Raw genomic sequence first — 449,620 nt, forward strand, 5'->3', positions numbered from 1 at the left:
GTCGAGCGAGCCGGCCGAAGCCGCCAAGAGCGACGACCGGACGCCGCCCAGTCCGGCCAACGCCACCCTGTGGATTCATGACGATCTGGATCTCGACAGCCTCGACCTCGATGAGGAACTGGCCAAGCTGGAAGAACAGGAGCAGCAGCTCTCCCAGCAATTCAGGGCCCTGGAGCAAGCCCCCCGGTACGCCGAGGCTTTTCGCCCGCTGAGCCCTCACGAGCCGGTGGCGGATGACGAACAATGGGCCGAGGCGCTGCTGCGCGAAGACGCCGCCAAGACCGCGCCAGACCCGAGCCCGAGCGCACCGCAGCACCTGCCGGAGAGCAGCCAGGCGCCCCTGGCGCCTCCCCCTCAGGAGCATGCCAGCCCCGCGCCGCGCCAGGAGCCGCGACTCGAACCGGGCGAAGAGGATACGGCCGCGGCATCGCCGGACAAGGACGAGCCTCGGCTGAGCGCCACGCGCGACGAGCCCGACGCGGAGCTAGAGGAAGACGAACCAGCCGCCGAGCCCGCAGGCAAACATGCTCGCAACGAGCCCGAGCTGCGCGACGAACACCTGTTCGAGCTGGACGACGAACCCCTGCAACTGGACTGGCAGCCACCGCGCACGCCCTGGGCCCGCTGGTTCGGCTGGGGCCTGCTCAACCTGATCGCCGCCGGCGCCCTGGCCGGTCAGTACCTGACCTACCACTTCGAGGAACTGGCGCGCCAGGACCAGTACCGCCCCTGGTTCGAGCAACTGTGCCCGAGCCTCGGCTGCACCCTGCCGTCCAAGGTCGACATCGAGCAGGTCAAGAGCAGCAACCTGGTGGTGCGCAGCCATCCGCAGTTCAGCGGCGCCCTGGTGGTCGACGCGATCCTCTACAACCGCGCGCCCTTCGCCCAGCCCTTCCCGCTGCTGGAAATGCGCTTCGCCGACATCAACGGCCAGCTGCTCGCCAGCCGCCGCTTCAAGCCCAGCGAATACCTCGCCGGCGAGTTGGCCGGGCAGGCCGAGATGCCGCCGCAGACCCCGATCCACGTGTCCCTGGACATCCTCGACCCGGGCACCCGGGCGGTGAACTACAGCCTCAGCTTCCACTCCCCGGAGTAGCGCCGAGCCCGGAGCACAGCTTCCAGCCCTGTCAATCTAACCCTTGGCGATAAGGCCGCAGCTGTTCAGAATTTGTTCAAAACAGCCTTTATCCGGTCACCCAGAGCGGGTATTATTCCCAGCCTTTTCGCACTCTCCTATTGGTCTCAACAGCCCGTCTCTTGAGCAGGGAAGCCCTATGTCGGCGTTATGCATCGGCCCCTACAGACTGCCCAACCCGCTGATTCTCGCGCCCATGGCCGGAGTCACCGACCGGCCCTTCCGCCAGCTGTGCCGGCGCCTGGGGGCGGGTCTGGTCGTCTCGGAAATGGTCACCAGCGACGTGCGCCTGTGGAACAGCCGCAAATCCAGCCTGCGCCTGCCTCACGCCGGCGACCCGGAGCCGCGCTCGGTGCAGATCGCCGGCGGCGACCCGCAGATGCTCGCCGAGGCGGCCCGGCGTAACGTCGAACTGGGGGCGCAGATCATCGACATCAACATGGGCTGCCCGGCCAAGAAGGTCTGCAACAAGGCCGCCGGCTCCGCCCTGCTGAAGGATCAGGAGCTGGTACGCGAGATACTCCATGCGGTGGTCGCCGCCGTGGACGTGCCGGTGACCCTGAAGATCCGCACCGGCTGGGACCGGCAGAACAAGAACGGCGTCGAGGTGGCGAAGATCGCCGAACAGGCCGGTATCGCCGCCCTGGCCGTGCATGGCCGCACCCGCGCCGACCTCTACACCGGCGACGCCGAGTACGACACCATCGCCGCGATCAAGCAGGCCGTATCGATGCCGGTGTTCGCCAACGGCGACATCGACACCCCGGAGAAGGCTCAGGCCGTGCTCGCCGCCACCGGCGCCGACGCCCTGCTGATCGGCCGCGCGGCCCAGGGCCGGCCGTGGATCTTTCGTGAGATCGAGCACTACCTGCGCACCGGCAGCAAGCTGCCGGCGCCCAGCCTGCTCGAACTCGAACACATTCTGCTCGAGCATCTGGCCGCACTGCATGCCTTCTATGGCGAGGTGATGGGCGTACGCATCGCCCGCAAGCATGTCGGCTGGTATCTCGCAACCCTGCCGGGCGCCAGGGAGTTTCGCGCCCAATTCAACCGTCTGGACAGTACGGACGCGCAGTGCGCCGAGATTCGCCAGTTCTTCGGCGACCGGCAAAACGATGGAGAAGGGGTGGCCGCATGACGTTGATGACCGAGAATTTAGTGAGTGGAATTGCACCCGTGAGCGACAACAGCAGTTTGAAACAGCACCTGACCACGCCGAGCGAAGAGGGCCAGACCCTGCGCGGCAGCGTCGAAAAAGCGCTGCACAACTATTTCGCCCACCTCGAAGGTGCCGAGGTGACCGACGTCTACAACCTGGTGCTCACCGAGGTGGAAGCCCCCCTGCTGGAGACCGTGATGAACTACGTCAAGGGCAACCAGACCAAGGCCTCCGAGCTGCTCGGCCTGAACCGCGGCACCCTGCGCAAGAAACTCAAGCAGTACGACCTGCTCTAACCCAGCATTCACCCAGAAAGGGCGGCCCCATCGAAAGCCGCCCTTTTTGCTGATTTCCCTGCTCCGATGGACTCTGAAATGACCGACCAGACCACCCGCCTCCCCGTCCGCCGCGCCCTGATCAGCGTCTCCGACAAGACCGGCATCCTCGACTTCGCCCGCGAGCTGTCCGCCCTCGGCGTGGAGATCCTCTCCACCGGTGGCACCTACAAGCTGCTCAAGGACAACGGCGTAGCCGCCGTGGAAGTGGCCGACTACACCGGTTTCCCGGAGATGATGGACGGCCGGGTCAAGACCCTGCATCCGAAGATCCACGGCGGCATCCTCGGCCGCCGCGCCGTCGACGGCGCGGTGATGGAGCAGCACGGCATCCAGCCGATCGACCTGGTGGCGGTCAACCTCTACCCCTTCGAGGCCACCGTGGCCAAGCCGGACTGCGACCTGGCCGACGCCATCGAGAACATCGACATCGGCGGCCCGACCATGGTCCGCAGCGCGGCGAAGAACCACAAGGACGTGGCCATAGTGGTCAACGCCGGCGACTACGCCGCCATCCTCGAGGCCCTCAAGGCCGGCGGCCTGACCTACGCCCAGCGTTTCGATCTGGCGCTCAAGGCCTTCGAGCACACCGCCGCCTACGACGGCATGATCGCCAACTACCTGGGCACCATCGACCAGGCCGCCGAGACCCTGTCCACCGAGGCCCGCGGCGCCTTCCCGCGCACCTTCAACAGCCAGTTCATCAAGGCCCAGGAGATGCGCTACGGCGAGAACCCGCACCAGAGCGCGGCCTTCTACGTCGAGGCGAAGAAGGGCGAGGCCAGCGTCTCCACCGCCGTGCAGCTGCAGGGCAAGGAACTGTCGTTCAACAACGTGGCCGACACCGACGCCGCCCTGGAGTGCGTGAAGAGCTTCGTCAAGCCGGCCTGCGTGATCGTCAAACACGCCAACCCCTGCGGCGTGGCCGTGGTGCCGGACGAGGACGGCGGTATCCGCCAGGCCTACGAGCTGGCCTACGCCACCGACAGCGAGTCGGCCTTCGGCGGCATCATCGCCTTCAACCGCGAGCTGGACGGCGCCACCGCCCAGGCCATCGTCGAGCGCCAGTTCGTCGAGGTGATCATCGCCCCGAGCATCTCTCAGGCCGCCCGCGACGTGGTCGCGGCCAAGGCCAACGTGCGCCTGCTCGAGTGCGGCGAGTGGCCGGCCGAGCGCGCCGCCGGCTGGGACTTCAAGCGGGTCAACGGCGGCCTGCTGGTACAGAGCCGCGACATCGGCATGATCGAAGCCTCCGACCTGAAGATCGTCACCCAGCGCGCGCCGAGCGAGCAGGAGATCCATGACCTGATCTTCGCCTGGAAGGTGGCCAAGTTCGTCAAGTCCAACGCCATCGTCTACGCCAAGAACCGCCAGACCGTCGGCGTCGGCGCCGGCCAGATGAGCCGGGTCAACTCCGCGCGCATCGCCGCGATCAAGGCCGAACACGCCGGCCTGCCGGTGCCCGGCGCGGTCATGGCCTCCGATGCCTTCTTCCCCTTCCGCGACGGCATCGACAACGCGGCCAAGGCCGGCATCACCGCGGTGATCCAGCCGGGCGGTTCCATGCGTGACAACGAAGTGATCGCCGCCGCCGACGAGGCCGGCATCGCCATGGTGTTCACAGGAATGCGCCACTTCCGTCACTAATGTGTGGGGCCGCGCTGAAGCAGGCGTCTGCGTCGTTGCGGACGACTTCGCTAATGCTCATTGCCAGACGGCAACTGCGCTTATCGAAGCCATCCGCGCCTAGCATCCACCAGCGCCATCACGGCCCGATAGAACGGCAAGATTTCGTAGGGTGGACAGCCGAAGCTGTCCACCAACCGGGCCGCAGGCCCGCCTCCCCTAGGAGAGAGACATGAACGTACTGATCATCGGCAGCGGCGGTCGCGAACACGCCCTGGCCTGGAAAGTGGCGCAGGACCCGCGCGTCGAGAAGGTCTTCGTCGCCCCGGGCAACGCCGGCACCGCCCTCGAGGCCAAGTGCGAGAACGTCGCCATCGACGTGCTGGCCCTGGAGCAGCTGGCCGATTTCGCCGAGCAGAATGTGCAGCTGACCATAGTCGGCCCCGAGGCGCCGCTGGTGGCCGGGGTGGTCGACCTGTTCCGCACCCGCGGCCTGGACATCTTCGGCCCCAGCGCCGGCGCCGCCCAGCTGGAGGGCTCCAAGGCCTTTACCAAGGACTTCCTCGCCCGCCACGCCATCCCCACCGCGGCCTACCAGAACTTCACCGAGGTCGAACCGGCCCTGGCCTACCTGCGCGCCCAGGGTGCGCCCATCGTGATCAAGGCCGACGGCCTGGCCGCGGGCAAGGGCGTGATAGTGGCCATGGACCTGGCCGAGGCCGAAGCCGCGGTACGCGACATGCTCGCCGGCAACGCCTTCGGCGAGGCCGGCTCGCGGGTGGTCATCGAGGAGTTCCTCGATGGTGAAGAAGCCTCCTTCATCGTCATGGTCGACGGCCAGCACGTGCTGCCGATGGCCACCAGCCAGGACCACAAGCGCGTCGGCGACGGCGACAGCGGCCCCAACACCGGCGGCATGGGCGCCTACTCGCCGGCCCCGGTGGTCACCCCGGCCGTGCATCAACGGGTGATGGACGAGGTGATCATGCCGACCGTGCGCGGCATGGCCGCCGAGGGCAACGTCTATACCGGCTTCCTCTATGCCGGCCTGATGATCGACAAGTCGGGCGCGCCCAAGGTCATCGAGTTCAACTGCCGCTTCGGCGACCCGGAGACCCAGCCGATCATGGTGCGCCTGGAGTCGAGCCTGGTGCTGCTGGTCGAGGCGGCCCTGGCCAAGGCCCTGGACAAGGTCGAGGCGACCTGGGACCCGCGCCCCACCGTGGGCGTGGTGCTGGCTGCCGGCGGCTACCCGGGCGACTATGCCAAGGGCGAGGTCATCGACGGATTGGACGCCGCGGCCAAGCTCGACGGCAAGGTGTTCCATGCCGGCACCGCGCTCAAGGACGGCCAGATCGTCACCAGCGGCGGCCGGGTCCTGTGCGCCACTGCCATAGGCCCGAGCGTGGCCGAGGCCCAGCAGCAGGCCTATCGCCTGGCCGAGCAGATCAGCTGGCAGGGCTGCTTCTACCGCACGGACATCGGCTATCGGGCCATCGCCCGCGAGCGCGACGAGCACTGAGGACAGCGGCAAGCTAGGGCGACCACCGTGCCGCCCCGGTTTATTCCTCGCCAGCTCGGCTTGGCTATAATCCGTCCACTCATTACCGAAGGGAATTCACCGTGCGCCGGCTGAGGATTGCCACAGGATTGTTGATCGTCTTGCTGCTGACGGCACTCGGTGCCTTGCCAGTCCAGGCCTCGGCGGGCTGGTCGGCGCTGCCCGACGAGGGCGCGGCCCTGCAGCTGGACGACATCCGCACGCCCCTGCACAGCTCACGCTTCGCCCCGATCGAACTCGGCGAGCTCTATACCCCGGGCGACGGCGCCGCGCTGTGGCTGCACTACCGCTTGCCCGTCAGCCAGCAGCCCCAGATGCTGCGCATCTTCGCCCCCTATCTGGCCTACCTCGATCTCTATGTGCTGCAGGGCGACCGCCTGCTCGATCACACCCGCACCGGCAGCAGTCTGGCCTTCTCCAGCCGTCCACTGGCCAGTCGCGACTTCCTCCTGCCCCTGCCCCAGGCCGAGGCACCTCTGGACATCTACCTGCGCCTGGCCTCGGAGCACGCCCTGCGCCCGACCATCAGCCTGCAGAGCGCCGGCGCCATGGCCGCCGACGACAGCCGTCCGCTCCTGCTCGGCCTGTTGCTCGGCGGCCTGATCATGCTGGTGCTCTACAACCTCGTGCGCTTCGCCTACGCGCGCACCGCCAGCAGCCTGTGGCTGGCGGCGACCCAGGCCTGCCTGCTGCTGACCGCCGTCAGCGTGCTGGGCATCAGCACCCCCTGGCTGGGGGAGTGGCAGCCCCTGCAACCGCATATCGTCAACCTGTCGATGCTGGCCGCGATGCTGTGCGCCCTGGCCTTCACCGCCAGCTTCTTCCGTAAGGTCGGTGACAGCTCCCTACTGACCCGCCTGCTGCTCGGCGAGATCGGCCTGATCGCCCTGACCGGCCTGACGCTGCTGATCGCCAGCAACCTGCAGTTCAACCAGCTGATCTATCTGCTGGGCGCCATCTGTGGCCTGAGCATACTGCTGGTGGCGCTGTACCACTGGCACCAGGGCTACCGGCCGGCGCGCCTGTTCGGCGTGGCGCTGCTGCTGTATTGCGCGGCCTTCCTCGGCGCCCTGCCGGTGCTGTTCGGCTACTGGTCGGTACAGACCGACTGGCTGGCCTACGGCCTGCTGGCCATGTGCGTGGTCAGCGGCTTCCTCCTCAGCATGGCCCTGAGCGAGCGCCAACGGCGCATCGTCCAGGACCAGTTCAGCACCAGCCGCGCCCTGGCCGCCAGCTCCGCCGAACTGAAGGCCAAGGCCGAGTTCCTGGCGAAGATCAGCCACGAGATCCGCACGCCGATGAACGGGGTACTGGGGATGACCGAACTGCTGCTCGGCACCCCCCTGTCGGCCAAGCAGCGCGACTATGTGCAGACCATCCACAGCTCGGGCAACGAGCTGCTGACCCTGATCAACGAGATTCTCGACATCTCCAAGCTGGAGACCGGGCAGATCGAACTGGACGATGTGCAGTTCGATCTGAATGCGCTGATCGAGGACTGCCTGGACATCTTCCGCGCCAAGGCCGAACAGCAGCGCGTCGAGCTGATCAGCTTCATGCAACCGCAGGTGCCGCGGGTGGTCAGCGGCGACCCCACGCGCCTGCGCCAGGTCTTGCTGAGCCTGCTGGACAATGCCTTCAAGCAGACCGTGGAGGGCGAGGTCCTGCTGGTGGTGGCCCTGGATACCGGCGGCGCCAAGCCTCGCCTGCGTATCGCCGTGCAGGACAGCGGCCAGCCGCTGCAGGCCAGCGAGCGCGAAGCCCTGCTGCATGCCGAGCTGCACAGCAAGGACTTCCTCTCCGCCACCCGCCTCGGCGGCCGCCTGGGCCTGCTCATCGCCCGCCAGCTGGTGCACCTGATGGACGGCGAATTCGGCATCCAGAGCGGCGGCAACCAGGGCTCGACCCTGTGGCTGACCCTGCCGCTCGAGGCCGAGCGCCTCGAGCACCCCACCGCCGATCTGGACGGCCCGCTGCAGGGCGCCCGCCTGCTGGTGGTCGACGACAACGACACCTGCCGCAAGGTGCTGATCCAGCAGTGCAGCGCCTGGGGCCTGAGCGTCAGCGCCGTGCCGTCCGGCAAGGAGGCCCTGGCCCTGCTGCGCACCAAGGCGCACATGCGCGAATACTTCGACGTGGTTTTGCTGGACCAGAACATGCCCGGCATGACCGGCATGCAACTGGCGGCGAAGATCAAGGAGGACCCGAGCCTCAACCACGACATCCTGATCATCATGCTCACCGGGATCAGCAACGCACCGAGCAAGATCGTCGCGCGCAACGCCGGGATCAAGCGCATCCTGGCCAAACCTGTGGCCGGCTACACCCTGAAGGCGACCCTGGCCGACGAACTGACCCAGCGCGGCAGCGGCGCGCCGCTGTTCGTGCCGACTGCGGTGACCGCACCGCTGAACGTGCCGAGCGACTTCCGCATCCTGGTCGCCGAGGACAACAGCATCTCCACCAAGGTGATCCGCGGCATGCTCGGCAAGCTCAACCTGCAGCCGGATACGGCCAGCAACGGCGAGGAAGCCCTCAATGCGATGAAGGCCCAGCATTACGACCTGGTACTGATGGACTGCGAGATGCCGGTGCTCGACGGCTTCTCCGCCACCGAGCAACTGCGCGCCTGGGAGGCGGCCGAACGGCGCGCCCACACCCCGGTGGTGGCCCTGACCGCGCATATCCTCAACGAGCACAAGGAACGCGCGCGCCAGGCCGGCATGGACGGGCACATGTCCAAGCCGGTGGAGCTGTCGCAGCTACGCGACCTGCTCGAACACTGGATCGCCGAGCGGGAAATGCGCCGCCAGGACGCCGCCCTGCCCTACTGAGGCAAAACGCGGGTCAGGCGAAACGCAGCGCGTAGATCGGCGCCAGGTGGCCGGCCAGCAGCGCCCAGCTGTCGCCCTGATCCGCCGAGAACCACAGGTGGCCGGTGGTCGAGCCCATCGCCAGGCACTGCCCGGCGGCGTCGACGGCCAGGCCGTGGCGGTAGACCAGGTCGAAGCACTGCGCCTGGGGCAACCCTGCACTCAGGCACTGGAAACTCCGGCCGCCGTCGCGGGTGCGGGTCACCACCAGACGCTGGCCCACCGGCACCCGGCATTCATCCTTGACCGCCGGCACGAACCAGGCGGTGTCCGCCTCGCTCGGGTGCACGGCCACGGCGAAGCCGAAGGTCGAGGGCTCGACTTCGACTATTTCCTGCCAGTGCCGAGCACCGTCGCGGGACAGGAAGATGCCGTTGTGATGCTGTACCCAGAGGGTATCGGGCTGCGCCGGGCAGGCCTGCATGCGGTGCGGGTCCTGGACCTCCGGCATCTCCGCCTGCTCCGGCGGCATATAGGCCGCGCGCATGCCCTGGGTACGACAGACCCAGCTGGCACCGTCATCCTCGCTGCACCAGACCCCGCCGCAGGACACCGCGACCTGCAGCCGCGCACTGTCGCGCGGGTCGACGCAGATCGAGTGGATACCCGGCTGGTCATAGCCGCCGCCGAACCAGCGGGCGCGCTCCGGACATTGCCACAGCGACTCGACCAGCTGCCAGGAGTCGCCGCGATCATCCGAGCGGAACAGCGCCCCGGGGATGGTGCCGGCCCACAACCGCTGCGGCTGGTCGTCGCCCCCGCCCTCCAGCGACCAGATCATCGTCACCGAGGGCCCCTGTCCGTCGGCGCTGGCGGCGAAGGCCGGTACGGCTATCTCCGCCCAGTTCTCGCCGCCATCCGCCGAGCGCCACAGCTTGGGGCCGAAATGACCGAGGTGCAGCGCCGCATACCAGTAACCGTCGCGGCGGTCGGCCAGCATCATGCTCACCGGCTCGCCGAGGAAATCCGTACGATCCAGGCGCCATCCGGCGCCATCGCGGGCAAAGACCAGCAGGCCCTTGCGCGTCGCCACCTGCAGCCTATCCATCATCACCTCCCGTTCTCAGCCACCGGACAGCGCCTGCACCACATAGACCTCGCTGTCACTCCCGACCCGGTCGCTCAGGCCCTGGCGGTCGGCGACCTGCTCGCCATCGATGAAGACCGCCACATGCTGGCGCAGCCGGCCCTGGTCATCCAGCAGGTAGCTGCGCAGGCGCGGATTGCGCGCAAAGACCTCGGCCAGCACGGCAGCGACCGTACTGCCGGGCACCTCGAGCGGTGCCGTATCCAGGTGACGCTGCAGGTTGACGGTGAAACTGATGCGCGCCATGTGCCGCCCCTGACATTCGCGGGTCGAGCAACAGGTATAGCCGATACTCCGGCCGGGATCGGCCTCGACCGTCGAACGGTTGGCCGACGCGGCGCCTAAAGTTGTCCGTGCCACTGGAGATCGCCCCGCCAATCCGGGATTATTCTGCCCCGGCCGCCAGGCGGCACTGCCCAGGCGCCCCCTACACTCAGCCCACCTGCCCCGAGAGACGAGATCCCAATGGCGTCCGAGCTGTTCAGTCTGTACCTGAAGCTGCTGGTGCTCTACAGCCCCTTCTTCGTGTTGTCCTGCTTCATCGGCCTGAGCCGCGGCTACACCGGCAGGGAGCGCAAGCGCCTGGCCTGGAAGGTGGCCGGCGGCGTGCTGGTCGCCAGCGTGCTGCTGTACCTGTTCGGCAGGCACATCTTCAGCCTGTTCGGCATCACCATCGACGCCTTCCGCATCGGCGCCGGCAGCGTGCTGTTCATCTCGGCCCTGGGCATGGCCCAGGGCAAGTCGGCGGTGCAGAGCGACAACGTCCAGCAGGACGTCACCATAGTGCCGCTGACCATCCCCCTGACCGTCGGCCCCGGCACCATCGGTGCCCTGCTGCTGATGGGCGCCAGCCAGCCGCACTGGGACGACAAGCTGCTGGCGGTCGTGGCCATCGCCCTGGCCAGCCTCACGGTCGGCGTGGTGCTGTACCTGTCCAACCAGTTCGAGCGCCTGCTCGGCGATCAGGGCCTGCAGATCGTCAGCCGCCTGATGGGCCTGTTCGTGTGCGCGCTGGCGGCGCAGATCATCTTCACCGGGGTGAAGAACTACCTGACGCTTTGATTCGCTGCAGGGCCGCCGCTTGACAGACGCACCGGCGGGGGCTGGCAGGGAGGCCACGAACGGCCACCGCCGCGCCAGGCGCCACAACTGCAACGCCCCCCCTTGCCGACACCACCGGACTGCCGGCCATGCAGCAGTCCGGCCGCCAGAGGTAAACATGCCGCCTAGCATTCGCGATGCCAGAACCGACGACCTGCCCGCCATCCTGGCCATCTACAACGATGCCGTGCGCCACACCACGGCGATCTGGAACGACAGCCCGGTCGACCTGGCCAACCGCCGCGCCTGGTTCGACGCGCGCAGGCAGCAGGGCTACCCGATCCTGGTGGCCGTGGACAGTGACGATGGCGTGCTCGGCTATGCCGCCTTCGGCGACTGGCGGCCGTTCGAGGGCTTTCGCCACAGTGTCGAGCATTCGGTCTATGTGCGCAGCGAACAGCGCGGCCTGGGGCTGGGGCCGGCGCTGCTGCGGGAGCTGATCGAGCGCGCCCGGGCCTGCGGCAAGCACGTGATGGTCGCGGCCATCGAGAGCGGCAATGGCGCCTCGATCCGCCTGCATGAGCGCCTGGGCTTCGTCACCACCGGACAGATGCCCCAGGTGGGCTGCAAGTTCGGCCGCTGGCTCGACCTGACCTTCATGCAACTGATCCTCGACCCCGGCACGGAGCCGCCAGCCGCCGACACGCGGTGATCCCCGGCTCGCAGAGTCAGCGCCGCAAACCGGGGCCGGCGTGGGCCGCGGGGCTGCAACCGCTAAGGCGCGACCTCCAGCAAGCGCGGCGGAACGCTCGGGCTGGCGAACCAACGCCTGTAGGACATGGCGAAGCCGCCATCGCGCTTGAGTCCGTCGAGGGCCGCCTGCCAACGCCGGACCACCGCGGGGTCCGTCTGCGGGGATAACGCCAGATAGGACTCATGCCGCAGAAAGACGAACTGCGCCTCGACCTCCTCCGGGCTCATGCCCACCATGCTGAGCAGGCCCGGCAAGGCGATATCGCTGGCCGCCAACACATCGGCGCGCCCCTGGCGGAACATCTGCATCATCGTCTCGGCCGACGTCACCGTGTAGATGGTGTCGAAGCCCTGCCCTCGCAGGTACTCGTAGCTGTACCACTGCCGGGGCAAGACCAGCCGCTGCGCGCGGGCGGCCTCCAGGCTGGTGATGCGCAGGGCGGAGCCCTTGCGGACATAGAAGCGCGTGAGGGTCTGGGTCAACGGCCCGACCCACTGGAAGGCCGCCTCACGAACCGGAATGCGTGCCGTGGTGAAGACACCGGCATTCGCCTCGCTCTGCGCCTTGGCATAGCCACGGGTCCAGGGCCCCAACTCGATCCGCACCGGGTCGCCGGTACGCACCGACAGGGCCCGGATGATTTCCGTGGAAAAGCCGGTGAGCTGGTCGTCCCGACTGAAATTGAGCGGCGGATTCTCCTCGGTGTAGAGCGTCAGCTCCTGCCCATGGCCCGGCAGGCTGCCGAGCAGCGCCAAGCCCGCCGCGAACAGCACGCGCCTCAGCCCTATCCACGCCCCCCGCATCCCGAACACAAACTGCACTCCTCTGGTCGCCCTCACCGGCTGCGCCGGGCGCAGACGGACGCCGCAGGCCGTCTGCCGGCCATTGGTAAAATATCGGCAAGCCGCACCATTCAGCCGTCGCAACGCTTCGCCCGCCCCCGTCATTGCCCGGCGCCCTGTGCCGACCAGGCCGTGATGGCCCGGTTGAGGCGCCCCATCACCTGGGTCGACACATCCTTGCTGCACAGGATATAGCGCTCGAGCCCCGGCGGCATGTCGCGAAAGTGATATTCGGCGAGCCCGCTCAGGCCATCGTCCCGGCTGCGTAGATACTGCCAGTCGGCCTGATCGGCCAGCATATAGCCCGCGCGCCCGGCCGCCACCATCTGCATCAGACCGGCCGGCGACTGGGTGACGCGCACGACCAGATTGGCGCTGCCCGCGATCAACGCGTCCAACTCGGGCCCGTAGGACACCCCGTCCACCACGCCGAGGCTGATGTCCGGATCGGCCAGCAGGGACGCGAAACTGGCATGCGCCTGGATCGCCGGGAGCGTCTCGGCGCTGGCCAGCAGCGTGTGCGGCGGGTCGACGTGGAAGGGCAGGCTGAACTGGGCGAGCCGCTCCCGCTCCGGCAAGCGGTACCAGCCTATCGAGCAGAAACCCTGCTTGCCCCGCTGGAAGTCCCGCCAGATCCTCTTGGAAGGCCGTTCGACGAAGACCGCCGGCACCTCGGCCGCGGCGAAGAGACGCCGGGCACGCTGCAACAGAAAACCCCGAGCACGGCCATTCTCCCAATAGTGGTAAGGCGCCTTGTCGCGCCAGGCCACCCTAATGGGCTCGGCGGCCAGCGCCTGTCCGGCGGCGAGCCAGCAGAGCAGTGCAACCACCAGGCGAGTGCCCATCCCTGTCGCTCCTCGATACTGCGGCACTATTCACTCCAACAGGCAGGGCCTGGCGGGTGCCAGCCCCAGTGACCACGCGAGGCAGGGGGCGATCCCGTCCTGCACCGTCGCCTGCCCGCGGCGATGCTCCAGGATCTCTTCCACCAGCTCAGGTTCAGCGCAGCTGGCTGTCCTTGCTGCCGCGACGGTTATAGCCAGCGCCGGCCTGGCGTTGCTTGTCATGCTCGGACTGACAGGCCACGCACAGACGCACCCCGGGGATGGCCTGGCGCCGCGCCTCGGGAATGCTCCCGTCACACTCCTCGCAACGGCTCAGGCTTTCGCCCCTGGGCAGCTGACTGCGGGCGCGGGCGATGGCGTCCTCGATGCTGCTGTCGATCTGTTCCTGCACCGCCCCGTCACTTGCCCAGCCACCGGCCATAGCCACCTCTCAAGCGCTGATCGAATATTCGTTAGGTATGCACGGCCGGCCGCGGTTTTACAAGCGCTGGCCATCGAATCGCCGACGCGCGTCGCCGCCGCGCCGGCTCAGGGGAGCATGAGCGGGGCCAGCAGGGCCTGGACCGGAGGACTGTCGAGGTTCTCCCGCGTCACCAGCACGGCCTCCAGCTCGAACTCGCGCCGCTGCGTCTGCAACCGCTGCTCGCGCAAGGCACGCCGGGCCAGCAGCACGCTCTGGTAGCCCATGCGGTAGGGTTGCTGGACCATCAGCGCCTCGATCCCGCCGGCACCGAGGGCCTCGAGCAGCAGCGGATCGGCATCGAAACCCAGGTGCAGCACCTGCCCCGCTGCCTGCACGCGCAGCAGCGCGGCATAGACCTGGCGGGTCGAGGAGCCGTTGGGGGTGAACAGGGCGTCGAGCCGCGGTAGCTGCTCCCGCAAGTCCTCCAAGGTCGCATGGGGAGGATCGCCGAGGGGCCGGTCGAAGACGATACGCAAGCCTGCCGCCTCCACCGCCTGGATGAAGCCCCGTTGCCGGGCGCTGGTCGAGGCGATCTCCGGGGTCATGCGGATCACGCCCACGCGCCCCTTGCTGCCCAGGCGCCGCGCGACATAGCGCCCCGCGGCCTGGCCGGCCCGGTAGTTGTTCGTGGCGATCAACGCCTGTACGTCGCGGCCGCCGACATCGCGGTCGATATAGAAGGTCAGCACCCCCTGATCCTTGAGCTCGCTGGCCTTGGCGTTGATCTGGGCCCGGCCGGGGCGATGATCAAGGCCTTGCAGCCCGGCTCCAGCACCTTGTCGATCAACTGCAGCTGCGTCGCCACGCTGCCCTCCCGGCGAGGGCCACGCAGATGGAGCTCTATATCCGCGTCCAGCGCCGCCTGCCGGGCGCCGGCTTCCACCTGCCGCCAAAAAACCTGGGTGCCGGCCGGCACCATACCGATGCAATCCTTTGCCGCAATCGGCTGCGCCAACACCGCACCTAAAGCACAGAGCAGGGCGAGCCGCTGAACAGTCGGAAAGGACTGCATGATCGGACTCCTGCGGCCGCAACGGCCACTAACACCGCGAGTGATATCACCTTAGTATCAAAGCCTTGACGAGGCCAGAGGTCGCACGGCCATCCTGCGCCGGATTACCGCCGCGGCGCGGCAGTCGAGCCTGCCTCAGCGCCACTCTGCACAACCTTGTCACAGTCCAACCGACAATCGGACTGGCGGCCGCGGCCCAGGCAGGCGATCATCGCCGCTCATACCTAGTTTTCGAACGAGACATGACCGACACCACGCCCGCCGCCCCCGCCGCGCACAAACCCCGCCCGCTGGTCGACCTGCTCATCAGCCTTCTGATTCCTTCGCTGATCCTGATGAAGCTCAGCGGCGAGGCCAGGCTCGGCGCCGACGGCGCCCTGGTGCTGGCCCTGGCGTTTCCCCTCGGCTGGGGCCTGTTCGAGTTGGTCAAGTACCGCAAGTTCAACTTCATCGCCCTGCTCGGGCTGATCAGCGTGCTGCTCACCGGCGGCATCGGCCTGCTCAAGCTGGACAACCAGTGGCTGGCGATCAAGGAGGCCGCGGTGCCCGGGCTGATCGGCATCGCCGTGCTGGTCTCCACCCACACGCGCTACCCGCTGATCCGCACCATGCTGCTCAACAAATCGGTGCTGGACGTCGACAAGATCCACGACCGCCTGGAGCAGGGCGGGCACACCGCGGCCTTCGAGGCCCGCCTGCTGCGTGCCACCTACTGGCTGAGCGGCACCTTCTTCTTCTCCTCGGCGATGAACTACGTCCTGGCCAAGTGGATAGTGGTCAGCCCGGCCGGCAGCGAGGCCTTCAACGCCGAACTGGGGCGCATGAACCTGCTCAGCTACCCGATGATCGCCATCCCCTCGATGATCATGCTGATGGCCATCTTCTACTACCTGTGGCGCACCATCCACGGCCTCACCGGCCTCAAGCTGGAAGAGATCATGGCCCACGCCGGCCAGGAACCGCAGTCCTGAGCCCGTCCGGGAGCGCGTCGCCCAGGCTGGCGCGCCCGTCTCCGACCCGCCCCGCATGCTGACCCTCTCGGCCTATTTCGGCCTGTTTCTCGCCGCACTGGGCGCCGCCACCCTGCTGCCCCTGCAGTCCGAAGCCGTGCTGGTGGGCCTGCTGCTCAGCGACGCCTACCCGGTCTGGACCCTGCTGGCCGTGGCCAGCGTCGGCAATGTGCTCGGCGCGCTGGTCAACTGGCTGCTCGGCCGCTACCTGGAGCACTTTCGTCACAAACGCTGGTTTCCCCTGAGCGAGCGCCAGCTGAATCGCGCCCAGGGCTGGTACGGCCACTACGGCTACTGGTCGCTGCTGCTCAGCTGGGCGCCCTTCATCGGCGACCCCCTGACCCTGGCCGCGGGCATCATGCGCGAGCCGCTGTGGCGCTTCCTGTTGATCGTCAGCCTGGCCAAGACCGGCCGCTACCTGGTGCTGGCGGTCCTGACCCTGGGCTGGAGCTGAACGACGGCAGCCGTCACCCGTCGCCAGCCACGCTGATCGGGGCAGCAATAGTCCGGCGTCTCGCATAGAATGCGCGGCCGTTTTTTTGGAACAGCGCGCAGCATGTCTTTCTCCCTCCCCGCCCGCGCCTGCGGCATCGACTTCGGCACCTCCAACTCCACCGTCGGCTGGCAGCGCCCCGGCGCCGACCGCCTGATCGCCCTGGAAGACGGCAAGATCACCCTGCCCTCGGTGCTGTTCTTCAATTTCGAGGAGCGCCGCCCGGTGTACGGCCGCCTGGCCCTGCACGAATACCTGGAGGGCTACGAGGGCCGCCTGATGCGTTCGCTCAAGAGCCTGCTGGGCTCCAAGCTGCTCAAGAGCGAGACCACGGTGCTGGGCAGCGCCCTGCCGTTCCAGGAGCTGCTCGGCCTGTTTATCGGCCAGCTCAAGCAGCGCGCCGAGGCCGTGGCCGGCCGGCCGTTCGAGGAAGTGGTGCTGGGCCGCCCGGTGTTCTTCGTCGACGATGACCCGGCGGCCGACCAGGAGGCACAGGACACCCTGGTGGCGGTGGCCCGCACGCTCGGTTTCAAGGAGGTGTCCTTCCAGTACGAGCCGATCGCCGCGGCCTTCGACTACGAGTCGGGCATCGACCGCGAGGAGCTGGTGTTGATCGTCGACATCGGCGGCGGCACCTCGGACTTCTCCCTGGTGCGCCTATCCCCCGAGCGCCGCGCCGTCGCCGACCGTCATGAGGACATCCTCGCCACCGGCGGCGTGCACGTCGGCGGTACCGACTTCGACAAGCAGCTGTCCCTGGCCGGGGTGATGCCGCTGTTCGGCTACGGCAGCCGGATGAAGAGCGACGCCCCCATGCCCACCAGCCACCACCTCAACCTGGCCACCTGGCATACCATCAATGCCGTCTATTCGGCGCAGTCGCAGCGCCAGCTGCAGAGCATGCGCTACGACATCCTCGACCCGACCGGCATCGACCGCCTGTTCAGCCTGATCGAGCAGCGCGCCGGACACTGGCTGGCGATGCAGGTGGAGGACAGCAAGATTGCCCTGACCGAACAGGAGGCGCGCCCCGTCGACCTGCGGCGCATCGAGCCGGGGCTGGTCGCCGAGCTGAGCCGCGAACGCTTCGAAGGTGCCATCGAGCCGCTGCTGCAGCGCATCCGCGCCAGCGTCGGGCAGTTGCTGGCAAGCGCCGAGGTCGGCGTCGAGCGGGTCGATACGCTGTTCTTCACCGGCGGCTCCAGCGGCATCCCGGCGCTGCGCCAGGGCGTGGCGGCGCTGCTGCCCAATGCCCGCCACGTGGAAGGCAACAACTTCGGCAGCATCGGCAGCGGCCTGGCCATCGAGGCGCACAAGCGTTACGGCTGAACAGCGACCCAGGCCGCAACAAAAACGCCAGCACTCAGCTGGCGTTTTTGTTGCGCGGGAACTCAGCGCGGCGCCACCGGGCGCTTGGCCGGCTTCTTGCCACCCTTCTTGTCCGCGCCCTTGCCGCTGCGTTCGGCCTTGGCCCGCGCCTCGGCGGCCGCCTTGGCCTGCTCGCGCTTGTCCCAGGGCTGGCTGCCGTCGCTGCCGCGCGGCGGCAGGCCGCTGTGCTGGGTGAGGATCTTGCCGGCCGTCTTGCCCTGGGCACCGACCTTCTTGCTGCCGGCCGGCGTGGAGTTCTTGCGTCGCGCACTCTGGTAGCTGTCGGTCGCCGGCTGGTGCAGCGGAATCAGCTGGTGCTTGCCCGGACCGATCAGGTCGGCGCGGCCCATGCGCTCCAGGGCCTCGCGCAGCAGCGGCCAACCACGGGGATCGTGGTAGCGCAGGAAGGCCTTGTGCAGGCGCCGCTGGGCCTCGCTCTTGACGATGCTCACGCCGTCGCTCTTGTAGGTCACCTTGCGCAGCGGGTTCTTGCCCGAATGGTACATGGCGGTGGCGGTGGCCATCGGCGAGGGGTAGAAGGCCTGCACCTGGTCGGCGCGGAAATCGTTGCGCTTGAGCCACAGCGCGAGGTTCATCATGTCCTCGTCGGTGGTGCCCGGGTGCGCGGCGATGAAGTAGGGGATCAGGTACTGCTCCTTGCCCGCCTCCTTGGAGTACTTCTCGAACATGCGCTTGAACTTGTCGTAGCTGCCGATGCCCGGCTTCATCATCTTGTCCAGCGGGCCGCGCTCGGTGTGCTCCGGGGCGATCTTCAGGTAGCCGCCGACATGGTGGGTGACCAGCTCCTTGACGTATTCCGGCGACTCCACGGCGAGGTCGTAGCGCAGGCCGGAGGCGATCAGGATCTTCTTCACCCCGGGCAGGGCGCGGGCCTTGCGGTACAGCTCGATCAAGGACGAATGGTCGGTATTCAGGTTCTCGCAGATGCCGGGGAACACGCAGGACGGCTTGCGGCAGTGACGCTCGATCTCCGGGTCCTTGCAGGCGATGCGGTACATGTTGGCGGTCGGCCCGCCCAGGTCCGAGACCACCCCGGTGAAGCCCGGCACCTTGTCGCGCATCTCCTCGATCTCGCGGATGATCGACTCGTGGGAGCGGTTCTGGATGATCCGGCCCTCGTGCTCGGTGATCGAGCAGAAGGTGCAGCCGCCGAAGCAGCCGCGCATGATGTTGACCGAGAAGCGGATCATCTCGTAGGCCGGGATCTTCGCCTTGCCATAGGCCGGGTGCGGCACCCGCGCATAGGGCATGCCGAACACGTAGTCCATCTCCTCGGTGGTCATGGGGATGGGGGGCGGGTTGAACCACACGTCCACCTCGCCGTGCTTCTGCACCAGGGCGCGGGCGTTGCCCGGGTTGGTCTCCAGGTGCAGCACGCGGTTGGCGTGGGCGTAGAGCACGGCGTCGCCGCGCACCTTCTCGAAGGACGGCAGGCGGATCACCGTCCTGTCGCGCTCCAGGCGCGGGTGCGGCAGCAGTTGCACCACCTTGGCCTCGTTGGGGTCGTCCTGCGGTCCGCGGTCGGCCGCCCCCTTCTCCTGCTCGATGGCGCAGGCGGCGGTGTCCTGGGTGTTCACGTAGGGGTTGATGATCTTGTCGATCTTGCCCGGCCGGTCGATGCGCGTGGAGTCGATCTCCAGCCAACCCTCGGGCGTGTCCCTGCGGATGAAGGCGGTGCCGCGAATGTCGGTGATGTCCGCGATCTGCTGGCCCTGGGCCAGGCGCTGGGCGATCTCCACCACGGCGCGCTCGGCGTTGCCGTACAGCAGGATGTCGGCGCAGGCATCGATCAGGATCGAATGGCGCACCTTGTCCTGCCAGTAGTCGTAGTGGGCGATGCGGCGCAGCGAGGCCTCGATGCCGCCGAGGACGATCGGCACGTGCTTGTAGGCCTCCTTGCAGCGCTGGCTGTAGACCAGGCTGGCGCGGTCCGGACGGGCGCCGGCCAGGCCACCGGGAGTGTAGGCGTCGTCCGAGCGGATCTTCTTGTCCGCCGTGTAGCGGTTGATCATCGAGTCCATGTTGCCGGCCGCCACGCCGAAGAACAGGTTGGGCTCGCCGAGCTTCATGAAATCGTCTTTCGACTGCCAGTTAGGCTGGGCGATGATGCCCACGCGAAAGCCCTGGGCCTCCAGCAGGCGACCGATGATGGCCATGCCGAACGACGGATGATCGACGTAGGCATCGCCGGTGGCGATGATGATGTCGCAGCTGTCCCAGCCGAGCTGATCCATCTCTTCCCGGCTCATCGGCAGGAAGGGCGCCGGGCCGAAGCACTCGGCCCAGTATTTTGGATAGTCGAATAACGGCTTGGCTGCTTGCATGACGAGGACCGAGGAGTGCGGGTTTGATCGGCCGCGGAATATAGCACAAATTTTGATCAAACCCGACGATCGCGCTGGGTTTTGCCGATGCCCCCATGCGGCCCACCGCCCACCCGCTGCATGCTGGCGCCAATGGCTTACGGCTATACTGCGGCCAAAAGACACCGGCGCAATCTGAGCCGGGACAGGGGGTTTGCGGTGCGGCAGTCGATCTCCTCATTCATCCTGCTGTTGGCCTTGGCCGGCGGCGCCTGGGCTTCACCCATGGTGCTGGGCAGCGACAGCAGCGGCGCCTCACTCAACCGGCATGTCGAACTATTGGAGGATATCGGTGCCCGGCTGAGCATCGACGACATGGCCGACCCCGCCGTACAGGCCCGCTTTCGCCCCGCCGACGGCCGCGCCAGCGTCGGCCAGAGCCGCAACCCCTGGTGGATCAAGCTGGAACTGACGCGCAGCCACGATGCGCCGCGTCACTGGTGGCTGGAAGTCGGCGCGGTGACCCTGCTGGACCTGCAGCTGTTTCTCCCCGACGGCCAGGGCGGCTGGCATGGACGTCAAGCGGGCGAACGGGCGAGCTTCGCCGCCGGCCGCGACCACCCCTACCGACGCGCGCTGTTCCGCCTGCCGCCGGTGAACGAACAGCCGCTGACCCTCTACCTGCGCACCTACGACCCCGCCGGCAACTCCTTCCCGCTGCGCATCTGGCAAGTGGCGGAGCTCGACCGCGTTGCCGCCCGGGAGAACCTCGGCCTGGGCCTGATCTACGGGGTGATCCTGGCCCTGCTGCTGTACAACCTGTTCATCCTCTTCAGCCTGCGCGACAGCGCCTACTTCTGGTACGTGCTGACCACCGGCTTCGCCCTGGTGTTCATCCTCAGCATGACCGGCCACGGCGCTCAGTACCTGTGGCCCGGCCAGGCCGTACCATTCTGGCTGGACCGCATCACCCTGCCCTCCCTCTGGGGCCTGTGCGCCAGCCGTTTCACCCAGGCCCTGCTGCAGACCCGGCGCCACGTGCCCTGGGCCCACCGGCTGCTGAGCATGGCCTGTCTGGTCTATGTCGCGGCCATCGCCCTGACCGCCCTCGGCCTGCGCGGTCCGGCGGCCTGGATCATCGCCCTGCTGTCGCTGACCAGCATCCCCGCGGCGCTCGGCAGCGCCCTGATCCGCTGGCGCCAGGGCTTCTTCCCCGCCCTGCTGTACCTCTGCGGTTACGGCCTGGTGCTCGGCAGCATCGGCATCCTGCTGCTGCGCGCCACCGGCGTGCTGCAGCCCTCGGCGCTCAACGCCTACGTCTTCCCCCTGGCGGTCGCCGCCGAGTCCATCCTGTTCTCCTTCGCCCTGGCCTATCGCATCCAGTTGCTCAAGCGGGAAAAAAACGTGGCCCTGCGCCAGGCGGACCGCGAGAAGACCGCCCGCCTGGCGCTGGCCCAGGCCAATGCGGACGAACTGCAGAGCGCCGTGGCGCGCCGCACCGCCGAACTGGCGGCGGCCAACGCGCGCCTGCAGCTACGGGAACAGGAGTTGCAGCATGCCGCCTTCCATGACCCGCTGACCGAGCTGCCCAATCGCCGCTACCTGGTGGAGCGCTGCGAAGCAGCCCTGGCCGACGCCAAGCGGCGCGGCCAGAGCCTGGCCCTGTTGCTGATCGACCTCGACCACTTCAAGCCGATCAACGACAGGTTCGGCCACGACGCCGGCGACCTGATGCTGCAGATCATCGCCCAGCGCCTGCGTGAACAGGTGCGCGCAGGCGATACCGTGGCGCGCCTGGGCGGCGATGAATTTGCCGCCCTGATCTGCGGCCCGGATGCCGAGCTGCATGCCCGGGAGATCGCCGGGCGCCTGCTGGTGGCCCTGGCGCAGCCGGTACTGTATGGCGCCGCGCCCCTGAACGTGACCATCAGCATCGGCGGGGCGCTCTATCCACAACACGCCAGCACCTTCACCAGCCTGTACAAGGCCGCCGACGAAATGCTCTACAAGGTCAAGGCCCGTGGCCGCTCGGGCTCGGCGGTGTGCGGCGAAGACGGCGAGCTGAGCCGCAATGCCCGCCTGCAGCTGGACGTGCTGAACATACCGAGCGGCCTGGGCTAAGCGCCCAGGCTCGTCCGCCTTATCCGCCGGCCCAAGGAGCCTGCGCCGGCCACAGGCCCGGCGCGGGTCGCCATTGGCAGCAGTCGGCGGGGCTGCGGGCTACTGACAGCAGGCTGTCAGCAGCCCTGGCCTAGAGTGGCCTCGGCAGGTTGAAGCACGCCCCCCCTGGCGTCGACCTGCTGACATCACCGCCATTCAAGGAGAGAGAAGATGAATGCACTTAACTGGTTCGAACTGTTCACCGGCGACTTCGAGCGCGCCCATAATTTCTATGAGCGGGTCCTGGCCAGACCGCTGGAGGTGATCGAGGGCATGGGCGGCCGCATGGCCCTGTTCCCCCATGCCCCGGAAAGTGGTGTGGGCGGCTGCCTGAGCCACTCGGCCGAACAGCAGAGCGGCGTAGGCGGCACTCGCGTCTACCTGAACGTGGAAGGGCAATTGGACGCCGTGGTGAACCGGGTGCCGGCCGCGGGCGGGGTGATTATCCAGGGCAAGATGTCCATCGCCCCCCACGGCTTTATCGCTGTGATAAAAGACAGCGAAGGCAATGAGGTGGGCCTGCACAGCATGTCCTGAAGCCACCTCGCACCTGCTGGTCGTCCTCCCAGAGGCCGGCCAGCCCTTTTATCAGGGATGGGTCATGAGGCGCGCCGACCGTCTGTTTCAGATCGTGCAGTTCCTGCGCAGCCGCCGGCTGACCACCGCCCAGTGGCTGGCCGAGCGCCTGCAGGTGTCGGTGCGCACCATCTATCGGGATATCCAGGACCTGTCGCTTTCCGGCGTGCCGCTGGAGGGCGAAGCCGGGGTCGGCTATGTGCTGCGCCAGCCCATGGACCTGCCGCCGCTGATGTTCGAGCGCGAGGAGATCGAGGCCCTGCTGATCGGCGCGCAGATGGTCAAGGCCTGGGCCGACCCGCAACTGCGCCGGGCCGCCGAATCGGCCCTGGCGAAGATCCACGGCGTACTGCCCAACGCCCTGCGCGACGAATTCAACCGCAACCAGCTATTCGCCCCCGAGGTGAATCGTTACCCGGTGCACTGGCTCGCGCAGGTGCGTCAGGCGATACGTCAGCGGCGCAAACTGCAGCTCGGCTATCGTGACGAAAACGGTCAGGCCAGCCTGCGCCGCATCTGGCCCCTGGGCCTGTTCTTCTGGGGCCAAACCTGGACCCTGTGCAGCTGGTGCGAATTGCGCAATGACTTTCGCAACTTCCGCATCGATCGGGTGGAACAGCTCAACGACACCGAGGAAACCTTCGAGACCGCAGAGGGCCAGCGCCTGGCGGACTACCTCGCCCCCTACCTGGGCAAGGCCGCGCTCGCCCCCGACTACAGGTCCTGAGTTCGGGCGCTTATTCGTCGTCGAACTGGTAGCTGCCCGGCGCCAGGTTCTCGAAACGCGAGTATTTGCCGAGGAAGGCCAGGCGTGCGGTCCCCAAGGGGCCGTTACGTTGCTTGCCGATGATGATCTCGGCCACGCCCTTGTACTCGGTCTCCGGGTGATAGACCTCGTCGCGGTAGACGAACAGGATGATGTCGGCGTCCTGCTCGATCGCCCCGGACTCGCGCAGGTCGGAGTTGATCGGGCGCTTGTTGGGCCGCTGTTCGAGGCCGCGATTGAGCTGGGACAGGGCGATCACCGGACAGTTGAACTCCTTGGCCAGGCCCTTGAGCGAGCGGGAGATCTCGGAGATCTCGTTGACCCGGCTGTCGCCGCTGGAGCCGGGGATCTGCATCAGCTGCAGGTAGTCGACCATGATCAGGCCGATCTCGCCGTGCTCGCGGGCCAGGCGCCGGGTACGCGCACGCATCTCGCTCGGCGAGATGCCCGCGGTATCGTCGATGAACAGCTTGCGGTCGTTGAGCAGGTTGACCGCGCTGGTCAGCCGCGGCCAGTCGTCGTCGTCCAGGCGGCCGGCACGCACCTTGGTCTGGTCGATGCGCCCCAGCGAGGCGAGCATACGGATGACGATGGACTCCGAGGGCATCTCCAGGGAGTACACCAGCACCGCCTTGTCGCTGCGCATCAGGGCGTTTTCCACCAGGTTCATGGCGAAGGTGGTCTTACCCATGGACGGACGGCCGGCGACGATGATCATGTCGGCCGGCTGCAGGCCGCTGGTCAGGTTGTCCAGGTCGGTGAAGCCGGTGGACAGGCCGGTGATGGCATCGCCGGCATTGAACAGCTGGTCGATGCGGTCGATGGCCTTGACCAGGATGTCGTTGATCCCGACCGGGCCACCGGTCTTCGGCCGCGCCTCGGCGATCTGGAAGATCAGCCGCTCGGCCTCGTCGAGAATCTCCTCGCCGGTGCGGCCCTCCGGGGCATAGGCGCTGTCGGCGATCTCGCTGCTGATGCCGATCAGCTGACGCAGGGTGGCGCGCTCGCGGATGATTTGCGCATAAGCCTTGATGTTGGCCACCGAGGGGGTGTTCTTGGCCAGCTCGCCGAGGTAGGCCAGGCCGCCGACCTGGGACAGCTGGCCCTCCTTGTCCAACTGCTCGGACAGGGTGACCACGTCGAACGGCTGGTTGCGCTCGGCCAGCTTGTAGATGGCGCGGAAGATCAACCGGTGGTCGTGGCGGTAGAAGTCGCCGTCGGAGACCTGGTCGAGCACCCGCTCCCAGGCATTGTTATCCAGCATCAGGCCACCGAGCACGGCCTGCTCGGCCTCGATCGAGTGCGGCGGCACCTTCAGGGCGGAGGTTTGCAGGTCGTACTGCTCGGGAATGCTGATGTCGTTCATAGGGCTCTGGGCAGAAATTCTGGGGATGAAAAACAAAGGGCACGGCATCGCTTACGCAATGTCGTGCCCGATGTTAGCGAGCCTGCACCTGAGCGCAAGCCCGCTTGGTCGCATGCCTTAGGCGGCGACTACGACAACCTTGACGGTTGCTTCGACGTCGGTGTGCAGGTGCACGGCCACGTCGTATTCGCCGACCTGGCGAATGGTGCCGTTCGGCAGACGCACTTCGGCCTTGGCCACTTCCACGCCGGAGGCGGTCAGGGCGTCGGCGATGTCGTGGGTGCCGATGGAACCGAACAGCTTGCCCTCATCGCCCGCGGTAGCGGTGATGGTGACTTCCAGCTCGGCCAGCTGAGCGGCGCGAGTTTCGGCGGAGGCCTTCTTCTCGGCAGCCAGCTTCTCCAGCTCGGCGCGACGCGCTTCGAACGCGGCGACGTTCGCGGCGGTAGCGGCGGTGGCCTTGCCTTGCGGCAGCAGGAAGTTACGGCCGTAACCGGCCTTAACGTTCACTTTGTCGCCCAGGTTGCCCAGATTGGCGATTTTTTCCAGCAGGATGACTTCCATTTGGGTCTTACCTCTTAACTTTTAACCTTCACCGTCCGTGGGCCCCGCGCCGTGCTTGCGCGCGAAGCGACCACGAAAATCAAACAGACTGTCGACGATGGCCAAGACCACCAGTAACGGATAGGTCAGCTGCATGAACAACAGCAGCGTGATGTACAGCCCGACCAGCCAGAACTTCGCCAGTCGCCCCTGCGCCACCAGCCCGTGCAACAGGCCGATGCCGGCGAACGCCAGCGGCACGCTGCACAGCGGCGTCAGCATCGCCAGCTGCGGCCCCAGATTGGGGCCGAGCAACAAGCCGACCAGCAGCAACATCGCCTGCGCCGGCGGCAGTCGCAGGGCGCGGAACTCGCGCCCGAAACCACCGGGGTTGTACAACAGCGCCTGCCAATAACGCCCGAGCATCAGGCTCAGCAGGCTGACGATCTGCAACAAGGCCGCCAGCAATCCGGTCAGCACCGGTGCGATCAGGCTCTCCAGGCGCGCTCGCTCGTCCACCGTCATCTGTTGGTGGACCCCATCGAGCATCTGCGGCAGGAGCTTCTGCAGCTCACCCGCCATCGCCTCGATGGGCTCGCGGAACACCGCGCCCAAGACCAGCCCATACACCAGGCCCAATGCCACGCTGCACAGCAGCACACGATTCCAGGACTGACCGGCGCGCAACAACAACGCCAGCCCCAGCGCACCGAGCAGCACCAACAGGGTGCGCGGCTCACCGAAATACCACCAGCCAATCGCCGGCAGCAGGGCCCAGGCGAGGATGCCCAGGGCATCGCTCGAACCGCGCCGCAGAAGCACCAGGCTTCCCGCGGCGGCACTCAACCAGAACAGCAGCGGCAATGCCGCAGAACCCACCACCACCAGGGTGGCCTGCATGCGGCCGCGCATGATGAATTCAGCCAAGGCACGCATGCGATCTATCCCTTACTACTTGTCGAGCATCCGGTCTCAGCGGCCGTGGCTGTCGGTGTAGGGCAGCAGGGCCAGGAAGCGGGCGCGCTTGATAGCGGTGGCCAGCTGACGCTGATAACGAGCCTTGGTACCGGTGATGCGGCTAGGAACGATCTTGCCGGTTTCCGAGATGTAGGCCTTCAGGGTGTTGAGATCCTTGAAATCGATCTCTTTCACGTTCTCTGCGGTGAAACGGCAGAATTTACGACGACGGAAGAAACGTGCCATGTGATTGGCTCCTCAATAGATCCGTGAATTACTCGTCAGCGTTGTCGCTGTCGTTGCTGTCGCTGTCATCGCTGCTGTCGTTGGACTCAGCGCTTTCAGGACGGTCGCGACGCTCGCGGCGCTCACTGCGGTTTTCTTCGGCCTTGAGCATCTCGGACTGACCGGTAACGGCTTCGTCGCGACGGATGACCAGGTTACGGATCACGGCATCGTTGTAGCGGAAGTTGTCTTCCAGCTCGGCCAGGGCCTTGCCGGTGCACTCGACGTTGAGCATCACGTAGTGTGCCTTGTGGACGTTGTTGATGGCGTAAGCCAGCTGACGACGGCCCCAGTCTTCCAGGCGGTGGATCTTGCCGCCGTCCTCTTCGATCAGCTTGGTGTAACGCTCGACCATGCCGCCGACTTGCTCGCTCTGGTCCGGGTGCACCAGAAAGATGATTTCGTAATGACGCATAAATGCTCCTTACGGGTTGTAGCCTGCCACGTGGCGTGGTCAGGCAAGGAGTGAATGACTCTGTGGGTCTTGCCGGAGGGAAGGCACGAAGGCGCCTGCCGTCACGACAAGGGGCGCCATTCTAGAGAAGCCCCCTGCCGCACGCAAGGCGAACTGGTGATTATTTGAGCAACCGCGAGGGCGCCGTCCTATTGCGACCGGGCGACGCGACCTCAGGCCTTGGGCGCCCCGGCCTTGCGCTGGCGCAGCGCTTCGAACAGGCAGACGCCGGTGGCCACAGAGACGTTCAGGCTGCTGACGCTGCCGGCCATCGGCAGCTTGACCAGATAATCGCAGTGCTCGCGGGTCAGGCGACGCATGCCCCTGCCCTCGGCGCCCATGATCAGCACGGTGGGCCCGGTCAGGTCCTGCTGGTACAGCTCCTGCTCGGCCTCGCCGGCGGTGCCGACCACCCACAGACCACGCTGCTGGAGTTTTTCCAAACTGCGCGCCAGGTTGGTCACCGCCACCAGGGGCACCACCTCGGCGGCACCGCAGGCGACCTTGCGCACCGTGGCGTTGAGGGTGGCCGACTTGTCCTTCGGCACTATCACCGCCAAGGCACCGGCGGCATCGGCGGTGCGCAGACAGGCGCCGAGGTTGTGCGGGTCGGTCACGCCGTCGAGCACCAGCAACAGCGGCGGCCCTTCGGCGCGATCGAGCAGCTCTTCGAGCATCGCCTCGCCCCACACCTGACTCGGACTGACATCCGCTACCACACCCTGGTGCACGCCCTCGACCCAGGCATCCATCTCGCGCCGCTCGCACTGACCGACGCTGACCCGCGCCTGCGCCGCCAGCTCAACCAGAACCTGCACCCGCGGATCGCTACGCCCCTCGGCCAGCCAGACCTGCTTGACCCGCTTGGGGTGGTGGCGCAGCAGCGCCTCCACGGCATGCACGCCGTAGATCTTTTCCAACTGACTCATGACTTCGCCTTACGCTTGCGCGGCCCGCCGCCATTGCCGCCGGACTCCGCCTTCGGCGGCCCCTTGCGGTGCTTGCTGGGCTTGCCGCTCTTTGCCGCCTCGGTCTTGCCACCGCGCCCCTTGGGCGACTTGCTCTTGGACTCGCTGAGCAACGCCTTTTTCAATTCGCGACTCTTCTCGACGTCGGTATTGCCGGCAGCCGCACGCTCGCCGCGACGCCCACCCTTGGCGGGGGCGGACTCGAAACCACCGCGCCGGCGCCCCGCAGGTTCCGTGCCGGCGCCTAGGGCCAATTCGAAGTCGATCTTGCGCTCGTCCAGATCGACCCGCATGACCTTCACCGCAACCGTGTCGCCGAGGCGGAAACTGCGCCCGCTGCGCTCGCCGGCCAGGCGGTGGTGCACCGGATCGAAGTGGTAGTAGTCGCCCGGCAGGGCGGTGACATGTACCAGGCCTTCGACGTAGATGTCGGTCAGCTCGACGAACAGACCGAAGCCGGTCACCGCGGTGATCACCCCGGGGAAGGTCTCGCCGACCCGATCCTTCATGAATTCGCACTTGAGCCAGTTGACCACGTCGCGGGTCGCCTCGTCGGCGCGCCGCTCGGACATCGAGCACTGCTCGCCGAGCTGCTCCAGGGCCGGCTCGTCGTATGGATAGATGCGTGCCTTGGGCATGCTCACCGCGCCGGCGCGCTTGACGTGCGGGGTGTCCTGCCTGGAGCGGATCACGCTGCGAATCGCCCGGTGGATCAGCAGGTCCGGGTAGCGGCGAATCGGCGAGGTGAAGTGGGCGTAGGCGTCGTAATTCAGGCCGAAGTGACCCTGATTGTCGGCGCTGTACACCGCCTGACTCAGCGAGCGCAGCATCACCGTCTGAATCAGGTGATAGTCCGGACGCTCGCGAATGCTCTCCAGCAGCGCCTGGTAGTCCTTGGGCGACGGCCCCTCCTTGGCCTTGCCGCGATGCAGCGACAGGCCCAGCTCGGTGAGGAAGGCCTTGAGCTTCTCCAGCCGCTCCGGCGGCGGACCGTCGTGCACCCGGTACAGCGCCGGGATTTCGTGCTTCTGCATGAACGCCGCGGTGGCGACGTTGGCCGCCAGCATGCATTCCTCGATCAGCTTGTGCGCGTCGTTACGCTGGGTTGGGCGGATCTCGGCGATCTTGCGCCCAGAGCCGAAGATGATCCGGGTTTCCTGGGTCTCGAAATCAATGGCGCCGCGCTCATGGCGAGCGGCCAACAGCACCTGATAGAGCGAATAGAGCTGCTTGAGGTGCGGCAGCACCTCCTTGTACTCGCCACGCAGGGCCTTGCCCTCGCTGCTCTTGGGCTGCTCGAGCATGGCACTGACCTTGTTGTAGGTCAGCCGCGCATGGGAGTGGATCACTGCCTCGTAGAAGCAGTAGTCGGTCATCTTGCCAGTCTTGGAGATGCTGATCTCGCAGACCATGGCCAGACGGTCGACCTGCGGGTTGAGCGAGCACAGGCCGTTGGACAGCTCCTCGGGCAGCATCGGGATCACCCGCTCGGGGAAGTACACCGAGTTACCGCGCACCTGGGCCTCGGCGTCCAGCGCCGAATCCACCTTCACATAATGGGAGACGTCGGCGATGGCCACGTAGAGCTTCCAGCCGCCGGAGAACAGGCGCCAGTTGCCGCCGCTCTTCTCGCAATACACCGCGTCGTCGAAGTCACGGGCATCCTCGCCGTCGATGGTGACGAAAGGCAGGTGGCGCAGGTCGATGCGCTTGTCCTTGTCCTTCTCCTCGACCTCCGGCTTGAGCTTGCGCGCCTCCTTGAGCACGGCCTCCGGCCACACGTGGGGGATGTCGTAGCTGCGCAGCGCCACGTCGATCTCCATGCCCGGGGCCATGTAATTGCCCACAACTTCGAGCACGTCGCCCTGGGGCTGGAAGCGCGGGGTCGGCCAGTGGGTGATCTTCACCTCGACGAACTGGCCCTGTTTGGCCCCGGCGTTGCGCCCCGGGGTGACCAACACTTCCTGCTGAATTTTCGGGTTGTCGGCGACCACGAAGCCGATGCCGCTCTCCTCGTAGTAGCGCCCCACTATGGTCTCGTGGGCTCGGGAAATCACCTCGACGATGGCGCCCTCGCGGCGACCACGCCGGTCCAGGCCGGAGACCCGCGCCAGGGCGCGGTCGCCGTCGAACACCAGGCGCATCTGCGCGGGGCTGAGGAACAGGTCGTCACTGCCGTCGTCGGGAATCAGGAAACCGAAGCCGTCGCGGTGGCCGCTGATACGGCCGAGGATCAGGTCCAGCTTGTCCACCGGGGCATAGGTGCCGCGGCGGGTGTAGATCAGTTGACCGTCGCGCTCCATGGCGCGCAGGCGGCGGCGCAGGGCTTCGATCTGCTCATCGCTGTCGAGGCCGAATTCGTCCTGCAACTGCTCGCGATTGGCCGGGGAGCCGCGCTCGGCGAGGTGCTGCAGAATCAGCTCGCGGCTGGGAATGGGGTTTTCGTATTTTTCCGCCTCACGAGCGGCCTCGGGATCGAGGGATTGCCAATCGGCCATTAGAGGGAGTTCACCTTTTCTATATAACGTCGGTTTGCCATATGTCTATTGAAGCGCGAAACCAGGGTTCGGGTCAGCCCGGTGCGCAGAATAAAATTTCTTGTCGCCTAGGGGTTTACAAGCCCCATGGGCGACCGTATAGTTCGCGCCCACAGCGTCGAGCAGACGTTGTAACACGAAGCAGATGAGCAATCATCGGTTTCAGTGCCCAGGTGGCGGAATTGGTAGACGCGCTGGTTTCAGGTATCAGTGATCGCAAGATCGTGGAAGTTCGAGTCTTCTCCTGGGCACCAATTTCAAACCGAGCTTATCGCTCGGCGAGTAACAAACGGAGACAATGATCCGTGTCGGCAACGACGAACATTGTAGCTGTGCCCAGGTGGCGGAATTGGTAGACGCGCTGGTTTCAGGTATCAGTGATCGCAAGATCGTGGAAGTTCGAGTCTTCTCCTGGGCACCAAATTCTAAAAAACCGAGCCGCTGACTCGGTTTTTTTATGCCTGCGATTTACCGTGCCTCGCCACGGCGCCACCGAAGTGACGCCGCCGCGACCTAGACGCGGAACTGCCCCAGGCTGGCCTTGAGCTGCGTCGCCAGACCATCCAATACCCTTCCGCTCTGCGCGGTGGCCGCCACCGCCTCGGCCGCGCGCTGCGCCTCGGCATGGATCACCTCGACCCGCCCACGCACCGCGTCGGCACCTTCGGCCTGATGCGCCGCCGCTTGCGTCGCTGCATTGATGGCGCCATGCACCTCCTCCACCGCCGCCTGCACCGCCTGCTGCACCCGGGCGCTCTCGCGCAATGCCAACAACCCCTTGTCGGCCTGCTGACCGGCCTGGCCGATCACCCCCACCGCCTCGCGAGCGCCCTCCTGCAATGCGCCGATATGCGCCTGGATGTCGCCGGTCGACTGCTGGGTCTTGCTCGCCAGCGCGCGCACCTCGTCGGCCACCACGGCGAAGCCGCGACCGCTCTCTCCGGCGCGCGCCGCCTCGATCGCCGCATTCAGCGCCAACAGGTTGGTCTGCTCGGCGATACCATGGATCACCGTCAGCACCACCTCGATCTGCTCGCTCTGCCGCGCCAGGCGCTCGATCACCGCCGCGCCGTCACCCACGCGCCCCACCAGCTCTTCGATGGCGCTACCGACCCGAGTGGCGATCGCCGCGTTGTCGTCGGCCGCCTGGCGAATCGCCGCCACCCGCTGCAGGGCCTCCTGCATGGCCTGACTCTCCGCCTGCGCCTCGTCAGCCATCTGCGCCAGTGCCTGAAGGCTGCCGGCCACTTCGTCCCGCTGACGCCCGGCCGCTGCCTCCGCCGCGGCGCTGCGCGCGCTCAGGCTGGCGATTTCCTGGCCGGTGCGCACCGCCACCTCCCCCGCCTCGCGGACGATCGGCTGCAGCTTGGCGACGAAGCGATTGACCGCCGCCGCCATGTCGCCGATCTCGTCGCGACTGGCCAACTCGACCCGCCGCGTCAAATCCCCCTCACCGGCCGCCCAGTCATCCAGCGCGACGATCAGCGTATGCAGCCGGCTGAGCACCCGGCGCCCGAGCACCAGCGCCACCACCAGGAGAATGCCCAGGCCGATCAGCGCCAGGCCCAGGCCGATATTCCAGCGCAACTCGGCGGCAGCCGCCTCGACCGCCAGACGACTGTTGTGCGTCATGTCCGCCGCCACCCGCTGCGCGCTGCCCAGGCGCGCGGCCAGGGCCGAACCGCTGTCGGCCGCGGCACGACTCAGGCCATCGGACACCAGCTGACCACTGCTGCCGATCAGGGCGACGAAACGCTGGTCCAGGGCCGACAGCTCCTGCTCCACCTCGACGGTGGAGACCCCCAACAGCACCTTGCCGATTTCCGCCCCCATGGGGCTGATCGAGGCCTCGCTGACATGCACGCCCGGATCGCCTGCCGCGGCATTGAGCAGCTTGTCCAGGGTGCCGCGCCCCTCGCCGCGCTCGATCAACGCCTTGACTCGCGGATCCTGACGATTGACGTGCCGGGTCAGGCGCTCGCCCTGGGCATCCAGGTACACGGCGAACAACACCCCCGGGTTGCGATGAGCCATGCGCACCAGCTCGGTCAGCGCCGGCACATCGCTGTCCCAGATGGCCTTGGGTGCGACCGCGGCGAGCAGCTGCGCCTGATCATCGGCCGACTGGCGGAGATTGCGCCCCAGGACCTCGCGCAACTGGGCCTGCTCGGCGCTCAGGCGCTGCTTCAGGCCGTCGGTCAGACTGCCCTGCATCCGCGCGGAGACCCCCTCCAGGCCGCCCTGCACCTCGCGCCCGGCCGCCTCGAGATCGCCCGACAGGCGCCGAGTATCCGCACCGAGGCGCTGCCCCAGGTCCTCCACCAGCGCCGTGACCGTCGTGCGCGTAAGCGCCACCGCCACCAGCACCTGTGCCAGCAAGGCCGCCCCCAGGGCCAAAAACACCGGACGCAGCAGGCGGCTGCGCAACAACAGAACGATGGCGGACACGGGCAGGACTCCTCTTAAACCGTACAGGCTATAACGGCGGCAACCGGGAAAGGTTTAGCCCTCACAGGCGCCGCACCAGAACGACAAAGGGCCGCACGAGGCGACCCTTTGCTGCGGCAGCACCGACTATCAGGCGAACGGATGGCGCAACACGATGGTCTCGTTGCGGTCCGGGCCGGTGGAGATGATGTCGATCGGCGCACCGACCAGCTCCTCGACGCGCTTAATGTAGGCCCGGGCATTGGCCGGCAGCTCGTCCAGGCTCTTGGCGCCCAGGGTGGACTCGCTCCAGCCCGGCATCTCCTCGTACACCGGCTGCAGACCCAGGTAGCTGTCGGCATCGGTGGGCGCGTCGACCAGCACCTGGCCCGCGGCATCCTTGTAGCCGGTGCAGATGCGGATGGTCTCCAGGCCGTCGAGCACATCCAGCTTGGTCAGGCACAGGCCGGAGATGCTGTTGATCTCGATGGCGCGACGCAGGATCACCGCATCGAACCAGCCGCAGCGGCGGGCGCGCCCGGTGGTGGCGCCGAACTCGTGGCCGCGCTTGGCGAGGAAGGCGCCGACGTCATCGAACAGCTCGGTGGGGAACGGACCGGAACCGACCCGGGTGGTGTAGGCCTTGGTGATGCCGAGGATGTAGTCCAGGTACAGCGGACCGAAGCCCGAGCCGGTGGCGATGCCGCCGGCGGTGGTGTTGGAGCTGGTCACGTAGGGATAGGTGCCGTGGTCGATGTCCAGCAGCGAGCCCTGGGCGCCCTCGAACATGATGTCCTTGTCCGCGCGGCGCAGCTCGTGCAGCACCGCGGTGACATCGGCCATCATCGGCTTGAGCAGCTCGGCGTACTCCATGCACTCGTCCAGGGTCTTCTGGAAGTCGATGGCCGGCTCCTTGTAGAAGTTCTGCAGCACGAAGTTGTGGTAGTCCAGCAACTCGCCGAGCTTGGCGGCGAAGCGCTCGCGGTGGAACAGGTCGCCGACCCGCAGGCCGCGGCGCGCCACCTTGTCTTCGTAGGCTGGGCCGATGCCGCGACCGGTGGTGCCGATCTTGGCGTCGCCCCGGGCCTTCTCCCGCGCCTGGTCGAGAGCCACGTGGTAGGACAGGATCAGCGGGCAGGCCGGGCTGATGCGCAGGCGCTGACGCACCGGCACGCCCTTCTCTTCCAGCTTGGTGATTTCGCGCAGCAGCGCATCGGGGGCGACCACCACACCGTTGCCGATCAGGCACTCGACACCCTCGCGCAGGATGCCCGAGGGGATCAGGTGCAGCACGGTCTTCTCGCCGTCGATGACCAGGGTGTGGCCGGCATTGTGGCCACCCTGGTAACGCACCACGGCGGCGGCCTGCTCGGTCAGCAGGTCGACGATCTTGCCCTTGCCCTCATCGCCCCACTGGGTCCCCAGGACTACGACATTCTTACCCATAACACTTGTCCTCTTCGCGCAAGCTTGATGCCGGCCGCAGCCGGCGGAAACGATTCAGGACGCCAGCGGCGCCACCTGCCAACGGCCATCGCGCAGCAGCAGCTGGCGATCGCAGCCGGCCTCATGCGCATCGGTCAATTCCTGCCCGGGCAGCGCCTGCACCACGCGCGCACCCTCGCTGCGCAGGCGCTGGACCGCCTGCCACAGGTATACATCGTGACTGTCCGGCGCCCAGATGCCGGCCGGCTGCTCGCCGAGCTGCATCCGTCCCAGGCCGACCAGGGTCTTCAGGTCGGTGGAGAAGCCCGTGGCCGGCCGCGCTCGACCGAAGTCGGCGCCGATGTCGTCATAGCGCCCCCCCTGGGCGATCGACTGGCCGACGCCCGGCACGAACGCGGCGAACACCACGCCGGTGTGATAGTGGTAGCCGCGCAGCTCGCCCAGGTCGAAGTACAGCGGCAGTTCGGGAAAGCGCAGGCTCAAGGCATCGGCGATCGCCACCAGCTCGTCCAGCGCGGCATGCACCTCGCCCGGCGCCTCGACCAGGCACGCCTGGGCCAGGTCCAGCACCTCGCGACCACCGCAGAGCTCGGCCAGGGCGCGCAGCATCTTGCCCAGCGACGCCGGCAGCGACGCGGTCAGCGCGGCGATCTCGTCCATGGCCTTGCGCTGCAGCGCATCGAACAGCTGCTGCTCGACCTCGCCGGACAGGCCGGCGGCACGGGCTAGGCCCCGGTAGATGCCGACATGCCCGAGGTCCATGTGCACGTCCGGCACCACCGCCAGCTCGAGCATATCCACCAGCAGGCTGATGACCTCGACATCGCTGGCCGGGCTGGCGTCGCCGTACAGCTCGGCGCCCAACTGGATCGGGCTGCGCGAAGTGGTCAGCGCCCGCGGCTGGGCATGCAGCACGCTGCCGGCATAGCACAGACGGCTCGGCCCCTCGCGGCGCAGGGTGTGGGCGTCGATGCGCGCCACCTGCGGGGTGATATCCGCGCGAAAGCCCATCTGCCGCCCCGACAGTGGGTCGACCACCTTGAAGGTGCGCAGATCCAGATCCTGGCCGGCGCCGGTGAGCAGCGACTCCAGGTATTCGATATGCGGCGTCACCACGAATTCATAGCCCCAGCGCTGGAACAGATCCAGCACCTGGCGCCGCGCCACTTCGATGCGCGCCGCTTCCGGCGGCAGAACTTCTTCGATGCCATCTGGCAGAAGCCAGCGGTCTACCGTTGCCATTTCGCCTTTCCCCTCTCGATCCGGGCGGCACAAGCCATCAGTGAAGCAGATAAAGGAGAGCCGTTCCCAGCAGCATGCTGGCCAGCCCCATCAGACGCAGTCGCCGATCCGACAGCCGTATCAGCTGTGCGACCGCTCCACGCCATTGACGCGGATAGAGGAAGGGCAGGATGCCTTCCAGCACCAGCAACAGACAGATCGCGACGCCCAGTTCCTGCCACATGATTCCCACAGACGCAAAAAAGCCGGGATTTTCCCGGCTGCCGCATCATACCACGTTTTCCCCGGCGGTCACCCCGACGACCGCCTGGCGGCCGTCGGGGCATGCCTCATTGCTTGGACTTTTCCAGGTAACGGAAGAAGTCGCTCTTGGGGTCCAACACCAGCACATCGCGCTTGTCCGCGAAGCTTTCGCGGTAGGCCCGCAGGCTACGGTAGAAGGAGTAGAACTCCTGATCCTGACCGTAGGCCTGGGCATAGATGGCGGCCGCCTGGGCATCACCCTCGCCGCGCAGCTCTTCGGCCTGGCGGTAGGCCTCGGCCAGCAGCACCCGGCGCTGACGATCGGCATCGGCGCGAATGCCCTCGGCCAGCTCCTTGCCCTTGGCGCGGTGTTCGCGCGCCTCGCGCTCACGCTCCGAGCTCATGCGATCGAACACGCTGCGGTTGACCTCCTTCGGCAGGTCGATGGCCTTGACCCGCACATCCACCACCTCGATGCCCAGCTCGCTCTGCGCGGCCCGGTTCAGCGAGGCGGTCACGTCGGCCATCAGCGCATCGCGCTCGCCCGACACCGACTCGTGCAGGGTGCGCTTACCGAATTGGTCGCGCAGCGAAGCCTCCAGACGCCGCGCCAGACGCTCGTCGGCGATCTGCTTGATGCCCGAGGTGGCGGTGTAATAGGCCTCGGCATCGAGCACCCGCCACTTGGCGAAGGCGTCGACCATCAGCGCCTTCTTCTCCAGGGTGAGGAAGCGCGAGCTGCTCGAATCGAGCGTCAGCAGGCGGCCATCGAACTTGCGCACCTGATTGACGTACGGAATCTTCACATGCAGGCCCGGTTGCACGTCGGGCTCGACGATGCGACCGAACTGCAACAGCACCGCACGCTCGGTCTGAGCGACGATATAGAAGCTGTTCCAGGCGACGATCACCAGCACCACGCCGACGATCAGGGCGATCAGCGATTTATTGCTCATCAACGGCTCTCCCTAGTACGCAGCTCAGGCTGACGCTGGCCACTACTGCTCATGCGTGCCCCGAGATCACCGGCAGCGGCGCCGGAGATGGCGCTCGGCGCGGAACTGCTGCGACCGTCGATCATCTTGTCCAGCGGCAGGTAGAGCAGGTTGTTCTGCCCCTTATCGCCCGTGACCAGGACCTTGCTGGTATTGCCCATCAGCTCCTGCATGGTGTCCAGATACAGACGCTCACGCGTGACTTCCGGGGCCTTGCGGTACTCCGCCACCAGCTTGCTGAAGCGATCGGCCTCACCCTGGGCGCGGGAAACCACCTCATCGCGATAACCGCTGGCGTCCTCGATCATGCGCTGGGCCTGACCGCGAGCCTCGGGCACCACGCCATTGGCGTAGGTCTCGGCCAGGTTCTTCTCGCGCTGCTCGTCCTCGCGGGCGCGGATCACGTCGTCGAAGGCCTCCTGCACCTCGCGCGGCGCGGCGGCGCTCTGCACGTTGACCTGGGTCACCAGGATGCCGGTGCGGTAGGTATCGAGGAAGCGCTGCAGGCGATCCTTGACCTCGCTGGCCAGCAGCTCGCGCCCCTCGGTCAGCACCTGGTCCATCTCGGTGGAGCCGACCACATGGCGCACGGCGCTGTCGGTCGCGTGCTGCAGGCTGATCTCCGGCTGGTCGACGTTGAGCACGAAGTCCTGCAGATTGCCGATCTTGTACTGCACGGTCAGCGGCACTTCGATGATGTTCTCGTCCTCGGTGAGCATCTGCCCCTGCTTGCTGTAGGCACGCTCGCGGGTGACGTTCTCCTGGAACTTGCGATCGATCGGCGGGAAATAGATGTTCAGGCCCGGACCGACGGTCTCGTAGTACTTGCCGAAGCGCAGCACCACCGCCTGCTCCTGCTCGTCGACCACGTAGATCGCGCTGTACAGCCAGACCACCGCCAGCAAGCCGAGGCCGACGAACAGTAGGCCGAAGCCCCCGCTCTTGCCGGAGCCGTCATCACCGCCACGTTTCTTGCCGCCGCCGAACAGCCCGTTGAGGCTCTCCTGCAGCTTGCGGAAGGCCTCGTCGAGATCCGGCGGCCCCTTGCGGTCGCCGCCTCGGCGCCCACCCCAAGGATCCTGATTGTTCGAGTTGCCACCCGGCTCATTCCAAGCCATAGCGCTCTCCATACTGATAAAGCAAAGACGCGCCCACGGCGCGTCGGCCAATGCTACCCAATGCCCACCACCAGCGGCAAAGCCGCTGGCGCAGGCTTTATTGCAAAGTGTGTTGCTCGAGAAACTCCACTGGCTGCAACCCCTCGCGACTGACCAGGCGATTGAGCTCCACTCGCGGCAATCGCACCGCCAGCAGACTGCTGCCATCCTCGGCATGTCCCTCGCTCTGCACCGCGCCCAGGGCGAAGAATTGCGCGCGCAGGCGCCCCAATCGCTGAGGCAGGCACAGGGTGCCGACGAACAGATCATCGCCCAGCAGCTCGGCGATCGCCTGTTCCAGCAATGGCAGGCCGCGCCCGTCGCGAGCAGACAGCCAGACCCGCTGCGGCCGGCCGTCGGCATCACGCTGGATCTGCGGCTCTACGCCTTCGAGCAGGTCCAGCTTGTTGTACACCTCCAGCATAGGCAGTTCCTGGGCACCGATCTCGCCCAGCACGGCCACCACCTGCTCGATCTGCGCCATTCGCTCGGGCTCATGGGCATCGATCACATGCAGCAACAGGTCGGAGTTGCTCGACTCCTCCAGGGTCGCCCGGAAGGCCTCGACCAGCTTGTGCGGCAGGTGGCGGATAAAGCCCACGGTATCGGCCAGCACTATCGGCCCCAGGTCGTCCAGCTCCAGACGGCGCAGGGTCGGATCGAGGGTGGCGAACAGCTGGTCGGCGGCGTAGACCTCGGAGGTCGTCAGGGCATTGAACAGCGTGGACTTGCCGGCGTTGGTATAACCGACCAGGGAGACCGAGGGGATGTCCGCCCGCCGACGCCCACGGCGGGCCTGCTCGCGCTGGCTGCGCACCTTCTCCAACTTCTGCTTGATCTGACGAATGCGCACGCGCAACAGGCGCCGGTCGGTCTCCAGCTGGGTTTCCCCCGGACCGCGCAGACCGATACCGCCCTTCTGCCGCTCCAGGTGGGTCCAGCCGCGCACCAGCCGGGTACTCATGTGGTCGAGCTGGGCCAGCTCGACCTGCAGCTTGCCCTCGTGAGTGCGGGCGCGCTGGGCGAAGATATCCAGGATCAGTCCGGTACGATCGAGCACGCGACACTCGAAGACCCGCTCGAGGTTGCGCTCCTGACTGGGCGTGAGGACGTGATTGAAGATCACCAGGTCGGCTTCGGCAGCCTTGACCAGGTCGCGCAACTCCTCGACCTTGCCGCTGCCGATCAGGTACTTCGCGGTCAGCCGACCGCTCGGCACGCTGAGGAAGGCCACCGCATCGGCGCCGGCCGAAAGGGCCAGCTCCTGAAACTCTTGCGGATCTTCGCGCGCCTCGGAGTCCTGGCCTTCCAGATGAACCAGGATGGCCCGTTCACCCCCTTCATGGCGCTCGAAGAACAATGCAGCCCCCTAGTCAGGCGTTACCGGGCTCGGCCTCAGCCTGCTCGGATTCGGAAGCGCTCGGCAGTCGCACCGGGCGGCTCGGCACCACGGTGGAAATGGCGTGCTTGTAGACCATCTGGCTCACGGTGTTCTTCAGCAGGATGACGAACTGGTCGAAGGACTCGATCTGTCCCTGCAGCTTGATGCCGTTGACCAGATAGATGGAAACCGGGACGCGTTCCTTTCGCAGGGTATTGAGGTAAGGGTCTTGTAGCGAATGCCCTTTTGACATGTGCCGCACTCCTTTAAGGTCAAAACAATAATTTTAATAAACCAACAAACGGCTTTAAGCCGTCTTACCCCCAAGGATAGACGGCTCACGGCAAGGTCTTAGGCCAATATGGAGACCGTCGCCAGGTATTTCAAGGCTCGTGGCAGATTGTCGCAGTCCAGGCTGTCGAGCCAGTGCACATCCGACCAACTGCGCAGCCAGGTGAACTGCCGCTTGGCCAGCTGACGCGTGGCGATGATGCCGCGCTCGCGCATCTGCGCCTCGCTCAGGTTGCCGTCCAGATAGTCCCACACCTGACGATAGCCGACCGACCGTATAGACGGCAGCCCCACGTGCAAGTCACCTCTGCGCCGCAGGCCTTCGACCTCGTCGACGAAGCCCTGTTCCAGCATCGCCTGAAATCGTTGCGCGATGCGGGCGTGCAGGACCTGACGCTGCGCCGGGGCGATGGCCAGGCTGGCGACAGTATAGGGGAATCGCGCCGCCGCCGAACCGGGATTTTCCGCGACCTGGCGCTCATGGTGCGCCGTCATCGTCAAACCGCTGAGGCGGTAGACCTCCAACGCCCGAACCAGGCGCTGCGGATCATTGGGGTGGATGCGCGCCGCCGACTGCGGATCCACCGCCTGCAACTCGCGATGCAGCGCCGCCCAGCCCTCGGCCGCCCCCCGCGCCTCCAGCTCGGCGCGCAGCTGCGGGTCGGCGCTCGGCATGTCGGCCAGCCCCTCCAGCAACGCCTTGTAATACAGCATGGTGCCACCGACCAGCAGGGGAATACGGCCGCGCGCGGTGATCTGCGCCATCGCCGCCAGGGCGTCGGCGCGGAACTCGGCCGCCGAATAGCTCTCGGCCGGGTCGCGGATATCGATCAGGCGGTGGGGAAACTCGGCCAGCACGGCCTTGTCGGGCTTGGCGGTACCGATGTCCATACCGCGATAGATCAGCGCCGAGTCGACGCTGACCAACTCGCACGGCAATACCCGCGCCAGCTCCAGGGCCAGATCGGTCTTGCCGGCAGCCGTCGGCCCCATCAGGAAAATAGCCGGCGGCAGGCGCTCGGGCATGTTCAGACCTTCCTCATGTGCACTAGCCAATCAACGGCCACGCAGGAACAGCTTGTCCAGTTCGTCCATGCCCAACTGCGTCCAGGTCGGCCGCCCGTGGTTGCACTGACCGCTGCGCTCGGTGTGCTCCATGTCACGCAGCAGCGCATTCATCTCCGGCAGGCTCAGGCGACGATTGGCGCGCACCGCGCCATGGCAGGCCATGGTGCCGAGCAGCTCGTTGAGGTGGGCCTGGATACGGTCGCTGGTGCCGTACTCGAGCAGGTCGGCGAGCACGTCGCGTACCAGCTGCGTGGCCTCGGCCTGCTTGAGCAGCGCCGGGATCTGCCGGATCGCCAGGCTTTCCGGGCCGAGCCGCTGCAGTTCGAAACCCAGGCGCTGGAACCAGGCGGCATGCTCCTCGGCGCAATCGGCCTCGCGCTGGCTGACGGCGAGCGATTCGGGCACCAGCAACGGCTGGCTGCGCAGGCCCTCGCTGGCCATGGCGACCTTGAGCCGCTCGTAGGTGATACGCTCGTGGGCCGCATGCATGTCGACCAGCACCAGGCCCTGGACGTTCTCGGCGAGGATATACACGCCCTTGAGCTGGGCGACGGCATAGCCGAGCGGCGGCACCTCGCCCTGGGCCTCGGGCAAGGCGGCCGGAGCGGCGCTCGGCGCCAGCGGCGCGAAATACTCGCGGTAGGCACCACGGGCCTCGGCCGCCGGCAGGGGGGCATCCGGGCGCGGCGCCTGATAGCCGGCGCCCGGCGAGCGCCATACGGAATCGGCTGCGGGCTGCTCCAGCACGCTGGCGGCCAGGCCGATCTCGCCCTGGGGGCCGAACTCGCCGGCCGCCTGGCCGCTGGGGCGCACCACTCCGCCCACCGCCGCCGGCGCCGCCAGCTGGTCCTCCGGACGCACCTCGCCCAGGGAGCGGTGCAGGGTGCCGTAGAGGAAGTCGTGGACCATGCGGCTGTCGCGGAAACGCACCTCATGCTTGGTCGGGTGCACGTTGACGTCGACCACTGCCGGGTCGATATCCAGGAACAGCACAAAGGTCGGATGGCGGCCATTGAACAGCACGTCGCGATAGGCCTGGCGCACCGCATGAGCCACCAGCTTGTCGCGGATCATCCGCCCGTTGACGTAGAAGTACTGCAGGTCGGCCTGACTGCGCGAGAAGGTCGGCAGCCCCACCCAGCCCCACAGGTGCAGGCCGTTGCGTTCGATCTCGATCGGCAGCGCCTGCTCGAGAAAGGCCGGACCGCAGACCGCGGCGACCCGCCGCGCGCGCCCGGCCTCGTCGTTGGCCTCGTGCAGGGCCAATACCGCCTTGCCGTTGTGGCGCAGATGGAAGGCCACATCGAAACGCGCCAGGGCCAGGCGCTTGATGACCTCCTGCAGGTGGTCGAACTCGGTCTTCTCGGTGCGCAGGAACTTGCGCCGCGCCGGGGTATTGAAGAACAGGTCGCGCACCTCCACCGAGGTACCCACCGGGTGCGCCGCCGGCTGCACCCGCGGCTGCATGTCGCGGCCTTCGGTCTCCACCTGCCAGGCCTGCTCGGCATCGGCGGTGCGCGAGGTCAGGGTCAGGCGGGCGACCGAGCTGATCGAGGCCAGGGCCTCGCCGCGAAAGCCCAGGCTCATGACCTGCTCGAGATCCTCCAGTTCGCGGATCTTGCTAGTGGCATGCCGCGCCAGCGCCAGCGGCAGGTCATCGGCGGGGATGCCGCTGCCGTCGTCGCGCACCCGCAACAGCTTGATGCCGCCCTGCTCGACATCCACCTCGATGCGCCTGGCGCCGGAGTCCAGGCTGTTCTCCAGCAACTCCTTGATCACCGAGGCAGGCCGCTCGACCACCTCGCCGGCGGCGATCTGGTTGGCCAGCCGCGGACTGAGCAGCTGGATGCGTGCCGCACCGCTCATGGTTGGGCCGCCAGGGCGGTAACGGGGATCTGCAGGGTCTGACCGACCTTGATGATGTCCGAGCGCAGCGCGTTGGCGCTGCGCAGGCTCGCCAGGCTGATCTGGTAGCGCAGGGCGATCAAGGCCAGGCTCTCGCCGGCGCTGACCACATGCTCGCGCGGTCCCTGGGCGATCTTGCCGTTGTCGCGCAGCCAGGCCAGGTAGGTCCCCGGCGGCGGGTTCTGCTGGAAGAACTGCCGCACCCCGGTGAGGATCGTGCGCGACAAGGCCTGCTGGTGACTGGCAGTGGCCAGCTTGCGCGCCTCGCTGGGGTTGGAGATGAAGCCGGTCTCCACCAGGATCGAGGGGATGTCCGGCGACTTCAGCACCATGAAGCCGGCCTGCTCGACCCGCCGTTTGTGCAGGTGGGTGATCTGCCCCATGTTGCTCAGCACCTTCTGCCCGACATTCAGGCTGGACGACAACGAGGCGGTCATCGACAGGTCCAGCAGCACCCCGGCGAGCATGCGGTCCTTGTCGTCGAGGCTGACGTTGCCGGCGCCGCCGATCAGGTCCGACTGGTTTTCCGAGTCAGCCAGCCAGCGCGCCGTCTCCGAGGTGGCGCCGCGATCGGACAGGGCATAGACCGAGGCCCCCGAGGCCGAGGCACGCGGCGCCGCATCGGCATGAATCGAGACGAACAGGTCGGCGCCCTTCTTGCGGGCGATCTCGGTGCGCTTGCGTAGCGGGATGAAGTAGTCGCCGGTACGCACCAGCTCGCCGCGAAAGCCCTTCTCGGCATTGATCTGGCGCTGCAATTCCTTGGCGATGGCCAGGGTCACATGCTTCTCGAACTGACCCTTGACCGGCGACAGGGCACCCGGGTCTTCGCCGCCGTGGCCGGCATCGATGGCGATGACGATATCGCGCTTGCCGCCGGGCACCGGGGTCAGCCTGGGCGGGGCCTGGGTCGGGGTGACCGGTACCGGCGGCGTGCGGGCGGCCGCCGTCGCGGGCAGGCTGGGCGCCGCATCCGCCTCCTGGTCGAACAGATCGACGACCAGGCGATGGCCGTACTGCTGGTTCGGCGCCAGGGTGAAGCTCTTCGGCGTGACCGACGCGGCCAGGTCGATCACCACGCGCAGGTCTTCTGCCGTGCGTTGCGCCGAACGCACGCCGGTGATCGGCGTATTGCTCAGGGCCAACTGGTCGAACTGGGTGGCGAGCTTGGCGCCACTGATGTCGATGACGATGCGCTCCGGGGCGCTCAGGGTGAAAACGCTGTGCTGTACAGGCCCGGACAGGTCGAACACCAACCGGGTGTTATCCGGTGCCCGCCACAGCCGTACGCTGCGCACATCCGAAGCGGCAAAAACCTCGGCGGCGAACGCCGCCAACACCACCCCAACCGCGATGAACCGCGCACCTACGCGCATAGCCAACCCCATTCTTGTTTATGCTCCGATGGCCAGGGCGGCACACCAGGCTTCGCCACGCGCACTATGCGCCTGCAGGCGCAGCGAACGGCCGGCCGCTTGCGGGGTAATGGTAATGTCCAGGTCGGCCTTTGGCAAAACGCCGGCGCCACGTTGCGGCCACTCCACCAGGCACAAAGCATCGCCGGCGAAGTAGTCGCGGATGCCGAGAAACTCCAGCTCCTCGGGGTCGACCAGGCGATACAGGTCGAAGTGGTAGGCCCGCGCGCCGTCGATTTCGTAGGGCTCGACCAGGGTGAAGGTCGGACTCTTCACCGCGCCCACATGGCCCAGGCCGCGGATGATGCCGCGCGCCAAGGTGGTCTTGCCGGCGCCCAGATCGCCGTGCAGGTAGATCACCCCCAGCCCCTTGCTGGCCTGGGCGATAGCCGCCCCCAGGGCGTACATGGCCGGCTCGTCGGCGGCATAGCGTTGTAGTTCGGTCACCCGTTCTGCTCCTGCATCAACTGACGAATGGTGGCGCACAGATCGCTCGCCGCCAACCCATGCCCCTGGCCGGCCAACACCTCGCCGGCCCGCCCGTGCAGCCACACCGCCAGGCTGGCCGCCGCCATCGGCGCCAGCCCCTGGCCCAACAGGGCGCCGATCAGCCCGGCGAGGACGTCGCCCAGGCCGGCGCCGGCCATCGCCGGATGGCCGCGGTCGCACAAGCGCAGGTCCCCCTCGGGGCCGGCGACCAGGGTGCCGGCGCCCTTAAGGACGCACACCGTCCGGTAGCGCCGCGCCAGCTCCAGGGCGGCGGCCGGTCGATCGGCCTGCACCTCGGCCGTGCCGACGCCGAGCAGGCGGGCCGCCTCCCCGGGATGCGGGGTGACCACACAACCGGCCGGCAGGCTGACCGATCCGGCGGCCAGCAGATTGAGGGCATCGGCATCCCACACCTGGGGCACCGGCATGATCGCCGCCACCGACAGCAGGCTGCGCCCCCAGGCGCCCTGCCCCAGCCCCGGGCCCACCACCCAGACGCTGGCCGCCTTGCCGAGAGCCAGCAGCTGATTGGCCGAGGCCACCGCCGTGCCCATCACCTCGGGCAGGCGCGCCTGGGCCGCCGCCAGGTGCTCGCCGCGGGTGGCCAGGGAGACCAGGCCGGCACCGCCGCGCAGGGCGCTCTGCGCCGCCAGCAGAGCCGCGCCGGCCATGCCGCGCTCGCCGCCGACCACCAGCACATGGCCGAGTTGGCCCTTGTGCACGGTGCGCGGCCGCCTGGGCAGCCACGCCAAGCTCCCCGCGGCCAGGCGCCGGGCGACCCAGGCCTGGCTTTCGACCAGTTGCCGGTCGGCCTGCAGATCGTCGAACTGCAGTTCGCCGACCCAGTCCGGCGCCGCCCCGGTGAACAGGCCGATCTTCAGGCCGATCAGGGTCAGGGTCAGCTGCGCGCGCACCGCCACGCCCAACACCTGTCCGCTGTCGGCACACAGGCCCGAGGGAATATCCACAGCCAGCACCGGCGCACCGCTGGCGTTGAGCAGGCGAATGACCTGGGCATAGGGCTCGCGCACCGCACCGCGCAGGCCGGTGCCGAGCAGCGCATCGACCACCACGCCCTCCAGCGGCGCGCACTCGCTCCAGGCCTGAATCGGCACGCCGGCCCCCAGCGCCTCGTCGCGCGCCCGCGCCGCGTCGCCCTGCAGCTGCGCCGGTTCGCCGACCGCCAGCACCTTGACCCGCCAGCCGGCGCGCGAGGCCAGGGCGGCGACCAGATAGCCGTCGCCGGCGTTATTGCCGCGCCCGGCCAGCACGGTGACCGCCCCGACATCCGGCCAACGCCGGCGCAGGGCGCGCCAGACGGCATGGGCGGCGCGGCCCATCAACTCGAAGCCCGGCGTGCCGGCGGCGATCAGCCGGGCGTCCAGCGCCCGCACTTGGTCGGCGCTGTACAGGGCTAGAGGGAGGTTGTCTGGCGAATGCGGCATGCGTCGGCTCCGATGTCTGGCAGAATTATACGCACCTCCACTCCGGTTTCTCTTCAGCATGTCCCTCTCCAGCGCCGATCTCGCCACCCTCGCCCAGTCGATCAAGGACTGGGGCCGCGAGCTGGGTTTCCAGCAGGTCGGCATCGCCGGGCTGGACCTGGGCGAGCACGAGGCGCACCTGCAGCGCTGGCTGGCCGCCGGTTATCAGGGCGAGATGGACTACATGGCGGCCCACGGCAGCAAGCGCTCGCACCCCGAGCAGCTGGTGCCGGGCACCCTGCGGGTGGTGTCGTTGCGCATGGACTACCTGCCCGGCGACACCCGCATGGCCGAGCGCCTGGGCCAGGCGGAGAAGGCCTATGTGTCGCGCTACGCCCTGGGGCGCGACTACCACAAGCTGATCCGCAAGCGCCTGCAGCAGCTGGCCGAACGCATCCAGCAGGCCATCGGCCCGTTCGGCTACCGCGCCTTCGTCGACAGCGCCCCGGTGCTGGAGAAGGCCATCGCCGAGCAGGCCGGGCTCGGCTGGATCGGCAAGAACACCCTGGTGCTCAACCGCAAGGCCGGCAGCTATTTCTTCCTCGGCGAGCTGTTCGTCGACCTGCCGCTGCCGGTCGACGCCCCCCACGCCAGCGAGCACTGCGGACGCTGCAGCGCCTGCCTGGACATCTGCCCGACCGGCGCCTTCGTCGCGCCCTACCAGCTGGATGCGCGGCGCTGCATTTCCTACCTGACCATCGAGCTGAAGGGACCGATCCCCGAGGAGCTGCGCGCACCGATCGGCAACCGGGTGTTCGGCTGCGACGACTGCCAGATGGTCTGCCCCTGGAACCGCTTCGCCCGCCCCACCGAGCAGGGCGACTTCCAGCCGCGCCACGGCCTGGACAACGCCGAGCTGGCCGAGCTGTTCCGCTGGAGCGAGGAGGAATTCCTGAGCCGCACCGAGGGCTCGCCGCTACGCCGCGCCGGTTACGAGCGCTGGCTGCGCAACCTGGCGGTCGGCCTGGGCAACGCGCCGTCGAGCATCCCCGTGCTCGAGGCGCTGCGCGCGCGCCGGGAGCACCCCTCGGCACTGGTACGCGAGCATGTGGAATGGGCCCTGGCCCAACATGCCACGCGCGGTGCTCCGGTGGACGAGGCTTAGACCTTGAGGAAGTGCTCACGGTAGTACTTGAGCTCGGCGATGGACTCGCGGATGTCGTCCAGCGCCTGGTGGCTGGCCTTCTTCTGGAAGCCTTCCTTGAGCTGCGGCGCCCAGCGGTCGGCGAGGATCTTCAGGGTGGTGACATCCAGATAGCGGTAGTGGAAATAGGCTTCCAGGTCCGGCATGTAGCGGTAGAGAAAGCGCCGGTCCTGGGCGATGCTGTTGCCGCAGATCGGCGACTTGCCCTTGGGCACCCACTGCTCGAGGAAGGCGATGGTCTGCGCCTGCGCCTCGGCCGGGCCGACCCTGCTCTCGCGCACGCGCCGGGTCAGGCCACTCTCGCCATGGGTACGGGTATTCCATTCGTCCATGCCGGCGAGCGCTTCATCGCTCTGATGCACCGCGATCACCGGTCCCTCGGCCAGCACATTGAGTTCGCTGTCGGTGACGATGGTCGCCATTTCGATGATGACGTCTTTCTCCGGGTCCAGACCGGTCATTTCCAGGTCGATCCAGATCAGGTTCTGTGGGTTCTGCATGCTGCGCTCCTCGGCTGGGACCGCCAGTTTAGCGAATAAATCGCCGGGCGATGCGCCTCACTCGCCGCCCATGCGCCACAGCAGCAGGCGCGACTGACGCCAGTCATGCAACTCGACGACGCGATCGGCGGGCACCCCGGGCACCTCGAAGCTGTTGCTGATCAGCCAGGTAGCCGGCTGCATCTGCGCCCGGGCCTGGTCCCACAAGGCGGCCATGGGTGCAGGGGAGAGGAAGCAGTAGACCACCTCGAAGGCGGACAGGTCGGTGCGCCACAGGCTCCGGTAGCGCACCCGGCAGTTGCCCTGCGCCAGGGCGCGCAGCCAGGCGATGGCGAAGCTCAGGGGTGCGGTCTCGACGCCGACAAACTGCGCCTCGGGGAAGCGCCGGGCCAGGAACAACAAGGTGCCCGCAGGGCCACAGCCGAGATCGACGAAGCGAAAGTCGGCGCCGCGCTCGGCCAGCAGCGCCACCAGCTGCTCGCGACAGCGCGCGCCGCTCAGGTACAGCGGCACCCCTTCGACCGCGCTGTTCCAGTTGAGCAACAGCAGCAGGACGAAGCCGGCGAGGAACACCCAGGACGGCAGCGCCGCGCCACTGACCAGCAGCAGCGCCGGGACGAACAGCAGGTTCAGCCACCACCACCAGCGCGCCAGGCCCAGCCAGCGACCGAGACTCGCGGCCAACAGGCCCTGGACCAGCCCGGCGCCCAGCCAACTGGGCCGCCAGTCGCCCCAGCGCGCCGCCAGATAGATGGACGCGGCGACCAGCAGGGTCGCCATCAGCTGCGCCAACAGCGCCAGCAGCGCCGGCCGGCGCCTCAGCCATGCAGTCGCCTCGCCCACCTCTCCGTTCCCCCTCCGCCCCAGGTCGCCGCGCAGTGTACCTGCCGCCTCGGCCTGCCGCAGCAGGCGAGCGCTGCGATTGCGCGTGCTAAACTCGCGCCGTTTTTAACGCGTCCCAACCCTCGAGACCCTTCATGGCCAAACGCCGACTCAACCGCCGCCAAAGCTGGCGCATCGACAAGATCCAGGGCGAGCGCGCCGCCCGCGCCGCCAAACGCGAGTCCCAGGCCGTGCAGATCCTCGAGGGCGGCGACCTCGGCCCGGAGCAGACCGGCCTGGTGATCGCCCACTTCGGTGTCCAGGTCGAGGTCGAGGCCCAGGAAGGCGAGCTGGCCGGCCAGGTGTTCCGCTGCCACCTGCGCGCCAACCTGCCGACCCTGGTCACCGGCGACCGGGTGGTGTGGCGCCCGGGCAACCAGGGCATCGGCGTGATCGTCGCGCAACTGCCGCGCAGCAGCGAGCTGTGCCGCCCGGACATGCGCGGCCAGCTCAAGCCGGTGGCGGCCAACGTCGATCTGATCGTCATCGTCTTCGCGCCACTGCCCGAACCCCACGCCAACCTGATCGACCGCTACCTGGTGGCCGCCGAGCACGCCGGCATCCGTCCGCTGCTGCTGCTGAACAAGGCCGACCTGATCGATGCGCAGAACGGCCCGGCGCTCGACGCCCTGCTCGCGGTCTATCGCCAGCTCGGCTACCCGCTGCTGGAGGTCTCGGCCCATCAGGGCGACGGCATGGAAAGACTCAAACAACGGCTGGACGGCCATGTCAGCGTGTTCGTCGGCCAGTCCGGGGTGGGCAAGTCGTCCCTGGTCAACAGCCTGCTGCCCGGCGTCGATACCCGCGTCGGCGCGCTGTCGGAGCTGACCGGCAAGGGCACCCACACCACCACCACGGCGCGGCTGTTCCACTTTCCCGGCGGCGGCGAGCTGATCGACTCCCCCGGCATCCGCGAGTTCGGCCTGGTGCACGTCAGTCGCGACGACGTCGAGGCCGGCTTCATCGAGTTCCACGCGCTGCTCGGACACTGCCGCTTCCGCGACTGCAAGCATGACCGCGAGCCCGGCTGCGCCCTGCTCAAGGCCCTAGAGGAGGGGCGCATCCACCCGCAGCGCATGGCCAGCTACCGGCACATCCTCGCCAGCCTGCCCGAGGCGGGCTTCTGAAACGATCAGGCCGCGAACATTCGCGGCCTGATCGAAAGCACCCGCGCCATCACTCGCCCGGCTGATCGAACTGCAGCACGCCGTCCTCGAAGATATTCAGGCGCTGACGCAGCTCCGCCGCCGGTACCGGCTCGGCCGCTGCCGGCTCCGGCTGCCCCTCCGGCGCGGGCGCATCTTGTCCGGCGCCCTCGCCCGGCCCCTGCTGCTCGCCCTCGATGGCGCGCTGGGCCTTCTTGGTCAGCACGGTGATATCGATGCGCCGGTTGACCGGATTGAGCGGATCGTTGCGATCGAACAAGGCCGAGGAGGCATAGCCGACGACCCGGGCCACCTGCTCCTCGTCGTAGCCGCCGGCCACCAGCACCCGCCGCGCCGCGTTGGCACGGTCGGCCGACAGTTCCCAGTTGCCGAAATCACCCCGACCGGCGAAGGGCTTGGCATCGGTATGGCCGCTGATGCTGACCTTGTTCGGCACCGCGCCGATGGTGTCGACCAGGGCCAGCAGGATGTCTTCGAAGTAAGGCTGCAGACGCGCGCTGCCCAGGTCGAACATCGGCCGGTTCGCCGCGTCGACGATCTGGATGCGCAGGCCGTCCTGGGTGATCTCGAACAGGATCTGGTCCTTGAAGCGCTGCAGCTGCGGGTCCTGCTCGACCTTGTTCTGCAACTCCTGCAGCAGGAGCTCCAGGCGCTCGCGCTCCAGCTCCTCGGCCAGCGCCTCGGCCTCCTCGGCGTCGGGCGCGCCCTGCTCCGCCTCGTCGTTGCGCTCGTTGTCGATCGGCTCCTGCGTCTCCGGGTTGAGGGTGCGGTCCGGCGAGGGCGTGGGCGAACCGCCGAGGTCGATCACATAGGGACTGGCACTTTCGGAGAAACCGATGGGGTCCTTGAAGTAGCCCGAGATCAACTTCTTCTGCTCCGGCGAGGCCGAGGACATCAACCACATCACCAGGAAGAACGCCATCATCGCTGTGGCGAAGTCGGCGAAGGCGATCTTCCAAGCGCCGCCATGGTGGCCGCCGGCGGTCTTCTTGACCCGTTTGACGATAATCGGCTGGTTGTTTTCCATGATTCGTCAGCTTCCGCGCATGGCCTGTTCCAGCTCGGAGAAGCTCGGCCGATGGGCCGGGTACAGGGTCTTGCGGGCGAACTCCACCGCCAGCGACGGCGGCATGCCGGAGGCAGAGGCGACCAGCCCCGCCTTGATCGCCTCGAACACGTTCAGCTCTTCCTTGGCGTCGTGCTCCAGGGCCGTGGACAGGGGGCCGAAGAAACCGTAGGAGGCGAGGATGCCGAGGAAGGTCCCGACCAGGGCCGTGCCCACCTTCTCGCCGATCTGCGCGTTGGAGGCCTCGGCGAGAATCGACATGGTGATCACGATGCCCAGCACCGCCGCGACGATCCCCATGGCCGGCAGGCCGTCGGCGACCTTCGCCACGGCATGGGAGGGGTGCTCCAGATCCTCCTTCAGGCTGGCCAGCTCCATGTCGAACAGGCCCTCCAGCTCGTGGGGAGCCATGTTGCCCGAGGACATGATGCGCAGGTAGTCGCAGATGTAGGCGGTCATCCGCCCGTCCTTGAGGATCGCCGGATACTTGCTGAAGATCGGGCTGGCGGTCGGGTCTTCGAGGTCGGCCTCGATGGCCATCATGCCCTCGCGGCGGCTCTTGTTGAGAATCTCGTAGAGCAGCTTCAACACCTCCAGATAGAAGGTGTGGGTGAAGCGCGAGCTGAACATGCTCAGGGACTTCTTGAACACGTGCATGAAGGTGCTGCCGGGGTTGGCCTGGAGAAAGCCGCCCAGGGCCGCACCGCCGATGATCATCACCTCGAACGGGTGCACCAGTGCCATGAACTGGCCGCCGGACAGGATGAAGCCGCCGAGCACACTGCCGATCACCACGAAAATGCCGATTATTTTTGCCATAAAGGAAACTTGCAGAAGCCAGGAGAAGGGGGTTTTAAATCAACCCTTCTATTTATCGGAAGTTATGCGCGAGACTATAGCCTGTTAAGGTCAAAAGCCAGCTTGGCTCTCCCCTATGCCGACGCCCCCTCCACGCAGTCTCGACGCCTGGCTCAAACAGCTGGATAAGCACCCGATCGCGGTACCGCTCGACAGCCACCAGCGGATCTGCCGCGCCCTGGCCGACAGCCGCCGCTCGCTGCGCGACATCGCCGACCTGATGCAGGGGTGCCCGCCCCTGGCCCTGAGCGTGCTGCGCGAGGCCAACCGCAAGAGCGGCGGCCTCAGCGAGCCGACGGAGAGCCTGGAGGGCGCCCTCAGCCGCCTCGGCCTGCGCCGCACCGAGGAGCTGCTGCAGCGCCAGCCCACCCTGGCCCCCGGCGAGATCCCGCTGGCGCTGCGGCAGATCCAATTGATCAGCCAACATGCCAGCCAGCAGGCCAACGGCCTGTTCGCCGGTCGTCTGGCGCGACTCTGGCAGGAGATCCACTGGGGCAGCCTGCTGTTCCTCGCCCCTGTCTGGTCCCTGCTGAACGCCCAGCCCGAGCTGTTCGAGGCCTGGGAGCGCCGCGTGCTGATTGCGGGCGAACCGGCCCAGCGCGTCGAGCAGGAGCTGCTCGGCGTGCCCCTGCTGCAACTCTGCCTGGCCCTGGTCGAGCAGTGGCGACTACCCGAGTGGATCGTCCAGGGCTATCGCCTGCTGACCCAGGACCGCCGCCTGCTGGTCAAGGCGCTGCATATCGCCCGCGACAACGAACACCCCCTGCACCAGCAACAGAGGCTGGATGCCGAACCCCAATTGCGCCGCTGGCTGACCCTGCCCGGCAACTGCATCGTGCTGGCCAACGGCCTGGCGCTGTCGGCCCATCAGGCCTGGAACAGCCCCCACAGCCTACGCTGGCAACGCCTGACCGGCCTCTACCTGCAGCTGCCACTGGACGAGGTGCAGCAACAGATTCACCAGCATGCGGCCCAGAGCGCGCGCCAGCACGTCAGCGCCGGCCTCTGGCACCCGGCCGAAGCCCTGCTGTGGCCCCCCCATGCCCGTCACCTGCAGGCCGCCCCGTCGCCGGTCCCGACCCCGACGAGAGCCACGGAAGTCGACGAGTGGCGGCGCCTGTGCGCCCAACTGCTCGCCCAGCCCAGCGCCTTCAACAACCTCGAACAGCTCGCTGCCTGTGCCCGCCAGGCCCTGCAGAGCTGCGGCATGCAGCGGGTGCTGCTGCTGTTGGCCGACCGCAGCCACAGCCGCCTGCGCGCCCTGCAGCATGCCGGCCTGGAACCGCCGCCCACGGACCTGATCCTCGAGCCCCAGCACAGCCAGGTGCTGCGTCGCTTGCTCGCAGAGCCCGGCCAGCTGCGCCTGACTCCGGGCAACATGGCCCAGTTCTCCGCCCTGCTGCCCGGCGCGCTCAAGGCGCTGTTTCCCAGCGAACACCTGCTGAGCCGCTCGCTGGCCATCAACGGCCGGGTCGCCATGCTGCTGGTGGCCGACCGCGCCGGCGCCGCGTTCAGCGAGACCAACCTGAAAGCCTTCGGCAAGACCGCGCAATGCATCGAGCGGGCCCTGGCCAGCTTCGCCAGACGCGCGCCCTAGGCTTTCCGCTACAATCCGCCCTTCCTTTGACTGAGAGGCCCAGCATGTCCGCCTTCGCCGAGTTGCCGCTGGTTATCGAGCCGGCCGATCTGGCCAGCCGCCTTAACGCCCCCGAGCTGATCCTGGTCGATTTGACCAGTGCGGCGCGCTATGCCGCCGGACATATCCCCGGCGCGCGCTTCGTCGAGCCCAAACGCACCCAACTGGGCCAGCCGCCGGCTCCCGGTCTGCTGCCCGAGCACGGGCAACTGGAGCAGCTGTTCGCCGAACTGGGGCACAACCCGGACGCCGTGTACGTGGTCTACGACGACGAAGGCGGCGGCTGGGCCGGCCGCTTCATCTGGCTGCTGGATGTGATCGGCCACGGCCGCTACCACTACCTCGACGGCGGCCTGCAGGCCTGGCTGACCGAGCAGCTCCCGCTGAGCGGCGAACAGCCGGCGCCGCGCACGGGCAGGCTGTCCTTGCGCCTGAGCGAGGCGCCCAGCGCCAGCCGCGAGTACCTGCAGAGCCGCCTGGGCGCGGCCGACCTGGCCATCTGGGATGCCCGTTCCCCGGCCGAGTACCGTGGCGAGAAAGCCCTGGCGGCCAAGGCCGGGCACATCCCCGGCGCAGCGAACCTGGAATGGACCGCCTGCATGGACCCGGCCCGCGCCCTGCGCCTGCGCCAGGACCTGCCGACACGGCTCGGCGAGCTCGGCATCACCCCGGACAAGGAAGTGATCACCCACTGCCAGACCCATCACCGCTCCGGCCTCACCTACCTGGTGGCCAAGGCCCTGGGTTACCCACGGGTCAAGGCTTATGCCGGCTCCTGGGGCGAGTGGGGCAACCACCCCGACACCCCGGTCGAACGTTGAATCGCCGCGCTCCGGCCGGCCCCTAAGGAAACCCGATGAAACAGCGTCTCTTTATCCTCAGCCAGTACCTGCTGCCCCATCATCTGCTCTCGCGCCTGATCGGCTTCGCCGCCGAATGCCGCCTGCCCTGGTTCAAGAACCCACTGATCGGCTGGTTCATCAAGCGCTACCGGGTCGATATGAGCGAGGCTCGCGAAGCGGCCGAGAGCTTCGAGCACTTCAACGCCTTCTTCACCCGCGCGTTGAAGGACGGCGTGCGCCCCCTGGACGCCAGCCCGGGTGCCGTGCTCTGCCCGGCCGACGGCGCGATCAGCCAGCTGGGGCGCATCGAACACGGGCGGATCTTCCAGGCCAAGGGCCACAGTTTCAGCGCGGTCGAGCTGCTCGGCGGCGACGCCGAGCGGGCGGCGCCCTTCATGGGCGGCGAGTTCGCCACCGTCTACCTCTCGCCGAAGGACTACCACCGCGTGCACATGCCCCTGGCCGGCACGCTGCGGGAGATGGTCTACGTGCCCGGACGACTGTTCTCGGTCAACCAGACCACCGCAGAAAACGTACCCGAGCTGTTCGCCCGCAACGAACGGGTGGTCTGCCTGTTCGACACCGAGCGCGGCCCCATGGCCGTGGTGCTGGTCGGCGCGATGATAGTCGCCTCGATCGAAACGGTCTGGGCCGGACTGATCACCCCACCCAAACGCGCCCTCAAGACCTTCCGCTATGACGAGACGGCCCGCGCGCCCATCACCCTGGACAAGGGTGCCGAGCTCGGCCGCTTCAAGCTGGGCTCCACCGCCATCGTGCTGTTCGGACCGAACCAGGTGCAGTGGGCCGAACCGATCGGCGCCGAGAGCAAGGTGCAGATGGGCCAACGCCTCGGCGATAGCCGGGAGGCCTGACAGGCGCCAGCCAGGACACCCCGCCCCACTCCACCGCCACATGGCCATGCCTGCCCGAGCGCGCGACCGCCCGCCGGGCAGGCGTCGGTACGACAGTGCTGCCGAACGCAGCCTGCACCCCGTCACAGCCCGTACCGGCAGACAGGCCCCGTGGCTGCGCCCCGGCACGGATGCTGCTAGAGTCTGCATCAATATCAGTAGAACGGCTCGCCTAGGCCTCAGGCGCTGGAGTCCCCAACACAGATGGATAAACAGAGTCCCCACCTGCGACTCCGCGTTCCCACTCCGAACAAGCAGGGCCTGTCCTTCTGCGACACCCACCCGCGCGACCTCAAACGCTGGATCGCCGCTCTGCCCAAGGCCAACATTGGCGAAACGGCCCGCCAGCTCTATCAGGCCCTGGTCGAACTCAACCAGGTACAGAGCGCACCCGACACTCGCCTGCAACTGCTGGAACTGCTGCGTCCGGAGGTGTATTTCGTCTGCCAACACCTGGAGCGACACTTCCTCAACCAGGCCATCGTCCTCGACGAGCGCCCGCGCAAGGTCGCCAACCTCTGCCAGGCCCTGCAGAATCACCTGGCCGTCGGCTACAAGCTGGTCATCGCCCAACTCGCCCCACAGCACAGCCGCGAACAAGCCCCCCTTCTGGCCCTGGCCCTGCAGCGCGCGACCCACAGCCTGTGCGCCGCGCTGATCCGCACCAGCCAGCTGTATTGCCCGGTGCCGGAAGGCCTGTGGCTGGAGCTGCACCAGCTCTACCAGATTGCCCGCGAGCGCAGCCTGCAACAGCTGGTGATTCGCGATCCCCTGGCCCGCCATGCCCAGGGCCTGAGCATCGAGCAGAGTTACCTGGTGGCCCTGCTGCTCGGCTGTGCGCGCTGCAACCAGATGCGCCAGAACAGCATCGCCCGCCTGGCGGAGGTGCTCGAAGCCTGGAGCCCTCTGGTGCGGCTGCAGCCGAGCGGTGCGCCGTCCAGCCTGTTCGTCGTGGCCCCGCAGCAGGACGGCCCGCCTCGCTACGGCTCGTTGCTGCAACCCCAGGAGTTGCACCAGGCGCTGGGCATCGACCCGAGCCCCCTGGTCGACGCGATCAAGGCATACCTGCTGTTGCGCCCCGAGAAGCTCGCCGATGCGCCCCTGCTGGTCCCCGAAGGCTTCAGCCAGGACATGCTGCAGCACCTCGGCGCCGCCTGGGGCGATATCTCCGAACGCACCTTTCAACGCACCCAGGGCCAGGGCAGCCTGACCCTGTGCATCGGCATGAGCGCCCTGCATTTCTTCCTCGCCGGCCGCAAGCCCTTCGACCAGATCCTGCGCTTGCCCGCCAGCAGCCGGTCCGCCGTGTTCAAGCCGGGCAGCGGCGCTCCCGATGTCTGGAGCAGGGCCTTCGATGCCCAACAGAACAACAGCTGGGAACAGGGCCTGCCATTCGAGGAGATCGAATATAGCAAGCCCAGCGCCCAGGCCGGCAGTGGCGTGCCCGCGGGCGCCGAGGCGAGTGCGGACTACCCGACCTTCGCCCTGCCGATCATCAACCACAGCCCCGGGGGCTACTGCCTGTCCTGGCCGAAGGAGGTCCCCAGCCAGCTGCAGGCCGGCGAGCTGCTCGGCGTGCAGGACGCCCCGGAGCAGAGCTGGAGCGTCGCGGTGGTGCGCTGGATTCGCCAGGTCCGCGGCGGCGGAACCCAGATGGGCATCGAGCTGATCGCCCCCCACGCGCAAGCCTGCGGCCTGCAACTGGTGCGCAAGGCCGAACCCCACAGCCAGTACCTGCGCGCCCTGCTGCTACCGGAGATCGGCGCCATCTCGCGGCCGGCGACCCTGGTCACTCCGCGCCTGCCCTTTCAGGAGGGCAGCAAGGTGATGATCAACCTCAGCGGCACGGAGCGACGCGCGGTACTCGGCCGCCGGCAGACCAGCACCGGCAGCTTCAACCAGTTCGAATACCACGGCCTCGACCAGCCGAGCAGCGCCCAAGGGAAGTCCGTCACAGCCCCGGAAAGCCGCAGCGCAGACGGGGAGGAAGACTTTGACTCGCTCTGGAAGTCGCTGTAGATTGCCGAAGCCTCACCTTTTGTCGCCTTTTCGCGCCCGTTCGGCGCAAACTTGACTCTCGCCATGGCCATCGAAAAAAAGACTATTCGACTGCTGATTCTCGAAGACTCGCAGAACGAGGCCGAACGCCTCGTCAGCCTGTTCCGCAACGCCGGCCGCGCGACCCGGGTACACCGCCTGAGCTCCAGCGAGGACCTGGCCGAGGCCCTGCAACAGAGTTGGGACCTGCTGATCGCCGCCCCCAGCAGCGAACAGCTCGCGCCCGGCGAGGCGATCAGCGCGATCCGCCGCCAGGCCAAGGACATCCCGGTCATCCAGCTGCTCGAAGGCAACGACTCCGACGCCATTACCGAGGCCCTGACCCTGGGCGCCCAGGACGCCCTGCCGCAAGGCGAGGACGAGCGCCTGGTGCTGGTAGCCCAACGCGAGCTGGGCAACCTGGAGGAGCGGCGCGCCCGGCGAGCCGCCGAGGTGGCCCTGCGCGAGGCGGAGAAGCGCTGCCAGCTGCTCCTCGAGAGCTCGGTCGACGCCATCACCTACGTGCATGACGGCATGCATATCTATGCCAACCGCGCCTATCTCGAGCTGTTCGACTACCAGGACGCCGACGAGCTGGAAGGCATGCCGATGATCGACCTGATCGCCGTCGCCGACCAGCCCAGCTTCAAGGACTTCCTGAAGAACTATCAGGGCGCCGAAGGCAACGCCGAACTGGCCTGCGCAGGGGTCAAGGCCAGCGGCGACAGTTTCCAGGCGCGCATGACCTTCTCCCCGGCCACCTATGACGGCGAACCCTGCATCCAGGTGGTGATACGCGGCGAAGTCGGCAATGCCGAGCTGGAAGAGAAACTGCGCGAAATCAGCAGCCAGGATCTGGTCACCGGCCTGTACAACCGCAACTACTTCCTCGAGCTGGTGGATGCCGCCGCCGAGCGCGCGGTGAACGCAGGCCAACCCGCCAGCCTGGCCTACATCCGCGTCGACCACTACGCCAGCCTGCTGGCCGAAGTCGGCCTGGCCGGTATCGATCTGCTGCTGACCGACCTGGCCAACCTGCTGCGCGCGCATTTTGCCGGCACGGTGCAGCTGGCCCGCTTCGGCGACGACGTGTTCACCGCGCTGCAACCCGGGCTGAGCCCGGAGCAGTCCCGCGAAGACCTGATGGCGCTGCTCAAGAAAGTCGAGAGCCACCTGTTCGACGTCAGCGGCCGCACCGCCCAGACCACCCTGTCGATCGGCGTCGCCGGCCTCAACGAGAAAACCACCAAGTCCCAGGACGTGGTCAACCGCGCCCAACGCTGCGCCGACGAGCTGGCCGAGGGCAATGCCCTGAAGCTGTACGACCCCGCCGACGAGCTGGCCGCCGCGGCCAATCGCGGCAGCATAGTGGCCATGGTCCAGCAGGCCCTGGAGAACAACAGCTTCCGCCTGCTGTTCCAGCCGATCATCAGCCTGCGCGGCGACAGCCACGAGCACTACGAGGTACTGCTGCGCCTGCTCAACCCGCAAGGCCAGGAGGTGCCGCCGACCGACTTCCTCAGCGCCGCCAAGGACGCCGGCCTCGGCGAGAAGATCGACCGCTGGGTCGTGCTCAACTCGATCAAGCTGCTCGCCGACCACCGCAGCAAGGGCCACGACACCCGCCTGTTCGTGCACCTGTCGAGCGCCAGCCTGCAAGACCAGACCCTGCTGCCCTGGCTCAGCGTGGCCCTGAAAGCCGCGCGCCTGCCGTCGGACGCCCTGGTCTTCCAGCTCAGCGAGCCGGACGCCATCGCCTACCTCAAGCAGGCCAAGGCCCTGTGCCAAGGCCTGCAGGCGCTGCATTGCAAGGTCGCCCTGAGCCAGTTCGGCTGCGCCCTCAACCCCTTCAACACGCTCAAGCATCTGCCCCTGGATTTCGTCAAGATCGACGGTTCCTTCTCCCAGGACCTGGGCAAGCCGGACAACCAGGAAGCCCTGAAGACCCTGCTGGCCAGCCTCCATGCCCAGGCCAAGCTGACCATAGTGCCCTTCGTCGAGAGCGCCAGCGTGCTGGCCACGCTATGGCAAGCCGGGGTCAACTACATCCAGGGTTACTACTTGCAGCCGCCGAGCCAGTCGATGAACTACGACTTCTCCGCCGACGACGAGTGAGACCCGAGCCCAGACAGCCAGAAGCCGCCCACGGGCGGCTTCTGGCTGTCTGGGCCGTGCCGGTCAGGCCAGGCCGTCGCGGTCGCGAAAGCCCAGCAGATAGAGGATGCCATCCAACCCCAGGGTGGAGATGGCCTGCTTGGCCGACTGCTTGACCAGCGGCTTGGCCCGGAACGCCACGCCCAGGCCGGCGATCGCCAGCATCGGCAGGTCGTTGGCACCGTCGCCCACGGCGATGGTCTGCTCCAGACGCAGGCCTTCGCGCTCGGCCAGCTCGCGCAGCAGGTCGGCCTTGCGCTGAGCGTCGACGATCGGCTCGAGCGCCACCCCGGTCACCCGGCCATCGATGACCTCCAACTCGTTGGCGTACACATAGTCGATGCCCAGCTTGGCCTGCAGCTGCTTGGCGAAGTAGCTGAAGCCGCCGGAGAGGATCGCCGTCTTGTAGCCCAGACGCTTGAGTTCGGCGAACAGGGTCTCGGCGCCCTCGGTCAGGCGCAGCGAGGCGCCGATCCCCTCCAGCACGGTTTCCGGCAGCCCCTTGAGCAGGGCCAGGCGCTCCCTGAAGCTGGCGGCGAAGTCCAGCTCGCCGCGCATGGCCCGCTCGGTGATTGCGGCCACCTGTTCGCCCACCCCGGCCGCCTTCGCCAACTCGTCGATCACCTCGGCCTCGATCAGCGTCGAGTCCATGTCGAACACCGCCAGGCGCCGGTTGCGGCGGAACAGCGAGTCGCGCTGGAAGGCGATGTCGACGCTCAGCTCCTGGGCCACGCTGAGGAACTCGGCGCGCAGCGCCGCCGGGTCCGCCGGCTCGCCGCGCACCGAGAACTCGATGCAACCCTTGCCCTGCTCGGCCGGGGTGTCCAGCGGCATGCGCCCGGACAGGCGATCGATATGGTCGATATTCAGGCCGTACTGGGCGGTGATGGCGCTGACCCGCTGCAACTGCTCGGCGGTGACCTTGCGGGTCAGCAGGGTGACGATGTGCCGCGCCTTGCCCTGGCCCGCCACCCACTGCTGGTAGTCCGCCTCGGCCACCGGGGTGAAGCGCACCTGCTGATCGAGCTCGTAGGCGGTGAACAGCACGTCCTTGAGCACCGAGGAGGCGCGCTCGGTATCCGGTATCTCCACCAGGATGCCGAACGACAGGGTGTCGTGGATCACCGCCTGGCCGATGTCGAGGATATTCACCCCGCCCTGGGCCAGCACGCCGGTGATGGCGGCGGTGAGACCGGGGCGATCCTCGCCGGTGATATTGATCAGGACGATTTCGCGCACGGCGCACCCCCATAAGGTCGAAGAGAAGCGGCCTGCCGCAGGACGGGCAGGCCGGAGAAAGGCCGCACATTCTACCCATTTTCGCCGCCGTACGGGCGCGCGCGGCGCTTTGCCCGCTGCGGGCCGGTCGCTATACTGCGCGGCATCTCCAGTCGACAAGAGCCGAGCTCTGTGAACCGGCCCGTCCCCGTAAAGCCCGACAACTTCTTCCTCCTGCTGTTCCAGGCCCTGCGCCAACGCCGGGTCCCCCTGGCCCTGCGCATCGCCAGCCACAGCCTGCTGCTGGTGGCGCTGGCGCTGGTGATCTACGCCTGGGTGATCGGCATGCAGTTCAAGCAGGCCATGCAACAGCAGGCCGAAGCCCTGGGCACCAGCCTGATCACCCAGACCGCCGCCTCGGCCACCGAGCTGCTGGTGTCCAACGACATCCTCAGCCTCAACGTGCTGCTGAACAACCTGGTGAAGAATCCGCTGGTGGCCCATGCGGCCATCTACAGCGTGGACAACCGCATCCTCGCCGAGGCCGGCGCGCGGCCGAGCAAGAGCATGCTCGGCGAGACCGAGGGCCTGTACTCGACCCCCATCACCTTCCAGGAGGTGATCGCCGGGCAGCTGCGCATCAGCCTGGACATGCGCCAGTTCCAGCAGCCCATGACCATCAGCCTGCAGAGCATGGGCATTCTCAGCCTGATCCTGCTGGCCCTGGCCCTGAGCCTGAGCCTGCGCCTGGGCCGGCATATCTCCACCCCGCTGCTGCAGCTGCGGGTCTGGCTGCGCGACCCCGACGACCCGGCACCCGGCGCCGGACGCCAGGACGAGATCGGCGACCTGGCGCGCCAGCTGCAGGCGCGCCTGGTGCCGGAGAAGCCGGAGCCGGAGCCCGAAGCCGACTACGACGAGCTGGAGGCCGAGGACGACCTCCACGCGCCGAGCGAGCAGCCCGACGACGAGCCCGGCTTCCAGGTACCGAACCTGAACGACGACCCACTCGACGAATTCGACGAGCGCAACGACGCCGAAGACGATCCCTTCGCCGAGCTCCGCGACGACGCTCCGCCGGCACCTGCCGCGGCGCCGAGCGCGGTCCACCCGAGCGCGGTGCTGGCGATCCAGCTGGGCGCCCAGGAACAGCTGCGGCGCCTGCCGCGGGCACGCCTGCTCGACCTGCTGCAGCGCTACCGCGACTGCCTGGCCCAGGCTTCGGCGCTCTACCAGGGCGAACTGCACACCCTGAGCGACGGCAGCAGCCTGATGCTGTTCCATGGTCGCGACAACGACGACTACCTGACCCATGCCCTGTGCTGCGGCGAACTGATGCGCGCCCTCGGTCATGCCCTGCAGATCGAGGTCGCCGACAGCGGCATCACCCTGCAGCTGCAGCTGGGGCTGACCCAGGGCAGCGGGCTGCTCGACCTCAGCCAGGGCGACCTGCTGCTCAGCGAGACCGCCCAGGACGCCCTGGCCCTGTCCCAGCACAGCCGCAACCTGCTGTTGCTGGAGCGGCGCATCGCCGAAGACCCGCGGGTTCGCCAGCACAGCCGCATCCGCGCCATCGCCAGCCCGGACGGTGCCTGCTGCGTGGAGCGCCTGCTGGAACCCTACCCTTCGCTGCTGGAGCGCCAGTTGGCGCGCATGCACGAGAGCCGCGGCTAGAAACCGCGCCCAGAAAAAAACCCCGCAGCACGCGGGGCTTTTTCGTATCGACCGTCCGTCATACGGAAACCGGCATCAGAAGCGGAACACCTCGCCTTCCATCCGGATCGGTGCCGGCAGCGACGGCGGCACGGGCTTTGCTGCAGGCGCCGCGGGGGCCTTCTTGCGTGGTTCCTTGGCGATGGCCGGAGCCGCGTTGCCATACTCCTGCACCGCCGACGCCACCTGCTCGACCAACTGACGCATGACCAGACTCTGGGCCCGCACCTGATCGGCGATGCTGCCCTGATGCGCCTCCTCGAGTCGCACCAGTCGCCCGTCGAGCAGCTTGCCCTCGCCACTCAGCAGGCGCCAGTGCGCCTCGAGTACGGCCGGCCGCTGCGGCCCGGAGTCCAGGCGGGTGATCGCCAGCAGCACCTGCACCTGCGGGCTGAAACCCGGTGTCGCCGGCGCCACGGCCAGGCGCTGGCTGTTCAGCCGCGCCGCCAATTGGCGCAACAACTGACGGTCGATATCCGCCGCCAGACTGCCGGCCCAACGCGCATCGCTGGCCGCGGTCAGGCTGCCATCGAGCTGGCGCTGCAACAGCGCCTCGCGCTGCAGGTAGTCGGCGATCGACACCGGCCCCAGCAGTACCGCCACGCCCTCCTTGTCGGCCGGCAGTTCGGCGTTGCCACCATCGAGCTGGTACAGCGGCACCGGCTGGTAGGCCGTGCATCCGGCCAGGCCGAGCAGTCCGGTCAACAGCAGGGTCAAGGGAAAGCGCACTACAGTCATTCCTCACATCCGGCCGGCCTGGCGGCCGGCAGTCAAACCTGGGTTGGCTCATGCGCTCGGCCGGGCCGACGCATTCCAAGGCCACCTATCATCCGCCAAAGTGCCGCGCGACTCCAGCCTCGCGGCCCGCGAATCGCACCGCGCGAGCTCAGCGGCTATTCCACCAACAGGCTGTCGACCCGCTGAAAGCCCCTCGGCAGCTTGTTCCCGCGCCGGCCGCGCTCGCCCTTGTAGTGCTCCAGATCGTCGGCCTTGAGCGACAGGGTGCGCTTGCCCGCCTGCAACACCAGGGTCGCCCCCGCCGGCAGCACCGCCAGGTCGCTGAGGTATTCCTCGCGGCTGGCGACCCGCTCGCCGGGGATGCCGATGATCTTGTTGCCCTTGCCCTTGCCCAGCTGCGGCAGGTCGGCGACCTTGAACAGCAGCAGGCGGCCCTCGGTGGTCACGGCGGCGAGCCAGTCCTCGTCGCGATTGGCCAGGGGCTTGGGCGCAATCACCCGAGCCCCGGCCGGCAGGCTGAGCAGGGCCTTGCCGGCCTTGTTCTTGGCCTGCAGGTCCTCGCCCTTGACCACGAAGCCGTAGCCGGCATCGGAGGCGATCACATAGAGGGCATTGTCGTCGGGCAGCAGCACGCACTCGAAGGTCGCCCCCGGCGGCGGCGCCAAGCGCCCGGTCAGCGGCTCGCCCTGGCCTCGTGCGGACGGCAGCGAGTGGGCGGCCAGGGAATAGCTGCGGCCGCTGGAGTCGATAAACACCGCGTACTGATTGGAGCGGCCCGGGGCGGCGGCCTTGAAGCCGTCGCCGGCCTTGTAGGACAGGCCGGTGGCGTCGATGTCGTGCCCCTTGGCGCAACGCACCCAGCCCTTCTCGGAGATCACCACGGTGACCGGCTCGGTCGGCATCAGCTCGGTTTCCGACAGGGCACGGGCCTCGGCGCGCTCGACGATCGGCGAGCGGCGCACGTCACCGTACTTCTCGGCGTCGTCGAGGATCTCCTGGCGTACCAGTTTCTTCAGCTTGGCCTCGCTGCCGAGCAGGGCCAGCAGGCGCTCACGCTCCTTGGCCAGTTCGTCCTGCTCGCCGCGGATCTTCATCTCCTCCAGGCGCGCCAGCTGGCGCAGGCGGGTGTCGAGGATGTAGTCGGCCTGCAGCTCGGAGAGGCCGAAGGCGGCCATCAACACCGGCTTGGGCGAATCCTCGCTGCGGATGATGCGAATCACCTCGTCGAGGTTGAGGAAGGCGATCAACAAGCCTTCCAACAGGTGCAGGCGCTTCTCCACCTTGTCCAGGCGGAACTGCAGGCGCCGGCGCACCGTGTTCACCCGGTACTCCAGCCACTCGCGCAGCATCTGCCGCAGGTTCTTCACCTGGGGCTTGCCGTCCAGGCCGATGACATTGGTGTTGACCCGGTAGCTGGACTCCAGGTCGGTGGTGGCGAACAGGTGAGTCATCAGCTCATCGGCGTCGACCCGGTTGGAGCGCGGGATGATGACGATGCGGCAGGGGTGCTCGTGGTCCGACTCGTCGCGCAGGTCGGCGACCATCGGCAGCTTCTTGGCCTGCATCTGCCCGGCGATCTGCTCCAGCACCTTGGAGCCGGAGACCTGATGCGGCAAGGCGGTGACCACGATGTCGCCGTCCTCGATGCGGTACACCGCGCGCATGCGCACCGAGCCGCGGCCGCTCTCGTAGATCTTCAGCAGGTCGGCGCGGGGGGTGATGACCTCCGCCTCGGTGGGAAAGTCCGGCCCCTGCACATGCTCGCACAGCTGCTCGACCGTGGCGTCCGGCTGATCCAGCAGGCGCACGCAGGCGGCGGCCACCTCGCGCAGGTTGTGCGGCGGCACATCGGTGGCCATGCCCACGGCGATGCCCGTGGTGCCATTCAACAAGAGGTTGGGCAGCCGCGCCGGCAGCGTGGCCGGCTCGTTCATCGTGCCGTCGAAGTTCGGCACCCAGTCCACCGTGCCCTGGCCGAGCTCGCTCAGCAGCACCTCGGAGTAGCGCGACAGGCGCGCCTCGGTGTAGCGCATGGCGGCGAAGGACTTGGGGTCGTCCGGGGCGCCCCAGTTGCCCTGACCATCCACCAGGGTGTAGCGGTAGGAAAACGGCTGGGCCATCAGCACCATGGCCTCGTAGCAGGCCGAGTCGCCGTGGGGGTGGAACTTGCCGAGCACGTCGCCGACGGTGCGCGCCGACTTCTTGTGCTTGGCGTCGGCGTCCAGACCCAGCTCGCTCATGGCGTAGACGATGCGCCGCTGCACCGGTTTCAGGCCGTCGCCGATATGCGGCAGGGCGCGATCCATGATCACGTACATCGAATAGTTGAGGTAGGCCTGCTCGGTGAAGTCGGCAAGCGAGCGGCGCTCAACGCCATCCAGGCTCAGATCGAGGGATTCGCTCATGAAGGTCTCATCGCAAGGTTGATTGGCGCAGCATCAGGGTGCCGTCGCGCTGGGTGAATTCCAGTTGTTTGAGGGCGCTCATGCCCAGCAGCACCTCCTCGCCGTCCATGCCGGGGGCGATCAGCGCCTCGACGTCGCGCAGGAGGATGTCGCCCAGGCGCAGGCTGGCCAGCCGGGTACGATGGGCGGTGGCACGGCCGTTGGCGGTGCTGATCAGGATCGCCTCGCCGGCGCGCAGGCCCAGACGCCGGGCCACCTCGACAGGCACCGCCACCTGGGTGGCGCCGGTGTCGAGCAGGAAGGTCACGGGCTGGTCATCGATCCGCCCGTCGGCGCGGTAGTGACCCTGGCGACTGCTGGCCAGGCGCACCTCGACGTAGTCGCTGCCATGCACCGACTCGGGGTGGCGGTTGGGGTTGCGCTGGCCCTCTTCCCACTCGCCGAAGAAGCGCGTGGCCAGCAGCAGCGCGGCGCCCCAGGCCAGCACCAGCATCACCCGACCGGCCCGGCGCCCCGGCGCAGGCGCGTTCACCGGCGAGCGCCCCAGCCGCCCTGCGGCGCGGCGAAACGCCAGACGATGGGCCGCAGCTCGCCGTCGGCACGGGCCAGGCCTTCGTTGTCGAGGCCGACCCAGGCGCCCTCGGCGTCGACCCACAGGGCCTCGGCCTGGCCGTAGTCCGGCGCATAACGGCGGGCGTCGGTCAGCGCCTCGGCGGCGAAGGACCAGCAGCGCTCGACCGCGCCGTCGCTCAGCTGGCGGCGGCAGATGCGGTGGGCCTGGCGCTCCAGGGTGAAGAGTTTCTCCTGATGGAAGGCCAGCCCGGAGAAATCCCGCGGCCGCTCTTCGCCGCCCAACTGGGCGGGACCGGCTTCGCGGCCGCCCTCGCTGATCAACACGCAGCCACCGGTGCAGCGCCAGGACGATCCCTGCCGGTGCAGCACCAGCAGGCCGCGGCGCTGACGCTCGGCCGCCAGCCACAGACGCTCGCCGTCCGGGTCGAGCGCCACGCCCTCGAACAGGGCGTTGAAGCGCAGCAGCATGCCGCTGGCACGGGCCTGGCGCACCACCGCCTCGGGCAGGGCCAACCACTGCGCCTCGCCCATGGCCGAGAGGCGCAACACCGCCGCGTGCGCCTCGCTGACCAGGTAGCGATTACCCTGGGCATCGCAGGACAGGCCTTCGAAGTCCAGGCCGCCACCACGCACCTGGCCGGCGACCCAGGTGCGCATGCGCAGCCCCCAGGGCAGCGGCGACTCGGGGACGGGGGGGGCGACGAAGGGCTCGGTCTCGGCCTGCCAGACCGCGGCACCGCTTGTCAGGCGATACAGACGGTCGTCCTCGCGGTCCGATACCGCCCACAGGGCATCGCCACACTGGGCCAGGCCCGAGAGGTTGCCGCCGGCCATGCCCGCCACCGGATGCTCGCCGAGCAGGCGCAGCTCTTCCAGTGGGGTCTCGGCCAGCGCCGTGGTCGCCAGCAGCGCCAGTGCCGCACAGAGGCCGCGCATCAGAGCAGCACCTCGGCCAGGTTGCCCTTGGACTCCAACCAGGACTTGCGGTCGCCGGCGCGCTTCTTGGCCAGCAGCATATCCATCACTTCCCGGGTGCCCTCGAAGTCGTCCAGGGTCAGCTGCACCAGGCGCCGGGTATTGGGATCCATGGTGGTCTCGCGCAGCTGCGGCGGGTTCATCTCGCCCAGACCCTTGAAGCGGGTGACCTGGGGCTTGCCACGGCGCTTCTCGGCCACCAGGCGGTCGAGGATGCCGTCGCGCTCGGCCTCGTCCAGGGCATAGAACACCTCCTTGCCCAGGTCGATGCGGTACAGCGGCGGCATGGCCACGTAGACGTGCCCGGCATCGACCAGGGCGCGGAAGTGGCGGACGAACAGCGCGCACAGCAGGGTGGCGATATGCAGGCCGTCGGAGTCGGCGTCGGCGAGGATGCAGATCTTGCCGTAGCGCAGCTGGGACAGGTCGCTGGCGCCGGGATCGATGCCGATGGCCACGGCGATGTCGTGCACCTCCTGGCTGGCCAGCACCTCGCCGCCGTCCACCTCCCAGGTATTGAGGATCTTGCCGCGCAGCGGCATGATCGCCTGGAACTCCTTGTCGCGGGCCTGCTTGGCGCTGCCGCCGGCGGAATCCCCCTCCACCAGGAACAGCTCGGAACGCATGGGGTCCTGCCCCGCGCAGTCGGCCAGCTTGCCGGGCAACGCCGGGCCCTGGGTGATTTTCTTGCGCTCGACCTTCTTGCCGGCCTTGAGGCGGCGGTTGGCGTTGCTGATGGCCAGTTCGGCCAGCTGCTGGCCGAATTCCGGATGGGCGTTGAGCCACAGGCTGAAGGCGTCCTTGACGACGCCAGAGACGAAGGCCGCCGCCTCGCGGGAGGACAGGCGCTCCTTGGTCTGCCCGGAGAACTGGGCGTCCTGCATCTTCATCGAGAGGACGAAGGCGATGCGCTCCCAGATGTCCTCGGGGGCCAGCTTGACCCCGCGCGGCAGCAGGTTCCTGAACTCGCAGAACTCGCGCATGGCGTCCAGCAGGCCCTGGCGCAGGCCGTTGACATGGGTGCCGCCCTGGGCGGTGGGAATCAGGTTGACGTAGCTTTCCTGCACGCTCTCGCCGCCCTCGGGCAGCCAGAGCAGGGCCCAGTCCACCGCCTCCTTGTTGCCGGCCAGGCTGCCGCAGAAGGGCTCGGCGGGCAGGCGCTCGAACTCGCTGACCGCATCCACCAGATAGGAACGCAGACCGTCCTCGTACAGCCACTCGACGCGCTCGCCAGCCGCCTTGTCCTCGAAGCTCACCGCCAGGCCAGGGCACAGCACGGCCTTGGCCTTGAGCACGTGCTTGAGGCGGCTGACCGAGAACCTGTGCGAGTCGAAATACTTGGCGTCCGGCCAGAAGTGCACGCTGGTGCCGGTATTGCGCTTGCCGACGGTGCCGACCACCTCCAGGTCGCTGGCCTTGAAACCGTCGGCGAAGGCCATGCGGTATTCGCTGCCGTCGCGCTTGACGCGCACCTCGACCCGGGTCGACAGGGCGTTGACCACCGAGATGCCGACGCCGTGCAGGCCGCCGGAGAACTGGTAGTTCTTGTTGGAAAACTTGCCGCCGGCGTGCAGCTTGGTGAGGATCAGCTCGACCCCCGGCACCCCCTCCTCGGGGTGGATGTCCACCGGCATGCCGCGGCCGTCGTCGAGCACCTCCAGGGAGTTGTCCTCGTGCAGGATCACCTGGATCGACTTGGCGTGGCCGGCCAGGGCCTCGTCGACGCTGTTGTCGATGACCTCCTGGGCCAGGTGGTTGGGGCGGCTGGTGTCGGTGTACATGCCCGGGCGCTTGCGCACCGGGTCCAGGCCGGAAAGGACTTCGATGGCGTCTGCGTTATAGGCGTTCTGCTGGGCCATGGGGTCTCGGGTCGTCTTAAAGGTCGGAAAAGTCGATATCGCGCCAGAACCTGGCGGGAATACCGGCGAAAGCCAAGAGCATCGGCAGGCGCTCGGCGAAGCCCTGGAAGCCATGATCGCCGCCGGCCTGGATGCGCAGGGCGCAGGCCCGGTAATAGACCTGGGCCTGGCGGTAATCGAGGGTTTCGTCGGCGGTCTGCAGCCATACCTGGAAACGCGCGGGGTCCTGCGGCGGCGGCACCTCCAGCTCGGCCAGGGCCGCGACGTGCTCGGCGGTCAGCTCCCAGGTCTCGTCGCTGTAGTAGTTCTGTTGCGGTCCCAGGTAGCCGTCGAACAGCAGGTGCGGACGCACCGCCGGATTGATCAGCAGCGCGCGCAGGCCATGCCGCTCGGCCAGGTGGGTCGCATAGTAGCCGCCCAGGGAGCTGCCGACCAGCACGGGTCGGCCGAGCTCGGCGATCGACGCTTCGAGCTGGGCGATGGCCTGGCGCGGATGATGGTGCAGGGCCGGCACCCGCAGCTGCTCCGCCAGGCCCATGCGTTCCATGGCTTGATGCAACTGGCTGGCCTTCTGCGAGGCCGGCGAGCTGTTCAGGCCATGGAGGTAGAGGATGCGAGGACAATCTGCAAGCATGGCTGACGGGGCTTAGGGCTGAAAACGGGAAGGCGAACGGTAGCAGCTTTCGCGCTGCGCCCTCCAGCCCGGGCTATCAATAGCCCTTGACGCTGTAGTCCACCTCGAACTGGATGCCGGTCACCCGCGACACGCCGGTCTCCAGGCGGCCGTTTGCATGCAGGCGCAACCAGCGATAACCCGGCGCGCTGCTGTCGACCTGGAAATCTTCGCTGCCGGGGGCGAACTGCACGCAGGTCGAGGGCGAGGCCAGCAGGCGCACACCGTCGCGCAACTGATCGAACTCCTGGTGCACATGCCCCCAGAGCAGCGCCCGCGCCTGTGGGTGACGCGCCAGCACGGCGAACAGCGCCTCGGGGTTGCGCACCCCGATCGGCTCCATCCAGGCGCAACCGATGGGCACCGGATGGTGGTGCAGGCAGATCAGGTGGTGACGTTCGGGGGCCTCGGCCAGGGCACGCTCGAGCAGCACCAGCTGCTGCTCGCCGAGATAGCCAGGCACCGCACCGGGAATGGAGGAGTCGAGCAGGATGACGCGCCAGTTGCCCAGGTCGATCACCGGCTCCAGCAGGTCGCTGCCGGCGCAGGCGCGGTGCATCGCCGGCAGCTCGTCGTGGTTGCCGGGCAACCAACGGGCCGGGGCGTCGATGGGCGCGGTGAGCTGGCGGAAACGGGCGTAGGAGGCCTCGCTGCCATCCTGGGAGAGGTCGCCGCTGGCCAGAACCAGATCGACCTGCGGCTGCTCCTGCAGCAACTGCTCGACCACCCGCCGCAGGCTGTCCTGGGTATCCATGCCCAGCAGCTTGCCGTTCGCCTCGGCAAACAGGTGGCTGTCGGACAGCTGCACCAGCAGGACCGAGGAATCAGCAACGGAAGTGGGCGCGCTCGGCAAGGCCGTCTCCTTGAGCAGGGTGCAGGGATTATGCTGGCAGGCGCCGGCGATGGTAAACCCGCGAAGCGGGCCTGAGTCACAGAAAAACCGCCTCGCCGACAGTCAAAAACGACGAAATTCGCCGGAAGCGGGCCGAACCTAGAACACCGGTGCCGGCTCGTGGCCACAGGCCAGGCAGTGGCTCAGCCATTCGCCGAGAAACAGGTTGAGCTGGCTCTTCTCGTCCGGCTGATGCATGGCGGCGTTCGGGTAGGGGTAGATGCTGCGAAAGCGCCGGGCATTCTCGGCGCTGACCACCTCGGCCATGCGCGCGTCGTGGTACACCCGCACCTCCAACTGCGGCACCGGCAGCCAGGGCAGGCTGTGCTCCTGGCGCACGCGCAGGGTGGTGGTATAGGGGCAGGCCTCGAGCACGTCCAGGGCCAGTATGCCGAGTTGGTGCTCGCCCTGGCTCAGGGCGACGCGTCGCACCTTGGCCTGGGTGCGCATCTCCGGCAGCAGGCGCATCAGCCGCGCGTAGTTGGCCTCGCAGACCGCCTGCAGCTCCACCAGGTCGACCCGGTAGCGCTCGCGCAACAGGTTCACGACCACAGCCCCCGGACTTCGGCGCGGTTGAGCGCCAGCCACTGCAGGGCGATGATGCTCGCCGCATTGTCGATGCGCCCGTCCTTCACCGCGTCCAGGGCATCCTCCAGCGGCCAGACGTGCACGCGGATATCCTCGCCCTCCTCGGCCAGGCCATGCACGCCGCCGGCCCCCTCGCTGTCGCAGCGGCCGATGAACAGGTGCACCCGCTCGTCCGACCCGCCCGGCGAGGGGTAGTACTGGCTGATCGGCCACAGCGAGGTCAGGCTGAGCCCCGCCTCCTCGGCCGCCTCACGCCGAGCCACCGCCTCAGGCTCCTCGTCCTTGTCGATCAACCCGGCCACCAGCTCCAGCAGCCAGGGGTTAGCGCTTTTCTCCAGGGCGCCGACGCGGAACTGTTCGATCAGCACCACGGCGTCGCGTTGCGGATCGTAGGGCAGCACGCACACCGCATCGTGACGCACGAACAGCTCGCGACTCAGCGGCCGGCCCATCTCGCCGGAGAACTGGCGATGACGCAGATGCAGGCGATCGAGCCGGTAGAAGCCGCGAAAGCAGGCTTCCCGCTCGATAATTTCGACATCGTCCTGTTGCATGGATACCCCCTGTTAACACGAACGGGCCCGAAGGCCCGTCCTGGTCACTCCGCAGATCCGGGGATCTGCGTCTGGCCTCCATCACACCTTGTGATAGAGCTGTGCCCCCTGCGCCTTGAACTCCTCGGCCTTGGCCTGCATGCCCTGCTCGACCTCCAGGTCGACCGCGGCGATGCGTTGCTCTTCAGCATAGACCCGCACCTCCTGGGTGATCTTCATCGAGCAGAACTTCGGCCCGCACATGGAGCAGAAGTGCGCCACCTTGGCCGAGTCCTTCGGCAGGGTCTCGTCGTGGAAGGCCCGCGCCGTGTCCGGGTCCAGGCCCAGGTTGAACTGGTCCTCCCAGCGGAACTCGAAGCGCGCCTTGCTCAGGGCATTATCGCGAATCTGCGCCCCCGGGTGGCCTTTGGCAAGGTCGGCGGCGTGGGCGGCGATCTTGTAGGTGATGATGCCGGTCTTGACGTCGTCCTTGTTCGGCAGCCCCAGGTGCTCCTTGGGGGTAACGTAGCAGAGCATGGCGCAGCCGAACCAACCGATCATCGCCGCGCCGATGCCCGAGGTGATGTGGTCGTAGCCCGGGGCGATGTCGGTGGTCAGCGGGCCGAGGGTGTAGAACGGCGCCTCGTCGCAGCATTCCAGCTGCTTGTCCATGTTCTCCTTGATCAGCTGCATCGGCACGTGGCCGGGGCCTTCGATCATCACCTGCACGTCGTGCTTCCAGGCGATCTTGGTCAGCTCGCCGAGGGTCTCCAGTTCGCCGAACTGCGCCTCGTCGTTGGCGTCGGCAATCGACCCGGGACGCAGGCCGTCGCCCAGCGAGAAGCTGACGTCGTAGGCCTTCATGATCTGGCAGATTTCCTCGAAGTGGGTGTAGAGGAAATTCTCCTTGTGGTGCGCCAGGCACCACTTGGCCATGATCGAGCCGCCGCGCGAGACGATGCCGGTCACCCGCTTGGCGGTCATGGGCACATAGCGCAGCAACACGCCGGCGTGGATGGTGAAGTAGTCCACGCCCTGCTCGGCCTGCTCGATCAGGGTGTCGCGGAACAGCTCCCAGGTCAGGTCCTCGGCCACCCCGCCGACCTTCTCCAGGGCCTGGTAGATCGGCACCGTGCCGATCGGCACCGGGCTGTTGCGGATGATCCACTCGCGGGTCTCGTGGATGTGCTTGCCGGTGGACAGGTCCATCACCGTGTCCGAACCCCAGCGGATGCCCCAGGTCAGCTTGGCCACTTCCTCCTCGATCGAGGAACCCAGCGCCGAGTTGCCGATGTTGCCGTTGATCTTCACCAGGAAGTTGCGGCCGATGATCATCGGCTCCAGCTCCACGTGGTTGATGTTGGCCGGGATGATGGCGCGGCCGCGGGCGATTTCCTCGCGGACGAACTCAGCGGTGATCTCCTTGGGGATGTTGGCACCGAAGCTGTGGCCGGCGTGCTGCTGGTCGAGCAGGCCGGCGGCGCGGGCTTCCTGCAGCTTCATGTTCTCGCGGATGGCGACGTATTCCATCTCCGGGGTGATGATCCCCTGGCGCGCATAGTGCATCTGGCTGACGTTCTGGCCGGCCTTGGCCCGGCGCGGGTTGCGCACGTGGGCGAAGCGCATGGCGGTCAGCTCGGGGTTGCTCAGGCGCTCCTGGCCGAAGCTGGAGCTCAGGCCGTCGAGCAGCTCGGTGTCGCCGCGGTCCTCGATCCAGGCGCTGCGTACGTCGGCCAGGCCCTGGCGCACGTCGATGGTCACGTTCGGGTCGGTGTAGGGACCGGAGGTGTCGTAGACCAGCACCGGCGCGTTGACCTCGCCACCGAAGTCGGTGGGCGTCACGTCCAGGCTGATCTCGCGCATCGGCACGCGGATGTCCGGGCGCGAGCCCTGTACGTAGACCTTGCGCGAGCGGGGGAAGGGCTGGATCGACTGCTGGTCGACCTGGGCGCTTTCGCTCAGGTTCTTTTGTTGTGCACTCATCGGCTGGTTATCTCCTGGGCTGAATGTCGGAGCGAACCTGGAGCGGACTAGGAGTGCGGGGCGCACCGCAGGCGGTGCCGAGAGGACTCGCCGTGGGATGGGCGAGGACATCTTGTTCCCTACGCAGGCCTTAACCTGATCAGGTTCAACGGGATCCGGAACATCCGATCTCAGCCCTCCTTACCACCGCGCAAGAACGCGGAGACTCAGGGCACCCCGACAAGAACCCGGCCAGTCTAATCAACCGGCGGCGATAAAACCAACCGGCGGGTCAAAATATCCCGACCCATGCGTCGGAAAATGACGCCTGCCGCAGCGCACCGGCCGATTGTTGCGACCATGCAACATAGCTTGTTGCAATCTACACTGAGGCCGCCACCGCCGTACCTTGACCCCCCAGGCAGCGCGCCTTAGCCTTGCCGATTACCGCCAAATCTAGGACTCCCTCGAATGCTGCGCAGACTCTCTCTGGCTCTTGCCGTGGCCTCCGCCGCCAACGGATTGGCCTGGGCCGAACAGGCCCCGCTGTCCACCAAGACCGACCTGGTCACGGTCTACCAGGAAGCCGCCGACAACAATGCCGACCTGGCGGCCGCCCGCGCCGACTACCAGGCCCGTCGCGAGGTGGTACCCCAGGCCCGCGCCGGTCTGTTGCCGAACCTCTCGGCCGGCGCCAACCTGAACGACACCCGCACCTCGGTGGATTCGCCGTCCATCACCAGTTCGCGCAGCGGCACGGTGTACCAGGCCAACCTCAGCCAGCCGCTGTTCCGCGCCGACCGCTGGTTCCAGCTGCAGGCCGCCGAGGCGACCAGCGAGCAGGCCGCCCTGGAACTGTCCGCCACCGAGCAGAACCTGATCCTGCAGAGCGCCGAGAGCTACTTCGCGGTGCTGCGCGCCCAGGACACCCTGGCCTCGACCAAGGCCGAGGAAGCCGCCTTCAAGCGCCAGCTCGACCAGGCCAACGAGCGCTTCGACGTCGGCCTGTCGGACAAGACCGACGTGCTCGAGGCCCAGGCCGGCTTCGACACCGCCCGGGCCAACCGGATCATCGCCGAGCGCCAGGTGGAGGACGCCTTCCAGGCCCTGATCACCCTGACCAACCGCGAGCACGCCGCCCTCGAGGGCATCGAGCACAGCCTGCCGATCCTGGCGCCGACGCCCAACGACGCCAAGGCCTGGGTCGACACCGCCAGCGCCCAGAACCTCAACCTGCTGGCCAGCAACTATGCCGTCGACGCCGCCGAGGAGACCCTGCGCCAGCGCAAGTCCGGCCATGCGCCGACCCTGGATGCGGTGGCCAGCTACCAGAAGGGCGACAACGACAGCCTCGGCTTCAGCAACAGCAGCGCCAGCGCCACGACTTTCAGTGGCGACGTCGAGCAGCGCTCGATCGGCCTGCAGCTGAACATCCCGCTGTACAGCGGCGGCCTGACCAGCTCCCAGGTGCGCGAGGCCTACCAGCGCCTGACCCAGAGCGAGCAGCTGCGCGAGAGCCTGCGCCGCCAGGTGGTGCAGAACACCCGCAACCTGCACCGCGCGGTGAACACCGACGTGGAGACCGTGCAGGCGCGCAAGCAGTCGATCATCTCCAACCAGAGCGCCCTGGAGGCCACCGAAATCGGCTATCAGGTCGGCACCCGCAACATCGTCGACGTGCTCGATGCCCAACGCCAGCTGTACAACTCGGTGCGCACCTACAACGATGCGCGCTACGACTACATCCTCAACAACCTGCGCCTCAAGCAGGCCGCCGGCACCCTCAGCCCGGCCGACCTGGAGGCCCTGGGCAACTTCCTCAAGCCCGACTACGACCCGGACCGCGACTTCCTCCCCCCGGACCTGGCCAAGGCCGCCGAGGCGCAACTGCGCGGCGACCCCGACTACTGAGGCGCCCCATGAAAAAGCCGGCCCGAGTGGCCGGCTTTTTCATGCCGATGCGAAATCGTCTCAGACGGCTTTCCGCCTTGGTCCTAAGCGAGCAGGCGCTCCACCCCGGCGAGCAGGCGCTGCAGCGCCCCCTGATTGGCCCGCATCACCGCCAGGCCCGCCTCGCCCATCTGCCGCGCACGTTGCGGCTGCTGCCACAGCTCGGCCACCTGCGCGGCCAGCTGCGGGGCATCGGCGACCTCGCCCAACGCCCCGGCCTCGCGCAACTGTGCGGCGATCTCGAGGAAGTTGAACAGGTGTGGCCCGCTGAGCACCGGTCTGCCCAGGGCCGCCGGCTCCAGCAGGTTGTGCCCGCCGTTGGCCACCAGGCTGCCGCCGACGAAGGCGCAGTCGGCCAGGCCGTAGAGAAACAGCAACTCGCCCATGGTGTCGCCCAGCAGCACCTGGTCGGCGGCCCCCGGCGCCTCGCCGCTGGAGCGGCGCCGGGTGGCGAAACCCTGGCGCCGGCACAGCTCGAACACCGGCGTGAAGCGCTCGGGGTGGCGCGGCACCAGGATCAGCAACGCATCCGGCTGCCGGGCCAGCAACTGGCGGTGGGCGGCGAGGACGATCTCGTCCTCGCCGGCATGGGTGCTGGCCGCTATCCACAGCGGCCGTTGCTGCGCCCCCCACTGTGTCCGCAGCGCGTCGGCGCGCTCGGCCAGCGCCGGATCGATGCGCAGGTCGTACTTGATCGAGCCGGTCACCGCCACGCACTCGGCACGGGCACCCAACGCGCGGAAGCGCTCGGCCTCGGCGGCGGTCTGCACGGCGACCAGGCTCAGCTCGGCGAGCATCGGCGCGGTCAGACGGGCAAAGCGCCCGTAGCCGCGAGCCGAGCGCGCGGACAGCCGCGCGTTGGCCAGCACCACGGGGATGCCGCGCCGTGCGCACTGGTGGATATGGTTGGGCCACAGCTCGGTTTCCATGATCAGCGCCAGGCGCGGCTGCACCTGATCGAGAAAGCGCGCCGCCGCCCAGGGCAGGTCGTAGGGCAGGTAGCAATGCTGCACCCGGCCGGCATGGTCCGGGCCGCCGAACAGGGCACGGATGCGCTCCGAGCCGGTGGGTGTCATGCAGGTGACGGTGATCGGCAACTGCGGGTAGCGCGCCAGCAGCTCGCGGATCAAGGGGGCGGCGGCGATGCTCTCGCCTACCGACACCGCGTGCAGCCAGATGCCGCCCGGCTCGAGCCGCGGCAGGTCGAGGGCGAAACGCTCGCCGATGCGCCGGCCATAGGCCGGCGCGCGCCAGGCGCGATAGGCCAGACGCAGGGCTATGACGGGCAGGGCCAGATGAAACAGCAGGGAGTACAGGGGACGATTCATGGGCGCGCAGCTTAGCAGAGCGGCCGCCGCCGATCAGCCGATGGCGCGCAGGTGCTCGGCGAAGCGCTCGCCCAGCCAGCGCGCGGCAGGCCCCAGGGCCTCGTCGCGCCGGCAAACCAGCTCCACCACCAGCGGCGGCGGCGTCCAATCGCTGCGCAGCTCCACCAGCAGCCCCTGATAGGTCGGGTACTGGGCCACGTGCCGCGGCAACCAGGCCCAGCCCAGATTGCGCGCCAGCAGCTCGGCCATGGCGTAGAAGCTGTCGGCCCGCCATACCTGAGGGCTGATCTGCTCGCCCCCCGGGTAGGTGCTGTCCTGCGGCGCCATCAGCAACTGGCGGTGGCGGGCCAGCTCGCGCCGGTCGGCATAGGCCAGCCCGGCCAGCGGGTGCCCGGCGCCGCACACCGTGACCATCTCGATGGTGCCCAGGCGCTGACGCTCCAGGGCCTCGGGCATCTGCTCATGGTGGAACAGCAGACCGAGGTCGGCGCGTCGCTCCAGCAGCTTGCGCGCCACATCGCCCTGGGCGCCGCTGGCGACCTGCAGCTCCAGGCGGGGGAAACGCTGCGCCAACGCCTCCAGGCTGTCGAGCACCGACTGATAGGGCATGGCCTCATCCTGGGCCAGGCGCAGCCGCGCCTCTTCGCCGCGCACCAGGCCCAGGGCGCGGCCCTCCAGGCGCTGGCACTGGCGCAACACCTCACGCGCCTCGGTCAACAAGGCCTCCCCGGCGACGGTCAGGCGCGGCTGACGTCCGCTGCTACGCTCGAACAACAGCACCCCGAGGTCGGCCTCCAGCAAGGCAATCGAACTGCTGACCGCCGACTGCACACGCCCCAGGTGCCGGGCCGCCGCGGAAAACGATTGGCACTCGGCCACGCTGACGAACAGGCGGACTTGCTCCAGGCTCCACTGCATGACCGACACCTATCTCTATTATAGATAGGTAATGACTTTATCCCATCACAGTAATACTTAGAATCCTCTCCACACCTAGTAGGAGGGATTTTCTATGACCGGCTACCTCTATCTCGGCATCGCCATCGCCGCCGAAGTCGTCGCCACCGCCTCGATGAAGGCCCTGGACGGCCTCAACCGCCCCCTGCCGCTGCTGCTGGTGGTGTTCGGTTATGCGCTGTCCTTCTGGATGCTCAGCCTGGTGGTCAAGACCATACCGGTGGGCGTCGCCTACGCGGTCTGGGCCGGCCTGGGCATCGTCCTGGTGAGCATCGCCGCGACCGTTCTCTACCAACAGCGTCTGGACCTGCCGGCGCTGCTCGGCATGGGCCTGATAGTCGCCGGCGTGGTGGTGATCCAGCTGTTCTCGCAAAGCGTCGGCCACTGATCGGGGCCGACGTCACGACCACGCGGGTTATACTGCGCGCCTGTTTTTTCAACGAGGCGCGCCCATGTCCCAAGCTCTGAGCACGGACGTTCTGATCGTCGGCGGCGGTATCGCCGGTCTCTGGCTGAATGCGCGCCTGCGCCGCCAGGGCTTCGCCACCCTGCTGGTGGAGAACGCCAGCCTGGGCGGCGGACAGAGCGTCAAGTCCCAGGGGATCATCCACGGCGGCGCCAAGTACGCCCTGCACGGCGCCCTGAGCGGCGCCTCGGAAGCCATCGCCGACATGCCGCGGCGCTGGCGCGAGGCGCTGGCCGGCAACGGCGAGCTGGACCTGTCCGGCGTGCGCCTGCTGTCCGAGGCCCACTACCTGTGGTCCCCCGGCAGCCTGGCCGGCAACCTGACCAGCTTCTTCGCCAGCAAGGCGGTGCGTGGCCGGGTCGACCAGGTCAAGGGCGAGCAGCTGCCACCGGCGTTGCAGCATCCGAAATTCAAGGGCAAGGTCTACCGCCTGGCCGAACTGGTGCTCGACGTGCCCAGCCTCATTGCCCGCCTCGCCGAACTGGCCGGCGACGGCCTGCTGGCCGCCGAGCGTGTCGAGCCGCTGCGCGAGCAGGACGAGCTGGTCGGCCTGCGCGTCGACGACCGGGAGATTCGCGCCCAGCGCATCGTCCTCAGCGCCGGGCGCGGCAACGCCGAGCTGCTCGCCGCGCTCGAGCTCAAGCAACCGGCCCAGCAACTGCGCCCGCTGCACATGGTGCTGGTCAAGGGGCCGACCCTCAAGCCGCTGTACGCCCACTGCCTGGGCGGCGGCCCGAAGCCGCGGGTAACGGTCACCAGCCACCCGGCGGCCGACGGCCAGTGGGTCTGGTACCTGGGCGGCGACCTGGCCGAAGCCGAGGGCGTGGCCCGCGACGAGGCGGCGCAGATCGCCGCAGCGCAGAAGGAGCTGGCCGCGCTGCTGCCCTGGATCGACCTCGGCGACGCCCGCTGGGCCACCCTGAGGGTCGAGCGCGCCGAGCCGGCGCAATCCGGCCTGGTGCGCCCGGACAACGCCTTTCTCGCCGAACAGGGCCGTCTGCTGGCCGGCTGGCCGACTAAACTGGCCTTGGCCCCGGACTTCGCCGACCGTGTGCTGGCGAGCCTGGCGCGCGCCGGCATCCGCCCCGCCGTCCACGCCCCGCTGCCCGCGCTGCCGCGCCCGGCCATCGCCCAACCCGCCTGGGAGGAACTGTTCTGATGCACACCCTGCACAACCTGCATCGCCCGCTGGGCTCGACCGAGCTGCTGGTCTCGCCGCTGGGCCTGGGCACCGTCAAGCTGGGCCGCGACCAGGGCGTGAAGTACCCCAGCGGCTTCCGCATCCCGGACGACGCCGAGGCCCGCCGGTTGCTGGCCCAGGCCCATGAGTTGGGCATCAACCTGATCGACACCGCCCCGGCCTACGGCACCAGCGAGGCGCGCCTCGGCCCGCTGCTGCGCGGCCAGCGTGAGCAGTGGGTAATCGTCAGCAAGAGCGGCGAGGAGTTCGAGAACGGCCAGTCGCGCTTCGACTTCTCCCCGGCCCATACGCGCCGCTCCGTGGAGCGCAGCCTCAAGCGCCTGGAGACCGACTTCATCGACCTGCTGCTGGTGCACTCGGACGGCAACGACGTCGCCATCCTGCAGGACAGCGGCATCTACGAGACCCTCGCCGAGCTCAAGCGCGAAGGCAAGATCCGCGCCTTCGGCCTGTCCGGCAAGACCGTCGAGGGCGGCCTGCTGGCCTTGCAACAAGGCGACTGCGCCATGGTCACCTACAACCTCAACGAACAGGGCGAAGTACCGGTGCTGGACTACGCCGAGCAGCACGGCAAGGGCATCCTGGTGAAGAAGGCCCTGGCCAGCGGGCATGCCTGCCTGCAGCCGGGCGAAGACCCGGTCCAGGCCAGCTTCGAGCTGATCTTCGGCCACCCGGCGGTGAACAGCGCCATCATCGGCACCATCGACCCGCAGCACCTGGCCCATAATGTGGCAACGGCCGCGGCGGTGATCCAGGACATCGCCTGACTCCAGGATCGCGGCCCGCCCCACCCGAGAGGTACCCAGATGGCGCGCACCCTGATCCGCAAGAACCCCAGTGTCTTCAAGACCCTGCCGCTGTTCGTCGAAGCGGGCCCGGACCGCCTGAGCTACCAGGGCATCGGCCAGGCCCTGAACTTCGCCCAGGTCCTGGAACGCCGCCGGGAGATCGCGCTCGGCGACAGCCAGCGCTTCGCCGTGGAGCTGGCCAACCTGGGGGTCTCGGTGCGCCTGACCCTGAGCTGGCACGGCCGCGAGTACTGGCTGCTGGTGCGCCAGCGGCGCCAGGACCGCGGCGATGTGGTACTCAAGCTGATTTCCGGCTATGTCCCGGCCCACGAGCTGAACCTGCCGCTGCACACGGCGATCCAGGAGGTGGCCGAGGAATGCCTGGTGGAAACCCCGGAAGGCTGGCTGTACGGCCGTTTCGGCGACACCTGGCTGCCGGCCCCCTACCAGGGCGCGCTGCACTACCGCGAGGCCGTGCACTTTCGCCTCAGCCCGCTGTCCGGCGCGGCGCGCCCGGTGCAGTGCGGCAACCTGACCCTGCTCGAGCGCCCACGGGCCTACGTGCACCTGCCGACCGCCTCGCTGCAGCTGGTCTATGACCTGCGCCTGGAATTGCCGAAAGAGGCCCGGCAGCCGAGCCTGTTCCACGTCGACGAGCACCTGGAAGACGGCCAGCTGGTCGCCCGCCTCGACCGCAGGCGCCCGGACCTGTATCTGATCCCGCTGGAGAACGGCAAACCGACCGCCGAGCTGCTGACCCTGAAGAACGGCGTGCTGACGACCAGCAGCACCCGCGGCCTGTGGCTGGCGGAGAGCTTCGCGCCGCAGGACGGCTGGCTGGTGCACGAGGAGCGCATCCGCTGGAAGGACTGGCTGCAGCTGCAGGGGCTCAAGGCCGCAGCGGCCACTGGCGGCAAGTCCTCACCCCCAAACCCGCCGCCCGAGCTGGACGCCGCCGGGCGCGGCTAGCGCCGGCAAGCCAAGGCCTATTTGCGGCGAATCTTCTCGACTATGGCGGTGGTCGAGCTGTTCTCCACCAGGCCGAGCACCCGCACCTCGCCGCCGTAGCCGGTGACGATCTCGGCGCCGACCACCTGGTCGATGCCGTAGTCGCCGCCCTTGACCAGCACGTCCGGGCGTACCTGCTCGAGCAGGCGCTCGGGGGTGTCCTCGGCGAAGCTCACCACCCAGTCCACCGCGCCGAGACCGGCGAGCACGGCCATGCGCCGGTCCACCGCGTTGATCGGCCGGCCGGGCCCCTTGAGGCGGCTGACCGAGGCGTCGTCGTTGACCGCCAGCACCAGGCGATCGCCCTGGGCCCGGGCCTGCTCCAGATAGGTCACGTGACCGGCATGCAGGATGTCGAAGCAGCCGTTGGTGAAGACGATCTTCTCGCCGTGGGCGCGGGCATCCTCGATGGCCAGCAGCAACTGGTCGTGGCTCAGCACGCCGCGCTCGGAACCCTGCTCGCGCTGCACCGCGCGGCGCAGCTCGGGGGCGCTGATCGCCGCGGTGCCGAGCTTGCCGACCACGATGCCGGCGGCCAGGTTGGCCAGGGCCACCGCCTGGGGCAGTTCCTCGCCGGCGGCCAGGCTGGCGGCCAGGGTGGAGATCACGGTGTCGCCGGCACCGGTGACATCGAACACCTCGCGGGCCCGGGCCGGCAGGTGCAGCGGCGCATGCTCGGGGCGCAGCAGGGTCATGCCGTGCTCGCCGCGGGTCACCAGCAGCGCGCCGAGGTCCAGCTCGCGCATCAGCGCCGCGCCCTTGGCCACCAGTTCGGCCTCGTCCCGGCAGTGACCGACTATGGCCTCGAACTCGCTGAGGTTGGGGGTGATCAGGCTGGCGCCGCGGTAAATGGAGAAGTCCTTGCCCTTGGGGTCGGCCAGCACCGGGATGCCGCGGGCGCGGGCGGCCTGCACCAGCACCTGGTGATTCTTCAGCGCGCCCTTGCCGTAGTCGGACAGCACCAGCACCTTGACCCCCTCGAGCTGCGCCTCGACCTCGCCGGCGATGGCGACGGCGTCTGTGCTGAAGGCCTCCTCGAAGTCCATGCGCAGCAGTTGCTGGTGACGACTCAGCACCCGCAGCTTGACGATGGTCGGCTGGTCGGCGATGCGCTGGAAGCGGGTCCTGACCCCCACCGCCTGCAGGCTGTTACTCAGGCTGTCGGCGGCCTCGTCGGCACCGGTGACCCCGATCAGCACGGCCGGCGCGCCCAGCGCGGCGATGTTCAGGGCGACGTTGGCCGCACCGCCGGGGCGGTCCTCGATCTGCTCGACCTTGACCACCGGCACCGGCGCCTCCGGGGAGATCCGCGAGGTGCCGCCATGCCAGTAACGGTCGAGCATGACATCGCCCACCACCAGAACGGGGGCTTGGTCGAAACGGGGCATGGACAACTTCATGGGGACTCCGGGGCGGCAAAATCGCCGCAGATCATAGCATGTCGGGAATATCGGCCGATGCCGGCCAGGCGCGGTGCCATCCTACAGAGGACGCACCCAGAACAGTTCGTGGCGGCGCACCGCCTTGCGGAAGAACTCGTCCTCGCCGCTGGCCGGCCAGCGGCGCCCGGCCAGCAGGCGCTGGATCAGCCGGCGCAGGCGTTTCTTGGTCGGCAGCGGCCCCTGCAGGTCGTGCTGCATGGCCAGCGCCATGGCCTTGTCCAGCTGTACCTCGGCGCTCAGGGTCGGGCTCCACAGGCCGTCGGCCGGCAACGGCTCGATGGCCGGCGGCAGGGCGATGCCCTGCCCGGCCGGGCCCATGGGCCAGCGGTCGTTGTCGTGCAGGTGGTTGGCATAGAGCAGCAGGGTCTGCGGCTTCCAGGCGCTGGCCGCGATGGCCTCGCGCAGGGCGCGGGTCGCCGCAACATGGTCGCCGTGCGGGTCCAGTTCGGGATGCGGGGTGACCAGCACCTCGGGGCGGTAATGCTCCAGCAGCGCCGCCAGGTCCGTCACCAGGTTGTGCCAGCTGGGCACCCCATCGGCGTCCCCGGGCAATTGCAGCGGGTTGTGCCGGCGGGCGCGGCGAATGTCGCTTTCCCCGGACTCGCGGGAGCCGAAGGCCTGGGCGGGCTGCTCGGCCATGGCCGGCAGCTGCAGGCAGTAGTAGCCGAGCTGCACGCAGCGCTCAGGCGTGACGCCGCCCCACAGCGGCACCGCCAGGCTGTCCCAGGTACGCAGGCGGCCCTTGAGGCACGCCGCCGCGGCCTGGTCCAGGCCCAGGCGCCGGTAGGCATCGGCCTCGATCTCGCCCTGGGTCAGGGTGACGATGCTCGCCTCATTGGCGCGGCTGTACAGGCCGAAGGCGGCCAGCTCGGCGTCGTCGGCGTGGGGGGCGATGACCATCAGCCGCTGCCGGGCGTAATCGGGGTTGCTCAGGGCGTAAAGCGTGGCGCTGGTGCCCAGGCGACAGAAGCGCCCGCGGATCGGCAGACCGCCGGCGGCCAGCGCCTCGCCCTGGCCGGACAGGTTGAGGTAGCGCCGGCCACTGACGCCGCGCTCGAAATCCTGGCGATCTTCGCCGACCCGCACATAAGGGTCGAGCCAGCGTCCCAGCCAGCCGGCACGGAGCTCCAGCCGCAGGATCAGGGTGTCGGCGCCGGCGCAATCGCCCTCCACCCTGAGCACCCCATCGACCACGCGCGCCGGCAGCTGTCGCGTACCCGGCGGGAAGTCGTAGCGGTAGTCATCGGCTGGCGAGTAGAACAGATGATCGGCGAACCAGGCCTCATGGCCGATCCAGCCCAGCACCAGCAACAGCGGCACCAGCCACCAGGCCAGCAGCACGCCGAGCAGCGCCAGCAGCAGCAGGGACACCAGCAAGGCGATGCGCTTGTGCCGACGATGACGCTTGAGCAGCTGTTGCTTGCGGCCGGCCATGCTCACACCTGATAGACCGGCACGCGATTGCACCAGCGATCCTTGTATTCGCGGTCGGCGCGGCCGAAGGAGTAGCGCAGCGGCTTGCCCAGGGCGCGGGCCTCGGCCCAGGCGGTCTGGGTATTGACGAAGCTGAGCACGCTGCCGGGGCTAAAATCGCGGGTCTGCGGGTCGACCCCGCCGTTGATGTACTCCAGGCTGACCCACTGCGGCGCCTCGACCCGGTAGAGCACTTGGATGGCCACCGGTTCGTCGTTGAGGTAGATCAGCGAACCGGTCATGAACTCGCGCAGCAGCGCGAAGACCTCCGCCAGGTGTGCCTTGCCGGTTGCCTCGAAGCCCCAGCGGCGCTGGAACAGCTCGGCGTAGATCGCCGCCTGCTCGGCGGCGCTCAGCTCGAGCATCGGCCGGATCACCCCGCCCGCCTCCTCCAGCAGGCGCTGTTCGCGACGCTGGTTATAGCGGAACTTCTTGCTGTACTGCTCCGGCTCGCGGGCCAGGGCCAGGCCCTCGGCCTGCTCGCGCAGGGAGCTGATGTGTTCGGCGTGCAGATCGGAGACGTAGCGCGCCCTGTGGCGCAGCGCCACCCGCGCCTGCGGCGCCATCGGCAGGATGATCTCGGCATTGCCCAGGTCGAACAGGCCGCGCTTGCCCTGACGCTTGAGCACGTCCTTGGACAGTGCCAGGTGGCGCCCCCAGGTCGGTAGCGCCGCCCTCAGCTCGCCCCGCTCCTGCCAGCCCAGGTAGCGCACCGGGATGCCCGCCAGGCCGGCCAGACGCTCGACCACCTGCGGATGGGTGGCCACGCTGCCGCCGAAGCGCTGCCAGAGTTCGGCATAGGTGGCGGCGTCGATCGGGGTCCAGCCCTGCTCGCGCCACAGGCGCAGATGACTCAGTATCAAACGTCCTGCTCCAGCAGCGGCTCGGCGTCGGCCTCGAACTGCTTGGCATGCAGCCGGGCATAGTAGCCGTTCTGCGCCAGCAGCTCGGCGTGCGCGCCGCGCTCGACGATGCGCCCCTGATCCATCACCAGGATCAGGTCGGCCTTCTCGATGGTGCTCAGGCGGTGGGCAATGACCAGGGTGGTGCGACCCTTCATCACCTCGTCCAGGGCCGCCTGGATATGCCGCTCGGACTCGGTATCCAGCGCCGAGGTGGCCTCGTCGAGAATCAGCAACGGGGCGTCCTTGAGCAGGGCGCGGGCGATGGCCAAACGCTGGCGCTGACCGCCGGACAGCAGCACGCCATTCTCGCCGACCAGGGTGTCGTAGCCTTGCGGCATCTGCTCGATGAATTCGGCAGCATAGGCGGCCTCGGCCGCCTTGCGCACCTCGGCCGGGGGCGCCTCGGCCAGATCGCCATAGGCGATGTTGTTGCTCACCGTATCGTTGAACAGGGTGACGTGCTGGGTGACCAGGGCGATGTGCCGGCGCAGGTTGCGCAACTGGTAGTCCTCGACATCCAGGCCGTCCAGCAGGATCTGCCCCTGGTCGTGGTGGTAGAAGCGCGGAATCAGGCTGGCCAGGGTCGACTTGCCGCTGCCGGAACGCCCGACCAGGGCGACCATCTGCCCCGGCTCGACGCTGAAGGAGATGTCGCTCAGCACCGGCTTGTCGGCCCCCGGGTAGACGAAGCTCAGGTCGCGCACCTCGAGACGGCCGCTGACCCGCTCGCGCGCCTGGGTGCCGTGATCGACCTCGGGCGCCTGGTCCAGTTGCTCGAAGATGCTCTCGGCACCGGCCACGCCGCGCTGGATGGTCGAGCTCACCTCCGACAGCTGGCGGATCGGCTTGGGCAGCAGCCCGGCCAGAGTGATATAGGCCACCAGATCGCCGGCCGAGGCATCGCCGCGCATGAACAGTACCAGGAACATCAGCACCGCCATGGCGCTGTAGATCACCAACTGCAGCATGGGCGTATACACGGCGCCGGTCTTGGTCATGCGCAGCTGCTTTTCCGTGTTGCCCTGGCTGGCATCGAGGAAACGCGCCTGCTCGTAGGGCTCGCCGCCGAAGCTGCGCACCACCCGGTAGCCCTGGATGGTCTCGGAGGCAACATGGGTGACATCGCCCATGGCCACCTGGATCTTCTTGCTCTGCTTGCGAAACTTGCGGCTGGCGCTGCTGACCATCACGCCGATCAGCGGCAGGATGGCGACCATCACCAGGGTCAGCTTCCAGTTCATCCACAGCAGGGTGGCGAAGAGGAAAATCACCGTCATGCCTTCGCGCACCACCACCTTGATGGCGTCGGTGGCCGCCCCGGTGACCATGGTCACGTTGTAGGTGATGCGCGAGATCAGGTGCCCCGAGTTGTGGTTGTCGAAATAGCGATTCGGCAGCACCAGCAGGTTGTTGAACAGGGCGACCCGCAGGTCGTGCACCAGGCCCAGGGACACCTTGGCCAGGAAGTAGTTGCCCAGGTAGGAGCCAATGCCCTGCCACAGGGCGATCAGCACGATCAGCAGGGGCACCGCCTCGACCAGCTGCAGATCCTGAAGGTAAGGCACGTCCGGAAACAGGCTGGCATCCGGGTTGGCCAGTCCGTCGACGAAATACTTGAGGATGTAGCCGAGCATCGGCTGGGTAGAGGAGAAAATCAGAAAGCCGAGGATGCTGATGGCGAAAAGCCCCCAATACGGCACCACATAGTTCAGCAAACGCCAATAAATCTTCAGGCTGGTTGCGTCCTGCGACTGGGAGGGATCGACTGACATCATTCGGTGACCTTGCTACAAAGTGGCCGGCATTCTAGCAGGCTGCGGCCCCCTCCTGTGGATTGGCCAAGGCTAGGCTATTGAGGCATGATCCCCGGCTCGCCAACCTTGAGCCAGGACAGATGATCGCTTCCCACCCCATCAGCTCGATTTCCAGCGCGCAACTCGAGGCACTTGGGCGCGACGGCCAGGTCCTGGAACAGGACAGCCACGGCCCCAAGGTGATCCGCCAGGACAACGGCCTGATGCTGAAAATCTTCTACCCGCGCAAGGGGCTCAGCCTCTCCCGCCTGCTGCCCACTGCGCTGCGCTTCGTTCGCAACGCCGCGCGGCTGCACGCCTTAGGGGTTCCCAGCCTACGGGTCGAACGGGTTTACCAAGCGGAGAACCGCGTCTTTGCCACGCTGTACCAGCCGATTCCGGGCGTCACCCTGCGACAGAAACTGGATCGCGAGGGCCGGCTCACGGACGCGGAGCAGGCCCGACTGGCAGACTTCATCAACCAGCTGCACCATAAGGGCGTCTATTTTCGCTCCCTGCATATGGGCAACATCGTCGAGTGCCCCGACGGGCAGTTGGGCCTGATCGATATCGCCGACATGCGCTTCTTCCGCTGGCCCCTCAATCGCTGGCAGATCAACCGCAACCGCGTCCACTTCGAGAGCTACGTCAAAAAGGAGCGCCTGAGCTTCCCCTGTCAGGCGCTCTGGGCCCTCTGCGACGAACTCCGATAGCGATTGACGATCAAGGCGGCCGGCAGCAGCACCAACAACCAGAGTTCGTCGGGGTTGCCGATCAGCGAGCTGCCATCGAAATTGAGCATGCACAGCGCCACCGCCAGATAGAGCCCCCAGGGGTCACGGCGGCGCCAGGCGCGCCACAGCGTGGCCGACATGATGGCCAGGAACAGCAGCAGGGCCGGCAGGCCGTAATACAGCCCCAGGGCCAGGAAGATATTGTGGGGATGCTGGATTGGACTGCCCCCCAGGATGAGCGCCTGGGTCTCGTAGTCCATCCCACAACCGCTCAGCAAGCCGCAGCCCCACCAGTCCGCCAGCAGAATACCCCACAGCTCGAAGCGCCCGGCATCCGCTCGGCGCAGCAGGCTGGCGAAGTGCCCCTCATACATCAGCAAGGTCAGCAGTGCCGCGACCAGCAACGAGACCAGCGCCACAGCCCGAAGCGCGGAGCGCCCCGCTCGCGCCAGGTGCCAGCCGCCCAACAGAACAGCCAGCACCGCGACACCGACCAGGCCGGAGCGGCTCTGCAGGACGAAACTGATACAGAACAGCGTCAGGCACAATCCCAACAGACCCTCGATATAGCGTCGCTGGCCGACCCAGGTCGGCGCCACCAGCGCCAGGCAACTGGCCAGCCAGATGCTGGTGTAGATCGGTCCGGTCATGCGCCCAGGCAGCCAGAGTACCCGCTGCCCCACGGCATAACGCCCGGTTATCCAATAGAACACCGCCGACAGCAGCACATAGAGGGTCAGCGACCAGAACAGCCCACGAGCGAAGCGCGCATCACGGAACAGCTCCGGGCGCACCAATAGGGTCACGCTGGCAACGAACAAGAACACATAGCCGACATGCTTGAAGAACTGCGGATCGCCACTGCCGATACCGACACCCAGCGCCCAGATGAAGAAGACCGCCCAGCCCCACTCGACCGGCTGCAACGGCAGCAGGCGCCCCCGCTCGCGCAGTAACCCGAACAGGCCGGGCAACGCCATCAGGGCGTAGTAGACGTTATTGACCATCTTCGAGGTCGGCAGCAGCAGGAAGCTGGCCAGAAAGAGCAGCAACGCCAGCGCGTGGTAATTAAGCCCAGTGCGAGAGGCCAGGAGCCCGAGTGAATCCTTCAAATCCACCATCCCAGTAGCAGTCCCGCGGCAAAGACCAGCAGCAGCCTCACCCTGTCCAGTCGCTTGCGCTTGGCCTTCTTCGAGCGCTCCTCGGGCACGCTGACATGCTCGCCGAAGCCGGTGTGCAAGACCGCATCGTTCTCCAGGATCAATGCAGGGCGCTCGGCGTACAGCGCCGACAGCTCCTTCTCCCCCGAATACTGGGCGTAGGGGGCATATGCCTGATAGTCCTTTAGGCGCCGCAAGCCGGGATTGAAGGAAAAACCCTGCCACTCGGCCTTGCGCGAACACACGCGATAGAAAGCAATGCCATCCACCAACTGCCGCTCGCCGAGGTAGACATAGGGGCTGTGCAGCGCCAGGTCATGGGCCGCACTGCGCAGCCAGACCTGCAGCGCCTGAGGATCATGCTCCAGCAGGCGCCGAGAGTCCTCGATGAAGCCCGGGCGATAGAAGTCCCAATCGTCTTCGCAGTGGAAGATCCACGGCGTTTCCACTGCAGCGTAGGCCGCATCGATCGATCGCAGCTGACCCAGCCGCGGATTGTTGATCCAGAAGCGGGTGTAAAGGCGCCAATGCTCGGGGATGCAGGACTCGACCTCGGCGCTGCCGGAATCCTCAGTGATGAAGACCGCGCGGATAGGCGCGCTATTGCAGCGATCGAGGCTTTCCAAGGTACGGCGCAACAGGTCGAAGCGCCCGCAACTGGTCACCACGACCGTAATGTCACTGTCAGCAGAAAAAATCATCGGAACTCAGTCCTTGTGAAAGCCGCCTGCGCTGATCGACCAGCGAGGTGGCAGCGCCCAGTCCTCGCCAGACGAAGACAAGGCAGCGTGCCAGCCCGTTTTCCAGGCTATGAAATGGAAGTAGGGAAACTCGCGCTCGCCGTCCCTGTCCGTGCGCAACACGCCGTTATCCCAGAGCCAGCGGCGCGGGAAGTCGAACCCGCCATCCACCCAGGCGATGCGCCCGTTAGGGGTGCTGTAGGCTTCGGCGAACTCGCTGCAGCGGCGCCAGGGGCTGGCCAGATCGAGCAGCCGCCGCAGGCCGCCCGGCCAGTTCTTGCGCCGAATGAACAGGCGACTGAAGGCCGCTTCATCGAACGCCCGGTGTTGCGGATCGGCCAGCAGACCTTGCCAGCCTTCGACCGCCCGGAAGGCCTCACGCATGCGCACATTGTTGCGCAGCAGACAGAAGTGCCCGGATATCCGTCGCTCATGAGTGGACAGCAGCTCATAGCGGGCCAGGCGCCGATCCGTGAAATAACGGCGCAGCTGGCCATACACCAGATCGATGTCGCTAAAGCCCCAAAAATCGTAACCCTCGAGATCCTCGGCGTGAATGAAGCCCAGTGCCGGCTTGAGGTCGCAGAGCTTGTAGGGGCTTTCGGGGGCAAAGGGAATGCCCAACCGGGCGCCGGCCAGGCGGCAATACTCGGCGAAGCCGATCGTTCTGACCTGCACATTGGCGGGCGCCCCCGGCAATTCGCCACAGTCGCTGAACAGCAGCCAGTCGATATCCGGATTGGCGCGGCAGCTGGCGACAAAGAACGGCATCCAATGCGGCCAGCGGCCGAAATAGGGGATCAGGATCCGGATACGTGTCATCCCAGCCAACTCCAGCGCGCACGAACCCGCTCCCAGGCGGTCAGCGATGGGGGAGTCACAAGAGGAGGCGTCATGGCTTCGACCACCGCCTTGCCGACCGCGGCGAAGCTGTAGCGCTCGGTCACCAGGCGCTGACCGGCTTGGGCGATGCGCTGCGCCAGTTGCGGGTCGGCACGCAGGATACCCAGCTTTTCCCGCAGCTCGGCGACATTGCGATAGAGCACGAGGTTGCCCATGTCCTCGAAACCGAGCGCCTGCTCCTCGGCACCGCCCTGATAGTAGGCCAGCAGCACGCAGCCGCAGGCCATGGCTTCGAAATTCTTGATCATGTACTCGCCCATGCCGACATCGGCACTGACGAAGAAGCGGATACGATTGAGGGTATTGAGGTACTCCTCACCCGACTTGGTTCGCGTCACCGTCAGGTTCTCCACCCCCCCCAGCTCGTCGAGCAAGGCCTTGCGACCGCTGTAGGCGACGCTATTGGTACTGCCGACGAAGGCCAGCTCTATGTCACGCGTCAACCCCAGGTCGCGCAGCAGGGCCTGGTCATAGCCCTTGGGCACGAAGGCCGCATCGAACCCTTCCTCGCGCAGGCGCCTCGTCACCTCGGCACCCGAACTGATGATCCGGGCGCCGGGCAGCTTGTGGTAATGCGCACTGAACTTGCCGGTGTACTTGCAGGGAATGTAGTTCTGGTAGGCATCGTGCTCGAGAATCACCAGATTGGGGATCGAGCGGATGAAGGCTGCCTGCTTGATCTCCTGCTTGAAACGCAGGAAGAACAGAATCCGATCATAGCGGGACAGGTCCACCTGTTCGCGGAAGTAACGCCGCAGGTCGGCCTGCTCCTCTTTGCCCAGCCAGCGCAGATCGCAGTGGGAATTATCGGTAATACCCTCATAGAAACGATCGAGAATGGCGCGCTGCTCGCGCTGCACCAAGAACAGAACATTCATCGCGGATGACTACTCCTCAAATTGATCATCCAAGTCCTCTGCGCCGGCACGCTCGAGGCGGATGCGCCTGTACCTGGCCGAAGGCGCGGCGGGCCGAGCGCTCCAGGACGTCAGGAACGACTCGGGTTGGTTCAGCGGGAGCTCGAGCAGTGACGACACCGGAGCCTTCCACCAGGCGCTGTCCAGCAGCCCCTGAATGACCTCTGCGCCGTGGCGATAGCGGATTATCTTCGCCGGCGCGCCGGCGACTATCGCATAGGGCGGCACGTCACGTGTGACCAGGGCACGGGCGGCCACCACCGCTCCCGTACCGACGACTATGCCTTCCAGCAACATGGCCTCTCGGCCGACCCAGACGTCGTGGCCAATCTCCAGGGGCGGCTTGCGGGCGTCATAGCTCAGTTCAGCACGAGCATGCTGGAAGGGGTGCGTACTGACCCAGTCCAGCGGGTGACCCGCCCGATCCTGGCCGAGGATCACACCGCTGCCAATGGAGCAGAATCGCCCGACCCGAGCGATGTTAAGCAGCTCGGCCGAGCTGCGGATATAGCTCATGGCACCGATGCTCAGGGAGGCGAAGTCCATCGTTACCGAACCGAGCGAGGCCCCCTCCTCAAGGACCAACTGCGCATTCTTCGGCAAATCAGCCAACCCAGGGGAGAACTTGATGCCACGGCGCCTGAGCATCCGCCGGCAACGGTACTCGGCGATGAGTCGCCTCAAGGGACCAGCCCCTGCTCACCTACCACCAGCGGCAGACGCCAGAAGGCTTCACGCACGGCTCGGTCGGAGAAGTGTGTCTCGAGCCGCTGCAACATGAGGCTGGCGCAGAGGGCGCACTGCTCGTCGTCGAGCTCGGCCATGTGGCGCAGGGCCGCCGCCAATGCCGTGGAGTCGGCTAGGGGGAACAGCACGCCGACGCCCTCCAGCACCTCGCGGCCGCCGCCGCAGTCGCTGCCGATGACCGGCACCCCTGCCGCCATCGCTTCCAGCAGGACCATGCCGAAGGGCTCGTGGTCGGAGGTCAGGGCGAACACGTCGAAGGCGCGGAAATAACGCCGACCGCCGGGCACCTGGCCGAGGAACAGCACCGAGTCGGCGACGTTCAGCTCCCGCGCCAGGTCCTTGAGGGAGGCTTCCAGGCGGCCGCTGCCCATGATCGCCAGCCTGCTGCCGGCCGGCAGCTGCGGCAGGGCCTGGGCGAAGCCGCGGATCAGGGTGGCCTGGTCCTTGTCCGGGTGCAGGCGGCCGACGTTGCCGACCACCCAGGCATCGACCGGCAGGCCCAGGGCCTCGCGCGCGGCATCACGGTCGAGCAGCTCGGCCTGCAGGGCCTGGATATCGATGCGGTTGTACAGGGTCTCGATGCGCCCGGCCGGCCAGCTCGGCAGGCTCTCGCGCATGTCGTCGCGCACCGCGTTGGATACGCCGAGCAGGGCCAGGCGCCCCTTGAAACAATTGGCGAACAGCTTGCGCGACAACCGGCGGTAGTCGCCGAAGGCGTGGTGCACGCCGATCACCGGCAGCCGGGTGCCAAGCAACGCGACATACACCGGCTTGAAGCGATGGGCGATGCACAGCTTGAAGTCGCCGCTGGCGGCGATCCGCCGGATGTCGCGGATCGCCTTGAGCTTGAGGCCACGCACCTCGCGGCTCGAGTAATCGAGGAAGATCACCTCGTCCGAGGCCGAGCCGGCCTCCACCTCGGCACAGGGCTTGCCGGTCAGGTACACCGTGGTGACCTTGTAGCGGGTGCCGGCAAACAGCGCGGCGTACTGACGGGCGCAATCGAGGAAGGGCCCGTCGTAGCCGTGACAGAACTGCAGGATCCGCGGTTCAGACCTGCTCATACCAGTCCTTGCCGTCCTTGACCACGAGGATGTCCTCCATGATCAGGTACTGCAGGTCGGAGCCGTAGAACATGTTCAGCGCATCGGTCGGCGAGCAGATCATCGGCTCGCCGCGGCGGTTCAACGAGGTGTTCAGCGACACGCCGTTGCCGGTGAGCTTCTCCAGCTCCTTCATCATGTCGTAGTAACGCGGGTTGTACTCGCGCTTGAGCACCTGGGCGCGGGAGGTACCGTCCTCGTGCACCACTTCGCTGACGCGGGTCTTCCACTCCTCGTTGACCTCGAAGGTGAAGGTCATGAACGGGCTCGGGTGATCGACCTTGAGCATCTGCGGGCCGACGGTGTCGAGCATCGACGGGCAGAAGGGGCGCCAGCGCTCGCGGAACTTGATCTGCTCGTTGATCCGGTCGGCCACCCCGGGGATGCTCGGGCAACCGATGATCGAGCGACCGCCGAGGGCCCGCGGGCCGAACTCCATGCGCCCCTGGAACCAGGCCACCGGATTGCCGTCGACCATGATCCTGGCGATGCGCTGCGGCATGTCGTCGATGCGCTTGAACACCGGCTGGCTCGGGTGGCGGGCGCAGGCGGCGATGACGTCCTCGTTGGAGTAGCTGGGACCGAGGTAGACGTGCTCCATCTTCTCCACCGGCACGCCGCGCTGGTGCGACACGTAGGCGGCGGCGCCGACCGCGGTGCCGGCGTCGCCGGAAGCCGGCTGGACGAACAGCTCCTTGACCTCGGGGCGGGCGATGATCTTCTGGTTGAGCTTGACGTTCAGCGCGCAGCCGCCGGCGAAGGCGATCTTGCCGGTCTGCTTGATGATGTCGCCCAGGTAGTGGTCCATCATCTGCAGCGCCAGCTTCTCGAACAGCGCCTGCATGCTGGCGGCGTAGTGGATGTAGGGGTCGTCGGCGATGTCGCCTTCGCGCTTGGGTCCCAGCCACTCGATCAGCTTCTTGGAGAAGTAGAAGCCCTTGCCCTTCTCCTTGTAGCGGCGCAGGCCGATGACGTTGGCGTACTCGGTGTTGATCACCAGCTGGCCGTTCTCGAAGCTGGCCAGGCGCGAGAAGTCGTACTTGTCGGCGTCGCCGTACGGCGCCATGCCCATGACCTTGAACTCGCCGTCGAGCATCTCGAAGCCGAGGAACTCGGTGATCGCGCCGTACAAGCCGCCGAGCGAGTCCGGATCGTAGAACTCCTTGATCTTGTGGATCTTGCCGTTCTCGCCATAGCCGAAGAAGGTGGTGGCGTACTCGCCCTTGCCGTCGATGCCGAGGATCGCCGTCTTCTCGGTGAAGCCCGAGCAGTGGTAGGCGCTGGAGGCGTGGGCCAGGTGGTGCTCGACCGGCTCGAGCTTGACCTTCTTGGCGTCGAAGCCCAGCTGCTCCAGGCACCAGAGGATCTTCTTGCGGTAGCGCTTGTAGCGCCGATTGCCCATCAGGATGGCGTCGAGGGCGCGGTCCGGGGCGTACCAGTAGCGCTTGGCGTAATGCCAGCGGGCCTCGCCGAACAGGCTGATGGGGGCGAAGGGAATGGCCACCACATCGACGTCGGCGGGCTTGATGCCGGCCTGCTCCAGGCAGAACTTGGCCGACTCGTAGGGCATGCGGTTCTTCGCGTGCTTGTCGCGCACGAAGCGCTCTTCTTCGGCGGCCGCGATCAGCTTGCCGTCGATGTACAGGGCGGCGGAAGGGTCATGGCTGAGGGCGCCGGAAAGGCCGAGAACGGTCAATGCCACTGGTTTTGCCTCTATTCAGGGCAGGTGCCGGGCACCTGCGGTAAACGTTTGTCGAGCAGTTGGTGGAGCGCCGAGTCGGCCGGCCAGTTACGCAGGAAGCGGGCGCGATCGCGGGCATAGGCCCGGGCGAAACTGCGCATGCCCCGGTGCTGGCGCATGGCATCCAGGTCGATCAGCGACCAGGCGCCCCTGCGCTCGTCCCAGAACAGGTTGTGACCCTTGAAATCGCCGTGGCTGATGCGCTCGCGCAGCAAGGCGGCGAACAGTCGATCCAACGCCAGCAACTCGGGTTCAGGGGGCAAACTCTGCCCGTCCTTGGCCGAGTAGGGCTGAAAACGCGCGATTATATCCTGCCCGCCGCAGTATTCGGTAATCAGGTAGGCGCGCCCGCGCAGCCAGCACCAGCGCCGTTCCAGCACCGCCAGGGGCCGCGGGGTAGCAATGCCCAGCAGCTCCAGGCGATGCCCCTCGACCCAGCTGTGCCAGGCGCGGCTGGGCCGCCAGAAGCGCTTGAGCCAGTGCAGCGCGCCCTTGACGTTGTAGCGCTTGACCACCAGCGGCCGGCCGGCCCGTTCGACCCGCGCCACCGTGGCCGCGCCGCCGGTTTTGTAGACATGGCCCAGCTCGGTGCGCCGGTCCAGGTCGTCGAGCAGCGGCTGCAACGCGCCCTGCTGGTCACGGCGCACCACGCGCAGGCCGAAGGCGCCGATCTCGGCGGCGAACAGGCTGCAGTCGCGGGCGATCTTGCGCAGGTAGTCGCGCAGGCGCCAGCGCCGCACCTTGGCCACCTCCTCGAGCAGGGCCTCCAGCGGCAGGGCATGCTCGCCATTGACCAGCAGGTAGTGCACCAGCAGCTCTTCGATGTGGGGTTCCAGCTCGACCGGCAGCTGGGCAAACAGCACGCCGAGGTTTTCCAGCGCTCGCTCCCGCGACAGCGGCTGGCCCGGCACCTGGGCCTGCACCCCGCCGCCGTCGATCAGCCACAGGCGGCCTGCGCTGCGCAGCAGGTTGTCCAGGTGCAGGTCGGCCTGCCACAGCCCCCTGGCATGCAGCCCGGCAATCGCGGCCAGGGCCTCGCCGAGCACCTGCTGCTGACCGGCGCCGAGCAGGGGCTCGCACTCGACCGCGCGCCAGGCGTCCCCCAGGCTCTCGGCGCCTTCCAGGTAGTCGAACAGCAGCCAGCCGCCCTCGCCCTCGCACAGGCCATCGGCCAGCAGCGCCGGCGTCGTCAGGCCCTGCCCGGCGAGCAGCCGCGCGCCGTCCAGCTCGCGGCGGAAATGCCGGGCCGCCTTGGCGCCGACCAGCAGCTTGGCCAGCACCTTGCGCCCGCGCCACTGGGCCAGGCCGACGTAGCGCTGCCCGGGCAGCACCCGCAGCAGCTTGAGCAGGGTCAGCGGCGCGGGGCCGGCGGCATCGGCCAGCTCGACATGCAGCGGCAGCTCCGGCGTGCGCCCGGCGCGGGCCAGTTCGGCCAGGGTCATCGGCCCGCCTCCTTATGCCGCCGCCGCGCCCCCAGGCGCCGCCACCAGCGCTCGAGGTCGGCGCCCGGTGCCAGGTAGGCGGCCAGCAGCGCGCGCACCTCGGCCTCGCTCCACACCCCGGCACGGCGCAGCAGCGGCTCCAGGTCCTTGACCCGGTCGCGCTCGCCCAGCAGCAGCGGCCGGGTCTTCTCCAGGTCGATCAGCCGGGCCGCGAAGCCGCCGGGCGCCTCGCGCAGGAAGATGTGCTTGGGGTAGAAGCAGCCGTGCATCTGCCCGGCCCGATGCAGGCGCCGGGCCAGCTCGCCGCAGGCGCGCAGAATGGCTTGGCGCTGCGCCTCGCCCACGCGGGGCCAGGCTTGCAGCCAGTGGTCCAGGTCCTGCCAGCCGTCCAGGGCGCGGGTCAGGAGCACCGCCCGCTGCTCCCCCGGCAGCCGCCGCGCGGCGAAGAAGCTGGCCTGCAGGGCGGGAATCTGCAACCGCTGATAGCGCTGGATATTGCGAAACTCGCGGGCGAAGGTCGGCTCGCCCAGGGGGTGCAGCAGACTGCGGGTCAGGTGGTTGCTCTGGCGCTTGAGATAGAAGGCCGCATCGTCCAGTTCCAGGCGGTAGACGCTGCTCCAGCCGCCGCGCTCGGTATTGGGCTCGTCCACCGCGTCCAGCTGCAGGGTCCAGAGCGCATCGAAATCGGCCAGGCCGTGGCGCTCGAGTCGCGCCCGGTCCTCGGCGGCGATGAAGTCCGTCATTCCCGGCCCTCGAAGAAACCCACGATGCGGCGGATGCAGCGCTTGTCCCGGGCGCTCAGGCGCCGGCGGCCGCGGTACTGCAGGTAGAAGCGCAGACGCTGGCTGCGCGTGAGCTGGTACTTGGCCACCTTGTCCAGGCAGGCCAGGTCCTTGACGATGCGATAGCGCAACAGCGGCCCCCACCAGAAGGCCCCGGTCGGGCAGTCGATGAAGAACAGCTCGGCCTGCTCGTTGACCAGCAGGTTGCGCCACTTCAGGTCGTTATGGGTGAAGTGGTGACCATGCAGGGCCCGCGTCGCCGCGGCCAGCTGGCGGCTGATGCGGTCGACCCAGTGGCGATCGCGCAGCCAGGGGTGATCGCGCAGCGCCAGGTGGTTCATGTCCAGGGTGTCCGGCAGCTCGCGGGTGACCAGGGCGCCGCGGACGAAGGCGCCGAGCTGGCGCTCCAGGCCGTAGGCGACGATGGGCGCGGTAGGAATGCCCCACTTGGCGAAGTGCTTGAGGTTCTGCCACTCGGCCTTGACCCGCGGACGGCCGATATAGCGGCGCAACCCCTTGCCGGCGCCCCAGTAGCGCTTGACGTAGTAACGCACCCCATCGCGCTCGATGCGGATCACCTCGGACAGCGGGTCCTTGGTGATCCGCTCGCCCTCGAGGGCGAACACCGCCTCCAGGCTGCCGAACTCGGCGGCCCGCTCGGCGAACCCGGGCAACAGCGTCCAGCCGGCCATCAGAGGGCATCCCCGTAGCGCTGCTTGCGCGCGTACAGCTTGTCGGCGCGGCGCGCCAGCCAGGCGAGCAGGCGCTGCTCCTCGCGCAGGATCTGGCGCAACGGCAGGCGGAAGTAGCCCCTGAGGAAGCGCAGCTCGTCGCGCCGGGTCAGGCCGATGTCCAGGGCGGAGAAGTACAGCCCGGCCAGGTCCTTGTCGCGCCAGCGCCGCGGCACCGCGTCGCGGGTCTGGGCGCGATGCAGGTCGATCAGCGACAGGCGGAAGTCGCCGGCCGTCACCGCCCGGTCGGTGTGCAGCAGGAAGTGGCAGATGTAGCAGTCGCGGTGGTTGACCCCGGCGCGGTGCATGGTGCCGGTCATCTTCGCCACCTCGGTGATCAGTGCTCGCTTGAGCGCCGGGACCGGCGGGTTGCGCGACCAGTCCAGGCTGAAGTCTTCCAGGCTGACGGTCGGCGCCAGCTCCTCGGTGACGATGAAGGAGTGCTGGGTCGCCGGATTGACGCCGCGCTCGCCGTAGGCCACCGCCGTCATGGTCGGCACGCCGGCCCGGTGCAGGCGCTCGAGCGCCCGCCACTCCTGGCCGGCGCCGAGCACCGGCAGCTTGGCGCTGAGCAGGTTCTTGAGGATCTCGCCCCAGCCGATGCCGCGGTGGATCTTGACGAAGTAGCCGCGCCCTTCGATCTCGGTGCGCAGGGTGCGCCGGCCCTCCAACTCGCGGTAGACCTGGCCCTGCAGAGCCTCGACCGCGACGAAGGGGTCCTTGCCGGCCCACAGGCGCTTGAACGGCTCGCTGAGCAACAACTTCATGGGCGCTCCGCCAGAATCACGTCGGCCGCCCGTTGCGGCATGGAGTAGAGGTCGGCGCTCTCGGCGTAGGCCAGGCCGTTGGCACTCCACTTCGCGCGCGCCGCGTCGTCGCCGAGCATCTCGGCCAACTGGCGATTGAGCCGCTGCTGCTCGAAGGGGCTGGGCAGCACCCGACCGGCGTCGGCCTCGGCGATGTAGTGGGCGTAGCCGCAGACATCGCTGACCAGCACCGGCAGACCGGCCACCAGGGCCTCGAGCAGCACGGTACCGGTGTTCTCGTTGTAGGCCGGGTGAATTAGCAGGTCGGCGCCGAGCAGGAAGCGCGGGATGTCGCTGCGGCCCTTGAGGATCTGCACCTGCTCGGACAGGCCCAGGGCCTTGATCTGCAGCAGGAAGGGCTTGGGGTCGTCCTGGCCGATCACGATCAGCCGGGTGCGCTGTTTGAGCTCGCGCGGCAGCGCGGCGAGGGCCTTGAGGCTGCGATCCAGGCCCTTGGTCTTGAAGCCGGAGCCGATCTGCACCAGCAGCAAGTCGTCCTCGGCCAGCTGGAACTCGTGGCGGAACCCGGCGCGGATCTCGGCGGCGTTGGCCGGTGCCCGGCGGTCCTGGGCGATGCCCGGCGGCAGCAGGTGGAAGCGCGCGGCCGGGGTGGCGTAGTGCTTGACGAACAGCGGCTGCTGCACCTCGGAGATCATCAGGATTTCGGTCTTCGACTCGGGGGCGAACACCGCCCGCTCGTAGTCGGCGAAGTGCCGGTAGCGCCCCCAGCGGCGATACAGCGGATTGCGCAGGGTCTGCGCCTTGTCTTCGTAGCAGCCGTCGGCGGCGTAGTAGACGTCCAGGCCGGGCATCTTGTTGAAGCCGACCACCCGCTCGACCGGGCGGCGCGCCAGGTCGGCGGCGACCCAGGCGGTGAGCTTCTCGTTGCGTTTGTGGTTGAACAGCGCCTTGACCGGCACCCGCACCACCTCGAAGCCCGCGGGCGCCTCGCCCTCCCAGATCGGCGTATAGACGCGGATGGCATGGCCACGGGCCTGGCACTCCAGGGCGATGCGCATGAAGTCGCGCTGCAGGCCGCCGAAGGGGAAGTACTTGTAGAGGATGAAGGCCAGCTGCATCAGACGATTTCCTCGGCCAGCAACAGGGCCTGCAGCTCGGTGGCCACCCGCTCGGGACGCAACGTGTCGAGGCAGGGCTTGTGCCGATCGCCGAGACCGGCATTGGGCCCGCTGGCGCACAGGTGGATCTGCGCCCGGCCATAGGCGCCGACCCGGCCGGGCAGGGTCGGCCCGTACAGGGAGATGCTCGGCACATCCAGGGCGGCGGCCAGATGGCCGAGGCCGGTGTCCACCGCCACGCAGGCCTGGGCACCGGCGATCACCTTGGCCACTCCGGCCAGGTTCAGCCTGGGCAGCACCGCGGCATTGTCCAGGCCGGCGGCGATGCGCTCGGCCCGCGCCCGTTCCTGCTCATTGCCCCAGGGCAGGCGGACGGCCCAGCCCTGCTCGCTCATCTGTTCGGCCAGCTCGCGCCAGTAGGCCTCGGGCCAGTGCTTGCTCGGCCAGGTGGTGCCATGCAGGAACAACAGGTAGGGCTGGCCCGCCACGCCGGCCAGCTGCGCGCGGTTCAGGCCGTAGTCGCCCAGACCGCTCGGCAGCGGATAGTCCAGCGCCTGGGCGAACAGCTGGCGCACCCGCTCCAGCGCATGCTGATCGCGGGGCACGCTGTAGGTCCGGTCCCGGTCATAGAAGCGGCTGGCGATAGGCTCGCGGGCCGAGTCAGGGGCCAGGCCGGCCACCGGCGCCTTGACGTAACGGGTCAGCCAGGCGCTCTTGAGCAGCCCCTGGGCGTCTATCACCAGGTCGTAGCGGGTCTCGTCCAGGCGCGCCTTGCAGCGCCGCCACTCGCCGCTTACCAGGGTCTGCCAGGGGCTCTTGCGCCAGCGGCGGATCGCCACCGGAATGACCTTGGCCACCGCCGGATGCCAGGCGGGTATCTCGGCGAAGCCCTCCTCCACCACCCAGTCGAACTGGATGCCGGGGATGGCCCGCGCCGCGTCGGTGAGGGCCGGCAGGCTGTGCACCACGTCGCCCAGGGAGGACGTCTTGATCAGCAGTACGCGCAAACTATTCGACCTCGACCGGATCGGCGACCAGGCGGTCGAGGGCCTCGAGCACCGGTTGCGGCGCCAGCTCGCGCAGGCAGTTGTAGTGGCCGTAGCGGCAGGTGCGTTCGAAACAGGGGCTGCACTCCAGGTCCAGGCGGACGATTTCCACCTGCTCGGCAAGCGGCGGCGTGAACTGCGGCGAGGTCGAGCCGTAGACCGCCACCAGCGGCCGGTTCAGCGCCGCGGCCACGTGCATCAGGCCCGAGTCGTTGGACACCACCGCGCTCGCGCAGGACAGCAGGTCGATGGCCTCGGCCAAGCTGGTGTCGCCGGCCAGGTTGACCGCCTCCTCGCGCAGACCGGGAATCAGCCGGGCGCGGATGTCCTCGCCGACCGGATGGTCGTTCTTCGAGCCGAACAGCCAGACCTGCCAGCCGGCGCGGATCTTCGCCTCGGCAACCCTGGCATAGTGCTCGCTGGGCCAGCGCTTGGCCTCGCCGAACTCGGCGCCGGGACACAGCGCCAGCACCGGGCGATCCAGGCTCAGGGCGAAGCGCGCCAGGGCCGCGTCACGGCTGGCCGCCTCGATCTGCAGGCGCGGCCGCGGGTAGGGCCTGGGTATCTCGGCACCCGGTTCGAAGGCCAGGGCCATGAAACGCTCGATCATCAGCGGGTAGCGCTGCTTGTCCAGCGTGCGCACGTCGTTGAGCAGGCCATAGCGCATCTCGCCCTTCCAGCCGGTGCGCTTGGCGATGCCGGCGAAGAACGGCACCAGGGCGGATTTCAGCGAATTGGGCAGCAGGATCGCCTGGTCATACTGGCCGGCCAGGGACTTGCCGATGCGCCGGCGGGTCGCCAGTTGCAACACGCCGTGGCCGAGCGGGAAACTCAGGGCCCGGCGTACCTCGGGCATGCGCTCGAGAATCGGCCGGCTCCACTCGGGCGCCAGCACGTCGATCTGGCAGCCGGGATGGCGCTGTTGCAGGCACTGGAACAGGGTCTGCGCCATCACCATGTCACCGACCCAACTGGGCCCAACGATCAGTATTTTCATGCCTATTCCAGAAACAACCAGGGAGGCTTGCGCCTCCCGGACTCGCTCAACACGCGGCTTTCGATGACCTGCGCCGCGATGGGCCGCGCCTCGCTCGGCCCACCCCACGACAGCCGGCCGTCCGAGCCTGGCCAGCTCTTATTTGACCAGGGTGCGCCACTCGGCGTGGGCGCTGGTCTTGCCGGTCACCAGATCGAAATAGGCGGTCTGCAGCTTCTCGGTCACCGGGCCGCGGCGGCCGGCGCCGATCTGCCGGCCGTCCACTTCGCGGATCGGCGTGACTTCGGCGGCGGTGCCGGTGAAGAAGGCCTCGTCGGCGATATACACCTCGTCGCGGGTAATGCGCTTCTCGATCACCTTGATGCCCAGCTCTTCGGCCAGGGTGAGGATGGTGCCGCGGGTGATGCCGTTGAGGCAGGAGGTGACCTCCGGGGTGTACACCACGCCGTCCTTGACCAGGAAGATATTCTCCCCCGAGCCCTCGGCCACGTAGCCTTCCGGATCGAGCAGCATGGCCTCGTCGGCGCCGCCGGAGACGGCCTCCTGCAGGGCCAGCATGGAGTTGATGTAGTTGCCATTGGCCTTGGCCCGGGTCATGGAGATGTTGACGTGATGGCGGGTGAAGGAGCTGGTGCGCACCTTGATGCCGACCTGCAGCGCCTCGTCGCCCATGTAGGCGCCCCAGCTCCAGGCCGCGACTATCACCTGCACCTTCAGGCCGCTGGCGCGCAGGCCCATGGCCTCGGATCCGTAGAACACCATCGGGCGGATGTAGGCGCTTTCCAGGTTGTTCTCGCGCACTGCGGCGCGGGTCGCCTCGTTGATCTCGTCTTTGCTGAAGGGGATCTTCATGCCCATGATGTGGGCGGAGTCGAACAGGCGGTCGGTGTGCGCCTGCAGGCGGAAGATCGCCGTGCCGTCGGGGGTGTTGTAGGCGCGCACGCCCTCGAACACGCCCATGCCGTAGTGCAGGGTGTGGGTCAGCACATGGGTGGTGGCGTCGCGCCACGACACCAGCTTGCCGTCATACCAAATCACGCCATCACGATCGGCCATCGACATAGTTGCCTGCTCCTCAAATTCGATTCGTACGCTACCAGCGGCGGGCGACACGCCCGCCACTCGATACTCAATCAGCTCAACCCGAGCGCCTGCCAGATGCGCAGCACGCTGCGTCGTTCGGCATGGAACTGGTCGCCACTCACCACCCCGGGCTGTTTCTGCAGCGCCTGGCGGTGGGCCGCCGAGCGATAGGCCTTGTAGACCTCCTGCAACAGCATGGCATCCTCACCGGGCAGCAAACCGACCCGTTCCAGCCCTTCCAGAATGCGGATGTTGTCGGTGAATTCGAGCAACTCCGGATACTCTCGCGACCAGGCCAGGGCCGCGTATTGCACCATAAATTCGATATCGACGATACCTCCGGCGTCCTGCTTCAGGTCGAAGGGAACCGCCGCCTCGAAGGCGTTGGCCGCGGTACCGGCGGCGGTGGCGGGGGTGCCGAGGTTGTCGCGCATCTTCGCACGCATCTCGCTGACCTCGGTACGCAGCCTGTCCAGGTCGCGCTCGGCGCCCAGCACTTCGGCCCGCACCGCCTCGAAAGCCTTGCCGACCCGCGGACAGCCGACCAGCACCCGGGCCCGCACCAGCGCCTGATGCTCCCAGGTCCAGGCCTCGTTCTGCTGATAGCGCTGGAAGGCGCCGAGGGAGCTGACCAGCAGGCCCGAGGCGCCGGAGGGACGCAGACGCATGTCCACCTCGTAGAGCTGCCCGGAATTGGTCTGGGCTGTCAGCAGGTGAATGATGCGTTGCCCCAGGCGGGTGAAGAACTGCGCGCCATCGATGGCCTTGGCGCCGTCGGTTTCGGCCTGGGGATCGCCGTCGTGGATGAACACCAGGTCCAGGTCCGAGCCATGCCCCAGCTCGATGCCGCCGACCTTGCCGTAGCCGACGATGATGAAATCCGGGTCGCAGGCGCTGCCATCGGCGCGGCGCGGCGTGCCGTACTTGGTCACGCACTGGCGCCAGGCCAGGGCCAGCACCTGCTCGAGGATGGCCTCGGCCAGCCAGGTCAGGTAATCGCTGACCTTCATCAGCGGCAGGGTGCCGGCGATCTCCGAGGCCGCCACGCGCAGGCCGTGGGCCAGCTTGAAGTGCCGCAGCGCCTCCATCTGCTGCTCCAGGTCGTCCTCGGGAATGCGTGTCAGGCGCTCTCGCAGCTCGGCCGCCAGCTCCGGCGCCAGGGGCGGCTTGAACAGCCGTCCTTCGTTGAGCAGCTCGTCGAGCAGCAGCGGGAAGCGGGCGATCTGCTCGGCGATCCAGGGGCTGGCGGCACAGAGGCTCAGCAGACGCTGCAGGGCGCCGGGGTTTTCCGTCAGCAGCACCAGGTAGGCCGAGCGCCGCGCCACCGCCTCGACCAGCGGCAGCACGCGTTCGAGCACCAGGTCCGGATCGTCGTGCTCCACCGCCTGGGCCAGCAGGCGCGGAATGAAGGCATCCAGGCGCTCGCGGCCGAGGCGCTGCATGGCGCGCACCTGGTTGCCGTTGCGCAGGCCGGCCAGACGCTGACGAGCCTGCGCCGCATCGGCGAAACCGGCTTCCGCGAGCTGACGACAGGCGGCCTCCTCGTCCTGGGCGTCCTCCCACAGCGGCAGCCATTCGCCGCCGATCACCTCGTCGGGCTCCCCGCCCTGATCCTCATCGGGGTCGGCGATGACCTGGCGGAAATGCCAGTCGACCCGCCCGCGCCAGTGCATCAGCCGCTCATGAAAGGCCTCCCAGCTGTCGAAGCCGAGCATAAAGGCCACCCGTGCCCGGTCCTGATCGTTGTCCGGCAGCATCTGCGTCTGCCGGTCGTCGATCGCCTGCAGGGCGTGCTCGGTGTAGCGCAGGAACTCATAACCCTCGCGCAGCTCCTCGACCACCGGCGCCGGCAGGTAACCCTGCCCCGCCAGCGTGGCCAGCACCTTCAACAGGGGCCGCTGCTGCAGGCTGAGGTCGCGCCCGCCATGAATCAGCTGGAAGGCCTGGGCGATAAACTCCACTTCCCTGATGCCTCCGGCGCCCAGCTTGATGTTGTCGGCCATGCCCTTGCGCCGCACCTCCTGCTGGATCAGCTGCTTCATGCTGCGCAGCGCCTCGATGGCGGAGAAGTCCAGGTAGCGCCGATAGACGAAGGGCCGCAACATCTCCAGCAGCTGCGCGCCAGCCAGCGGATCCCCGCCGACCACCCGCGCCTTGATCATGGCGTAGCGCTCCCAGTCGCGCCCCTGGTCCTGGTAGTACTGCTCCAGCGCATTGAAGCTGAACACCAGGGCACCGGACGAGCCGTAGGGGCGCAGGCGCATGTCGGTGCGGAAGACGAAGCCCTCGGCGGTGATCGCATCCAGCGCCTTGATCAGCCGCTGCCCGAGGCGGATGAAGAACTCCTGGTTGTCCAGCGACCGTTTCACCCCCTCGGTCTCGCCCCCCTCCGGATAACCGAAGATCAGGTCGATGTCCGAGGACAGGTTCAGCTCGAAGGCCCCCAGCTTGCCCATGCCGAGGACCACCATATGCTGGGCCTGACCGCTGCGCCGGCCGATCGGCGTGCCGAACTGCGCGCAGTGCCGGGGGTAGAGCCAGTGATAGGCCAGGTCGATGCAGGCATCGGCCAGCGCCGAGAGATCGCGACAGGTTTCCACCAGATCGGCCTGGCGGCCGATGTCGCGCCAGATGATGCGCAGCTGCTGGCGATTGCGAAAGCGTCGCAGGCGCCGCCCCAGGTCGTCCTCGTCCTCGCAGTCGGCCAGCAGCTGGGCCAGCTGCCCACGCAGTTCGTCCACCCCCAGGCTGGCCTCCAGCTCGCCGGAGTCGGCCAGCTCCAGCAGCATGCACGGGTCACGCAGGGCCTGCTGCAGCACGAAGTCGCTGACCGCGGCGACCCGACTCCAGGCGTCGCGACAGGCCTGCGGCCAAGCCTCGAAGCGGGCGCGGGCATCGCCTTCGAGGTCGCCCAGCGCCGCCCGCAGGGCCTGCTCCGCGCGACTGGCGAGGGGGGCGAGTGAGACGGGTAAAGAGACCAGCACCGGCAAGCTCATGGTCTATCCTTTTCGGCGGACTGCGGGCAGCGCACGGGACGCCTGCGAACCACGCACTTCGGCGCAGGGCACATGGCCAGCCGCAAAAATAATTGTAGTTTTGCTACTAAAATTTGTATCCGAAGGGCTGAAATTGCCGCCAATATGTAGTAAAACTACACGAAGCCGGTCCTACCCCCGGTCAATCCAAGAATTCACGTAGCCCGCTCACGAAGCCGGGCACGAACCCTGGCCTCCGATTCTGGAAGCCTTTCCGCCCTGGAGCAAGCCATGCAAGACCTCGATCCGATCGAAACCCAGGAATGGCTGGACGCCCTTGAGTCCGTCCTCGACCGTGAGGGTGAAGACCGTGCGCACTACCTGATGACCCGCATGGGCGAGCTGGCCACCCGCAGTGGTTCCCAGTTGCCCTACGCCATCACCACGCCCTACCGCAACACCATCCCGGTATCCCACGAAGCCCGCATGCCCGGCGACCTGTTCATGGAACGCCGCATCCGCTCGCTGGTGCGCTGGAACGCCCTGGCCATGGTGATGCGCACCAACCTCAAGGACCCGGACCTGGGTGGCCACATCTCCAGCTTCGCCTCCTCGGCCACGCTGTACGACATCGGCTTCAACTATTTCTTCCAGGCTCCGACCGAGGAGCACGGCGGCGACCTGATCTTCTATCAGGGCCATGCCTCGCCGGGCATCTACGCCCGCGCCTTCATGGAAGGCCGCATCAGCGAAGACCAGCTGAACAACTTCCGCCAGGAAGTGGACGGTCAGGGCCTGTCGTCCTACCCGCACCCCTGGCTGATGCCGGACTTCTGGCAGTTCCCCACCGTGTCCATGGGCTTGGGCCCGATCCAGGCGATCTACCAGGCACGCTTCATGAAGTACCTGGAGCACCGCGGCTTCATCCCGGCGGGCAAGCAGAAGGTCTGGTGCTTCCTCGGCGACGGCGAGTGCGACGAGCCGGAATCCCTCGGCGCCATTTCCCTGGCCGGCCGCGAGAAACTGGACAACCTGATCTTCGTCATCAACTGCAACCTGCAGCGCCTCGACGGCCCGGTACGCGGCAACGGCAAGATCATCCAGGAACTGGAAGGCGTGTTCCGCGGCGCCCAGTGGAACGTCAACAAGGTGGTCTGGGGCCGCTTCTGGGACCCGCTGCTGGCCAAGGACACCGACGGCCTGCTGCAGCGCCGCATGGACGAGGTGGTCGACGGCGACTACCAGAACTACAAGGCCAAGGACGGGGCGTTCGTCCGCGAACACTTCTTCAACAGCCCGGAACTCAAGGAGATGGTCAAGGACCTCTCCGACGAGGAAATCTGGAAGCTCAACCGTGGCGGCCACGACCCCTACAAGGTCTATGCGGCCTACCACCAGGCGGTCAACCACCAGGGTCAGCCGACCGTGGTCCTGGCCAAGACCATCAAGGGCTACGGCACCGGTGCCGGCGAGGCGAAGAACATCGCCCACAACACCAAGAAGGTCGACGTCGACAGCCTGAAGAAATTCCGCGACCGCTTCGACATCCCGGTCAAGGACGACGAGCTGGAGAGCCTGCCGTTCTTCAAGCCGGACGCCGACAGCGCCGAGGGCAAGTACCTGCGCAAGAAGCGCGAGGCCCTGGGCGGCTTCGTGCCGCAGCGCCGCGCCAACAGCTTCGCCATCCCGACCCCGCCGCTGGATACCCTCAAGGCCATCCTCGACGGCAGCGGCGACCGCGAAATCTCCACCACCATGGCCTTCGTGCGCATCCTCGCGCAGCTGGTCAAGGACAAGGAACTGGGCCAGCGCATCGTGCCGATCATCCCGGACGAGGCGCGCACCTTCGGCATGGAAGGCATGTTCCGCCAGCTCGGCATCTACTCCTCGGTGGGCCAGCTGTATGAGCCGGTCGACAAGGACCAGGTGATGTTCTACCGCGAGGACAAGAAGGGCCAGATCCTCGAGGAAGGCATCAACGAAGCCGGCGCCATGAGCTCCTTCATCGCCGCCGGCACCAGCTACAGCTGCCACAACCAGCCGATGCTGCCGTTCTACATCTTCTACTCGATGTTCGGCTTCCAGCGCATCGGCGACCTGGCCTGGGCCGCCGGCGACAGCCGCACTCGCGGCTTCCTGATCGGCGGTACCGCCGGGCGCACCACGCTCAATGGCGAAGGCCTGCAGCACGAGGACGGCCACAGCCACATCATGGCGGCGACCATTCCCAACTGCCGCACCTACGATCCGACCTACGGCTACGAGTTGGCGGTGATCATTCGCGAAGGCACGCGGCGCATGATGGAAGAGCAGGAAAACGTCTTCTACTACATCACCGTGATGAACGAGGCCTACCAGCAGCCGGCCATGCCGGAGGGTGTCGAGGACGGCATCATCAAGGGCATGTACCTGCTCGAAGAGGACAAGAAGGAAGCCGCCCACCACGTGCAGCTGCTCGGCAGCGGCACCATCCTGCGCGAAGTGCGCGCCGCGGCGCAGATCCTCCGTGACGAGTACAACGTCGCCTCCGATGTGTGGAGCGTCACCAGCTTCAACGAACTGCGCCGCGACGGCCTGGCCGTGGAGCGCCACAACCGCCTGCACCCGGAACAGAAGCCGCAGCTGACCTACGTCGAGCAGTGCCTGAAGGGCCGTCAGGGTCCGGTCATCGCCAGCACCGACTACATGAAGCTGTTCGCCGACCAGATTCGCCAGTGGGTACCGTGCAAGGAATACAAGGTGCTGGGCACCGACGGCTTCGGCCGCAGCGACAGCCGCCAGAAGCTGCGCCACTTCTTCGAAGTGGACCGCAACTGGGTGGTGCTGGCCGCCCTGGAAGCCCTCGCCGACCGTGGCGATATCGAACCCAAGGTAGTGGCCGAGGCCATCGCCAAGTTCGGCATCGACCCGGAAAAACGCAACCCGCTGGACTGCTAAGGAGACGCACCGTGAGCGAACTAATCCGCGTACCCGATATCGGCAGTGGCGAAGGTGAAGTCATCGAGCTGATGGTCAAGGTCGGCGACCGTATCGAGGCCGACCAGAGCCTGCTGACCCTGGAGTCGGACAAGGCCAGCATGGAAATCCCCGCGCCCAAGGCCGGGGTCATCAAGAGCCTGAAAGTGAAACTGGGCGATCGCCTGAAAGAGGGCGACGAGCTGCTCGAGCTGGAAACCGAAGGCGCGGCCGAGGCCGCTCCCAAGGCCGAACAGCCGCGCGAGGAGGCCCCCCAGGCGCAGCAGCCCGAGGCGAAAGCCGAGGCCCCGGCGGTGTCCACCCCTGCCGCCGAGTCGGTGCAGGATGTCCATGTCCCGGATATCGGTTCTGCCGGCAAGGCCAAGGTCATCGAGGTGCTGGTCAAGGCCGGCGACCAGGTCGAGGCCGACCAGTCGCTGATCACCCTGGAGTCGGACAAGGCCAGCATGGAGATCCCCTCGCCGTCCGCCGGCGTGGTGGAAAGCGTCGAGGTGGCGCTGGATGCCGAGGTCGGCACCGGCGACCTGATCCTCAAACTGAAAGTGGCCGGTGCCGCAGCGCCGGCCGCCGCCCCGGTCCAGCCCCCGGCTGCCGAAGAAGCGGTGCATCGCACCCCCGCCGGCGCCTCGCCGGAAGTGGCCGCCGAGGTCAGTGCCATCGCCAAGCTGGCGGCGGCCGCCGCCAACGTCGCCGCCGCGCCCAAGCGTGACGGCGCCAAGGTGCATGCCGGCCCGGCGGTACGCCAGCTGGCCCGCGAGTTCGGCGTCGAACTCGGCGCCATCAACGGCAGCGGACCGAAGGGCCGGATCCTCAAGGAGGACGTGCAGGTCTACGTCAAGGCGATGATGCAGAAGGCCAAGGAGGCACCGGCCGGCGCCACCGGCGGCGCCGGCATCCCGCCGATTCCGGTCGTGGACTTCAGCAAGTTCGGCGAAGTGGAAGAAGTGGCGATGACCCGCCTGATGCAGGTCGGCGCCGCCAACCTGCACCGCAGCTGGCTCAACGTGCCCCACGTGACCCAGTTCGACTCGGCCGACATCACCGAGCTGGAAGCCTTCCGCGTCGCCCAGAAGGCCGTCGCCGAGAAGGCCGGGGTCAAGCTGACCGTGCTGCCGCTGCTGCTCAAGGCCTGCGCCCACCTGCTCAAGGAGCTGCCGGACTTCAACAGCTCCCTGGCACCGAGCGGCAAGGCGGTGATCCGCAAGAAATACGTGCACATCGGCTTCGCCGTGGACACCCCGGACGGCCTGCTGGTCCCGGTGATCCGCGACGTCGACCAGAAGAGCCTGCTGCAGCTGGCCGCCGAGGCCGCCGAACTGGCGGAGAAGGCGCGCACCAAGAAGCTCTCGGCCGACGCCATGCAGGGCGCCTGCTTCACCATCTCCAGCCTCGGCCACATCGGCGGCACCGGCTTCACGCCGATCGTCAATGCGCCGGAGGTGGCGATCCTCGGCGTGAGCAAGGCGACCATGCAGCCGGTGTGGGACGGCAAGGCCTTCCAGCCCAAGCTGATGCTGCCGCTGTCGCTGTCCTACGACCACCGGGTAATCAACGGCGCCGCCGCGGCGCGCTTCACCAAGCGCCTGGGCGAAGTGCTGGGAGACATCCGCACGCTGCTGCTGTAAGTCCCGGCTACAACTTTCGAGCACGCCACGCTCGTATCCTCAACCCCGCCCCTAGGCGGGGTTTTTTTTGCCTGTCCAGCGGGTGCCGCGCCCTAGCCTTTCTGCAGGTTGCGAATCAGGAAGCTCAGGGCCTTGGCCAGCTCCGCCGCGCCCTGATGGTCCCGCACTATGCTGAGCAGCGGGCTGCCGTCCGCCGGGCTGAACAGCACGCAACTGACGCCACTCGGCGGGCAGTCGTAGCGGATGAAGGGGTCGACGCCGAACAGGGCGATGCGCTGGTTGCGCACGGCGATATCGGTGCCCTGGGCGCCGCGGCTCTCCTCGCGCAGCAACAGCTCGCCCGGCGCGCCCAGGCGCAGCTGATAGCGCAGGTCCTGGCGCTGCGCCTGGCCGACCTGGTAGGCGGCGCTCAGGGCATAGGTCTTGAGCAGGTCGTTGCTGTGGGCCAGCAACGCCTGACGCTCATCCTGGGTCAGGTACAGGCGCTTGAGCTCGCTCAGGTAACGCGCCTGCTCGGCGCCACTCAGGCCTGTCGCGGACTCCGCGGCGAACAGCGGATTGGCCAACAGGCCACCCACCAGCAGCAACGAAGCGATTAGATTTCTTGTCAGTCGTATTTGCATGATGCACCCTTGCCCGACGCGATAGTGAAGTGGGCCGAGACCCCGACTCGGTCAGCATACTGGAAGCCAGCCGCCCAATGAAAAGCCATACCGATGCCGCGAGCCGACTAGCGGCCGAGGCTGTGACGCAGTTGCCAGTGCCTTCGCAACTTGGCCTGCTGCGCTTCGAGCGGCTCAACGAGGCGAGCTGGACGCTGCTGTTTCTCGACCCCGACTGCGAGCAGCACCTGGGCATCCCCGCCAGCGACCTCTGCGCCCTGCTCGACGCCCCCTACGCCAGCCTGATGGAGCCCGAGGCTCGTCACCGCCAACACGACGCCATCCAGCAGCAGCTGGCCCGCCAGCCACGCTACCTGGTGCATTACACCCTGCACACGCCCCGCGGCCCGCTGCGGCTGACGGAGCTGGGCGAGCCCTTCAAGCAACGCAACCGCCAGCTGCTGCGCGGCTACCTGCTGATGGCCGACGGCGGGCCGGTGGTCGAGGCCGCACCGGGGCTCAACGAGCTGCTGGCGGCGAACCAGCCACAGCCGAAACCGCCGATCTCTCCCGAACGGCTGCGCTCCCGCGTCCAGCAGGATCTGATCCTGCGCCTGGCTCGCCATCGCTACAGCAGCAACGACCCGCTGCACGAAGCCGCCGAACTCATTACCCGGGCCGCTTGCGAAATCTACGGAGTGGCCCGGGCGGGCATCTGGAGCCTGCAGGGGGCGACACTCGAGCCCGTGGCCCTGTACCGCCACGATATCGACCTGTTCGAGCAGGGCGCGCCCCTGGACGCCAGCCCCTACCCGGTGTACCTGCACGCCTTGCACAGCGGCCGGACCATCGACGCCCATGATGCCCCGAACGACCCGCGCACCCGCGAACTGAGCCGGCACTACCTGGCGCCCCTGGGCATCGGCGCCATGCTCGATGCCAGCGTCCGCGTCGGCGGCGAGGTGGTCGGCGTGCTCTGCCTGGAGCATGTCGGCGAACGACGCACCTGGCTGGCCGACGAAATCGCCTTGGCCGGCGAGCTGGCCGACCAGTACGCCCAGGTACTGAGCAACCATCAACGGCGCAGCGCCGCCAGTGCCCTGCACCTGTTCCAGCGCGCGGTCGAGCAGAGCGCCAGTGCCTTCATCCTGCTGGATCGCGACGGCCTGGTGGAGTACGTCAACCCGAGCTTCACCGCCATCACCCAATACAGCGCCGAGGAGGTCCAGGGCCGCCGCCTATCCGAACTGCCGGCCCTGGAAAACCTCAGCGACCTGCTGTTCGCCGCCGGCTCCGGGCTGTCCGAGCACAACAGCTGGCAGGGCGAATTCAAGAGCCGGCGCAAGAACTTCGAGCCCTATTGGAGCCAGCTGTCGATCTCCAAGGTGCATGGCGAAGACGGCAGCCTGACTCATTACATCGGCATCTACGAGGACATCACCGCCAACAAGCAGGCTCAGCAGCGTATCGAGCGCCTGGCCTTCAGCGACAACCTCACCGGCCTGAGCAACCGTTACGCCTTCATCCGTGCCTTGGAGGAGCGCTTCGCCCTGGCCGACGGCAAACCCCTCAGCCTGCTGCTGGTGGACATCGACAACTTCAAGCGGATCAACGACAGCCTCGGCCACCAGACCGGCGACAAGCTGCTGAGCAGCCTGGCCCGACGCCTGCGCAACAGCCTGGCCCCGACCGGCGTGCTGGCGCGCTTCGCCAGCAACGAGTTCGCCATCCTGCTGGAAGACCACGGCATCGAGGAGGGCCAACACACCGCCCTGCAGGTCTTGCAGACCCTGGACAAGCCGCTGTTCGTCGACAACCAGCTGATCAGCGTCACCGCCTCGGTGGGCCTGGCCTGCGCCCCTCTGCACGGGCAGGACCCGCAGACCCTGATGAAGCATGCCGGCCTGGCCTTGCACAAGGCCAAGGCCAACGGCAAGCACCAGCTGCAGCTGTTCACCGAGGCACTGAACGCCGAGGCCGACTACAAGCTGTTCGTCGAGAGCAACCTGCGCCGCGCCCTGACCCAGAACGAACTGGAGGTCTTCTACCAGCCCAAGTTGTGCCTCAGGAGCGGCCAGCTGCTCGGCATGGAGGCCCTGCTGCGCTGGCAGCACCCGGAGAAGGGCATGATCCGCCCGGACCAGTTCATCGCCGTGGCCGAGGAAACCGGCCTGATCATCCCCATCGGCAAGTGGGTGGCGCGCCAGGCCTGCCGCATGAGCACGCAGTTGACCACGCTCGGCCTGGGCAGCCTGCAGGTGGCGATCAACCTGTCGCCCAAGCAGTTCTCCGACCCCGACCTGGTCGGCGCCATCGCCGCGATCCTGGAGGAGGAACAGCTGCCCCCCGCACTGCTCGAGCTGGAGCTGACCGAGGGCCTGTTGCTGGAGGCCACCGACGACACCCGCGATCAGCTCAGTCGCCTCAAGAGCCTGGGTCTGACCCTGGCGATGGACGACTTCGGCACCGGTTATTCCTCGCTGAGCTACCTGAAGAAGTTCCCCATCGACGTGATCAAGATCGATCGCAGCTTCATCAAAGACATCCCGGAAAACCAGGACGACATGGAAATCACCTCGGCGGTGATCGCCATGGCCCACAATCTGAAGCTCAAGGTGGTCGCCGAAGGCATCGAGAGCGCCGCCCAGCTGGGCTTCCTGCGCCGCCAGCAATGCGATATCGGCCAGGGCTATCTGTTCGACCGGCCGATCGCCGGACGCGAGCTGGTCGAGCGCCTGAAACGCTACCCGCGCCGATCACCGGTCTGACCGGGGGTGTAACTCTGCCGCAGCCCCGCGGTCTATCTGCTCACAGGCTCTTCGTCGAGGACAGGGTACATGGTTCTACGCTCGCAAATACTCGCCCACAAACTGCACCTGCCCAGTGCCGATCAGGCCCTGCCCGGACGCGCCACACCGCTGCCGGTGCCGGACGCCCACCATGTCAATGGTCGGCCGCTGCAGCCGCCCTTCCCGGCGGGCCTGCAACGGGTGCTATTCGGCCTCGGCTGCTTCTGGGGCGCCGAGCGACGCTTCTGGCAGCAACCGGGGGTGTGGACCACCGCAGTCGGCTATGCCGGCGGCCACACGCCCAACCCGACCTACGAGGAAACCTGCTCGGGACTGACCGGCCACACGGAGGTGGTGCTGGTGGTCTTCGACCCGCAACTGATCAGCTTCGCTGCCCTGCTCCGGGTATTCTGGGAGGCGCACAACCCCACCCAGGGCATGCGTCAGGGCAACGATGTCGGCAGCCAATATCGCTCGGCCATCTACTGCTACGGCGCCGAACAACTGGCCGCGGCCCTGGCCAGCCAGGCCAGGTTCCAGGCCGAGCTGGACAAGGCCGGCCTCGGCGCCATCACCACCGAGATCGCCGAGGCGCCGCCCTTCTACTATGCCGAGGCCTATCACCAGCAATACCTGGCGAAGAACCCCGGCGGCTATTGCGGCCTGGGAGGCACCGGCGTCTGCCTGCCGGCCTGAGGCCGGCGCGACGCAACCGCTGGCGGACAAAAGGATATACTCTGGCCATTAGCCACTAGCCTACCCCGCGAGCCCCCATGCCCGACGGCCATCTCATCCGCCCCGAGCAGCTGTGCGTCGGCCTGTTCATCCAACTCGAGCTGAGCTGGTGGAAGCACGGTTTCGCCCGCAACAGCTTCAAGATCAAGGACCAGGGCCAGATCGACGCGCTGCGGGCCCTGGGCCTGGCGCAGCTGCGCTACGACCCGGCGCGCAGCGATTGCCCGCCACTGCCACTGCCGACGGCCGCACCCGCGCCTATGCCGGCACCTGCGGTCGATGCCCTGGCCCAGGCGCGGCAGGCCCGGGCCGATACCCTCAGGGCCCTGCGCAAACGCCTGGCCGAGGTGGACCGCAGCTTTCTCAAGGCCGGTCAACAGGTCAAGACGCTCAACCAGACGCTGCGCAGCCAGCCCGAACATGCCATCCGCCAGGCCGGCGAGGTGGTACGCGGCCTGGTCGAGGCCATGTGCGGCGATCATGAGGTGGTGCTGCACAACATCACCGGCAAGGCCGCCGAGGATGCCCACTCCCATGCCCTCAACGTCACCGTGTTGTCCATGCTGCTGGGACGCCAGCTCGGCCTGGACGCCGAGGCCGTCCACACCCTGGGCCTGGGGGCGCTGCTGCATGACATCGGTAAGCTCGAGGTGCCGAGCAAGGTGCTGCTCAAGAGCGAGCCGCTGACCCGCCCCGAGCAACAGCTGCTGCAACTGCACACCGAGTTCGGCCTGCGCATGGGCCAGCGCCTGATGCTCGACGACGAGGTGCTGCGCATCATCCACGAGCACCACGAGTACTGCGACGGCAGCGGCTACCCGCGCCAGCTGCGCGAAGCGGCGATCGGCCGCCTCAGCCGCCTGGTGTGCATCACCAATAGGTTCGACAACCTGTGCAACCCGCTGCGGGTCGAGGACGCCCTCAGCCCCCACGAGGCCCTGTCGCGGATGTTCGCCCAGGAGCGCGAGCGCTTCGACGAGGTGGCACTCAAGGCCTTTATCCGCTGCATGGGGGTCTACCCGCCCGGCAGCCTGGTGCAGCTGGACGACCAGCGCTACGGCCTGGTGCTGGGCATGAACCCCGGCCGGCCGCTCAGGCCCACGCTGATCCTGTACGACGAGCAGCTGCCCAAGACCGAGGCACCGATCCTCGACCTGCTGGACGAGCCGGGCCTGGCGATCGCCCGCAGCCTGCGCCCCGGCGAGCTGCCCGGCGCGGTGTACGAGTACCTCAGTCCGCGCCAGCAGGTGAGCTACTACGTGGAACCGCAGGCGGGGCGCTAGGGCGTCATTCCGGCACCGGCCAGTCCAGGCGCCAGCCGCCCTCGCTCTGGGCCAGGTGCTCGGCCAGCCAGGGCAGCAGCTGCTGGAGTTCCTGCTCCATGCCCCAAGGCGGGTTGGCGATAGCCAGGCCCGAACCGGCCAGGCGCGCGGGGTCGTCCGGACGGTGCACCAGCAGCTCGGCGCGCAGCAGCTTGGGTGCGCCGCTACGCTGCAGGCCGGCATAGAAGCGCTTGAGCTGGCGCTCGTCCTTGATCGGGTACCAGATCGCCACGATGGCCTGACGCATCCGCCCCAGGGCCTCGCCGAGCGCCTGCAGGCAGCGCTCCAGCTCGTCGGCCTGCTCGAACGGCGGGTCGATCAGCAGCAGCACGCGCTTCTCCCGGGTCGGCAGCAGCGCCCGCGGCACATGCCAACCCTCGCCCCGGTGCACCGCCACACGGCGGTCGCCGCGCATGTTGTCCTTGAGCAGCGCACCGTCCTCCGGGTGCTTCTCGTTGAGCTGCAGGCGGTCCTGCTCGCGGCTGAGCAGCCGCGCCAGCTCCGGCGAGCCGGGGTAGTAGCGCAGCTGGCCATCCGGGTTCATGGCGCGGATCACCTCGAGGTAGTCCTGCAGCAGCTCCGGCGCCGCCGCGGCCTGCCACAGGCGGCCGATGCCCTCGCGCCACTCGCCGGTGCGGCTGGCCTGATCGCCGGCCAGGTCGTAGAGGCCGACGCCGGCATGGCTGTCGAGGTAGGCGAAGGGGGCCTCCTTGCGCCCCAGCAGGGCGAGCAGTCGGCTCAGGACCAGGTGTTTGAGCACGTCGGCGTGGTTGCCGGCGTGGAAGGCATGGCGGTAGTTCATCGGGACTCCCTCGGGACAGGCGCGCAGTGTAACCGGCTGCGACCGCGGGCGACGAACCGATACGCCAACTGTGGCATGCTCGCCCTCCCCCGCTGCGGCCAAGGAGGCCCCATGACCCTACAGACATTGCTCGGCTGCGAACTGCCCATCATCCAGGCGCCCATGGCCGGCGCCCAGGACCAGCGCCTGGCTATCGCCGTGTGCCAGGCCGGCGGCCTCGGCTCGCTGCCGGCGGCCATGCTCGACGCCACCGGCCTGCGCACGCAGCTGCTGGGCCTGCGCGCGGCGACCGACCGGCCGTGCAACCTCAACTTCTTCTGCCATGTCCAACCACCCGCGGATGCGGCCCGCGAGACGGCCTGGCGCGAGCGCCTCGCGCCCTTCTACGCCGAGTTCGACGTCGACCCCGGCAGCGTCCCCGCCGGCCCCGGGCGCCAGCCGTTCGACGCGGCCATGGCCGAGCTGGTGGAGGAGCTGCGTCCGGCGGTGGTCAGCTTCCACTTCGGCCTGCCGGAAGCGGCGCTGCTGGAGCGGGTGCGGGCCAGCGGGGCGAAGATCCTCGGTTGCGCCACCACGGTGGCCGAGGCCCTGTGGCTGGAGGCCCGCGGCGTCGATGCGATCATCGCCCAAGGCCTGGAGGCCGGCGGCCATCGCGGCCTGTTCCTCGACCCGGACCTGTCCACCCAGCTCGGCACCTTCACCCTGCTGCCGCAGGTGGTGCGGGCCGTGCGCCTGCCGGTGATCGCCGCCGGCGGCATCGCCGACGCCGCCGGAGTCGCCGCGGCGCGGCGCCTCGGGGCGGCCGGGGTGCAGGTCGGCAGCGCCTACCTGCTGTGCCCCGAGGCCAGCACCAGCGCGGTGCACCGCGCCGCCCTGCAGAGCGAGGCGGCGCGGCACACGGCCCTGACCACCCTGTTCAGCGGCCGCCCGGCACGGGGCATCGTCAACCGCCTGATGCGCAGCCTCGGCGCCCTGCCGGCCGAGGTGCCGGCCTTCCCCCTGGCCGCGGCCGCCCTCGCACCCCTGCGCGCCGCCGCCGAACGCCAGGGCCTGGGCGACTGCTCGCCGCTCTGGGCCGGGCAGAACCTCGCCGGCTGCCGGCCCATCGGCGCCGCCGAGCTGACCCGCGAACTGGCCGAAGGGCTGGCCATGTGAACCGCCATCACGGCCATCGATAGTGCTGGGCAGCCCCTGGGCGGCTGCCTAGACTCGGCGCCATCCACTGGAGGCCGCCCATGTCCGAGATACTGCTCAGCTCCCGCAACCTGGCGTTCGAACTCTACGAGGTGCTGGACGCCGAAGCCCTGACCCGCCGCGAGCGCTTCGCCGAGCATAATCGAGAAACTTTCGAGGCAGCGATTGCGACCGCGCGAGGTATCGCCGAGGCGCTGTTCGCCCCGCACAACCGCAAGAACGACGAGCACGAGCCGCAGTACGTCGACGGCGCCGCGCAGCTGATCCCCGAGGTGAAGCCGGCGGTGGACGCCTTCCTCGCGGCCGGCTTCCTCAATGCCACCCGCGACTTCGAGGCCGGCGGCATGCAGCTGCCCAACCTGCTGTCGCAGGCCTGCTTCGCCCACTTCCAGGCGGCCAACGCGGCGACCACCTCCTACCCCTTCCTGACCATGGGCGCGGCCAACCTGATCGAGAGCTTCGGCAGCCCGGAGCAGAAGCGCCGCTTCCTGCAGCCGATGATCGAGGGTCGCTGCTTCGGCACCATGGCCCTGACCGAGCCCCACGCCGGCTCCTCCCTGGCGGACATCCGCACCCGCGCCGAACCGGCCGCCGACGGCAGCTACCGTATCCGTGGCAACAAGATCTTCATCTCCGCCGGCGATCACCCCCTGAGCGAGAACATCGTGCACATGGTGCTGGCCAAGCTGCCGGACGCCCCGCCCGGGGTGAAGGGCATCAGCCTGTTTATCGTGCCGAAATACCATGTGAACGACGACGGCTCGCTGGGCCCGCGCAACGACGTGACCCTGGCCGGGCTGTTCCACAAGATGGGCTGGCGCGGCACCACCTCCACCGCGCTGAACTTCGGCGACAACGGCCAGTGCGTCGGCTACCTGGTGGGGCAGCCGCACCAGGGGCTGGCCTACATGTTCCAGATGATGAACGAGGCGCGCATCGGCGTCGGCATGGGCGCGGTGATGCTCGGCTACGCCGGCTACCTCTACTCGCTGGACTACGCACGCAACCGTCCCCAGGGCCGCCAGCCCGACGGCAAGGACCCGGCCAGCCCCCAGGTGGCGATCATCGAGCACGCCGACGTGCGGCGCATGCTGCTGGCCCAGAAGGCCTACGTCGAGGGCGCCTTCGACCTGGGCCTGTACGCCGCCCGGCTGTTCGACGACACCCAGACCCTGGACACCGAGGAACAACGGGCACAGGCACTGCAGCTGCTCGACCTGCTGACCCCGATCGTCAAGTCCTGGCCCTCGGAGTTCTGCCTCAAGGCCAACGAGCTGGCCATCCAGATCCTCGGCGGCCACGGCTACACCCGCGAGTACCCGGTGGAGCAGTTCTACCGCGACAACCGCCTCAATCCCATCCACGAGGGCACCCACGGCATCCAGTCGCTGGACCTGCTCGGGCGCAAGGTGTCGATGAACGGTGGCGCCGCGCTCAAGCAACTGGTCAAGCTGATCCAGGACTGCTGCCAGCGCGCCGCCGAGTACGACTCCCTGAGTGCCCTGCGCCAGCCCCTGGAGCAGCTGCTGGCGCGGCTGTCGGCGGTGACCCTGGCGCTGCTCGGCGACCTGCTGGCCGGCAAGGTCAACCAGGGCCTGGCCAATTCGGCGCTGTACCTCAAGGTGTTCGGCCACCTGGTGATCGGCTGGCGCTGGCTGGAACAGGCGATTCGCGCCGAGCAGGGCCTGGCACTGCTCCTGCAAGGCGGGGGCAATGGTTCCGACGCCGACTTCTATCGCGGCAAGCTGCGGGCGGCGCGCTACTTCCTGACCTGGGAAGTGCCGGCCTGCCACCACGAGCTGGCCCTGCTCGAGGCCCGCGACGACTGCTGCCTGGGCATGCGCGACACCTGGTTCTGAGCCTCTGCGCTTGCGGCCATGCCCCGCTCGGCGCGGGGCATTTTTTTGCCCGCCGCCCCCGGCCTGCGGTTAGAATCCCTGGCACGCGCCATGCATGAAGGCGCCCTCTCCCCTCGCCCGGAGTACGCCCTTGGACGCCAGCGCCATCAACAACCTGTTCCTGATCGGTGCATTGCTGGTGGCCATGAGCATCCTGGTCAGCGCCTTCGGCTCGCGTTTCGGCATTCCCATCCTGGTGATCTTCCTCGCCGTCGGCATGCTCGCCGGGGTCGACGGGCCCGGTGGCATCAACTTCGCCGACTACTCCCTGGCCTACCTGGTGGGCAACCTGGCGCTGGCGGTGATCCTCCTCGACGGCGGCATGCGCACCCGGGTCAAGAGTTTCCGCGTGGCGCTGTGGCCGTCGCTGTCGCTGGCCACCGCCGGGGTGCTGATCACCGCCGGGCTGACCGGCGTCGCCGCCGCCTGGCTGTTCGGCCTGAGCCCGATGGAGGGCCTGCTGATCGGCGCCATCGTCGGCTCCACCGATGCCGCGGCGGTGTTCGGCCTGCTCGGCGGCCGTGGCCTCAACGAACGGGTCAGCGCTACCCTGGAGATCGAGTCCGGCAGCAACGACCCCATGGCGGTGTTCCTCACCGTCACCCTGATCGCCATGCTGGTGCGCGGCCAGACCGGCTTCGGCTGGGACCTGCCGCTGCAACTGCTGCTGCAGTTCGGCCTCGGCGGCGTGCTGGGCCTGGGCGGTGGCTGGCTGCTGCTCAACCTGGTCAACCGCATGCACCTGGCCAACGGCCTCTACCCCTTGCTGGTGGTCAGCGGCGGGCTGATCATCTTCGCCATCACCAACGCCGTCGGCGGCAGCGGCTTCCTCGCCATCTACCTGTGCGGCCTGCTGCTGGGCAACCGGCCGATCCGCTCGCGCCACGGCATCCTGCACATGCTCGACGGCCTGGCCTGGCTCAGCCAGATCGGCATGTTCCTGGTCCTCGGCCTGCTGGTCACCCCCCGCGAACTGCTGCCCATCGCCCTGCCGGCCCTGGGCCTGGCGCTGTGGATGATCCTCATCGCCCGGCCGCTGTCGATCTACCTGGGCCTGCTGCCGTTCCGCGCCTTCCACGACCGCGAGAAGCTGTTCATCGCCTGGGTCGGCCTGCGCGGCGCGGTGCCGATCATCCTCGCGGTGTTCCCGCTGATGGCCGGCCTGGAGAATGCCCAGCTGTTCTTCAACCTGGCCTTCTTCATCGTCCTGGTCTCCCTGCTGCTGCAGGGCACCAGCCTGCCCTGGGTGGCCAAGTGGTTGCGCGTCACCGTGCCGCCGGAACCGGCGCCGGTGTCCCGCGCCGGCCTGGAGGTGCACCCGACCAGCCAGTGGGAGCTGTTCATCTACCGCCTCGGCGCCGAGAAGTGGTGCATCGGCGCCGCCCTGCGCGAACTGAAGATGCCCGACGGCACGCGGATCGCCGCACTGTTCCGCGGCCACGAGCTGCTCCACCCCTCCGGCAGCACCACCCTGGAGGCCGGCGACCTGCTCTGTGTGATCGGCCACGAGCACGACCTGCCGGCCCTCGGCAAGCTGTTCAGCCAGGCGCCGCAACGGGGCCAGGACCTGCGCTTCTTCGGCGACTTCGTGCTGGAAGGCGACGCCGAGCTGAGCGCGGTGGCCGCACTCTACGGCCTCAAGCTGGACGGCCTCGACGGGCGCCAGCCCCTGGGCCGCTTCATCGCCCACGAGATCGGCGGTGAACCGGTGATCGGCGACCAGGTCGAATGGCAGGGCCTGACCTGGACGGTGGCGGCGATGGAGGGGAACAAGATCCGCAAGGTCGGCGTCAAATTCCCCGAAGGTGTTCGCCCAGGGCCGGGCCTGTTCCTCTAAACTCACTGCCTTTCGAGCCGCACGATCGCGACCATGCCCTCTTTCCGTTTCCTATTCGCCGCCGCCCTGCTCGGCCTCTGCCTGGGCGCTCCCGTGCTGCAGGCGGCCGACTCGCCGAAGATCGCCGAAGTCAAACGCAGCCTGGAGAACCTGTCCGAGCGCAAGCTGCCGGAGGCCGAACTGCTGGCGCTCAAGCAGACCCTGGAGAAGACCCTCGGCCTGCTGACCCAACGCGTCGAGAGCGAGCAACGCCTGGCCGAGCTCAAGCAGCAGCTCGAGCAGGCGCCGCGGCTGATCGGCGAGGCCCAGCGTGAGCTGGCCCGGCTCAAGGCCAGCGAGGCGACGAGCACCGCCCGACGCCACGCCAGCACCCCGGTGCCGCAGCTGGAGCAGCTGCTCGGCGAACGCAGCACCCAGCTCAGCGAATGGCAGAAGCAGCTCGGCGATGCCAACAGCCTGATCATCACCGCCCAGACCCGCCCCGAGCGCGCCCAGGCCGAGATCAGCAGCAACCAGACCCGCACCCAGGACATCAACAACGCCCTGAAGACCGGCAAGGAGTCGGGCAAGCCGCTGACCACCGAGCTGCGCGAGCAACTCGGCGCCGAACTGGCCCTGCTCGATGCCAAGACCCAGTTGCGGCGCCAGGAGCTGGCCGGCAACAGCCTGCTGCAGGACCTCGGTCACGCCCAGCGCGACCTGCTCGAGGAGCGCATGAAGCGCCTGGAACAGGAGCTGCTGGAGCTGCAGACGCTGATCAACGAGAAACGCCGCGCGCAATCGGAGGAGACCGTCGCCGAGCAGTCCCGCGAGGCGGAGAAGGCCGGCTCGGACAAGCTGCTGGCCAGCCAGAGCGCCCTCAATCTCAAGCTCTCCGACTACCTGCTCAGCGCCACCGACCGGCTCAACCAGCTGACCCAGCAGAACCTGCAGGTCAAGCAGAAGCTCGACAGCCTCAGCCAGACCGACCAGGCCCTGGACGAGCAGATCAACGTGCTGCAGGGCAGCCTGCTGCTGTCCCGGATCCTCTACCAGCAGAAGCAGGCGCTGCCCGCCCTGGAGCTGGACAACAACCTGGCCAACGAGATCGCCGACCTGCGCCTGTACCAGTTCGAGCTGAACCAGCAACGCGAACGCATCGGCAACCCCGGCGCCTATGTCGACAAGCTGCTGGCCAAGCAGCCGGCCGAGGACGTCACCGCGGAGCTGCGCAACACCCTGCTCGAGCTGATCGGCACCCGCCGCGAACTGCTCGACCGCCTCAACCGCGAACTCAATGCGCTGCTCAACGAGTCCATCACCCTGCAGCTCAACCAGAAGCAACTGCAGAGCACCGCCGGCACCCTGCGCGCCACCCTGGACGAGCAGATGTTCTGGATCCCCAGCAACAAGCCGCTGAACCTGGACTGGTTCGCCAGCGCCCCGGGGCTGCTCAAGCGGCAGATCGCCGACCTGCCCTGGGGCGACAACCTGCGCGCCCTGGGCGCCGGCCTGATCGAGCGACCGGTGCTGTTCCTGCCCCTGCTGCTGCTGCTCGGCCTGCTGCTGTGGAAGCGCGGCTTCCTCTATCGCAAGCTGGCCGAGCTGCACCAGGACATCGGCCACTTCAAGCGCGACAGCCAGCTGCACACGCCCATGGCGATCCTGCTCAACGTGCTGCTGGCCCTGCCCGGCACGCTGTTCTTCGCCCTCTGCGGCCTGGCCCTGCAGCTCGACGCCCGCGGGCAGAACATCAACCTGGGCTCGGCGCTGTTCGACATGGCCCTGGCCTGGCTGGTGTTCTACACCGTCTACCGCATCCTCACCCCCGGCGGCGTGGCCGAGCTGCACTTCCACTGGGCCCGCCCCCATGTGCGGTTCCTGCACCGGCAGATCCGCTACCTGGGCCTGGTGGTGCTGGCGCTGGTGGCCGTGGTCGCGGTGGCCGAACACCAGCCCGCCAACCTGGCCGAGGACGTCATCGGCATCGCCGTGGTGCTGACCTGCTACGGCCTGATGGCCTGGCTGCTCAACACCCTGCTGCTCAGCGGCCGGGCCCGCGAGCACGCCTCGACCTTCCGCATGCTCGTCGGCCTGCTGTTCAGCCTGCTGCCGCTGGCGCTGATCGTCGCGGTCGGCTTCGGCTACTACTACACCGCGCTGAAGCTCAGCGACCGCCTGATCACCACCCTCTACCTGCTGATGATCTGGATGATCGTCGAGGCCGCCTTTGTCCGCGGCCTGGCCGTCGCGGCGCGGCGTCTGGCCTACCAGCGCGCCACCAGCAAGCGCCTGGCGCAGAGCAAGGAAGGCGGCGAAGGCGGCGAGGCATCGGTGGAGGAGCCGACCCTGGATATCGAGCAGATCAACCAGCAGTCGCTGCGCCTGATCCGCCTCACCCTGCTCGGCGTGTTCACCGCCGGCCTGTACTGGGTCTGGGCCGACCTGATCTCGGTGTTCGCCTACCTGGACAACGTCACCCTCTACGAATACAGCAGCGGCAGCGGCGAGAGCGCCAGCCTGGTGCCGATCAGCCTCAGCGACCTGCTCGGCGCCCTGATCATAGTGGCCATCACCGTGGCCCTGGCGCGCAACCTGCCGGGCCTGCTCGAGGTGCTGGTGCTGTCGCGCATGCGCCTGGCCCAGGGCAGCGCCTACGCCACCACCACCCTGCTGTCCTACGTGATAGTCGGAGTCGGCTTCGTGGTCACCCTGTCGACCCTGGGGGTCAGCTGGGACAAGCTGCAGTGGCTGGTGGCGGCGCTCTCGGTGGGCCTGGGCTTCGGCCTGCAGGAGATCTTCGCCAACTTCATCTCCGGCCTGATCATCCTGTTCGAGCGCCCGGTGCGCATCGGCGACGTGGTGACCATCGGCAACCTGTCCGGCACGGTCAGCCGCATCCGCATCCGCGCCACCACCATCACCGATTTCGACCGCAAAGAAATCATCGTGCCGAACAAGACCTTCGTCACCGACCAGCTGATCAACTGGTCGCTCAACGACACCGTGACCCGGGTGATCATCAAGATCGGCGTGGCCTACGAGACCGACCTGCCGCTGGCCCGCGAGCTGATGATGCAGGCCGTGCTGGAGAATCCGCGGGTGCTGCGCGACCCCGAGCCGCAGCTGTTCTTCCTGACCATCAGCGCCAGCACCTTCGACTACGAACTGCGCTTCCACGTGCGCGAGCTGGGCGACCGCAACGCCTCCACCGACGAGATCCTCACGCGCATCGCCCTGAGCTTCCGCGAGAACAAAGTGGAGATGGCCTTCAACCAGGTCGAGGTGACGCTGAAGAACCAGTACGGCCAGGAGCTCGACCTCGGCAGCGGCCAGGCCAGCATCGGTCAGCAGCCGCAGCTGCACCCGCAGCCGGCGGCGCCGGCGGTCGACCCCAACTGAGCGGCGGGTTATGGTCGGGGGTATAGACCCCCCGGCCACCCGCTCCGCCGCCCCTGCCCTGCTGGAGAGTTACCTTGAAGTCGCTCACCGACCTGACCTTCGATAACCGCTTCGCCCGCCTGGGCGATGCCTTCTCCACCGAGGTGCTGCCCGAGCCGATCGCCGAGCCGCGCCTGGTGGTGGCCAGCCCGGCGGCCATGGCCCTGCTCGACCTCGATCCGGCAGAGGCCGAGTGCGAGGAATTTGCCCAGCTGTTCGCCGGGCACAAGCTGTGGCACGAAGCCGAACCCCGGGCGATGGTCTATTCCGGGCACCAGTTCGGCGTGTACAACCCGCGCCTGGGCGACGGCCGCGGCCTGCTGCTGGGCGAGGTGGTCAACGCCGCCGGCGAACACTGGGACCTGCACCTGAAAGGCGCCGGCCAGACCCCCTACTCGCGCATGGGCGACGGCCGCGCGGTGCTGCGCAGCTCGATCCGCGAGTTCCTCGCCAGCGAGCACCTGCATGCCCTCGGCATCCCCACCTCGCGGGCGCTGTGCGTCACCGCCTCGAACACACCGGTGTGGCGCGAGAAGAAGGAAAGCGCCGCCATGCTGCTGCGCCTGGCCCGCAGCCACGTGCGCTTCGGCCATTTCGAATACTTCTACTACACCCGCCAGCCGGAACAGCTCAAGCAGCTCGGCGAGCATGTGCTGCACTGCCATTTCCCCGACTGCCTGGAGCAGGAGCAACCCTACCTGGCGCTGTTCCGCGAGGTGGTCGAGCGCAACGCCGCGCTGATCGCCCACTGGCAGGCCTATGGTTTCTGCCACGGGGTGATGAACAGCGACAACATGTCGATCCTCGGCATCACCTTCGACTACGGCCCCTACGCCTTCCTCGACGACTTCGACGCCAACCACATCTGCAACCACTCCGACGACAGCGGCCGCTACAGTTTCAGCAACCAGGTGCCGATCGCCCAGTGGAACCTCGCGGCCCTGGGCCAGGCCCTGACCGCCTTCGTCGAAATCGAGGCGCTGCGCGAGGCCCTCGGCCTGTTCCTGCCGCTGTACCAGGCCCACTACCTGGACCTGATGCGCCGACGCCTGGGCCTGACCGATGCCGCCGAGGGCGACGAGGCGCTGATCCAGCGCCTGCTGCAATTGATGCAGGGCGGCGCGGTGGACTATACGAACTTCTTCCGCGCCCTGGGCGACAGTGCGCCCGAACAGGCGCTGGCGCGGCTGCGCGAGGACTTCGTCGACCTGGCCGGCTTCGACGCCTGGGCCGCCGACTACCAAGCCCGCTGCGCAGCGGACGACGGCGGCCAGAAGGCACGCCGCGCGCGCATGCGCGGGGTCAACCCCAAGTACATCCTGCGCAACTACCTGGCCCAGCAGGTCATAGAAGCCGCCGAGCAGGGCGACTATGGGCCGGTGCGGGAACTGCACGCGGTGCTCAGCCGCCCCTTCGACGAGCAGCCGGGCATGGAGCGCTACGCCGAACGCCCGCCGGAATGGGGCAAGCACCTGGCGATCAGCTGCTCGTCCTAGACCGGGTCGAGCGTGGCGATGCCCCGGCCGCGAATCTCAAGCCTCGGCCAGCAGCCACTCCAGGCCCATGGCCACATGCACCTCGCTGCTGTCGAGCAGCGGCAAGGGCGAGCGGGCCCCTTCCAGCAGCAGGCCGATCTCGGTACAGCCGAGGATCGCCGCCTCGGCGCCGTCGTCCCGCAGCCGCTCGAGGCACTCCAGATAGAAGGCCCGCGACGGTGCCGTGAACTCGCCGCGGCACAGCTCGGCGAAGATCACCCGGTCGATCTCGTCCATGGCCGCGGCCTCCGGCAGCAGCACCTCGATGGCGAAGTGCTCGACCAGGCGCTGGCGGTAGAAGGCTTCCTGCATGGTGAAGCGCGTGCCGAGCAGCCCCGCCCGCTGCACGCCTTGGCGCCGCAGCGCCTGGCCGACGGCATCGCCGATATGCAGCAAGGGAATGTCCACCGCCGCCTCGATGGCCGGCGCCACCTTGTGCATGGTGTTGGTGGCCAGCAGCAACGCGCCGGCGCCGGCCGCCGCCAGCCCCCGGGCGGCGACCGCCAGTTGTCGACCGGCTTCGTCCCAGTCGCCGCGCTGCTGCAGCGCGGCGATCGCTGCGAAGTCCACCGAATGCAGCAACAGGGACGCCGAATGCAGGCCGCCCAGACGCTCACGCACGCCCTGGTTGAGCAAACGGTAGTAGCTGGCCGTGGACTCCCAGCTCATGCCACCGAGAATACCTAGCTGGCCCATGAATCGCCCTCCGTTGGAAAACCCCGAGCCTAGCCCTGCGGGGCTTCCAGGCACAGGCACAGTGCGCCGCGCAGGTGCCGGTACAGCCCCCGGTCAACAAGCAAAAAGGGCATATAAACCTTCTCAAACATTCTTAGACTATCTAAGCAAAGGCCTCTATCTTGGCGACCTTGCGGGCCGCCTTCGGCCCCGTCCCCCTCGAGACTCGCACGCTAAGGACGCCTCATGTTCTGGGACTCTCTGCCACTGCTCTTCGTCGGCGCGCTGCTGATCTGGCTGCTGGTGGCCTTCGTCCGCGAGAAGTGGAGCCCGGACGTGGTCGCGGCCATCGCCGTGGCCGCCCTGCTGGTGACCCAGCTGCTGGAACCCAAGGAGGTGCTCAGCGTACTGAGCAACTCGGCGCCGGTGACCATCGCCTGCATGTTCGTGCTGTCCGCCGCCCTGGAACGTACCGGCTGCATCGACGCCCTGGGCAACTGGCTGGGCAACCTGGTCGGCACCAGCCCGATCCGCGTACTCACCGGCCTGACCCTGACCGCCCTGGCGATCTCCGCCTGCCTGAACAACACCCCGGTGGTGGCCATCCTCACCCCGGTGGCCATCTCCCTGGCCCGGCGCGCCGGCACCCAGCCGTCCAAGCTGCTGATCCCGCTGTCCTACGCCACCATCCTCGGCGGCACCCTGACCCTGATCGGCACCTCGACCAACATCCTGGTCGACGGCGTGGCGCGCAAGGCCGGCCTGGCGCCCTTCGGCATCTTCGAGATCACCGGCGCCGGGCTGATCCTCGCCACCGTCGGTATGCTCTACCTGCTGACCATCGGCCGCCACCTGCTGCCCGAGCGCGAGACCCTGTCCCGGCAACTGCGCCCCGACCTGGACCGCACCTTCATGACCGAGCTGCTGGTGCCCCAGGATTCGCCGGTGATCGGCAAGACCCTGGCCGAGGCCAACCTCAACGGCGGCAGCGGCCTGCAGGTGCTCAAGCTGTTCCGCGAGGAGCAGGAGCTCACCACCCCCGGCCATGACACCCTGCTGGCCAGCGGCGACCGCCTGGTGCTGCACGGCCAGGTGAAGAACGTGGTGGAACTGCGCGAGAGCGGCCACCTGTCGTTCAACCGCGGCGACGCCTTCGAGACCATCAGCAGCCACGACGTGATCCTCGCCGAGGCCATAGTCGGGCGCAACTCGCGCTACAGCCACCGCCCCATGCGCGACCTGGACCTCACCGCGCGCTACGGCATCGCCGTGCTCGCCGTGCACCGCCAGGACGAGAACATCCAGGGCAACCTCGACGACTTCGAGCTGCAGTTCGGCGACGTGATGCTGGTCGAGGGCACCCCGGCGCAGATCAAGCGCTTCGCCGACAACGGCGAACTGATCAGCCTCAACGCCGTGCAGGAGCGCGCCTTCCGCCGCGACAAGGCGCCGATCGCCATCATCGCCACCCTGGCCGTGATGCTGCTGGCCGCCCTCGGCGTGATGCCGATCGAAGGCCTGGCGATCATCGGCGCGGTCACCGTGCTGGCGACCCGCTGCCTGGACGTGGAGGACGCCTACAAGGCGGTCGACTGGAAGATCCTCAGCCTGATCTTCGGCATGCTGGCGATCAGCATCGCCATGGACAAGGTCGGCCTGGTCAGGCTGCTGGTGGAGAACGTCATGGGCCTGCTGCCCTGGGCCGGTCCGCTGCTGATGCTGTCGTTCATCTACCTGTTCACCTCGATCCTCACCGAGATGCTGTCGAACAACGCCGTGGCCGTGCTGGTCACCCCCATCGCCATCGGCCTGGCCCAGCACCTGGGCGTCGACCCGCGGGCCTTCGTGGTGGCGGTGATGTTCGCCGCCAGCGCCAGCTTCGCCACGCCGATCGGCTACCAGACCAACACCTTCGTCTACAACGCCGGCGGCTACCGCTTCACCGACTTCATGAGGATCGGCGGCCCGCTCAACCTGATCCTCTGGCTCGCCGCGACCCTGGTGATCCCGCTGTTCTGGCCGCTGACCCCGGTCTGAGCCCAGCCGGCCTGCCCGCCGCGGCTCAGGCCGGCGCGCGGGCCGGCCTCAGCCCCAGGGTCCGCTCCAGCCAGGCCAGTTGCTCGTTCCAGAGCTCGCGCGGCGCTTCACGCCGGAAGAAGCCGAAGTGTCCGAGGCTGCGCAGTCCCCAGTCCGCGGGCGCGACGATCTGCTGCTCGCGGCGCGCCGCCGTGTAGAAGCCGGCCAGCTCCTCCACCGCCTTGCGTGGGGCGAAGGCCAGGTCATCGGCGATCACCAGAAAGCGCGCCGGGGCCTGCAGCTCGGCGAAGTGCGGGCGCCAGGGGCGGCCGTCCGGCGTGGCGATGAAGGCCGGCGTGCGGCACCAGCGCGCCCACTCCAGCGCCACCTCCCGCGGCAGCGCCTCACCGCCCATGACCCAGCCCGGCAGCCGCCCGCAGAGGCGGGTGAGCAGCGGCACCAGCGCGTACCAGTTGAGCGCCAGTCGCCACTGCCGGTTGGCCGGCCACAGCCGCCAGTAACCCGACTGCGCGGCCACGCCGAGCAGCGCCTGGATGCGCCCGGCGTTGTCGGCCAGGCCCGGCAGCTGCCCGCCCACCGAGTGCCCGAGCACCGCCACCGGCAGGTCGGCCGGCAGATGGTCGAGCAGGCTCGCCTGATCGATGCGGCCCCAGTCGGCCATACTCGGCGCCCGCCCCTGCCAGGCCGCCGCGCGGCTGGCACCTATGCCGCGGTAGTCGTAGCAGAACACCCAGGCGCCACGACTGGCCGCATGCTCGGCAAAGCTGCGGTAAAAGCGCTGGGCGACCCCGGTGGCGCCGTTCAGCAGCAGCCCATAGCGCGGCCGCATCGGGCGGTAGGAGCTGACGGCGAGCGGGTAGCCGTCGCGGGCGGAGAATTCATAGGTATCGAAACGCATGGCGGCTTCCTCGTGCAGATACCGCCACTCTTGCCGGCCGCCGCCGCGCGGAAAAGCGAGATTTCAGCCCTCGAGAGCTGAGAAGAACTCATCGCTGCGCGCCTCCATCCCGTCCAGGCGCTGCGCCAGCCAGTCGACCACCCGCAGCAGCCCCGGGCTCTCCGCCGCGGCCGGCCAGACCGCCCACAACGCCCCGCCACTGGCCCGCCGCCGCGGCCACAGCGGCCGCAGCCTGCCCGCCTGCAGCGCGTCGATGCACAGCGGCAGGAAGCCGATGGCCACCCCCAGGCCCTGCTCGGTGGCGCTCAACACCGCGGCATAACTGTCCAGCACCAGGCCATCGGCCGCCGGTTGCCAGCCATGCACCGCGGCCCACTGCCGCCAACCGTGCTGCTCCTGGCTCAGGCGAATCGGCAGCAGATCGGCAGGCGGCGGCCAGGGCACCCGGGGAAAGTCCGCCGCCACCAGCGGCGCCAGCTGAAAACCGCTCAGGCGCCGCGCCCGCAGCTCGCCCCAGTCCGCCGGGTCGACGGCGAAGCGCAGGCCGAGGTCGATGCCGTGGCCCTCGAGGTCGAGGATCTCGCGACGGGTGTCGAGGCTCAGCAGACGCTCGCCGAGCAACGCCTGCAGCTCGCCCAGCAGCGGCAGCACCACGGACTGAGCGAGGAAGGGAAAGCTGGACACGCGAAACGGCCGCCGTACCTGGCGCGCCCGGACGGCACTCTCCAGCTGGCGCATCGCCGGAGCCACCTCGCGCCAGAACGAGCGCCCGGCGTCGGTCAGCTCCAGACCGCGCGGCAGGCGCTGGAACAGCTTGCAGTCCAGGGCCGCCTCCAGCTCGCGCAGCTGATGGCTGACCGCAGTCGGCGTGACATGCAGGCGCTCGGCGGCGCGCTTGACGTTGAGGGTATCGCCGAGCACGGCGAAGCTGCGCAACAGATTCAACGAGGGTAATGCCATGGGACCTCCGGTGCCGCTCACTCTACCCTTGTTTTAACGCCGTGCCGCCACCACCTTATAGGCAGTCTAGGAGTACGCTATGTCTCAACCCCTGCTGATCCCCTGCCCCGCCTGCGACGGCCTCAACCGCATCCCCGCTCAGCGCCTGGGCGACAACCCCGTCTGCGGCCGGTGCAAGAGCGCGCTGTTGCCCACCGCCCCCATCGAGCTGAGCCAGGCTAACTTCGCCGGCCAGCTGAAAGGCGACCTGCCGCTGCTGGTCGATGTCTGGGCCGACTGGTGCGGCCCCTGCAAGGCCTTCGCACCGACCTTCGCCCAGGCCGCCGAACGACTTCAGGGCAAGGTGCGCCTGGGCAAGCTGGACAGCGAGGCCAACCGGCAGCTGGCCGGACAGCTGGGCATCCGCTCGATTCCCAGCCTGATCCTGTTCAAGCGGGGTCGCGAGGTCGCCCGGCAGAGCGGCGCCCTGCCTCTGCCGCAGCTGCTCGCCTGGCTCGCCGAACAGGGCCTCTGAAGGCCGGCGGCGACGGCACCCGGAAGTGCCGTCTCGCCCGACGCAAGAGCGCGCCCTGACGCCTGACCTTGCGGTAGGTCAATACAGCGGCTAAGCCTGAGGGGATAATACATTTACGAGCCCAGCGGCTGGAGCGCCCTCGCCCATGTTCAGCCATATCCTCATCGCCCACGACCTGCGCGACACCGCCGACCTGGCCCTGTGCCGGGCCGCCCAGCTGGCCCGGCAGCACAATGCCCGGCTGACCCTCCTGCACGTCCTCGACCCCGGCCTCAGTGGCCCGCAACAGGACCAGGCCCAGCAGAGCCTGGACAGCAGCCTGACCCGCTACGCCCCGCCCGGCAGCGAGCTGCGCCTGTGCAGCGGCAAGCCGTCGGAGGCGGTGCTGCAGCAACTGCAGGCGCTCGAGTGCGACCTGCTGGTACTCGGCGCCCATCATCAGCGCCACGACTTCTTCTCCGGCACCAGCCTCGACCGCATCGCCCGCCAGTGCCCGGTGCCGCTGCTGCTGGTCGCGCGCAACGACTTCCAGCCCTACCAGCGCGCCCTGGCCGCCATCGACTTCTCCCTGTGCGCCTGCAGCGCCCTGGGCCAGGCCTACCGCCTGCTGCCGAGCAGCGCCGGGCTGCACGCCCTGCATGTATTCGAGGCGGATAAGGGCACGCCGCAGCAGGTCGAAGCCCAGCTGCAGATCCAGCAGGCGCTGATCGACCAATTGCTCGAAGACGAGAGCCACAGCCTGCCCGCCGAGGGCCCGACCCTGACACATGAAGTCCTCCAGGGCGGCATCCTGCGCTGCCTGCAGGAGCAGCTGAAGGCCCGCCGCAGCGAGTTGCTGGTGCTCGGCAGCCACGGCCGCAGCGCCCTGTCCCAGGCGCTACTCGGCAGCCTGGCCCAGCACTTCCTGCACCGCGCGCCCTGCGACATCTTCGTGGTCCGCTAGACGCGGCCACTCCGCATACAACCGCAAACACACGAGGCGCCCCAGGGCGCCTCGTGTGTTTGGCGGGCCAATCTAGACGCCGGCTTCGAGCAGGTCGTGCAGTTCGACGAACTGCCGGGTCAGCTTGTGCCGCGCATCGAAATGGATCAGCGGCGTGCAGGCCTGGTGCGACTCGCGCATCTTCACCGAGCTCATCAGGTTCACCGGCAGCACCGGCAGCCCCTCGCCGAGCAGTTCGTCGAGCAGCAGTTGCGGCAGGGAAGCACGCGGCTGGAACTGGTTGACCACTATGCCCTCCACCTCCAGGGCCTCGTTATGGTCCTCGCGCAGCTCTTCGATCTCCTGCAGCAGGCCATAGAGGGCATTGCGCGAGAAGCTGTCGCAGTCGAAGGGAATCAGACAGCGGTCGGCCGCGATCAGCGCGGAAACCGTGTAGAAATTCAGGGCCGGCGGCGTATCCAGATAGATTCGCTCGTAATCCTCGCCCAGCTCGTCCAGCAGTTTGCGCAGCTTGTTGATCTTGTGCTTGGCCTCGAGCTTGGGTTGCAGGTCCGCCAGTTCCGCGGTGGCGGTGACCACATGCAGGTTGGCGAACGGCGTCTCGTAGATATCGACCCGCCCCTTCTTGGCGAAGGGCCCGCTGGACAGGGTCTGCTTGAAGAAATCGGCGATCCCGGTGGGTATCTCGGCGCCGGTCAGGCCGGTCAGGTAATGGGTGGAGTTGGCCTGGGCGTCCAGGTCGACCAACAGGGTACGATAGCCCTGCGCCGCACTCACCGCCGCCAGGTTGCAGGCGATACTGGACTTGCCCACGCCGCCCTTCTGATTGAACACCACACGCCGCATTCCACACCTCCCTCGTCCTAGATGCCCTGGATTCTATGCAAAGCCCATGACAAGCGCGAGAAACCTGGTCATCTAATGACTAGCTCAAGGGCAAGAAGGTCGCGGCGCCGATAACAACAGGGCCGCAAATGCGGCCCTGTTCGTTCACTCGATGTGATACTGCGCCGATAGCTCGTGCACCGCTTCGAGGAAAGCCCCGGCGTGGGCCGGGTCGACCTCCGGGGTGATGCCGTGGCCGAGGTTGAACACGTGGCCCGAGCCCTGGCCGTAGCTGGCGAGGATGCGCGCCACCTCGGCGCGGATCGCTGCCGGCTTGGCGTAGAGCACCGTGGGGTCCATGTTGCCCTGCAGGGCCACCTGGTTACCGACCCGGCGGCGCGCCTCACCGATATCGCAGCTCCAGTCCAGGCCCAGCGCGTCGGCGCCGGTGGCGGCCAAGGACTCCAGCCACAGGCCGCCGTTCTTGGTGAAGAGGATCACCGGCACCTTGCGCCCGTCGTGTTCGCGGATCAGCCCCGTGACGATCTTCTGCATATAGGCCAGGGAGAACTCCTGGTAGGCCGCCGCCGACAGGTTGCCGCCCCAGGTGTCGAAGATCTGCACCGCCTGGGCGCCGGCCTGGATCTGCCCGTTGAGGTAGCTGGTGACCGACTGCGCCAGCTTGTCGAGCAGGGCGTGCATGGCCTGCGGGTTGTCGTAGAGCATGGCCTTGGACTTGCGGAAGTCCTTGCTCGAACCGCCCTCGACCATGTAGGTGGCCAGGGTCCAGGGGCTGCCGGAGAAGCCGATCAGCGGCACCCGGCCGTTCAGTTCGCGGCGGATGGTGCGCACCGCATCCATCACGTAGCCCAGGTCCTGTTGCGGGTCGGGAATCGGCAGGGCCTCGATGTCGGCGGCGCTGGCGATGACCTTCTTGAAGCGCGGCCCCTCGCCGGTCTCGAAGTACAGGCCCTGCCCCATGGCATGGGGGATGGTCAGGATGTCGGAGAAGAGGATCGCCGCGTCCAGCTGCGGATAGCGGTCCAGCGGCTGCAGGGTGACTTCGCAGGCGAACTCGGGGTTCATCATCAGGCTCATGAAGTCCCCGGCCTTGGCCCGGCTGGCGCGGTACTCGGGCAGGTAGCGACCGGCCTGGCGCATCATCCACACCGGGGTGACGTCGACGGGTTGCTTGAGCAGGGCGCGGAGGAAGCGGTCGTTCTTCAGGGCAGTCATGGCAGTTCCTGAGACAAAGTAGGCGGCAAAAAAGTGCGGGCATTTTCGCAGACCGCAAAACAAAAGGCACGGCGAGCGCCGTGCCTTTTGTTCATTGCGACGATTTGCCTCGCCCGCAGGATGGAGCGGACCGCGTAGGTTAGCCGAAGGCGTAACCCATAGGTGATCGACGGGTATCGCTGCGCTCAACCCATCCTACGCCAGCCGCAACAGATCAGACACCCAGGTAATCGAGGATGCCTTCGGCGGCGTTGCGCCCCTCGAAGATCGCCGTCACCACCAGGTCGGAACCCCGCACCATGTCGCCACCGGCGAAGATCTTCGGGTTGCTGGTCTGGTGCTTGAACTGGCTCTTCTCCGGCGCCACCACGCGGCCCTGGCTGTCGGTCTGGATCTCGAACTGCTCGAACCAGGGCGCCGGGCTGGGGCGGAAGCCGAAGGCGATCAGCACGGCTTCGGCCGGGATGACTTCTTCGGAGCCGGGGATCGGCTCGGGGCTGCGACGGCCTCGGGCATCCGGCTCGCCGAGACGGGTCTCGACCACCTTGACGCCCTCCACCTTGTCCTCCCCGACGATGGCGATGGGCTGGCGGTTGAACAGGAACTTCACCCCCTCTTCCTTGGCGTTCTTCACTTCCTTGCGCGAGCCCGGCATGTTGTCTTCGTCGCGGCGGTAGGCGCAGGTCACGCTCTTGGCGCCCTGGCGGATCGAGGTACGGTTGCAGTCCATGGCGGTGTCGCCGCCCCCGAGCACGACGATGCGCTTGCCCTTCATGTCGATGAAGTCTTCCGGCGCATTCTCGAAACCGAGGTTGCGGTTGACGTTGGCGATCAGGAAGTCCAGCGCGTCGTAGACGCCGGGCAGGTCCTCGCCGGGGAAGCCGCCCTTCATGTAGGTGTAGGTACCCATGCCCATGAACACGGCGTCGTACTCGGCGAGCAGCTGCTCCATGGTCACGTCGGTGCCCACCTCGGTGTTGAGGCGGAACTCGATGCCCATGCCGCTGAAGACCTCGCGGCGATTGCTCATCACGGTCTTTTCCAGCTTGAACTCGGGGATGCCGAAGGTCAGCAGGCCGCCGATTTCCGGGTTCTTGTCGAACACCACCGGGGTCACGCCGTTGCGCACCAGCACGTCGGCACAGCCGAGGCCCGCGGGGCCGGCGCCGATCACCGCGACGCGCTTGCCGGTCGGCTTGACCTTGGACATGTCCGGGCGCCAGCCCATGGCGAAGGCGGTGTCGGTGATGTACTTCTCCACCGAGCCGATGGTCACCGCGCCGAAGCCGTCGTTGAGGGTGCAGGCGCCCTCGCACAGGCGGTCCTGCGGACAGACCCGGCCGCAGACCTCCGGCAATGTGTTGGTCTGGTGGGACAGCTCGGCGGCGGCGAGGATGTTGCCCTCCGAGACCAGCTTCAGCCAGTTGGGAATGAAGTTGTGTACCGGGCACTTCCATTCGCAATAGGGGTTGCCGCAACCCAGGCAACGGTGCGCCTGTTCGGAGGCCTGGGCCGGCTTGAAGTTGTCGTAGATCTCGACGAACTCCTTCTTGCGCTGACGCAACAGCTTCTTCTTCGGGTCTTTGCGCCCGACTTCGATGAACTGGAAGTCGTTATTCAGACGTTCAGTCATTTCAAAACCTCATCAAACTACTGCAGGCGCAAATCATTGCGGGTTGGCACGGGTGCTGGAGAGCAGCGTCTTCAGGCTCGCGGCCTTCGGCTTGACCAGCCAGAACTTGCGCAGGTAGTCGTCCAGGTTTTCCAGCAGGGTACGGCCCCACTCGCTGGCGGTTTCCTCGACGTACTCGGCCAGTACGCGCTGCAGGTGGCTGCGATAAGCCTCCATCGCCTCGTTGTTGATCCGCTGGATCTCCACCAGTTCGTGGTTGACCTTGTCGTAGAAACTGTTGTCCAGGTCGAGCACGTAGGCGAAGCCGCCGGTCATGCCGGAGCCGAAGTTGTAACCGGTCTTGCCCAGCACGCAGACGAAACCGCCGGTCATGTATTCGCAGCAGTGGTCACCGGTGCCTTCCACCACGGTGTGCGCACCGGAGTTGCGCACGGCGAAGCGCTCGCCCGCGGTGCCGGCGGCGAACAGCTTGCCGCCGGTGGCGCCGTACAGGCAGGTGTTGCCGATGATGGCCGAGTCCTGGGTGGCGAACGGACTACCCGCCGGCGGGGTGATCACCAGCTTGCCGCCGGTCATGCCCTTGCCCACGTAGTCGTTGGCGTCGCCCTGCAGGTACAGGTTCAGGCCGCCGGCGTTCCACACGCCGAAGCTCTGCCCCGCGGTGCCCCTGAAGCGGAAGGTGATCGGCGCCTTGGCCATGCCCTGGTTGCCATGCTTGCGGGCGATCTCGCCGGACACGCGGGCGCCGATGGAACGGTCGCAGTTGCAGATGTCCAGCGCGAACTCGCCGCCGCTGGCGGCGTCGATGGCCGGCTTGGCCAGCTCGACCATCTTCTCGGCCAGCAACCCCTGGTCGAACGGCGGGTTCTTCTCCACCTGGCAGAACTGCGGCTTGTCGGCCGGGATGTGCGCGCTGCCGAGCAGCGGGCTGAGGTCCAGGTTGCCCTGCTTGGCGGTCTCGCCCGGCAGCACCTCGAGCAGGTCGGTGCGACCGATCAGCTCCTGCAGGCTGCGCACGCCCAGCTTGGCCAGCCACTCGCGGGTTTCCTCGGCGACGTAGGTGAAGAAGTTCATCACCATCTCCACCGTGCCGATGAAGTGGTCCTTGCGCAGCTTGTCGTTCTGCGTGGCCACGCCGGTGGCGCAGTTGTTCAGGTGGCAGATGCGCAGGTACTTGCAGCCCAGGGCGATCATCGGCGCGGTGCCGAAGCCGAAGCTCTCGGCACCGAGGATGGCCGCCTTGATCACGTCCAGGCCGGTCTTCAGGCCGCCGTCGGTCTGCACCCGCACCTTGCCGCGCAGGTCGTTGCCGCGCAGGGTCTGGTGGGTCTCGGCCAGGCCCAGTTCCCAGGGCGCGCCGGCGTAGCGGATGGAGGTCAGCGGCGAGGCGCCGGTACCGCCGTCGTAGCCGGAGATGGTGATCAGGTCGGCATAGGCCTTGGCCACGCCGGCGGCGATGGTACCGACGCCGGCCTCGGCCACCAGCTTGACCGACACCAGGGCCTGGGGGTTGACCTGTTTGAGGTCGAAGATCAGCTGCGCCAGGTCTTCGATCGAGTAGATGTCGTGGTGCGGCGGCGGCGAGATCAGGGTGACGCCCGGCACCGCGTAGCGCAGGCGGGCGATCAGGCCGTTGACCTTGCCGCCCGGCAGCTGGCCGCCCTCGCCGGGCTTGGCGCCCTGGGCCACCTTGATCTGCAGCACCTCGGCGTTGACCAGGTACTCCGGGGTCACGCCGAAGCGGCCGGTGGCCACCTGCTTGATCTTCGAGCTGCGCGCGGTGCCGTAGCGGGCCGGGTCTTCGCCGCCCTCGCCGGAGTTGGAGCGCGCGCCGAGGCGGTTCATCGCCTCGGCGATGGCCTCATGGGCCTCGGGCGACAAGGCGCCGAGGGAAATACCGGCGGAGTCGAAGCGCTGGAAGATGGACGCCAGCGGCTCGACCTCGTCCAGCGCCAGCGCCTGCTCGGCCAGCTTGGGCTTGAGCAGGTCGCGGATCATCGACACCGGCCGGGTGTCGACCAGGGCACTGTACTCCTTGTACTTCTCGTAGCTGCCCTGCTGCACGGCGGCCTGCAGGGTGCTGACCACATCCGGGTTGTAGGCGTGGTACTCGCCACCGTAGACGAACTTGAGCAAGCCGCCCTGCTGGATCGCCTTGCGGTTGTTCCAGGCCTCGCCCGCCAGCAGCTTCTGCTCGGCCTCGAGGTCGGCGAAGCGCGCGCCCTTGATGCGGCTGGCGACGCCACGGAAGCACAGCTCGGTGACCTCGTCGGCCAGGCCGACGGCCTCGAACAGCTGGGCGCCGCGGTAGGAGGCCATGGTCGAGATGCCCATCTTCGAGAGGATCTTCAGCAGACCCTTGGAGATGCCCTTGCGGTAGTGCTTGAACACCTCGTACAGGTCGCCCAGCACCTCGCCGGTGCGGATCAGGTCGCCGAGCACCTCGTAGGCCAGGAAGGGATAGACCGCCGAGGCGCCGAAGCCGAGCAGCACCGCGTAGTGGTGCGGGTCGCGGGCGGTGGCGGTCTCCACCAGGATGTTGCAGTCGCAACGCAGACCCTTCTCCACCAGGCGGTGATGCACCGCACCGGTGACCAGCGCGGCGTGGGCCGGCAGCTTGCCCGGGGCGATATGCCGGTCGGAGAGCACCAGCAGCACCTTGCCGCCGCGCACCGCCTCCTCGGCCTGGTCGGCCATGTTGCGCACGGCCGCCTCGAGACCGAGGGTCTCGTCGTAGTTCATGTCGATCAGCTGGCGCTCGAAGCCCGGACGCTCCAGGGTCATCAGCGCGCGCCACTTGGCCGGCGAGATCACCGGGCTGCTGAGGATCACCCGCGCCGCATGCTCCGGCGACTCGCTGAAGATGTTGCGCTCGGCGCCCAGGCAGACTTCCAGGGACATGACGATGGCTTCGCGCAGCGGGTCGATCGGCGGGTTGGTGACCTGGGCGAACTGCTGGCGGAAATAGTCGTACGGCGAGCGCACGCGCTGGCTGAGTACCGCCATCGGCGTGTCGTCGCCCATGGAACCGACCGCTTCCTGGCCCTGCTCGCCGAGCGGACGCAACACCTGGTCACGCTCCTCGAAGGTGACCTGGTACATCTTCATGTACTGCTTGAGCTGGTCGGCATCGTAGAAGGCCGAACCGTGGTCACGGTCTTCCAGGGTCGCCTGGATGCGCTGGGCATGCTTGCGCAGCCACTGCTTATAAGGGTGACGCGACTTCAGGCGGTTATCGATGTCGTCGGTGGTCAGCACCTGGCCGGTTTCGGTGTCCACCGCGAGGATCTGCCCCGGACCGACCCGGCCCTTGGCGATCACTTCGTCCGGCTGGTAGTCCCACACGCCGATTTCCGACGCCAGGGTGATGTAGCCGTTCTTGGTGGTGACCCAGCGCGCCGGACGCAGGCCGTTACGGTCGAGCAGGCAGACGGCGTGGCGACCGTCGGTCAGCACTACGCCGGCCGGGCCGTCCCAGGGCTCCATGTGCATGGAGTTGAATTCGTAGAACGCGCGCAGGTCGGCGTCCATGGTCTCGACGTTCTGCCAGGCCGGCGGAATGATCATGCGCACGCCGCGGAACAGGTCGATGCCGCCGGTGACCATCAGCTCGAGCATGTTGTCCATGCTCGAGGAGTCGGAGCCGACGCGGTTGACCAGCGGGCCCAGTTCGTCCAGGTCGCCGATCAGCTCGTTGGCGAACTTGGTGCGACGGGCCTGGGCCCAGTTGCGGTTGCCGGTGATGGTGTTGATCTCGCCGTTGTGGGCGAGGAAGCGGAACGGTTGCGCCAGCGGCCACTTCGGCAGGGTATTGGTGGAGAAGCGCTGGTGGAACACGCAGATGGCGGTCTGCAGACGCTCGTCACCCAGGTCCGGGTAGAACTGCTGCAGGTCGGCCGGCATCATCAGGCCTTTGTAGATGATGGTCTTGTGCGAGAAGCTGCAGATGTAGTGCTCGACGTCAGCAGCGTTGGCCACGGAGGAGCGGCGCCGGGCGCTGAACAGCTTGATCGCGAAGTCCTGGTCGCTGAGACCCTCCCCGCCGACGAACACCTGCTCGATCTGCGGCAGGCGCTCCAGCGCCAGACGGCCGAGCACACTGGTATCGACCGGCACCTTGCGCCAGCCGATCAGCTGCAAGCCTGCAGCGAGAATCTCGCGATTCATGTTCTCGCGGGCGGCCTCGGCCTTGGCCGGGTCCTGATTGAGGAACACCATGCCCACGGCGTACTGCGCGGGCAGGTCGACGGCGAAATGCTCCTGGGCCACGGCGCGCAGGAAGGCATCCGGCTTCTGGATCAGCAGGCCGCAGCCATCGCCGGTCTTGCCATCGGCGTTGATCCCACCGCGATGGGTCATGCATGTCAGAGCTTCAATGGCGGTCTGCAGCAGGTGATGGCTCGCCTCGCCCTGCATATGGGCGATCAGGCCGAAGCCGCAGTTATCCTTGAACTCATCAGGACGGTACAAACCTGCTTTCATAGGGACTCTCACCAGACTGCCTTTTTCAAGGCAATTGCTTTCAAATTCAACCACTTACCAGGCGCGCAGGGCAAAGCCCCGGCTTTGCGCAGGCAAAAGGGAGGTCATTGTACATATCTGCCTGGGCCGTCACAAATCTTCGTGGCGAGCCATTGAAAGCTTTTGTCGCAAAAGCGAAGGAAGTGACCGATCGATCATGCTATCGACCGAGCGGTCATCATTCCGCAGGCCGAAGCACCTAACGGGCCGAGGCAATTTCCTGCTTGATGCTGGCAAAGGTGCGGGGCCAGGGGCCGCCCGCCTGTACCTTGGCCGGCAAAGCCTTGAGCGCCGCCTGAGCCGCTTCGCGGGAGACAAAGCTGCCGTAGGTCACCACATACAGCGGCCGCCCCTGATGCAGCTTCTTGAAGTAGTGGTAGTCCGACCCGTGCTGGCGCACAAAGGCCCGAGCACTGCTCTCTGCGCGCGCCCCCAGAATCTGCAAGGTATAGCGTGACGCCGCCTGCGCAGCATACCACCCTGCTGCCCCCTCCACCTTGCCTGCCGTCGCGGGCACCTCTTTCGGCTTTACCGCAGGAGCAGGAGCAGGAGCAGGAGCAGGAGCAGGAGCAACACTAGCCGTCGCTGGCGCCTCGACCACTGCTGGAACAACTGCGGCGACAGCGGGCAGCGAAGGAGCAGGCGCGTCCGGCACCGGCGGCACCTCGACACTCACACCAGCAGCCCCCTGCGCTTCATCGACCTCTTCAGCCGAGCCAGCACCCGCCGCCTGCGCCAGAGGCTGGCGAATGACCGGCTGCGCCTCTCCCACCAACGGCAGCGGCAACGGCTGGCTGGCGCCCGCAAACTCGATGGCCGGCGCCCCCCCTGAGGCCACCTCGACAGCAGGCGCGGGCACAGCCCCCTCCACGCCGGACTGCCCTATCTGACCTAGCGGCAGCTGAGCCGTAGTCGGGCCGGCCACCTCACCAGTCGAACGCCCCTGCATCAGCCAGGCAGCCAGCACGCCAATCCCCACCACAGTCAATGCCAGCAGATGCTTTTTCGGCAGGTTCAGCCCCGCACGCCGTTTAGCTCCCCGCTTGGCCAGCATGGCCTCGACAAGAACCTCACGCGCCACCTCGTTGATGCCGCCCGGCCACCCTCCCGAACGGCGATGCACATCCAGCACCTGCTCATCCGAAAGCAGCTCCAACCCCTGCCCAGCCCCCTCCAGGCGCTGCGCCAGGTATTCGCGGGTCTCATCCTCGGCATAAGGCTGCAACGCGAGCGCATGGAAACACTCCTCCCCCTCGACCAGCGCCTCCAGTCGCTCGACCAGCTGCGGCTCGGCAAACAGGAACACATGGGCACGCCCCTCCCCGTCCCCCTCGGCCAGCGTCAGCAAGCTCGCCAATGCGGCATCGCCGAGCTGCTCCGCGTCGTCGACCAGCACGTAGACCTCTTGCCCGGTCAAGGCCATCTGCCCGACCTGCCTCAGGATGGCCGTCAACTCGGCCTGCTGAACCTGCAACCCCTGGGCAACCTGGCGCAACACAGCACCAGGCTCGACTGCGCCCCGCGCAGAAACCACCACACAATGAACGGCCTGCTTGTTGGTGCTGGCCACCAACGCCTGGCGCAGGAGCGTCTTACCGCTGCCTTGCGGGCCGGTCACCACCAACAGCAGCTGACTGTAACGCGCGAGGTGGTGCAACTGGCCCAGCACCGGCTTGCGCTGAGCGGGAAAAAATTTGAAGCCGGGCACCCGGGCAGCGAAGGGGTCATGGCTGAAGTGGTAGTGATCGAGGAAAGCCTCGTCAGCGTGCAGACTGGTCATGGGGCACTCATTAGTGTTTTAACTGATCCACCAGCGCCACGTAATCGGTCGCGAGGGTGGCGTGCAATATCTCGTGCGGATAATCGCCGGTCACTACCGCCTCACCCAGCTGACGCAGCAGAACCAAGCGCAAGCGCCCGTCGAGCACCTTCTTATCGATGGCCATGTGCTCAAGAAAATCGTCCGGCGCCATGTCTGCCGGCGGCACCACCGGCAAGCCGGCCGCCTGGAACAGGCGCACCGCCCGGTCACGATCGGCGGTCGAAATCCAGCCAAGACGCCTCGACATCTCCAAGGCCATCACGGTGCCCGCCGCCACCGCTTCGCCATGCAGCCAGACGCCATAGCCCTGATGAGTCTCGATGGCATGCCCGAAGGTATGCCCCAGATTCAGCGTGGCCCGCACTCCCGACTCGCGCTCATCGGCACCGACCACTCGCGCCTTGGCCGCGCAGGAGCGCTCGATAGCTACGGTCAATGCCGACTGGTCGAGCGCCCGCAACGCCGCCATGTTTTGCTCAAGCCAGGCAAGGAAGTCCGCATCGCAGATCAAACCGTACTTGATCACCTCCGCCAGCCCCGCGGATAACTCCCGCGCCGGCAAGGTGCTCAGACTGGCGGTATCGATCAACACCGCCTGAGGCTGATAGAAGGCGCCGACCATGTTCTTGCCGAGCGGGTGGTTGATCCCTGTCTTCCCCCCGACCGAGGAATCCACCTGTGACAACAGCGTGGTCGGCACCTGAATGAAATTGACCCCACGCTGGTAACAAGCTGCGGCAAAGCCCGCCATATCGCCGATCACGCCACCACCCAAGGCGATGACCGTGGTGCGCCGATCATGCCGCGCCGTCAGCATGGCATCGAAGATTTTCTGCAGGGTTTCCCAGGTCTTGAACGCCTCACCGTCGGGCAGAACCACGGAGGTCAGCATGTAACCGCCCAGTACCGATTCGAGGGCACGCAGATAAAGCGGCGCCACCGTTTCGTTGGTGACTATGGCCACCTGGCGTCCAGCAATGTGCGAGGCTAATAGATCGGGCCGAGCCAGTATGTCGGCGCCGATATAAATGGGATAACTACGCTCACCGAGATCGACCTGAAGAGTTTGCATGGAGCCCCCGGATTGAAAAGGGCCCTAGGATAGCGCAGTTCAGCCCGCGCTTTAACGGGGCGGCAGCGCTTCCAGGCGCTCCAGTATTTCCTGTACGACCAAGCGCGGCGGACGCTCGTCCGTCTCCACCACTACATCGGCAATTTCCCGGTACAGCGGGTCACGAACCGCCAGCAGATCGCTGAGCACCTTGGCCGGATCTGCAGTGCGCAACAAAGGACGATTACGGTCGCGCGAAGTACGATCGAGCTGCTGCACGACCGAGGCATGCAAGTAAACAACGCGCCCACCACGCCTAAGCGCCGCACGGTTTTCCAGACGCATCACCGCTCCACCCCCGGTTGCCAACACCATGCCGTCGAACTCGCATAGCTCGGCGATCACCGCTTGCTCACGCTCGCGAAAGCCCTGCTCCCCTTCGACATCGAAAATCCAGGGAATATCGGCCCCCGTCCGCTGCTCGATTTCCTTATCCGAGTCCTTGAACGGCAGCCGCAGCTCTTTGGCAAGCAAACGCCCGATGGTGCTTTTTCCGGCACCCATCGGGCCAACGAGGATCAAATTGCGCACTAGGTTAACGGCTCACGGCAATGGCCTGGTTGTTCATGATACGCGGAGTGAGGAAAACCAGCAGCTCGGACTTCTTATCCTGCACCACATCACGCCTGAACATACGCCCCAAGAATGGCACATCCCCCAAAAACGGGACCTTGTCAACCGCAGTTGTTTGAGTGTTCGAAAAGACGCCACCAATTACTATGGTTTCACCGTCAGCAACCAGTACTTTGGCATTGACTTCATTTTTCTTGATGGGTGGCACACCAAGTATAGCGTTGGCAAAATCAGGCTCATCCTTAGTGACCTTAACTTCCATGATGATACGGTTATCCGGCGTGATTTGCGGGGTCACCTCCAATGAGAGCGCCGCCTCTTTGAAAGACACACTAGTAGCGCCACTGGAGCTCGCCTCCTGATAAGGAACCTCAGAACCCTTCAAAATCTTCGCTGTTTCCTTGTCGGATGTCACAACCTTTGGCTGAGAAACGATTTCACCGTTACCCGTTTTTTCCATCGCGGACAGTTCAAGATCCAGAATGGCATTGTCCGTCACGAATCCAATACCGATTGATGACGTTGTAGAAGCGCCAACCCCGAGATCGACAAAGTTACCAAGCGCAGTAGCCGGATTCCCATTGTTGACCGTGCGATTGCCACCGCCACCGCCACCGATCACGAAATTGTTGTCTCCAACTCGCGCCCCCTGCCAGTTAACTCCCAACGCCTTATCGTAGTCGACATTAGCCTCTACTATACGGGCCTCAATCATAACCTGCCTGACAGGGATATCGAGCTGCGAGACAATTCGGCGCAACTCATCCAACCGATCCTGAGTTTGATAGGCAATAATGCTATTTGTTCGATCGTCGACAGTAATGGAGCCACGCTCATCAGCGGCGCCCTCTCCACTAGTGACAGACTGGAACAGCTTAGCCATGTCAGCTGCTTTAGCGTAATTAACCTGAATTAACTCTCGGCGCAACGGCGCCAACTCCGCTATTTGCTTCTGCGCTTCAAGCTCTTGACGCTCGCGCGCTGCGATTTCGTCTGCCGGAGCTACCAGCAGCACGTTCCCCACTTGACGCTTATCCAACCCCTTGGTCTTGAGAACCAAATCCAATGCCTGATCCCAAGGAACATTTTGCAACCGTAAGGTAATATTGCCTTGCACAGTATCACTGGCAACCAAATTTAAGTCGGTAAAGTCGGCGATCAACTGAAGCACGGAACGAACATCAATGTCCTGGAAGTTCAGCGAGAGCTTTTCACCGCTGTAAGCAAAACGCTCACTCTTGCGCTGCTCTACCTCATCCTGCGTCAAAGGCTTAATGCTTAGCGTAAGCTTATTATCCGTCTGATAAGCCAGATAATCGTACAGCCCGACAGGTTCAATCACGACACTGGCCTTTTCCGAGGAACCGGTCGCACTAACAAACTGAACAGGAGTGGCGAAATCCTTGACATCCAACCGCACACGTAAGGAATCCGGAAGCTGAGTCTTCGCGAAATCCAAGCGAATTTTACCGCCTTGCTCTTGGATATCTGGACTTACAGTTGCATCTGATAGCGTTATTACGACATTCCCCTCACCTTGCTCACCTCGCTGAAAGTCGATATTACTAATCGCTTTACCTTGTGGCACATACGGTTTCGCAGCGGACTTACTAATAGCCGGAGCCGCGGCCGCCACAGGCTGTACAGGAGAACCGACACCATGACCACCCTCTCCTACAAGCACGTAGAGACTCGAGCCTTCAACTCGAGTGCTATATGGGGCCAAACTATTCAAATTAATGATAAGACGAGTTCGGTCCTTAGCCTCAACCACCGTAACGCTACGGGCATTCCCCACCCCCAGATCACGATTCTTGGCGCCCAACTTATTGGAAACACCCGGCAGATCCAACGCAATACGTGCCGGCTGCTCAATCGTATAACCGCGAGGCGCAAGAACCGGCTCATCGAAAGACAGCTTTAGTTCGACTCGATCCCCAGGCAAGGCAGCGACATCAAGCGCCTGCAGATTTGCAGCAAGTAACGCTGGTGATAAAAGCAACGCGCACAGAGAAACACCTAGATGTGAAAGGGAGCCATTCATTCTCAGGTTCCGTTGAGCAGATCGGTTATTTTTCTTCATATTCATTTCGCCCCCTTAAGAGCGCTCCTTAAGGGAGAGGCTACGCGGCCGCTCGAGCCAGCCACCCTCACCGTCTGGAACGATTTCGATTACGTCGACCTTGGACTCATCAATCGCAAGAATTCGTCCATGATTGCGCCCGAGATAGTCTCCCACCTTGACCCTGTGAACCCCCCCGGCACCACTCACCAGGGCATACACACTGTCCTCTTTAGCCAGGGTGCCAACCATCTCGAAGGCTTCAATATTGAAGCCTTCGAGAAACTGCCTGACACGCGCCTCATCAGGCTTGACTTCCTTGGACCCTTTCTGCCGCTGAACCATATCGATCTTGACTGGCGGTTGAAACGGATTACGCAACGCTGCTGCGCTGTAGGTAAAACTCTCGTACGGCTGAAACTTAGGCACAGGCTCTATCGCCCCTTTCGGCCTCGCACGCACCTCATCCATATAAGCTTGCAGATCGCCAAAATCACCACTCGAACCACAACCTGCCAGCCCCAGTGCAATCATAAGCGTCGCGAGACGGGAGCCATTCATTACTGCACCCCCTTATCATTGTAGCGGTAGGTTTTTGCCAGGATATTCATGCGTAGCTTGGAAGTGCTTTCCGCACTCGCAGGCACAAGCTCAAAGTCATGCAAGGTTACAATACGCGGCAGACTGGCAACGCCACTGACAAAGGTCGCAAGATCGTGATAAGCACCCACCACCTTTATCTGAATAGGCAACTCAATGTAGAACTGCTGGGTCACCTCCGGTAGAAGCTTGATTTCCTCGAACTCCAGCCCACTCCCCAAACCAGTACGAGTTATGTCCTCAAGCAACCCTGGGACCTCGGTGTCACTCGGCAGCTGCTTTAGCAATGCACCAAAGGAAACTTCCATCTCCTTCATTTGCTCTTTATAAGCCTCAAGGTTGGCAGCCTGAAAAGCCTTTGTAGCGAACTGCTCTTTGAGCGCTACTTCTTCGCCCTCCTGAACCGTCAACTGCGCCTGCAAATCCTTCAGATGAAAGTTGTAGCCCAGCGCCAACACCACCAGCAGCAATAAAAGCCCAGTAATGAACTTTACCGCCGCCGGCCAAGACCCGACATTGTTAAAATCCAAGTCATTGACATCGATCTTCCGCAGACTATCCAGCGAGTCACTCAGGCTCATTGCTTGGCCTCCTCAGCCTCTAGACCAGGCTGCGTCTGCTGCACGGTCAACTGGAATACATTGGCCTGATCGACCATACCTGCGGTGACGGCCTTAACCTCCGTCAAGTTGGGAGCCTCCAGCCATTCAGACGAATCCAGATTACGCATGAGATTGGAAACCCGATTGTTCGACTCGGCAGCGCCTACAATCGCGATGCTCTTACCCGTCAGCTTGAGCCCAGTAAAGTAGACGCCATCCGGCAAGGTCCTGACCAACTGATCGAACACCCGGCCAATGATCGGCCTATTGCCCTGCAGATCCTGAATGATCTTCATCCGCTCCAACAGCTGCTGGCGGCGGGTCTTCAGCTCACTAATCTCCTTGATCCGGGCATCCAGCACCGCAATTTCCTTGCGCACGAACTCGTTGCGCGCATTCTGCTGCTCGATTGCGCCATTCAAATACTGGTCGCCAAGGAAGACCACGCCAGCCGCAACCACCAGGACACCGCCGAGCGTGACCAAGAATCGCTGCTTGCGCTCCTCACGTAACTGTTCGCGCCATGGGAGTAGGTTAATCCGCGCCATTAGTCAAAACTCCTCAGCGCCAGCCCACAGGCAATCATCAATGACGGAGCGTCGCTGGCCAATGCCCCGGCATTGACCCTGCCGCCCAGAGCCATGTCCGCGAACGGGTTGGCCACCAGCGTTTGAGTACCGATCTTCTGCTGTATCAGGCGATCCAGATCCGGGATGGAGGCCGTCCCGCCGGCCAGGAGGATGTAGTCGACATCGTTGAACTGGCCCGCCGCGAAGAAGAACTGCAGGGAGCGCGAGACCTGCTGTACGACAGCTTCCTTGAACGGCTGCAACACCTCACTGTCATAGTCGTCTGGAAGGCCTCCCTGCTTCTTGGCGAGCCCAGCCTCCTCAACCGACAGCCCGTAACGCCGCTGGATCTCCTCCGTCAGCTGCTTGCCCCCGAACAGTTGCTCGCGCGTATAGATGGTCCGCCCATCATGCAGGACGCTCAGGGTCGTCATGGTCGCACCGATATCGACCACCGCAACTGTCAGCGCCTCTTGCCCGCCGCCCAGCTGCTCCGCAAGCAGGCCGTAGGCGCGCTCCAGGGCATAGGCTTCGACGTCGACCACCTTGGCGGTCAAGCCGGACAGGGCCAGCGCGGCCTCTCGAACCTCGACGTTCTCCTTGCGACAGGCGGCGAGGAGCACCTCGACACGGTCGGGGTTGCGCGGCGAAGGCCCCTGCACTTCGAAGTCGATCGCCACTTCTTCGAGGGGATAGGGGATGTACTGATCGGCCTCGATCTTCAGCTGATTCTCGAGGTCATCGTCGGAAAGCCCGGCTTCCATCTCGATGGTCTTGGTGATCACTGCCGAGCCGGCCACCGCCACGGCGACCGATTTCACGCCGCTCCTGGCCTTGCTCAACACGCGCGTAAGCGCCTGACCAACGCCTTCCAACTCGGCGATGTTCTTCTCGACCACAGCATTTGGGGGGAGTGGCTCGACAGCGTAAGCCTCTACCTTGTAGCGGCTTCCGGAGCGACTCAACTCGAGGAGCTTGACCGAGGTCGAACTGATATCGATCCCCAGCAGCGTATTCGCATTCTTATTGAAGAGCCCTAGCACGACCGATTTCCTATTGGCATCCGCGACTTACGGACTATTTATGTTTTTTCACATTAAATAACAGTCTTGACAGAAGCGCAAATGGCTCCCCAGGAAAAAAAACGCTTATAATGTGAACAGTTTTCCCCTTTTGGCTTTGCCTTCCGCTTAACTCGTTCTTTTATCTGGAAATCCAAAAATCTTGATGCGTCTGCTGAAGTTTTTCTGCTGGTCCTGTGTCGCCGTTTTTTGCGGGCTGTTACTCAGTTTGAGCGGCGCGTTCCTCTATCTTAGCCCCAACCTCCCTTCCGTCGAGTCGCTGCGCAGCATCCAGCTGCAGATCCCCCTGCGGGTCTACAGCAGCGATGCCAAGCTGATCGCGGAGTTCGGTGAGATGCGCCGTTCCCCCGTCGCCTTCGCCGACATACCTGCAGACTTCACCAACGCACTGCTGGCCGCCGAAGACGACAATTTTGCCAACCATTATGGCGTCGACGTTACCAGCCTGATGCGCGCTGCCACGCAAATATTGAAAAGCGGACAGATCCAGTCCGGCGGCAGCACCATCACCATGCAGGTGGCGAAGAATTTCTTCCTCACCAGCGAGCGAAGCTTCTCGCGCAAGATCAACGAAATCCTCCTCGCCCTGCAGATCGAGCGGGAGCTGAGCAAGAACGAGATCCTCGAGCTTTACGTCAACAAGATCTACCTCGGCAACCGGGCTTACGGCATCGAAGCCGCCGCCCAGGTCTACTACGGCAAGTCGATCCGCAATCTGAGCCTGGCGCAGATGGCGATGATCGCCGGCCTGCCGAAAGCCCCCTCGCGCTTCAATCCTTTGGTCAACCCCGCCCGCGCCAAGGAGCGACGCGACTGGATTCTCGGTCGTATGCTCCTGCTCGGCCGGATCGACCAGCAACGCTATGAAACCGCCCTGGCCGAACCTATAGACGCCAGCTATCACGTGCCCACGCCGGAAATCGTCGCCCCCTACGTGGCGGAAATGGCCCGCGCCGAGATGGTCGGACGCTTCGGCAGCGATGCCTATACCGAAGGCTTCAATGTCACCACCACGGTGCCCAGCGACCTGCAGGACGCTGCCAACCGCGCGGTGCGCGAAGGCCTGATGGCCTATGATCAGCGCCACGGCTACCGCGGCCCGGAAAGCCGGCTACCCGGCATGACCATGGACACCTGGCGTAGCGAGCTGACCAAGCAGAACTCGCGGGGCGGCCTCGAACCGGCCATCGTCACCCAGGTCGAAACCAGCGGCATACTCGTGCTCACCCGCAGCGGCAAGGAAGAAGCGGTCGCCTGGGACAGCATGAAATGGGCGCGCCCCTTTCTCAGCACCAACAGCCTCGGGCCACGCCCCAAGCAGCCGGCCGACGTGGTCCAGATCGGCGACCTAATCCGCGTGCAGCGCCAGGCCGATGGCAGCCTGAGCTTCGTTCAGCTGCCAGCCGCACAGAGCGCCCTGGTCTCCCTGGACCCGCGCAACGGGGCGATCCGCGCCCTGGTCGGCGGTTTCTCCTTCGAGCAGAGCAACTATAATCGCGCCGCCCAGGCCAAGCGCCAGCCAGGCTCGAGCTTCAAGCCATTCATCTATAGCGCCGCGCTGGACAGCGGCTACACCGCCGCCAGCCTGGTCAACGATGCCCCCATCGTGTTCGTCGACGACTACCTCGATCAGGTCTGGCGTCCCAAGAACGACAACAACACCTTCCTCGGGCCGATCCGCCTGCGCGAAGCCCTGTACAAGTCCCGCAACCTGGTGTCGATCCGCCTGCTGCAAGCCATCGGCATCGAATACGCACTGGACTACGTCAGTCGCTTCGGCTTCGACAAGCAGGACCTGCCGCGCAATTTATCCCTGGCGCTGGGCACGGCCAACCTGACCCCGCTGGAGGTGGCCAGCGGCTGGACCAGCTTCGCCAACGGCGGCTACAAGATCCAACCCTACCTGATCGAGCGCATCGAAGACCGCCAAGGCCAACTGCTGTTCGCCGCCACCCCGGCCAGCGTGCCGAGCGCCACCCCGGCACAGGAGAGCGCGGCCGAGGACGGCCTGCTCGCCACCGCCCAGGCGGCTCGGCCCACCCTGCCCGAGCCGGTCGTCGCCGAACGCATTATCGATGAACGCACCGCCTACATCATGACCAGCATGCTGCAGGACGTGATCAAGCGCGGGACGGGGCGCCGCGCCATGGCCCTGGGCCGCAGCGACCTGGCCGGCAAGACCGGCACCACCAACGAGTCCAAGGACAGCTGGTTCTCCGGCTACAACGCCGACTACGTGACCACCGTATGGGCCGGCTTCGACCAGCCGGAGAGCCTCGGCCGCCACGAGTATGGCGGCACGGTCGCGCTGCCGATCTGGATGAGCTATATGGGCGAAGCCCTCAAGGACAAGCCCAGCCATCCGCCGCTAGAACCGAGCGGCCTGCTGACCCTGCGCATCGACCCGCACAGCGGGCGCACGGCATTGCCGGGCACCCCGGACGCCTACTTCGAACTATTCAAGAGCGAGGACTCGCCGCCACCGATGAGCGAACTCGACCCGAGCCTGGGCATTCCAGGCAGCCCGCTGCCCGCCGACGAGGTCGCGCCGCTCGACCTGTTCTAAGGTCCGGCCGACGGCGCTTCTCGAGCCAGAGGCGCCGCCTCGAACCAGAAAATAAAAAACCCGCCGAAGCGGGTTTTTTATGGGCCGGCCTTAGCCGTTGAACACCTCATCCACCGACTTCAGCGGATAGTGCTTCGGGTAGGGCTGGGTCGCCACGCCAGTCTCGATGGCGGCCTTGGCCACGGCGTCGCACACCAGGGTGATCAGGCGCGGGTCCATCGGCTTCGGAATGATGTACTCGCGGCCGAACTCCAGCTTGATACCGCCGTAGGCGTCGCAGACTTCCTGCGGCACCGGCAGCTTGGCCAGGTCGCGCAGGGCCAGGGCGGCGGCGATCTTCATTTCCTCGTTGATGCGAGTGGCGCGCACGTCCAGGGCGCCGCGGAAGATGAAGGGGAAGCCCAGCACGTTGTTGACCTGGTTCGGGTAGTCCGAACGACCAGTGGCCATAATCACGTCGCTGCGCACCTCATGGGCCAGCTCCGGCTTGATTTCCGGGTCCGGGTTGGAGCAGGCGAACACGATGGGGTTGGCCGCCATGCGCTGGAGGTCTTCCTGGCTCAGCAGGTTGGCGCCGGACAGGCCGACGAACACGTCCGCGCCCTCGAGGGCATCGGCCAGGGTGCGCTTCTCGGTTTCGGTGGCGAACACCGCCTTGTACTGGTTCAGATCGTCGCGGCCGGCATGGATCACGCCCTTGCGGTCGATCATGTAGATGTTCTCGACCTGGGCGCCCATGCTCACCAGCAGCTTCATGCAGGACACCGCCGCGGCGCCGGCACCGAGACAGACTATCTTCGCCGTCTCGAGGTTCTTGCCGGCGATTTCCAGGGCATTGAGCATGCCGGCCGCGGTGACGATCGCGGTGCCGTGCTGGTCATCGTGGAATACCGGGATGTCGCACTGCTCGATCAGCGCGCGCTCGATCTCGAAGCACTCGGGCGCCTTGATGTCTTCCAGGTTGATGCCGCCGAAGGTGATGGAAATGCGCTTGACCGTGTCGATGAAGGCCTGCGGGCTTTCCGAGTCGACCTCGATGTCGAACACGTCGATCCCGGCGAAGCGCTTGAACAGCACGCCCTTGCCCTCCATGACCGGCTTGGAGGCCAGCGGGCCGAGGTCGCCCAGGCCGAGGATCGCGGTACCGTCGGAAATGACAGCCACCAGGTTGCCCTTGCCGGTGTAGCGGTAGGCCAGTTCGGGGTCGCGAGCGATCTCACGCACCGGTTCGGCGACGCCCGGGCTGTAGGCCAGCGACAGGTCGCGGGCGGTGGCAGTGGGCTTGGTCAGCTCGACACTCAGTTTCCCGGGGCGGGGTTGGGCGTGATACTCGAGAGCGGCGGTTTTCAGATCAGACATAGTGGCATTTCCGCTTTTGGGCTGTTGAACAGGCAGGCGTGCGAGGATACGCAACTTGTATACAACGGCACAAGACCGGCAGGTCAGCCCGACAACGGCTGACCTAGCGCACGATCTTGAGCCGATCGCCGGGTCGCGGCTCGCCCACCGGATAGAGATTGTTGAGCAGGCGCAGGCTCGCCTCGGCATCGCCCGGCAACCGGCTGTGCCTGGCCAGATCCGCCAGGCTTTGCCCCGCCCGGGCCCGCACCACCCGCAGGCGCAACGGCTCGGCCAGCTTGCGCTCGGCGGCGGCCAAGGGTCGGAAGCTGCCGATCACCTCGAGAAACTGGCTATCGCGGCTTTGCAGCGAAGCCTCACCGCGCACCGCGGCGACGAACAGATAGACACGCCCCCCGTGCAGCAGCACTGCCACACGCCGCGGGGCACTGCCGGGAATGATCGCGCTATGGCCCTGCAAGCCGGCCTGCTGCAAAGCCTGCTGCGCCACCAGGCGCTGAGTGCCGGCCCGCTCGCGCAGCAACTGCGCGGCACCGAGGCCCTTGGGGTTGTCCACCAGGGTCAGGGCGATGACTGCCTGCCCATCGCCGGCGAGGCCGATCAGCGCGTCCGGGCGATTGTTGAGGGTCCAGCCGTCGGGGACGCCCAGGGTGAAATCCAGCTCGCCATGATAGAAGCGCTGGCCCCGGCGCACACCGGTGGCCGCCGAGTCGCCGAACGGCAACCCCTCCAGATGCTCGAGAAAGGCCTCGCGCTTGACCACCTGACTGCCGCTCGCCAGCGCCCGCGCCGGCCCCAGCACCTGCTGCAGGCGCCGGTCGTTATCCGGATGGGTATCGAACAGCCCGTGATAGCCGCTGCTCTGCCGCGCCTGGCCACGCCGGGCCGCCTGGTCGCGGGCGAAGTCCTCCTGCGCCTTGAGCACCCTGACCACCTCGATCATCGCCTGCGGGTCGTAGCCGCTGCGCGCCAGATACTGCGCCCCCAGGCCGTCCGCCTCCAGCTCCATGTCGCGGCCGTAGCCACGGACGAAGGCGCCGCCCAGCACATTGGTCAGGTCGGCGGCGGCGCCGATACCCGTGCCGATGGCCACCGCCTGGCCGAGGATGTTCCAGGCGCTCGACTGGCTCTGCTGCTGCACGCTGTGGCGCGCAGTGACGTGCCCCACTTCGTGGCCGAGCACGGCCGCCAGCTCGGCTTCGGAATTGAGGTAGGCCAGCAGGCCACGGTGGATATAGATGTAGCCGCCGGGCAGGGCGAAGGCATTGATATCGGGACTGTCCACCACAGTGAACTGGTAGCTCAGCTGGCTGCGATGACTGTGCCGGGCCACCCGCTCGCCGACCTGCTGCACATAGGCCTGCAGTTTCTCGTCGGCATAACGCGGGTACTGCTTGAGGATCTCCTGGTTGTAGCGCTGGCCCAGCTCCAGCTCCTGGCGCTCGCTCATCATCACGAAATCGTTGCGCCCGGTCGCCGGGTTCAACGCGCAACCGGCGAGCAGCAGGAGCCCCAATAACACCAGCGCACAACGCATACTCATCGCAGCACCTCCAGCATCGCCTCATGGCTCAACGGCAACAGCCAACGGGCCTTCCCCGGTTTTACGCCGCCGCGCCGCGAGCGGTCAACCACCCAGCCGCGGGCCTCGACCCGCTTGCCGGCCAGGCGCTGCAAGCGCTGCACATCGAAGTGCGCCAGGGCCTTGGGCGCCACCTGCAGCACCAGCGGGCCGTCGAGCTCCAGCCAGACGCCGCCGCCATTGTGCTCGACCCGTTCGACCCGGCCCCGGACCAGGGCGAAGCCGCCGCGGCTCAGCTGCTGCGGCGAACGCAGCGGCGGCCGGCGCCACAAACCGGCATGCGCCTGCCGCGCCTGCTGCTCGGCCGCCCGCTGGCAGTCGAGCAAGGCCAGGTTGGGGGCGATGGCCACCAGGTAGCCGAGCCCCTCGGCCAACAGCTGCGCCTCGAGATTGCGTCCCCGTGCATCGAAACCATGGGCCAGGGTACGGCCGTAGCGGTCCCGGGCCTGGCGCCCGAGCTGCAGACCGATACGCCGCCCGCTGGCGCTCACCAGCTCATCGAGACGGCGCCTCGCCGCCTCGGCGTAGGGCTCGGCGGAGCGGCCATCGCGCCCCAGTTCCGGACTGTTCAGACCGATCAGGCGCACGCGGCGCCCGTCGGCCAGACGCAGGGTGTCGCCGTCCACCACCCGCTGCACCTGCACGCTCTGCAGCGGCCCCGACGGCGGGCACAAGGCCAGCGCCGGCGCCAGGTAAAGCGCGGAAACGAAAAAGGCGCCCACTAGGGACGCCTTTCTCAGTAGTGCGGAACAAGCCATCGGGCCGTTTCCGGCGAGTCGGCTGCTTACTTGGCAGAACCGAACATGCCGAAACGCTGCTTGAAGCGATCGACGCGGCCGCCGGTATCCAGCATCTTCTGCTTGCCGGTGTAGAACGGGTGGCACTCGTTGCACACGTCCAGGCTCAGCGGCTTGCCCAGGGTGGAGCGGGTCTCGATCACGTTGCCGCAGCTGCAGGTGGCGGTGATGGCTTCGTAAGTCGGGTGGATATCGGCTTTCATGGTGGATTCCTCGGGGCTGTCGTGCCGCCACCCGACACTATTGTCGGATACCGCACGGAAATAGGCCGCGGATCATACCAGACCGGCAACCCGTTGCAAGCCGCCGCCCCTGCCGGCTGTCGCGGGGGGCCATGCTAAGATCGCCGCGACCTTGCCTGGAGCCTCTGCGTGCCCGCCGCCATCCTGCGCCTCGCCCTGCCCTCACCGCTGCGCCGCCTGTTCGACTACCGCGCCCCGCCCGGCGTGCCGCGCAGCGCCCTGCAGCCGGGCATGCGCCTGCGCGTACCCTTCGGCCGCCGCGAGCTGATCGGCATCCTCATCGAGATCGGCGACAGCAGCGAAGTGCCGGCGGACAAGCTCAAGCCCGCCCTGGAACTGCTCGACAGCCAGCCTCCGCTGCCGCCGGCGCTATTCAAGCTGTGCCTGTGGACGGCCCAGTACTACCAGCACAGCCTCGGCGACACCCTCAGCTGGGCCCTGCCCGTGCTGTTGCGCCAGGGCGAGCCCGCCGAGGCGCGCCAGGAGCGCTTCTGGCTGCTCAACGACGGTGCCCGCATGGACGACCCGCGCCTGGCCCGGGCCCCGCGCCAGCGCGAGGCACTCAAGACCATCGCCCAGCACCCCCATGGCGTGCCCCACCAACTGCTCGGCCAGCTGCAGCTGAACAAGGACAGCCTGGAGCTGTTGCGGGAAAAGGGCCTGGTGCGCATCGAGGTGCGCCGCCACGCCGCCAGGGAACGCCACGGCAGCTGGCTGGCCCAGCCGGAGCTGGCGCTGAACGCCGAGCAGCAGATCGCAGAGCGCGCGGTGCGCGAGGGTTTCGGCCGCTTCGGCGCCTTCCTCCTGGCGGGGGTGACCGGCAGCGGCAAGACCGAGGTCTACCTGCAACTGATCCGCGCCACCCTGGAGGCCGGCAGGCAGGCCCTGGTGCTGATCCCCGAAATCAACCTGGGGCCGCAGACCCTGGCGCGCTTCGAACGGCGCTTCAACGCGCGCATCGCCCTGCTGCACTCGGCGGTGAACGACCGCGAGCGCCTGGACGCCTGGCTGGCGGCGCGCGACGGCGAGGCCGACATCATCATCGGCACCCGCTCGGCGCTGTTCACCCCGATGCGGCGCCCCGGGCTGATCATCATCGACGAGGAGCACGACGCCTCCTATAAACAGCAGGAAGGCCTGCGCTACCACGCCCGCGACCTGGCCCTGGTGCGCGCCCAGCAGGACGACGTGCCGATCCTGCTCGGCTCGGCCACGCCCTCGCTGGAAAGCCTGCACAATGCCCACAGCGGCCGCTACCGCCTGCTGCATCTGGAGCGACGCGCCGGCGGCGCCCAGCCGCCACGCTTCCTGCGCCTGGACGTGAAGAGCCTGCCGCTCGACTCCGGCATTTCCGGACCGCTGCAGCAGGCCATCCGCCAGACCCTGGAGGCCGGCCAGCAGGTGCTGGTGTTCCTCAACCGCCGGGGCTTCGCCCCGACCCTGCTGTGCCACGACTGCGGCTGGCTGTCGGAATGCCCGCGCTGCGACGCCCGCATGACCGTGCACCAGCGCTCGAACGAGCTGCGCTGCCACCACTGCGGTCACACGCAGCGCCGGCCCAGCCACTGCCCCAAGTGCCAGAGGCTCGACCTGCGCCCGGTCGGGGCCGGCACCGAACGCGCCGAGGAGCGCCTGGCGACCCTGTTCCCCCAGACCCCGGTGCTGCGCGTGGACCGCGACAGCACGGCGCGCAAGGAGGCGATGCACAGCCTGTTCGAGCGCGTCCAGCGCGGCGAGCCGTGCATCCTGGTCGGCACCCAGATGCTCGCCAAGGGCCATCACTTCCCCCGGGTCACCCTGGTGGCCATCCTCGATGCCGACGGCGGCCTGTTCTCCGCAGACTTCCGCGCCAGCGAGCGCATGGCCCAGCTGATCGTCCAGGTCGCCGGCCGCGCCGGCCGCGCCGAGGAGCCCGGCCGGGTGATCATCCAGAGCCACCTGGCCGACCACCCCCTGCTGGTACAGCTGACCGAGCAGGGCTACTTCGCCTTCTCCGAGCAGGCCCTGGGCGAGCGCCGCGGCGCCGGCCTGCCGCCCTTCTGCCACCTGGCCCTGCTGCGCGCCGAGGCGCACAAGCCGGGCCAGGCCGAGGGTTTTCTCGACGAGGCCTGCAGCGAGGCCGAATTGCTGCTGAACGAGCTGCAACTCGAGGGCATCGAACTGCTCGGCCCGGTACCGGCGCCGATGGAACGCCGCGCCGGCCGCTACCGCGCCCAGCTGTTGCTGCAGAGCAGCGCCCGTGCGCCGCTGCACCGCCTGCTGCACGCCTGGCTGGCGACCCTGGAGCGGATGCCCGGCGGCCGCACGGTGCGCTGGTCGCTGGATGTCGACCCGATCGATCTGTTCTGATCGCCGACGACAGCGGTTGGCAAGCCCGGATGGGCCACGGATAATGTGCAGTTTTCAACCAGCGCCCCCCGGGCGCCGCCGCGCCACGCGGCCGGACGAGCAGACCATGAAAGACAGCATTCGCCACCTGATCCAGCAAGCCCTGACCCGCCTGACCACCGAAGGCGTGCTGCCCGAGGGCCTGAGCCCGACGATCCAGGTGGAGAACACCAAGGACAAGAGCCACGGCGACTTCGCCAGCAACATCGCCCTGATGCTGGCCAAGCCGGCCGCCATGAAGCCCCGCGAGCTGGCCGAGAAGCTGATCGCCGCGCTGCCGAGCGACCCGCAGATCAGCAAGGTGGAGATCGCCGGCCCGGGCTTCCTCAACTTCTTCCAGAACAGCGACGCCCTGGCCCAGCGCCTGGATGCGGCGCTGGCCGACGACTGCCTCGGCGTGCGTAAGGCCGGCAGCCCGCAGCGCGTGGTGATCGACCTGTCCTCGCCCAACCTGGCCAAGGAGATGCACGTCGGCCACCTGCGCTCGACCATCATCGGCGACGGCGTGGCACGGGTGCTGGAGTTCCTCGGCGACGAGGTGATCCGGCAGAACCATGTCGGCGACTGGGGCACCCAGTTCGGCATGCTGCTGGCCTACCTGGAGGAACAGCCCAGCGCCGCCGAGAGCGAGCTGGCCGACCTGGAGGTGTTCTACCGCGCGGCCAAGAAGCGCTTCGACGAGTCGCCCGAGTTCGCCGACCGCGCCCGCCAGCTGGTGGTGCAGCTGCAGGCCGGCGACGCCCGCTGCCTGGACCTGTGGCAGCGCTTCAACGACATCTCCCTGTCGCACTGCCAGAAGGTCTACGACCGCCTCGGCGTCAAGCTCAGCCCGGCCGACGTCAAGGGCGAGAGCGCCTACAACGCCGAGCTGCCGGGCATAGTCGCGGCGCTGCGCGACCAGGGCCTGCTGACCGAGGACAACGGCGCCCAGTGCGTGTTTCTCGAGGAATTCAAGAACGCCGAGGGCAACCCGCTGCCGGTGATCGTGCAGAAGGCCGGCGGCGGCTACCTCTACTCGACCACCGACCTGGCCGCCATGCGCTTCCGCAGCCAGGTGCTGAAGGCCGACCGCGCCCTGTATTTCGTCGACCAGCGCCAGGCCCTGCACTTCCAGATGGCCTTCGAGGTGGCGCGCCGCGCCGGCTTCGTGCACGCGGCCATGCAGCTGGAGCACATGGGCTTCGGCACCATGAACGGCGCCGACGGCCGCCCGTTCAAGACCCGCGACGGCGGCACGGTGAAGCTGATCGACCTGCTCGACGAGGCCGAGCAGCGCGCCTACGCCCTGGTCAAGGCCAAGAACCCGGAGCTGGACGAGAGCGAACTGCGGCAGATCGCCCGGGCGGTAGGCATCGGCGCGGTGAAGTACGCCGACCTGTCCAAGCACCGCACCAGCGACTACAGCTTCAACTTCGAGCAAATGCTCAGCTTCGAGGGCAACACCGCGCCCTACCTGCTCTACGCCTACACCCGCGTGGCCAGCGTATTCCGCAAGCTGGGCAAGGCGGTGACCGAGATCGACGGCCAGATCAGCCTGGGCGCCGAGCAGGAGCAGGCCCTGGCCGCCAAGCTGGCGCAGTTCGGCGAGGTGCTCAACAGCGTCGCCGACAAGGGCACGCCGCACCTGCTGTGCACCTACCTGTACGACCTGGCCGGACTGTTCTCCAGCTTCTACGAGAACTGCCCGATCCTCGCCGCCGCGGACCAGGCCACCCAGCAGAGCCGCCTGCGCCTGGCGGCGCTGACCGGCCGCACCCTGCAGCAGGGCCTGCAGCTGCTCGGCCTGGAAACCCTGGAGCGCATGTAAGGTGGCCGCGCGCAAGAAGCCGGCCGCCAAGCGCGGCGCCAGCCGCTACAAGGCCCCGGCGAAGAAGCCGGTGCCGGCCTGGATCTGGCTGGCCTGTGGCCTGGCCATCGGCGGCTTCATGACCTTCCTGTTCAGCCTCGAGCCCGGCCGCGACGAGATCAAGCGCGACAAGGCCGAACAGGCGCGCAACGCCAAGCCGGCCGCCAAGCCGAGCAAGCCCGAGCCGGCCAAGCCCAAATACGACTTCTACACCCTGCTGCCGGAGTCCGAGGTCATAGTGCCGCCCCAGGCCCTGGAACAGCCGCCGGCGACGGTCGAGCAGAAGCCGGTGAGCGCCGAGGAAGCGGCGAAGATCGACGCGGCCCGCGCCGAGGCGGCGCTCAAGGGCGAGGTGCCGCCCCCGCCGCCGGTGGTGGCCAAGGCGCCGGTCACCACCCAGCTCTTCCTCCAGGCCGGCTCGTTCCGCCGCAAGGACGACGCGGAAAGCCTGCGCGCGCAGATCATCCTCCTCGGCCAGGACGTGCGCGTGGAGTCCGGGACGGTGCGCGAGGAGGTCTGGCACCGGGTGCTGATCGGCCCCTTCGCCGATCGCCAGCAACTGACCCAGTCGCAGAAGACCCTGGCGGCCAACGGCTTCAGCAACCTGCTCCTGCAGCAGCGGCAGAGCCGCTGAGCCGTGCGCCGCACCGGCGGCGCGCGGCAATCCACTGTTACAGATGGGCGAGCGCCGTTCGGCCGAGAATCGTCCGGCGTCGGTTGAAAAGCGCCGCACGCCCCCCCATCTGAGTCTGCATTGGGCATTTTCGCCCCGCTGCGTGGAGACTCTCCCCTTGACCACCATCGTTTCAGTGCGCCGCCACGGCAAAGTCGTCATGGGCGGCGACGGCCAGGTGTCCCTCGGCAACACCGTGATGAAAGGCAACGCCAAGAAGGTTCGGCGCCTCTACCACGGCCAGGTGCTGGCCGGCTTCGCCGGCGCCACCGCGGATGCCTTCACCCTGTTCGAACGCTTCGAGGGCAAGCTGGAGAAGCACCAGGGCCACCTGGTCCGCGCCGCCGTCGAACTGGCCAAGGACTGGCGCACCGACCGCTCCCTGAGCCGCCTGGAAGCCATGCTGGCGGTCGCCAACAAGGACGCCTCGTTGATCATCACCGGCAACGGCGACGTGGTCGAACCCGAGCACGGCCTGATCGCCATGGGCTCCGGCGGCGGCTACGCCCAGGCCGCCGCCCTGGCCCTGCTGCAGCACACCGAGGAGATGAGCGCCCGCGAGGTCGCCGAGACCGCGCTGAACATCGCCGGGTCCATCTGCGTGTTCACCAACCAGAATCTGACCATCGAGGAACTGGACTCGGCCGTCTGAGCCGCCGTCCGTTCAGGAGCCGAATCATGTCCATGACCCCTCGCGAGATCGTCCACGAGCTCAGCCGCCACATCGTCGGCCAGGACGATGCCAAACGCGCCGTGGCCATCGCCCTGCGCAACCGCTGGCGGCGCATGCAGCTGCCGGCCGAGCTGCGCGCCGAAGTGACGCCCAAGAACATCCTGATGATCGGCCCTACCGGCGTCGGCAAGACCGAGATCGCCCGGCGCCTGGCGCGCCTGGCCAACGCGCCCTTCATCAAGGTCGAGGCGACCAAGTTCACCGAGGTCGGCTACGTCGGCCGCGATGTCGAGTCGATCATCCGCGACCTGGCCGACGCGGCGGTGAAGATGCTGCGCGAGCAGGAGATGACCAAGGTCCGCCACCGCGCCGAGGATGCCGCCGAGGAGCGCATCCTCGATGCCCTGCTGCCACCGGCGCGCACCGGCTTCAACGAGGACCCGGTGCCCAGCGGCGACTCCAACACCCGCCAGCTGTTCCGCAAGCGCCTGCGCGAGGGCCTGCTGGACGACAAGGACATCGAGATCGAGGTGGCCGAGGCCGCCGCCGGCATCGAGATCATGACCCCGCCGGGCATGGAGGAGATGACCAGCCAGCTGCAGAACCTGTTCGCGGGCCTGGGCAAGGGCAAGAAGAAGAGTCGCAAACTCAAGGTCAAGGAGGCCCTCAAGCTGGTGCGCGACGAGGAAGCCGCGCGCCTGGTCAACGAAGAGGAACTCAAGGCCCGCGCCCTGGAGGCGGTGGAGCAGAACGGCATCGTCTTCATCGACGAGATCGACAAGGTCGCCAAGCGCGGCAACACCGGCGGCGCCGACGTCTCCCGCGAGGGCGTGCAGCGCGACCTGCTGCCGCTGATCGAGGGCTGCACGGTCAACACCAAGCTGGGCATGGTCAAGACCGACCACATCCTGTTCATCGCCTCCGGCGCCTTCCACCTGAGCAAGCCCAGCGACCTGGTGCCCGAACTGCAGGGCCGCCTGCCGATCCGCGTCGAGCTCAAGGCCCTCAGCCCGGAAGACTTCGAACGCATCCTCACCGAGCCCCACGCCTCGCTGACCGAGCAGTACGCCGCGCTGCTCGACACCGAGGGCCTGAACATCGAGTTCGCCGCCGACGGCATCAAGCGCCTCGCCGAGATCGCCTGGCAGGTCAACGAGAAGACCGAGAACATCGGCGCGCGGCGCCTGCACACCCTGCTCGAGCGCCTGCTCGAGGAGCTGTCGTTCAGCGCCGGCGACCTGGCGTCCAAGCACGAGGACGCGCCGATTCGCATCGACGCGGCCTACGTCAACGGCCACCTCGGCGAACTGGCCGAGGACGAAGACCTGTCGCGTTATATTCTCTAGATCAGCCACCCAAGCCGCCCGGAGCACTCCGGGCGGCGCCCCAGGCGAAGACCATGAGCCCGATTCCCAGCGCCATAGAGCTGCACAAAGCCTCCAAGACCCTGACCCTGACGTACGGCGAGCAGCGCTACAGCCTGCCCGCCGAGTTCCTCCGCGTGCACTCGCCCTCGGCCGAGGTCCAGGGCCACGGCAAACCCATACTGCAGACCGGCAAGCTGCATGTCGGCCTGAGCAGCATCGAGCCGGCGGGCAACTACGCCCTGAAGCTGTGCTTCGACGACGGCCATGACAGCGGCCTGTTCACCTGGGCCTACCTGTACGAGCTGGCCACCCGCCAGGACGAACTCTGGGCCGAGTACCTGGCCGCACTCGCCGCGGCCGGCCAGTCCCGCGACCCGAACGAGTCCGTGGTCAAGCTGATGCTCTAATCGGGTGCGGCCCGGCCCCGCGCCCATACCGCCGCCATCCATCCCCCCGTCTCCAGCCCGTCGGCCACCCCGGCGGCGCCCCGTCCTGCCCGCCCGGTTAGAGCGCATTTTCTAATCCTTCCCGGCATACTTCCTGCGCATTCGGCCCGTATCGCCGCCAGCTTGCGCAAACTGACAAACTCGGGTAACCAGGGACCTGGCAGGTTCCCTGCATTTGTCCAACGGACAACTGCAAGAAAGTCGCGGAATAATCCGCCTTCGGTAACCCGAGCGATGCCCGGCCCTTCGGCCCCGTGTCTCCGTGCACAGCAGTTCGCCGGTATTCGCCTCAGGACAATGGAGCGTCGTTGATGACAGATAAACCCAGTGATGACCTGAAGAACCAAGCCTCCGAGAATACCCTCGGCCTCAATCCGGTCATCGGCATTCGCGGCAAGGACCTGCTGAGCTCGGCCCGCACCGTGCTCACCCAGGCCATCAAGCAGCCCCTGCACAGCGCCAAGCACGTGGCCCACTTCGGCGTGGAGCTGAAGAATGTCCTGCTCGGTCAGTCCGAACTGACCCCCGAAACCGGCGACCGCCGCTTCGCCGACCCGGCCTGGAGCCAGAACCCGCTGTACCGGCGCTACCTGCAGACCTACCTGGCCTGGCGCAAGGAGCTGCACGACTGGGTCGAGTTCAGCGACCTGTCGGAGCAGGACGTCAGCCGCAGTCACTTCGTCATCAACCTGATGACCGAGGCCATGGCGCCGAGCAACAGCATGGCCAACCCGGCCGCGGTCAAGCGCTTCTTCGAGACTGGCGGCAAGAGCCTGCTGGACGGCCTCAGCCACCTGGCCAAGGACCTGATCAACAACGGCGGCATGCCCAGCCAGGTCAACATGGATGCCTTCGAGGTCGGCCAGAACCTGGCCACCACCGAAGGCTCGGTGGTCTTTCGCAACGAGGTGCTGGAACTGATCCAGTACCGGCCGATCACCGAGCAGGTGCATGAACGCCCGCTGCTGGTGGTGCCGCCGCAGATCAACAAGTTCTACGTGTTCGACCTGTCGCCGGAGAAGAGCCTGGCGCGCTTCCTGCTACGCAACGGCGTGCAGACCTTCGTGATCAGCTGGCGCAACCCGACCAAGGCCCAGCGCGAATGGGGCCTGTCCAGCTACATCGAGGCGCTGAAGGAGGCCATCGAGGTGGTCGGCGCGATCACCGGCAGCCCGGACATCAACATGCTCGGCGCCTGCTCCGGCGGCCTCACCACTGCCTCGCTGCTCGGCCACTACGCCGCCCTCGGCGACCCCAAGGTGCATGCCCTGACCCTGCTGGTCAGCGTGCTCGACACCCAGCTGGACACCCAGGTCGCGCTGTTCGCCGACGAGACGACCCTGGAGGCGGCCAAGCGCCGTTCCTACCAGGCCGGCGTGCTGGAAGGCAGCGACATGGCCAAGGTATTCGCCTGGATGCGCCCCAACGACCTGATCTGGAACTACTGGGTCAACAACTACCTGCTCGGCAACGAGCCGCCGGTGTTCGACATCCTCTACTGGAACAACGACACCACCCGCCTGCCCGCCGCCCTGCACGGCGAGTTCATCGAGATGTTCAAGACCAATCCGCTGACCCGCAGCGGGGCACTGGAAGTCTGCGGCACGCCGATCGACCTCAAGCAGGTGACCTGCGACTTCTACTGCGTGGCCGGCACCACCGACCACATCACCCCCTGGGAGTCGTGCTACAAATCGGCGCACCTGTTCGGCGGCAAGTGCGAGTTCGTGCTGTCCAACAGCGGCCACATCCAGAGCATCCTCAACCCGCCGGGCAACCCCAAGGCGCGCTACATGACCAACAGCGAGATGCCACTGGACCCGAAGGACTGGCAGGACGGCTCGACCAAGCACACCGACTCCTGGTGGCTGCATTGGCAGAAATGGCTGGCCGAGCGTTCGGGCGAGACCAAGAAGGCACCGAGCAAGCTGGGCAACAGGGCTCACCCGCCGGCCGAGGCCGCACCCGGCACCTATGTCCACGAACGCTGATCGACTGCGCTCTGCGCAGCACTGCCCGCGGCACCAGGAGGTGCCGCTCGACCACCCGGCCATCGCGGCGCGGGCAACGAACCAGGCGTCGCCCTGGTGGATCTGGAGGGGCCCGGATGGCCCGCCCCAGCGGTTTAACCAATAGGGCTCCTGCGCATGTCGTTACCCTTCGTCTTTCGCACCATCGAGCTCGATGGCCAGAGCATCCGCACCGCGGTCCGCCCCGGCAACGGCCAGATGGCGCCGCTGCTGATCTTCAACGGCATCGGCGCCAACCTCGAGCTGGTCATGCCCTTCGTCCGGGCGCTGGACCCGGACCTGGAGGTGATCGCCTTCGACGTGCCCGGCGTCGGCGGCTCCTCGACGCCCAGCACGCCCTATCGTTTCCCCGGCCTGGCCAAGCTGGCGGCGCGCATGCTCGACTACCTGGACTACGGTCAGGTCAACGCCATCGGCGTGTCCTGGGGCGGCGCCCTGGCCCAGCAATTCGCCCACGACTACCCGGAGCGCTGCAAGAAGCTGGTGCTGGCCGCCACCTCGGCCGGCGCGGTGATGGTCCCGGGCAAGCCCAGGGTGCTGTGGCGCATGGCCAGCCCGCGGCGCTATATCCAGCCCTCCTACGGCGTGCAGATCGCCCCGGACATCTACGGCGGGGCCTTCCGCCGCGACCCCAAACTCGCCCTGGCCCATGCCAGCAAGGTGCGCTCGGGCGGCAAGATGGGTTACTACTGGCAGCTGTTCGCCGGCCTCGGCTGGACCAGCATCCACTGGCTGCACAAGATCCGTCAGCCCACCCTGGTGCTGGCCGGCGACGACGACCCGCTGATTCCGCTGATCAACATGCGCCTGCTGGCCTGGCGTATTCCCAATGCCGACCTGCACGTGATCGACGACGGCCACCTGTTCCTGGTGACCCGCGCCGAAGCGGTGGCGCCGATCATCATGAAATTCCTCGCCGAGGAGCGCCAACGCGCGGTGATGCACCCGCAGCCGAGCGTCACCCGCGGCCACTGAGGCTGACGTGCCCCTCTGCACCACCTTAATGCTCCGCCCGCAGACTTGACCCAGGGCCGGGCAGGGGCTAAGAACATGGGCGCAGCGCGCAGCACCGCGATCGCGCCTGCGCCTTGGTACAAGCCTTGCTGCTACCTGCAGACCTCGAATCTCAACGGATTGACGACGGAGTGTTGCCCATGCGAGATAAGCCCAGTACCGGCGCCCTGCCCCTACCCGCCACCTTCATGAATGCGCAGAACGCCGTGGTCGGCCTGCGTGGCCGCGACCTGCTGTCCACCCTGCGCACCCTGGCCCTGCAGGGCATCAAGCAGCCGGTGCACAGCGCCCGCCATGCCCTGGCCCTGGGCGGCCAGCTGGGGCGGGTGCTGCTCGGCGACACCCTGCACAAGGTCAACCCGCAGGATACGCGCTTCGCCGATCCCACCTGGCAGCTCAACCCCTTCTACCGGCGCGGCCTGCAGGCCTACCTGTCCTGGCAGAAGCAGCTGGGCAGCTGGATCGACGAAAGCAGCCTGCCGGCCGACGACCGCGCCCGCGCCCGCTTCGTCACCACCCTGCTCGGCGATGCCCTGGCGCCCTCCAACTCCCCGCTCAACCCCCTGGCCGTCAAGGAGCTGCTCAACAGCGGCGGCGCCAGCCTGTTCAAGGGCCTGGGCCAGCTGCTCGACGACCTGCTGCACAACGACGGCCTGCCCAGTCAGGTGAGCAAGCAGGCCTTCGAGGTCGGCCGCAACCTGGCCGCCACCCCGGGCGCCGTGGTGTTTCGCAACGAGCTGCTGGAACTGATCCAGTACCTGCCGATGAGCGAGAAGCAGTACCAGCGCCCGCTGCTGATCGTGCCGCCGCAGATCAACAAGTACTACATATTCGACCTGTCCAACGACAAGAGCTTCGTCCAGTACGCCCTGAAGAACGGCCTGCAATGCTTCATCCTCAGCTGGCGCAACCCCGATGCCCGGCACCGCGAGTGGGGCCTGTCGAGCTATGTGCAGGCCCTGGAAGAGGCCATGGACGCCTGCCGGGCGATCACCGGCAGCAAGGATGTCAACCTGCTCGGCGCCTGTGCCGGCGGCCTGACCATCGCCGCCCTGCAGGGTCACCTGCAGGCCAAGCGGCAACTGCGCAAGGTGGCCAGCGCCACCTACATGGTCAGCCTGCTCGACAGCCAGATCGACAGTCCGGCCATGCTCTTCGCCGACGAGCAGACGCTCGAGACCGCCAAGCGCCGCTCCTACCAGCGCGGCGTGCTCGATGGCCGCGACATGGCCCGGGTGTTCGCCTGGATGCGCCCCAACGACCTGATCTGGAACTACTGGGTCAACAACTACCTGCTCGGCAAGCAACCACCGGCCTTCGACATCCTCTACTGGAACAACGACTGCACCCGCCTGCCCGCCGCCCTGCACGGCGACCTGCTGGACTTCTTCAAGTACAACCCGCTGACCCACCCGGGCGGCCTGGAGGTCTGCGGCACGCCGATCGACCTGCAGAAGGTCAGCCTCGACAGCTTCAGCGTGGCCGGCATCAACGACCACATCACCCCCTGGGACTCGGTCTACCGCTCGGCCCTGCTGCTCGGCGGCAACCGGCGCTTCATCCTGTCCAACAGCGGGCATATCCAGAGCATCCTCAACCCGCCGGGCAATCCCAAGGCCAGCTTCCTGGAGAGCCCCAAGCTCAGCGGCGACCCGCGCGCCTGGTACCACGACGCGCAGAAGCACGAGGGCAGCTGGTGGTCGCAGTGGCTGGCCTGGATCCAGGAGCGCTCCGGCGAACGGCGCCAGCCCCTCTCGGCCCTGGGCAGCCCGCGCTATCCGGCCATGGAAGCGGCACCGGGCACCTATGTGCATGTGCGCTGAGTCGAACGGACTGCGGCCGGCCGCTGCCCCGGCCCGGCGTCCCGCCCCTTCACGCGCCCCCACCAAGAAGACTCGATGAAGACCCGCGACCGCATCCTCGAATGCGCCCTGACTCTGTTCAACCAGCAGGGCGAGCCCAACGTCTCCACCCTGGAGATCGCCAACGAACTGGGCATCAGCCCGGGCAATCTGTATTACCACTTCCATGGCAAGGAGCCGTTGATCCTCGGCCTGTTCGAACGCTTCCAGGCCGAGCTGGCGCCGCTGCTCGACCCGCCGGCCGACGCCCGCCTGGATGCCGAGGACTATTGGCTGTTCCTGCACCTGATAGTCGAGCGCCTGGCCCACTACCGCTTCCTGTTCCAGGACCTGTCCAACCTGGCCGGGCGCCTGCCCAAGCTGGCCCGCGGCATCCGCCAGTGGCTCAACCTGCTCAAGCGCACCCTGGCCACCCTGCTGGCGCGACTGAAGGCGGAGAATCAGCTGGTCAGCGAGACCCAGGCCCTGGGCCAGCTAGTCGAGCAGATCACCCTGACCCTGCTGTTCTCCCTCGACTACCAGCGCATCCTCGGGGCAGAGGGCGAGAGCCGCCTGGTGGTGTACCAGGTGATGATGCTGGTGGCGCCCCACCTGACCCGCGAATCGCGCCTGGCCGCCGAGCAGCTGGCCCGGCGCTATCTGGAGGTATGAGGCCCTAAAACGCCGACGCCCGGCGCGAGGCCGGGCGTCGGGAAAGCAGGCGTCAGCCTCAGGACTGGCTGGCGGGCGTGCTCGGCGCCGGAGTTTCCGTCGGAGCCGCTGCGGCGGCGGGCGCCGCCGGTTCCGAAGAGGCCGGCGCCACCACCTTGGCCAGCGGGGTTTTCTTCACCGCCGGTTTCTTCGCTACGGCCGGCTTGGCGGCGACCTTGGCGGCCGCTTCGGCGAGCGGTGCCGCCTCTACCTTGGTCGCAGGCTTCGCGGCGGCCTTAGCGGCAGGTTTGGCCGCGGGTTTAGCCGTCGCGGGCTTGGCCGCGGTCTTGCTCGCCGGCTTGGCAGCCGGTTTGGCCGCAGCCTTGGCGGCGGGTTTAACCGCCGCTTTCGCAGGCGCCCTGCGCGCCGGCTTGACCGACTGGGCGGTGACCCCGGTGAGCGCTTCGAGCTGCTTGGTCAGGCGCTCGACCTTGTCGTTGAGCGCCGCCACCTCGTTGCGGCTGGGCACGCCCAGGCGCGAGATGGCGTTGTGCAGACGCTTGTCGAACGCCTCCTCCAACTCGCCCCACTTGCCCATGGCCTTGTCCTTGACCACATCGACCTTGGACTTGGCGGTCCCGACCTTCGACTCGACGGTGGACTTCACCGACTCGACCTGCTTGTCGACCTCGCTCTTGGCCTGCTTCTCGGCCTTCTCGCCATCCTTGACCAGGGTGTCGAACAGCTTGGTGCCGTCCTTGCTGACTTTGGAGTAAGCGCCGAGGCCGGCCAACCAGATCTGGCGCGAGTACTTCTCGACCTCGCCGATCCAGGAACTGGTCTGTTTTTCGGTTTTCTTCTTAACAGCCATCCTGCTCTCCTTTATTTGCTACGCGCGACATGCTCGAGCAATGCGCCCAGTTCATCCAGCTTAGCAGAGAGCTCTTCGATATCTTGCTTGGTCGGGATGCCGATGCGCTTGAGGGCGCCGGCTACGCGGTTGTCGAAGGCCTTCTCGATCTTGTCCAGTTGCACATCGACCTTGCCCTTGACGCTGGTGACGCGGTTCTTGACGCCGTCGAGCTGGCTGTTGGCCGCCTCGACCTGCTCGCCGACCAGCTTCTTGCCCTGCTCCTCGACGCCTTCGCCGGCCTTGACCAGCTCCTTGAAATACTCGGCGCCTTCCTGCCCGGCCTTGGCATAGGCCCCCAGGCCCGCCAGCCAGACCTTGCGGGCGTAGACTTTGACATCGCTCAGCACGCCGGCTTTGGCTTCGACTTCGGTTTTTTTCTTGATCGCGACTTTCGACATGGTGCACCTCAGGCTCGATGATTTGAGGAAACGCCCACGAAATGCAGGCTTAGGTGCACGGTATCGAGGAAAATTAGAAACCGCATACTAGCCGCCGCAATCCGTGCAGCGCGCCTCAGGCCTTGAGGTTCTTGTCCAGCGCCTCCTCGATCTGCCGCTTGATGCTGCCGCCCATGGCCGACAGCAGCAGGCCGAGCTTGAGCTCCACGCGCACCCGATCCTCGCCCACCTCGATGCGCCCATCGGCACCGCTGCGCTTGAACTCCAGGGCGTCGCCGTTCCAGCGGTAACGCACGTCGAACTCCCGGGCCAGGCGCTCGGCCAACTGCTCGGCCTTCTCCCGCGCGGCCTCGCGACCGAGGTTATGGGAACGTTCCACATCGATTCGGGTCATGGCCTGTCTCCTCACTGCGACCTTAGGTCGCGCGACTATAACAGCCCGCGGCGGCGCCCCGCGCGCCATAGCGCCGCGCGTGCCAAGACAAAGGTAGGCCGCGGGTTTAGAATGGCCGCCACTTTAGATTCAGCCTCTCTGCTTAGGAACGGGCGACATGACCGACACGCGCAAGCGCAGCGACAGCGAACCCACCACGCACTTCGGCTTCCAGGATGTTCCGGAGAGCCAGAAGGCGCAGAAGGTCGCCGAAGTCTTCCACTCGGTGGCCGCCAAGTACGACCTGATGAACGACCTGCTCTCCGGCGGCCTGCATCGCCTGTGGAAGCGCTTCACCATCGAGCTGTCGGGCGTGCGCCCGGGCAACCGGGTGCTGGACATCGCCGGCGGCACCGGCGACCTGACCAAGCAGTTCGCCCGCCTGGTCGGTCCCCAGGGCGAGGTGGTGCTGGCCGACATCAACGAGTCGATGCTCAAGGTCGGCCGCGACCGCCTGCTCGACCGCGGCGTGGCCGGCAACGTCACGTTCGTCCAGGCCGACGCCGAGAAGCTGCCGTTCCCGGACAACCACTTCGACTGCGTGACCATCGCCTTCGGCCTGCGCAACGTCACCCACAAGGAGGATGCCCTGCGCTCCATGCTGCGCGTGCTCAAGCCCGGCGGTCGGCTGCTGGTGCTGGAGTTCTCCAAGCCGTCCAGCGAGCTGTTGTCCAAGGTCTACGACACCTATTCGTTCCGCTTCATGCCGCTGATGGGCAAGCTGATCACCAACGACGCCGAGAGCTACCGCTACCTGGCCGAATCGATCCGCATGCACCCGGATCAGGACAGCCTCAAGGCGATGATGGCCGAGGCCGGCTTCGAGCGCGTCACCTACCACAACATGACCGGCGGCATCGTCGCCCTGCACCGCGGCATCAAGCCCTGATGCTGCTGAGCGGGCTGCTGGCCGGGGTCGAGCGCGGCCTCAACCGGGTGCTGGCCATGGACGGCACGGCGCTGCCGCGCCTGGCGCGCCTGCGCGGCCGGGTGATCGAGGTCGACTGCCGGACGCCTGCGCTGCAGCTGTTCATCCTCGCCGACGAGCAGGGCCTGCGCCTGGCGCCACACTGGGCCGGGGAGATCGCCTGCCGCCTGCGCGCGCCGGCCAGCAGCCTGCTGCGCCTGGCCAGCAGCGCCGACAAGAGCGCCGTGCTGCACGGCCCCGAGGTCGAGCTGGACGGCGACAGCGCCGCCCTGCTGGAACTCGCCGCCATCCTCCAGGACCTCGAACTGGACTGGGAGTACGAGCTGACCCGCTGGCTCGGCCCGGTCGGCGCCCAGTTGCTCGCCGGCCACCTGCGCAGCCGCGCCGGCTGGACCGCGCAGAGCCTCGACAGCCTGCGCCTGAACCTGGCCGACTACCTCAGCGAGGAGTCGCGCAGCCTGGTCGGCCGCCGCGAAGCCGATGCGCGCTTCGCCGAGCTGGATAGCCTCAAACTCGCCCTCGACCGCCTCGACGCGCGCATCGAGCGCCTCGTCCAACGCCATAAGCCCACGCCATGAAGCTGCTCGCCGCCCGTCGTCTGCTACGCATCCAGCGCGTGGTCATCCGCTACCGGCTCGATGACCTGCTGTTCGACCTGCCGCTGCCGCTGTGGCTGCGCGCCCTGCGCTACGCCCTGCCCTGGCACTGGCTGCCGCGCCGCACGCTGCAGCTGTCGCGCGGCGCGCGCCTGCGCCTGGCCCTGGAGGAGCTGGGGCCGATCTTCATCAAGTTCGGCCAGCTGCTGTCCACCCGCCGCGACCTGCTGCCGCCGGACGTGGCCAACGAGCTGGCCAAGTTGCAGGACCAGGTGCCGCCCTTCGACCCGGCCCACTCCCTGGCGCTGATCGAGGCCCAGCTCGGCGCCAAGGTCGGCGAGGTGTTCGCCCGTTTCGACGCCAAGCCGCTGGCCTCGGCCTCGGTCGCCCAGGTGCACGCCGCGCAGCTCAAGAGCGGCGAGGAAGTGGTGGTCAAGGTGATCCGCCCGGGCCTCAAGCCGGTGATCCGCCAGGACCTGGCCTGGTTGTTCATCCTCGCCCGGCTGGCCGAGAAGGCCTCCCCCGACGCCCGCCGGCTGCGCCCGGTGGAGGTGGTGAGCGACTACGAGAAGACCATCTACGACGAACTCGACCTGCTGCGCGAGGCGGCCAACGCCAGCCAGCTGCGGCGCAACTTCGAGGGCTCGCCGCTGCTCTACGTGCCCCAGGTGTACTGGGACCTGTGCCGGCCCAAGGTGCTGGTGATGGAGCGCATCTACGGCGTGCCGGTAACCGACCTGGCCAGCCTGGCCGACCAGCGCACCGACATGAAGCTGCTGGCCGAACGCGGGGTGGAGATCTTCTTCACCCAGGTGTTCCGCGACAGCTTCTTCCACGCCGACATGCACCCCGGCAACATCTTCGTCAGCACCCGCCAGCCGTGGAACCCGCAGTACATCGCCATCGACTGCGGCATCATCGGCAGCCTCACCGCCGAGGACCAGGACTACCTGGCGCGCAACCTGCTGGCCTTCTTCAAGCGCGACTACCGCCGCGTGGCCCAGCTGCACATCGACTCCGGCTGGGTGCCGGCGCAGACCCGGGTCAACGACTTCGAGGCGGCCATCCGCACCGTGTGCGAGCCGATCTTCGAACGCCCGCTCAAGGACATCTCCTTCGGCCAGTTGCTGCTGCGCCTGTTCCAGACCGCGCGACGCTTCAACATGGAGGTGCAGCCGCAGCTGGTGCTGCTGCAGAAGACCCTGCTCAACATCGAGGGCCTGGGCCGCCAGTTGTACCCGGACCTGGACCTGTGGAGCACCGCCCAGCCCTTCCTCGAACGCTGGATGCGCGAACGCATCAGCCCGCGCCATCTGCTGCGCAACCTGCAGCAGCAGGTCGAGCAGGTGCCGCACCTGTCGCAGATGGCCCGCGACACCCTGGAGCGCCTCAATCAGCAGCAACCGACGGCCAAGGTCGAGCCCACCGCCAAGCAGCAGTGGCCGATCCGTCTGCTCGGCGCCCTGCTGGTCGCCGGCGCGGCGGCCCAGGGCCTGGCCCTGACTCTGCCGGCCTGGCCCAGCTGGGTCACCCTGGCCGGCGGTCTCTACCTGGTGCTGCGCCGATAGCCAGGCCCGCACCGCGCTGGCACACTAGACCTCTATCCAACAGGCCCGCGACGGGCGGAAGTAGCGATGAACGATTGGCTCGACGAGATCAACTGGAACAGCGACGGCCTGGTGCCGGCGATCGCTCAGGACCACCAGAGCGGCCGCGTGCTGATGATGGCCTGGATGAACCGCGAGGCCCTGGCCCTGACCGCCGCCGAGCAGCGCGCCATCTACTGGTCACGCTCGCGTGGCAAACTATGGCGCAAGGGCGAAGAGTCCGGCCACGTGCAGAAGCTGCACGAGCTGCGCCTGGACTGCGACGCCGACGTGATCGTCCTCAAGGTCGAACAGCTCGGCGGCATCGCCTGCCACACCGGCCGCGAGAGCTGCTTCTACCGCGTGCTCGAGGACGGCGTCTGGAAAACCGTCGATGCGGTGCGCAAAGACCCGCACGCCATCTACAGCGCAGGACATGCCCATGATTGACACCCTGAGCCGCCTGGCCGAAGTGCTGGAGGCGCGCAAGGGCGCCGCCGCCGACAGTTCCTACGTCGCCAGCCTGTACCACAAGGGCCTGAACAAGATCCTCGAGAAGGTCGGCGAGGAGTCGGTGGAGACCATACTCGCCGCCAAGGACGCCGCCGCCAGCGGCGACTGCAGCGAGCTGATCGGCGAGACCGCCGACCTGTGGTTCCACAGCCTGGTCATGCTCGCCGCCCTCGGCCAGCACCCCCAGGCCGTGCTGGACGAGCTGGACCGGCGCTTCGGCCTGTCCGGGCACGCGGAAAAGGCCGCGCGCCCGCAAAACTGATCAACCCTTTACGACGGAGTACACATCATGGGATTCGGTGGCATTAGCATCTGGCAACTCCTGATCATCCTGCTGATCGTGGTCATGCTGTTCGGCACCAAGCGCCTGAAGAACCTGGGCGGCGACCTGGGCGACGCGATCAAGGGCTTCCGCAAGTCGATGGGCAACGCCGAGGAAGACAAGCCGGCGGTGGACGAGCACAAGGGCCAGACCATCGATGCCCAGGCGCGCAAGGTCGAAGAGCCGGCGAAGAAAGACTAAGAGCCGACCGCCATGTTCGACATCGGCTTTACCGAACTGCTGCTGGTCGGCCTGGTCGCCCTGCTGGTGCTCGGCCCCGAGCGCCTGCCCGGTGCCGTGCGCACGGCTGGCCTGTGGATCGGCCGGCTCAAGCGCAGCTTCAGCGCGATCAAGGCCGAGGTCGAGCGTGAGATCGGCGCCGACGAGATCCGTCGGCAGCTGCACAACGAGAAGATCCTCGAACTGGAGCGGGAGATGAAGGCGATGAAGCAGGACCTGCTGTCGCCCGCCACGACCGCCCAACCCGAGAAGACCGCCGAACCCGCCACGCCGGACGCCAGCCAGGACAAACCCGCGCAACCATGAGCCGACCAACCGAAGGCGACCAGGAAATGCCCCTGGTGTCGCACCTGACCGAGCTGCGCACGCGCCTGCTGCGCAGCGTCGTGGCGGTGCTGGCGCTGTTCGCCGGGCTGTTCTACTTCGCCCAGGACATCTACGCCCTGGTCGCCGCGCCGCTGCGCGCCTACCTGCCCGAAGGCGCGACCATGATCGCCACCGGGGTCGCCTCGCCCTTCCTGACCCCGTTCAAGCTGACCATGATGGTCGCCCTGTTCCTGTCGATGCCGATCATCCTGCACCAGATCTGGGGTTTCATCGCCCCGGGGCTGTACAAGCACGAGAAGCGCATCGCCGTGCCGTTGCTGATCTCCAGCATCCTGCTGTTCTACGGCGGCATGGCCTTCGCCTATTTCGTGGTGTTCCCGATCATGTTCGGCTTCTTCGCCAGCGTCACCCCGGAAGGGGTGGCGATGATGACCGACATCGGCCAGTACCTGGATTTCGTCCTGACCCTGTTCTTCGCCTTCGGCGTGGCCTTCGAGATTCCGGTGGCGACCTTCCTGCTGATCTGGGTCGGCCTGGTCGACGTCGCCACCCTGCGCAAGAGCCGCCCCTACGTCATCGTCGGCTGCTTCGCCGTGGGCATGCTGCTGACCCCGCCGGATATCTTCTCCCAGACCCTGCTGGCCGTGCCGATGTGGCTGCTGTTCGAGTCCGGCGTGTTCTTCGGCAGCCTGATCCGGCGCCGCGCCGAGCACGACGCCGAAGCGGAACCCGAGGCGGAATCCGAAGACCAGCCCCCCGCGCCGCAACCGTGAACCTGCTGCTGTTGGAAGACGGCGACTTCGTCGCCGCCGATCGCGTGGTGCTCAGTGGCCGGCGCCTCAAGCACCTGCACGAGGTGCACCGCGCCGAGGCCGGCGACAGCCTGCGGGTCGGCCGCCTGAATGGCCCGATGGGCCGCGGACAGTTGCTCGCTCTCAGCACCGACGAAGCCGAACTGCAGGTCGAACTCGATCAGCCGCCGCCGGCCAAGCTGCCGCTGACCCTGCTGCTGGCCCTGCCACGGCCGAAGATGCTCCGGCGCGTGCTGCAGACGGTCAGCGCCATGGGGGTGCCGCGGCTGATCCTGCTCAACAGCTACCGGGTCGAGAAGAGCTTCTGGCAGACCCCCTTCCTCGAGCCGGCGGCCATCCGCGAGCAGCTGGTGCTCGGCCTGGAACAGGCCCGCGACACCGTGCTGCCCGAGGTGCTGATCGAGAAACGCTTCAAGCCCTTCGTCGAGGACCGCCTGCCACAGCTGAGCGCCGGCAGCCTCGGCCTGGTCGGCCATCCCGGTCCCTACCCCGCCTGCCCGCGCGCCGTCGACGGACCGGTCACCCTGGCCATAGGCCCGGAGGGCGGCTGGATTGCCTACGAGGTGGAAAAGCTGCAGGCCGCGGGCCTCGCGCCGGTGCAGCTGGGCGAGCGCATCCTGCGCGTGGAAACCGCGGTCAGCGCCCTGCTGGCTCGGCTGTTCTAAGCGCCCGACGGCCACTGGCGCCGCCAGGCGGCATGGCCAAGCCCGGTGCGCCGGGCTATTGTCGGGGCAGGACAGCCATCGGAGCCCAGCGCCATGCGCCCCTTGACTCTAGACCTGCCACGCATCGAACAGGCCCTGCTCAGTCAGGCCGAGATCGAACACTACCTGGACCTGGTCAACGGCAGCGTGCTGAGCGTCGCCCCCGGCGATCCGCCGCCCGGGGCCGACGAGAAGTACGACGTGCAGCCGGACCGCTACCTGGCTATCGCCCCCCTGCCCCAAGGCCAGGCCCTGGCCCTGCGCGAGGCCTTTCTGGACGGCCTGCACGATCCCCAGGCGCACAGCCTGCTCAGCCACGCCCTGGCCGGGCGCAAGCCGCTGCGGACCTTCGACTATCAGCTGGAAGCCCTGCCGCGGGTGCGTCAGGCCTGGCTCGCCTTCCAGGCCCAGCAGGTGCGCGAGCTGGCGCTGGAGTGGCTGCAGGACAACGGCCTGGAGCAGGTCCGGCACTAGAGTGCCGCCCGCTCAGACCTCGAGGAGGAAGGTCACCGGGCCATCGTTGACCAGGTGCACCTGCATCTCGGCGCCGAAGCGTCCGGTGGCGACCTGGGCGTGCCGCGCCCTGGCCTGCTCGACCAGCAGCTCGAACAGCGCGGCGCCCAGGGCCGGCGGGGCGGCGCTGGAGAAGCTCGGCCGCAGGCCGCTCTTGGTGTCGGCGGCCAGGGTGAACTGCGACACCAGCAGCAGGCCGCCGCCGACATCGCCGAGGGACAGGTTCATCTTGCCTTCGGCATCGCCGAACACCCGGTAGTTGAGCAGCTTGTGCAGCAGCTTGGCGACCGACTCCGGCGTGTCCCGGGGTTCCACGCCGACCAGTGCCAGCAGGCCCTGATCGATGGCCCCGACCACCTCGCCGGCGACTTCCACCCGGGCGCCGCGCACCCGCTGGATCAGCGCCTTCATGCTTCGTCCGGCGACAGGTTGAGCAGGCGCCGGGCCATCTGGTTGGCTGCCCGCACCAGGGCATCGGTGATGCCGACCTCGGCCGCCGAGTGGCCGGCATCGCGGATGATCTGCAGCTCGCTGTTGGGCCAGGCCTGGTGCAGCTCCCAGGCGTTGTCCAGGGGGCAGATCACGTCGTAGCGGCCATGCACTATGACCCCCGGCAGGTGGGCGATCTTGGTCATGTCGCGAATCAGCTGATCGGCCTCGAGGAAGGCGTTGTTGACGAAATAATGGCACTCGATGCGGGCGATCGACAGGGCGCGGTGTGCCTCGCTGAAGCGCTCGACCACCTGCGGGTTGGGGCGCAGGGTGGCGGTGCGTCCCTCCCAGCTGGACCAGGCCTTGGCCGCGTGCATCTGGGCGATCTGGTCGGTGCCGGTCAGGCGCTTGTAGAAGGCCTGCATCAGGTTGCCGCGCTCCTCGACCGGGATCGGCGCCAGGTAGTCCTGCCAGTAGTCGGGGAACAGGCGGCTGGCGCCCTCCTGGTAGAACCAGTGGAACTCCTGGGGGCGGCACAGGAAGATGCCGCGCAGGATCAGCCCATGCACCCGTTCTGGGTGGGTCTGGGCATAGGCCAGGGCCAGGGTCGAGCCCCAGGAACCGCCGAACAGCACCCACTTGTCGATGCCCAGGTGCTCGCGGATGCGCTCGAGGTCGGCGACCAGGTGCCAGGTGGTGTTGTTCTCCAGGCTGGCATGGGGCGTGGAGCGCCCGCAGCCGCGCTGGTCGAAGGTGACGATGCGGTACAGGTTGGGGTCGAAGAAGCGCCGGCTCAGGGCGTCGCAGCCGGCACCGGGACCGCCGTGGATGAACACCACCGGCAGACCGTCCGGCGAGCCACTCTCGTCCACGTAGAGCACGTGCGGCTCTTCCACCGCCAATTCATGGCGGGCGTGGGGTTTGATCTCCGGATACAAAGTCTGCATGACATGCTCCTGAATTTAGACGTACGGTGCGTTCCAGGCTTCGGCGAGAGCGCTAGACGTCCCCTCGGGGGCCGTCGAGCTGCCGGGTCCCGCTCTGCCCCGCATCATAACCATGAAAAAGGAGTTCGACATGCCGGCACGGCAATTTGCCCTGGCTTTCCTGATGCTTTTCACCCTGCTCGCCGGCTGCGGCGGCCGCGACGACCCGCAGGCCGCCCTGGAGGCCGCCGTGCAGCAGCTGCAGGACAACCTCGAGGCCAAGGACAGCGGCGCGGTGATGGAGCAGCTGCACCCGCAGTTTTCCGCCCAACAGCAGTTCGACGCCGACTGGGCCAGGCGCACCATGACCCTGCTGTTCCTGCGCCACCGGCAGGTACGGGTGCTGGCCCTCAGCCGCAACAGCTACCTCGACGCGACCTACGGCGAGAAAGGCTACACCGAGGCCCAGGTCGCCCTGACCGGCGCCGAGGGACTGATCCCCGACAGCGCGCGGCACTATGGGGTGAAACTGGAGTGGTGGCTCGACGAGGGTCAGTGGAAGCTGGCGCGCCTGGACTGGGACTGAATCCCGCCGCGCAGCGCCAGGCTGCGTGGCGGGAGCGACGCCTTACCAGTCCCAGTCGAGGGACAGGTTGACGCCGTGCTGGCGATCCTCGGTGCCGCGCAGCTGGTAGGCCGCGCGTACCCGCAGTGACTCGGCCAGCGCGTGGCTGATGCCCAGGCCCGCCAGGGTCTGGCCGCTGGCGGCGGTATGGCCTTGCAGCGCGAAGCCGTTACCGGCCACCGAGCTCAGCCCCAGGCGCAGCTGGCGCGCATCGTCCTCGAACTCACGCTCGCGGGCGATCTCGCCAAACACCTGGGTCGCCGGACTCAACTGGTAGCTGGCCTGCAGGCCGATGCCCAGGCGCCGGCTGTCGCGCTGCTGATCGGCGAAGTGCAGCGCCGTGGCGCGCTGACCGCGCTCGCGATAGCCATCCACCTCCACCCGGGCGTAGTCGGCGCTGACGAAGGGGCTGACCCGCCAGCCGCTGTCGGCATTGGCCAGGTCGTAACCCAGGCGCCCGGACAGCGCCCAGAGCCGGCCATCGCTGTCGCCCTTCTCGCTGCGCTCGCTGATGCCCAGGGCAAACTGGCGATCGAGGTCGTGGTAGTCCAGATGGCCCAGGCTGAGGCTGGCATCGGCCCACAGGCGCCCGCCCTGGTACTGGGCGAAGGCGCTGAGCAGGTAGCTGCGCAGGTCGTACTCGGAATCGGCAGCGCCGGCCTCCAGGCTCTGCTCCTGCAGGCCCAGGGCCAGGCCCAGGCGCCAGTGGTCATCCAACCGGTAGCTGCCGCCCAGGTTCAGGCCATGGGCCTCGCTGTCGCCCGCGGCCACCGCCTCGCCGCGCTGGAAGCGCTGACGCTGGCCGCTGGCCTCGACGAAGCTGCGCCACTGGCCGACGGCCTGCCAGGCGCCGCGGTCGGCCTGCCAGGTGCTGCGCAGCTGCTGCTGGTGGCCGGTGAGGCTGGCCATGGCCATCTCCGGCAGCAACGAGACCTGCCAGGGCGCGGCGAGGATCGAATAGACATAATCGGCGCTGATCTGCTGCACCGCCGCGGTGGGGTGTACGCCGTCGTTGAACAGCAACTTGTTCGGGTTGGGCGAGGCGCCGCCCAGGCCCCAGGTCGGATCGGCCAGGCAGCCACTGCCGCTGAAGCAGACATCGGTCTGGCTGACCAGCGGGTCGAAGCCATAGGTTGCCAGGTCGCCCTGCACCTCGCTCAGCAGGCCGCGGAAGTTCAGGCGGATGACATTGCCGCCCAGGGCCGACAGCTGGCTGGCCAGCGCATCGTTGTACAGCGCCGCAGCGCCGGACCAGGCCGCGCGAAAGCCGCTGGCGAATCCGGCGGGGCTGAGGCCGACGTCCGGCAGGTCGGAAACGATGAGGGTGCGCGCCCCGGCCCGCTGCAGGGCGGCGACCCCGGCCACCAGGTTGGCGGCCGCTGCGGCGGCGCTGGCCGGGTTGGTGATCACGCCTTGCAGCACGTCGTTGCCGCCGCCGTTGACATAGAACAGCGCGTTGGGATCGACCCGCGGCACATCCACCAGGTAGCCGTTGCGCGTCCTGATGATGCCACCGCCGGCATTGACCACCGAACCGTTGGCCGCGGTGATCGAGGCGAGGACCTGGTCGGTGCGATAACCACCGACGGCATAGTTGCTGCCATCGGCATTGCCGGTCAGCACCTGGGGCAGGATCGGCGTGGAAGGCAAGGCCTGCAGGCCGAGGTGGGCGGCCAGACGCTGGGTGGAGACCGCGTCGAAGTATTCGCTGTTGTTCGCCAGGAAGTTGGGGCCGGTGCGGTTGGTGAAACGCAGGCCGCCGGTCGGATTACCGCCCAGCAAGGGGCTGCCGGTATCGGGGAACTGGCCGCTGTCGCTCAGCGAGTCGCCGAAGATCACCAGTTGCGAGTAGGGATTGGCATGGGTGGCGGCCGGCATCGCGGCCAGGAGTACTGCAGCGGTCAGGGCTTTGAGGGGGAAAGTCATGGCTACTCCGTCTTGTTGTATTGCCCGCAGGCAAGCGCAACAGAATAGCCAGTCGAGCCATTGTCGCCCCTCCCCCAAATGGGCGAGGCCGGTGGGCGCCCCTCAACGCCCGTAGCGCTCGCGACCCCAGTCGAGCATGGCCTGCAGCAACCGGCGCAGCACCGCCCGGGTCGGCTCGGCGCGCTCGTCCCGGTAGGCGAAGGGCGCCTGCTCGTCCATGTAGTTGCACTGCGCCAGCTCCAGCTGCACGGCATGGATATGCTGCTGCGGCTGGCCGTAGTGGCGGGTGATGTGGCCGCCCTTGAAGCGGCCGTCGAGAGCATGGCTGTAGCCCTCGGCCCCGGCGCAGACTGCGCGCAGGCGCTCGGCCAGGTCGGCCGCGCAGCTGGCGCCGCCATTGCTGCCGAGGTTGAGGTCCGGCAGGCGCCCCTCGAACAGCAGCGGCACCCGCGAGCGGATCGAGTGGGCGTCGAACAGCAGGGCATAGCCGAACTCGGCCTTGAGCCGCGCCAGCTCGGCGGCCAGGCACTGGTGATAGGGCGTCCAGATGGCCGCCAGATAGGTCGCCCGCTCCGCGGCGGTGGGCGTCTGTCCGGGCGCGAACAGGGGCGTGCCGTCGAACAGAATCTCGGGGTACAGGCCAGTGGTGGCGCTGCTGTACAGCGGCGCGTCGTCCGCCGGCCGGTTGAGGTCGACGACATAGCGCGAATAGTGCGCCGCCAGGGTGCCGGCCCCCAGCTCGGCGGCGAAATCGTACAGCCGCGGGATATGCCAGTCGGTGTCCGGCAGGCTCCTGGCCGCGTCCACCAGCCCGGCTTCCACCGCCGGGGTCAGGCGGGTGCCGGCGTGGGGCATGCTGATCAGCAGCGGGACGCGACCGCGGCTGAAGCTCAAGACCTCATCCATGCCGCACCTCCCGGCCATGGCGGACGACCCGCGTGGGCAGTTCGCCGCCCAGCCAGTAGGCCAGTTCCGCGGGGTGGCGGATGTCCCAGGCGACGAAGTCGGCGACCTTGCCGACCTCCAGGCTGCCGTGGCTGGCGGCCAGGCCCAGGGCGCGGGCGGCGTGCAGGGTGACGCCGGCCAGGGCCTCCTCCGGGGTCAGGCGGAACAGGGTGCAGGCCATGTTCATCATCAGGCGTAGCGACAGCGCCGGCGAGGTGCCGGGGTTGAGGTCGCTGGCGATCGCCATGGCCACGCCGTGCCGACGCAGCGTCTCGATGGGCGGCAACTGGGTCTCGCGCAGGAAGTAGAAGGCCCCCGGCAACAGCACCGCCACGCTGCCGGCGGCGGCCATGGCCTGCACGTCGGACTCGTCGATGAATTCCAGGTGATCCGCCGACAGCGCGCCGTAGCGCGCCGCCAGGCTGGCGCCGTGCAGCGAGGAGAGCTGCTCGGCATGCAGTTTGACCGGCAGGCCCAGTTCGCGGGCGCGCTGGAACACCCGCTCGACCTGCGCCGGGGAGAAGGCCAGGTACTCGCAGAAGGCATCGACCGCGTCGATCAGGCCCTCGTCGGCCAGCACCGGGAGGATCTCGTGGCAGACCAAGTCGATATAGGCATCGGCGCGTTCGGCGTACTCGGCCGGCAGGGCATGGGCCGCCAGGCAGGTGGCGCGCACGGTGACCGGCAGGTGCTCGCCGAGACGGCGGATCACCCGCAGCATCTTGCGCTCGCTGGCCAGGTCGAGGCCGTAGCCGGACTTGATCTCCACCGTGGTCACCCCCTCGCGCAGCAGGCTGCGCAGGCGCCGAGCGGCGCTCGCCAGCAGCTGCTCCTCGCCGGCCTCGCGGGTGGCGCGCACGGTGCTGGCGATGCCGCCACCGGCGGCGGCGATCTCGGCATAGCTGACGCCCTGCAGGCGCTGCTCGAACTCGCCGCTGCGATCGCCGCCGAACACCAGGTGGGTGTGGCAATCGATCAGCCCCGGGGTCAGCCAGGCGCCGCCGAGGTCGATGTGCTCGGCAGAGTCGGCGACCGGCAGCTCGGCGCGCGGGCCTATCCATTCGATGAGGTGGCCGCGGGTGACCACGGCCGCATCCTCGATGATCGCGTAGCGTCCATCCGCCAGGGTGGCGGCATGGCAGTTATGCCAGACGGTGTTCATCGGACCGCTCCACTTTGCCTAACCATATGCATCTCCTCCTCGTGCCGACCGGCCGCACCACCGGCGCGGCCGGCCCCGCCCCAGATCACAGGCTCGGCAGCAGCGCCGTCGGCACCAGCGCGTTCAGTACCCGCTCGGCCAGCAGCTCGCTGGCCGCCTCGATGTCGGGGGCGAAGAAGCGGTCGCGCTGGTAGTGCGCCACCCGCTCGCGCAATGTGTGGCGCGCCTGTTCCAGCTTGGGCGAAGTCTTCAGGCCCTCGCGCAGGTCCAGGCCCTGGCAGGCGCCCAGCCATTCCACGGCGAGGATGCCGCGTACGTTGTCGGCCATCTCCCACAGGCGCTTGCCGGCGGCCGGGGCCATGGACACGTGGTCCTCCTGGTTGGCCGAGGTCGGCAGGCTGTCCACGCTGTGCGGATGGGCCAGGGCCTTGTTCTCGCTGGCCAGGGCCGCCGCAGTGACCTGGGCGATCATAAAGCCCGAGTTGACCCCGCCGTTGGCCACCAGGAAGGGCGGCAGCTGCGACATATGCTTGTCCATCATCAGCGAGATGCGCCGCTCGGACAGCGAGCCGATCTCGGCGATGGCCAGGGCCAGGTTGTCGCCGGCCATGGCCACCGGCTCGGCGTGGAAGTTGCCGCCGGAGATGATGTCGCCTTCCGCGGCGAACACCAGCGGGTTGTCCGACACCGCGTTGGCCTCCACCGCCAGCACCTCGGCGGCCTGGCGCAACTGGGTCAGGCAGGCACCCATGACCTGGGGCTGGCAACGCAGGGAGTAAGGGTCCTGGACCCGGTCGCACTGCTCGTGGGAACGGGAGATATCGCTGCTCGGCGTGAGCAGGTCGCGGTAGGCCGCGGCCGCATCGATCTGCCCGCGCTGGCCGCGGGCGGCATGGATGCGCGCATCGAAGGGCGAGCGCGAACCGAGCATGGCCTCGACGCTGAGGCTGCCGCACACCAGTGCCCCGGCGAACAGGTCCTCGCCGGCGAACAGGCCGCGCAGGGCATAGGCGGTGGAGGCCTGGGTGCCGTTGAGCAGCGCCAGCCCCTCCTTGGCCGCCAAGGTCAGGGGTTCGAGGCCGGCCACGGCCAGCGCCTCGACGGCCGTCAGCCACTGACCGCGGTGGCGCGCCTTGCCCTCGCCGAGCAGCACCAGCGACATGTGCGCCAAGGGCGCCAGGTCGCCGGAGGCACCGACCGAGCCCTTGAGCGGGATGTGTGGATAGACCTCGGCGTTGATCAGGGCGATCAGCGCGTCGATCACCTGGCGGCGGATGCCGGAGCAGCCGCGGGCCAGGCTGTTGACCTTGAGCACCATGATCAAGCGCACCAAGGCGTCGTCGATGGGTTGGCCGACGCCGGCGGCGTGGCTCAGCACCAGCGAGCGCTGCAGGTTCTCCAGGTCCTCGCTGGCGATGCGGGTCGAGGCCAGCAGGCCGAAGCCGGTGTTGATGCCGTAGACGGTGCGCTTCTCGGCGAGGACCTGCTCGACGCAGGCGACGCTGGCCTCGATGGCCGCGGCGGCGCTGGCGTCCAGGGTCACGTGCACCGGTCCCTGGTGGACCTGGCGCAGTTGAGCCAGGGTCAGCTGGCCGGGGACGATATTCAGGGTGCTCATGTTCAGGCTCCTTTGCCCGAGGTGATCATCGGCAGGTTCAGGCCCTGTTCGTGGGCGCAGTCGATGGCGATCTGGTAGCCGGCATCGGCGTGACGCATCACCCCGGTGGCCGGATCGTTGTGCAGCACGCGGGCGATACGCGCGGCGGCCTCGTCCGTGCCGTCGCAGACGATGACCACCCCGGAGTGCTGGGAGAAGCCCATGCCGACGCCGCCGCCGTGGTGCAGCGAGACCCAGGTGGCGCCGCTGGCGGTATTGAGCAGGGCGTTGAGCAGCGGCCAGTCGGACACGGCGTCGGAGCCGTCCTGCATGGCCTCGGTCTCGCGGTTGGGGCTGGCCACCGAGCCGGAGTCCAGGTGGTCGCGGCCGATCACCACCGGCGCCGACAGCTCGCCTGAGCGGACCATCTCGTTGAAGGCCAGGCCGAGCTTGGCGCGCAGGCCCAGGCCGACCCAGCAGATGCGCGCCGGCAGGCCCTGGAAACTGATGCGCTCGCGGGCCATGTCCAGCCAGCGGTGCAGGTGGGCGTCGTCGGGGATCAGTTCCTTGACCTTGGCGTCGGTCTTGTAGATGTCCTGCGGGTCGCCGGACAGCGCCGCCCAGCGGAACGGGCCGACGCCGCGGCAGAACAGCGGGCGGATATAGGCCGGGACGAAGCCGGGGAAGTCGAAGGCGTTGGCCACGCCCTCCTCCAGGGCCATCTGGCGGATGTTGTTGCCGTAGTCGAAGGTCGGCACGCCCTGCTTCTGGAAGTCGAGCATGGCCTGCACGTGCACGGCCATGGACTGCTTGGCCGCCTTGACCACCGCCGCCGGCTCGGTCTGGGCGCGGTCGCGGTACTGCTCCCAGGTCCAGCCGATCGGCAGGTAGCCGTTGAGCGGGTCGTGGGCGCTGGTCTGGTCGGTGACCAGGTCCGGGCGCACGCCGCGCTTGACCAGTTCCGGGAGGATCTCGGCGGCGTTGCCGTGCAGGGCGATGGAGATGGTCTTGCCCTCGGCGCAGTACTTGGCGATGCGGGCCAGGGCGTCGTCCAGGTCCTTGGCCTGCTCGTCGACGTAGCGGGTCTTGAGGCGAAAATCGATGCGGCTCTGCTGGCACTCGATGTTCAGCGAGCAGGCGCCGGCCAGGGTGGCGGCCAGGGGCTGGGCGCCGCCCATGCCGCCGAGGCCGGCGGTGAGCACCCACTTGCCCTTGAGGTCGCCGTTGTAGTGCTGGCGACCGGCCTCGACGAAGGTCTCGTAGGTGCCCTGGACGATGCCCTGGCTGCCGATGTAGATCCAGGAGCCGGCGGTCATCTGGCCGTACATGGCCAGGCCCTTGGCGTCCAGTTCGTTGAAGTGCTCCCAGTTGGCCCAGTGCGGCACCAGGTTGGAGTTGGCGATCAGCACCCGCGGCGCGTCCTTGTGGGTGCGGAACACGCCGACCGGCTTGCCCGACTGCACCAGCAGGGTCTCGTCGTCGCTCAGCTGCTTGAGCGACTCGACTATCGCGTCGAAGCACTCCCAATTGCGCGCGGCGCGGCCGATGCCGCCGTACACCACCAGCTCCTTGGGGTTCTCCGCGACCTCGGGGTCGAGGTTGTTCATCAGCATGCGCAGCGGCGCCTCGGTCAGCCAGCTCTTGGCGTTCAACTGGGTGCCGCGCGGGGCGCGGATTTCGACATCGCGGAAACGATTGGACGTGCTCACAAGAAATCCTCCGGTAAAAGATCGCCGTCAGCCTGACTCATGCGGGAGTGCTGCGGCTGGGCATGGCGCCAATATAAACATGTCTATACAACCATAATCAAGTAGACACGCCAGCAGACTCCTCTCCTCGCCGACAGCCGCACCGTCGCCGCACGCCCCGTCTCCATGTCCGAGCATAGCCCCCTGAAACCGGCGGCTCGGGACAGGCGGACGAGCGCGTCCCGGCGCGCGGCGCCACGCCGGGGCCGCCGATGACGAGCGATGCGAGACGCCTAGGCCCCTGGGCTCAACTCGATAAGGCAGCACGCCCCGGGGCTGTCCGCCTCCAGCTCCAGCTCCAACAGGTCCTGGTCATGTTCGATTTGCAGGCAGTCGTAGCGCCCCAGGGTGGCGCCATCCTCCCCCGCCACGCGCACCCGCAGCGCCTCGCTCGCCGCGAACAGCAACAGGGTAGGCGCGCAAGCGAACAGCCGCTGCGGCCGTTCCAGCCCCAGCCATTGCAGGCGGGCGGCGTAGCGCCGGGGCGCATAGATCAGGTTGAAATCGCGAATGGCGCCGCCCAGCAGCCGGCATTCCACCCGACTGTCGCCGCCGAAGGCGAAGGGGTCCAGCGGCAGCAGCGGCCGAGAGGGCCGCTCATCGACCCGCAGGCGCATGCCCTCGCCTTCCAGCACGGTGATCACCCGCTGGTAGCCGGCGAAGCTGGAGAAGCCGCCCGACTCGCCGATGTCGGCGATCGACAGGCGCCAGCCGAAACCGTCCAGGCCTTCGCCCCGGTCCCGGGCGATCTCCAGGGTGCTGCCCGCGCCGTTCTTCCAGGGCATGCGCGGATAGTCGGCGGCCCGGTGCAGATGCAGATGGGTCATGAGCCGAAGCGTCCTTCCAGACGATGGCGCGAGCCCGGGTGCAGCAGCCGCGCGAAGGTCACGGCGCGGGGCCCCGACCAGGTGCGCCGGCGGATCAGCAGGCAGGGTTCGCCCCGCTCGATCTGCAGCAGCCGGCATTCCTCCGGCTCGGCGAGAATCGCCTCGACCACGTGCTCGCCCTCGGTCAGCGGCGCGACCCGCGACAGGTAGGCGTAGGGCGTCTGCCGGGCGAAGTCCTGCTGCAGGTAGTCCGGTGCCACCGCCGCGTTGACGTAGCGATCCTCGAGCTGCACCGGCACGTCGTTCTCGAAGTGCAGGATCAGCGAATGGAACACCTTCTGTCCCTCGCGCAGGTCCAGGGCCAGGGCCCGCTCCGGGTTGGCCAGCTCCTCCCCCAGCCGAATCAGCTTGCTGCGGTGGCGGTGGCCGCGGGCGGCGATCTCGTCGGCGATGTTGTTCACCGCGAACAGCGCGGAGCGCCCCTTGGGCTCGGCAACGAAGGTGCCGACCCCCTGCATGCGCACCAGCAAGCCCTCGCTGGTCAGCTCGCGCAGGGCGCGGTTGATGGTCATGCGGCTGAAGCCCAGCGCCTCCACCAGCTCGCTCTCCGAGGGCACCCGATGGTGCGCGGGCCAGGCGCCGCTGTGGATCTGCTGAACGATCATCTGCTTGACCTGGGCGTACAGTGGCGCAGGGGCATCACCGAGCTGGCCAGCCAGAACAGACGGCGTCGAGAATGGTTTCGTCATGGGGTGCCTCCTTGTCGGCCGGGTTCGGCAGTTTACGCCCGCCCTAAACACCTGTATATGTATATACAATCAAATACGAGCATCTAGGTCGAGCATTATGCCTGCATACCACGCTTCATGCGCGTTGCTGCCCGAAGGTTGGGCGAAGAACGTGCGCCTGCACGTCGACGCCCAGGGCGAACTGGAACGCATCGAGGTCGGGGCGTCCGCCGACGGCGCCGAGCGCCTGCGCGGCCCCCTGCTGCCGGGCATGCCCAACCTGCATTCGCACGCCTTCCAACGCGCCATGGCCGGCCTGGCGGAAGTCGCCGGCGACCCCAACGACAGCTTCTGGACCTGGCGCGAGCTGATGTATCGACTGGTCGGCCGGCTCAGCCCCGAACAGGTCGAGGTCATCGCTCGCCAGCTGTATATCGAGATGCTCAAGGCCGGCTACACCAGCGTCGCCGAGTTCCACTATGTGCATCACGGGGTGGACGGCCAGGCCTATGCCGACCCGGCCGAGCTGGCCCTGCGCGTCAGCCAGGCGGCCACGGACGCCGGCATCGGCCTGACCCTGCTGCCGGTGCTGTACAGCCACTCGGGCTTCGGCGGCCAGCCGGCGAGTCCGGGCCAGCGCCGTTTCATCCACAGCACCGACAGCTACCTGGAGCTGCAGCGACGCCTGCAGTCGGCGCTGCAGGGCAAGGCGCTGCAGCGCCTGGGCCTGTGCTTCCACTCGCTGCGTGCGGTCACCCCCGAGCAGCTGCAGACGGTTCTCGCCGCCGACAGCGGAGAGCGCCCCATCCATATCCATATCGCCGAACAGCGCAAGGAGGTCGACGACTGCCTGGCCTGGAGCGGCCGCCGGCCGTTGCAATGGCTGTACGACAACGTCGCGGTGGACGAACGCTGGTGCCTGGTGCATGCGACCCACGCCGAGGCCGACGAGGTCGCCGCCATGGCCGCCAGCGGCGCGGTGGCCGGCCTGTGCCTTAGCACCGAGGCCAACCTCGGCGACGGCCTCTTCCCGGCGGTGGACTACCTGGCCCGGGGCGGGCGCCTGGGCATCGGCTCGGACAGCCATGTATCGGTCAGCCTGGTCGAGGAGCTGCGCTGGCTGGAGTACGGCCAGCGTCTGCGCGACCAGAAGCGCAACCGCCTGTACCGCGCCGATCAGCCGATGGTCGGCCGCAGCCTGTTCGACGCCGCCCTGGCCGGCGGCGCCCAGGCCCTGGGCCAGCCGGTCGGCGCCCTGGCGGTGGGCAAGCGTGCGGACTGGCTGGTGCTGGACGGCGAAGATCCCTATATCGCCAGCGCCCAGGACGACGCCATCCTCAACCGCTGGCTGTTCGCCGGCGGCGACCGGCAGATCCGCGATGTGATGGTGGCCGGACGCTGGGTCGTGCGCGATGGCCGCCACGCCGCCGAGCCGGAAACCAAACGGGCCTTCGCCCGGGTGCTGGGCGAGCTGCTCGACTAGGGGGCGAGCCGACTGTCGGGGGTGCGCCAGATCAGTCGCTCGGTGGCGTAGCCCTGCTCGCGCGCAACCTCCAGCAACTTGTCGCGCACCGCCGGGGCGACCTGCGGCGTACGCGCCAGCAGCCACAGGTAGTCGCGATCGGGGTGGCCGACCAGGGCGCTCCGGTAGTCGGCATCCAGGTACAGCACCCAGTATTCGCCGCGGGCCAGGCCAGGCAGCAGGCGGCCGAACCAGTTGTCGAACTGCACCCAGAGCCTGTCGGTCCGCCCCGCCACCTGGGCGACGGCGCGGCCCTCGACCTGTTGCCACTCGCCCTCGTGGGTGCGGCAGCGGTTGACCACCTTCAGGCTGCCGTCGTCCTGCAATCCATAGTGCGCCTCGGACTGGGCACAGTTGCGCTGGAAGAACATCGGCAGCCGTGCCAGTTCGTACCAGGTGCCCTGGTAACGCTGCAGGTCGACCCGCTCGACGGCTTGCGGCGGCGCCCCGGCCCCCGCGCCGGAATCCGGGGCGGCGCAGCCGGCCAGCAGCGCCAGGACCAGCAGACCCGGCACGCCACGCATGCGGCCCTCCTTACTTGAGCCCCTTGCCGGAGAACATCAGCACCTGGTCGCCGGCGAACTGCACGCTGATCATGCTCTGCTCGTCGCCCCAGGTGCAGCTGGTGATGCCCAGGGCGCCGGCGCACTCGCTGGGCGCGCCGAGCAGCTGCTCGACCTCGGTCTTGCTCATGCCGGCCTGCAGCTTCGAATAGTTGGCCTGGTTGACCTTGTTGCAGGCGGCCAGCAACACGCAGAGGGCGATCAGGGCGAGGGGGCGAAACGACATGCAGGTACTCCGCAAAAAGGTGAGCGGGCCGGCAGCCGGCCCCGGGATAGACTCGGTTGGACGTCAGAAGCGCGAGCCGGGTTCCTCGAGGAAGCGCAGCTCCTCCTCGCTCGAGGGCCGGTCGAGAATGGCGTTGCGATGAGGGAAGCGACCGAAGCGGGCGATGATGCGCTGGTGGCGCTCGGCGTAGCCCAGGTAGTCGGCGAACTGCTTGCGCTCGGCGGCGGACGCCGCATCCAGCAGACGGGTGAAGCGCCGCAGCGCCTCGTCCTGCAGCAGCAGGTCCTCGGCATGCTCCAGCACCAGGTAGACGAACACCCGCTGGATCGGCGCCAGGGCCGCCTCGTGCGCGCCGTCCAGGCCGGCGAACACCAGCTCGCGGGCCCGGGCATCGCCGGCGAAGGCCCGGGGACTGTCGCGATGGATCATCCGCGGCAGCTGGTCGAGCAGCAGGACCAGCGCCAGCCAGCCTTCGGCCTGCTCGGCCCAGTCGGCGAGTTCGCCGGCCAGGGCCTGCTCGACCAGGGCGCCGAAGCGCTCGCGGGCCTCGGCATCCTGGCTGTCGCGCTTGCCGAACCACAACCCGGAACGGCTCGCCGCCACCTCGGCCGCCGACGCCTGCGGGCCGAACCACCAGTCGAGCAAGGCTTGCCAGGGCGCACTCATCGCCGCTCCTCCCGTGGGCTCACGCCTGATGGTAGGCGGTAACCCGCTCGACTTCCTGCTTGGAGCCGAGGAACACCGCCACCCGCTGGTGCAGCGAGGTCGGCTGGATGTCGAGGATGCGCTGGGTGCCGTTGGTGGCGGCGCCGCCGGCCTGCTCGATGATGAAGGACATCGGGTTGGCCTCGTACATCAGGCGCAGCTTGCCGGGCTTCTCAGGCTCGCGGCCGTCGCGCGGGTACATGAAGATGCCGCCGCGGGTGAGGATGCGGTGCACGTCGGCGACCATGGAGGCGATCCAGCGCATGTTGTAGTTCTTCTCCAGCGGCCCGGTCTCGCCGGCCAGCAGCTCGGACACGTAGCGCTGCACCGGCGCCTCCCAGTGGCGCTGGTTGGACATGTTGATGGCGAATTCCTTGGTGGTCTCCGGCACCTTGATGTTGTCGTGGGTGAGCACGAAGCTGCCCAGCTCGCGGTCCAGGGTGAAGCCCTTGACGCCGTTGCCCAGGGTCAGCAGCAGCATGGTCTGCGGGCCGTAGATGGCGTAGCCGGCGGCCACCTGCTGGGTGCCGGGCTGGAGGAAGGCCTCCTCGCCCAGGTCGCCCTCCTCGCCGTTGCGCTCAGGGCAACGCAGCACCGAGAAGATGGTGCCGACCGAGACGTTGACGTCGATGTTGCTGGAGCCGTCCAGCGGGTCGAACACCAGCAGGTAGGCGCCCTTGGGATAGTGGCCGGGAATCTGGTAGGCCTTGTCCATCTCCTCGGAGGCCATGCCGGCCAGGTGACCGCCCCACTCGTTGGCCTCCAGGAGGATCTCGTTGGACAGCACGTCGAGCTTCTTTTGCACCTCGCCCTGCACGTTCTCGGTTTCCATGCTGCCGAGCACGCCGCCCAGGGCGCCCTTGGACACCTGATGGCTGATCGCCTTGCAGGCCCGCGCCACCACCTCGATAAGGAAACGCAGATCGGCGGGGGTGTTGTGACTGCGGGTCTGCTCGATCAGATAGCGGCTCAGGGTAACGCGGGACATGGACGGCTCCGGGAAGGAAGAAAAAACCCGCGCAGTTTACCCCTTTATCGGCTGCGGCGCCTCAGCCCCTGGATGGGTGGAGGCGGCCGCCGGCGAGACGCATACCCGGTTGCGTCCAGCATTCTTGGCCTGGTACAGCGCCAGATCCGCGGCGCCGAGCAGCTGATCCAGGTCCAGGCCCTGCTCGGGTAGCACCGCCAGGCCGGCGGACAGGGTCACCCGCCGCGCGCCGCCCCGGGTCGCCAGCGGCTGCGCGGCCAGGCCACGGCAGAGCGTTTCCAGGCGCTGGCGGGCCTCCTGCGCATCGGCGCCGGGCAGGATCAGCAGGAACTCCTCGCCGCCGAAGCGGAACACCGCATCGGAGCCGCGGGTGTTGTCGCGCAGATACTGGGCCACGGCCTTGAGCACGTCGTCGCCCTCCAAATGGCCGTGGGCGTCGTTGAGCTGCTTGAAGTGATCCAGGTCGATCAACGCCAGGGCCAACGGCGTGCCATCGCGCCGGGCCCGGGCCAATTCGCGGGCGAAGAACTCGTCCAGGTAGCGGCGGTTGTACAGACCGGTCAGCGGGTCGCGCAACGCCTGGGCCTGCAGCAGCTCGTGCAGGCTGGAAATGGTGCGCAGGCGCTCCTCGCTGAGCGCCAGGGCCTCGGCAAGTTCGAGCTCGCCGAGGTGGCGCTGGGTGACATCGCGCAGGTAGAGCATGCGACCGATATCGAAGGTGCCGCTGTGGGTGACCCGCTCGATGGTACGCACCCGCACCTCGAAGTATCGCGCCGGGTCGCTCAGGGTCAGCAGGCGATTCTCCTGCTCGCCCCCCTGCTCGACCAGCAGGCACTGCAGCTCTGCCCCGAACACCGGCCAGTCGAGCAGCCTGCGCCCCTGCCAGCCCTCCCCCTGGCCGGCCAGCTTGAGCGCCGCCGGGTTGGCCTCGACCACCCGGCGGTGCGGGTCGACCACCAGCACCGGGTCGAGCAGGGCCTCGAGCAGCAGATGACGGGCCACCGGCAGCAGATCGAACAGACGCACGCCGATGATCAGCCAGGCGAAGGCCACCAGGGTGAAGGTGAATGTGAAGGGGGTGGGGTCGAAACCGAACAGCATCCAGCCGAAGCCGACATAGCCGAGGTTGGCCAACCAGGGCAGCGCAGTGACCAGCACGAAGGCCAGGTAATGACGACGGTAGACCCCCTTGCTGAGGGCCGCCGCCCGGATCACCACACCCATGCAGAAGGCCATGAACAGGTACACATAGGCCGCCGCCAGGTAGAACAGCGGACCGTGCTGGTAGCGGATCGGCGCCCCCGCCTGCGCCGACAGCGGAGCCGTACCCGCCCCGTAGAACAACCCGTGCCAGGGATTGCTCAGGGCCATCGCCCAGATGAGCCCAGGCACCAGGGTCAGGGCCAGCACCGCCCGCCCGGGCAACGGCCGCCGCACGCTGTTGACGTACTGCCAGAGGAACACCGCCCAGAAGGTCGGCGTCAGGACGATGCCCGGCCAGGCCATGCTGGCCCAGAACACCTTGCTGTCGGCATCCTGCACGGCCATCTCCAGGCCGGCCGCGAGCAGCCACCAGAGGCTGGCGACATGCAGCACGATAAAGCTTTCGCGCCCGGGGAAACTCCGCTGACGCAGGAGCCAGTGGGCCAGCAGCAACACCCCGCAGCACAGCAGCGCGGTGAACAGCACCGGACCGCTGAGCAGCCAGGCGGCGGTGAGCTGGCCGTTCACCGTTCGCCCCCCGGGCGCCCGACGACCGCGAAACCGTCGTGGCGGTACAGCGGCCTAAGGACCGAAGGGAGTGAGAAGAGGATCGAAATGAACAAAAGGCCTTCCTGACCTAGCACTCAACCAATATCCGGCACTCACGATACTGCAATTCCATGCCAACGGTATGGTTTTATCGCGTTCACGCCCCAGACTCGGGCGTACGCGTCCGCCGCAACAGGCTGACGGCCATCAGCGCCAGCAAGCCCACGCCCAGCAGCAACACCGCCCACAGCCCCCAGCGCCGCCAGGCCGGCGCGCCGCCCTCGGGAGCAGTGGCCTGCAGCGCGGCGCCCGGCTCGAGCTCGGCCGTGTCGAGCCGCTCCAGGCGCTCCGGGCGAAAGCCCGGGATCAGGCTATGGGGCGACAAGGCCGCCGATGCCGCATCCGGATTGCCCAGAACCAGGCGATAGGGTGGGCTACCCCGCTGCAGGAATACCAGGACGGTGGCGCGCAGGCCGAGCCGCAGATACGGCGCGCCTCCCAGGCCGCCACCACGCTCGTCCACCTCCAGGCGCAGCTGCTGCACGGCGGCACCGGCCAGGGCCAGCTCGTCCTGGCGCAGCTCGCCTCCCGGCTCCGTCACGCGGTAGAGCAGGCCGCTGCCCAGCGGACGCCAGCGCCCCTGTCCGCCGCCCCGGCCGCTGACCCGCACCGGCGCCAGGCTGTTGTCCGGCCCCAGTTCGATCCTGACCCGCTCTAGCGGCAGCGCCAGCGGCAACTGCCACTGGTAGGCACCGCCCGCGGCACGCTGCGCCGGCAAGGGCTCGGACCACACCAGGGGCAGCGACAGACTGTCGTGGGGCCGACTGAACAGCCGTGCGGCGGTCAGCTGCGGCGCCTGCCGCGGGCTCTGCCACAGCAGCCGTAGGTAGCGCGCCCGGCGCCCCGGCAGCTCGACCTGGCGCTGTTCGATGCGCTCGTCGGCGAACGACAGGCGTGCCAGCTGGCCCTGCCCCCAGGGACGCCAGGTGCGCAGGTCCTCGCTGGCCTCGATACGAAAGTGCTGAAAGCCCTCCTGCTCGCTGCTCCAGTCCAGCCGCAGGCGTGCCAGCGGCTGCTCGACGGCGCTGGCGTCGAGCAGCCAGCCGCGCAAGGCGGCCGGCTGCGCCACCGTCTCTGCCTCAAGCAGCTCGATCAAGGTGCCGCTGGCGCTGCGCCGCACCCGCAGTCCCGGCGAGTCGACCAGGTCCTCGGCCTCGTCGTACAACGCGAACCAGCGCACCTCGTGCTCATGCAGGGTCTCCTGCGCCGGGCTGCGCACCAGGGCATAGGCCAGCGCCTCGCCCTCGCCGTTGAACACCCGCAGGTCGCGCAGGTCGGCGTGGCGGGCGGCAAGATGGGCGGCCATGGGCAGCTCCAGGCGGTACCAGGGCCCTTCGCCGGTCAAGCTCAGCGGCAGCTGCCAGGCGTAGTCGGCGGGCCGTTCCGTGGCCTGGCCGGCGAAACCGCACAGCAGCCCACAGAGCAGCAGCCAGACGCGCCCACGATCTTGTCTCATCCTCATACCCGCTCCTCTTCCAGAGGCCGCACCCGATCCTGCCGGGCAGGCGGCAAGGGGGCGAAGTAGCCGACCACCAGCAGCAGCACGCCAACCCCGATAAAGGACACGATGCGTTCCAGCCCGCCGCGATTGCCCAGCTCGACGAAGAACAGCTTGGCCACCACCACGGCGATCAGCGCCGCGCCGACCAACCACAGCTCGCGGCGCCGGCGCAGGTGACCGAAGACCATCAGCGGCAGGGCGATCAGGGTCCAGACGATGGACAGCCCGGCCTGCACCAGCATCGAGTCGAGCAGGGGCTGCAGGCGATAGGGCACGCCGCCCCAGTGGTGAGCCGTGCGCATCACCAGGGCGGTGAACAGAGCGAACAGCGAGGCGCCGACCAGCAGCTTGAGCAGCAGGCGACTGCGCGCCGCCGTCAGGCCCAGCTCTGGCAGGCTCATCGACGCCCAGGCATAGAGTGCGGCGAGGCTCAGCAGCAGCCCCAGTTCCAGCGGATTGAGCAGCGGCAGGTAGGGCAGCGGCGCGGCCTCACCGGCGCTGAGGACATTGGCCAACCAGAACCAGGCGAGCATCAACAGGGCCAGCGGCAGTGCCGCCAGCACGCGGTATTCGCGCGGGTAATCCGCCAGCGGCCAAGTCCAGCGGCGTGACCGCGCCATCAGCCAGAGGTAGGCGCTGGGCAGCAACGCCCAGCCGAGCCAGCGCCAGGCGTTGTAGTGCTCGGCCAGGGCGAGGAAGCGGTAGCGCAGCTCCAGGGCGATGACCGCCAACAGCAGCCAGCAGCCGAGCACATGGCTGGCGCTGCGGGCACCGGCCGGCAACAGCGGGGCCAGGCGGCGCAGCAGCCAGAAGTGCGCGGCGAACAGCGCCGGCCAGGCCAGCCAGCCGAAATGCGCCGAGGGCTGATAGCGCCAGTGCCAGGCCTGCAGCAGCACCACCGCCGCCACCGGCAGCAGCAGGCCGCCGAGCAGTGCCAGCTCCGGCCACTGCTGGCGCTGCGCCAGCACCCCGGCCAGCAACGCGCTCAGCGCCGCCGCCAGTAACAGGGCCGCACTCTGCAGGCCGCTGCCCTCGACGAAACGCAGCAGCTCGCCGGCCAGCGCCAGGCCCAGCCAGGCCACGCCCCATACCAGCAGCACCGGGGCCAGGGGCAAGCCGAGCCCGTCCAGCAGCGCCGGCGCCTCGCCGCGCCCCCGGACCTGCAGGCGCCAGGCGGCCAGCAGTGCGACCAGGGCCAGGGCCGCGGGCGCCCAGAACTCGGCATGGGCCAGCGGCCACAGGCCATCGCCGCCGCCCCGGACCAGCAGCAGCCGGCTGGCGATCAGCAGGGCCAGGCCACTGGCGAACTGCAGCGCCAGGGCCAGGGCGAAACCGACGCGCCGTTGCAGCCGCTGGCTGAACCAGAGCACCAGCAGCGCGGCGGCGCCCCAGACCGCGCCGCTGCCGGGCAGGACATACGGCTGCATCAACTGGAAACTGCCCAGAGCCAGCAGCAACAGCGCCGCGCCCCCGAACAGCACCCGGCGGTCGATGCCCAGACGCGTCAGGCGGATCGCCCAAAACAGGCCGGCGACCAGCAGCACGGCCAGCAGCGCGGCAGACAACAGCAGCCCGCCGCCCGCCTCGACGCCGAGCCCTGGCACGCCGCCCAGCTGCAACAACAGCAACAGGCCGCCGAGCAGCTTCACGGCGCAGGCTGCCAGCAGCAGCACCCGGGCCTGCAGGCGCAGGCCGAGCAGCAGGGTCAGCAGCCCGGCCACCGCCCAGGCGATGACGCTGCCGGCGACGGCGAAACTCAGCGGCGCCATCAGGTAGAGGAAGGCCAGGCCGGCACAGGCCAGCAGCGACGAGCCGCGCCGCTCCCAGGTGCTGCTGGCCTCGGCAGGCGCCTGGCGCAGCTGCCAGTAGCTGAACGACAGCGCCGCGCCGAGCAGCAGCGCCCCCAGCACCGCGCCGTCGAGCAGCGATTGCACGCCGACGCGCAGCTCGCCCAGGTAGGCCAGCGCCGCGCCGAACTGCAGCAACAGGGCGAAGGCCCGCGCCAGGCCGCGGCGCTGGTGCAGCGCCAGCCAGTAGACGCCGGCGCCCTCCACCGCCCAGGCCGCCGAGGTCCAGCGCGCGTCCAGGCCCAGGGGAATCGCCAGGCTGGCGAACACCACACCCAGGGCCAGGCAGGTTTCCACCAGCAGCAGCGCGCGGCCGGCGGTGCGGCCGGCCAGCAGCCGGGCCAGACTCAGGTAGAGCAGGCCCAGGCCCAGGGCGCTGAAGGCCGCGGCAAACTCGAGGTGCTGCACCAGGGCGAACTGCAGGCCGAAACCGACCAGCGGCGGGCCGAGCAGCACGGTGGCGTCGAGGTAGTCGCCCTGCCCGGCCGACCAGCGCAGCAGCTCGCCGCGCTCGCTCGGCGCCTGCGCCGCCTCGCGCAGCTTGCGCCGGGCGAACAGCAGGCCGATGGCCAGGTACATCAGGAAGAACAGCCAGAGGAAGGGCGCGGTGCTCCACAGCAGCTCCGGGGTATAGGCCCGCAGCCCCCAGGCCAGGCCGATACTGAAGGTGCCGACGAAGCCGATCAGGTTGAGCAGGCGCCAGGCCTTGAACCAGGCGATGGCCAGAATGCCGGCGTTGAGCAGGGCGAAATAGCCGAACAGGGCCACATGATCGCCGCTGCCGGTGGAGGTCAGGATGGGCGCGACGAAGCCGCCGAGGGCTGCCGCGGCAGCCAGGCCCAGGGCGTTCTGCGCCACCGCGAGGATGGCCGAGCTGCAGGTCACCAGCACCAGCAGCGCCAGGGCCAGGCCCGCGGGCAGCAGCGGATGTAGGCGCATTGCGGCAAATACCGTGAGGTACAGCACGCCGACGCCCGCCCCCTGCAACACCAGGGCATAGCCGGGGTTACGCCGGCGCAGCCACCAGCCCAGGCCGAGCAGGGCGATGGCACTGGCGGCGACGCCGGCGTAGCGCAGCTCCACCGGCAGCACCAGGCCCTCGGTGGCGTAACGCAGGAGAAAGGCCAGGCCGAGGAACAGCAGCAGCACCCCGACCCGCAGCAGGGTGTTGCCCCCCAGCAGCCAGGCTTTGGCCTTGGCCAGTGCGCGCTGGAACACCGAGGGCTCGCGCGCCGGCCGAGCCCAGCCGGCATCGCCGTCCGTTGCCATGGCCGCCCCCTGGCTCGCCGCCGCATCGGCCTCGGCCGGTGCCGGCCCGATTTCGGCGGCCTGCGGCTCTATGTCCAGGGTCCACTCCGGCGCCCCGGGGACAGACTCCGCCGCCGCGACAGGCTCCGGCTCGGCCGCGGCTGCAGGCGCTGGCGCCTGGCCGTCCGCCTGGGCCTGTTCGACCCTGAGCAGGCGCTCATGGATCGCCGTGGTGCCGCGCTCGAAACGTTCGGCGAACCCCTCCAGCCGCGTCGCCAGCTCGGCGTTCCGCCGGGCCAGCGCCTGCAGCCTGAAGGCCTGCCCCAGGCTCAGGCCCAGCAGGCCGCCCAGCAACGCGGCGCCGAGCGACTCCCCGGCCAGGGTTCCCAACACCAAACCCACCAGCATGAAGATCCATTGCATGCAGCATTTCCCGATCCGCTAGAAATGTTCAGCCGCCGCACCGAGCCTACGGCACCGCTCGCGGCGCCGCTCAGTATAGGTAGCGGCTACTCAGGGAGACGCCCGCCCCGGGCACAGCGGACACAAGTCTGGCACCGACGGCAGGTTGAATCGACCAACCGGCAGAAGTCTGTTCACATTTTCATCAACGCCGCTATCATCGCCCACCGCCTCGCCAACGCACAGCCAACGCCATGAAGAACAACCTGATCGCCGCCGCCGAACTCGACCGCCTGGATACCTGGGCCAAATACAGCGCCGACATGTGCCACAGCTGCATGTCCAGCTGCTGCACCCTGCCGGTGGAAGCGCGCATCGGCGACCTGATCCGCATCGGCGTGGTCGACGAGTTCGAGCGCGGCGAGCCGGCGAAGAACATCGCCAGGCGCCTGCAGAAAGAAGGCATAGTCGAGCGTTTCAACCAGAAGTCGGGGGTCTTCACCCTGGCGCGCATGAGCAACAACGACTGCCTCTATCTCGATCGCAAGTCGCGCCTGTGCACCATCTACGACAAGCGTCCGGACACCTGCCGCAACCACCCCAAGGTCGGCCCGCGCCCGGGCTACTGCGCCTACAAGCCGAAACCCTTGAAGTAGCTAACCAGAAAAGACAAAGCCCCCGCCGGCTCACACCGACGGGGGCTTTTTCATTGCAGCCAGGACTTAGCCCTTGCTGGCGCGCTTGCGGTCGTTCTCGTTGAGGAACTTCTTGCGCAGGCGGATCGACTTCGGCGTCACTTCCACCAGCTCGTCGTCATCGATGAACTCCAGCGCCTGTTCCAGGGTGAACTTGATCGGCGGCACCAGCTGGATGGTTTCGTCCTTGCCGGAAGCGCGCATGTTGTCGAGCTTCTTGCCCTTGGTGGGGTTGATCACCAGGTCGTTGTCGCGGCTGTTGATGCCGCACAGCTGGCCTTCGTAGATGTCCTGGCCCGGCTCGAGGAACAGCTTGCCGCGGTCCTGCAGGGTTTCCAGCGAGTAGGTCAGCGCCTTGCCGGTGGCCATGGAGACCAGCACGCCGTTCTGGCGGTGGGCGACTTCGCCCAGCTTGATCGGGCCGTAGTGGCTGAAGGTCGAGGTGAGGATGCCGCTGCCCGAGGTCATGGTCAGGAAGGCGTTACGGAAACCGATCAGGCCGCGGGCCGGCACGGTGTACTCGAGGCGAATGCGACCCTTGCCGTCCGGCACCATGTTGGTCAGATCGCCCTTGCGCAGGCCCATCTGCTCCATGACCGGCCCCTGGTGCTGCTCCTCGATGTCGATGATGACGTTCTCGTAGGGCTCCTGCTTGACGCCGTCGACCTCCTTGATCACCACTTCCGGACGGCCCACGGCCATCTCGAAGCCTTCGCGGCGCATGGTTTCGATCAGTACCGACAGGTGCAGCTCGCCGCGACCGGAGACCTTGAACTTGTCGGCGCTGTCGCCTTCCTGCACGCGCAGGGCGACGTTGTGCAGCAGTTCCTTCTCCAGACGCTCCTTGATGTTGCGGCTGGTGACGAACTTGCCTTCCTTGCCGCAGAACGGCGAGTCGTTGACCTGGAAGGTCATGGACACGGTCGGCTCGTCCACCGACAGCGGCGGCAGGGCCTCGACGTTGTTCATGTCGCACAGGGTGTCGGAGATGTACAGCTCGTCCATGCCGCTGACGCAGACGATGTCGCCGGCCTGGGCCTCGGCGACTTCGACGCGCTGCAGGCCGGAGTGGCCCATGATCTTCAGGATGCGGCCCTGACGCTTCTTGCCGTCGGCGCCGATGGCCACCACCGGGGTGTTGGTCTTGACGCTGCCGCGGGCGATGCGGCCGATGCCGATGACGCCGAGGAAGCTGTTGTAGTCCAGCTGGGAGATCTGCATCTGGAACGGGCCGCTGACGTCGACGTTCGGCGCCGGCACGTGGTCGACGATGGCCTGGAACAGGGCGTCCATGTGGTCGTCCATGGCCTCGTGGTCCATGCCGGCGATGCCGTTCAGGGCGCTGGCGTAGACGATCGGGAAGTCCAGCTGCTCCTCGGTGGCGCCGAGGTTGTCGAACAGGTCGAAGATCTGGTCGATCACCCAGTCCGGACGCGCGCCGGGACGGTCGATCTTGTTGACCACGACGATCGGACGCAGGCCGGCCTTGAAGGCCTTCTGGGTGACGAAGCGGGTCTGCGGCATCGGGCCGTCCTGGGCGTCGACCACCAGCAGCACGGAGTCGACCATGCTCATCACGCGCTCGACCTCACCACCGAAGTCGGCGTGGCCGGGGGTGTCGACGATGTTGATGTCGTAGCCCTTCCACTTCAGCGCGGTGTTCTTCGCCAGGATGGTGATGCCACGCTCTTTTTCCTGGTCGTTGCTGTCCATCACCCGCTCGTTTTCCAGCTCCTTGCGGTCCAGGGTGCCGGACAGGCGCAGCAGCTTGTCTACCAGGGTGGTCTTGCCATGGTCGACGTGGGCGATGATGGCGATGTTGCGTAGATTTTCGATCACTTTTGTATCTCGATCAGAGGATTCGGTGTGCCGCGTATTCTGGGCGGCGAGTATGAACAAACAGGGTGTCGGCGCGGCCGACGGTCGGGGGGGCGATGGCGGATGCTGCCGCCATTCAGCCCGGGGGTCTTATGTCGGACGATAAACGCGCACATTGGCATGCCCCTCGCTCAACAGGTGGTGGGCATGCAGGCGGCTCATCACCCCCTTGTCGCAATACAGCAGGTATTGGCGCGCCTCATCCAGCTCCTTGAACTTGCTGTTCAGGGCGTAGAAAGGCAGCGCCTGCACCTCGATGCCGGGCAGCTCCAGCGGCTCGTCCTCGACGGCATCGGGGTGGCGGATGTCGATCACCACGTGGCCGGCCAGGGCCTCGCCGACTTCCTCGACTTGCACGTCCTTGCCCAGCTCGTCGATCACCTTGTCGATCGGCAGCAGGGTGGCGCGCTCCAGGGCGCGCTCGAGGATGGCCATGTCGAACTGGCTCTCCTCGTACTCGATGCGCGCCGGCTTGGCCTTGGTGGTCGGGTTGACCGAGATCACCCCGCAGTATTCCGGCATGTGCTTGGCGAACTCGGCGGTGCCGATGGCATAGGCGGTGTCGATGATGTCCTGCTTGTGGCTGGCGATCAGCGGGCGCAGCACCAGCTTGTCGATGGCCGAGTCGATCACCGTGAGATTGGGCAGGGTCTGGCTGGAGACCTGGGAAATCGCCTCGCCGGTGACCAGGGCGTCGATCTGCAGGCGCTCGGCCATGCGGCTGGCGGCACGCAGCATCATGCGCTTCAAGATCACGCCCATCTGGCTGTTGTCGACCTTGCCGAGGATCTCGCCGAGCACCTCCTCGAACGGCACGCTGATGAACAGCACGCGATGGGAACGACCGAAGCGCTGCCACAGGTAGTGGGCGACTTCCATCACCCCCAGTTCGTGGGCCCGGCCGCCGAGGTTGAAGAAGCAGAAATGGCTGAGCAGGCCGCGGCGCATCATCTGGTAGGCGGCCACCGTGGAATCGAAGCCGCCGGACATCAGCACCAGGGTCTGCTCCAGCGAGCCCAGCGGGTAGCCGCCGATGCCGTTGTGCTGGCGGTGGACGATGAACAGGCGCTGGTCGCGGATCTCCATGCGCACCTCGACCTCGGGCTGTTTCAGGTCGATGCCGGCGGCGCCGCACTGCTGGCGCAACTGGCTGCCGACATGGCGCTCGACGTCCATGGAGGTGAAGCTGTGTTTGCCGCCGCGCTTGCAGCGCACGGCGAAGATCTTGCCCGGCAACTGGTCGGCGAAGTGCAGCTTGCACTTGTCCAGCACGTCGTCGAGATCACCCAGGGGGTACTCGTGCACTTCCAGGAAATGGATCAACCCCGGGGTGCAGCGCAGCCGCTCGATCATCTCCTGCAGCGCCTTCGCCTCGGTGACCGCGGTCTCCACTTCCAGGTTGTCCCAGACGCCATTGACCACCAGCTGCGGGTCGAGATCGCGCAGCACCAGGCGAATGTTCTTGGCCAGCTGGCGGATGAAATGCTTGCGCACCGGCCGGCTCTTGATGGTGATTTCCGGGAAGACTTTAACGATCAATTTCATGAAGGCAGCGCGCGCCGAGGAGGCCGAAAAAACAGGGGCGCGGATTATAGCGGAAATTGCTCAGACTTTGATCAAAAAACCCGCACGGGTCTCGCGGCGCACTATTTTGGTGCCATCGCAAAATAGACAGCATCAAAATGGTGCAAAAATACCCTCCAGCTTGCCGCGCAGCCCCCGCCAGCACTGAGTTTCAGCCTTCCAGCCCATTCCGGGGCACTGGCATGCAATTTGCTCCCTTGTGAGGCAGGTTGTCCTGGCCGACTATCGCGCCGGGCTTCACCGAACTATCGAGGGCTCACCGAAACGAGCCTTATCCACCTGGAGGACAGCATGTCGAAGTCGATTCAACTGATTAAAGAACACGACGTGAAGTGGGTTGACCTGCGCTTCACCGACACCAAGGGCAAGCAGCACCACGTCACCATGCCGGCGCGCGACGCCCTGGACGAAGACTTCTTCGAACACGGCAAGATGTTCGACGGCTCCTCCATCCACGGCTGGAAAGGCATCGAAGCCTCCGACATGATCCTGATGCCGGTCGACGAGACCGCCGTACTGGACCCCTTCACCGAAGAGCCGACCCTGATCATCGTCTGCGACATCGTCGAGCCGAGCACCATGCAGGGCTACGACCGCGACCCACGCTCCATCGCCAAGCGCGCCGAAGAGTTCCTCAAGACCACCGGCATCGGCGACACCGTGTTCGTCGGCCCGGAGCCCGAGTTCTTCATCTTCGACGAAGTGAAGTTCAAGTCCGACATCTCCGGCTCGATGTTCAAGATCTACTCCGAGCAGGGCTCGTGGATGACCGATCAGGACGTCGAAGGTGGTAACAAGGGCCACCGCCCGGCCGTCAAGGGCGGTTACTTCCCGGTTCCGCCGTGCGACCACGACCACGAAATCCGTACTGCCATGTGTAATGCCATGGAAGAAATGGGCCTGGTCGTCGAAGTGCACCACCACGAAGTGGCCACTGCCGGCCAGAACGAAATCGGCGTGAAGTTCAACACCCTGGTCGCCAAGGCCGACGAAGTTCAGACCCTGAAGTACTGCGTGCACAACGTCGCCGACGCCTACGGCAAGACCGCCACCTTCATGCCCAAGCCCCTGTACGGCGACAACGGCTCGGGTATGCACGTGCACATGTCCATCTCCAAAGATGGTAAGAACACCTTCTCCGGCGAAGGCTATGCCGGCCTGTCCGACACCGCCCTGTACTTCATCGGCGGCATCATCAAGCACGGCAAGGCGCTGAACGGCTTCACCAACCCGTCGACCAACTCCTACAAGCGTCTGGTCCCGGGCTTCGAGGCCCCGGTCATGCTGGCCTACTCGGCGCGCAACCGCTCCGCCTCGATCCGCATCCCCTATGTGTCGAGCCCGAAGGCCCGCCGCATCGAAGCGCGCTTCCCGGACCCGGCTGCCAACCCCTACCTGTGCTTCGCCGCCCTGCTGATGGCCGGCCTGGACGGTATCCAGAACAAGATCCACCCTGGCGATGCGGCCGACAAGAACCTGTACGACCTGCCGCCGGAAGAAGGCAAGCTGATCCCGCAGGTGTGCGGCAGCCTGAAGGAAGCCCTGGAAGAGCTGGACAAGGGCCGCGCGTTCCTGACCAAGGGCGGCGTGTTCTCCGACGACTTCATCGATGCCTACATCGAGCTGAAGAGCGAAGAAGAGATCAAGGTGCGCACCTTCGTGCACCCGCTGGAATACGACCTGTACTACAGCGTCTAACCCCGCTGCGCGCCGCCCCGGCGGCGTGACGCCCAAGGCCCCGTCCGGCTTCAGCCGGCGGGGCCTTTTTTGTGGGCGGCAATCACAGCGCGAAGGCCTCGGGCTTGCCAGCACGGCGCACCGGTGCAACGCTTAGCGGCACGACACCCGGGAGATTGGCCATGCGCCTCATGCTCGCCTGCCTGCTGCTGGTCCTGACCCTGCCGGCCAGCGCACAGATCTACAAGTACACCGACGCCAACGGCAATACGGTGTTCACCAACCAGCCGCCGGACGGCAGCGCCGCGCAGAGCATCGAGCTGCCGCCGACCAATACCGTGGAGATGCAGGCTCCGAGCGCACCCGCCGCCAGTGCCGGCGGCACGACCGCGTCGGCACCGCCCTACCGCACACTGCGCCTGACCGGCCTGCCCGACGACGAGGCATTGCGCGCCAACAACGGCACCTTCAGCGTCGGGGTGTCGATAGCGCCGCGCCTCGCCGCCGCGCATCGTCTGCGCCTGCTGCTGGACGGCCAGCCCTACGGCCAACCCAGCCGCACGCCGCGCCTGCAGCTGACCAATGTCGACCGCGGCGAGCACAGCCTGGCGGTCGAGGTGCTCAGTGGCGAGCAGGCGATCCAGCAGAGCCCGACCGTCACCTTCACCGTGCAACGAGTCAACACCAGCAGCCCGGCCCTGCGCCCGCCACCTCCGCCACCGACTCCGGCCCCCTGACCATGCGCATCGCCCTGCTCTGCCTGGCCCTGCTGTGTCTGCCGCTGCACGCCGAGGTCTATACCTACATCGATGCCGAGGGCAACCGGGTCTTCACCGACCGGCCCAAGCCCGGCAACGCCCAGCGCATCCAGCTGGCGCCGGCCAACGGCATGCCCGCGCCTCCCCGTCCGGCACCGCCTGCGGTCGCCCCCGGCACGCCGCAGGCACCGGCCTACCAGCTGTTGCGCATCCTGGTGCCGGAGCCCGATGCGACCGTGCGCGACGGCGCCGGTAACCTGATCGTCACCGCCAGCAGCGACCCGGCCCTGCTCCAGGGCCACAGCTATCGCCTGCTGCTGGACGGCCAGGCCCTGGGCGAGCCCAGCCGCAGCCCGGTGTTCCCCCTGGAGAACATCGATCGCGGCACCCACCAGCTGGCCGTCGAAATCATCGACGCCGATGGTCGCACCCTCGAACGCACCCCCAGCCAGCCCTTCCACATGCAGCGCATCTCCCTGGCGCAGAAGCGCAGGATCAAGCCCTGCCAGAAGGGCGATTACGGCGTGCGCCCGGAATGCCCGCTCAAGGACAAGCCTGCCGAGAAGAAGGACATCCCCCTGGTCCCCTTCATCTAAGCGCTTGCCGCTCACGCACCAACCTGGTGCAACAGAGTGCCCCGCCTTTCTATACTCTCCCTGTTTTGGTTCGCCCACGCCGCCCGCCCTGCGCCGATGCACAGCCGCCGGCGCCGATCGTGCGCGTTTCACGCGTCTTTTCGGGGCTTTGGTTTGCTTCTTGCATTTTCCAGCCCATTGCCAGAAAGCCCTCGCCTATGACTATCAACGACGCCCTGCACCGCCTGCTGCTCGACAACCTGACCACCGCGACCCTGCTGCTCAACGGCGAACTGCGCCTGGAGTACATGAATCCGGCGGCGGAAATGCTCCTGGCCGTCAGCGGCCAGCGCAGCCACGGGCAGTTCATCAGCGAGCTGTTCACCGAGTCGGCCGAGGCCCTGAGCGCGCTGCGCCAGGCGGTCGAGCAGGCCCACCCGTTCAACAAGCGCGAGGCGGTGCTGACCTCGGTGACCGGCCAGACCCTGACCGTCGACTATGCGGTGACCCCCATCCTCAGCCGCGGCGCGACCCTGCTGCTGCTGGAGGTCCACCCCCGCGACCGCATGCTGAAGATCACCAAGGAGGAGGCGCAGCTGTCCAAGCAGGAGACCACCAAGCTCTTGGTGCGCGGCCTGGCCCACGAGATCAAGAACCCCCTGGGCGGCATCCGCGGCGCCGCCCAGCTGCTGGCCCGCGAGCTGCCGGCCCCGGACCTCAAGGACTACACCGACGTGATCATCGAGGAGGCCGACCGCCTGCGTAACCTGGTCGATCGCATGCTCGGCTCGAACAAGCTGCCGTCGCTGACGCCGACCAACGTGCACGAGGTGCTGGAGCGGGTCGCCAGCCTGGTCGAGGCGGAGAGCCAGGGCGGCATCATTCTGGTGCGCGACTACGACCCGAGCATCCCCGACCTGCTGATCGATCGTGAGCAGATGATCCAGGCCGTGCTCAACATAGTGCGCAACGCCATGCAGGCCATCGCCACGCAGAAGCACGACCTGGGCCTGGGGCGCATCACCCTGCGCACCCGCACCCTGCGCCAGTTCACCATCGGCCACACCCGCCACCGCCTGGTGGCGCGCATCGAGATCATCGACAACGGCCCCGGCATCCCCCAGGAGCTGCAGGAGACCATCTTCTACCCCATGGTCAGCGGCCGCGCCGAAGGCACCGGCCTGGGCCTGGCCATCACCCAGAACATCATCAGTCAGCACCAGGGCCTGATCGAGTGCGAGAGCCATCCCGGGCATACCCTGTTCTCGATCTTCCTGCCGCTGGAACAAGGAGCATCTGCTGCATGAGCCGAAGTGAAACCGTCTGGATCGTCGACGACGACCGCTCCATCCGCTGGGTCCTGGAGAAGGCCCTGCAGCAGGAAGGCATGACCACCCAGAGCTTCGACAGCGCCGACGGCGTGCTCGGCCGCCTCAGCCGCGAACAGCCGGACGTGATCATCTCCGACATCCGCATGCCCGGGGCCAGCGGCCTGGACCTGCTGGCGCGGATTCGCGAGCTGCACCCACGCCTGCCGGTGATCATCATGACCGCCCACTCCGACCTGGACAGCGCGGTGGCCTCCTACCAGGGCGGCGCCTTCGAATACCTGCCCAAGCCCTTCGACGTCGACGAGGCGGTGTCCCTGGTCAAGCGTGCCTTCCAGCACGCCCAGGAGCAGCAGAGCCTGGCGGCGCCGGTGGAGCAGCCACGCACCCCGGAGATCATCGGCGAAGCCCCGGCCATGCAGGAGGTGTTCCGCGCCATCGGCCGCCTCTCGCACTCCAACATCACCGTACTGATCAACGGCGAGTCCGGCACCGGCAAGGAGCTGGTCGCCCATGCCCTGCACCGCCACAGCCCGCGCGCCGCCTCGCCGTTCATCGCGCTGAACATGGCGGCAATCCCCAAGGACCTGATGGAATCGGAGCTGTTCGGCCACGAGAAAGGCGCCTTCACCGGCGCCGCCAACCTGCGCCGCGGTCGCTTCGAGCAGGCCGACGGCGGCACCCTGTTCCTCGACGAGATCGGCGACATGCCGGCCGACACCCAGACCCGCCTGCTGCGCGTGCTGGCCGACGGCGAGTTCTACCGGGTCGGCGGCCACACCCCGGTCAAGGTCGATGTGCGCATCATCGCCGCCACCCACCAGGACCTGGAAAACCTGGTGCAGGCCGGCAAGTTCCGCGAGGACCTGTTCCACCGCCTCAACGTCATCCGCATCCATATCCCGCGCCTGGCCGACCGCCGCGAGGACATCCCCACCCTGGCCCGCCACTTCCTCAGCCGCGCCGCCCTGGAGCTGGCGGTGGAGCCCAAGCTGCTGAAGAGCGAGACCGAGGACTATCTGCAGCACCTGCCCTGGCCGGGCAACGTGCGCCAGCTGGAGAACACCTGCCGCTGGATCACCGTCATGGCCTCCGGCCGCGAGGTACATATCGACGACCTGCCGCCGGAGCTACTGGCCCAACCCCAGGACAGCATGCCGGTGAGCAGCTGGGAACAGGGCCTGCGCCAGTGGGCCGACCAGGCCCTGACGCGCGGCCAGTCCAGCCTGCTCGACAGCGCCGTGCCGGCCTTCGAGCGGATCATGATCGAGACCGCCCTCAAGCACACCGCCGGCCGCCGCCGCGACGCCGCCGTGCTGCTGGGCTGGGGGCGCAACACCCTGACCCGCAAGATCAAGGAACTGGGCATGAAGGTCGACGGCGGCGACGAGGATGACGGCGACGACCACTGAGCCGTCTTCATGCGACACAGTAACAAAGCGGGCCCGGTGCCCGCTTTTTCTTGGCCCTCGGCATGCGCCTTCTCGGCGCCCGACCGCCCCGCACTGCACCGCCACGGTACAGGAACGCTCCGCCAGATCCCCCGGCAACCGCCTGCGGCAGGGCCGAAACCCACCATTCCCGCGACCCCGAGGTCGACGTAACAAAACTGGCATAGCAGCTGCATAGACTCAGGCACTCCCAGTTTCGGGGACCTTGGTACAGGCAGGCCGGGGACTCCCCGCTTTTATTGCTCCGCCAGGCTGACCCTCAGCCGCCAGCGCCCGTCCACCTCCTCGGCGTGCCACTCGCCGCGCAGGGGACGGGCCGCCACCAGCCGCAACACCAGCTCGCGTTGCTCCCGCTGCAAGCGCCAGTTCACCGCCCTACCCTGCAGCCGCAGCTGACCCTGCTGCTCGCGCCCCAGGGTCTCCACCCGCAGCACGTAGGTACCGGCGATGTGCCTGGCGCGGACCTTGGGCGCCTCGTTGAACCACAGGTGCAGGCCCTGCCCGACCAGCTCCACCTCCTGCAGGCGCAGTTCGGCCGGCTGCAGCAGGCGACCGATCATCATGCCGATGAGGAAACCGAACAGCGCCAGCGAGGCGAACACCCGCAGCCAGGGGCGCGGCCGCTCGCCGCTATCGGAGGTAGAATGCCGACCATCATCAGGCCCGGAGCCGCGCATGTTTCACGTAATCCTCTTTCGACCGGAAATCCCACCGAATACCGGCAACATTATCAGGCTGTGCGCCAACAGCGGCTGCCACCTGCACCTGATCGAACCCCTGGGCTTCGAACTGGACGACAAACGCCTGCGCCGCGCCGGTCTGGACTATCACGAGTACGCCCCCCTCAAGCGCCATAGCGACCTCGACAGCTGCCTGCAGAGCCTCGGCCAGCCGCGCCTGTTCGCCTTCACCACCAAGGGTTCGCAGCCCTTCCACGAGGTGCAGTACCAACCCGGCGACGCCTTCCTGTTCGGCCCGGAAAGCAGCGGCCTGCCGGCGGAGATCCGCGATGCCCTGCCCGCCGAACGCCGGGTGCGCCTGCCGATGCGCGAGGGTTGCCGCAGCCTCAACCTGTCCAACACCGTGGCCGTGGCGGTCTACGAGGCCTGGCGCCAGCAGGGTTTCGCCCTGTAAGACGGTCGCCGCGCCGCCAACAAAAAACGCCCCGCAGGGCGTTTTTTGTTGGCGAGAAAGCCGTGGCTCAGTTGGCCGGGGTCTGCTCGGTGCTCTGCTGCATGCGCTTGAGCTCCTGGGCATAGAGCGCATCGAAGTTCACCGGCGCCAGCATCAGGGCCGGGAAGGAGCCGCGCACCACCAGGCTGTCCAGGGTTTCCCGCGCATAGGGGAACAGGATGTTCGGGCAGAAGGCCCCCAGGGTGTGGCTCATGGCCGCCGCCTCCAGGCCCTTGATCAGGAAGATACCGGCCTGCTGCACCTCGGCGATGAAGGCGGTTTCCTCGCCATTCTTCACCGTCACCGAGAGGGTCAGCACCACCTCATGGAAGTCGCCGTCCAGGGTCTTCTGACGGGTGTTCAGGTCCAGGGAAACGCTCGGCTTCCACTCCTGGCGGAAGACTTCCGGACTCTTCGGCGCCTCGAAGGACAGGTCACGGATGTAGATGCGCTGCAGGGAAAACTGCGGGCTCTGTTCGCCCTGGGCGGCGTCACTGCTGGCTTGTTCAGTCATGGCAAATCCTTGTTGTTGGGGTACTAGGAAGGGGCTATTGATCTCATGCCTTGAGCAGCGCGTCCAGCTTGCCGGCACGCTCCAGGGCATGGAGCTCGTCGCAACCACCGACATGGGTCGCGCCGATCCAGATCTGCGGCACCGAAGTGCGCTGCGCCTTGCGGGTCATCTCGGCGCGCAACTCGGGCTGACCGTCGACCTTGATCTCCTCGAAGTCGACACCCTTGCTGGCCAACAACTGCTTGGCGCGGATGCAGTAGGGGCACCAGTCGCTGGAGTAGATGGTCACGGCCACCATGTCACTTCACCAGCGGCAGGTTGTCGCCACGCCAGCTGGCGATCCCGCCGGCCAGCTTGGCCGCGTTGAAACCGGCCTTCTTCAGCTCGCGGCTGGCGGTGCCGGCCTGCTGGCCCATGGCGTCGACCACGATCAGGGTCTTGGCCTTGTGCTTCTCCAGCTCGGCGATGCGCGCGGCCAGCTTCTCGTAGGGGATGTGCAGCGCCCCGACTATGTGCCCGGCGGAAAAGTCCTTCTGCGCGCGCACATCCAGCACCAGGCCCTGTTCGCTGTTGAGCAGCGCGGTCAGTTCGCGGCTGCTCAGGCTCTTGCCGCCCTTGAGCAGCTCGGTGAACACCAGCAACGTCAGGAGGACGACGAAGGATCCGCTCAGTACATAGTGGTTAGTGACGAATTCAATCAGGTTGGCAAGCATCGTGCGGTTCCGGGACGGTAAAATGCCGGCCAGTATACACAGCCCCACAGGCCGACCAAAACCCGCCCGGCGGTGACGTCCACGGCACTTGGCCGTAGAATGGCGGGCCTTTTTTCGCCCCTTCCCAGCAGAGCGAGCCAGCCTTATGAGCGCCACGCCCAAACCCCTGGTCCTGATCATCCTCGACGGTTTCGGCCACAGCGACACCCCCGAGTACAACGCCATCCACGCGGCCGCCACGCCGGTCTACGACCGCCTGCGCGCGACCCAGCCCCACGGCCTGATTTCCGGCAGCGGCATGGACGTCGGCCTGCCGGACGGGCAGATGGGCAACTCCGAGGTGGGCCACATGAACCTCGGCGCCGGCCGCGTGGTGTACCAGGACTTCACCCGGGTGACCAAGGCCATTCGCGACGGCGAATTCTTCAAGAATGCGGCGATCTGCGCCGCGGTGGACCGGGCGGTGGAGGCCGGCAAGGCCGTGCATATCCTCGGCCTGCTGTCCGACGGCGGCGTGCACAGCCACCAGGAGCACATCGCCGCCATGGCCGAGCTGGCGGCCCGCCGCGGCGCCGAGCGGATCTACCTGCACGCCTTCCTCGACGGCCGCGACACCCCGCCCAAAAGCGCCCAGTCGTCCATCGAGCTGCTCGACGCCACCTTCGCCAAACTGGGCAAGGGCCGCATCGCCAGCCTGATCGGCCGCTACTTCGCCATGGACCGCGATAACCGCTGGGACCGCGTCGAGCAGGCCTACCAGCTGATCGTCGACGGCCAGGGCCAGTTCCAGGCCGACGACGCCAGCGCCGGTCTGCAGGCCGCCTACGAACGCGGCGAGAGCGACGAGTTCGTCAAGGCCACGGTCATCGGCGCGCCGGTGCGGGTCGAGGACGGCGACGCCGTGGTGTTCATGAACTTCCGCGCCGACCGCGCCCGCGAGCTGACCCGCGCCTTCGTCGAGCCGGGCTTCGCCGAATTCCAGCGCCCGCGCGTGCCGCAGACCGCCGGCTTCGTCATGCTCACCCAGTACGCCGCGAGCATTCCGGCGCCCAGCGCCTTCAAGCCGGAGCCCCTGACCAACGTGCTCGGCGAATACCTGGCCAAGCAGGGCAAGACCCAGCTGCGCATCGCCGAGACCGAGAAATACGCCCACGTCACCTTCTTCTTCTCCGGCGGCCGCGAGGAGCCGTTCGAGGGCGAGGAGCGCATCCTCATCCCTTCACCGAACGTCGCCACCTACGACCTGCAGCCGGAGATGAGCGCCCCCGAGGTCACCGACCGCATCGTCGAGGCCATCGAGCAGCAGCGCTACGACCTGATAGTGGTCAACTACGCCAACGGCGACATGGTCGGCCACACCGGCGTATTCAGCGCCGCGGTCAAGGCGGTGGAGTGCCTGGACGCCTGCGTCGGGCGCATCGTCGCGGCCCTGGACAAGGTCGGCGGCGAGGCGCTGATCACCGCCGACCACGGCAACGTCGAGCAGATGGAGGACGCCTGCACCGGCCAGGCCCACACCGCCCACACCTGCGAGCCGGTGCCCTTCATCTATGTCGGCAAGCGCCCGGTCAGCCTGCGCCAGGGCGGCGTACTGGCCGACGTGGCGCCGACCCTGCTGGCCCTGATGGGCCTGGAGAAACCGGCGGAAATGTCCGGCACCAGCATCATCGCCCTGCAGTAAGCGCGCGAAGCACGTCGACGCCCCACTCCCTGCGGACTGGGGCGTTTTTTTTGCCCGTGACCACGGGCATACTAGGGTCGTTCCCCGCCCCCGGTGTCGCCATCCCCATGTTTCGCGCCCTCGTCCTGATTCTCCTGTCCTGCCTGCTCGCCCCGGCCTTCGCCGACGACAAGGCCGACGCCCAGAAGCAGCTGGAAGCCGCCCGTGCCGACGTGGCCGAGCTGAAGAAACTGCTGCAGCAGCTGCAGCAGGAGAGATCCGGGGTCCAGAATGACCTGCAGAAGACCGAAACCGAGATGGGCCAGCTGGAGCAGCAGGTCAAGGGCCTGCAGCAGGAGCTGCGGCAGAGCGAAGAGGAAATCCAGCGCCTCGACAGTGAGAAAAAAAAACTCCAGGGCGCGCGCCTTGAGCAGCAACGGCTGATCGGCATCCAGGCCCGCGCCGCCTACCAGGGCGGGCGCCAGGAGTACCTCAAGCTGCTGCTCAACCAGCAGAACCCGGAACAGTTCTCCCGTACCCTCACCTATTACGACTACCTCAGCGAAGCGCGCATGGAGCAGCTGGCGCTGTTCAACGAAACCCTGCGCCAGCTGCACAACGTCGAGCAGGACATCGCCAGCCAGCAGGCCTTGTTGCAGGAGCGCAAGAGCGCCCTCGACAGCCGCCGCGAGCAGCTCGCCCAGGCACGCCAGGAGCGGCGTCAGGTGCTGGCCAAGCTGAACCGGGAATTCTCCGCCCGCGACCGCAAGCTCAAGGCCCGCCAGCAGGAACAGCAGCAGCTGGCCCGGGTGCTGAAGACCATCGAAGAGACCCTCGCCCGCCAGGCCCGCGAGGCCGAGCAGGCACGCCAGCGCGCCCTGCTCGCCGCCCGCGAGCGCCAGAGCGCCCCCGCTGTGGGGGGCGCCAGCGGGCCGCTGGTCAGCGCCGGCGCGGCCTTTGGCGGCCCCTTCGCCAAGGCCCGCGGCAAGCTGCCCTGGCCGGTCGACGGGCGTCTGGTGGCGCGCTACGGAACCCCCCGCGGAGGCGACGCCCGGGCCAAATGGGACGGCGTGCTGATCGGCGCCGCCGCCGGCAGCCAGGTGCGCGCGGTGCATGGCGGGCGGGTGGTATTCGCCGACTGGTTGCGCGGCGCCGGGCTTCTGGTCATTCTCGACCATGGCAATGGCTATCTCAGCCTGTACGGGCACAACCAGAGCCTGCTGAAAGACCCCGGCGACCTGGTCAAGGCCGGCGAAGCCATCGCCACCGTCGGCACCAGCGGCGGCCAGGACACCCCGGCCCTGTATTTCGCCATTCGCCAGCAGGGCCGCCCCAGCGACCCGGCCCAATGGTGCCGCGCGCAAGGATAGGCGCCACCTTATTCCGTAGGAGTTAGTTCGACATGTCGCATCTGTCTCGCCTCACCCCCCTGGCCCTGAGCATCGCCCTGCTCGGCGGCGCCCCCCTGCTGCAGGCGGCGGAAACGCCGAATGCGGCCGCCCCCCAGGTGAGCGACAAGGCACCGCTGCCGCTGGAGGACCTGCGCACCTTCGCCGAGGTGCTCGACCGCATCAAGGCTGCCTACGTCGAGCCGATCAGCGACAAGACCCTGCTGGAGAACGCCATCAAGGGCATGCTCAGCAACCTCGACCCACACTCGGCCTACCTCGACATCGACGCCTTTCGCGAGCTGCAGGAGAGCACCAGCGGCGAGTTCGGCGGCCTGGGCATAGAAGTCGGCATGGAGGACGGCTTCGTCAAGGTGGTGTCGCCGATCGACGACACCCCGGCCTCCAGGGCCGGCATCCAGCCGGGCGACCTGATCATCAAGATCGACGGCCAACCGACCAAGGGTCTGTCGATGCTCGAGGCGGTGGACAAGATGCGCGGCGAGGCCGGCAGCAAGATCCAGCTGACCCTGGTGCGCGAGGGCGGCAAGCCATTCGACGTCGAGCTGACCCGCGCGGTGATCAAGGTCCGCAGCGTGAAGAGCCAACTGCTGGAGGACGGCTACGGCTACCTGCGCATCACCCAGTTCCAGGTCAACAGCGGCGACGAGGTGCTCAAGGCGCTGAACAAACTGCGCAAGGACAACGGCAAGAAGCTGCGCGGCCTGGTCCTGGACCTGCGCAACAACCCCGGCGGCGTACTGCAGGCTGCGGTCGAGGTCTCCGACCACTTCCTCAAGGAAGGCTTGATCGTCTACACCGAGGGGCGCATCCCCAACTCCGAGCTGCGCTTCTCCGCCGACCCGGCCGACCCCAGCGAGGGCGTGGCGCTGGTGGTGCTGATCAACGGCGGCAGCGCCTCGGCCTCGGAAATCGTCGCCGGTGCCCTGCAGGACCACAAGCGCGGCGTGCTGATGGGCACCGACAGCTTCGGCAAGGGCTCGGTGCAGACCGTGCTGCCACTGAACAACGACCGCGCGTTGAAGCTCACCACGGCGCTGTACTACACGCCCAGCGGCCGTTCGATCCAAGCCCAGGGCATAGTGCCGGACATCGAGGTGGCGCGCGCCAGGTTGACCCGCGAGCAGGACCAGGGCGACTTCAAGGAAGCCGACCTGCAGGGCCACCTGAGCAACGGCAATGGCGGCGCCGACAGGCCCAGCAAGGGCAAAACCGCGCGAGCGGCACGGCCCCAGGACGACGACTACCAGCTGGCCCAGGCCCTCAACCTGCTCAAGGGCCTGGACATCACGCGCGGCAACTGAACGCGGATCGCAGACACGAAAAAGCCCGGACTCAGGTCCGGGCTTTTTCGTTGCAGCGACGGTTACAGGTAGCTGTTGGTCATGTCGTCGACGAAGCCTTCGCTGCGCAGCTCGTCCAGGGCCTTCTGCAGGCGCTGCACCACCTCGTCCGGGGTCTCCTTGTTCAGTGCCAGGTACAGCTCCGCGTCGTTGAAACGCAGCACGGTGGTCAGGCCGCTGACCCCCTCCTGCTTGGCCAGGTAACGCCCCACCGGATCGGTGGTGGCCCACAGGTCGATCTGCCCCTTGAGCAGCTTCTGCACGTTCAGCTGATCGCGCAGCGCATTGATCGGCTGCAGGCCCTGGCTTTCCAGGTGCTGGCTGACCGCATCGTTCTTGTAGGCGCCGATCTTGTACTGCGCCGCCTCTTTCAGGCTCGCCACGCTGAGGTTGTTGCCCGGGGCGGCGAGCAGTACCCAGCCGCTCTTGGCGATGGGCCCGACCCACTTGAACAGCGGCTGGCGCTCGGGGGTGAAGGTGGTGGAGAACAGCCCGTAATTGGGCTTGTCCAGGGTCAGGCGATAGAGGCGGTCCCAGGGAAAGCGCAGAGACAGGCTGTAATCGATGCCGGCGCGCTTGAACATGGCGCGGACGATCTCCGCACTGATGCCGTCGATGGCGTCGTCGCGGGCGAAGTTCTTGTCGTCCACCGCCATGTTGAACGGCGGGAAGTTCTCGGTCAGCAGCACCACCTTGTAGCCGTAGGGCAGCTCGGCCTGGGCCGTGCAGGCACTGAGGATGAGGCCGAACAGCAGGCCGATTTTCATGGATTTCAACATAAGTCTCCCCGCTTGCTTGATTTGTGATTATGGCTAGCGGCTGCCCTGCTTGGGCGAAGCCCCGGCGACATATGACGCTTGGCGTCGACCGTCCTTGGTGGTGCGCCGGCTTGTGGCCGGCGCACGGGTCTTACAGGTAGCTGTTGAGGATATCGTCGACGAATCCTTCGTCGCGCATCTTGTCCAACTCGCCCTGCAGCTTCTGCACCACTTCGTCCGGCACCTCCTTGTTGAGGGCCAGGTACAGCTCGGCGCTGTCGAAACGCAGGACCGTCTTCAAGCCGGAAATACCCTCTTGCTTGGCCAGGTAGCGGCCGGCCGGATCGCCGGTGGCCCAGAGGTCGATCTTCCCCTCCATGAGCTTCTCGGCATTCATCTGATCACGCAGCGCGGTGATCGGCTGCAGGCCCTGCTCCTCCAAGTGCTGGGCGATGGCGTCGCCCTTGTAGGCGCCGACCTTGTACTGCTTGGCCTGTTCCAGGCTGCTCAGGCTGATCGCGCTGTCACCCCTGGCCAGCAGCACCCAGTCGTCCGGGCCGATCGGGCCGACCCACTTGAACAACGCCTCGCGCTCCGGCAGGCGCGCGGTGACGAATACACCGTAGCCCGGCTTCTCCAGCGCCAACTTGTAGATGCGGTCCCAGGGAAAGCGCAGGGTCAGGTTGTACTGGATGCCGGCACGCTTGAACATCTCGCGCACGATGTCCACGGCGATGCCGTCGAGATTGTCTTCCTGGGCGAAATTCTTGCCGTTGATCGCCATGTTGTAAGGCGGGAAATTCTCCGTCAGCAGCACCATGCGGTAATCCGGGTCGACCTCGGCATGAGCCGCGCTCGCCATCAACATCAGGGTGCCGGTGCAGGCCAGCCATAACTGCTTGAACATGGATGTTCCCTCATTGTTATAAGTACGCAGGCAGCCCAGCATACTCAGCACACAGGCCTTAGCCCAGCACCAACAGCAAAAACCTGGCGCGACGGCGCCCCGGGCTAGTAGCGCTCCACTATCCGGCTCAGCTCACCCTCGGCACGCAGGGCATCCAGGGCCTCCTGCAGGCGTTGCACCAACTCGTCTGGGGTGGCCAGGTTGAGCGCCAGGTACAACTCGGCCGTATGGAAGCGCTGCACCACGCGCAAGTCCTCGATGCCCTCCTGCTTGGCCAGGTAACGGCCACTGGGGTCGGCGGTGACCCACAGATCGATCTGCCCCTTGCCCAGCTTCTCCAGGTTCTTGTTGTCGCGCAGCGCCAGCTGCACCGGCAGGCCCCGGTCGATCAAGGACTGGCTGATGGCATCGCCCTGATAGCCGCCGATGCGATATTGCGCGGCCTCCTGCAGGCTGGCCAACTGGATAGGGCTGTCGGCCTTGGCCATCAGCACCCAATCGTTGCTGGCAATCGGGCCCACCCATTTGAACTGCTTCTCCCGCGCCGGCGTGCGAGCGGCGGAAAACAGGCCGTAGCCGGGCTCGTTGAGGGCCTGCTGATAGACCCGCGCCCAGGGGAAGCGCAGGATCTGCTGACACTCGACCCCGGCGCGCGCGCAGACGGCCCGCAGGGTGTCGGAACTGATGCCGGTGATGCCCGCATCCTTGGCGAAGTTGCGCCCATTCACCGAGTGGTTGAAGGGCGCGAGGTTCTCGGTGAGCAGGACCAGGTTCTGGGCATGGGCCAGGCCGACTTCACACAACAGCAGGGCAGCAGCGAATAGCCGTAGGACGGGCATGGGGACTCCGTGTCGAATAACAGATGGGGGGGGCACCGGGGCTGGCCTGGCCAGCCCGACAGCCAGAACGGCCGATGCGCGGACGCTGGAATTTTAACGATATGCGCCAGACGAGTCTGTCGACTCCGCCGCACTGGCGTCCCGCCGCGAGCCCCGAGTGCGGATCAGCGCACCACGATGCCGCGGCTGGCCAGGTAGGCCTTGGCCTCCGGCACGGTGTACTCGCCGAAGTGGAAGATGCTCGCGGCCAGCACCGCATCGGCCTTGCCTTCGAGGATGCCGGCGGCCAGGTGCTCGAGGTTGCCGACGCCGCCGGAGGCGATCACCGGGATACCCACCGCCTCGCTGATGGCGCGGGTCACGCCCAGGTCGTAACCGCTCTTCACGCCGTCCTGATCCATGCTGGTGAGCAGGATCTCGCCGGCGCCGAGGTCTTCCATCTTCTTCGCCCAGAGCACGGCATCCAGGCCGGTGGGCTTGCGCCCGCCGTGGGTGAAGATCTCCCAGCGCCCCGGCTCGCCCGGCGCCGAGACGCGCTTGGCGTCGATGGCCACGACGATGCACTGGGAGCCGAAACGCGAAGCCGCCTCGCCGACGAATTCGGGGGTGAACACCGCGGCGGTGTTGATCGAGACCTTGTCGGCGCCGGCGTTGAGCAGGTTGCGGATGTCCTGCACGCTGCGCACGCCGCCGCCGACCGTCAGCGGGATGAACACCTGACTGGCCATGCGCTCGACCGTGTGCAGGGTGGTGTCGCGGCCATCGACGCTGGCGGTGATGTCGAGGAAGGTGATCTCGTCGGCACCCTGCTCGTCGTAGCGGCGGGCGATCTCCACCGGGTCGCCGGCGTCGCGGATGTTCTCGAACTTGACGCCCTTGACCACGCGGCCGTTGTCCACGTCGAGGCAGGGGATGATGCGTTTAGCCAATGCCATAGTGATGCTCTCGTAGGCCGGGTTAGGCCGCAGGCCATAATCCGCCAATGCGGGTTGGAGTTCGACGCACACCGGTGGGTTACGCCGCTGCGCGGCTAACCCACCCTACGCCCGGATCAGCCCTTGTAGCTGTCGCAGTAGGTCTGGGCCTCGGCCACGTCCAGGGTGCCTTCGTAGATCGCCCGGCCGGTGATGGCGCCGATGATCCCCGGCGAACGGGCCAGCAGCAGCTTCTCGATATCGCCCAGGTTGTGGATGCCGCCGGAGGCGATCACCGGGATCTTGCTGGCCGCCGCCAGGGCCGCGGTGGCCTCGACGTTGCAGCCCTGCATCATGCCGTCCTTGGCGATGTCGGTGTAGACGATGGCGGCGACGCCGTCGGCCTCGAAACGCCTGGCCAGGTCCACCGCCTGTACGCTGCTGACCTCGGCCCAGCCGTCGGTGGCGACGAAGCCGTCCTTGGCATCCAGGCCGACTATGACCTTGCCGGGGAAGGCCTTGCAGGCCTCGGCAACGAACTCCGGTTGCTTGACCGCCTTGGTGCCGATGATCACGTAGCTGACCCCGGCCCTGACGTAGTGCTCGATGGTTTCCAGGCTGCGGATGCCGCCGCCGATCTGGATCGGCAGCTGCGGGTAGCGCTTGGCGATGGCGGTGACCACCTCGCCGTTGACCGGCTGGCCCTCGAAGGCGCCGTTGAGGTCGACCAGGTGCAGGCGGCGGCAACCACCGTCCACCCACTTGGCGGCCATGCTCACCGGGTCGTCGGAAAACACCGTGGAATCTTCCATGCGGCCCTGGCGCAGACGCACGCAGGCGCCGTCCTTGAGATCGATAGCGGGGATAATCAGCATCGGGGGAACCTGTTCGAGTCTAGGGAATTCGGTGAGGGGTCAGCTCTTCTCGAGCGCCCAGAGGTCGCTTTCGATGCTCTCGAACCTGTCCTTCAGGTGCGCCTGCACATCGAAAATCGCCTTGTTGTAGTAGTGCGGGGCAACCTCGCGGGTGAACAGGTCGAGCAGCTCCTGCACCTCGAAACTGCCCAGCGCGAGTTCGAAGCGCTCGTCCAGGAAGCGCTTGAGCAGTGCCACGGCGGCCTGCTCCTGCTCGGCCTCCAGGCGCAGCAGCGGTGTCCTGTCCTTGCCGCGGCCCATCTACCAGCGCCCGTCCCAGGCGGCGAAATTCTGCAGCAACTGCAGGCCATGGGTGTGGCTCTTCTCCGGGTGGAACTGCACGGCGAAGCGCGAACCGTCGGCCAGGGCGGCGGCGAAGTCCGCGCCGTAGTGGCCGCGGCCGACCACCTGCTGCGCCTTGCCGGCCTCGACGTAGTAGCTGTGCACGAAGTAGAAGCGCGCGCGGTCGGGAATCTCGTGCCACAGCGGATGCTTGACCGCCTGACTCACCTCGTTCCAGCCCATGTGGGGGACCTTGAGCGGCTCACCATCTTCGACCATGCCCTTGCCGAAGAAGCGCACCTGGCCGGGGAACAGACCGATGCAGTCGACGCCGTCGTTCTCCTCGCTGCGCTCGAGCAGCGCCTGCATGCCGACGCAGATGCCGAGGAAGGGGCGGTCCTGGCTGACCTCGCACACCAGCTCATCGAAGCCCAGGCGGCGAATCTCGGCCATGCAGTCGCGGATCGCGCCGACCCCGGGGAACACCACCCGATCAGCCTCGCGGATCACCTGGGCGTCGCTGGTCACCAGCACCCGACCGGCGCCGACGTGCTCCAGCGCCTTGGCCACCGAGTGCAGGTTGCCCATGCCGTAATCGATAACAGCGACCGTCTGCATCTAGAGCACGCCCTTGGTCGAGGGCATCTGCCCGGCCATGCGCGGGTCCAACTCCACGGCCATGCGCAGGGCGCGGCCGAAGGCCTTGAACACCGTCTCGATCTGGTGGTGGGTGTTGTGCCCGCGCAGGTTGTCGATATGCAGGCTGACCAGGGCATGGTTGACGAAGCCCTGGAAGAACTCCTGGAACAGGTCGACGTCGAAGCCGCCGACCGTGGCGCGGGTGAAGGGCACGTGCATCTGCAGGCCTGGGCGACCGGAGAAGTCGATCACCACGCGCGACAGCGCCTCGTCCAGCGGCACATAGGAATGGCCGTAGCGGGTCATGCCCTTCTTGTCGCCGATGGCCTGGGTGAAGGCCTGACCGAGGGTGATGCCGACGTCCTCGACGGTGTGGTGGTCGTCGATATGCAGATCGCCCTTGCACTCGATATCCAGGTCGATCAGGCCGTGACGGGCGATCTGGTCGAGCATGTGCTCGAGGAAGGGCACGCCGATGTCGAAACGCGCCTTGCCGGTGCCGTCCAGGTTGATCGAGACCTTGATCTGGGTCTCCAGGGTGTTGCGCTCGACGAATGCCGTACGTTCGGCCATCACCAGCTCCAAAAATTGCCCACGGAAAAAGGCCGCCATTATAGGCGCCCCAGGCCCCGGGCGGCTACCGGCGCTAATCGGAAGGCCGGGCTGTCGAGCCTCGACGCGAATCGCCTTACACTGCACCACCGGAGGAGCCCAGCCCATGCCCGTGATAGCCGAAACCCTCAGCACCCCGTCCGCCCAGGATCGCCTCGACCTGGCGAAGATCTATGCCGACGCGCCGCCCTGGCTGCTCGCCCCCTACGGCGACGCAGACGCCCTGATCCAGGCCGGCCTGGCCGCCGGCACCCTGCTGGCCGGCCGCTTCAACGACCGCCTGCTCGGCGCCGCACTGCTGCAGCGGCATGCCGACCACTGGCGCCTGTCGCACCTGTGCGTGCGCGCCATCACCCGACGCCGCGGCGTCGGCCAGCGCCTGCTCGATACGGCCAGGGCCCTGGCCATGGCCGAAGGCATGCCCCTGCGCTTGGCCGCCCCGGCCGGCCATCTGGACGTCCAGGCCCTGGCCGCCAGCCAACACCTGCCGCTGATCCAGCTGTAGCCCCAGCCGAGCACCCAGCACGCCATGGACAGTATCGACACCCTGATCATCGGCGCCGGCGCCCTCGGCCTGGCCTGCGCCGCGCGCCTGGCCCAACCGGACCAGAGCACCCTGATAGTCGAGGCGGAACGGCTCATCGGCTGCCACACCTCCAGCCGCAACTCCGAGGTGATTCACGCCGGCCTCTACTACCCACCCGGCTCGCTGAAGGCCGAGCTGTGCCTGGAGGGCCGCGAGCGCCTGTACGCCTGGTGCGCCACGCACCGGGTCGGCCACCGGCGCCTCGGCAAGCTGCTGGTGGCGGTCGGCGACAGCGAGCGCGACCAGCTCGACGCGCTCGCCGCCAATGCCGAGGCCTGCGGCGTGCACGACCTGAGAGCCCTGAGCCGCAGCCAGCTGCTGAGACTGGAGCCAGCCGTGCACGGAATGGCGGCGCTGCTGTCGCCGAGCACCGGGATCATCGACAGCCACGCCTACCTGCAGTCGCTGCTGGCGGCCGGCGAACAGCGCGGCGCACAACTGGTCCTCGACACCCGGGTCGAGCGGCTCGAGCCCGGCGCCGACGGCTGGCTCGCCAGCGGTGTCAGCGCCGGCGAGCCGTTCCAGATCAAGGCCCAGCGGGTGGTCAACGCCGGCGGACTGTTCGCCCAGCAGCTGGCACACCGCACCGCCGGCCTGCCTCCGGCGCAGGTCCCGCCCCTGCACCTGTGCCAGGGCCGCTATTTCGGCTACAGCGGCCGCTCGCCGTTCCGCCACCTGATCTATCCGCTGCCGGAGACCAATACCGCCGGCCTGGGCATCCATGCCACCCTGGATATGGCCGGCCAGCTGCGCTTCGGCCCGGACACCCGCTACCTCGAGCAGCTCGACTACCGGGTCGACGAACAGCTGCGCGCGCCCTTCGCCGCGGCGATCCGCCGCTACTTTCCGGGGCTCGACAGCAGCCGCCTGACACCCGGCTACAGCGGCATCCGCCCGAAACTCTGCGGCCCCGGGGAACCGCCCGCCGACTTCGTCATCCAAGGCCCGAGCGAGCACCGCCTGACGGGCCTGGTCAACCTGTTCGGCATCGAGTCGCCGGGACTGACCGCCAGCCTGGCCATCGCCGAGCGCGTGGCGCAGGCCCTTTGAGCCACCCGGCGTTATACTGTTGCGCTCTTCCTCCCTGCCATTCACAACAAGGATTCGTCCATGAAAGCGCTCGGCAAGATCCTGGGTCTGTTTTTCCTCGGACTGCTGCTGATCATCGTGGCCCTGGGCTTCGCCCTGACCCACCTGTTCGACCCCAACGACTACAAGGACGAGATCCGCCAACTGGCCCGCGACAAGGCCAATCTGGAACTGACCCTCAAGGGCGACATCGGCTGGAGCCTGTTCCCCTGGCTCGGCCTGGAGCTGACCGATGCCACCCTGGCCAGCGCCAGCACCCCGCAGCAGCCCTTCGCCGACCTGCGCCTGCTGGGCCTGTCGGTACGGGTGCTGCCGCTGCTGCGCAAGGAGGTGCAGATGAGCGACATCCGCATCGACGGCCTCAACCTCAACCTGCAGCGCGACGCGAAGGGCCACGGCAACTGGGAAGACATCGGCCGCCCGGCGCCTTCCGCCGACAACGCGCCCGCACCGGCCAGGACCGCCGGCGCCGCGGCGAGCGGTGAGACCGCGAGCCAGCCAGCCGAAGGCAACCAGCCGATCAAGCTGGATATCGACAGCCTGATCGTCAACAACGCGCGCATCGACTACCACGACGCGCGCAGCGGCCAGCAGCTCAGCGCCGAAAGCATCCAGCTGACCACCGGCGCCATCCGCGAGGGCGCCAGCATCCCGGTCAAGCTCAGCGCCTTCTTCGGCACCAGCAAACCCCTGCTGCGCGCCCGCAGCGAACTGCAGGGCCGACTGCGCTTCGACCGAGCGCTCCAGCGCTACCAGCTGGAAGGCGCGCGCCTGTCCGGCGAGGCATCCGGCGAGCCCCTCGACGGCCAGACCCTGACCTACGCGATCCAGGGCGAGCTGCTGCTCGACCTGGCCGCCCAGGTCGCCGAGTGGAACGGCCTGAAGCTTTCCGCCAACCAGCTGCGCGCCCTCGGCGAACTCAAGGTGCGCGACCTGGACAAGGCGGCGAAGCTGTCCGGCGGCCTGTCCATCGCCCCCGTCAACCTGCGCGACTTCCTCAACGGCATCGGCCAAGCGCTGCCGGCGATGAGCGACGCCAAGGCCCTCGGCGAGTTCGAGCTGGTCACCCGCCTGAGCGGCACGCCGAACAGCCTGACCCTGGAAGACCTGCAACTGAAGCTCGACGACAGCAGCTTCAACGGCCAGCTGGCCATCAGCGACTTCGCCAAGCAGGCCCTACGCGCACAGCTCGAGGGCGACCGCCTGGACCTCGACCGCTACCTGCCGCCAGCCAAGGACGCCAAGGGCGCCGACGCCGCGCGCCAGGCCGAGGTCAAGGAAGCCGTCGCCCGCGCCGGCAGCAACGGCAACAGCCCGCTGCCCGAGGCGCCGACCCAGCAGGCCTGGAGCTCCAGCCCGCTGCTGCCGGTCGACCAGCTGCGCAAGCTAGACTTGCAACTGGCCCTGAAACTCGAGCAGCTGACCTTCGACAAGCAGACCATCGAGGCGCTGAACCTCAAGGCCAAGAGCAAGACCGGCCTGCTGACCCTGGAGGAGCTGCGCGGCAAGCTCGGCGGCGGCAGCTTCGACGCCAAGGGGCATATCGACGTGCGCCCGGCCATTCCGCTGCTCAGCCTGCAGCAACGCCTCAAGCGCATCCCCGTCGAGCCCTTCCTCAAGAGCGATGAGCAAGCCGCGCCGCTCAAGGGCCTGCTCGACCTGCAGGCCGACCTCAACACCAGCGGCAACAGCGAGAAGGCCTGGATCGACGGCCTCAACGGCACGGCCAACTTCGCCCTGGAGGACGGCGTACTGGTCGACGCCAACCTCGAGCACCAACTGTGCCGCGGCATCGCCACCCTCAACCGCAAGGTGCCGAGCAATCCGCCGAGCGGCCAGGACACGTCCTTCGAGACCCTGCAGGGCAGCCTGAGCCTGCGCAATGGCGTGGCCAGCAACAACGACCTCAAGGCACGCATCCCCGGCCTCAGCGCCAAGGGTGACGGCGACCTCGACCTGCGCGTGCTCGGCCTCGATTACCGCGTCGGCGTCACCATCGAGGGCGACCAGCGCGCCATGCCCGACCCGGCCTGCCAGGTCAACGAACGCTACGTCGGCATCGCCTGGCCATTGCGCTGCCGCGGCCCCCTGGAGCTCGGCGCCAAGGCCTGTCGCCTGGACCAGGACGGCCTGGGCAAGATCGCCGCCAAGCTGGCGGGCAACAAGCTCAGCGAGAAGCTGGAAGAGAAGCTCGGCGACAAGGTCAGTCCGGAACTCAAGGACGCCCTCAAGGGCCTGTTCAACCGATGAGTCCCGAGCAGTTCTCCGCGGCGGTACTCGCCTGGTACGACCGCCACGGGCGCAAGGACCTGCCCTGGCAACAGGGCATCACGCCCTACCGCGTGTGGGTCTCGGAGATCATGCTGCAGCAGACCCAGGTCGGCACCGTGCTCGGCTACTTCGACCGCTTTATGGCCGCCCTACCGACCGTGCGCGACCTGGCCGAGGCGGCCGAGGACGAGGTGCTGCACCTGTGGACGGGCCTGGGCTACTACACCCGCGCGCGCAACCTGCAGAAGACCGCGCGCATCGTCATGGCCGAGCACGGTGGCGAGTTTCCCCAGGACGTCGAAGCCCTCACCGCCCTGCCCGGCATCGGCCGCTCCACCGCCGGCGCCATCGCCAGCCTGAGCATGGGCCTGCGCGCGCCGATCCTCGACGGCAACGTCAAGCGCGTGCTGGCGCGCTACGTGGCCCAGGAGGGCTACCCGGGCGAGCCCAAGGTGGCCAAGCAGCTGTGGCAAGTGGCCGAGCGCCTGACGCCCCACGAACGGGTCAACCATTACACCCAGGCGATGATGGACCTGGGCGCCACCCTCTGCACCCGCAGCAAACCGAGCTGCCTGCTGTGCCCGCTGCGCAGCGGCTGCCAGGCCCACCTGCTCGGCCTGGAGATCCGCTACCCGATGCCCAAGCCACGCAAGGCCCTGCCGCAGAAGCGCACCCTGATGCCACTGCTGAGCAACGGCGCCGGCGAAATCCTGCTCTACCGCCGCCCCTCCAGCGGCCTGTGGGGCGGCCTGTGGAGCCTGCCGGAACTGGACGACCTGCAAGGGCTCGCGGCCCTGGCCGAGCGCCACGCCCTGCGCCTCGGCGCACGCCAGGAACTGGCGGGCCTGACGCATACCTTCAGCCACTTCCAACTGGCCATAGAGCCCTGGCTGATCCGCGCCGAGAGCGCCTCCCACGCCGTGGCCGAGGCCGACTGGCTCTGGTATAACCTCGCCACCCCGCCGCGCCTGGGCCTCGCCGCCCCGGTGAAAAAACTACTGAAGCGCGCGGCCGACCAACTCAATGCCGACCCCATTACTGGAGAGCAGCCATGACCCGCACCGTGATGTGCCGCAAGCACAAGCAAGAACTGCCCGGCCTGGATCGCCCGCCCTACCCGGGCGCCAAGGGCGAAGACATCTACAACAACGTCTCCAAGCAGGCCTGGGACGAATGGCAGAAGCACCAGACCCTGCTGATCAACGAACGCCGCCTGAACATGATGAACGCCGAGGACCGCAAGTTCCTCCAGCAGGAGATGGACAAGTTCCTCTCCGGCGAGGAATACGCCCAGGCCGAAGGCTATGTGCCGCCCAGCGAATAGGCGCCCGAACGTAAACACCCGAAATAGTTAAATATTTTTTGATCTCGCGCTTGACAGGCATAAGTCAAAACCGTCTAATAGCGCCCCGTTGCCCAGGTAGCTCAGTCGGTAGAGCAGGGGATTGAAAATCCCCGTGTCGGCGGTTCGATTCCGTCCCTGGGCACCACTCATACTTTTCGAGTGGTGCCAAAACCACCCGAAAACCCACAAGAAACCCGCCTAGTGCGGGTTTTTTGTTTCCTGTGGTTCTCGACCCTCCCCACCACCCCAAATATTCAGGGGCATCTTTGGGGACATTCCCGGTTCGGTCATCTTTCATGCCCCCACGAAGGCAGCCCAACGCCTCGCAAAGCCATGCCTGCCATTCAGGCAGCCAGTCCACAGGGAAAGCCCCGCAGACTAACCGACGGCCAAGGGCCCCACCTGGGAGTGGCTCGAAGCTGCGGCGCATGGAATAGCGCATATCGATATGGAACGCGCCTCCCCCCAGCCCCCTCCTCGCAACCCCTCGCCCCAAAACACCCAGAGGCACGCCAGCAACAACCCGGCGGCGTCGCCGAGAGTGGCGTTAGACAAGCGCAGAAGGCCTCTGCCACCAGCCTCTAGCCGGGCTACCGCCTACCCGCGGGCGAGGTCAGCCTGGGTATCGAGAACCCGCTCAACAAGAATTACCCGACCGACTACGCTCAGGCCGCCAGCACCCGCGACGATCAGCGCCCCAGGGCCGCGGCCGCACCTCAACCCGGGCTATCAACTCAGCTTCTAGACCAGCGAGCGCGAGGGCAGGCGCAGGCTTCGGCGGTACGGCCAACGGCCGGATACCAGGGGCGATGCGGCTGTCGCAACGGCCTTTATTGCACCTGCGCGACAGACAACTGCGACCAGGCGACACCTGTGACCGAATGGGCCGCGACCGCCCAGTAAACGGCTTGGCGGTCAGCGAAACGCTATGCTAGCGTGGCGCCACGCCAGGAAGGCCGATCCACAGCCCGGAGCGCATTCGAACAAGAAGAGGACCCCCCATGGCCGAGGCCACGCCCGCGCTGGAAATCCGCGATCTGCACAAACGCTATGGCGACCTCGAGGTGCTCAAGGGCATCTCCCTCACGGCCCAGGACGGCGACGTCATCTCCATCCTCGGTTCCTCCGGCTCCGGCAAGTCCACCTTCCTGCGCTGCATCAACCTGCTGGAGAACCCCAACCAGGGCCAGATCCTGGTGGCCGGCGAGGAACTCAAGCTCAAGCCCGGCAAGCACGGCGAACTGGTCGCCGCCGACAGCAAGCAGATCAATCGCCTGCGCAGCGAACTGGGCTTCGTCTTCCAGAATTTCAATCTGTGGCCGCACATGAGCGTGCTCGACAACATCATCGAGGCGCCGCGCCGGGTGCTGGGCCTGAGCAAGGCCGAGGCCGTGGAGCGCGCCGAGGCGCTGCTGGCCAAGGTCGGCATCGCCGACAAGCGCCACGTCTACCCCAACCAGCTGTCCGGCGGCCAGCAGCAGCGCGCGGCTATCGCCCGCACCCTGTGCATGGAACCCAAGGTGATCCTGTTCGACGAGCCGACCTCGGCCCTCGACCCGGAGATGGTGCAAGAAGTGCTTAATGTGATCCGCGCGCTCGCCGAGGAAGGCCGGACTATGCTGCTGGTAACCCATGAAATGGGTTTCGCCCGCCAGGTGTCCAGCGAGGTGGTGTTCCTGCACCAGGGCCTGGTTGAGGAACAGGGCCCGCCGGAGCAGGTGTTCGACAACCCGAGCTCGGCGCGCTGCAAACAGTTCATGTCCAGCAATCACTAAAATGGAGCTACATCGCATGCAGAAGTATAAGAAGATCCTGCTGGCCGCGGCCGCCACCCTGGCCTTCGGCACCAGCGCGGTGGCCGCCGACAAGCTGAAGATCGGCACCGAGGGTGCCTACCCGCCCTTCAACCTGATCGACGCCAGCGGCCAGGTGGTCGGCTTCGACGTGGAGATCGCCCAGGCCCTGTGCGCCAAGATGCAGGCCGAGTGCGAAGTGGTCACCTCCGACTGGGACGGCATCATCCCGGCCCTGAACGCCAAGAAGTTCGACTTCCTGGTGGCCTCCATGTCGATCACCGAGGAGCGCCAGCAGGCGGTCGACTTCACCGAGCCCTACTACACCAACAAGCTGCAGTTCATCGCGCCGAAAGGCAGCGACTTCAAGACCGACAAGGCCAGCCTGAAAGGCAAGGTGATCGGTGCCCAGCGTGCCACCATCGCCGGCACCTGGCTGGAAGACAACCTCAATGACGTGGTCGACATCAAGCTCTACGACACCCAGGAAAACGCCTACCTCGACCTGTCCTCGGGCCGTCTCGACGGCGTGCTGGCCGACACCTTCGTCAACTGGGAATGGCTCAAGAGCGATGCCGGCAAGGGCTTCGAATTCAAGGGTGACCCGGTGTTCGACAACGACAAGATCGGCATCGCCGTGCGCAAGGGCGACCCGCTGCGCGAGAAGCTCAACGCCGCGCTGAAGGAAATCGTCGCCGACGGCACCTACAAGCAGATCAACGACAAGTACTTCCCGTTCAGCATCTACTGAGCAGCCTGTCCTGCGTCGCCGTGCCCGGCGACGCAGGCTTCTGAGCCTCCATGACCCTAGACCTCTACGGATTCGGCCCGGCCCTGGCCGCCGGCACCCTGATGACCATCCAGCTGGCGCTGTCGGCGCTGAGCCTGGGTCTGGTGCTCGGCCTGCTCGGCGCGCTGGCCAAGACTTCGCCGTACAAGCCGCTGCAATGGCTCGGCGGCAGCTATTCGACCCTGGTGCGCGGCGTGCCCGAGTTGCTCTGGGTACTGCTGATCTACTTCGGCACGGTCAACCTGATGCGCGAGCTGGCCGACCTGCTCGGCGTCGCCAGCCTGGAGCTGTCGCCCTTCGCCGCCGGCACCATCGCCCTCGGCCTGTGCTTCGGCGCCTACGCCACCGAGGTGTTTCGCGGCGCCATCCTGGCCATCCCCAAGGGCCACCGCGAGGCCGGCCAGGCCCTGGGCCTGTCCAAGCCCCGGATACTCTGGCGACTGATCCTGCCGCAGATGTGGCGCATCGCCCTGCCGGGCCTGGGCAACCTGTTCATGATCCTGATGAAGGACACCGCCCTGGTCTCGGTGATCGGCCTGGAGGAGATCATGCGCCGCTCGCAGATCGCCGTGACCGCCAGCAAGGAGCCCTTCACCTTCTTCATGGTCGCCGCGCTGATCTACCTCGGCCTGACCATACTCGCCATGATCGGCCTGCATTTCCTCGAGAAACGTGCCAGCCGTGGTTTTGTCAGGAGCGCCGCATGAACTGGGAAGTCATCATCAAGTGGCTACCGCGCCTGGCCGAAGGCGCCATGCTGACCCTGGAGCTGGTGGCCATCGCGGTGATCGCCGGACTGATCCTGGCGATCCCCATGGGCATCGCCCGCGCCTCCAAGCACTGGTATGTGCGCGCCCTGCCCTACGGCTATATCTTCTTCTTCCGCGGCACGCCGCTGCTGGTGCAGCTGTTCCTGGTCTACTACGGCCTGGCCCAATTCGATGCCGTGCGCGAGGGGCCGCTGTGGCCCTACCTACGCGACGCCTACTGGTGCGCCATCATCACCATGACGATGCACACCGCCGCCTATATCGCCGAGATCCTGCGGGGCGCCATCCAGGCCGTGCCCTCGGGCGAGATCGAGGCGGCCCGGGCGCTGGGCATGGCACGCTGGCAGACCATGCTCTACATCGTCCTGCCGCGGGCCGCGCGCATCGGCCTGCCGGCCTACAGCAACGAGGTGATCCTGATGCTCAAGGCCAGCGCCCTGGCCAGCACCGTGACCCTGCTGGAGCTGACCGGCATGGCGCGCACCATCATCGCCCGCACCTATCTGCCGGTGGAGATCTTCTTCGCCGCCGGCCTGTTCTACCTGGGCATCGCCTTCGTTCTGGTGCGCGCCTTCAAACTGCTGGAACAGTGGCTGCGGGTCGATGCCTGTCAGGGCCGCTGATCCACCCGCCTGCACTAGAAGATGGACGACCAGCCCCTTAGCGGCGACGCCCTGCTCCAGCGCTTCCGGGCGCTGGATCGGCTGCTGAGCGAATACCAGGGCCTCTGGCGCCCCCTGCCCTTCACCCAGCACCACCTGCCCTGGGAGAGCGCCCATCCCGAGCTGGCCCGCTGGCTGCGCAGCCGCAGCCTGGAGCAGGCCGAAGCCGACCATCACCAGCCACACCTGCTGCCGGCACCGCCGCCCTGGCCCGAAATGGCCCGGAGATGCGACGTCCTGAGCCGCATCGGCGAGCTGCCGCAACGCGCACTGCCCATGCCTCCTGCACGCTTGGCCCTGGATGTGCCCGGTCGCAAGTGGCAGCAGATTCAGGCATTCGCCGCCAGCCTGCAGTTCCGCCATGCGCCGCAGCACTGGCTCGACTGGTGCGCCGGCAAGGGTCACCTGGGCCGCCTGCTGGCCCATGAGGGGACGGCCCTGACCTGCCTGGAGCACGACCCGCAGTTGGTCGAGGAAGGCCTCAGGCTAAGCCAGCGCCTCGGGCTGACCGCCCAGCACCTGCAACAGGACGTACTGGCCGCCGACGCCCTGGAACGACTTGCCCCACGGCACACCCCTGTCGCCCTGCACGCCTGCGGCGACCTGCATGTGCGCCTGATGCAACTGGCCAGCCGCGCCGGCTGCCGTCAGCTGGCCATTGCGCCCTGCTGCTACAACCGCATCGCCACCGACAGCTACCAGCCGCTGTCCGCCGCGGCCCAGGCCTCGACACTGCAGCTGTCGCGGCAAGACCTGGCCCTGCCCCTCAGGGAAACCGTCACCGCCGGCGCCCGGGTACGCCGCCAGCGCGACCTGTCCATGGCCCGCCGCCTGGCCTTCGACCTGCTGCAGCGGCAGCTGCGCGGCATCGATGACTACCTGCCGACTCCCTCCCTGCCGCCGGCCTGGCTGGACAAGGGCTTCGCCAGCTATTGCCGGGATCTGGCCGCCCTCAAGGGCCTGCCAACACCAGACAAGGCAACCGACTGGCCCCGCCTGGAAGCGCAAGGCTGGCAACGCCTGGCCGAGGTGCGCAACCTGGAGCTGCTGCGCGCCCTGTTCCGCCGCCCCCTGGAGCTCTGGCTGCTGCTCGACCGCGCCCTCTACCTGCAGGAACAGGGCTTCGCCGTGCGCCTCGGCAGCTTCTGCCCGCACCGACTCAGCCCGCGCAACCTGCTGCTGCTTGCCGAACGGCCCTGAGTTGCCCACACATTCTGTGGATAACTTTGTTGATAGATTCTGAGCAAGCGGCTGCAAGCCCCTACCTAAAAGACCTTCCAGCGACTGCCGATTTTTTGATCATGATTTAAAATTCAATAAAAACATGACCTTACAGACATCCGTGACGAGCATCACGATTCCCATCGCGGCTCACGCTGTCGATCTGCCAGTTGTGCATAAGGATTCGGCCCCTGATAGCCGAACCTGTGCCGCTATGGCTTTACTCGGGCAAACGAATGGATATAATGGCGGCCCTCGCGTGCCGGTATAGCTCAGCTGGTAGAGCAACTGACTTGTAATCAGTAGGTCCCGGGTTCGACTCCTGGTGCCGGCACCATATAGTTCAAAGGCCTGCAGCGATGCAGGCCTTTGTTGTTTCTGGCGCGGCAAGAACGCCCGCCCCACGCCCGACGCCTTGCTGCAGGCACTGCTTGCGGCGACGCCTAGCAGCCGACAAGCTAGGTGGCATAGATACGGCCCAGGCGAAGAGGCCCTACGGCTTATGCGAATTCTGGTCACCGGCGGCGCCGGCTTCATTGGTTCGGCACTGATTCGCCACCTGCTCAATCACACCGAGCATCGGGTGCTTAACCTCGACAAGCTGACCTATGCCGGCAACCTGGAGTCGCTCGCCAGTGTCGCGGACAATCCGCGCTACCGGTTCCTCCAGGCCGACATCGGCGACCAGCCGAGGGTGGCCGAGGCCCTGGCCGAATTCCAGCCCGAGGCCATCATGCACCTGGCGGCCGAGTCCCACGTCGACCGCTCCATCGACGGTCCCGCCGCGTTTATCCAGACCAACATAGTCGGCACCTACGGCCTGCTGGAAGCCACCCGCAGCTACTGGTCGGCGTTACCCGCCGAGCGCAAGCAGGCGTTTCGCTTCCACCACATCTCCACCGACGAGGTCTACGGCGACCTGCATGGGGTCGACGACCTGTTCAGCGAAACCACCCCCTACGCCCCCAGCTCCCCCTACTCGGCCAGCAAGGCGGCCTCCGACCACCTGGTGCGCGCCTGGCAGCGCACCTACGGCTTGCCGGTGCTGCTGAGCAACTGCTCGAACAACTACGGTCCCTACCACTTCCCGGAGAAGCTGATCCCGCTGGTGATCCTCAATGCCCTGGATGGCAAGCCGTTGCCGGTGTATGGCAGCGGTCAGCAGGTGCGCGACTGGCTGTACGTCGAGGACCACGCCCGCGCCCTAATCAAGGTAGTGACAGAGGGCCGGGTCGGCGAGACCTACAATATCGGCGGCCACAACGAGCAAAAGAATCTGCATGTGGTCGAAAGCATCTGCGCCCTGCTGGACGAACTGGCGCCGCGCCAAGCCGGCGGTTCCTACCGCGAGCAGATCGCCTTCGTCGCCGATCGCCCCGGCCACGACCGACGCTATGCCATCGACGCCGGCAAGATCGAACGCGAGCTGGGCTGGCGCCCCGCAGAGACCTTCGCCAGCGGCCTGCGCAAGACCGTGGGCTGGTATCTGGCCAACCTCGACTGGTGTCGCCGCGTGCAGGACGGCAGCTATCGACGCGAGCGCCTCGGCGCCTTGCAGGAGCCACAGCCATGAAAGGCATTATCCTCGCCGGCGGCTCCGGCACCCGCCTGCACCCGGTCACCCTCGGGCTGTCGAAACAGCTGCTACCGGTCTACGACAAGCCGATGATCTACTACCCGCTCTCGGTGCTGATGCTCGCCGGCATCCACGACATCCTGATCATCTCCACGCCCCACGACCTGCCACAGTTCGAGAAGATGCTCGGCGACGGCAGCCAGTTCGGCGTGTGCTTCAGCTACGCCGAGCAGCCTTCGCCGGACGGCCTGGCCCAGGCCTTCCTGATCGGCGAATCCTTCATCGGCGACGATGCGGTGTGCCTGATCCTCGGCGACAACATCTTCCACGGCCAGCACTTCGGCGAACAGCTCGCACAAGCAGCCAGCCATTCGACGGGCGCCACGGTATTCGGCTACTGGGTCAAGGACCCGCAGCGCTTCGGCGTGGTCGAGTTCGACGCCCAGGGCCGCGCCGTCTCCATCGAGGAGAAGCCGGCCAAGCCGAAGTCCAGCTACGCGGTCACCGGCCTGTACTTCTACGACAACGAGGTGGTCCAGATCGCCAAGTCGCTAAAACCCTCGGCCCGCGGCGAGCTGGAGATCACCGACGTCAACAATGCCTACCTGGCGCGTGGCCAGCTGCGCGTCGAGCGCTTCGGCCGCGGCTTCGCCTGGCTCGACACCGGCACCCCGGACAGCCTGCTGGAAGCCTCGCAGTACGTGCAGACCATCGAACACCGCCAGGGCCTGAAGGTCGCCTGCCTGGAGGAGATCGCCTGGCACCATGGCTGGATCGATCGCGAGCAGCTGCTCAATCAGGCCAGGGCCTTCGGCAAGACCGGCTATGGTCAGTACCTGCTCACCCTGGTGGAGGAAGCCCCATGAAGGTGATTGCGAGCGAGCTGCCGGAAGTGCTGATCCTCGAACCCCGGGTGTTCGGCGACGCACGCGGCTTCTTCTACGAGAGCTTCAACGCCCGTGCCTTTCGCGAGGCTACAGGCCTGGAGCGCGAGTTCGTCCAGGACAACCACTCGCGCTCGCAGCGCGGCGTGCTGCGCGGCCTGCATTACCAACTGCAGCAACCCCAGGGCAAGCTGGTGCGCGTGACCGCCGGCGAGGTGTACGACGTGGCGGTGGACATTCGCCGCGATTCGCCGAATTTCGGCCGCTGGGTCGGCGTGCACCTGTCCGCCGAGAACAAGCGCCAGCTGTGGGTGCCGGAGGGCTTCGCCCACGGCTTCCTGGTGCTCAGCGAGTTCGCCGAATCGCTTTACAAGACCACCGATTACTATGCCCCCGCCCATGAGCGCTGCATCCGCTGGGACGACCCGATCCTGGCCATCGCCTGGCCGCTGAGCGAACCGCCCCTGCTGTCGGACAAGGATCAGGCGGGCCAGCGTCTGGCTGACGCGGAGCTGCCATGAGGGTTCTGCTGCTCGGCCAGCGCGGCCAGCTCAGCCAAGAGCTGCAGCTGAGCCTGCAGGGGCAATACGAGTTGGTCGTGCGCGGCCGCAGCCGGTTGGACCTGGCCGATAGCGAGCAGATCCGCCAGCAGGTCCGCGAATTACGACCCGAGCTGATCATCAATGCCGCCGCCCACACCGCGGTCGACCAGGCCGAAAGCGAGCCCGAGGCGGCTTTCGCGCTCAACGCCAGGGCACCCGGGGTCCTGGCCGAGGAGGCGGCCAGCCTCGGCGTACCGCTGATCCACTACTCCACCGACTATGTGTTCGACGGGCGCAAGCCGGCGCCCTACGTCGAAGACGACGCGCCCAACCCCCTGGGCGTCTACGGTCAGAGCAAGCTGGCCGGCGAGCGGGCGATCCAGGCGCTCGGCGGCCCACATCTGATCCTGCGCACCAGTTGGGTGTATTCGCTGCACGGGCGCAACTTCCTGCTGACCATGCAGCGCCTGCTGCAGGAGCGCGACGAACTCAAGGTGGTGGCCGACCAGATCGGCGCGCCGACCTGGGCCGGCAGCATCGCCACCGCCACCGCGCAACTGATCCAGCGCTGGCAAGGCGGCCAGGCCGGGCCCTGGGGCCTCTACCACCTGACGGCCCGCGGCGAGACCTCCTGGTTCGGCTTCGCCAGCGCCATCGCCGAGCAGCTGCGGGCCGAGGGCAGGAGCCTGGCCCGGCTGCAGGCCATCCCCAGCAGCGCCTACCCGACCCCGGCACAGCGCCCGCTCAACTCGCGCCTGGACTGCACGCGCCTGCAACGCGACTGGCGCATCCGCCTGCCGGACTGGCACGCGGCACTGCGCGAATGCCTGACCAGCCCGCGCTGACGCCTCCACCTAGGCCTTGAAGCGCTGCACCTGCACCTGCAAGCCGGCGGCCAACTGAGCCAGGTCGCGGCTGGCCAGGGAGCTCTGCTCGGCGCCATTGACCACGCCGCGAATGCTGTCGTTGAGGCGGCTGACGTTCTCGCTGATCTCATTGGCCACCGCGGTCTGCTCTTCGGTGGCGGTGGAAATCTGCGCATTGCCATCGGCGATGCCCTCGATGGCACCGGCGATCACCGTCAGCACCTCGCCGGAACGCCGGGCGTGCTCGACGCTGACCTGGGCCTGCTCACGCGAGTGCTGCATGGCACTGACGGCCCGGCGAGCCCCCTCCTGCAGAGCGTCGATCATGCCGCGAATCGACTCGGTGGCCTTCTGCGTGTTGCCCGCCAGGCTGCGCACCTCATCGGCCACCACGGCGAAGCCGCGCCCGGCCTCGCCGGCACGCGCCGCCTCGATGGCAGCATTCAGCGCCAACAGGTTGGTCTGCTCGGCGATGCTCTGGATCACCGCCAGCACCTTGCCGATCTCGTCGCTCTGGCTGTGCAGGCGGTCGACCACATCCGCCCCCTGCTGAATCGAGCCGGAGAGCTGCTCGATCGCCTGCAGGTTGGCCTGCACCAGGCCGCTGCCCTGCTGTGCATCGCCACTGGCGGCGCCGGCGGCCTGGGCGGTATTCAAGGCCGAACGGGCCACCTCCAGCACCGCCGCGCTCATCTCATGCACCGCGGTCGCCACCATCTCGGTCTGCTGCTCCTGGGCGCTCGCCGCCTGGCTGGCCTGCTGGCTGATCGCGCTCATCTCCTCGGAGGAGGCCGCCAACTGGGTGGTGGCATCGCCGAAGTGACGGATCAGCCCCTGCAGATGCTCGAGCATGGCGTTGAACGCCTGCGCCGTGCCGGCCAATTCGTCACGCCCCTCGACCGGCACCCGCAGGGTCAGGTCGGAGCTGCGCTGCACCTCGCCGATCACCGCCCCCAGACGCAGCAGCGGACGGATGATCGACAAGCCGATCAGCAACGCCGCGCCCAGCACCAGGATCAGCGCCAGCCCTCCGGCAACCAGGAACCCCGTGCGGATGGCCTGGTATTGCGCCTGGGCCTGCTCGTTGAGCCGCGTACCCTCATCCAGCTGCAGCTTGATCAACCCCTCCAGCTCGCCACTCAGGGGGTCGATGGCGCCGTACAGGCGCTGGTTGAAGCCGAGCGACTCCTGGCCGCGCAGCTTGCCGTTGTCCACTTCGACCAGCAGCTCGTCGATCAGCCGATTGGCCTGGGCGAACAGCGCCTGGGCCCGTTCGGCCCGCGCCGCCTCCTCGGGGGTCAGCCTGGTCGCGGTATAGGCGCGCCATTGCGTATCGATCCGCTGGCGGGCATCGCGGATGCCCTCGCGAAAGGTGTCCTCATCGAACACTCCGGCACGGTACTTGTGCGAGGCATCGACGATGCTCACCGCATAGGCGTCGGAGATGATCTTGAGCTGACTGATCGGCTGCATGCGATCGCCGAACAGCTCGGCGAACTTCTGGTTCAGCTGGCTGGCATTGGACAGGGCCAATGCGATGACCACCAGCAGCACGCTCAGGGGCACCAGGGCCAGAATGAACAAACGAGCACGTACGCTTAATTGAGCTAGCATCGCAAACCTCCAGGGGTTTCGAACTGCGCTTGCCCATCCTTGAATTGCGCGGGAATAGATATCTCTCGGCAAAGCGGCCATCACGGCCCACTTCGTGGCGGAGTATGGTCCAAATATTGCTGCTTGCTCAATGCCGACCACCCGGCCAACCTGAATTCGATCCGCGCGTCCCTGACAGAGCCCCACGCCCCATGCCATCGATGTCCTCCCCCCGTCGCCCGCGCTGGCGCAGCCTGGCCCTGCTGGCCTTGCTCCTGGCCCCCCTGCTCTGGCCCCTGCAGCAGCTGGCCGAGCGTTACTACCGCGACGCCCTGAACGCCCAGAGCGGCCAGACCCTCGACCTCTACGTCGCCAACCTGCTGGGCACCCTGCGCCGCTACGAGGTGCTGCCGCCGATCCTCAGCAAGCTGCCCACCCTGCGCCAGCTGCTGCAAGAGCGCGACGATGCGCGCCTGCGCGACCAGGCCAATCGCCTGCTCGGCGGCCTGCAACAACAGACCGGCGCCGACGTGATCTACCTGATGGCGCCCGACGGCCAGACCCTGGCCGCCTCCAACTGGGATCGCCACGACAGCTTCGTCGAGCGCAATTTCTCCTATCGCCCCTACTTCCGCGAGGCCATGGAGGGCCGCCACGGGCGCTTCTTCGGCCTCGGCACCACCTCGCGCAAGCGCGGTTACTTCTTCGCCGCGCCGGTACGCGAGGGCCGCCGCATCCTCGGCGTGCTGGTGGTCAAGGTCGACCTGGACCACACCGAGACCCTCTGGGGCGACCGCCCCGAACAGCTGCTGGTGACCGACAACTATGGCGTGGTGATCCTCACCTCCCGGGCCGACTGGCGCTTCCACGCCACCCGCGCGCTGGACAACGCCGAACGGGCGGTCATCGCCGACACCCAGCCCTACCGCATCCAGTCGCCGCCACCGCTGCAGCTCGATGACGCGGCCTGGCTCCGCCAGGGCCGGCGCCTGGAAGACATCGGCTGGACGGCCAATATCCTCGCCCCGCGCAGCCTGCTCGACCGCCCGGTACGCGCGGCCGTCACCATCGGCGGCGCCGCGCTGCTGGTACTGATCCTGCTGCTCGGCCTGCTGATGCAGCGCCGCCGCCACTACCTCGAACGCATCGCCCTGGATGCCCGGGCGCGCCAGCAGCTGGAGCAGCGGGTACTGGAACGCACCCAGGACCTGGAGCTGCTCAACAGCCGCCTGAAGCAGGAAGTGCTGGAGCGCGAACAGGCCCAGCAGGAGCTGGTGCGGGCCCAGGACGAACTGGTCCAGGCCGGCAAGTTGTCCGCCCTCGGCACCATGAGCGCGAGCATCAGCCACGAACTCAACCAGCCGCTGGCGGCGATCCGCAGCTACGCCGACAACGCCGGCGTGCTGCTCGATCACCAGCGCAGCGAGGACGCCCGCGGCAACCTGCGGCAGATCAGCGAGCTGACCGAGCGCATGGCCTCGATCATCGCCCACCTGCGCGCCTTCGCCCGGCGCGACCGCCACGCCCCCGAGAGCGTCGCCCTGCAGCCGGCCCTCGACGACGCCCTGGCGCTGCTGGCCAAGCGGCGCCAGGCCATGCAGGTCGAACTGATCCGCGACCTGCCCGACGCCACCCTGTGGGTGCAGGCCGGCGAGACCCGCCTGCGCCAGGTGCTCGGCAACCTGCTGGCCAATGCCCTCGACGCCCTGGGCGAGAAGGCGCCGCCGCGACGCATCTGGCTCAGCGCCCAGCACGCCGGCGCACACGTCGAGCTGCAGCTGCGCGACAACGGTCCCGGCTTCTCCGCCGAGGCCCTGCAACGCGCCCGCGAGCCCTTCTTCACCACCAAGACCAGCGCCCAGGGCCTGGGCCTGGGTCTGGCGATCTGCGAGACCCTGATGCGCGCCCTGGGCGGCGAGCTGCTGCTGGCCAACCACCCGGCCGGCGGCGCCCTGTTGACCCTGCGCTTGCGCACCGCCGAGCACGGCGTGAACATTCAGCCGCCTGAGGACTTTGCCCTATGACCCTGCCCCTCGACGCCCGCACCCAGGTCCTGCTGATCGACGACGACCCGCACCTGCGCCAGGCCCTGAGCCAGACCCTGGATCTGGCCGGCCTCAAGGTCGCCACCCTGGCCGACGCCCGCGGCGTCGCCGCCCGCATCGAGCGCGACTGGCCGGGCGTGGTGGTCAGCGACATCCGCATGCCGGGAATCGACGGCCTGCAGCTGCTCGAACAACTCCACCAGCAGGACCCCGAGCTGCCGGTGCTGCTGATCACCGGCCACGGCGACGTGCCCCTGGCGGTGCAGGCGATGCGCGCCGGCGCCTACGACTTCCTGGAGAAACCCTTCGCCAGCGACGAGCTGCTCGACAGCGTACGCCGCGCCCTGGCCCTGCGCCGCCTGGTGCTGGACAACCGCAGCCTGCGCCTGGCCCTGAGCGACCGCCACGAGCTGTCGGCCCGCCTGGTGGGCCAGTCGCCGGGCATGCAGCGCCTGCGCGAACAGGTCGGCGCCCTGGCCGGAATCGCCGCGGACGTGCTGATCCTCGGCGAAACCGGCGCCGGCAAGGAGGTGGTGGCGCGCGCCCTGCACGACCTGTCCAGCCGCCGCGGCGGGCCCTTCGTGGCGATCAACGCCGGCGCCCTGGCCGAGTCGGTGGTGGAAAGCGAACTGTTCGGCCACGAGCCGGGCGCCTTCACCGGGGCGCAGAAGCGCCGCATCGGCAAGTTCGAATTCGCCAACGGCGGCACCCTGTTCCTGGACGAGATCGAGAGCATGAGCCTGGAGGTGCAGGTCAAGCTGTTGCGCCTGCTGCAGGAACGGGCGGTCGAGCGCCTGGGCGGCAACCAGCTGATCCCCCTGGACATCCGGGTGATCGCCGCGACCAAGGAGGACCTGCGCCAGGCCGCCGACCAGGGCCGCTTCCGCGCCGACCTCTACTACCGGCTGAACGTCGCGCCATTGCGCATCCCGCCGCTGCGCGAGCGCGGCGACGACATCCTGCTGCTGTTCCAGCACTTCACCGAGGCCGCCGGCAAGCGCCACGGCCTGCCGCCCCGCGAGCTGCAGGCCTGCCAGCGCGCGCTGCTGCTGCGCCACCCCTGGCCGGGCAACGTGCGCGAGCTGCAGAACACCGCCGAACGCTTCGCCCTGGGCCTGGACCTGGGCCTGGAGCTGGAGCTCCAGCTGTCCGATCCGGCCGGCGCGGCGCCCTCGGGGGGCAACCTGAGCGAGCAGGTGGAGGCCTTCGAGCGTGCCCTGATCAGCGCCGAGCTGAGCCGCCCCCACGGCTCGCTGCGCAGCCTGGCCGAGGCTCTCGGGGTACCGCGCAAGACCCTGCACGACAAGTTGCGCAAGCACGGCCTGAACTTCGCCGATGCCGGCGGAAGCTCGCCAGAGGATCACGAGTGAGTGGCGGGTTCCCGCCACCTCCTGCTTCCAGGCATCCCCTGGACGCCTTCCAGAAGCCTCTGCCCGGCCCTCTCGAGGCTTAATCCGAGGCCCCTCGGCGATCTGGCATGACGGTTGCTCTAGTCCCTGCAGGCGACCCCACGAGTACAAGTCCAGGCCATCGCTGCCCAGGGTCCGTCGTTTTCCGACCGACCGCCTAGACTTGCCCTTGTTCGCCCGTTTCCGGCGCTGCGGCGCTCATCGCGATAAGCACAACAAGAGGAAGCACCCGTATGTTCAAGTTCACTGCCAAGGCGCTGGCATGCGCCCTGTCCCTGACCATCGCCGGCCTGGCCCAGGCGGCCGACCCCATCGTCATCAAGTTCTCCCACGTGGTGGCCGAGAACACCCCCAAGGGCCAAGGCGCGCTGATGTTCAAGCGGCTCGCCGAAGAGCGCCTGGGCGACAAGGTGCGGGTGGAGGTCTACCCGAACTCCTCGCTGTTCGGCGACGGCAAGGAAATGGAAGCGCTGCTGCTCGGCGACGTGCAGCTGATCGCCCCGTCCCTGGCCAAGTTCGAGCAGTACACCAAGCAGCTGCAGGTGTTCGACCTGCCCTTCCTGTTCAACGACATCGCCGCGGTCGACCGTTTCCAGCAGAGCCCCCAGGGCCAGGCACTGCTGACCTCCATGGAAAGCAAGAACATCACCGGCCTCGGCTACTGGCACAACGGCATGAAGCAGCTGTCGGCCAACAAGCCGCTGCGCGAGCCTAAGGACGCCCGCGGCCAGAAGTTCCGCGTACAGGCCTCCGCCGTGCTCGAGGAGCAGTTCAAGGTGGTGCGCGCCAACCCGCGCAAGATGAGCTTCGCCGAGGTCTACCAGGGCCTGCAGACCGGCGTGGTCAACGGTGCCGAGAACCCCTACTCGAACATCTACAGCCAGAAGATGCACGAGGTGCAGAAGTTCATCACCGAGTCCGACCACGGCGTCCTGGACTACATGCTGATCACCAACACCCAGTTCTGGAACGGCCTGCCGGCCGACGTGCGCAGCGAGCTGGAGAAGATCAACGGCGAAGTCGCCGCCGAGGTGAACAGGCAGGCCGACGCGCTGAACCAGGAAGCCAAGCAGGGCATCCTCGCCGCCGGCACCACCGAGATCATCCAGCTGACCCCCGAGCAGCGCAGCCAGTGGCGCGACGCCATGAAGCCGGTGTGGAGCAAGTTCGAAGCGGAAATCGGCGCCGACCTGATCAAGGCCGCCGACGCTGCCAACCAGTAAGACGGGCCGGCCGCCCGGCGGCCCGACCCAGCGGCAGCGGTGGCGCCCAGCCCCCGCTGCCGAACACCTGCGGCAGGGCACGCCTGCCGGGCCTGCCCCCTTGCCTCACCCCTGGAGATGTTATCGATGAACGCCATACGGCGCGTCTGGGACCATTTCGAGGAGGCCTTTATCGCCTTCCTCCTGGGAACCATGACGCTAGTGACATTCGTCTACGTGATCCTCAACAACCTCTACACGCTGTTCTACAACCTCGGTGACGCCTGGCCGGCGGCCAGCGACCTGTTCTTCGCCATCGGCGACAGCGTGATCGAGATGGCCCAGGCCATGACCTGGAGCATCGCCCTGACCAAGGCCCTGTTCGCCTGGCTGATCTTCTTCGGCCTGGCCTATGGCGTGCGCACCGCCGGGCATATCGGCGTCGACGCCCTGGTCAAGCTGTGCAAGAAGTCCACCCAGCGCATCATCGGCCTGATCGCCTGCCTGTGCTGCCTGGGCTACGCCGGGCTGATCAGCGTGGCCAGCTTCGACTGGGTGCGCACCCTGCTGACCGCCGGTATCGGCGCCGAAGACCTCGGCCACTACGGCGTACAGCAGTGGCACATCAACATCATCGTGCCCTTCGGCTACGCCATGGTGTTCGTCCGCTTCCTGGAGATCTTCGTGCGCATCCTGCGTAACCAGCAGACCGGCCTGGGCCTGGCCGACGAGGCCGCCGAGGCGATGAAACTGACCGAGCACGACGACACCACGAAGAAGGATTCCCAGCCATGACCATCCTGTTCCTCTTCGCCCTGCTGTTCCTGCTGATGTTCATCGGCGTGCCGATCGCCGTGTCCCTGGGCCTGGCCGGCTCCATGACCATCATGCTGTTCAGCCCGGATTCGGTGCGCTCGCTGGCGATCAAGCTGTTCGAGACGTCCGAGCACTACACCCTGCTGGCCATCCCCTTCTTCCTGCTGTCCGGCGCCTTCATGACCACCGGCGGCGTGGCCAAGCGCCTGATCGACTTCGCCAACGCCTGCGTCGGCCATATCCGTGGCGGCCTGGCGATCTCGGCGGTGCTGGCGTGCATGCTGTTCGCCGCGCTGTCCGGCTCCTCGCCGGCCACCGTGGCCGCGGTCGGCTCCATCGCCATCGCCGGCATGGTCCGCTCCGGCTACCCCCAGGCCTTCGGCGCCGGCATCGTGTGCAACGCCGGCACCCTGGGCATCCTCATCCCGCCGTCGATCGTCATGGTGGTGTACGCCGCCGCCACCGAGCAGTCGGTCGGCAAGCTGTTCATGGCCGGGGTGGTGCCCGGCCTGCTGCTCGGCGTGGCGTTGATGGCGGCGATCTACATCGTCGCGCGCAAGATGAACCTGCCGGCCATGCCCCGGGCCAGCCTGCGCGAGTTCCTCAGCGCCGCGCGCAAGGCCATCTGGGGCCTGCTGCTGATGGTGATCATCCTCGGCGGCATCTACTCGGGCATGTTCACCCCCACCGAGGCGGCGGCGGTGGCCGCGGTCTACGCCGGCTTCGTGGCGCTGTTCGTGTACAAGGACATGACCATCCGCGAGTGCCCCAAGGTGCTGCTGGAGTCCGGCAAGCTGTCGATCATGCTGATGTTCATCATCGCCAACGCCATGCTCTTCGCCCATGTGCTGACCACCGAGCAGATCCCCCAGACCATCACCGCCTGGGTGATCGAGATGGGCCTGCAGCCCTGGCAGTTCCTGCTGGTGGTGAACATCGTGCTGCTGGTGGCCGGCGCCTTCATGGAGCCGTCGGCGATCATCCTGATCCTCGCCCCGATCCTCTTCCCGATCGCCATCCAGCTCGGCATCGACCCCATCCACCTGGGCATCATCATGGTGGTGAACATGGAGATCGGCCTGATCACCCCGCCGGTGGGCCTGAACCTGTTCGTCACCTCGGCGGTGACCGGCATGCCGCTGACCTCGGTGATCCGCGCCGCCTGGCCGTGGCTGATGCTGCTGCTGAGCTTCCTGCTGGTGATCACCTACATCCCGGCGGTCTCCCTGGCCCTGCCGAACTGGCTGGGCATGAGTTAAACGCAGGACGCACTCCACGCCTGCACTCCTCGCCCGGCCCTGTGCCGGGCTTTTTTTCGCCCCGCAGACGGGCAGCGCCTGCGCCGTTGATCGGCCGCCGGCGCCGCGTCTGGACAGCGGCGGCGCACACGCCGATGCTCGGGACAACGCCCCCGCCGCGGCGCATCCGCCGCGCGGATTTCGCCCGACCCCAGGGGCCGAGACGGCACTGCCGGGTCGCAATCGTGACTCGCAGGTCAAAAGCCGCGTCAGCATAGGCATCCGAACAGTCGAGCCAATGGCCCGTGCCGAGCCATCCCCCAGGCGGGCGACAAGCCTCCCTGGGCTGCCCCGCGGCTTGTCCTGGCGTACTTATTTGAAGGAGTTTCCCGCGTGAAGTCTCGTTTCCCCGTAATCGTTGGTTTTGGTGGTTATAACGCAGCCGGCCGCAGCTCCTTTCACCATGGTTTCCGCCGCACCGTGCTCGAATCGATGGACAGCCGGGCACGCCAGGAAACCCTCGCCGGCCTGGCGGTGATGATGAAGCTGGTGCGCGTGGTCGACGGCGCCCACCAGGCCCTCGACGGCACGCCCCTGAATCTGGCCGAGATCGACAGCCGCTACGCCGAGCAGATCCTCGCCTCCACCCTGGTGCGGCGCATCGAGAAGACCTACCTGGACGTCGACGCCGCCCACTGGCAGAAGAGCATCGGCGTCGCCGCCACGGCAGGCAGCCCCCTGACCTTCATCACCAGCCGCAAGCAGCTGCCCGAGCCGCTGCCGGCCAACTGGTCGGTGGAGGCGCTCAACGCCGCCGAGGTGCGCGTCACCCTGCACGACAACTGCGAGTTCAAGGTCGACAGCTACCGCGCCCTGCCGGTCAAGTCCGCCGGCCAGCTGCCCAGCGGCTTCGAGCCGAGCGAACACTACAACTCGCGCTTCCACCCCCGCGGCCTGAGCATGGCGGTGGTCGGGGTGACCGACGCCCTGCGCTCCACCGGCCTGCCCTGGCAGTCGATCGTCGAGCGCGTGGCGCCGGACGAGATCGCCGTGTTCGTCAGCTGCATCATGAGCCAGCTGGACGAGAACGGCTTCGGCGGCCTGATGCAGTCGCGCCTCAAGGGCGGCCGGGTCACCGCCAAGCAGTTGGCCCTGGGCCTGAACTCCATGCCGGCGGACTTCATCAACGCCTATGTGCTGGGCAGCGTCGGCACCACCGGCGCCGTCACCGGCGCCTGCGCCACCTTCCTCTACAACCTGCAGAAGGGCGTCGAGCAGATCGCCCTGGGCAAGGCGCGGGTGGTCATAGTCGGCAGCAGCGAGGCGCCGATCAACCAGGAGTGCATCGAGGGCTACGGCGCCATGGGCGCCCTGGCCACCGAGGACGGCCTGCGCCAGGTCGAGGGCAAGGACCAGGTGGACTTCCGCCGGGCCAGCCGCCCGTTCGGCGAGAACTGCGGCTTCACCCTGGCCGAAGCCTGCCAGTTCGTGGTGCTGATGGACGACGAGCTGGCCCTGGAGCTGGGGGCCGACATCCATGGCGCGGTGCCGGACGTGTTCATCAACGCCGACGGCTTCAAGAAGTCCATCTCCGCCCCCGGCCCGGGCAACTACCTGACCATGGCCAAGGCGGTGGCCAGCGCCGTGCAGCTGCTCGGCATCGACGCCGTGCGCCAGCGCAGCTTCGTCCATGCCCACGGCTCCAGCACCCCGGCCAACCGGGTCACCGAATCCGAACTGCTCGACCGCGTCGCCGCGGCCTTCGCCATCGAGCAGTGGCCGATCACCGCGGCCAAGGCCTTCGTCGGCCACTCCCTGGCCAGCGCCAGCGGCGACCAGCTGATCGCCGCCCTGGGCAGCTTCAAGTACGGCATCATCCCGGGGGTCAAGACCATCGACGCGGTGGCCGACGACGTCCATCAGCAGCACCTGAGCATCGCCACCCAGGACCGCCAGGTCGGCCAGCAGACGCTGGACGTGTGCTTTATCAACTCCAAGGGCTTCGGCGGCAACAACGCCAGCGCCCTGGTGCTGGCGCCCCACGTGGCCGAGCGCATGCTGCGCAAGCGCCATGGCGAGGCCGCCTTCGCCGCCTATGCCGCGCGCCGCGAACAGACCCGCGCCGCCGCCCAGGACTACGACCGCCAGGCCCTGCTGGGTCAGCTGGACATCATCTACAACTTCGGCAACGACCTGATCGACGACAAGGCCATCGAGCTGGGCAGCGAGCAGCTCAAGGTGCCCGGTTTCCCCCAGCCGCTGGTATTCAAGCGGGACGACCGCTACAGCGACATGCTCGACTGAACGCCGCGCAGGCTGGGGCGAGCGCAGCGATACCCCATAGCCCGGATGCAATCCGGGCCACCTCATCACACTGAGTCTCAGTCGAGGGCGCGGGCCAGCTGGATCAGTTCGGCGCGCCATTCGGCGGCAGCCGGCAGGGCCAGGAAGGACGGGTTGAGCAGGGACTCGCGGGCCTCGTAGGTCAGCGCCTCGCCCTTGAGCGTCAGCACCTCGCCACCGGCCCCTTCCAGCACGCCCTGGGCGGCGGCGGTGTCCCACTGCGAGGTCGGCGCCAGGCGCGGGTAGCAGTCGGCCAGCCCCTCGGCCAGCTGGCAGAACTTCAGCGAGCTGCCGACACTGACCAGCTGCAGGTCGCCGAAGCGCTCGCCGAGGCCGGCCAGCAGGCGCTCCTGGGCCGGGCTGGAATGGCGCCGGCTGGCCACCAGGGTGAAGGCCTGCGCCGGCGCCAGGCGCACGCCGATCACCGTTTCCGTGCCGTCGGCCTCGGCCCGCCGCGCACCCAGGCCGGCGCCGCCGTAATAGCAGCGGCCGTTGGCCGGGAGGCCGACCACGCCGAACACCACTCGCCCGCGCTCGATCAGCGCGACGTTGACGGTGAACTCCTCGCTGCCGGCGATGAATTCCTTGGTGCCGTCCAGCGGGTCGACCAGCCACCAGCGCTCCCAGCCGCCGCGTTCGCTCAGGGGAATGTCGGCGGCCTCCTCGGACAGCACCGGGATGCTCGCGTCCAGTGCACGCAGGCCGTCGACCAGCAGGTGGTGGGCGGCCAGGTCGGCGGCGGTCACCGGCGAGGCATCGGCCTTCTCGGTGACGGTCACGCCGGCGCGCCAGTGCGGCAGGGTTGCCTTGCCGGCGGCGCGCACCAGCTGGATCACCGCGGGTATCAGGGGATGGTTCACAGGACGAAGTCTCCGCGTTGGCTAAGCAGGTCGCGCGCCAGGTACAGGGCGGCCAGGGCGCGCCCTTCGCTGAACTGCGGGTGTTGCATCAGGCTCGCCAGCTCGCGCAGGTTGACCCGGTCCACCCGCATCGGCTCCGGCTCGTCGCCCGGCAGGCGCTCCTCGTAGAGGTCGCGGGCCAGCACCACCTGGATCTTCTGGCTCATGTAGCCGGGGGACAGGCTCAGTTCGGTGAGGTGTTCGAGCCGGCGGGCGCCGAAGCCGGCCTCCTCCTTGAGCTCGCGGTTGGCCGCCGCCAGCACGTCCTCGCCCGGCTCGATCAGCCCCTTGGGCAGCGACAGCTCGTATTCCTCGGTGCCGCCGCAGTACTCCTCCACCAGCAGCGCATGCTCGGCGTCGACCATCGCCACCACCATCACCGCGCCGTAGCCGACGCCCTTGCCGACCAGCCGCTCGTAGGTGCGCTCCACGCCGTTGGCGAAACGCAGCTGCAGCTCCTCGACGCGGAACAGACGGCTGCTGGCGACTATCTCGCGGGCGAGTACGGTGGGCTTCTGGCGCATGGGGCGGCTCCTTGGCATGACCGGGCGGGTTATCATACCCCGGCTTTCCCCATTAGCCCCGGCGGAGATTGCGCGAGAGACGACGGCTGCCGGCCGAATCGCGACAGACTCCGCACCATAGCCGAAGCCCTGCCATGCCGCCGTTACCCTGGAGCGAGATCGACACCGTCCTGCTGGACATGGACGGCACCCTGCTCGACCTGCACTTCGACAACCATTTCTGGCTCGAGCACCTGCCACAACGCTACGCCGAGCACCATGGCATCAGCCGGGCGCTGGCCGACGCCGAACTGCTGCCGCTGTTCCGCGAACATGCCGGCCAGCTGACCTGGTACTGCACCGACTTCTGGAGCCGCGAGCTGAAACTGTCGATCCGCGAGCTCAAGCGCGAGGTGGCCGAGCTGATCGCCCTGCGCCCGGACGCCGACACCTTCCTCCAGGCCCTGAGCGCCGCCGGCAAGCGCGTGGTGCTGATCACCAACGCCCACCGCGACTCGCTGTCGCTCAAGCTCGAGCGCATCGAGCTGGCGCCCTACTTCGAGCGCCTGATCAGCTCCCACGACTACGGCTTCCCCAAGGAGAACCAGCAGTTCTGGCACGCCCTGCAGCAGGACTGCCCCTTCGATCCGGCACGCAGCCTGTTCATCGACGACAGCCTGCCGGTGCTGCGCAGCGCCCGCACGTTCGGTGTCGCCCACCTGCTGGCGGTGCGCCAGCCGGACAGCCGCCAGGGGCCCAAGGACACCGAGGAATTCGCCGCGGTGGAGGATTACCGGGCGCTGCTGCCCTGAACCGGCCGGCAAAAAACGACCCACGATTGCTCGGCTTCGGCACCGCCGCACAGAGCATTAGACGCCTGCGCCCCTGGGGCTTAGGCTAGGCCCATTAACCCAACGGACCGCCCGATATGCCGCGCGCCGCCTCCACCCCGCCCCCCGCCGCCAACCCGTCGGGGCACGCCTATGCCTATGTCGAACTGGACGCCGCCGCCCAGCCGGGTGACGCCGTGCTGGCCGAGGAGTGCGCCCTGGCCATCAGCTACAACGGCATCAGCCACGCGGTGATGATGGTCTCGCCCTCGGCGGTGGAAGACTTCGTCGCCGGCTTCAGCCTCAGCGGCGCCCTGGTCGACTCCCTCGAGGACATCTACGACATCCAGGTCAAGCGCGCCGGCGCCGCCCTGAGCGCCGAGGTGCAGATCAGCAGCCGTGCCTTCTGGGCCCTCAAGCAGCAGCGGCGCAACCTGGCCGGCACCAGCGGCTGCGGCCTGTGCGGGGTCGAGGCCCTGGAGCAGGCGCTGCCGCAGCTGGACGTGCTGGCCAGCAGCCCACTGCCGCCGGCCGCGCACGTGCAGGGCCTGCGCGAGCGCATCGGCCAGTTCCAGCGCCTGGCCCGGCAGAGCGGTGCCCTGCATGCCGCGGCCTTCGTCGACGGCAACGGCGAGATCCGCCTGTGCCGCGAGGACATCGGCCGCCACAACGCCCTGGACAAGCTGATCGGTGCCCTGCTGCGCGAGCGCATCGACCCCCGCCAGGGCTTCGCCCTGGTCACCAGCCGCTGCAGCCTGGAGCTGATCCACAAGGCGGTGCGGGCGCGGATCGGCACCCTGGTCAGCCTGTCGGCGCCGACCAGCCTCACCGTGCAGTGGGCACGCCGCCACCACCTCAACCTGATCCACCTGCCGCACCACAGCGCACCGCGGGTCTACAGCCCGGCGCCCGCCTCGGAGCGATAAGCAGCCGCCTTCGCTGAGCGTCGCCCCATACCCGCTCAGTCGGATTCAGCCATAGGCGCCGGCGGAGTAGGTCAGCTCGTAGCTGTGGCTGTAGATCTCCAGGATATTGCCGAAGGGGTCTTCCATATAGACCATGCGGTACGGCTTCTCCCCCGGGAAATACTCGCGCACCGGCATGCGCTGCTTGCCGCCGGCGGCGACCACCTTGGCGGCCAGGCCTTCCACGTCCGGGTCCTGGACGCAGAAGTGGAACACCCCACTCTTCCAGTACTCGAAGTTGTCCTGCGGCTTCTCGGCGTTGCGGAACTGGAAGATCTCCACGCCGATGCGGTCGCCGGTGGACAGGTGGGCGATGCGCAGCGAGCCCCAGCCGGCGCCGAACACGTCGGTGCACATGACGCCGATGGCCGAGTCGTCTTCGCCTATGGTGGTCGGCGGCATGATCAGGTACCAGCCCATGACCTCGGTGTAGAACTTCACCGCGGCATCGAGGTCGGTGACCGACAGGCCGATATGGGAAAAGCTGCGCGGGTAGACGCTGGGCATCGGAGAACCTCCTGGTGAGTGACGAGTGGCCAGTCTAGGCACGCCTGGTCATAATCAAAATAATCACAAGATTATGATTTCGATAAGAGATTGTTATGCTTAATCCGCAATGGCTGCGCACCTTCGCCGCCCTCGCCGAGCGGGGCAGCTTCACTCGCACCGCCGAGCGCCTGGACCTGACCCAGGCCGCCGTCAGCCAGCACGTGCAGCGCCTGGAGGAACGCCTGGGGCCACTGCTGATCCGCCGCCCGCGCCGGCTCGAACTGACCCCCGCCGGCCAGGCCCTGCTCGACTACTGCGCCGAGGTCGGCGCCGCCGACCAGCGCCTGCAGCGGCGCCTGTCGGCGGCCGACGCCGAGCGCGGCGAGGTCGGCCTGATCAGCCCGGGCAGCATCGGCCTGGCGCTCTACCCCCAGCTGCTCGAGGTGCAGCGGGCCCATCCGGGCCTGCGCATCCGCCACCGCTTCGCCCCGGACCAGGAGGTGCTCGAGGCGGTGCTGGACAACCGCTTCGAGCTCGGCCTGGTCACCCTCAGGCCGGACGAGCCGCGCCTGCGCGTCAGGCGTTTCGCCGAGGAGCCGCTGGAGCTGGTGGTGCCGGCCGGGGCCCGGGTGGGCGACTGGGCCGACCTCGAGCGCCTGGGCTTCATCGACCACCCGGACGGCCAGGCCATGGCCGGGCGCCTGCTCAGCCGGCGCTTTCCCGGCAACCCGGGGGTGCGCGGCCTGCCCTGCCACGGCTTCACCAACCAGATCGGCCTGATCCTCGAGCCCGTGGCCCGCGGCCTGGGCTTCACGGTGCTGCCGCGCTACGCGCGCCTGGCGTTCCCCCGGCAGGACGCCATCCAGGTGATGGAGGGGACACCTGCCGTGGTCGATACCCTGTGGCTACTGCACCGTGCGGAATGGCCGCTGTCGGCCCGCGCCGAGCTGATCTTGCGGCGCATAGGCCCGCACTTTGCCGGCGCGGCTGGCGCGCCCTAGGGACCGCGTCGCGGCGCTAGCGGTAGCAAGGGGACAGGTCGGCTTAAACCGCAGCGCAGCGACCGGCCCGCGCCGCGAGCAGCCAGTCCGGCCGAAGACAACGGTGGGCCATGCGCGGCCCTGGCCTGGACGCAGGCCCGGCTACTGGGCGTCCCCCGTGCCCGTCTTGCCCTGCTCCATTGCCGCCGCGATGCTCGGCCACGCGCCCTCCTGCGGATAGGCCTTTTCGAAGAACTCCGCAAAGGCACGCACCTTCGCCGGCAGGTAGCGATTGCCTGGATAGACCAGCGTCAGCGGCAGGGCCTCCAGCGAATGCTCAGTCAGGAAGGCCTGCAACTGGCCGCTCAGAATGGCGCCATGCACCAGCGGCTCCGGGACATAGGCCACCCCCAGCCCGGCGATAGCCGCGGAGATGGTGGCGTCCAGGGACGTGAGCCGCAGCCGGCCACGAGGGGTAAAGGCGACCAGCTTGCCGTTGTCGTCGAACTGCCAATCACAGCCGCGCCTGGTCGAGGGCGACACGAACTGGATGCAGTCGTGCCGGCGCAGGTCCTCGATGCGCGCCGGCGTACCAGGTCCCGCGAGATAGCTGGGCGCCGCGCAGGTCAGCCAGCGCACGCTGGTCAGCTTGCGCGCGACCAGATCGGCGTCCGCTGGGATTCTGCCGCTACGCAGGGCGCAGTCGATGCCCTCCTCGACGAGGTTGACCAGGCGATCGGTGATGACCACGTCCACCGAGAGGTCGGGGTAGCTCGCCATGAACTGCGCCAGCTTGGAAAAGAACGCCAGGTGCACGAAGGATTGCGCCACGGACACCCGGAGCCGACCGCGAGGCTGGGCGCGCACGCTGGACAGGTTGTCTTCGGCCTCGGCGATTTCGCCGAGGATGCGCACGCAATCCTGGTAGAAGGCGCGGCCCTCCTCGGTCAGGCCGAGTCGCCGGGTCGTGCGGTTCAACAGGCGCACGCCCAGGTGCTGTTCCAGTTGCGCGACGGCGGTGGTGACCGAAGCCCGGGACATGCTCAGGTTATCGGCGGCACGGACGAAGGCGCCGTGCTCGACCACCCTCACGAAGATCCGCATGCAGGCCAGCTGGTCCATCTCATTGTTCCGAATCGGCGAATCATCCGTTCAGTGTATCGCCGTTTATCCCTGCGCCGCGTGCCAATACAGTGCGCCCACCTGGCCGGTACGAAGACGCTGGCCGGCAGAACCCGACGAACGTGGAGAACGCCGCCATGAGCCCAAGCCAGTGCACCGAGGTCGGAGCCGACGGCGCTCGCCACCGCAACGGGCGGCGCTGGTCGATGCCGCGGGGGGCCGGAATGCCCGGGCGGCTCGCCGCGCTCGTCGTGGCGCTCGCGCTTGCGCCGGGCGCGAGCCTGGCAGAGCCGGCGGGCGAACCACCGGCGCGGCTCAGCGACACCGGGCTGTTCGCACCGGGCTCCCGCGCGATTGCCCCCGGCCTGCTGGCCTTCGCGCCACAGTATCCCTTGTGGTCCGACGGCGCCGGGAAACGCCGCTGGCTGTCGCTGCCGCCGGGCTCGGCCATCGATGCCTCGAGCGCCGATGCCTGGGCGTTCCCCGAGGGCACGCGGCTGTGGAAGGAGTTCGCCTACGCCGGGCGCCCCGTCGAGACGCGCTTGATCGAGCGGCTGGCGGACGGCGCCTGGCGCTACGCGACCTATGTCTGGCAGGCCGATGGCCGGGACGCGACGCTGGCCCCGGCCAGCGGCGCGTCGCTGGACGTCGCCGCGGCGCCGGGAGGGCGGTACGCCGTGCCCTCGCGCGACGATTGCCGCGCCTGCCACGAGGCCGGCCCGTCCCCGGTGCTGGGGCTAAGCGCCCTGCAGCTGTCGCCGGAGCGGGATGGGCTGGCCCTGCATGCCGATACCCCGGCGGCGGACGCGGTCGACCTGCGCGGGCTGTTGTCGCGCGGGCTGCTGCGCGACCTGCCGCAGGCGCTGCTCGACCGGCCGCCGCGCATCGCGGCGAGGTCGCCGCGCGAACGGGCCGCGCTGGGCTACCTGCACGGCAACTGCGGCCATTGCCATAACGCCTCCGGGCCGCTGGCGTTGCTGGAGCTGAGCCTGAACCAGGGCACCGGCTCGGCCGCCGACGCCGAACGCAGCCTGCGAACGACCCTGGGCCGGCCGAGCGAGTCGCCCTTGAACCAGCTGGACACCCGCATCGTCCCCGGTGACGCGGCCCGCAGCCTGCTCCTGGCCAGGATGCGTTCACGCAATCCGCTACTGCAAATGCCTCCGCTCGGCACGGCGCGGACGGACGCCCAAGCCACCGCATTGCTCGAGCGGTGGATCGTGCACGAACTTCCACTCCTACAGGAGCAACAACCATGAGAATCGCACGCGCAGTGCTTCACCGCGCCTCGGCGCTGTACCTGGCTTTCCTCACCGGCGGCGCGCTGGCGGCAAGTGACGGGACCCAGCCCCATGCCGAGAAGCCGACGGCCAGCGTCACCCGCGGTAAGTACCTGGTCGACACCTCGGGCTGCCATGACTGCCATACGCCCTGGGTCATGGGGCCGGAGGGTCCGGCGCCGGACATGAGCCGCGCCCTGTCCGGCCATCCCCAGTCGCTGCAGATGCCGCCCGCGCCGAAGTTTCCCGAGGGCCCCTGGCTGGTCAGCATCGCGGCCAGCAACACCGCCTATGCCGGCCCCTGGGGGGTCAGCTTCACGGCCAACCTGACGCCGGACAGGGAAACGGGGCTGGGCAAGTGGACCCAGCGCAACTTCATCGAGACCATTCGCACCGGCCGTCGCCTGGGGCGTGGCCGAGCGGTCCTGCCGCCCATGCCCATTCAGGTGTACCGGAATATGACCGACGAGGACCTGGCGGCGATCTATGCCTACCTGCAGAGCATTCCGTCGGTGAGTAACAGGGTGCCCGCGCCTGTCACACCGGAGCAATAGGTAAACTCGCCCCCCTGGCCCCACAGAACAAAGCCCAGCCAAGGCTGGGCTTTGTTCTGTGCGCGCAGCGGACTGCGCAGGGCGACCAGGGTCTTCGCCTCGACGGAGTCCGGACGCGGTAGACCACGGCGCCGCTCAGGCGCTCCTGGCCACCGGCTCGATCTGCTGGCGCTCACCCTGCATGGCCTCCAGGACGAAGGCACTGAGGCCCTCGCCGCCGGTGGCGTCGATATGCGCGTAGAGCGCGGTGCGCATCTGCGGGTCCCATTGCTTCTTGAGGTGGTGGGCGAAATCCGCGCGGGCCTGCGCGGGATTCGGCTGGGAAGCGAAGAAGGCGCCGATCTGGTTGGCCATCTTGATCAGTTGCGTGGCGTTCATGCCCATCTGCTAAGCCCCCGTTAGGGTCTGGCGGTGAGAGGAAAGGGGCGGCCGCTACGGCCGCCCCGGCTACAGGTTCAGAGCTGAGTCACCTTGATCTGCGGCAGGAACTCGACCTGCTCCTTGGTGAAGGCCTCGAACTCCTGCTGCCACTTCGACGGCACCTCGACCTTGCGCACCTGCACCGCGGTGACCTTGTACTCGGGGCAGTTGGTCGCCCAGTCCGAGTTGTCGGTGGTGATCACGTTGGCACCGGATTCCGGGTGGTGGAAGGTGGTGTAGACCACCCCCGGCTGCATGCGCTGGGTGACCTTGGCGCGCATCACCGTCTCGCCGGCGCGGCTGTCGATGCCGACCCAGTCGCCGTCCTGGATACCGCGGTCCTCGGCATCCACCGGGTGCAGCTCGAGGATGTCCTCGGCGTGCCAGGCCTTGTTCGAGGTCCGCCGGGTCTGGGCGCCGACGTTGTACTGCGAGAGGATACGGCCGGTGGTGAGGATCAGCGGGCGCTTGCGCGAGGTGCGCTCGTCGCTGGCGATGTACTCGGTGACCATGAAGCGGCCCTTGCCGCGCACGAACTGTTCCTCGTGCATGATCGGCGTGCCGTCCGGCGCCTCGTCGTTGCACGGCCACTGGATGCTGCCCAGGCGCTCGAGCTTGGCGTAGCTGACCCCGGTGAAGGTCGGCGTCAGGCTGGCGATCTCGTCCATGATCTGCGACGGGTGCGTGTAGTTCATCGGGTAGCCCAGGGCGTTGGACAGCGCCACCGTGACCTCCCAGTCTTCCTTGCCGGCCAGCGCCGGCATCACCTTGCGCACCGGCGAGATGCGCCGCTCGGCGTTGGTGAAGGTGCCGTTCTTCTCCAGGAAGGAAGCGCCCGGCAGGAACACGTGGGCGAACTTGGCGGTTTCGTTGAGGAACAGGTCCTGCACCACCACGCACTCCATTTCCTTGAGCGCGTCGGTGACGTGCTGGGTGTCCGGGTCGGACTGCGCCGGGTCCTCGCCCTGGATGTAGATACCCTTGAAGGTACCGGCATGGGCGGCGGCCAGCATGTTGGGGATGCGCAGGCCCGGCTCGTCGAGCAGCTTGACGCCCCAGGCGGCCTCGAACTGCGGACGCACCACGGGGTCGGAGACGTGGCGATAGCCCGGCAGCTCATGGGGGAAGGAGCCCATGTCGCAGGAACCCTGCACGTTGTTCTGCCCGCGCAGCGGGTTGACGCCGACGCCGGTGCGGCCGATGTTGCCGGTGGCCATGGCCAGGTTGGCGATGGCCATCACGGTGGAGGAGCCCTGGCTGTGCTCGGTCACGCCCAGTCCGTAGTAGATCGCCGCGTTGCCGCCGATGGCATACAGCCGCGCGGCCGCACGCACCTCGGCGGCCGGCACGCCGGTGGTGGCCTCCAGCGCCTCGGGACTGTTGCGCTCTTCGCTGACGAAGGCGCGCCACTGTTCGAAGGCATCACGCTCGCAACGCTCGGCGACGAAGGCCTCGTCGACCAGGCCCTCGCTGACGATCACATGGGCCAGGCTGTTGAGCAGGGCGACGTTGGTGCCCGGGCGCAGCTGCAGGTGGTGGTCGGCCTTGATGTGCGGGCTGCGCACCAGGTCGATGCCGCGCGGGTCGGCGACGATCAGGCGGGCGCCCTCGCGCAGGCGGCGCTTGAGCTGCGAACCGAAGACCGGGTGGCCGTCGGTGGGGTTGGCACCGATCACCAGCACCACGTCGGCGGCCAGCACCGAGTCGAAGTCCTGGGTCCCGGCCGACTCGCCGAGGGTGACCTTGAGGCCGTAGCCGGTCGGCGAATGGCAGACCCGGGCGCAGGTGTCGACGTTGTTGTTGCCGAAGGCGGCGCGCACCAGCTTCTGTACCAGGTAGGCCTCTTCGTTGGTGCAGCGCGAGGAGGTCAGGCCGCCGACCGCGTTCTGCCCGTACTTGGCCTGGATGGCCTTGAAGCGCTCGGCCGCGTAGCCGATGGCCTCGTCCCAGCCGACGCTGCGCCAGGGCTGGTCGATGCTGTCGCGGATCATCGGCGTGCTGATGCGATCCGGGTGGGTGGCGTAGCCCCAGGCGAAGCGGCCCTTGACGCAGGCATGGCCGTGGTTGGCGTGGCCGTCCTTGTTCGGCACCATGCGCACCACTTCGTTGCCCTTGATCTCGGCCTTGAACGAGCAGCCGACGCCGCAGTAGGCGCAGGTGGTGATCACGCTGCGCTCGGCCTGGCCCATCTCGATGACCGACTTCTCCATCAGCGTGGCGGTCGGGCAGGCGTTCACGCAGGCGCCGCAGGACACGCATTCCGAGTCGATGAAGTCTTCGTCCTGACTGGCGGCGACCCGCGAGTCGAAGCCGCGACCGTCGATGGTCAGGGCGAAGGTGCCCTGCACTTCCTCACAGGCACGCACGCAGCGGTTGCAGACGATGCACTTGGCCGGGTCGTAGCTGAAATAGGGGTTGGACTCGTCCTTGGCCTCGGCCAGGTGGGTCTTCACCGGGTCGTAGCGCACCTCGCGCAGGCCGACCACGCCGGCCATGTCCTGCAGCTCGCAGTTGCCGTTGGCCGAGCAAGTCAGGCAGTCCAGGGGGTGGTCGGAGATGTACAGCTCCATGGTGCCGCGGCGCAGCTCGGCCAGCTTCGGGCTCTGGGTGCGCACCTTCATGCCCGGCTCCACCGGGGTGGTGCAGGAGGCCGGATAGCCGCGGCGGCCTTCGATCTCCACGGTGCACAGGCGGCAGGAGCCGAACGGCTCGAGGCTGTCGCTGGCGCACAGCTTGGGCACGGCGATGCCGGCCTCCTGGGCGGCGCGCATCACCGAGGTGCCGGCCGGGACGGTGACCGGCTGGCCGTCGATTTCCACCGTTACCGGGGCGCCGGTACGGGCGGGGGTGCCATAGTCGAGTTCACGATACAGGGCCATGAGAGTGCCTCCGGATCAGCGGGCTTCGGTGGCGTCTGGCGACACCCCGAAGTCCTCGGGAAAGTGGTTGATGGCGCTCAGCACCGGGTAGGGGGTCATCCCGCCCAGGGCGCAGAGCGAGGCGCCGAGCATGGTGTCGCAGAGGCTCTTGAGCAGCTCGATGCGACCCGGCTGCGGGCCTTCGGAACGGGCGACGATGATCTGCTCGAGCAGCTCCTCGCCACGGGTCGAGCCGATCCGGCACGGGGTGCACTTGCCGCAGGACTCCACCGCGCAGAATTCCATGGCATAGCGGGCCATGTCGGCCATGTCGACCGTGTCGTCGAACACCACGATGCCACCGTGGCCGAGCACCGCGCCGAGGGCGGCGAAGGCCTCGTAGTCCAATGGGGTGTCGAACTGCGACTCCGGCAGGTAGGCGCCCAGCGGGCCGCCGACCTGCACCGCGCGGATCGGCCGGCCGCTGGCCGAGCCGCCGCCGTATTCGTACAGCAGCTCGCGCAGGGTGACGCCGAAGGCCTTCTCGATCAGGCCGCCGCGGGCGATGTTGCCGGTCAGCTGGATCGGCAATGTGCCGAGCGAGCGGCCCATGCCGTAGTCCTTGTAGTAGGCGCCGCCCTTGTCGAGGATGATCGGCACCGAGGCCAGGGAGATCACGTTGTTGATCACCGTCGGCTGGCCGAACAAGCCCTCGATGGCCGGCAGCGGCGGCTTGGGCCGCACGGTGCCGCGCTTGCCTTCGATGCTCTCCAGCAGCGCGGTTTCCTCGCCGCAGATGTAGGCGCCGGCGCCGCGGCGCAGCTCCAGGTGGAAGGCCTTGCCGCTGCCGAGCACGTCGTCGCCCAGGTAGCCGGCGGCCGTGGCACGGCCGATGGTCTCGAGCAGCACCGCCTCGGCATGGGGGTATTCGCTGCGCAGGTAGATGTAGCCCTGGGTGGCACCGACGGCGAGACCTGCGATGGTCATGCCCTCGATCAGCACATAGGGGTCGTCTTCCATCACCATGCGGTCGGAGAAGGTGCCGGAGTCGCCTTCGTCGGCGTTGCAGACGATGTACTTCTGCTCGGCCTGGCAGCCGAGCACGGTGCGCCACTTGATGCCGGTGGGGAAGGCCGCGCCGCCACGGCCGCGCAGGCCGGACTCGGTGACCTCGGCGACGATGGCCTCGGGCGTCATGCCCAGGGCGCGCTTGAGGCCGCGGTAGCCGTCGTGGGCGATGTAGTCCTCCAGCGACAGCGGATCGGTGATGCCGGCGCGGGCGAAGGTCAGGCGCTCCTGGCGCTTGAGGTAGTCGATCTCCTCGGTCAGGCCCTGGCCCAGGGCATGCTCCTTGCCTTCGAGAAAGCCGGCGTCGAACAGGCCCGGCACGTCCTTGGCCTTGACCGGGCCATAGGCCACGCGGCCGGCCGGGGTGGCGACCTCGACCAGGGGCTCGAGCCAGAACAGCCCGCGCGAGCCGTTGCGCACCAGCTTGATGTCCAGGTTGCGCGCCTTGGCCTCGGCGGCGATGGCCTGGGCCACCCGGTCGGCGCCCAGGCTCAGGGCGGTGGCGTCGCGCGGCACGTAGAGGGTCAGGGTGCCTTGAGTGTTGTTCGCCTGGCTCATGCCTGGGCCTCCTGTTCTTCCAGCAGGGCCAGCAGACCCTCGGCATCGACACGGCCATGTAACTCGCCGTTGAGCATGGCATTGGGTGCGCAGGCGCAGTTGCCCAGGCAGTACACCGCCTCGAAGGTCAGGCTGCCGTCTTCGCGGGTCTCGCCCAGCGCCAGGCCGAGCTTGTCCTGCAGCTCGGCGGTCAGGGCCTTGACGCCCATCGACTGGCAGGCCTCGGCCTGGCACAGCTTGAGGTGCTGGCGACCGGGCGGCGTGGCGCGGAAGTCATGATAGAAGCTGACCACCCCGTGCACCTCGGCGCGCGACAGGCAGAGCTCCTCGGCGATCAACGGCAGCAGATCCGGCGGCACGGCGCCGAGGCGGTCCTGGATGTCGTGAAGGATGGGTAACAGGGCGCCGGGCTGGCCCCGGTGGGCGGCCAGTACCTCACGGGTAACGGCCTGGCACTGTTCGGGGTCGAAGCGCTGGGGAAGAGTGGCCATGTGCGATGCTCCAGCCGGCAGGCTTAGCCGGTGCTGTCGGGGAGATGACGCGGTCCATTCACGGTCTATGGGCCGGTTATCTCTGGCGTTCGCCTTACGGCTCGCCACATATGAAATAAAGTTCTTATACTCGGACGCAGAACAGGCCCGATAACGCAAAGTACCATGGGCTCCCCCTCGATCAAATATGAAGCCCTGAGCATATGATCCGCATCGAAATCCAACCGCGCTGGCGCTTCCACCAGAGCGACGGCAGCAGCCTCGACCCCCAGGGCCTGGCCCTGCTGCAGGCGGTGCACGACACCGGCAAGCTGACCGAAGCCGCGGCGCGGGTCGGCTACTCCTACCGCCACGCCTGGAACCTGCTGGGCAAGTGGCAGGAATTCTTCGGCAGCCCGCTGATCGAGCTGGAGCGCGGCAAGGGCGCGCGCCTGGCACCGCTGGGCGAGAAGCTGCTGTGGGCCGACCAGCGCATCCGCGCGCGCCTGTCGCCGCAACTGGACAACCTGGCCGGCGAACTGGAGCTGGAGCTCAACCGGGTGCTGCAGGCCAGCAACCCGGGGCTGCGCATCTTCGCCAGTCACGGCTTCGCCGTGGCGGCCCTGCGCGAGTGGCTGGAGCAGGACCCCAGCTGGCAGTGGGAGGTGCAATTTCGCAGCGGCAGCGAGGCGATGATCGCCCTGCACCGCCGCGACTGCGAGGTGGCCGGCCTGCATGTGCCGGTCGGCCCCCTCGGCGCCCTGAGCCTGAAACGCATCCAACCCTGGCTGCGCCCGGACCTGCGGGTGATCACCTTCGTCGAGCGTACCCAGGGCCTGATTCTCGCCCCCGGCAACCCCCACGGGGTGCAGGGCTTGGCCGACCTGCTGCGTGGCGACCTGCGCTTCGTCAACCGCGAGCAGGGCTCGGGCACGCGCACGCTGCTGGAGAGCCTGCTGCGCCGCGACGACCTGGACAGCGCGGCGATCAACGGCTTCCACAACGAGGAGTTCACCCACGCCGCCGTGGCCGCCTTCGTCGCCAGCGGCATGGCCGACGCCGGCTTCGGCGTCGAGGCGGCAGCGCGCCAGTTCGGCCTGACCTTCATCCCCATGGCCCGGGAGAACTATTGCCTGCTGTGCCACGAAGACAGCCTCGGCCTGCCGGCCATGGGCGCCCTGCTCAGGGTGCTGCAGAACCCCGAGTTCCAGACGCGCATCGCCCAGCTGCCCGGCTACGCCCTGAGCCGCCCCGGCGAGGTGCTGCCGCTGCCCCAGGCGCTGGAGCAGTGGCGCAAGGAGAGCCTGCTGTAAAAGCCCGCAGCGACCGCCGGTCATGGGCGTGGCGACGGTGCCCTGGGTACAATCCGCGCCCCTCAATCACGAGCTCGGACGTATGAGCCGTCGCTGGCTGCTGACCGTTGCCCTGTTCTGCTGCGCCCGCCTCGCACTCGCCCAGGACGAGTCCGAACTGCGGGTGTGCCAGACCGAACCCGGCAAGTACGCCTACCGCATCGAACTGGCCAACCTGATTCTCGCCCGCACCGCCGGGCGTTACGGCGAACGGCGCATCACCCCACGCCAGGGCGTCGACCCCTCGCAGAAACGCTGCCTGGCCTTGTTGCGCCAAGGGCTGGTAGACCTGGCCTACGTGCCGCCGACCGCAGAACGCCTGCGCGACTTCGCCGTGCTGCCCTTCGACCTGCACAACGGCATGCTCGGCTACCGGGTGTTGTTGATCCATCGGGCCGACGCCCAGCGCTTCGCCCAGGTGCGCAGCCTCGACGACCTGCGCCAACTGCGGGGCGGCTTCGGCCGCCAGTGGGGCGATTTCGCCCTGTTCGCCCGCAATCGCCTGCCGGTGGTCGGCATCGCCCACCCGGAAAACCTGCTGCCGATGCTCGCCAAGCGCCGCTTCGACTACTACCACCGCGGCCTGCATGAGGCCTGGCAGGAGCTCCAGGCCAATGCCGAGCGCTACCCCGAGTTGATGGTCGAGCCGAACCTGGCCCTGGTCTACGACCTGCCGGTGTTCTTCACCTTCAACCGCGAGGACCGGCGCCTCAGGCAACGCTTCGCCGAGGGCCTGGCCTCGATCCGCGCCGACGGCAGCTTCCGCGAGCTGTTCTTGCGCCACTTCGGCCACCTGGCAGAACTGGCGCGCCTGCACGAGCGGCGGTGGCTGCCGATCGACTACCCCACCCCGCCGGGTTTGCCGCCCCGGGACACCAGCCTGTGGCTGCAGCCCTGAACCGAGCGCCGGATACGCGCCAAGGGCGGCGATAGCCGGCCGCGGCAACGGGCAAAGCGCCAGCACATGAGGCCGGTGAAGCGGCCGCTTTCAGGCTCGACCAAGAAGCCTCAGACCCCGGCTTGTCGGCGAAGTTCTCCCCAAAAAACAAATATTTAACAACTGCGAGCAAAGTCGTGCAGCTCGTCGGCCGGCACTTGCGCGCGCCTCGCGGCGGCCCGAGGATCGCGGCCATGTTTACATGGAGAGACTGCCCGTCATGAAGTATTCCTCGATCCTCCTGTTGTCCCTGAGCCTGGCCAGCGGTGCGGCGTTCGCCGGCACGACCGAAGCTGGTATAGGCGGTGCCCTGGGCGGGGTATTGGGTGCCGTGGTCGGCCAGCAGGTCGGCGGCAACACCGGCGCGGCCATCGGCGCCGGGGTCGGCGGCGCGGCCGGCAGCGTGGTCGGTGCCAACCGACGCAACCGCACCGAGGCAGCCATCGGCGGCGCCCTGGGCGGCGCCGGCGGCAACGTCATCGGCCAGCAGGTCGGCGGCACCACCGGCGGCCTGATCGGCGCCGCGATCGGTGGCGGCGGCGGCGGCGCCCTGGGCAACTACTACGGCGACCGCAGCCGCTACGACGACGATCACCGCCACTACCACGACGACCGCCGCTACTACCGCGATCATCACCACGGCCATAAACACCGCCACAAGCGTCACAAGCATCGCGGCTGGCACCGCGGTCACGACCACGACGATTGATCCCACGGGAGCGCGGCACACCGCCGCTCCTGCCCCATTAGCCATTTGAGAACGATCCTATGCGCACACTCCTTTCCGCACTGGCCTTCAGTGCCCTGGCGGCCCCGGCCGCCTTCGCCGGCGACAGCAGCAAGGTCGCCATCGGCAGCGGCATCGGCGGCGCCCTGGGCAACGTCATCGGCCAGCAGGTCGGCGGCAGCACCGGTGCGGCCGTCGGCGCCGGCCTCGGCGGCGCGGCCGGCGGCGTGATCACCGCCCGCGACGGCAACAAGACCGAGGCGGCCCTGGGCGGCGGCCTGGGTGCAGCGGGCGGCTCGGTGATCGGCGGCAAGCTCGGCGGCAGCACCGGCTCGACCATAGGCGCCGGCCTGGGTGGCGCCGCCGGCGGCGCCCTGGGCAACGAGATGGCCAACGACAGCCGCCGCGACGCCCACGGCCACTATCACGGCCACAAACATAAGAAACACAAGAAGCACAAACACCACTGAGTACCGCGCAACAGCCCGAAAAAAGCCCGCCTGATGCGGGCTTTTTTCTTGTCCGCGTTAGCCGTCAGGCGGCCAGGCGCAGCCGATCAGGCTCATCCAGCCGTTGCAGCAGCAGCGCCCGCGCCTTGTCACGCAGCCTGATCGCATCCAGCCACTCGGGACCATCGGCCAGCAGCTGACCACAGAACTCCACCCGTACGGCGCCGCGATGGGGGTACCACTGGCCGTCGCGCAGCACCATGCGCGTGCCCCCCAGGGCCACCGGCAACAGCGGCACATCGGCGCGGGCGGCGAGGACGAAGGCGCCCATGCGGAACGCCTGCAACCCCGGCTCGCGGCTCAGGGTGCCCTCGGGGAAGAACACCAGCGACTGCCCGGCCTGCAACGCCGCGCCCAGGGCCTCGGCATCGGCGGCGCTGCGCTGCGGGTCGAAGCGCTCGACGAAGCAGGTGCCGAGCCGGCGCAGGAAGCGCCCGGCGACGAACTGCCCGGCCAACTCGCGCTTGGCGACGAAGGCGAAGCTCGGCGGCAGCACGGCGCACAGCACCAGGCCGTCCAGGTAACTGGCGTGGTTGGCGACCAACACCCGCACCTCCGGCAGGCGCAACTGACCCAGGCCGCTGACCTGCAGCGGCACCCCGACCAGATGCAGGAAGCCCCGCGCCGCCCGCCGCACCAGGCGGCGACACCAGCTGCGCCGCGGCATCAGCGCCACCGCCAGCCAGGTCAGGCTGGCGATGCCCAGCAGCAGCGCCCAGAAGTAGCCGGCATAGCACAGGGCGCCGAGCGCGCGTCCCAGGCGCCCGGCCTGGGCGCGCAGGGCCGCACGCCCCAGGCGCAACAGCTGGCGCCACACCGCGCGGCGCGGCCGCCCCACCTCGCCGCGCTCGTACAGCTCGCGACTGGCGGCGCGGCGGATCTTGCCGCTGGAGGTCTTCAGCACGCTGTGCGGCGGCGCCAGGACGATGTCGTCCGGCGGCACCCCGGTCAGGTCCAGGGCCACGCGATTGATCGCCAGACGCAGGTCGCGCCGTGCCTCGGCGTCCTGTTCGTGGGTCTCGGCCAGCACCACCAGGCGCTCGCTGCCGCTGGCCGCGTCGCCGCTGCCGAACACCGCCACGCAGCCCTTGCGCAGGCCCGGCAGGTTGCCCACCGCAGTCTCCACGTCATAGGGATAGATGTTGCGCCCGCCACGGATGATCAGGTCCTTGGCGCGGCCGCTGAGGTACAGCTCGCCGCCGGCCATGTAGCCGAGATCGAGGGAGTCGAGCCAGGGGCCATGGCGCACCCGCGCGCTCTCCTGCGGGTTGGCGAAGTAGCCGGCGGTGGTCGAGGGTCCCTTGAACTGCACATGGCCCTCGGTGCGCTCGGGCAGCTCCACCCCCTGCTCATCGACCACCCGCAGCTGGTGCCCCGGCAGCGGCTGGCCGCAACAGACGAAACGCAGCGCGTCCGGGCTGCCAGGCTCCACCGGCTGGGCGCGACCACTGGCCTGGAAGGCTTCGCGCCGCACCCAGTCGACGCGCGGCCCGCGCCCCAGGGCCGGGAAGGCCACGCCCAGGGTGCCCTCGGCCAGGCCGTAGACCGGGGTCACCGCGGTCGGCGCCAGGCCGTAGGCGGCGAAGCGCTCGGCGAAGCGCTGCAGGGTGTCCGGGTTGACCGGCTCGGCACCGTTGAGCACCAAGCGCCAGCGGCTCAGATCGAGCCCCTCGAGTTCCCGCGCCTCGAGCTTGCTCAGGCACAGCTCGTAGGCGAAGTTCGGCGCCGCCGACAGGGTGCCACCGTACTGGTGCATCGCCCGCAGCCAGCGCGCCGGCCGGGCGAGGAAGGCCAGCGGCGACATCAACACCAGCTCGAAGCCGTAGTACAGGCTGCCGAACCAGGCGCCGATCAGGCCCATGTCGTGGTACATCGGCAACCAGCTGACGAAGACGTCCTCGCCGCTCACCCGCAGCGCCGTGCCCATGGCCCGCAGGTTGGCCAGCAGGTTGGCGTGGCTGACCATCACCCCCTTGGGCTGGCCGGTGCTGCCGGAGGTGTATTGCAGGAAGGCCAGGTCATCGGCCCGACGCGGCACGGCGCGCAGGCGGTCGCCATCCGCCGCCAGTTCGGCGACGCCGAGGATCTCCCTCAGGCTCGGCACCTGCGGCTTGAGCAGGCGCGCCAGCAGCCTGGCCTCGCTGACGGTGATCAGCATGCTCGCCCCGGCATTGTCGAGGATGGCGGCCTGGCGGCGCAGGTGATCCTCGATCTGCGACAGGCGCATGGGCGGGTAGATCGGCACCGGCACGCCGCCGGCCAGGAGGATGCCGAAGAAGCCGAAGAGGAAGTCGCGCCCGGTCGGCAGCATCAGCGCCACCCTTTGCCCGGCCTCCAGGCCGCGTTGCTGCAGGCCGGCGGCGACGGCCGTGGCCCCTTGCTGCAGGGCCAGGTAGCCGATCGCCTCCGCCTCATCGCCATCGCCCAGCAGGCGCACATGGCAGCGCTGCGGCTGCCGACGCACATGCCAGTCGAGTACCTGCATCAGGGTCTGCGCCTGCTCCGGGGCATGGGCCTGCTCATCGTCGGCGGCGCGCGCGGGGACGGCGACGCGCGCGCGCTCCACCGCCACGCCGGCCTGGGCGCGCAGGGCTTCGAGCAGGTCATGGGGGGTATCGGCCGTGGCGAACAGCGCCTCCGGCAGGCGCACGTCGAACTCACGCTCGATGCGCGACCACAGCTCGACCCGGGCCAGGCTGTCCAGGCCCAGGTCTCGGTCGAGGACGCTGTGCAGGCCGATGGGGGCGCCCTCTGCGGCATGGGGGCGCAGCTCCAGCACGGTTTGCCGGACGATCCCCAGCAGCTTCTCCGCAGCCCCCGGGGCGTCGGCGTTGACGGGTGTTGCATGAGGCAGGCGACTCATCGGCGACCCCTCACTTGCCGGGCGGTCGTTGACGACGGCCCACATCTGTACACCATAACCCCTGGCCGGTGGCGACGATAATAACCCTGCCCCATAACAGGCCCAGGCTTATAGCCAGAGCCATACTCGCCGAGCCCGCAGCCTGGACTAGGCTTGGCACATCGACCGCTGCCGACGCCAGCGATGCCCCATGGAGGGCCCGCCATGCCTGCCAGCCTCGCCCGCGGCGTGACCCGCCGCGAAGCCTGGGCCTGGGCGATGTACGACTTCGCCAACTCCGGCTACACCACGGTGGTGATCACCGCGGTGTTCAGCGCCTACTTCGTCGCCGAGGTGGCCGGCGGGGCCGACTGGGCCACCCTGGCCTGGACCAGCGCCCTGTCGCTGTCCTATGCCCTGGTGATACTCGGCGCCCCGCTGCTGGGGGCCTACGCCGACGCCTTCGCCTGCAAGAAGCGCCTGCTGCTGCTCAGCACCCTCGGCTGCGTCGCCACCACCGCCGCCCTGGCCCTGGCCGGCCCCGGCGCCCTGGCCCTGGCCGTGCTGTTCATCGTGCTGTCGAACTTCTGCTTCGGCTGCGGCGAGAACCTGATCGCCGCCTTCCTCCCGGAGATCGCCCGCGAGGACGCCATCGGCCGGGTCTCAGGCTGGGGCTGGGGTCTGGGTTACGTCGGCGGCCTGGTCAGCCTCGGCGCCTGCCTCGGCTATGTCGCCTGGGCCCAGGGTCAGGGCCACAGCGCCGCGCAGTTCGTGCCGGTGTGCATGCTGATCACCGCCGCGCTGTTCGCCCTGGCCAGCCTGCCGACCTTCCTGTTCCTGCGCGAACGCGCGCGCCCGCAACTGCAGCCCGACGCACGACACAGCGCCGCGGTAGCCTGGCGGCGCTTCGCCCGCACAGTCGGCGAGGCCGGGCGCTACCGCGACCTGCTGCGCTTTCTCGCCTGCACCCTCTGCTACCAAGCCGGCATCGCCGCGGTGATCACCCTGGCGGCGATCTATGCCGACCAGGCCATGGGCTTCACCACCCAGGACACCCTGCTGCTGATCCTGCTGGTTAACATCACCGCCTCGCTCGGTGCGGTGTCGTTCGGCTACGTTCAGGACCGCCTCGGCCACCGCCCCACCCTGGCCCTGACCCTGCTCGGCTGGTTGCTGATGGTCGGCCTGGCCTGGGCCGCCGAGGGGCCGCCGCTGTTCTGGCTGGCGGCCAACATCGCCGGGCTGTGCATGGGCGCCAGCCAGTCGGCCGGGCGCGCCATCGTCGGCCTGCTGGCACCGCCGACGCGTCTGGCCGAGTTCTTCGGCCTGTGGGGCCAGGCGGTGAAGCTCTCGTCCATCCTCGGCCCCATGACCTACGGCCTGACCAATTGGCTGTCCGGCGGCGACCATCGCCTGGCGATCCTGATCACCGGCGGCTACTTCGTGCTCGGCCTGCTGATCCTCGCCAGCGTCGACCTCAAACGCGGCCGCCGCGCCGCCCTGGCCGAACGGCCGACCGACACCTGAGACCGGCGCTTACACAGCCGCGCACCGAACGTCCCACCGGACAACGGCCGGGCCGCGCGAACTATGCATGCAACCGCACCGACAGCGGGCCTGGAACAGCGCTTCGTGCGCTTGGCCAGCTCCTGCCTATGACGGTTAGGTCACGGCAGGATGCCTCCTGCCAGAAAGCCCATCGCCAAGCTACTTGGCTTTTCCCGAGGTATTGAGGGCAACCGCAGCGCTGATGAGCGCCTTGAATGCGCACTCATCAACGGCCTCGCCCTCGCCGATATCAATCGCGCGCCTTGTTTTTCCTTCCAGGCTGGCGTTGAAGAGTTGGGCCGGGTCAGGCAGCGAGGCCCCCTTGGCAAATGTCAGCTTTACTCTCGACTTGTAGGCTTCGCCCGTGCAGATGAGCCCGGCGTGAGACCAAACAGGCACCCCTGACGGGTTGCTGGGCTTAAACCATTTGCATCCCTCGGCGACGTCTGGGTCCGCTTCCTTGATGAGATTCCGCAGCCGGCTCAAAGTCTCGCCGCGCCAGCCGCCAAGCTCGGCGATCCTCTTATCGACCAGCTCAGCGCCTGATGGCCCACTTATCGAATTCGCAGTACACATCTTTCCTCCTAGATGAGTGGGCGGACTAACCGGCCCAACGACCAGCCCCTCGTTGCGAGCCCCTCGATCACGCGCACTTCCTGGCAACGATAAAAACCGACCCCTTAGCCGGCTGCCATTCGTACTCAAGGCTAAAACCGGCAGCGGCAAGCTTAGACACAAGCGCCTGCTTGCCAAGACGATTCACATAAGGCGCGAACCCCAGAAGCTGCAGGGTGGAAATCAACACGCGCCAGACAATACCGATTTCTCCCACCAGCGCAGTGCTGGACACGAAGATACCCTCCGGCTTCAACAAGCCATGCACCCTTGAGAGCGCCCCGTCCACATCATCGAGAAGATGCAGGACGTTGAGCCCCAGAACGGCATCGAAGCTTTGCGCTTCAAGTTCGAGGCTATCCAGGGTGCCCTGTTGGAAGCTGATATTCTCAACACCTGCCGCCCTTGCCTTGCGCGCCGCAATATCCAGCATGTTGCCGGATATATCGGTAGCGACAATATGCTGGACGTGGGGCGCATGAACAATTGCCGTACTGCCTGTGCCGCAACCGAACTCCAGCACGGACCAGTCCGGCCGGAAATAATCCTGGGTAATCGCCAGTTTCTTCTGGTAGTTCGCCTCGTCTCTCACCGGGCTTTTGGCGTAGCGCGGCGCACTTTTGTCCCAGAACTCTTTCGCCCCCTTCAATGAGCAGCCTCCATATTGCTATCACCCACTCCCTGACTGCACCTCGATCAATGCAAGGCACAGCCATAAACCGAGGATGGACTATAGCCTACCTGGGCGACGCGAAAGACTTGAGCCGCCGGCCAAGCCACAACTGAGCGGTTCTTTATAACGACCGCTGACTGCGCGTAACGGTTGCCCTATACGCACCTGCCGCCCAACCACTGGAAATCGATCATGCCGCATAAGCCATGAACACCGAGGCCAGCTGGAAAGCGAACAAGGCGACCACACTCAACACCAATGGCTTTCGAGTGGGCTTACTCATACAGGCGAGTCCTGCAGCGGAACAAGGCCGATAACAATCATGATCTGAGGGATCGATTGAACGCTTGGCCCCCGCTGCGCGAACTACAGAATGGCCAGGGCGATAGCGCCCAACACAGGCCGGATATACGAATGCAACCGCGCTGACGACAGGGTTGGAAAAGCTATTCCTCACCGCTTGTGGGGAGAGTCCATATAAATTGTTAGGTTTTTGGCGCGGTAAAGGCGTTGTAGTAAAAGCCTTCTTCTGGCTCGTTTCCTAGTGCGATATCAAGCATTAACTGCAGAGACCAGACAGGGCCAGGGATAACGCTTTCTGGATCTGTACCATCGGGAAGCATGTCGGGATCAATGGAGGCCTCAAAATTGATAAACCACCATTTTTCAATTTTTGATAGCAGCCTGATCAGCTCTTGAAATTTCGAAATATCAAAATTTCTTTCGCTGCTAGCTAGAAAGCTCATAGGCTCATGAGCTAGCTCATTTCTATGTTTACGAATTCCATCAAAAGCATCTATGTCAGCGGCATCGATTGCCTCAAGCTTCTGAAACCATAGTAGTGAGGCATAGAGTTTGTTCTTTCTGTCAGACAACGACAGAACCTCTTCCTTGTATTGGTCTACATCAATTACAGGTCCGTTTTCATCAAAACCATTTGAGAAGAATATTTCTGGTTTTTCAATTACATTATTCTTAAAATTTTCAAATGCTGTAATGAACAAAGATATTGCGATCAAGTTGCCCTTGAGTGTTTCTGGGTGGAGAAATTTTTCCCATGAGGCTTGCGCATTGTTCATTGAATAAACCTAACGTTTGGTTAAGGGGCGGGCTTTAGCCCGTCCCAGTGAGCGAAGCGAACGGTTTGAACCAGTTGTTAGGCGGAAATTTGATAGCCGACTATTCTCCGATTACTTCTTTGGCGCGAATTGCTGCTGATGTAATTATATTAATTGCATTTTTTGTGATTTTTTCATCAGGATTAAGCCTGTTGTGGTATTGCAGCACCCAATTCCCCGCAGCCATTTTTAGCGCTGCAGGGAGATATTTTTGCAGTACAAAATAGTCGCTTATCTGGATTCCAAGCAGTGCAATAATACTAATTTCATTTGATTTTTCTAGGTACTGCGTGAGCGGTCCAAACAATCGCACACTTTGTGCGCCGGATATCTTTCTCAAAAAATTATCGCCGTCGGAAAGTCTTCTGTCTGGTTTTGGTAAATAGTCAGAAATTTTTTCGAATAGCATAGCTTTGGCGATTGATAGTTGAGCCATGGCCTGCTCATACTCTTTGCTTTCTAGCATGGCTTCCGCGCTCTTTATCTGGGCGCGAATGTGAGGGCATGGAATTAACTCGGCAAGTGATAGTGCTGAAAATTCTATTGAGTAAAACTCATAAAAGCTAATAGTTAAAAATTCTTCAGTGTATGCTTTAAATTTCTTCGCTTCAGAGATGTCTGGTAAATTTCCGTAGTGCTTAAAGTTAACTCGCGCCTTGTTTAGTTCTAGTATTTTGGCTTTGAAAGGAAGTGGAGAGTTATTTTTATTTCCTTTGGCGTTCTTTACAAGATCAAAAAAAGCGGTAAACGGGGTTTTATCATTTGCCTCAGCAGCAAGGTTTTTCAATAGTGACCATATGAATATCTCTATTGAATCTTGGAACAGTGAGATTGAAACCCCTGCCGAGACTGGATCATTTTTCTCAGCATACCCTGAACCAATCAAAAATAATCTTTTGGCTAGAAGTAACTGCTCTGTCATGCGTATTCCTTTTAGCCTAACGATTAAGCTAACGGGCGGCCAAAAGCGCAGCTTTTGGACGTCCAGCGAGTGAAACGAGCGGCGTTGAGCGCATTGTTAGCTGCCGTAGCTGAAAAGTAGCTTGAATAAGGATGCAAAGGTTATGTAGGAAAATAGTAGACCTACGACTGAGATGATAATGCAATGAAACCATATGACAAATTTCAGCCAGATGTGTTTAGCTAGATTTGCGAATTCAGGTTGTGAAAGCTCTGGTTGCTTATGATGCCACTTAATAACTGACGTTAGCAGGCTGAGCCAGCCAAGAGTGATTGCCGAACCCCATACGCTAATAGATATATAGTTCCTTGGCTCTTTGAGGTTGTAGGCAGCGAGGAGTGCGATTCCTAGCGCAATCCCGCATGCAAACATTGCACGATAGAGCTTCGCTTTATGTGGTGCGATTTCTGCAGCAATATGGCTGAGTAGCTTCGGTGTCATAGGTGGTAGCTAACGATTAAGCTAACGGGCGGCCAAAAGCGTAGCTTTTGGACGTCCAGCGAACGAAGTGAGCGATAGTTGAGCGCATTGTTATGCAACCTTACCTCTGGATTTGGCGAGGTCTTTGGCAAAGGAATCTTGCCTGAGCCAAATCATTTCTGAAACGTATATTGGGGTGGTAAGTATAAAACCTATAACTGATGATAGTTCTATTAGGTCTTTGAAGGGGCCGATCAAAAACCAAGTCAAGTAAAAGCAGCATATCATTGTGAATATTAAGAAATATGAGTTGGCTTTTGCTATTTCGTAATTTACTAGGCTTTGATTGAATCTGGTGTTCTTGATTTTCTTTTGTTTGCGAAGAAGGGCGCCCTTTAAGGTGTTTTTAGTGCTGTTTGTAGTTTTCTGAATGCTCTTGGTGTGAGATATATCAGGGCTGTGAAGAATAAGCCCGTGAACCACCAGCTGGGGTCTAGGAGGTTATTTATTATTGTCTCCATGCGATTCCTTAGAGGTGCATAACGATTCGAGCTAAGCACCGCTCGCGCGCTTTTTGCGAGTGTGTGCTTCAGCGAGTTGTTATCCGACGATCTACACGAGCCCGCGCAGCGGGCAGGTAAATGCAGGTGAAATTCAGGGCGGCAAGAGAGCGAAAAAATCATGTTGTTAGCCAAGCTCTTCTGCGATGTTCGTTTTAACGCAGTTAAGCGACATCGCAGAAGAGCTTGGCTAACAACATGATTTTTTCGTTTTATTGTCACCCTGACTCCATGTCATTTACGTATCCTTACGCCGATTTGTCTATCGTTGGGTAACTAAAATTAGACACCAAATGGTGCGTTTAAACGCACCATTGGGTGGATAACATTCCCTGCCATTATCAGCGCAACCTCTCTAGCTTGAGGCTTCCGGCCTGTGGCGAGGTCCTTGTGGGGTGTTATGCACCTGGGGTGGCGCATCGGCAACCCTGGGCAAGCATTGGCGTGCCATTTTTGCATCGGCGGATGGCTCAGTTGAAACAGTCGATCAAGCAGGGGAAAGCTATTCGGCGTCCTGCCTGCGGGGTGCGTCATTGCGTGGGCTGAAGCTACCCGAATGCGGCGTGTCGTCACAAGTTGTTGTAGCGCCCTCCATTTCATCGGGCTTGCCCTGCCCATTGCACCGGGCTAGAGTGCGCCGGTCACGGTCAATCCCGTGGCCGGGCGTGACAACCCGATATCAACCAAGGCGCGGTAGCGCCATAGCTGAGTAGCCGGCGCTTTTTTTGTGCCCGGCTATCGCATTTCTATGGTGGGCCGTGCGGGGCAGGCTTCGGCCTGGCCGGCTGTCCTTCGTGAGCCGGTTTCTGACCCCCGTACGGTCCGCCACCCCAACCGTGTCAGAACGGTGGGATGACGGCTCCTTAAATACACGAAGGAGCATAAGGAAAATGCGCTATCCACCTTTTACCCAAGGGCTCCACCTTGGGCTGTTTGCCTTGTCGTTCGCCTCCTGCCTGGAGGTGCGTCATGACTAGATTCAACGCTGTTGTCGTTCCCTTCCCCAAACGTTACGAACCACTCGATTGCCTCGATGGCCAGGGCTGCCATTTCCAGGCGGCGGCCGAGTTGCGGGTGGCGATGCTGCATAAGCTGTTCGACATTCTGGCGCGCATGGAGGCGTCCACCCCCGGCGCAGGGCCGCTGCATGAGGCCTGCGACAGCGCCCGCGCGCTGTTGAGCGACGTGCTGGTGTTGTACCGCCGCGCGTTGGCCCAGGCACAAGGGAGGGCCGGCGATGAATAGACCCTGCACCAGCCACCTGCCCACCCATGACGGCCATCGCGGCGCGATCATCAAGTGGCCGGTGAACTGCCATGAGGCCTTCGACCGGGGCGTGGCCAGCGCCCAGGCCTGGCTGAGCAACGACGACACCGGCTGGCTGTGGGCCAACCTGATCATCGAGCGCGACGCGCTGCCCCCCGGGGCGCAGCGCCGGGCCTTCGAGATCGGCTTCCTCAGCCGGGTGCACCAGCGCTTGTGTTCGCCGTTCGGCGGCAACCACCAGGCGAGGAAGACCTGCCTGCAGCTGTAAGCCGGCAGTCGACCTCGCTACAGGAGCCCGCCGGAAGCTCCGGCGGACTCCTGCCTCGCCTGGTTCGGCTAAAGGTGAACTTCGCCACACCGTGACCATCCGATGCGCCATAGGATGGTCCGCACCATTGCACAAGGATGTCGTTCATGGCCAAACCCGCCTCTCGTCTCAGCGATTTGAATGCCTGCCCACTTCCCGGTCACGGCACCAACCCCGCCACCAGCGGTTCGCCCGATGTGTTGATCAACAACCTGCCCACTCTTCGGGTCGGCGATAGCAGCGCCTGCGGCGATGCCGTGACACAGGGCATCGGCAACATCCTGATCAACGGCAAGCCGATTGCCTTCCAGGGCAGCGCGACGGCCCATGGCGGGATAATCGTCACCGGCTCGGGGGATGTGCTGGTCGGTACGCAGTCCGGGGCAGCCCCTTTCACTCCGCCGGAGATTCTGCCCAGGCATAGCGAGCAATACCAACTCATCGACGAACATACGGGGCAACCGGTCGAAGGTGTGCTGTATTGCGTGGAAAGCGGTGATGGCCAGCGCGTGGTCGGGCATACCAATAGCTACGGCAATACCACGCGGGTGTTTACCGAGGAACCGCAGTCAGTAGTCGTGCGTTGGGGCCGGAGTGCGGCCAACTACCTCAAGAGCCAAGGCATCAGCTTCTAAGGATCGGACGCTATGACCCAGCTACATCAGGGACAAACCAGTGACCTGCACGGCACTGCGCAGATTGCGGTTTCTCTGCAGCAGGACTTCATCACCGTGGTGGGCGCTTCGCACATGACGCTTATGGAGCGTCTACGCGGGCAGAAAGGCAACAAGATGCGCTTCATCAACCAGGGCATCCGCCAGCTAGGCCTGTACCCGCCGGCGACGGCCAACGACTCCAGTCAGCGCATCTTTCTGATCTTTACCGAGGACTATGAGCGCAGGCTGCTGGATCGCCTCAAGAGCGTGGTCGAGACACGCTATGGCGCGAAATATCGCGAATTGGACTCCATCGCCCATCTGCTCGATTTCATCAACCTGCGCATCCGCAAGAAGCGCGAGATCAAACAGCTCGACCTGTTCTCCCATGGCTTGGTCGGCTCCATCGAGTTCGGCTATGAGCTGGACAAGGTAGACAGCTACCGTCTACGCGATGCTCAGGCGCTGATGCTCAAGCCGCAGGCCTTCGATCTGGGCGCGAAGATCTATTCCTACGCCTGCCGCACCGGCCTCGGCATCCAGGCTGACTGGCACGTCGGCGAAGATGAAGATCCCCTCTACGACAAGAGCCTGGCGCAGCTTATCGCCAATACCACCCAGGCCACGGTCTGGGCTTACCCGCGCCGCAGCAACTACGACCAGACCTACGGGGATGCCAGTGACCGAGCCGGGCTTGAGGGTGCGCGGGCGAGGGTCAGTGCCGACTCACAAGCAATGAAGCGCTATAGACGCCAGCTCAGCAATTACCGTAAACGCCTGGCCGCTCTGCGGCTGGAAAAGCGGGATAAAAACGCCCAGCTACCGAACGAGAAGCCCCCACTGCCGCCTCGAAAGACCGCCAGCGCACAGGATGAGACCATCGTGCGGCACGCCGCCAGCCGCGATGCGAACGAAAAGCTAATCGGCCATCCACTGGATGAAGAAGGCGCGGTTCATGGCGTCCGCGCCGGTGACTCGCCCACGGGCGTGCCGGCCACTCTGCGCGAATACCGGCCCCTATGAGGCGCCCGCGACTGCACCGGTCGTTTGTATGGACACTGGCCCTGCTGACGGCCCTCGCCGCTACCGGGCTCTATTTGCATGCCAAGGAGGGCGCGATGCCCGGGAAGATCATGATGTATTACGGCGGTTTCGAGGTCGAAGAGATGTTCGATGCCAGCCAGTGGTTCGCCGGCGGGATGTATCGTCCTCGCCTCATCGAGGCGGACGGCGGCGCCAGCAACGTCACCATGCTGCGTAACAAACCATTGCCTTTTACCCGCGATCAATTGGAGGACCTTCCTTTTGTCGCCGCGGGCGCATTCGATTACGGCCCTCTAGAAGGTACTGACACCCAACCACTCCTGCTCGATCCCCCTGATCTGAGCAAGCGCGTTCGCTATGCCTACAGCGCATTCGCCGAGCCGAACAAACCGACGGACTACCACCAGTTGTTCCTCGAACTGCAGGGCCAGCGCTATGTGGTCACCTTTGCGCGGGATGCGCAGAGCGGCGACGCATTGCCTGGCGGCTTTGCCGAGCAGGTGGTCGGCGAATATGCCTCACAGGCCGAATACCGAAAGGTCTTCGCTGAGATAGATGAGGCCGAGCGCAAACAGCGCTAGCCCCATGTTGAGCCGCCGTACAGCGACCAGGCCCGGCGGCTCGCCCACTGCTGCAGAGAGCGGAACCTTCGCCATGTCCAAACGCCGACTTGCCCTGGCAGCGTGCGCGCTGCTCGCCCCCTTGCTTGCACTGGCGCTGCATGCCGGCGCCACACGCATCAACCCGAATGCGCGTTATGAGGTGGGCGAACGGCTCGATGAGCTCAACGGCGTCGCCATCTACTTCAATGGCGGGGTCAATACCACGGTGGGGCGCAACCTGACCCGGGACGGCTACAACCTGGGGCTGCGCTTCCAGTGCGTGGAGTTCGTCAAACGCTATTACTTCGAGCGCTTCGCCCACCGTATGCCCGATAGCTACGGACACGCCAAGGACTTCTTCGACCCCAGGCTGGCCGATGGCGCCTGGAACGCCAAACGCGGGCTGCTGCAGTTCAGCAACGGCAGTGCCGGCAAACCCCGGGCGGACGATCTGCTGGTATTCAGCCCTTGGCTGTTCAACCGCTACGGCCACGTTGCCATCATCGCCAGCGTGAGCGAAGGCTCGCTGGAGATCGCCCAGCAGAATCCGGGCCCCTTCGGCAGCGCCCGGGAGACCTTGCCGGTTGCCTATCGGCAGGGCCGCTGGTTCATCGATCAGCCTCGCGTGCTGGGCTGGCTCAGGTTGCCAGCCGATGGGGAGGCGCCCTCACCTTGAGCGTCTGCCGCCACTATGCAGCCATTTGCGCGGCCAACAGCTCGTTGAAACATCGCCACTAAAAAGGGGGACCCACGCCTGCGTGGGTCCCCCTCGGGTCAATCGGTGGGATGGTCGGGGCCTTATGCCCGTTCCAGTTCTTCCTGCTTGGCCAGGAATTCTTCCTGCAGGAGGGCATCGCTGGAGGTTTCGCGCGGGCTTTGCGGGCGCCCGTTCGCCGTGGCTTTGGCTTCGAGCTTGCCCATCAGGTGCTCGAGGGCATGGCGCATTTTTTCCGTGGCGCCGTCCACCGCCAGTTCCAGGTTCTGGGCCTTGTGACTCACCGAAATGGCCTGCTGCCCCTTGGGCCGGGCCTCGATCTGGCAACGCTTGTCGTCGGGGCCGGATTTGTGGGCGTTCTCGTCGCTGACGTGCACTTCTATGCGGGTGAGCAGATCGGCGTGGCGCTGGAGTCTTTCGGTCAGGGTCGTGCTGACCCACTTCTGCAGACGGGCGTCGCCTTCGATCTGGTGGATGTTCACTTGTACGTGCATAGGGCTTCCTCGTTCTGACGTTGCTGTTCTTGCGAGGTGTTGCGGGTATCGGGGTTCCAGTCGATTGCATGCCCTCCTGTCACGGCGCCGGCTGCACGGGGAATGCAGCGCAAGGCTCTCGCCAGATGCAATCGGCGAACTGTCTCCGACGCCTCCATGATTACCAGAAGCGCGCCGAACACGCCAGCACCGGAGACGGCCAGTCGGCTTTCGCCGAACCGGCCGCCTGGGCGGCGAGGCCGAGAATCAGGCGAAGACGAAGTACTTGCGTACGGTCTCGACCACTTCCCAGGTGCCCGTCATGCCGGGTTCGACGACGAAGATGTCGCCGGCCTTGAGGTGGATCGGCTCCTGGCCGTCGGGGGTGATGATGCAATAGCCTTCCTGGAAGTGGCAGTACTCCCACTTGTCATAGGCGACCCGCCACTTGCCGGGGGTGCAGATCCAGGTGCCCATGATCTTCTTGCCGTCTTCGGAGGTGTAGGCGTTGAGGTTGACGGTGTGCGGGTCGCCGCCGATGCGCTCCCACTTGCAGGCGTCGAGGACCGGGACGGGGGTGGTATCGCGGAGAACGGTGATAGGTTGCATGTCTGCTCCAAGGTGGTCGGGCTGAAATAGCACTCGGCTAAGCTAGCGCCGCGCCGCCGGCCGCGAATGTCTGTTCTCGACGCCCAGCTGCCTGGAAGCGCGCAACGCGAACGCCGCGGCGAGTCGCATCAGGCAAAAGGGCGTGCCTCTGCACGCCTTTTCGTCCCCGCCCCCTGGTTCAGAAGCGGTCGCGGATCACCAGCTCGTCGAACGGCAGCTTGCCGACCCGCGGCTTGGGTTCCGCCGCACGCTTGCCGACCGCGACCATCAGGCCGATGAGGTGGTTGTCCGGCAGGTTGATCAGCTTGGCCACGGCGTCGAAGTCGAAGCCGTCCATCGGGCAGGAGTCCAGGCCCTTGCCGCGGGCGGCAAGCATCAGGGTCTGGGCCTTGAGGCCGCAGCTGCGCATGGTCTCGTCGCGCTGCACCTGGGGCTTGTCGCGGTAGTAGGCGTCGACGGCGCCGGCCATGTAGTCCTGCACCTCCTGCGGCGCGCCCTGCCAGACGCGGCCGACGTTCTTCTCCCAGCTGTCGAGCTGGGCGCACACCACCACCAGCATGGCCGCGTCGGTGACCTGGGCCTGGCCCCAGGCCTGCTCGCGAATCTGCTCGCGCAGCGCCGGGTCGCTGACCTCGACGAAGCGCACATGCTGCAGGTTGAAGGCGGACGGCGCCAGCAGGGCCAGTTGCAGCAGCTCGTCCTTCTCCTCGCGGCTGAGGCGGAAATCCGGGTCATAGACCTTGACGGCGCGGCGGCTGCGGATGGCTTCTTCGATATGCATGGTCACTCCAGTTGCGGGTTGCCTTGTCAGAGGGCGCCCATGCTAGGCATCCGCTCGGGACAAGACCATGGGCCCGTACCGATGGCACTTATCGACCGTATCGATATCGCCGCGCCCGGGCGGGGAGCGCCACGCGGTCGCCGGGAAGGCGCAGGGCCACCGCCAGCCACTCAGGCCGGGCACTGCTGCGTAGGGTCAGGAAAATTTCGCGCAGGTTGTTACGCGGATCGGTCTGGATCCCACAGATCGGTGCCCCGGGCACATCGTCGGCCGCCAGCTTGTCGGGCTCGGCTTTCGTCGCAGTACGGGGCGACCCTGCCTGGGCAGTTAGGCGGCGAGGTCTTCGCTGATCAGCATGCCGTGCATCACCACCCAGTGCTTGCGCCCCTTGCGTAGCGCCAAAGGGTCGCGGCCGGCGATGACCCAGCCCTTGCCGAGCAGTTGATCGATATGGGCGCGCAGCGCCGGCAGTTTGCGTTGTTCTTTCATGGTCGATTCCTTTCGTCCAATGCCGATGGGGGCAGAGACGCGCTGGCCCCCACTTGTGAAGCAGGTCACGCAGTATATTCAAGCAGCCCGGACCCGCACAGCCCCCAACCGGGTGAGCGTAGTACTTTCCGAGCGCAGCCAGGCTGAATGGTCCAGCGCCCCGACCGAACGCCGACGCCGGCTCCGCGTCGATCCGTCGCAGTGGACGTCCGCGAACTAAGCTTGGTGCTATGAGCACCGCCCCTTACATCACCCCGCTGCCGCCTCGCGGCCCGGACGTGCCGGGCCTGCAGATAGGCGGCGACTGGACCCTGGCCCATTACGCCGCGCTGGAACCCCAGGTGCGCGCGCTGCGCGGCAGCCTGAGGGCGCCGACCAGCGTGGTCGAGCTGGAGGACCTCGGGGCCCTGGACACCGCGGGGGCGGCGCTGCTGGTGGAGCTGCTGGGCAGCCAGCGCCTGGAGGAGCTGGCGAGTACGGCGCTGGGCCTGGCGGCCGAGCGCCGCGCCCTGCTGCAGGCGGTGGGCCGGGCCATGGCCGGGGTCGCCCCACCTCGAACGACACGCCGCCCCTCGACCCTCAGGGAGCTGCTCGGGCATATCGGCGAGGCGGTCGAGGGGCTGTGGCAGCTGGCCGTGGCCCTGCTCGGCTTCATCGGCCTGACCCTGGCCAGCATCGTCACCCTGCTGCCGCACCCGCGCCGCTGGCGCCTCACCGCCCTGGCCGCGCACCTGGAGCAGAGTGGACTCAACGCCCTGCCCATCGTTGCCCTGCTGACCTTCCTGGTCGGCGCGGTGGTGGCCTTCCTCGGCGCCACGGTGCTGGCCGGCTACGGCGCCAGCCTGTACACGGTCAACCTGGTGGCCTTCTCCTTCCTGCGCGAGTTCGGCGTGCTGCTCACCGCCATCCTCATGGCCGGGCGCACGGCCAGCGCCTTCACCGCGCAAATCGGCGCCATGCAGGCCAACGAGGAGATCGACGCGATCCGCACCCTGGGCCTCAGCCCCCTGGAGCTGCTGGTGCTGCCGCGGGTGTTCGCCCTGCTGATCGCCCTGCCGATCCTGACCTTCGTCGCCATGCTCAGCGGCATCCTCGGCGGCGCCGTGGTCTGCGCCCTGGCCCTGGACATCGGCCCGACCATGTACCTGGCGATCCTGCAGGAGAACATCGCCCTGCGGCACTTCCTGGTGGGCATGGCCAAGGCGCCGCTGTTCGCCTTCCTGATCGCGGTGATCGGCTGCCTGGAGGGCTTCAAGGTCACCGGCAGCACCCAGTCGGTGGGCGAGCGCACCACCTCCAGCGTGGTCCAGTCGATCTTCGTGGTGATACTGCTGGATGCCCTGGCCGCACTGTTCCTGATGGAGATGGGCTGGTGAACGCCGAGGCGATCATCGAGGTGCACGACCTGTGCAACCGCTTCGGCGCCCAGGTGGTGCACCAGGACCTGCAGCTGCAACTGCTGCGCGGCGAGGTGCTCGGCGTGGTCGGCGGTTCGGGCACCGGCAAGTCGCTGCTGCTGCGCAGCATCCTCGGCCTGCGCCGCCCCACCTCCGGGCGCGTGCGGGTGTTCGGCGAGGACGTGCTGGACCTGCCGGCGCAGCGCCGCGCACAGTTGGAGCGACGCTTCGGCGTGCTGTTCCAGCGCGGCGCGCTGTTCTCCTCGCTGACCGTGGGCGAGAACATCGCCCTGCCGCTGATCGAGCACGCCGGCCTGGCCCGGGCGGACGCCGAGCGCCTGGCCGGGGTCAAGCTGGCCCTGGTCGGCCTGGCCCTGGACGCCGGCGCCAAGTACCCGGCCGAGCTGTCCGGCGGCATGGTCAAGCGCGCCGCCCTGGCCCGCGCCCTGGCCCTGGACCCGGAGATCCTGTTTCTCGACGAACCCACCTCCGGGCTCGACCCGATCGGCGCGGCGGCCTTCGACCGGCTGCTGCGCACCCTGCGCGATGCCCTGGGCCTGAGCGTGCTGCTGGTCACCCACGACCTCGACGTGCTCTACAGCCTGTGCGACCGGGTGGCGGTGCTGGTGCGGCAGCGGGTGCTGGTGGCCGACCGTCTGGAGCGGGTCGCCGCCTACGACGACCCCTGGATTCGCGACTACTTCCACGGCCCCCGTGGCCGTGCCGCCGAGCGGGCCGCAGGCGGCGCGCCGAGGAGCCCCTGAATGGAACCGCGCGCCCACCATGTGCTGATCGGCCTGTTCACCGTGCTGAGCCTCGGCGCGGCGCTGCTGTTCGCCCTGTGGCTGAACAAGTCCACCGCCGACCAGGCGCTCAGCGACTACGAAGTGATCTTCAACGAGACCGTCAGCGGCCTGACCCAGGGCAGCACGGTGCAGTACAGCGGCATCACGGTCGGCGAGGTGGCCCGCCTCGACCTCGACCCCGAGGACCCACGCAGGGTGCGCGCGCGCATCCGCGTGTTCAGCCACACGCCGATCAAGCAGGACACCCGCGCGCGCCTGTCGATCACCGGCATCACCGGCATCGCGGTGATCCAGCTGCACGGTGGCACCCCGCAAAGCCCGCGGCTGCGCGGCGACGCCAAGCAGCCGCCGCAGATCATCGCCGAGCCCTCGCCCCTGGCGCGGATGATGGCCAACGGCGACGACCTGCTGCTGACCCTCTCCCGCCTGCTCGAACGCGCCGACCGCCTGTTCTCCGAGGCCAATATCGCAAGCGCCACGCGCACCCTGCAGCACCTGGAGCAGACCGCCGCCGGCCTCGCCGCCCAGCGCGACAGCCTGGGCCTGGCCCTGCAGCAGATCGGCGCCGCCAGCCAGGAAACCGCGCAGCTGATGCGCGGCGCCAACCGGCTGCTCGATGGCCAGGGCCGCCAGACCCTGGCCGGTACGGAGCGCCTGGTGGCCTCGCTGGCGCGCAGCAGCGAGAGCCTGGAAGGCCTGCTCGCCGACAACCGCGAGGCCCTCGACAGCGGCCTGCAGGGCCTGGGCGAGCTCGGCCCGGCCGTCGAGGAGCTGCGCGACACCCTGGCCGTGCTGCGCGCCTTCTCCCGCCGCCTGGAGCAGGACCCGGCCGGCTACCTGCTGCGCAGCGAACGGATCGAGGAGTTCCAGCCATGAGCCGCCTGCCCGGCGCCCTGCTGCTGGCCGCCCTGCTCGGCGCCTGCTCGCTGCTGCCCGAGAGCGAGCCGCTGACGCTCTACCGCCTGCCGGCCAGCCCCCTGCCCAACCAGGCCATGGGCGCGCCCCGCGTCGACTGGAGCCTGCGGGTGAACACGCCGCACGGCAACGCCCTGCTCGACAGCCCGCGCATCGCCGTGCTGCCGGCCGGCGCCCGGGTCAGTGCCTACCAGGGCGCGCGTTGGAGCGACCGTGCCACCCTGCTGCTGCGCGACCGCCTGCTCGACGGCTTTCGCGACGACGGCCGCATCGCCCTCCTCAGCAGCGACGCCAACCGCCTGCGCGCCGAGCTGCAGCTGGACAGCGACCTGCGCGCCTTCCACGGCGAGTACCGCAATGGCCGTCCCGAGGCGCACATCCTCCTGGAGGCGCGCCTGGTGCAGGGGCGCAGCCGGCGCATCCTCGCCAGCCGCCGCTTCCAGGTACGCCAGGCGGCGGCCGATGCCTCGCTGGCGGCGATGGTCAGCGCCCTCGGCCAGGCGACGGACCGCCTGACCCTGGAACTGGTGCAATGGACCCTGGAACGGGGCCGGGCGGCGCAGCGGCCCGGCGCGGCGGACTGACCCGCCACGGGGCACGCCTGCCGACTCCGCGTGCGCAGGGCATGACCGCAGGCGGCCGGCTTCGCTATCGTATGCCTCTCGCCCCGCCACTCGCTCCCGCCAAGGACTCCGCATGCACGACCTTTCCGCTTTCCCCATCACCGAGAAATGGCCCGCCGCCCATCCCGAGCGGCTGCAGCTCTATTCCCTGCCGACGCCCAACGGGGTCAAGGTGTCGATCATGCTCGAGGAGATCGGCCTGCCCTACGAGGCGCACCTGGTCAGCTTCGAGCGCAACGAGCAGCTGTCTCCGACCTTCCTCTCGCTCAACCCGAACAACAAGATTCCCGCCATCCTCGACCCCGACGGCCCGGACGGCCGGCCCCTGGCGCTGTTCGAGTCCGGGGCGATCCTCCTCTACCTGGCGGAGAAGACCGGCCAACTGCTCCCCAGCGATGCTCGGGGCCGTTACCAGGCGCTGCAGTGGCTGATGTGGCAGATGGGCGGCATCGGCCCGATGTTCGGCCAGGTCGGCTTCTTCAACCGCTTCGCCGGCAAGGACTACGAAGACAAGCGCCCCCGCGACCGCTACGTCGCCGAGGCCGGCCGCCTGCTCGGCGTACTCGACCGGCGCCTGGCCGAGGGCCCCTGGATCATGGGCGAGGACTACGGCATCGCCGACATCGCCACCTTCCCCTGGGTGCGCAACCTGATCGGCTTCTACGAGGCCGGCGAGCTGGTCCGGATCGAGCGTTTCGCCCACGTCACCCGGGCGCTGGCGGCCTTCCTCGCGCGGCCCGCGGTGAGCCGCGGGCTGAACATTCCCCCGCGCGAATAGGCCGAAGCGCAGACACGAAAAAGCCGCCCGCAGGCGGCTCGTTCGCATCGGCTCCCGGCTTAGAGCTGCGGGCCGGCGTTCTTGATGACGTCGGAGACGTCGAACTTGGCGAAGTTGTCGATGAACAGCTTGGCCAGGCCCTTGGCGGCCTCGTCGTAGGCGTTCTTGTCTTCCCAGGTGTTGCGCGGGTTGAGCAGGTTGGTTTCCACGCCCGGCACCGACGTCGGCACGCTGAGGTTGATGATCGGCAGCTGCTCGGTCTCGGTGCCGATCAGCGCGCCGCTCTGGATCGCGGCGATCACCCCACGGGTGGTGGGGATGTTGAACCGCTTGCCGACGCCGTAGCCGCCGCCGGTCCAGCCGGTGTTGACCAGGTAGACCTTGGAGCCAAAGCCGCGGATGCGCTTGATCAGCAGCTCGGCGTATTCGCCAGCCGGACGCGGGAAGAACGGCGCGCCGAAGCAGGTGGAGAAGGTCGACTTGATGCCGCTGCCCGAGCCCATCTCGGTGGAGCCGACCAGGGCGGTGTAGCCGGACAGGAAGTGGTAGGCGGCCTGCTCCTCGTTGAGGATCGACACCGGCGGCAGCACCCCGGTCAGGTCGCAGGTGAGGAAGATCACCGCGTTCGGCTCGCCGCCGAGGTTGCGCTCGCTGCGCTTGTCGACGTGGCTCAGCGGGTAGGCGGCGCGGCTGTTCTGGGTCAGGCTGTCGTCGCCGTAGTCCGGCACGCGCTGCGCGTCGAGCACCACGTTCTCCAGCACCGCGCCGAACTGGATGGCCTTCCAGATCACCGGCTCGTTCTTCTCCGACAGGTCGATGCACTTGGCGTAGCAGCCACCCTCGATGTTGAACACCACGCCCTCGCCCCAGCCGTGCTCGTCGTCGCCGATCAGGTAGCGCGACTCGTCGGCCGACAGGGTGGTCTTGCCGGTGCCGGACAGGCCGAAGAACAGGGTCACGTCGCCGTCCTCGCCGATGTTGGCGGCGCAGTGCATCGGCAGCACGTCGGCCTCCGGCAGGAGGAAGTTCTGCACGCTGAACATGGCCTTCTTCATCTCGCCGGCGTAGCGCATGCCGGCGATCAGCACCTTCTTCTGGGCGAAGTTGATGATCACGCAGCCGTCGGAGTTGGTGCCGTCACGCTCGGGCACGCACTCGAAGTTGGCGACGTTGAGGATCTGCCACTCGGCCTTGGCGGCCGGGTTGTAGGTTTCCGGGTTGATGAACAGGCAACGGCCGAACAGGTTCTGCCAGGCGGTGGCGGTGGTCATCTTGACCGGCAGGTAGTGGGCCTCGGACGAGCCTACATGGACGTGGGAGACGAAGCTGTTCTGGGCATCGGAGAAGGCCTGCACGCGGTCCCACAGGGCATCGAACTTGTCCGCCGGGAACGGCCGGTTGATCGGCCCCCAGGCGATCTTCGCCTCGGTGCTCGGTTCCTGGACGATGAAGCGGTCGGCCGGCGAGCGGCCGGTACGCTGGCCGGTGCGCACCACCAGCGAGCCGTTGGCGGCCAGTTCACCTTCGCCGCGACGGAGGGCTTCTTCGACCAGTTGGGCGGCGCTGATGTCGGTGTACACGGCGGTGTTGGCTTGCGTCATGTGAGTCCCCGTCGGCCGAGCGGCCGAGTCTTCCAAACGTTTTGTAGTTAAGGCCTGAGCACTACTACAGCGATAAAAAAGTCGCGGGAGTATGCCAGAAAGCACCTCCCTTGGCAGCACCCGATCCGCCCAGCGGATCGATAGCCGCCCGCTATCGCCTCAGTGGCGCGTGTCCGAGGGCGCCTCGCTGCCGCCGCCGGCGAACAGCTGGGCGACGTCGGCGGCGTCGAAGGCATAGCGTTGGTTGCAGAACTGGCAGTCGATCACCACCTGGCCACCGTGCTCGTCGAGCAGCAGCTCGGCATCGGCCGGCCCCAGGCTGACCAGGGCCCTGGCCGAGCGCTCGCGCGAACAGCTGCAGCGGAAACACAGCGGACGCGGCTCGAACAGGCGCAGTTCCTCCTGGTGATAGAGGCGGTGCAGCAGGGTCTCGTTGTCCAGGCCGAGCAACTCCTCGGCACTCAGGGTGTCGGCCAGGGTCGCCAGGTGCTGCCAGCTGGCGGCACGGGCCTCGGCCTCCTTGAGGCGGTCGGCCGGCAGCTGCTGCAGCAGCAGGCCGCGGGCGCGCTGGCCGTCGGCGCACAGCCAGAAGCGCGTGGGCAGCTGCTCCGAGGTGGCGAAGTAGTTGGTCAGGCAGTCGGCCAGGGTGGCGCCGTCCAGGTCGACGATGCCCTGGTAACGCTGGCCCTGCTTCGGCTCGATGGTCATCGCCAGCACGCCTTCGGGCATCAGCTCGACCAGCCCGGCATCGGCGCCGATCTGCTCGGCGTGGTAGCGGGCGATGCCGCGCAACTCGCCGTCGCTGGAGCACTCGACCATCAGCAGCGGCACCGCGCCGGCGGAGCGCGCCTGCAGCACCAGCAGGCCGTCGAACTTGAGGGTGCCGATCAGCAGCGAGGCCGCGGCGAGCAACTCGCCGAGCAATTGCGCGACCGGTTGCGGATAGTCGTGCTTGGCCAGCACATGCTGGTAGCTCTGGCCCAGACCGACCAGTTCGCCGCGGACATCGGAGTCGTCGAACAGGAAGCGCTGGGTGTGATCGAAATCGTGCATTGGGCGACCGGATGTGAACAACGGATGACAAAGCGCCGCAACATCTCTATAAAGCGCGTCGCAATTTTCATCAGGGAAGGTTAAGAGGAGCGACATTCTATGGATAAAGACATCCGCATCCAAGCCGCTTGGCGATGGCCGGCCCTGCTCGGCCTCAACCTGCTGGCCGCCGTCGTGCTGGCCAGCTGGCTGCTGCCGCCCAGCCGCGCGCTGTGGGACAGCGCCGGCCTGTGGCTGTTCCAGTGCCTCAACGGCTCGCTGGGCCACAGCCCGCTGTGGGACGGTTTCTGGGCCGTGACCAGCACGCGCCTGAGCGATGCCCTGGTCGGCGTGCTGATGCTCGCCCTGATGCTGCACTCGCGCTGGACCTTCCGCGTCCAGGAGCTGCGCCCGGCGCTGTTCACCTTCCTCGGCCTGCTGATGACGCTGCTGGTGATCCGCGTGCTGTTCAACAAGCTGGTCGGCATCCTCGACTGGCAGCACGCCAGCCCCTCGACCCTGGTGCCGGGCACCTATCACCTGAGCGCCGCCTTCCCCGAGCTGGAGCGCCTGTTCGAGCTCAAGGACCGCTCCAGCCGCAGCTTCCCCGGCGACCACGCCTCGGTACTGCTGCTCTGGGCACTGTTCATGGGGCTGTTCAGCCGCGGCTGGAAACTGGCGCTGAACCTCGGCCTGGCCCTGCTGTTCGTGCTGCCGCGGCTGGTGGCCGGCGCCCATTGGCTGGTGGACGTGACGGTCGGCGGCGTGTTCATCGCCCTGCTCGCCTTCGCCTGGGGCTACTGCACGCCGCTGGCCGGGCATATCGCCAACGGCCTGGCCCGGCTCTGCCGGCCGCTGTGGGCGCCCTTGCAGCGCCTGCCGCTGATCAACCGGCTGCGGGTGATCTCCCCGAGCTGAGCCCGGCGCCTCAGTCCTCCTGGCCGCCGTGGAACTGCTGCAGCTGGCGGCGCTGTTTCTTGGTCGGCCGGCCGTCGGTCTGCACGCCCAGGGCGCCGGCCTTGCGCTGCGCCGCGGCCTGCTCGCGGCGGGCGATGCTCTCGGCGGTCTCGCGGTACAGTTCCTGGGCCTGGGGCGCGCCCCGGCGCACCGCCGACAGCGCCTGGATGACCACCGTGCGCTCGTCGAAGCCGGCGCGGATCACCAGTTCGTCGCCGACCTTCGGCTCCTTGCTCGGTTTGCAGCGCTCGCCCCGGCAATGCACCTTGCCGCCCTCGATCGCCGCCTTGGCCAGGGCGCGGGTCTTGTAGAAACGCGCCGCCCACAGCCATTTGTCCAGGCGGACCTTGCCGTCGTCTTTCTCGCTCATCGCTCTCTCGATCAAGAATGCCGCTGCCCGGCGATTCTGCCTGATGCGGTTGTCCCGATGCACAACTAGAATTCCCGGACTAGCGTTCAGCAAGGCCCAATGGAAACCGCCCCGCGTGAAGACCTTCGACCAACTCAGCGTGATCGGCCTGCGCGAATGGATCAACCTACCGGATCTGGGCATGGTCGGCCTGCGTGCGAAGATCGACACCGGCGCCAGCACCTCCTGCCTGCATGCCAGCGACATCCAGCCGTTCGAACGCGACGGCGCCGACTGGGTGCGCTTCACCGCGCACATCGGCACCCTGGTGCAGCGGCGCCATCGCTGCGAGGCGCCGCTGGTGGCGGTCAAGCGCATCAAGAGTTCCACCGGCCATGTGCAGAGCCGCTACACGATCCGCACCAGCCTGATCCTCGGCGACCGCAGCTGGCCGGTGGAATTCACCCTGACCTGCCGCAAGACCATGCGCTACCGGGTACTGCTCGGCTCCAAGGCCCTGGTCGACGGCCAGCTGGTGGTCAACCCGGCGCTGACCTATGTTCAAGACAAACCCTCGCTACTCGACCTACCTGGTGCCCCATGAAAATCGCCATCCTGTCGCGCAACCCGCGCCTGTATTCCACCCGCCGCCTGCTCGAAGCCGGCCAGCAACGGGGCCACGAAATGGTGGTGATCGACACCCTGCGGGCCTATATGAACATCGCCAGCCACAAGCCGCAGATCCACTACCGCGGCCAGCCGCTGGAGGGCTTCGACGCGGTGATCCCGCGCATCGGCGCCTCGGTCACCTTTTACGGCTGCGCGGTGCTGCGCCAATTCGAGATGATGGGGGTGTTCCCCCTCAACGAGTCGGTGGCCATCACCCGCTCGCGGGACAAGCTGCGCTCGCTGCAGCTGCTGTCGCGCAAGGGCATCGGCCTGCCGGTGACCGGCTTCGCCCACTCACCGGACGACATCCCTGACCTGATCCAGATGGTCAACGGCGCGCCGCTGATCATCAAGGTGCTGGAGGGCACCCAGGGCATAGGCGTGGTGATGTGCGAGACGCAGAAGGCCGCCGAGTCGGTGATCGAGGCCTTCATGGGCCTCAAGCAGAACATCATGGTCCAGGAATACATCAAGGAAGCCGGCGGCGCCGACATCCGCTGCTTCGTGGTCGGCGACAAGGTGATCGCGGCGATCAAGCGCCAGGCCAAGCCCGGCGAGTTCCGCTCCAACCTGCACCGCGGCGGCGAGGCCAGCCTGATCAAGATCACCCCGGAGGAGCGCATGACCGCCATCCGCGCGGCCAAGGTCATGGGCCTGTCGGTGGCCGGGGTGGACATCCTGCGCTCGCACCACGGCCCATTGGTGATGGAGGTGAACTCCTCGCCCGGCCTGGGCGGCATCGAGACCACCACCGGCAAGGACGTCGCCGGGATGATCATCGAGCACCTGGAGAAGACCGCCATGCCGCACCTGACCCGCACCAAGGGCCGCGGCTAGCCCCCGCCTCAGGCCGCGTCGCGCGGCAGCAGCAGGCCCAGGGGCAGGCACACCCGCGCCTCCAGGCCGCCGCCGGAACGGTTGCGCAGCTCGACGCTGCCGCCATGCAGGGCGGCGATGCGCTTGACGATGGCCAGCCCCAGGCCCGCGCCCTGGCCGCCACGGGCGCGGTCGCCGCGGATGAAGGGGTTGAAGATGCTGCTCAGCTCCGCCGGGGCGATGCCGGCGCCGCGGTCGAGCACGCTGAGCACCACGTAGGGCGCGCTGTGGTGGCCGGACAGGTAGGCCGCCACCTCCACCGCATCGCCGCCGTAGCGCAGGGCGTTTTCGATCAGGTTGACCAGCAGGCGCTTGATCGACACCCGACGCAGCGGGAAGGCCGGCAACGGCTCCAGGCACAGGCGCACCCGCTCCCGCTGCTGGTTGTAGGGGGTCACCACCTCGCGGATCAGCTCGCCCAGGTCGAGGGCCTCCAGCGGCTCGTCGCGGCCGTCGCGGATGAAGGCGAGGAACTGGTCGAGTATCGCGTCCATGTCCTCGATGTCGCGCACCATGTCCTCGGTCAGGTCCGAGTCGTTGTCGAGGAACTCCATGGACAGGCGCAGGCGGGTCAGCGGCGTGCGCAGGTCGTGGGACACGCCCGCCAGCATCAGCTCGCGCTCGCGGGCCGCCTGCTCGACGTCCTCGGCCATCTGGTTGAAGGCACGGTAGACCTCGGCCATCTCGCTCGGCGTATCGCCGACCGGCAGGCGCACGCTGCGCCCCTGGCCGATCTGCCGGGCGGCGAACACCAGGCGCTTGAGCGGCGCGCTGAGCTGGCGCACGAAGATCCAGGCCGCCGCGGTGGACAGCAGGCCGATGCCGAGGAACCAGCCGAGCACGCTCCAGATCCGCTGGCCGCGCAGGGGGTGGGGGTACATGGGTACCCGCAGCCAGTCGTCGCCAAACGCCGGGGCATGCACCCAGAGCGCCGGCGGGCTGTGCACCCGCACCCGCACCTCGGTGTCCGGCCCCAGCTCGGCCTGCATCTGTCGCTGGAAGATCTCGCTGTAGGGCCAGTGCTGCTCGCTGGCCGGTACCGACTCGTAGGGCACCCGCTTGAGGCCGGCGGCCTTGGCGATGGTCGCACGGTCCTCCGGATCGGCCGCCCAGTAGGCGCGCAGGGTCAGGGCCGCGCCGTGGCTGTACTGGCGGTCGACCAGCACGTCCTCGTTCATCATCAGATAGACCAGGGTCAGCGCCTTGGAGAACAGCACCACCACCAGCACCAGCCAGAGGGTGCGGGCGAAGAAGCTTTGCGGGAACCACAGCGGGGTTTTCATAAGCGGCTCGGCGTAGGGTGGAAAACGCCTACCGGCCTTTTCCACCTGGCGATCTCATCGGTGGATAAACCCCATGCGGCGCTCTCCACGCTACGACTTGGCGCCGTCCGGGACGAACACATAGCCCACGCCCCAGACCGTCTGGATATAGCGCGGCTTGGACGGGTCCGGCTCGATCAACCGGCGCAGGCGCGAGATCTGCACGTCGATGGAGCGCTCCAGGGCGTCCCATTCGCGGCCGCGGGCCAGGTTCATCAGCTTGTCCCGGGTCAGCGGCTCGCGGGCGTGCTGCACCAGGGCCTTGAGCACGGCGAACTCGCCGGTGGTGAGCATGTGCACCTGGTCGCCCTTCTTCAGCTCGCGGGTGGCCAGCGACAGCTGGTAGTCGCCGAAACTCACCGTCTGCTCCTCGCTGCCCGGCGCCCCCGGCACCACCGGCGCCTGGCGGCGCAGCACGGCCTTGATCCGCGCCAGCAGCTCGCGCGGGTTGAAGGGTTTGGCCAGGTAGTCGTCGGCGCCCTGCTCCAGGCCCTGGATGCGGCTGGCCTCGTCGCCCTTGGCGGTGAGCATGATGATCGGCACCTGGTTGTTCGCCTCGCGCAGGCGGCGGCAGGCGGACAGGCCGTCCTCGCCCGGCAGCATCAGGTCGAGCACCACCAGGTTGAACAGCTCGCGCGCCAGCAGGCGGTCCATCTGCTCGACGTTTTCCACCGTGCGCACGCGGTAACCCTGCTCGTCGAAGAAACGTTCGAGCAGGCGGCGCAGGCGGGCGTCATCATCGACGATAAGGATTTTCTCGCCTTCGACAGAAGAGGGGGTACCGCTCATAGAGGCTCCTGGTTCAAGGAACTGTTGCGCCCGCAGGCGCTCGAACAGCGTCCAACGCCGGCATTATGGCCCAGCCGCGGCATGCGGCGGGCGGGCCATTGTTAGCAGATTTTTCCCCGAACGGTTCCCAGCAGCCCGGTAGGCGGTGTTTATAATGCGCCGCTTTCGTGCCTGGCCAGTGCTCTGCGTGGCCGGTTTTTCGTTTCAGTGTGGGTAGCTTTTTATGGACAGCATCAACAACCGCATCGCCGAAGAACTGGGCGTGCGCCCGCAACAGGTCGCCGCCGCCGTGGCGCTGCTCGACGAGGGCTCCACCGTGCCCTTCATCGCCCGCTACCGCAAGGAAGTCACCGGCAGCCTGGACGACACCCAGCTGCGCCACCTGGAAGAGCGCCTGCGCTACCTGCGCGAGCTGGACGATCGCCGCGCCAGCATCCTCGCCAGCATCGAGGAGCAGGGCAAGCTGACCCCCGAGCTGGCCCGCGAGATCAACCTGGCCGACACCAAGACCCGCCTCGAAGACCTCTACCTGCCCTACAAGCAGAAGCGCCGCACCAAGGGCCAGATCGCCCTGGAAGCCGGCCTCGGCGAGCTGGCCGATGCGCTGTTCGACGACCCGAGCCTGACCCCGGAGCAGGAAGCCCAGCGCTTCATCGATGCAGAGAAGGGCTTCGCCGACGCCAAGGCGGTGCTGGAAGGCGCCAAGTACATCCTCATGGAGCGCTTCGCCGAGGACGCCACCCTGCTCAGCAGCCTGCGCAGCTTCCTCAAGGACCACGCCACCCTGAGCGCCCGGGTGGTCGCCGGCAAGGAAGAGGAAGGCGCCAAGTTCCGCGACTACTTCGAGCACGACGAGCCGCTCAAGAGCGCGCCCTCGCACCGCGCCCTGGCGATCTTCCGCGGGCGCAACGAGGGCATCCTCAGCGCCAGCCTCAAGGTCGGCGAAGAGCTGCCTGGCGCCCTGCACCCCTGCGAGCTGATGATCGCCGAGCGCTTCGGCCTCGAGCAGCGCGGCCGCGCCGCCGACAAGTGGCTCGGCGAGGTGGTGCGCTGGACCTGGAAGGTCAAGCTCTACACCCACCTGGAAACCGACCTGCTCGGCGAGCTGCGTGAAGGCGCCGAGGACGAGGCCATCGGCGTGTTCGCCCGCAACCTGCACGACCTGCTGCTGGCCGCCCCGGCCGGCCCGCGTGCCACCCTGGGCCTGGACCCGGGCCTGCGCACCGGCTGCAAGGTGGCGGTGGTCGATGCCACCGGCAAGCTGCTGGACACCGCCACCGTCTACCCCCACGCGCCGAAGAACCAGTGGGACCAGACCCTCGCCGTACTGGCCGCGCTGTGCGCCAAGCATGGCGTCGACCTGATCGCCATCGGCAACGGCACCGCCAGCCGCGAAACCGACAAGCTGGCCGCCGAGCTGATCAAGAAGTACCCCGGGCTGAAGATGACCAAGATCATGGTCAGCGAGGCCGGCGCCTCGGTCTACTCCGCCTCCGAGCTGGCCGCCCGCGAGTTCCCCGAGCTGGACGTGTCGCTGCGCGGCGCGGTGTCCATCGCCCGACGCCTGCAGGACCCGCTGGCCGAGCTGGTGAAGATCGACCCGAAATCCATCGGCGTCGGCCAGTACCAGCACGATGTGTCCCAGCTCAAGCTGGCGCGCAGCCTCGACGCCGTGGTGGAGGACTGCGTGAACGCCGTCGGCGTCGACGTCAACACCGCCTCCGCCGCCCTGCTGGCGCGCATCTCCGGGCTCAACGCGACCCTGGCGCAGAACATCGTCGCGCACCGCGACGCCAACGGCGCGTTCAAGACCCGCGACGCCCTGAAGAAGGTCTCGCGCCTGGGCGAGAAGACCTTCGAACAGGCCGCCGGCTTCCTCCGTGTGATGAACGGCGACAACCCGCTGGACGCCTCGGCGGTGCACCCGGAGACCTACCCGCTGGTGCAGCGCATCGCCGCCGACACCGGCCGCGACATCCGCTCGCTGATCGGCGACGCGGCCTTTCTCAAGCGCCTGGACCCGAAGAAATTCACCGACGAGCGCTTCGGCCTGGTGACCATCGGCGACATCCTCAGCGAGCTGGAGAAGCCCGGCCGCGACCCGCGTCCGGAGTTCAAGACCGCCGAGTTCCAGGAAGGCGTCGAGACCCTCAAGGACCTCGAACTGGGGATGATCCTCGAAGGCGTGGTGACCAACGTCACCAACTTCGGCGCCTTCGTCGACATCGGCGTGCACCAGGACGGCCTGGTGCACATCTCGGCGCTGTCGGAGAAGTTCATCAAGGACCCGCACGAGGCGGTCAAGGCCGGCGACGTGGTCAAGGTCAAGGTCATGGAGGTGGACATCGCGCGGGGCCGCATCGCCCTGTCCATGCGCCTGGGCGACACCCCCGGCGAGAAGGTCGAGGGCGCGCGCGGCGGACAGTCCCGCGGCGGCCAGCGCGGCAACACCCCGCGCAGCGAGCGTCACTCCGGCCAGGACAAGCCGGCGCCGGGCAACAACGCCATGGCCGCGCTGTTCGCCAATGCCAAGCAACTGCGCAAGTAGGGCATAGGCGGGGCCGCAGGCAGAGGCCGGCCAGAGCGGCGCCTGCGGCCACCTGCTGCCACTGAAGGGCCACGCCGGCCGGCGCCCCGGCGCCGGGGGTCGCAGCCCTCCAGAACGACAGGCTGGTCGCTAAGGCGCAAGCGACCTTCGCCTGGGTGTAATTTCCCGCCAGCGGACTGGTCTAGGGTAGAGAGGCCGTGCTCCGCCCCAGGGCCAGGGTGCAACGCGCCGTTACCGCCTCCCCCTTGTAGAGCACTCGTTTCGCCCCCATATTGGGCCGACCGACGCGTGAAGGAATGCAATCTTGAGCGACCTGTTATCCCGCCGCCTGGCCCTGCTCGGCGAGCGCGCCAACCTCTCCCTGCTTTCCCAGTGCTTGCACGGCATCGAGCGCGAATGCCTGCGCGTCGACAGCGACGGCCAGCTGGCGCTGACCCCGCACCCGATGGCCCTCGGCTCGGCGCTGACCCATCCGCAGATCACCACCGACTACTCCGAGGCGCTGCTGGAGTTCATCACCCCGGCCGAGGCCGACGCGGCGGTGACCCTGGCCGACCTCGAAGACATCCACAGGTACGCCTACAGCAAGCTCGACGGCGAGTACCTGTGGAGCCCGTCGATGCCCTGCGCCCTGCCGGACGAGGAGACGATTCCGATCGCCCGCTACGGCGACTCCCATATCGGCCGGCTCAAGTACGTGTACCGCAAGGGCCTGGCGCTGCGCTACGGCAAGACCATGCAGTGCATCGCCGGCATCCACTACAACTTCTCCCTGCCGGAAAGCCTGTGGACCCTGCTGCAGCAGGCCGAAGGCGACAACCGCAGCGCCCGCGACTACCAGTCGGCGCGCTACATCGGCCTGATCCGCAACTTCCGCCGCTACAGCTGGCTGCTGATGTACCTGTTCGGCGCCTCGCCGGCGCTGGACGTCGGCTTCATGCGCGGCCGGCCGCACCAGCTCGAGCAGCTCGACCCACAGACCCTGTACCTGCCTTATGCCACCAGCCTGCGCATGAGCGACCTGGGCTACCAGAGCAACGCCCAGGCCGGCCTGACCCCCTGCTACAACGACCTGGCCAGTTACACCGACAGCCTGCGCCAGGCGGTCGCCACGCCCTACCCCGCCTATGTCGAGGCCGGCACCCAGAAGGACGGCGAGTGGCAGCAGCTCAACACCAACATCCTGCAGATCGAGAACGAGTACTACTCGAACATCCGCCCCAAGCGCGTCACCGCCAGCGGCGAACGGCCGATCCAGGCGCTGATGGCCCGCGGCGTGCAGTACGTCGAGGTGCGCTGCCTGGACATCAACCCCTTCCTGCCGCTGGGCATCGACCTGGACGAGGCGCGCTTCCTCGACGCCTTCCTGCTGTTCTGCGTGCTGCAGGCCAGCCCGCTGCTGGAGAGTGACGAGTGCCACGCCTGCACCGACAACTTCCTCGCGGTGGTCAAGGAGGGCCGGCGCCCCGGCCTGCAGCTGCAGCGCCAGGGCCAGGCCGTCGGCCTGCAGGCCTGGGCCGAGGAGCTGCTCGAGAACATCCGGCCGCTGGCCGAACTGCTCGACCGCAGCCAGGGCGGCGACGCCCACCTGCAGGCGCTGCAGGCGCAACGGGCCAAGGTAGCCGATGCCGCGCTGACGCCCTCGGCCCAGGTCCTCGCCCAGCTGCAGCAGGGGGAAAGCTTCACCCAGTTCGCCCTGCGCCAGAGCAAGCAACACGCCGAGTATTTCCGCCGCCAGCCGCTCGACGCCGAACGGCAGGCCGCCTTCGAGGCCGCCGCGGCGCGCTCGCTGCGCGACCAGGCGGAACTGGAGGCCCAGGAAGAAGGCGATTTCGACAGCTTCGCCGCGGCCTACCAGGCCAGCATCCTGGCCCTGGCGGTCTAGCCCGCCGAGCGCCTTTCCCGCAGCGCCTCGCCGGCCGCCAGTTCGGCCAGGCGCGCTGCGCGCCCACTGCGCCGGGACAGACTCAGATACAGCGCCGGCAGCACGAACAGGGTGAAGCAGGTGCCGACCAGCATGCCGAAGACGATCACCAGCCCCAGGCCGAAGCGGCTGTTGGCGCCGGCCCCCGAGGCGAACAGCAGCGGCACCAGGCCCATGACCATCGCCGCGGTGGTCATCAGTATCGGTCGCAGGCGGATTGTCGCGGCGCTGAGAATCGCCCGCAGACGCCCGTGGCCCCGTTGCTCCTGGAGTTCGTTGGCGAAGGCGACCATCAGGATGCCGTGCTTGCTGATCAGGCCGATCAGGGTGACCAGGCCGATCTGGGTGTAGATGTTCACCGTGGCGAAGCCCAGGGCCAGGGGCAGCAATGCGCCGCAGATCGACAGCGGCACGGTGATCAGGATGATCAGGGGGTCGACCAGGCTCTCGTACTGCGCGGCCAGCACCATGTAGATGACGATCACCGCGAACAGGAAGGTCAGCAGCAGGGCATTGCCCTCCTGCTTGAACTGCCGCGCCTCCGCCTGCCAATCGATGCTGAAGCCGTCCGGCAACTGCGCCGCCTGCTGCTCGAGGAAGGCCACCGCCTGCCCCAGGCTGACCCCGGCGGCGGGAATCGCCTGCAGGGTCGCGGAATTCTGCTGGTCGAACTGGGTCAGCCTGTTCGGCTGGATGCTGCTGTGCAGGCTGACCAGGGTCGACAGCGCCACCTGATCGCCCGCCGCCGTCGCCACGTAGTAGCCGGCCAGCGCCTGCGGGCTGAGCCGCTGCTGCCTGTGGGCCTGGGGAATCACGTCGTAGGAGCGACCGTCCAGGGCGAAGCGGTTGACGTAGTTCTCCCCCAGCAGCAGGGCCAGGGCACTGCCGATGTCCTCCATGCGGATACCCAGGCTGTTGGCCTTGCTGCGGTCGATCCGGACCTGCGTCGCCGGGCTGTTGAACGCCAGGTCGCTGTCGACCATGCTGAACAGCCCGCTCTGCCTGGCCGCCGCCTTGACCCCCTGCATGGCCTGGTACAGCGCCCGGTAGTCCTGCGCCGTGCGGATCACCATCTGCACCGGCAGACCGCCGCTGGAGGCGGGCAAGGGCGGCAGCTGGAAGATGAAGATGCTGTTGCCCTCCACCGCATCGACCCGCCGCTGCAGATCGGCCTGGATGGCATCGGCGTCGCGGGTGCGCCGCGACCAGTCGCTGAGATTGACCCCGGCGAAGCTGGCGGCCACGCCGTCGGTGCCGTTGATGATCCAGGTGCTGGTGGTCTCCGGCAGCTCGCCGCAGAGGGCATCCAGCTGCGCGGCGTAGCGCTCGACGAAATCGATGCTGGCATGCTGCGGGGACTTGATCGCCGCCAGCAGGTTGCCCTGATCCTCGCCCGGGGCGAGCTCCCGTTGCGCCGCGCCGTACAGCAGCGGCAGGCTGACCAGGGTCGCCAGCGCCAGCAGCAGGACCACCCCGCGATAGCGCAGGCTGCCGGCCAGGAGCCGCCGGTAATGCAGGGCCAGGCGCCGGAACAGCTGCTCGGCCAGTCGGCTGACCCGCCCCTCGGCCTGTACCGCCGGCAGCAGCGCCGCGCTCATCACCGGCGCCAGGGTCAGGGCTATCACCCCGGACACCACCACCGCACCGGCCAGGGTCAGGGCAAACTCCTGGAACAGCGCCCCGGTAAGCCCGCCCATCAGGCCGATCGGTGCGTACACCGCAGCCAGGGTCAGGGTCATGGCTATCACCGGGGCGGCGATCTCGCGGGCACCGATGAGCGCCGCCTGCAAGGGCGTCAGGCCGCGCCGGATATGCCGGTGCACGTTCTCCACCACGACTATCGCATCGTCCACCACCAGGCCGATCGCCAGCACCATGGCCAGCAGGGTCAGCAGGTTGAGGCTGAAGCCGCACAGCGCCATCAGCGCCAGGGCGCCGAGCATCGACAGGGGAATACTGACCACCGGAATCAGCACCGTGCGCAGCGACCCCAGGCACAGGTAGATGATGGCGACGACGATCAGGATCGCCTCGACCAGGGTCTTCACCACCTCATCGATCGAGGCCTGGATGAACCCGGCCGTCTCGAAGGCCAGGGCCACCTCCACGCCGGGCGGCAGGGTCGTGCGGATGGTCGGCAGCAGCCGTTCGATGGCCGCGACGATCAGCAGCGGGTTGCCGCCCGGCGTGGCATAGAGCCCCAGGTGCACGGCGCGCTTGCCGTCCATCAGCGCGCTGGTTTCGTAGGACGCCGCGCCCAGCTCCACCTCGGCGACATCGCCCAGGCGCACCAGATGGTGGCCGCTATGCCGGAGCACCAGGTCGCGAAACTCGTCCAGGTTGCGCAGATCGCTGTTGACCTCGACCGCCGAGACCACGTAGGCCCCCTTGATCTGCCCGGGCGCGGCCTGGAAGTTGTTGGCGCGCAGGGCCTGCTCGACCATGGCCGGGGTGACGCCGTGCCCGGCCATGCGTTGCGCGTCGAGCCAGACCCGCAGGGCCAGGCGCTGGCCGCCGAAGGTCTCGACCTTGGCGACCCCGTCGATGCCGGCGAACAGCGGCTGCACCACCCGGCTCAGGTAGTCGGTGAGCGCCGCCGCCGACAGCGTCTCGCTGGAGAAGCCGACATAGGCGACCGCCGTGGCGTCGCCGGCGGAACGCTCGATCACCGGGTCGTAGGCCTGCTCCGGCAGGCGGTGCTTGACCTGGTTGACCTTGGCCAACACGTCGCCGAGCGCCGCGCGCGAGTCCTGGTCCAGGGCCATGCGCAGGGTGATCTGGCTGCGCCCCTGGGACGAGGAGGCGCTGAGGTAGTCGACGCCCTCCACGGACGACAGCGCCTGGCTGATGGGCTGGGTGACGAAGCCTTGCATCAGCTCGGCCGGCGCCCCCGGGTACTCGGTGGTGACGCTGATGCTGGCGCTTTCCAGCAGCGGGTACTGGCGCACCGGCAGGTGCATGAACGCCTGCCAGCCGAGCAGGATCGTCAGCAGGCTCACGACCAGCGCCAGCACCGGGCGCCTGACGAACAGATCGGTGAAGGTCACAGGCTGCGCTCCCGCTGCCGTCCGGCCGCCGGTTCGGACACCGCTTCGGGCACCGCTCCGGACACCGCTTCGGCGGCCAGGGCCGGGTCGGCCACGGGCCGGATCGACGCGCCGTCGTGGAGTTTGATCTGCCCCGCCACAACCACCCGATCATCGGCCGAGAGCCCCTCCTCTATCACCACCAGACCGGCGCGGCGCTCGCCGGTACTGACCGCCACGCGGCGCACCCGGGGATAGCGCTGCCCCGCCTCGAGCGGCTCCAGGCGGTACACCGTCTCGCCATAGGCGCTGTAGGCGATGGCGGTCTCGGGCACCGTCAGGGTGTCGGCCGCAGCCGCCTGCTGCACCCGTACCCGGGCGAACATGCCCGGCAGCGCCACGGCCGGCGGCTCGAGCAGCAGGGCCTGGACCCTGAGGTTACGGGTGCTGGCGACGAACGGATCGATGCTGCTCAGACGCCCGGCGATCGCCTGCTGCGGCAGGGCATCGAGGAAGACCTCGAGGCGTTCGCCGGCCTGCAACTGCGCCATGCTCTGCTCGGGCAGACCGAAATTGACCAGCAGCCCGGCCTCGCCGGACAGATTGATGATCGCCTCGCCGGGGCTCAGGTACTGTCCCAGGTGTACCCGCCGGATGCCCAGCACGCCGGCGAAGGGGGCGCGGATACTGCGCTGTTCGAGCTGCGCCTGCAGGCTCTTCAACGCGCCTTCGGCGGCCAGGGCCTCGGCCCGGGCATTGTCGACCGCCTCGCGGCTGATGGCGTTGCGCCCGAGCAGGCGCTGGGCCCGCTGCAGCTGGGTGCGCGCGTTGTCCAGCCGGCCCTGCAGGCGGATCAGCTCGCCGCGCTGCACGGCATCGTTGAGGCGCAGGATCAACTGGCCACGCTCCACCCGCTGGCCGGAACGCACCGGCAGCTCGACGATGCGTCCGGCGACCTCCGCGGACAGGGTGACCGCCTGCACCGCCTCCAGCTCGCCGATGGCCTCCAGGTAGCGGGGAAACGCCCCACGGCCCACCCGGGCAACCGCTACCTGGGTCGGCGCGGCGGCCTGGGCGGAGGCCACGGCGTCGGAACGCCCCGGCCACAGCACCAGCTCCGCGGCGGCCAGCAGGGCACAGAGTAAGACGAAGGCCAGCAGCAGGCGCTGGCGTGGGTGGCGGCGCATCATGGCCATCTCGGGCTCCAGTATCGCGGGAAGGGCCGACAGCGGCTCAGTAGATCGGCCAGCAGCCGGGGGTGAGCAGCTCGAGCAGGTTCTGGTCGGGGTCGCGGAAGTACAGGCTGGTGCCGCCCCTGGGCCATTGCATGCGCCCCTCTATCGGCACCGCTAAGCGGTCGAGGTGCTCCTCCCAGGCGTCGATCCGCTCGGCATCGATGGCGAAGCACACATGCAGCGGCCCCTGGCCGTCGTGGGGCGGGATCTCGCCCCCCGGCAGGTGCCTGGTGCGCAACGAGGCGCCGCGCTCGAACAGCAGCAATACGCTGCTGTCCCCCACCGCGAAGGCACAGAAGGTGTCGCTCTCGCCCATCAGGCCGACCTGCAGCGTGTCCCGGTAGAATTCGCTGGCCCGTGCCAGGTCGTCGACATACAGCACGGTTTCGATAACGCGATTAATCTGCAACATTGTTCGCCTCTGCACTTGGAACAACGATCCCGTTGATCGGCATATGGATATGAACTCGCTACGCAACATCGACCTCAATCTGCTGGTCGTCCTCGACGCCCTGCTCAGCGAAAAGCACGTCACCCGCACCGCCAGCCGCCTGCACCTGAGCCAGCCGGCGGTGAGCCACTCACTGGGCAAGCTGCGCGCCCTGCTCGACGACCCGCTGCTCATCCGCCAGGGCGGCCGGGTCACCCTCAGCGCCAAGGCCGAGGCGCTGAAGGCCCCGCTCAAGGACGTGCTGAGCCGCGTCGAAGGGCTGCTCGGCCAGCCCAACGGCTTCGACCCGGCCAGCTCGCAGCGCACCTTCCACCTGGCGATGTCCGACTACGGCGCCTCGTTCGTGCTGTCCAAACTGCTACGCCGGGTACGCCGTCTGGCACCGGACATCAACCTGGTGGTCACCCAGGACAGCCGCAGCGGCATGCTCGAACAGATCGCCCAGGGCAAGGTCGATCTCGCCCTCGGCGTGTTCCCCAGCCTGCCGGTCGATGTCTGCGTGGAGGTGTTATTCGAAGAAACCTTCTCCTGCCTGCTCGACCGCAGCACCCTGCCCGCCGGCGCCCGCCTGGACCTGGAACGCTATCTGGCCCGGCCGCACCTGTCGGTCTCGGTCGACGGCGCGGCCAGCGCCGAAGTGGACCGGGTGCTGCGCCTCAGCGGCCTGCAGCGCCGGATCGCCGTGAGCCTGCCGCACTGGCTCGCGGCGCCCGACCTGATCGCCCAGACCGACCTGATCCTCACCGTCGCCACGCGCATCCTGCGCGGCGCCCTGAAAGACCCGGCGCTGATCCTGCTGGAGCCGCCGTTCGCCATCCCGCCCTTCCCCTTCGTGCACATCTGGCACAGCCGCTTCTCCGATGACCCGGCCCACCAGTGGATACGCCAGCAGGTCAAGCTCGCCGCCGTTCACGACGCCGCCGAGCCCTGAGCGCGGCGCAGGCACAGACGCAAGCTGCGGCCGACAGGCTGCACCTCGTGCACCCGAAAGCCTGGCCCCGGCGAGGCGCTTGCGGGCAGGCGCGTCGGCGCTTGCGCCCCGGCGGCGGCTGGCGCAGCCAGGTAGATCAGCAACTCGTCGACCAGCTCGGCCTGCAGCAGGGCCTTCGACAGCCTCGGTCCGGTTTCCGCCTGCACCTCGTGCAGGCCGCGCCGCGACAGCTCGCACAGCAGCGCCGGCAACGGGATCGGCGTCCCGGCCTCGCCCAGCACCAGGCACTCGTGGCCATGCTCCACGAAGGTGCCCGGCCGCTCGCCCAGCACATGCAGGGTCGGCGCACGCCGGTCGAAGACCCGCGCCCCCGCCGGCACCCTGGCCCGGCCATCGAGCACCACCCGCACCGGCGGCAGAGCCTCGGCCGTGGCCGGCAGCACGCCCAACTCCGGGTCGTCGGCCAGCACGCTGCCGCTGCCGACCAGGATCGCGGCGCTCCGTCCGCGCCACTGCTGCAGGTCGGCCCGGGGCTCGCTCAGATCGGCCCAGGCCGCGCGTCCCATCCTGCCGTCGGCGTCCAGGCTGAGGCACAGCCGCAGCCAGGGCCGCGCGCGACGCATGCTCGACAGGAAGCCCAGGTTCAGCTCCGCCGCGGCCTCCGCCAGCAGCCCCCGCTCGACCCGGATGCCGGCCGCCTGCAGGCCGGCGATGCCGCGGCCGTTGACCCGCTCGAACGGGTCCTCGTGGGCCACCACCACCCGCGCGATGCCCGCGACGATCAGCGCCAGATGACAGGCCGGGGTGCGCCCGACATGGCTGCAGGGCTCCAGCGTCACGTAGGCGGTGGCCCCCCGCGCCGCGCCACCGGCCTGCGCCAAGGCAAAGACCTCGGCATGAGGCCCCCCCGCCCGCCTGTGCCAGCCCTCGCCGACCACCCGTTCGCCCTGGGCGATCACGCAGCCGACCCGTGGGTTGGGCCAGGTCGAACCACGGCCACGCGCCGCCAGCGCCAGGGCGCGCGCCATGTGGCGGCGGTCGACCTCGCTGAAGCCCGTCATCGCCCCTGGCCCCGCGCCGAGATGTTCACAGGCGCCGCTCAAGCGCCGGCCTGCGCGCCGATCGGGTAGAGCTTGCCGTCGTAGGCACTGGCCAGGAAGCCATTGGACGCCGGGTCGCTGGTCAGGCAGGAAATGCCACTGGCGGTCGGTTTCTCGACCCGCTCCCAGCGCCCCTGCTCCAGGTCGAACACCGCCACGGTGCCGCCGTAGCTGCCGGTGGCGATCCGCCGCATGTCCGCGGAGGCCGCGATGCACTTCACCGAGTGCGCGTGGGGCGTGGCATAGACCTCGCTCTCGCCGTTGCGCCACAGGCGCAGCTTGAGGTCGCGCCCGATGCTGGCGAAGCCGCCGGCGATGCGCGTACAGCCATTGGAGATGCGCTCGTGGGCCTTGACCACATAGCGCTGCAGGCCGAAGTCCTCGATGCGGTGGAAGGCCGCCGCCGCGGTGGCGCAGACGCTGAACAGCAGGCTGTCGTCGGCGCTGATGCCCTTGATCGCGTTATCGTGCATCTGCACCTGGGTCAGGTAACGCGGACCATCGGCGTCGAGGCGCAAGATGATCGCCTCGCCGGTGTAGGTGCCGATCGCCGCATGCAGCTGGCCATCCTTGTGAAAGGTGGTGGCGCAGTTCAGCGGCGAGCGATGCTGATAGAGCGTACGGCCGCTGATGGCATCGAACAGGGTGCCCATCTGCCCGCCGGTGAGCAGGTAGTCGCCGCACGGCAGGAGGAAATTGCACAGGCTGCCGATCTTCACCGAGGCCTGGCCATTGACCTGGACGATGCCGGCATCACCGATGCTGTAGGTGTCGTGCCCCACCAGCGCCACCGCGTTGAGGCTCAGCGCGGGCTCGATCTGGCTCAGGTCCCATTCCTGGGTGCGGTAGTTCCAGGTGGCGTAGCTGGAGCCGAAGGTCACGAAGGCGATGCGGTCATCGCCGAGCAGCGCGCAGCTGCGGGGCCAGATGATGCTCGGCAAGGCGCTTTCCGCCGTCTTGTGCAACTGCCCCTGCTCGTCCAGCCGCCAGAGCACCACCGAGCGGTCGTAGCTGAGGCTGATCAGCAGACCCTGGGCGTCGTCCCAGACGATGCGCTTGATGCCGGCGGCATGGGCCTGCTGGGCATGGCGGGAGGACGCCCCGATCACCGTGATCCGGCCTTCGTCGTCGCCGGCGAAGATGGTGCCGTCGCGGGCCAGCGAGACGGTGTCGGTCTCCACGCCATCGAGGTCGATGAGGGCGAGCTGGCGGCCGCTGTTGGCGTCCCAGCGACGGATGGTGCCGTCGTCGCTGCTGGACACCAGCATGTCCCCCTCGGCCGACCAGCACACCGAGATCACGTCGGCGCCATGCCCCCGCAGCACCCGCAGCAGTCGGCCGTGCAGATCGAACAGGCGGATGCTGTGATCGCGGGAACAGGTCGCGATGGTCTGGCCGTCGGGTGCGAAGGCGGACATCTCGATGTCGTCCTCGTGGCCGATCAGCACCGCCTTCAGGCGCATGCTCGGCACTTCCCACAGGCGCGCGCTGTAGTCACTGCTGGAGCTGACCAGCAGCTTGCCATCGGGGCTGAACGCGCACTGGTTGGCCAGATGATCGTGCAGGACCCGGTGAATCGGGGTCTTGGTTCGTGCATCCCACAGAATCACCTGGTTGTCGTATCCGGCCGTGGCGATATAGGTGTCTTGAAAGCTGGCAATACCGCTGATGGGTCCGAAGTGCTTCATCAACCACTCTCCATTGTGTTGGACGTCTAAAACGATTCCACCCTCGGCGCGAGCGCTCGAAGGGACCGGCGTTGGCGGGCTACAGGTCGATCAGGTGATTCTTCTTGGCGACTTTGGCCTGCAGGTAATGGCGGTTGTGTTCGGTCACGAAGACGCCGGTGGGAATGGCGTAGTCCACTTCGATGCCGCAGTTCTTCAGGGCAATGACCTTGTCCGGATTGTTGGTCATCAGCCGGCAGCGCCTGACATTCAGGGCGTGCAGCATTTGCGCGGCGTGGGAGAAGTCGCGGCTGTCTTCCGGAAAGTTCAAGTGGGTATTGGCCTCGAAGGTGTCGAGCCCGCCATCCTGCAGGCGGTAGGCGTCCAGCTTGGCGTACAGCCCGATGCCGCGCCCCTCCTGCCGCAGGTAGATGAGCAGGCCGCCCTCCTCGTTGAGCCGGGCGATCGCCTCGTTCAGTTGCGGGCCGCAGTCGCAGCGCTGCGAGGTGAATACGTCGCCGGTGAGGCATTCGGAGTGAATCCGCACCAGCGGGTTGTCCAACTCCGCCGAGCCGAAGCGTATGGCGATATGCTCGTGGTTCGAGGACAGGCCGCTGAAGCTGATGAAGGTTCCCACGCAGTTCCCCGACGACAGCGGAATTGCGACCTGGTTTCTGATCTTGATGTGCGTCATGGGCACTCCCTGCTGGACTGGCTTCTTGTTCTCGTTGTTGGGCAGCGGCACGTCACAGATCCTCGGCCAGGCGAAAACCCATCACGTAGATGTCGCGCGGGAATTTGCCGTGGCGGCGGCTGTTGCGCGCCAGGTCGCGGAAGCGGGTGAAGCTGCCGCCCCGGGCCACTCGGTGGCTGCCGACCACTCTGACCAGGTCGTCCTCGATGGCCTGGCCCCCGGGATAGGGTCGGTAGTCGTCGGCGACGTACTCCTCGACATTGCCGGCCATGTCCAGACAACCGAAGGGCGACGCGCCCGCGGGGAAGGTGCCGACCGCCGTGGTCGCGAACAGGCCGGTCTCGGCGGTGTTGGCGTGGTCGCTCAGGAAGCGGTTGCCCCAGGGGAACTCCAGGCGGTCCGGCCCCGCCGCGGCATACTCCCATTCCGCCTCGCTCGGCAGACGGAAGGCACGCCCGGTGCGTGCGGCCAGCCAGGCGACATAGGCATCGGCGTCCTCCGCGCGCACGCCATAGACCGGGTGGTTGGCCCGCTCCGTCGGGAACTGGCCGAAGGCCCAGCTGGTCGGCAGCCTGGCCTGGCGCGAATCCTCGAGGAACACACGGTATTCCTGGTTGGTCACCGGGTAGCGGCCGATACGGTAGGTCCGCAGGCTCGACTCATGGCACGGGGTTTCCTTGACGATCCAGTCGCGATCCAGGCCCAGCCCGGCCAGCGCCTGCATGACGTCATCCACCGCCTCCGCGGCCAGGCCGATGCGCACGACCCCGCCCGGCACCTCGATCATCGGCGGCGCCAGCGCGTTGATTCGCGGGTCGCCGGTCTCGGCCAGCAGCTTGCCCGCGACGAGGCGCTTGGGCAGCGGCGTGGCGGGGTCTTCCAGGCAAGCGCACAGGGCCTCGCTCGGCCTCAGGGCCAGCTCCCGCCACAACTGCAGCGGCTGGGCCACCGCCCGCGCCGCCTGGAAGTGCTCGGGCAATCCCATCAGCTGGCGATCGCTCAGGTCGGGACTCAGACGCTCTTCGAACAGAGGCCAGTGGGCAAACTCTTCGGCTGTCATAACGCTCTCTCGTAGCCTGCAGGAATGGGCGGCGCAGCCCGCCGGCGCGCCTCAGGGGCAGCGACTGCCCGCCTGGCTCAGCGCGTGCAGACCAGGCCGGTTTGCAGGCAGTTGCGCTCGAACTGCTCCCAGTAGTCCGCCGGGTACCGGCTGCGGCTCTGCTGGGAGATGATGGGCTTCTGCCAGTGCCACTCGCTGAACCCTGCGCGCTGGATGGCCCGCTCGTAGACATCGCGGCCCCAGCGATAGAAGGTGAAGGCACTCGGCGGATGGGTGACGAACTCGGCGTCGCAGCGGTAACCGCCCAGATGGGGCTGCTCGTTCTTGACCGTAACGCCATAGGTGGTGAAGTTGCCCAGGGCCAGCCGGTAGTCGGGCTCGACCGTGTAGGCCACCAGCCGGCCGCCCGGCAGCAGATTCCTGGCGGCCACCGCGAACATCTTCTCCAGCTCCTCGGGGGACTGCGCATAGTTGAACAGCCAGGCGGCGGTGATCAGGTCGAACTGCCCGAGGATTTCCATCTCCGCGACATTGCGCACGTGGTACTCGATGCTCTCGCCGTTTCGCGCCGACTCGTCCCGCGCCAGCTGGATCATCGACGGCGAGATATCCACGCCGACCACGGCCTTGGCCCCCCGGCGGTAGAGTTCCCGGCCGAAGAAGCCATAGCCGCAGGCAAGATCCAGTACCGACTTGCCCCGCACATCGCCCACCATGCTGAAGAAGGTTTCCGTCTCCACCGAACGCTGGGACGCACTATCGGTAAACTCCTCGAAGCGCGAGCCAATAGCGTCATACATCGCATCGCCAACTGTCATACATCCTCCCGATATAATTGTGCCTTGGCTGTCCATGCACGGACGCAAACATACAGCACCCCGCGCACCCATAATTAATCGGCACGCACTAAACAACGCATCGACTCAGGTATTCACCGTCACCGAGAAACCCACAATAACGATCAATACGCCCACCAACTTCTGCAGGCTGATCTCCTGCCGGGGCAGCCCCACCAGGCCGAAATAGTCGATGACCAACGACACCAACAACTGCCCGACTATGACCGACATGATGAAGGTCACGGCGCCAAGGCGCGGCGCCATGAACAACGCCACGGTGATATAGAACACCCCGGCAACCCCGCCGAGCCAGGCCCACCAGGGGGCCGCCTGGAGGTCGGCCATGTTGGGCCGGGGCATCTTCAGGACCAGCATGACCACGGCGATCGCCAGCATGCTGACCACCAGGGAAATCGTGGTCGCCCAGAACGGGTGCCCCGCCACCGCGGCCAGTTGCGAGTTCGTGCCGGCCTGTAACGGCACGGCCATACCCGCAAGTAAACTGATAAGTAACGGAATAATCATCGACATTGACGCACCTCACTTTCGGCCATCTTGCATAGGCAACTTCGAGCGGGCAAATTCTTTATGCGAATACAGCGCATTCCTGTGACTTATCCAATTACACAAACAGCGCAAACTTCAGCCCCGCACCACGCCCTCTAACTTCCGGCCACGCCAACTGTTTCTCCTCCACCGCCAGGACAATAACGGCGCACGCAGGCATGACAGGGGACGACCACTTCGCGCGCGCCGGCGGGTGCAATAGCGCCGCCCCATTGGTCGACTCCATCACAGAAATGGTCAGCGGTATAAAAGCCCGGACCGGCGTCCCGGCACGGCAGCCCCGGATGGCTAAGATAGACACAGACGAGAGCCACCCGAGCCGTGCCCATGGCGTCCGACGCCCAACCCGATGACAAGCGCCAGTGGAGCCTGGAGAGCCTGAACAAGGCCTATCAGCAGGGCTACATGGCGGGCCTGACCGGCCAGCCGAACAGCCAGCAGCCCTATGCCGCCGAAGTGCCCGCCGCGGCCTGGGAGGCCGGCTGGGAAGACGGTCACGAGCAACTGCTACGCCAGCAGAAAAGCGCCTGAGCCCCGCCAAGCAGAAGTGCGCAACTCATTGCTCGCCGGGCTGTGGATAAAGCTGTGCATGCTTCCACCCAGGCCACGCCAGACCTGACGCCGCAAGCCATTGCGCAACATCTTGCGCAACCCTGCGCCACTCTCTGCGCAGCTTTTTGTGCGCGCCGTCTCAGCCCTCGCCAGCGGCATCACACGAACCTACTAAGCCATTGTTTTTAAAGGATTTTAAATAAATGGCACGGTATTCGCTCTAGACCCGGCTCCCGGATCACTCGATCCACGAACCAGGCAAGGAGAGCACTCATGCCAACACCCGCGTATCTGTCCCTCGAAGGCACCAAGCAAGGCCTGATCACCGCAGGCACCTTCACCGAGGACTCGGTCGGCAACATCTTCCAGGAAGGTCACGAAGACCAGATTCTGGTTCAAGCCTTCAACCACCAGGTCATCATCCCGCGTGACCCGCAGTCCGGCCAGCCGACCGGCCAGCGCGTGCACAAGCCGCTGATGATCACCAAGGTGTTCGACAAGTCCTCGCCGCTGATCTTCAACTCCCTGACCTCCGGCGAGCGCCTGAGCAAGTGCCGCCTGGAGTGGTACCGCACCTCCTCCACCGGCACCCAGGAACACTACTTCACCATCGAACTGGAAGACGCGGTGATCGTCGACGTGCAGTCGCGCATGCCGAACTGCCAGGACCCGGGCATGTCCCACTTCACCCACCTGGAAGACGTCTACTTCACCTACCGCAAGATCGTCTGGACCCACGAAGTCTCCGGCACTTCCGGCTCCGACGACTGGCGTACCCCGATCGCCGGCTAAGCGGTGATCGTGCGGTAACGCTCACGACGGCCAGGCAGAGTCCTGGCCGTCGTGTTTCAGCCGGGAAATACCCGAAAAAGTCGAGTACGCACGTTCTCCACGCCGCGCCTGGGTTACAACGGCGCCGCCGCGCGTACTGGCGCGACTCAAGGAACGATTGAAGAGGAACAACGGATGTTCGCCCAGGCCAACCAGACCCATTTCAGCCTGGACATCGAGGGCGTCAGCCACGATCTCCAGATCCTCGAATTCAGCGGCCGCGAGGCGATCAGCCAGCCCTTCGCCTTCGAGCTGGAGCTGGTCAGCGAACGCCCCGACCTCGACCTGGAAGCCCTGCTGCATCGGCCGGCCTTCCTCGCCCTGTCGACAGCCGGCAACGGCATCCACGGGCACATCTACCGCTTCGCCCAGGGCGAGTCCGGCAAACGCCTGACCCGCTACCACCTGAGCCTGAGGCCGCAGCTGGCCTACCTGGCGCACCGCGTCAACCAACGCATCTTCCAGCACCTTTCGGTGGCGAAGATCATCGGCCAGGTCCTGGAGGAGCACGGCATCCAGGCCAACGCCTACCGCTTCCAGCTCGGCTCGGTGTACCCCGAGCGCGAGTACTGCGTGCAGTACGACGAATCCGATCTGCACTTCGTCCAGCGCCTGTGCGAGGAAGAGGGTATCCACTACCACTTCCAGCACAGCGCACAGGGCCATGTACTGGTCTTCGGCGACGACCAGACGCCCTTCCCCAAACTCGCCCCAACCGCCTACCAGCAGGACAGCGGCCTGGTCGCCGACAATCCGGTGATCAAGCGTTTCGGCGTGCGCGTGGAAACCCGCACCAGCCGGGTGACCCGCCGCGACTACGACTTCGAGAAACCCAAGCTGCTGCTGGAGGCCGACGCCAAGAGCCCCTTCAGTCCGGACCTGGAGGACTACGACTACCCCGGCCGCTTCGTCGAGCGCGAGCGCGGCAAGCACCTGAGCCAGCGCGCCCTGGAGCGCCACCGCCACGACTTCGAACTGGCCGAGGGCGAGAGCGATCAGAGCCTGCTGGTCAGCGGCCACTTCCTGGCCTTCACCGACCACCCACGGCCCAGCTGGAACGACCTCTGGCTGCTCACCGAAGTGCAGCACCAGGGCAAGCAGCCCCAGGTGCTGGAAGAGGCGGTGACCAGCCACACCGAGGTCAGCGACGGCTTCCAACAGGGCTACCGCAACCGCTTCAGCGCCACGCCCTGGACGGTGCCCTACCGGCCGAGCGTGCAACACCCCAAACCGCGCATCCTCGGCAGCCAGAGCGCCATCGTCACCGGCCCGGCCGGTGAGGAGATCCACTGCGACGAGTACGGCCGGGTCAAGGTGCAGTTCTACTGGGACAGACAGGGCCAAGCCGACGACAAGACCAGTTGCTGGCTGCGCGTGTCCAGCAGCTGGGCCGGCGACCGCTACGGCGGCATCGCCATCCCGCGCATCGGCATGGAGGTGCTGATCACCTTCCTCGAAGGCGACCCCGACCAGCCGTTGGTCACCGGCTGCCTGTACCACAAGGAACACGTCGTCCCCTACGACCTGCCGGCCAACAAGACCTGCAGCCTGTTCAAGACCCTGAGCAGCCCCGGCGGAGGCGGCTACAACGAACTGCGCATCGAGGACCGCAAGGGCCAGGAACAGATCTACATCCACGCCCAGCGCGACTGGGACGAGAACATCGAGCACGACCAGAAGATCCGCATCGGCCACGAACGCCACGACAGGGTCGAGGCCAACAGCTACAGCGAGTTCAAGGCCGAAGAACACTGCACCACCCACGCCGACCGCAAGAGCGAGATCAAGGCCAACGACCACCTCAACGTCGGCAACAACCAGCACATCAAGATCGGCACCGGCCAGTTCATCAACGCCGGCAGCGAGATCCACCTGTCCAGCGGCCAGAAAGTGGTGCTCGAAGCCGGCAGCGAACTGACCTTCAAGGCCGCCGGCAGCTTTATCAAGCTGGATGCCGGCGGCATCACGATGGTCGGCCCGATCATCAAGATCAACTCAGGGGGCGGGCCGGGCAGCGGCTCGGGGGCGGCGCCGGTATTGCCGGGCAAGGTCAAGGCAGCGGATGCGGATAAGGCGGGGGAGTTGCTGATCCAGGCGCAGAAGCAGGCGTTGCTGCAGAAGAAGCCCCTGTGCGCCATCTGCGAAGCCGCCAAGCAGGAGGCAATGGATGAGCAGTAAAAGCCCCGGCCTGATGAGCCTTCCAACAGACCTGCCCTGGGCGGAGGGTGCTGCGCTACTCCTCGACGGCGTGAGTGTTGAACGATTGCCTCAGCGACTGTACGAGTGGACAGAGTCGCCAGTTTTCGAGCCGCTCTACCTGACGACGCGATGGAGCGACTTGAGTGAGCTCTCCCCTTGCTTGATTCCTGTAGCGGGTCCACATGATCCCGTGCTGGCTCAGTTCTTCGCCAATGCCGGTGATGAATGGGGTTACCTGGTGTTTGGACATGAGAGAGAAGCAGAGCTGTTAACCCACTTGCGCTGGCTGCTCAGCGTTCGTCACCCCCTAGGTGACGAGATGCTCTTGCGCCTGGCCGACCCCGCCGTGGCCAATGCATTGCTTGGGCATGCCGTACAGCACGGTGATACCACCCTGTTCGGCCCCATCAAACGGGTCGTGGCGGCCGATGCGCTAAACGACTGCTGGCAACAACACCTGCGTGCAGGTGCCGCGGCAGAGGTTGTTAAAAACAAACCCTATGGTCTTTCCGATGAACAGCTGAGCTTGCTTGGAGAGGTGGGTTTCCGCGGCATCGTGCTGCAACTCGATCAGCACATGCAGGAGTATTTCCCTGCCTATCAAGTGCAGCTTACTCGGCGTGAGCGGCTGCAACACGTGCACGACCTAGCCTTGAGTGCCTACCAGCAAGGTTTTAACAGCGAACGTGACATTACGCTCTACGCCAATGTGTTTGGTTTCCTGGGTCATGACGCGCTACACGCCCACAAAGATATTGCAGCGTTGTTAAATACCCCATCGGCGCAAACGCCTTCACAACGCGTCGAACAGGCGGCCCGTATAGCACAGGATCGCGCCGCGCCCATGGAAAGGAGCTCTGTATGACCGCCCAACAACCGCCGCGCAGCGCCGGCAAGGACCCAAACACCGCCGACAAAAGCAGCACGGACGCGAAGTCCGCCAGCGGCAGCTGCCCGCTGATGAAAAACAAGGTTCAGTTACTGCCCTTGCGCTATGGGTTGGTCGAGCGCCTTGATCCCTCGACAAAGTTGGCCGTGCCTTACAAGCTCAAATCCCGCCCGTTGGGGATACGCCTGCTACGGGATGGCTGGTTGTATGTCATCGACAACGGCTCGGGCTATTTGCATGAGTACCGTGTGGAAAAGGGCCAGGTCACCAAGTTCATTTGGAAGGGTAAAGAGGCCGCGCAGGATAAACGCCAAGGCGCGGTCGCCGAGCCTCGCCTGTTGTTCCCGCGGGGCAGTAACCTGCATGTGTGTTACGCAGAAGTGCAGTGGACGGCCTACAAGTGCTCGCAGATGCTAAAAAGCCGCGAAGAGCGTGATCGTTTTATGCAATTTGTCAGCCTGGGCAAGGCTGACTGCGAGAAGGGCGCCGCCCATCTGTTAACCGCCAAACAGGCCCAGCAGTGGCTTGCCGAGGTCGCAGAACAGCCAAGCCAGTCAGCCTTGCCGGCCGGGGCGCATGCAGAAGAAGGCAAGGACTATTGCTGGGAGCATCAACCGCTGTACCGGCCAACGCAGATTGGCGCAGTCAAACAATCGTTGCTTGCTGATTACGAGCACGACCACCTTTACCTTGTGTTCAAAGACAGCATCGGCGTGATGCGCGACCTGGCTGAAGAACAAGACAAGGTCGTCGGTTGGATCGAGCAGTGGAGTGAGCAACAGCGTAAAGAACTCAAATACGTGATGGGCAGTTACATCGAAACCCTCATGGAAATCGGTGAAAAGAACGCCGAGCAGCATGCCAGTAACGCGTTCTTCGACAAGACCACTCCCGCCCAGCGCGAAACGGTTTACGACTACATCAATGCCCGTAACCGTTACACCTGGCAAAAACGCAAGCATCCAGAAAAAGCAGGCTGGCCTGGCTATGGGTTCGACGCCAAGACCAATGCGGCCCGCCTGGAGCGGGATAGCAAAAAACAAACCATGATCGGCGCGCTGGGCGAGGAGCTCTACGAAGAACTCGAAGATGATATCGAGGCGCTTGAGGATGAGAGCCATGCCACCTTGGAAGGCCGGGGCTTAGGTGCTCGTGGCATCCATGACCTGGTGCACCACGAAGAAATGAAGGGTTACCTCGCCCGCGAGCGTACGCATCTCCAGCGCTGGACGGCACGGCTGGAGCGCATAACCGATGACCGTGTGAGCATTTTCACCAAAGGCGAATACCACCTTAGTGCTTGGTACTTCGACCCGGAGCATGATGATCAGCTTATGGCGGCGCTGGTGTCGGAGCAGCACTGCACACGCGACCTGTGCCGCACCGACGAAAGCCTGGCCGCCATCGGCGAGTATTTCCATACCTTCCCCTACTACGTCTTGCCGGCGTTTCAGACGCGCATTACCGATGCCTTTGTCCGCAAGCAAGCACCCAAGGTGGTGAAGTGGCTGAGACAGGTGGGTAACCTGCGCGAGGCCATGAGCAAGGCAATAGACAGACAGAACGATATTGAGGGTTTGTTCGGCAGCTACTGGGCAAAAAGCCTGAACCTGCCGCCCCAGGCGCAGCAGATGGGTATCGTGGTCAACGCCGCCTATGTGCCGGCGTTGTCCATGCGCATCGACAAATGGCTGCAAACCGCCCAAACCCAACTCCACACCGGTGGTTTAAGTAGTTTGCTCGATGACTTCGACAAACACGCCAACCACGGCCAGCGTCTTGGGCAGTTGTTTGCCTTGCGCCAGCAAGGCGCCTGGCTCGACCCCGCCAAGCCGGATGAAGTGCAGCGCTTCAAGGACAATCTCGCTCGTTTCAACGGTTTGATTGCCGCAGAAGATGATCTGATCAAACAGCGCAACCAGGCCAAGCGCGACAGCAAACGGCGCAGCCTACCGGCTGAGCGACGTGAACAGGCCAAGCGCCTAAAACAGGCCTACAACCAGCAACTGGCCACCCTGCGCACGCAGCGCAACCAGCTACGCCTGCAGCTGGAGGGCAGCCTCAGCCCCACCAGCACCTTGAGCAACGGTCACAACGGCCTGCGTATTCGTGGCCTGGATTCAGCGCAGCACGCCGCCCTGGAAAACGAAATCCGCCGTATGAGCAGCGGTCAGTTCAAGGGCTATGGCACCAGTGGTACCTATAAGGCCGCCTTTAAAAATGCGTGGCTGCCTAGCATTTTATTTTATGTGCAATTGCAAAATGCGATGGCGGCATGGAGTGTATGGCACGAGCAAGAAGAAAAAAGCATGAAGGACATGCTGATCTTTGCTGGCGTACTTTCAGGGACCATCTCTGCTGGGCTTAGCGCATACCAGGGCGCTCATATTGCGATGGTGGATACCGTATTGAAGTCCCTCAACGCCGCTGGCCCACAACGTAGCGGAGCGCTTTTTGCTGCTCGCCTTGGGAAGCTCGGCCTAGCTTTGGGAACCCCTATAAGCTTTTTCGCTGCCTTTGGCGCATTGGGTACAACGTTGAGAAATTGGAGCCAGTGGACTATTGCCCTCCGCGCGGGTACTGCTGGTGAGCGAGTTGGTGCCGCTATGGCCCTGGCGGGCGACCTAGGTACTACGGGTGTGAATACTGCCATGACTTTAAAAGGTGGGGCGGATCTCGTGATGCTAAGCCGCACGGCGAGTAAGTTGATGGTCGAATCGCCAGCCTTGACTCGCAGAGCTGCATTTTCTGCTGCCTGGGCCACGCGTGGCGTGCGCTTTATGAGCTTCGCCGCCCGTATCAGCCCCTGGGGCTTGGTGTTTACTGGCCTGCAACTGGGTGGTGAAATCCTGTTCAACTTTTTCAATCTGGATGATCACCAGCGTTGGCTGCTGCAAAGCTGTTGGGGTAAGGATGACAACGCCTGGGATCAAGCACGGCACTACCAGGAACTGGCCGAAGCCACGCTCAAGCCGGTGATCAGCGACACCGGCCTGGAGCAAGACCCCAGCGATGGCGAACAGTACCGAACCTATCGCCTGGATATGCTCGGCCTGCGCAGCGCCAGCCTGGCCCAACACCCGCTGCTGCTTACCGCCGAGCTGCGCAGCGGGCCGCAGCAGGTGCGCGATGTGGGCCTGGAGTTGCGCGAGAATCTGCGGGTGCTCAGCCATGAACCACTGAGCGTGCAGTTACGCCTGCCGGCCGATTGGGTGGGGGCGCAAAGCCTGTTATCGCTACGCTTGGTCTACCAGCCGGAAATGGCCGTAAAACCACTTAACAGTGAGGGTGGTTACTTGCATTACAGTGTGCCGCTCACCTTTACCCCGCTGAAAAAGCCCATCGCCGCCGCCAAGGCCGCCCCACCCGCCAGTTCAGCGTTGGGCTATATCGACATACTGCCGGAGCACCTGCATGCCTGAAAGCCAGTACGAGCGCCTGCCCCAGGCCGGTGATATCGACCGCCAAACCGGCTTGGAGATCCTTTACCTAGCCCCCCGCCCCCTGCCCACAGGGCAAGCGCCGCTTAGCGCCCAGCAGATGCATCGCGAGGTCAATGACAGTTATCTGGATTTTGCACAGGGTGGCGGGAGGATTGAGTTTGGTGTTCGGGTAATTTTGGGAACATTCACATTATTAGTGCTTTTTTGGCTTTTTACTACAGGACTAATGGCTTGGTCGGATTGGAAGTATTGGGGCAAACCGTTCTTCTTGACATGGTCTAGTTTTTTCTTTGGAAGTTGGGCTGGAGTAATTCTATTTGGGATATTTTTTGCTATATACGGCGGTGTATTTGTTTATGCCGTCCACCAAGAAGTACAACACCCCCCTATTCGCTTTAACCGGCAGCGCCGCGAGGTCTGTTATATCCCCGCCAAAGGCAAGCCCGCCTATATCCCTTGGGAAGAGTTGATTGCCTGCGCCTCGGTGGAGCAGACCATCACCCAGTTTGCGGTCAATACCCACTTTGCCCTGCGCCTGGGCTTTCGCGACACGCTGGCCGGGCAGATGTACTGGCTCAATGTGCCCTCTGCCAGCCTGATGTTCGCTGTCAGCGAGTGGGAAGCCTTGCGCGTTTACATGGAGCAAGGCCCCAGTGCCTTACCCGCACCACCTCCGCCGGAGTATGAGGAGGGCAGCCTCGCCTACTTCCGCGTGGCTTGTGAGGTCTACCGCGAACAGTTCGGTTTTATTCGCTATCGCGGCTGGTGGTTGCTGCAGGTGCTGACCGGCTGGACGTTGCCCTGCCACGTCGGGGAATGGTTCAGCCGCTTGCCCAAAGCCGGCTTCCCCAAGGAGGTTCGCGAATGGTCCAAGTCGCTGCCACCCGAACAGTGGGCCAAGCCCAGTACCGAGCTGTTGGCACAGAGCGCCGACATCCAGGCCGCCTATGCCCGTGGCCAGGACTTTATGCAGTACTTCAACGCCACGTTCAGCGACGCCGCAACAAACCCGGATGACGTGCCCCAACCACCGCGCAAACGCCGCGGCAAAGGGAAAAGAGCCGCCAAGCGTGGGGCCCTGAACTGAGTGACTGCTGATCAGTATGAGCGCCTGCCCCAGGCCGGTGATATCGACCGCCAAACCGGCTTGGAAATCCTTTATCTGGCACCCCGCCCCCCGCCCACAGGGCAAGCGCCACTGAGCGCTCAGCAGATGCACCGCGAGGTCAGTGAACGTTATCTCGATTTTGCACAGGGCACCGGGAGAATTGAGTTTGGAGTAAGAGTTACATTCGGGACACTTCTGGTAATGGTGTTTTCGTTCTTTTTATACGGGGGAACCCTTGCGTGGGGGGGGGAATGGAAGTATTGGAACCATCCCTTTGTGACGCGATGGGTTGAAATTTCAACCCTAGAGCTTTGGCCTTTTTGGCTAGTCTGGCTTTTCTTTGTGTTTATGTTTGCTGGAATATTTGCCTATGCCGTTTACCAAGAAACCCAACACCCACCCATTCGCTTTAACCGGCAGCGCCGTGAAGTCTGTTATATCCCCACCAAAGGCAAGCCCGCCTATATCCCCTGGGAAGAGTTGATTGCCTGCGCTTCGGTAAAGCAAACCATCGAGTGGTTCCGCTCCTCATCGACCACCACCCAAACGCACTACTAGCAGTCGAAGAAACTTAGAACATCACACACTTTCTGCAGGAATAGCTATGCGACAGGAACGGATTCGACTTTATGCTAACAACGTCCACTACACTGATGGCGAGTTTGATCGATTCGAGCCCTTGGTAGGCCAGCCGAGCACTCACCAAGGAAAGGTATACCTAGCTTGCGTTGTGAGCCTCCTTGGGTTGTTCGCAATTGCAGTAGTAACTGGTCACGACTGGCTTGCAGCCATTACGCTGCTTGCAGCAGTGATTGTGCCGTTTCTTGTTCTTCACTTACTTAAACGTGGCATTCCGGATGACGAGATAGAGGTATATGCAGAGCAGAGCGGGCTACTACTGGTATTTAAATGCGGCCGTTTTCCGGAGCTATCTACCGATATTCGAATTCCATTTGTCGAGATCGACACGATCACCTTAGAGTCGAAAGTGGTTTACGAGGCGCGTCTAGGCCCTCATCGCTGGCGCCAGTACCGAGTCAAAACTTCCCGCACTGGCGACACCCCGCATGTGTTGATCAACACTTTTCGACCGCTGAATCTAGTCATTCAAGATCTACAGCGGCTTTCTGCGCTGCCTGATGCAGAGCGGATCGACATACAGCTCATTGCCGAGCAAGAAGAAATAGCAGCGCTTTCTACTCCGTAGGACGATCAGTGGCAGGTCACGGCTTTGATAGGTAGCTATGAGGCCATCAATCAGCCCTTTGCCTTCGAGCTGGAGCTGGTCAGCGAACGCCCCGACCTCGACCTGGAAGCCCTGCTGCATCGCCCGGCCTTCCTCACCCTGTCGCCAGCCGGCAACGGCATCCACGGGCACATCTACCGCTTCGCCCAGGGCGAGTCCGGCAAACGCCTGACCCGCTACCACCTGAGCCTGAGGCCGCAGCTGGCCTACCTGGCGCACCGCATCAACCAACGCATCTTCCAGCACTTGACGGTTGCGAAGATCATCGGCCAAGTGCTCGAGGAGCACGGCATCCAGGCCAACGCCTACCGCTTCCAACTCGGCTCGGTGTACCCCGAGCGCGAGTACTGCGTGCAGTACGACGAATCTGATCTGCACTTCGTCCAGAGCCTGTGCGAGGAAGAAGGTACTCGCCCCTGGAAGGCCTTACCCTTCCCGCTATCGACATAAAGGACATCGCATGGCTCTAATAGACCTGATCCAGCAGGCGCGCCAAAAATACGGCCAAGCACCCAGCGCAGTTTTGACCGCCGACCAGCCCACGGGCGAAAAGCCCATGGAGCTGTTTATTATCGATGAACACACCGAGTATTACCTGACATTACAGGTAGGCGGCGATAGCGATAGAGGCATGGCAACAGGCTTAATCGGCGGAATTGGAGGGGCGATGCTCTTTTTCTGCATACTAGTTTTAGCGTTGTTTTCTGGGCGCTGGGACCTTGTACCCCCCATGCTCTGGATATGTGTACCTGCCTTTATGGTTCCCTTTGTTTGGGAAATCAGCCGCCCCCTCCCACTACCTATCCTCTTTAACCGCCGCACCCGCGAAGTCTATTTCGACCATAACGGTTTGCTCTACCACAGCCCTTGGGAGGGCATCCATGCCGTCGCCTGCGAGTTTCAGATCGTCGGCCCTTACACCGCCGGCATGAACAACGCCTCCTTGGAAGTACTCGTGCACCGCCTCGGTGAGCCGGACAACGCCCTGATGGTCAGCCTCGGCGCCCCCATGGGCAAGACGCTGGCCATGCAGAAAGGTTTCTGGGAATACATCCGCGCCTAATATGAACAACGGCCCCTGGTTCGACAAGGACGGCAACCACAGCGCCTCGGATGCCTTCGTCAAAAGCCAGCTGGCAGCCCATACGAAACCCACGGGTTTCCTGGCGCACTCGCGCAAGACCATCGCGGAGAAGAAAGCGGCGGCAGGCGGCAAGAACTACCTCAGCGGGATCGATGCCGCCTTGTTCCTCGGCGACCTGTTCTTCTACCCGATAAACTGGATTCAGGGGTTCACCTACAACGTCGCCAAGCGACGCTCGCGCAACCGCTGGCCGCAGATCGTCACCGAACGCCTGCACGCTGACGGCCCCACCACCCGGCTGATCGATCTTGAGCGCGAACGCGGGTTGGACGTTTAAAAGCCGGCCCCGTTAGCCTACAACGCCTTCTCAAACACCTGCGAATTACGCTGGAAGTTGTACAGCGACGCCCGCGCCGCCGGCAGGCGGTCGACGCTGCTGGGCACGAAGCCGCGCTCGCGGAACCAGTGGGCGGTGCGGGTGGTGAGCACGAACAGGGTCTTGATGCCCTGGGCGCGGGCCCGCTCCTCGATGCGCTCGAGCAACTCGTCGCCGCGGCCGCCGTGGCGGTAGGCCGGGTTGACGGCCAGGCAGGCCAGTTCGCCGAAGTCCGAGTCGGCGATCTGGTAGAGGGCGGCGCAGGCGATGATCAGGCCGTCGCGCTCGACGATGCTGAACTGCTCGATCTCGCGCTCTAGCACCTCGCGCGAGCGGCGCACCAGGATGCCCTGCTCCTCCAGCGGGCTGATCAGCTCGATCAGCCCGCCGACGTCCTCGATGGTCGCCTCGCGCAACGACTCGAACTGCTCCTGGTCGACCAGGGTGCCGCCGCCGTCGCGGGTGAACAGCTCGGTGAGCAGCGAGCCGTCGTCGGCGTAGCCGACGATATGTGCACGCTTGACCCCGCCGCGGCAGGCCTGGGCGGCGGCGTCGAGCAGTTCGGCCTGGTAGCTGTTGCCCAGGCGCGCCAGGTAGGCCGGCACCTGCTGCGGGCGCAGTTCGCGCACCAGCTTGCCCTGTTCGTCGAGCAGGCCGCGCTCGGGGCTGAACAGCAGCAGCTTGTCGGCGCCCAGGTCGATGGCCGCGCGGGTGGCGACGTCCTCGCAGGCCACGTTGAAGATCTCCCCGGTGGGCGAGTAGCCGAGCGACGACAGCAGCACGATGCTGCGTTCGTCGAGCAGGCGGCCGATGCCCTTACGGTCGATGCGGCGCACCTCGCCGGTGTGGTGATAGTCGATGCCGTCGACCACGCCGATGGGCCGGGCGGTGACGAAGTTGCCGCTGGCCACCCGCAGACGGGCGCCGTGCATGGGCGAGGCGGCCATGTCCATGGACAGGCGCGCCTCGATGGCGATGCGCAACTGGCCCACCGCGTCGATCACGCACTCCAGGGTGGCCCCGTCGGTCACCCGCAGGTCGCGGTGAAAGTGCGGGGTCAGGCCGCGGGCGCTCAGACGCGCCTCGATCTGCGGGCGCGAGCCGTGCACCAGCACTAGGCGCACGCCGAGGCTGTGCAGCAGCACCAGGTCGTGGACGATATTGCCGAAGTTCGGGTGGGCGACGCCCTCGCCCGGCAGCATCACCACGAAGGTGCAGTCGCGATGGGCGTTGATATAGGGCGAAGCGTGGCGGAGCCAGTTGACGTAGTCGTGCATTGCAAAGCAAACCTGTAAGCCGTTGTTCGGGAACGCATGAATGGGCGCGGCAGCGCCCGGTGAAGCAGCCAGCGGCATCCGCTTTATCGTCGCAGTGGGGGCAGCATCACGCGTTCTCTCCTTCCGCTGGCAAGGGTCGTTCCCGCCTCATGGGGCCGGGTTCAGGCAGTAGTGTTGAATCAGTTCACGGAGCAGACGCACGCTGGGCTCGATGCGTGACATGTCCAGGTATTCGTTGGGCTGGTGCGCGCAGTCGATATCCCCGGGGCCGAGCACCAGGGTCTGGCAGCCGAGCTGCTGAAGATAGGGGGCTTCGGTGGCGAATGCCACCGCCGTCGCCGGATGCCCGGTCAAGCGCTCGGCCAGGCGCACCAGCTCGGCGTCGGCGTCCTGCTCGAAGGGGGCCACGCAGGGGAACAAGGGGGCGAAGTCGATCTTCACCTGGTACTGCTCGGCCAGCGGCTGCAGTTTCTGGCGGATCGCCGCGCGCAGGGCTTCCGGCTGCATGCCCGGCAGCGGCCGCAGGTCGAACTCCAGGGAGCACTGGCCGCAGATGCGGTTGGGGTTGTCGCCGCCATGGATGCAACCGAGGTTGAGGGTCGGCTGCGGCACGCTGAACTGCGGGTTGCGGTACTGGCGTTGCCATTCCTGGCGCAGCTGCAGCAGCTCGCCCATCACCGCCTGCATCGCCTCCAGGGCGCTATGGCCCAGGCTCGGGTCGGAGGAGTGGCCGCTCTGCCCGAGAATGTCGATGCGCTCCATCATGATGCCCTTGTGCAGGCGGATCGGCTTGAGACCGGTCGGCTCGCCGATCACCGCGGCGCGTCCCAGCGGCCGCCCGGCCTCGGCCAGGGCGCGGGCACCGGACATCGAGCTTTCCTCGTCGCAGGTGGCGAGGATCAGCAGCGGCTGGCGGAAGCGCTGGGTCAGCAGGGGCTGGACCGCCTCGATGACCAGGGCGAAGAAGCCCTTCATGTCGCAGCTGCCGAGGCCGACCCATCGGCCATCCACCTCGGTCAACTTGAGCGGGTCGCTCTGCCACAGCTCGGCGTCGAAGGGCACGGTGTCGCTGTGCCCGGCCAGCACCAGGCCGCCTGGGCCACTGCCGTAGCTGGCCAGCAGGTTGAACTTGCCCGGGGAAATTTCCTGCACTTCGCAGGCGAAGCCGAGGTCGCCGAGCCAGCTGGACAGCAACTCGATCACCGGGCGATTGGACTGGTCCCACTGCGCCTGGGTGCAGCTCACCGACGGCGCGGCGATCAGCGCGGCGAATTGCTCTTTGAACGAAGGCAGGGTCATCGGCGGTCTCCACGGGCGATGGCCCCATCATAGGACCATCGCCTGTCCGGATGAAACCGCCGAAGCGCTTCAGACGCCGCCGAAGACGGCGCGCAGGACGGTGAAGAACAGGATCGCCAGCACCGCACCGACCGGCAGGGTGATGATCCAGGACATGAAGATCTTGCCGATCACCCCCAGGTTCAGCGCACCGATGCCGCGGGCGATGCCCACGCCCAGCACCGCGCCGACCAGGGTGTGGGTGGTGGAGACCGGCAGGCCGACGGCCGAGGCGCCGACCACCGTGGTGGCGGTGGCCAGCTCGGCGGCGAAACCACGGCTCGGGGTCAGCTCGGTGATTTCCTTGCCGATGGTGGCGATCACCTTGTAGCCGTAGGTGGCCAGGCCGACGACGATGCCGACGGCGCCGAGCAGCAGCACCCAGCTGGGCAGCGCCGCCTTGGCGCCGATCGCCTCGCCGCCGGACTGGATCACCCCGACGATGGCCGCCAGCGGGCCGACGGCGTTGGCCACGTCGTTGGAGCCGTGGGCGAAGGCCATGGCGCAGGCGGTGAAGATCATCAGCACGGCGAAGACCTTCTCCACGCTGGCGAAGTGGAAGGCCTTGTCGGCCTCGACGTCGACCTTGATGCGGCTGAGCAGGGCGATGCCGAGCAGCATCACCAGCACCCCGACGCCGGCAGCCAGGAAGAAGCCTTCGGTATTGGACAGGTGCAGGCCGACATGCTTGAGGCCCTTGGTCACGGTCATGATGGTGACCATGAAACCGGTGAGGAACATGTACAGCGGCACATAGCGCTTGGCGTTGAGGAAGGGCTTATCGGTGTCGATGATCAGCTTCTGCACGCTGACGAACACGCCGAAGGCCACCACGCCGGAGAGCACCGGGGAGACCACCCAGCTGGCGACGATCGGGCCGACCTTGCTCCAGTGCACCGCGTCCATGGACACGCCGAAGGCGGCGAAGCCGATCACCGCGCCGACGATGGAGTGGGTGGTGGACACCGGCCAGCCGCGGGTCGAGGCTACCAGCAGCCAGGTGCCGGCCGCCAGCAGCGCCGACATCATGCCCAGCACCATCAGCTCGGGGCTGATCACCGAGGCATCGACTATGCCGCTCTTGATGGTTTCGGTGACCTGGCCGCCGGCCAGGTAGGCGCCGCAGAACTCGAAGACCATGGCGATCAGGATCGCCTGCTTGATGGTCAGCGCACGGGAGCCGACCGAGGTGCCCATGGCGTTGGCCACGTCGTTGGCGCCCACGCCCCAGGCCATGAAGAAGCCGAACAGGCAGGCCAGCAACAGGAGTACGAGGCCGTAGTCCGCAATCAGAGACATAAGTTAGATTCCGTTGATCCCAGAAAGGACACTGGCGCTCAGCGCGCCAGCAGTTGTTCCAGTCGGTTGCCCACTCGTTGGGCGCGGTCGGCTACGTCGCCGATCCAGTCGATGATCTGATAGAGAAACATCACATCGACCGGCGGAAGTTCCTTCTCCAGTTTGAACAGCTGGCGGCGCACGTCGATCTGCAGGCTGTCGGTGTCCTGCTCGATGACGCCCAGTTCCTCGATCAGGGTCTCCACCAGCACCGCCTCGCGGCCGGCGAAACCGGTTTCCAGCAACTCGTCCAGCTCGTTCATGGCCTTGAGCGCCTGGGCGCTGGCGTCCACGCTGCGCTGCACGTAGCGGCGCATGATCGGTTGCAGCGCCTGGGGAATCGCCATCTCGCGGCCGAGCATCAGTCCGGCGATGTCCTTGGCACGGTTGGCGACTTTGTCCTGTACACTGAGCAGCTCGAGCAGATCCGAGCGCGGCACCGGCAGGAACAGGCTCTTGGGCAGGTGCAGCCGTACGCTTTTCTTGAGCTTGTCCGCTTCGTGTTCCAGGCGCGCCATGTCTTGCTGCACCTGCTCCACCCTGGTCCAGTCTTCGGCCATCACGGCCTCGAAAAAGGGCACAAGATTCGCCGCGCACTCGTGGGCTTTGGCTATGTGCTGCTGCATCGGTCCGATGGGTGAGCGGCCGAACAGGCTGACAAAGGGATTCATAGGCATAGGGTGAGCCCCGGTTTTTAGAAGGCGGCAAGTATACGGATCGTTCTCTGTGCTCGCCATCACAGGTCATCGCACTGTCACTTTTTCATAGTAGGCGCTTAAGTTCTCCACCATGGTCAAAGAAACCGAAATCAAACTGCGGGCCAGCCGCGACACCCTGGCCGCCCTGCGCGATCACCCGCTGCTGAAGAAGCGCAACAAGAGCGGCTGGGAACGGCGCGAGCTGTTCAACCAGTATTTCGACACCCCCGAGCGCGACCTGGCCCAGGCCAAGGTCGCCCTGCGCCTGCGCCGCGACGGCGAGCAGTTCATCCAGACCCTGAAGACCCGTGGCCAGAGCGTCGCCGGCCTGTCCGAACGCAACGAATGGGACTGGTACCTGAGCAAGGCCAAGCTGGATGCGAAGAAGCTCGACGACAGCTGCTGGCCGGCGAGCCTGGCCGAGCTGGACAAGAAGCAGCTCAAGCCTTTGTTCACCACCGACTTCGTCCGCCAGCGCGCGGAGATCGCCTGGGGCCGCGGCAAGGCCAGGGTGGTGATCGAGGCCGCCCTGGACCTGGGGCAGGTCGTCGCCGGCGACCAGCAGGAGGAAATCTGCGAACTGGAGCTGGAACTGCGTCAGGGCGAACCCGCCGCCCTGCTGGAGCTGGCCAGCGAGCTGGCCGCCGACCTGCCGTTGATGCCCTGCGACATCAGCAAGGCCGAGCGCGGCTACCGGCTGTTCGATGCCGGCAGCTATGCCCTCAACCTGCCCGCGCCGCAACTGGGCGCCGAAGTGTCACTGGACGACGCCTTCGCCGCCCAGGCCTGGCACCTGCTGGGCAGCAGCCAGCGCCTGGCCGAGCAGTACCGCTTCAACGGCCACTGGCGCCTGCTCGGCGACTGGCTGGAGCAGCTGATCGACCTGCGTGCGCTGCTCGGCAGCCTCGGCCAGGCCGCACCACGGGCCAGCAGCAGCGACCTGCGCCAGCGCCTGGATGACCTGCTGCAGGACTGGCGCCCGCGCCTGCTGGCCGGCCAGCAGGACGAGGCCGTGCGGCAGATCGCGCCGGCGCTGTTTGCCGCCGAACTCGACAACACCCGCTGGGGCCAGTTCTCCCTGCATGCCTCGCGCTGGCTGTTGGCCCGCAGCTGGACCGCCGAGCGCAACAACCGCGGCAACCGCCAGGGCGCGGCGCCCCTGGGCAACTGGCTGCCGACCCTGATCGCCGAGGAAGGCGCCGCCCTGCAGCTCAAGCGCTACCAGCAGCAGCCGGAGGACCTCGGCGAACAGTTGCCGCGCATCGAGCGCCTGCTGGCCTGGCTGCGTCCGGCCAGGGCCGTACTGGAGGTGGCGGAGGTCGACCGCCTGTACGGCGAGTTGAACAAACTCCACCTGCTGGCCCGGCAGCCGCTGGACGAGGAGCAGCGCCAGCTGCGCGCCAGCCAGGCGCAGATCCTGCAAAGCCTGAAGGCCTGGAAAACGCTGGTCAGGTAGCCCCCCGCGGGCTGACCCCAGACGCCAGCCGGCGCCCTCTCGCAAAGGGGGGGCACCGCCCTGGCCCTAGCCCAGGGGCAGGCTGGTGGTGGACTTGATCTCCGACAGGGCGACGATGGAGTTGACCTCCTGGATCCCCGGCAGCAGCGACAGCTTCTCGAAGAAAAAGCGCTCGTAGGCCTCGATATCGCGGGTGACGATGCGCAGCATGAAGTCCATCGAGCCCATCAGCACGTGACACTCCAGCACCTCGGGAAACTCGCCCATGGCCGCGGCGAACTCGGTGAGGTTGGAGCGGCCGTGGGCGTTGAGCTTGATCTGGGCGAACACCTGGGCGTTGAGGCCGACCTTCTTGCGTTCGAGCAGGGTCACCTGGCGGCGGATCACCCCTTCCTCCTTGAGCCGTTGAATGCGCCGCCAGCAGGGCGATTGCGACAGCCCGACGCGTTCGGCGATCTCGGCGGTGGAGAGCCCGGCATCCTCCTGCAGCAGGGCGAGAATGCGCTGATCGTAGGCATCCAGGGCAACGGACATAAAATATCCTCGATATCGATAATACCCGGCAAGACTATCCACAAACCTGCCTGGATGACAGAAAACCAGGCAGAACTTTTGCCCCCGAAAGGACGAAACTGGAAAAAAGTCGCCCCGAGATACCGCCATGCCCGACGCCACGCCCTTCCCCACCCCGTGCAGCCGCCACGATCCCTGGCAGGAGCGCCCCGCGCACAGCATCGAATACCGGCTGCGCACCGAGGCCGACGCCGACGTGCTGTGCCGCCTGCTCGGTCTGTTCGCCCAGTTGCAGCTGCTGCCCCAGCATCTGCAGGTACAGCAGCAGGACGGCGACCTGCATGTTCAGCTACGGCTGCCGGGCCTGTCGCTGCACCGCGCCAAGGTGCTGGCGCACAAGCTGCGCGGCCTGGTCTGCGTCTGGCAGGTCGACTGGCGGCACCTGGATCACAGCCTGGCGCCGGGCGCGGCTCGCACTGGGTAATGGGTCACGTCGCAGCGCTTCGCCCCAGCCCGGGTTTTCGGGCATCCTAGCGCCAGCCACGGAAGACGCACGCGCCCCTGGCTATGCTTGACCCCAGGCCGCGCCACCGAGGAGCCCGCATGTCCGCCTTTGCCACCACCACCCAAGACCGGGTGCTCGAACTCAACGACCTGTTGCGCGAACTGGTCGCCCAGGGGCGGCTCGATCAGGACAGCGCCGAACAATGCCTGGCGATCCGCCGCAGCGCGGTGAACAACCAGCAGCACCCCCTGGAGTTCCTCGCCGCGCAGCAGCTGGACGACCTCGGGCGCCCGGGCAAGAAGCTCGAGCTGGAGGGCCTCACCGCCTGGCTGGCGGAGTTCGCCGGCCAACCCTACCTGCGCATCGATCCGCTGAAGATCGATGTCGCCGCCGTTACCCCGCTGATGTCCTACGCCTTCGCCCAACGCCACAAGATCCTCGCCGTGGCGGTGGACAGCGAACAGGTCACCATCGCCAGCGCCCAGCCCCTGGTGCACAGCTGGGAAGCCAACCTGACCCACGTGCTCAAGCGTCCGATCAAGCGGGTGGTGGCCAACCCGGCGGACATCCAGCGCTTCACCGTGGAATTCTATCGCCTGGCCAAGTCGGTCAGCGGCGCCACCGCGGTGGACCAGAAGGTCAGTGGCATCGGCAACTTCGAACAGCTGCTCAACCTCGGCGCCCAGGACCAGGAACCGGACGCCAACGACGCGCACATCGTCAATATCGTCGACTGGCTGTTCCAGTACGCCTTCCAGCAGCGCGCCAGCGATATCCATATCGAGCCGCGCCGCGAGCAGGGCACGGTGCGTTTTCGCATCGACGGCGTGCTGCACAACGTCTACCAGTTCCCGCCCCAGGTGACCATGGCGATGGTCAGCCGCCTGAAGAGCCTGGGGCGGATGAACGTCGCCGAAAAGCGCAAGCCCCAGGACGGCCGGGTCAAGACCAAGACCCCGGACGGCGGCGAGGTGGAGCTGCGCCTGTCGACCCTGCCGACCGCCTTCGGCGAGAAGATGGTGATGCGTATCTTCGACCCCGAGGTGCTGCTCAAGGGCTTCGACCAGTTGGGTTTCTCCGCCGACGATCTGAAGCGCTGGGAAAGCATGACCCGCCAGCCCAACGGCATCATCCTGGTCACCGGGCCGACCGGCTCGGGCAAGACCACCACGCTGTACACCACGCTCAAGCAGCTGGCCACCGACGAGGTCAACGTCTGCACCATCGAAGACCCGATCGAGATGATCGAAGGCGCCTTCAACCAGATGCAGGTGCAGCACAACATCGACCTGACCTTCGCCAGCGGCGTGCGCGCGCTGATGCGCCAGGACCCGGACATCATCATGGTCGGCGAGATCCGCGACCTGGAGACCGCCGAGATGGCCATCCAGGCGGCACTGACCGGCCACCTGGTGCTGTCCACCCTGCACACCAACGACGCCCCCAGCGCCATCACCCGCCTGCTGGAGCTGGGCGTGCCGCACTACCTGCTCAAGGCCACCCTGCTCGGGGTCATGGCCCAGCGCCTGGTGCGCACCCTGTGCCCGCACTGCAAGGCCCCGCAGACCCTGGACGAGAACGATTGGCACAGCCTGACCAAGCCGTGGAACGCGCCGCTGCCGGGCGGCGCGCACAAGGCCGTGGGCTGCCTGGAATGCCGCGACACCGGCTACCGCGGGCGCGCCGGGGTCTACGAGATCATGCTCCTGGGCGATTCGATCAAGCCGCTGATCACCGCCGACACCGACCTCATCGCCCTGCGTCGCCAGGCCTTCAAGGAAGGCATGCGCAGCCTGCGGCTATCCGGGGCGCAGAAGGTCGCCGCCGGCCAGACCACCATCGAGGAAGTGCTGCGGGTCACGCCGCAGAGCGAGCAGAAATAGCGCCCGCCCTCAGGGCGGGCTCAACGGCCGAGGACGGCCGCCACCTGCTGCGGCTGACAGTTGAGGTAGGCGGAGCTCTGCAGCCAGCGCCGATCGGGGTACCAGGCGAAGACGAACTGCCCTTCCTTGAGCTGGTCCACCACCAGGCGCGCGACCTCTGGGCGCACTGCGGGACAGCCGAGGCTGCGCCCGATGCGCCCCTGGCTGTCGGCCAGGCGCGGATCGACATACTCGGCGCCGTGGATGACGATGGCCCGCTCGCGGGCGCGATCGTTGACCCCCGGCTCCAGGCCGTCCAGGCGCAACGAGTAGCCATGCTTGCCGCGATAGCTCTCGGCCGCACGAAACAGCCCCAGGCTCGACTGGAAGCTGCCGACCACATTGGAGAAGCGGTTGGCGTGATTCTCCCCGGACAGGCGCCCGTGGGCGACCAGGTCGCGCAGCACCAGCTGCTTGCGCTGCAGGTCGAATATCCACAGGCGCCGCACCGTGGACGGCTGCGAATAGTCGATCACCGCCAGGCGCTGGGCCTGGTCGGCGCCATGGTTGACCGCGCACTGCATCGCCGCCACGGCATGGCGCAGCACCTGGCGGTCCAGCCCGGGGGCGACCCGCGCCAGGCTGTCGGCCAAATCCGCCGTCGGCGTACTGGCCTGCAGAGGCGATGCCAGCAGGTAGGAAAGCACAGCCTGCAGGCACAGGCGTCGAAGCGGTCTGGTCACACTCCCCCCATCGAAGCCTTGCTCCTGGTCCCTAGGGTATCGGGCTCCAATCGGCTGCGGCCATGGTTTGCGGATTGGCTAAAAGCCTGTTCGACTAGACGGGCTAGCGAACCATGGGCTGGAGTCGATAAGTGTAGAAAAAATCCGCACATGGGCTCGTCACCGGCTGTCTGCTGGCCTCTGCGGCCCTCGCCCAGGGCACCGACGAACGATCGGACGACGCCATTCGCCTGACCTTCGCACAACGCCCGGAGGCCTGCGCCCCAGGGATCGCGGCCGGCGAGCTGCAGCCCCGCGGTTTGCTCCAGCGCCTCTATGCCCGGCACGGCTTCGCCCCCCTCTGGCAGCAACCCGGCCGACGGACGGCCCTGCTGAACGAGCTGGCGCAACTGCGCGACGACGGCCTGGACCCGGCCGATTACCCACTCGCCGCCCCCGCCGGAGCACTCAGGCCATCCGCCCAGCAGCGCGCCTGCGCCGACCTGCTGGCCAGCCGCAGCTACCTGCAGGCACTGCAGCACCTGGCCTACGGACGCCTGCCGCAGGCGTCGATCGAGCCGTTCTGGCGCGCGCCGGACAGCCTCTCTCCGATCCCCCGCCCCGACCTGCTGGAGCTGGCCTGGCGCGGCCTGGATGAGCCGGCGCAGGCATTCAACGGGGCCCGCCCCGCTCTTCCCCAATACCAGGCGCTGCGACGCGCCTACGCCGAGCGTCGCCGCCAGCCCCCGGCCGAATGGCCCCCATCGCCCCCGGGCGCCTGCTGCGCCCCGGCATGCGCGATGCGCGGGTGGCGCAGCTGGCGACTCGGCTGGTCGCCGGTGGCTACCTGGACGCACGCCCCGGGGCCGAGGGGGATCGCTACGACCCCGCCTTGCTAGACGCGGTGCAACGCTTCCAGAGCCGGCACGGCCTGCAGACCGACGGCCTGGTCGGCCCCGCGACCCTGCACGCCCTGAACACCAGCGCCGCCGAACGCCTCGACCAGCTACGGGTCAATCTGGAACGCTGGCGCTGGCTGGCCGGCGACATCGAGGCGGAGACCCTGCTGGTGGACATCGCCGGCGGCCTGCTGAGCTATTACCGCGATCACCAACTGCTCTGGCAGGGCCGCACCGTGGTCGGCCGCCCGGATCGGCAGACTCCGCAGCTCAAGCCGCTGGTCAGCCGCCTGCCCCTCAACCCGACTTGGAGCGTGCCGCCGACCATCCTGCGCGAGGACAAGCTGCCGGAGATTCTCCGACGCCTGGCCAGCCGGCGCACCCAGAACTATCCGATCACCCGGCGCCTGCCGATCGTCATGGCCTACTGGACCGCCCAGGTGGCCGCCGACGGCGCGTTGATTCTGCGCAACGATTTCTATGCCCGGGACGCCGCCCTGCTCGCCGCGCTGGACCAGGCTGGGCACTGATTCACAGGCTGAGGTGGCACTTCGGCACGGCAGCGACTATAGGCATACAATCGCGCCCGGTCCGCACAGCACGCACAAGGAGTTCGGTTCCATGGAAATCGGCAGCGTCATCTTTCTCTTCGTCGGCCTCGCCGTGGCCGTGGTTTTCATGGGTTTCAAGGTGGTGCCCCAGGGCTCGCAATGGACGGTGGAGCGCTTCGGCCGCTACACCAACACGCTCAAGCCAGGACTGAACATCATAGTGCCGGTGATGGACCGCATCGGCCGCAAGCTCAGCGTCATGGAAACCGTGCTGGACATCCCGCCGCAGGAAGTCATCAGCGCCGACAACGCCATCGTGCAGATCGATGCGGTGTGCTTCTTCCAGGTGATCAACGCGGCCCAGGCCGCCTACGAGGTGAACAACCTCGAACACGCCATCCGCAACCTGGTGATGACCAACATCCGCACCGTACTCGGCTCCCTGGAGCTGGACGCCATGCTCAGCCAGCGCGACGCGATCAACGAGCGCCTGCTCAAGACCGTGGACGAGGCCACCGCCCCCTGGGGCATCAAGATCACCCGCATCGAGATCAAGGACATCACCCCGCCCACCGACCTGGTCGAGGCCATGGCCAGCCAGATGAAGGCCGAGCGCCTCAAGCGCGCGCAGATCCTCGAGGCCGAGGGTCGCCGCCAGGCCGAGATCCTCACCGCCGAGGGCAAGAAGCAGGCGCAGATCCTCGAAGCCGAGGGCGAGCGCCAGGCCGCCTTCCTCGAGGCCGAGGCCCGCGAGCGCGCCGCCACCGCCGAGGCCGAGGCGACCCGGGTGGTGTCCGAAGCCATCGCCAGCGGCAACGTGCAGGCGGTGAACTACTTCGTCGCGCAGAAGTACGTCGACGCCCTGGGCCAGCTGGCCAGCGCCCACAACAGCAAGGTGATCCTGATGCCGCTGGAGGCCAGCCAGGTGATAGGCGCGGTGGGCGGCATCGGCGAGATAGTCCGGGCCACCTTCGCCGGGGCGGCCCATGCCGGGGCGGCCCCGGGCGAGCAGAAGGGCTGAGCCATGTGGGACTACCTGCAACACCTGGCGTTCTGGGACTGGCTGGCCGTCGGCACCCTGCTGCTGATCCTCGAGGTGTTCGGCGCCGGCGGCTACCTGCTGTGGATCGGCCTGGCCGCCGCCGGCGTCGGCGTGCTGACCTACCTGTTCCCGGAACTGCCCTGGGCCCTGCAGTTCCTCCTGTTCGGCCTGTTTTCGGTGCTCACCGCGGTGCTCTGGTGGCGCCGCCAGCGCAGCGCGGCCAAGCCCTCAGACCAGCCCGGGCTGAATGCCCGCGGCAGCGAACTGCTCGGCCGCGAGTTCCCCTTGCATGAGGCGATCAGCGGCGGACGCGGCAAGATCAAGGCCGGCGACACGCTGTGGCTGGTCAGCGGGCCGGACCTGCCGACGGGCAGCCGGGTCCGGGTGGTCGGCCAGGACGGCGTGCTGCTCAGGGTCGAGGCGGCGGCATAGGGGCCGCGGCACAGCCGAGGCGACGGTGCCTTCGGTCGACCCGCCGGAACCCGCAGGCTGCCGGCGACTCTGAGGAATATCACCACCGCTCGGGAGTCACCTCCATGCGCCGTCTCAGCCTGCCCCTGCTCGCCGCCCTGTCCCTCGCCGCCGCGCCGGCCTTCGCCGACAGCTTCTGGCGCGACGTGCTGTCGTCCGGGGCGACGACCGCCTCGACCTACCTGACCTTCAAGGACAAGAAGCTCATAGTTCCGGCCCAGGACGACGCCAGCAGCTTCATCGCCAGCGCCGGGCAGATCCGCGGCCCCTACCTGGAGGCGGCGCTGCAGCAGCTGCGCCGCGAGCACCCCGAGCTGCAGGCCAGCGACCTGGAACTGGCCGGCGCCATACTCGCCGCCGAGCCGCACTAGTCGCGGTACGATGCATGCGGCCGCCCACCGGTGGCCGCATGCGCTCGAGCATCCTCACTCCCGATAAGCGTCCAGCGGCACGCAGGCACAGAACAGGTTGCGGTCGCCGTAGACGTTGTCCACCCGGTTGACCGTCGGCCAGTACTTGTATGCCCGGCAGTGCGCGGTCGGCGTCACCGCCTCCTCGATGCCGTAGGGCCGCTGCCAGGGACCGAGCAGGTCCGCCAGGGTATGCGGCGCCTGCTTGAGCGGGTTGTCCTCGGCCGGCCACTCGCCGCTCTGCACCTTGGCGATCTCCGCGCGGATGCTCAGCATGGCCTCGATGAAGCGGTCCAGCTCGTGCTTGTTCTCGCTCTCGGTCGGCTCGACCATCAGGGTGCCGGGCACCGGGAAGGACATGGTCGGCGCATGGAAGCCGTAGTCCATCAGGCGCTTGGCCACATCCTCCTCGCTGATCCCGGTCTGCGCCTTGAGCGGGCGCAGATCGAGGATGCACTCGTGGGCCACCCGGCCGTTGCGCCCGCTGTAGAGCACCGGGAAGGCGCCGCCCAGCTGGTTGGCCAGGTAGTTGGCGCTGAGGATCGCCACCTCGGTGGCGTCCGCCAGCTGCGGGCCCATCATGGCGATGTACATCCAGCTGATCGGCAGGATGCTGGCGCTGCCCCAGGGCGCCGCGCTGACCGCGCCGTTCTGCGGGTCCGGGCCCTCGAGCTCGACCACCGGATGATTGGGCACGAAGGGGGCCAGGTGCGCGCGCACGCCGATCGGCCCCATGCCGGGACCGCCGCCGCCGTGGGGAATGCAGAAGGTCTTGTGCAGGTTCAAATGCGAGACGTCGGCGCCGATATCGGCCGGGCGGGTCAGGCCGACCTGGGCGTTCATGTTGGCGCCGTCCATGTACACCTGGCCGCCCTGGGCGTGGATCACCTGGCAGATCTCGCGGATACCCTCCTCGTACACGCCGTGGGTCGAGGGGTAGGTGGCCATCAGGCAGGCCAGCTGCTCGCCGGCCTCGGCCGCCTTGCGCTTGAGATCGTCGAGGTCGACGTTGCCCGCGTCGTCGCACTCGACGATGACCACCCGCATGCTGGCCATCTGCGCCGAGGCCGGGTTGGTGCCGTGGGCCGAGGCCGGGATCAGGCAGATGTTGCGCTGGCTGTCGCCGCGGCTCTCGTGGTAGCGCCTGATCGCCAGCAGCCCGGCGTACTCGCCCTGGGCGCCGGAGTTGGGCTGCATGCTGATGGCGTCGAAGCCGGTGATGGCGCACAACCAGGCCTCCAGCTCGTCGATCATCAAACGGTAGCCCTGGGCCTGGTCCTGGGGCGCGAAGGGGTGCAGGTCGGCGAACTGCGGCCAGGTGATGGGGATCATCTCGCTGGTGGCGTTGAGCTTCATGGTGCAGGAGCCGAGCGGGATCATCGCCTGGTTCAGGGCCAGGTCCTTGCTCTCCAGCTGCTTGAGGTAGCGCAGCATCTCGGTCTCGCTGTGGTGGGCATTGAACACCGGGTGGCTCAGGTAGCCGCTGCGACGGGCCAGGGCGGCGGGGATGCCGTCGTCGATCTCGCCGGCATCCAGCACGTCCACCTCCAGCCCGTGGTCGGCGCCGAGGAAGATGGCGAACAGCTGCATGACCGTCTGCTCGTCGCAGGTCTCGTCGAGGCTGACGCCGAGCTTGCCGCGGCCGAGGATGCGCAGGTTGATGCGCGCCGCCCGGGCCGACTCGATGATCGCCGCCTGGCTGCCGCCGACGTCCAGGGTCAGGGTGTCGAAGAAGTGCCGGTTGTCGCGGGCGATGCCGTGCTGCGCCAGGCCGGCGGCGAGCACGGCGGTCAGCCGGTGCACCCGCTGGGCGATGCGCTTGAGGCCCTCGGGACCGTGGTAGACCGCGTAGCAGCTGGCGATGTTGGCCAGCAGCACCTGGGCGGTGCAGATGTTGGAGTTGGCCTTCTCGCGGCGGATGTGCTGCTCGCGGGTCTGCAGCGCCATGCGCAGGGCCAGGTTGCCGCGGCTGTCCTTGGACACGCCGATGATCCGCCCCGGCAGGGCCCGCTTGAAGGCATCGCGGGTGGCGAAGAAGGCCGCATGGGGGCCGCCGTAGCCCATGGGCACGCCGAAACGCTGGGCCGAGCCGAACGCCACGTCGGCGCCCAGTTCGCCCGGCGGGGTCAACAGCAGCAGGCTGAGCGGGTCGCAGGCCACGCAGGCCAGGGCATCCTGGGCATGCAACCGCTCGATCAGCGGGCGCAGGTCGCGGATCTCGCCGTGGCTATCGGGGTACTGCAGCAATGCGCCGAACACCGGCTGCTCGCCGAGCCTGTCCGGCGCATCGACGACCAGGTCGAAACCGAAGGCCTCGGCGCGGGTGCGCACCACCGAGATGCTCTGCGGGTGACAGTTCTGGTCGACGAAGAACAGGTTGCTCTTGCTCTTGGCCACGCGCTTGGCCAGGGCCATGGCTTCGGCGGCGGCGGTGGCCTCGTCGAGCAGCGAGGCGCTGGCCAGCTCCAGGCCGGTCAGGTCGATGGTCAGCTGTTGGAAGTTCAGCAGCGCCTCCAGGCGCCCCTGGGCGATCTCCGGCTGGTAGGGCGTGTAGGCGGTGTACCAGCCGGGGTTTTCCAGCAGGTTGCGCAGGATCACCGTGGGGGTGAGGGTGCCGTGGTAGCCCATGCCGATCAGGCTGGTCCAGACCTGGTTCTGCTCGGCATAGCCCCACAGCTTGGCCAGGGCGGCCTGCTCGTCCAGGGCCGCCGGCAGTTCCAGCGGGCGCTTCAGGCGGATCGCCGGCGGCACCGTCTGCTCGATCAGCGCCGCGCGACTGGGCAGCCCGAGGGCGGCCAGCATGGCCTGTTGCTCGGTCTCGTCCGGCCCTAGATGGCGACGCAGGAAGGCGTCGGGCTGCTGCAACTGGGAAAGGCGGGGGGTCTGGGACATGGCCATCACTCTGCTAAAAAGACAAAGCCTCGACGATGCGAGGCTCTATCAGCTTAGGAAAAACTCAGAGTTCTGCCCGGTGGATCAGGCGTCCGCGTCGGCCTTGGCCTGGTAGCCGGCGGCGTCGAGCAGCTTGTCCAGCTCGCTGACATCGCTCGGCTTGAGCTTGAAGAACCAGCTGCCGTAGGGGTCGCCGTTGACGCTCTCGGGGCTGTCGGCCAGGGCGTCGTTGATGGCGATCACCTCGCCGCCGATCGGCGAGTAGATGTCGGAGGCGGCCTTGACCGATTCCACCACCCCGGCTTCCTGGCCGGCGGTCAGGGTCTTGCCGACGTCCGGCAGTTCGATGAACACCACATCGCCCAGGGCCTCCTGGGCGTGGTCGGAGATACCGACGGTAACGCTGCCGTCCGCCTCCAGACGAGCCCACTCGTGGCTGGCGGCGTAACGCAGATCGGCGGGGATAGTACTCATGTTTCGCTCCTCATCAGACATGACGGCGACCGCGCCGTCTGGAAAATTTAGCAGGCACTCGCCAGGGCGTCGGCCTTGCGTCGGAAAACCGGGCGCCTAGATCAGCGCCTTGCCATGGCGCACGAAACTCGGCTGGACCACCCGCACCGGGTACCACTTGCCGCGAATCTCCACCTCGGCACGCTCGGCGGTGGCCGCCGGCACCCGCGCCAGGGCGATGGACTTGTTCAGGGTCGGCGAGAAGCTGCCGCTGGTGATCTCGCCCTCGCCCAGGCCCTCGACCCGCACCATCTGATGGGCACGCAGTACGCCGCGCTCCTCCAGTACCAGGCCGACCAGCTTGGGCTGGCTGCCCGCCGCCCGCTGCGCCTGCAGCACGCTGCGACCGACGAACTGGCGCGCCTGCGGCTCCCAGGCCACCGTCCAGGCCATGTTGGCGGCCAGCGGCGAGACGTCGTCGTCCATGTCCTGGCCGTACAGGTTCATCCCGGCCTCCAGGCGCAGGGTGTCGCGCGCGCCCAGGCCGATCGGCGAGATGCCGGCGCCGACTAGGTCGTTGAAGAAGGCCATCGCCTGGTCGGCCGGCAGCATGATCTCCAGCCCGTCCTCGCCGGTGTAACCGGTGCGGGCGATGAACCAGTCGCCCTCGGGCAGGCCCTGGAAGGGTTTCAGTTCGTGGATCAGCGCGGCACGGGCCTGGGTCACCAGCTCGGCGGTCTTGGCCCGTGCCTGGGGGCCCTGGATGGCGAGCACGGCCAGTTCGCCGCGCTCCTGCAGCTCGACGGCGAAGCCGCTGCTCTGCTGGCGCATCCAGGCCAGGTCCTTGGCGCGGGTGGCGGCGTTGACCACCAGGCGGTAGCTCGGTCGGGAGTCGACGGTGCCGGTCAGGTAGACGATCAGGTCGTCGACCACCCCGCCCCGCTCGTTGAGCATGGCGCTGTAGAGGGCCTTGCCGGGTGCTTGCAGGCGCGCCACATCGTTGGCCAGCAGGTGCTGCAGGAAGGCCTTGGCCTGGTCGCCGCCGACGTCCACCACGCACATGTGGGAGACATCGAAGACCCCGCAGTCGCGGCGCACCTGGTGGTGCTCCTCGACTTGCGAGCCGTAATGCAGCGGCATGTCCCAGCCGCCGAAGTCGACCATCTTCGCCCCCAAGGCGAGGTGCAGGTCGTAGAGAGCTGTGCGCTGTCCCATGGATGTCTCCTTGCGGGCTTGGCAGAGCCGCGGGCAGGTGCCGAAGCCCGGCTGAGCCTGCTGAAACAGGGCACTGGCACGGGGGTCGCGCACCCGGTCCGGATGACGGCCCGTGGCGAATGGCGCGCATTGTAGCCGCAAGGTCGGAGCGGGTCATCTTGGCCGATGGCCTCATGGCCGCGGCTGACGCGGCGAATGCCTCGCCGCGCGGACTACGCGGGCACGCCGCGCCCCGGCCCGACTAGCCGATACGCCGGGCGGAGCGGCGAATCAGCAGAATCACCGGCAGCAGGCCGACCAGCACCAGGGTCAGGGCCGGCAGGGCGGCGCGCGCCCACTCCCCTTCGCTGGTCATCTCGAACACCCGCACCGACAGGGTGTCCCAGCCGAAGGGGCGCATCAGCAGGGTCGCCGGCATCTCCTTGAGCACATCAACGAACACCAGCAGCGCCGCCGACAACACCCCCGGCACCAGCAACGGCAGGTAGACCCGCAGGAACAGCCCGGCACCGCCGACCCCGAGGCTGCGCGAGGCCTCCGGCAGCGACGGGCGGATCCGCGCCAGGCTGTTCTCCACTGGACCATAGGCCACCGCCATGAAGCGGATCAGGTAGGCCAGCAGCAGTGCCGAGAGACTGCCCAGCAGCAGCGGCTGGGCCGGCCCGCCCAGCCAGGCGGACAGCGGGATCACCAGATGGCGGTCCAGGTAGCTGAACGCCAGCATGATCGCCACCGCCAGCACCGAGCCGGGCAGCGCATAGCCGAGATTGGCCAGGCCGACCAGCGAGCGCATCGGCCGGGTCGGCGCCAGGCGCCGGGAAAACGCCAGCAGCAGGGCCACGCCGACGGTGATCAGCGCGGCCAGCCCGCCCAGGTAGAGAGTGTGCAGGATCAGCGCGCTGTAACGCTCGTCCAGGTCGAAGCGGCCGCGCTGCCAGAACCACACCAGCAGCTGCAGCACCGGGATGACGAAGGCGCAGGCGAACACCAGCCCGCACCAGGCACTGGCGGCCAGCGCCTGGCCGCCCTTGAGGTGGTACAGCGCCTTGCCCCGCGGACGCTCGTTGCTCGGCCGCACCGCGCCGCGGGCCCGGCGTTCGCCGTAGAGCGCGAGCATCACGCCCAGCAGCAGCAGGCTGGCCAGCTGGGTGGCGCTGGTCAGGCTGTAGAAGCTGTACCAGGTCTTGTAGATCGCCGTGGTGAAGGTGTCGAAGTTGAACACCGAGACCGCGCCGAAGTCGGCCAGGGTCTCCATGATCGCCAGGGCCAGGCCGGCACCGATGGCCGGCCGGGCCACCGGCAGAGCCACCCGCCAGAACGCCCGCCAGGGGCTCAGGCCCAGCACCCGCGCGGCCTCCATCAGGCCCTTGCCCTGGGCCAGGAAGGCGCCCCGCGCCAGCAGGTAGACGTAGGGATAGAACACCAGCACCAGGACGATGATCACCCCGCCGGTGGAGCGCACCCGCGGCAGGCGCAGGCCGCTGCCGAACCAGTCGCGCAGCAGGCTCTGCAGCGGCCCGGCGAAGTCCAGCAGACCGACGAAGACGAAGGCCAGGACATAGGCGGGGATGGCGAACGGCAACATCAGCGCCCAGTCCAGCCAGCGCCGGCCGGGAAACTCGCAGAGGCTGGTGAGCCAGGCCAGGCTGACCCCGAGCAGGGTCACCCCGACGCCGACACCGAGCACCAGCACCAGGGTGTTGCCGAGCAGGCGCAGCATCTGGGTCTGCCACAGGTGCGCCCAGATCTGCCGGTCCACCTCATGCCAGCTCAGCAGCAGCACGCTCAGCGGCAACAGCACCAGCAGGGCGACGGCGAAGGCGATGGGATACCAGCGACGCTGGGCAGGGTGGGCCACGCGGATTCCTCGGAGCGGAAAAAACGACGCCCCGGTCAGGCCGGGGCGTCGGGAGTATAAAGCCGGTTGGCCGTAGGGTGGAAAGCCGCGAAGCGTTTCCACCCGAGGGCGGTGGATGTAAAAAGCGCCATCCCCCCCCTAGCCGGCCGTCATCAGTTCCAGCCGGCGCGATCCATCAGCATGGTGGCTTCGGCCTGGCGCTTGCCGGCCACTTCCACCGGGATGCTGTCGGCCTTGAAGTTACCCCAGGCGGCGACCTCGTCGGACGGGGCGATCTTCGGGTTGGCCGGGAACTCCTGGTTCAGCGCGCCGAACAGGCCCTGGGCCTCGTCGCCGGTCATCCACTCCAGCAGCTGCTGGGCGGCCTCGGCATGGGGCGCGTGCTTGGTCACGCCGGCGCCGGACAGGTTGACGTGCACGCCGCGGTCATTCTGGTTGGGCCAGAACAGCTTGGCCTTGAGGTCCGGCTTCTGCTTGTGCAGGCGGGCGAAGTAGTAGCTGTTGACGATACCCGCGTCGCACTGGCCGGCATCGATGGCCTGGATCAGCGCGGTGTCGTCCGGGAACACGTCGGTGGCCAGGTTGTTCACCCAGCCCTTGACGATTTCCTCGGTCTTGGCCGCGCCATGGGTCTCGATCAGGGTGGCGGTCAGCGACTGGTTGTACACCTTCTTGCTGGTGCGCAGGCACAGGCGGCCTTCCCAGTTCTTGTCGGCCAGGGCCTCGTAACTGGTCAGCTCGTTCGGCTGCACCCGCTCGGTGGAGTAGACGACGGTCCGCGCGCGCAGCGACAGGCCGGTCCAGCTGCCGGTGCTGGAGCGGTACTGGGCGGGGATGTTCTGCGCGATCACCGCCGACTGCAGCGGCTTGAGCACGCCCTCCTGCTCGGCCTGCCAGAGGTTGCCGGCGTCCACGGTGATCAGCATGTCGGCCGGGGTGTTCTCGCCCTCGGCCTTGAGGCGGGCCAGCAGCGGCGCCTCCTTGTCGGTGATGAACTTCACCGGCACGCCGGTCTTGGCGGTATAGGCATCGAATACCGGCTTGATCAGCTCGTCGATACGAGCGGAGTAGACCACCACCTCATCGGCGGCCTGCACGGCACCGGCCAGCGCGGTGAGGGTGAGAGCGGCGAACAGACGCTTGCTTGCTTGCATGGATCCTGCCTCTACTGCTTAGGAGAATTGAGGCAAAGAATACTAGTGAATCCCATTTAGTTTCTCAACTCGGTCTCGCCACTGCCGACCGCGGGTCGCCATCACCGAGCCCGACATTCGGCCGTCAGGCAGCCCAGCGGAAGACGGCACCCCGGGGCATGCCGAGGCCACTAGGGGCGCGCCAGCTCGGGCAGGTCGCCGGACAGGCCGAGGGCCTGGCGAACGAACAGGGCCTTGGCCTCGGGCAGGCCATCGACCCAGTCGAGGCCGGCGTTGCGCAGCCAGCGCAGCGGCAGCGGATCGGCCTGGAACAATCGCTCGAAGCCCTCCATCGCCGCCATCATCGCCAGGTTGTGGGGCATGCGCCGGCGCTCGTAGCGGCTCAGCACCCGCTCCTCGGCCAGGCGCTCGCCGCGCCCCAGGGCATGCCCCAGCACCTCGGCGAGCACGGCGGCGTCGAGGAAGCCGAGGTTGACCCCCTGCCCGGCCAACGGATGAATGCTGTGGGCGGCATCGCCGATCAGCGCCAAGCCCTCCTCCACGTAGCGCTTGGCGTGGCGCTGGCGCAGCGGAATGCACAGGCGCTTGTCGGCATGCAGCACCGCGCCCAGGCGCAGCTCGAAGGCGCGGCCCAGCTCACGACAGAAGGCGCCGTCGTCCAGGGCCATCAGGCGCTCGGCCTCGCTCGGCAGCACCGACCAGACGATCGAGCACCAGTGCTGGTCGTCGCCGGAGTCGAGCGGCAGGAAGGCCAGCGGGCCGTCGTCGGTGAAACGCTGCCAGGCCGTGGCCTGGTGCGGCTCGGCGCAGCGCACGCTGGTGACGATGGCATGGTGCAGGTAATCCCACTCGCGGGTGGCGCAACCGGCCAGACGGCGCACCGCCGAGTGGGCGCCGTCGGCGGCCACCAGCAGCGGCGCGCGCAATTCGCGGCCATCGGCCAGGTTCAGCAGCCAGCCGTCGCCGGAGCGGCGCAGGCGCTCCAGGCGCGCCCCAGCCAGCAGGCCGATGTCGCTGTCGTGCAGGCGCTCGAGCAGGGCATCCTGCACCACGCGGTTCTCGACTATGTGACCGAGCACTTCGGCGTGCACGCTGGCGGCGCTGAAGTGGATCTGCCCGGTGCCGGCGCCATCCCACACGCGCATCTCGGCATAGGCGCTGGCGCGCCGGGCGACGATGCCCGGCCACACGCCGAGGCGCTCGAGCACCCGCTGGCTGGCCGCCGAGAGCGCGCTGACCCGCGGCTCGAAGGCCGCGCTGCGCTCGAAGGGGGCGACGCTGAGCGTCCCGCCGTCCACCAGCAGAATCTCCAGACCGGCATCCTGCAGGGCCAACGCCAGGGCGCTGCCGACCATACCGGCGCCGACGATGATCAGATCCGCATCCATGTCCATTCCTTAATCAGCCTGTCGCGCACGGGGCTTGAGCCGCACGTAGAGGGTCTTGTGCACCCGCGCCACCAGCTCGCCGGCGCCATCGCGCACCTCGACCTGCAACTCGGGCAAGTATTTGTCGCCACCGGCGGTACGGGCGCGAACCTCCGCCAGCAGGGCGTCGTCGAGGCGGAACTCGGCGTACACCGGGCCACGCCCCGGGGCGACGAAGTCGATGCTGGCGGCCTTGTCCCAGACGATGTAATCGGCGCCGAGATTCTCCAGCAGCATGAGCATGAAGAAGGGATCGGTCATCGCGTAGAGGCTGCCGCCGAACTGGGTGCCGACGTAATTGCGGTTGTACCAGCTCAGGCCCAGCTTGACCCGCACCAGGCGCCAGTCCGCACCTATATGCCGCACCCGGATACCGGCGCCCAGGTAGGGCGGATAGAGGTTCAGCGCCCAGCGCAACCAGCGCGCCTTGCGCGCCGAGCGACCCTTGTCCATGCGCCGACTCAAGGCTGCGCGCGGGTGCCCAGGCCCATGGCCTGGCGGGCGAACCAGCGCTTGGCCGGCGGCAGCAGATCCAGGCCGAGCAGGCCGATATTGCGCCCGACGGCGAGCAGCGGCTCGCCATTGCTGAACAGCCGGGTGACCCGGTCGGAGAAGCCCAGGGTCAGCTGCTGATCGCCCCGCTGCCGCCGCAGGTAGCCCTGCAGCACGGCGAAATCGCCCAACGGCGCACAGCTGGCCAACAGCGCCTCGGCCAGGGCCTGGGTATCGCGCAGCGACAGGTTGTAGCCCTGACCGGCGATCGGATGCAGGCTGTGGGCGGCATTGCCGAGCACCACCAGGTGCGGGCGCACCTGCTCCTGGGACTCGGTCAGCGCCAGGGGATAGAGGTGGCGGGCACCGACCTGGCGAATGGCGCCGAGGCGATAGCCGAAGACCTGCTGCAGCTCGTCGCGAAAGGCCGTCTCGCCCAGGCGCAGCAAACGCTCGGCGTCGGCCTCGGCCCGGGTCCAGACCAAGGCGCAGCGGTTCTCCGGCAGCGGCAGCAGGGCCATGGGCCCGTCCTCGGTGAAGCGCTCGAAGGCCTGGCCGCGGTGGGCTTCCTGCGGCGTGAGATTGGCAATCAGCGCGCTCTGCCCATAGGGCCGATGGCTGACGCCGATGCCGAGCTGCTCGCGCAACCCCGAGCGGCCGCCGTCGGCCAGCACCGCCAGGTCGCACTCCAAACAGGACTCGTCGTCCAGGGTCAGTCGGTAGCCGTCCGCCAGCGCCTCCAGCCGGGTCACCTGGGCCGGGCTGCGCCAGCTGACCACTTCGGCGTCGAGGGCCTGCCACAGGCACTGGCCGAGCCAGGCGTTCTCCGCCACGTAGCCCAGCGCCGGCACCCCTTCCTCCAGCGCGCTGAGACGCGCCGCGGCGAAGCGGCCACGGTCGGAGACATGGATCTGCTGGATCGGCTCGGCGCGCCGGGCAATCTGCTGCCAGATACCCAGGCGCTGGTAGATCTGCTGCGAGCCGTAGGACAGCGCGGTGGCGCGCGCATCGTAACTGGGCTGGTAACCGTCGCCGGGGGTGAAGGCCTCGATCAGGCAGATCTGCCAACCGCGCGCCTTGGCCGCAGCCTGCAGGGCCAGGGCCAGACTGGCGCCGACCAGACCGCCGCCGATGATCGCCAGGTTGACCCGCGACATGGCCTCAGGCCACCTCGCTGCGGGTCGCGGCCATCAGCGCCTCGATCTCGGCGACGCTCTTGGGCACATCGGTGGTGAGGATCTCGCAGCCGTCCTTGGTCACCACCACGTCGTCCTCGATGCGCACGCCGATGCCGCGCCACTTCTTCGCCACGTTCGGGTTATCGGCTGCGATATAGATGCCCGGCTCGACGGTCATGGCCATGCCGACTTCAAGTTCGCGCCAGACGCCGCCGACCTTGTAGTCGCCGACGTCGTGCACGTCCATGCCCAGCCAGTGGCCGGCGCGGTGCATGTAGAAGGGCTTGTAGGCCTCGCTGGCGATCAGTTCCTCGACCTCGCCCTCGAGCAGGCCCAGCTCGACCAGGCCGGCGGTGATCACCCGCACCGTGGCCTCGTGGGCCTCGTTCCAGTGCCTGCCCGGGGCGATGTACTTGAACGCCTCCTCGTTGGCCGCCAGCACCAGTTCGTAGATGGCCTTCTGCTCCGCGGAGAAGCGCCCGTTGACCGGGAAGCAGCGGGTGATGTCGCTGGCGTAGCAGTCGATCTCGCAGCCGGCGTCGATCAGCACCAGGTCGCCGTCCTTGAGCGGCGCGTCGTTCTCGCGGTAATGCAGGATGCAGGCGTTCCGGCCGGCGGCGACGATCGAGCCGTAGGCCGGCATCTTCGCCCCGCCCTTGCGGAACTCGTAGTCCAGCTCGGCCTCCAGATGGAACTCGTGCAGGCCGGGGCGGCTGGCCTGCATGGCGCGGATGTGGGCACGGGCGGAAATCTGCGCGGCCTCGCGCATCACCTTGACCTCGGCGGCGCTCTTGTACAGACGCATGTCGTGCAACAGATGATCGAGGGCGACAAATTCGTTGGGCGGCTGGGCGCCCTGGCGCGCCTTGGAGCGAATCTGGTTGATCCACTCCATCAGGTGGCGGTCGAACTCCTGGTTGGTGCCCATGGCGTAGTAGACCCGCTCGCGGCCCTCGATCAGGCCCGGGAGGATGTCGTCGATGTCGCCGATGGGGAAGGCATCGTCGGCGCCGTACTGGGCGATGGCGCCGTCCTGGCCGGCGCGCAGGCCGTCCCATAGCTCGCGCTCGGGATCGCGCTCGCGACAGAACAGCACGTACTCGCCGTGCTCGCGGCCGGGAATTAGGGCGATCACCGCCTCCGGCTCGGGAAAGCCGGAGAGGTACTGGAAGTCGCTGTCCTGGCGGTAGACGTGCTCGACGTCACGGTTGCGGATGTACACCGGCGCGGCCGGCAGGATGGCGATGCTGTTGGGCTCCATCTGCGCCATCAGCGCCTTGCGCCGACGGGCGTATTCCGACTTGGGGATGCTGGTCATGGGCAGGACGGTCCAGTGCGAGGGGGGGGGTAAGGAGTCAGTGCAGCGACGGCTTGGCGGCCGCCACCGGCTTGGCGCACTCGCTGAACAGCAGCAGCGGGGCGACGCGCAGGTATTCCATCACTTCCATATAGTCGTTCTCGCCGTCCTCCGACTCCTCCAGGGCATTCTGCACCTGGGCGATGGCCGACAGGTCCTGCAGCACCTCCATGGCCTCGGCGCTCAGGGCCTGGTCGCCGGCGGTCAGGCCGAAGCCGCCGAGGAAGCCCTGGCACCACTGGCCCAGGGCCTTGGCCCGCTCCTGCAACGGCGCCTCGTCCGGCGGCAGCAACAGCACCACGGCGATCTCGTCGCCGGCCAGCTCGCCCTTGACCATCTCCTGCAGGCCGATCAGCGCCTGGCGCACGTTGTCCTGCGGGGCCTCGCCCAGCAACTCGGCGGCGTCCACCAGCCAGCCGTCGACATCGAAGCCGGCGCCGGCGCAGCTGCGCCCCAGCAGCAGGCCGTGCAACTCGGCGGGGGAAACGGGATGGGTGCTGCTGGCGAGCAGCGCGGCAAAGGCGGCGTAGGCGGAGCTGGAAGTCGGCATAGATAACTAGGCGCCAGACGGCGCAATCACTAGAATGGAGGCCTCGTATCCTAGCACCGGCAGGCGCGGCAAGACCATCGGCGGGTTTGACCCCATCGCCCGTCGCGCCTATATAGTCCGGTCAATCCTTGCCTTAGCGAGAGCCCATGGAAGACGCCGATCTGCACGCCCTTACGACCAAGCTGGACCTACTGATCCAGCGCGTCGAGCAGCTTAAGGCCCACAACCGACTCCTCCTGGCGAATGAAAAGGCCTGGCGCGAGGAACGCGCCCATCTGATCGAAAAGAACGAAATGGCCCGGCACAAGGTCGAATCGATGATTTCGCGCCTCAAAGCCCTGGAGCAGGACTCATGACCCAGTCGAATACCGTCACCGTCCACATCCTGGACAAAGAATATTGCATCGCCTGTCCGCCGGACGAACGCGCCAACCTGGAGAGCGCCGCCCGCTACCTGGACGGCAAGATGCGCGAGATCCGCTCCAGCGGCAAGGTCATCGGCGCCGACCGCGTGGCGGTGATGGCCGCCCTGAACATCTCTCACGAACTGCTGCACAAGCAGCAGCACCTGGAACAGCACACCAGCAGCACCCGCGACCAGGTGCGCAGCCTGCTCGACCGGGTCGATAGCGCACTGAGCAACGACGGCGAAGGCCACAATGGCTGACGCCAGCCTCGATTCGGGTATACTGGCCGCCACTCCCTGGGGTGCGCGCCAGTCGGTGATGTCCCTGAGCCGATACGCACAAACCCGGGGGTTGCATGTTGAGGCAGGTGTGCATGTCCGCCTGACGGAAAGCCTTAACGCCTCCTGCAACCTCCACCTTGAACTCTCGGGTTCAAGGGCTAAACCGACAGCGGCACGTCGGGGAGCCACCTCTTTCTACCTGCTGCCCCGCCCCGGCAACCGGTATCTCGCCTGATATGCTCGAAGCCAACGACCTAACCCGTGCGCAACTGCGCCGCCTGCTGCGCAAGGCCCGCAGCGCCCTCGACGCACCGGCCCAGCGCCGCGCCGCGCAGGGCCTGTATCGCCAACTGAGCCATCACCCACGCTTTCGCCGCGCCCGACACATCGCCCTGTACCTGCCCAACGACGGCGAGATCGACCCCAGGCCACTGCTGCGCGCCGCCCAGCGGCGCGGCAAGGCCACCTACCTACCGGTACTCAACCATTGGCCGCGCAGCAAGATGGTGTTCCAGCGAGTACGCGCTCACGAAAAAATGATCCCGAACCGCTTCCGCATTCCCGAGCCCAAGCGCAGCCGGGCGCAGCAGCGCAAGATCTGGGCACTGGATCTGATCCTGCTGCCGCTGGTCGGTTTCGACCGCCATGGCGGCCGCCTGGGCATGGGCGGCGGTTTCTACGACCGCAGCCTCGGCTATCGCGACATGCGCAAAAATTGGCACAAGCCGACCCTATTGGGCCTGGCCCACGAATGCCAGCAGGTGGATCGGCTGACCATGGCCAGCTGGGACGTGCCGCTCGAGGCGACGGTGACGGACAAGGGCTGGTACTGAAGGCGACATCCCGGCACCGCGTTAACCGCGGCGCCGGCGCGTCAGGGCTTGCGGCCTCAGGGCTGCTGGGTGACCTCGGCGGGCGCCTGACTCTGGCGCTCCCACAGGCTCTGGGTGTAACCCGTAGTAACCATGCCCAGGCTGAACAGTATGACCAATACCCACAGTAGATCTGGCTTGCGTTTCATCGAATGCCTCCCCCTTCAAGGCACACTGCGCACGGTGGACCGGCGGCGTTTTTCTTATCGGCCGAATGAGCTGCCTGGCGCGAGGGCCGGCATTGTCGGCCAACCTCGAGCACCTCGCAATATCAGGCGCCAAACGGTTGTCGACTGCACTTACGACCATAGGTTCGCTAAATGGACCGAGCAAAGGGAGCAAAGTTCATGCCTTACTGGCTGATGAAATCGGAACCGGACGAACTCTCCATCCACGACCTGCAGCGCCTCGGCGAAACCCGCTGGGACGGGGTGCGCAACTACCAGGCGCGCAACTTCCTGCGCAGCATGCAGGCCGGCGACGAGTTCTTCTTCTATCACTCCAGCTGCCCCGAGCCCGGCATCGCCGGGATCGCTGCCATCAGCCGGGCGGCCTATGCCGACCCGAGCGCGCTCGATCCGCACAGCCACTACTTCGACGCCAAGGCCAGCGCCGAGAAGAACCCCTGGAGCGCGGTCGACGTGCGCTTCGTCGAGGCCTTCGCCCGGGTCATCCCGCTGGCCGAACTGAAGCAGCAAAGCGCCCTGCTCGAGCTGCCCCTGGTGCAGCGCGGCAGCCGTCTGTCGGTGATGCCGGTCAACGCCGAGCAGTGGGCAGCCATCCTCGCCCTGCGCTAGGGTCTCGGCTCGCGCTCGCCGCGCCGATCAGCGCTGCAGGATCAGGTTGTTGAACAGCAGGTCCTCGACCACCGGCAGTCCCTCTTCCTGGGTCAGCACCTGTTGCACCTGCTTCAACGCCTCCTGACGCAAGACCTCCTTGGCATCCGGCGCACTCAGGCCTTCCTCGGTCTGCTGGGCGAACAGCATCACCAGCTGATTGCGGATCAGCGGCTCATGGTGCGTCACCTTGGCCTGAGCCTCGGGCCCGCTAACCCGTAGCGCCACATCGGCCTTGTAGAACTTCAGCTTCGGCCCACTGCCGAAGTTGCCGACCAGGGCCGGGAACAGGTTGTGGTAGATCACCTGCGGTGCGGCGGCCTTCTCCTCCTCTTCGGCCAGGGCCGACAGGGGCAGCGACAGGGCGAACAGTGCAGCGATAAGGACTTTCACGGGCGAGATCTCCACTAGGTTGCGCCCTAGCATAGCCATTGCCGGGCCTGCGCCCAAGCCCGATGCTTATGCCGCGCCATCAGGCCGGGCCATGCTCGTTGACCGCCGGAGCCGCCTTCCTACACTGCGGGCCATACCCCAAGAGGACGAATCCCGATGAAAGCCGTGCTGTGCAAAGCCTTCGGCCCCGCCGAAACCCTGGTCCTGGAAGATGTCCCCGACCCCGGGCCGAAGAAGAACGAAGTGCTCCTCGAGATCCACGCCGCCGGGGTCAACTTCCCCGACACCCTGATCATCGAAGGCAAGTACCAGTTCAAGCCGCCCTTCCCCTTCTCCCCGGGCGGCGAAGCCGCCGGCGTGGTGAAGGCGGTCGGCGAGAAGGTCGGCCACCTCAAGGTCGGCGACCGGGTCATGGCCCTGACCGGTTGGGGCAGCTTCGCCGAGCAGGTCGCGGTGCCGGGCTACAACGTCATGCCCGTCCCGCCGAGCATGGACTTCGTCAGCGCCGCCGCCTTCGGCATGACCTACGGCACCTCGATGCACGCGCTCACACAGCGGGGCAAGCTGCAGCCCGGCGAGACCCTGCTGGTACTCGGCGCCTCCGGCGGCGTCGGCCTGGCCGCGGTGGAAATCGGCAAGGCCATGGGCGCCAGGGTGATCGCCGCGGCCAGCAACGCGGAGAAACTGGAGGTGGCCCGGGCCGCCGGCGCCGACGAGCTGATCGACTATGGCGCCAGTAGCCTGAAGGACGAGGTGAAGAAGCTCACCGGCGGTCAGGGCGCCGACGTGATCTACGACCCGGTGGGCGGCGACCAGTTCGACGCCGCCATCCGCAGCATCGCCTGGAACGGCCGCCTGCTGGTGGTGGGTTTCGCCAGCGGGCGCATCCCCGAGCTGCCGGTCAACCTCGCCCTGCTCAAGGGCGCCGCGGTGGTCGGCGTTTTCTGGGGCGCCTTCGCCCAGCGCCAGCCCCAGGACAACGCCGCCAACTTCCGGCAGCTGTTCGCCTGGCATGCCGAGGGCAAGCTCAAGCCGCTGGTCTCGCAGACCTTCGCGCTGGAGCAGGCCGGCGCGGCGATCGACTGCCTCGGCCGGCGCCAGGCGGTGGGCAAGCTGGTGGTCCGGGTCAGGTAGACCGCGCCAACGAAAAAGGCCGCCATCAGGCGGCCTTTTTCATGAACGGCGCTCAGCCGCGCGGCGCGTAGGCGAACACGTCGGCGCGCATCTGGTGCGCGTCCATGCCGGCCTCGACCAGCGCATCCAGGGTCGCGTAGACCATCGCCGGCGAACCGCTGGCGTACACGTGCAGCGCCTTGAGGTCGGCGAAGTCCTCGCGCACCGCCTCGTGCAGCAGGCCGCAGCGCCCCGACCAGCCGCACTGGTCGCTGACCACCTGATGCAGGAACAGATTGTCCAGCCCCTGCCAATCGCTCCAGCACGGCAGCTGGTAGAAGTCCTCGGGCCGCCGGGCGCCCCAGTACAGGTGCACCGGATGCTTGAAGCCGGCGGCGCGGCAATGCTCGATCAGGCTGTGCATCTGCGCCATGCCGGTGCCGGCGGCGATCAGCACCAGCGGTCCGTCCGGCAGCTCGGCCAGATGAGTGTCGCCGAACGGCAACTGCACCCGGGCAAAGCCCTGGCCACGGAGGAAGGCCAGCAGACCGCGGGTCGCCTCGTCGCGGGCGAGGATGTGCAGCTCCAGCTCGCGGCCGCGGTGCGGCGCCGAGGCCAGGGAAAAGGCGGCGAACTCGCCGTCCTCGCGCTGCAGCAGCAGGTACTGGCCGGCGTGATAGCGCGGGTTCTTGCCCGCCGGCGTACGCAGCTGCACGCGGAACACGTCGCCGCCCACCGCCTCGCAGGCGACCAGCTGACAGCTCAGCTCGCGCACCGCCAGCTCGCCGGGCGCCATCACCCCATCCCAGTGCAGCTCGCAGTCGCCCAGCGGCTCGGCCAGGCAGGTGAGCAGCTCGCCATGGTCCAGTTCGGCATCGCCCTGACGCACCCGCCCCTCGACCAGCAATGCCGCGCAGATATGGCAGTTGCCGTTGCGGCAGCTTTGCGGGCAGTCGTAGCCCAGGCGCCGGGCGGCGTCGAGGATGCGCTCGCCGGGCCGAGCCTCGAGCACCGCGCCTGAAGGTTGCAGAGTGACACGCATCAATCGATTCCCAACTCGGTCCATAGTTCGTCGACCCGTCGCTTGACCGCCTCGTCCTGGACGATGGCGCGGCCCCATTCGCGCGTGGTTTCGCCCGGCCACTTGTGGGTGGCGTCCAGGCCCATCTTCGAGCCCAGGCCGGAGACCGGCGAGGCGAAGTCGAGGTAGTCGATCGGCGTGTTGTCGATCAGCACCGTGTCGCGCTTGGGGTCCATGCGCGTGGTGATGGCCCAGATCACGTCGTTCCAGTCCCGCGCGTTGACGTCGTCATCGGTGACGATAACGAACTTGGTGTACATGAACTGTCGCAAAAACGACCAGACGCCGAGCATCACCCGCTTGGCGTGGCCCGGGTACTGCTTCTTCATGGTCACCACCGCCATGCGGTAGGAGCAGCCCTCCGGCGGCAGGTAGAAGTCGGTGATCTCGGGGAACTGCTTCTGCAGGATCGGCACGAAGACTTCGTTGAGCGCCACGCCGAGGATCGCCGGCTCGTCCGGCGGCCGCCCGGTGTAGGTGCTGTGGTAGATCGGCTCACGGCGGCGGGTGATGCGCTCGACGGTGAACACCGGGAAACGATCCACCTCGTTGTAGTAGCCGGTGTGGTCGCCGTAGGGCCCCTCGTCGGCCATCTCGCCGGGGTGGATCACCCCCTCCAGGACGATCTCGGCGCTGGCCGGCACCTGCAGCTCGCTGCCGCGGCACTTGACCAACTCGGTCTTGTTGCCCCGCAGCAGGCCGGCGAAGGCGTATTCGGAGAGGCTGTCGGGCACCGGGGTGACGGCGCCGAGGATGGTCGCCGGATCGGCGCCGAGGGCCACGGCCACCGGATAGGGCCGGCCCGGGTATTTCTCGCACCAGTCGCGGAAATCCAGGGCGCCGCCGCGGTGGCTGAGCCAGCGCATGATCAGCTTGTTGCGGCCGATCACCTGCTGGCGGTAGATGCCGAGGTTCTGCCGCTCCTTGTTCGGCCCCTTGGTGACGGTCAGGCCCCAGGTGATCAGCGGGCCGACATCGCCGGGCCAGCAGGTCTGCACCGGCAGCTTGCCCAGGTCGACGTCCTCGCCCTCCTCGATCACCTCCTGGCAGGCCGCGTCCTTGAGCACCTTGGGCGCCATGGCCAGGACCTTCTTGAAGATCGGCAGCTTGGACCAGGCATCCTTGAGTCCCTTGGGCGGCTCCGGCTCCTTGAGGAAGGCCAGCAGCTTGCCGATCTCGCGCAGCTCGCCGACCTCCTCGGCCCCCATGCCCAGGGCCACCCGCTTGGGCGTGCCGAACAGGTTGCCGAGCACCGGCATGGCGAAGCCCGTGGGCTGCTCGAACAAGAGTGCCGGGCCGCCGCGGCGCAGGGTGCGGTCGCAGACCTCGGTCATCTCCAGCACCGGGGAAACCGGCGCGTGGATACGCTTGAGTTCGCCGCGCGCCTCCAGGCCACGGATAAAGTCGCGCAGGTCGCGATACTGCATGCAGGAGCCTCGTCTCGGGCCAGCCAGTGGGGGCGCAAAGTTTAGCGCCGAACTGGGTTATTCAGAAGGATAGCGGGCGCGCAGATACACGAAAGCCGGGTTTCCCCGGCCTTCGTCACAGCGCAGCGGCTTACTTGCGACGCATCGACAGGAAGAACTCGTCGTTGGTCTTGGTTGCCTTGAGCTTGTCGATCAGGAACTCGATGGCGGCGATCTCGTCCATCGGGTGCAGCAGCTTGCGCAGGATCCACATGCGCTGCAGCTCGTCCTCGGCGGTCAGCAACTCCTCGCGGCGGGTGCCGGACTTGTTGATGTTGATGGCCGGGAACACGCGCTTCTCGGCGATCCGGCGGTCCAGCGGCAGCTCCATGTTGCCGGTGCCCTTGAACTCCTCGTAGATCACCTCGTCCATCTTCGAGCCGGTCTCCACCAGCGCGGTGGCGAGGATGGTCAGCGAGCCGCCCTCCTCGATGTTGCGCGCGGCGCCGAAGAAACGCTTGGGCTTCTCCAGGGCGTGGGCATCGACACCACCGGTGAGCACCTTGCCGGAGCTGGGGATCACGGTGTTGTAGGCGCGCGCCAGACGGGTGATGGAGTCGAGCAGGATGACCACGTCCTTCTTGTGCTCGACCAGGCGCTTGGCCTTCTCGATCACCATCTCGGCAACCTGCACGTGGCGGGTCGGCGGCTCGTCGAAGGTGGAGGCGACCACTTCGCCGCGCACGGTGCGCTGCATCTCGGTCACTTCTTCCGGACGCTCGTCGATCAGCAGGACGATCAGGTGCACTTCCGGGTTGTTGCGCGTGATGTTGGCCGCGATGTTCTGCAGCATGATGGTCTTGCCGGCCTTGGGCGGGGCGACGATCAGGCCGCGCTGGCCCTTGCCGATCGGTGCGCAGAGGTCGATCACCCGACCGGTGATGTCCTCGGTGGAGCCGTTGCCGGCCTCCATCATCAGACGCTGATTGGGGAACAGCGGCGTCAGGTTCTCGAACAGGATCTTGCTCTTGGCGTTCTCCGGACGGTCGTAGTTGATGGTATCGACCTTGAGCAACGCGAAGTAACGTTCGCCTTCTTTCGGCGGGCGGATCTTGCCGACTATGGTGTCGCCGGTGCGCAGGTTGAAGCGGCGGATCTGGCTGGGCGAGACGTAGATGTCGTCCGGGCCGGCCAGATAGGAGGCGTCCGCGCTGCGAAGGAAGCCGAAACCGTCCTGGAGGATCTCCAGCACGCCATCACCGGAGATCTCCTCGCCGCTCTTCGAGTGTTTCTTCAGCAGCGAGAAAATCACGTCCTGCTTGCGCGAACGGGCCATGTTCTCGATGCCCATCTGTTCGGCCATTTCCAGCAGTTCGGTGATCGGCTTTTGCTTGAGTTCGGTCAGATTCATAGGAATGACGTAATCATGAAGGAGGGAAAATAAGCTAGTAGCTTGGGAAGCCGCGCCGCTGGGAGGCGAAAGGATCGCCTACGGGTGTAGCGAAGATATTCGAGTAGGAATGCGTCGGCGACGGCTTGCAGAGGGCTGCATAGGAAATGCAGCGAGGCCGAATGTAACACCGGCCCGACGAAGGCGTCTAGCCTTCGTCCAGAAAAAAGCCCCGCGGGTGACGGGGCTTTTTCGTGCACAGCGACTTTAGATGTTGCTGTCGAGGAAAGCCGCCAGTTGCGACTTGGACAGGGCGCCGACCTTGGTCGCCTCGACGTTGCCGTTCTTGAACAGCATGAGGGTCGGGATACCGCGCACGCCGTACTTCGGCGGGGTGTCCTGGTTCTCGTCGATGTTCAGCTTGCAGACCTTCAGCTTGCCCTGGTAGGTCTGGGCGATCTCGTCGAGAACCGGGGCAATCATCTTGCATGGGCCGCACCACTCAGCCCAGTAGTCGACCAGTACCGGACCCTCAGCCTGGATAACTTCTTCATCGAAGCTAGCATCGCTGACGTTGGTGATGAAATCGCTCATGGAAAGTCTCCGTGTTCGGAAGCAAAAAGTGATCGACATCATAGCCCGGCTTGCCTGGCACAGGAAGGCGGGCGCCATTGAGCTTAACTATGGGGCAGGACAAACTTATCGACGCTTGGCCGTCATGGCCGATGCTGCGAGGCCGGCCATGCGACAGCAGTATGCGTTGGCTCACCCGGCCTATCGTGGCAGGATGGCCCTGTCCCGTGTCGAGACCCTGACCCCATGCCGCACACCCCAGCCGAGTCCTTTCCCTTGATTGCAGCCATTGACCTGGGTTCCAACAGCTTCCACATGGTTCTGGCCAAGGCCGATCATGGCGAGATCCGCGTGCTCGAACGCCTCGGCGACAAGGTCCAGCTGGCCGCCGGCATCGACGAGCAGCGCCTGCTCAGCGAGGACGCCATGGTCCGCGGACTCGACTGCCTGCGCCGCTTCGCCCAGCTGACCGCCAGCCTGCCGGAGGGCGCGGTACGCATCGTCGGCACCAACGCCCTGCGCGAGGCGCGCAACCGCGCCGAGTTCATCCGCCGCGCCGAGGCAATCCTCGGCCATCCGGTGGAGGTCATCTCCGGCCGCGAGGAGGCCCGCCTGATCTACCTCGGCGTGTCCCACAGCATCGCCGACACCCCGGGCAAACGCCTGGTCGCCGACATCGGCGGCGGCAGCACCGAGTTCATCGTCGGCCAGCGCTTCGAACCGCTGCTGCGCGAGAGCCTGCAGATGGGTTGCGTCAGCTATACCCAGCGCTTCTTCCGCGACGGCAAGATCACCCCGGCCCGCTATGCCCAGGCCTACACCGCGGCGCGCCTGGAGGTGATGGGCATCGAGCACGCCCTGCGCCGGCACAGATGGGAAGACGCGGTCGGCGCCTCCGGCACCATCAAGGCCGTCGGCCTGGCCATCCAGGCCGCCGGTCTGGGCACCGGCGAGATCAACGCCGAAGGCCTGGCCTGGCTCAAGCGCAAGCTGTTCAAACTCGGCGAGGTGGACAAGCTCGACCTCGAGGGCATCAAGCCGGATCGGCGCGGCATCTTCCCCGCCGGCCTGGCGATTCTCGAGGCCATCTTCGATGCCTGCGACATCCAGCGCATGGTCCATTCCGAAGGGGCGCTGCGCGAGGGCGTGCTCTACGACCTGCTCGGCCGTCACCAGCACGAGGACGTGCGCGAGCGCACCCTGAGCGCGCTGATGGAGCGCTATCACGTCGACCTGGAGCAGGCCGCGCGGGTCGAAAGCAAGGCGCTGGAAGCCCTGGAGCAGGTCAAGCACAGCTGGCAACTCAGCGATGACTGGCACCGCGAGCTGCTGGTGTGGGCCGCACGGGTCCACGAGATCGGCCTGGACATCGCCCACTACCAGTACCACAAGCACGGCGCCTACCTGGTCGAGCACTCCGACCTGGCCGGCTTCTCGCGCCTCGACCAGCAGATGCTGGCGCTGCTGGTGCGCGGCCACCGGCGCAACATTCCCAAGGACAAGCTCGCCGACTTCGGCGAAGAAGGCATCAAGCTGGTGCGCCTGTGCGTGCTGCTGCGCTTCGCCATCCTCTTCCACCACATCCGCGGCACCCAGGAAATGCCCAGGGTGCAGCTGCGGGCCGACCAGGGCAGCCTGGAGATCCACTTCCCGGACGACTGGCTGGCGGCCAACCCGCTGACCCAGGCCGACTTCACCCAGGAAGCGGAGTGGCTCAAGCGGGTCGGCATCGACCTCAGCGTGCGCTGACCACCGGCGCGGTGAGCTTCTCCAGCAGCCCCGCCTGGGCGCTGCGCGGGTTCTGGTTGCCGGTCGGGCTGCAGCGCAGGTAACGGCCATCCGGCTGCAGCACCCAGGCCTGGGTGTTGTCGGTCAGGTAACTTTCTAGCTCCTTCTTCACCCGGGTGATCAGCTTCTTGCCCTCGACCGGGAAGCAGGTCTCGACGCGCTTGTCCAGGTTGCGCTCCATCCAGTCGGCACTGGACAGGTAGATCTTCTCCTCGCCCTCGTTGAGGAAGTAGAACACCCGGGTGTGCTCGAGGAAGCGGCCGATGATCGAGCGCACCTGGATGTTGTGCGACACCCCGGGAATGCCCGGGCGCAGGCAGCACATGCCGCGCACCACCAGGTCGATCTTCACCCCGGCCTGGCTGGCCTTGTACAGCGCGCGGATGATCTTGGCGTCGGTCAGCGAATTGAACTTGGCGATGATGTGCGCCGGCTTGCCCTCGCCAGCCAGCGCCGTCTCGCGGGCGATCAGATCGAGCAGGGTCTTCTTCAGGGTGAAGGGCGCGTGCAGCAGCTTCTTCATGCGCAGGGTCTTGCCCATGCCGATCAGCTGGCTGAACAGCTTGGCCACGTCCTCGCCGAGGGCCACATCGGCGGTGAGCAGGCTGTAGTCGGTGTACAGGCGGGCGTTGCCGGCGTGGTAGTTGCCGGTGCCGACGTGGGCGTAGCGGACGATGTCGCCGTTCTCGCGGCGCAGGATCAGCATCATCTTGGCGTGGGTCTTGAACCCCACCACGCCGTAGATCACCACCGCGCCGGCGGCCTGCAGGCGGCTGGCCAGGGCCAGGTTGGATTCCTCGTCGAAGCGCGCGCGCAGCTCGATCACCGCGGTGACCTCCTTGCCGTTGCGCGCCGCCTCCACCAGCGCATCGACTATCTCCGAGTTGGCCCCGGAGCGGTACAGGGTCTGCTTGATCGCCAGCACATGCGGGTCCTTCGCCGCCTGGCGCAGCAGGTCGACCACCGGGGTGAAGGACTCGAAGGGGTGCAGCAGGAGGATGTCCTGCTTGCTGACCACGCTGAAGATGTTCTCGCTGTTCTGCAGCAGCTTGGGAATCACCGGGGTGAAGGGCGTGTACTGCAGCTCCGGGTGGCTGTCCAGACCGGTGATGCTGAACAGCCGCGTGAGGTTGACCGGGCCGCCGACCTGGTACAGCTCGCCCTCGGTCAGGCCGAACTGCTTGAGCAGGTAGTCGGACAGGTTCTTCGGGCAGCTGTCGACCACCTCCAGGCGCACCGCGTCGCCGTAGCGCCGGGAGAACAGCTCGCCGCGCAGGGCACGAGCCAGGTCCTCGACGTCCTCGGTGTCCACCGACAGGTCGGCGTTGCGGGTCAGGCGGAACTGGTAGCAGCCCTTGACCTTCATGCCCTGGAACAGGTCGTCGGCATGGGCGTGGATCATCGAGGAGAGGAACACGTAGTTGGCGCCCGCGCCCCCCACCTCCTCCGGCACCCGGATCACCCGCGGCAGCAGGCGCGGCGCCGGGATGATCGCCAGGCCAGAATCGCGGCCGAAGGCGTCGACCCCCTCCAGCTCGACAATGAAGTTCAGGCTCTTGTTCACCAGCAGCGGGAAGGGGTGGGTCGGATCGAGGCCGATCGGCGTGATGATCGGCGCGATCTCGTCGCGGAAGTAGCGACGCACCCAGGCCTTGACCTTAGTGTTCCAGTGGCGACGGCGGATGAAGTTGATGTTGTGCTTGGCCAGGGCCGGGAACAGCACGTCGTTGAGGATGGCGTACTGCCGGCTCACCTGCTCGTGCACCAGCTCGGAAATCCGCGCCAGCGCCTGGTGCGGCTGCAGGCCGTCGGCGCCGGCCTGCTCGCGGGCGAAGTTGATCTGCTTCTTCAGCCCGGCGACGCGGATCTCAAAGAACTCGTCGAGGTTGCTGGAGAAGATCAGCAGGAACTTCAGCCGCTCCAGCAGCGGATAGGACTCGTCCAGCGCCTGCTCCAGCACGCGGATGTTGAACTGCAGCTGCGACAGCTCGCGGTGGATGTACAGGCTGCTGTCGTCCAGGCTCGGCACCACCAGCGGCGGCGCCGGGGTGGGCGCCTCGACCGGCACCGGCTCCGGCGGTTCCGGCAACTCGGCGGCCGGCGCCTGGGGCTCGAGCAGTTCGCTCTGGGTGAGTCCTTCGGTATTCATCGTCTGGTCCTGGGGGACTAGCGCCCCTGTTGCAAGAGTTCTGCCGCGCGAACGGCGAAATAGGTGAGGATGCCATCGGCGCCGGCGCGCTTGAAGGCGGTCAGCGACTCGAGGATCACCGCCTCGGAGAGCCAGCCGTTGTCGATCGCCGCCCTGTGCATGGCGTACTCGCCGCTGACCTGATAGACAAAGGTCGGCACGCGGAATTCGCTTTTCACCCGGGCGAGAATGTCCAGGTAGGGCATGCCCGGCTTGACCATGACCATGTCGGCGCCTTCGGCCAGGTCGGCGGCCACCTCGTGCAGGGCCTCGTCGCTGTTGGCCGGGTCCATCTGGTAGCTGTTCTTGTTGCTCTTGCCGAGATTGGCCGCCGAGCCGACCGCGTCGCGGAACGGGCCGTAGTAGGCGCTGGCGTACTTGGCCGAATAGGCCATGATGCGCACGTTGCTGTGATCGGCCAACTCCAGCGCCTCGCGGATCGCCTGCACGCGGCCGTCCATCATGTCCGAGGGCGCCACCACCTGGGCGCCGGCCTCGGCGTGGGACAGCGCCTGCTTGACCAGGGCGTCGACGGTGATGTCGTTCTGCACGTAGCCGCTGTCGTCGAGGATGCCGTCCTGGCCGTGGGTGGTGAAGGGGTCCAGGGCCACGTCGCTGATCACCCCCAGCTCCGGGAAGCGCGCGCGCAGGGCGCGGATCGCACGCTGGGCGATGCCGTCCGGGTTCCAGGCCTCGCTGCCATCCAGCGACTTCTTCTCCAGCGGCGTCACCGGGAACAGCGCCAGGGCCGGAATGCCCAGGGCCACCCAGTGTTCCGCGGCCTCCAGCAGCAGGTCGATGGACAGGCGCTCGACGCCGGGCATCGATGGAATCGCCTCGCGGCGGCCCTCGCCGTCGAGCACGAACACCGGCAGGATCAGGTCGTCGACGCTCAGGCGGTGCTCGCGCACCAGGCGCCGGGAGAAGTCGTCGCGGCGGTTGCGGCGCAGGCGGGTGGCGGGGAACAGGCGGTTGGCGGGGGTAAAGCTCACGGCAGACTCCAGAGCCCGCGCGGACGGGCGAGTGTGACAGTTATAAGCGGCCATTATGACCAATAGATGACAGCCCTATCGAGTCTGCGACTGCGCGTCGCAGCGGCCGAACCGCCATTGTGCTCATGCCGACGCGCCGGCGTCGAGCCAGCCGCGGTTTTCCCCGCCGCGCCGAGGGAGTAGGCTGAACGCCCCGGCCTGCGGTTCGCGCCATGCTCGAAGACCTGCTGCAACAATTCGGTTACCCCGCCCTGGTCCTGGGCACCTTCCTCGAAGGCGAGATGTCGCTGCTGTTGGCGGCCTACCTGGCCCTGCGTGGCTACCTGAGCCTCGAATGGGTGGTGCTCTGCGCCTTCTGCGGCACCTATGCCAGCGACCAGCTGTGGTACCACCTGGGTCGTCGTCACGGCCGCGCCATACTCGACCGCCGGCCCCACTGGCACGCCCTGGGCGAGAAGGCATTGCGCCACCTGCGCCGCTATCCGGACCTGTGGGTGCTGAGCTTTCGCTTCATCTACGGCATGCGCACGGTGATGCCGCTGGCCATCGGCCTGTCCGGCTACCCCTGGCGCCGCTACCTGCTGCTCGACGCCCTGGGCACGGCGCTGTGGGCCGGCGGCCTGGGCCTGGCCGCCTACCACCTGGGCGCGGCCCTGGAGGTGCTGCTCGGCGACCTGCAGCGCTATCAGCGGTACATCTTCGCCGCCCTGCTGCTGCTCGCCGCGGTCCTGTGGCTGCGGCGGCGCCTGCGCCGGCCGAGCGACTGACGGCGCCCCGGCAGAATTCGCCCCGCCGCATGTCGCGGTGCGCCGCCAGCGGCTAGGATTGCTAAGGATGACAACCCGCCGGGCGGAGCCCCTTGCGCCCAGGTGATCGAGTGACAGATGACGACAGTATGCGCAGACCACTTCGCCGGCTCCTGACCGCCCTGGCCCTGCTGAGCATCGCCGCCCTGGCCGGCCTCTACCCCTATCGCGCGGCGCTGCTGCCGAAAGCCGATGACCTCAGCCACGCCAAGGCCCGCCTGGCCCCGCACCTGCGCCTGTTCACCCCGGAAGGCAAGGGGCCTTTCGCCACCGTGCTGGTGTTCCACGGCTGCAGCGGACAACGCCAGGCGCTGCTCGACAGCGTCAATGCCTGGCTGCTGCCCGCCGGCTACGCCACGCTGTTCGTCGACAGCTACGCGGCCCGCGGCATCGATGACTGGCGGCCGGTGTGCGCCGGCAAGCGGCTGTGGGGCAACCAGCGCGCCCTGGACGTCTACGCCGCCATCGAACTGGCCGCCCAGCTGCCCCGGGTCGATGGCCGGCGCCTGGCCCTGCTCGGCTTCTCCCATGGCGGCTGGAGCATTCTCGATGCCCTGGCCTACGCCGGCGAGGCCGGCCATGGCTTCGCCGCACCGGGCCGTCAGGGCCTGCAGCGGGTCAAGGCGGCGATCCTCTACTACCCCTATTGCGGCTTTCCCGCCGAGCTGCGTCGGCGGATGAGCCCGCAGCCGCCGCAGCTGATGCTGCTGGCCGGCGAGGACCACATCACCGACCACCGCCAGTGCCTGGACGCCCTGCAACATCTGCCTGCCGGCGCGATCCAGGTGAAACGCTATGCCCAGGCCGATCATGTGTTCGATCATCTCAGCGATCTGGCCACCTACCAACCGCAACTCGCCAAGGATGCCCAGCAGCTAGCCAGAGGCTTCCTGCGCAGCCACCTCGGCCCAGCCCCATGACCAGGAGTCTTGAATGAAAGAGAAAGTGGCAGTGATTCTGTCCGGTTGCGGCGTCTACGACGGCGCGGAAATCCACGAAAGCGTGATCACCCTGCTGCGCCTCGACCAGCGCGGCGCCCAGGTGCAGTGCTTCGCCCCCAATATCGAGCAGCTGCACGTGGTCGACCACTACAGCGGCGACGAGATGGACGAGAGCCGCAACGTGCTGGTCGAGTCCGCGCGCATCGCCCGCGGCAAGATCAAGGACGTACGCGAACTGCATGTCGACGACTTCGACGCGCTGATCCTGCCCGGCGGCTTCGGCGCGGCGAAGAACCTCTCCGACTTCGCCCTGAGCGGCGCCAACTGCACCGTGCAGGCCGACGTGCTGGCGGCGGCCAAGGCCTTCGCCGACGCCGCCAAGCCGATCGGCCTGATCTGCATCTCGCCGGTGCTGGCCGCGCGGATCTTCGGCAACGGCGTGGAATGCACCATAGGCAACGACCACGACACCGCCGCGGCCCTGACCCAGATGGGCGCCGTGCACCGCGAGTGCGAGGTCAGCGAGATAATCGAAGACAGCGCGCGCAAGCTGGTCAGCACCCCGGCCTATATGCTCGCCCAGTCGATCAGCCAGGCCGCCTCGGGGATCAACAAGCTGGTCGACCGGGTCCTCGAGCTGGTCCATGGCGGCTGATCCGACGCGACGGCGCTACGCCAATCCCGCCAATGCGCGCGGCACACCCGCCGCGCCACTGGTCAAGCCCGACGCAGTGCGGCAGCGTGGGCGCATTTCCTCCAGGCGCAGGCTCCATGACCCAACCCTTCGAACTCACCCCTGAACTGCAACAGGCGGTGAGCGGCTTCTTCCAACGCATCCCGTTCAACCAGCTGCTCGGCATCGAGCTCGAGCTGTTGTCCCCGGACCGGGTGACCATGACCCTGCCGATGAAGGACGAGCTGATCGGCAACTTCATGCACGGCATCCTCCACGGCGGAGTGATCGCCTCGCTGCTCGACGTGACCGGCGGCGCCATGGCGCTGATCGGCGCCTTCGAACGCCACCAGCATCTGCCCGCCGGCGAGCGCATGGCGCGGCTGTCCAAACTCGGCACCATCGACCTGCGCATCGACTACCTGCGCCCCGGCCGCGGTCGCGGCTTCACCGCCAGCGCGGTGCTGCTGCGCTCGGGCAACAAGGTGGCGGTGGTGCGCAGCGAGCTGCACAACGACGAGGGCATCCTGGTGGCGGTGGGCACCGGCACCTATCTGTGCGGCTAGGATGGGTCGAGCGCAGCGCTACCGCTGCCGGGGAGATGGGTGCCGGCGCCGGCGCCTCAACCCGGCCGACTCAAACGCGTCAGGATGCGGTCCAGCGAATTGGCGAAGGCCTGGCGGTCCTTGTCCGAATAGGCGGCCTGGCCACCACCGACCTGGCCCTGCTCGCGTAACTCGGTGAAGAGGTTACGGGTGGCCAGCTTGTCGCCCATGTTACGCTCGTCGAACTCGCGTCCCCGCGGGTCGAGGGCAGCCACGCCCTTCTTCACCAGGCGGTCGGCCAGGGGCACGTCGCTGCAGATCGCCAGCTCGCCAGGCACGGCGTGTTCGACCAGGTAGTCGTCCGCCGCATCCGGACCGCTCGGCACCACGATCAGCTTCACGCAGGCGAAGCCCGGCCGGGCCACCGCCTGACCGGCCACCAGCACCACCTCGAAGCCGCGCTTGAGGGCGAACTTCACCACCTGGTCCCGGGCCGCCCGCGGGCAGGCGTCGGCATCGATCCACACACGCATCGACCAGCGATCTCCTCGGGTTGACGGCAGGCAACCGGCCTCAGGCCGGCGCCCGGCGCACCGTGGCCAGCAGCGCCGCGGCGCCGATGAACAGGGCACCGAAGCTGCGGTTCAGCAGACGCTGCTGGCGCGGCGTGCGCAACAGACCCAGGACCCGCGAGGCAAGCCCTGTGTAGCCGGCCATGACCAGCAGGTCGACGCCGATCATGGTCACGCCCATCAGCAGGTATTGCGGCAGCAGCGGCGCATGGGGGTCGAGAAACTGCGGCAACACGGCGAGCATGAAGATGATCGCCTTGGGGTTGCTGATGTTCACCAGAAAGCCGCGCAATACCAGGGTCAGCGGCCGCCCCAGGGGGCGCTGGGCGGGTGCGGCGGCCATGTCGGCGGGCAGCGCACGCCACTGGCGGTAACCCAGGTAGACCAGGTAGAGCACGCCGAACCACTTGATCAGGCTGAAGGCCAGCGCCGAGGCGGCGAGGATCGCCCCCACCCCGGCGGCGACTATGACGATCTGCAGCGCCAGGCCGATCTGCAGCCCCAGGGCGGTCCAGTAACCGCGCCAGAAACCGTACTGCAGGCCGGAAGACATCGAGGCGATGGCCCCGGCACCGGGCGACAGGCTGATCACCCAACAGGCGACGAAAAACGCGAGCCAGGTCTGCAGGGCCATGGCGGATACCTCGAAATGTGTTGTTGAGGGGGCTACAGGGCAGGCCTCTCAGCCTACCCCTTGCGCTGCGGCGCGACCAGACGCGCCGCTCAGTCCGGCGAGCCCTTGCGCAGGTGCACCGGCTCCTGCCCCTTGCGCCGCGCCATGGCGCCGCGCAGGCGGATGTTGATGGCTTCCACCGCCAGGGAGAAGGCCATGGCGAAGTAGACGTAGCCCTTGGGCACGTGCACCTCGAAGGCCTCGGCCACCAGCACGGTACCGACCACGATGAGGAACGACAGGGCCAGCATCTTCAGGCTTGGGTGCTTGTCGATGAAGTCGCTGATGGTGCCCGCCGAGAGCATCATGACGATCACCGAGATGACGATGGCGGCCACCATCACCGACACATCGTCGACCAGGCCCACGGCGGTGATCACCGAGTCCAGGGAGAAGACGATGTCGATGATGGCGATCTGCACGATGATGCCCATGAAGCCGTAGGCCTTGCCGGCGGCCTGCTGCGCCTCCTCGGCGCCCTCCAGGCTGTGGTAGATCTCCATGGTGCTCTTGAACAGCAGGAACAGGCCGCCGAAGAACAGAATCAGGTCGCGACCGGACACGCCCTGGCCGAAGACCTGAAACAGGTCGGCGGTCAGGCGCATCACCCAGGCGATCGACAGCAGCAGGGCGATTCGCGTGCCCATGGCCAGGGCCAGGCCGAAGAAGCGCGCCTTCGGCTGCTGCTCCTTGGGCAGGCGGCTGACGAGGATCGAGATGAAGATGATGTTGTCGATGCCGAGGACGATCTCCAGGGCGGTCAGGGTGAGAAATGCGACCCAGATTTCCGGGTTGGCGAGCCATTCCATAGTGCGTTCGGTCTCGTGATTGCCAGGGTTTGAGTGAGCACCGCCACGCCATGGGCGCAGGGTGCGCTGAATAGCCGAATAAACGAGTCGCTATCGATAGGGGGACGCGTCACCTCGACTTGGCCGCGTAACGGGGCCGCGCCGCACGGCCCCGGCATGGCATTGGCGCGGCGCCTCGCTCACTGTTCTCCGGCTCAACTGGCCGCCTCCAACTCACGCTGCAGGGCTTCGAGGGTTTCCAGGGCGAGCAGCCAGCGCTCTTCCAGGTCGGCCTCGCGGCCCTTCAGCTTGGCCTGCTCGGCCAGCAGGTCGCGCAGCTCGTCCTTGCGCGCCGCGTCGTACAGCGCGCTGTCGCCCAGGCGCGCCTCGATCCCGGCGAGCCGCTCGTGCAGCTGGCCGAGTTCCTTCTCCAGCCTGTCGGCCTCGCGCTTGTGCGGCGCCAGCTGCTGGCGCAACGCCGCGGCGGCTTGGCGCTGGGCACGCTTGTCGGTCCTGTCGAGGCCGGCCTCGCCGCCATTCGCCGGTACCGGGGCCTGCCGCGCGCGGAAGTCCAGCAGCCAGCGGGCGTAGTCGTCGAGGTCGCCGTCGAACGCCTGCACGCGGCCGTCGGCGACCAAGAGGAACTCGTCGGTGGTGCTCTTGAGCAGGTGGCGGTCGTGGGAGACCACCACCACGGCCCCGGAAAACTCCTGCAGGGCCAGGGTCAGGGCCAGGCGCATCTCCAGGTCCAGGTGGTTGGTCGGCTCGTCCAGCAGCAGCAGGTTGGGTCGCCCCCAGGCGATCAGCGCCAGGGCCAGGCGCGCCTTCTCGCCGCCGGAGAAGTTCAGCACCGGCTCGTCGCAGCGGGCGCCGCGGAAATCGAAGCCGCCGAGGAAGTCGCGCAGGGTCTGCTCGCGCTCGCTCGGCGCCAGGCGCTGCAGGTGCAGCAGCGGGCAGGCCTGGTCGTCGAGGGCGTCGAGCTGGTGCTGGGCGAAGTAACCCACCACCAGATTCTCGCCGCGCTGCAGGCGCCCACCGATCGGCTGCAGCTCGCCGGCCAGGTTCTTGATCAGGGTCGACTTGCCGGCGCCGTTCGGCCCCAGCAGGCCCAGGCGCGCGCCCGGCGCCAGGCTCAGCTTGACCTGTTCCAGCACGGCCTTGTCGCCATAGCCGAGGCGGCCCTCGGCCAGGTCCAGCAGCGGGCTGGAGATCTTGCTGGCCTCGCGGAAGCTGAAATCGAAGGGCGAGTCGACATGGGCCGGGGCCAGTTCCTCGAGGCGCTCCAGGGCCTTGATCCGGCTCTGCGCCTGGCGCGCCTTGGTCGCCTGGGCCTTGAAGCGGGCGATGTATTTTTCCATGTGGGCGCGCTGCGCCTGCTGCTTCTCGTAGGCCTGCTGCTGCTGCGCCAGGCGCTCGGCGCGGGTGCGCTCGAAGGCCGAGTAGCCGCCGCGGTACAGGGTCAGCTTCTGCTGGTCGAGATGGGCCACGTGGTCGACCACCGCATCGAGGAAGTCGCGGTCGTGGGAGATCAGCAGCAGGGTGCCGGGATAGCTCTTCAGCCAACCCTCCAGCCAGAGGATGGCGTCCAGGTCCAGGTGGTTGGTCGGCTCGTCCAGCAGCAGCAGGTCGGAGGGGCACATCAGCGCCTGGGCCAGGTTCAGGCGCATGCGCCAGCCGCCGGAGAAGTCGCCGACGCGGCGATCCATCTGGGCGTGTTCGAAGCCCAGGCCGGCCAGCAGCTTGCGTGCCCGGGCGGCTGCCGTGTAGCCGTCGGCGCTGTCCAGCTCGGTGTGCAGACGGGCGATGGCGGCGCCGTCCTGGGCGGCCTCGGCCGTCGCCAGTTCGGCCTGCAGGCGGCGCAGATGAACATCGCCGTCGAGCACGTAGTCCACCGCCAGGCGTTCGAGATTATCGACCTCCTGGCGCATGTGGGCGATGCGCCAGTCCGCCGGCAACAGGCAGTCGCCGGCGTCGGGGCCCAGTTCACCGCGCAGCAGGGCGAACAGGCTGGATTTGCCGGCGCCGTTGGCGCCGATCAGGCCGGCTTTCTGGCCGGCGTGCAGGGTCAGCTCGGCGCCTTCTAGCAGGCGCTGCGGACCACGCTGTAGAGTGAGGTTCTGGAGTCGGATCATAATGGCGGCGAAGTCTATCAGAGTCGCCCGCCGCATACTCGGAAAGCACCATGCCCACTGATCTGTGGCGTTTCGCCGAAGACTACTACCAACGCCCTGGCGTCGAGACGGCCTGCCTGCAGTTGCAGGACCAGGGCGCCGATGTCTGCCTGCTGATCTGCGCCGTATGGCTCGGCCGCCGTGGCGTCGCCTGCACGGCGTGGCGGATCGAGCAGCTGCAAGCCATCGCTCGGCCCTGGCAACGCCAGGTGGTCGAGCGCTTACGGCAGATTCGCCAGGACTGGCGAGACGCTGCCCGAGGCGACGACGCCCTGGCCGGGCTGCGCGAGCAGATCAAGCGCCTCGAGCTGGACGCCGAGCGGGTGCAGATGCAGCGCCTGGCTGTGACCAGCCGGGATTGGCCGGCCGAGTCCGCGAAAGACCTGGAGGCCTGGCTGGACGCCCTGGCACCCGGCCGTACGGCGGCGACCGACGCCGCGCTGCAACAGCTGCGCGACGCGGCCCTGCCGGCTTAGGACGTCGCGGGCGGCGTGCCGCCACCGTCGTCTGGAGCAGCCCCCGGCGCGCGGGTCGCAGCCGGGGCAGTCGACGGGCTCGGCGCGGGCTTGGCGGCCGCAGGCTTGCGGGCCGCCGGCTTGGCAGCTGGCTTAGCCGCGGACTTGGTCGCCGGTTTTCTCGGCGCCTTGCTCGCGGCCGGTTTGTCGGCAGGGGCTCCGGCCGCATCGGCTGCCTTTGCCGCTGCGGGTTTGGCCGCAGGCTTCGCCGCGGCCCGCGCCGGGGCCTTGCCGGCGGTCGTGGCCGCTGCCGGCTTGGCGGGCGCCTTGGTGGCGGGCTTGGCGGCCGGTTTCGCCGACGCCGTAGCGGCCGACTTAGCGGCTGCAGCGGCCGGTTTCCTCGCCGCCGGCTTGGCGACGGGTTTGGCTACTGTCGAGGCCTTGCGCACCGCCGGCTTGGCGGGAACCTTGGCCGCCGGGCTCTTGGCAGCGGCGGCCTTCACGGCGGCCGGCTTGGCTTCACGACTGCTCAGTGCCTTGCTCGCGGCCTCCTTGACCTTGCCCACTCCCTGGGCGAGTTTCAGGCTCTCCTGGGCATCGCGCTTGAGTTGCAGGATGTAGCTGCGGGTCTCGGTCTGCCGCGCCTTGAGGGTATCGAGCAGGCCTTCCAGTTCGGCCACCAGGGTCTTGGCCTTGGTCTGCGCCTTGGCCTTGCCGGCCGCAGCCGCATCCTGCAGCTTGCCCCGAGCCTTGTGCAGTTTTTCCTGGGCGCTGCCACGCTGCTTCTCCAGCTTGGCCAAAAGCTTTTCGGCGTCGGCCAACGCTTGCGAACAGGCCTTTTCCAGATGCTCGAGCAAGCTGCCGGAAAGCTGGTGAAGCAAGTGCAAGGGGGTACCAACGGTATTCTTCTTAGCGTTCTTCTTGGCCGACATGGCGCGCCTCCGCGTGGGGGTGGATGCAGCCCATACTAGTCGCCAGGGGCAACGGTCGCTAGTTCGGGCCAGGGCCCGAGCGGTCCGCACCTATCGCCAGGAGGCCTTGCGAGCCGAGTCGGGGCGACCCTGGCCTCTCGCAGCCCTGGGCAGCAGCGCTGCACACGAGCGTAACGGGAGGTGGCCTCCTGCCCGAGGAAAGGCCGGGGCATAGGCCCATTCAGGCGCTCGCGGCGCGCCAGCAGCCACGTTGGGGACAGGGTGAAGGCGGAGCACGGAGCGGTGGCCCAGGAAGGGCGATCGGTCGTACCGATGAACGACAGGTGTCACCGCCGCTTCGCCGCAGCAGCCGGGCGTGACAGGGGCCGGAGACACTCTCGCGCCTGCCCGATGTCGCCCTATTGCTCCAGGCGGGGGAACCGAGGCCGGTGGGCGCCTCGCTCAGAGGGCCGGTGTCGCCTGCTGCTGGTGGGCGTTGTGCAGCACTTCGATCAGGCAGTCTTCCAACTCGAAGCGCTCGTGCAGCAGTTGGCCGAGGCGGTTCAGCTCCTCCCCCAGCGACACACCGTCACGACAGTCGCCGTTGTCGCAGCGATCATTGAACGACAGCGCCACTTCGGTGATCGCCTCGATACGGGGATAGATTCGCTTGGCCAGGTCGAGACCGCGCTGATCGCCGAAGGCCTTGGCCTCGCTGGTCAGCTGTTCGTAGACCTCGAAATGCCCGGCCGACACGTAGTCGACCAGTACTTCGCAGAATTTCTGCAAGGTTTGCGCATTGGCGCTGGGGGCTCGCGGGGACTCGCTAAGGGCCGCGAAGGCGGCGACCAACTCTTGGCGTTCCTGCAACCAGCGGTCTATCAGCAGGTGAACCCCGCCCCAACGCTCCTGGGCGTTCTGACAACTCTCGAGCATGACGACCTCACTTCCCTTATCGGTATTCCTGTTATACGTCCGATCCGAGACGGTTTATTGTCAATCGGTGCATGGTCTTGGGAAGGCAACCGCGTAATGGCAACTTTCCGGCGGTGCGTGCGAGCCAGATTATGCCCGTGGGCCAGTGCCGGCAAGGCACCGGGTCGAGAAAGTTTCATACAGCCGTTTGATCCGCGCCCCACGCCACGCCTGGGCTCGATCGCCCAATGGCGGCGCGCAAGATGGCAGGAGACGGGGCCTGGCGGTCAGTCGCGGCGCAGCAGCTGCACCAGGGCCAAGCCCAGCATGGCGACGAAACCGAGCAGGCTCCATTCCGGAATGCTCATGCCGAACAGGGTCCAGCTGACTTCGGCGCAATCGGCCGAGCCATGCAGCACCAGGCGCACGATTTCCTGGAACGGCAGGGCCTCCATCATGTAGTCGAGGCTCGGCAGGCACGCCGGTAGCTGATCCGCCGGCACCCCCTGCAGCCAGATCTGCCGCGCGGCCGTGCCGCCACCGGCCGCGGCGAACAACAGCGCCAGCCCGGCATAACCACGGCGGCCGGCGCGTCCCGGCGCATGCAGCGCGGCGATCAGGCAAACGAGGCCGAAACCGATCACGCAGACGCGCTGGACGACGCACAGGGGGCAAGGCTCGAGGCCAACCACGTGCTCCAAATAGAGGGCGACGGCCATCAGCGCCAGACAGCCAAGACAGGCGAGTGAGTAAAGGGAACGAGGACTGGCCAGGGACATGGCGGCTCCGAGGGGGATACGAAGCCGCCTACGGTAGAGGAAAGCGCCCGGAGCGATCAAGGCAAAGCCAGCGAGCAGAGCGGTTAGCCATCCGCCCAAAAGCGCCATGCGTCCGCTCGCCGGCGTCCGATGCCAGGGCGCCGGGTTAGAGCCCTAGTCGTGGACGGCAGGTTGTGGCAGCGGCAAGCCGCCCAGGCGGCGGTCGAGCAAGCCCAGGCCCTCCTGGAACAACTGGTTGCTGCGCTCGACCTCGCCCAGGCGCGCCAGCAGGCGGGCCAGCTCGGCACAGGTCTCCGGATCGCGCTGGAACACCAGGCTGCTCTCGAAGTATTCCTTGGCCTTGCCCCACAGCTGATTCAGCAGGCATAGCCGGCCGACGGTCAGCAACAGGCCGGCGTCCTGCGGATGCTGCTTCAACCAGCCCTCGGCCGCCTGCAGCTGGCGCCCCGGGTTGCGCCCGCGCAGCAGCCCATAGAGGCGCACCAGGCGGCTGTCGTAGTTGCGCTTGAGGGCCTGGTGCAGCAGCTCCTCCGCCTCGCTCTCGGCGCCTAGAACGCGCAGTTGCTCGGCATACACGGCGAGCAGTTCGGGCTCCTGGCGCTGGGCCGAGGACAACTGCTCCCAGGCCTGGGTCAGGGCCGCCAGGGCCGCCGGCGCGTCGCCTTCGCCGTTCTGCCCGGCGGCGGCCAGACGCCCGTGCCAGGCCTGACGCTCGAGCTCCGCCAACTCGGCGCCGCCGAGGACCTTGTGCTTGCGCAGCTCCGGCAACAGGCCGAGCAGGGCCGACCAGTCTCCGGCCTGCTGGTACAGGCGCTGCAGCTGACGTAGCACCTGGCGGTGCTGCGGGTAACGCTCGCGCATGATCTCCAGGGTTTCGCGCGCCGAGTCGCTCTGCCCGCGCGCCTGCTGCAGCTTGGCATGGGTCAGGGCGATCGCCAGCTCGGCGTCGGGCTGGCGCTTGAGCGCCCGCTCCAGCAGGGCGTCGCTGTCCTCGTGCTGGCCCAGCTTGTGCGCGGCGCGCGCCGCGCTGAGGTAGTACATCAGGGGTTGCGGGTCGCTTTCCGCCGCCCGCCGCAGGTAGCGCAGCGCCGGCACCCAGCGTCCCTCGGCCAGGTCGACGAAGCCCTGCTCGGAGGCCAGGCGCACGCGGCGGCTGCGGTGCAGACGCGACCAGGGATTGATCAGCCGCCCCGAGGTCAGCAGCAGACGCAGCGCCAGACGCAGCAGGCGCCACAGCAGCCAGACCGCCAGCAGCAACCCGAGGAAGGCCCACAGGCTGGACTCGTAGCGCAAGCCCTGGTAGGCGAACAGCACGTAGCCCTTGTGCTCGGCGATGGCCATGCCGAGCAGCGCCAGCCCCGCCACCACCAGCAGCACGGCGAGCAACAGGAGGACCCGCTTCATGGCCGCGCCTCCTCGTCACTCGGGGTATCGGCGGCCGGCGCTTCGGGGACGAGCCCGTTACGCGCCGACTCCTTGCGCAGCAGATAGGCCTGCACGGCAGTGAGCGAGTCGCTCAGATCCGGTGCGACCACCTCGACGGACTGGCCGATCAACTCGTCGATGCGCGCACGCAGGGCACGGCTGGCCGGGTTGTCGCGGTTGAAGTGCGCATCCAGCACCTCGGCCGCTTGCAGCAGCGCCTGCCGATACACCGGGGTCTGTCCATGCAAGGCGGCCCACTGCGCCTGTTCCAGGGCCAGGCTGAGAGCCAGGCGCACCTGGGTCAGGCTCTGCCCGGCGAGCAGCGGTCGGATGTTCTGGTCGGCACTGAAGTCGATGCGGAAATACTGGGACAGGGTCTGCAGCCCCTGGGACCACCAGCTGGTGCCATCGCCCTGGGCGGCGAGCTCGCCGAGCACCCCGCCCTGGCTGTCGAACACCGGATTGAGGGCGCTGAGCTGCCCCGCCTGGTCGCGCAGGGCACCGAGCTGAAGGAACAACCCGGTGCGATCCGGGTTGGGCGTCGCGCGCAAGGCCTCCAGGCTCTTGGCCAGCTGCTCGCGGGCGGCGAAGGCCGCCGGATCGTCCTGCTCGCGGAGGATCTCGTCGGCGCCCTGCACCAGGGCCTTGGCACTGTCGATGTCCTGCAGGGCGGACAGGCGCAGGCTGGCCAGGCGCAGCAGATGCTCGGCCTCGGCCAGGCGCCAGTCCTGGCGGCTGGCGCCGAGCACGGTCTCCAACCGCTGGTTGAGCAGCTGCTGATCGCCCTGCAGTCGAGCCAGCAGACGCCGGCGCTCTTCCAGCTCGGCCACCGTCGGCAGCTGTTGCAGCCGCGCGCTCAGCCCCTCGGCCTGCTGGGCCACGGCCTCGGTCTGCTCGCGCGCCTCCTGCACCTGTTCGAGCCGCTGTTGCGCCTGCGCCTCCAGGCCCCGCAACTGCCACAGGCTCCAGCCGCCGGCGGCGGCGCCGGCGACACCCAGCAACAGGGCCAGGGCGGCTACCGGCAAGGCGCCCCAGGTGGAGCCGCTCGGCTTGTCGGCGGCAGGCGGCGCCACATCGGGCGCGTCCGGCACGGGTTGCTCTTGCTCTTTCGGGGAAGTCGCTTCGCTCACGTATCCATCCTTTGCATCAGAGGTCCGCGGCAGGTTGCGCCTGCAACGCCGCCAGCAACGCCGCGGCGCTCGCGCCACGGCAATCCACAACAATCTCGGCGCCCGCGGCATGCGCCTGTTCGGCGACCCGCGGGCTGGGTACGAACAAGGGTAGCCGAGCCAGTTCGGGCCAGTGCTCGCCGGCCAGTAGCCGCAAGTGGCTGAACCCCTGGCCGCTGCTGATCACCAGGCCATTCAGGCGCTCGCCACGGACCCGCCCGATCAAGGTGCCCTCGGGGTAGTCCGGCAGCCGGCGGCGATACAGCGGCAGGTAGTCGACCTGCACGCCCTGCTCGCGCAGACGCTCGGCGAGCCATTCGCGTCCGTCCTCGCCCCGCAGGATCAACACCCGCGGGGTGAAGGCCTGGGTCAATGCCTGCTGCAGCTGGGGCAGCGCCAGCAGGCTCTCGCTGTCGTCGCCCCCATCCGGGCAATGCACCGGCAGACCGTAGTCGGCGAGGATCTCGGCGGTGGCCGCCCCGACGCCGAACCAGGGCTGCTCGGCCAGCGGTTGCGGCCAGTAGCGGTCGAGCAATTCCAGGCCGAGCCGGGCGGCCGGTTTGCTCACCGCTATCACCGCGCTGTAGCGGTCCAGATCGAGGATGGTCGCGCGCTGCTCGGCGGTCTCGGCCAGCGCCTCGATCGCCAGCAGCGGCAGGCTGCTGCTGTGGATGCCCCGGGCCGCCAGCGTCGCCGCCAGCGCCGGGCATTCCTCGGCCGGCCGGGTCAGCAGCAGGCGCCAGGTATTCACTCGGGATCGGCCTCGCCGTAGATCGCCTGCAGGATCGCCGCCGCCCCCTGGGCCAGCAGGGCTTCGGCGACCTGCACGCCGAGTTGCTCGGCCGCCGTTTCCGGCGCTCGGCCTTCCGCGCGCAGCAGCAGGCCGCCGTCCGGCTGGCCGACCAGGCCGCGCAGCCACAGCTGCGCGCCTTCGCGCACCGCATAACAGGCGATCGGCACCTGGCAGCCGCCATTCAGGCGCTTGTTCAACGCACGCTCGGCCGTCACCCGCAGGGCGGTGTCGACGTGGTGCAGGGGCGCCAGCAGGGCATGGATCTCGCTGTCGGCGCTGCGGCATTCGATGCCCACCGCGCCCTGCCCGCCCGCCGGCAGGCTGTCCTCGACGCTGATCGAGGAGCGGATGCGATCGGCGAAGCCGAGGCGGATCAGGCCGGCGGCGGCGAGGATGATGGCGTCGTACTCGCCGGCATCGAGCTTGGCCAGGCGGGTATTGACGTTGCCGCGCAGGAACTGGATCTTCAGGTCGGGCCGGCGGGCCAGCAACTGGGCCTGGCGGCGCAGGCTGGAGGTGCCGACCACGCTGCCGGCCGGCAGCGCGTCGAGACTGGCGAAGCGGTTGGAGACGAAGGCATCGCGCGGGTCTTCGCGTTCGCAGATGCAGTACAGGCCCAGGCCCTCGGGGAAGTCCATCGGCACGTCCTTCATCGAGTGCACGGCGATGTCGGCCTGGCCTTCGAGCAGCGCGGTCTCCAGTTCCTTGACGAACAGGCCCTTGCCGCCGATCTTCGCCAGCGGCGCGTCGAGCAGCTTGTCGCCGCGGCTGACCATCGGCACCAGACTGACCCTGAGTCCCGGATGGGCCTGCTCCAGGCGGGCCTTGACGTGTTCGGCCTGCCACAGGGCCAGGGCGCTTTTTCGGGTGGCAATGCGGATTTCGCGGGGCATGGGCAATTCCAGAATACGGACTGCCGGGGATGATAACAGGCTGGCCCGTCAAGGGCCTGCGCCGGATGCAAGGCACCCTGCGGCGCCTCTGCACGCCTAGAGACTGTGCATCAGCTTACGCACCCCGGCCACGTGCCGGCGGCTGACGACCAGCGCATCGCCATCCAGCCCCTTGAGGTACAGCTGGAAGTGGCCGAGGGGGGTACGCTGCAGGCGCTCGATGCGCTCGCGCGCCACCAGGGCGTTGCGGTGGATGCGCACGAAACGCTCGCCGAACTCGTCCTCCAGCGCCTTCAACGGCTCGTCCAACAGCACCTCGCCGCCCTCGTGGCGCAGCGTCACGTACTTGTGGTCGGCGATGAAGTAGATCACCTGGTCCAGCGGAATCAGCTCGATGCCCTTGCGGGTACGGGCGCTGATATGGCTGCGCGGGCCGCCGCCGGTCTCGGCCGCCGGGCGGGTCAGGGCGGCGAGTTGCACGCGGTTCGGCCGCTCGGCCTTCTTCAGTGCCTCGCCGAGGTTCTCCGGGCGCACCGGCTTGACCAGGTAGCCCACCGCGCTGACCTTGAATGCCTCCAGGGCAAATTCGTCGTGGGCGGTGCAGAAGATCACCGCCGGCGGCGCCTCGCGCTCGCACAGCTTGGCCGCAACCTGCAGGCCATCCAGGCCGGGCATGCGGATATCCAGCAACACGATATCCGGCCTCAGGCTGTCGATCAGGGTCAGCGCCTCTTCGCCATTGCTGGCGGCAGGCTCGAGGACTCGATAGCCCTCGAGGTCAGCGACCATCCGGCTAAGACGCTCGCGGGCCAGGGGTTCATCATCGACTATCAGGACATTCATAATGCACCGGCTTCCTGCGTGAGTCTCGCACAAGGATAGCGTAGACAGGTGTAGTGGCGACCGTCACGACGCTCCACGCTGAGGCTGGCCCGGGCCCCGAAAAGCGCCGCGAGGCGCGCATCGATGTTGTTCAGCGCCTGATGGGTGCCGCGCGAGGGTTGCGGTTCGCCCTGTTGCTCATAGGGGTTGCTGACGCACAGCTGGAACACCCCCTCCGCGTAGCTCGCCTCGACCCGTACCAAGCCGCCCTCGATGCGCGGCTGGATGCCATAGATCAGGGCGTTCTCCAGCAACGGCTGCAGGGTCAGCTGGGGAATCGGCAAATCGTTCGGCACCTCGGCCACCTCCCACTGCAACTGTAAGCGCTCGCCGAGCCGGTAGTGCTCGATCGACAAATAACGTTTGGCCAGCGCCAGCTCCTCGCTCCAGGGCACCAGGCTGCCGGGCTTGGCCAGGCTGGCGCGAAACAGATCGGACAGATCCAGCACCGCCTGCTCGGCCTTGTACGGGTCGACGGCCACCAGACTGGCGATGCTGTTCAGGCTGTTGAACAGGAAGTGCGGACGGATCCGCGCCTGCAAGGACTCGATGCGCGCGCGCAACTCGGCCTGCTCCTGCCGCCGCCATTGGCTCTGCAGATAGAAGTAGCGTAGCAGCAGTGCCGACATGATCAGGCTGATCAGCGCATGACGCAGGTACAGGTTGACCTCGCCGTTGTGCGGCAGCGGCCCGCCGAGCTCGTAGTAATCGGCCACCGCGGTGCAGGCCAGGGTCAGGCCGACCACCAGCATGCAGCACAGCCCACCGGCCAGCGCCGCCCGCAGGCGCGCCAGCCAAGGGCGCAACCGGCACAGCAGCGCCGCCGACAGCAGCACGATCCACTGCACGAACAGCGAGGTCAGCGCCAGGCGCACCCAGTTGAAGCCGGGCAGCATGGGTTCGGCGAGCACCAGCACTAGCACCAGCAACTCGGCGAGCAGCACCATGCTCAGCAGGGCTTCCGGCTCGCAGAGTTCGGGAACGAAGAAATCGTCGGCCGGGGCCGCGATGCTCTTGGGAGTAATCCATTGAATAGGCATCGGCGCAGTTTCCGTGTAGCGCCCCCTGGCGGCAAGGCAGCCGGTTCTCAGCGGGCCGAATAAAACGCCGAAATACCCTGCCGACACATGGAACTGTGACCTGGCCAACACTGGCCAGGGCACTCGCGGCAGGGCACCGTCGACGCACGCGCCGCGGCGACTTTGCCCGCGACCCTGTTATTATCGACGGACTTTTTCCGCCACGCAGGCACTACCCGCGGCCTGCACGAATCAGCGCACCAGCCGAGCGAATCCCATGAGCACAGAGAAGACCAACCAATCCTGGGGCGGCCGCTTCAGCGAACCCGTCGACGCCTTCGTCGCCCGCTTCACCGCCTCCGTCGAGTTCGACAAGCGCCTGTACCGCCACGACATCATGGGTTCGATCGCCCACGCCAGCATGCTGGCCCAGGTCGGCGTGCTCAGCGACGCCGAGCGCGACAGCATCGTCGACGGCCTCACGCAGATCCAGGGCGAGATCGAGGCCGGCCAGTTCGACTGGCGCGTCGACCTGGAAGACGTGCACATGAACATCGAGGCCAAGCTCACCGAGCGCATCGGCGTCACCGGCAAGAAGCTGCACACCGGGCGCAGCCGCAACGACCAGGTGGCCACCGACATCCGCCTGTGGCTGCGCGACGAGATCGACCTGATCCTGGCCGAGATCACCCGCCTGCAGCAGGGCCTGCTGGAGCAGGCCGAGCGCGAGGCCGAGACCATCATGCCCGGCTTCACCCACCTGCAGACCGCCCAGCCGGTGACCTTCGGCCATCATCTGTTGGCCTGGTTCGAGATGCTTTCGCGCGACCATGAGCGCCTGGTGGATTGCCGCAAGCGCACCAACCGCATGCCGCTCGGCTCGGCGGCCCTGGCCGGCACCACCTACCCCATCGACCGCAGCATCACCTGCCAGTTGCTGGGCTTCGAGGCCGTCTCCGGCAACTCGCTGGACGGCGTGTCGGACCGCGACTTCGCCATCGAATTCTGCGCCGCCGCCTCCCTGGCGATGATGCACCTGTCGCGCTTCTCCGAGGAGCTGGTGCTGTGGACCAGCGCCCAGTTCCAGTTCATCGACCTGCCCGACCGCTTCTGCACCGGTTCCTCGATCATGCCGCAGAAGAAGAACCCCGACGTGCCGGAGCTGGTGCGCGGCAAGAGCGGCCGGGTGTTCGGCGCCCTCACCGGCCTGCTGACCCTGATGAAGGGCCAGCCGCTGGCCTACAACAAGGACAACCAGGAAGACAAGGAACCGCTGTTCGACGCCGCCGACACCCTGCGCGACAGCCTGCGCGCCTTCGCCGACATGATCCCGGCACTCAAGCCCAGGCACGCCATCATGCGCGAGGCGGCCCTGCGCGGCTTCTCCACCGCCACCGACCTGGCCGACTACCTGGTGCGCAAGGGCCTGCCCTTCCGCGACTGCCACGAGATCGTCGGCCACGCGGTGAAATACGGCGTGGACAACGGCAAGGACCTGGCCGAGATGAACCTGGACGAACTGCGCCAGTTCAGCGATCAGATCGAGCAGGACGTGTTCGCCGTGCTGACCCTGGAAGGCTCGGTGAATGCCCGCGACCATATCGGCGGCACCGCGCCGAACCAGGTGCGTGCGGCGGTCAAGCGCGGCCGCGAGCTGCTCGCCAGCCGCTGAGCCGTCATGCTCAGGCGGCCCTCGAAGAGCCGCCTGACCTCAGCCCTTCGCCTTGGCCTGGAGCATCGCCAGGAACGCCGGCATGGCCGCGTCCCGGTCGGCGGCAATGCGCTGCACATGGGGGTTCTGCTTGAGCCGGGCGAGCAGCTCGGCGGCCGCCGGGAAGTCGGCCAACAGGTCCAGCTCGAACAGCTTCTTCGCCACCCCGCAGGCCAGGTCGATGCTGTAGAGAAAATAGATATCGGCCAGGCTGTAGCCGTCGCCGGCGACATAGGGGGCGAAACGGCCGTGACGCTTGAGCGCGGCGACCCCGGCCAGCAGCTCGGCCCTGCACCTGGCCTTGGTTTCTTCGCCAATGCGCGTGGCAAAGAAGGCTTGCGGGTAGCCGAGGCGCGCCGGCAGCTCGATATACAGCTCGATCTCGCGCATCAGCGCCCGCACCTGGGCGCGGGCGAAGGGCTCCTCGGGCAGCAGGGCCTTGCCGGCTCCGCAGTCCTCCAGGTAATCGAGAATCGCACTGGTCTCGCTGAGGCAGCCCTGCTCGGTCCCCAGCACCGGCACTTTGCCGCGCGGGCTGATGCCGAGGAACGCCTCGCTCTGAGTGGCGTAAACGGTGACTTCCTCGAACGCCAGCCCCTTCTCCAGCAGCACCAGCTTGACCATGTTGTAGTAGTTGCTGACCGCGAATCCATATAACTTGAGCATGGCAACGACCTCCGGCACCGACGATTGGGGCCCTAGGTTTAGCCGATGGACAGACCGGCAGCCAGTCACATCGGCTCGGTGAATGGCGCGCCCGGCCCCAGGCTGGCACACTGCAGCCAAACCCCACGGATGAGTCCGCCATGAGCGAAAGCGACGATCACGAAGACGAGGCCTTTGCCGAGACCGCCCTGATCCAGGCCATCGAGAATCAGATCGAGGCCGGCGAGCCGACGGCGACCCGCGCCACCCTGAACAAGCTGACCCTGGTCGGCTACGAGCGCGAGGAGATCGTCCAACTGATGGCCCTGGTCCTGGCCCACGAGGTCAAGGCCATGCTGCGCGACGATCGCGCCTTCGACGGCGAGGCCTACGAACAGGCGCTGCGTGCCCTGCCGGCCTTGCCGGCAGAGACCGACTGAAGTCGCCACGTCAGTCGCGAGGCCGCGCACGGAGCACTGCCGGCTCGCTACACTGCAAGAAGCCGCGGTCCGATCCAACCGACGCGGGCCACCACCGGGCCAGTCATACGGCCCGACAGATAATCACAAGAACCTGGAGCACTTATGTCCTTTACCCCTGAGTTGGTTGCCGAACTGGAACTCCTCTCGCTGTTCAACCTGGGCAATACCCAGGAGGGCCTCAAGGTTCACCATGTCGCCGCGCCCGAGGCGATCGCCGCGGCCAAGCGCCTGCATGCCAAGGGCCTGGTCACCCAGGCAGACGGCGGCTACCTGACCAGCCTCGGCCTGGATGCCGCCGAGCATGCGCAGGGCCTGCTGACCATCCTCAAGGTCGCCGAAACAGCCTGATCCACGACAGGTGCCGAGCCGCCGCTCTCGACCGAGCGACGGCAAGCCACTGCGCGCCGGCGTCACTGACGGCCCTGGCGTATCGCCTTCGCAGAACCCCGACATGAACCGCAGCCAGGAAATTCGCCCGGACATCGACGACGGCATCGACCGCAAGGTGCTGGGACAGCTGCGCGCGCGCTTCCTCAAGGTCAACGAGGGCCGCCTGCAGCGCGCCATGCAGGCGTTGTCGACACGCCAGCAACTGGTGCTCAAGCTGCTGCCGCTGCTGTTTCACGTCAACCATCCGCTGCTGCCCGGCTATGTCTCGGGCCTGACCCCGGCCGGGGTGTCCGGCTTCGAGCCGGACGACGCGCTGCTCGCCGAGGCCCAGCGCCTGACCCGTTCCTTCGCCTACAAGGCGCGCCGCGGCCCGGCCGTGCTGCCGATCCACGGGCTGTACCTGATGGGCAGCCTGGGCACCGTGGCCCAGGCCGAGCAGAGCGACATGGACCTGTGGCTGTGTCACGCGCCGGAGCTCGGCGCCGAGGCGCTCGCCGAGCTGGCCAGAAAGTGCGAGCTGCTGGAGGCCTGGGCCGCGACCCAGGGAGCCGAGACGCATTTCTTCCTGGTCGACCCGGCCCGCTTCAGCAGCGGCGAGCGCGAGGCCAAGCTGACCTCCGACGACTGCGGCACCACCCAGCACTACCTGCTGCTCGACGAGTTCTACCGCTCGGCCATCTGGCTGGCCGGCCGCACCCCGCTATGGTGGCTGGTGCCGGTATACGAGGAGGCGCGTTACCGGGAGTACTGCCACACCCTGCTGAGCAAGCGCTTCATTCGCGCCGATGAGGTGCTCGACCTCGGCCACCTGGCGCACATCCCGCCGCAGGAGTTCATCGGCGCCGGCATGTGGCAGCTGTACAAGGGCATCGAGTCGCCCTACAAGTCGGTACTCAAGCTGCTGCTCACCGAGGTCTACGCCAGCGAGCACCCCCAGGTCGAGTGCCTGTCGCTGCGCTTCAAGCAGGCGGTCTATGCCAACCGCCTGGATCTCGACGAGCTGGACCCCTATGTGCTGGTCTACCGGCGCCTGGAGGAATACCTGACGAGCCGCGGCGAAACCGAGCGCCTGGCCCTGGTGCGGCGCTGCCTGTACCTGAAGGTCAACAAGAAGCTCAGCCGCGCGCCGCGCGCCGCCCCCAGGAGCTGGCAGCGCCTGCTGCTGCAGCGCCTGACCGAGGACTGGCAGTGGAGCCAACGCCAGCTGGCGATGCTCGATAGCCGCAGCCAGTGGAAGGTGCGCCAAGTCAGCGCCGAACGGCGCATGCTGGTCAACGAGCTGACTTATAGCTATCGCTTCCTCTCGCAATTCGCCCGCCGCGAGCATGCCGGCAGCTCGCTAAACCGCCGCGACCTCGGCGTGCTCGGCCGGCGCCTGTATGCCGCCTTCGAGCGCAAGGCCGGCAAGGTCGAGTTCATCAACCCGGGCATCGCCCCGGACCTGGGCGAGGACACCCTGACCCTGGTGCACTGCCCCAGCCCGGAAGCCCCCCGACAGAACCAGTGGGCCTTGTTCCACGGCAGCCTCGGCGCCCAGGAGTGGGCGGATTTCGCCCCGCTCAAGCGCGCCCGCGAGCTGGTCGAACTGCTCGCCTGGTGTCATCGCAACGGGGTGATCGACGGCGGCACCCGGCTGTCGCTGCACCCCGGCAGCAGCGACCTCAGCGAGTTCGAGCTGGCCAACCTGCTGACCAGTCTGCAACAGGTCCTGCCCCTGCCACTGCCGCCGGTCACCGAAGAGGCCCTGCTGCGCCCCAGCACGCCGCGCGAAGTACTGCTATTGGTCAATGTCGGCCTCGACCCGCTCAAGCAGCACAGCCAGATGAACCTGCACATGACCAGCGAACGCATCGATGCGCTGGGCTACTCCGGGGTGCGCGAAAACCTGATCCTGACCCTCGACCAGGTCAGCCTGAACAGCTGGAACGAGCTGACGGTCCAGCGCTATGCCGGCCCCCATGCCCTGCTCGACTGCCTGCGCGGTCTGCTCAACAGCCTGCCGGCCGATGCCGACAAGCCCAGGCTGCACGTCCGCTGTTTCTGCCGCAACCGCGCCGCGGCCATTGCCGAGCGGGTCGAGGGGCTGCTGCGCGACATCTTCGGGCACCTCGCCAGCACCCCGCGCAACCGCTACCTGCTGCAGATCCAGCAGCACTACCATGTACTCGAACTGGTTCCCGGGCAGACCCGGCACACCGCCCTGCCCGACCTGCCGGCCCTGCTGGCCCACCTGGGCGCGGTGCAAGCGGACTACAGCCCGCTGCATCTGGACCGCAACGCCCTGGAGGGCGAGGACCTGGCGCTGATCCTGCCCCAGGGCAGACCGGCCTGCATCCAGGTGTTCTACCGCCTGCACGAGCAGGACGGGACCGCGGAAATCACCGTGCTCGACGAGCACAACGCCCTGTGGCGCCAGACCCTGCCGTACCACGACGAACAGAGCCTGCTGACGCCCTTGCAGCGTTTCCTGCATGCCTGTCTCTACCGGCACAACGCCCTGCTGCCCCTGGACAGCCCGCTACCCGAGGCGCCGCCGGAAATCCTCTACTACCAGGTGTTGCCGGCGCCGCCGCTGCGCCCCCAGCATTTGGAGCGACGGCCGGCGCCGAGCGCACCGCTCAGCCACCCGTTCTACGACGTCCAGGCCATCGTCGAGCCGGCCACAGGCCAGCGCAACAGCGTCACCCTGTATTGCAATCATCGGGAATTTTCCGAGCTGGAATACCGTGGCGGCCTGTACAGCGCCGTGGCCCGCCACATCCTCGCGCAGCGCCGCACCGGCGAGCGCTACCCCTGCTACATCACCGACCTCGACCTGTCCGCCGTGCTCGGCGACGACCAGGCCCGGACTATTCACTACCTGCGCTACAAGGCCGAGCTGGAAGCGGCACTGAACAGCGCCCTGGAGCGGGCCTGAGTCCGGGACAATCGCCTATGCACCCCATCACCTGGTTGTTTATCGCGGCCCTGTTGGTACCGATCTGCTATGCCTGGCGAATGCGCCGTCGACAACGGCGCGAAGCCTTCATCGCCCAGTACCGCTTCCCCGAGCGGGTACGCCTCAAGCTCGTCGAACGCTACCCGCACCTCAACGCACAACAGGTCCAACAGGTGCTGGACGGACTGCGCGACTATTTCCAGCTGTGCCGCATGGCCGGCCGGCGCCTGGTCGCCATGCCATCCCAGGCGGTGGACGTGGCCTGGCACGAGTTCATCCTCTACACCCGCCAGTATCGGGACTTCTGCGACAGCGCCCTGGGACGCTTCCTCCACCATACGCCGAACGACGCCATGCCTCATGCCCAGGCGGCCAATGCCGGCATCCGCCACGCCTGGCAGCTGGCTTGCGCGCGCGAGGGCATTGCCCCGCGCCGGCCCAGTCGCCTGCCCCTGCTGTTCGCCCTGGACGCCGAACTGGGTATCGCCGACGGCTTCATCTATCGCCTGGATTGCGGGGCCACGCCGGGGAGTAGCGGCGCCGCCGGGGCCTACTGCGCCAGCCACATCGGCTGTGGTGGCGGCTGTGTCGGGGCCGGCAGCGACGGCTGTAGCAGTGGCTGCGGGGGCGACTAGGCCTGCCCGCCCCCGCTACGCGCGGCTGTATTCCCCGGCCGCTTCGGGCTGATACTCCACCGCCAGCAAGGCCAGCTTCAACGGCTTGCCGCCGGGCCCCGTCCAGTCGATGTGCTGACCGACCGACAGGCCGAGCAGGGCGCTGCCGACCGGGGCGAGGATCGACACCCGGCCCTCGCCGGTGGCGTCCTGCGGGTAGACCAGGGTCAGGTGGTAATCCTTGCCGCTACCTTCCTCGCGGCAGTGCACCCGCGAGTTCATGGTCACCACCCCCGCCGGCACCTCGTCGTGGCCGACCACCTCGGCGCGGTCCAGCTCGGCCTGCAGGGCGACAGCGCCCGCGCCGAAGTCCTCCAGGCTGTCGAGCAGGCGCTCCAGGCGCTGCAGGTCGAGGCGAGTGATGGTGATCGGCGGTGCGCTGTTCATGGCCAGGCGAGATTCCTTAACGGGAGGCAAAAAAAGCAAAACCCCACCAGTGCGGCGGGGTTTTTCGAGTGATTTCAGCCGACCGTAACACAGCCGCGCAAATAAACAAGACCGGGCGGTCAGCGCCTTTGCTGCAAACGTGCCCGGGCCTCATGACAGATCAGTCGGCGGCGCGCATCGTCGGCCGTGCCCCACTCGCGGATCTCCGTCAGCAGGCGGCCGCAGCCCAGGCACATGTCCTGCTCGTCGAGACAGCACTGACGCCGGCACGGCGAGACGACGCCCCCGGGGGCCCGCCCCTCAGAGCTCGTCGAACTCAAGGTCCACGCCCGCCTGATCGAGGGTGATGCGCGCCAGCATCTCGCCGAGCAGCTCTTCGCTGCTGTCGCAGATCCAGCGCTCGCTGCTCGCGTCGTAGTCGAAGTGGAAGCCGCCGGAGCGCGCCGCGACCCACAGCTGGCGGATCGGCTCCTGGCGGCTGAGGATCAGCTGGCTGCCGTTCTCGAAGCGCACGGTCAGCACCCCGCCGGAGTTCTCCAGGTCCAGGTCCAGGTCGCTGTCATCGAAGATGTCTTCCACCGCTTGCTGTGCGGCATCGACCAGGTCGTGAAAGCGGGCTTCGGTCAAACTCATTGCGGGTGTCCTCGAAAGATTCAGGCCCATCGGAATAGTGGCCCGGCAACGCGCACCGGGGCGCTGACGTCGCGACCAGGGTGCGGGCGACTCGCCGGGGGCGCAGATAATGCAGCACCCGCCGCCGGGTGTCTCGTCCATCTGCCGGTCATAAGGATAAACCGCCTCCACGCCAACGCCGCAGTCCGGCACGCCTCCGCGACGCGCGCGGGAGGCTCGGCGGGCCCTGTTATCGGCCGCTCGACAGCCACTGGACGACGATCCGTTGCGCACCCGCCGAGCGGGCCACAGGCCCCGCTGGATAGCGGCAAAGCCCCGCCGGACGGGACTCCCGGCACATAGGCAAGGCGCCGGGGGGCCGGTATACTCCGGCGCAATCGTGCTTTTTTACAAGGATTTCCCCATGAAGCGGCTGCTTACTGCCTGCATCGCGCTCGTCGCCGTCTCCGCCCTGCTGACCGGCTGCGGCCAGAAAGGCCCGCTGTACCTGCCGGAAGACAGCCCCTCCGCTGCCGAACAAAGCGAATAAGGACGGTCCATGAACGCCTTCAACTACCGCGACGGCGAGCTGTTCGCGGAGGGCGTGGCCTTGTCCGCCATCGCCCAACGCTTCGGCACGCCCACCTACGTCTACTCGCGCGCCCACATCGAAGCCCAGTACCACGCCTACGCCGACGCCCTGGCCGGCATGCCCCATCTGGTCTGCTTCGCGGTCAAGGCCAACTCCAACCTGGGCGTGCTCAATACCCTGGCACGCCTCGGCGCGGGCTTCGACATCGTCTCGCGCGGCGAGCTGGAGCGGGTCCTGGCCGCCGGCGGCGCGCCGGCCAAGATCGTCTTCTCCGGGGTCGGCAAGACCCGCGACGACATGCGCCGCGCCCTGCAAGTGGGCGTGCACTGCTTCAACGTCGAGTCCACCGACGAGCTGGAGCGCCTGCAGCAGGTGGCCGCCGAGCTGGGCGTCAAGGCGCCGGTGTCCTTGCGGGTCAACCCGGACGTCGATGCCGGCACCCACCCCTACATCTCCACCGGCCTGAAGGAAAACAAGTTCGGCATCGCCATCGCCGATGCCGAGGCGGTCTACGCCCGCGCCGCCGCACTGACGAACCTGGAGGTGGTCGGCGTCGACTGCCATATCGGCTCGCAGCTGACCAGCCTGCCGCCCTTCCTCGACGCCCTCGAGCGCCTGCTGGGGCTGATCGACCGCCTGGCCGAGCGCGGCATCCGCATCCGCCACCTGGACCTGGGCGGCGGCCTCGGCGTGCAGTACCGCGACGAGCAGCCACCGCTGGCCGGCGACTACATCCAGGCCGTGCGCGAGCGCATCGCCGGCCGTGAGCTGGCTCTGGTGTTCGAGCCGGGTCGTTCCATCGTCGCCAATGCCGGCGTGCTGCTGACCCGCGTGGAGTACCTCAAGCACACCGAACACAAGGACTTCGCCATAGTCGATGCGGCCATGAACGACCTGATCCGCCCGGCCCTGTACCAGGCCTGGATGGACGTGGTGGCGGTGCAGCCGCGCGACGGCGCGGCGCGCGCCTACGACATAGTCGGGCCGATCTGCGAGACCGGCGACTTCCTCGCCAAGGAACGCGAGCTGGCCCTGGCCGAGGGCGACCTGCTGGCGGTGCGTTCGGCCGGCGCCTACGGCTTCGTCATGAGTTCCAACTACAACACCCGCGGCCGCGCCGCCGAGGTGATGGTGGACGGTGAACAGGCCTTCGAGGTGCGCCGGCGCGAGACCCTCGACGAACTCTTCGCGGGCGAAAGCCGCCTGCCGGAGTGACCTCGATGCTATTGCGCTTTACCAAGATGCACGGCCTGGGCAACGACTTCATGGTCCTCGACCTGGTCAGCCAGCACGCCCACATCCAGCCGAAGAACGCCAAGCAGTGGGGTGACCGCCACACCGGCATCGGCTTCGACCAGCTGCTGATCGTCGAGCCGCCGAGCAACCCGGACGTGGACTTCCGCTACCGCATCTTCAACGCCGACGGCTCCGAGGTGGAACAGTGCGGCAACGGCGCGCGCTGCTTCGCCCGCTTCGTGCTGGACAAGCGCCTGACGGTGAAGAAGCAGATCCGTGTCGAGACCAAGGGCGGCATCATCGAGCTGGATGTGCGCAGCGACGGCCAGGTGCGGGTCAACATGGGCGCGCCGCGCCTGGCGCCGCAGCAGATCCCCTTCCAGGCCGACTACGAGGCGCTGAGCTACCCGGTGCAGGTTGACGGCCAGACCGTCGAGCTGGCCGCCCTGTCCATGGGCAACCCCCATGCGGTGCTGCGGGTGGACAGCGTCGACCACGCGCCGGTGCATGAGCTGGGGCCGAAGCTGGAGCATCACCCGCGCTTCCCGCAGCGGGTCAACGTCGGCTTCCTCCAGGTCATCGACCGCCAGCGTGCCAGGCTGCGCGTCTGGGAACGCGGCGCCGGCGAGACCCAGGCCTGCGGTACCGGCGCCTGCGCCGCGGCGGTGGCGGCGATTCGCCAGGGCTGGATGGATTCGCCGGTGCAGCTGGAGCTGCCCGGCGGGCGCCTGACCATCGAGTGGGCAGGTGCGGATCGGCCCGTTATGATGACCGGACCCGCCGTGCGCGTGTTCGAAGGACAGGTTCGCCTATGACCGACCAGCAGGATTCGCCCAAGCCCCTCGATTCGGAGACGGTCGCCGCCTATCTGCGCCTGCATCCGGAGTTCTTCATCGACCACGACGAGCTGATCCCCGACCTGCGCATCCCGCATCAACGCGGCGACACCGTGTCGCTGGTCGAGCGTCAGGTCAAGCTGCTGCGCGAACGCAACATCGAGATGCGTCACCGCCTGTCGCAGCTGATGGACGTGGCCCGGGAGAACGACCGGCTGTTCGACAAGACCCGCCGCCTGGTGCTCGACCTGCTCGACGCGGCCAGCCTGGAAGAGGTGGTCGGCGCGGTGGAGGACAGCCTGCGCCGCGAGTTCCAGGTGCCCTTCGTCAGCCTGATCCTGTTCAGCGAAACGCCGCTGCCGGTCGGTCGCTCGGTCAGCAGCGCCGAGGCGCACCAGGCCATCGGCGGCCTGCTGGCCGGCGGCAAGACCATCAGCGGCGTGCTGCGCAAGCACGAACTGACCTTCCTGTTCGGCGCCAAAGACGCCGAGCAGGTCGGCTCGGCCGCCGTGGTGGCCCTGTCGCACCAGGGCCACCACGGCGTGCTGGCGATCGGCAGCGCCGACCCGCAGCACTACAAGAGCTCCCTCGGCACCCTGTTCCTCGGCTATGTCGCCGAGGTCCTGGCCCGCGTGCTGCCGCGCTTCGCCACGCCGCTGCGCTCGGTGCGTTAGCCCGCGCCCGGTGCGGGGTCGCTGCCGCCCAGGTCCAGCCCCACGAGAACCCAGCATGAAGCTCAGCAGCACCACGCCCATCCTGCGGATATTCGACGAGGCCAAGGCCCGCGCCTTCTACCTCGACTTCCTCGGCTTCCGGGTCGACTGGCTGCACCGCTTCGAGCCGGGCCTGCCCCTGTACCTGCAGATTTCCCGCAGCGGCTGCGTGCTGCACCTCTCCGAGCATCACGGCGACTGCTGTCCCGGCGCGGCGCTGCGCATCGAAACCGACGACGTGCAGGCGCTGCAACAGGAGCTGCTGGCCAAGGACTATGGCTTTGCCCGCCCGGGCATCGCGCAGATGCCCTGGGGCAGCTGCGACATGCCGATCTGCGACCCCTTCGGCAATCGACTGATTTTCACCAGCTCGGTCGGCGGCTGAGCCGCCCTGTCGGGAGCCACCATGCAGAGCCACCTCGACGCCTACCTCGAGCACCTGCGCAGCGAGCGCCAGCTCTCCGCCCATACCCTGGACGGCTATCGCCGCGACCTGGCCAAACTGCTGGCCTTCTGCGAGGCCGAGGGCGTGCCGGACTGGAATGCCCTGCAAAGCCGCCCGCTGCGCCGCCTGGTGGCCCGGCTGCACCAGCAGGGCCAGTCCGGCCGCAGCCTGGCACGCCTGCTCTCGGCGGTGCGCGGCCTGTATCGCTACCTGATCCGCGAGGGCCTGGCCCGGCACGACCCGGCCAGCGGCCTCAGCCCGCCGAAGGGCGAACGCCGCCTGCCCAGGGCCCTGGACGCCGACCGCGCGGCACAACTGCTCGACGGCGCGGAGGAGGACGACTTCCTCGCCCGCCGCGACCAGGCCATGCTCGAGCTGTTCTACTCCTCGGGCCTGCGCCTGTCGGAACTGGTGGGCCTGGACCTCGACGGCCTCGACCTGCCGGCCGGCCTGGTGCGGGTGCGCGGCAAGGGCAACAAGACCCGCGAGCTGCCGGTCGGGCGCCTGGCCCGCCAGGCGCTGGAGGCCTGGCTGCCACTGCGCGCCCTGGCCCGCCCGGCCGACGGCGCGCTGTTCGTCGGCCAGCAGGGGCGGCGCCTCGGCCCACGGGCGGTGCAGCTGCGCGTGCGCCAGGCCGGCGTGCGCGAGCTGGGCCAGCACCTGCACCCGCACATGCTGCGCCACAGCTTCGCCAGCCACCTGCTGGAGTCCTCCCAGGACCTGCGCGCGGTGCAGGAGCTGCTCGGCCACGCCGACATCGCCACCACCCAGGTCTACACCCACCTGGACTTCCAACACCTGGCCACGGTGTATGACCGCGCCCACCCCCGGGCCAAATGCAAAGGCACTACGGAATGACCATCGAACTGATCACCTTCGACCTCGACGACACCCTGTGGGACGTCACCCCGGTGATGCAGGACGCCGAGGCCGCGCTGCGCAACTGGCTGAGCCTGCACGCCCCGCGCCTGGGCGCCATGCCGGTGGACCACCTGTGGAGCATTCGCGCCGGCCTGCTGCAGGCCGAGCCCATGCTCAAGCACCGCCTGAGCGAACTGCGCCGACGCATCCTGCTCAATGCCCTGGAAAGCGCCGGCTATCCCCGGGACGAGGCCCAGGCCCTGGCCGAGTGCGGCTTTCAGGTGTTTCTCGCCGCACGCCACCAGGTCGAGCTGTTCGCCGAGGTGCACCCGACCCTGGAGACCCTGGCCGAGCGCTTCCAGCTCGGGGTGATCACCAACGGCAACGCCGACGTGCGCCGCCTGGGCCTGGCCGACTACTTCCAGTTCGCCCTGTGCGCCGAGGAGCTGGGCGTCGGCAAGCCGGACCCCAAGCCCTTCCTCGAGGCCCTGGCCCGGGCCGGGGTGGCCGCCGAGCGCGCCGTGCACATCGGCGACCACCCCAGCGACGACATCGCCGGCGCCCAGGCCGCCGGCCTGCGGGCGATCTGGTTCAACCCCCAGGGCAAGGCCTGGGACGGCGGCAAAGTCGCCGATGCCGAGATCCGCAGCCTGGCCGAGCTGCCGGCGCTGCTGGAGCGCTGGACCTAGCGTCCGGCGAATCGCCGCCAACAAAAAGCCCGCCTAATGGCGGGCTTTTTGTTGGGGCAAGCGCACCTCAGATGGGGCGGCTGCCATATTTGCTGTCCGGCTTCTTGGGCGGGTCGGAGACCACATTGGGCTCGACCTCCTGCACCTTGCCGCCGCGCGCGAGAAATTCTTCCATGGCGCGCGCCAGGGCATCGCGCTCCTTCTGCTTGGCTTCGACGCTCGGCAGCTCCTCGGCATCGGCGGCCTTGGTCTTGGCCTTGCTCTTGCCTTTGGCTACGACCTCGCCATCGCCCTCATCGTCGCCGTCGTTGTCGCCACTGTCGGCTGCGGCCAGCTCCTCGCCGTCGTCCTCATCGGCTCCGTCCAGCTCGTCTTGTTCCAGATCTTCGTCGCTCATGTTCAACCTCATGACTTGCGAAAAGCAGATTAGTTATAGCCCAGCTGCGTACTCTATCGTACACCGCCGGAAAAAATTCAAATGCCCCTAGGCGACGGAGTCGCGCGCACTGCATCGGCTCGGGCAGGCCGCTACGCAGACGCAAGCGGGCTCAACGGCGGGCATTCTAGCGCGCTGCCAGAAAAAACAAAGGGCGCCCTAGGGCGCCCTCATGCCAAACCCGTCCAGTCAGGATTTGGTGAACTCCGGGTAGGCCTCCATGCCGCACTCGGCCAGGTCCACACCCTCGTACTCCTCTTCCTCGCTGACGCGCAGGCCGATCACCGCCTTGATGATCGACCAGACGATCAGGCTGCAGGCGAACACCCAGGCGAAGATGCAGGCGATGCCCAGCAGCTGGGCGCCCAGGCTGGCGTCGGGATTGGTCAGGCACACCGCCAGCAGGCCCCAGATGCCGACCACGCCGTGCACCGAGATGGCACCGACCGGGTCGTCGAGCTTGAGCTTGTCCAGGGCCAGGATGGAGAACACCACCAGCACGCCACCGACACCGCCGATCAGGGTGGCCTGCATCGCGCCGGGGGTCAGCGGTTCGGCGGTGATGGCCACCAGGCCGGCCAGGGCACCGTTGAGGGCCATGGTCAGGTCGGACTTGCCGAACAGGATGCGCGCCACGATCATCGCCGCGATCAGGCCACCGGCGGCGGCCATGTTGGTGTTGACGAACACCTGGGCGACCGCGTTGGCGTCCTCTATGGTGCTCATCTTCAGCTGCGAGCCGCCGTTGAAGCCGAACCAGCCCATCCACAGGATGAAGGCACCCAGGGTGGCGATCGGCAGGTTGCAGCCGGGGATCGCGTTGACCTGACCGTTAGCGCCGTACTTGCCCTTGCGCGCACCGAGCAGCAGCACCCCGGCCAGGGCGGCGGAGGCGCCGGCCATGTGCACCACGCCGGAGCCGGCGAAGTCGAGGAAACCGGCCTCGTTGAGGAAGCCCGAGCCCCACTTCCAGAACCCCTGCACCGGGTAGATGAAGCCGGTCATGACCACGGCGAAGGCGAGGAAGGCCCACAGCTTCATGCGCTCGGCCACCGCGCCGGAAACGATCGACATGCAGGTCGCGGCGAACACCACCTGGAAGAAGAAGTCGGAGCGGGCCGCGTAGTAGGGGGCATCGTCGCCGCCGCCCAGCACCGCGTCCACGCCGTTCTCGTCGCCGAGCAGGAAGCCCAGGCTCGGCAGGATGCCGCCCTCGGGGCTGGAGTACATGATGTGGTAGCCGATCACCAGGTACATGACGCTGGCCACCGCGTACAGGGCGATGTTCTTGGTGAGGATCTCGGTGGTGTTCTTGGCGCGCACCAGGCCCGCCTCGAGCATGGCGAAACCCGCCGCCATCCACATCACCAGGGCCCCGCAGATCAGGAAGTAGAAGGTATCGAAACCGTACTGCAATGCAGTCAATGCTGTGTTGTCCATGGTTCACCTCTTGCCGGCGCTTATCGTTGCGCTGTTCGGTTAAGGCGCCCGGGTTGGCACCGGGCGCACTCCGTGTGCTTACAGGTTGTAGCCGCGCTCGTTGTGCAGGGCGAGATCGAGACCGACCGTCTCTTCCTCGTCGCTGACCCGCAGGCCCATTACTAGATCGATCACTTTCAGGATCAGGTAGGTCAGCACGGCGGTGTAGACCACCGTGAACAGGACCCCCTCGACTTGCACCCACAGCTGCGCCGGGATGTCCTCCACCGCGCCGAAGCCGCCCAGGGCCGGCGCGGCGAACGCACCGGTGAGCACGGCGCCGACTATGCCGCCGACCGCGTGCACGCCGAACACGTCCAGGGAGTCGTCATAACCCAGCTTGCGTTTCAGGCTGGTGGCACAGAAGAAGCAGACCACCCCGGCGGCCAGGCCTATCACCAGGGCCCCCATGGGGCCGGCGGTGCCGGACGCCGGGGTGATGGCCACCAGGCCGGCCACCGCGCCGGAGGCGATGCCCAGCACGCTGGGTTTGCGGTGGGTGATCCACTCGGCGAACATCCAGCCCAGGGCCGCGCTGGCCGTGGCCACCTGGGTGACCAGCATGGCCATGCCGGCGGTGCCGTTGGCCGCCACCGCCGAGCCGGCGTTGAAGCCGAACCAGCCGACCCACAGCATGCTCGCACCGATCAGGGTGTAGCCCAGGTTGTGCGGCGCCATGGCCGTGGTCGGGAAGCCCTTGCGCTTGCCCAGCACCAGGCAAGCCACCAGGCCGGCGATACCGGCGTTGATGTGCACCACCGTGCCGCCGGCGAAGTCGAGCACGCCCCAGTCCCACATCAGCGCGCCGTCGCCGCCCCAGACCATATGCGCGATCGGCACGTAGACCAGGGTGAACCACACCGCCATGAACAGCAGCATGGCGGAGAACTTCATGCGTTCGGCGAAGGCGCCGACCATCAGCGCCGGAGTGATGATGGCGAAGGTCATCTGGAAGGTGATGAACACGCTTTCCGGTACGCTGGCGACCAGGCTGTCGAGGGTCAGGCCGGCGAGAAAGGCCTTGGACAGGCCGCCGACGAAGGAGTTGAAGTTGACCTCCCCCTGCACCATGCCGCTGGTGTCGAAGGCCAGGCTATAGCCGTACACCACCCAGAGCACGCTGATCAGGGCGCAGATGGCGAAGCACTGCATCAGCACCGACAGCACGTTCTTGGAGCGCACCATGCCGCCATAGAACAGCGCCAGGCCGGGAATGGTCATGAACAGCACGAGGACGGTCGCGACCAGCATCCAGGCCGTGTCGCCGCCGTTGAGGCTCGCCTCCTCGGCCATGGCGATGCCAGGAACGAGAGGCAAAAGGGCTCCGAGCCCTGCGAATCTTCGCAGAGTCATGGTTTAACTCCTGGGGCGTGGGGGTTCGAAGGGCGCTTAGATCGCGTCGGTATCGGTTTCGCCGGTACGGATGCGGATGGCCTGCTCCAGGTTGACCACGAAGATCTTGCCGTCACCGATCTTGCCGGTGTTGGCCGCCTTGGTGATGGCCTCGATCACCCGGTCCAGCTGGTCGTCGGCGATGGCCACGTCGATCTTCACCTTGGGCAGGAAGTCGACCACGTACTCGGCGCCGCGGTACAGCTCGGTATGCCCCTTCTGCCGACCGAAGCCCTTGACCTCGGTGACGGTAATGCCCTGCACGCCGATCTCCGACAGTGACTCGCGGACGTCGTCCAGCTTGAACGGCTTGATGATGGCAGTGACTAGCTTCATGTAACTCTCTCCCGTGTAGGTGGACTTGCCCCAGGAATTGCGAACCCGGCTCAAGTCTAAGCGCAGTGTCTGGCTTTTGTAATGCATCGGCGGCCGCGACTCGGCGGCTGTGGCTGCGACACTCGCCACGTGCTTCTGCTCAAGCACTCCTCCGCTTCGTCCGACGCACCGAAACCGCTTTGGTGCATGGGTCGAGAGGGATTAAGCAGAAATCTTGCCAGCTCATGGAAAACCGCTTTTTTTCAGGCAGTTAATGGCTGAAAGCACGGTTTTCCCGGATGTCGCCGCGAGGCAATTGCACGATAACGGTGCGCATGCCCGCCGAGCGATGCGCGAAAATCGTGCGCTATGCCGGCCATTGGCCAGGCCGACGTCCGCGCCCAGGGCACGTGCTACACTGCCGCCGTCTGTCAGTGGAACCACACCATGCTGCCTCCCAAAGCCTTTCTCGACGCCCTCGGCGCCCATGCCTCGCGCCTGTTCAACGGCGACACCCCGCTGCCCCGTAGCGAGTTCGAAGCCCAGTTCAAGGCCCTGCTGCAGAGCGGCTTCAGCAAGCTCGACCTGGTCAGCCGGGAAGAATTCGACAGCCAGATGACCGTGCTCGCCCGCACCCGCGCGCGCCTGGAGGCCCTGGAGGCCAAGGTCGCCGAACTGGAAGCCCGCCTCGCCACCGAGCCCGCGCCGCCCGCCGAGTAACGCGGGCGGCCGGCACGGCACGATCAAGGAGCGATCGATGTCCCTGGCCCTAGTCCACAGCCGCGCCCAAGTCGGCGTCGAGGCCCCCGCGGTCACGGTCGAGGCGCACCTGGCCAACGGCCTGCCGTCCCTGGCCCTGGTCGGCCTGCCGGAGACGGCTGTGAAGGAGAGCAAGGATCGGGTGCGCAGCGCCATCCTCAACTCGGCCTTCGAGTTCCCGCCCCGGCGCATCACCCTCAACCTGGCCCCGGCCGATCTGCCCAAGGACGGCGGGCGCTTCGACCTGGCCATCGCCCTGGGGATTCTCGCCGCCAGCGGCCAGGTCCCCGCCAGCGCGCTGGAGCGGCTCGAATGCCTCGGCGAGCTGGCCCTGTCCGGCGCGGTGCGCCCGGTGCAGGGCGTGTTGCCGGCCGCCCTGGCGGCCCGTGCCGCCGGCCGCAGCCTGGTGGTGCCCATGGCCAATGCCGAGGAAGCCAGCCTGGCCTCGGGACTCGAGGTGCTTGCCGTCGAGCACCTGCTGGAGCTGGCGGCCCACCTCAACGGCCAGGCGCCGCTCGCCCCCTACCAGGCCCAGGGCCTGCTGCGGCGGGTGCAGCCCTACCCGGACCTGGCCGAGGTACAGGGCCAGTTCGCGGCCAAGCGCGCGCTGCTGGTGGCCGCGGCCGGTTGCCACAACCTGCTGTTCAGCGGCCCACCGGGCACCGGCAAGACCCTGCTGGCCAGCCGCCTGCCCGGCCTGCTGCCGCCGCTGGACGAACAGGAAGCCCTGGAGGTCGCTGCGATCCATTCGGTGGCCAGCCAGGCGCCGCTGGACGCCTGGCCCCAGCGGCCGTTCCGCACGCCTCATCACAGCGCCTCGGGGCCGGCCCTGGTCGGCGGCGGCAGCCGCCCGCAACCCGGGGAGATCACCCTGGCGCATCAGGGCGTCTTATTCTTGGACGAGCTCCCCGAGTTCGACCGCAAGGTGCTGGAAGTGCTGCGCGAGCCCCTGGAGAGCGGGCAGATCGTCATCGCCCGGGCCCGCGACAAGGTGCGCTTCCCGGCGCGCTTCCAGCTGGTGGCGGCGATGAACCCCTGCCCCTGCGGCTACCTCGGCGACCCCAGCGGCCGCTGCCGCTGCACCCCGGAGCAGATCGCCCGCTACCGCGGCAAGCTCTCCGGCCCGCTGCTCGACCGCATCGACCTGCACCTGAGCGTGGCCCGCGAGAACACCGTGCTGCACCCGCCGGCCAGCGCGCCGGGCGCTGACACGGCGAGCGGCGCCGCCCGGGTGGCCCGGGCCCGCCAGCTGCAGCTGGGCCGCCAGGGCGTGGCCAATGCCTTCCTCGACCTGCCCGGGCTGCGCCGGCACTGCGCCCTGCAGGCCGAGGATCAGCGCTGGCTGGAGAACGCCTGCGAACGCCTCGGTCTGTCCCTGCGCGCGGCCCACCGGATACTCAAGGTGGCGCGCACCCTGGCCGACCTGGAGCAGGCCGAGACCATCGCCCGCGGCCATCTGGCCGAGGCGCTGCAGTACCGCGGCGAGCCGCAGGGCTGATCGCCGATCCGCGCCAGACCTGCCCTCAACCACGCCGCTCCACGTCCGGCAGGCGCATCGCCGCCACCTCGGCGAGGAGGAAGTCGCGCAGCAGGCGGAAGCGCTCCTGGCCGCGTCGGGCCCTGGGCCAGACCAGGTAGTAGCTGCAGCCGCTGGGCACGGCGCAGGGCCAGGGCAGACCGAGACGGCCCTGCTCGACGTCCTCGGCGACCATCACCAGGTCGCCGATGGACACGCCATAGCCGCGCGCCGCGGCGACCATGCCCAGCTCCAGGGTGTCGAACACCTGGCCGCCCTTGAGCGGCACCTGCTCGCCCAGGCCCATGGCCTGCAGCCACTGGCGCCAGTCGCGGCGATCCGGGGTCGGGTGCAGCAACTCCGCGTCCTGCAGGCGCGCCAGGTCCCAGGCCCCGGCGCGAGCCAGCTCGGGCGCGCACACCGGGATCAACCACTCGGCGAACAGCAGGGCGCTGTCCCACTCCTCGGGAAAACCGCCGCTGCCGAGCAGCACGGCGCAGTCGAAGGGTTCGTGCAGGAAGTCCACCCGGTCCACGTCCATCCAGGCGCTGGTCAGCTGCACCTCGATGTCGCTGTGCTGCAGGCGGAAGCGCGACAAGCGCGCCAGCAACCAGCGCATGGTCAGGGTCGAGGGCGCCTTCAGGCGCAGGATGGCGTCGTCCACCCGCAGCGCGGTGCAGGCCCGCTCCAGGGCATCGAAGCCGTCGCGCAGCCCCGGCAGCAGCAGGCGCGCCGACTCGGTCAGCTGCAGGTTGCGCCCGCGCCGCTCGAACAGGCGGCAGGCGAAGTGCTCCTCCAGGGTGCGGATATGCCGGCTGACCGCGCTCTGGGTGATGGCCAGCTCCTCGGCGGCGCGGGTGAAGGAGCTATGCCGGGCCGCGGCCTCGAAGGCGCGCAGCGCATAGAGCGGTGGCAGACGCCTATTCATCGTCCCGAACCATGAGTATTAGTCATCCAAGGCATCGTATTTATCCCTTTGTGCCGTATCGGCCTGGCCCAGCAGAATGGCTGGCATCCATCCCATGCCGGGAATTCCCGCAAGCCTAACACTGAGCCTGACTCATGATGAAGCAAGCCCTTCGCAGCGAACTCCTGGCCATCCTGCGCCTGGCCGGCCCGCTGATCGCCGCCCAGCTGGCCCATGTGCTGATGGTCTTCACCGACACGGTGATGATGGGCCTGCTCGGCCCTGCGGCCCTGGCCGGCGGTGGCCTGGGTGCGGCCAGTTATTCCTTCGTGTCGATCTTCTGCGTCGGAGTGATCGCCGCGGTCGGCAACCTGGTGGCCATCCGTCATGGGGCCGATGACAGGGCCGGGGTCATCCACCTGACCCAGAACGGCCTGTGGCTGGGTTGGGCCTTGGCCCTGGGCGCCGGCCTGCTGCTGTGGAACCTGGGACCGCTGCTGCGGTATTTCGGCCAGGCGCCGCAGAGCGTGGCCGGCGCCATGCAGTTCCTGTCCACCCTGGTGTTCGCCCTGCCCGGCTACCTGAGCTTCATGGCCCTGCGCGGCTTCACCAGCGCCATCGGCAACCCCGGCCCGGTGATGGCCATCAGCATCGGCGGCGCCCTGGCCAACTTCGTCCTCAACTATGCCCTGATCGAGGGCTGGTTCGGCCTGCCGCCCTTGGGCCTGGCCGGCATCGGCCTGGTCACCGCCCTGGTGATGAACGCCATGGCGCTGCTGCTGGCCTGGCAACTGCTGCGCGGGCCGGGCGCGGCGGCCTATCCGCTGTTGCGCGGCCTGCTGCGCCCGCAGTGGCGCGAGCTGCAGGAGCTGTTGCGCCTGGGCCTGCCGATCGGCGGCACCTACGCAGTGGAGTCCGGACTGTTCGCCTTCGCCGCCCTGTGCATGGGCGCGCTGGGCAGCAACCAACTGGCTGCGCACCAGATCGCCATCCAGTCGGTGTACGTGGCCTTCATGGTGCCGGTGGGCATCTCCTACGCCATCACCTTCCGCATCGGCCTGCACTACGGCGGCGGCCGCCTGCTCGAGGCGCGCCGCGCCGGGCGCCTGGGCATCGCCCTGGGCGCGACCTGCATGTTCGCCTTCGCCGCGTTGTTCTGGCTGGCGCCGCACTGGGTGGTCGGGCTGTTCCTCGACACCCAGGCCCCGGGCTACCGCGAGGTGGTCAGCCTGGCGGTCGCCCTGCTGGCGATCGCCGCCTGGTTCGAGCTGTTCGACGGCATCCAGACCATCGCCATGGGCGCCATCCGCGGCCTCAAGGACGCCAAGACCACCTTCCTGGTCGGCCTGGCTTGCTACTGGGCGGTCGGTGCGCCCCTGGCCTGGACCCTGGCCTTCGTCCTGGGCTGGGGCGCGGCAGGGGTGTGGTGGGGACTGGCCGGCGGCCTGGCCTGCGCCGCCGTCGGCCTGAGCCTGGGCTTCGAATGGAAGACCGCGCGCCTGCTGCGGCCGGTGCCGCAAGGGGCGCTACCGAGCTAGCAGGCGCCTAGGCGATCGGCTTGCCGAGCAACACCTGACGCTGGCCGAACACCAGGAAACGCACCAGCTCGTTCAGCGGCAGCGCCTTGCTGATCAGGTAACCCTGCACCTGGTCGCAGCCGAATTGGCGCAGCAGCGCCTGCTGCTCCGGCGTCTCCACGCCTTCGGCCACCACCTCCAGGTCGAGGTTGTGCGCCAGGTTGATCATCGCCCGCACCAGCTGGCGATTCTCCGCACGCCCGGTCATGCCGGCGACGAAGCTGCGGTCGATCTTCAGCAGGGTGATCGGCAGGTTGTTGAGGTGGACGAAGGAGGAGAAGCCGGTACCGAAGTCGTCCAGGGAGAAGCGCACGCCCAGCTCGCCGAGGCGGCTCATGGTGTCGAGCACGTAATCGCTGCGGCGCATCACCGCGGTCTCGGTCAGCTCGAACTCAAGCCACTGGGCCTCGACGCCGCGCTCCTCGATCAGCCGCTGCAGGGTGGCCAGCAGCTGGCCGTCCTGGAACTGGCGGAACGACAGGTTGACCGCCATGTGCAGGGCCGGCAGGCCGCGCCCACGCAACCACTGCATGTCGCGCAGGGCACGGGCGATCACCCAGTAGCCGAGCGGCACGATCAGCCCGCTCTCCTCGGCCAGGGGCACGAACTCGCCGGGCGCCAGCAGGCCCCGCTCGGCATGGCGCCAGCGCACCAGGGCCTCCAGGCCGACGATGCGCCCACTGCGCAGACACAGCCGCGGCTGGTAATGCAGCTCCAGTTCGTCGCGGCGCAGGGCCCGGCGCAGCTCGCCCTCGCGCTCGGCCTGGCTGCGCGCGCCGCGGTGGCTGCGCTCGTCGTAGAGGTGATAGGTGCAGCCCTGCTGGCTCTTGGCCTGCTGCATGGCGATATGCGCGTGCCACATCAGCTCATCGGCGCTACTGCCGGCGTGGCCCTGGGCCAGTCCCAGGCTGCAGCCGAGCAGCAGGCTCTCGCCCTCGACCCAGTAGGGCTCGGCCAGGGTTTCGCTGAGACGCTCGGCCAGGCGTTCGATGCGTTGCATACCGCCGCGGCTGTCCAGCAACAGGGCGAACTCGTCGCTGCCCAGCCGCGCCAGGTGATCGCCGGCCTGCAGCTGTGCCTTCAAGCGCGCCACCGCCTGCAGGATCAGACGGTCCCCGGCCCGATGGCCGAGGGCCTCGTTGACGCTACGGAAGTTGTCCAGATCCAGATGCCCCAGAGTCAGGCCTGCGCCCCCTGCCTCGTCCAGGCGCGCCGCCAGCAGGGTCTGAAAGCCCTGGCGGTTGGCCACCCCGGTCAGCGCATCCTGCTCGGCCAGGCGTTGCAGGGCAGCCTGCCACCCGCGGCGCTCGCCGGCATAGCGCAGGCAGCGGCGCAAGGCGTCCGCGCCGAAGGCATCGGCGACCAGCCAGTCGCTGATGCCGGCGGGCAACTGCCCGGGCCCCGGCTCCTGCTCGAGCAACAGCACCACCGGCAGGCTGCAGCCGGCCCCTGCCGACAGCTGCTCCGGGGAGCACAGCAACAGAGCCGGGGAGACCTCCTCGAACAGCGTGCTGGCCGCCGCCCAGGAGGGTACGGTGATCAGGTTCTGAGCGCCGCCGAGGACGCGCAATTGCGCGCGCAGCCGCTCGCCCCATTGCACCGACTCGGTCAGCAGGAATAAACGCAGGGGTTCGGCTGAGGCGGCCACTCGACTTCCTTGGCTGGACATGAAGACCGGCGGCGCTGCCGCCCGCGGGCGCGCCGACCGGGCACGCCGTTCCATCCGTGCCGCCCGGGCGCAAGCGCGCGCGGGGGATTTGGAACGCGCGACACACTAATCAACGCCGAGATTTCCGACCAGCGGCATGAGGGGAAGCTGTGAGCGAGATCATGTCCGGGACAGGACTCGACCTTCGGCCGGGGAGCGAACGCCGCCAGCACTCAGCCCAGGGACAGGCTCAGCAGGGGCTCCTGGCGCTGCGGCTGGCCCTGCAGGAAACGCTGCAACTCGGGCAGCGGCAATGCCTTGCTGATCAGGTAGCCCTGGCCCTGGTCGCAGCCGAATTGCTGCAGCAGCGTCAGCTCGGCTTCGCTCTCCACCCCTTCGGCGACCACCTCCAGGCCCAGGTTGCGCGCCAGGCCGATCATCGCCCCGACCAGCCTGGACTGATCCGGACGCACCGCCATGCCCGAGACGAAACTGCGGTCCAGCTTCAGCAGGGAAATCGGCAGGCTGGCCAGGTGCACGAAGGACGAGAAGCCGGTGCCGAAGTCGTCCAGGGAGAAGCGCACGCCCAGCTCGCCGAGGCTGCTCATGGTGTCGAGCACGTAGTCGCTGCGGCGCATCATCGCCGTTTCCGTCAGTTCGAACTCCAGCCAGCGCCCCTCCACCCCGCAGTTCTCGATCAGCCGGCGGACCGTGGGCAGCAGCTGGCTGTCCTGAAACTGGCTGAAGGACAGGTTGATCGCCAGGTTCAGCAGCAGGTCGCGCTCGGCCAGCCAGCGCAGGTCGCGCAGGGCGCGATCCACCACCCAGTAGCCGAGCGGCACGATCAGCCCGCTCTGCTCGGCCAGCGGGATGAAGTCCTGGGGATAGAGCAGGCCGCGCTGAGGGTGACGCCAGCGGATCAGCGCCTCCACCCCCACTATCGCGCCACCGACCAGATCCTGGCGCGGCTGGTAATGCAGCTCCAGCTCGTCGCGGCGCAGCGCCCGGCGCAGCTCCGACTCGACGTCGGCCAGGCGGCGCGCCTGGCTGGAGATGCGCTCGTCGTACAGCTGATAGCTGCAACCGTCCTGATGCTTGGCCTGCTGCATGGCCGTACGGGCATGCAGCAGCAGCCGATCGGCATCCTCGCCGGCGCGGCCGTAGGCCAGCCCCAGGCTGCAGCCCAGGGTCAGGCTCTCGCCCTGGACCCAGTAGGGTTCGGCCAGGGCCTGCATCAAGGCCTGGGCCGTGGGTTCGACCCGGGCACTGGACTGGCTGACATCCAGCAACAGGGCGAATTCATCACCGCCCAGGCGGGCCAGACAGTCCTGGGGAGTGAGCACGCCTTCGAGGCGTTGGACCACCTGCTGGATCAACTGATCCCCGGCGCGTTGGCCGAGGCTGTCGTTGGCGTGCTTGAAGTTGTCCAGATCCAGATAGCCGAGCAACAACCCGCGACCGCGGTTGTGCTGCAGGCGCCTGTGCAGCTGGCCCTGGAAGGCCTGGCGATTGGCCACCCCGGTGAGCGAATCGCGCTCGATCAAAGTTTGCCAGGACTGCCGCTGTCGGCTGTACTCCAGGCAGCGGCGCAGCACCTCGGCGTTGAGACTGTCACGGGCCAGCCAGTCCTGGACACCGGGCGGTGCCTCCAGTGGCGCGTGTTCGAGCAGCAGGATCGGCAACAGTGGACATTGATCGCCCTCCGGCCGACACTGCGGAGTGCTGAAGACGAAGTCGGGCGAGCAATTCGGGTAGCGTTGCCGGGCGTCCTGCCAGCTGCTGGCGACCCACAGCCAGACGGGCTCCTCCTGCTCGGCCAGCAAGGCGTCGAGCACCTTCACCCAATGGCGTTCCGTCGCCAGGACCAGCAGTCGACAGAAATCGCTTTGGCCGGACACGGAACCTCCCCTGCACACAACCTAAGAAGTTACTTTAACTTATAGCTGTACCTATCTAATAAAGCATCAAAATCTACTCGATTATTCGCCCAAGCGACCAGCTGCCTGCCGCCGCGCCTGCGCCCGCGGGTGCATTGCTGATAGAATTTGCGGCCTTTTTCCCCGACCCCGACTCGCTCCCATGTCCCGACTGAACCCCCGGCAACAGGAAGCCGTGAACTACGTCGGCGGCCCGCTTCTGGTGCTCGCCGGCGCCGGCTCCGGCAAGACCAGCGTGATCACGCGCAAGATCGCCCACCTGGTGCAGAACTGCGGCATCCAGGCCCGTCATATCGTCGCCATGACCTTCACCAACAAGGCCGCCCGCGAGATGAAGGAACGGGTCGGCAGTCTGCTCAAGGGCGCCGAGGCGCGCGGCCTGACGGTGTCGACCTTCCACAACCTGGGGATGAACATCATCCGCAAGGAGTACGCCCGCCTGGGCTACAAGCCGGGTTTCTCGATCTTCGACGAGGGCGATATCAAGGCCCTGCTGTCGGACATCATGCAGAAGGAATATGCCGGCGACGACGGCGCCGACGAGATCAAGAACTACATCGGCGCCTGGAAGAACGACCTGATCCTCCCCGACCAGGCCCTGGCCGAGGCGCGGGGCCCCAAGGAGCAGACCGCGGCCATCGTCTACCTGCACTACCAGCGCACGCTCAAGGCCTACAACGCGGTGGACTTCGACGACCTGATCCTGCTGCCGGTGAAGCTGTTCCAGGAACACGCCGACATCCTCGAGAAGTGGCAGAACCGCATCCGCTACCTGCTGGTCGACGAATACCAGGACACCAACGCCAGCCAGTACCTGCTGGTCAAGCTGCTGGTCGGCACGCGCAACCAGTTCACCGTGGTCGGCGACGACGACCAGTCGATCTATGCCTGGCGCGGCGCCCGCCCGGAAAACCTGATGCTGCTGAAGGAGGACTACCCCTCGCTGAAGGTGGTGATGTTGGAGCAGAACTACCGCTCCACCAGCCGCATCCTGAAATGCGCCAACATCCTCATCGCCAACAACCCCCACGCCTTCGAGAAGCAGTTGTGGAGCGAGATGGGCATGGGCGACGAGATCCGCGTGATCCGCTGCCGCAACGAGGACGCCGAGTGCGAGCGGGTGGCCCTGGAGATCCTCACCGAGCACCTGCGCACCCAGCGGCCCTACAGCGACTTCGCCATCCTCTACCGCGGCAACTACCAGGCCAAGCTGATGGAGCTGAAGCTGCAGCACCACCAGATCCCCTATCGCCTGTCCGGCGGCACCAGCTTCTTCGCCCGCCAGGAGGTGAAGGACCTGATGAGCTACTTCCGCCTGCTGGTCAACCCGGACGACGACAACGCCTTCCTGCGGGTGATCAACGTGCCGCGCCGGGAGATCGGCTCCACCACCCTGGAGAAGCTCGGCAACTACGCCACCGAGCGCAAGATCAGCATGTATGCCGCCGCCGGCGAAATCGGCCTCGGCGAACACCTCGACAGCCGCTTTACCGAGCGCCTGGCGCGCTTCACCCGCTGGCTGGACGGGGTGCGCCAGCAGTGCGCGCAGAACGACCCGATCGCCGCGATCCGCAGCATGGTGATGGACATCGACTACGAGAACTGGCTGCGCCAGAACGCCTCCAGCGACAAGGTCGCCGAGGCGCGCATGGGCAACGTCTGGTTCCTCGTCGAGGCGTTGAAGAACACCCTGGAGCGCGACGAGGACGGCGACATGACCATCGAGGACGCCATCGGCAAGCTGGTGCTGCGCGACATGCTCGAGCGCCAACAGGAGGAGGAGGAAGGCGCCGAGGGCGTGCAGATGATGACCCTGCATGCCTCCAAGGGCCTGGAATACCCCTCGGTGTACATCCTCGGCGTGGAGGAGGACATCCTCCCGCACCGCTCCAGCATCGAGGCCGACACCGTCGAGGAAGAGCGGCGCCTGGCCTATGTCGGCATCACCCGGGCCAAGCGCAACCTGACCCTGACCTTCGCCGCCAAGCGCAAGCAGTACGGCGAGATCGTCGAGTGCTCGCCGAGCCGCTTCCTCGACGAACTGCCGCCGGAAGACCTGGTCTGGGAAGGCCAGGAAGACGCCCCCGCCGAGGTCAAGGCCGCCACCGGCAACTCGGCGCTGGCCAACATGCGCGCCCTGCTGAAAAAGGCCTGAGGCGGCGGCACAATCGAGCACTCCGGCACAGACCGGGGATCAGACGAAGAACCGAGAGGGACACCGCGTGGAAGCACTGAAGCAGAAGATTCGTGAAGAGGGCATCGTGCTGTCGGACCAGGTACTCAAGGTCGATGCCTTCCTCAACCACCAGATCGACCCGCGGCTGATGCAGCAGATCGGCCACGAGTTCGCCCGGCGCTTCGCCGGTCAGGGCATCAGCAAGATCGTCACCATCGAGGCCTCCGGCATCGCCCCGGCGGTGATGGCCGGCCTGGAACTGGGCGTGCCGGTGATCTTCGCCCGCAAGTACCAGTCCCTGACGCTCAAGGACGACCTGCTGACCTCCAAGGTGTTCTCCTTCACCAAGCAGACCGAGAGCACCATCGCCATCTCGGCCAAGCACCTGGGCGCCGCCGACCATGTGCTGCTGATCGACGACTTCCTCGCCAACGGCCATGCGGCCCGGGCGCTGATCGACCTGATCGGCCAGGCCGGGGCGAGCATCGCCGGGGTCGGCGTGGTGATCGAGAAGTCCTTCCAGAGCGGCCGCGTCGACCTCGACGCCCGCGGCTACCGGGTCGAGTCCCTGGCGCGCATCGGCTCCCTGGCCGGCGGCACGGTCAGCTTTCTGGAATAGTCGCGTGCAGGCCGGCCAGCAGCAGGCGCTGATACAGCTCCTCGCGCCAGCCGTCCGGTTCGGCCAGGCCCATGCGCGCCAGGTGGCGGGCGAAATCGTCCGCCGGCGGCGCCTCCAGGGCGGCCTTGCCCAGCTCCAGCGCCTCGCTGAGCTTGAACTTGCCCTTCAGCCAGTTCAGCGCCCTTAGCAGATCGCGCTCCTCGCGGCAGAAGTCGCTGCCCAGCGGATACTCGACGAACAACTCCGGATAGCCTGTCTGCACGGCCTGCAGGCGCGCCGGCGTGTTGTGGGCGAAACGCGGATCGAGGCGAAAATCCCGCGGCAGCTTGCCGGCCCGCTGCGCCTGCTCGATCAGTTCGGGCTGGAAGCGCGAGTCGCTGATGGCGAGCAGCGCCTCGATCACCTCGGCGTCGGTCTTGCCGCGCAGGTCGGCGATGCCGTACTCGCTCACCACGATGTCGCGCAGGTGGCGTGGGATGGTGACGTGGCCATAGCTCCAGAGGATGTTGGAGCTCAGGCGCCCGGCCGACTCGCGCCAACTGCGCAGCAGCAGGATCGAGCGCGCGCCCTCCAGGGCCTGGGCCTGGACGACGAAGTCGTGCTGGCCGCCGACCCCGCTGAGCACTCGCCCGTCCTCCAGCTGGTCGGCCACCCCGGCGCCGAGCAGGGTCATGGCGAAGACGCTGTTGACGAAGCGCGCATCGCGGCGCTGCAGGCGCTTGAGCGCCTCCTCGCCATACAGCTGGTTGACGAAACCGATGCCGGTCATGGCGAAGCGCCCGCGCCGCTCGGCATCCAGGTCGCGCAGGCGCTGGTAGAAATCCGCGGGACCGAGGAAGAAGCCGCCGTGCAGCAGCACCCCACCCCGCGCCGGGCCCAGGTGCGGGCGCAGGGCGGTCTGGGTGTAGGGGTCGGCCAAGTCGGCCGCCAGCTCGCGGCCATCGCTCAGCTGCAGGCGTTCGCCGCGCAGCTGCGGCGCGGCGTCCAGCAGGCCGCTGGCCTGCAGCCAGGTCAGAGCGGCGGCGTCCAGGCGCGCCGGCAGCCCGGCATCGAGCAGCGCCTGCACGCTGCGTGGCCGGCCCTCGGCGTCCAACGCGCCGGCGGCGGCCAGTTGCTGCAGACGCAGCTCCGGGTAGACCCGGCGGCGCAGCACCCCGGCCTCGGCCAGGGCCAGCAGGCCGTTGACGAACATCTCGCTGCAGCCGTACAGGCCCTCGGCGAAGGGGCCCTGGCCACCGATGGCGGCGATCTGCGCGTCCCACAGGCCGCCTTGCAGCGCCTCCAGTCCGGCGCGGTAGGCCGCATTGTCGGTGTGGCGCGCCAGCAGCGCGGCGGTCAGCGCATCGCCCAGGGCGCCGATGCCGATCTGCAGGGTGCCGCCGTCACGCACCAGGCTGCTGGCATGCAGACCGATGCACTGGTCCTGCAGGGTCACCGGCAGGTTCGGCATGGAAAACAGCGGGCCGCACTCGGGCTCCCGCAGCACCAGGTCGAAACAGTCGCGGGGGACTTCCGCCGGCCCGGTCATGTACGGCAGCTCATCGTGCACCTGGGCCAGGCACAGGATGCTGTCGCCGGCCGCGCGACGCTTGGCCAGCAGGGGCAGCAGGTCGAGGCTGATGTCCGGGTTGCAGCTCAGGCTGAAGTGCCGCGGGCGTTGCGGGTCCCGGGCGACCAGCTGGGCGATCAGGTTGACCCCCTTGGCATCGAGGTCGCGGGCGACCTGGCTGTAGTTGCAGCTGTTGTAGTCCTGCTGCGCGGCCGGGCTGTCCAGCAGGCTGCCCGGCTCGAGGAAGAACTGCTCGATGCGCACGTTGGCCGGCAGGCGGCCGGCATGCAGGTCGGCGAGGAAATCCAGCTCGGGATAGTCGCCGTAGACCCGCGCGACGAAGGGCTCGAGAAAGCGTCGCTGCAACTCCTGGCCGGCCCGTGGGCGGCCCAGGCACAGCGCGGTGTAGATGGTCAGCTGGCGCTCCGGCAGCTGCTTGATGCGCGCGTACAGGGCATTGACCCAGCGGTTCGGCTTGCCCAGGCCCAGGGGTAGCCCCAGGCGGATGGGGCCCTCGATGGTACCCAGCACGCGCTCGACGGCCTGCTCGATGGAACACGGCTCCGGCATCTGGCTCCTCCCGACGACCTCCCTGGCACTGTCAGGTTTGACTGCGCGCCGGGCAGTTTTGCTGCAACGCCGGGCGGGAGAATGCAAAAAGCCGCCCGAGGGCGGCTTTTCGGCACGGCAGCGTCGGCTTACAGGCCGGACATCTTCTCGATGGCGCCGCGCAGCTCGTCGTCCGAGCAGTCGCCACAGGTGCCTTTCGGCGGCATGGCGTTGAGGCCGGCGATGGCGTTGGCCAGCAGGCCGTCCATACCGTTGCCGGCACGGGCCTGCCAGGCGGCGGTGTCGCCGATCTTCGGCGCGCCCAGCACGCCGGCGCTGTGGCAGGCGCCGCAGTGCTTGGCGACGATGTCGTCGGCAGTGCGGGCACCGCCGCCGGCGCTAGCCGCGACCGCCTCGACGCCCTTGCATTCCTCGCCCATCACGCAGACTTCGCCGACCGGCTTGAGGCGCGCGGCGATCTCGTCGTTGGTCGCGGCCTGCGCAGTCACTGCCCACAGGGCCAATACGGCGGCCGGGGCCACCAGCATCTTGCTAATTAGGTTCACGGATACACCCTCATCGTGGCTAGTCACGCCCGCGGCCACGGTTTCGCGAGCGGGCGACAGTATAACGGGAAGCCCGCCGGGCCGAAACAACCCAGATTGTCGCAGGGTTATTGGCCTGGGCCTCAGAAATTCGCGGGGGTGGTGGCGCTGATCAGCCGCGCCGGCGCGTCGAAGGGGTTGCGGAACCGATGGGGTCTGCTGCTCTCGAAGTAGTAGCTGTCGCCCGGCTCGAGGATGAACACCTCGCTGCCCACGGTCAGCTCCAGACGGCCCGCGACCAGCATCCCGGCTTCCTCGCCCTCGTGGGCGTACATCTCGTCGCCGGTGTCGGCGCCGACCGGATAGGTCTCGTCGAGAAAGGAGATGGCCCGGCTCGGGTGGGCCTTGCCGACCAGTTTCATGGTCACCGCGCCGTCGGAGATGTCGATCAGCTCCCCGGCCCGGTAGACCACCTGGGTGTGGTTGTCCTGCTCCATCTCCAGGGAGAAGAACTCCACCAGGGACATGGGAATGCCTGCCAGCACCTTCTTCAACGAGCTGATCGAGGGGCTCACGCTGTTCTTCTCGATCATCGAGATGGTGCTGTTGGTGACGCCCGCGCGCTTGGCGAGCTCACGCTGGGAAAGGCCCTTGAGTTTGCGAATGGATTGCAGTCGTACACCGACGTCCAATGCTGGAGTCCCCCTGGGGAAGATACGGAAAGAGTGGCCGTATCATGGCAACAGCGTTCAGTATTTACAACAGCCTGGTCGAAAATCCTGCCCAGCGATGGCCTCAGCCCCCGGAATAGAGCAGCGGCACCCGGCGCAGGTTGCAGAACAGCTGGTAGGGAATGCTGCCGGCGCGGATCGCCACGTCGCTGGCCAGCACCTGCCTGCCCCACAGCTCGACCCGGCTGCCGAGGCCGGCCTGGGGCAGGTCGCTGAGGTCGACGGTGAGCATGTCCATCGACACCCGGCCGATCAGCCGGCTGGGTTGGCCGTCGATGCTCACCGGCGTGCCGGTCGGCGCATGGCGCGGGTAGCCGTCGGCATAGCCCATGGCGACCACGCCGACCCGGGTCGGCCGCTCGGTGACGAAGCGCGCGCCGTAGCCCACCGGCTCCCCGGCCGGCAGCTCGCGCACGCTGATGATCTTCGATTCCAGGGTCATCACCGGCTGCAACCGCGCGGCCAGGGCCTGCTCCTGCTCGAAGGGGGTGGCGCCGTAGAGCATGATGCCGGGGCGCACCCAGTCGCTGGGGATGCTGGGCCAGCCGAGCACGGCCGGCGAGTTGCGCAGGCTGATCTCCGCCGCCAGGCCCTGGCGGGCCTGCTCGAACACCGCCAGCTGCTCCTCGCTGCGCGGGCAGTCCAGCTCGTCGGCGCGGGCGAAGTGGCTCATCAGCACGATCTTGCCGACCTTGCCGCTGGCCAGCAGGCGCCGGTAGGCCGCCTGGTAGTCGGCCGGCTCCAGGCCGACCCGGTGCATCCCCGAGTCCATCTTCAGCCAGAGGGTCAGCGGCTTGCCCACGGCGCTGCGCTCGATGGCCTCGATCTGCCACTGCGCATGCACCACGCACCAGAGCTCATGTTGCTCGATCAGCGCCAGTTCCTCGGCCTCGAAGAAGCCCTCGAGCAACAGGATGGGCGCGCGAATGCCCGCCTCGCGCAGCTGCAACGCCTCCTCGATGCAGGCCACGGCGAAGCCGTCGGCCTGCTCCTCCAGCGCCTGGGCACAGCGCACCGCGCCATGGCCGTAGGCGTCGGCCTTGATCACCGCCAGCGCCTTGGCACCCGTCACTTCGCGGGCCAACCGGTAGTTGTGACGCAGGGCTTGCAGATCGATCAGGGCGCGGGCTGGACGCATGGCTCTCACACTTCTTGACGGGGAACGGTGAATAAAAAGGCCCGGCGGAGCCGGGCCAAGCAGGATTCAAGGTCGCATGCGTGGCCGGAGGATGACAACGGCTACTCGCTAGCGGGGCTCAGTGCGCAGGCGCCGGGCTGACATGCTTGGGGGTTTCCTGGGCCTTGCCGTAACGGAAGATATCCAGGCCTTCGGCGCTGATCTGCGGGCGCTTGTTGGCCATCAGATCGGCGAGGAAGCGGCCGGAGCCGCAGGCCATGGTCCAGCCCAGTGTGCCGTGACCGGTGTTGAGGAACAGGTTGCGGAAGCTGGTGGCGCCGACGATCGGCGTGCCGTCCGGGGTCGCCGGGCGCAGGCCGGTCCAGAACTCCACCTGGCTGAGGTCGCCGCCCTGGGGATAGAGGTCACCGACTATCATCTCCAGGGTCTCGCGCCGGCGCGGGTTGAGGCTCAGGTCGAAACCGGCGATCTCGGCCATGCCGCCGACGCGGATGCGATCGTCGAAACGGGTGATGGCGACCTTGTAGGTCTCGTCGAGGATGGTCGAGGCCGGCGCCATGTCAGCATCGACGATCGGCAGGGTCAGCGAATAGCCCTTGAGCGGATACACCGGGGCCCGGACGCCCAGCGGCTTGAGCAGCTGCGGGCTGTAGCTGCCCAGGGCCAGCACGTAGCGGTCGGCGGTCTCCAGCTTGCCGTCGATCCACACGCCGTTGATGCGGTCGCCGGCGAAATCCAGGCGCTGGATGTCCTGGCCGAAACGGAATTCGACGCCCATCTGCTTGGCCATCTCGGCCAGCTTGGTGGTGAACAGCTGGCAGTCGCCGGTCTGGTCGTTGGGCAGGCGCAGGGCACCGGCCAGCTTGTCCTTGACCTTGGCCAGGGCCGGCTCGACGCGGGCGATACCGTCGCGGTCGAGCAGCTCGAAGGGCACGCCGGACTGCTGCAGCACGGCGATGTCCTTGGCGGCGTTATCCACCTGGGCCTGGGTGCGGAACAGCTGGGTGGTGCCCAGGCGGCGGCCTTCGTAGGCGATGCCGGTTTCGGCGCGCAGCTCGTCGAGGCAGTCGCGGCTGTACTCGGACAGGCGCACCATGCGCTCCTTGTTCACCGCGTAGCGACTGGCGGTGCAGTTGCGCAACATCTGCGCCATCCACAGGTACTGGTCGATGTCGGCGGTGGCCTTGATCGCCAGCGGCGCATGCTTCTGCAGCAGCCACTTGATGGCCTTCAGCGGCACGCCCGGCGCGGCCCAGGGCGAGGCATAGCCGGGCGACACCTGACCGGCGTTGGCGAAGCTGGTCTCCATGGCCGGAGCGGCCTGACGGTCGACCACCACCACCTCGAAGCCCTGACGGGCCAGGTAGTAAGCGCTGACCGTACCGATTACACCGCTGCCGAGCACCAGAACCCGCATTCTTCACTCCTCGCCGCGACTATGCGCTGACACTTGTTGCCTGGGAAGTTGATGTGCGCAGTATATTGAGCATCAGCCAGTGCTTCTCACTATATATAGCGCTATATTTGGCGAGAATTCTCGGCAAAAACCCGTTTCACGGAGGGGCATCCCCCATGCGCACCCAGCACCAGAGCCGACGCGAACTGGACAAGATCGATCGCAATATCCTGCGCATCCTTCAGGAGGACGGGCGCATTTCCTTCACCGAACTGGGCGAGCGGGTCGGCCTGTCCACCACGCCCTGCACCGAGCGGGTCCGCCGCCTGGAGCGCGAAGGCATCATCATGGGCTACCACGCCCGCCTCAATCCGCAGCACCTCAAGGCCAGCCTGCTGGTGTTCGTCGAGATCAGCCTGGACTACAAGTCCGGCGACACCTTCGAGGAGTTCCGCCGCGCCGTGCTCAAGCTGCCCCACGTGCTGGAGTGCCACCTGGTGTCCGGCGACTTCGATTACCTGGTGAAGGCGCGGATCAACGAGATGGCCAGCTACCGCAAGCTGCTCGGCGACATCCTGCTCAAGCTGCCCCACGTGCGCGAGTCGAAGAGCTACATCGTCATGGAGGAGGTCAAGGAGTCTCTGGCCCTGCCGGTGCCGGAGTAGCGCCCGGCCACAGCCCGGCGCTCGCTGACGTCCCTGCCGGCATCGGCACCGCCTGGATCGACGCCGATGCCGACGAGATTCCAGTTTTTTGCCCGCCCCCCTTGGCGAAAGGCGGACAGCGCGCTTATGCTGCGTAAAATTTTATAAACACAATAATCAGGATTTCACACATGAACGCCCGCGTTCGCCAACCGGTCCACAGCTCCCAGCACGCCGCCTCCTACTATGCCGCCAGCGTCAATCGCCAACTGGACTTCCCGCCCCTGGACGGCGAGTTGCGCGCCGATGTCTGCGTGGTCGGCGGCGGCTTCTCCGGGCTGAACGCGGCCATCGAGCTGGCGCAGAAGGGCCTGTCGGTGGTGCTGCTGGAGGCCCGCAAGGTCGGCTGGGGCGCCAGCGGGCGCAATGGCGGCCAGCTGATCCGCGGGGTCGGCCACGGCGTCGAGCAGTTCGAGCCGGTGATCGGCAACGACGGCGTGCGCCAGCTCAAGCTGATGGGCCTGGAGGCGGTGGAGATCGTCCGCCGCCGGGTCGAGCAGTTCGCTATCGACTGCGACCTGACCTGGGGCTACTGCGACCTGGCCAACAAACCCAGCCACCTGGCCGGCTTCGCCGAGGACGCCGAGGAGCTGCGCAGCCTCGGTTACCGCCACGAACTGCGCCTGCTGCAAGCCGAGCAGATGGGCGAGGTGGTCGGCTCCACGCGCTATGTCGGCGGCCTGATCGACATGGGCTCCGGCCACCTGCATCCGCTCAACCTGGCCCTGGGCGAGGCCGCCGCCGCCCAGAGCCTCGGCGTGCAACTGTTCGAGAACTCGCCGGCGACCCGCATCGACTACGGCCCCGAGGTACGGGTGCATACCGCCCGCGGCCAGGTGCGCGCCGCCCATCTGGTGCTGGGCTGCAATGCCTACCTCGGTCAACTGCAGCCCAGCCTCGGCGGCAAGGTGCTGCCGGCCGGCAGCTATATCATCGCCACCGAGCCGCTTGCCGAGGCCCAGGCCAAGGCACTGATCCCGCAGAACATGGCCCTGTGCGACCAGCGCGTGGCCCTCGACTACTACCGCCTGTCCGCCGACCGCCGCCTGCTGTTCGGCGGCGCCTGCCACTACTCGGGGCGCGATCCGGCGGACATCGCCGGCTATATGCGGCCGAAGATGCTGAAGGTCTTCCCCCACCTCAAGGACGTCAGGATCGCCTATCAATGGGGCGGCATGATTGGCATCGGCGCCAACCGCCTGCCGCAGATCGGCCGGCTCAAGGACCAGCCCAACGTGTTCTACGCCCAGGCCTACTCCGGCCACGGGGTCAATGCCACCCACCTGGCCGGCAAGCTGCTCGCCGAGGCGATCGCCGGCCAGGCCGGCGGCGGCTTCGAGCTGTTCGCCCGGGTGCCGCACATGACCTTCCCCGGCGGCCGCTACCTGCGCTCGCCGCTGCTGGCCCTGGGCATGCTCTGGCACCGCCTCAAGGAAGTGCTCTGAGGCCCGCAGCTAGCGCCTGAGGGCCTCCTCTCCAGCGCTCGCCGCCAGGGCGGGCGCCGGCTCGAAGCCGCTGTCGCGCCAGGCCAGCACCACGAACACCGCGGCGCCGAGGGCCATGAGCAGCGGCAGCGCATGGCCGGTCAGCCACTGACTGGCCGCTCCCGTGGCCAGGGGGCCGATCAGGCAGCCCAGGCCCCACAGCTGGGAGACATGGGCATTGGCGCGGACCAGCTCATCGTCACGGTAGCGCTCGCCGATGAGAATCAGCGCCAGGGTGAACAGCCCGCCGGCGCTGGCCCCGAACAGCACCAGCAACGGCCAGATCAGGGGCGAGTGCAGCAGCAACGGAATCGCCAGACTGGAACCCAGCAGCACCACGCCACAACCGCGGAACAGGCCGCGCCGCGAGATGCTGTCGGCGAGCAGACCGATCGGCAGCTGCAGCGCCGCGTCGCCGATCACCACCACGCTGACCATCAGCAAGGCCACCTCCTGGCTGAAGCCCTGACGCAGGCCGTAGATCGGCAGCAGGGTGAGCATCATCGCCTCGAAGGCGGCGAACAGCATCACCGCCCAGGCGATCGCCGGCAGCCGGCGACAGAACGCCGGCAGGCCGCGCCCCGAGGCGCTCCGGGCATCGACCCGGGGCGCGCCGCTGCGCCCGAGCAGCAACAGCGAGCCGCCGATCAGCAGGCCGGTGCCGGCCCAGAAGCCCAGATCGCTGGCGGTGCCCAGGGCGGTGAGCAGCAGGGGTCCACAGAGCTGGCTCAGCGCATAGCCGGTGCCGTACAGCGCCACCAGCCGGCCGCGCCACTTCTCCACCGCCAGCTGGTTGATCCAGCTCTCGCCGAGAATGAACACCAGGGTCAGGGCCACACCGATCAGCAGCCGCAGCAGCAGCCACAGGGCATAGTTCTGCATGAAGGCCAGCAGCGCCACCGACAGCGCGCTGCACAGCAGGCTCAGCTGCATCAGGCGGGTGGTACCCACCCGTGCGGCCAGGCGGCCGGCCAGGGAGGCGCCGAGCAGCACGCCGACCGCCGGCGTGGCCGCCATCACACCGATGGTGAAGGCGTCATGCCCCCAACTCTCCAGGCGCAGCGAGACCAGCGGCATGGTCACCCCGAGGGCCAGGCCGATGCTGATCACCGCCGAACAAACGGCGAAATAGGTACCCCAACGCATCTTCTCTCTCCTTTCCGTGGAGGCCCAACGTAAACGGCCGGACCCCCTTTCAGGAAGCCCGGCCGCAGGCGTGGCTCGTCAGAGCCGACCTCGAACTGCGGGCACCTGGCCCGCGCTGGCTTCAGAGCTTGATCCAGGTCGCCTTCAGTTCGGTGTACTTGTCGAAGGCGTGCAGCGACTTGTCACGGCCGTTGCCGGACTGCTTGAAGCCGCCGAAGGGCGCGGTCATGTCGCCGCCATCGTACTGGTTGACCCAGACGCTGCCGGCGCGCAGCGCCTTGGCGGTCAGGTGGGCCTTGGACAGGTTGCTGGTCCACACCGCCGCGGCCAGGCCGTAGACGGTGTCGTTGGCGATGGCCACGGCCTCTTCCACCGTGTCGAAGCCGATCACCGACAGCACCGGGCCGAAGATCTCCTCCTTGGCGATGCGCATGGCGTTGTCCACCCCGTCGAAGATGGTCGGCTCGACATAGGTACCGCCGGTCTCCTCCAGCACCCGCTTGCCGCCAGCCACCAGCTTGGCGCCGTCGTCGTGGCCGGCCTGGATGTAGCCCAGCACGTTGTTCATCTGGGTGCTGTCGACCAGGGCACCGACGTTGGTCGCCGGGTCCAGCGGGTTACCCGGTTTCCAGCTCTTGATCGCCTCGACCACCAGGGGCACGAACTGCTCCTTGATCGAGTTCTCCACCAGCAGGCGCGAGCCGGCGGTGCACACCTCGCCCTGGTTGAAGGCGATGGCGCCGGCCGCGGCCTCGGCAGCGGCCTTGAGGTCCGGGGCGTCGGCGAAGACGATGTTCGGGCTCTTGCCACCGGCCTCCAGCCATACCCGCTTCATGTTCGACTCGCCGGCATAGACCATCAGCTGCTTGGCGATCTTGGTCGAGCCGGTGAACACCAGGGTGTCGACGTCCATGTGCAGGGCCAGGGCCTTGCCCACGGTGTGACCGTAGCCCGGCAGCACGTTGAACACGCCGGCCGGGATGCCGGCCTCGATGGCCAGCTGGGCGATGCGAATGGCGGTCAGCGGCGACTTCTCGGACGGCTTGAGGATCACCGAGTTGCCGGTGGCCAGCGCCGGGCCGAGCTTCCAGCAGCTCATCAGCAGCGGGAAGTTCCACGGCACGATGGCGGCGACCACGCCGATCGGCTCGCGGGTCACCAGACCCAGCTCGTCGTGCGGGGTGGCGGCCACCTCGTCGTAGATCTTGTCGATCGCCTCGCCGCTCCAGCGAATGGCACGGGCGGCGCTGGTCACGTCGATATGCAGCGAATCGCCGATCGGCTTGCCCATGTCCAGGGTTTCCAGCAGGGCCAGCTCTTCGCCGTGCTGCTCGATCAGGTCGGCGAAGCGGATCATCACGGCCTTGCGCTTGACCGGCGCCAGACGCGACCAGACGCCGGAGTCGAAGGTGGCACGGGCGCCGGCCACGGCGATCTCGGCGTCCGGCGCATCGCAGCTGACCACCTGCGCCAGCAGGCGCCCATCCACCGGACTGATGCACTCGAAGGTGGCGCCGGACTGCGCCGCGCAATATTCGCCGTGAATAAAGGCACGGCCTTCTACTTTCAGGGTCTTGGCGCGCTGTTCCCAGTCGGCGCGGGTCAGGCTAGTCATGCGGGCATCCTCTATCGGTAATGAGCGCTTCGGGTTCGACCGCGAGCACTGTCAATAATTCTGCAAGGCCAAGGCAGGCCGTTTTCCTGCTGGCAACACTAAACCACTGCGCCCTACATTTTCAATATTTTTGACAAAGCCGGATAAAACCCCCTTGTCATGTTCATTTTATTAAACATAGACTGCGCGAAATCGCTCCACAGCTCCCATTTTTAGCGCGTTTGGATGGCCAGCATGACACTCGAAACCCCTTCGCAAGCGAACGAAATAAACAACAACCTCGCCGACTTCTGGATGCCCTTCACCGCCAACCGCCAGTTCAAGGCCCGTCCGCGCCTGCTGGAAAGTGCCGAAGGCATGTATTTCACCAGCACCGACGGGCGCAAGGTATTGGACGGCACCGCCGGGCTTTGGTGCTGCAACGCCGGCCACGGTCGTCGGGAAATCACCGAGGCGGTGAGTCGGCAGATCGCCAAGCTGGACTTCGCCCCGACCTTCCAGATGGGCCACCCGCTGCCGTTCGAGCTGGCCAGCCGCCTGGCGGAGATCGCCCCGCCCGGCCTGAACAAGCTGTTCTTCACCAACTCCGGTTCGGAGTCGGCCGACACTGCACTGAAGATCGCCCTGGCCTACCAGCGCGCCATCGGCCAGGGCACCCGCACCCGCCTGATCGGCCGCGAGCTGGGCTACCACGGTGTCGGTTTCGGCGGCATCTCGGTCGGCGGCATGGTCAACAACCGCAAGGCCTTCCCGCTGCAACTGCCAGGGGTCGATCACCTGCCGCACACCCTGGACATCGAGCGCAACGCCTTCAGCCGCGGCCTGCCGCCGTTCGGCGTCGAGAGAGCCGACGAGCTGGAGCGCCTGGTCACCCTACACGGCGCCGAGAACATCGCCGCGGTGATAGTCGAGCCGATGTCCGGCTCGGCCGGGGTGGTGCTGCCGCCGGCGGGCTACCTGCAGCGCCTGCGCGAGATCACCCAGAAGCACGGCATCCTGCTGATCTTCGACGAGGTGATCACCGGCTTCGGCCGCGTCGGCCAGGCCTTCGCCGCCCAGCGCTGGGGCGTCACCCCGGACATCATCACCTGCGCCAAGGGCCTGACCAACGGCGCCATCCCCATGGGTGCGGTGTTCGTCGACGAGAAGATCCACGACGCCTTTATGCAGGGTCCGGACGGCATCGAGCTGTTCCACGGCTATACCTATTCCGGGCACCCGGTGGCCTGCGCCGCCGCCCTGGCGACCCTGGACATCTACCAGGGCGAACGGCTGTTCGACCAGGCCATCGAGCTGGAAGGCTACTGGCAGGATGCCCTGCACAGCCTGCAGGGCCTGCCCAACGTGATCGACATCCGCGCCGTCGGCCTGGTCGGCGGCGTGCAGCTGGCGCCCAGCGACCAGGGCGCCGGCAAGCGCGGCTACCAGGTGTTCGAGCAGTGCTTCCACAACGACCTGATGGTGCGGGTGACCGGCGACACCCTGGCCATGTCGCCGCCGCTGATCGTGGAGAAGGCGCAGATCGACAGCCTGGTCGAGAAGCTCGCCGACGCGATTCGCCAGGCCCACTAACCGACAACCACGGAGCCACAAGATGAATATCGAACAGATCGTCGACTTCGCCCAGGCCGGCAGCGCCGCCGAGCACTACCGCCCGGCACCGGAGAAGGTCCTCAAGGGCGACCCCGAGCAGAGCGTGCGCAACCACTACGCCAGCCCCTGCGGCCAGTTCAACAGCGGCGTCTGGGAGGGCGCAGTCGGCCAGTGGCGCATCAGCTACAGCGAGCACGAGTACTGCGAGATCCTCCAGGGCGTCTCGGTGATCCGCGACGCCGCCGGCAATGCCAGAACCGTGCGCGCCGGCGACCGCTTCGTTATCCCCGCCGGTTTCGAGGGCACCTGGGAAGTCCTCGAGCCCTGCCGCAAGGTCTATGTGATCTTCGAACAGGCGCCGGCCTGAACCCGCGCTTTTCCTGCGTCACCCTTTAGCCCGCGTCATGCGGGCTTTTTTTTGGCTATGTCCCAATAGCGTGTTGCATGGTTCGTCCTACCGCCTCCTGGATGCAGTGAACCGGCCGAATGCCGTGCTGATAGCGCTCCAGCATACGGCGCCAGCCCAGATAGTTCGGGAGGTAGCGGGTGGCCACGCCATGAAAGCGGGTCATCCAGTTCTTCAGTCGACTGTGGTAGGCATTGACGTTCTGGATATGGAAGGCGCCCTGGCGTACGCGCTGGCCGGGGCGAGCATGCACGACCTGATGGGTGATGCCCTGCACCCGGGCGAAACTGGCATAGACCGCCGCTCCGTCAGTGCACAGCACGGACTCCTGATCGATCAGTGGCGCCAGCGCTTTGCGTACATGCACAGCATCGAGCTTGGCCAGTGTGAAGTCAGCGGTGTGCCCCTCCCGGTCGCGCACCACCATCACCGGGATTTGGTCTTTCCCCGTGCCGCGGGTCACGCTGAACCGCCCCGTTTACGCGGCGGCCGCGGTAAGCGTCACTGACCTTTGAATGACTCCAGAAAGAACGTCTCGTCCACTTCGACAATCCCGCTCTCATGGGTGGCGTGATGCTCGGCGGCTGCCGCCAGGAAGCGGTGCCTCCAGAGAAGCGCGGTGTTCTTACTGATGCCGCACGCCTTGGCAGCCTTGCGCACGCTCAGCCCATTAATCAGTGCCTGGGCATAGTCTTTCCAGCGCTCGGGGTAGTGCAGGCGGGCAAGGCCGGTTGCCGACAACGCGGTACACGTCCGTCGGCAGCTACGGCAGCGATAGCGACGCAGACCACGCGACCATCCCCAGGGCGCGAGGTATCTCGCAGCGGCCTGGCAATGCGGGCAACTCTGCAGCGCCGGCAGGTCATCAAGCACCGCTGTTGTGGGCGGGCTCTGCAGGGCTTGATGAAGCGCGGATTTCTGCTGGGGGCTGAGCTGGCCCAGTTGAGCCAGCCAGTGGTGAAAGGCTTGAGTATCCATGATGGGCAAACCTCCCGAGCGGATGCCTGCCTTTCAGATTAGTTCTTGCAACACATCGTTGGGACATAGCCTTTTTTTTGCGCGCCGGGACGCAGAAACGAAAAAGCCCGCCATGAAGGCGGGCTTTTCGGCAAGGCGCGGATCAATTACTTGATCTTGGCTTCCTTGTACATCACGTGCTTGCGTACGACCGGATCGAATTTCTTGATTTCGATCTTGTCGGGGGTGGTGCGCTTGTTCTTGTCGGTGGTGTAGAAGTGGCCGGTACCGGCGCTGGACACCAAACGGATCAGTTCACGCATGATTAGCTCCTTAAACCTTTTCGCCGCGAGCGCGCAGCTCGGACAGCACTACGTCGATGCCACGCTTGTCGATGACGCGCATGCCCTTGGCGGAAACGCGCAGACGCACGAAGCGCTTCTCGGACTCGACCCAGAAGCGATGGTGCTGCAGGTTCGGCAGGAAACGACGACGGGTTTTGTTGTTCGCGTGGGAAATGTTGTTCCCGGTTACCGGACCCTTACCGGTAACTTGACAGACTCTCGACATGCCTCAGCCCTCTAAACCACATGCCCAACCCGGCATGGGTTGGCCGCTTAAACTCAATGTCATTGGCGCTCTGCGCCACGTTTCTCGAGGGTCTTACCGGCTACAGCTGAAAGCGCAAGAACCGGGCCCCTAGAAAAGAGCGCTGCTTTATACCAGAAAGCCCCAGGAGCAACAAGGTCGAATGCACTCGCCTGCCGCGACGCAAGCGCGGCAGGGGGCCCTGCCAGGCGGCGCGCGCGGGGCGCGGGACGCCCCGACCATTCGTCGCCGCGACTCATTGTTCCGCCGCGCCCTTATGGTCTAGGGTAGGACCTGCCGGCTCGCCTCAGGAAGCGCGCCACGTCATCTGGAGTCCGCCATGCGCCTTGCCGTCCTACCCCTGCTGTTCGCCCCGCTGCTGAGCCCCCTGCTCGCCCAGGCCACCACCCTCAGCGTCTGCACCGAAGCCAGCCCGGAGGGTTTCGACGTGGTGCAGTACAACTCGCTGACCACCACCAACGCCTCCGCCGATGTGCTGATGAACCGCCTGGTGGAGTTCGACGCAGCCAGCGGCACCCTGCAGCCGAGCCTGGCCCAGGACTGGGAGATCAGCGAAGACGGCCTGAGCTACAGCTTCGAGCTACGCCCCGGAGTGCAGTTCCACAGCACCGATTACTTCAGCCCCAGCCGAGCCCTGAACGCCGACGACGTGCTGTTCAGCTTCCAGCGCATGCTCGACCCCGAACACACCTGGCACCAGGTCGCGCCGAGCGGTTACCCCCACGCCCAGTCGATGCAGTTGCCCGGCCTGGTGGCGCGCCTCGACAAGCTCGGCGAACACCGCCTGCGCTTCACCCTCAACCGCCCCGACGCCACCTTCCTCGCCACCCTGAGCATGGGCTTCGCCTCCATCTATTCGGCCGAATACGCCGCGCAACTGCTCGCCGCCGGCACCCCGGAGCGCCTCAACAGCCAGCCGATCGGCACCGGCCCCTTCGTCTTCAAGCGTTTCCAGAAGGACGCCCTGGTGCGCTACAGCGCCAACCCCGAGTATTTCGCCGGCAAGCCGGCAGTGGACGAGCTGGTGTTCGCCATCACCCCCGACGCCAACGTGCGCCTGCAGAAGCTGCGCCGCGGCGAGTGCCACATCGCCCTGTCCCCCAAGCCCCAGGACGTGCACAGCAGCGCCGCCGACGAGCGGCTCGAGAGCGTGCATACCGCGGCCTTCATGACCGCCTTCGTCGGCATCAACAGCCAGCACCCGCCACTGGACCGGCCAGCCGTGCGCCAGGCGATCAACCTGGCCTTCGACAAGGCCAGCTACCTGAAGGCGGTATTCGAAGGCAGCGCCGAGGCGGCCAGCGGGCCCTATCCGCCCAACACCTGGAGCTTCGCCAGCGAGCTGCCGGGCTACCCCCACGACCCGGCCAGGGCCCGCACCCTGCTGGCCGAGGCGGGCCTGAGCGAGGGGTTCGAGACGACCATCTGGACCCGGCCCTCGGGCAGCCTGCTCAACCCCAATCCGGCCCTCGGCGCGCAGCTGCTGCAGGCCGACCTGGCCAAGATCGGCATCCGGGCAGAGATCCGCGTGATCGAGTGGGGCGAGCTGATTCGCCGGGCCAAGGCCGGCGAGCACGACCTGCTGTTCATGGGCTGGGCCGGCGACAACGGCGACCCGGACAACTTCCTGACCCCGCAGTTCTCCTGCGCCGCGCTCGAGTCCGGCCTGAACTTCGCCCGCTACTGCGACCCGCAGCTGGACCGCCTGATCAGCGGGGGCAAGACCACCAGCGAGCAGGCAATACGCAGCGCGCTGTACCGCCAGGCCCAGGAGATCATCCAGCGCCAGGCACTGTGGCTGCCCCTGGCCCACCCCACCGCCTTCGCCCTGACGCGCAAGGAAGTCGAGGGCTACCGCGTCAGCCCCTTCGGTCGTCAGGACTTCGCCCGGGTGCGCATCGCCCCCTGAGCCGAGCCGCCGCCCGGCCCTATAACCAGCCGTACTCGGCCAGGGACAGGGGCTCGCCGTCGCCGACGATGAAATGGTCGAGCACCCGCACCTCCACCAGATCCAGCGCCTCCTTGAGGCGCCTGGTCAGCAGCCGATCCGCCTGGCTCGGCTCGGCCACCCCGGAGGGGTGATTGTGGGTGAGGATCAGCGCCGCCGCGTTGTGCGCCAGGGCCCGCTTGACCACCTGGCGCGGGTAGACGCTGGCGCTGTCGATGGAACCATGGAACAGCGCCTCGAACGCCAGCACCCGGTGCTTGGCATCGAGGAACAGGCAGCCGAACACCTCGTGGGGCTCATGGCGCAACAGCGCCTTCAGGTAATCGCGCACTGCTTGCGGGCTCTCCAGGGCCGAGTCGCGGCGCAGTTGCTCGGCCAGGTGGCGGCGGGCCATCTCCAGCACCGCCTGCAGCTGGGCGAACTTCGCCGGCCCCAGCCCCAGACGCCGGCTGAAGGCCGGCAGATCGGCCTGCAGCAGGGCGCGCAGGCCGCCGAAGTCGCCGAGCAGGTGGCGCGCCAGGTCCACCGCGCTCTGCCCGGCCACGCCGGTGCGCAGAAAGATCGCCAGCAGTTCGGCGTCGCTCAGGGTCGCGGCCCCCTGGGCCAGAAGTTTCTCCCGCGGGCGCTCCGCCGCGGGCCAGTCGCGAATGCTCATTGCACCTCCGTGTCGAGCCGGGCGCCGCTGCTCCACTGCGGTCGCTGTGCTATCGTAGCCCATCTTTTTGCGCGGCGATCGGCCTGGGGAGGCGTCATCGCCGCGGCGCACATCCACCCTATATAAAAGGCAGGCCTATGCAGCGGCTTTATCGCAAACGCATCATCGTCGGCGTGGGGGGTGGCATTGCCGCCTACAAGAGTGCCGAGCTGGTTCGCCGGCTCAAGGATCAGGGCGCCGAAGTCCGGGTGGTGATGACCCGGGGCGGTCGCGAGTTCATCACCCCGCTGACCCTGCAGGCGCTGTCCGGCCACCCGGTGCACCTGGACCTGCTCGACCCCGCCGCCGAAGCCGCCATGGGCCATATCGAGCTGGCCCGCTGGGCCGATCTGGTACTGATCGCCCCGGCCACCGCCGACCTCATGGCACGCCTGGCCCAAGGCGTGGCCGACGACCTGCTGAGCACCCTGGTGCTGGCCACCGACGCCACGGTCGCCCTGGCGCCGGCGATGAACCAGGCGATGTGGCGCGACCCGGCGACCCAGGCCAACGCCCGCCTGCTGGCCGAGCGCGGCCTGCGCCTGTTCGGCCCGGCCGCAGGCGAACAGGCCTGCGGCGACGTCGGCCCCGGGCGCATGCTCGAGGCCGAGCAGCTGGCCCAATGCGCCGCCGACTGCTTCGAGCTCCAGTCGCTGACCGGCAAGCACGTGCTGATCACCGCCGGCCCGACCCAGGAAAACATCGACCCGGTGCGCTATATCACCAACCACAGCTCCGGCAAGATGGGCTTCGCCCTGGCCGAGGCCGCCGCCGAAGCCGGTGCCCGGGTCACCCTGGTCAGCGGCCCGGTGCACCTGCCGACCCCCGACCGGGTCACCCGCATCGACGTGGTCAGCGCCCGCGACATGCTCGCCGCCTGCGAGGCGGCGATGCCCTGCGACCTGCTGATCGCCGCCGCCGCCGTCGCCGATTACCGCCCGGAAGTGGTGGCCGCGCACAAATTGAAGAAAGACCCGAGCAACGGCGACGGCCTGCTCCTGCAGATGGTGCGCAACCCGGATATCCTCGCCACCCTGGCCCGGCGCAGCGACCGTCCCTTCAGCGTCGGCTTCGCCGCCGAGACGGAGAACCTGCTCGAATACGCCGCACGCAAGCTCAAGGACAAGAACCTCGACCTGATCGTCGCCAACGACGTGGCCAACCCGAGCATCGGCTTCAACAGCGAGGAGAACGCCATCACCGTCATCGACCGCGAACTGGGCCAGAGTGCCTTCGCCCAGACCAGCAAGAGCAAGATCGCCCGCCAGCTGGTGGCCTTTATCACCGACCGACTGAACAAGAACTGACCATGCACGCATTGCAAGCCAAGATTCTCGACCCGCGCCTCGGCCGCGACTTCCCCCTGCCGCAGTACGCCACCCCGGGCTCCGCCGGCCTCGACCTGCGCGCCATGCTCAAGGAGGACGTCGTCCTCGAGCCCGGCCAGACCCTGCTCATCCCCACCGGCCTGTCGATCTATATCGGCGACCCCGGGTTGGCGGCGATGATCCTGCCCCGCTCGGGACTCGGCCATAAGCACGGCATCGTGCTCGGCAACCTGGTCGGCCTGATCGACTCGGACTACCAGGGCGAACTGATGGTCTCCTGCTGGAATCGCGGCCAGACCCCGTTCAACATCGCCGTCGGCGAGCGCATCGCCCAGCTGGTCCTGGTACCGGTGGTGCAGGCCCATTTCGAGCTGGTCGAGCAGTTCGACCAGAGCCAGCGTGGCGCCGGTGGTTTCGGCCACTCGGGTAGCCATTGACCCCGATACCTTCCAGGATGAATCGCCGAGGAGCCCTTCGATGAAACTCTTCAAGCGCACCGCCAAGGATGCCCAGCCCAGCGCCACACCCCGCGGCGGCAATGGCGCCGGCCAGCGGCCCCTGGCGGCGCTGCTACCAGGCCTGCTGGCCGTCGTCACGGGCCTGTTCCTGGCCGCCGGCCTGCTGTGGTTCGGCGTACTGGCCAGCACCCAGCACCAGCAGCACCAGCAGCTGACCCAGGCCTGGGGCGGCGGCCAGGCCGCGACCCTGCAACTGGCACTGAAACAGCTGGCCAGCGACAGCCGGAGCGCCGCGCGCAATCCCCAGCTGCTGGAGGTCCTGCAGAGCCAGGACCGCGAACTTATTCGCACCGCCGAGCGCAGCCTCGGCCACTGGGCCGGGGTGGTCGATGCCCACCTCAACCCCCGCGGCCAAGCCAGGCAAGACATGGACCGCGAGGCCCCGATGAACTTCGCCGCACTGGACTTGCTGCGCCGCGTGGAGAACGGCCAGATTCCCGCGGCCGAGGCCTACAAGATCGGCGAACGCTGGCTGGTGTACAGCGCCGCACCGGTGCGCCTGAGCGATGACCAGCCGCTGCAGGGCACCCTGCTGCTGGCCTTCGACCTCCAGCACCTGCTGGCCAGCCTGCCGCCCCTGCCGGCGGGCATCGGCCGGTTGCAGCTGTTCCAGCAGTTCCCCGGCGCCCCCCAGCAGCTGCTGACCCAGCGCGGCCAGGCCGAAGGCGAGGGACAGCGCTTCGACAGCGGCAACCCCAACTGGACGCTCAGCTTCACCCCCGGCCCGGCCCTCGCCGCCTCGAGCGTCTCGATCCCCCTGCTCGGCCTCGCCGCCTTGTTGGCGCTGGCCGGTGCCGTGCTCGGCTTGCTGCTGGTGCATGGCAGCCTGCAACGGCGCCTGCACAACGATGTGCAGCAGCTCGGCCAACTGGTCAGAGAACTCTCGGCCGGCAAAGCCGTCAAAGCCTTCAGCCTGAGCCTGCCGGCTCTCGACAGCCTGGCCCAGACCCTGGCCCGCATGCCTCGCCGCGCCCACGAGGGCGCCTCGCAGGCTGCGGCGCAAGAGCGCCCGCAGGGCGCCATCCTCCCGGCCGCCACAGTGGCGCCGCAGGAACCAGCGGGTCTGGTCGATCCGCTGTTCCAAGACACCGATATCCTCGATATCGACATCCTCGACGACGACCAGGATCTCCTGGGACTGGAGCAGACACCCGCAATGAGTACCCCGCAAACCGCCCCGACCCTCCCCGCCGACATCTTCCGCGCCTACGACATCCGTGGCGTGGTAGGCAGCAGCCTGACCGCCGAAACCGCCTACTGGATCGGCCGCGCGGTCGGCTCGCAGAGCCTGGCGCAGGGCGAGGCGAACGTCGCTGTGGGCCGTGACGGGCGCCTGTCCGGCCCGGAACTGATGCAACAGCTGATCCAGGGCCTGCTCGACTGCGGCTGCACGGTGAGCGACGTCGGCATGGTGCCGACCCCGGTGGTCTATTACGCGGCCAACATCCTCGCCGGCAAGTCCGCGGTGATGCTCACCGGCAGCCACAACCCGCCGGATTACAACGGGTTCAAGATCGTCATCGCCGGCGACACCCTGGCCGGCGAGCAGATCCAGGCCCTCAAGGCACGCATCGACGCCAACGACCTGGTCAGCGGCGTCGGCAGCGTCGAGCAGGTCGAGGTGCTGCAGCGCTACTTCAAGCAGATTCGTGACGACATCGCCCTGGCCAAGCCCCTGCGCGTGGTGGTCGACTGCGGCAACGGCGCCGCCGGGGTGATCGCCCCGCAACTGATCGAGGCCCTGGGCTGCAGCGTGATCCCGCTGTACTGCGAGGTGGACGGCACCTTCCCCAACCACCACCCGGACCCGGGCAAGCCGGAAAACCTGGCCGACCTGATCGCCAAGGTCGAGGCCGAGCAGGCTGACCTGGGCCTGGCCTTCGACGGCGACGGCGACCGCGTCGGCGTGGTCACCAACAAGGGCAGCATCGTCTACCCGGATCGCCTGCTGATGCTGTTCGCCAAGGACGTGGTGTCGCGCAACCCCGGTGCCGACATCATCTTCGACGTCAAGTGCACCCGCCGCCTGACCCCGCTGATCAGCGGCTACGGCGGCCGTCCGGTGATGTGGAAGACCGGCCACTCGCTGATCAAGAAGAAGATGAAGGAAACCGGCGCCCTGCTGGCCGGCGAGATGAGCGGGCACATCTTCTTCAAGGAGCGCTGGTTCGGCTTCGACGACGGCATCTACGCCGCCGCCCGCCTGCTGGAGATCCTCAGCCAGGACAAGCGCGACGCCGAGCAGGTGTTCGCCGCCTTCCCCAGCGACATCTCCACCCCGGAGATCAACATCCCGGTCACCGAGCAGAGCAAGTTCGGCCTGATCGACAGCCTGCAGCGCGACGGACAATGGGGCGAAGGCAACATCACCAGCCTGGACGGCGTGCGCGTCGACTATCCCAAGGGTTGGGGCCTGGTGCGCGCCTCCAACACCACGCCGGTGCTGGTGCTGCGTTTCGAGGCCGACAGCGAGCAGGAACTCGAACGCATCAAGGACGTGTTCCGCAGCCAGTTGCAGCGCGTCGCCAGCGATATTCATCTACCGTTCTGAAAGAGCGATTCAGCATTTGGAGTCCCGCATGACCCTCGAGCGTGATGCCGCCGCCCAGGTGGCCAAGGTGCTATCCGAAGCCCTGCCCTATATCCGCCGCTTCGTCGGCAAGACCCTGGTGATCAAATACGGCGGCAACGCCATGGAGAGCGAGGAGCTCAAGCAGGGCTTCGCCCGCGACATCGTGCTGATGAAGGCGGTGGGCATCAACCCGGTGGTGGTGCACGGCGGCGGCCCGCAGATCGGCGACCTGCTCAAGCGCCTGTCGATCGAGAGCCACTTCATCGATGGCATGCGCGTCACCGACACCGCCACCATGGACGTGGTGGAGATGGTCCTCGGCGGCCAGGTCAACAAGAGCATCGTCAACCTGATCAACCAGCATGGCGGCAGCGCCATCGGCCTGACCGGCAAGGACGCCGGGCTGATCCGCGCCAGGAAGCTCAAGGTGACCCGCCAGACCCCGGAGATGACCCAGCCGGAGATCATCGACATCGGCCATGTCGGCGAGGTCAGCGGAATCAACACCGACCTGCTGAATATGCTGGTCCATGGCGACTTCATCCCGGTGATCGCGCCGATCGGCGTGGGCCCGGACGGCGAGTCCTACAACATCAACGCCGACCTGGTGGCCGGCAAGGTCGCCGAGGCGCTGCAGGCCGAGAAGCTGATGCTGCTGACCAACATCGCCGGGCTGATGGACAAGCAAGGCGAAGTGCTCACCGGCCTGAGCACCGAGCAGGTCGACGGCCTGATTGCCGACGGCACCATCTACGGCGGCATGCTGCCGAAGATCCGCTGTGCTCTGGAGGCAGTGCAGGGCGGGGTGACCAGCGCCCACATCATCGACGGCCGGGTACCCAACGCGGTGCTGCTGGAGATCTTCACCGACAGCGGCGTCGGCACCCTGATCTGCAACCGCAAGCGCCAGTAAGACCGCAAGGGCACCGGCCGCGGCGTCGGCCGGTCTGCCGAGGGGCTGCGGCCAGCCCAGGAATCAGGGCGAGGGGCGTGTACCCAGCAATTCGCCGAGCCGCGCCCGATCGGCGGCGAAGCTGGCCTGGGCCTGCTTGCGCGCCTCCTGATAGCGGCCGATATCCTTCTGCAGACGCTGCTGCTCGGCAATTTGATTGTCGATCTGCGCCAGCAGGTGCTCGGGCACTTCTCGTCCGGCACGCTCGTGCTCGGCCGCCTGGCTCTGCAGGTTGGCCTGCTGGGTACGGGCCGACTGCAGGTTGCCGCGGGCCACGCCGATCAGGGCATCCAGTTCGGCCAGCTTGCGCTCGAGCGCCCGGTCGACATCCTCTGGCGTTGTATAGAGGCGCAGCAGCTGCGCATCGCTGCCGGCACGGGCCTTGTCGGCCAATATCTGCCGACGCTCCTCGGCACTCGGCGCCGGGGGGATGACCTGGATCACCCGCCCCTGCTCGTTGAGCACCTGATAGCCCTTGGCGATGAACTCCGGCGGCACCCCCTGGCGACTGAGCACCGTGACGCCCTGATCGTCGACATAGCGGTACAACTCGGCCGCGTCCACCGCAACCGGCAGCAGCATGCCGAACAGCAGCGAACAGGGGATCAGGGCCGGTCTGCGCATCGGAGCACCATGTTATTCGGGGACGTTAGATTCCATATTCGGCGCGGTAGGCTTCGACCGCCGGTAGATACTGGCGCAGTTGCGCATCGTCTGCCAGGTATTCCAGCACCTGCTCCAGTGACACGATGCTCACTACCGGCATGCCGAAGTCGCGCTCGACCTCCTGGATCGCCGACAGCTGGCCCTGACCGCGCTCCTGGCGGTTGAGGGCGATCAGCACACCGGCGGCCTGGGCGCCCTGCCCCTGGATGATCTGCATCACCTCGCGAATGGCCGTGCCGGCGGTGATCACGTCATCGATGATCAGCACCTTGCCGGCCAGCGGCGCACCGACCAGGGTGCCGCCTTCGCCATGGTCCTTGGCCTCCTTGCGGTTGAAGCACCAGGGCAGATCGCGCTGATGGTGCTCGGCCAGGGCCACCGCTGTAGTCGCCGCCAGTGGAATGCCCTTGTAGGCCGGGCCGAACAGCACGTCGAAGGGAATGTCGCTGTCGACCACGGCCGCCGCATAGAACCGCCCGAGCCGGGCCAGGGCCAGCCCGCTGTCGAACAGCCCGGCGTTGAAGAAATAGGGGCTGGTGCGCCCGGACTTGAGGGTGAACTCACCGAAGCGCAGCACCCCGCGCTCGATGGCAAAACGAATGAAGTCGCGCTGGTACGCTTGCATGGAAAATCCCGGACGGCACGGATTTGGCTAGGAATTTGGCTAATTGAACACGAGCTCGGGTATCATACACGCACGTGTTTTTGGGGGCCATTTATGCGGATCATCAGTGTGAACGTGAATGGTATTCATGCTGCAGTCGAGCGCGGTTTGCTCAGCTGGCTGCAAGCACAGAATGCCGACGTCATCTGCCTGCAGGACACCCGCGCCTCCGCCTTTGAGCTGGACGACCAAGCCTTCCAACTGGATGGCTATTTCCTCTATGCCTGCGATGCTGAAGTGCCGAGCCAAGGTGGCGTGGCCCTCTATTCGCGGTTGCAACCCAAGGCGGTAATCAGTGGACTCGGCTTCGAAATGGCCGATCGCTACGGGCGCTACCTGCAGGCCGATTTCGACAAGGTGAGTATCGCCACCCTGCTGCTGCCATCCGGGCAGGGCGGCGACGAGGGCTTGAACCAGAAGTTCAAGTTCATGGACGACTTCACCCATTATCTGGACAAGCAACGGCGCAAGCGCCGCGAGTACATCTATTGCGGCTCGCTGTACGTGGCGCATCAGAAGCTGGACGTGAAGAACTGGCGCGACTGCCAGCAGTCGCCGGGCTTCCTGGCACCCGAGCGCGCCTGGCTGGACGAGGTGATCGGCAGCATGGGCTATGTCGATGCCCTGCGCGAGGTCAGCCGCGAGGGCGATCAATTCAGTTGGTGGCCGGACAGCGAACAGGCGGAGCTGCTCAACCTGGGCTATCGCTTCGACTACCAGCTGCTGACCCCGGGCATGCGTCGCAGCGTGCGTACCGCGCGCCTGCCGCGTCAGCCGCGCTTCTCGCAGCATGCGCCGCTGATCGTCGACTACGACTGGATTCTCAGCCTGTAAGCTCAGCGACAAACGAAAAAGCCGGCGATCAGCCGGCTTTTTCGTTTGTCGCATAGGCTTACTTCACCAGACGCCAGCAGATCGGATAACGATAAGCCTCGCCGGCATTGGCCTTGATGCCGGCGATGATCGTCAGCACCAAGGCGGTCAGGCTGACCAGCAGCATCAGGGGAAAGCCGATGATGATCCAGGCCAGCACGCCGCAGATCATCATCGCCAGACTGAAGGTGATCTGGAAGTTCAGCGCCTCCTTGCCCTGGTCATCGACGAAGGGCGCACTGTCCTTCTTCAACTGCCAGACGACCAGAGGCCCGATGACATTGCCGATCATCGGCACCAGGAACCAGAAGAAGGCCGCATAGTGGCAAAACATCGCCCATTGCCGCGCTTCCGGGCCGGGCGTCGGCACGAGTTCTTGCTGCTCCATCGCCTGTCTCCCTCGCTAGCCGCAGTGGCCTCAGTCGGCCAGCGCCGCCCGCTGCAGCTCGAACAGCTCGCCCATGCCCTTTTGCGCCAGGGCCAGCATGGCGTTCAGTTCCTCGGGCCGGAACGGCGCCCCCTCGGCGGTGCCCTGCACCTCGATGAAGCCGCCGGCGCTGGTCATCACCACGTTGAGATCGGTCTCGGCCGCCGAGTCTTCCAAGTAGTCCAGGTCCAGCACCGGCTCGCCCTGGTACATGCCCACCGACACCGCGGCGATCATCTGCTTGAGCGGGTCGCCGCCCTTCAGGCCACCGCGCTTCTTGACCACCTTCAACGCATCGACCAGGGCCACCATGGCGCCGGTGATCGAGGCGGTGCGGGTACCGCCGTCGGCCTGGATCACGTCGCAGTCCACGTACAGGGTGAACTCGCCCAGCTTGGACATATCCAGCGCGGCGCGCAGCGAACGCCCGATCAGCCGCTGGATCTCCAGGGTGCGCCCGCCCTGCTTGCCGCGACTGGCTTCGCGCTGGTTACGCTCGCCGGTGGCGCGCGGCAGCATGCCGTACTCCGCGGTCAGCCAGCCCTGGCCCTGGCCCTTGAGGAAACGCGGCACGCCCGACTCGACGCTGACCGTGCAGATCACCTTGGTATCACCGAACTCCACCAGCACCGAACCCTCGGCATGCTTGGTGTAGTTGCGGGTGATGCGGATCGAGCGCAACTGATCGGCCGCGCGGCCACTGGGACGTTTCATCGAGGGATACCTGCTCTGGAGTGAAATCTGCCCAGCATTATAAGGGCCATGGCCCGCCGGCGACATGACCAATTGGGAGCCGGCGGCGCTCTGCGCTACAATCCCGCGCCTTTCGTCCCGACTTTCCGCGAGGTTCGCCCCCCATGATCCACAGCATGACGGCCTTCGCCCGCGCCGAACAGGCCGGGCCAAATGGCACCCTGAGCTGGGAGCTGCGCTCGGTCAACCATCGCTACCTGGAACCGCACCTGCGCCTGCCGGAGGCCTTCCGCGACCTCGAGGGCGCGGTGCGCGAAGCGCTGCGCCAGGGCCTGTCGCGGGGCAAGGTGGAATGCACCCTGCGCTTCGCCGAGGACAGCGCCGGCAAGCCGCTGCAGGTCGATCGCGAGCGCGCCGCCCAGCTGGTCGCCGCCGCGGAGAGCGTCGCCAGCCTGATCAAGCAGCCAGCCCCGCTCAACCCGCTGGAAGTGCTGAGCTGGCCCGGCGTGCTGGTGGCCGATGCGGCCGATCCCCAGGCCCTCAATCAGGCAGCCCTGGCCCTGTTCAAGCAGGGCCTGGACGAGCTGAAGAGCGGGCGCGCCCGCGAAGGCGCGGAGCTGGCCAGGCTGCTGAACGAGCGCCTGGACGCCATCCTCGCGGAGGTCGCCGCCCTGCGCGAGCTGGTACCGCAGATGCTCGAGGCGCAGCGGCAGAAGATTTTCGAGCGCAGCGCCGAGATGCAGGTCGAGCTCGACCCCCAGCGCCTGGAGCAGGAGCTGGTGATCCTGGCGCAGAAGAGCGACGTGGCCGAAGAGCTCGACCGCCTCGGCACCCATGTCGGCGAGGTGCGCCGCGTGCTCAAGGCCGGCGGCCAGGCTGGCCGACGCCTGGACTTCCTCATGCAGGAGCTCAACCGCGAGGCCAACACCCTGGGCTCCAAGGCCTTCGACCCACGCAGCACCCAGGCGGCGGTCAACCTCAAGGTACTGATCGAGCAGATGCGCGAGCAGGTACAGAACATCGAGTAACCGCGCCCATGCGCACTGCTACTCTAGGATCAACGCTTTCCAGGATTCCTTCATGAGCCTCACCACCGGCACCCTCTACATCGTTTCCGCGCCCTCCGGCGCCGGCAAGACCAGCCTGGTCAAGGCGCTGATCGACAGCGAGCCGCTGATTCGCGTCTCGGTCTCCCACACCACCCGCGCCATGCGCCCCGGGGAAACGGACGGGGTGAACTACCACTTCGTCGACCACCAGCAGTTCCATGCCATGCTCGACCAGAGCGCCTTTCTCGAGCACGCCGAGGTCTTCGGCAACCTCTACGGCACCTCCCAGCGCTGGGTCGAACAGACCCTCGCCGAAGGCTACGACCTGATCCTGGAAATCGACTGGCAGGGCGCCCAGCAGGTGCGCCGGCTGATGCCGCAGGCCAAGTCCATCTTCATCCTGCCGCCGACCCAGGAGGCCCTGCGCCACCGCCTGACCAACCGCGGCCAGGACAGCGGCGAGATCATCGAGCAGCGCATGCGCGAGGCGGTCAGCGAGATGAGCCACTACGTCGAGTACGACTACCTGGTGATCAACGACGACTTCGCCCACGCCCTCAGCGATCTCAAGGCCATCTTCCGCGCCAACCAGCTGGTCCAGGAGGTTCAGCAACAGCGCCACAGCGGCCTGCTCGGCGAACTGCTGGCCTGAACGCCGGCGCGCCCCGCCTAAAACAGTACTTCCCTAAATGCTGGTGATTTTTTAGACTATTCAGTCCGCTCGCCCATCCGGGCCCAGCTCTATATCTGCATTTGCTACGAGGAACACCATGGCCCGCGTAACCGTCGAAGACTGCCTGGACAACGTTGATAACCGCTTCGAGCTGGTCATGCTCGCCACCAAGCGTTCGCGCCAGCTCGCCACCGGCGGCAAAGAGCCGAAAGTGGCCTGGGAAAACGACAAGCCGACCGTGGTCGCCCTGCGCGAAATCGCCGCCGGCCTGGTGGATCACGAGGTCATCGCCCAGGACGAGATCGTCGAAGAAGAGCCGTTGTTCGCCGCCTTCGAGGAAGAGGCCAACGAGCCTCTGTAAGCCATGCCTGGTCGAAGCGGCACGGCGCGGCGTCATGCGGGTCGGCAGGGGGAACACCCATGCCGAGCATAGACGCCCTCGCCGATCGGCTCTCGACCTATCTCGACGACGACCAGGTCAACCTGGTCCGTCGCGCCTACTTCTACGCCGAACAGGCCCACGACGGCCAACGCCGGCGTAGCGGCGAGGCCTACGTCACCCATCCCCTGGCCGTGGCCGGCATCCTCGCCGACATGCACATGGACCATCAGAGCCTGATGGCGGCCATGCTCCACGACGTGATCGAAGACACCGGCATCGCCAAGGAAGCGCTCAACGCGCAGTTCGGCGAGACCGTGGCCGACCTGGTCGACGGGGTCAGCAAGCTGACCCAGATGAACTTCGAGACCAAGGCCGAGGCGCAGGCCGAGAACTTCCAGAAGATGGCCATGGCCATGGCCCGCGACATCCGCGTGATCCTGGTCAAGCTGGCCGACCGCCTGCACAACATGCGCACCCTGGAGGTGCTGTCCGGCGAGAAACGCCGGCGCATCGCCAAGGAAACCCTGGAAATCTACGCCCCCATCGCCAACCGCCTGGGCATGCACAGCCTGCGCGTGGAGTTCGAGGACCTGGGCTTCAAGGCCATGCACCCGATGCGCTCCGAGCGCATCCGCGCCGCGGTGCGCCGCGCCCGCGGCAACCGCAAGGAGATCGTCAACAAGATCGAGGAGTCCCTGGTCCACTGCCTGGCCCGCGAGGGCCTGGAAGGCGAGGTGGTCGGCCGCGAGAAGCACCTGTACGGCATCTACCAGAAGATGCGCGGCAAGCGCCGGGCGTTCAACGAGATCATGGACGTCTACGCCTTCCGCATCGTGGTCGACAAGGTCGACACCTGCTACCGCGTGCTCGGCGCCGTGCACAACCTGTACAAGCCGCTGCCCGGGCGCTTCAAGGACTACATCGCGATCCCCAAGGCCAACGGCTACCAGTCGCTGCACACCACGCTGTTCGGCATGCACGGGGTGCCCATCGAGATCCAGATCCGCACCCGCGAGATGGAGGAGATGGCCAACAACGGCATCGCCGCCCACTGGCTGTACAAGTCCAGCGACGACGACCAGCCCAAGGGCACCCATGCCCGCGCCCGCCAGTGGGTCAAGGGCGTGCTGGAGATGCAGCAGCGCGCCGGCAACTCCCTGGAGTTCATCGAGAGCGTGAAGATCGACCTGTTCCCCGACGAGGTCTACGTGTTCACGCCCAAGGGCCGCATCATGGAGCTGCCCAAGGGCTCCACCGCGGTGGACTTCGCCTATGCGGTGCACACCGACGTCGGCAACACCTGCATCGCCTGCCGCATCAACCGCCGCCTGGCGCCGCTGTCCGAGCCGCTGCAGAGCGGCTCGACCGTGGAGATCGTCAGCGCCCCCGGCGCCCGACCGAACCCGGCCTGGCTCAACTTCGTGGTCACCGGCAAGGCGCGCACCCACATCCGCCACGCCCTCAAGCTGCAACGCCGCTCCGAGTCGATCAGCCTCGGCGAGCGCCTGCTGAACAAGGTGCTGGCCGGCTTCGACAGCCACCTCGACAAGCTGCCGGCCGAACGCGTGCAGGCGGTGCTCGGCGAATACCGCCTGGAGCTGATCGAGGACCTGCTCGAGGACATCGGCCTGGGCAACCGCATGGCCTACGTGGTGGCCCGCCGCCTGCTCACCGAGGGCGGCGAGGAGCCGCCGAGCGCCGAGGGCCCGCTGGCGATCCGCGGCACCGAGGGCCTGGTGCTCAGCTATGCCAAGTGCTGCACGCCGATCCCCGGCGACCCCATCGTCGGCTACCTGTCGGCCGGCAAGGGCATGGTGGTGCACCTGGAGAGCTGCCGCAATATCGGCGAAATCCGCCACAACCCGGAGAAATGCATCCAGCTGTCCTGGGCCAAGGACGTCGCCGGCGAGTTCAACGTCGAGCTGCGCGTCGAGCTGGAGCACCAACGCGGCCTGATCGCCCTGCTGGCCGGCAGCGTCAACGCCGCCGACGGCAACATCGAGAAGATCAGCATGGACGAGCGCGATGGCCGCATCAGCGTGGTCCAGCTGGTGGTCAGCGTGCACGACCGGGTGCACCTGGCGCGGGTGATCAAGAAACTGCGCGCCCTCGCCGGGGTGATCCGCATCACCCGCGTGCGCGCCTGACCCCACTGCGCCGACCGGCCAGTCAGTTTCCCCACAGCTGTGCTTTGACAGCGCCCCGCCTTTGGCCGACCCTAGGCGGCCGAATCTGCGTGGCGCAGGCAATGCGCCGCGCAAGTCCCTCCCAGAACAGTCTTTCAAGGAGTTCCCATGAGCAAGAGCGTCATCAACAGCGACAAGGCCCCGGCCGCCATCGGCACCTACTCCCAGGCGATCAAGGCCGGCAACACCGTCTACGTCTCCGGGCAGATCCCCCTGGACCCCAAGACCATGGAACTGGTCGAGGGCTTCGAGGCCCAGACCGTGCAGGTGTTCGAGAACCTCAAGGCCGTGGCCGAGGCCGCCGGCGGCTCGTTCAAGGACATCGTCAAGCTGAACATCTTCCTCACCGACCTGGCCCACTTCGCCACCGTCAACGAGGTCATGGGCCGCTACTTCCAGCAGCCCTACCCGGCCCGCGCCGCCATCGGCGTGGCCGCCCTGCCGCGCGGCGCCCAGGTGGAAATGGACGCTATCCTGGTACTCGAGTAAGTCCAGCGGCGGGGCATGACGCCCCGCCTCCTCCCCGTGCAAGGACCCTCCCATGCGTCCCGCCTCCTTCGCCCTGCTCGGCCTGTGCCTGCTCGCCGGCTGTGCCAGCCACCCCCAAGACCCCGACGGCACCTGGATCAACCAGGCGGCGATCGATGCCGCGAGCCGCGGCGGCCCGCTACGCGACGCCCTGCTGGCCTACGGCCCCAACCTGGAATGGCGGCTCGACTCGCAGCGCCGGCGTGCCGGCTACAGCAACGGCTACGAACAGGACGAAGGCCAGTTGCTGGCCGAGACCGAGGCACGCCTGCGGGTCGACTTCTACGGCGATTACCAGGAATTCCTCGCGCTCGACGGCGACGAACTGGTGCAGGCGGCCAGCGGCACCTGGCCGGAACAGCGCTTCGTCCGCGCTCCGGCCGCCGATGCCGCCCATGTGCCGCCCGGCGGCCGCTTCGAGCGGGCCCTCTACCAGGCCTACCTGGGCGGTACCTGGCGCATCGCCGAGGGCCTCGGCGCAGGCGGCCTGGTGCTGTTCCGCAGCGACGGCCGGGTCGAGGGCCTGCCCGGCGCGGAGCGCTATGCGCTGTGCCTGGCCGGCGACTGCGCGGCCATGAGCGGCGAGTTCGACAGCCTGTGGCTGCAGCTCGGCGAACAGGGCCAGGCCTGGCTGTTCGAACGCGACGGCGAGCGCCTGGGCATCTTCGCCGCACTCAACCGCGCCCAGGCCGACGAGATGCCCGACTACCGCAAGGGGCCGCGACGCTGGCTGCTGCAGCGCGACTAGAATCCGGCGGCAACGACCGCGCCGCTTGCCGCCCTAGGCCCCGAACGGCGCCCCCGCCAGGATCGCCCCGTAGCCTTCGCGGTAGCTCGGATACCGCGGTACCCAGCCCAGGGCACGGGCACGGGCGTTGCTGCAGCGCTTGCTACCGGCGCGGCGCAGCGTCTCCTGTGCCGACCAGTGACTGACCCCCAGCTGCTCGCGCAACCAGGCCACCACCTCATGCAGCGGCGCCGGCGCGTCGTCGACCCCCAGATAACAGCCGTCCAATGCCACCCCGCGGGCATCGGCCAGCAGCAGGCATGCCAGCAGGCCCGCGGCATCCTCGACGTGGATGCGGTTGGCGTACAGCGGCGGCTCGCTGGCCACCCGGTAGCCCTGGCGCACCTGCTCCAGCAACCAGCGCCGCCCCGGCCCGTAGAGCCCGGCCAGGCGTACCAGGCTGGTCGACAGACCGCTGTGCAGGGCCAGCTGCTCGGCCTCGCGCAGCACCCGCCCGGAAAACCCTGCGGCCTCGGCCGGCGACTCTTCATCGACCCATTCGCCGTCCTGCTGGCCATAGACCCCACTGCTGGAGACGAACAACAGCCGTCTGGGCCGCTGCCCATGTTGCGCCAGCCAGCCCAGCACCCGGCGCAGCCCCTCGACATAGAGGGCCCGGTAACCGGCCTCGTCGCGCTGCTCGGCCGCCGCGCAATACACCAGGTAGCCCAGCTCGCCGTCGGGCCAGGCCGGCGGACAGCCCTCGGCCTGCAGGTCACCGGCCACCGGGATGATCGGGGCGGGTAACTGCTGCGCCGAGCGGCGCAGGCCATGCACCTGCCAACCGGCTTCGGCCAGGCGCAGGCCCAGACGGCTGCCGACATCGCCACAACCCGCTATCAACACCCTCGCCGAATGCCCCATGCGCCCCTCCACAATTTCCCGATAGGGCAGTGTAGCGCGGTTGGTTCGCCGCAATGCAAAGGCTATGCTTAGGCGCAATTCAATGGATATTCACTATGACACTCACCGAACTGCGCTATATCGTCACCCTCGCCCAGGAACAGCATTTCGGCCGCGCCGCCGAACGCTGCCATGTCAGCCAGCCGACCCTGTCGGTGGGGGTGAAGAAGCTCGAGGACGAGCTCGGCGTGCTGATCTTCGAGCGCAGCAAGAGTGCGGTGCGCCTGACCCCGGTCGGCGAGGGCATCGTCACCCAGGCGCAGAAGGTGCTGGAGCAGGCCCAGAGCATTCGCGAGCTGGCCCAGGCCGGCAAGAACCAGCTGGCCGCGCCGTTGAAGATCGGCGCCATCTACACGGTCGGCCCCTACCTGTTCCCCCACCTGATCCCCCAGCTGCACCGGGTCGCCCCGCAGATGCCGCTGTATATCGAGGAAAACTTCACCCACGTGCTGCGCGACAAGCTGCGCACCGGCGAGCTGGACGCCATCATCATCGCCCTGCCGTTCCAGGAAGCCGACGTGCTGACCAAGGCGCTGTACGACGAGCCCTTCTACGCGCTGATGCCGGCCGGCCACCCCTGGGCCGAGATGAAGAGCATCGACAGCAAGCTGCTCAACGACAAGAGCCTGCTGCTGCTCGGCGAGGGCCACTGCTTCCGCGACCAGGTGCTGGAGGCCTGCCCGACCCTGCGCAAGGGCGGCGAGGAACACGCCAAGCACACCACGGTGGAGTCCAGTTCGCTGGAGACCATCCGCCACATGGTCGCCTCCGGCCTCGGTGTGTCGATCCTGCCGTTCTCCGCGGTGGACAGCCATCACTACGCCCCCGGGGTGATCGAGGTGCGCCCGCTGAGCGCCCCGGCGCCGTTCCGCACCGTGGCCATCGCCTGGCGCGCCAGCTTCCCGCGGCCGAACGCCATCGAGGTGCTGGCCGACTCGATCCGCCTGTGCTCGGTGGCCCAGCCGCAAGCCAAGAGCGCCTAGGACCGCCCCATGAGCGAACTGTCAGCGGTTTCCGTCACCGCCCTCAAGGGCGTCGGCGCCGCCCTGGCCGAGAAGCTCGCCAAGGTCGGCCTGGAGACCCTGCAGGACGTGCTGTTCCACCTGCCGCTGCGCTACCAGGATCGCACCCGCATCGTGCCGATCGGCGCCCTGCGCCCGGGCCAGGACGCGGTGGTCGAGGGCGTGGTGGTCGGCGCCGACGTGGTCATGGGCCGCCGCCGCAGCCTGCTGGTACGGCTGCAGGACGGCAGCGGCACCCTGTCCCTGCGCTTCTACCACTTCAGCCAGGCGCAGAAGGAGGGCCTCAAGCGCGGCACCCAACTGCGCTGCTACGGCGAGGTGCGCCCCGGCTCCTCCGGCCTGGAGATCTACCACCCGGAATACCGCGCGCTGAGCGGCGGCGAGCAGGCCGCGGTGGAGCAGTGCCTGACGCCCATCTACCCGACCACCGAAGGCCTGACCCAGCAGCGCCTGCGAGCCCTGAGCGAACAGGCCCTGGCGCGTCTCGGCCCCCACAGCCTGCCCGACTGGCTGCCCCAGGAGTTGGCCCGCGACTACCGCCTCGCCCCCCTGGACCAGGCGCTGCGCTACCTGCACCGGCCACCGCCGGACGCCGACCTGGAGGAGCTGGCCGAGGGCCGCCACTGGGCCCAGCACCGCCTGGCCTTCGAGGAACTGCTGACGCACCAGCTGTCCCTGCAACGCCTGCGCGAGCAGGTGCGCGCCCAGCAGGCGCCGGCGCTGCCGCCGGCCAGGCGTCTGCCGCCGCTGTATCTGCAGAACCTCGGCTTCCCGCCCACCGGCGCGCAGCGGCGGGTCGGCGCCGAGATCGCCTACGATCTGAGCCAGGGCGAGCCCATGCTGCGCCTGGTGCAGGGCGACGTCGGCGCCGGTAAGACCGTGGTCGCCGCCCTCGCCGCCCTGCAGGCCCTGGAGGCCGGCTATCAGGTGGCGCTGATGGCACCCACCGAGATTCTCGCCGAGCAGCACTTCCTCAACTTCAGCCGCTGGCTGCAGCCACTGGGCATCGAAGTGGCCTGGCTGGCCGGCAAGCTCAAGGGCAAGGCCCGCGCCAGCGCGCTTGCGCAGATCGCCACGGGCACCCCCATGGTGGTCGGCACCCATGCGCTGTTCCAGGACGAGGTGCAGTTCCGCAGCCTGGCGCTGGTGATCATCGACGAACAGCACCGCTTCGGTGTGCAGCAGCGCCTGGCGTTGCGGCAGAAGGGCGTCGGCGGGCGGCTGTGCCCGCACCAGCTGATCATGACCGCCACCCCCATCCCGCGCACCCTGGCCATGAGCGCCTACGCCGATCTGGACACCTCGATCCTCGACGAACTGCCGCCGGGGCGCACCCCGGTCAACACCCTGGTGATCGCCGACAGCCGCCGCCTGGAGGTCATCGAACGGGTGCGCTCGGCCTGCAACGAGGGACGCCAGGCCTACTGGGTGTGCACCCTGATCGAGGAGTCGGAGGAGCTCACCTGCCAGGCCGCCGAGACCACCTACGAGGATCTCGCCGCGGCCCTCGGCGGCCTGCACGTCGGGCTGATCCACGGGCGCATGAAGGCCGCGGAGAAGGCCGCTGTGATGGAGGAGTTCAAGCAGGGCCGGCTGCAGCTGCTGGTCGCCACCACGGTGATCGAGGTCGGCGTCGACGTGCCCAACGCCAGCCTGATGATCATCGAGAACCCCGAACGCCTGGGCCTGGCCCAGCTGCACCAGCTGCGCGGCCGGGTCGGCCGCGGCAGCGCGGCCAGCCACTGCCTGCTGCTCTACCACCCGCCGCTGTCGCAGCTGGGCCGCGAACGCCTGGGGATCATGCGCGAGACCTGCGACGGCTTCGTCATCGCCGAGAAGGACCTGGAGCTGCGCGGCCCCGGCGAGATGCTCGGCACCCGCCAGACCGGCCTGCTGCAGTTCAAGGTCGCCGACCTGATGCGCGACGCCGACCTGCTGCCGGCCGTGCGCGACGCCGCCCAGGCCCTGCTGGCGCACTGGCCGCAGCATGTCAGCCCGCTGTTGCAGCGCTGGCTGCGCCATGGCCAACACTATGGGCAGGTGTGAGCGTGCGGGCAGGGCATCCGTCATATTGCCGTGCAGCCATCGACCCGCTGTTTATACTTCGAGGCATTCGCCCTCCCTACGCCGGACTCCCTCATGACTGAAGCAGCCCTCGCCCCCGACTCCACCCCGCGTCCGCCGGCCGTGATCCAGCAGCTGCTCGACAAGCTCGGCCTGAGTTATCGCGCCTGCCACGAACACGCCGACCTGCCCGCCGCCCAGCGCCTGCAGGCGGTGCTGCTGGAGGATGCCGTCGGCGCCCTGCTGGTGCTGTACCCGCAGAGCCAGCTGCTCGACCTGGGCCGCCTGGCCGAACTGACCGGGCGCCAGCTCGCCGCGGTCAAGCCGGAACGCCTGGAGCGCATGCTCGGCAAGCATGCCCTCGGCGAACTGCCCGGCCTGCCGCCGCTGACCAGCTCGCCCTGCCTGTACGACGAGCGCCTGCTGCAGGAGCCCAGCCTGTATGTCGCCTCGGGCCAGCCCGGGGTGCTGCTGGAGATCGCCAGCGCGGCCTTCCGCGGGCTGCTGGGCAAGGCCAGCGCCGCGCGCTTCGGCGAGCCGCTGAGCAATATCCGGCCGAACCTCGACCGCCCGGACGACGACCGCGCCGAGATCAGCCAGGCCGTGCAGGCCTTCACCGCCCGGCGCATCCAGCAGCGCCTGGAAGAAACCATCGAGATTCCGCCGCTGCCCCAGACCGCGCAGCGCATCATCAAGCTGCGGGTCGACCCGGACGCCACGGTGGACGACATCACCGGGGTGGTCGAGACCGACCCGGCGCTGGCCGCCCAGGTGGTCAGCTGGGCGGCCTCGCCCTACTACGCCGCCCCCGGCAAGATCCGCTCGGTGGAGGACGCCATCGTCCGCGTGCTGGGCTTCGACCTGGTGATCAACCTGGCCCTGGGCCTGGCCCTGGGCAAGACCCTGAGCCTGCCCAAGGACCAGCCGCAACGAGCCACCCCCTACTGGCAGCAGGCGATCTACACGGCCGCGGTGATCGAGGGCCTGACCCGCGCCATGCCGCGTGCGCAGCGCCCGGAGGCCGGGTTGACCTACCTCGCCGGGCTGCTGCACAACTTCGGCTACCTGGTGCTGGCCCACGTCTTCCCACCGCACTTCTCGCTGATCTGTCGGCACCTGGAAGTGAACCCGCACCTGTCGCCCAGCTACATCGAGCAGCACCTGCTGGGCATCAGCCGCGAGCAGATCGGCGCCTGGCTGATGCGTTTCTGGGACATGCCGGAAGAACTGGCCAGCGCCCTGCGCTTCCAGCACGACGCCGAGTATGCCGGCCCCCATGCCGCCTACCCGAACCTGGTGTGCCTGGCCGTCGGCCTGCTGCGCAACCGCGGCATCGGCAACGGACCACGACGCGCAATCGACCAGGAGCTGTACGACGCCCTGGGCCTGAGCCGGGACAAGGCCGAAGAGGCGGTCGACAAGGTGCTGGCCGCCGAGGTGGCACTGCGCGAACTGGCCGCCCAGTTCCATTCGCCGCACTGAGCGCGGCCTGCCGGACCAGGACAGAAGAGGGGCCCGTGGGGCCCCTGCGTCGTCCGCCAGCTATCGAAGCGCGGCGCGGCGCGCGGCGAACAGCCGCGGCAGGGCCTGCACGCTTTCTTCCAGCAATCGACTGAGGACGGGCTGCTCGTACAGCGCGGCATACTCGGCGAGCTGCTCGCTGGGAATCTGCCGGTAGGCATAGAGCATGAAGGACTCCACCGCCGCCGCGCTGGACTGGCGCAGGGCCTCGGCCTGGACGCCGGTCTGACGGCTCAGGGCCTGCTCATCGAGGGTCTCGCCGCGCGCCCTGAGCGCCAGCAACGCCTGGGTCTTGCCCACCTCGTAGCGCAGCAGGGCGGCCAGGGCGGTGGTGCGTGCGGCGGCATCCAGGCGCCGGACCAGGGCCAGCCGGCTCGGCAGCGGCGCACGGGCGGCGAGTTGTCGACGGTAGTCCGCCAGGGCCGTGCCGCCGTCCTCGCCGACCGACCGCTCGGCCGCAGTGAAGCGCCGGGCCAGGGGGCTCTCGAGCAACCGCCGGGCCTGCCTGAGTTGCTGTGGCTCGAAACGGCCGGCCAGTTGCTCGGCCAGGTCCCGGCACAGCCCCTCGGCGGCGAAGACCTGGCCCAACTGCGCCTGCTGCTGGGCGTTCAGGCCGCGGCGCAGCAACGGTTCGCTCTGCTCGCAGAGCAGGCGAATTCCCGCCAGTTCGAACAACGGCGCGAAGGCCTCGGCCTTGGACGGCGCAGCCTGCGCCATACCGACGGCCAGCAGCAGGACAGCGATGAGCACAGGCATGGGCAGGCCTCCATCAGGGACTCCAGCCAGCCTAGCGAATGCCTCGGGCGGCGGCCAGCGCCGCCGCCCCTGCGGGGGTCAGGCGGCCTTCTTCTCGCTGTCGCGCTTCTTCGGCGCCAGATGCTTGGTCAGCCCCTGGAACCACAGCACCAACGCCGGGTTGCCCTGGATCTGGATGTCCTTGCTCTGGATGCCCTGCATGAAGGCCAGCTGCTTGTTCTTCGCGTTCATGGTGGCGAAACCGTAGGCGCCGTCCTTGAAGCCCAGGGCGAAGGCCGGCTCGCGGGCCGGACCGCGCTTGCTGCTGATGCGCTGATCCTTGACGATAAAATGGCGGGCGATCTTGCCGTCCAGGGTATGCAGCTGGAACTGCATATCGCGACCGGCCAGCTGTTGCTGGAAAGCGGGGTTATTGCGGCTGGCCTTGGCCATCAGGCGGCCCAGCAACCACAGAAGCAAGCGGAATTTCATGCGCACGATCTCGACGGGTAACGGAAATGGCGGCGCATTGTAGCGGGTTGCGCGAGGGACTACAGCCAAACCAAAGCCTGGCAATGGCCACCGGCTCGGGGCCTGGCGAGGGAAGCCCGGAGCCCTACGGCCCCGGGCTGACACGGCTCAGTTGACCGCGTCTTTCAGGGACTTGCCCGGCTTGAAGGCGACGGTGTTGCTGGCCTTGATCTTGACCGGCTGACCGGTCTGCGGGTTCTTGCCGGTTCGAGCACCCCGGTGGCGTTGCACGAAGGTGCCGAAACCGACCAGGGTCACACTGTCCTTGCGGTTCAGTGCGCCGGTGATTTCTTCGAGCACGGCGTTGAGTACACGACTGGCCTGATCCTTGGTGAGATCGGCCTTTTCGGCGATGGCGGCGGCGAGTTCCGGTTTACGCATAGATGCCTCTTAGACGGTTATTGTTGTTGTGTCCGTGCTGTCCTTCCAGGTCAGCGCCCAAGGCGCCGCAACGGCTCTGCGCTGCGGCAGACCCTGGGAGAATGGCATGTGATTAAGCCCCGCGCCAGTCTCACTCGGCGGTTTGCGCGGAGCGCAGCAGGGCGTTTACGCCAGAAAGGCCGGCGTTCATGCCAGCAGCGGCGGCAGCTGCTTGTTCAATGCCAGCTTCTCCTGCACCGCCGCGCCGGTCAGGGCATAGCCGAGCAGGTTGCCGGCGGCGTCGTGGCACAGGGCCTTGATGTCACCGCCGCCCCCTGCCGCCGTCCACTCGCCCTGCAGGCCCGGTGGTGGCGGCGAAACCACCAGTGGGCACACCGGGGTCTTCACCGTGACCGGCATGGGACCGTAGCTCACCCGGGTCGGCGTGCCGGCCAGGGTCTTGGCCAGGGCGCGGGCGCAGCTCATCAACGGCATCACGTAGAGCAGGTTGAGGCCCTCGACCTCGGCGCAATCGCCCAGGGCGTAGACATGGGCATGGGAGGTGCGCAGCTGGCGATCGACCACCACCCCGCGCCTGACCGCCAGGCTCGCGGACGCGGCCAGCTCGGTGCGCGGACGCAGACCGACGGCGGAGATCACCAGGTCGCAGGCTATCCGACTGCCGTCGGACAACCGGGCCTCCAGGCCCCCGTCCTTGTGCCGGAGGCTGTCCAGCGTCGGGCCGAGGTGGAAGCGCGCGCCGAGACTCTCCAGTCCGGCCTGCACCGCCGCCGCCGCGGCCGGGTGCAGCAAGCCGGGCATCACCTGCTCGCAGGGCGCGACCAGTTCGACCTGATAGCCGCCGACGCTGAGGTCGTTGGCGAATTCGCAACCGATCAGCCCGGCGCCGAGCAGCAACACCCGCCGCTTCCCCGCCGCCGCGACGCGAAAGCGCGCATAGTCCTCCAGGTCGTTGATCGGGAAGATCGCGTCCTGGGCATCGCCGGCCACCGGCACGCGGATCACCTCGGCGCCCCAGGCCAGCACCAGGTCGCGGTAGGGCACGGCTTCCTCGCCGATCCACAGGCGCTTGTGCGCCGGGTCGATGGCGGTGATGCGGGTATGGGTGCGGATCTCCGCGCCCAGCTGTTCGGCCATGGCGCCGGGCTCGGCCATGCTCAGGCCGTCGGCGTCCTTGTGCTTGCCGAAACCGGTGGAGAGCATCGGCTTGGAGTAGGAACGGCCATCGTCGGCGCTGATCAGCAACAGCGGCGTGGTGCTGTCCAGCTTGCGGAACTCGCGGGCCAGGTTGTAACCGGCCAGGCCGGTGCCGACGATCACCAGGGGTGCGCTCATCATCCATCCTTAATCTGTTGCGGCGCAGCCGCGCGCCGCCGGACGGCCCGGGCCGCTCAAGAAATCTCGATCATCTCGAAATCGGTTTTGTCCGCGCCACAGTCCGGGCAGACCCAATCGGCGGGAATGTCTTCCCAGCGGGTGCCGGGGGGGATGTCCTCATCCGGCAGGCCCAGGGCTTCGTCGTAGATGAAGCCGCACACGATGCATTGCCACTTGCTCATGCAGATCTCGCCTTGCGGGAACCTCTGCAGACCCTACTGCAATTGCCCGGCGGCCGCCAAGGGGCGCGGGACGCAACGAAAACGGCGGCCTCGGCCGCCGCAGGCAACGGGTCGACTCAGGCGATCTCGATCATCTCGAAATCCATCTTGCCGACGCCGCAGTCCGGGCACAGCCAGTCTTCCGGCACGTCCTGCCAGGGCGTGCCGGCGGCGATGCCTTCATCGGGCCAGCCCTGGCTCTCGTCGTAGATCAGCCCGCAGACCACGCATTGCCATTTCTTCATAACTACCTCTGGCGAGTCACACTGTGTTGCGCGGGGCACGCTACCGCAAATGCGCGGATGCGCCAAGCCGCCGGGGACGAATGCCATGGCCGCCCGCACTACCTGCACCCCGCACTCGGGCACGGGGCGACGCTTTGCCGCTGGCGTGAATCCGACCCTTTGTTACACTCGCGCGCTTCCCGTTCTGGATGAAGCGTCGCCGTGTCCCATGCCTCCCTCGCCCATCCGCCGCGCTGGCTGACCGCCAGCCAGCTCTACCCGAGCCCAACGGCCGACGTATACGACTGGTTGTTCGTCAATCGGGACTCGCTGACCCAGCGGCTGACCGCACTGTCGTCCGAGCGCTTCGACGTCACCCCGCTGAGCGAAGGCTGGCAGCGCCTGCGCTGCGACGAGTGCAGCGCCCTCGGCGTGCCCGACGGCAGCCTGGGCTGGGTGCGCGAGGTGTACCTGCGCGGCCACGGCCAGCCCTGGGTATTCGCCCGCAGCGTGGCGGCCCGCAGCGCCCTGGAAGGCTCCGGCCTGGCCCTCGACCAGCTCGGCAGCCGCTCGCTGGGGGAACTGCTGTTCAGCGACCGCGCCTTCGCCCGCGGCGAACTGCAGGCCTGCCACTACCCCGCGCCCTGGCTGCCGGCCGAGGTACGCGCCGAGCGCCTGTGGGCGCGGCGCTCGCGTTTCAGCCGCGGCGCCCTCGGCGTGCTGGTGGCCGAGGTGTTCCTGCCGGCGTTCTGGCCGGCGGCGGGGATAGAGGCCTAGGGCGGAAAGCCGCGCAGCGTTTTCCACCGCCCCATCGCCCACCCGGGTGGATCGCTAGCGCGTGATCCACCCTACGCCGCCATCATCCGTATAATCCGCGCAACCCGCACGGAGACGCGCCCGATGTACACCCACCTGCTGAAGTCGCTCAATCGTCTGCACCCCCGCGCCTGGGACTTCGTCCAGCTGATGCGCCTGGACAAGCCGATCGGCATCTACCTGCTGCTGTGGCCGACGCTGTGGGCGCTGTGGGTGGCGGCCGACGGCGTGCCGAGCGCGAAGAACCTGCTGATCTTCGTCTTCGGCGTGATCCTCATGCGCGCCGCCGGCTGCGTGATCAACGACTACGCCGACCGCGACTTCGACGGCCACGTCGCCCGCACCCGCGCGCGCCCCCTGGCCAGCGGGCGGATTCAGCCGCGCGAGGCGCTGCTGCTGTTCGCCGTGCTGGTGGCGGCCGCCTTCGTGCTGGTGCTGCTGACCAACGCCGCGACGGTCTGGCTGTCCTTCGGCGGCCTGGCCCTGGCCGCCTGCTACCCCTTCATGAAGCGCTACACCTTCTACCCCCAGGTGGTACTCGGCGCGGCGTTCTCCTGGGGCATGCCGATGGCCTTCACCGCCGAGACCGGCAGCCTGCCGCCGGAGGCCTGGCTGCTGTACATCGCCAACCTGCTGTGGACGGTGGCCTACGACACCTACTACGCCATGGCCGACCGCGACGACGACCTGAAGATCGGGGTCAAGTCCACCGCCATCCTGTTCGGCGAGGCCGACCGCCTGATCATCGCCAGCCTGCAGGGCCTGGCCCTGCTGTGCCTGCTGCTGGCCGCCGCGCGCTTCGAGCTGGGCCTGTACTTCCACCTCGGCCTGCTGGCCGCCGCCGCCTGCTTCGCCTGGGAATACCACGCCACGCGCAACCGCAAGCCGATGGCCTGCTTCAACGCCTTCCTGCACAACCACTGGGCCGGCCTGGCGATCTTCCTCGGCCTGGTGCTGGACTATGCCCTGCGCTGAACCGCCCCGGGGGTGTAGGCTGGTGCCGTCAGGCTGTCATATCGCTGCAATAATTCCGTTATCTAATGCGGCGCTAGACAGTTGAACGAACCGAGGCGGGACCCATGGTTGGCAAGAACATCCTGATCGTCGATGACGAAGCACCGATCCGCGAGATGATCGCGGTGGCCCTGGAAATGGCCGGCTACGAGTGCCTGGAAGCGGAGAACACCCAGCAGGCCCACGCCCTGATCGTCGACCGCAAGCCCGACCTGATCCTCCTCGACTGGATGCTCCCCGGCACCAGCGGCATCGAACTGGCCCGGCGCCTCAAGCGCGACGAGCTGACCGGCGACATCCCGATCATCATGCTCACCGCCAAGGGCGAAGAGGACAACAAGATCCAGGGCCTGGAGGTCGGCGCCGACGACTACATCACCAAGCCCTTCTCGCCGCGCGAGCTGGTCGCCCGTCTCAAGGCCGTGCTGCGCCGCGCCGGTCCCAGCGACAGCGAGGGGCCGATCGAGGTCGGCGGCCTGCTGCTCGACCCGCTCAGCCACCGCGTGACCATCGACGGCAAGCCGGCCGAGATGGGCCCCACCGAATACCGCCTGCTGCAGTTCTTCATGACCCATCAAGAAAGGGCCTATACCCGCGGCCAGCTGCTCGACCAGGTCTGGGGCGGCAACGTCTATGTCGAGGAACGCACCGTCGACGTGCACATCCGCCGCCTGCGCAAGGCCCTCGGCGCGGCCTACGAGAACCTGGTGCAGACCGTGCGCGGCACCGGTTATCGTTTCTCCACCAAGAGCTAACGGCCGCTCACTGGGTTAGGATGACCGGCCGGACGCATGAGCCGGCTGTAAGGATCGACTGGCGGATGAATAGCAAGTGAAGCAAGACTGGCGTGGTGCCCTGGTGCGCCGCCTGCTGCTGCTGATCGGCGGCTGCCTGCTGCTGGGCCTGATCAGCGGCGAGTATGCCTGGGCCCTGGTGATAGGCCTGGGCACTTACCTCGGCTGGACCCTCAAGCAGCTGCTGCGCCTGCACCGCTGGCTGCAGGAGCATCAGCCCGGCGAGGCGCCGCCGGACGGCTACGGCCTGTGGGGCGAGGTGTTCGACAGCATCTACCACCTGCAACGCCGCGACGAACGGGTGCGCGGCCGCCTGCAGGCGGTGATCGACCGGGTGCAGGAATCCACCGCGGCCCTGAAGGACGCGGTGATCATGCTCGACCGCGACGGCAACCTGGAGTGGTGGAACCGTGCCGCCGAGACCCTGCTGGGCCTGCAGACCCCGCAGGACAGCGGCCAGTCGATCAGCAACCTGGTGCGCGACCCGCGCTTCAAGGACTACTTCGAACGCGAGAACTACCTCGAGCCGCTGGACCTGCCCTCGCCGGTCAATAGCCGCGTCCAGCTGCAGATCCACGTCACCCAGTACGGCAACAGCGAGCACCTGATGCTGGTGCGCGACGTCACCCGGCTGCACCAGCTGGAGCAGATGCGCAAGGATTTCGTCGCCAACGTGTCCCACGAACTGCGTACGCCGCTGACGGTGATCGCCGGCTACCTGGAGACCCTGCTGGACAACGTCGAAGGGGTCAATCCGCGCTGGCTGCGGCCGTTGCAGCAGATGCAGCAGCAGGGCGCGCGCATGCAGAACCTGCTCAACGACCTGCTGTTGCTGGCCCGGCTGGAAGCCACCGACTACCCCGCGGACAACCAGCCGGTGGCGGTCGACCTGCTGCTGCTGTCGATCAAGAACGACGCCCAGGCGCTGTCCGGGCCACGCCAGCACCGCATCAGTCTGGAGGCCGACCCGCACCTCAGGCTCAAGGGCAGCGAGGCGGAGCTGCGCAGCGCCTTCTCCAACCTGGTGTTCAATGCGGTGAAGTACAGCCCCGACGAGGGCCGCATCGACATCCGCTGGTGGGGCGACGAACAGGGCGCCCACCTGACGGTGCGCGACGACGGTCCGGGGATCGAGGCCAAGCACCTGCCGCGCCTGACCGAGCGCTTCTACCGGGTCGACTCCAGTCGCGCCAGCGCCACCGGCGGCACCGGCCTGGGCCTGGCCATCGTCAAGCACGTGCTGCTGCGCCATCGCGCGCGTCTGGATATCGCCAGCACCCTGGGCCAGGGCAGCACCTTCACCTGCCACTTCCCCAGCACCCAGGCGGTACGCCGGGCTAAGTAACGCGCGCTTGCAAAGCCCGGCGCCAGCCCCCACCCTTTAGCGGTCATTGGCCAACCGAACCCTCCATGGACCCCTCCTCTAGTTATTCCGCCGCCTATTTCGCCGACTTCGGCCTGCTTCTCTTCGCCCTCTTCCTGGTCCTGCTCAACGGCTTCTTCGTCGCCGCCGAGTTCGCCATCGTCCGCCTGCGTGCCACCAAGGTCGAGGCCCTGGCCGAGCAGCACGGCTGGCGTGGGCACATCCTGCGTACCGTGCACGCGCAAATGGACGCCTACCTGTCGGCCTGCCAGCTGGGCATCACCCTGGCCTCCCTGGGTCTGGGCTGGGTCGGCGAACCGGCCTTCGCCCACCTGCTCGAACCGCTGCTCGGGGTGCTCGGCATCGACTCGCCGACGCTGGTCAGCGCCATCGCCTTCTTCACCGCCTTCGCCATCATCTCCTACCTGCACATAGTGGTCGGCGAACTGGCGCCCAAGAGCTGGGCGATCCGCCAGCCCGAGCTGCTGTCGCTGTGGACCGCGGCGCCGCTGTACCTGTTCTACTGGCTGATGTACCCGGCGATCTTCCTGCTCAACGCCAGCGCCAACGCCATCCTGCGCATCGCCGGCCAGGGCGAGCCGGGGCCGCACCACGAGCACCACTACAGCCGCGACGAACTCAAGCTGATCCTCCACTCCAGCCGCGCCCGCGACCCCGGCGACCAGGGCATGCGCGTGCTGGCCTCGGCGGTGGAACTGGGCGAGCTGGAGGTGGTGGACTGGGCCAACTCCCGCGAGGATCTGGTCTACCTGGAGCTGAACGCCCCCCTGGACGAGGTGTTCAGCGTGTTCCGCCGGCACAAGTACAGCCGCTACCCGGTGTACGACGCCGCGGCCGAGGACTTCGTCGGCGTGCTGCACATCAAGGACCTGCTGCTGCACCTGTCGCTGCTGGAGATGCTGCCCTCGGCGCTGAAGATCGCCGAGCTGATGCACCCGATCGAGCGGGTGACCCGGCATATGCCGCTGTCCAGCCTGCTCGAGCAGTTCCGCCAGGGCACCGCCCACTTCGCCCTGGTCGAGGAGGCCGACGGCAAGGTGATCGGCTACCTGACCATGGAGGACGTGCTCGAGGCCCTGGTCGGCGACATCCAGGACGAACACCGCAAGGCCGAGCGCGGCATCCTCGCCTACCAGCCGGGCAAGCTGCTGGTGCGCGGCGACACGCCGCTGTTCAAGGTCGAGCGCCTGCTCGGCGTCAGCCTCGAGCCCATCGAGGCGGAAACCCTGGCCGGGCTGATCTACGAGACCCTCAAGCGCATGCCGGAAGAGGAGGAGTCACTGGAGGTCGGCGGTCTGCGCATCATCGTCAAGAAGATGAAAGGCCCCAAGGTCGTCCTGGCCAAGGTGCTGCGCCTGGACTGAGCGGCTCAGCCGGCCGGCGCCACGCGGCGCCAGCTCAGCAGGCCGTGCACGCACAGGGTGACGAAGATCAGCGCGCCGCCCAGCAGCACCTGGCTGCTGGGCGCCTCGCCGAGCAGCCACCAGACCCACAGCGGCCCCAGCACCACCTCCAGCAGCAGCAACAGGCCCACCTCGGTGGCGCTGATCCAGCGCGGCCCGAGCTGGATCAGCATGAAGGCCAGGGGCAGCAGCACCCCGGCCATGACGGCCAGGCCGGCCCACTGCGTCGGGCTTAGCGCCGGTGTGCCGCCGAACAGGAACCCCAGCAGCGACACCAGCAGGGCGCCGGGAATCAGCGCCGGGCTCATGTCCACCGCCGGCTTGCTGCGCGCCAGGGTGAAGTTGCCGGCCAGCAGGGTGGCGGCCGCCAGGGCCCAGGCGTTGCCCGCCAGGCTGTTGCCCGGCGCCTCGTCGGCGACGATCAGCAGCACGCCGCCGACGCACACCAGGATCGCCAGCAGGGTGCGCAAGGCCAGGCGCTCGCCGAGAAACAGCCAGGCCAGGGCCGCGGCGATCAGCGGGGCGATGCTGAGGATCAGCAGGGCATTGGCCGCCCCGGCCAGGGTGATGGCCTGGACGAAGCCGATGGTGCTGCCGCAGTAGCACAGCCCGCAGCCCAGGCCGGTCCAGCCGCAACGCCGGGCGGCGGCCGGCAACCCGCCGCGGTAGCGCCAGGCGAGCAGCAGGCCCAGGCCGATGGCCATGAGCAGGCCGCGCCAGGCCAGCACCGACATGGCCTCGGCGGCCAGCCAGCGCAGCACCAGGGCGTCCGGCGACAGCACCAGCACGCCGAACGCGGTCAACAGCAAGCCCTTCTGTCGCTCCTGCACCTCAGACTCCCCGCTGCAGCACGCAGGCCGGGCGCGTGCGTGCGCCCTTCAAGCCAACGCGTAGCTGTCGGTCAGCAAGGTACCGAAACCCTGGGGCCGGTGCACGCAGCCGGCCAGTTGCAGGGCATGCCAGAACAGCGCCTGGTTGCTGGAGATCACCGGCAACCCCAGGCTGTGCTCCAGCTCGTCGAGCAGGCCGAGGGTGCGCAGGTTGGTGCAGGAGAGGAACAGCGCATCGACCCGCTGGCCGATCAGCAACTCGCGCGCCGCCTGCTCGATGGCCGCCTCGGGAATCCGCGGGATCTCGGCATCCTCCAGCACGCCGAAGGTGCCGAAGGCCGCCACCTCGTGGCCGGCCTGCTGCAGGCCCTGATAGATCGGGTAGTTGACCTCGCCGATATAGGGCGTGAGCACCGCGATGCGCCGCGCGTCGAGGCCGCGCAGGGCCGCCTTGACCGCGCTCCAGGGGTTGGTCACCGGCACGCCGGGGTGCGCCTGGTTGATCAAGCGACTCACCTCCTGCTCGCCGATCAGCATGCTGCCCGAGGTGCAGCCGAAGGCCAGCACGTCCAGCGGCAGGCCCGGCACCAGCAGGGCACTGGACTGGCTCAGGCCCTGGGCCATGCTGCGCAGCCCGTCCGGAGTGACGGTCGGGCTGCAGGGGGTGCGGGTGCTGTACAGCTCGACCCGCTCGCCGAGCAGCTGGCGCCATTCGTTCTCCAGGGTGAAATCGCTGGCCAGTTGCACCAGGCCGATGCGCACGTGGCCGTCATCGCTGGCGCGCACGTGGTCGAAGCACTGCTGCAGGGCCTGGAACTCGGCGAAGGACTGGACCATCTCAGGCCTCCTCGAGCAGGCGCGCGGCGTAGTTGGCGATGGCGGTGTCCTGCACCCCGGTGCCGGTCAGGTCGCACACCGTGATCTGCTCGGCGCCGCTGCGGACCTTGCGCCCCGCGGCGATCAGGCTGCCCAGCTCGAACACCTCGCGTTCCAGGGCCGGGGCGTGGTGCAGCTCGCCGAGGGCGCGGGACTGGCTGAGGCGGTCGACCACCAGCACCTCGGCGTTGGCCAGGATGCTCGGCTCCAGCTCGTTCTTGTGCGGGTTGTCCGAGCCCATGGCGGTGACGTGCACGCCCCTGGGCAGGTCGCTCCAGCGCAGCACCGGCTCGCGCGCCGGGGTGGTGGTGACCACGATGTCGGCCTCGGCGCAGGCGGCCGCGGCGCTGGCGTGCACCCTGACGTCCAGGCCGTACTGCGCGCGCATGCGCACGGCATAGGCCTCGGCCTTGTCGAGGTCGCGGGCGTGCACATGCACCTGGCGGATGTCGCGCACC

The 449,620-nt window shown here is 67.4% G+C and carries 413 protein-coding genes, 4 tRNA genes, 1 other RNA gene, 4 pseudogenes and 1 riboswitch (2 of these 423 only partly in view); of the genes and pseudogenes, 197 read left to right on the plus strand and 225 right to left on the minus strand.

Translation table 11 applies throughout. The annotated features are described in order from the left end of the window. The 6 genes from ACSX1C_RS12770 to ACSX1C_RS12795 all read left to right on the plus strand — a co-directional run. A protein-coding gene (locus ACSX1C_RS12770) for a DUF3426 domain-containing protein (RefSeq protein ID WP_439886427.1) crosses the window boundary here: on the plus strand, positions 1-1,096 show its 3' portion. The gene continues 221 nt to the left of window position 1, outside the view; the window shows 1,096 of its 1,317 coding nt (coding positions 222-1,317); its start codon lies beyond the left edge, outside the window; the stop codon is at positions 1,094-1,096. A gap of 178 nt (positions 1,097-1,274) precedes the next feature. After that, complete coding sequence (dusB, locus tag ACSX1C_RS12775; protein WP_439886428.1) at positions 1,275-2,273, plus strand: tRNA dihydrouridine synthase DusB; 999 nt, start codon at positions 1,275-1,277, stop codon at positions 2,271-2,273. Further along, entirely contained in the window at positions 2,270-2,590 is a 321-nt protein-coding gene (fis, locus tag ACSX1C_RS12780) for a DNA-binding transcriptional regulator Fis (RefSeq protein WP_318644893.1), read from the plus strand. The genes dusB and fis overlap by 4 nt, the downstream gene beginning before the upstream one ends. Positions 2,591-2,668: 78 nt before the next feature. Then, entirely contained in the window at positions 2,669-4,276 is a 1,608-nt protein-coding gene (purH, locus tag ACSX1C_RS12785; protein ID WP_439886429.1) for a bifunctional phosphoribosylaminoimidazolecarboxamide formyltransferase/IMP cyclohydrolase, read from the plus strand. A 211-nt stretch (positions 4,277-4,487) separates the two neighbouring features. After that, positions 4,488-5,777 carry a phosphoribosylamine--glycine ligase gene (gene purD, locus ACSX1C_RS12790; protein WP_439886430.1) on the plus strand — a complete coding sequence of 430 codons (1,290 nt, stop codon included), beginning with the start codon at positions 4,488-4,490 and terminating at the stop codon, positions 5,775-5,777. A 101-nt stretch (positions 5,778-5,878) separates the two neighbouring features. Then, positions 5,879-8,650: a response regulator gene (locus tag ACSX1C_RS12795; protein WP_439886431.1), complete on the plus strand. Its 2,772-nt coding sequence runs from the start codon at positions 5,879-5,881 to the stop codon at positions 8,648-8,650. 13 nt (positions 8,651-8,663) lie between these two features. Here the strand turns inward: ACSX1C_RS12795 and ACSX1C_RS12800 are convergent, their stop codons facing one another. Beyond that, positions 8,664-9,740 (minus strand): WD40/YVTN/BNR-like repeat-containing protein, encoded by a 1,077-nt coding sequence (locus ACSX1C_RS12800; RefSeq protein ID WP_439886432.1) that lies wholly within the window; start codon positions 9,738-9,740, stop codon positions 8,664-8,666. Positions 9,741-9,752: 12 nt separating this feature from the next. Then, positions 9,753-10,022 carry a MoaD/ThiS family protein gene (locus tag ACSX1C_RS12805; protein ID WP_439886433.1) on the minus strand — a complete coding sequence of 90 codons (270 nt, stop codon included), beginning with the start codon at positions 10,020-10,022 and terminating at the stop codon, positions 9,753-9,755. Positions 10,023-10,241: 219 nt separating this feature from the next. Here ACSX1C_RS12805 and ACSX1C_RS12810 point away from each other — a divergent pair, with 219 nt between their 5' ends. Together ACSX1C_RS12810 and ACSX1C_RS12815 are read left to right on the plus strand one after the other, a co-directional pair. Continuing rightward, positions 10,242-10,838, plus strand: a complete 597-nt coding sequence (locus ACSX1C_RS12810) for a MarC family protein (protein ID WP_439886434.1) — start codon at positions 10,242-10,244, stop codon at positions 10,836-10,838. A 157-nt stretch (positions 10,839-10,995) separates the two neighbouring features. After that, a complete protein-coding gene (locus ACSX1C_RS12815; RefSeq protein WP_439886435.1) occupies positions 10,996-11,529 on the plus strand; it encodes a GNAT family N-acetyltransferase in 534 nt (177 codons plus the stop codon). A gap of 62 nt (positions 11,530-11,591) precedes the next feature. Here ACSX1C_RS12815 and ACSX1C_RS12820 read toward each other — a convergent pair whose 3' ends face one another. From ACSX1C_RS12820 to ACSX1C_RS12840, 5 genes are all read right to left on the minus strand, one after another. Then, positions 11,592-12,374 (minus strand): substrate-binding periplasmic protein, encoded by a 783-nt coding sequence (locus ACSX1C_RS12820; protein WP_439889415.1) that lies wholly within the window; start codon positions 12,372-12,374, stop codon positions 11,592-11,594. Between the two features lie 140 nt (positions 12,375-12,514). Beyond that, complete coding sequence (locus tag ACSX1C_RS12825; protein WP_439886436.1) at positions 12,515-13,258, minus strand: hypothetical protein; 744 nt, start codon at positions 13,256-13,258, stop codon at positions 12,515-12,517. A gap of 154 nt (positions 13,259-13,412) precedes the next feature. Beyond that, positions 13,413-13,679, minus strand: a complete 267-nt coding sequence (locus ACSX1C_RS12830; RefSeq protein WP_439886437.1) for a DksA/TraR family C4-type zinc finger protein — start codon at positions 13,677-13,679, stop codon at positions 13,413-13,415. A 107-nt stretch (positions 13,680-13,786) separates the two neighbouring features. Then, the gene (locus tag ACSX1C_RS12835) at positions 13,787-14,410 is read right to left on the minus strand and encodes a substrate-binding domain-containing protein (protein WP_439886438.1); all 624 of its coding nucleotides are present in this window, start codon (positions 14,408-14,410) and stop codon (positions 13,787-13,789) included. Next, the gene (locus tag ACSX1C_RS12840; protein WP_439886439.1) at positions 14,404-14,733 is read right to left on the minus strand and encodes a hypothetical protein; all 330 of its coding nucleotides are present in this window, start codon (positions 14,731-14,733) and stop codon (positions 14,404-14,406) included. Before ACSX1C_RS12840 ends, ACSX1C_RS12835 begins: the two co-directional genes overlap by 7 nt. 242 nt (positions 14,734-14,975) lie before the next feature. Between ACSX1C_RS12840 and ACSX1C_RS12845 the strand changes: the two genes are divergently transcribed. From ACSX1C_RS12845 to ACSX1C_RS12855, 3 genes are all read left to right on the plus strand, one after another. Continuing rightward, positions 14,976-15,704: a VC0807 family protein gene (locus ACSX1C_RS12845; RefSeq protein WP_439886440.1), complete on the plus strand. Its 729-nt coding sequence runs from the start codon at positions 14,976-14,978 to the stop codon at positions 15,702-15,704. 55 nt (positions 15,705-15,759) lie between these two features. Next, entirely contained in the window at positions 15,760-16,197 is a 438-nt protein-coding gene (locus ACSX1C_RS12850; RefSeq protein WP_439886441.1) for a YqaA family protein, read from the plus strand. Between the two features lie 102 nt (positions 16,198-16,299). Beyond that, a complete protein-coding gene (locus ACSX1C_RS12855) occupies positions 16,300-17,565 on the plus strand; it encodes an Hsp70 family protein (protein ID WP_439886442.1) in 1,266 nt (421 codons plus the stop codon). Positions 17,566-17,627: 62 nt separating this feature from the next. Here the strand turns inward: ACSX1C_RS12855 and ACSX1C_RS12860 are convergent, their stop codons facing one another. Beyond that, a complete protein-coding gene (locus tag ACSX1C_RS12860) occupies positions 17,628-19,949 on the minus strand; it encodes a YgiQ family radical SAM protein (RefSeq protein ID WP_439886443.1) in 2,322 nt (773 codons plus the stop codon). 198 nt (positions 19,950-20,147) lie between these two features. Here ACSX1C_RS12860 and ACSX1C_RS12865 point away from each other — a divergent pair, with 198 nt between their 5' ends. The 3 genes from ACSX1C_RS12865 (at position 20,148) to ACSX1C_RS12875 (ending at position 23,391) form a co-directional block, all read left to right on the plus strand. After that, positions 20,148-22,049 (plus strand): diguanylate cyclase domain-containing protein, encoded by a 1,902-nt coding sequence (locus ACSX1C_RS12865; protein ID WP_439886444.1) that lies wholly within the window; start codon positions 20,148-20,150, stop codon positions 22,047-22,049. A gap of 210 nt (positions 22,050-22,259) precedes the next feature. Beyond that, positions 22,260-22,625 (plus strand): VOC family protein, encoded by a 366-nt coding sequence (locus ACSX1C_RS12870; RefSeq protein ID WP_439886445.1) that lies wholly within the window; start codon positions 22,260-22,262, stop codon positions 22,623-22,625. Positions 22,626-22,689: 64 nt separating this feature from the next. Continuing rightward, the gene (locus tag ACSX1C_RS12875; protein ID WP_369960075.1) at positions 22,690-23,391 is read left to right on the plus strand and encodes a helix-turn-helix transcriptional regulator; all 702 of its coding nucleotides are present in this window, start codon (positions 22,690-22,692) and stop codon (positions 23,389-23,391) included. Positions 23,392-23,401: 10 nt separating this feature from the next. On the opposite strand, the gene dnaB is transcribed toward ACSX1C_RS12875, so the two are convergent. From dnaB to rnr, 7 genes are all read right to left on the minus strand, one after another. Continuing rightward, entirely contained in the window at positions 23,402-24,796 is a 1,395-nt protein-coding gene (gene dnaB, locus ACSX1C_RS12880) for a replicative DNA helicase (protein ID WP_318644876.1), read from the minus strand. Positions 24,797-24,913: 117 nt separating this feature from the next. Continuing rightward, on the minus strand, positions 24,914-25,360 hold the full coding sequence (gene rplI / locus ACSX1C_RS12885; RefSeq protein WP_213639506.1) for a 50S ribosomal protein L9: 447 nt from the start codon (positions 25,358-25,360) through the stop codon (positions 24,914-24,916). A 21-nt stretch (positions 25,361-25,381) separates the two neighbouring features. Beyond that, complete coding sequence (locus tag ACSX1C_RS12890; protein ID WP_318644875.1) at positions 25,382-26,275, minus strand: hypothetical protein; 894 nt, start codon at positions 26,273-26,275, stop codon at positions 25,382-25,384. Between the two features lie 36 nt (positions 26,276-26,311). Further along, positions 26,312-26,542, minus strand: a complete 231-nt coding sequence (gene rpsR / locus ACSX1C_RS12895; RefSeq protein WP_213639508.1) for a 30S ribosomal protein S18 — start codon at positions 26,540-26,542, stop codon at positions 26,312-26,314. A gap of 28 nt (positions 26,543-26,570) precedes the next feature. Next, the gene (gene rpsF, locus ACSX1C_RS12900) at positions 26,571-26,996 is read right to left on the minus strand and encodes a 30S ribosomal protein S6 (RefSeq protein WP_318644874.1); all 426 of its coding nucleotides are present in this window, start codon (positions 26,994-26,996) and stop codon (positions 26,571-26,573) included. A gap of 212 nt (positions 26,997-27,208) precedes the next feature. Further along, positions 27,209-27,964, minus strand: coding sequence for a 23S rRNA (guanosine(2251)-2'-O)-methyltransferase RlmB (gene rlmB, locus ACSX1C_RS12905; protein ID WP_439886446.1), 756 nt, complete (start codon positions 27,962-27,964; stop codon positions 27,209-27,211). Next, a complete protein-coding gene (gene rnr, locus ACSX1C_RS12910; RefSeq protein WP_439886447.1) occupies positions 27,961-30,501 on the minus strand; it encodes a ribonuclease R in 2,541 nt (846 codons plus the stop codon). The genes rlmB and rnr overlap by 4 nt, the downstream gene beginning before the upstream one ends. 206 nt (positions 30,502-30,707) lie before the next feature. Here rnr and ACSX1C_RS12915 point away from each other — a divergent pair. Continuing rightward, positions 30,708-30,794 (plus strand) — tRNA-Leu (locus tag ACSX1C_RS12915). An 80-nt stretch (positions 30,795-30,874) separates the two neighbouring features. Next, a tRNA-Leu gene (locus tag ACSX1C_RS12920) sits at positions 30,875-30,961 on the plus strand. 92 nt (positions 30,962-31,053) lie between these two features. On the opposite strand, the gene ACSX1C_RS12925 is transcribed toward ACSX1C_RS12920, so the two are convergent. The 13 genes from ACSX1C_RS12925 to ACSX1C_RS12985 all read right to left on the minus strand — a co-directional run bounded on the left by ACSX1C_RS12925 (position 31,054) and on the right by ACSX1C_RS12985 (position 46,044). Further along, complete coding sequence (locus ACSX1C_RS12925; protein ID WP_439886448.1) at positions 31,054-32,988, minus strand: methyl-accepting chemotaxis protein; 1,935 nt, start codon at positions 32,986-32,988, stop codon at positions 31,054-31,056. 129 nt (positions 32,989-33,117) lie between these two features. Then, positions 33,118-34,413: an adenylosuccinate synthase gene (locus tag ACSX1C_RS12930; protein WP_439886449.1), complete on the minus strand. Its 1,296-nt coding sequence runs from the start codon at positions 34,411-34,413 to the stop codon at positions 33,118-33,120. A 54-nt stretch (positions 34,414-34,467) separates the two neighbouring features. After that, positions 34,468-35,655 carry an ATP phosphoribosyltransferase regulatory subunit gene (locus ACSX1C_RS12935; protein WP_439886450.1) on the minus strand — a complete coding sequence of 396 codons (1,188 nt, stop codon included), beginning with the start codon at positions 35,653-35,655 and terminating at the stop codon, positions 34,468-34,470. Positions 35,656-35,692: 37 nt separating this feature from the next. Next, on the minus strand, positions 35,693-35,878 hold the full coding sequence (locus tag ACSX1C_RS12940) for a DUF2065 domain-containing protein (RefSeq protein WP_213639515.1): 186 nt from the start codon (positions 35,876-35,878) through the stop codon (positions 35,693-35,695). A gap of 106 nt (positions 35,879-35,984) precedes the next feature. Next, the gene (gene hflC / locus ACSX1C_RS12945; protein ID WP_439886451.1) at positions 35,985-36,854 is read right to left on the minus strand and encodes a protease modulator HflC; all 870 of its coding nucleotides are present in this window, start codon (positions 36,852-36,854) and stop codon (positions 35,985-35,987) included. Then, positions 36,854-38,011, minus strand: a complete 1,158-nt coding sequence (gene hflK / locus ACSX1C_RS12950; protein ID WP_439886452.1) for an FtsH protease activity modulator HflK — start codon at positions 38,009-38,011, stop codon at positions 36,854-36,856. The genes hflC and hflK overlap by 1 nt, the downstream gene beginning before the upstream one ends. A gap of 97 nt (positions 38,012-38,108) precedes the next feature. Continuing rightward, on the minus strand, positions 38,109-39,410 hold the full coding sequence (gene hflX, locus ACSX1C_RS12955) for a ribosome rescue GTPase HflX (RefSeq protein ID WP_439886453.1): 1,302 nt from the start codon (positions 39,408-39,410) through the stop codon (positions 38,109-38,111). Between the two features lie 13 nt (positions 39,411-39,423). Next, on the minus strand, positions 39,424-39,684 hold the full coding sequence (gene hfq, locus ACSX1C_RS12960; protein ID WP_213639519.1) for an RNA chaperone Hfq: 261 nt from the start codon (positions 39,682-39,684) through the stop codon (positions 39,424-39,426). 98 nt (positions 39,685-39,782) lie between these two features. After that, on the minus strand, positions 39,783-40,748 hold the full coding sequence (miaA, locus tag ACSX1C_RS12965; protein ID WP_439886454.1) for a tRNA (adenosine(37)-N6)-dimethylallyltransferase MiaA: 966 nt from the start codon (positions 40,746-40,748) through the stop codon (positions 39,783-39,785). 30 nt (positions 40,749-40,778) lie between these two features. Then, the gene (mutL, locus tag ACSX1C_RS12970) at positions 40,779-42,656 is read right to left on the minus strand and encodes a DNA mismatch repair endonuclease MutL (RefSeq protein ID WP_439886455.1); all 1,878 of its coding nucleotides are present in this window, start codon (positions 42,654-42,656) and stop codon (positions 40,779-40,781) included. Further along, positions 42,653-44,083, minus strand: coding sequence for an N-acetylmuramoyl-L-alanine amidase (locus ACSX1C_RS12975; RefSeq protein WP_439886456.1), 1,431 nt, complete (start codon positions 44,081-44,083; stop codon positions 42,653-42,655). Before ACSX1C_RS12975 ends, mutL begins: the two co-directional genes overlap by 4 nt. Before the next feature lie 6 nt (positions 44,084-44,089). Further along, positions 44,090-44,557, minus strand: coding sequence for a tRNA (adenosine(37)-N6)-threonylcarbamoyltransferase complex ATPase subunit type 1 TsaE (gene tsaE, locus ACSX1C_RS12980; RefSeq protein WP_439886457.1), 468 nt, complete (start codon positions 44,555-44,557; stop codon positions 44,090-44,092). Further along, a complete protein-coding gene (locus tag ACSX1C_RS12985) occupies positions 44,554-46,044 on the minus strand; it encodes an NAD(P)H-hydrate dehydratase (protein ID WP_439886458.1) in 1,491 nt (496 codons plus the stop codon). Before ACSX1C_RS12985 ends, tsaE begins: the two co-directional genes overlap by 4 nt. Before the next feature lie 58 nt (positions 46,045-46,102). On the opposite strand from ACSX1C_RS12985, the gene queG reads away from it, so the two are divergent. After that, entirely contained in the window at positions 46,103-47,188 is a 1,086-nt protein-coding gene (gene queG, locus ACSX1C_RS12990) for a tRNA epoxyqueuosine(34) reductase QueG (protein ID WP_439886459.1), read from the plus strand. On the opposite strand, the gene orn is transcribed toward queG, so the two are convergent. After that, positions 47,185-47,727 (minus strand): oligoribonuclease, encoded by a 543-nt coding sequence (orn, locus tag ACSX1C_RS12995; RefSeq protein ID WP_439886460.1) that lies wholly within the window; start codon positions 47,725-47,727, stop codon positions 47,185-47,187. The genes queG and orn overlap by 4 nt on opposite strands. A gap of 57 nt (positions 47,728-47,784) precedes the next feature. Beyond that, positions 47,785-48,507 (minus strand): class I SAM-dependent methyltransferase, encoded by a 723-nt coding sequence (locus ACSX1C_RS13000; RefSeq protein WP_439889416.1) that lies wholly within the window; start codon positions 48,505-48,507, stop codon positions 47,785-47,787. A 197-nt stretch (positions 48,508-48,704) separates the two neighbouring features. Between ACSX1C_RS13000 and rsgA the strand changes: the two genes are divergently transcribed. Next, entirely contained in the window at positions 48,705-49,736 is a 1,032-nt protein-coding gene (rsgA, locus tag ACSX1C_RS13005; RefSeq protein WP_439886461.1) for a small ribosomal subunit biogenesis GTPase RsgA, read from the plus strand. A gap of 49 nt (positions 49,737-49,785) precedes the next feature. On the opposite strand, the gene motB is transcribed toward rsgA, so the two are convergent. Together motB and motA are read right to left on the minus strand one after the other, a co-directional pair. Next, on the minus strand, positions 49,786-50,802 hold the full coding sequence (gene motB / locus ACSX1C_RS13010) for a flagellar motor protein MotB (protein WP_439886462.1): 1,017 nt from the start codon (positions 50,800-50,802) through the stop codon (positions 49,786-49,788). 6 nt (positions 50,803-50,808) lie between these two features. Continuing rightward, the gene (gene motA, locus ACSX1C_RS13015; RefSeq protein ID WP_439886463.1) at positions 50,809-51,660 is read right to left on the minus strand and encodes a flagellar motor stator protein MotA; all 852 of its coding nucleotides are present in this window, start codon (positions 51,658-51,660) and stop codon (positions 50,809-50,811) included. 115 nt (positions 51,661-51,775) lie between these two features. Here motA and ACSX1C_RS13020 point away from each other — a divergent pair, with 115 nt between their 5' ends. From ACSX1C_RS13020 to ACSX1C_RS13040, 5 genes are all read left to right on the plus strand, one after another. Next, entirely contained in the window at positions 51,776-53,296 is a 1,521-nt protein-coding gene (locus ACSX1C_RS13020; protein WP_439886464.1) for an HDOD domain-containing protein, read from the plus strand. Between the two features lie 44 nt (positions 53,297-53,340). After that, the gene (locus tag ACSX1C_RS13025) at positions 53,341-54,156 is read left to right on the plus strand and encodes a rhodanese-like domain-containing protein (protein WP_439886465.1); all 816 of its coding nucleotides are present in this window, start codon (positions 53,341-53,343) and stop codon (positions 54,154-54,156) included. A gap of 35 nt (positions 54,157-54,191) precedes the next feature. Next, positions 54,192-55,052, plus strand: a complete 861-nt coding sequence (gene asd / locus ACSX1C_RS13030; protein ID WP_439886466.1) for an archaetidylserine decarboxylase — start codon at positions 54,192-54,194, stop codon at positions 55,050-55,052. Between the two features lie 243 nt (positions 55,053-55,295). Continuing rightward, entirely contained in the window at positions 55,296-57,110 is a 1,815-nt protein-coding gene (locus ACSX1C_RS13035) for a molecular chaperone (RefSeq protein ID WP_439886467.1), read from the plus strand. Positions 57,111-57,173: 63 nt separating this feature from the next. Then, complete coding sequence (locus ACSX1C_RS13040) at positions 57,174-59,243, plus strand: EAL domain-containing protein (protein ID WP_439886468.1); 2,070 nt, start codon at positions 57,174-57,176, stop codon at positions 59,241-59,243. 63 nt (positions 59,244-59,306) lie between these two features. On the opposite strand, the gene serB is transcribed toward ACSX1C_RS13040, so the two are convergent. Beyond that, positions 59,307-60,521, minus strand: coding sequence for a phosphoserine phosphatase SerB (gene serB / locus ACSX1C_RS13045; protein WP_439886469.1), 1,215 nt, complete (start codon positions 60,519-60,521; stop codon positions 59,307-59,309). 171 nt (positions 60,522-60,692) lie between these two features. Here serB and ACSX1C_RS13050 point away from each other — a divergent pair, with 171 nt between their 5' ends. After that, entirely contained in the window at positions 60,693-62,174 is a 1,482-nt protein-coding gene (locus ACSX1C_RS13050) for an AhpA/YtjB family protein (RefSeq protein WP_439886470.1), read from the plus strand. Positions 62,175-62,249: 75 nt separating this feature from the next. On the opposite strand, the gene ACSX1C_RS13055 is transcribed toward ACSX1C_RS13050, so the two are convergent. From ACSX1C_RS13055 to thiC, 10 genes are all read right to left on the minus strand, one after another. Further along, positions 62,250-62,951 (minus strand): PqiC family protein, encoded by a 702-nt coding sequence (locus ACSX1C_RS13055; RefSeq protein WP_439886471.1) that lies wholly within the window; start codon positions 62,949-62,951, stop codon positions 62,250-62,252. Between the two features lie 155 nt (positions 62,952-63,106). Beyond that, a complete protein-coding gene (parC, locus tag ACSX1C_RS13060; RefSeq protein WP_439886472.1) occupies positions 63,107-65,356 on the minus strand; it encodes a DNA topoisomerase IV subunit A in 2,250 nt (749 codons plus the stop codon). Positions 65,357-65,363: 7 nt separating this feature from the next. Beyond that, entirely contained in the window at positions 65,364-65,849 is a 486-nt protein-coding gene (locus ACSX1C_RS13065; protein WP_439889417.1) for a retropepsin-like aspartic protease family protein, read from the minus strand. A 35-nt stretch (positions 65,850-65,884) separates the two neighbouring features. Next, entirely contained in the window at positions 65,885-66,865 is a 981-nt protein-coding gene (locus tag ACSX1C_RS13070; RefSeq protein WP_439886473.1) for an esterase-like activity of phytase family protein, read from the minus strand. Then, positions 66,865-68,763: a DNA topoisomerase IV subunit B gene (parE, locus tag ACSX1C_RS13075; protein WP_439886474.1), complete on the minus strand. Its 1,899-nt coding sequence runs from the start codon at positions 68,761-68,763 to the stop codon at positions 66,865-66,867. The genes ACSX1C_RS13070 and parE overlap by 1 nt, the downstream gene beginning before the upstream one ends. A 16-nt stretch (positions 68,764-68,779) precedes the next feature. Continuing rightward, entirely contained in the window at positions 68,780-69,397 is a 618-nt protein-coding gene (locus ACSX1C_RS13080) for a YqiA/YcfP family alpha/beta fold hydrolase (protein ID WP_439886475.1), read from the minus strand. A 76-nt stretch (positions 69,398-69,473) separates the two neighbouring features. Then, positions 69,474-70,289 carry a 3',5'-cyclic-AMP phosphodiesterase gene (cpdA, locus tag ACSX1C_RS13085; protein ID WP_439886476.1) on the minus strand — a complete coding sequence of 272 codons (816 nt, stop codon included), beginning with the start codon at positions 70,287-70,289 and terminating at the stop codon, positions 69,474-69,476. A gap of 138 nt (positions 70,290-70,427) precedes the next feature. Then, the gene (locus ACSX1C_RS13090) at positions 70,428-70,880 is read right to left on the minus strand and encodes a DUF1249 domain-containing protein (RefSeq protein WP_318644840.1); all 453 of its coding nucleotides are present in this window, start codon (positions 70,878-70,880) and stop codon (positions 70,428-70,430) included. Next, positions 70,871-71,470 (minus strand): NUDIX domain-containing protein, encoded by a 600-nt coding sequence (locus ACSX1C_RS13095; protein WP_439886477.1) that lies wholly within the window; start codon positions 71,468-71,470, stop codon positions 70,871-70,873. Before ACSX1C_RS13095 ends, ACSX1C_RS13090 begins: the two co-directional genes overlap by 10 nt. 81 nt (positions 71,471-71,551) lie before the next feature. Beyond that, positions 71,552-73,432, minus strand: a complete 1,881-nt coding sequence (gene thiC, locus ACSX1C_RS13100) for a phosphomethylpyrimidine synthase ThiC (RefSeq protein ID WP_439886478.1) — start codon at positions 73,430-73,432, stop codon at positions 71,552-71,554. A gap of 99 nt (positions 73,433-73,531) precedes the next feature. Next, a riboswitch (TPP riboswitch) is annotated at positions 73,532-73,661 on the minus strand. Between the two features lie 221 nt (positions 73,662-73,882). Here thiC and ACSX1C_RS13105 point away from each other — a divergent pair. Continuing rightward, positions 73,883-75,322: a TolC family outer membrane protein gene (locus ACSX1C_RS13105; protein WP_439886479.1), complete on the plus strand. Its 1,440-nt coding sequence runs from the start codon at positions 73,883-73,885 to the stop codon at positions 75,320-75,322. An 83-nt stretch (positions 75,323-75,405) separates the two neighbouring features. Here the strand turns inward: ACSX1C_RS13105 and waaA are convergent, their stop codons facing one another. Next, complete coding sequence (waaA, locus tag ACSX1C_RS13110) at positions 75,406-76,689, minus strand: lipid IV(A) 3-deoxy-D-manno-octulosonic acid transferase (RefSeq protein ID WP_439886480.1); 1,284 nt, start codon at positions 76,687-76,689, stop codon at positions 75,406-75,408. Positions 76,690-76,722: 33 nt separating this feature from the next. After that, entirely contained in the window at positions 76,723-77,607 is an 885-nt protein-coding gene (locus tag ACSX1C_RS13115) for a LysR family transcriptional regulator (protein WP_318644835.1), read from the minus strand. Positions 77,608-77,701: 94 nt separating this feature from the next. Between ACSX1C_RS13115 and ACSX1C_RS13120 the strand changes: the two genes are divergently transcribed. The 4 genes from ACSX1C_RS13120 to ACSX1C_RS13135 all read left to right on the plus strand — a co-directional run bounded on the left by ACSX1C_RS13120 (position 77,702) and on the right by ACSX1C_RS13135 (position 81,070). After that, positions 77,702-78,034, plus strand: coding sequence for a DMT family transporter (locus ACSX1C_RS13120; protein WP_439886481.1), 333 nt, complete (start codon positions 77,702-77,704; stop codon positions 78,032-78,034). Between the two features lie 64 nt (positions 78,035-78,098). After that, positions 78,099-79,271, plus strand: coding sequence for an NAD(P)/FAD-dependent oxidoreductase (locus tag ACSX1C_RS13125; RefSeq protein WP_439886482.1), 1,173 nt, complete (start codon positions 78,099-78,101; stop codon positions 79,269-79,271). Continuing rightward, positions 79,271-80,080, plus strand: coding sequence for an aldo/keto reductase (locus ACSX1C_RS13130; RefSeq protein ID WP_439886483.1), 810 nt, complete (start codon positions 79,271-79,273; stop codon positions 80,078-80,080). The genes ACSX1C_RS13125 and ACSX1C_RS13130 overlap by 1 nt, the downstream gene beginning before the upstream one ends. A 39-nt stretch (positions 80,081-80,119) precedes the next feature. Beyond that, complete coding sequence (locus tag ACSX1C_RS13135; protein WP_439886484.1) at positions 80,120-81,070, plus strand: metal ABC transporter ATPase; 951 nt, start codon at positions 80,120-80,122, stop codon at positions 81,068-81,070. A 17-nt stretch (positions 81,071-81,087) separates the two neighbouring features. Here ACSX1C_RS13135 and hldE read toward each other — a convergent pair whose 3' ends face one another. From hldE to msbA, 4 genes are all read right to left on the minus strand, one after another. Beyond that, entirely contained in the window at positions 81,088-82,509 is a 1,422-nt protein-coding gene (hldE, locus tag ACSX1C_RS13140; RefSeq protein WP_439886485.1) for a bifunctional D-glycero-beta-D-manno-heptose-7-phosphate kinase/D-glycero-beta-D-manno-heptose 1-phosphate adenylyltransferase HldE, read from the minus strand. 81 nt (positions 82,510-82,590) lie between these two features. Further along, positions 82,591-83,985, minus strand: coding sequence for a PIG-L deacetylase family protein (locus ACSX1C_RS13145; RefSeq protein ID WP_439886486.1), 1,395 nt, complete (start codon positions 83,983-83,985; stop codon positions 82,591-82,593). 2 nt (positions 83,986-83,987) lie between these two features. Beyond that, the gene (locus ACSX1C_RS13150; RefSeq protein WP_439889418.1) at positions 83,988-84,884 is read right to left on the minus strand and encodes a GNAT family N-acetyltransferase; all 897 of its coding nucleotides are present in this window, start codon (positions 84,882-84,884) and stop codon (positions 83,988-83,990) included. Then, positions 84,884-86,701, minus strand: a complete 1,818-nt coding sequence (msbA, locus tag ACSX1C_RS13155) for a lipid A export permease/ATP-binding protein MsbA (RefSeq protein ID WP_439889419.1) — start codon at positions 86,699-86,701, stop codon at positions 84,884-84,886. Before msbA ends, ACSX1C_RS13150 begins: the two co-directional genes overlap by 1 nt. Before the next feature lie 122 nt (positions 86,702-86,823). On the opposite strand from msbA, the gene ACSX1C_RS13160 reads away from it, so the two are divergent. Beyond that, a complete protein-coding gene (locus ACSX1C_RS13160; protein WP_439886487.1) occupies positions 86,824-87,435 on the plus strand; it encodes a toluene tolerance protein in 612 nt (203 codons plus the stop codon). On the opposite strand, the gene ACSX1C_RS13165 is transcribed toward ACSX1C_RS13160, so the two are convergent. From ACSX1C_RS13165 to glnE, 16 genes are all read right to left on the minus strand, one after another. Next, the gene (locus ACSX1C_RS13165; protein ID WP_439886488.1) at positions 87,399-88,508 is read right to left on the minus strand and encodes an O-antigen ligase family protein; all 1,110 of its coding nucleotides are present in this window, start codon (positions 88,506-88,508) and stop codon (positions 87,399-87,401) included. The genes ACSX1C_RS13160 and ACSX1C_RS13165 overlap by 37 nt on opposite strands. A 56-nt stretch (positions 88,509-88,564) precedes the next feature. Continuing rightward, entirely contained in the window at positions 88,565-89,317 is a 753-nt protein-coding gene (locus ACSX1C_RS13170; protein ID WP_439886489.1) for a glycosyltransferase family 2 protein, read from the minus strand. Positions 89,318-89,323: 6 nt separating this feature from the next. After that, a complete protein-coding gene (locus ACSX1C_RS13175; RefSeq protein WP_439886490.1) occupies positions 89,324-90,178 on the minus strand; it encodes a DUF6625 family protein in 855 nt (284 codons plus the stop codon). Then, complete coding sequence (locus tag ACSX1C_RS13180; protein WP_439886491.1) at positions 90,175-91,137, minus strand: glycosyltransferase family protein; 963 nt, start codon at positions 91,135-91,137, stop codon at positions 90,175-90,177. The genes ACSX1C_RS13175 and ACSX1C_RS13180 overlap by 4 nt, the downstream gene beginning before the upstream one ends. A 9-nt stretch (positions 91,138-91,146) precedes the next feature. Then, positions 91,147-91,824 (minus strand): CatB-related O-acetyltransferase, encoded by a 678-nt coding sequence (locus tag ACSX1C_RS13185; protein WP_439889420.1) that lies wholly within the window; start codon positions 91,822-91,824, stop codon positions 91,147-91,149. A gap of 32 nt (positions 91,825-91,856) precedes the next feature. After that, positions 91,857-92,987: a glycosyltransferase gene (locus ACSX1C_RS13190; RefSeq protein WP_439886492.1), complete on the minus strand. Its 1,131-nt coding sequence runs from the start codon at positions 92,985-92,987 to the stop codon at positions 91,857-91,859. Beyond that, entirely contained in the window at positions 92,974-94,728 is a 1,755-nt protein-coding gene (locus ACSX1C_RS13195) for a carbamoyltransferase family protein (protein WP_439886493.1), read from the minus strand. Before ACSX1C_RS13195 ends, ACSX1C_RS13190 begins: the two co-directional genes overlap by 14 nt. 11 nt (positions 94,729-94,739) lie before the next feature. Beyond that, positions 94,740-96,209, minus strand: a complete 1,470-nt coding sequence (locus ACSX1C_RS13200; protein ID WP_439886494.1) for a lipopolysaccharide kinase InaA family protein — start codon at positions 96,207-96,209, stop codon at positions 94,740-94,742. Then, entirely contained in the window at positions 96,206-96,952 is a 747-nt protein-coding gene (locus ACSX1C_RS13205; protein ID WP_439886495.1) for a lipopolysaccharide kinase InaA family protein, read from the minus strand. The genes ACSX1C_RS13200 and ACSX1C_RS13205 overlap by 4 nt, the downstream gene beginning before the upstream one ends. Then, positions 96,949-97,683, minus strand: a complete 735-nt coding sequence (locus tag ACSX1C_RS13210; RefSeq protein ID WP_439886496.1) for a lipopolysaccharide kinase InaA family protein — start codon at positions 97,681-97,683, stop codon at positions 96,949-96,951. Before ACSX1C_RS13210 ends, ACSX1C_RS13205 begins: the two co-directional genes overlap by 4 nt. Then, positions 97,683-98,489 carry a lipopolysaccharide core heptose(I) kinase RfaP gene (gene rfaP / locus ACSX1C_RS13215; RefSeq protein WP_439886497.1) on the minus strand — a complete coding sequence of 269 codons (807 nt, stop codon included), beginning with the start codon at positions 98,487-98,489 and terminating at the stop codon, positions 97,683-97,685. Before rfaP ends, ACSX1C_RS13210 begins: the two co-directional genes overlap by 1 nt. Further along, entirely contained in the window at positions 98,486-99,607 is a 1,122-nt protein-coding gene (locus tag ACSX1C_RS13220; RefSeq protein WP_439886498.1) for a glycosyltransferase family 4 protein, read from the minus strand. Before ACSX1C_RS13220 ends, rfaP begins: the two co-directional genes overlap by 4 nt. After that, entirely contained in the window at positions 99,607-100,614 is a 1,008-nt protein-coding gene (gene waaC, locus ACSX1C_RS13225) for a lipopolysaccharide heptosyltransferase I (RefSeq protein WP_439886499.1), read from the minus strand. The genes ACSX1C_RS13220 and waaC overlap by 1 nt, the downstream gene beginning before the upstream one ends. Before the next feature lies 1 nt (position 100,615). Then, the gene (waaF, locus tag ACSX1C_RS13230; protein WP_439886500.1) at positions 100,616-101,650 is read right to left on the minus strand and encodes a lipopolysaccharide heptosyltransferase II; all 1,035 of its coding nucleotides are present in this window, start codon (positions 101,648-101,650) and stop codon (positions 100,616-100,618) included. Between the two features lie 138 nt (positions 101,651-101,788). Beyond that, positions 101,789-102,712, minus strand: a complete 924-nt coding sequence (locus ACSX1C_RS13235) for a branched-chain amino acid transaminase (RefSeq protein WP_439886501.1) — start codon at positions 102,710-102,712, stop codon at positions 101,789-101,791. Positions 102,713-102,783: 71 nt separating this feature from the next. Beyond that, positions 102,784-105,729 (minus strand): bifunctional [glutamate--ammonia ligase]-adenylyl-L-tyrosine phosphorylase/[glutamate--ammonia-ligase] adenylyltransferase, encoded by a 2,946-nt coding sequence (glnE, locus tag ACSX1C_RS13240; RefSeq protein WP_439886502.1) that lies wholly within the window; start codon positions 105,727-105,729, stop codon positions 102,784-102,786. A gap of 270 nt (positions 105,730-105,999) precedes the next feature. On the opposite strand from glnE, the gene aceE reads away from it, so the two are divergent. Beyond that, entirely contained in the window at positions 106,000-108,645 is a 2,646-nt protein-coding gene (aceE, locus tag ACSX1C_RS13245; RefSeq protein ID WP_439886503.1) for a pyruvate dehydrogenase (acetyl-transferring), homodimeric type, read from the plus strand. Positions 108,646-108,656: 11 nt separating this feature from the next. Further along, complete coding sequence (aceF, locus tag ACSX1C_RS13250) at positions 108,657-110,309, plus strand: dihydrolipoyllysine-residue acetyltransferase (RefSeq protein WP_439886504.1); 1,653 nt, start codon at positions 108,657-108,659, stop codon at positions 110,307-110,309. 92 nt (positions 110,310-110,401) lie between these two features. Here aceF and ACSX1C_RS13255 read toward each other — a convergent pair whose 3' ends face one another. Further along, entirely contained in the window at positions 110,402-110,932 is a 531-nt protein-coding gene (locus ACSX1C_RS13255; RefSeq protein WP_439886505.1) for a hypothetical protein, read from the minus strand. 77 nt (positions 110,933-111,009) lie between these two features. On the opposite strand from ACSX1C_RS13255, the gene ACSX1C_RS13260 reads away from it, so the two are divergent. From ACSX1C_RS13260 to ACSX1C_RS13270, 3 genes are all read left to right on the plus strand, one after another. Next, positions 111,010-113,679, plus strand: a complete 2,670-nt coding sequence (locus ACSX1C_RS13260; RefSeq protein ID WP_439886506.1) for a putative bifunctional diguanylate cyclase/phosphodiesterase — start codon at positions 111,010-111,012, stop codon at positions 113,677-113,679. Positions 113,680-113,748: 69 nt separating this feature from the next. Next, positions 113,749-114,396 carry a peptide-methionine (S)-S-oxide reductase MsrA gene (gene msrA / locus ACSX1C_RS13265; protein ID WP_439886507.1) on the plus strand — a complete coding sequence of 216 codons (648 nt, stop codon included), beginning with the start codon at positions 113,749-113,751 and terminating at the stop codon, positions 114,394-114,396. A 77-nt stretch (positions 114,397-114,473) separates the two neighbouring features. Then, entirely contained in the window at positions 114,474-115,718 is a 1,245-nt protein-coding gene (locus tag ACSX1C_RS13270; protein ID WP_439886508.1) for an HD-GYP domain-containing protein, read from the plus strand. Positions 115,719-115,722: 4 nt separating this feature from the next. On the opposite strand, the gene ACSX1C_RS13275 is transcribed toward ACSX1C_RS13270, so the two are convergent. Beyond that, a complete protein-coding gene (locus tag ACSX1C_RS13275; RefSeq protein ID WP_439886509.1) occupies positions 115,723-116,559 on the minus strand; it encodes a 23S rRNA (adenine(2030)-N(6))-methyltransferase RlmJ in 837 nt (278 codons plus the stop codon). Between the two features lie 111 nt (positions 116,560-116,670). On the opposite strand from ACSX1C_RS13275, the gene ACSX1C_RS13280 reads away from it, so the two are divergent. From ACSX1C_RS13280 to selO, 5 genes are all read left to right on the plus strand, one after another. Next, positions 116,671-117,714 carry an NAD(P)H-dependent flavin oxidoreductase gene (locus ACSX1C_RS13280; protein ID WP_439886510.1) on the plus strand — a complete coding sequence of 348 codons (1,044 nt, stop codon included), beginning with the start codon at positions 116,671-116,673 and terminating at the stop codon, positions 117,712-117,714. Positions 117,715-117,794: 80 nt separating this feature from the next. Beyond that, positions 117,795-119,612: an acyl-CoA dehydrogenase gene (locus ACSX1C_RS13285; RefSeq protein WP_439886511.1), complete on the plus strand. Its 1,818-nt coding sequence runs from the start codon at positions 117,795-117,797 to the stop codon at positions 119,610-119,612. A 130-nt stretch (positions 119,613-119,742) separates the two neighbouring features. Then, complete coding sequence (locus ACSX1C_RS13290; protein ID WP_439886512.1) at positions 119,743-121,488, plus strand: potassium/proton antiporter; 1,746 nt, start codon at positions 119,743-119,745, stop codon at positions 121,486-121,488. Between the two features lie 33 nt (positions 121,489-121,521). Continuing rightward, positions 121,522-124,869, plus strand: coding sequence for a mechanosensitive channel MscK (gene mscK, locus ACSX1C_RS13295; protein ID WP_439886513.1), 3,348 nt, complete (start codon positions 121,522-121,524; stop codon positions 124,867-124,869). A 74-nt stretch (positions 124,870-124,943) separates the two neighbouring features. Then, a complete protein-coding gene (selO, locus tag ACSX1C_RS13300) occupies positions 124,944-126,404 on the plus strand; it encodes a protein adenylyltransferase SelO (protein ID WP_439886514.1) in 1,461 nt (486 codons plus the stop codon). A gap of 36 nt (positions 126,405-126,440) precedes the next feature. Here the strand turns inward: selO and ACSX1C_RS13305 are convergent, their stop codons facing one another. Then, positions 126,441-127,139, minus strand: a complete 699-nt coding sequence (locus ACSX1C_RS13305) for an aspartate/glutamate racemase family protein (RefSeq protein WP_439886515.1) — start codon at positions 127,137-127,139, stop codon at positions 126,441-126,443. Positions 127,140-127,364: 225 nt separating this feature from the next. On the opposite strand from ACSX1C_RS13305, the gene ACSX1C_RS13310 reads away from it, so the two are divergent. After that, on the plus strand, positions 127,365-129,155 hold the full coding sequence (locus ACSX1C_RS13310) for an SLC13 family permease (protein ID WP_439886516.1): 1,791 nt from the start codon (positions 127,365-127,367) through the stop codon (positions 129,153-129,155). A 25-nt stretch (positions 129,156-129,180) separates the two neighbouring features. On the opposite strand, the gene ACSX1C_RS13315 is transcribed toward ACSX1C_RS13310, so the two are convergent. Beyond that, positions 129,181-130,053, minus strand: coding sequence for an alpha/beta hydrolase family protein (locus ACSX1C_RS13315; protein ID WP_439886517.1), 873 nt, complete (start codon positions 130,051-130,053; stop codon positions 129,181-129,183). Between the two features lie 63 nt (positions 130,054-130,116). Beyond that, the gene (locus ACSX1C_RS13320; protein WP_439886518.1) at positions 130,117-131,013 is read right to left on the minus strand and encodes a LysR family transcriptional regulator; all 897 of its coding nucleotides are present in this window, start codon (positions 131,011-131,013) and stop codon (positions 130,117-130,119) included. A gap of 79 nt (positions 131,014-131,092) precedes the next feature. Here ACSX1C_RS13320 and trxC point away from each other — a divergent pair, with 79 nt between their 5' ends. Both trxC and ACSX1C_RS13330 read left to right on the plus strand, forming a co-directional pair. Beyond that, positions 131,093-131,527 (plus strand): thioredoxin TrxC, encoded by a 435-nt coding sequence (gene trxC / locus ACSX1C_RS13325; protein ID WP_439886519.1) that lies wholly within the window; start codon positions 131,093-131,095, stop codon positions 131,525-131,527. Between the two features lie 145 nt (positions 131,528-131,672). After that, positions 131,673-132,470 carry a universal stress protein gene (locus ACSX1C_RS13330; protein ID WP_439886520.1) on the plus strand — a complete coding sequence of 266 codons (798 nt, stop codon included), beginning with the start codon at positions 131,673-131,675 and terminating at the stop codon, positions 132,468-132,470. A 72-nt stretch (positions 132,471-132,542) separates the two neighbouring features. Here ACSX1C_RS13330 and ACSX1C_RS13335 read toward each other — a convergent pair whose 3' ends face one another. The 12 genes from ACSX1C_RS13335 to ACSX1C_RS13390 form a co-directional block, all read right to left on the minus strand. Then, complete coding sequence (locus tag ACSX1C_RS13335) at positions 132,543-133,316, minus strand: ParA family protein (protein ID WP_439886521.1); 774 nt, start codon at positions 133,314-133,316, stop codon at positions 132,543-132,545. 144 nt (positions 133,317-133,460) lie between these two features. After that, positions 133,461-134,531 carry a uroporphyrinogen decarboxylase gene (gene hemE / locus ACSX1C_RS13340; protein WP_439886522.1) on the minus strand — a complete coding sequence of 357 codons (1,071 nt, stop codon included), beginning with the start codon at positions 134,529-134,531 and terminating at the stop codon, positions 133,461-133,463. Between the two features lie 214 nt (positions 134,532-134,745). Next, a complete protein-coding gene (locus tag ACSX1C_RS13345) occupies positions 134,746-136,164 on the minus strand; it encodes an FAD-dependent oxidoreductase (protein ID WP_439886523.1) in 1,419 nt (472 codons plus the stop codon). Positions 136,165-136,197: 33 nt separating this feature from the next. Then, positions 136,198-140,646 (minus strand): glutamate synthase large subunit, encoded by a 4,449-nt coding sequence (gene gltB / locus ACSX1C_RS13350; RefSeq protein WP_439886524.1) that lies wholly within the window; start codon positions 140,644-140,646, stop codon positions 136,198-136,200. A 238-nt stretch (positions 140,647-140,884) separates the two neighbouring features. Further along, entirely contained in the window at positions 140,885-142,465 is a 1,581-nt protein-coding gene (locus ACSX1C_RS13355; RefSeq protein WP_439886525.1) for an SPOR domain-containing protein, read from the minus strand. A gap of 10 nt (positions 142,466-142,475) precedes the next feature. Continuing rightward, positions 142,476-143,579: a 3-dehydroquinate synthase gene (gene aroB, locus ACSX1C_RS13360; protein ID WP_439886526.1), complete on the minus strand. Its 1,104-nt coding sequence runs from the start codon at positions 143,577-143,579 to the stop codon at positions 142,476-142,478. A 51-nt stretch (positions 143,580-143,630) separates the two neighbouring features. Continuing rightward, a complete protein-coding gene (gene aroK, locus ACSX1C_RS13365; RefSeq protein ID WP_439886527.1) occupies positions 143,631-144,149 on the minus strand; it encodes a shikimate kinase AroK in 519 nt (172 codons plus the stop codon). A 4-nt stretch (positions 144,150-144,153) separates the two neighbouring features. Further along, positions 144,154-146,235 carry a type IV pilus secretin PilQ gene (gene pilQ / locus ACSX1C_RS13370; protein WP_439889421.1) on the minus strand — a complete coding sequence of 694 codons (2,082 nt, stop codon included), beginning with the start codon at positions 146,233-146,235 and terminating at the stop codon, positions 144,154-144,156. 54 nt (positions 146,236-146,289) lie between these two features. Then, positions 146,290-146,814 carry a type 4a pilus biogenesis lipoprotein PilP gene (gene pilP, locus ACSX1C_RS13375; RefSeq protein ID WP_439886528.1) on the minus strand — a complete coding sequence of 175 codons (525 nt, stop codon included), beginning with the start codon at positions 146,812-146,814 and terminating at the stop codon, positions 146,290-146,292. After that, positions 146,814-147,434 (minus strand): type 4a pilus biogenesis protein PilO, encoded by a 621-nt coding sequence (gene pilO / locus ACSX1C_RS13380; protein ID WP_369960173.1) that lies wholly within the window; start codon positions 147,432-147,434, stop codon positions 146,814-146,816. The genes pilP and pilO overlap by 1 nt, the downstream gene beginning before the upstream one ends. Continuing rightward, complete coding sequence (gene pilN / locus ACSX1C_RS13385; protein ID WP_439886529.1) at positions 147,431-148,003, minus strand: type 4a pilus biogenesis protein PilN; 573 nt, start codon at positions 148,001-148,003, stop codon at positions 147,431-147,433. Before pilN ends, pilO begins: the two co-directional genes overlap by 4 nt. Further along, a complete protein-coding gene (locus ACSX1C_RS13390) occupies positions 148,003-149,067 on the minus strand; it encodes a pilus assembly protein PilM (RefSeq protein ID WP_439886530.1) in 1,065 nt (354 codons plus the stop codon). Before ACSX1C_RS13390 ends, pilN begins: the two co-directional genes overlap by 1 nt. A 184-nt stretch (positions 149,068-149,251) precedes the next feature. Here ACSX1C_RS13390 and ACSX1C_RS13395 point away from each other — a divergent pair, with 184 nt between their 5' ends. Then, entirely contained in the window at positions 149,252-151,672 is a 2,421-nt protein-coding gene (locus tag ACSX1C_RS13395; protein ID WP_439886531.1) for a penicillin-binding protein 1A, read from the plus strand. Positions 151,673-151,762: 90 nt separating this feature from the next. On the opposite strand, the gene ACSX1C_RS13400 is transcribed toward ACSX1C_RS13395, so the two are convergent. From ACSX1C_RS13400 to rpmE, 4 genes are all read right to left on the minus strand, one after another. After that, positions 151,763-153,031 (minus strand): malic enzyme-like NAD(P)-binding protein, encoded by a 1,269-nt coding sequence (locus ACSX1C_RS13400; RefSeq protein ID WP_318644762.1) that lies wholly within the window; start codon positions 153,029-153,031, stop codon positions 151,763-151,765. 103 nt (positions 153,032-153,134) lie between these two features. After that, a complete protein-coding gene (locus ACSX1C_RS13405; protein ID WP_439889422.1) occupies positions 153,135-154,568 on the minus strand; it encodes a M48 family metalloprotease in 1,434 nt (477 codons plus the stop codon). Positions 154,569-154,570: 2 nt separating this feature from the next. Beyond that, positions 154,571-155,371: a thermonuclease family protein gene (locus ACSX1C_RS13410; RefSeq protein WP_439886532.1), complete on the minus strand. Its 801-nt coding sequence runs from the start codon at positions 155,369-155,371 to the stop codon at positions 154,571-154,573. A 26-nt stretch (positions 155,372-155,397) separates the two neighbouring features. Then, positions 155,398-155,613, minus strand: coding sequence for a 50S ribosomal protein L31 (gene rpmE, locus ACSX1C_RS13415; protein ID WP_318644760.1), 216 nt, complete (start codon positions 155,611-155,613; stop codon positions 155,398-155,400). Positions 155,614-155,781: 168 nt separating this feature from the next. On the opposite strand from rpmE, the gene ACSX1C_RS13420 reads away from it, so the two are divergent. The 10 genes from ACSX1C_RS13420 (at position 155,782) to ACSX1C_RS13465 (ending at position 168,602) form a co-directional block, all read left to right on the plus strand. Further along, on the plus strand, positions 155,782-158,001 hold the full coding sequence (locus ACSX1C_RS13420) for a primosomal protein N' (RefSeq protein ID WP_439886533.1): 2,220 nt from the start codon (positions 155,782-155,784) through the stop codon (positions 157,999-158,001). A gap of 106 nt (positions 158,002-158,107) precedes the next feature. Beyond that, the gene (gene argS, locus ACSX1C_RS13425) at positions 158,108-159,847 is read left to right on the plus strand and encodes an arginine--tRNA ligase (protein WP_439886534.1); all 1,740 of its coding nucleotides are present in this window, start codon (positions 158,108-158,110) and stop codon (positions 159,845-159,847) included. Position 159,848: 1 nt separating this feature from the next. Beyond that, positions 159,849-160,520 (plus strand): SPOR domain-containing protein, encoded by a 672-nt coding sequence (locus ACSX1C_RS13430; protein WP_439886535.1) that lies wholly within the window; start codon positions 159,849-159,851, stop codon positions 160,518-160,520. Positions 160,521-160,677: 157 nt separating this feature from the next. Further along, complete coding sequence (gene hslV, locus ACSX1C_RS13435; protein WP_439886536.1) at positions 160,678-161,211, plus strand: ATP-dependent protease subunit HslV; 534 nt, start codon at positions 160,678-160,680, stop codon at positions 161,209-161,211. A gap of 26 nt (positions 161,212-161,237) precedes the next feature. After that, positions 161,238-162,578 (plus strand): ATP-dependent protease ATPase subunit HslU, encoded by a 1,341-nt coding sequence (hslU, locus tag ACSX1C_RS13440; protein WP_439886537.1) that lies wholly within the window; start codon positions 161,238-161,240, stop codon positions 162,576-162,578. Between the two features lie 53 nt (positions 162,579-162,631). Further along, the gene (locus ACSX1C_RS13445; RefSeq protein WP_318644754.1) at positions 162,632-163,006 is read left to right on the plus strand and encodes a DUF971 domain-containing protein; all 375 of its coding nucleotides are present in this window, start codon (positions 162,632-162,634) and stop codon (positions 163,004-163,006) included. Between the two features lie 350 nt (positions 163,007-163,356). Next, positions 163,357-165,036 carry a class II poly(R)-hydroxyalkanoic acid synthase gene (phaC, locus tag ACSX1C_RS13450; RefSeq protein WP_439886538.1) on the plus strand — a complete coding sequence of 560 codons (1,680 nt, stop codon included), beginning with the start codon at positions 163,357-163,359 and terminating at the stop codon, positions 165,034-165,036. A 156-nt stretch (positions 165,037-165,192) separates the two neighbouring features. Next, positions 165,193-166,050: a poly(3-hydroxyalkanoate) depolymerase gene (phaZ, locus tag ACSX1C_RS13455; protein ID WP_318644752.1), complete on the plus strand. Its 858-nt coding sequence runs from the start codon at positions 165,193-165,195 to the stop codon at positions 166,048-166,050. Positions 166,051-166,229: 179 nt separating this feature from the next. Then, positions 166,230-167,912, plus strand: a complete 1,683-nt coding sequence (gene phaC, locus ACSX1C_RS13460) for a class II poly(R)-hydroxyalkanoic acid synthase (protein WP_439886539.1) — start codon at positions 166,230-166,232, stop codon at positions 167,910-167,912. 75 nt (positions 167,913-167,987) lie between these two features. Further along, positions 167,988-168,602 carry a TetR/AcrR family transcriptional regulator gene (locus ACSX1C_RS13465; protein WP_439886540.1) on the plus strand — a complete coding sequence of 205 codons (615 nt, stop codon included), beginning with the start codon at positions 167,988-167,990 and terminating at the stop codon, positions 168,600-168,602. Between the two features lie 58 nt (positions 168,603-168,660). Here the strand turns inward: ACSX1C_RS13465 and ACSX1C_RS13470 are convergent, their stop codons facing one another. The 3 genes from ACSX1C_RS13470 to ACSX1C_RS13480 all read right to left on the minus strand — a co-directional run bounded on the left by ACSX1C_RS13470 (position 168,661) and on the right by ACSX1C_RS13480 (position 170,286). Then, on the minus strand, positions 168,661-169,452 hold the full coding sequence (locus tag ACSX1C_RS13470) for a phasin family protein (RefSeq protein ID WP_439886541.1): 792 nt from the start codon (positions 169,450-169,452) through the stop codon (positions 168,661-168,663). A gap of 11 nt (positions 169,453-169,463) precedes the next feature. After that, positions 169,464-169,892 carry a phasin family protein gene (locus ACSX1C_RS13475; protein WP_318644748.1) on the minus strand — a complete coding sequence of 143 codons (429 nt, stop codon included), beginning with the start codon at positions 169,890-169,892 and terminating at the stop codon, positions 169,464-169,466. 115 nt (positions 169,893-170,007) lie between these two features. Beyond that, entirely contained in the window at positions 170,008-170,286 is a 279-nt protein-coding gene (locus ACSX1C_RS13480; protein WP_439886542.1) for a polyhydroxyalkanoic acid system family protein, read from the minus strand. A gap of 157 nt (positions 170,287-170,443) precedes the next feature. Here ACSX1C_RS13480 and ubiE point away from each other — a divergent pair, with 157 nt between their 5' ends. The 10 genes from ubiE to ACSX1C_RS13530 all read left to right on the plus strand — a co-directional run bounded on the left by ubiE (position 170,444) and on the right by ACSX1C_RS13530 (position 176,827). Further along, entirely contained in the window at positions 170,444-171,214 is a 771-nt protein-coding gene (gene ubiE / locus ACSX1C_RS13485; RefSeq protein ID WP_439886543.1) for a bifunctional demethylmenaquinone methyltransferase/2-methoxy-6-polyprenyl-1,4-benzoquinol methylase UbiE, read from the plus strand. Continuing rightward, on the plus strand, positions 171,214-171,831 hold the full coding sequence (locus ACSX1C_RS13490; RefSeq protein WP_439886544.1) for a ubiquinone biosynthesis accessory factor UbiJ: 618 nt from the start codon (positions 171,214-171,216) through the stop codon (positions 171,829-171,831). Before ubiE ends, ACSX1C_RS13490 begins: the two co-directional genes overlap by 1 nt. Beyond that, positions 171,828-173,417, plus strand: coding sequence for a ubiquinone biosynthesis regulatory protein kinase UbiB (ubiB, locus tag ACSX1C_RS13495; RefSeq protein ID WP_439886545.1), 1,590 nt, complete (start codon positions 171,828-171,830; stop codon positions 173,415-173,417). The genes ACSX1C_RS13490 and ubiB overlap by 4 nt, the downstream gene beginning before the upstream one ends. 66 nt (positions 173,418-173,483) lie before the next feature. Further along, positions 173,484-173,885 (plus strand): phosphoribosyl-AMP cyclohydrolase, encoded by a 402-nt coding sequence (gene hisI, locus ACSX1C_RS13500; protein WP_439886546.1) that lies wholly within the window; start codon positions 173,484-173,486, stop codon positions 173,883-173,885. Continuing rightward, positions 173,878-174,210: a phosphoribosyl-ATP diphosphatase gene (locus ACSX1C_RS13505; protein WP_439886547.1), complete on the plus strand. Its 333-nt coding sequence runs from the start codon at positions 173,878-173,880 to the stop codon at positions 174,208-174,210. The genes hisI and ACSX1C_RS13505 overlap by 8 nt, the downstream gene beginning before the upstream one ends. 27 nt (positions 174,211-174,237) lie before the next feature. Beyond that, entirely contained in the window at positions 174,238-174,471 is a 234-nt protein-coding gene (tatA, locus tag ACSX1C_RS13510; RefSeq protein WP_439886548.1) for a twin-arginine translocase TatA/TatE family subunit, read from the plus strand. A 12-nt stretch (positions 174,472-174,483) separates the two neighbouring features. Continuing rightward, the gene (gene tatB / locus ACSX1C_RS13515; protein WP_439886549.1) at positions 174,484-174,816 is read left to right on the plus strand and encodes a Sec-independent protein translocase protein TatB; all 333 of its coding nucleotides are present in this window, start codon (positions 174,484-174,486) and stop codon (positions 174,814-174,816) included. After that, a complete protein-coding gene (tatC, locus tag ACSX1C_RS13520; RefSeq protein ID WP_318644741.1) occupies positions 174,813-175,610 on the plus strand; it encodes a twin-arginine translocase subunit TatC in 798 nt (265 codons plus the stop codon). The genes tatB and tatC overlap by 4 nt, the downstream gene beginning before the upstream one ends. Next, on the plus strand, positions 175,607-176,314 hold the full coding sequence (locus tag ACSX1C_RS13525; RefSeq protein ID WP_439886550.1) for a 16S rRNA (uracil(1498)-N(3))-methyltransferase: 708 nt from the start codon (positions 175,607-175,609) through the stop codon (positions 176,312-176,314). Before tatC ends, ACSX1C_RS13525 begins: the two co-directional genes overlap by 4 nt. Positions 176,315-176,407: 93 nt before the next feature. Further along, entirely contained in the window at positions 176,408-176,827 is a 420-nt protein-coding gene (locus ACSX1C_RS13530) for a UPF0158 family protein (protein WP_439886551.1), read from the plus strand. A gap of 12 nt (positions 176,828-176,839) precedes the next feature. Here the strand turns inward: ACSX1C_RS13530 and dtd are convergent, their stop codons facing one another. Continuing rightward, positions 176,840-177,277, minus strand: a complete 438-nt coding sequence (gene dtd / locus ACSX1C_RS13535; RefSeq protein ID WP_439886552.1) for a D-aminoacyl-tRNA deacylase — start codon at positions 177,275-177,277, stop codon at positions 176,840-176,842. After that, positions 177,274-178,245, minus strand: a complete 972-nt coding sequence (gene pip / locus ACSX1C_RS13540) for a prolyl aminopeptidase (RefSeq protein WP_439886553.1) — start codon at positions 178,243-178,245, stop codon at positions 177,274-177,276. Before pip ends, dtd begins: the two co-directional genes overlap by 4 nt. A gap of 130 nt (positions 178,246-178,375) precedes the next feature. Between pip and ACSX1C_RS13545 the strand changes: the two genes are divergently transcribed. Further along, the gene (locus ACSX1C_RS13545) at positions 178,376-178,810 is read left to right on the plus strand and encodes a hypothetical protein (protein WP_439886554.1); all 435 of its coding nucleotides are present in this window, start codon (positions 178,376-178,378) and stop codon (positions 178,808-178,810) included. Positions 178,811-178,852: 42 nt separating this feature from the next. On the opposite strand, the gene ACSX1C_RS13550 is transcribed toward ACSX1C_RS13545, so the two are convergent. The 7 genes from ACSX1C_RS13550 to hutC form a co-directional block, all read right to left on the minus strand. Next, positions 178,853-180,775 carry an autotransporter domain-containing protein gene (locus ACSX1C_RS13550; protein WP_439886555.1) on the minus strand — a complete coding sequence of 641 codons (1,923 nt, stop codon included), beginning with the start codon at positions 180,773-180,775 and terminating at the stop codon, positions 178,853-178,855. A gap of 102 nt (positions 180,776-180,877) precedes the next feature. Beyond that, positions 180,878-181,681, minus strand: a complete 804-nt coding sequence (gene hutG, locus ACSX1C_RS13555) for an N-formylglutamate deformylase (RefSeq protein ID WP_439886556.1) — start codon at positions 181,679-181,681, stop codon at positions 180,878-180,880. Then, on the minus strand, positions 181,674-182,882 hold the full coding sequence (gene hutI / locus ACSX1C_RS13560) for an imidazolonepropionase (protein WP_439886557.1): 1,209 nt from the start codon (positions 182,880-182,882) through the stop codon (positions 181,674-181,676). Before hutI ends, hutG begins: the two co-directional genes overlap by 8 nt. 85 nt (positions 182,883-182,967) lie before the next feature. Then, the gene (hutH, locus tag ACSX1C_RS13565) at positions 182,968-184,500 is read right to left on the minus strand and encodes a histidine ammonia-lyase (protein WP_439886558.1); all 1,533 of its coding nucleotides are present in this window, start codon (positions 184,498-184,500) and stop codon (positions 182,968-182,970) included. A gap of 2 nt (positions 184,501-184,502) precedes the next feature. Beyond that, a complete protein-coding gene (gene hutU, locus ACSX1C_RS13570) occupies positions 184,503-186,188 on the minus strand; it encodes a urocanate hydratase (protein ID WP_439886559.1) in 1,686 nt (561 codons plus the stop codon). Positions 186,189-186,460: 272 nt separating this feature from the next. Then, positions 186,461-187,054 carry a HutD/Ves family protein gene (locus ACSX1C_RS13575; RefSeq protein WP_439886560.1) on the minus strand — a complete coding sequence of 198 codons (594 nt, stop codon included), beginning with the start codon at positions 187,052-187,054 and terminating at the stop codon, positions 186,461-186,463. Further along, positions 187,051-187,803, minus strand: a complete 753-nt coding sequence (gene hutC, locus ACSX1C_RS13580) for a histidine utilization repressor (RefSeq protein WP_439886561.1) — start codon at positions 187,801-187,803, stop codon at positions 187,051-187,053. Before hutC ends, ACSX1C_RS13575 begins: the two co-directional genes overlap by 4 nt. Before the next feature lie 97 nt (positions 187,804-187,900). Between hutC and ACSX1C_RS13585 the strand changes: the two genes are divergently transcribed. Continuing rightward, positions 187,901-189,265 (plus strand): formimidoylglutamate deiminase, encoded by a 1,365-nt coding sequence (locus tag ACSX1C_RS13585; RefSeq protein ID WP_439886562.1) that lies wholly within the window; start codon positions 187,901-187,903, stop codon positions 189,263-189,265. On the opposite strand, the gene ACSX1C_RS13590 is transcribed toward ACSX1C_RS13585, so the two are convergent. The 7 genes from ACSX1C_RS13590 to ACSX1C_RS13620 all read right to left on the minus strand — a co-directional run bounded on the left by ACSX1C_RS13590 (position 189,262) and on the right by ACSX1C_RS13620 (position 198,617). Further along, complete coding sequence (locus ACSX1C_RS13590) at positions 189,262-189,828, minus strand: lipocalin family protein (RefSeq protein WP_439886563.1); 567 nt, start codon at positions 189,826-189,828, stop codon at positions 189,262-189,264. The genes ACSX1C_RS13585 and ACSX1C_RS13590 overlap by 4 nt on opposite strands. 10 nt (positions 189,829-189,838) lie before the next feature. Further along, positions 189,839-190,093, minus strand: a complete 255-nt coding sequence (bamE, locus tag ACSX1C_RS13595; protein WP_318644726.1) for an outer membrane protein assembly factor BamE domain-containing protein — start codon at positions 190,091-190,093, stop codon at positions 189,839-189,841. Between the two features lie 63 nt (positions 190,094-190,156). Then, complete coding sequence (locus ACSX1C_RS13600) at positions 190,157-190,759, minus strand: DUF924 family protein (protein ID WP_439886564.1); 603 nt, start codon at positions 190,757-190,759, stop codon at positions 190,157-190,159. 19 nt (positions 190,760-190,778) lie between these two features. Next, positions 190,779-191,786, minus strand: coding sequence for a class 1 fructose-bisphosphatase (locus ACSX1C_RS13605; protein ID WP_439886565.1), 1,008 nt, complete (start codon positions 191,784-191,786; stop codon positions 190,779-190,781). A 36-nt stretch (positions 191,787-191,822) separates the two neighbouring features. Beyond that, positions 191,823-193,517: a histidine kinase N-terminal 7TM domain-containing protein gene (locus ACSX1C_RS13610; protein WP_439886566.1), complete on the minus strand. Its 1,695-nt coding sequence runs from the start codon at positions 193,515-193,517 to the stop codon at positions 191,823-191,825. Positions 193,518-193,695: 178 nt separating this feature from the next. After that, entirely contained in the window at positions 193,696-195,054 is a 1,359-nt protein-coding gene (locus ACSX1C_RS13615; RefSeq protein ID WP_439886567.1) for a DUF3999 domain-containing protein, read from the minus strand. A 2-nt stretch (positions 195,055-195,056) separates the two neighbouring features. Beyond that, the gene (locus ACSX1C_RS13620) at positions 195,057-198,617 is read right to left on the minus strand and encodes a DUF2339 domain-containing protein (RefSeq protein WP_439886568.1); all 3,561 of its coding nucleotides are present in this window, start codon (positions 198,615-198,617) and stop codon (positions 195,057-195,059) included. A 233-nt stretch (positions 198,618-198,850) separates the two neighbouring features. Between ACSX1C_RS13620 and ACSX1C_RS13625 the strand changes: the two genes are divergently transcribed. Continuing rightward, positions 198,851-199,252, plus strand: coding sequence for a YkgJ family cysteine cluster protein (locus ACSX1C_RS13625; RefSeq protein WP_318644720.1), 402 nt, complete (start codon positions 198,851-198,853; stop codon positions 199,250-199,252). A gap of 66 nt (positions 199,253-199,318) precedes the next feature. Here the strand turns inward: ACSX1C_RS13625 and typA are convergent, their stop codons facing one another. Both typA and thiI read right to left on the minus strand, forming a co-directional pair. Beyond that, on the minus strand, positions 199,319-201,130 hold the full coding sequence (gene typA, locus ACSX1C_RS13630; RefSeq protein WP_439886569.1) for a translational GTPase TypA: 1,812 nt from the start codon (positions 201,128-201,130) through the stop codon (positions 199,319-199,321). A gap of 129 nt (positions 201,131-201,259) precedes the next feature. After that, complete coding sequence (thiI, locus tag ACSX1C_RS13635; protein ID WP_439886570.1) at positions 201,260-202,714, minus strand: tRNA uracil 4-sulfurtransferase ThiI; 1,455 nt, start codon at positions 202,712-202,714, stop codon at positions 201,260-201,262. Between the two features lie 330 nt (positions 202,715-203,044). On the opposite strand from thiI, the gene glnA reads away from it, so the two are divergent. The 5 genes from glnA (at position 203,045) to ntrC (ending at position 208,503) form a co-directional block, all read left to right on the plus strand. Further along, on the plus strand, positions 203,045-204,451 hold the full coding sequence (gene glnA / locus ACSX1C_RS13640) for a glutamate--ammonia ligase (protein ID WP_213639661.1): 1,407 nt from the start codon (positions 203,045-203,047) through the stop codon (positions 204,449-204,451). A gap of 161 nt (positions 204,452-204,612) precedes the next feature. Continuing rightward, positions 204,613-205,167 (plus strand): DUF4124 domain-containing protein, encoded by a 555-nt coding sequence (locus ACSX1C_RS13645; protein WP_439886571.1) that lies wholly within the window; start codon positions 204,613-204,615, stop codon positions 205,165-205,167. A 2-nt stretch (positions 205,168-205,169) separates the two neighbouring features. Then, entirely contained in the window at positions 205,170-205,784 is a 615-nt protein-coding gene (locus ACSX1C_RS13650; RefSeq protein WP_439886572.1) for a DUF4124 domain-containing protein, read from the plus strand. A 197-nt stretch (positions 205,785-205,981) separates the two neighbouring features. Then, positions 205,982-207,070, plus strand: a complete 1,089-nt coding sequence (glnL, locus tag ACSX1C_RS13655) for a nitrogen regulation protein NR(II) (protein WP_439886573.1) — start codon at positions 205,982-205,984, stop codon at positions 207,068-207,070. Further along, on the plus strand, positions 207,067-208,503 hold the full coding sequence (gene ntrC, locus ACSX1C_RS13660; RefSeq protein WP_318644713.1) for a nitrogen regulation protein NR(I): 1,437 nt from the start codon (positions 207,067-207,069) through the stop codon (positions 208,501-208,503). The genes glnL and ntrC overlap by 4 nt, the downstream gene beginning before the upstream one ends. Before the next feature lie 275 nt (positions 208,504-208,778). Here ntrC and ACSX1C_RS13665 read toward each other — a convergent pair whose 3' ends face one another. After that, positions 208,779-209,219 (minus strand): hypothetical protein, encoded by a 441-nt coding sequence (locus ACSX1C_RS13665; RefSeq protein WP_439886574.1) that lies wholly within the window; start codon positions 209,217-209,219, stop codon positions 208,779-208,781. On the opposite strand from ACSX1C_RS13665, the gene trmL reads away from it, so the two are divergent. Further along, positions 209,218-209,676: a tRNA (uridine(34)/cytosine(34)/5-carboxymethylaminomethyluridine(34)-2'-O)-methyltransferase TrmL gene (gene trmL / locus ACSX1C_RS13670; RefSeq protein WP_439886575.1), complete on the plus strand. Its 459-nt coding sequence runs from the start codon at positions 209,218-209,220 to the stop codon at positions 209,674-209,676. The two genes, ACSX1C_RS13665 and trmL, sit on opposite strands and share 2 nt — an antisense overlap. A gap of 67 nt (positions 209,677-209,743) precedes the next feature. Here the strand turns inward: trmL and secB are convergent, their stop codons facing one another. Genes secB through ACSX1C_RS13685 form a run of 3 tightly spaced genes read right to left on the minus strand, consistent with a single transcriptional unit; the run spans position 209,744 to position 210,942 of the window. Beyond that, positions 209,744-210,229: a protein-export chaperone SecB gene (gene secB, locus ACSX1C_RS13675; protein ID WP_439886576.1), complete on the minus strand. Its 486-nt coding sequence runs from the start codon at positions 210,227-210,229 to the stop codon at positions 209,744-209,746. 43 nt (positions 210,230-210,272) lie between these two features. Beyond that, positions 210,273-210,527 carry a glutaredoxin 3 gene (gene grxC, locus ACSX1C_RS13680; RefSeq protein WP_439886577.1) on the minus strand — a complete coding sequence of 85 codons (255 nt, stop codon included), beginning with the start codon at positions 210,525-210,527 and terminating at the stop codon, positions 210,273-210,275. Position 210,528: 1 nt separating this feature from the next. Next, positions 210,529-210,942, minus strand: coding sequence for a rhodanese-like domain-containing protein (locus ACSX1C_RS13685; RefSeq protein ID WP_439886578.1), 414 nt, complete (start codon positions 210,940-210,942; stop codon positions 210,529-210,531). A 145-nt stretch (positions 210,943-211,087) separates the two neighbouring features. On the opposite strand from ACSX1C_RS13685, the gene gpmI reads away from it, so the two are divergent. The 3 genes from gpmI (at position 211,088) to ACSX1C_RS13700 (ending at position 215,315) form a co-directional block, all read left to right on the plus strand. Continuing rightward, positions 211,088-212,623, plus strand: coding sequence for a 2,3-bisphosphoglycerate-independent phosphoglycerate mutase (gene gpmI, locus ACSX1C_RS13690; RefSeq protein ID WP_439886579.1), 1,536 nt, complete (start codon positions 211,088-211,090; stop codon positions 212,621-212,623). Positions 212,624-212,730: 107 nt separating this feature from the next. Next, positions 212,731-213,972, plus strand: coding sequence for a murein hydrolase activator EnvC family protein (locus ACSX1C_RS13695; RefSeq protein ID WP_439886580.1), 1,242 nt, complete (start codon positions 212,731-212,733; stop codon positions 213,970-213,972). Between the two features lie 32 nt (positions 213,973-214,004). Further along, entirely contained in the window at positions 214,005-215,315 is a 1,311-nt protein-coding gene (locus ACSX1C_RS13700) for a S41 family peptidase (RefSeq protein WP_439886581.1), read from the plus strand. A 62-nt stretch (positions 215,316-215,377) separates the two neighbouring features. On the opposite strand, the gene ACSX1C_RS13705 is transcribed toward ACSX1C_RS13700, so the two are convergent. The 8 genes from ACSX1C_RS13705 to hisB form a co-directional block, all read right to left on the minus strand. Beyond that, on the minus strand, positions 215,378-216,133 hold the full coding sequence (locus ACSX1C_RS13705) for a substrate-binding periplasmic protein (protein ID WP_439886582.1): 756 nt from the start codon (positions 216,131-216,133) through the stop codon (positions 215,378-215,380). A 130-nt stretch (positions 216,134-216,263) separates the two neighbouring features. Further along, complete coding sequence (locus ACSX1C_RS13710) at positions 216,264-216,980, minus strand: substrate-binding periplasmic protein (protein ID WP_439889423.1); 717 nt, start codon at positions 216,978-216,980, stop codon at positions 216,264-216,266. Positions 216,981-217,123: 143 nt separating this feature from the next. Further along, positions 217,124-217,858 (minus strand): substrate-binding periplasmic protein, encoded by a 735-nt coding sequence (locus tag ACSX1C_RS13715; RefSeq protein WP_439886583.1) that lies wholly within the window; start codon positions 217,856-217,858, stop codon positions 217,124-217,126. A 164-nt stretch (positions 217,859-218,022) separates the two neighbouring features. Beyond that, positions 218,023-218,793 (minus strand): imidazole glycerol phosphate synthase subunit HisF, encoded by a 771-nt coding sequence (gene hisF / locus ACSX1C_RS13720; RefSeq protein ID WP_318644701.1) that lies wholly within the window; start codon positions 218,791-218,793, stop codon positions 218,023-218,025. Positions 218,794-218,909: 116 nt separating this feature from the next. Continuing rightward, entirely contained in the window at positions 218,910-219,647 is a 738-nt protein-coding gene (gene hisA, locus ACSX1C_RS13725) for a 1-(5-phosphoribosyl)-5-[(5-phosphoribosylamino)methylideneamino]imidazole-4-carboxamide isomerase (RefSeq protein WP_439886584.1), read from the minus strand. A gap of 39 nt (positions 219,648-219,686) precedes the next feature. After that, positions 219,687-219,947, minus strand: coding sequence for a DUF2164 domain-containing protein (locus ACSX1C_RS13730; protein ID WP_439886585.1), 261 nt, complete (start codon positions 219,945-219,947; stop codon positions 219,687-219,689). Beyond that, on the minus strand, positions 219,948-220,586 hold the full coding sequence (gene hisH / locus ACSX1C_RS13735; RefSeq protein WP_439886586.1) for an imidazole glycerol phosphate synthase subunit HisH: 639 nt from the start codon (positions 220,584-220,586) through the stop codon (positions 219,948-219,950). Continuing rightward, the gene (gene hisB, locus ACSX1C_RS13740) at positions 220,587-221,180 is read right to left on the minus strand and encodes an imidazoleglycerol-phosphate dehydratase HisB (protein ID WP_318644697.1); all 594 of its coding nucleotides are present in this window, start codon (positions 221,178-221,180) and stop codon (positions 220,587-220,589) included. A gap of 145 nt (positions 221,181-221,325) precedes the next feature. Between hisB and ACSX1C_RS13745 the strand changes: the two genes are divergently transcribed. The 16 genes from ACSX1C_RS13745 (at position 221,326) to rfbD (ending at position 235,593) form a co-directional block, all read left to right on the plus strand. Further along, entirely contained in the window at positions 221,326-221,724 is a 399-nt protein-coding gene (locus ACSX1C_RS13745) for an acetyl-CoA sensor PanZ family protein (RefSeq protein WP_439886587.1), read from the plus strand. Positions 221,725-221,748: 24 nt separating this feature from the next. Then, positions 221,749-222,855, plus strand: coding sequence for an NAD(P)/FAD-dependent oxidoreductase (locus tag ACSX1C_RS13750; protein ID WP_439886588.1), 1,107 nt, complete (start codon positions 221,749-221,751; stop codon positions 222,853-222,855). A 60-nt stretch (positions 222,856-222,915) separates the two neighbouring features. Continuing rightward, positions 222,916-225,144, plus strand: coding sequence for an AsmA family protein (locus ACSX1C_RS13755; protein ID WP_439886589.1), 2,229 nt, complete (start codon positions 222,916-222,918; stop codon positions 225,142-225,144). Next, positions 225,141-226,220, plus strand: a complete 1,080-nt coding sequence (gene mutY, locus ACSX1C_RS13760) for an A/G-specific adenine glycosylase (protein WP_439886590.1) — start codon at positions 225,141-225,143, stop codon at positions 226,218-226,220. Before ACSX1C_RS13755 ends, mutY begins: the two co-directional genes overlap by 4 nt. Next, positions 226,217-226,489, plus strand: coding sequence for an oxidative damage protection protein (locus tag ACSX1C_RS13765; protein WP_439886591.1), 273 nt, complete (start codon positions 226,217-226,219; stop codon positions 226,487-226,489). The genes mutY and ACSX1C_RS13765 overlap by 4 nt, the downstream gene beginning before the upstream one ends. Before the next feature lie 90 nt (positions 226,490-226,579). Next, positions 226,580-226,655: transfer RNA gene (locus ACSX1C_RS13770), tRNA-Phe, on the plus strand. Positions 226,656-227,511: 856 nt separating this feature from the next. After that, on the plus strand, positions 227,512-228,285 hold the full coding sequence (locus ACSX1C_RS13775; protein WP_439886592.1) for an ABC transporter ATP-binding protein: 774 nt from the start codon (positions 227,512-227,514) through the stop codon (positions 228,283-228,285). A gap of 16 nt (positions 228,286-228,301) precedes the next feature. Continuing rightward, a complete protein-coding gene (locus ACSX1C_RS13780) occupies positions 228,302-229,054 on the plus strand; it encodes an ABC transporter substrate-binding protein (protein WP_318644690.1) in 753 nt (250 codons plus the stop codon). Between the two features lie 50 nt (positions 229,055-229,104). Next, positions 229,105-229,800 (plus strand): ABC transporter permease, encoded by a 696-nt coding sequence (locus tag ACSX1C_RS13785; protein WP_439886593.1) that lies wholly within the window; start codon positions 229,105-229,107, stop codon positions 229,798-229,800. Beyond that, the gene (locus ACSX1C_RS13790) at positions 229,797-230,486 is read left to right on the plus strand and encodes an ABC transporter permease (protein ID WP_439886594.1); all 690 of its coding nucleotides are present in this window, start codon (positions 229,797-229,799) and stop codon (positions 230,484-230,486) included. Before ACSX1C_RS13785 ends, ACSX1C_RS13790 begins: the two co-directional genes overlap by 4 nt. 21 nt (positions 230,487-230,507) lie before the next feature. Continuing rightward, on the plus strand, positions 230,508-231,725 hold the full coding sequence (locus tag ACSX1C_RS13795) for a methyltransferase (protein WP_439886595.1): 1,218 nt from the start codon (positions 230,508-230,510) through the stop codon (positions 231,723-231,725). 282 nt (positions 231,726-232,007) lie between these two features. Further along, a tRNA-Thr gene (locus ACSX1C_RS13800) sits at positions 232,008-232,083 on the plus strand. Between the two features lie 165 nt (positions 232,084-232,248). Continuing rightward, entirely contained in the window at positions 232,249-233,319 is a 1,071-nt protein-coding gene (gene rfbB, locus ACSX1C_RS13805) for a dTDP-glucose 4,6-dehydratase (protein ID WP_439886596.1), read from the plus strand. Beyond that, positions 233,316-234,188 carry a glucose-1-phosphate thymidylyltransferase RfbA gene (gene rfbA / locus ACSX1C_RS13810; RefSeq protein ID WP_439886597.1) on the plus strand — a complete coding sequence of 291 codons (873 nt, stop codon included), beginning with the start codon at positions 233,316-233,318 and terminating at the stop codon, positions 234,186-234,188. The genes rfbB and rfbA overlap by 4 nt, the downstream gene beginning before the upstream one ends. Further along, positions 234,185-234,727 carry a dTDP-4-dehydrorhamnose 3,5-epimerase gene (gene rfbC, locus ACSX1C_RS13815; protein ID WP_439886598.1) on the plus strand — a complete coding sequence of 181 codons (543 nt, stop codon included), beginning with the start codon at positions 234,185-234,187 and terminating at the stop codon, positions 234,725-234,727. Before rfbA ends, rfbC begins: the two co-directional genes overlap by 4 nt. Then, entirely contained in the window at positions 234,724-235,593 is an 870-nt protein-coding gene (gene rfbD, locus ACSX1C_RS13820; RefSeq protein WP_439886599.1) for a dTDP-4-dehydrorhamnose reductase, read from the plus strand. The genes rfbC and rfbD overlap by 4 nt, the downstream gene beginning before the upstream one ends. 9 nt (positions 235,594-235,602) lie before the next feature. On the opposite strand, the gene ACSX1C_RS13825 is transcribed toward rfbD, so the two are convergent. Continuing rightward, positions 235,603-236,466, minus strand: coding sequence for a methyl-accepting chemotaxis protein (locus tag ACSX1C_RS13825; protein WP_439889424.1), 864 nt, complete (start codon positions 236,464-236,466; stop codon positions 235,603-235,605). Further along, positions 236,461-237,426 (minus strand): annotated as a pseudogene (locus tag ACSX1C_RS13830) (MCP four helix bundle domain-containing protein); the annotation flags it as partial. The gene ACSX1C_RS13825 and the pseudogene ACSX1C_RS13830, both read right to left, overlap by 6 nt. On the opposite strand from ACSX1C_RS13830, the gene ACSX1C_RS13835 reads away from it, so the two are divergent. The 6 genes from ACSX1C_RS13835 to ACSX1C_RS13860 all read left to right on the plus strand — a co-directional run bounded on the left by ACSX1C_RS13835 (position 237,420) and on the right by ACSX1C_RS13860 (position 246,221). Next, on the plus strand, positions 237,420-239,231 hold the full coding sequence (locus ACSX1C_RS13835) for a sensor histidine kinase (protein ID WP_439886600.1): 1,812 nt from the start codon (positions 237,420-237,422) through the stop codon (positions 239,229-239,231). The pseudogene ACSX1C_RS13830 and the gene ACSX1C_RS13835 sit on opposite strands and share 7 nt — an antisense overlap. After that, on the plus strand, positions 239,228-240,622 hold the full coding sequence (locus ACSX1C_RS13840; RefSeq protein ID WP_439886601.1) for a sigma-54-dependent transcriptional regulator: 1,395 nt from the start codon (positions 239,228-239,230) through the stop codon (positions 240,620-240,622). Before ACSX1C_RS13835 ends, ACSX1C_RS13840 begins: the two co-directional genes overlap by 4 nt. Before the next feature lie 272 nt (positions 240,623-240,894). Then, positions 240,895-241,884, plus strand: coding sequence for a C4-dicarboxylate TRAP substrate-binding protein DctP (dctP, locus tag ACSX1C_RS13845; protein ID WP_439886602.1), 990 nt, complete (start codon positions 240,895-240,897; stop codon positions 241,882-241,884). 126 nt (positions 241,885-242,010) lie between these two features. Then, positions 242,011-242,658, plus strand: coding sequence for a TRAP transporter small permease (locus ACSX1C_RS13850; protein ID WP_439886603.1), 648 nt, complete (start codon positions 242,011-242,013; stop codon positions 242,656-242,658). Beyond that, the gene (dctM, locus tag ACSX1C_RS13855; protein WP_439886604.1) at positions 242,655-243,938 is read left to right on the plus strand and encodes a C4-dicarboxylate TRAP transporter large permease protein DctM; all 1,284 of its coding nucleotides are present in this window, start codon (positions 242,655-242,657) and stop codon (positions 243,936-243,938) included. Before ACSX1C_RS13850 ends, dctM begins: the two co-directional genes overlap by 4 nt. Before the next feature lie 372 nt (positions 243,939-244,310). Beyond that, positions 244,311-246,221, plus strand: coding sequence for a beta-ketoacyl synthase (locus ACSX1C_RS13860; protein ID WP_439886605.1), 1,911 nt, complete (start codon positions 244,311-244,313; stop codon positions 246,219-246,221). Between the two features lie 77 nt (positions 246,222-246,298). Here the strand turns inward: ACSX1C_RS13860 and cysQ are convergent, their stop codons facing one another. Both cysQ and nudE read right to left on the minus strand, forming a co-directional pair. Further along, a complete protein-coding gene (cysQ, locus tag ACSX1C_RS13865) occupies positions 246,299-247,120 on the minus strand; it encodes a 3'(2'),5'-bisphosphate nucleotidase CysQ (protein WP_439886606.1) in 822 nt (273 codons plus the stop codon). After that, positions 247,117-247,683, minus strand: a complete 567-nt coding sequence (nudE, locus tag ACSX1C_RS13870; RefSeq protein ID WP_439886607.1) for an ADP compounds hydrolase NudE — start codon at positions 247,681-247,683, stop codon at positions 247,117-247,119. The genes cysQ and nudE overlap by 4 nt, the downstream gene beginning before the upstream one ends. A gap of 134 nt (positions 247,684-247,817) precedes the next feature. On the opposite strand from nudE, the gene yrfG reads away from it, so the two are divergent. Together yrfG and fdhD are read left to right on the plus strand one after the other, a co-directional pair. Next, positions 247,818-248,474, plus strand: a complete 657-nt coding sequence (yrfG, locus tag ACSX1C_RS13875) for a GMP/IMP nucleotidase (protein ID WP_439886608.1) — start codon at positions 247,818-247,820, stop codon at positions 248,472-248,474. Positions 248,475-248,590: 116 nt separating this feature from the next. Next, entirely contained in the window at positions 248,591-249,418 is an 828-nt protein-coding gene (gene fdhD, locus ACSX1C_RS13880) for a formate dehydrogenase accessory sulfurtransferase FdhD (RefSeq protein WP_439886609.1), read from the plus strand. Positions 249,419-249,463: 45 nt separating this feature from the next. Here the strand turns inward: fdhD and ACSX1C_RS13885 are convergent, their stop codons facing one another. After that, on the minus strand, positions 249,464-249,964 hold the full coding sequence (locus ACSX1C_RS13885; protein WP_439886610.1) for a lactoylglutathione lyase family protein: 501 nt from the start codon (positions 249,962-249,964) through the stop codon (positions 249,464-249,466). A gap of 95 nt (positions 249,965-250,059) precedes the next feature. Between ACSX1C_RS13885 and ACSX1C_RS13890 the strand changes: the two genes are divergently transcribed. Continuing rightward, positions 250,060-250,947 (plus strand): LysR family transcriptional regulator, encoded by an 888-nt coding sequence (locus ACSX1C_RS13890; protein WP_439886611.1) that lies wholly within the window; start codon positions 250,060-250,062, stop codon positions 250,945-250,947. A gap of 141 nt (positions 250,948-251,088) precedes the next feature. On the opposite strand, the gene ACSX1C_RS13895 is transcribed toward ACSX1C_RS13890, so the two are convergent. Next, positions 251,089-252,048 carry a LysR family transcriptional regulator gene (locus ACSX1C_RS13895; protein ID WP_439886612.1) on the minus strand — a complete coding sequence of 320 codons (960 nt, stop codon included), beginning with the start codon at positions 252,046-252,048 and terminating at the stop codon, positions 251,089-251,091. A gap of 137 nt (positions 252,049-252,185) precedes the next feature. Here ACSX1C_RS13895 and ACSX1C_RS13900 point away from each other — a divergent pair, with 137 nt between their 5' ends. Continuing rightward, on the plus strand, positions 252,186-253,307 hold the full coding sequence (locus tag ACSX1C_RS13900) for a hypothetical protein (protein WP_439886613.1): 1,122 nt from the start codon (positions 252,186-252,188) through the stop codon (positions 253,305-253,307). Further along, positions 253,304-253,882 carry a c-type cytochrome gene (locus ACSX1C_RS13905; RefSeq protein ID WP_439886614.1) on the plus strand — a complete coding sequence of 193 codons (579 nt, stop codon included), beginning with the start codon at positions 253,304-253,306 and terminating at the stop codon, positions 253,880-253,882. The genes ACSX1C_RS13900 and ACSX1C_RS13905 overlap by 4 nt, the downstream gene beginning before the upstream one ends. A 135-nt stretch (positions 253,883-254,017) precedes the next feature. On the opposite strand, the gene ACSX1C_RS13910 is transcribed toward ACSX1C_RS13905, so the two are convergent. From ACSX1C_RS13910 to ACSX1C_RS13925, 4 genes are all read right to left on the minus strand, one after another. Beyond that, positions 254,018-254,260 (minus strand): formate dehydrogenase subunit delta, encoded by a 243-nt coding sequence (locus ACSX1C_RS13910; protein ID WP_318644668.1) that lies wholly within the window; start codon positions 254,258-254,260, stop codon positions 254,018-254,020. A gap of 77 nt (positions 254,261-254,337) precedes the next feature. Further along, on the minus strand, positions 254,338-257,181 hold the full coding sequence (fdhF, locus tag ACSX1C_RS13915) for a formate dehydrogenase subunit alpha (protein WP_439886615.1): 2,844 nt from the start codon (positions 257,179-257,181) through the stop codon (positions 254,338-254,340). Positions 257,182-257,196: 15 nt separating this feature from the next. Beyond that, the gene (locus ACSX1C_RS13920) at positions 257,197-258,786 is read right to left on the minus strand and encodes a formate dehydrogenase beta subunit (protein WP_439886616.1); all 1,590 of its coding nucleotides are present in this window, start codon (positions 258,784-258,786) and stop codon (positions 257,197-257,199) included. Then, positions 258,783-259,277, minus strand: coding sequence for a formate dehydrogenase subunit gamma (locus ACSX1C_RS13925; protein WP_439886617.1), 495 nt, complete (start codon positions 259,275-259,277; stop codon positions 258,783-258,785). The genes ACSX1C_RS13920 and ACSX1C_RS13925 overlap by 4 nt, the downstream gene beginning before the upstream one ends. A gap of 203 nt (positions 259,278-259,480) precedes the next feature. Here ACSX1C_RS13925 and ACSX1C_RS13930 point away from each other — a divergent pair, with 203 nt between their 5' ends. From ACSX1C_RS13930 to ACSX1C_RS13945, 4 genes are all read left to right on the plus strand, one after another. Further along, positions 259,481-260,569 carry a substrate-binding domain-containing protein gene (locus ACSX1C_RS13930; protein ID WP_439886618.1) on the plus strand — a complete coding sequence of 363 codons (1,089 nt, stop codon included), beginning with the start codon at positions 259,481-259,483 and terminating at the stop codon, positions 260,567-260,569. Positions 260,570-260,651: 82 nt separating this feature from the next. Further along, positions 260,652-261,506 carry a substrate-binding periplasmic protein gene (locus ACSX1C_RS13935; RefSeq protein WP_439886619.1) on the plus strand — a complete coding sequence of 285 codons (855 nt, stop codon included), beginning with the start codon at positions 260,652-260,654 and terminating at the stop codon, positions 261,504-261,506. 259 nt (positions 261,507-261,765) lie between these two features. Next, the gene (locus ACSX1C_RS13940; protein ID WP_439886620.1) at positions 261,766-262,254 is read left to right on the plus strand and encodes a glycine zipper domain-containing protein; all 489 of its coding nucleotides are present in this window, start codon (positions 261,766-261,768) and stop codon (positions 262,252-262,254) included. 59 nt (positions 262,255-262,313) lie between these two features. Continuing rightward, complete coding sequence (locus ACSX1C_RS13945) at positions 262,314-262,742, plus strand: glycine zipper domain-containing protein (protein WP_439886621.1); 429 nt, start codon at positions 262,314-262,316, stop codon at positions 262,740-262,742. Between the two features lie 64 nt (positions 262,743-262,806). Here the strand turns inward: ACSX1C_RS13945 and ACSX1C_RS13950 are convergent, their stop codons facing one another. Beyond that, positions 262,807-265,644 carry an AMP-binding protein gene (locus ACSX1C_RS13950; RefSeq protein ID WP_439886622.1) on the minus strand — a complete coding sequence of 946 codons (2,838 nt, stop codon included), beginning with the start codon at positions 265,642-265,644 and terminating at the stop codon, positions 262,807-262,809. A gap of 204 nt (positions 265,645-265,848) precedes the next feature. Here ACSX1C_RS13950 and ACSX1C_RS13955 point away from each other — a divergent pair, with 204 nt between their 5' ends. Next, positions 265,849-267,150 carry an MFS transporter gene (locus ACSX1C_RS13955; protein WP_439886623.1) on the plus strand — a complete coding sequence of 434 codons (1,302 nt, stop codon included), beginning with the start codon at positions 265,849-265,851 and terminating at the stop codon, positions 267,148-267,150. 180 nt (positions 267,151-267,330) lie between these two features. On the opposite strand, the gene ACSX1C_RS13960 is transcribed toward ACSX1C_RS13955, so the two are convergent. The 4 genes from ACSX1C_RS13960 to ACSX1C_RS13975 form a co-directional block, all read right to left on the minus strand. Beyond that, positions 267,331-267,747: a DUF1801 domain-containing protein gene (locus ACSX1C_RS13960; protein WP_318644658.1), complete on the minus strand. Its 417-nt coding sequence runs from the start codon at positions 267,745-267,747 to the stop codon at positions 267,331-267,333. 67 nt (positions 267,748-267,814) lie between these two features. Beyond that, the gene (locus tag ACSX1C_RS13965) at positions 267,815-268,435 is read right to left on the minus strand and encodes a class I SAM-dependent methyltransferase (RefSeq protein WP_439886624.1); all 621 of its coding nucleotides are present in this window, start codon (positions 268,433-268,435) and stop codon (positions 267,815-267,817) included. Positions 268,436-268,944: 509 nt separating this feature from the next. Beyond that, positions 268,945-269,538 carry a hypothetical protein gene (locus ACSX1C_RS13970; protein WP_439886625.1) on the minus strand — a complete coding sequence of 198 codons (594 nt, stop codon included), beginning with the start codon at positions 269,536-269,538 and terminating at the stop codon, positions 268,945-268,947. Between the two features lie 100 nt (positions 269,539-269,638). After that, entirely contained in the window at positions 269,639-270,499 is an 861-nt protein-coding gene (locus tag ACSX1C_RS13975) for a hypothetical protein (protein WP_439886626.1), read from the minus strand. Between the two features lie 1,988 nt (positions 270,500-272,487). On the opposite strand from ACSX1C_RS13975, the gene ACSX1C_RS13980 reads away from it, so the two are divergent. The 6 genes from ACSX1C_RS13980 to ACSX1C_RS14005 all read left to right on the plus strand — a co-directional run bounded on the left by ACSX1C_RS13980 (position 272,488) and on the right by ACSX1C_RS14005 (position 276,069). After that, on the plus strand, positions 272,488-272,763 hold the full coding sequence (locus ACSX1C_RS13980) for a hypothetical protein (RefSeq protein WP_439886627.1): 276 nt from the start codon (positions 272,488-272,490) through the stop codon (positions 272,761-272,763). After that, the gene (locus ACSX1C_RS13985) at positions 272,756-273,052 is read left to right on the plus strand and encodes a LasR-specific antiactivator QslA (RefSeq protein ID WP_318644653.1); all 297 of its coding nucleotides are present in this window, start codon (positions 272,756-272,758) and stop codon (positions 273,050-273,052) included. The genes ACSX1C_RS13980 and ACSX1C_RS13985 overlap by 8 nt, the downstream gene beginning before the upstream one ends. 137 nt (positions 273,053-273,189) lie before the next feature. Then, positions 273,190-273,726, plus strand: coding sequence for a PAAR domain-containing protein (locus ACSX1C_RS13990; protein ID WP_439886628.1), 537 nt, complete (start codon positions 273,190-273,192; stop codon positions 273,724-273,726). A gap of 12 nt (positions 273,727-273,738) precedes the next feature. Further along, entirely contained in the window at positions 273,739-274,770 is a 1,032-nt protein-coding gene (locus ACSX1C_RS13995; protein ID WP_439886629.1) for a hypothetical protein, read from the plus strand. 95 nt (positions 274,771-274,865) lie between these two features. Then, complete coding sequence (locus tag ACSX1C_RS14000) at positions 274,866-275,372, plus strand: hypothetical protein (RefSeq protein ID WP_439886630.1); 507 nt, start codon at positions 274,866-274,868, stop codon at positions 275,370-275,372. 73 nt (positions 275,373-275,445) lie between these two features. Continuing rightward, positions 275,446-276,069: a CHAP domain-containing protein gene (locus ACSX1C_RS14005; protein WP_439886631.1), complete on the plus strand. Its 624-nt coding sequence runs from the start codon at positions 275,446-275,448 to the stop codon at positions 276,067-276,069. A 122-nt stretch (positions 276,070-276,191) separates the two neighbouring features. On the opposite strand, the gene ACSX1C_RS14010 is transcribed toward ACSX1C_RS14005, so the two are convergent. The 4 genes from ACSX1C_RS14010 to ACSX1C_RS14025 all read right to left on the minus strand — a co-directional run bounded on the left by ACSX1C_RS14010 (position 276,192) and on the right by ACSX1C_RS14025 (position 278,460). Next, positions 276,192-276,602: an HPF/RaiA family ribosome-associated protein gene (locus ACSX1C_RS14010; RefSeq protein WP_439886632.1), complete on the minus strand. Its 411-nt coding sequence runs from the start codon at positions 276,600-276,602 to the stop codon at positions 276,192-276,194. A 246-nt stretch (positions 276,603-276,848) separates the two neighbouring features. Beyond that, a complete protein-coding gene (locus tag ACSX1C_RS14015) occupies positions 276,849-277,190 on the minus strand; it encodes a cupin domain-containing protein (RefSeq protein WP_208707957.1) in 342 nt (113 codons plus the stop codon). A gap of 178 nt (positions 277,191-277,368) precedes the next feature. Beyond that, entirely contained in the window at positions 277,369-277,971 is a 603-nt protein-coding gene (locus ACSX1C_RS14020) for a nitroreductase family protein (RefSeq protein ID WP_439886633.1), read from the minus strand. Positions 277,972-278,298: 327 nt separating this feature from the next. Beyond that, a complete protein-coding gene (locus ACSX1C_RS14025; RefSeq protein ID WP_439886634.1) occupies positions 278,299-278,460 on the minus strand; it encodes a hypothetical protein in 162 nt (53 codons plus the stop codon). A 230-nt stretch (positions 278,461-278,690) separates the two neighbouring features. Between ACSX1C_RS14025 and ACSX1C_RS14030 the strand changes: the two genes are divergently transcribed. From ACSX1C_RS14030 to ACSX1C_RS14050, 5 genes are all read left to right on the plus strand, one after another. After that, positions 278,691-279,836, plus strand: coding sequence for an MlaE family ABC transporter permease (locus ACSX1C_RS14030; protein ID WP_439886635.1), 1,146 nt, complete (start codon positions 278,691-278,693; stop codon positions 279,834-279,836). Next, the gene (locus ACSX1C_RS14035; RefSeq protein ID WP_439886636.1) at positions 279,833-280,621 is read left to right on the plus strand and encodes an ABC transporter ATP-binding protein; all 789 of its coding nucleotides are present in this window, start codon (positions 279,833-279,835) and stop codon (positions 280,619-280,621) included. The genes ACSX1C_RS14030 and ACSX1C_RS14035 overlap by 4 nt, the downstream gene beginning before the upstream one ends. Further along, complete coding sequence (locus ACSX1C_RS14040; protein WP_439886637.1) at positions 280,622-281,539, plus strand: MlaD family protein; 918 nt, start codon at positions 280,622-280,624, stop codon at positions 281,537-281,539. Beyond that, complete coding sequence (locus ACSX1C_RS14045; RefSeq protein ID WP_439886638.1) at positions 281,536-282,162, plus strand: ABC-type transport auxiliary lipoprotein family protein; 627 nt, start codon at positions 281,536-281,538, stop codon at positions 282,160-282,162. Before ACSX1C_RS14040 ends, ACSX1C_RS14045 begins: the two co-directional genes overlap by 4 nt. 112 nt (positions 282,163-282,274) lie before the next feature. After that, positions 282,275-282,979, plus strand: a complete 705-nt coding sequence (locus ACSX1C_RS14050) for a glutathione S-transferase N-terminal domain-containing protein (protein ID WP_439886639.1) — start codon at positions 282,275-282,277, stop codon at positions 282,977-282,979. Positions 282,980-283,038: 59 nt separating this feature from the next. Here the strand turns inward: ACSX1C_RS14050 and ACSX1C_RS14055 are convergent, their stop codons facing one another. Together ACSX1C_RS14055 and hslO are read right to left on the minus strand one after the other, a co-directional pair. After that, complete coding sequence (locus ACSX1C_RS14055) at positions 283,039-284,580, minus strand: phosphoenolpyruvate carboxykinase (protein ID WP_439886640.1); 1,542 nt, start codon at positions 284,578-284,580, stop codon at positions 283,039-283,041. Between the two features lie 159 nt (positions 284,581-284,739). Continuing rightward, complete coding sequence (gene hslO, locus ACSX1C_RS14060) at positions 284,740-285,633, minus strand: Hsp33 family molecular chaperone HslO (protein WP_439886641.1); 894 nt, start codon at positions 285,631-285,633, stop codon at positions 284,740-284,742. A gap of 99 nt (positions 285,634-285,732) precedes the next feature. Here hslO and ACSX1C_RS14065 point away from each other — a divergent pair, with 99 nt between their 5' ends. After that, complete coding sequence (locus ACSX1C_RS14065; protein WP_439886642.1) at positions 285,733-286,530, plus strand: phosphatase PAP2 family protein; 798 nt, start codon at positions 285,733-285,735, stop codon at positions 286,528-286,530. Positions 286,531-286,540: 10 nt separating this feature from the next. Here the strand turns inward: ACSX1C_RS14065 and ACSX1C_RS14070 are convergent, their stop codons facing one another. Then, on the minus strand, positions 286,541-286,939 hold the full coding sequence (locus ACSX1C_RS14070; protein ID WP_439886643.1) for an RNA-binding S4 domain-containing protein: 399 nt from the start codon (positions 286,937-286,939) through the stop codon (positions 286,541-286,543). A 115-nt stretch (positions 286,940-287,054) separates the two neighbouring features. Between ACSX1C_RS14070 and rimB the strand changes: the two genes are divergently transcribed. Both rimB and rimK read left to right on the plus strand, forming a co-directional pair. After that, on the plus strand, positions 287,055-287,522 hold the full coding sequence (gene rimB, locus ACSX1C_RS14075) for a retropepsin-like aspartic endopeptidase RimB (protein ID WP_439886644.1): 468 nt from the start codon (positions 287,055-287,057) through the stop codon (positions 287,520-287,522). Further along, positions 287,519-288,424: a 30S ribosomal protein S6--L-glutamate ligase gene (rimK, locus tag ACSX1C_RS14080; protein WP_439886645.1), complete on the plus strand. Its 906-nt coding sequence runs from the start codon at positions 287,519-287,521 to the stop codon at positions 288,422-288,424. Before rimB ends, rimK begins: the two co-directional genes overlap by 4 nt. A gap of 8 nt (positions 288,425-288,432) precedes the next feature. Here the strand turns inward: rimK and ACSX1C_RS14085 are convergent, their stop codons facing one another. Next, positions 288,433-289,746: an ATP-binding protein gene (locus tag ACSX1C_RS14085; RefSeq protein ID WP_439886646.1), complete on the minus strand. Its 1,314-nt coding sequence runs from the start codon at positions 289,744-289,746 to the stop codon at positions 288,433-288,435. A 90-nt stretch (positions 289,747-289,836) separates the two neighbouring features. Then, a complete protein-coding gene (gene ompR, locus ACSX1C_RS14090) occupies positions 289,837-290,574 on the minus strand; it encodes an osmolarity response regulator transcription factor OmpR (protein WP_439886647.1) in 738 nt (245 codons plus the stop codon). A gap of 223 nt (positions 290,575-290,797) precedes the next feature. On the opposite strand from ompR, the gene ACSX1C_RS14095 reads away from it, so the two are divergent. Next, positions 290,798-293,122, plus strand: coding sequence for a Tex family protein (locus ACSX1C_RS14095; RefSeq protein WP_439886648.1), 2,325 nt, complete (start codon positions 290,798-290,800; stop codon positions 293,120-293,122). Between the two features lie 304 nt (positions 293,123-293,426). Beyond that, positions 293,427-295,007, plus strand: coding sequence for a glutamate--cysteine ligase (gene gshA, locus ACSX1C_RS14100; RefSeq protein WP_439886649.1), 1,581 nt, complete (start codon positions 293,427-293,429; stop codon positions 295,005-295,007). Here gshA and ACSX1C_RS14105 read toward each other — a convergent pair. Genes ACSX1C_RS14105 through ACSX1C_RS14115 form a run of 3 tightly spaced genes read right to left on the minus strand, consistent with a single transcriptional unit; the run spans position 295,004 to position 299,719 of the window. Further along, positions 295,004-298,093, minus strand: a complete 3,090-nt coding sequence (locus ACSX1C_RS14105; RefSeq protein ID WP_439886650.1) for a MexW/MexI family multidrug efflux RND transporter permease subunit — start codon at positions 298,091-298,093, stop codon at positions 295,004-295,006. The two genes, gshA and ACSX1C_RS14105, sit on opposite strands and share 4 nt — an antisense overlap. Continuing rightward, on the minus strand, positions 298,090-299,268 hold the full coding sequence (locus tag ACSX1C_RS14110) for an efflux RND transporter periplasmic adaptor subunit (RefSeq protein WP_439886651.1): 1,179 nt from the start codon (positions 299,266-299,268) through the stop codon (positions 298,090-298,092). The genes ACSX1C_RS14105 and ACSX1C_RS14110 overlap by 4 nt, the downstream gene beginning before the upstream one ends. Positions 299,269-299,305: 37 nt before the next feature. Further along, positions 299,306-299,719 carry a VOC family protein gene (locus tag ACSX1C_RS14115; protein WP_439886652.1) on the minus strand — a complete coding sequence of 138 codons (414 nt, stop codon included), beginning with the start codon at positions 299,717-299,719 and terminating at the stop codon, positions 299,306-299,308. A 43-nt stretch (positions 299,720-299,762) separates the two neighbouring features. On the opposite strand from ACSX1C_RS14115, the gene ACSX1C_RS14120 reads away from it, so the two are divergent. Then, positions 299,763-300,689 carry a LysR family transcriptional regulator gene (locus ACSX1C_RS14120; protein ID WP_439886653.1) on the plus strand — a complete coding sequence of 309 codons (927 nt, stop codon included), beginning with the start codon at positions 299,763-299,765 and terminating at the stop codon, positions 300,687-300,689. Here the strand turns inward: ACSX1C_RS14120 and ribD are convergent. The 6 genes from ribD to ACSX1C_RS14150 form a co-directional block, all read right to left on the minus strand. Continuing rightward, positions 300,668-301,750, minus strand: coding sequence for a bifunctional diaminohydroxyphosphoribosylaminopyrimidine deaminase/5-amino-6-(5-phosphoribosylamino)uracil reductase RibD (ribD, locus tag ACSX1C_RS14125; RefSeq protein ID WP_439886654.1), 1,083 nt, complete (start codon positions 301,748-301,750; stop codon positions 300,668-300,670). The genes ACSX1C_RS14120 and ribD overlap by 22 nt on opposite strands. Before the next feature lie 38 nt (positions 301,751-301,788). After that, the gene (locus ACSX1C_RS14130; protein WP_439886655.1) at positions 301,789-303,477 is read right to left on the minus strand and encodes a WD40 repeat domain-containing protein; all 1,689 of its coding nucleotides are present in this window, start codon (positions 303,475-303,477) and stop codon (positions 301,789-301,791) included. Positions 303,478-303,556: 79 nt separating this feature from the next. Beyond that, entirely contained in the window at positions 303,557-304,150 is a 594-nt protein-coding gene (locus ACSX1C_RS14135) for a GTP cyclohydrolase II (protein ID WP_439886656.1), read from the minus strand. A 52-nt stretch (positions 304,151-304,202) separates the two neighbouring features. Beyond that, positions 304,203-305,210, minus strand: coding sequence for a formylglycine-generating enzyme family protein (locus ACSX1C_RS14140; RefSeq protein ID WP_439886657.1), 1,008 nt, complete (start codon positions 305,208-305,210; stop codon positions 304,203-304,205). 77 nt (positions 305,211-305,287) lie between these two features. Continuing rightward, positions 305,288-306,028, minus strand: a complete 741-nt coding sequence (locus tag ACSX1C_RS14145; RefSeq protein ID WP_439886658.1) for a class I SAM-dependent methyltransferase — start codon at positions 306,026-306,028, stop codon at positions 305,288-305,290. A gap of 105 nt (positions 306,029-306,133) precedes the next feature. Then, positions 306,134-306,580: a DMT family transporter gene (locus ACSX1C_RS14150; protein WP_439886659.1), complete on the minus strand. Its 447-nt coding sequence runs from the start codon at positions 306,578-306,580 to the stop codon at positions 306,134-306,136. Positions 306,581-306,943: 363 nt separating this feature from the next. Here ACSX1C_RS14150 and rmf point away from each other — a divergent pair, with 363 nt between their 5' ends. The 11 genes and pseudogenes from rmf (at position 306,944) to ACSX1C_RS14205 (ending at position 318,305) form a co-directional block, all read left to right on the plus strand. Then, the gene (rmf, locus tag ACSX1C_RS14155; protein ID WP_318644622.1) at positions 306,944-307,147 is read left to right on the plus strand and encodes a ribosome modulation factor; all 204 of its coding nucleotides are present in this window, start codon (positions 306,944-306,946) and stop codon (positions 307,145-307,147) included. Between the two features lie 294 nt (positions 307,148-307,441). Continuing rightward, positions 307,442-307,960: an Hcp family type VI secretion system effector gene (locus ACSX1C_RS14160; RefSeq protein WP_439886660.1), complete on the plus strand. Its 519-nt coding sequence runs from the start codon at positions 307,442-307,444 to the stop codon at positions 307,958-307,960. Between the two features lie 174 nt (positions 307,961-308,134). Continuing rightward, positions 308,135-310,177, plus strand: coding sequence for a type VI secretion system tip protein TssI/VgrG (gene tssI, locus ACSX1C_RS14165; RefSeq protein WP_439886661.1), 2,043 nt, complete (start codon positions 308,135-308,137; stop codon positions 310,175-310,177). Next, the gene (locus ACSX1C_RS14170) at positions 310,167-311,063 is read left to right on the plus strand and encodes a DUF4123 domain-containing protein (protein ID WP_439886662.1); all 897 of its coding nucleotides are present in this window, start codon (positions 310,167-310,169) and stop codon (positions 311,061-311,063) included. Before tssI ends, ACSX1C_RS14170 begins: the two co-directional genes overlap by 11 nt. Further along, positions 311,060-314,509 (plus strand): toxin VasX, encoded by a 3,450-nt coding sequence (locus tag ACSX1C_RS14175; RefSeq protein WP_439886663.1) that lies wholly within the window; start codon positions 311,060-311,062, stop codon positions 314,507-314,509. Before ACSX1C_RS14170 ends, ACSX1C_RS14175 begins: the two co-directional genes overlap by 4 nt. After that, the gene (locus tag ACSX1C_RS14180) at positions 314,502-315,617 is read left to right on the plus strand and encodes a DUF6708 domain-containing protein (RefSeq protein ID WP_439886664.1); all 1,116 of its coding nucleotides are present in this window, start codon (positions 314,502-314,504) and stop codon (positions 315,615-315,617) included. The genes ACSX1C_RS14175 and ACSX1C_RS14180 overlap by 8 nt, the downstream gene beginning before the upstream one ends. Next, a complete protein-coding gene (locus tag ACSX1C_RS14185) occupies positions 315,618-316,196 on the plus strand; it encodes a hypothetical protein (RefSeq protein ID WP_439886665.1) in 579 nt (192 codons plus the stop codon). It begins immediately after the preceding gene. A 46-nt stretch (positions 316,197-316,242) separates the two neighbouring features. Beyond that, positions 316,243-316,845, plus strand: a complete 603-nt coding sequence (locus ACSX1C_RS14190; RefSeq protein WP_439886666.1) for a hypothetical protein — start codon at positions 316,243-316,245, stop codon at positions 316,843-316,845. 39 nt (positions 316,846-316,884) lie between these two features. Continuing rightward, a pseudogene (locus tag ACSX1C_RS14195) lies at positions 316,885-317,292 on the plus strand (contractile injection system protein, VgrG/Pvc8 family); the annotation flags it as partial. 52 nt (positions 317,293-317,344) lie between these two features. Then, on the plus strand, positions 317,345-317,947 hold the full coding sequence (locus tag ACSX1C_RS14200; protein ID WP_439886667.1) for a hypothetical protein: 603 nt from the start codon (positions 317,345-317,347) through the stop codon (positions 317,945-317,947). Between the two features lies 1 nt (position 317,948). Continuing rightward, positions 317,949-318,305 (plus strand): hypothetical protein, encoded by a 357-nt coding sequence (locus tag ACSX1C_RS14205; protein ID WP_439886668.1) that lies wholly within the window; start codon positions 317,949-317,951, stop codon positions 318,303-318,305. 17 nt (positions 318,306-318,322) lie between these two features. Here the strand turns inward: ACSX1C_RS14205 and argA are convergent, their stop codons facing one another. From argA to ACSX1C_RS14225, 4 genes are all read right to left on the minus strand, one after another. After that, entirely contained in the window at positions 318,323-319,621 is a 1,299-nt protein-coding gene (argA, locus tag ACSX1C_RS14210) for an amino-acid N-acetyltransferase (RefSeq protein ID WP_439886669.1), read from the minus strand. A gap of 147 nt (positions 319,622-319,768) precedes the next feature. Beyond that, a complete protein-coding gene (gene argE, locus ACSX1C_RS14215) occupies positions 319,769-320,920 on the minus strand; it encodes an acetylornithine deacetylase (protein WP_439886670.1) in 1,152 nt (383 codons plus the stop codon). A gap of 69 nt (positions 320,921-320,989) precedes the next feature. Beyond that, complete coding sequence (locus ACSX1C_RS14220) at positions 320,990-322,258, minus strand: inorganic phosphate transporter (RefSeq protein ID WP_439886671.1); 1,269 nt, start codon at positions 322,256-322,258, stop codon at positions 320,990-320,992. A 38-nt stretch (positions 322,259-322,296) separates the two neighbouring features. Beyond that, positions 322,297-322,974 (minus strand): TIGR00153 family protein, encoded by a 678-nt coding sequence (locus ACSX1C_RS14225; protein WP_439886672.1) that lies wholly within the window; start codon positions 322,972-322,974, stop codon positions 322,297-322,299. Between the two features lie 112 nt (positions 322,975-323,086). Between ACSX1C_RS14225 and ACSX1C_RS14230 the strand changes: the two genes are divergently transcribed. Then, positions 323,087-324,451, plus strand: a complete 1,365-nt coding sequence (locus ACSX1C_RS14230; RefSeq protein WP_439886673.1) for a CYTH domain-containing protein — start codon at positions 323,087-323,089, stop codon at positions 324,449-324,451. Positions 324,452-324,517: 66 nt separating this feature from the next. Here the strand turns inward: ACSX1C_RS14230 and ACSX1C_RS14235 are convergent, their stop codons facing one another. Next, positions 324,518-324,985, minus strand: a complete 468-nt coding sequence (locus ACSX1C_RS14235) for an Lrp/AsnC family transcriptional regulator (RefSeq protein ID WP_439886674.1) — start codon at positions 324,983-324,985, stop codon at positions 324,518-324,520. Between the two features lie 127 nt (positions 324,986-325,112). Here ACSX1C_RS14235 and ACSX1C_RS14240 point away from each other — a divergent pair, with 127 nt between their 5' ends. Together ACSX1C_RS14240 and ACSX1C_RS14245 are read left to right on the plus strand one after the other, a co-directional pair. After that, positions 325,113-325,448: a hypothetical protein gene (locus ACSX1C_RS14240; protein WP_439886675.1), complete on the plus strand. Its 336-nt coding sequence runs from the start codon at positions 325,113-325,115 to the stop codon at positions 325,446-325,448. A 119-nt stretch (positions 325,449-325,567) separates the two neighbouring features. Continuing rightward, the gene (locus tag ACSX1C_RS14245) at positions 325,568-327,352 is read left to right on the plus strand and encodes a GspE/PulE family protein (protein WP_439886676.1); all 1,785 of its coding nucleotides are present in this window, start codon (positions 325,568-325,570) and stop codon (positions 327,350-327,352) included. Positions 327,353-327,372: 20 nt separating this feature from the next. On the opposite strand, the gene ACSX1C_RS14250 is transcribed toward ACSX1C_RS14245, so the two are convergent. Next, entirely contained in the window at positions 327,373-328,074 is a 702-nt protein-coding gene (locus ACSX1C_RS14250) for a murein L,D-transpeptidase catalytic domain family protein (RefSeq protein WP_439886677.1), read from the minus strand. Positions 328,075-328,373: 299 nt separating this feature from the next. Here ACSX1C_RS14250 and ACSX1C_RS14255 point away from each other — a divergent pair. The 5 genes and pseudogenes from ACSX1C_RS14255 to ACSX1C_RS14275 form a co-directional block, all read left to right on the plus strand. Beyond that, positions 328,374-328,715 (plus strand): annotated as a pseudogene (locus ACSX1C_RS14255) (L,D-transpeptidase family protein); the annotation flags it as partial. Positions 328,716-328,807: 92 nt separating this feature from the next. Then, positions 328,808-329,482: a peptidoglycan-binding protein gene (locus ACSX1C_RS14260; protein ID WP_439886678.1), complete on the plus strand. Its 675-nt coding sequence runs from the start codon at positions 328,808-328,810 to the stop codon at positions 329,480-329,482. A 91-nt stretch (positions 329,483-329,573) separates the two neighbouring features. Next, a complete protein-coding gene (locus tag ACSX1C_RS14265; RefSeq protein ID WP_439886679.1) occupies positions 329,574-330,524 on the plus strand; it encodes an SPFH domain-containing protein in 951 nt (316 codons plus the stop codon). Positions 330,525-330,527: 3 nt separating this feature from the next. Next, on the plus strand, positions 330,528-330,977 hold the full coding sequence (locus ACSX1C_RS14270; protein WP_439886680.1) for an NfeD family protein: 450 nt from the start codon (positions 330,528-330,530) through the stop codon (positions 330,975-330,977). 104 nt (positions 330,978-331,081) lie between these two features. Continuing rightward, positions 331,082-331,387: a DUF2388 domain-containing protein gene (locus tag ACSX1C_RS14275; protein WP_439886681.1), complete on the plus strand. Its 306-nt coding sequence runs from the start codon at positions 331,082-331,084 to the stop codon at positions 331,385-331,387. Positions 331,388-331,441: 54 nt separating this feature from the next. Here the strand turns inward: ACSX1C_RS14275 and gcvP are convergent, their stop codons facing one another. The 10 genes from gcvP to ACSX1C_RS14325 all read right to left on the minus strand — a co-directional run bounded on the left by gcvP (position 331,442) and on the right by ACSX1C_RS14325 (position 344,002). Beyond that, the gene (gcvP, locus tag ACSX1C_RS14280) at positions 331,442-334,318 is read right to left on the minus strand and encodes an aminomethyl-transferring glycine dehydrogenase (protein WP_439886682.1); all 2,877 of its coding nucleotides are present in this window, start codon (positions 334,316-334,318) and stop codon (positions 331,442-331,444) included. Positions 334,319-334,402: 84 nt separating this feature from the next. Further along, positions 334,403-334,792 (minus strand): glycine cleavage system protein GcvH, encoded by a 390-nt coding sequence (gene gcvH / locus ACSX1C_RS14285; protein ID WP_439886683.1) that lies wholly within the window; start codon positions 334,790-334,792, stop codon positions 334,403-334,405. A 96-nt stretch (positions 334,793-334,888) separates the two neighbouring features. Beyond that, positions 334,889-335,986, minus strand: a complete 1,098-nt coding sequence (gene gcvT / locus ACSX1C_RS14290) for a glycine cleavage system aminomethyltransferase GcvT (RefSeq protein WP_439886684.1) — start codon at positions 335,984-335,986, stop codon at positions 334,889-334,891. Positions 335,987-336,227: 241 nt separating this feature from the next. Then, positions 336,228-337,844, minus strand: a complete 1,617-nt coding sequence (locus ACSX1C_RS14295) for an ABC transporter permease (protein WP_439886685.1) — start codon at positions 337,842-337,844, stop codon at positions 336,228-336,230. A 152-nt stretch (positions 337,845-337,996) separates the two neighbouring features. Next, positions 337,997-338,998, minus strand: coding sequence for an extracellular solute-binding protein (locus ACSX1C_RS14300; RefSeq protein ID WP_439886686.1), 1,002 nt, complete (start codon positions 338,996-338,998; stop codon positions 337,997-337,999). Positions 338,999-339,168: 170 nt separating this feature from the next. Next, on the minus strand, positions 339,169-340,386 hold the full coding sequence (locus ACSX1C_RS14305) for a 2-octaprenyl-3-methyl-6-methoxy-1,4-benzoquinol hydroxylase (RefSeq protein ID WP_439886687.1): 1,218 nt from the start codon (positions 340,384-340,386) through the stop codon (positions 339,169-339,171). Between the two features lie 9 nt (positions 340,387-340,395). Beyond that, positions 340,396-340,878, minus strand: coding sequence for a DUF4442 domain-containing protein (locus ACSX1C_RS14310; protein WP_439886688.1), 483 nt, complete (start codon positions 340,876-340,878; stop codon positions 340,396-340,398). A gap of 8 nt (positions 340,879-340,886) precedes the next feature. Next, positions 340,887-342,074, minus strand: coding sequence for a 2-octaprenyl-6-methoxyphenyl hydroxylase (gene ubiH, locus ACSX1C_RS14315; protein WP_439886689.1), 1,188 nt, complete (start codon positions 342,072-342,074; stop codon positions 340,887-340,889). A gap of 4 nt (positions 342,075-342,078) precedes the next feature. Continuing rightward, positions 342,079-343,413: a Xaa-Pro aminopeptidase gene (gene pepP / locus ACSX1C_RS14320; protein ID WP_318644596.1), complete on the minus strand. Its 1,335-nt coding sequence runs from the start codon at positions 343,411-343,413 to the stop codon at positions 342,079-342,081. Positions 343,414-343,450: 37 nt separating this feature from the next. Beyond that, complete coding sequence (locus ACSX1C_RS14325) at positions 343,451-344,002, minus strand: YecA family protein (protein WP_439886690.1); 552 nt, start codon at positions 344,000-344,002, stop codon at positions 343,451-343,453. Positions 344,003-344,148: 146 nt separating this feature from the next. Here ACSX1C_RS14325 and ACSX1C_RS14330 point away from each other — a divergent pair, with 146 nt between their 5' ends. The 4 genes from ACSX1C_RS14330 to ACSX1C_RS14345 all read left to right on the plus strand — a co-directional run bounded on the left by ACSX1C_RS14330 (position 344,149) and on the right by ACSX1C_RS14345 (position 345,523). Next, entirely contained in the window at positions 344,149-344,358 is a 210-nt protein-coding gene (locus ACSX1C_RS14330) for a TIGR02449 family protein (RefSeq protein WP_208707910.1), read from the plus strand. Next, on the plus strand, positions 344,355-344,669 hold the full coding sequence (locus ACSX1C_RS14335) for a cell division protein ZapA (RefSeq protein WP_439886691.1): 315 nt from the start codon (positions 344,355-344,357) through the stop codon (positions 344,667-344,669). Before ACSX1C_RS14330 ends, ACSX1C_RS14335 begins: the two co-directional genes overlap by 4 nt. A 30-nt stretch (positions 344,670-344,699) precedes the next feature. Continuing rightward, positions 344,700-344,878, plus strand: a non-coding RNA gene (ssrS, locus tag ACSX1C_RS14340) — 6S RNA. Between the two features lie 48 nt (positions 344,879-344,926). Further along, positions 344,927-345,523 carry a 5-formyltetrahydrofolate cyclo-ligase gene (locus tag ACSX1C_RS14345; RefSeq protein WP_318644593.1) on the plus strand — a complete coding sequence of 199 codons (597 nt, stop codon included), beginning with the start codon at positions 344,927-344,929 and terminating at the stop codon, positions 345,521-345,523. Positions 345,524-345,579: 56 nt separating this feature from the next. Here ACSX1C_RS14345 and ACSX1C_RS14350 read toward each other — a convergent pair whose 3' ends face one another. Next, complete coding sequence (locus tag ACSX1C_RS14350) at positions 345,580-345,711, minus strand: hypothetical protein (RefSeq protein WP_318644592.1); 132 nt, start codon at positions 345,709-345,711, stop codon at positions 345,580-345,582. 198 nt (positions 345,712-345,909) lie between these two features. On the opposite strand from ACSX1C_RS14350, the gene ACSX1C_RS14355 reads away from it, so the two are divergent. Next, positions 345,910-346,359, plus strand: a complete 450-nt coding sequence (locus tag ACSX1C_RS14355; RefSeq protein WP_439886692.1) for an EVE domain-containing protein — start codon at positions 345,910-345,912, stop codon at positions 346,357-346,359. A 27-nt stretch (positions 346,360-346,386) separates the two neighbouring features. On the opposite strand, the gene ACSX1C_RS14360 is transcribed toward ACSX1C_RS14355, so the two are convergent. Then, positions 346,387-346,791, minus strand: a complete 405-nt coding sequence (locus ACSX1C_RS14360; protein WP_318644590.1) for a flagellar basal body-associated FliL family protein — start codon at positions 346,789-346,791, stop codon at positions 346,387-346,389. A 156-nt stretch (positions 346,792-346,947) separates the two neighbouring features. Between ACSX1C_RS14360 and ACSX1C_RS14365 the strand changes: the two genes are divergently transcribed. Next, on the plus strand, positions 346,948-347,925 hold the full coding sequence (locus tag ACSX1C_RS14365) for an NADPH:quinone oxidoreductase family protein (protein ID WP_439886693.1): 978 nt from the start codon (positions 346,948-346,950) through the stop codon (positions 347,923-347,925). Positions 347,926-347,977: 52 nt separating this feature from the next. Here ACSX1C_RS14365 and ACSX1C_RS14370 read toward each other — a convergent pair whose 3' ends face one another. The 4 genes from ACSX1C_RS14370 to trxA all read right to left on the minus strand — a co-directional run bounded on the left by ACSX1C_RS14370 (position 347,978) and on the right by trxA (position 352,375). Continuing rightward, entirely contained in the window at positions 347,978-348,946 is a 969-nt protein-coding gene (locus ACSX1C_RS14370) for a CDP-6-deoxy-delta-3,4-glucoseen reductase (RefSeq protein WP_439886694.1), read from the minus strand. After that, positions 348,946-350,412: a 4-hydroxy-3-polyprenylbenzoate decarboxylase gene (gene ubiD / locus ACSX1C_RS14375; RefSeq protein ID WP_439886695.1), complete on the minus strand. Its 1,467-nt coding sequence runs from the start codon at positions 350,410-350,412 to the stop codon at positions 348,946-348,948. Before ubiD ends, ACSX1C_RS14370 begins: the two co-directional genes overlap by 1 nt. A 130-nt stretch (positions 350,413-350,542) precedes the next feature. Then, the gene (gene rho / locus ACSX1C_RS14380; protein ID WP_439886696.1) at positions 350,543-351,802 is read right to left on the minus strand and encodes a transcription termination factor Rho; all 1,260 of its coding nucleotides are present in this window, start codon (positions 351,800-351,802) and stop codon (positions 350,543-350,545) included. A gap of 246 nt (positions 351,803-352,048) precedes the next feature. After that, positions 352,049-352,375, minus strand: a complete 327-nt coding sequence (gene trxA, locus ACSX1C_RS14385) for a thioredoxin TrxA (protein ID WP_318644585.1) — start codon at positions 352,373-352,375, stop codon at positions 352,049-352,051. Positions 352,376-352,600: 225 nt separating this feature from the next. Between trxA and ppx the strand changes: the two genes are divergently transcribed. Then, positions 352,601-354,103, plus strand: a complete 1,503-nt coding sequence (gene ppx / locus ACSX1C_RS14390) for an exopolyphosphatase (protein WP_439886697.1) — start codon at positions 352,601-352,603, stop codon at positions 354,101-354,103. On the opposite strand, the gene ppk1 is transcribed toward ppx, so the two are convergent. After that, positions 354,090-356,291 (minus strand): polyphosphate kinase 1, encoded by a 2,202-nt coding sequence (gene ppk1, locus ACSX1C_RS14395; protein WP_439886698.1) that lies wholly within the window; start codon positions 356,289-356,291, stop codon positions 354,090-354,092. The genes ppx and ppk1 overlap by 14 nt on opposite strands. A gap of 17 nt (positions 356,292-356,308) precedes the next feature. Next, positions 356,309-357,322 (minus strand): porphobilinogen synthase, encoded by a 1,014-nt coding sequence (gene hemB, locus ACSX1C_RS14400; protein ID WP_439886699.1) that lies wholly within the window; start codon positions 357,320-357,322, stop codon positions 356,309-356,311. 212 nt (positions 357,323-357,534) lie between these two features. On the opposite strand from hemB, the gene ACSX1C_RS14405 reads away from it, so the two are divergent. From ACSX1C_RS14405 to ACSX1C_RS14420, 4 genes are all read left to right on the plus strand, one after another. After that, complete coding sequence (locus ACSX1C_RS14405) at positions 357,535-358,089, plus strand: DedA family protein (RefSeq protein WP_439886700.1); 555 nt, start codon at positions 357,535-357,537, stop codon at positions 358,087-358,089. A gap of 128 nt (positions 358,090-358,217) precedes the next feature. Further along, complete coding sequence (locus ACSX1C_RS14410; protein ID WP_439886701.1) at positions 358,218-359,048, plus strand: dienelactone hydrolase family protein; 831 nt, start codon at positions 358,218-358,220, stop codon at positions 359,046-359,048. Between the two features lie 13 nt (positions 359,049-359,061). Beyond that, positions 359,062-359,724, plus strand: coding sequence for an isoprenoid biosynthesis glyoxalase ElbB (gene elbB / locus ACSX1C_RS14415; protein WP_369958328.1), 663 nt, complete (start codon positions 359,062-359,064; stop codon positions 359,722-359,724). Between the two features lie 116 nt (positions 359,725-359,840). Then, positions 359,841-360,308 carry a thioesterase family protein gene (locus ACSX1C_RS14420; RefSeq protein WP_439886702.1) on the plus strand — a complete coding sequence of 156 codons (468 nt, stop codon included), beginning with the start codon at positions 359,841-359,843 and terminating at the stop codon, positions 360,306-360,308. Positions 360,309-360,364: 56 nt separating this feature from the next. Here the strand turns inward: ACSX1C_RS14420 and ACSX1C_RS14425 are convergent, their stop codons facing one another. From ACSX1C_RS14425 to ACSX1C_RS14440, 4 genes are all read right to left on the minus strand, one after another. After that, complete coding sequence (locus ACSX1C_RS14425; RefSeq protein ID WP_439886703.1) at positions 360,365-360,820, minus strand: YaiI/YqxD family protein; 456 nt, start codon at positions 360,818-360,820, stop codon at positions 360,365-360,367. Positions 360,821-360,860: 40 nt separating this feature from the next. Continuing rightward, positions 360,861-361,493 (minus strand): homoserine/homoserine lactone efflux protein, encoded by a 633-nt coding sequence (rhtB, locus tag ACSX1C_RS14430; RefSeq protein WP_318644576.1) that lies wholly within the window; start codon positions 361,491-361,493, stop codon positions 360,861-360,863. 89 nt (positions 361,494-361,582) lie between these two features. Further along, positions 361,583-362,341 carry a TerC family protein gene (locus tag ACSX1C_RS14435; protein WP_439886704.1) on the minus strand — a complete coding sequence of 253 codons (759 nt, stop codon included), beginning with the start codon at positions 362,339-362,341 and terminating at the stop codon, positions 361,583-361,585. Positions 362,342-362,535: 194 nt separating this feature from the next. After that, positions 362,536-364,452, minus strand: a complete 1,917-nt coding sequence (locus ACSX1C_RS14440) for an ATP-binding cassette domain-containing protein (RefSeq protein ID WP_439886705.1) — start codon at positions 364,450-364,452, stop codon at positions 362,536-362,538. A gap of 50 nt (positions 364,453-364,502) precedes the next feature. Here ACSX1C_RS14440 and ACSX1C_RS14445 point away from each other — a divergent pair, with 50 nt between their 5' ends. Then, positions 364,503-364,967: a TIGR02444 family protein gene (locus ACSX1C_RS14445; protein WP_439886706.1), complete on the plus strand. Its 465-nt coding sequence runs from the start codon at positions 364,503-364,505 to the stop codon at positions 364,965-364,967. On the opposite strand, the gene ACSX1C_RS14450 is transcribed toward ACSX1C_RS14445, so the two are convergent. From ACSX1C_RS14450 to ACSX1C_RS14490, 9 genes are all read right to left on the minus strand, one after another. Further along, the gene (locus tag ACSX1C_RS14450; RefSeq protein ID WP_439886707.1) at positions 364,964-365,878 is read right to left on the minus strand and encodes an AlgP family protein; all 915 of its coding nucleotides are present in this window, start codon (positions 365,876-365,878) and stop codon (positions 364,964-364,966) included. The two genes, ACSX1C_RS14445 and ACSX1C_RS14450, sit on opposite strands and share 4 nt — an antisense overlap. A 441-nt stretch (positions 365,879-366,319) precedes the next feature. Next, positions 366,320-366,793, minus strand: coding sequence for a sigma D regulator (gene rsd / locus ACSX1C_RS14455; protein WP_318644571.1), 474 nt, complete (start codon positions 366,791-366,793; stop codon positions 366,320-366,322). A 266-nt stretch (positions 366,794-367,059) separates the two neighbouring features. Beyond that, entirely contained in the window at positions 367,060-367,551 is a 492-nt protein-coding gene (locus tag ACSX1C_RS14460) for a disulfide bond formation protein B (RefSeq protein ID WP_439886708.1), read from the minus strand. A gap of 153 nt (positions 367,552-367,704) precedes the next feature. Next, on the minus strand, positions 367,705-368,955 hold the full coding sequence (locus ACSX1C_RS14465) for a heme biosynthesis HemY N-terminal domain-containing protein (RefSeq protein WP_439886709.1): 1,251 nt from the start codon (positions 368,953-368,955) through the stop codon (positions 367,705-367,707). After that, on the minus strand, positions 368,952-370,106 hold the full coding sequence (locus tag ACSX1C_RS14470; protein WP_439886710.1) for a uroporphyrinogen-III C-methyltransferase: 1,155 nt from the start codon (positions 370,104-370,106) through the stop codon (positions 368,952-368,954). Before ACSX1C_RS14470 ends, ACSX1C_RS14465 begins: the two co-directional genes overlap by 4 nt. A 16-nt stretch (positions 370,107-370,122) precedes the next feature. Beyond that, a complete protein-coding gene (locus tag ACSX1C_RS14475; protein WP_439886711.1) occupies positions 370,123-370,896 on the minus strand; it encodes a uroporphyrinogen-III synthase in 774 nt (257 codons plus the stop codon). After that, positions 370,893-371,831 (minus strand): hydroxymethylbilane synthase, encoded by a 939-nt coding sequence (gene hemC, locus ACSX1C_RS14480; protein ID WP_439886712.1) that lies wholly within the window; start codon positions 371,829-371,831, stop codon positions 370,893-370,895. Before hemC ends, ACSX1C_RS14475 begins: the two co-directional genes overlap by 4 nt. Positions 371,832-371,927: 96 nt before the next feature. Continuing rightward, entirely contained in the window at positions 371,928-372,674 is a 747-nt protein-coding gene (locus tag ACSX1C_RS14485; RefSeq protein ID WP_318644566.1) for a LytR/AlgR family response regulator transcription factor, read from the minus strand. Continuing rightward, entirely contained in the window at positions 372,671-373,753 is a 1,083-nt protein-coding gene (locus tag ACSX1C_RS14490) for a sensor histidine kinase (RefSeq protein ID WP_439886713.1), read from the minus strand. Before ACSX1C_RS14490 ends, ACSX1C_RS14485 begins: the two co-directional genes overlap by 4 nt. A 256-nt stretch (positions 373,754-374,009) precedes the next feature. Between ACSX1C_RS14490 and argH the strand changes: the two genes are divergently transcribed. Further along, positions 374,010-375,404 carry an argininosuccinate lyase gene (gene argH / locus ACSX1C_RS14495; protein WP_439886714.1) on the plus strand — a complete coding sequence of 465 codons (1,395 nt, stop codon included), beginning with the start codon at positions 374,010-374,012 and terminating at the stop codon, positions 375,402-375,404. Between the two features lie 39 nt (positions 375,405-375,443). Here the strand turns inward: argH and ACSX1C_RS14500 are convergent, their stop codons facing one another. Beyond that, positions 375,444-376,109, minus strand: a complete 666-nt coding sequence (locus ACSX1C_RS14500) for a glutathione S-transferase family protein (RefSeq protein ID WP_439886715.1) — start codon at positions 376,107-376,109, stop codon at positions 375,444-375,446. A gap of 140 nt (positions 376,110-376,249) precedes the next feature. Here ACSX1C_RS14500 and ACSX1C_RS14505 point away from each other — a divergent pair, with 140 nt between their 5' ends. From ACSX1C_RS14505 to ACSX1C_RS14520, 4 genes are all read left to right on the plus strand, one after another. Further along, complete coding sequence (locus ACSX1C_RS14505; RefSeq protein ID WP_439886716.1) at positions 376,250-376,528, plus strand: hypothetical protein; 279 nt, start codon at positions 376,250-376,252, stop codon at positions 376,526-376,528. 144 nt (positions 376,529-376,672) lie between these two features. Beyond that, positions 376,673-376,918 carry a TIGR02647 family protein gene (locus ACSX1C_RS14510; RefSeq protein ID WP_439886717.1) on the plus strand — a complete coding sequence of 82 codons (246 nt, stop codon included), beginning with the start codon at positions 376,673-376,675 and terminating at the stop codon, positions 376,916-376,918. A gap of 103 nt (positions 376,919-377,021) precedes the next feature. Then, positions 377,022-379,877: a class I adenylate cyclase gene (locus ACSX1C_RS14515; RefSeq protein WP_439886718.1), complete on the plus strand. Its 2,856-nt coding sequence runs from the start codon at positions 377,022-377,024 to the stop codon at positions 379,875-379,877. Positions 379,878-379,894: 17 nt separating this feature from the next. Further along, positions 379,895-380,533, plus strand: a complete 639-nt coding sequence (locus tag ACSX1C_RS14520; protein WP_439886719.1) for a glycine-rich domain-containing protein — start codon at positions 379,895-379,897, stop codon at positions 380,531-380,533. 15 nt (positions 380,534-380,548) lie between these two features. Here ACSX1C_RS14520 and rnk read toward each other — a convergent pair whose 3' ends face one another. The 3 genes from rnk to cyaY all read right to left on the minus strand — a co-directional run bounded on the left by rnk (position 380,549) and on the right by cyaY (position 381,592). After that, on the minus strand, positions 380,549-380,959 hold the full coding sequence (gene rnk, locus ACSX1C_RS14525) for a nucleoside diphosphate kinase regulator (protein WP_318644558.1): 411 nt from the start codon (positions 380,957-380,959) through the stop codon (positions 380,549-380,551). Between the two features lie 119 nt (positions 380,960-381,078). After that, positions 381,079-381,279: a DUF1289 domain-containing protein gene (locus tag ACSX1C_RS14530; RefSeq protein ID WP_439886720.1), complete on the minus strand. Its 201-nt coding sequence runs from the start codon at positions 381,277-381,279 to the stop codon at positions 381,079-381,081. After that, positions 381,260-381,592, minus strand: coding sequence for an iron donor protein CyaY (gene cyaY, locus ACSX1C_RS14535; protein ID WP_439886721.1), 333 nt, complete (start codon positions 381,590-381,592; stop codon positions 381,260-381,262). The genes ACSX1C_RS14530 and cyaY overlap by 20 nt, the downstream gene beginning before the upstream one ends. 403 nt (positions 381,593-381,995) lie before the next feature. Here cyaY and lptM point away from each other — a divergent pair, with 403 nt between their 5' ends. The 7 genes from lptM to ACSX1C_RS14570 are packed head-to-tail and all read left to right on the plus strand — an operon-like array spanning position 381,996 to position 386,943. Continuing rightward, positions 381,996-382,121, plus strand: coding sequence for an LPS translocon maturation chaperone LptM (gene lptM / locus ACSX1C_RS14540; protein WP_318644555.1), 126 nt, complete (start codon positions 381,996-381,998; stop codon positions 382,119-382,121). 9 nt (positions 382,122-382,130) lie between these two features. Beyond that, positions 382,131-383,378 (plus strand): diaminopimelate decarboxylase, encoded by a 1,248-nt coding sequence (gene lysA, locus ACSX1C_RS14545; protein WP_439886722.1) that lies wholly within the window; start codon positions 382,131-382,133, stop codon positions 383,376-383,378. 5 nt (positions 383,379-383,383) lie between these two features. Next, entirely contained in the window at positions 383,384-384,214 is an 831-nt protein-coding gene (gene dapF / locus ACSX1C_RS14550) for a diaminopimelate epimerase (protein WP_439886723.1), read from the plus strand. Continuing rightward, a complete protein-coding gene (locus ACSX1C_RS14555) occupies positions 384,211-384,909 on the plus strand; it encodes a DUF484 family protein (RefSeq protein ID WP_369958337.1) in 699 nt (232 codons plus the stop codon). The genes dapF and ACSX1C_RS14555 overlap by 4 nt, the downstream gene beginning before the upstream one ends. A gap of 55 nt (positions 384,910-384,964) precedes the next feature. Further along, entirely contained in the window at positions 384,965-385,333 is a 369-nt protein-coding gene (locus tag ACSX1C_RS14560; RefSeq protein ID WP_439886724.1) for a glyoxalase superfamily protein, read from the plus strand. A gap of 21 nt (positions 385,334-385,354) precedes the next feature. Next, positions 385,355-386,251, plus strand: a complete 897-nt coding sequence (xerC, locus tag ACSX1C_RS14565; protein WP_439886725.1) for a tyrosine recombinase XerC — start codon at positions 385,355-385,357, stop codon at positions 386,249-386,251. Beyond that, on the plus strand, positions 386,248-386,943 hold the full coding sequence (locus ACSX1C_RS14570) for an HAD family hydrolase (RefSeq protein ID WP_439886726.1): 696 nt from the start codon (positions 386,248-386,250) through the stop codon (positions 386,941-386,943). The genes xerC and ACSX1C_RS14570 overlap by 4 nt, the downstream gene beginning before the upstream one ends. 67 nt (positions 386,944-387,010) lie before the next feature. Here the strand turns inward: ACSX1C_RS14570 and sutA are convergent, their stop codons facing one another. The 4 genes from sutA to glnK all read right to left on the minus strand — a co-directional run bounded on the left by sutA (position 387,011) and on the right by glnK (position 390,586). Continuing rightward, positions 387,011-387,340: a transcriptional regulator SutA gene (sutA, locus tag ACSX1C_RS14575; RefSeq protein ID WP_318644548.1), complete on the minus strand. Its 330-nt coding sequence runs from the start codon at positions 387,338-387,340 to the stop codon at positions 387,011-387,013. 228 nt (positions 387,341-387,568) lie between these two features. Then, a complete protein-coding gene (locus tag ACSX1C_RS14580; protein ID WP_439886727.1) occupies positions 387,569-388,819 on the minus strand; it encodes an ammonium transporter in 1,251 nt (416 codons plus the stop codon). A 78-nt stretch (positions 388,820-388,897) separates the two neighbouring features. Then, positions 388,898-390,211, minus strand: coding sequence for an ammonium transporter (locus ACSX1C_RS14585; protein WP_439886728.1), 1,314 nt, complete (start codon positions 390,209-390,211; stop codon positions 388,898-388,900). Positions 390,212-390,247: 36 nt separating this feature from the next. After that, positions 390,248-390,586 (minus strand): P-II family nitrogen regulator, encoded by a 339-nt coding sequence (gene glnK, locus ACSX1C_RS14590; RefSeq protein WP_003096476.1) that lies wholly within the window; start codon positions 390,584-390,586, stop codon positions 390,248-390,250. Between the two features lie 426 nt (positions 390,587-391,012). Here glnK and ACSX1C_RS14595 point away from each other — a divergent pair, with 426 nt between their 5' ends. Then, positions 391,013-391,285, plus strand: coding sequence for an accessory factor UbiK family protein (locus ACSX1C_RS14595; RefSeq protein WP_213639809.1), 273 nt, complete (start codon positions 391,013-391,015; stop codon positions 391,283-391,285). Positions 391,286-391,322: 37 nt separating this feature from the next. Then, positions 391,323-392,822: a YifB family Mg chelatase-like AAA ATPase gene (locus ACSX1C_RS14600; protein WP_439886729.1), complete on the plus strand. Its 1,500-nt coding sequence runs from the start codon at positions 391,323-391,325 to the stop codon at positions 392,820-392,822. A gap of 25 nt (positions 392,823-392,847) precedes the next feature. On the opposite strand, the gene ACSX1C_RS14605 is transcribed toward ACSX1C_RS14600, so the two are convergent. Beyond that, on the minus strand, positions 392,848-393,768 hold the full coding sequence (locus tag ACSX1C_RS14605; protein WP_439886730.1) for a LysR substrate-binding domain-containing protein: 921 nt from the start codon (positions 393,766-393,768) through the stop codon (positions 392,848-392,850). 137 nt (positions 393,769-393,905) lie between these two features. On the opposite strand from ACSX1C_RS14605, the gene ACSX1C_RS14610 reads away from it, so the two are divergent. Further along, positions 393,906-395,285, plus strand: a complete 1,380-nt coding sequence (locus ACSX1C_RS14610) for a NorM family multidrug efflux MATE transporter (protein ID WP_439886731.1) — start codon at positions 393,906-393,908, stop codon at positions 395,283-395,285. Between the two features lie 7 nt (positions 395,286-395,292). On the opposite strand, the gene ACSX1C_RS14615 is transcribed toward ACSX1C_RS14610, so the two are convergent. Further along, positions 395,293-396,972 carry a putative bifunctional diguanylate cyclase/phosphodiesterase gene (locus ACSX1C_RS14615; RefSeq protein WP_439886732.1) on the minus strand — a complete coding sequence of 560 codons (1,680 nt, stop codon included), beginning with the start codon at positions 396,970-396,972 and terminating at the stop codon, positions 395,293-395,295. Positions 396,973-397,205: 233 nt separating this feature from the next. Further along, entirely contained in the window at positions 397,206-398,870 is a 1,665-nt protein-coding gene (locus ACSX1C_RS14620; RefSeq protein WP_439886733.1) for a putative bifunctional diguanylate cyclase/phosphodiesterase, read from the minus strand. 181 nt (positions 398,871-399,051) lie between these two features. Here ACSX1C_RS14620 and rep point away from each other — a divergent pair, with 181 nt between their 5' ends. Both rep and ACSX1C_RS14630 read left to right on the plus strand, forming a co-directional pair. Beyond that, positions 399,052-401,064, plus strand: coding sequence for a DNA helicase Rep (gene rep, locus ACSX1C_RS14625; protein WP_439886734.1), 2,013 nt, complete (start codon positions 399,052-399,054; stop codon positions 401,062-401,064). A 67-nt stretch (positions 401,065-401,131) separates the two neighbouring features. Then, positions 401,132-401,704, plus strand: coding sequence for a xanthine phosphoribosyltransferase (locus tag ACSX1C_RS14630; RefSeq protein WP_318644519.1), 573 nt, complete (start codon positions 401,132-401,134; stop codon positions 401,702-401,704). Here the strand turns inward: ACSX1C_RS14630 and ACSX1C_RS14635 are convergent. From ACSX1C_RS14635 to dadA, 5 genes are all read right to left on the minus strand, one after another. Then, positions 401,688-403,823, minus strand: coding sequence for an acetyl-CoA hydrolase/transferase C-terminal domain-containing protein (locus ACSX1C_RS14635; protein ID WP_439886735.1), 2,136 nt, complete (start codon positions 403,821-403,823; stop codon positions 401,688-401,690). The genes ACSX1C_RS14630 and ACSX1C_RS14635 overlap by 17 nt on opposite strands. Positions 403,824-403,951: 128 nt before the next feature. Beyond that, a complete protein-coding gene (locus ACSX1C_RS14640; protein WP_439886736.1) occupies positions 403,952-404,368 on the minus strand; it encodes a c-type cytochrome in 417 nt (138 codons plus the stop codon). Positions 404,369-404,490: 122 nt separating this feature from the next. Then, positions 404,491-405,039 (minus strand): cupin domain-containing protein, encoded by a 549-nt coding sequence (locus tag ACSX1C_RS14645; RefSeq protein WP_439886737.1) that lies wholly within the window; start codon positions 405,037-405,039, stop codon positions 404,491-404,493. Between the two features lie 103 nt (positions 405,040-405,142). After that, the gene (gene alr, locus ACSX1C_RS14650) at positions 405,143-406,216 is read right to left on the minus strand and encodes an alanine racemase (protein WP_439886738.1); all 1,074 of its coding nucleotides are present in this window, start codon (positions 406,214-406,216) and stop codon (positions 405,143-405,145) included. Positions 406,217-406,334: 118 nt separating this feature from the next. Then, a complete protein-coding gene (dadA, locus tag ACSX1C_RS14655; RefSeq protein ID WP_439886739.1) occupies positions 406,335-407,633 on the minus strand; it encodes a D-amino acid dehydrogenase in 1,299 nt (432 codons plus the stop codon). A gap of 155 nt (positions 407,634-407,788) precedes the next feature. On the opposite strand from dadA, the gene dadR reads away from it, so the two are divergent. Together dadR and ACSX1C_RS14665 are read left to right on the plus strand one after the other, a co-directional pair. Beyond that, complete coding sequence (dadR, locus tag ACSX1C_RS14660; RefSeq protein ID WP_197857795.1) at positions 407,789-408,277, plus strand: transcriptional regulator DadR; 489 nt, start codon at positions 407,789-407,791, stop codon at positions 408,275-408,277. Between the two features lie 170 nt (positions 408,278-408,447). Beyond that, positions 408,448-409,761 carry an NAD(P)/FAD-dependent oxidoreductase gene (locus ACSX1C_RS14665; RefSeq protein ID WP_439886740.1) on the plus strand — a complete coding sequence of 438 codons (1,314 nt, stop codon included), beginning with the start codon at positions 408,448-408,450 and terminating at the stop codon, positions 409,759-409,761. Positions 409,762-409,770: 9 nt separating this feature from the next. Here the strand turns inward: ACSX1C_RS14665 and ACSX1C_RS14670 are convergent, their stop codons facing one another. Beyond that, positions 409,771-410,946: an MFS transporter gene (locus tag ACSX1C_RS14670; RefSeq protein ID WP_439886741.1), complete on the minus strand. Its 1,176-nt coding sequence runs from the start codon at positions 410,944-410,946 to the stop codon at positions 409,771-409,773. Between the two features lie 121 nt (positions 410,947-411,067). Then, positions 411,068-412,561 carry an aldehyde dehydrogenase gene (locus tag ACSX1C_RS14675; RefSeq protein ID WP_439886742.1) on the minus strand — a complete coding sequence of 498 codons (1,494 nt, stop codon included), beginning with the start codon at positions 412,559-412,561 and terminating at the stop codon, positions 411,068-411,070. 234 nt (positions 412,562-412,795) lie between these two features. On the opposite strand from ACSX1C_RS14675, the gene ACSX1C_RS14680 reads away from it, so the two are divergent. Both ACSX1C_RS14680 and ACSX1C_RS14685 read left to right on the plus strand, forming a co-directional pair. Next, positions 412,796-414,133: an aspartate aminotransferase family protein gene (locus tag ACSX1C_RS14680; protein ID WP_439886743.1), complete on the plus strand. Its 1,338-nt coding sequence runs from the start codon at positions 412,796-412,798 to the stop codon at positions 414,131-414,133. Between the two features lie 22 nt (positions 414,134-414,155). Next, positions 414,156-414,521 (plus strand): cupin domain-containing protein, encoded by a 366-nt coding sequence (locus ACSX1C_RS14685; RefSeq protein ID WP_439886744.1) that lies wholly within the window; start codon positions 414,156-414,158, stop codon positions 414,519-414,521. A 55-nt stretch (positions 414,522-414,576) separates the two neighbouring features. Here ACSX1C_RS14685 and ACSX1C_RS14690 read toward each other — a convergent pair. The 3 genes and pseudogenes from ACSX1C_RS14690 to rpmB all read right to left on the minus strand — a co-directional run bounded on the left by ACSX1C_RS14690 (position 414,577) and on the right by rpmB (position 416,087). Further along, a pseudogene (locus ACSX1C_RS14690) lies at positions 414,577-415,538 on the minus strand (IS1595 family transposase). Positions 415,539-415,684: 146 nt separating this feature from the next. Then, positions 415,685-415,840 (minus strand): 50S ribosomal protein L33, encoded by a 156-nt coding sequence (rpmG, locus tag ACSX1C_RS14695; RefSeq protein WP_003464575.1) that lies wholly within the window; start codon positions 415,838-415,840, stop codon positions 415,685-415,687. Positions 415,841-415,850: 10 nt separating this feature from the next. Further along, on the minus strand, positions 415,851-416,087 hold the full coding sequence (gene rpmB, locus ACSX1C_RS14700; RefSeq protein ID WP_016495372.1) for a 50S ribosomal protein L28: 237 nt from the start codon (positions 416,085-416,087) through the stop codon (positions 415,851-415,853). 358 nt (positions 416,088-416,445) lie between these two features. Here rpmB and ACSX1C_RS14705 point away from each other — a divergent pair, with 358 nt between their 5' ends. Continuing rightward, positions 416,446-418,035: an ABC transporter substrate-binding protein gene (locus ACSX1C_RS14705; RefSeq protein ID WP_439886745.1), complete on the plus strand. Its 1,590-nt coding sequence runs from the start codon at positions 416,446-416,448 to the stop codon at positions 418,033-418,035. Positions 418,036-418,054: 19 nt separating this feature from the next. On the opposite strand, the gene radC is transcribed toward ACSX1C_RS14705, so the two are convergent. Next, a complete protein-coding gene (radC, locus tag ACSX1C_RS14710) occupies positions 418,055-418,729 on the minus strand; it encodes a RadC family protein (RefSeq protein ID WP_439886746.1) in 675 nt (224 codons plus the stop codon). Between the two features lie 137 nt (positions 418,730-418,866). Between radC and coaBC the strand changes: the two genes are divergently transcribed. From coaBC to argB, 4 genes are read left to right on the plus strand one after another with little or no spacing between them, the layout of a single operon-like run. After that, positions 418,867-420,075, plus strand: coding sequence for a bifunctional phosphopantothenoylcysteine decarboxylase/phosphopantothenate--cysteine ligase CoaBC (gene coaBC / locus ACSX1C_RS14715; protein ID WP_439886747.1), 1,209 nt, complete (start codon positions 418,867-418,869; stop codon positions 420,073-420,075). A gap of 2 nt (positions 420,076-420,077) precedes the next feature. Further along, positions 420,078-420,533: a dUTP diphosphatase gene (dut, locus tag ACSX1C_RS14720; RefSeq protein WP_439886748.1), complete on the plus strand. Its 456-nt coding sequence runs from the start codon at positions 420,078-420,080 to the stop codon at positions 420,531-420,533. A 40-nt stretch (positions 420,534-420,573) separates the two neighbouring features. Then, positions 420,574-423,165 carry a phosphomannomutase/phosphoglucomutase gene (locus ACSX1C_RS14725; RefSeq protein WP_439886749.1) on the plus strand — a complete coding sequence of 864 codons (2,592 nt, stop codon included), beginning with the start codon at positions 420,574-420,576 and terminating at the stop codon, positions 423,163-423,165. Between the two features lie 28 nt (positions 423,166-423,193). Then, positions 423,194-424,099, plus strand: a complete 906-nt coding sequence (argB, locus tag ACSX1C_RS14730; protein WP_439886750.1) for an acetylglutamate kinase — start codon at positions 423,194-423,196, stop codon at positions 424,097-424,099. A gap of 63 nt (positions 424,100-424,162) precedes the next feature. Here argB and ACSX1C_RS14735 read toward each other — a convergent pair whose 3' ends face one another. Beyond that, entirely contained in the window at positions 424,163-424,762 is a 600-nt protein-coding gene (locus tag ACSX1C_RS14735) for a DUF4124 domain-containing protein (RefSeq protein WP_439886751.1), read from the minus strand. A 25-nt stretch (positions 424,763-424,787) separates the two neighbouring features. After that, positions 424,788-425,429, minus strand: a complete 642-nt coding sequence (gene pyrE, locus ACSX1C_RS14740) for an orotate phosphoribosyltransferase (RefSeq protein WP_439886752.1) — start codon at positions 425,427-425,429, stop codon at positions 424,788-424,790. 93 nt (positions 425,430-425,522) lie between these two features. Between pyrE and ACSX1C_RS14745 the strand changes: the two genes are divergently transcribed. Next, complete coding sequence (locus ACSX1C_RS14745) at positions 425,523-426,302, plus strand: exodeoxyribonuclease III (protein WP_439886753.1); 780 nt, start codon at positions 425,523-425,525, stop codon at positions 426,300-426,302. 58 nt (positions 426,303-426,360) lie between these two features. On the opposite strand, the gene ACSX1C_RS14750 is transcribed toward ACSX1C_RS14745, so the two are convergent. Together ACSX1C_RS14750 and rph are read right to left on the minus strand one after the other, a co-directional pair. Beyond that, positions 426,361-426,729 (minus strand): DUF4870 domain-containing protein, encoded by a 369-nt coding sequence (locus ACSX1C_RS14750; RefSeq protein WP_318644496.1) that lies wholly within the window; start codon positions 426,727-426,729, stop codon positions 426,361-426,363. Positions 426,730-426,759: 30 nt separating this feature from the next. Next, complete coding sequence (rph, locus tag ACSX1C_RS14755; RefSeq protein WP_439886754.1) at positions 426,760-427,482, minus strand: ribonuclease PH; 723 nt, start codon at positions 427,480-427,482, stop codon at positions 426,760-426,762. Positions 427,483-427,625: 143 nt separating this feature from the next. Between rph and ACSX1C_RS14760 the strand changes: the two genes are divergently transcribed. The 6 genes from ACSX1C_RS14760 (at position 427,626) to ACSX1C_RS14785 (ending at position 433,027) form a co-directional block, all read left to right on the plus strand. After that, on the plus strand, positions 427,626-428,489 hold the full coding sequence (locus tag ACSX1C_RS14760) for a YicC/YloC family endoribonuclease (RefSeq protein ID WP_439886755.1): 864 nt from the start codon (positions 427,626-427,628) through the stop codon (positions 428,487-428,489). 52 nt (positions 428,490-428,541) lie between these two features. Continuing rightward, the gene (gene gmk / locus ACSX1C_RS14765; RefSeq protein WP_318644493.1) at positions 428,542-429,162 is read left to right on the plus strand and encodes a guanylate kinase; all 621 of its coding nucleotides are present in this window, start codon (positions 428,542-428,544) and stop codon (positions 429,160-429,162) included. 118 nt (positions 429,163-429,280) lie between these two features. Further along, on the plus strand, positions 429,281-429,544 hold the full coding sequence (gene rpoZ, locus ACSX1C_RS14770) for a DNA-directed RNA polymerase subunit omega (RefSeq protein WP_439886756.1): 264 nt from the start codon (positions 429,281-429,283) through the stop codon (positions 429,542-429,544). A gap of 59 nt (positions 429,545-429,603) precedes the next feature. Beyond that, positions 429,604-431,712 (plus strand): bifunctional GTP diphosphokinase/guanosine-3',5'-bis pyrophosphate 3'-pyrophosphohydrolase, encoded by a 2,109-nt coding sequence (spoT, locus tag ACSX1C_RS14775; protein ID WP_318644491.1) that lies wholly within the window; start codon positions 429,604-429,606, stop codon positions 431,710-431,712. Positions 431,713-431,859: 147 nt separating this feature from the next. Further along, the gene (locus ACSX1C_RS14780) at positions 431,860-432,240 is read left to right on the plus strand and encodes a RidA family protein (RefSeq protein ID WP_318644490.1); all 381 of its coding nucleotides are present in this window, start codon (positions 431,860-431,862) and stop codon (positions 432,238-432,240) included. A gap of 52 nt (positions 432,241-432,292) precedes the next feature. After that, positions 432,293-433,027: a hypothetical protein gene (locus ACSX1C_RS14785; protein ID WP_439886757.1), complete on the plus strand. Its 735-nt coding sequence runs from the start codon at positions 432,293-432,295 to the stop codon at positions 433,025-433,027. A gap of 33 nt (positions 433,028-433,060) precedes the next feature. Here the strand turns inward: ACSX1C_RS14785 and ACSX1C_RS14790 are convergent, their stop codons facing one another. Beyond that, positions 433,061-433,930, minus strand: coding sequence for an NAD-dependent epimerase/dehydratase family protein (locus ACSX1C_RS14790; protein ID WP_439886758.1), 870 nt, complete (start codon positions 433,928-433,930; stop codon positions 433,061-433,063). Positions 433,931-434,025: 95 nt separating this feature from the next. Here ACSX1C_RS14790 and ACSX1C_RS14795 point away from each other — a divergent pair, with 95 nt between their 5' ends. The 3 genes from ACSX1C_RS14795 to ACSX1C_RS14805 all read left to right on the plus strand — a co-directional run bounded on the left by ACSX1C_RS14795 (position 434,026) and on the right by ACSX1C_RS14805 (position 438,537). Next, positions 434,026-434,952, plus strand: a complete 927-nt coding sequence (locus ACSX1C_RS14795; RefSeq protein ID WP_439886759.1) for a hydrogen peroxide-inducible genes activator — start codon at positions 434,026-434,028, stop codon at positions 434,950-434,952. Between the two features lie 9 nt (positions 434,953-434,961). Continuing rightward, a complete protein-coding gene (gene recG, locus ACSX1C_RS14800) occupies positions 434,962-437,037 on the plus strand; it encodes an ATP-dependent DNA helicase RecG (RefSeq protein ID WP_439886760.1) in 2,076 nt (691 codons plus the stop codon). A gap of 93 nt (positions 437,038-437,130) precedes the next feature. After that, the gene (locus tag ACSX1C_RS14805) at positions 437,131-438,537 is read left to right on the plus strand and encodes an HDOD domain-containing protein (RefSeq protein ID WP_439886761.1); all 1,407 of its coding nucleotides are present in this window, start codon (positions 437,131-437,133) and stop codon (positions 438,535-438,537) included. Positions 438,538-438,597: 60 nt separating this feature from the next. Here ACSX1C_RS14805 and ACSX1C_RS14810 read toward each other — a convergent pair whose 3' ends face one another. From ACSX1C_RS14810 to ACSX1C_RS14835, 6 genes are all read right to left on the minus strand, one after another. Beyond that, entirely contained in the window at positions 438,598-439,332 is a 735-nt protein-coding gene (locus tag ACSX1C_RS14810) for a hypothetical protein (RefSeq protein WP_439886762.1), read from the minus strand. A 78-nt stretch (positions 439,333-439,410) separates the two neighbouring features. Beyond that, the gene (locus ACSX1C_RS14815; RefSeq protein WP_369958349.1) at positions 439,411-439,803 is read right to left on the minus strand and encodes a helicase; all 393 of its coding nucleotides are present in this window, start codon (positions 439,801-439,803) and stop codon (positions 439,411-439,413) included. A gap of 147 nt (positions 439,804-439,950) precedes the next feature. Next, the gene (locus tag ACSX1C_RS14820) at positions 439,951-440,223 is read right to left on the minus strand and encodes an HU family DNA-binding protein (RefSeq protein ID WP_090447331.1); all 273 of its coding nucleotides are present in this window, start codon (positions 440,221-440,223) and stop codon (positions 439,951-439,953) included. A 186-nt stretch (positions 440,224-440,409) separates the two neighbouring features. After that, entirely contained in the window at positions 440,410-441,558 is a 1,149-nt protein-coding gene (locus ACSX1C_RS14825; protein ID WP_439886763.1) for an NAD(P)/FAD-dependent oxidoreductase, read from the minus strand. 56 nt (positions 441,559-441,614) lie between these two features. Beyond that, positions 441,615-441,782: a rubredoxin gene (locus ACSX1C_RS14830; RefSeq protein WP_318644480.1), complete on the minus strand. Its 168-nt coding sequence runs from the start codon at positions 441,780-441,782 to the stop codon at positions 441,615-441,617. Between the two features lie 116 nt (positions 441,783-441,898). Then, positions 441,899-442,066: a rubredoxin gene (locus ACSX1C_RS14835; RefSeq protein ID WP_208707819.1), complete on the minus strand. Its 168-nt coding sequence runs from the start codon at positions 442,064-442,066 to the stop codon at positions 441,899-441,901. 201 nt (positions 442,067-442,267) lie between these two features. On the opposite strand from ACSX1C_RS14835, the gene ACSX1C_RS14840 reads away from it, so the two are divergent. The 5 genes from ACSX1C_RS14840 to ACSX1C_RS14860 all read left to right on the plus strand — a co-directional run bounded on the left by ACSX1C_RS14840 (position 442,268) and on the right by ACSX1C_RS14860 (position 447,417). Then, positions 442,268-442,822, plus strand: a complete 555-nt coding sequence (locus tag ACSX1C_RS14840; RefSeq protein ID WP_439886764.1) for a chorismate--pyruvate lyase family protein — start codon at positions 442,268-442,270, stop codon at positions 442,820-442,822. A gap of 123 nt (positions 442,823-442,945) precedes the next feature. Beyond that, entirely contained in the window at positions 442,946-443,836 is an 891-nt protein-coding gene (gene ubiA / locus ACSX1C_RS14845) for a 4-hydroxybenzoate octaprenyltransferase (RefSeq protein WP_439886765.1), read from the plus strand. 104 nt (positions 443,837-443,940) lie between these two features. Further along, on the plus strand, positions 443,941-444,630 hold the full coding sequence (gene phoB / locus ACSX1C_RS14850) for a phosphate regulon transcriptional regulator PhoB (protein WP_439886766.1): 690 nt from the start codon (positions 443,941-443,943) through the stop codon (positions 444,628-444,630). Between the two features lie 76 nt (positions 444,631-444,706). Then, positions 444,707-446,014 (plus strand): phosphate regulon sensor histidine kinase PhoR, encoded by a 1,308-nt coding sequence (gene phoR, locus ACSX1C_RS14855; RefSeq protein WP_439886767.1) that lies wholly within the window; start codon positions 444,707-444,709, stop codon positions 446,012-446,014. 65 nt (positions 446,015-446,079) lie between these two features. Then, the gene (locus tag ACSX1C_RS14860; protein WP_439886768.1) at positions 446,080-447,417 is read left to right on the plus strand and encodes a hemolysin family protein; all 1,338 of its coding nucleotides are present in this window, start codon (positions 446,080-446,082) and stop codon (positions 447,415-447,417) included. Between the two features lie 5 nt (positions 447,418-447,422). On the opposite strand, the gene ACSX1C_RS14865 is transcribed toward ACSX1C_RS14860, so the two are convergent. The 3 genes in view from ACSX1C_RS14865 to ACSX1C_RS14875 are tightly spaced (at most 48 nt apart) and all read right to left on the minus strand, a layout consistent with a single transcriptional unit that may run on beyond the window. Next, on the minus strand, positions 447,423-448,286 hold the full coding sequence (locus ACSX1C_RS14865) for a DMT family transporter (protein WP_439886769.1): 864 nt from the start codon (positions 448,284-448,286) through the stop codon (positions 447,423-447,425). Between the two features lie 48 nt (positions 448,287-448,334). Beyond that, complete coding sequence (locus ACSX1C_RS14870) at positions 448,335-449,123, minus strand: maleate cis-trans isomerase family protein (RefSeq protein WP_439886770.1); 789 nt, start codon at positions 449,121-449,123, stop codon at positions 448,335-448,337. 1 nt (position 449,124) lies between these two features. Further along, positions 449,125-449,620, minus strand: the 3' portion of a protein-coding gene (locus ACSX1C_RS14875) for a cyclodeaminase (RefSeq protein WP_439886771.1). Its footprint extends 449 nt past the window's final position; only the last 496 of its 945 coding nucleotides appear in the window; the start codon falls outside the window, past its right edge; its stop codon occupies positions 449,125-449,127.

This window comes from Pseudomonas sp. MBLB4123, assembly GCF_051904775.1.
In the GTDB taxonomy this organism is placed as follows: domain Bacteria; phylum Pseudomonadota; class Gammaproteobacteria; order Pseudomonadales; family Pseudomonadaceae; genus Aquipseudomonas; species Aquipseudomonas benzenivorans_B.

Bases quoted from the DNA above. Each gene is read 5' to 3' on its own strand.
- dusB (WP_439886428.1), top strand. From the start codon at position 1,275: ATGTCGGCGTTATGCATCGGCCCCTACAGACTGCCCAACCCGCTGATT.
- fis (WP_318644893.1), top strand. From the start codon at position 2,270: ATGACGTTGATGACCGAGAATTTAGTGAGTGGAATTGCACCCGTGAGC.
- purH (WP_439886429.1), top strand. From the start codon at position 2,669: ATGACCGACCAGACCACCCGCCTCCCCGTCCGCCGCGCCCTGATCAGC.
- purD (WP_439886430.1), top strand. From the start codon at position 4,488: ATGAACGTACTGATCATCGGCAGCGGCGGTCGCGAACACGCCCTGGCC.
- ACSX1C_RS12800 (WP_439886432.1), bottom strand. From the start codon at position 9,740: ATGATGGATAGGCTGCAGGTGGCGACGCGCAAGGGCCTGCTGGTCTTT.
- ACSX1C_RS12805 (WP_439886433.1), bottom strand. From the start codon at position 10,022: ATGGCGCGCATCAGTTTCACCGTCAACCTGCAGCGTCACCTGGATACG.
- ACSX1C_RS12810 (WP_439886434.1), top strand. From the start codon at position 10,242: ATGGCGTCCGAGCTGTTCAGTCTGTACCTGAAGCTGCTGGTGCTCTAC.
- ACSX1C_RS12815 (WP_439886435.1), top strand. From the start codon at position 10,996: ATGCCGCCTAGCATTCGCGATGCCAGAACCGACGACCTGCCCGCCATC.
- ACSX1C_RS12820 (WP_439889415.1), bottom strand. From the start codon at position 12,374: ATGCGGGGGGCGTGGATAGGGCTGAGGCGCGTGCTGTTCGCGGCGGGC.
- ACSX1C_RS12825 (WP_439886436.1), bottom strand. From the start codon at position 13,258: ATGGGCACTCGCCTGGTGGTTGCACTGCTCTGCTGGCTCGCCGCCGGA.
- ACSX1C_RS12830 (WP_439886437.1), bottom strand. From the start codon at position 13,679: ATGGCCGGTGGCTGGGCAAGTGACGGGGCGGTGCAGGAACAGATCGAC.
- ACSX1C_RS12840 (WP_439886439.1), bottom strand. From the start codon at position 14,733: ATGCAGTCCTTTCCGACTGTTCAGCGGCTCGCCCTGCTCTGTGCTTTA.
- ACSX1C_RS12845 (WP_439886440.1), top strand. From the start codon at position 14,976: ATGACCGACACCACGCCCGCCGCCCCCGCCGCGCACAAACCCCGCCCG.
- ACSX1C_RS12850 (WP_439886441.1), top strand. From the start codon at position 15,760: ATGCTGACCCTCTCGGCCTATTTCGGCCTGTTTCTCGCCGCACTGGGC.
- ACSX1C_RS12855 (WP_439886442.1), top strand. From the start codon at position 16,300: ATGTCTTTCTCCCTCCCCGCCCGCGCCTGCGGCATCGACTTCGGCACC.
- ACSX1C_RS12860 (WP_439886443.1), bottom strand. From the start codon at position 19,949: ATGCAAGCAGCCAAGCCGTTATTCGACTATCCAAAATACTGGGCCGAG.
- ACSX1C_RS12870 (WP_439886445.1), top strand. From the start codon at position 22,260: ATGAATGCACTTAACTGGTTCGAACTGTTCACCGGCGACTTCGAGCGC.
- ACSX1C_RS12875 (WP_369960075.1), top strand. From the start codon at position 22,690: ATGAGGCGCGCCGACCGTCTGTTTCAGATCGTGCAGTTCCTGCGCAGC.
- dnaB (WP_318644876.1), bottom strand. From the start codon at position 24,796: ATGAACGACATCAGCATTCCCGAGCAGTACGACCTGCAAACCTCCGCC.
- rplI (WP_213639506.1), bottom strand. From the start codon at position 25,360: ATGGAAGTCATCCTGCTGGAAAAAATCGCCAATCTGGGCAACCTGGGC.
- ACSX1C_RS12890 (WP_318644875.1), bottom strand. From the start codon at position 26,275: ATGCGTGCCTTGGCTGAATTCATCATGCGCGGCCGCATGCAGGCCACC.
- rpsR (WP_213639508.1), bottom strand. From the start codon at position 26,542: ATGGCACGTTTCTTCCGTCGTCGTAAATTCTGCCGTTTCACCGCAGAG.
- rpsF (WP_318644874.1), bottom strand. From the start codon at position 26,996: ATGCGTCATTACGAAATCATCTTTCTGGTGCACCCGGACCAGAGCGAG.
- rlmB (WP_439886446.1), bottom strand. From the start codon at position 27,964: ATGAGTCAGTTGGAAAAGATCTACGGCGTGCATGCCGTGGAGGCGCTG.
- rnr (WP_439886447.1), bottom strand. From the start codon at position 30,501: ATGGCCGATTGGCAATCCCTCGATCCCGAGGCCGCTCGTGAGGCGGAA.
- ACSX1C_RS12930 (WP_439886449.1), bottom strand. From the start codon at position 34,413: ATGGGTAAGAATGTCGTAGTCCTGGGGACCCAGTGGGGCGATGAGGGC.
- ACSX1C_RS12935 (WP_439886450.1), bottom strand. From the start codon at position 35,655: ATGGCAACGGTAGACCGCTGGCTTCTGCCAGATGGCATCGAAGAAGTT.
- ACSX1C_RS12940 (WP_213639515.1), bottom strand. From the start codon at position 35,878: ATGTGGCAGGAACTGGGCGTCGCGATCTGTCTGTTGCTGGTGCTGGAA.
- hflC (WP_439886451.1), bottom strand. From the start codon at position 36,854: ATGAGCAATAAATCGCTGATCGCCCTGATCGTCGGCGTGGTGCTGGTG.
- hflK (WP_439886452.1), bottom strand. From the start codon at position 38,011: ATGGCTTGGAATGAGCCGGGTGGCAACTCGAACAATCAGGATCCTTGG.
- hfq (WP_213639519.1), bottom strand. From the start codon at position 39,684: ATGTCAAAAGGGCATTCGCTACAAGACCCTTACCTCAATACCCTGCGA.
- miaA (WP_439886454.1), bottom strand. From the start codon at position 40,748: ATGCCCGAGCGCCTGCCGCCGGCTATTTTCCTGATGGGGCCGACGGCT.
- mutL (WP_439886455.1), bottom strand. From the start codon at position 42,656: ATGAGCGGTGCGGCACGCATCCAGCTGCTCAGTCCGCGGCTGGCCAAC.
- ACSX1C_RS12975 (WP_439886456.1), bottom strand. From the start codon at position 44,083: ATGGGGTTGGCTATGCGCGTAGGTGCGCGGTTCATCGCGGTTGGGGTG.
- ACSX1C_RS12985 (WP_439886458.1), bottom strand. From the start codon at position 46,044: ATGCCGCATTCGCCAGACAACCTCCCTCTAGCCCTGTACAGCGCCGAC.
- queG (WP_439886459.1), top strand. From the start codon at position 46,103: ATGTCCCTCTCCAGCGCCGATCTCGCCACCCTCGCCCAGTCGATCAAG.
- orn (WP_439886460.1), bottom strand. From the start codon at position 47,727: ATGCAGAACCCACAGAACCTGATCTGGATCGACCTGGAAATGACCGGT.
- ACSX1C_RS13000 (WP_439889416.1), bottom strand. From the start codon at position 48,507: ATGGCGACCCTGCTGGTCGCCGCGTCCATCTATCTGGCGGCGCGCTGG.
- rsgA (WP_439886461.1), top strand. From the start codon at position 48,705: ATGGCCAAACGCCGACTCAACCGCCGCCAAAGCTGGCGCATCGACAAG.
- motB (WP_439886462.1), bottom strand. From the start codon at position 50,802: ATGGAAAACAACCAGCCGATTATCGTCAAACGGGTCAAGAAGACCGCC.
- motA (WP_439886463.1), bottom strand. From the start codon at position 51,660: ATGGCAAAAATAATCGGCATTTTCGTGGTGATCGGCAGTGTGCTCGGC.
- ACSX1C_RS13020 (WP_439886464.1), top strand. From the start codon at position 51,776: ATGCCGACGCCCCCTCCACGCAGTCTCGACGCCTGGCTCAAACAGCTG.
- ACSX1C_RS13025 (WP_439886465.1), top strand. From the start codon at position 53,341: ATGTCCGCCTTCGCCGAGTTGCCGCTGGTTATCGAGCCGGCCGATCTG.
- asd (WP_439886466.1), top strand. From the start codon at position 54,192: ATGAAACAGCGTCTCTTTATCCTCAGCCAGTACCTGCTGCCCCATCAT.
- ACSX1C_RS13035 (WP_439886467.1), top strand. From the start codon at position 55,296: ATGGATAAACAGAGTCCCCACCTGCGACTCCGCGTTCCCACTCCGAAC.
- ACSX1C_RS13040 (WP_439886468.1), top strand. From the start codon at position 57,174: ATGGCCATCGAAAAAAAGACTATTCGACTGCTGATTCTCGAAGACTCG.
- ACSX1C_RS13055 (WP_439886471.1), bottom strand. From the start codon at position 62,951: ATGACTGTAGTGCGCTTTCCCTTGACCCTGCTGTTGACCGGACTGCTC.
- parC (WP_439886472.1), bottom strand. From the start codon at position 65,356: ATGAGCGAATCCCTCGATCTGAGCCTGGATGGCGTTGAGCGCCGCTCG.
- ACSX1C_RS13065 (WP_439889417.1), bottom strand. From the start codon at position 65,849: ATGCTGGTGCTGGCCTGGGGCGCCGCGCTGCTGCTGGCCACGCGCTTC.
- ACSX1C_RS13070 (WP_439886473.1), bottom strand. From the start codon at position 66,865: ATGCGCGGCCTCTGTGCGGCACTGGCGCTGCTGGCGACCACGGCGCTG.
- parE (WP_439886474.1), bottom strand. From the start codon at position 68,763: ATGGCCCAGCAGAACGCCTATAACGCAGACGCCATCGAAGTCCTTTCC.
- ACSX1C_RS13080 (WP_439886475.1), bottom strand. From the start codon at position 69,397: ATGCTTGCAGATTGTCCTCGCATCCTCTACCTCCATGGCCTGAACAGC.
- ACSX1C_RS13095 (WP_439886477.1), bottom strand. From the start codon at position 71,470: ATGCAACAGGACGATGTCGAAATTATCGAGCGGGAAGCCTGCTTTCGC.
- thiC (WP_439886478.1), bottom strand. From the start codon at position 73,432: ATGAGTGCACAACAAAAGAACCTGAGCGAAAGCGCCCAGGTCGACCAG.
- ACSX1C_RS13105 (WP_439886479.1), top strand. From the start codon at position 73,883: ATGCTGCGCAGACTCTCTCTGGCTCTTGCCGTGGCCTCCGCCGCCAAC.
- waaA (WP_439886480.1), bottom strand. From the start codon at position 76,689: ATGAATCGTCCCCTGTACTCCCTGCTGTTTCATCTGGCCCTGCCCGTC.
- ACSX1C_RS13115 (WP_318644835.1), bottom strand. From the start codon at position 77,607: ATGCAGTGGAGCCTGGAGCAAGTCCGCCTGTTCGTCAGCGTGGCCGAG.
- ACSX1C_RS13120 (WP_439886481.1), top strand. From the start codon at position 77,702: ATGACCGGCTACCTCTATCTCGGCATCGCCATCGCCGCCGAAGTCGTC.
- ACSX1C_RS13125 (WP_439886482.1), top strand. From the start codon at position 78,099: ATGTCCCAAGCTCTGAGCACGGACGTTCTGATCGTCGGCGGCGGTATC.
- ACSX1C_RS13130 (WP_439886483.1), top strand. From the start codon at position 79,271: ATGCACACCCTGCACAACCTGCATCGCCCGCTGGGCTCGACCGAGCTG.
- ACSX1C_RS13135 (WP_439886484.1), top strand. From the start codon at position 80,120: ATGGCGCGCACCCTGATCCGCAAGAACCCCAGTGTCTTCAAGACCCTG.
- hldE (WP_439886485.1), bottom strand. From the start codon at position 82,509: ATGAAGTTGTCCATGCCCCGTTTCGACCAAGCCCCCGTTCTGGTGGTG.
- ACSX1C_RS13145 (WP_439886486.1), bottom strand. From the start codon at position 83,985: ATGGCCGGCCGCAAGCAACAGCTGCTCAAGCGTCATCGTCGGCACAAG.
- msbA (WP_439889419.1), bottom strand. From the start codon at position 86,701: ATGTCAGTCGATCCCTCCCAGTCGCAGGACGCAACCAGCCTGAAGATT.
- ACSX1C_RS13160 (WP_439886487.1), top strand. From the start codon at position 86,824: ATGATCGCTTCCCACCCCATCAGCTCGATTTCCAGCGCGCAACTCGAG.
- ACSX1C_RS13170 (WP_439886489.1), bottom strand. From the start codon at position 89,317: ATGATTTTTTCTGCTGACAGTGACATTACGGTCGTGGTGACCAGTTGC.
- ACSX1C_RS13175 (WP_439886490.1), bottom strand. From the start codon at position 90,178: ATGACACGTATCCGGATCCTGATCCCCTATTTCGGCCGCTGGCCGCAT.
- ACSX1C_RS13180 (WP_439886491.1), bottom strand. From the start codon at position 91,137: ATGAATGTTCTGTTCTTGGTGCAGCGCGAGCAGCGCGCCATTCTCGAT.
- ACSX1C_RS13185 (WP_439889420.1), bottom strand. From the start codon at position 91,824: ATGCTCAGGCGCCGTGGCATCAAGTTCTCCCCTGGGTTGGCTGATTTG.
- ACSX1C_RS13190 (WP_439886492.1), bottom strand. From the start codon at position 92,987: ATGAGCAGGTCTGAACCGCGGATCCTGCAGTTCTGTCACGGCTACGAC.
- ACSX1C_RS13200 (WP_439886494.1), bottom strand. From the start codon at position 96,209: ATGACCCTGGCCGAACTGGCCCGCGCCGGGCGCACGCCGGAGCTGCCG.
- ACSX1C_RS13205 (WP_439886495.1), bottom strand. From the start codon at position 96,952: ATGACGGACTTCATCGCCGCCGAGGACCGGGCGCGACTCGAGCGCCAC.
- ACSX1C_RS13210 (WP_439886496.1), bottom strand. From the start codon at position 97,683: ATGGCCGGCTGGACGCTGTTGCCCGGGTTCGCCGAGCGGGCCGCCGAG.
- rfaP (WP_439886497.1), bottom strand. From the start codon at position 98,489: ATGAAGTTGTTGCTCAGCGAGCCGTTCAAGCGCCTGTGGGCCGGCAAG.
- ACSX1C_RS13220 (WP_439886498.1), bottom strand. From the start codon at position 99,607: ATGCAGCTGGCCTTCATCCTCTACAAGTACTTCCCCTTCGGCGGCCTG.
- waaF (WP_439886500.1), bottom strand. From the start codon at position 101,650: ATGAAAATACTGATCGTTGGGCCCAGTTGGGTCGGTGACATGGTGATG.
- ACSX1C_RS13235 (WP_439886501.1), bottom strand. From the start codon at position 102,712: ATGTCGATGGCCGATCGTGATGGCGTGATTTGGTATGACGGCAAGCTG.
- glnE (WP_439886502.1), bottom strand. From the start codon at position 105,729: ATGAGCTTGCCGGTGCTGGTCTCTTTACCCGTCTCACTCGCCCCCCTC.
- aceE (WP_439886503.1), top strand. From the start codon at position 106,000: ATGCAAGACCTCGATCCGATCGAAACCCAGGAATGGCTGGACGCCCTT.
- ACSX1C_RS13255 (WP_439886505.1), bottom strand. From the start codon at position 110,932: ATGCAAATACGACTGACAAGAAATCTAATCGCTTCGTTGCTGCTGGTG.
- ACSX1C_RS13260 (WP_439886506.1), top strand. From the start codon at position 111,010: ATGAAAAGCCATACCGATGCCGCGAGCCGACTAGCGGCCGAGGCTGTG.
- msrA (WP_439886507.1), top strand. From the start codon at position 113,749: ATGGTTCTACGCTCGCAAATACTCGCCCACAAACTGCACCTGCCCAGT.
- ACSX1C_RS13270 (WP_439886508.1), top strand. From the start codon at position 114,474: ATGCCCGACGGCCATCTCATCCGCCCCGAGCAGCTGTGCGTCGGCCTG.
- ACSX1C_RS13275 (WP_439886509.1), bottom strand. From the start codon at position 116,559: ATGAACTACCGCCATGCCTTCCACGCCGGCAACCACGCCGACGTGCTC.
- ACSX1C_RS13280 (WP_439886510.1), top strand. From the start codon at position 116,671: ATGACCCTACAGACATTGCTCGGCTGCGAACTGCCCATCATCCAGGCG.
- ACSX1C_RS13285 (WP_439886511.1), top strand. From the start codon at position 117,795: ATGTCCGAGATACTGCTCAGCTCCCGCAACCTGGCGTTCGAACTCTAC.
- mscK (WP_439886513.1), top strand. From the start codon at position 121,522: ATGCCCTCTTTCCGTTTCCTATTCGCCGCCGCCCTGCTCGGCCTCTGC.
- ACSX1C_RS13305 (WP_439886515.1), bottom strand. From the start codon at position 127,139: ATGGGCCAGCTAGGTATTCTCGGTGGCATGAGCTGGGAGTCCACGGCC.
- ACSX1C_RS13310 (WP_439886516.1), top strand. From the start codon at position 127,365: ATGTTCTGGGACTCTCTGCCACTGCTCTTCGTCGGCGCGCTGCTGATC.
- ACSX1C_RS13315 (WP_439886517.1), bottom strand. From the start codon at position 130,053: ATGCGTTTCGATACCTATGAATTCTCCGCCCGCGACGGCTACCCGCTC.
- ACSX1C_RS13320 (WP_439886518.1), bottom strand. From the start codon at position 131,013: ATGGCATTACCCTCGTTGAATCTGTTGCGCAGCTTCGCCGTGCTCGGC.
- trxC (WP_439886519.1), top strand. From the start codon at position 131,093: ATGTCTCAACCCCTGCTGATCCCCTGCCCCGCCTGCGACGGCCTCAAC.
- ACSX1C_RS13330 (WP_439886520.1), top strand. From the start codon at position 131,673: ATGTTCAGCCATATCCTCATCGCCCACGACCTGCGCGACACCGCCGAC.
- ACSX1C_RS13335 (WP_439886521.1), bottom strand. From the start codon at position 133,316: ATGCGGCGTGTGGTGTTCAATCAGAAGGGCGGCGTGGGCAAGTCCAGT.
- hemE (WP_439886522.1), bottom strand. From the start codon at position 134,531: ATGACTGCCCTGAAGAACGACCGCTTCCTCCGCGCCCTGCTCAAGCAA.
- ACSX1C_RS13345 (WP_439886523.1), bottom strand. From the start codon at position 136,164: ATGACTGAACGTCTGAATAACGACTTCCAGTTCATCGAAGTCGGGCGC.
- gltB (WP_439886524.1), bottom strand. From the start codon at position 140,646: ATGAAAGCAGGTTTGTACCGTCCTGATGAGTTCAAGGATAACTGCGGC.
- ACSX1C_RS13355 (WP_439886525.1), bottom strand. From the start codon at position 142,465: ATGACCAGTCTGCACGCTGACGAGGCTTTCCTCGATCACTACCACTTC.
- aroB (WP_439886526.1), bottom strand. From the start codon at position 143,579: ATGCAAACTCTTCAGGTCGATCTCGGTGAGCGTAGTTATCCCATTTAT.
- pilQ (WP_439889421.1), bottom strand. From the start codon at position 146,235: ATGAATGGCTCCCTTTCACATCTAGGTGTTTCTCTGTGCGCGTTGCTT.
- pilP (WP_439886528.1), bottom strand. From the start codon at position 146,814: ATGAATGGCTCCCGTCTCGCGACGCTTATGATTGCACTGGGGCTGGCA.
- pilO (WP_369960173.1), bottom strand. From the start codon at position 147,434: ATGAGCCTGAGTGACTCGCTGGATAGTCTGCGGAAGATCGATGTCAAT.
- pilN (WP_439886529.1), bottom strand. From the start codon at position 148,003: ATGGCGCGGATTAACCTACTCCCATGGCGCGAACAGTTACGTGAGGAG.
- ACSX1C_RS13395 (WP_439886531.1), top strand. From the start codon at position 149,252: ATGCGTCTGCTGAAGTTTTTCTGCTGGTCCTGTGTCGCCGTTTTTTGC.
- ACSX1C_RS13400 (WP_318644762.1), bottom strand. From the start codon at position 153,031: ATGTCTGATCTGAAAACCGCCGCTCTCGAGTATCACGCCCAACCCCGC.
- ACSX1C_RS13405 (WP_439889422.1), bottom strand. From the start codon at position 154,568: ATGCGTTGTGCGCTGGTGTTATTGGGGCTCCTGCTGCTCGCCGGTTGC.
- ACSX1C_RS13410 (WP_439886532.1), bottom strand. From the start codon at position 155,371: ATGGCTTGTTCCGCACTACTGAGAAAGGCGTCCCTAGTGGGCGCCTTT.
- rpmE (WP_318644760.1), bottom strand. From the start codon at position 155,613: ATGAAAGCCGATATCCACCCGACTTACGAAGCCATCACCGCCACCTGC.
- argS (WP_439886534.1), top strand. From the start codon at position 158,108: ATGAAAGACAGCATTCGCCACCTGATCCAGCAAGCCCTGACCCGCCTG.
- hslU (WP_439886537.1), top strand. From the start codon at position 161,238: ATGTCCATGACCCCTCGCGAGATCGTCCACGAGCTCAGCCGCCACATC.
- ACSX1C_RS13445 (WP_318644754.1), top strand. From the start codon at position 162,632: ATGAGCCCGATTCCCAGCGCCATAGAGCTGCACAAAGCCTCCAAGACC.
- phaC (WP_439886538.1), top strand. From the start codon at position 163,357: ATGACAGATAAACCCAGTGATGACCTGAAGAACCAAGCCTCCGAGAAT.
- phaZ (WP_318644752.1), top strand. From the start codon at position 165,193: ATGTCGTTACCCTTCGTCTTTCGCACCATCGAGCTCGATGGCCAGAGC.
- phaC (WP_439886539.1), top strand. From the start codon at position 166,230: ATGCGAGATAAGCCCAGTACCGGCGCCCTGCCCCTACCCGCCACCTTC.
- ACSX1C_RS13465 (WP_439886540.1), top strand. From the start codon at position 167,988: ATGAAGACCCGCGACCGCATCCTCGAATGCGCCCTGACTCTGTTCAAC.
- ACSX1C_RS13470 (WP_439886541.1), bottom strand. From the start codon at position 169,452: ATGGCTGTTAAGAAGAAAACCGAAAAACAGACCAGTTCCTGGATCGGC.
- ACSX1C_RS13475 (WP_318644748.1), bottom strand. From the start codon at position 169,892: ATGTCGAAAGTCGCGATCAAGAAAAAAACCGAAGTCGAAGCCAAAGCC.
- ACSX1C_RS13480 (WP_439886542.1), bottom strand. From the start codon at position 170,286: ATGACCCGAATCGATGTGGAACGTTCCCATAACCTCGGTCGCGAGGCC.
- ubiE (WP_439886543.1), top strand. From the start codon at position 170,444: ATGACCGACACGCGCAAGCGCAGCGACAGCGAACCCACCACGCACTTC.
- ACSX1C_RS13490 (WP_439886544.1), top strand. From the start codon at position 171,214: ATGCTGCTGAGCGGGCTGCTGGCCGGGGTCGAGCGCGGCCTCAACCGG.
- ubiB (WP_439886545.1), top strand. From the start codon at position 171,828: ATGAAGCTGCTCGCCGCCCGTCGTCTGCTACGCATCCAGCGCGTGGTC.
- hisI (WP_439886546.1), top strand. From the start codon at position 173,484: ATGAACGATTGGCTCGACGAGATCAACTGGAACAGCGACGGCCTGGTG.
- ACSX1C_RS13505 (WP_439886547.1), top strand. From the start codon at position 173,878: ATGATTGACACCCTGAGCCGCCTGGCCGAAGTGCTGGAGGCGCGCAAG.
- tatA (WP_439886548.1), top strand. From the start codon at position 174,238: ATGGGATTCGGTGGCATTAGCATCTGGCAACTCCTGATCATCCTGCTG.
- tatB (WP_439886549.1), top strand. From the start codon at position 174,484: ATGTTCGACATCGGCTTTACCGAACTGCTGCTGGTCGGCCTGGTCGCC.
- tatC (WP_318644741.1), top strand. From the start codon at position 174,813: ATGAGCCGACCAACCGAAGGCGACCAGGAAATGCCCCTGGTGTCGCAC.
- ACSX1C_RS13530 (WP_439886551.1), top strand. From the start codon at position 176,408: ATGCGCCCCTTGACTCTAGACCTGCCACGCATCGAACAGGCCCTGCTC.
- dtd (WP_439886552.1), bottom strand. From the start codon at position 177,277: ATGAAGGCGCTGATCCAGCGGGTGCGCGGCGCCCGGGTGGAAGTCGCC.
- pip (WP_439886553.1), bottom strand. From the start codon at position 178,245: ATGCAGACTTTGTATCCGGAGATCAAACCCCACGCCCGCCATGAATTG.
- ACSX1C_RS13545 (WP_439886554.1), top strand. From the start codon at position 178,376: ATGCCGGCACGGCAATTTGCCCTGGCTTTCCTGATGCTTTTCACCCTG.
- ACSX1C_RS13550 (WP_439886555.1), bottom strand. From the start codon at position 180,775: ATGACTTTCCCCCTCAAAGCCCTGACCGCTGCAGTACTCCTGGCCGCG.
- hutG (WP_439886556.1), bottom strand. From the start codon at position 181,681: ATGGATGAGGTCTTGAGCTTCAGCCGCGGTCGCGTCCCGCTGCTGATC.
- hutI (WP_439886557.1), bottom strand. From the start codon at position 182,882: ATGAACACCGTCTGGCATAACTGCCATGCCGCCACCCTGGCGGATGGA.
- hutH (WP_439886558.1), bottom strand. From the start codon at position 184,500: ATGAGCACCCTGAATATCGTCCCCGGCCAGCTGACCCTGGCTCAACTG.
- ACSX1C_RS13575 (WP_439886560.1), bottom strand. From the start codon at position 187,054: ATGACCCATCTGCATCTGCACCGGGCCGCCGACTATCCGCGCATGCCC.
- hutC (WP_439886561.1), bottom strand. From the start codon at position 187,803: ATGACGAAACCATTCTCGACGCCGTCTGTTCTGGCTGGCCAGCTCGGT.
- ACSX1C_RS13585 (WP_439886562.1), top strand. From the start codon at position 187,901: ATGCCTGCATACCACGCTTCATGCGCGTTGCTGCCCGAAGGTTGGGCG.
- ACSX1C_RS13590 (WP_439886563.1), bottom strand. From the start codon at position 189,828: ATGCGTGGCGTGCCGGGTCTGCTGGTCCTGGCGCTGCTGGCCGGCTGC.
- bamE (WP_318644726.1), bottom strand. From the start codon at position 190,093: ATGTCGTTTCGCCCCCTCGCCCTGATCGCCCTCTGCGTGTTGCTGGCC.
- ACSX1C_RS13600 (WP_439886564.1), bottom strand. From the start codon at position 190,759: ATGAGTGCGCCCTGGCAAGCCTTGCTCGACTGGTGGTTCGGCCCGCAG.
- ACSX1C_RS13605 (WP_439886565.1), bottom strand. From the start codon at position 191,786: ATGTCCCGCGTTACCCTGAGCCGCTATCTGATCGAGCAGACCCGCAGT.
- ACSX1C_RS13615 (WP_439886567.1), bottom strand. From the start codon at position 195,054: ATGAGACAAGATCGTGGGCGCGTCTGGCTGCTGCTCTGTGGGCTGCTG.
- ACSX1C_RS13620 (WP_439886568.1), bottom strand. From the start codon at position 198,617: ATGCAATGGATCTTCATGCTGGTGGGTTTGGTGTTGGGAACCCTGGCC.
- ACSX1C_RS13625 (WP_318644720.1), top strand. From the start codon at position 198,851: ATGAAGAACAACCTGATCGCCGCCGCCGAACTCGACCGCCTGGATACC.
- thiI (WP_439886570.1), bottom strand. From the start codon at position 202,714: ATGAAATTGATCGTTAAAGTCTTCCCGGAAATCACCATCAAGAGCCGG.
- glnA (WP_213639661.1), top strand. From the start codon at position 203,045: ATGTCGAAGTCGATTCAACTGATTAAAGAACACGACGTGAAGTGGGTT.
- ACSX1C_RS13645 (WP_439886571.1), top strand. From the start codon at position 204,613: ATGCGCCTCATGCTCGCCTGCCTGCTGCTGGTCCTGACCCTGCCGGCC.
- ACSX1C_RS13650 (WP_439886572.1), top strand. From the start codon at position 205,170: ATGCGCATCGCCCTGCTCTGCCTGGCCCTGCTGTGTCTGCCGCTGCAC.
- glnL (WP_439886573.1), top strand. From the start codon at position 205,982: ATGACTATCAACGACGCCCTGCACCGCCTGCTGCTCGACAACCTGACC.
- ntrC (WP_318644713.1), top strand. From the start codon at position 207,067: ATGAGCCGAAGTGAAACCGTCTGGATCGTCGACGACGACCGCTCCATC.
- trmL (WP_439886575.1), top strand. From the start codon at position 209,218: ATGTTTCACGTAATCCTCTTTCGACCGGAAATCCCACCGAATACCGGC.
- ACSX1C_RS13665 (WP_439886574.1), bottom strand. From the start codon at position 209,219: ATGCGCGGCTCCGGGCCTGATGATGGTCGGCATTCTACCTCCGATAGC.
- secB (WP_439886576.1), bottom strand. From the start codon at position 210,229: ATGACTGAACAAGCCAGCAGTGACGCCGCCCAGGGCGAACAGAGCCCG.
- grxC (WP_439886577.1), bottom strand. From the start codon at position 210,527: ATGGTGGCCGTGACCATCTACTCCAGCGACTGGTGCCCCTACTGCATC.
- ACSX1C_RS13685 (WP_439886578.1), bottom strand. From the start codon at position 210,942: ATGCTTGCCAACCTGATTGAATTCGTCACTAACCACTATGTACTGAGC.
- gpmI (WP_439886579.1), top strand. From the start codon at position 211,088: ATGAGCGCCACGCCCAAACCCCTGGTCCTGATCATCCTCGACGGTTTC.
- ACSX1C_RS13695 (WP_439886580.1), top strand. From the start codon at position 212,731: ATGTTTCGCGCCCTCGTCCTGATTCTCCTGTCCTGCCTGCTCGCCCCG.
- ACSX1C_RS13700 (WP_439886581.1), top strand. From the start codon at position 214,005: ATGTCGCATCTGTCTCGCCTCACCCCCCTGGCCCTGAGCATCGCCCTG.
- ACSX1C_RS13705 (WP_439886582.1), bottom strand. From the start codon at position 216,133: ATGTTGAAATCCATGAAAATCGGCCTGCTGTTCGGCCTCATCCTCAGT.
- ACSX1C_RS13710 (WP_439889423.1), bottom strand. From the start codon at position 216,980: ATGTTGATGGCGAGCGCGGCTCATGCCGAGGTCGACCCGGATTACCGC.
- ACSX1C_RS13715 (WP_439886583.1), bottom strand. From the start codon at position 217,858: ATGCCCGTCCTACGGCTATTCGCTGCTGCCCTGCTGTTGTGTGAAGTC.
- hisF (WP_318644701.1), bottom strand. From the start codon at position 218,793: ATGGCATTGGCTAAACGCATCATCCCCTGCCTCGACGTGGACAACGGC.
- hisA (WP_439886584.1), bottom strand. From the start codon at position 219,647: ATGCTGATTATCCCCGCTATCGATCTCAAGGACGGCGCCTGCGTGCGT.
- ACSX1C_RS13730 (WP_439886585.1), bottom strand. From the start codon at position 219,947: ATGGGCCGCGGCAAGGACAGGACACCGCTGCTGCGCCTGGAGGCCGAG.
- hisH (WP_439886586.1), bottom strand. From the start codon at position 220,586: ATGCAGACGGTCGCTGTTATCGATTACGGCATGGGCAACCTGCACTCG.
- hisB (WP_318644697.1), bottom strand. From the start codon at position 221,180: ATGGCCGAACGTACGGCATTCGTCGAGCGCAACACCCTGGAGACCCAG.
- ACSX1C_RS13745 (WP_439886587.1), top strand. From the start codon at position 221,326: ATGCCCGTGATAGCCGAAACCCTCAGCACCCCGTCCGCCCAGGATCGC.
- ACSX1C_RS13750 (WP_439886588.1), top strand. From the start codon at position 221,749: ATGGACAGTATCGACACCCTGATCATCGGCGCCGGCGCCCTCGGCCTG.
- ACSX1C_RS13755 (WP_439886589.1), top strand. From the start codon at position 222,916: ATGAAAGCGCTCGGCAAGATCCTGGGTCTGTTTTTCCTCGGACTGCTG.
- mutY (WP_439886590.1), top strand. From the start codon at position 225,141: ATGAGTCCCGAGCAGTTCTCCGCGGCGGTACTCGCCTGGTACGACCGC.
- ACSX1C_RS13765 (WP_439886591.1), top strand. From the start codon at position 226,217: ATGACCCGCACCGTGATGTGCCGCAAGCACAAGCAAGAACTGCCCGGC.
- ACSX1C_RS13775 (WP_439886592.1), top strand. From the start codon at position 227,512: ATGGCCGAGGCCACGCCCGCGCTGGAAATCCGCGATCTGCACAAACGC.
- ACSX1C_RS13780 (WP_318644690.1), top strand. From the start codon at position 228,302: ATGCAGAAGTATAAGAAGATCCTGCTGGCCGCGGCCGCCACCCTGGCC.
- ACSX1C_RS13785 (WP_439886593.1), top strand. From the start codon at position 229,105: ATGACCCTAGACCTCTACGGATTCGGCCCGGCCCTGGCCGCCGGCACC.
- ACSX1C_RS13790 (WP_439886594.1), top strand. From the start codon at position 229,797: ATGAACTGGGAAGTCATCATCAAGTGGCTACCGCGCCTGGCCGAAGGC.
- ACSX1C_RS13795 (WP_439886595.1), top strand. From the start codon at position 230,508: ATGGACGACCAGCCCCTTAGCGGCGACGCCCTGCTCCAGCGCTTCCGG.
- rfbB (WP_439886596.1), top strand. From the start codon at position 232,249: ATGCGAATTCTGGTCACCGGCGGCGCCGGCTTCATTGGTTCGGCACTG.
- rfbA (WP_439886597.1), top strand. From the start codon at position 233,316: ATGAAAGGCATTATCCTCGCCGGCGGCTCCGGCACCCGCCTGCACCCG.
- rfbC (WP_439886598.1), top strand. From the start codon at position 234,185: ATGAAGGTGATTGCGAGCGAGCTGCCGGAAGTGCTGATCCTCGAACCC.
- rfbD (WP_439886599.1), top strand. From the start codon at position 234,724: ATGAGGGTTCTGCTGCTCGGCCAGCGCGGCCAGCTCAGCCAAGAGCTG.
- ACSX1C_RS13825 (WP_439889424.1), bottom strand. From the start codon at position 236,466: ATGCTCGAGCATCTGCAGGGGCTGATCCGTCACTTCGGCGATGCCACC.
- ACSX1C_RS13835 (WP_439886600.1), top strand. From the start codon at position 237,420: ATGCCATCGATGTCCTCCCCCCGTCGCCCGCGCTGGCGCAGCCTGGCC.
- ACSX1C_RS13840 (WP_439886601.1), top strand. From the start codon at position 239,228: ATGACCCTGCCCCTCGACGCCCGCACCCAGGTCCTGCTGATCGACGAC.
- dctP (WP_439886602.1), top strand. From the start codon at position 240,895: ATGTTCAAGTTCACTGCCAAGGCGCTGGCATGCGCCCTGTCCCTGACC.
- ACSX1C_RS13850 (WP_439886603.1), top strand. From the start codon at position 242,011: ATGAACGCCATACGGCGCGTCTGGGACCATTTCGAGGAGGCCTTTATC.
- dctM (WP_439886604.1), top strand. From the start codon at position 242,655: ATGACCATCCTGTTCCTCTTCGCCCTGCTGTTCCTGCTGATGTTCATC.
- nudE (WP_439886607.1), bottom strand. From the start codon at position 247,683: ATGCGCCAGAAGCCCACCGTACTCGCCCGCGAGATAGTCGCCAGCAGC.
- yrfG (WP_439886608.1), top strand. From the start codon at position 247,818: ATGCCGCCGTTACCCTGGAGCGAGATCGACACCGTCCTGCTGGACATG.
- fdhD (WP_439886609.1), top strand. From the start codon at position 248,591: ATGCCGCGCGCCGCCTCCACCCCGCCCCCCGCCGCCAACCCGTCGGGG.
- ACSX1C_RS13885 (WP_439886610.1), bottom strand. From the start codon at position 249,964: ATGCCCAGCGTCTACCCGCGCAGCTTTTCCCATATCGGCCTGTCGGTC.
- ACSX1C_RS13890 (WP_439886611.1), top strand. From the start codon at position 250,060: ATGCTTAATCCGCAATGGCTGCGCACCTTCGCCGCCCTCGCCGAGCGG.
- ACSX1C_RS13895 (WP_439886612.1), bottom strand. From the start codon at position 252,048: ATGGACCAGCTGGCCTGCATGCGGATCTTCGTGAGGGTGGTCGAGCAC.
- ACSX1C_RS13900 (WP_439886613.1), top strand. From the start codon at position 252,186: ATGAGCCCAAGCCAGTGCACCGAGGTCGGAGCCGACGGCGCTCGCCAC.
- ACSX1C_RS13905 (WP_439886614.1), top strand. From the start codon at position 253,304: ATGAGAATCGCACGCGCAGTGCTTCACCGCGCCTCGGCGCTGTACCTG.
- ACSX1C_RS13910 (WP_318644668.1), bottom strand. From the start codon at position 254,260: ATGAACGCCACGCAACTGATCAAGATGGCCAACCAGATCGGCGCCTTC.
- fdhF (WP_439886615.1), bottom strand. From the start codon at position 257,181: ATGGCCCTGTATCGTGAACTCGACTATGGCACCCCCGCCCGTACCGGC.
- ACSX1C_RS13920 (WP_439886616.1), bottom strand. From the start codon at position 258,786: ATGAGCCAGGCGAACAACACTCAAGGCACCCTGACCCTCTACGTGCCG.
- ACSX1C_RS13925 (WP_439886617.1), bottom strand. From the start codon at position 259,277: ATGGCCACTCTTCCCCAGCGCTTCGACCCCGAACAGTGCCAGGCCGTT.
- ACSX1C_RS13930 (WP_439886618.1), top strand. From the start codon at position 259,481: ATGATCCGCATCGAAATCCAACCGCGCTGGCGCTTCCACCAGAGCGAC.
- ACSX1C_RS13935 (WP_439886619.1), top strand. From the start codon at position 260,652: ATGAGCCGTCGCTGGCTGCTGACCGTTGCCCTGTTCTGCTGCGCCCGC.
- ACSX1C_RS13940 (WP_439886620.1), top strand. From the start codon at position 261,766: ATGAAGTATTCCTCGATCCTCCTGTTGTCCCTGAGCCTGGCCAGCGGT.
- ACSX1C_RS13945 (WP_439886621.1), top strand. From the start codon at position 262,314: ATGCGCACACTCCTTTCCGCACTGGCCTTCAGTGCCCTGGCGGCCCCG.
- ACSX1C_RS13950 (WP_439886622.1), bottom strand. From the start codon at position 265,644: ATGAGTCGCCTGCCTCATGCAACACCCGTCAACGCCGACGCCCCGGGG.
- ACSX1C_RS13955 (WP_439886623.1), top strand. From the start codon at position 265,849: ATGCCTGCCAGCCTCGCCCGCGGCGTGACCCGCCGCGAAGCCTGGGCC.
- ACSX1C_RS13960 (WP_318644658.1), bottom strand. From the start codon at position 267,747: ATGTGTACTGCGAATTCGATAAGTGGGCCATCAGGCGCTGAGCTGGTC.
- ACSX1C_RS13970 (WP_439886625.1), bottom strand. From the start codon at position 269,538: ATGAACAATGCGCAAGCCTCATGGGAAAAATTTCTCCACCCAGAAACA.
- ACSX1C_RS13975 (WP_439886626.1), bottom strand. From the start codon at position 270,499: ATGACAGAGCAGTTACTTCTAGCCAAAAGATTATTTTTGATTGGTTCA.
- ACSX1C_RS13980 (WP_439886627.1), top strand. From the start codon at position 272,488: ATGACTAGATTCAACGCTGTTGTCGTTCCCTTCCCCAAACGTTACGAA.
- ACSX1C_RS13985 (WP_318644653.1), top strand. From the start codon at position 272,756: ATGAATAGACCCTGCACCAGCCACCTGCCCACCCATGACGGCCATCGC.
- ACSX1C_RS13990 (WP_439886628.1), top strand. From the start codon at position 273,190: ATGTCGTTCATGGCCAAACCCGCCTCTCGTCTCAGCGATTTGAATGCC.
- ACSX1C_RS13995 (WP_439886629.1), top strand. From the start codon at position 273,739: ATGACCCAGCTACATCAGGGACAAACCAGTGACCTGCACGGCACTGCG.
- ACSX1C_RS14000 (WP_439886630.1), top strand. From the start codon at position 274,866: ATGCCCGGGAAGATCATGATGTATTACGGCGGTTTCGAGGTCGAAGAG.
- ACSX1C_RS14005 (WP_439886631.1), top strand. From the start codon at position 275,446: ATGTCCAAACGCCGACTTGCCCTGGCAGCGTGCGCGCTGCTCGCCCCC.
- ACSX1C_RS14010 (WP_439886632.1), bottom strand. From the start codon at position 276,602: ATGCACGTACAAGTGAACATCCACCAGATCGAAGGCGACGCCCGTCTG.
- ACSX1C_RS14015 (WP_208707957.1), bottom strand. From the start codon at position 277,190: ATGCAACCTATCACCGTTCTCCGCGATACCACCCCCGTCCCGGTCCTC.
- ACSX1C_RS14020 (WP_439886633.1), bottom strand. From the start codon at position 277,971: ATGCATATCGAAGAAGCCATCCGCAGCCGCCGCGCCGTCAAGGTCTAT.
- ACSX1C_RS14025 (WP_439886634.1), bottom strand. From the start codon at position 278,460: ATGAAAGAACAACGCAAACTGCCGGCGCTGCGCGCCCATATCGATCAA.
- ACSX1C_RS14030 (WP_439886635.1), top strand. From the start codon at position 278,691: ATGAGCACCGCCCCTTACATCACCCCGCTGCCGCCTCGCGGCCCGGAC.
- ACSX1C_RS14040 (WP_439886637.1), top strand. From the start codon at position 280,622: ATGGAACCGCGCGCCCACCATGTGCTGATCGGCCTGTTCACCGTGCTG.
- ACSX1C_RS14045 (WP_439886638.1), top strand. From the start codon at position 281,536: ATGAGCCGCCTGCCCGGCGCCCTGCTGCTGGCCGCCCTGCTCGGCGCC.
- ACSX1C_RS14050 (WP_439886639.1), top strand. From the start codon at position 282,275: ATGCACGACCTTTCCGCTTTCCCCATCACCGAGAAATGGCCCGCCGCC.
- ACSX1C_RS14055 (WP_439886640.1), bottom strand. From the start codon at position 284,580: ATGACGCAAGCCAACACCGCCGTGTACACCGACATCAGCGCCGCCCAA.
- hslO (WP_439886641.1), bottom strand. From the start codon at position 285,633: ATGCACGATTTCGATCACACCCAGCGCTTCCTGTTCGACGACTCCGAT.
- ACSX1C_RS14065 (WP_439886642.1), top strand. From the start codon at position 285,733: ATGGATAAAGACATCCGCATCCAAGCCGCTTGGCGATGGCCGGCCCTG.
- ACSX1C_RS14070 (WP_439886643.1), bottom strand. From the start codon at position 286,939: ATGAGCGAGAAAGACGACGGCAAGGTCCGCCTGGACAAATGGCTGTGG.
- rimK (WP_439886645.1), top strand. From the start codon at position 287,519: ATGAAAATCGCCATCCTGTCGCGCAACCCGCGCCTGTATTCCACCCGC.
- ACSX1C_RS14085 (WP_439886646.1), bottom strand. From the start codon at position 289,746: ATGAAAACCCCGCTGTGGTTCCCGCAAAGCTTCTTCGCCCGCACCCTC.
- ompR (WP_439886647.1), bottom strand. From the start codon at position 290,574: ATGAGCGGTACCCCCTCTTCTGTCGAAGGCGAGAAAATCCTTATCGTC.
- ACSX1C_RS14095 (WP_439886648.1), top strand. From the start codon at position 290,798: ATGGACAGCATCAACAACCGCATCGCCGAAGAACTGGGCGTGCGCCCG.
- ACSX1C_RS14110 (WP_439886651.1), bottom strand. From the start codon at position 299,268: ATGGCCATGATGCGCCGCCACCCACGCCAGCGCCTGCTGCTGGCCTTC.
- ACSX1C_RS14115 (WP_439886652.1), bottom strand. From the start codon at position 299,719: ATGTTGCAGATTAATCGCGTTATCGAAACCGTGCTGTATGTCGACGAC.
- ACSX1C_RS14120 (WP_439886653.1), top strand. From the start codon at position 299,763: ATGGATATGAACTCGCTACGCAACATCGACCTCAATCTGCTGGTCGTC.
- ribD (WP_439886654.1), bottom strand. From the start codon at position 301,750: ATGACGGGCTTCAGCGAGGTCGACCGCCGCCACATGGCGCGCGCCCTG.
- ACSX1C_RS14130 (WP_439886655.1), bottom strand. From the start codon at position 303,477: ATGAAGCACTTCGGACCCATCAGCGGTATTGCCAGCTTTCAAGACACC.
- ACSX1C_RS14135 (WP_439886656.1), bottom strand. From the start codon at position 304,150: ATGACGCACATCAAGATCAGAAACCAGGTCGCAATTCCGCTGTCGTCG.
- ACSX1C_RS14140 (WP_439886657.1), bottom strand. From the start codon at position 305,210: ATGACAGCCGAAGAGTTTGCCCACTGGCCTCTGTTCGAAGAGCGTCTG.
- ACSX1C_RS14145 (WP_439886658.1), bottom strand. From the start codon at position 306,028: ATGACAGTTGGCGATGCGATGTATGACGCTATTGGCTCGCGCTTCGAG.
- ACSX1C_RS14150 (WP_439886659.1), bottom strand. From the start codon at position 306,580: ATGTCGATGATTATTCCGTTACTTATCAGTTTACTTGCGGGTATGGCC.
- rmf (WP_318644622.1), top strand. From the start codon at position 306,944: ATGGCGTCCGACGCCCAACCCGATGACAAGCGCCAGTGGAGCCTGGAG.
- ACSX1C_RS14160 (WP_439886660.1), top strand. From the start codon at position 307,442: ATGCCAACACCCGCGTATCTGTCCCTCGAAGGCACCAAGCAAGGCCTG.
- tssI (WP_439886661.1), top strand. From the start codon at position 308,135: ATGTTCGCCCAGGCCAACCAGACCCATTTCAGCCTGGACATCGAGGGC.
- ACSX1C_RS14170 (WP_439886662.1), top strand. From the start codon at position 310,167: ATGAGCAGTAAAAGCCCCGGCCTGATGAGCCTTCCAACAGACCTGCCC.
- ACSX1C_RS14175 (WP_439886663.1), top strand. From the start codon at position 311,060: ATGACCGCCCAACAACCGCCGCGCAGCGCCGGCAAGGACCCAAACACC.
- ACSX1C_RS14180 (WP_439886664.1), top strand. From the start codon at position 314,502: ATGCCTGAAAGCCAGTACGAGCGCCTGCCCCAGGCCGGTGATATCGAC.
- ACSX1C_RS14190 (WP_439886666.1), top strand. From the start codon at position 316,243: ATGCGACAGGAACGGATTCGACTTTATGCTAACAACGTCCACTACACT.
- ACSX1C_RS14200 (WP_439886667.1), top strand. From the start codon at position 317,345: ATGGCTCTAATAGACCTGATCCAGCAGGCGCGCCAAAAATACGGCCAA.
- ACSX1C_RS14205 (WP_439886668.1), top strand. From the start codon at position 317,949: ATGAACAACGGCCCCTGGTTCGACAAGGACGGCAACCACAGCGCCTCG.
- argA (WP_439886669.1), bottom strand. From the start codon at position 319,621: ATGCACGACTACGTCAACTGGCTCCGCCACGCTTCGCCCTATATCAAC.
- argE (WP_439886670.1), bottom strand. From the start codon at position 320,920: ATGACCCTGCCTTCGTTCAAAGAGCAATTCGCCGCGCTGATCGCCGCG.
- ACSX1C_RS14220 (WP_439886671.1), bottom strand. From the start codon at position 322,258: ATGTCTCTGATTGCGGACTACGGCCTCGTACTCCTGTTGCTGGCCTGC.
- ACSX1C_RS14225 (WP_439886672.1), bottom strand. From the start codon at position 322,974: ATGCCTATGAATCCCTTTGTCAGCCTGTTCGGCCGCTCACCCATCGGA.
- ACSX1C_RS14230 (WP_439886673.1), top strand. From the start codon at position 323,087: ATGGTCAAAGAAACCGAAATCAAACTGCGGGCCAGCCGCGACACCCTG.
- ACSX1C_RS14235 (WP_439886674.1), bottom strand. From the start codon at position 324,985: ATGTCCGTTGCCCTGGATGCCTACGATCAGCGCATTCTCGCCCTGCTG.
- ACSX1C_RS14240 (WP_439886675.1), top strand. From the start codon at position 325,113: ATGCCCGACGCCACGCCCTTCCCCACCCCGTGCAGCCGCCACGATCCC.
- ACSX1C_RS14245 (WP_439886676.1), top strand. From the start codon at position 325,568: ATGTCCGCCTTTGCCACCACCACCCAAGACCGGGTGCTCGAACTCAAC.
- ACSX1C_RS14260 (WP_439886678.1), top strand. From the start codon at position 328,808: ATGGCCCCCATCGCCCCCGGGCGCCTGCTGCGCCCCGGCATGCGCGAT.
- ACSX1C_RS14265 (WP_439886679.1), top strand. From the start codon at position 329,574: ATGGAAATCGGCAGCGTCATCTTTCTCTTCGTCGGCCTCGCCGTGGCC.
- ACSX1C_RS14270 (WP_439886680.1), top strand. From the start codon at position 330,528: ATGTGGGACTACCTGCAACACCTGGCGTTCTGGGACTGGCTGGCCGTC.
- ACSX1C_RS14275 (WP_439886681.1), top strand. From the start codon at position 331,082: ATGCGCCGTCTCAGCCTGCCCCTGCTCGCCGCCCTGTCCCTCGCCGCC.
- gcvP (WP_439886682.1), bottom strand. From the start codon at position 334,318: ATGTCCCAGACCCCCCGCCTTTCCCAGTTGCAGCAGCCCGACGCCTTC.
- gcvH (WP_439886683.1), bottom strand. From the start codon at position 334,792: ATGAGTACTATCCCCGCCGATCTGCGTTACGCCGCCAGCCACGAGTGG.
- gcvT (WP_439886684.1), bottom strand. From the start codon at position 335,986: ATGGGACAGCGCACAGCTCTCTACGACCTGCACCTCGCCTTGGGGGCG.
- ACSX1C_RS14300 (WP_439886686.1), bottom strand. From the start codon at position 338,998: ATGCAAGCAAGCAAGCGTCTGTTCGCCGCTCTCACCCTCACCGCGCTG.
- ACSX1C_RS14305 (WP_439886687.1), bottom strand. From the start codon at position 340,386: ATGGATGCGGATCTGATCATCGTCGGCGCCGGTATGGTCGGCAGCGCC.
- ACSX1C_RS14310 (WP_439886688.1), bottom strand. From the start codon at position 340,878: ATGGACAAGGGTCGCTCGGCGCGCAAGGCGCGCTGGTTGCGCTGGGCG.
- ubiH (WP_439886689.1), bottom strand. From the start codon at position 342,074: ATGTCGCGGGTCAACCTGGCGATCATCGGCGGCGGTCTGGTCGGCGCC.
- pepP (WP_318644596.1), bottom strand. From the start codon at position 343,413: ATGACCAGCATCCCCAAGTCGGAATACGCCCGTCGGCGCAAGGCGCTG.
- ACSX1C_RS14325 (WP_439886690.1), bottom strand. From the start codon at position 344,002: ATGCCGACTTCCAGCTCCGCCTACGCCGCCTTTGCCGCGCTGCTCGCC.
- ACSX1C_RS14330 (WP_208707910.1), top strand. From the start codon at position 344,149: ATGGAAGACGCCGATCTGCACGCCCTTACGACCAAGCTGGACCTACTG.
- ACSX1C_RS14335 (WP_439886691.1), top strand. From the start codon at position 344,355: ATGACCCAGTCGAATACCGTCACCGTCCACATCCTGGACAAAGAATAT.
- ACSX1C_RS14345 (WP_318644593.1), top strand. From the start codon at position 344,927: ATGCTCGAAGCCAACGACCTAACCCGTGCGCAACTGCGCCGCCTGCTG.
- ACSX1C_RS14350 (WP_318644592.1), bottom strand. From the start codon at position 345,711: ATGAAACGCAAGCCAGATCTACTGTGGGTATTGGTCATACTGTTCAGC.
- ACSX1C_RS14355 (WP_439886692.1), top strand. From the start codon at position 345,910: ATGCCTTACTGGCTGATGAAATCGGAACCGGACGAACTCTCCATCCAC.
- ACSX1C_RS14365 (WP_439886693.1), top strand. From the start codon at position 346,948: ATGAAAGCCGTGCTGTGCAAAGCCTTCGGCCCCGCCGAAACCCTGGTC.
- ACSX1C_RS14370 (WP_439886694.1), bottom strand. From the start codon at position 348,946: ATGCGTGTCACTCTGCAACCTTCAGGCGCGGTGCTCGAGGCTCGGCCC.
- ubiD (WP_439886695.1), bottom strand. From the start codon at position 350,412: ATGCAGTATCGCGACCTGCGCGACTTTATCCGTGGCCTGGAGGCGCGC.
- rho (WP_439886696.1), bottom strand. From the start codon at position 351,802: ATGAATCTGACCGAACTCAAGCAAAAGCCGATCACCGAACTGCTGGAA.
- trxA (WP_318644585.1), bottom strand. From the start codon at position 352,375: ATGAGCGATTTCATCACCAACGTCAGCGATGCTAGCTTCGATGAAGAA.
- ppx (WP_439886697.1), top strand. From the start codon at position 352,601: ATGCCGCACACCCCAGCCGAGTCCTTTCCCTTGATTGCAGCCATTGAC.
- ppk1 (WP_439886698.1), bottom strand. From the start codon at position 356,291: ATGAATACCGAAGGACTCACCCAGAGCGAACTGCTCGAGCCCCAGGCG.
- ACSX1C_RS14405 (WP_439886700.1), top strand. From the start codon at position 357,535: ATGCTCGAAGACCTGCTGCAACAATTCGGTTACCCCGCCCTGGTCCTG.
- ACSX1C_RS14410 (WP_439886701.1), top strand. From the start codon at position 358,218: ATGCGCAGACCACTTCGCCGGCTCCTGACCGCCCTGGCCCTGCTGAGC.
- elbB (WP_369958328.1), top strand. From the start codon at position 359,062: ATGAAAGAGAAAGTGGCAGTGATTCTGTCCGGTTGCGGCGTCTACGAC.
- ACSX1C_RS14420 (WP_439886702.1), top strand. From the start codon at position 359,841: ATGACCCAACCCTTCGAACTCACCCCTGAACTGCAACAGGCGGTGAGC.
- ACSX1C_RS14425 (WP_439886703.1), bottom strand. From the start codon at position 360,820: ATGCGTGTGTGGATCGATGCCGACGCCTGCCCGCGGGCGGCCCGGGAC.
- rhtB (WP_318644576.1), bottom strand. From the start codon at position 361,493: ATGGCCCTGCAGACCTGGCTCGCGTTTTTCGTCGCCTGTTGGGTGATC.
- ACSX1C_RS14435 (WP_439886704.1), bottom strand. From the start codon at position 362,341: ATGGAATGGCTCGCCAACCCGGAAATCTGGGTCGCATTTCTCACCCTG.
- ACSX1C_RS14440 (WP_439886705.1), bottom strand. From the start codon at position 364,452: ATGATCCGACTCCAGAACCTCACTCTACAGCGTGGTCCGCAGCGCCTG.
- ACSX1C_RS14445 (WP_439886706.1), top strand. From the start codon at position 364,503: ATGCCCACTGATCTGTGGCGTTTCGCCGAAGACTACTACCAACGCCCT.
- ACSX1C_RS14450 (WP_439886707.1), bottom strand. From the start codon at position 365,878: ATGTCGGCCAAGAAGAACGCTAAGAAGAATACCGTTGGTACCCCCTTG.
- rsd (WP_318644571.1), bottom strand. From the start codon at position 366,793: ATGCTCGAGAGTTGTCAGAACGCCCAGGAGCGTTGGGGCGGGGTTCAC.
- ACSX1C_RS14460 (WP_439886708.1), bottom strand. From the start codon at position 367,551: ATGTCCCTGGCCAGTCCTCGTTCCCTTTACTCACTCGCCTGTCTTGGC.
- ACSX1C_RS14465 (WP_439886709.1), bottom strand. From the start codon at position 368,955: ATGAAGCGGGTCCTCCTGTTGCTCGCCGTGCTGCTGGTGGTGGCGGGG.
- hemC (WP_439886712.1), bottom strand. From the start codon at position 371,831: ATGCCCCGCGAAATCCGCATTGCCACCCGAAAAAGCGCCCTGGCCCTG.
- ACSX1C_RS14485 (WP_318644566.1), bottom strand. From the start codon at position 372,674: ATGAATGTCCTGATAGTCGATGATGAACCCCTGGCCCGCGAGCGTCTT.
- ACSX1C_RS14490 (WP_439886713.1), bottom strand. From the start codon at position 373,753: ATGCCTATTCAATGGATTACTCCCAAGAGCATCGCGGCCCCGGCCGAC.
- argH (WP_439886714.1), top strand. From the start codon at position 374,010: ATGAGCACAGAGAAGACCAACCAATCCTGGGGCGGCCGCTTCAGCGAA.
- ACSX1C_RS14500 (WP_439886715.1), bottom strand. From the start codon at position 376,109: ATGCTCAAGTTATATGGATTCGCGGTCAGCAACTACTACAACATGGTC.
- ACSX1C_RS14505 (WP_439886716.1), top strand. From the start codon at position 376,250: ATGAGCGAAAGCGACGATCACGAAGACGAGGCCTTTGCCGAGACCGCC.
- ACSX1C_RS14510 (WP_439886717.1), top strand. From the start codon at position 376,673: ATGTCCTTTACCCCTGAGTTGGTTGCCGAACTGGAACTCCTCTCGCTG.
- ACSX1C_RS14515 (WP_439886718.1), top strand. From the start codon at position 377,022: ATGAACCGCAGCCAGGAAATTCGCCCGGACATCGACGACGGCATCGAC.
- ACSX1C_RS14520 (WP_439886719.1), top strand. From the start codon at position 379,895: ATGCACCCCATCACCTGGTTGTTTATCGCGGCCCTGTTGGTACCGATC.
- rnk (WP_318644558.1), bottom strand. From the start codon at position 380,959: ATGAACAGCGCACCGCCGATCACCATCACTCGCCTCGACCTGCAGCGC.
- cyaY (WP_439886721.1), bottom strand. From the start codon at position 381,592: ATGAGTTTGACCGAAGCCCGCTTTCACGACCTGGTCGATGCCGCACAG.
- lptM (WP_318644555.1), top strand. From the start codon at position 381,996: ATGAAGCGGCTGCTTACTGCCTGCATCGCGCTCGTCGCCGTCTCCGCC.
- lysA (WP_439886722.1), top strand. From the start codon at position 382,131: ATGAACGCCTTCAACTACCGCGACGGCGAGCTGTTCGCGGAGGGCGTG.
- dapF (WP_439886723.1), top strand. From the start codon at position 383,384: ATGCTATTGCGCTTTACCAAGATGCACGGCCTGGGCAACGACTTCATG.
- ACSX1C_RS14555 (WP_369958337.1), top strand. From the start codon at position 384,211: ATGACCGACCAGCAGGATTCGCCCAAGCCCCTCGATTCGGAGACGGTC.
- ACSX1C_RS14560 (WP_439886724.1), top strand. From the start codon at position 384,965: ATGAAGCTCAGCAGCACCACGCCCATCCTGCGGATATTCGACGAGGCC.
- xerC (WP_439886725.1), top strand. From the start codon at position 385,355: ATGCAGAGCCACCTCGACGCCTACCTCGAGCACCTGCGCAGCGAGCGC.
- ACSX1C_RS14570 (WP_439886726.1), top strand. From the start codon at position 386,248: ATGACCATCGAACTGATCACCTTCGACCTCGACGACACCCTGTGGGAC.
- sutA (WP_318644548.1), bottom strand. From the start codon at position 387,340: ATGAGCGACGAAGATCTGGAACAAGACGAGCTGGACGGAGCCGATGAG.
- ACSX1C_RS14580 (WP_439886727.1), bottom strand. From the start codon at position 388,819: ATGGACAACACAGCATTGACTGCATTGCAGTACGGTTTCGATACCTTC.
- ACSX1C_RS14585 (WP_439886728.1), bottom strand. From the start codon at position 390,211: ATGACTCTGCGAAGATTCGCAGGGCTCGGAGCCCTTTTGCCTCTCGTT.
- glnK (WP_003096476.1), bottom strand. From the start codon at position 390,586: ATGAAGCTAGTCACTGCCATCATCAAGCCGTTCAAGCTGGACGACGTC.
- ACSX1C_RS14595 (WP_213639809.1), top strand. From the start codon at position 391,013: ATGCTGCCTCCCAAAGCCTTTCTCGACGCCCTCGGCGCCCATGCCTCG.
- ACSX1C_RS14600 (WP_439886729.1), top strand. From the start codon at position 391,323: ATGTCCCTGGCCCTAGTCCACAGCCGCGCCCAAGTCGGCGTCGAGGCC.
- ACSX1C_RS14605 (WP_439886730.1), bottom strand. From the start codon at position 393,768: ATGAATAGGCGTCTGCCACCGCTCTATGCGCTGCGCGCCTTCGAGGCC.
- ACSX1C_RS14610 (WP_439886731.1), top strand. From the start codon at position 393,906: ATGAAGCAAGCCCTTCGCAGCGAACTCCTGGCCATCCTGCGCCTGGCC.
- rep (WP_439886734.1), top strand. From the start codon at position 399,052: ATGTCCCGACTGAACCCCCGGCAACAGGAAGCCGTGAACTACGTCGGC.
- ACSX1C_RS14635 (WP_439886735.1), bottom strand. From the start codon at position 403,823: ATGCCGGAGCCGTGTTCCATCGAGCAGGCCGTCGAGCGCGTGCTGGGT.
- alr (WP_439886738.1), bottom strand. From the start codon at position 406,216: ATGCGTCCAGCCCGCGCCCTGATCGATCTGCAAGCCCTGCGTCACAAC.
- dadA (WP_439886739.1), bottom strand. From the start codon at position 407,633: ATGCGGGTTCTGGTGCTCGGCAGCGGTGTAATCGGTACGGTCAGCGCT.
- dadR (WP_197857795.1), top strand. From the start codon at position 407,789: ATGCGCACCCAGCACCAGAGCCGACGCGAACTGGACAAGATCGATCGC.
- ACSX1C_RS14665 (WP_439886740.1), top strand. From the start codon at position 408,448: ATGAACGCCCGCGTTCGCCAACCGGTCCACAGCTCCCAGCACGCCGCC.
- ACSX1C_RS14670 (WP_439886741.1), bottom strand. From the start codon at position 410,946: ATGCGTTGGGGTACCTATTTCGCCGTTTGTTCGGCGGTGATCAGCATC.
- ACSX1C_RS14675 (WP_439886742.1), bottom strand. From the start codon at position 412,561: ATGACTAGCCTGACCCGCGCCGACTGGGAACAGCGCGCCAAGACCCTG.
- ACSX1C_RS14680 (WP_439886743.1), top strand. From the start codon at position 412,796: ATGACACTCGAAACCCCTTCGCAAGCGAACGAAATAAACAACAACCTC.
- ACSX1C_RS14685 (WP_439886744.1), top strand. From the start codon at position 414,156: ATGAATATCGAACAGATCGTCGACTTCGCCCAGGCCGGCAGCGCCGCC.
- rpmG (WP_003464575.1), bottom strand. From the start codon at position 415,840: ATGCGTGAACTGATCCGTTTGGTGTCCAGCGCCGGTACCGGCCACTTC.
- rpmB (WP_016495372.1), bottom strand. From the start codon at position 416,087: ATGTCGAGAGTCTGTCAAGTTACCGGTAAGGGTCCGGTAACCGGGAAC.
- ACSX1C_RS14705 (WP_439886745.1), top strand. From the start codon at position 416,446: ATGCGCCTTGCCGTCCTACCCCTGCTGTTCGCCCCGCTGCTGAGCCCC.
- radC (WP_439886746.1), bottom strand. From the start codon at position 418,729: ATGAGCATTCGCGACTGGCCCGCGGCGGAGCGCCCGCGGGAGAAACTT.
- coaBC (WP_439886747.1), top strand. From the start codon at position 418,867: ATGCAGCGGCTTTATCGCAAACGCATCATCGTCGGCGTGGGGGGTGGC.
- dut (WP_439886748.1), top strand. From the start codon at position 420,078: ATGCACGCATTGCAAGCCAAGATTCTCGACCCGCGCCTCGGCCGCGAC.
- ACSX1C_RS14725 (WP_439886749.1), top strand. From the start codon at position 420,574: ATGAAACTCTTCAAGCGCACCGCCAAGGATGCCCAGCCCAGCGCCACA.
- argB (WP_439886750.1), top strand. From the start codon at position 423,194: ATGACCCTCGAGCGTGATGCCGCCGCCCAGGTGGCCAAGGTGCTATCC.
- ACSX1C_RS14735 (WP_439886751.1), bottom strand. From the start codon at position 424,762: ATGCGCAGACCGGCCCTGATCCCCTGTTCGCTGCTGTTCGGCATGCTG.
- pyrE (WP_439886752.1), bottom strand. From the start codon at position 425,429: ATGCAAGCGTACCAGCGCGACTTCATTCGTTTTGCCATCGAGCGCGGG.
- ACSX1C_RS14745 (WP_439886753.1), top strand. From the start codon at position 425,523: ATGCGGATCATCAGTGTGAACGTGAATGGTATTCATGCTGCAGTCGAG.
- ACSX1C_RS14750 (WP_318644496.1), bottom strand. From the start codon at position 426,729: ATGGAGCAGCAAGAACTCGTGCCGACGCCCGGCCCGGAAGCGCGGCAA.
- rph (WP_439886754.1), bottom strand. From the start codon at position 427,482: ATGAAACGTCCCAGTGGCCGCGCGGCCGATCAGTTGCGCTCGATCCGC.
- ACSX1C_RS14760 (WP_439886755.1), top strand. From the start codon at position 427,626: ATGATCCACAGCATGACGGCCTTCGCCCGCGCCGAACAGGCCGGGCCA.
- gmk (WP_318644493.1), top strand. From the start codon at position 428,542: ATGAGCCTCACCACCGGCACCCTCTACATCGTTTCCGCGCCCTCCGGC.
- rpoZ (WP_439886756.1), top strand. From the start codon at position 429,281: ATGGCCCGCGTAACCGTCGAAGACTGCCTGGACAACGTTGATAACCGC.
- spoT (WP_318644491.1), top strand. From the start codon at position 429,604: ATGCCGAGCATAGACGCCCTCGCCGATCGGCTCTCGACCTATCTCGAC.
- ACSX1C_RS14780 (WP_318644490.1), top strand. From the start codon at position 431,860: ATGAGCAAGAGCGTCATCAACAGCGACAAGGCCCCGGCCGCCATCGGC.
- ACSX1C_RS14785 (WP_439886757.1), top strand. From the start codon at position 432,293: ATGCGTCCCGCCTCCTTCGCCCTGCTCGGCCTGTGCCTGCTCGCCGGC.
- ACSX1C_RS14790 (WP_439886758.1), bottom strand. From the start codon at position 433,930: ATGGGGCATTCGGCGAGGGTGTTGATAGCGGGTTGTGGCGATGTCGGC.
- ACSX1C_RS14795 (WP_439886759.1), top strand. From the start codon at position 434,026: ATGACACTCACCGAACTGCGCTATATCGTCACCCTCGCCCAGGAACAG.
- recG (WP_439886760.1), top strand. From the start codon at position 434,962: ATGAGCGAACTGTCAGCGGTTTCCGTCACCGCCCTCAAGGGCGTCGGC.
- ACSX1C_RS14805 (WP_439886761.1), top strand. From the start codon at position 437,131: ATGACTGAAGCAGCCCTCGCCCCCGACTCCACCCCGCGTCCGCCGGCC.
- ACSX1C_RS14810 (WP_439886762.1), bottom strand. From the start codon at position 439,332: ATGCCTGTGCTCATCGCTGTCCTGCTGCTGGCCGTCGGTATGGCGCAG.
- ACSX1C_RS14815 (WP_369958349.1), bottom strand. From the start codon at position 439,803: ATGAAATTCCGCTTGCTTCTGTGGTTGCTGGGCCGCCTGATGGCCAAG.
- ACSX1C_RS14820 (WP_090447331.1), bottom strand. From the start codon at position 440,223: ATGCGTAAACCGGAACTCGCCGCCGCCATCGCCGAAAAGGCCGATCTC.
- ACSX1C_RS14825 (WP_439886763.1), bottom strand. From the start codon at position 441,558: ATGAGCGCACCCCTGGTGATCGTCGGCACCGGCCTGGCCGGTTACAAC.
- ACSX1C_RS14830 (WP_318644480.1), bottom strand. From the start codon at position 441,782: ATGAGCAAGTGGCAATGCATCGTGTGCGGCTTCATCTACGACGAAGCC.
- ACSX1C_RS14835 (WP_208707819.1), bottom strand. From the start codon at position 442,066: ATGAAGAAATGGCAATGCGTGGTCTGCGGGCTGATCTACGACGAGAGC.
- ubiA (WP_439886765.1), top strand. From the start codon at position 442,946: ATGTACACCCACCTGCTGAAGTCGCTCAATCGTCTGCACCCCCGCGCC.
- phoB (WP_439886766.1), top strand. From the start codon at position 443,941: ATGGTTGGCAAGAACATCCTGATCGTCGATGACGAAGCACCGATCCGC.
- ACSX1C_RS14860 (WP_439886768.1), top strand. From the start codon at position 446,080: ATGGACCCCTCCTCTAGTTATTCCGCCGCCTATTTCGCCGACTTCGGC.
- ACSX1C_RS14870 (WP_439886770.1), bottom strand. From the start codon at position 449,123: ATGGTCCAGTCCTTCGCCGAGTTCCAGGCCCTGCAGCAGTGCTTCGAC.